Source organism: Marinomonas sp. AWM4_232 (genome assembly GCF_056158325.1).
Map to the genome: position 1 here is coordinate 3,317,286 of NZ_JBSWTA010000001.1, position 461,373 is coordinate 3,778,658.

Sequence of the window (461,373 nt, forward strand, 5' to 3'; positions counted from 1 at the left end):
TGAAATAAAGAATTGTCCATAACCGTCATATGCACCTCTTAATTATTTTTCTGAGTTGGGTTTTACCGCAGGATCGATGGCTATTTTGGATATATTAAACCTGTTTCCTAAAAATTTCCCATATCACAACTAGCTTTGTTCGAGTCAAGAGTCCTTGACAGATCCAAATCTCAGTATTAATTTACTTAACATGTTAATCAATTGAAAGGGTTTTTGCCTTTCCGTCACATATAAATGCTTCATAGGAGAGCAGGTGAAAATGATCAAGAACTTAATTAATGGCGAATGGGTTGAAAGCGAAAAGACGTTCCAAACCTTTAACCCAGCGACTGGAGAACTGCTTGCTGAAGTGGCTCATGCGTCTGACGAACAGGTTGCGCAGGCAGTACAAGCTGCCAAAGCTGCTTTTCCAGCTTGGTCGAGTATGCCGATTGCAAAACGTTCTAAAATCATCGAAAAATTGGGTGATTTAATCGCTGAAAACGTGGAAGAGATTGCACGTCTTGAAACGGCTGATACGGGTCTTCCGTTGTACCAAACACTGAATGCATTGATTCCGCGTTCATCGAATAACTTTTACTTCTTTGCCGAAAAAGCGAAGCAAATGAATGGTCATACTTACCCTGTTGATGACCAAATGCTGAACTACACACTTTACCAACCTACGGGTGTGTGTGCTCTGATTTCGCCTTGGAACGTACCGTTTATGACCGGTACATGGAAAACAGCTCCGGCACTAGCACTGGGTAACACGGTGGTAATGAAACAGTCTGAGTTGTCTCCTTTGACGACAGATTTCCTTGGTCGTCTGACCATTGAAGCAGGCATCCCGCCAGGCGTATTCAACATCGTTCACGGCTTTGGTGCGACGACAGGTAACGCCATCATCACTAATGACGACGTGGATGCGATTTCCTTTACGGGCGGTACTGCAACGGGGAAACACATCATCGCCAACGCTGGTCTGAAAAAATTCTCTATGGAGCTAGGTGGCAAGTCGCCAGTGATGATCTTCGATGATTGTGACTACGAGCGTGCATTGGATGCAGCGGTATTTGGCATCTTCTCTATCAATGGTGAACGTTGTACTGCAGGTTCTCGTATCTTTGTGCAGAAGAGTATATATGACAAGTTCGCTACCGAATTTGCTGAACGTGCCAACAAAATCAAAGTCGGCGATCCTACAGATCTAGACACCAAAGTTGGTTCACTGATCAGCCAACAACACTTCGACAAAGTAACAGGCTACATCCGCATTGGTATCGAAGAAGGCGCAACGCTGATTGCTGGTGGTCCAGAGAAGCCAGTTGACGAATTGCCAGATCACCTTAAAGGTGGTCACTTTGTTCGTCCTACCGTATTCCGTGATGTCACCAATGACATGCGCATTGCACAAGAAGAAATCTTTGGCCCTGTTGCCGTGTTAATTCCATTTGAAGATGAAGACGATGTAGTCGCAATGGCGAACGACAACGATTACGGCCTAGCGTCTTACCTATGGACGCAAGACGTGAGCAAAGTGCATCGCATCGCTCAGAAAGTAGAAGCGGGCATGATGTTTGTGAACTCGCAGAACGTTCGTGATCTGCGTACGCCATTTGGTGGTGTTAAAGCCTCTGGTACTGGCCGCGAGGGTGGCGATTACAGTTTTGAAGTGTTCTGTGAACCGAAAAACGTATGTGTCAGCTTAGGTTCTCATCACATTCCTAAGTGGGGCGTTTAAGCCTATTTGATGATCAATGGAGCTGGCTAAGTCAGCTCCATTTTTACCCTGAAAGGATAAGAAATGCCGCATTTTATTGTCGAGTACTCTGCAAATCTTGAAGACAAGTTAGATTTTCAGCCGCTGTTTAAGCGCCTGCATGAGTACGTCATTGGTACGGGCCAATTCCCAATTGGTGGTGTGCGCAGCCGTGCGATCAAAGTGGATCATTTTCGTGTGGCCGATGGGCGAGAGGATTTCGCGCTGTTAAACCTGAACCTAAAAATCGGTCATGGTCGTGATATGGCGTTGAAGAGAGAAGTGGCGAAAAACGTATTTGCCATTTTGAGTGACTGGATGAAGCCCGTCACGGATGAGCATTATGTTCAGATTTCATTCGAGCTAACAGAATTAGACCCTGAGTTGAAATACAACCAAAACAATATTCACCCACTTTTTAAGTAAGTGAACCAAACAAGCGAATTTTCTAAAGCCATTTAAATAAATATAAAAAGAGGAAATCGTAATGCAGACTAAAATTAGTTCAATCATTCTGGGTGCCACCATTCTAGGATCAACAATCGCTTCAGCGCAGACGATTCGTGTAGCAAGCTGGCTACCACCGACCAACCCAATGAACGAGGTGGTGATCCCTGCCTGGGGAAAAGCAATCAATGAAGCGACCGATGGTCGTGTTGATGTTGAGATTGTCTATGGCCTTGGTCATCCTAAAACCATGTGGAACCTTGTAGAAGATGGCATTGTTGAAGCCAGCTACAGCTACCATGGCTATGTTCCTGGACGCTTTGAACTGCCGCAAGTGGTCGAACAGCCTGGTTTAGGGACCAATGCAGAGGCCGCTTCCTACGCACTATGGAAAACCTACGACAAGTATTTTGATCAATCCGGCGAGTTTGATGGTTTAAAACTGCTGGCTTTGTTTACTCATGGTCCGGGCCAGATTCATTCTAAGTTTGAAGTAAAGGACGTTGCAGATCTTGAGAATATGAAAATCCGTATCGGTGGTGGCGTGCAAAGCATCATCGCGGAAGAGTTTCATGTCACACCTGTTGGAGCACCCGCACCAAAAGTCTACGAAATGATGCAGCAAGGCGTTATCGATGGTGCATTTTTACCTGCTGTAGAGCAGCGCGTACTGCGCCTTTCAGAAGTAACCGATTATTTAACCATTCTTCCTCAAGGCCTCTACATGGGCAGTTTCTCCATGTTCATGGATCCCTACGTATTTGAAGAGCTTTCAGCAGAAGATCAAGCCGCAATCAATGCCCTTTCTGGTGAAGTACTGTCGATCCAAGCGGGTAAAGCATGGGATGCGAGCGATGCATCCGGCGTGGCCTCTGCACGTGACAATGGCGTAGCAGTGAAAGAGTTAAAAGAAGGGGATGCGTTAGCCGATCAGTTTGAATCACGTCTTAAAAATGTGCCTGAACATTGGGTGAAAATGGCGAATGAAAAAGGTTACAACGGCCAAGAAGCATTGGATTACCTTCGCTCCCAAGCTCAAGAATACGCTAATAATCACGGAGCTTAATCATGTTGCTGACTCGACTCGTCGATAAGCACCATGGTGGGTTTGGGTTAGCCAAATGGTTAACCTTTACCCTAGAGGTGATATCGTCTCTATTTCTAATGGCTCTTATGTTACTCACTTGTGGCGATGTCATCGGTCGCTATGTGTTTAACAACTCCATCAACGGGACCACCGAGCTTACGGAATTGGCGCTAGGGATTATCATCTTTTGCCAAATTCCAGTGGTGACGATTGCTAGCACCCATGTGGTGGTAGACATTCTTGATCGGTTATTGCCCAGTATATTTCTGCGCTTATCAGGTGTCGTCAGCCATTTGATAGTGGCAGTCGGATTTTATTATCTCGCTGATCGAATTTGGTTTATGGCTGAGCGTTCATTGCGACGAGGCGTATTCACGGAGTTCTTGCAGATTCCGGTCGCGTACTTCATCCAATTTATTAGCATCATGATGTATTTGTCCGCAGCTGTGTTGATCATTGTGGCGCTTCGTAAACTCATTAAGAAAGATCTGTAGCGAGTATTGATATGTTTGAATCGTTTATTGGCTTTCTTATCTTATTAAGCCTGATTTTAGTGTTTAGAGTGCCCATTGGTTTTGCGATGGGGGCCGTTGGCATTGTAGGGTTTGCAACGCTGCAGGGGTTGACGTTTGAAAACGTGTTTGAATTTAGCTGGCGAGGTCCGATCTCTCTTGCTTCAAATCGTATTATCGATACAGCGCAAGAATACGGCTTGTCGGTGATTCCACTGTTTATCTTGATGGGTAACTTTGTCACCAAAGCGAATTTATCTGGTGACTTATATCGGGCTTCCCATGCCTTCTTAGGTCATCGTAAAGGCGGTCTTTCCATGGCAACCATTGTTGCGTGTGGAGGATTCTCTGCCATTTGTGGTTCCAGCCTTGCGACCTCGGCAACCATGGCGAAAGTGGCGATGCCACCGATGAAAAAATACGGTTACTCAAATGAGCTGGCCAGTGCGTCCATTGCTGCAGGCTCAACCTTAGGCATTTTAATACCGCCAAGTGTTATTTTATTAATGTATGGCATTTTGACGGAGACTAGTATTCGCGAACTGTTTGCGGCAGGGTTTCTGCCCGGTATGTTAGGCATTGGCTTATATTTATTAGCGACTCGTTATGTGGTTTGGCGTCATCCTGAAGCAGGCCCTGCTGGTGACCCGATGCCATGGTCTGAGCGTTTGCTGTCGCTGCGTAATGTCTGGGGAGTACTGCTGTTATTTGCTATTGTCATGGGTGGTATTTATCTCGGTATTTTTACACCTTCTGAAGCGGCTGGGGTCGGTGCAGGCGGTGCATTTGTCATTGCCTTACTACGTAAGTCACTCAACCTAGATGCATTATTCCATGCTTTGATTGATACAGGGCGCACCTCTGCCATGCTATTTACCGTGTTGATCGGGGCGTTAATTTTCTCAGACTTTATTACCTTGGCTGGATTGCCTGCTGAGCTATTAGCTTTTGTGCAAAGCTTTGAATTATCGCCGATGGGCATCATGCTGATTATTGTTGCGATTTACTTAGTGTTGGGCATGGTGTTCGAAAGCTTGTCGATGATTCTATTGACCGTACCGATTTTTTATCCGCTGGTGCAGAGCTTGGGCTTTGACTTGGTGTGGTTTGGCATTTTAGTGGTCGTGGTGACTGAAATCAGTTTGATCACACCGCCTGTTGGGATGAATGTGTTTGTGTTGAGTGCGGTATTGGATGACGTCAAAGCCGGCACAATTTTTAAAGGAATCGTGCCGTTCTGGTGCGCAGATATGATTCGTTTAGCATTGATTTTATTTGTAAGTTCAATTGCTTTGTTTTTACCTGAAATTTTATACAGATAACTGTTTTACCGGAGAGCTTCCATGGGCAAGTTAGCGTTAGCTGCAAAAATTACCCACGTACCATCAATGTACTTATCCGAGCTTGATGGCCCAAAGAAAGGCTGCCGTCAGGCGGCCATTGACGGGCATCATGAAATCTCGCGTCGTTGTCGTGAGTTAGGGGTGGATACCATCGTGGTGTTTGATACACATTGGCTGGTTAATGCCGGTTACCACATTAACTGTGCACCCCATTGGGAAGGGGTTTACACCAGTAATGAACTGCCACACTTTATCAATAACATGCCGTACAGCTTGGATGGCAATCCTGAATTAGGACGCATTATTGCCCAAGTATGTAATGAGCAGGGCGTCGAAACAATGGCCCACGATGCGACGACCTTGGCGCCGGAGTACGGGGCGTTGGTGCCGATGCGTTATATGAACGAAGATAACCACTTTAAGTGCATCTCTGTCTCAGCATTGTTAACCGTGCATTATTTGAATGATTCGGCGCGTTTAGGGTGGGCACTGCGAGAAGCGATTGAAAAACACTACGATGGCACTGTGGCGATCCTAGCCAGTGGGTCTTTGTCTCACCGCTTTGCCCAAAATGGACAAGCACCGGATTTCTCTGACAAGGTGTGGAGCCCATTCCTAGAAGATCTTGATCATCGCGTCGTGGATATGTGGGAAAAAGGTGAGTGGGAAAAATTCTGTGGCATGTTACCTGAGTACGCGGCCAAAGGTCATGGTGAAGGCTTTATGCATGATACAGCAATGTTGCTCGGTGCCCTTGGCTGGTCAGACTACGATCAAAAAGTTGAGGTGATTACGCCTTACTTCGGTAGCTCTGGTACAGGACAAATCAATGCGATTTTCCCCATCTCACCGCAAACGGGTGACGCGGTACCAGCACCGCAAGCGTCACAGGAATCAGGCGAGTTTGTGTATGGTACGAGCCGTTTGTAATAGATTCAGTCAAACCTGATTATGAGAAGCCCTATACAGCAATGTATGGGGTTTTTTTTAATAGGTAACTCCACACTGGGAGTGTAATAATTTGTCACATACAACTAATGATATTTCAGGACTTTAATAATTTATGGTTCCTTGGGAGATCTAAATATTACTCATTAATTTGGCCACCAGTTCCGTTCTGGATTGTACCTCTGCTTTGCGATAAATGTGGTTAAGGTGGGTCTTTAGAGTCGCCATTCCCATGTCAATTCGTCGTACGATCTCTTTATTGCTTGCTCCTGCAATCAGCCATTCAACCACATCCAGCTCCCGTTCAGTAAAGGCATAATGCTGCTGTAGGTGGGCTCGCTCAGTATCCCGCTTTGGCAGGTACACACTGTTTAGGCTGTATTCCATAAAGCCATGTACAGACTGTAATAACGCTTGCTCTTGCTGACTGAAATCTCCTTGAGACTCCGTTCTTAACAAACTGATCAAGGCAATGATTTGTCCTCGAGTGTTACGAAAAAAAATGTCCAGGACAAAGCGGTGCTGAAATGGTTGCATGAACTCTTGATAGTAGCGACTTTGTAAAAGTTGTTGCTCAGGGATGACTGAGTCAATCGTTGCCATTTTAGTATCACTGTGGTGAAACTGGCTCGGGTTCAGCGGATCTAGAGCGTAAAAAGTTTGCGTGTAGGCTTTTTCAATTTCAGACGGAGCATTAAATATAAAAGCGCCAAGATGTCTCATCTCCGGATTGACAAGGAAAAAGACGGAGCTTTTGATCTCTATAAGCTTGTGTATTAACTCAAGGCTTTTGGCTTGAAACATCGCCGGAAATTGCTGCGAAGGCAAACAGGTTCTCCTTATCGTTGGTGGCCGAGCTGCCTCAACCATATGGTTGATGTTGCTGGATTGGTTGATTAGTTAACATATTAATTCAAATTGACTGTTTTGGTAAGGATAACAATGTCTGAAAGCACGCTATTACAACGCCGTTTCCAAGCAATCGGTAAACACTCACCACTATTTTATGATGAGCCTATTCACCTGGCACGAGGCGAAGGGGTCTGGTTATACGATGCCGATGGTAAACAATACTTAGACTGTTATAACAATGTTCCTCATGTAGGGCACTGTAATCCAATAGTAACGGATGCTCTAACTCAGCAAGTGACGACACTAAACATTCATACCCGTTATTTGCATGAAAATATTGTTAAGTACGTTGAGCGGTTAACGAGTACTTTTGCTGAACCTTTAGACGCTGCGATGATCATGTGTTCTGGTAGTGAAGCAAATGAGCAAGCTTTACGCATGGCTCGTTTCCTTACGAATGCTCAAGGTATTATCGGGACTGATGCCGCTTATCATGGTAATACTGAAGCCGTCTGTGAGCTTGGATCGGGTTTTATGCCTGAAGCATTAACCACTAAGCGCGTTCGTTCTTTCCCAATTCCAGATACCTATCGTGGTCAGGAAAATGTCTCACCTGAGCAGCTTAAAGACCATTATTTACAAAAAATTCAAGATGCAATTAATGCTTTCAACGAGGATGGGATCGGCTTTGCTGGTATCCTAGTTTGCCCTGACTTTGCCAACGAAGGACTTTTAAATCTTCCTGATGGTTTTATGGAAGACATGGTGGCTCTGGTTCGTTCTGCTGGTGGTGTGGTGATTTTTGACGAGGTGCAAGCAGGTTTTGGACGCACTGGCGAACATATGTGGGCTCACCAATGGTACGACGTCGTTCCAGATATCGTTACGTTGGGGAAACCGATGGGGAATGGTTTCCCATTAGCTGGACTTGTTACAAGCCTCGATAATGTGAATGCGTTTACCAAGCATGCGATGTATTTCAACACCTTTGCAGGAACACCTGTTGCCTGTGCCGTAGGTAATGCTGTTTTAGACGCACTTGAGCAAGAGAATCTTTTGCAAAATGCGATCACAACTGGACAGTATGTGACGGATGGCCTGAAAGCATTGCAAGAAAAATTCCCTTTAATTGGTGAAGTACGTAGTCGGGGAATGTTTTTTGGTGTCGAGTTGGTTGTGGATCATGAATCCAAAGTCCCTGCCAAAGTTCAAGCCAAACAGATCGTTAACCATATGCGTGATCAAGGCGTTCTTATTAGTACTATTGGTCCGTTCAATTCCGTCTTGAAAATCCGCCCACCGATGCCGTTTCAACCAGAGCATGCAGACATCTTATTGCAAGCACTAGAAAAAGCATTTACTGATATTTCTAAGGAGCAATAAAATGACAACAGCTATGGATACTCGTCTCCAGCAATTAACTCAAGCAGCAGAGAATGCTTTACCATTCTGGGAATTGAATGGTGCACAGCTTGATCTTATTAAATATCGTGAAAATGCGGTGTATAAACTGACTGGTGTTAATGGCGAACTCTTTGCTTTGCGCATTCATCGCCCTGGTTACCATGACTACGCGTCATTGCTTTCAGAATTGCAATGGATGGATGCCTTATCACAATTTGGTGTCGCAACTCCGGAAGTGATTCGCAACACCTCTGGGGAACTGATGACTAAAGTCATCATCCCTGAGACAGGAGAAGATGTTTACATTGATTTGTTTGCTTGGGTAGATGGCGCATCACTGGCAGCAGATAGCGATGCTATGGCAACTGCAGAGCAGTGCTACAAGATTTACTACACCATCGGGGAGATTGCGGCACAACTGCATAACCACTCATCTAGTTGGGAGTTGCCCGAAGGGTTCAAACGTCATGCTTGGGATCTAGAAGGATTAGTAGGAGAAGAGCCATTCTGGGGGCGTTTCTGGGAGCTAGAATTGCTGACTGAAGAGCAAAAGTCTTTGCTAGAAGAGGCTCGTGCTAAAGCTATTGAGCTATTAAACAAACTAGACACCTCGCCAGCGAATTACAGTTTGATTCATGCGGACTTTGATCCAAATAATATTATGATGGAAGGCGACATCGTTCGTCCCATTGATTTTGATGATGCCGGATTTGGCTGGCATATGTTTGAAATTGCGACAGCTTTGTATTTTATGCAGACGGAACCCCATTACGAGGTAATGGAAGATGCAATCATAGAGGGATATCGTTCGAAGCGTGACTTATCAGATGAGCAAATTGAACAGCTTGATCTCTTCTTAACATTACGAGGTTTCACTTACTTGGGATGGATTCGTAGCCGGCAAGAAACTGAAACTGCAAGAGAGTTATCTGGTGATTTGATTGCGAGAGCGGTTCGTCAGTCGAGACAGTTTCTGGATAAGAAATAAACGGTGATCTAACTGACAATGTATAAGAAGATGGCAATTTAACCATCTTCTTAATGCAAATATGCTTACTTTTTGTTCGGAATTTCCCCAACTAAATATTCACCTAAAATGCTTCGATTATAATTCTTGTTGTTTGAAAACTCAGTACAAAGTGATGACGAAAATGTCCCTAAAGGGGCAGTTAATCTGCGGGGACAGAGTGATAAGGTCGATGAGTGATTACAAAGAAGAATCACTTTATTAGAAAGATGCTTACTTAAATACGCCATGCCCTTGCAATATGGTTCTGGTGAATTAGGTAAGCGATATCGCAAATCGAATTTATAATTAGGACAATAATATGAGTGAAATCAGCCCCTTTTTCACCAAGAAAGTTTTACCCACGATGATTGCTGCAGCACTTGCTTCCTCTGCTCAAGCCTACAATTTGTATGAGAAAAATGGCACAGAACTGAATGCGGATATTGAAGCCATGTTTGGTGTTTTCTCCAGTGACCACAGCTATGACACGTTAGGTGCTAAACAATCAGGTAGTTCAACGTGGCAAGAAGGCTACATTAAATACGGTTTGTCAGGCAGCCAGGTGACCGGTGAGAGCAATGCTAGTGCCTATGGCGCCTTCAATGTCGTCAGCTCAGGAACTTGGGGAGATGGTGATGCAGCTGGCTTCTCCATCGGTAATGAACGTGAAACCGAGTTAGAGGATGCTTATGTTGGTTGGCGCTCGGGTGATTTATTGCCTGCGCTTGGCAAGAATGGCTTGGATCTGTCGTTTGGCCGCCAGAACTTCGCGCTAGGTGATGGCTTTCTCATTAACGGTGATGCACTAAACTTTGGTAATGCATTTGATGGCAGCATGAATCGTGGTGGTAGCTATTGGTTGGCGCCACGAAAAGCATTTGATGAAACTGCGATCCTGCGTATCGGGGGCGAAGAAGGCGCTCGTGCCGATGTTTTCTGGCTACAGTCCGACAACGTTGCTCAGTATAAGATGGAGCTGGCAGGTGTTAATGCGGAGTATGTGACGCCCGAAGGTACCTATGCTGCCGCTTACATCAAAGGCTTAGATGCTGTGCACTCTGATGCGTTGGGCAGTGCTCGTGATGGACAAGAAACCATGAGTCTACGTTACCAAGGCAATGCGGGCGTGGACAATCTATTTTTATCCGGTGAATATGTAACTCAAGCTCAAGGAAATGGGGGCATGGACGGCGATGCTTGGTATTTGGAGGCGGGCTGGACTTTTTCCGATCTGAGCTGGTCACCGAGTATCAACTACCGATTTGCGCAGTTTGATGAGGGCTTTGACCCGTTATTCTATGGCTTCAATCGTGGCTATGGTACCTGGTTCCAAGGTGAAGTAGCCGGTAATTATGCTGGACCGTTTAACTCTAATGCAGACGTTCAGCAGGTTGCCTTGAAGGCTGCGCCGACCGACATGCTTTCTATAGGAGCAGTTTTGTTCGACTTCAGTAATACCAATAATGGTGAAATGGATGCGCAGGAACTAGATCTGTACGCGGAATGGGTGGTTTCACCTAATTTGATCATAAGCCCACTGATTGGCTTTTATAAGCCAGAAGAGAGTAACAATAAGCAGCTAGGCGCTAACGACACTAATGTGTATGGCCAAGTCATAGCGATTGTTCCTTTCTAGAAAAAGTACTACGTTTTAAAAACGTTTTATTCAGTTTCCTATCTGTTATTTCAGCCTAAATACCACTGTATTTAGGCTTTTTTTGGGACGCATTAAAAATAGAGCTATAAGTGTAATTGTTAGGTCAAACTAGCTAAAGCTTTGTTGCATGTTTGGATTTTGAGCAATTTAGTAGCTTAATTTCATTGTTCATTTCGCTTCTATTAAAAACACCTAAGTTTTTTTAAAAAAATGTTATCCAAAGCTAGACATAAAAATTCAATGTTGTACTATCTGCGCCCGTTGTCGAGCGAAGCTCATCAGTGAGTACTCTTTCTGTTGAGATGATTGAGTAGTGCTGTGACCACTTTTTTATAAAATTGGCCGCAAAGCTTGAGCGGTTTTTCTTAATGTCGCAAAATAAGCCAATAATTTATTTTCTAAGTTATTGATTTAAAATGATATTAAGTTAAAATGCTCGTCAAGGTTGGTTGATGCAAGTTAAAGTTCTTTTGATTTTTTAGTCCTTACAAGGCGAATGTCGGGAGTTCGAACCTCTCCACACCCACCACTTATAAGTCAGTGGTTAAACAACTTATGACAATATGGAGCGGTAGTTCAGTTGGTTAGAATACCTGCCTGTCACGCAGGGGGTCGCGGGTTCGAGTCCCGTCCGTTCCGCCACTTACTTTTAATGAGAAGTAAGTCGGTAGCAGTACCATCATTATGATGGGTGTGTAGCTCAGTTGGGAGAGCGTCGCCCTTACAAGGCGAATGTCGGGAGTTCGAACCTCTCCACACCCACCACTTATAAGTCAGTGGCTAAACAACTTATGACAATATGGAGCGGTAGTTCAGTTGGTTAGAATACCTGCCTGTCACGCAGGGGGTCGCGGGTTCGAGTCCCGTCCGTTCCGCCATCTTTCCTCAAGATGTAAAACTATGATGGGTGTGTAGCTCAGTTGGGAGAGCGTCGCCCTTACAAGGCGAATGTCGGGAGTTCGAACCTCTCCACACCCACCATCTATTCTTACTTAGAAATTCCTTTATAAGTATCTGATATTAAATAACTTTTATCTTCCTTAAGTTACATGGCATTTGCGACCAAAATTTTTCTCGTTTTTTTGATGTGACCACAGTGTGACTGATTCGTGTCATATCTTGCTAATTCAAATTCTTGTGGCTTTTCTGAAAGGCATTTCTTGTGTAATTTTGCAGTTCGTACCAACAAGTCACAGACTCTCTAGTTTTCCCTTTTCAAATACCTTGTTTTACCTTATTAGCTGCCTCTACCTCTCAGCTAGTTTAAAGCTGTAATTGCTTTGTGTTCTCGCCAGATCTTGTGAGAGTAGATTTCTATTTGAATGAGTTGTGCATGACTTTAGTTTGATTGATGCTCTTGGGGGGGGGGCTGAAGGCGTTCTAATGTACTGATGAGAGCTCTGCTGCCGAGTGCTCAAGGTACGAGCCAGGCGGCCAAATCGCCCTCAATGAACCTGTTGCCGCTCCAACCCTAATCGAGCTAGCCGATGTACTACGACGAGGGCGCGGATTATAACTTACTAGGAGCCTGGATTACATGGCCAACCGACTAGCCGCAATTCGACGTCGACGTGCTGACCTTTCAAACATTCAACGAGTCCAATATTTTCGATGGTATTTGGTGCTGTGCGAGTTTATTACATGTCCCTAAAGTCGAACTCATGGATGCAATTTTACGCTTACTCAGGGCGCTCAAACAGCATGGCGTTATGTATATGTCGTTCAAGTATGGCGATGAAGAGCGTGTCAAAGAAGGGCGCTTTTTTTGTGACCAAACCGAACATACGATCAGGCAGTATTTGGCAGGCTTCGACGTCAAAGATATGTGGGTAACCGGTGACCAGAGAGAAGGCCGATCATCCGAACAGTGGCTCAATGTAATCATTGAAAAGCAAGAGTAGCCTATCGATGAAAACGGCCATCGAGTTTATTGCTTACATTCAACGGATGTTGGTAGAAGGTGATTTTACCGCGACGTACAAGTATGCATTATTACATGCGATTGCGGATGTATGCGTGGAAAGTTCCAGTGTGACCGTAAACAGTAAACTCCTAATTCAGTTAGATGTTTTAGCGGACAAAATGCTTCGTTTGTATTGGAATCAGGCCCGACCGTTTGGTGGTTCTAGCCAAACGATGCAATTGCATCAAAACAATGATTCTCAAAAGCAAATTGCTATTATCACGGCGGTGCAGAGCATCCAGCAAACAGGTTTATACAACATCAATCAGTTGTACAAAAGCCCACACTATAAAACCGTGCATAGAGTTGCAAAGACAGCACTCAAAAATGGCCCACTCTGGCGCTTACAGATTTTGGCAAAAAAAGAAGAATGCTTTTTATATCCGCATGATAAAAGCCAGAGTCATATTGAGCTGAATGCCGGCATCGCGGGCTATTTTCGTGAGTTTTATCACCTGATCACCTACCTTGCACGGGCTGCTTGGATCGACAAGATCATTTCTTTTAAACACAACCAATACCTCGTAGATGCGCAGGCCAACTTGCCGGAATTTCTGTTTGGTCAAGACCGTAAGGCTTTAGTCTATGCCAAGCCTCTACTTCAAGAGATACAGAAAAATACATGCTTCTACTGTGGTAAAAAGCTCGACCAACATGCCGAAGTGGATCACTTTATCCCATTCGCCAAATACGCATTCGACCTTGGCCACAACTTTGTATTGGCGGATCGTGCCTGCAACAACAGTAAACGAGATTACCTCGCCAGTTATGAGCACAAGTACAAATGGGAAGAAAATAATCTTGCCAACAACGCAAATATGATCTCTGAGGAACTTGCCAGCTACGTTGAATGCGATAAAGAGAAATCCATGGCTGTAGCGGATTGGGCGTATCAGATAGCGAGGAACAGTGCTTCGAACCTATGGCAAAGTAAGACTGAGTTTAGGTTAGCGTGAGTTATTAGTTGGATTTTTCTTTGAAAAAGTCTATCTCTTAGATGTTTGATAACTTCATTTGCTCTTCCAGCATATAGGTAGCTTAACATGGGAAGATTGGCTGCATTAATCGAATTTGAATGGCGCATGTCCTACGATTTGTTTATAGAAAGTTGCCCCTAAAAAGGGGCATATTTGTCCGAGACAGTTTTGGGTGTTTGCCAACGTTCGGCGGCGTCGAGTGACAGTGTTTGAGCTTGATGCGCCATAGGAATTTGCATCCGCTCACCATATAACCAGAGCACCATGTTGCTGCGTGAGCCACTTAGGATAGGTTGAGCCGCGTGAGGGACGCTGCCCTTGTGCAGCATCGCACTGCCCGGTGTGAAGCTAAAACGATTCACTTGATTGATTTGACGATCGTAAAAGTCCACTTCGGAACCGGTAAATGACTCGTCTGGTAAGTTCATATTAATGTTTAGTGTTGCCGCGCTAGCGTCTGAGTGCGGTTGTAAAGACGTATCAACGCCCGCTTGGTATTGAATTGAAAAGCCAAAGGTTTGGCTGTCATAGCCGACTATATTAGGGAACAATAAACGTGCGATTGGGCGCATGTAATGGTTCATCAGCGTCTGGTAGAAGTGTTGAAAGCTCGGTGCCGCTAAGTAGCCTTCAGAACGTGCATCCAGCATAGCACCATGTCGGTTGAGTGCAATGCCATAAGGTGGGCGAGTCGGTATGCCTGCCTCCGCTGCTGCAGCGAGATAATCTCGCAATAGATGAAGCTTCTCAGGATCAAAAAATTGTGCTTGAAAGACGCCTGGTGATACTTCGGTCCATATGTCTTTTACTGCTTGTTCTTTGCTGGGGTCTTGCCAAGCTTGCTCAACGGCGTGTCGAAGTTTACTGTCCAGCAAAAAGGTATCGGGTTTGTGGATTCTTGTTTGTGGATTGGTATCCCAGAGTTGCCATGCCTCCTCTAATAGTTGTCTGTTGCTTTGCCAAAAGTCACTCACTTCTGGAGCGCGTTGCAGCATAGCTTGACGAGTCGGTAAGGTGAGATGCTGTGCGCGATGCAATGCATCAAGAGGCTGTTCTTTGTGTGTTGTAGTGGTCATTTAGTTTCTCCGTATCAAGTGGTCATGAAGTGGTTTTGAATCGTTGAAACCACTTCTATAGGACGATGGAGAAAGTGTAATTTTCTTTAATGGCCAAATAAATTGGCTAATTGATAAATCACTTTTCTGTTTTTCAATATAATTAGTCTATGGTTTTTGCTCTGGGTGTCTTTCCCAAATAGGTGGTGTGCCAATTTTTTCAACCAAATAATCGATGAAAACTCTTACTTTAGCTGTTAGCACATTGGATTTTGGGTAAACCAACCAGACTGCGCTATTGTCTTCTATTTGATAGTCTGGCAATACTCTTACTAATTTGCCTGAGTCTAATTCATGGTGGATGCTCCATAGCGAGCTCATGCAAATTCCTAAGCCGGCTTTTGCTGCAATTCTTAAACTTGTGCCATCATCACATACCATTTTAGGTTTGCAATTTGATGGTGGGTAGCTGTATTCCTGTTGGCTCTGAATATGTCTTAGTTTGCGACTTTTGCTATTCATAAAGACCAATAACTGGTGTTCTGTCAGTTGTTCGGGTGAAGAGGGGATACCCTGTTTTGCTAAGTATTCTGGCGAGGCACACAAGACGCGAGTGTCACTGGCAAGACGCCGGCCAATAAAGCTACTGTCTGTTGCCGCCAAATTGCGTAGGGCTAAATCGTAACCCCCTTCGATGAGTTTGACTTGGCTGTCTGAGAGCATAAGTTCCAAGTGGATGTCAGGATAGCGCTGAATGAACTCCGGTAAGATGGGCATAACATAGGCTTGTGCAAAAGTACTGGAGGCGGCAAAACGAAGCGTGCCACTGACCGTTGGCTTACCTTGTCCTAAGGCGGCCAAAGCGGCCTCTTGTTGAGCCAGCATCTCTTTAGCGTAGGGCAAAAACTCCTGACCTTCGATGGATAAGCTCACTTTGCGGGTTGTTCTATGGAATAAATCCGCGCCAACTTGATTTTCAAGCTTCGCAAGCCATGCACTCGCAACAGAAGGCGTTAGCCCTAACTCCTGCCCAGCAGCACTGATGTTTAGTGTGTCTGCGGCCAGTACAAATAATTTAATAGCCTTAGTGTCCACTTTTGATTATCTCCAAAATCGGAATTCTGAATCCTCTTATAAGTCATTTATCTTCAAATTCCAAATCATTAAGCTGTTTAGCAGAATGAGCTTCCGGCTTTATTGGAGAGTTTGATAAGGCGGATCAGTATGAATAAGAGGTTTAACATGAGTAAAACAATTTTCATCACAGGTGCCACTGACGGTATAGGATTTGAAACGGCAAAACAATTGGCTGCGGGGGGCAACACCTTGTTGCTGCATGGTCGCAGTGCGAGCAAATTAGAAGCCTGTAAAGCGTCCATACTTGCTCTTTATCCACAAACATCTCTGAGTACTTATTTGGCCGATTTGTCAGATTTTCAGCAGGTTTTAACCTTAGCTAAAGAGGTTGTTAGTGAGCATTCCCATTTGGATGTTTTGATAAATAATGCTGGTGTTTTTAAAGTTTCGGACAGCATAACGTCACAGGGATTGGATGTACGATTTGTGGTAAACACATTAGCGCCTTATGTTCTCACGAAAGCTTTATTACCTATCATGACGAATGACAGTCGTGTGGTGAATTTGTCTTCTGCTGCCCAAGCCCCTGTTGCTTTGACGGCTTTGTCTGGTAAGCAAAGGTTGTCGGACAGTGAAGCCTATGCGCAAAGCAAATTGGCCATCACTATGTGGACTTTTCAGTTGGCAAAAAGCTGGGCAGACAGTGCTCCTACAGACAATGCTCCTAGTTTAGTCGCGATTAATCCGGCTTCTTTCTTGGGCAGTAAAATGGTCAAGCAAGCTTATGGTTCGGATGGTAAGGACTTGCGTATCGGGGCAGATATCTTAACCCGTGCCGCGACCAGTGGTGAATTTGCTAACGTTTCTGGACGTTATTTTGATAATGACATTGGTGTTTGGGCTCAGCCTCATCCCGATGCGTTAGACGAGGCAAAAAACATCGCCTTGATGAACGCCATGGAAGATTTGCTAGCTCAGTATGGTATTTCAGTGTGATCAAATAAACACGCAGTTATATCCCTATATAATTAGGGAAGCATTAGTATACTTAACTTAATTAAGTCGGCGAGACATGCGCCATGTTGCCGACTTAATGACATTTCCTAAGTAGTGTTAAGCAACCAAGTTTTCTTCTTGATTTATAGCCGTGCCGCCTAGTTTTGTGACTAAATTATTGCTTCCCCAGCCCTGGCTTCTCAGTCTCATTCTCTTGGTCGGAGCTGTTTTCCTCTGTTTCCTCATCCTTATTCCATAAAGTTTCAGGAATAACCGATTCAATGTCTTCAGCATGTTCTGGTGTTTTTTCAGCAATATAATCCACTACGCTGTGAATGGTTTGTTCTAATTCACCTTCTTCTGCCAATCGGTCGGCATAACGCATTTCTTCAAGATTCGTGGCCGCTGTGGTGACATAGGCCTCAGCGATGTCCATAACGGTTTCAGGATGCTCTTCAACAACCGTCTCGGCAGCCGCTTCGAAAATTTCTAAGCTGTGTTCTGGGTCAGCATTGGTAATCATAGCTGTCAGTTCAGGTAGGTCTTCGTAATCTGCCTCATCAAATACCTGCGCGACAAATTCGGTGGTTGAGCCAGAAGCATTAGTAATGATTGTCTCGATTAATTCATGCTTATGGTTTGGGTGAAATTTAAGCAATCGGTGGTAAAGCTCTAAGATATCTATGCCTTCGATATTGGCCAGCGCTTTAGCGAAATCTAAAATCTGTTCTGGGTACGAGCGGGCTAAGATGCTGACCATTTTCAACGCTAACTGTGGTTGTAGCTGAGCAATATCGACGGCGATTTCCACTTCATGGCTCAGGGTTGAATGGTCCACGTATTCTGTACGAGGGTCCAATTCGCTACTGACCCAACCCATGGCCGCACCTTGAGCAACGAAGGCTTCTTGCTCTTCAACAGGAATCGATTCACGCACTTTACTGCGGTAAATAACAAACAGTGCAAACGCTAATTGAATTAACCCTAAAGCAATAAAGAAAAAGTCGATGCCAATGTATTCCATGATCAGACCGATGATATAAGGCCCTATGATCCCGCCCGCCGCGTAAATGATAATGATCGCTCCGATGGCACCACTCATTTGATTTTGTTGTAGGCGGTCGAAGGTTTCAGAAATACCAAGGGGGTAGAGGCTTGATACAATACCACTGCTGATACTGATCAAAATCAACGCGGGGATAAAGAAGTCCAACTCCAGAATGGCTGGTATGGCCAAGGTGCAGACGATTGAAAATAGAACGGTGTATAAAATGACTTTGCGGCGCTCAAATCGGTCCGCAAAGTAGCCAATCGGAAATTGCAGTGCAACACCACCGATGATGGCGGCACCTACCAATAGTGATAGGTTGATACCTGAAATTCCTTTGGAGTCCGCGTATACCGACAACATGCTAAATAGTGAGCTTAAAATAAAGCCACATACTAATACTGCAGTTGCACCGACTGGAGACGTGCGAACAAGCTGCAGTAATGGCATAGGAACGGTATCTTCCACCTGTGGCGCCGTGGCCTTACTAATCGCAATAGGAACCACACCACCACATAGCAGTAAGCCGGCAATAATGTAGAGCGTTGCATGCGTGACATCAGCAAGGTTGACGACGAATGAACCTAAAAACATAGATAGCAGAACAACAATTTGGTTAGTCGCCAAGATTCTCGAACGTGTCTCTGAAGTAGAGCGTTCACTCAGCCACCCATCGGAGACAATGTTGGTCGCAGCAATACAAAAGCCCATCAAAATGCGCATGATTGCCCACACCCATTCGTTGAACCAAAGAAAGCATACTAGAATACTGATCGCAGCAAGGGCCGCAGAGGCGGTGTACATGCGAATATGTCCTACTCGTGACATGATTCGTCGCGTGAACACTCCACCTAAGAGCAACCCCACAGAAAACATTGACATAATTAAACCAATGTTACCGGTATTCACCTGTTCGTAATTCAAGCGTAATGGAAGCAAGACATTTATAAGGCCATGGCTGATGTAAATGAAAAAGCCGCTGACAAATAAAGCCAATAAAGAGAGTAACATTGCTGACATAAAGTTAAGTCCTGTGATCACCAAAAGGTAGTAGTGATATACGCACATGAAAGTTTTATATAATTTGTAGAGGCTATCGAGTAATTATGTCCTTATCCAGTAAATGACGTGTAACTAATGTGGCTATTTTTACTAAGTGGCGATAAATCTAATTTAACTCAAGAAAATTAGGAGGATAAAGAAGCACTAATAAAAACGATGGCCTGACAGAGCTTAAGTATTAAAAATTTAATTCTGCAATCTGTAAGATTTTTTATTTTCAAGCGTCTACTCTATACCCTTTGTTATTTTGCTCAATAAATCGAGCTTGTGTGGAGATGTTGATGAAGAAGGCAATCTTATTGGTGTTAATCGCTGTTCTGGTGGCGCTGTTTTTCTATTTTGATATACACCATTTACTAACGCTCGAAGGCTTGAAAGCAGGTTTGGAGCAGTTTGAATCTTTGCGTTCTGAGTCACCTGTGCTGGTGATGGGCGTTTTCCTAGTGTCGTATGTGCTGGTCACTGCGTTGTCGCTTCCTGGGGCGGCGATTATGACGTTGGCGGCGGGAGCGCTGTTTGGGGTAGGTGTCGGTACATTGCTGGTGTCTTTTGCAAGCAGCATTGGCGCAACGCTGGCTTTTTTAGTGTCTCGTTACCTTCTTCAAGAAACGGTACAAAAGCGTTTTGGTGACCGCTTAAAAGCCTTTAATGAAGGGATCGAGAAAGATGGGGCGTTTTATCTGTTCACCCTTCGTTTGGTGCCAGTCTTTCCATTCTTTTTGATTAACCTACTGATGGGCTTAACCAATATCCGTGCGATCACCTTCTATTGGGTGAGCCAAGTGGGCATGTTTGTTGGCACATTGGTTTATGTCAATGCGGGTACGCAGTTGGCTCAGCTGGACAGCCTTTCTGGTGTTTTGTCGCCTTCGTTGTTGTTCTCCTTTGTGCTATTGGGTGTGTTTCCTTTGATCGCCAAAAAAGTGCTGGCGGTTGTTAAAGCAAAGCGTGTCTACAGAGGGTATCAAAAGCCTAAAAAGTTTGACCGCAACATGATTGTCATTGGTGCAGGTGCCGGTGGTTTGGTCAGTGCCTACATTGCGGCGGCGGTAAAGGCAAAAGTGACTTTAGTGGAAGCCCATAAAATGGGAGGAGACTGCCTAAATTACGGTTGTGTACCCAGCAAAGCCATTATCAAGAGTGCCAAAATCGCCAAGCAGATTCGTCATGCAGATCAGTATGGCTTGGAAGCTTGCACACCTCGCTTTTCATTCAAACAAGTCATGGCGCGAGTGCATGAGGTCATTGCGAAAGTAGAGCCCCATGACAGCGTTGAGCGTTACACCAAATTAGGCGTCGACGTGGTGCAGGGCTACGCCAAGATCATTGACCCTTGGACCGTTGAGATCCAACTAAATGAAGGCGGTAGCCAACGCTTAACGGCGCAAAGTATCGTGTTGGCGACAGGGGCGCGCCCAGTTGTGCCAGCCATTCCAGGTTTAGAAGAGGTTGGCTATTACACCAGCGATACTTTGTGGTCTGAATTTGCCAAATTTGACGAGCCACCAAAGCGTTTAGTAGTGCTCGGAGGCGGTCCAATTGGCACTGAGTTGTCACAGACCTTTGCTCGTTTAGGTTCAAGTGTTACGCAAGTTGAGCGTTCAGAACGCATCATGATTCGTGAAGATCGAGACGTTTCTGAACTGGTTCAACAAAGTTTACGCGAAGATGGCGTCAACATCTTAACCTTGCACCTAGCTGTGCGCTGTGAGAAAGAGGGGGCTAGTAAATACTTGATTGTTGAACAGGGCGGGCAGGAAAGTCGTATCGAATTCGATGCACTGATTTGCGCCGTCGGCCGCGAGGCGCGCTTAGAAGGTTATGGACTGGAAAATCTAGGTATCGAGACCCGAAGAACCATTGTCACGAATGACTACTTAGAAACACTGTATCCAAATATCTACGCGGCTGGTGATGTGGCAGGGCCTTATCAATTTACCCATGTGGCAGCGCACCAAGCGTGGTACGCATCGGTAAACGCTTTATTTGGCTCTTTCAAAAAGTTTCGTGCCGATTATCGAGTAATCCCATGGGCAACCTTCGTGGATCCAGAAGTGGCGCGTGTGGGGTTAAATGAGCAAGACGCCAAAGCCCAAGGCATTGACTACGAGGTCGTACGCTATGGCATTGATGATTTAGATCGTGCCATTGCTGAGAGCGCTGAAGTTGGCTTTGTAAAAGTGCTAACCGTCCCAGGTAAGGACAAAATACTTGGTGTCACCATTGTTGGACAACATGCGGGTGAGATCCTACCTGAATTTGTTTTAGCCATGAAACACGGTTTAGGTCTGAACAAGATTTTAGGGACCATTCATACCTATCCAACTTGGGCAGAATCCAATAAATACGCTGCCGGAGAGTGGAAACGTGCTCACGCTCCAGAAAAAGTATTGAGCTGGCTGGAAAAATATCACGCGTGGCGTCGAGGTTAGGCAAATGAAAGCATGGTTTATAGCGCTCTTGTTCAGTCTTGGCTTTTCCTGCAATGTGTTGGCAAGTAATGCCTTTAATCACGGTGGTTGGGATCAACTACTGCAAAAACATGTGCGCCTGATCGATGAGGGTAAAGCCAGTCAAGTGGACTATCAGGGCTTTCTAGAGAGTAAAGGCGCTCTAGTACAGTACTTAAATCAGCTTGAAAGTGTGGATCAGCAAAGATTCGATAGTTGGCCCAAGAGCGATCAACTGGCTTTCTTGATCAATGCCTATAACGCTTGGACGGTACAATTAATTTTAACCAAGTGGCCTGATTTAGACTCCATTAAAGATCTTGGCGGACTGTTTCGATCACCGTGGCGCAAAGAGTTTATTCCTCTTTTGGGACAAGTTCGTTCACTTGATGAGATTGAGCATGAGTTGATTCGAGGCTCAGACCGTTACCAAGACCCTCGTATTCACTTTGTTGTGAACTGCGCCAGTATCGGTTGTCCTGCGCTGGCAAATGTCGCCTATCAAGGAGACAGCCTTGAACAGCTCTTAGAACAGCAAACTCGCATGTTTTTAGCCGATCGTTCCCGAAACCGACTGGACGGTAAGACGTTGAAGCTTTCGTCGATTTTCAAATGGTACAAAGAAGACTTTGAAAAAGGCTGGCAAGGCTATGACTCGCTTGAATCCTTTTTAGTCCATTACAAAGAGGCCCTGTCATTACCGGAAAGTAGTGTGCAAAGCCTTATGCATAAGGATTTGAAACTGTCATTCCTGAGCTATGACTGGGGGTTAAATGGTGTGGATCGCTAAAGCTCGCCTTAGCTTGGGTGGCAAACATGAGTCGAGAGAAAAGATAAAAAAGAGGGTAGGTATATGAAATGGCTAATCAGTATTTGTTTGGCATGCTTTAGCATGATAGCGCTGGCGCAAGCGCCTATTTCGACCGGTTTTTTTAGTAATAAAGCACTAGATGGTTACGACACTGTGGCCTATTTTACACAGGGACAGGCTGTAAAAGGAAACCCTGAATGGTCAACCAACTACAAGGGCGCTGAGTGGCACTTTTCTAAGGTTGAACATTTGCAGATGTTTTTGAAAACACCAGAGAAATACGTGCCACAGTATGGCGGTTATTGTGCGTGGGGTGTTTCGACGAAAAGTGATTTCGCGCCGTCTGATGCAACTCAGTGGGCTATCATCAAGGGTAAGCTTTACCTAAATTATAACGAAAAGGTAAAGCAACGCTGGAGTGAAAACCCACTGAAACACATTCAAATTGCAGATGAGAATTGGCCAACACTCACACGTGAATTTAGCGAATAAGTGCTGGCTCGTCGTTAATTCTGCTGAATCAGTACGTTATCGAAGAAAGCGTTGATACCTTGGATATCATCCAGTGGTAGTACTTCGGCGACATATTGATCAGGTCGAACCACCACCGCACAGCCCTGATTGCGATCAATACCACGCATATCGTAGATATCCTTACCTTCTTTCAATGGAGCGCAGTACACCTTCTCGTAGTCTTTTAGCCCAAACTTACCTTTTTGAGGGGTGAGTAATGGATCGAGTTGTGATCGTTCTAATTCATGGTGATGACATTGGAAAATCGCTCTGATATCGATCACAGAATCAATGTCAGCATCTTTTGGCGTAAAGCGGTTGACTGGAGAAGATGGATCGTTGACCAGATAATCTGCCAGTTTTCTCACACCACAGTCATTCGACATAGGTGCTTGCTGGCCGGCAAACAGATACATGCGATAGGCGCCATTTGCAGTATGACAATGACCTAATTGCACTGGTTTGGCGTCCCCATGACGAATGACATTCGCAGAATGGAAGCGCAGCCCTACTTTGAGTCCTGTTGCCAGATTGTCATGGGTGCCGGATCCAATCACGTCAGAAGGGCGGTATTGGATCGAAACCCCAGCAGTGTAGCGACCAAATAACTTAAAGTAGCGCTGAAACTCTGCTGGATCAACGCCATCAGGCTGTTCAGCAGATTTAGGCTTTGCGCTAAACATAGCTGACCACTCACGGTCAAAGTCGATTAATGCTTGCCCATATTCATGACGTTCTTGGGAATAGCTTGAAAGTAAGCTCTCCGGCGCTAAGCATGTCAATACGTGAGCCAGTTTCCAACCTAAGTTCCAGGTGTCCATCACCGATGTGTTAAGGCCTTGGCCAGCTTTGGGGCTATGGGTATGACAAGCATCTCCAGCCAAGAAAACACGAGCGGAGCGCTCAGCCGTAGCATCGTCAAAGGCTGTGGTGATACGCTGACCTATCTCATAAACACTCCACCATGCTACGTCTTTCACATCCATGGTATAAGGCGCTATGATTCGATTGGCAGCCGCAACAAGAATATCTGACGTCATCTGATCTCGTGCAACGCGCTCGTTCTCTTTTAATTTATCCAATTCCACATAGATACGGGCCATGTAGCCCCCTTCACGGGGAATGATCAACATATTGCCTTCTTTGTTTGACTGAATCAGAGACTTCAAACGAATATCGGGGAAGTCTGTATTCAAGAGGACGTCCATGACACCCCAAGCTTGGTTCAAGGCGTCACCAACCAACTTATGGCCAATAGCGGTTCTGACTCCAGAGCGCGCACCATCACAGCCAACGACGTATTTGGCTTTTACGGTTTCAATTTCTTGATTGAACTGGGAGTAATTCACCATGCGTTCAAGTTTTACTGTAACAGGGTACTCACTATCACCTTCATTGACTTCTAAACCTAAAAATTTACGCTGATAGTGAGGCTCTATTTTTCCTGGTGCTTGACGCATAACTCGAAGGAACTCATCGTGAACTCGTGCTTGGTTGATGATCATGTGAGGCATTTCTGATAAGTCTTCCTCAACGTCTTCAACTTTACCTGTACGGGAAATATGCTCAGGGTTTTCAGCATCAGGCTTCCAAAAGGCTGCTTCATTGACTTGATAACCTTCTTGAATGATCTGATCGGCGAAACCATAAGCTTGGAACATTTCGACTGTGCGACAAGCAATGCCATCCGCTTGCCCAACGAGCAAACGATCATCTTTGATATCAACGATTGCGGTTTTGATTTGACCAAACTGAGACAACTGCGCCGCAAGGTTTAAGCCCGCTGGGCCACAGCCAATGATTAAAACATCCACCTCACTAGGCATTGGGCGCTTGATAGGTGGTGCAACCACTGCATCTTGTGGGTCACTAAAGCGAGGGTCTCCAGGGTGAAAACCATTGACGTGATACTGCATCGTACGACTCCTTTATTGTTCTGATTGTCTCGATGCCTTTACTGTAGCCCATTCTTTAATATAGGTAATAATTTGTTTTTGGTTCTAGATACAAAGAAAACGTATATCCAAAGACCAGCTATATCAATCTGTCCCTACTAATTATTTGGTTTTTTGTGCCTGTGTCGGTTTTATTTTTTAATCTAATATTCCTCTGATCATACGACGTTAACCGTTGAAAAATAGTGTCATTGAGGAGCTAACGCTTAAGTCAGATATCCTCTTTGCCGTGGCACGCTCAATTGAGAGGATTAAAAATGGGGGTGGATTTAGTCACCATCTGGATGCTTGTCATTACTTTTACTTTGATGATGTATGTTGTATTGGATGGGTTCGATTTAGGTCTCGGGCTGCTATTTGCTGCTGTTCGAAATAGACAAGAACGTGGAGTCATTCTAAAAACTGTTTCACCAGTATGGGACGGTAATGAAGGTTGGTTGGCCTTATGTGGGATGGGTGTTTTGCTGGCTTTTCCGGTAGCGTTTACTATTATTTTCGAGGCACTATTCATGCCTATTTTAGCCATGATCGTTGGCTTGCTACTGCGTGGTGTTGCCTTTAAATACCGCCTTAGAGCCTCCAGTCAAGACCAGAGAAAATGGGATATTTTATTTTTTATTGGCTCTTTCATCGCGACCTTTATGCAAGGGGTTACGTTAGGTGCAGTAGTTCAAGGTATTGCTGTTGAAAATCTTGCTTACATAGGTGGAGAGTGGGAATGGTTAAGCTGGTTTAGTATCTTAACTGGCATAAGCTTAGTGATTGCCTACGCGCTACTTGGTGCAACGTGGTTACTGTTTAATACTCAAGGCGAGTTGTACACAAAAATACGACAATATTCTCATTACTTGTTGGTCTGGCTTGGTTATGCGGCAACAGCTATCTTGTTGGTAACGCCCTTTTTAAATGAGGCCTTAAAAGAACGTTGGTTCACGTTACCAAACTTTTTCTATCTGAGTTTTGTGCCTATGTTGGGTCTTATGTTGTTCACTTGGGCTTATTATGTAGTTCGTTTTTCAGAGTGGAACAGATGGCCTTTTGCAATCATATTAACCATGTTTGGCACCGCTTATTTTACGCTTATCACGACTGTTTGGCCGTATATCGTTCCACCTGATTTAAGCTTCTATGAAATTGCTGCACCGCAATCAAGCCTAAGATTATCAATATGGGCTATGATCATTGCGATGCCAATTCTATTGATTTACTCCTATTGGTCTTATTTTTTGTACCGTGGTAAAACACTTTTTCCCAATGCCGAAGCTTATTAAAAAGGATGCCTATTTTGTATCTAGTAACGTCTGAAACAATAAGTGAAGCGCTGCTCGGCGGCGCTCTGTTAGCGGTTGCGAGAAGCTGAGGCGCATGTGGTTTTTGTACAAACCATGGGCTGAGAATAATACTCCTGGAGTCAGTACGATGCCTTTTTCCAGTAGGGCTTTGTAGCTTTGCTGAGTATCAATATGGTCGGGTAGTTCGACCCAACAGCTCAATCCACCATTAGGCTTGGTGAATTTGATTTGAGTGCCCCAGTGCTTCTTAAGCTCCGCTAATAATTTATCCCGTTGCTCTTTCAGTTGTTGACGATGTTGGTTCACATAACGTTTAAAGTGCCCTTGGCTGATGAACTCTGCGAGGCCCTCTTGCACGGCTTGGGGGCTGGCCAGTTGCGTGATCAGTTTTAGCTGAACGATTTTGTGATGCAGTAATCCGCCAGCAATCCAGCCAATACGTAATTCTCTCGATAGGCATTTCGAGAAAGATCCGCACAGAATCACGCGACCATCATCACAAACACTTTTAATCGGTGGGCATAACTCACTACGAAAGCGTAACTCTCCGTAAATGTCGTCTTCAATAATGTAGAAATCATGCTGATTGGCGAGTTTTACCAAGGCTTTCATATTCGCAAGCGGCATTTTTGAACCGGTTGGCGTATGGAAGTTCGGCGTGACAATACAGGCTTTGATCGGCCAGTCTTGAATTTTCTCGGCCAGCTCCTGTAGGTCTAATCCTTTATTGGTGTCGGATGAGATTTCGATGACGTGTAACCCGAGCTGCTCAAGTTGTTGTAGTGCACCGTAAAATGCTGGGGATTCAATGGCTACGGTGTCGCCTTTCTGACAAGTCGCCATCAAAGCAAGAAATAGGGCGTGCTGACATCCTGAAGTGATGCATAAATCATCAACGCTTAGACTTGTTTCCCGTTGACGGTATAGGTCAACGATAGCGCTGCGCAAGCCCACATGTCCCTTTGGCTCGTCATAATAGTTAGCTTTTTGCTCTGGATGAGAGCGAGACGCTTTGCCGATCATTCGATTCAAGTTAATCAAATGCTGCGCCGCAGGAGTCGACCCATCACTTGGTAATATATCAAATGCAGCGCTACGGGACATAATGTCGCGGAAAATGTCAGGTACATTTACTTGTGCAGGGATTGAGGGCGTCGACACTTTTTTCGGTGTGTTGTAATCCGCGCCGCTTTCTGCCACAAAATAGCCACTCTTGGGTACGGCATAGACCAGTTGATCCGCTTCGAGTTTATGCAGAGCATGAATGACCGTTGCTTTGGATAGCTCGTGCTGCTTACACAGAGTTCGAACCGAAGGCAGTTTTTCCCCAATCTTGTAACGGCCAGTTTGAATCTGTTGGCGTAACAACACTTCTAGAGCTTCATAACGAAATGCGCCCACTGCGATATCCTCTTAAAGTTTTATCTGGGTCTAGTTTAACGTATTTTTTTTGCTTTTCACTAATCTGTGTTGGCTTTTTGCAGGAGGGCTTACTTAGAAAATGCACTAGGTAAATCCGATATTAAGATGCTGTTTACAGCTGATCGATCATTAGTTAAACCAACGACATTCTTTGCGCCTCGCTAAGGAAGCTATCCTCGTTTTATTCATGCTCATAAGAACATTGCGCAGTTGCTTTTCTTGCTCATCCTACGTAAGTTGTACGCTCTATTAGGTCGTACTTAGGTACAAGTCGATTTTTGACTTGGGAAGTTGGTGAGCCGCTGTGCAATCCCAACACTGCCCCCGCAACGGTAAATTGGTAACGTCGATTTTGAATGCCACTGTGTGTATTTCACATGGGAAGGTAAATCGACTGTGATAAAAAGATCACGCTGATGAGTCCGGATACCAGCCTGATAGTGGTTTACCATGGTGTTGCGGAGGGCTTCACCGAGTAATGATGCATTAGCTGACAATACTTTTCCTCCCAACTCCGACTATTTATTTTGTTGGAGACATTTTTGTGTTTAAAAACATCGCGCTAACGGCTGTAGCAAGCGTTGCGCTTTACTCTTCTGTTGCTTCGGCACACTTTCAAATGGTGTACACACCAGAATTGCTGCGAGAAGCTGGCGGCCCCATTTCATTGAAATTGCCTTTTACTCATCCTTCTGAAAGTGGCCATGTGATGGCAGTTGATGAGCCTGAAGCGTTTTACGTGTTTAAAAAGGGCAAAAAAACAGACCTTCTCGATACGGTTAAACCTAGTCAATGGACCAGCGCAAGCAACACAGGCTTGTCTTATGAAGCGCAGTATTCATTACGTGGCTTAGGGGATTATGTCTTTATCTATGAGATGGCACCTTACTACGAAGCATCAGAAGACATCTATATTCAGCAGATTAGCAAATCAATTGTGAACGTTGGTAGCTTGCCAACAGACTGGAATGAGGACTTTGGTCTAAAAGCGGAGATCGTACCACTGACCAAACCTTATGCGATTTATGAAGGTGGCACGTTCACTGGCGTTGTGCGAAGTGAAGGGCTGCCTGTGCCATTCGCTGAAATTGAAGTGGAATACGTCAACTATGAACCTAATTCTGACACGAATGCCTTTGCCAGCGAGGGGAATATTGAGCCACCCGCTGATGCCTTCATTACAATGACCATTTTCGCGGATGCCAACGGTACTTTTACCTTTGGGATTCCTAAAGCGGGCCAGTGGGGATTTGCGGCCTTAGGAGTGGGTTCTGAAACCGAATACAAAGGTAAAGAGCTGTCTCAAGATGCCGTCATTTGGGTGCAAGCTCACGCCATCAAATAATAGGATTAAGATATGCATATAGTAGACGGAGCATTATCTGTTCCTGTCTTAGCCACCGGCGCCTTGTTAACGGCGGCCGGTGTGGCTTTAGGCTTAAAGAAGATGGATTATGACCACCTTCCGCAGGTGGGCGTATTGTCCGCTGCGTTTTTTATTGCCTCTTACATCCATTTACCGATTGGTTTCTCGAGCGTGCATTTGATTCTTAACGGTTTAATCGGATTGGCACTTGGGTGGGCTGCGTTCCCTGCGTTATTGATTGCGTTATTCCTGCAAGCCGTTTTCTTTGGCTTTGGCGGTTTTGTCGTGTTAGGTGTCAACACGTTGAATATCGCGTTACCTGCCGTGCTGGTTTACTACGGTTGCCGCTATGGTATTCAATCCAGTTCCACGAAAGTGGCAGCCATATGGGGGGCAATCGGCGGTGCTGGAAGCATTATCCTGACGACCCTAATGGTCGCCGTGTCTTTGATGCTATCGGGAGAAGGGTTTGCGTTGGCTGCCAAAGCGACGTTTATCGCACATATACCGGTGATGATCATCGAAGGTTTTGTGACGGCATCGGCGGTGTTGTTGATCCGAAAAGTGAAGCCTACTTTCCTTGGACTGGATGAGGAACGTGTCTATGGCTAGATGGCGATCCATTTTGACGCTTCTTTTCATGTGCTCGCCTTTTATGGTTCAAGCACACAATGTGATCAGCGGTGTATATGCGATAGGCTCAACCATAGAAGGCGAGATCGGTTTTTCAAATGGTGACATGGCGGCTGAAGGCACGGAAGTGATTGTGTTTGATTCATTGGGTAATGAGTTAGGGCGTGTGAAAACCGATGCTGAAGGACTGTTTGCCTTTGAGGCGAAGAAGCGTATTGATCACTTTTTCTATGCCAACATGAGTTCAGGGCATGTGATGGAAGAAATGCTACCCGCAGACCAACTGCCGGAGTCTTTGTCGGGAGACGTTATTAGCGCTGAGAATAGCGATACGAAGCAGGCATCTAAGGCGACTTCAATGTCTACCTCAGGGATGGATCAAGCTGAGCTTGAGGCCATGATTGAAAAAGCCGTGGCGAAACAAGTGAAACCGTTACGCCAAGAATTGATGCAGTATCAAGCGAAGGCTGGGATGCAAGATATCTTAGGGGGTATTGGTTACATCTTCGGCCTATGTGGCTTAGGGATTTGGTGGCGCCAGCGTCAAAAAGAGAAACAGGAAAAGGCAAATGCCTGAGTTTCTGGAGCACAGTGGCACCTCTTGGCAAGGTCAAAAAGTTAAACATCACCGTTCAATCGTGGATCATATAGATCCTCGCTTGCGGGTGGTGATGGCTTCCTTGTTTGCCCTGATCACCGTGTTATCACAGAGCTTTTTAAGCCTATGTGTCGCTGTGGGCGTAGGTTTATTGTTAGCAGTTCTCGCTAGATTGAACCTAAAACGCACCTTACGTCGAGTGTTGGCGATGGATATGTTTATGATTTTTCTGATCATATTGTTGCCTTTTACGACACCTGGAGAGACTTGGTTCAGCATCTTAGGTCTTTCTGCCAGCGAGGAAGGTTTTCTTCATGCTGTGGTGATCCTATTGAAAGCGCATGCTGTGGTACTAGCACTGTTAGCGTTGATTGGTACGCTTAGTGCAACAGTGCTCGGTCATGCTCTGGCACGCTTACGCATTCCGGATAAATTGGTGCATTTGATGCTTTTCACAGTGCGCTATTTAGAAGTCATTGGGCAAGAGTACAAACGTATGCGACGTGCTATGAAAGCCAGAGCCTTTGTATTACGTACAGACCGACATACTTGGCGCTCGATTGGCTACTTAATCGGTATGCTATTGGTCCACTCATTAGAGCGTTCAGAACGTATCATGGATGCTATGAAGTGCCGCGGATATCAAGGCAAGTTCTATTTATTTGACGATATGCGCTTGAGCCAGAAAGACCTGAATTTCAGCCTTATTTTTACACCTGTTTTGTGTCTATTGATCGGATTAAATTTTCTATGAGCAGCGACGAATCTTTTTTCAAAGTAACTGGTTTAAGTTATCGCTACCCGAGGCGGGGTGTGGTGTTAGATCAGGTGGATTTTGAATTGAAAAGAGGAGAGCGAGTGGCCCTCACTGGGCCAAATGGTGCGGGTAAGACAACTTTTTTGCATTTATTGGTCGGTTTAAAGAAGCCTAAATCGGGTCACATCTGGGCGTTTGGCAAAACGCGCAATGACGAAAAAGAGTTTGTGGAGGTGCGCGCAAGGGCAGGGTTTTTGTTTCAAGATCCAGATGATCAATTGTTTTGTCCAACGGTGTTAGAAGATGTGGCATTTGGTCCTTTGAACTTGGGCAAGTCTCGGACAGAAGCTCTGCAGATTGCTAAAGATACATTGACCTCACTTGGTATGGCTGGGTTTGAAGAAAGGATCACTCACCAACTTTCAGGCGGTGAAAAGCGCATGATAACGCTGGCCGCCGTCTTAGCAATGGAGCCTGATGTACTATTGCTAGACGAGCCGAGTAATGCGTTGGATGTAAAAGCGCGTCAACGTTTGATCGATACGCTTCTTAGCTTGTCTCAAGCCATGGTCATAGTGTCTCATGATGCGGATTTTGTTGATCAGCTGTCTACCCGTGAACTGCGTCTTGAGAACGCTGCACTAATGGTTATTTAAGCAGCCTTCCTATGGGGCTACCAAATCGGTTAGCCCCTTTTTCTATTCTAGAAACTAAGAAACTATCGTTTCTTCCCACCTTTGCCTTGTACGGCTTTAAATCGTGGATTTGATTTACAAATCACGAATAGTCGACCACGGCGTTTTACCACTTGGCAGTCTGGGTGGCGCTTTTTAGCCGTTTTCAATGATGACAAGACTTGCATTAACGTGCTCCTTTTAACTGACGAGAACCAAATCGACGTTTGAAGTTTTGAACACGTCCTTCCAACTGTGTGGCACGTTGCTCACCGGTGTAGACCGGATGAGAGGCCGAGGAAATATCAATGGTGTGGTAGGGGTAGGTATTCCCGTCTTTCCACTCAATTGACTGTGAAGTTTGTAGCGTAGTTTTGATTAGAAAATAGGTGTCTACGCTGGTGTCATGAAATACGACGGTACGGTATTCCGGGTGAATATTTGAACGCATAAGGTACCTCCTTGAATGGTTATATTATGTTATATCATAACATCTTTTGTGTAAATGATAATTGATATCATTTCTGGTTGAGATGCACGTCAAACTTTTGTCATTTTTAGTAAAAGAGAGGTCCGCTGAACCTGAAATAAATGACAGTGGACTTTGTTTCTAATATATTTTTAATGGTATTGATTTGAAGTGAGTTCTTATGCCCAAACCGCAATCTTATTGCATAGCTTTGCAGCCCATATGTGATTCTGACATGGTTCATGTAGCGGATGAGCTGCTATACCGGTCTACGTCATCTATGTCAAAAGCGGTGATCGATGATGAGCTTGTTGCAACGGCAAGGGCCTGTAATGCAGCCTTCTATGAAACCGGTATTGAAAATCTCTGCGGCAGTGGCAAGTTATTTTTTAACGCCCCTAGAGAATGGTTGCTAAAACCTGAATTACTACCTCCGTACCCAGAACAAGTTGTTATTGAAGTGCTTGAAAGCGTCGAGGGGGATACTGAAATTATTGCGGCCCTTCAGCATGTAAAGGCGTTGGATTATCAAATTGCATTAGATGACTTTGTTCTTAATGAACAAACACGGCCATTATTAGAGGTAGCCGACATCATCAAACTCGATATGCTGGTTGATCAGCAAAATAGCAATATTGAGCTTTACTTAGACAAAGGTATTACGCTGCTGGCTGAAAAGGTCGAAGATCTTGAGATGTTTGAGCGTTGCAAGCGACAGGGCTTCACGCTTTTTCAGGGATATTTCTACGCAAAGCCTGAAATCAAAAGCGCGACTGAAGTGGATCGCAGTGGTAATGCAAACGCCAGACTCGAAATACTAAATGAGTTGTACAGTGATCAAGTCGACCTTGATAAAGTCGAAAAATTATTGGTAATGGAACCTCAACTGGTCCTGCGTTTGTTAAAGATGATTAACTCGGCACAGTATAAACGAGCTAATACCATCAGCAGTTTGCACCAAGCGTTAACCTTGCTGGGGATTGAGAAGCTGAGAACTCTGGTGAGTACATTAGTCCTCGCCAATGATGATCCTTGTAAAATGTTGCTACTATCTAAAGTCTTGACTCGTGCCGCGATGTGTAAAGCACTTGCTGAAAATGAGTTTAAAGCTAATGCGGACGAAGCCTTCATGGTTGGCATGCTATCAATGGCTGACTTAATGTTAGGTCAGCCGATTCAAAAGGTGTGTGAACATATGCCACTGCAGCAAGAGAGCGTCGATGCACTCATTCGACATAACGGTAAGCTGGGAAGAATCTTAACGCTCGTAAAAACGTTTGAGAAAGCAGGCTTAGATTCGGCCAACGATAATACTGTCGATAAACTGAATACCTATTACCTAGACAGTCGGAGCTGGGCCATGAAAATGCTAGCGGGGCTTTACGATTAGAGTTGCTGGAATTCAGTCGAGATACGGTCAACTTGGTCCCAATCAGTGAATTCAATTTCACTATTACTAATCTGTTCGCCGCTCATTTTAAAGATCAGTTTGATCATCAAACGGTCAAAGAAGCTATTGTTTGCTAAATGCAGTTTGCCTGCGAAAACGGCCTCGATGTCTGCATGAATACCCGTTTTATGCTTGAGCTTCATAAAATATGGATTGTTTGAAGGTAAGCATTTGTTGGCTTTTCTGGCGGTGGCATTAACGCTAAATAACAACGTCTTCTTTGTGCTTAGTAAGGCCGCCTGTTCGATTAAAAAGTGTTCAAAGTCTGGCCGATGTTTACCATAACGAACGCTCCCGCCCAAAATAACCTTTTCATAGTTCGCTAAATCAACCGCTGTCGCGTTATAAATATCGATTAAGGTCACATCGTGTTCGCTCTTGATATGTTCGCCAATACGCTGGCAAATCCTTTTAGTCTGACCATCAACACTTGAATAGAGTGCGAGTGTTTTTATCATCTCGGATGCCTTTTAATGATTTGATCGCCAAACCAAGCCTTTGTCTATGAGGCTTGGTTTGGCATCCAAATTATCCAACACTGTTTATCAGAAATCGTAAGCCGTAAGCAATTATGCTAAGGCTAATCAGACCTGAGACATAGAGGAGTGTGAACCACTGCCAAGACTTTACATTTTTCATAGAGGCTTTCATTAATAGCCCTCCTGATAATCTTCAACCTTACCGGCAAAAACACGGTATCCCCACAAAGTATAAGCAAGGATTAGTGGGATAAAAATCACGATGCCGACAACAAGGAATTTAAGGCTTGAGTCAGGTGCAGCGGCGTCCCAGATCGTCAATTGGTTCGGTATCAAGTAGGGAAATAGGCTGACAACCAAACCAGCAAAACCTAAGGTAAATATACCGGCAACATACCAAAATGGTCGGATTTCATGGATCGTATCGCTGAGACCTTTCCAAGCTAACACGGCAAACAGAGCGGACAGTAATGGCAATGGACTTAAGTATAAAAAGTTACCACCTGCAAACCAGCGCTCACGAATATCATCTGAAGAGAGGACAGTCCATAAGCTAACGATCAACATGGCCACCATTACGCCTAGAAGAAGTCGTTTTGCTAAGTGCGCTGCATGCTGCTGAATACGACCACGACTTTTCATATACAGATAGCTTGCACCAAGTAAGGCATAGCCTGCCATGACGCTGAATCCAGTCAAAATGGCGAATGGAGATAACCAATACCAACTGTCGAGTTGAATATGATTAGCATTAACACCTTGAACGATTGATCCTAAGATTAAGCCTTGGCAAAAAGCTGCGGTGGCAGAGCCCGCGCTAAATGCAAAGTCCCAATAGGGGCGAGAGCGGTCAGCTTTAAAACGGTATTCAAACGCGACGCCACGAAATATAAGGGCAAACAACATTAATATAATTGGTAAGTAGAATGTTGATAAAATACCCGCATAAGCGGCTGGAAAGGCAGCGAATAGAACGACACCGCCAAATACCAGCCATGTCTCGTTACCATCCCAAACATGTGAGATGGAACGCATCAGGTGGTCACGCTCACCTGTTTGGTCAAACCATGGGTAGAGAATACCCACGCCTAAATCAAAGCCATCCAATAACACATACATCAAGACAGCAAAGCCAAGGATCAAGAAATAGAAAAGAACTAAATCCATTATTTTACTCCCTCTTCATGTTTGAGGTTTTTCACCCAAGCTAATGCATAACCCGGTGCTTTCATGCCAATTAATTGTTCTTCAAGATGCGCCATTGACGGCGGGCCTTTTTTGATCAGCTTACGCATGAAGTAAAGATAGACGCCCAACAGCAAGGTATAGATCACCACAAAGCCGATCAAAGTAAACAGTACGCGCTCAGCAGGCAGTGGTGATACGACTTCACTGGTACGAACCAGGTTGTACACTAACCAAGGTTGGCGGCCAACCTCGACCACATACCAACCCGCTAGTACGGAAATGACACCTGAAGGGGTAAATAAGGTCAACGCGGTTAGGAATGGTTTATTACTGAACAAACTACCGCGCTTACGGAGCCATAGCGCAAGTACAGCCAAGCCAATCATGCCAAACCCTAATCCAACCATCACCCGGAATGACCAGAAAACCAACGGTACGTTCGGCCGATCTTCGGGCGGAACAGCTTTTAAGCCTTGTACAGCGCCATCGAAAGTATGGGTCAAGATCAGGCTGCCTAAGCTTGGGATACCCAGTTCATAGTCATTGGATTCGGTTTCCATATTAGGCATCGCAAACAGTAATAGCGGAACATGTTCTTCTTTTGCAGGCCAAATACCTTCCATTGCGGCAAGTTTAGTTGGTTGATGCTCTTTGACGTTTAAACCGTGATGGTCTCCCACCAACGCTTGCAGTGGTGTGAGAACGAGCGCAATCCACATGGTCATGGATAAGCCTTTTTTGGCGAACTCGGTGTGTTGCTTTTTAAGTAAGTAATACGCACAGACACCAGCCACTACAAATGTTGCAGTGATGAAAGATGCCAATAACATATGAGAAAGACGATACGGCATAGAAGGGTTAAAAATCACTTCGAACCAATCTTCAACATGAAATTGACCGTCAACGATGATATGGCCTTGGGGTGTTTGCATCCAAGAGTTTGCGACGATGATCCAAAAGGCTGAAATCCATGTACCTATCGCAACGACTACCGTTGAAAAGAAATGTAGTTTGCGTCCTACACGCTGCCAACCAAATAGCATGACGCCTAAGAAGCCTGCTTCTAAGAAAAAGGCAGTTAACACCTCATAAGCCATTAATGGACCTAGCACAGGACCAACAATGTCTGAGAACTTCGAGAAATTGGTGCCAAATTCATAGGATAGGACAATCCCTGAAACCACACCCATACCAAAGGTGATGGCAAAGGGTTTGATCCAGAACTTGGCCAATTGTAGATAACGAGGATCATGGGTTTTTAGCCATAGACCTTCCCAAATGGCAATCAAGGTGGCTAAGCCGATGGTGATGCTAGGGAAGATGATATGAAAGCTAACAGTAAACGCGAACTGTAAGCGAGAGAGTAAAGCGGTATCGAGTTCCATAAGAAAATCCTACGCTTTAGAAGCAAAGCGGCGTAATGCAAGTGGGGTGATGGCAAGACTGATGATGCTAACTAAAACAAAGGCGTCAATTAAAAGCTGACTGTAGTGCATAGGTGTTACCTCGAGGACTGTATTGAGTTAAATCATGTTGATTGATCTTTAGCATTGATTGTGCCAATAAAATGTTTGATTTAAGTTGTTGAAATTATTGAATAAAATTATTTGTTTGAACTAGTCGTAAACAAAGTTTACGATTTATCCAAAGTTTACACTGTCAACGAGGTTTACGTTTTGACCTTATCGATTGCGTTTGAGATATCTATTTGGATAACCAGCGTCTGTGGCGTTTTGGTTGCCGCATGGCTGTTGTGGCGTGCTCGTCATCAACCAGACTTGCGAGCTTTAGCGGGCTTTGCAGTGATGATGGCATTGTGGTGTTCAGGTCATTTGGCGTTGCTGCATAACCAAGAAACACTGGGCATGGTCTTGGTTCTTGCTAACCCGTTAATGCCAACTTTTTTTCTGCATTTTGCATTATTGTTTGTCAATGAAGGTACTGAGAAACAACCGTGGTTGACTAGATTGATACACATCATGCCTTGGATCTATGCAATCAGTATCTTTATTGTGATTTGCAGTATTTGGGCCGAAGCTGGCGACACGGTGCCATTAATGGATGGACGGCCATTCTTTGTGTTTAATGCCCACGGCGCAGTGAATCTAGCATATACCGTATTAATAGGTGTCCTTGGTCATGGGGTGTTGTTGCTTGGTTGGCAGCAGCATTCTGGCAATAAAAAACGTTCCATCTTAGCCATGTTTGGTGTCGCGGCATGGGGGTTGCTACTGGCAACGAGCTTCGTGTTTCCATCGTTTGGTATTAATGTTTTCCCTTACCCAATGTTGTTACTCCCCAGTTATTTATTACTGCTGGTGTATGGTGTGGTGCGCTATCAGATTTTGGATGTAAACCGTTTCGCGAATCGGGCTTTATTAGCATTAGCGATGATGCTTGTTGTACTGTGTGTGATTGCGGTACTGGGGGCTTTTTCAGGCCCCATTGGCTTACAGGCTTTGGCGACGGTGCCAATATGGCAGTTATGGCTTTATTCATTGGTGGTTTTATTAACAGCAGCGATGGTGTACCCATGGTTAAAACGTTTCAGTGAACGTTTAGTATTCCCTGGCGCTGTGCTGAATGAGCGCATCTTAGATAATTGGAATAGGGAGTTGAATCAGGCAGGATCATGGCAAGCATTAACATTACTGGGTGAACAGCAACTGGCACAACACCTTAGACAGCCCGTACCAATTTGCCTTGAGCCTGCGGATGTGCCAGAAGAGCTTCATATTGTCGTACAGAAAGAATTGAATGGTTGGTTCGCACAACCAGTACACACCAACGATATTAGCCCTGGTATGCGACTGACTTTGGACGTCTTTAGCTCTTTATTTGCGACGCAATGTGCTGCACTTGAACGATCTCTCGCGTTAGCAGAAACAGAACGAAAACGTTTAGATGAACAACATCTAGTCGAGCTAGGTAGTCTTTCAGCTGCCATGGCACATGAGCTACGTAACCCTTTAAATATTATCTCAATGGCGTCGTACAATTCACCTGTTGATACACGCCGTCATATCCAAGAGCAGTTAACCCGTGCCGATCGTTTAGTGAGCGATATGCTGGTGTATTCAGGCAAACTTACACTCCAATATCAGCCTGTGTTTATAGAGCCTTTGTTGGGGAGTGTCCTGAGCTCTTTGAACACAGATAACGTTCTGATCACCTTACAAATTGAAGAGCAGCTCGAAGTGAATGCTGATCCGCACCGCTTACAGCAAGTGTTTATTAATCTCATTGATAATGCTTTGGCTTTCGTGCGCAATCAGGGTGATGGCTCGATCTGTATCGAAGCACAAAAAGAACGTTCAGAGTTAATTTGTCGTATCCATAATAATGGTCCGTCCTTAGATCCCTGTATTGGACAAGAGGAATTATTCCGCCCATTTGTCAGCAAAAGACAAGGAGGTAGCGGACTGGGACTGGCCATTGTGCGGCGCATCCTTGATGCTCATCATGGGCAAATTTGTCATCGTAATGATCTAAATTGGCCCGTTACCTTTGAAATCCGATTGCCTCTCAACCCCACAGTACAAACCAAAGGAGAATCCAAAGATGTCTGATTATGGCTACATCTTATTGGTCGATGATGAACCGGCTTTTCGCGAGTTGGCAGGAAGTTGGTTGCGTCAACAAGGGTTTAGAGTTAAGACGGTGGGCTCTACAGATGAAGCTTTAGAAGCGAAAAAAAGCCAAGGACAGCCAGATTTAGTATTGCTAGACCTTTCCTTACCCCCATACTTTGATCCTCAGAAAACCCTGCAGACCATGCCAGAATTTGGTGGTTGCCCAGTGATCATTATTACCGGACATGCCGAACGTGAGCTGTCATTGCAAGCGATTTCTCAAGGTGCATGGGACTTTATCGCCAAACCCATAGATCCCGAAATGTTAGCCGTTGTGGTGAAGCGGGCATTAGCAAAGACACGGCTTGAGCGCGAAGTAGAGCGTTTACAAGAAACTTCTCCAAAGTTAGGTTCAGAAAAGTACATTGGTATTTCTGACAGTGCGCAGCGTGTTCGTTCTTTGATAGAACGTATTGCTCCGACAGACGTTAGAGTACTAGTGACGGGGCCTTCTGGAACAGGTAAAGAGGTTATTTCGAGAGCACTACACGATATGAGTCCTCGGGCAAAAAAGCCATTTGTTTCAGTACACTGTGGTGCTATCCCAGCTGAACTGTTAGAAAGTGAGCTATTTGGTCATGTTAAAGGCGCTTTCACTGGAGCAGACAAAGATAAAGTTGGCCTTCTAAAGCTTGCGGATGGTGGTACTTTATTTCTCGATGAAATTGGTGAAATGCCAGTGCCAATGCAAGTTAAATTGCTGAGGGTTTTACAGGAGGGAAGCTATTTTCCTGTGGGTGCGCGAGAGCTAGAGTCCATCGACGTTAGGATTGTTTCAGCAACGAATGCTGATTTGGCTCAGCTCATAGCAAGTGGTGACTTTCGTGAAGATCTGTATTATCGAATCAAAGGCGTTAACATCGAAACGCAAGCACTTCATATGCGTCAAGAGGACATCCCCGTTTTATTGCAACACTTTATTGCTGCATTAGAAACACATCAAAGTAGAAAGTACTATCTTTCAAATGAAGCGCTTCAATGGTTCCGGCAACGTCCATGGCAAGGAAACGTAAGAGAGCTGAAAAATACTCTTGAGAGCGTAGCAGCGATCGCCGTGGCAGGCCAAATTACCTTAACCGAAATTCAATTGCTAAATTACGATGTAGCGCCTCAAAGTCACTCGCCAATCTTAACCTCTGAAGAAAAGCCAGTAGCGTTTACTCATTCGCTTGATGAGCAAGTTCAGGAGCTAGAAATCAAGCTGATCCGAAAAGCATTAGACACAACAGGTCACAACAAAACCCAATCCGCCAAGCTTCTTGGGTTATCAAGACAAGGCTTGATTAAAAAAATTGAAAGATATGGATTAGGGGGAGGGTAAACTAAGAACATTTGACTCATGAAATGCTCTTAGTTTTCAATTTAAAGCGGTTCTTTGATTAGTCTTGGTAGCTTTCTACTGGCAGACACTCACAGAACAAGTTACGGTCGCCGTAAACGTTATCGATACGACCCACTGGTGGCCAGTACTTACGAGCTGCAATCCATGGTAGTGGATAAGCCGCTTCTTCACGTGTGTAAGCATGTGTCCAGTCACCGTTTAGTAAAGACGCTGCTGTGTGCGGAGCGTTAACTAGCGGGTTGTCTTCTAGGGGCCATTCGCCTGCTTGTACTTTCGCGATTTCGTTACGGATCTGGATCATGGCGTCACAGAAACGGTCAAGTTCTTCGCGGCTTTCAGACTCAGTAGGCTCGATCATAAGTGTGCCAGCAACTGGGAATGACATAGTTGGCGCGTGGAAACCGAAGTCCATTAGACGCTTAGCGATGTCTTCTTCAGAAATGCCAGACTCTGCTTTGATCGGACGAATGTCGATAATACATTCGTGCGCTACGGTGCCGTTCTTACCAGTGTAAAGAACAGGGTAGTGCTCACCGAGACGTTTCGCGATGTAGTTCGCGTTAAGGATCGCGTGGAATGTAGCATCACGTAGACCACGGTCGCCCATCATCTTAATGTACATCCAAGTGATGACTAGGATGCTAGCTGAACCGTAAGGTGCTGCCGATATTGCACCGTGTTGAGTTTCGTTTTGAACAACAGGTGATACTGCGTGGCCTGGTAGGAATGGCGCTAGATGTGATTTAACACCGATAGGCCCCATGCCTGGACCGCCACCACCGTGTGGGATACAGAATGTTTTGTGTAGGTTCAAGTGCGATACGTCACCACCGAAGCTACCTGGAGGCGCGATACCTACCAATGCGTTCAAGTTTGCGCCGTCGATGTAAACCTGGCCGCCGTTGTCATGCACGATGTCACATACTTCGCGGATTTGTTCTTCGAACACACCGTGAGTTGATGGGTAAGTCGCCATGATACAGCTTAGGTTTTCAGCATGTTTCTCTGCTTTTTCTTTCAAATCAGTAATGTCGATGTTGCCGTTCTCGTCACATTTAATGATAACAACTTTCATACCGGCAAGGGCTGCAGACGCTGGGTTAGTACCGTGTGCAGAGCTTGGGATTAGACAGATATCACGCTGATCGTCGCCACGAGATTTGTGGTATTTGTCGATCGCGATTAGACCTGCGTATTCACCTTGCGCACCTGAGTTAGGCTGCAAGGAAATTGTGTCGTAGCCAGTTGCTTTAGAAAGCATGGCAATTAGGTCGTTAAGTAATGCTTGGTAACCTGACACTTGCACTTTTGGTGCAAATGGGTGGATGCGACCAAACTCTTCCCATGTTACAGGGATCATTTCTGATGCAGAGTTAAGTTTCATCGTACATGAGCCTAGTGGGATCATGCTTTGGTTGAGCGCGATGTCTTTAACTTCTAACTGACGCATGTAACGCATTAGTTCAGTTTCGCTGTGGTGCGAGTTGAATACTGGGTGCGTTAGGATGTCATCAGTACGTAGCATACTTTCTTCGATACCGAAGCCAACTTCTGCGTCTAGCATTTCATCAGTCAGTTCTACACCGAAGCTGCTTGCCAGATTGTATAGGTCTTCGATGGTGCTGGTTTCGCTGAATGATAGCGACAGCTCAGTACTGCTTGCGCGGTAAAGGTTGATGTTCTTTTCAGCTGCGCTCTTAAGAATTGCATCTGTCTTATCAAGCGTCTTAACAACAAGTGTATCGAAGTAAGTGCCGTTGTAAGAGTAAGTGCCTTTAAGCGCTTTTGCGAAGATGTTTGTGAGGCCTGCTACACGTGACGCAATTTGTTTTAGGCCTTTAGGACCGTGGTATACCGCGTAGAAGCCCGCCATCATCGCGAGTAGTGCTTGAGCGGTACAAATGTTTGATGTCGCTTTTTCACGACGGATGTGCTGCTCGCGTGTTTGCATCGCCATTCGCAGTGCTGGCTTATCGTGGCTATCTTTAGAGACACCGATAACACGGCCAGGCATAGAGCGCTTGAATTTGTCTTTCGTTGCAAGGAAGGCAGCATGTGGGCCGCCGAATCCCATTGGTACACCGAAACGCTGTGCACTACCAACAACGATGTCAGCGCCCATGTCCGCAGGGGATTTCAATAGCACTAGAGACAGCAGGTCTACCGCTGTGGTGACTAATGCTTTTTGCTCGTGCGCTTGAGCAATAACATCGCTTAGATCGTTTACAGAACCATCGATGCCTGGGTATTGAACAATGACGCCAAATACATCGTAGTTACCAAGGTTGGCAATATCGTCAACGATGACTTCAAACTCAAGTAGTTCTGCTCGTGTTTTTACAACGTCGATGGTTTGAGGTAGTACATTGTCTGCGACAAACACCGCGTTAACTTTCTTCTTGCTTGAGCGCTGCATTAGCGTCATGGCTTCTGCTGCGGCAGTCGCCTCATCCAGTAGCGAAGCGTTAGAAATTTCCATGCCAGTTAGGTCAATGATCACCTGTTGGAAGTTCAACAAAGCTTCCAAGCGGCCTTGTGAAATCTCTGGCTGGTAAGGTGTGTACGCTGTGTACCAACCTGGGTTTTCTAGCAGGTTACGAAGGATAGGCGTTGGTACGAATGTGTCGTGGTAGCCCATGCCGATGTAACTGCGGGCAACTTTGTTGCGACCTGCAATTTCTTTTAGTTGCGACAGTGCTTCGTTCTCACTGACAGGTTGTTTAGACATATCAAGATTGGCCAAACGGATCGCGTTTGGAATGGTGTTCTCAATCAATAGGTCTAAGGAGTCGAAGCCTAGAGTGTTTAGCATCGATTGTTGCTCGTTTGCATCAGGGCCGATGTGGCGAGCGATGAATTCGTCTTTGCCTAGCAAATCGCGGATACACGATGTCATGGAAAGTCACCTATAAAAGAAATTGCAAGATAAATGGGGAGAAGCACCCCTCTAGGAGAGGGGTGTGGTATCGATTACTCGATAGAGCTAGCGTACGCGTCCGCGTCCATTAGCTTGTCTAGTTCACTTGCATCGCTAAGTTTGATTTTAGCGATCCAAGCGTCCTCGAAAGGTGATTCGTTAACAAGCTCTGGAGAGTCATCCAATGCTTCGTTAACTTCAACAACTTCACCAGATACAGGGGCATAGATATCTGATGCGGCTTTAACAGACTCTACCAAAGAAAACTGCTCTGAAGCTGTGGTTTCTGCACCGACTTCAGGTAGTTCTAGGTAAACAACATCACCTAGTAATTCTTGTGCGTGGTCAGTGATACCAACAGTAACAGTACCGTCACCGTTATCTAAAACCCACTCGTGAGAGTCTGCGTATTTCAAATTCGATGGAATGTTGCTCATGGCGATCTATCCTTTATTATAAATAGCCCGAGATCGAGTCTCGGGCTGTGCGCAAATTAGCGGTAAAGAGGGAAGCGTTTGCAAAGCTCTTGTACTTCTGCCTTTACGCGAGCTTCTACTTCTGGATTACCTTCTGGCATTGCAACTAGGCCGTCTAGTACGTCACTGATTAGGTGACCAACTTTACGGAATTCTTCTTCACCGAAGCCACGAGAGGTTGCAGCAGGTGTACCTAGACGGATACCTGAAGTAACCATTGGTTTTTCAGTGTCGAATGGAATGCCGTTTTTGTTACAAGTGATGCCAGCGCGCTCAAGTGCTGCATCAGCTGCATTACCTTTTAGACCTTTTGGACGAAGGTCAACAAGCATTAGGTGAGTGTCAGTACCACCGGTAACGATGTCACAACCACGCTCAACCATTACTTCTGCTAGCGCTTTAGCGTTCGCAACAACTTGCTTGATGTAGTCAGTGAACTCTGGTTTTAGTGCTTCACCGAATGCAACCGCTTTACCAGCGATAACGTGCATTAGTGGGCCACCTTGGTAGCCAGGGAATACAGCAGAGTTGATCTTTTTACCTAGTTCAAGGTCGTTAGAAAGAATCATACCGCCACGTGGGCCACGTAGAGTCTTGTGAGTTGTTGTTGTAACAACGTGTGCGTGCTCAAGAGGCGATGGGTGAACGCCTGTAGCAACTAGACCAGCAATGTGTGCCATGTCAACGAATAGGTAAGCGCCTACTTTGTCAGCGATCTCACGGAAACGTTTGAAGTCGATTTGACGTGGGATAGCAGAACCACCCGCGATGATCATTTTCGGCTTGCACTCAAGAGCTTGAGCTTCAATCGCATCGTAGTCCATCAACAATGTTTCTGGGTTTACATCGTATTGAACAGCGTTGAACCATTTGCCTGATTGCGCTGGTGCAGCACCGTGAGTTAAGTGACCACCTGAAGAAAGTGTCATACCCATTACCGTGTCACCTGGCTGAAGCAATGCAAGCATTACTGCACCGTTTGCTTGAGCACCAGAGTGAGGCTGAACGTTAACAAATTCACAGTTAAACAGTTTCTTAGCACGATCAATAGCAAGTTGCTCAGTTACGTCTACCGCTTCACAGCCACCGTAGTAACGACGGTTTGGGTAGCCTTCCGCGTACTTGTTAGTCAAAACAGAGCCTTGAGCTTCTAGTACAGCTTTAGAAACGATGTTTTCAGATGCGATAAGCTCGATACCAGTTTCTTGGCGCTCTTGCTCTTCTACAAGCGTTGCGAATAACTCAGCATCGCGGTCTTTAAGCGCTTGGCTGAAAAAGGCTTCAGTGTTAGCCATTTTGAGATCCTCTTAATTGAAATTCATGTCGATGACATTCTGAGACGATACTTATTCTATCATTTATGTCGGAAAATGAATTGAAAAAAGATCATCTCTCCTTTCGTACTAATCATCTGCATTGCTATGAGATGAATGCATCATAAACAAAAAGTTTCCGATTGGAAACATTTGTTCAATACAAATTGAATTGAATGCATAAAAATGTCGCAAATAGAAAGATTAACCGAATGTGCAGTTTTGACTATTTTATTTACGTAGTAACTGATGTTAATGGATTTTATTGGTAGTAAGTAGATTCGAGGTTGCATTCATTTGGTTTAACGATGATACTTTGTTTCCGATTGGAAACATCCGAAACATCCCATTTTGATTTAATGTTAACCAGAGGTGCTCATGAAACGTACTCCTTTATATCAAGCGCATGTCGATGCAGGCGCTCGCATGGTCGAATTTGCAGGCTATGAAATGCCAGTTCAATACCCAATGGGGGTGAAGAAAGAGCACCTTTGGACACGTTCCTCGGCTGGACTGTTCGATGTGTCGCATATGGGACAGGTTATTTTACGTGGTGAGAACGTAAAACAAGAATTAGAGGCGCTTTTGCCAGTTGATGTCATCGGTTTAGGGCTTAATCAACAGCGCTATGGTGTGTTCACGACGACTAATGGCGGTATCTCTGATGATTTGATGTTTACAAATTGGGGCGATGAAGAAATTTACATGGTAGTGAACGCTGCTTGTAAAGAGCAAGATGTTGCGCATTTGACTAACAATTTACCAACAACGTCAGTCGAAGTGGTTGATCGTGCTCTGGTTGCGCTGCAAGGGCCTAAAGCTCGTGAAGCGGCGGCTAAGCTGTTGCCAGAACTAAAAGCATTAGTGTTTATGCAGTCCACTAAGGTGATGTGGAACGGTGTTGAGCTTTGGGTAAGTTGCTCCGGCTACACTGGTGAAGATGGTTACGAGATCTCTGTTCCAAACGAGAATGTCACAGTTTTCTGTCAGGCGTTACTTGCTCTAGAAGAAGTGGAATGGATTGGTCTAGGTGCCCGTGACTCTCTTCGTTTAGAGGCGGGTCTTTGTTTATATGGCCATGACTTAGACCAATCGACTACCCCTGTTGAAGCTTCAATCACCTGGGCAATTCAGAAAGTTCGTCGTGCTGAAGGTGAGCGTGCTGGTAACTTTGTGGGGGCTGATGTGGTTCTACAGCATTTTGCTGAAGGCGTTTCACGTAAGCGTGTTGGCTTCTTGGTGGAAGGTAAGGCGCCAGTGCGTGAGGGTGTGGATATTGTGACTGAATCTGGTGATCTAGCAGGCTCTGTTACCAGTGGTGGCTTTGCACCATCTCTTGAGAAGCCAATTATAATGGGTTATGTGCAGACAGATAAACTTGAGCAGCCCCTTTTCGCTTCATTACGTGGTAAACTTATCCCGTTAACCCCTGCGAAGATGCCATTCTTCCCATCACGATACTTCCGTGGCTAAGTCATTTTTGAATAAAGCCCTCGTGATGAGAGAGGGCTTTGATTTTGAGTGATTAAGTGAACGCACGATTTCTCGAAAAGACGTTTTATGACGTTTTTTTTTCGACCTACCAAACAGTTTTAAAGGGCGGCTTTGACGAACCATTTTATCTGGCTTGTGACGAGTCTGGTGTCAGTCAAATTCAATATCGCTACGACTATGCCTCAAGTGCTTTGCATGAAGTCAGCCATTGGTGCGTGGCTGGAGAAGAAAGGCGTCAACAAGACGATTTTGGCTATTGGTATGCCGAAGATGGTCGCACCCTCGCTCAGCAAAAAGAGTTTGAAAAGTTTGAGGTGCAACCTCAAGCATATGAATGCCTATTCCATTGGTCATGCGGAATGAAATTTGATGTCAGCGTAGATAATTTGGCATTACCTGATTATGACCCATCTCCGTTTAGAGAAGCTGTTTTAAATCGAGTGTCAGAGCTGATAGAGAATGGTCTTCCCAATCGCGTCTCACTGTTTGCTCAAGCTTTATTTGCTCGCCATTTTAAATCTTCAGAATCGTTAGTTATACCCCACCTAAGAGAGTGCTATGAAAATTATTGCCGATGAGAATATGCCGAATGTTGAAGCGCTTTTTGGCGGTTTAGGCGACATTACTCTAGTGAATGGTCGTTCTTTGTCGAAAGAGCAATTGATGGATGCGGATATACTGTTAGTGCGCTCTGTTACCAAAGTAAATGAATCGTTGCTTGAAGGTACGTCGGTTAAATATGTAGGAAGTGCCACCATAGGTACGGATCACGTAGATGCCGAATATTTATCGGAAAAGGGCATTGGTTTTAATAGTGCGCCTGGTTGCAATGCTGATGCTGTCGCTGACTACGTCTTTAGTGCCTTGTCATATTTGTATTTTACTAAGTCGGTAAACTGGCTTAAGGCGAAAATTGGGGTTGTCGGACAGGGTAATGTTGGGCGCTGTGTTGCGTCACGTTTTGTCGAGCTAGGTTGTGAGGTGGTTGCCTACGATCCTTTAGTTGACGAAACGGTCTCAGGTGTGACGTTAACAACGCTTTGTGAAGTGATGACTTGCGATGTAATTTGTTTGCATGCGCCGTTAACTCACACAGGTGCTTACCCAAGCTTTGATATGATCAACGATGAATACGTTGCTCACCTGTCTGCTGGGCAAACCATTATTTCGGCTGGGCGAGGTGGTGTCATTAATGAGACGGCATTGATTGAGCGCTTTCATGCGTTAGGTGGCGCTCTTAATCTTGTGCTGGATGTATGGCATGAAGAGCCCCATCCAAATATGCAGCTTGCTGCTTTGTGTGACATCGCAACACCGCATATTGCTGGGTACAGTAAGCAGGGTAGAGAAAAGGGAACGTGGTTTATTTACCAGTCCGTTTGCAACTTCTTTGATATTCCTCTCAAAAGTAGTTTTTCTGAAGCGGTCAGTCAGGGTAGTATTTGTGAAATAAAAATGAATTCTGACCTTGGGAAAGAAGAGGCATTGAATAGAGCAATTCAATGTTGCTTTGATGTGGCAAGAGATTCTGCCCGCTTCAAGTATGTTATGAATAGTGGTGAAGACAGAGGTTTCGACTGGTTGCGAAAGAACTACGTAGAGCGAGATGAATTTAATACCATGACTGTTGTGCATTCTATATTTTCAAGTGAGCTTAATGCGTTAGGTTTTCACCAGAAACGCTGTTAGGAGTTTTAATGGCAGAAGTTACGCAAGTTGCTTTTGATGATATTTCTATACCTGTTGGTACAAGTGTACAAATTGAGTTTATTTCCCCGCCTGGGCGTCATACGGTCAAGGTGCTTGGGCGTATGGCAGGGCGTTCTTTAATTGTTTCTTGCCCTCGTGTAAATGGTAAGAATATCATCGTACGTGATAGCCAAGTTGTAAATGTACGGCTAATGTCCGCTACAGTCGTGTGTGCTTTTTCCACGAAAATTGCTAAAAGTTATTTGGAGCCAGCTGCGCATTTGCATATTGCAACGCCTGCAATGGTTGATGCATCGGAGGTTCGTCAATCGGTTCGAGTAGAATCAAGATTAATTTGTTCAATGGAGCCTGATGGTGGGCAGCAATCTATTCTAACAAGTGCGACAGGCGTGGTTGTCGACTTGAGTACGGGAGGGTGTAAAATTCTCTCTAAGGAAGACTTTGGTTCAGTTAATCAAACCATGAAAATTGCATTGAATCTTTTAATTGGTGATTATAAGCACATTCTTAAGATTGAGTGTGAAATTCGCTCTCAGGAAATTCAAATGCTCGAGCAGCTACAGTCCTCAATTGCTGATAATGCTTTTCTATCTCGAATGGGGGTAGAGTTTATGTACGTATATGGAATTAAGTTTAACAATATAGAAAAAGAACAAGGGATTCCGCTGTTAGCATACATTTTAGAAACTATTGCTAAGAAGCAGCGTTAAGACTTTATAGCGAATGGAACATAAAAAAAGGCCCGCTGGGCCTTTTTTTATTGGATTAGTGATTACAGCTTTTGAAGTGCTGCAATACGATCGTTAATCGGTGGATGACTAGAAAATAGCTCCCCCAAGCTGGATTTAGGGCCGCGGCGAATACCAAAAGCAACCATGGTATCTGGCATGTGAGATACTTCGTGCTCACTTTGAATTCGAGCGAGAGCCGCAATCATCGCGCCTTTACCTGCTAATCGAGCGCCTGCTTCATCCGCACGGAATTCGCGGTAACGGGAGAACCACATGACGATCATGCTGGCTAGGATGCCAAACAAAATCTCAAATAACATAGTGGCGATGTAATACCCCCAACCCACACTACCTTCTCCTTCATCGTCTTTACGAAGGAATTGATCGACTGCATAGCCTGCGATACGAGCAAAGAACATTACGAAGGTGTTCACCACACCCTGAATCAAGGTCAATGTCACCATGTCGCCATTTGCAACGTGGCCAATTTCGTGTGCCATGACCGCGCGGATTTCGTCTGGCGGATAGCGATCTAGCATGCCACTGGAAACGGCTACTAGGGCATCGTTTTTGTTCCAGCCGGTTGCAAAGGCGTTCGCTTCATGAGCAGGGAAAACAGCAACTTCTGGCATTTTAATACCAGCGTCATTTGCCAGCTCTTGAACAGTCGTTAGAAGCCATTGCTCCTTGTGGTTACGTGGCTGCTCAATTACTTGAGCTTTTGAACCCCATTTCGCCATTTTTTTAGAGAGCAATAAGGAAATAATACTTCCTGTAAAGCCGAATACGGCACAGAAAATGAGTAGTGATGTGAGGTTTAAGCCGCTGCTTGAGATGTAGCGCTCAACGCCCAAAACACTCAAAACGATGCTGGCAACGACCAAAACCGCAATGTTGGTTAAAAGGAAAAGCAATATACGCATTATAGAGATGCTCCAGAGTGAAAATACTATGGAGCATCATAGGGGCAATTGGTTCCTTTTCAAGTAGGATTTAATTGCGTAAGCGAGATAAAAACGCCGCAAAGCGTTCCATGGCAGGCTGCAGTTCTTCTACATGTGGTAGGAATACAATGCGTAAGTGATCTGGTGTTGGCCAATTGAAGCCTGTACCGTGTACCAGTAAGACCTTTTCTTCTTTTAGGAAGCGAAGGGCTACTTCTACGTCATCGTTAATGTTGTAGACTTTTGGGTCGAGCCTTGGGAATAGGTACAAAGCCCCTTCGGGCTTATGGCAATGAACCCCAGGGATGCTGTCTAGTATTTCCCACGCCAGGTTGCGTTGTTCTAGTAAGCGTCCGCCAGGTGCAGTTAGCTCATTGATGGTCTGATAACCGCCTAAGGCCGTTTGCACGGCATGTTGTGCCGGCACATTAGCGCATAGACGCATAGAACTCAGCATGTCTATACCAGCAATGTAATCTTCAATGCCGGTTTTGGGCCCAGTGATAATCATCCATCCAGATCGGAAGCCGGCTGTGCGGTAGACCTTTGATAAGCCGCCAAACGTAACACATGGGACTTTGCCTTCCGTTAAGGTGGCGGTTGGAATGTGCTGGGCGTCGTCGTACAAAATTTTGTCGTAAATTTCGTCAGAGAACAGGAGTAGGCCATGTTCTTCGGCTAGTGCAACCAGCTCTTTTAATATGGCTTCAGAATACACAGCGCCAGTTGGATTGTTCGGGTTGATAATGACCAATGCTTTGGTTTTATTGGTGATTTTCGATTTGATGTCGGCAATATCTGGTTGCCAACCATTTTCTTCATCACATAAGTAGTGTCGAACATAGCCACCAGATAGGGTGGCAGCAGCGGTCCAGAGTGGGTAGTCGGGCGCTGGAATAAGAATCTCGTCGCCATCATTTAATAAGGCCTGCATCGCCATCACGATAAGCTCGCTGACTCCATTGCCCATCCAAACGTTTTCGACGCTGGCCGAACGAATGCCTAGGGCCTGATATTTCTGCATAACGGCCTTGCGCGCAGAGAATAGGCCTTTTGATTCGCAGTACCCCTGGGCGTTAGGTAGGTTCTTAATGACATCAACTAGGATTTCGTCAGGTGCTTCGAAGCCAAATGGCGCTGGATTGCCAATATTCAGCTTTAGGATGCGGTGGCCTTCGTCTTCCATGCGTACCGCTTCTTTAAGAACCGGTCCGCGAATCTCATAGCAGATGTTTGCAAGTTTATTCGATTTACGTATTTGCACCACGCTTCCTCATATAGGGTAATGGAATCAGTTATAATGTAGAGACGCAAAACAGGAGTCATGTTTTATGAGTAATGAACAACAGCCAAGCCAATTTCAGTCACTAAGTGATGAAGAGTGGAGGCAGCGTCTACCAGAAGAAGTGTATCAAATCGTTCGTCAGAAAGGCACTGAGCGAGCGTTTACTGGGCGTTATGAAAAGTTTTATGAAGAAGGTCATTACGAATGTGTTTGTTGTGGGGCGCATCTATTCGAGTCTGAGACAAAATATAATTCTGGATCTGGGTGGCCTAGCTTTTATGACGCGGATAAACAAAATATAAAAGAGGTAGAGGATAACTCTTGGATGATGCAGCGTGTCGAAATTGTATGTGAAAAATGCGATGCGCATCTTGGGCATGTGTTTCCAGACGGACCAGAACCAACGGGTATTCGTTACTGTGTAAACTCTGCCTCATTGAAATTTCAGCCTAAGGGAGAAGCTTAGGCTGAAATAGTAGGGGAGCTATTATTGGCCGAGTAACTGGACAATCTTCTTGTCTTTAAAAGCTCGGTCAATAGTTTTGCCTAAAAGTTCATTGATTTCACTTTCTACAACGTCTCTATCTGGTAGTGTGCCATATTGGTCTACCTTCTCTGATGTAAACGTAGCAGTATATGTTTGCTCCCCTTGTGATACCGTTGCACGTATTTGTGATGTCAGTTTTGCTTCTGTTTTTAGTGCAATGGTTTTGGTGACATAGCTAAGCTCATTCAGCTCAATGGTGAATAGTGTTGCTGGTAATTGGCCTTGATTGGTTTTAAAGCCAAGTATGTTGAGTTTGTTATTCATGTAGTCGCTCAAGGCTTGTTGAACATTGTTACCGATTTCTATATCTGCTTTTTCTCCAATTCCGGTTTTGATGTGACCAATAGATATTTCCTGAAAAGGTTTCACGACAACATGGATTTGGCGCTGGTTACTGTACTGAGCATCTAGAGTTGTATCTTGAGGTTCGATATTGATGGTGTGGGTTGTGTTGGCACAGCCTTGTAGGCCTAGTGCAACAAGGACTAGGCTGCTTGCGATCAATGCTTTCATCGTTCTCCCTCTTTAGTAGAGTCGTTGTTATAGGTAAAAGTATAGGAAACCACTTTTTTTCGCTTAGATTACAGATATTTAAAAAAAGTTGTTGATTTTCCGTTTGTTAACAGTAATATACGCACCCGCTTACACAGCAAGGCGCACAAGTGTCCCATTCGTCTAGAGGCCTAGGACACCGCCCTTTCACGGCGGTAACAGGGGTTCGAACCCCCTATGGGACGCCAATCTACGGATTGGCTAAAACCATGCTAGCTTAGCTGATGTTTGTGAAAGCTTAAAGCGGGAATAGCTCAGTGGTAGAGCACAACCTTGCCAAGGTTGGGGTCGCGAGTTCGAGCCTCGTTTCCCGCTCCAAATTCTCTAACTCGAAAGAGTAGAGGGCTTCTACGGAAGCAATGATGTGTCCCATTCGTCTAGAGGCCTAGGACACCGCCCTTTCACGGCGGTAACAGGGGTTCGAACCCCCTATGGGACGCCAACTTGATGCAGGTTGTACAAAAGTGCATGACAATATGCGGGAATAGCTCAGTGGTAGAGCACAACCTTGCCAAGGTTGGGGTCGCGAGTTCGAGCCTCGTTTCCCGCTCCAAAATATCTTGCTCAATAGAGTAGGGGCTTCTACGGAAGCAATGATGCGTCCCATTCGTCTAGAGGCCTAGGACACCGCCCTTTCACGGCGGTAACAGGGGTTCGAACCCCCTATGGGACGCCAACTTAATGCAGGTTGTAAAAGTGCATGACAATATGCGGGAATAGCTCAGTGGTAGAGCACAACCTTGCCAAGGTTGGGGTCGCGAGTTCGAGCCTCGTTTCCCGCTCCAAAATCTCTTACTCAATGGAGTAGAGGGCTTCTACGGAAGCAATGATGTGTCCCATTCGTCTAGAGGCCTAGGACACCGCCCTTTCACGGCGGTAACAGGGGTTCGAACCCCCTATGGGACGCCAACTTAATGCAGGTTGTAAAAAGTGTATGACAGTATGCGGGAATAGCTCAGTGGTAGAGCACAACCTTGCCAAGGTTGGGGTCGCGAGTTCGAGCCTCGTTTCCCGCTCCAGAATCTCTTACTCGATAGAGTAGAGGGCTTCTACGGAAGCAATGATGTGTCCCATTCGTCTAGAGGCCTAGGACACCGCCCTTTCACGGCGGTAACAGGGGTTCGAACCCCCTATGGGACGCCAACGCTTTCTAATTCAGGAAAGTAAGTTGTAAAAGTGCATGACAATATGCGGGAATAGCTCAGTGGTAGAGCACAACCTTGCCAAGGTTGGGGTCGCGAGTTCGAGCCTCGTTTCCCGCTCCAGAATCTCTTGCTCAATAGAGTAGAGGGCTTCTACGGAAGCAATGATGTGTCCCATTCGTCTAGAGGCCTAGGACACCGCCCTTTCACGGCGGTAACAGGGGTTCGAACCCCCTATGGGACGCCAACTTAATGCAGGTTGTAAAAGTGCATGACAATATGCGGGAATAGCTCAGTGGTAGAGCACAACCTTGCCAAGGTTGGGGTCGCGAGTTCGAGCCTCGTTTCCCGCTCCAGAATCTCTTGCTCAATAGAGTAGAGGGCTTCTACGGAAGCAATGATGTGTCCCATTCGTCTAGAGGCCTAGGACACCGCCCTTTCACGGCGGTAACAGGGGTTCGAACCCCCTATGGGACGCCAACTTAATGCAGGTTGTAAAAAGTGTATGACAGTATGCGGGAATAGCTCAGTGGTAGAGCACAACCTTGCCAAGGTTGGGGTCGCGAGTTCGAGCCTCGTTTCCCGCTCCAAATTCTCTAACTTGAAAGAGTAGAGAGCTTCTACGGAAGCAATGATGTGTCCCATTCGTCTAGAGGCCTAGGACACCGCCCTTTCACGGCGGTAACAGGGGTTCGAACCCCCTATGGGACGCCACCTTTCTTGATTAAGGTGCAAAATTAATCATTCGAAGTACGCTTCAACTACGTCCCATTCGTCTAGAGGCCTAGGACACCGCCCTTTCACGGCGGTAACAGGGGTTCGAACCCCCTATGGGACGCCATCTATCTAATCTGTTATGATTTAGCTTTTTCAATGAGATCAATCATATGCAGTGGTTCAGGAACTCCCTTCCAGACACAAATGTTTCTTTATCAGACCGTGGTTTAGCCTACGGTGATGGTCTATTCGAAACGCTCTCAGTACTGCATGGTGATGTGGTTAATCTTGCTATTCATCAAACCCGGTTAAAAAGAGGCTGTCATAGGCTCAATTTTGCAGTTGATGACCACCTTTGGCTGAAGATCTGGTCGTTTGTCGGTCAAAAAGCGCAAGAGTACCCCGACTCTGGTTTGAAAATTATTTTGACGCGTGGGTCAGGCGGTCGTGGCTATTTGCCACCAGATACCTCTAACTTTGAGTTTATTCTCGGCGTATTTGAAAAGCCAAACTATGCGGCTATGCATCAAGTGGGTGTATCATTAACGACTTCTCCTATCAATGCCTCCATTAATCGATCATTGGCGGGGTTAAAGCACCTTAATCGCTTAGAAAATGTGATGGCAAAATCCTGTCTGCCTGCAAGCTACTATGAGGCTGTTCTAGTCGATGCTAATGGCTTTATCATCGAGTGCATTCAAAGCAATCTATTCTGGTTTTACAAAGGTAGACTGAGGACTGCTGCCCTGATGACAAGTGGTGTTCAAGGTAGTCTGAGGAGTCGAATCTTAGCGGGCTTTGATGGGTGTATTGAAATCGGCCGCTACACGCTTGAAGATTTAATGCTGGCCGATGAGATCTTTGTGTGTAATGCAATGAGTCAAATAATGCCTGTAGTTAGGTTTAACGACAAAACCTTTCCAATAGGACCGATGACCAAACAATTAATGGAAAAAATAAATCCAATATGAAGTATGTAAAGTGGATAGTACTGATGCTGGTTTTGGTCGCGACGCTCTCTGCGCTAGCGGCAACATGGGCTTATAAATCCTTAACGGAGCCGCTTCCTATTAAAGAAAGCATGACATTTGATATTGAGCGTGGCACTTCTATTATCAAGCTAGGGTATCAATTGGCGGATCAGGGCTGGCTCCCACATCCATTACTGGCTCGATTGGCTCATGAATTAGATCCATCATTAACGCCTAAAGTTGGTAAATATCAACTTGAGCCTGGCATGAGTTTCATGGACGTGTTGGCTAAATTTGATTCAGGGGAGACCATCTTTTACCCAATTACCCTACTTGAGGGCCATACTTACCGCGATTACCTTAATGCAATGAAAGCGAAAGGTAATATCAAGATGACGCTGGACGGCCTTTCCGCAAAAGAAATCGCTGAAAAATTAGGGGTTGAGCACGACTCTCCAGAGGGTTTGCTATTTGCAAATACATATCGCTACCACGATGGTGATACGGATTTAGATATCTTTTTGCAAGCGCATGCATTGCTTAATACGGCTTTGGATGATGCATGGGAAAATAAAGCGAAAGGTTTGCCTATTAAATCTCCTTATGAAGCATTGATCATGGCTTCAATCATCGAAAAAGAGACCGGGGTTGCCGCGGAACGTCCGCTAATCGCAAGGGTATTTATCAGCCGTCTTGAAAAGGGAATGCGGTTACAAACCGACCCAACGGTGATTTATGGTATGGGAGAGCGTTATAACGGAAATATCACCCGTGCGGATCTGCGCCGCGCCACACCATATAACACTTACCAGATAAATGGACTGCCGCCTACGCCAATCGCAAATGTTGGCAAAGAAGCGATTATAGCGGCTCTGAATCCTGGCGAGACGAAAGCTTTGTATTTTGTTGCCAAAGGTGATGGTTCACACGTTTTTTCAAAAACGTTGCGAGAGCACAATAATGCGGTTGCTCGCTACCAGCGTTTCCAGCGTCGCAAAGATTACACGTCAACTCCGACTCAATAGAGGTTTGTATGAAAGGTAAATTTATTTCCCTAGAGGGCGGTGAAGGCGCAGGTAAAAGCTCGGCAATTCATGTGATTAAAGCGTGGCTTGAAGAGCGTAATATTGAGTATGTTCTTACTCGAGAGCCAGGTGGCACGCCAATGGCCGAAGAAATTCGTGAGCTTGTTTTGGCGTCTAGAGACGAGGCTGTTGCAGCAGATACTGAGCTGTTATTGGTGTTTGCTGCTCGAGTTCAACATATCAATACCACAATATTACCAGCTTTAGCTGAGGGCAAATGGGTAATCAGTGACCGGTTTGTGGATTCAAGTTATGTGTATCAGGGGATTGGACGAGGAATCGACAAATCCGTTATTGATATGTTGAGATCATCGTTTTTAGAAGGGTGTATGCCAGATAAAACTTTATTACTGGATGTGCCTGTCGAAATGGGGTTAAGTCGAGTAGCCTCCCGTGGTGACGCTAACCGACTTGATGGTGAATCGACGGCCTTTCACAAAGCAGTAAGAAGTGGGTTCTTAGAGTTAGCTTCTGATGAGCCAGCACGTTTTGCCGTGTTGGATGCGAGTCAGACGATGGACAATGTTGCTGAGCAAATTTTGCAGCAACTGAGTCTGCTAGAGAAAACTTCATGATGACTGAATTGGCCCCATGGTTAACAGATGCTTATCAGCAGGCTCAGACTTGGCGCCGACAAAGTCGTTTTCACCATGCTCTGCTGGTCAGTGGTATTAATGGTGTTGGACAAAGTGAGTTTGCTCAACAAGTGGCCCAACTGTTGCTTTGTGAGCATCCAGATAAAGCGCCATGTGGCACATGCCATAGCTGTCAGGTAGCGAAAGCTGATACCCATCCTGATTGGTTAGTATTGGACGGTCGTGAAGGTGGTATTCGTGTCGATGCAGTCAGACAAGTTGTAGCAAAAGTGGCGAATAAACCGCAGTTAGGCTTTTCTAAGGTGGTCGTTATTCATGAAGCTCATGAAATGAATGTGAATGCGGCCAACGCAATCTTAAAAGCTTTAGAGGAGCCGCCGTCTTCGACATACTTTATTTTGACAACCCACACGTCTAGAGCGTTGATGCCAACAATATTAAGTCGATGCCAAAGAGTAATGCTGCCAGCACCTGATCCAGCTCTTGTTGTTGGATGGGTTAATGAACGAGTTCAAGCGGATGTAAGCGATCTTTTATGGTTTTCTAAAACGCCATATCAGTTACTTCGACTGGTTGACTCAAAGCAGCATGAGTTACTTCAAGCTTTGCCGGACCATCTAATGCAGTGGCTGGAGGGTAGTATGCGAACAGACGAGTTAGCGGCGAAAGTGCCAAAAGATGGTGTTGCTCTGTGGCTTGATGGTCTGTTGGCATTGCTCTCTGCAGCAATACATTATTCGGCTACAGGACAGAAGGACACACACATTGAAAGCGTTTTGAATGCTCTATTGTCTCGATATGATGTTTATCGGTTGATGAATTTTAGTTCGAGTTTAACAGGGTTGAAGCGACAGCTTGATATCACTCATCTTAACCCCACTATACAGTTAGTAGGCGAATTAAATTCTTGGTAAATACATGCTTGTAGATTCACATTGTCATCTAGATAAATTAGACGTATCAGCTTATGAAAAAGGCACCCAAGGTGCTATAGATGCCGCTAGAGATTCGGGTGTCTCTCAGATTTTGACCATCTCAGTAGACCTAGAAAGCTTTGAAGAGGTGTATCAATTCACCGAACGAGCAGGTGTGATTGCCAGCTGTGGCGTGCATCCACTTCATAAGGAAGGCTTGCTTTCATCCAATGACGAGTTGTTAGCCTTGGCATCAAGAGAGAAGGTGGTGGCTATTGGTGAGACAGGTCTTGATTACTTTTATGATAAAGAGCCTGAAAACCATCTCGCGCAAAAAGACAGTTTTGCAATACATTTAGCCACCGCCGGTGAGCTTGAGTTACCAACGATTATTCATACTCGTGATGCGAAGAATGATACGTTAGACCTTATTCGTGCGTATGGTAACAAAGAGGTTGGAGGTGTACTTCATTGCTTCACTGAAGATTACGATATGGCAAGAAGTGCGTTAGATCTAAACTACATGATCTCGATTTCGGGCATTGTGACCTTCCGAAATGCTGATGATCTTCGTGACAACGTTAAGAAACTGCCTTTAGATGCGTTATTGGTAGAAACGGACTCTCCTTACTTAGCTCCGGTTCCGCACCGTGGTAAGAAGAATGAGCCTAAATACGTCAGAGACGTAGCCCAATTTGTAGCGGATCTAAAACAGATTCGTATCGAAGAGCTTATGGAAATTAGCTCGGAGAACTTTCATCGCAAATTTTCAAAAGTTAAGCGCGATAATATCTTAATTTAAAAATAACACTTTCGTAGCCTGTTTATTTAATGTGATGGCTATGTTCAAAAGGACCTGTTAGATGTCAGAAATGGTTCAAGCCTTAGCGCCGAATGCGCTGGCAGCAAAAATCGAGAAAGCAAGCCTTCCTTTTAAAACTCTTAGTGAACTAGAGCCACTGAGTGGAATTTTGGGGCAGGAACGTGCCGTTGAAGCCATTCAATTTGGTGTGGCGATGCATCGCCCTGGTTATAACATCTTCGTGATGGGCGGAGCGGGCACAGGCCGTTCTTCTTATGTAACCAGTTATTTGAAGAGTGAAGCCAAGCGCAAACAAACACCAAGTGAATGGGTGTATGTTAATAATTTTAAAGACACACGTTCACCAAAAGCCATTGAGTTTCAGCCAGGACAAGCAAAAGTCTTTGAACAAGATATTCGCACCTTGATAGACGGCTTAATGGGAACATTCCCAGCTGCGTTTGAGCACCCAAATTACCAGCAACAAAAAGGCGCTATTGATCGTGCGTTCAACGATCAATATGAAGCGGCGATTAATCTAGTGGAACGTCATGCCTCGAAAATCGGGGTGGCGATGTTCCGTGATGCATCCTCTGTAAGCTTTGCACCAATGCGTGATGGCAAAGCATTAGAAGAAGCAGATTTCGCAACGCTTACTGATGATGAGCGTGATGCATTCCAAGCAGGTGTATCTGAGCTTGAGGGTATGCTGAACGATGAGCTGTTGAGCTTACCAACTTGGAAGCGTATTTCGTATGAGCAGTTGCGAGAGCTGAATTTAAACACCGTGAAGGAATCACTTGATCCTTTAATGGCGCCTTTGTTTGAGAAGTATGCCGATCAAGAGATTATGGTTCAATTTCTAAACGAAATGCGCGAAGACCTTGATAAGGTCATTATCGATCAGTTTGTTGACGATAAAGCGTCGGATAATCGTGATGAATCCAGTCGTCGCACTATGTATGAGGAAATGTATCTGCCGAATGTGGCGGTCACGCATACCTCTGATGGCGGTCAGCCGGTTATTTACGAACCTCACCCAACTTACCGTAATCTGTTTGGACAAGTAGAGTACAGCTCTGATCAAGGTATGTTGGTCACTAGCTATCGTTTGATTCGCTCTGGTAGTCTGCATGCTGCAAATGGTGGTTACTTAATTTTAGACGCTGAAAAGCTTCTGACCGATCACTATCTATGGGAAGCATTAAAGCGTGCTCTAAAGAGCAAGACTCTAAAAATTGAGCATCCCTATGCGGATATGGGTTTAATGAGTACAACCACTCTGTCACCTGAAGATCTGCCATTGCAGGTGAAGGTGGTTCTAATTGGCTCACGTGAGATTTATTATTTGTTACAAGATGCCGACCCTGATTTCCAAGAAATGTTTAGGGTATTGGTGGATTTCGATGACTCACTTAAGCGTGATAAGGAAACCGAGCTAGCATTTGCTCGATTGTTGAAAGATCGAGTCGCCAAAGAAGGCTATGCTGATGTGACAGATGAAGGGGTTGCTCGCTTAATTGAGTACAGCAGCCGACTGGCTGAGCATCAAAAAGAAATGGCTGCCAAAATAGGCGATGTGTTCGAACTCTTAGGTGAAGCTGACTTTAATCGAGACTTGGCAAAAGACGATGTGATTACCGATGTTCATGTACAACGAGCGCTAGCAGCCAAGAAACATCGTACAGGTCGTGTTGCCGAAAAGATCATTGAAGAAATTGTCGATGGCACCATCTTGCTCGAAAGTGATGGTAAGGCCATAGGCAACATTAACGGTTTAACCGTTATGCAAATTGGCGACAGTAGCTTCGGAGCACCCGCAAGAATTTCTACCACGGTTTACCCTGGTGGTAAGGGGATTGTCGACATTGAGCGTGAGTCGAACCTTGGGCAAAGTATTCACTCTAAAGGGGTGTTGATCCTTTCAGGTTACCTTGGTCACCGTTACGCGCAAGAATTCCCATTAGACATCAGTGCTTCCATCGCAATGGAGCAAAGCTATGGTTATGTAGATGGGGACAGCGCTTCGACAGCCGAGTTATGTTGTTTACTGTCTGCTTTGATCAATGTGCCATTGCGCCAAGATTTAGCCATTACTGGTTCATTGAACCAATATGGTCAAGTACAGGCTATCGGTGGTGTGAATGAGAAAATTGAAGGTTTCTTCAACGTTTGTCATGCTCGTGGTTTGACTGGCTCTCAAGGCGTTATTATTCCTAAGTCAAATGTCATCAATTTAATGCTAAGTGATGAGGTGATTGAGGCAGTGAAAGCAGGCCAATTCCATATTTATGCTGTAGAGAAAGCTGACGAGGCACTGCATCTGCTGACTGGCTTGGAGCCTGGCGAATTGGATTCAAATGGTAAGTATCCTGAAGGCACTATCTCAGCGAGAATTCTTAAGCGCTTAGAGGAGATCTCAAAGCTTGGAGAAGAGGAAGAGAATGCTGAGAAAGAAAAGTCGGCTGAAGAAGGTAAAAAAGCCGATAATGACAAGGAAGACGCAAGTGCTAACAAAGGTTAGCGCTTGCCTTGAGTGCGTTTAATAAACCCTGCTGTACAGTTATCTGATATAATCCAGTACAGAGTGTAATAGAGGTCGCCACTTTTGAAGTAAGTGGCGACCTCTTTGCGTTTACTGGGATGGTGGCGTTTCAAAACTCTTGGTTTCTTGAAGCTATTGCCGCCCATTATGATCTGTGAAGCACTCATCGCTGCTGACATTGCATTGCGATCCGCGCATTCCGCTGCGTAGATGGAATGGGATGTAGCACTAAATAAAATAACTAAAATGAACAGTGCTTGCTTGCCGTAGGGTGAGGTCATAAAACTTTCTTATAGATTCATTTATAGTGTATTGCTGCGAAAAGTGGATTTATCAATATAACAACATAATAACTTTATCATGAGTACTTAGATTGGGGCAGTCTATGACGTTAAGACGTAAATTTTCTTTATTGGTGTTTGGTTGTGCGGTGATGACCGCATTCATTGTATGTGCAATAAGTTACACCCAGCTGAAGGGTTCAATAAATCAGAGTATACAAAACGAAATCTCTGCAGTGGGTAATGGTCAAGTTGAAAAAATTGTAGAGTGGAAAGCGAGTAAAGAAGCGGCAGTATCGGCGCTTGCAACATATTTAAGTCGCTCAGAGGCAACGCTTGAAACGTTACAGCAAGCTACCGACGCTGGACGTTTTGCATTAGGCTATTTTGGTTCTGAAGCAGGCGTTATGTTACAGAATGATCCTAATGAAACCCTTCCTCCAGGCTATGATCCAAGAAAGCGACCTTGGTACAAGGACGCGCAAAAAAATAGAGGGGTGATTTTTACTTCTCCGTATGTAGGGGCTTCCTCTGGGCTACTTATGATCACAGCGGCTCAAGCGGTGATGAAAAAAGGACAGCTCATTGGCGTCGCTGGAGCGGACATTAATCTTGATGATGTAACAAAAGGCGTTTTGGATGTAGAGCTTGCTGGTGAGGGGAGAGCTTACCTTGCTAATAAAGATGGTGTTGTTTTAGCGGATCGAGATAAATCGAATTATAACAAAACGGTTAGTGATGTGTTCGGTTACCAGCTGTCAGACCTGCAAGATGCGACAATTGTTACTGTAAATGGAGAGCTGGTTGCGAAGTTTGACGTGCCAAATAGTAACTGGACCATTGTTTTTGAGTTGGATCGTAGTGCAGTGATGGCCCCTCTAAACAAGCTTCTTTTTACTCTTGTTCCTGCCGCTATTGTGATAGCGCTTTTGGTTTCATTGGTGATGTCGGTTATCAGCTCGAAATTACTAGCGGGTATCACTCAAGTTAGTCGTGCACTGGAGGAAATTAGTAAGGGTGAAGGTGATCTAACTAAGCGTATTGAGGTAGATAGCAAAGATGAAGTAGGTCAACTAGCGGCGCATTTTAATAGCTTCTTGGGAACGCTTGGTGGCTTAATTGGTGATATTAAGACGATGTCTCGTAGTCTTAATAGTTTGGCTCATGATTCTAAAACGTTGTCACTTCAGTCCAGTCGTGAGTTAGGTGTTCAGTTAAATGAAATTACTATGGTGGCGACAGCTGTAAGTCAGTTATCAACTGCAACACAAGAAATTGCTCTGAACGCTGAAAATACAGCAGGGGCATCGAGGGAGGCGGCCGACACTTCAAATGAAGGTAGCCGAATTGTAAGTGGCTCACAGCAGGAAATTAAAAACCTTGCCACTGAAGTGCACCAGGCATCAGAAATTATCAGCAACTTGGATGTTCATGTTCAAGGAATCAGCTCTATTTTGCTGACTATTCAGGATATTGCAGAGAAAACCAATTTGCTTGCGCTAAATGCTGCCATCGAAGCCGCACGAGCGGGTGAGCAGGGGCGTGGTTTTGCGGTTGTTGCTGATGAAGTGCGCTTGTTATCACAGCGAACACAGAGCTCGACCGAAGAGATTCGTGAGAAAATTGAAGGACTTAACTCTGTTACTTCTAACGTGGTCACTTGTATGAAGCGATCAACGACCATTGCAGATGGCGCTGTTAATGAAGCAGCGGCTGCTGCCACAGCATTGGATTCTATTTTAGCGTCGGTCCAACGTATCAGTGATATGGCGATGCAAATTGCCAGTGCAGCAGAAGAGCAAAACATTGTGACCAGAGACATTTCACAGAATAGTGAATCCATTCAGGACATCTCGCATCGTTTATCTGCTGAATCCAACAAAACTGCGGAAGGTGCTGAGTCATTGGCTCAAGTTGCAGACCGATTAGAGCAGCAAATTGCGCGCTTTAAGGTGTAAAAGGCAAATCCATAGATCTTTTGTGGAAATTTAAGGAACCATACTGCGTTATAGGTTTCTATACGTTAAAGTGATTTAGATCGACTTAACAGAAACAGGAGAGAGAGATGTTAAGTAAAAAAGTAGCTTTGACTGGTTTGCTGATGACGATGAGCGTTAGTAGTTTTGCCCATGCTAATTGTAAAGCATCGCCTTTGCATGAAGATATGGACACTCTAAAGACTGAAATGAAGAGCTTGGCCTTTGAAGTTAAAAAAGAGGATTATGCATCGGCCGATGCTCGTATTGACCGTATTATTGCCGTTTTGAAGGATGCTCGTGAGGAAAAACCATATCTATTCACGGAAAAGGGGATTGAAGGGGCAGAGCTTAGCCAGCGAATGGCTGATTACCAATCCGTGATGGACGATACCATCACTGCATTTGTTGCTTTAGACAAAGCGGTAGCGGATAAGGATGCGTCTTCTGCAAAAATGGCATTAGGAGAGATCGGCAATCTGCGTAAAAAAGGCCATCGTGCATTTAAAGCGGATTGCTAATTAGTCAATGCGATCAGCGTGACCTAGTCGATCTAGATTGCTACAATACATGTCTTGTAAGAGAGGTGAGTTATGTCTCGCATGAAGAAATCCCGTAGCATGAAAGGGAAACTTGGTAAAACTGGTACCAAGGAAATGCTAAAAGAGCAGAAAAAAGCACGTAAGGCGGCTTCTCCTTCGCGCTTTGATGCCAAGAAAACTAAGCAAAGAAAAGAGCAAGCTCAACGTAAGCTAGGCCGTCTGGGTTTATTGCCAGAAGCTGAAAAAGTTGAGCCAAAAGTAAGACCTAAACGTTTTACTTTTACGCCAAAAGTTGCAGAGGCGACAGTCGCGCAAGCGCCTGAAAAAAGTGCTGAACAGCTGGTTAATAATGATTTAATTGATGCATTAACGGAAGAACATTAATTGTGAATCGAAAAGGCTGCATGTTAATGCGGCCTTTTTTTGTGCCTAAAAATAATTATAGGGGACCGTTTGTATGGGATTGAAGGCAACCGTTCCAGCACAGAGCGTGCGCTATTTGCTGAGTGCCGTAGAAAACCAAGGTTGCGATGTCATGCCTTTACTTGATGAAGTAGGCATTAGTAAGCAAGATATTGACACTAAGGAAGGGCTTTCTGCATACCAATATGGCTTGCTTTATCAACGTATAATGCAGCGTATGAATGATGAGTCATTCGGCATATTAAGTGGTGGTAGAATGCCTAAAGGTTCTTTCAGAATGATGTGCCTTTGCATACTGCATTCTAAGAATTTGGCGCAAGCATTACGTCGCTGTAGCGATTTTTATGAAATTTGCAGGGGGCCAACCATCAAGCCAATTGTGGTGCAAAAAGGTCGCTTTGCGAAAGTGACGTTTGCGCCGATTGAGTCCATAGAACTTGAAAAAGATATTTCTCTGGATCAGGCGTTTGAGTCCCGAGAGCGTGTCAGAAGTACGCTTTCAATGTGGCATCATTTCATCAGTTGGTTGATTGGCCGACGACTTGTATTAAAAGCCGCATATTTTACTGCCTCTCGACCAGATGATGTGGAGTATTATCAGACTCTTTTTCAATCTGATATTAAGTTCTCTCAGCACGGCAATGCTTTGGTATTTCCTGCCTCTTATCTTGATATGCCGTTGGTGCAGAATGAAGAGAGCTTACGTAGCTTTATGAAAACGGCACCATATCAGCTTTTGGTGATGGTGGATAATGACAATAGCCTTAAATCCCGTGTGATTTCTATTTTGGGGAAAGACTTTTCGCAAGAGATGCTCTCTGCTGAGGAAGTGGCTCAATTGCTAAATATGAGTGTTTCCACAATGAGGAGACGTTTAACGGATGAAAATACCTCATTTCAGCAGATAAAAGATGAGTGCAGAAAAGAGGCGGCGATCACATACATCAACGCGCCACAATTATCTTTTAATGAGATTGCTGCGCTAATGGGGTTTGAGGAGCCAAGTGCGTTCTATCGTTCATTTAAGAAATGGACTGGGATGACACCGGGTGAATACCGCAAACACGCAGATTTTAAGGCGCTTAAGTGACACGGCGTCATGTAGTTGAACTCAAATGTTAGTGAATTAGCGATCATTTGCCATTGTTGAAAACGTGTATATTTACCACTCTTAAAACAATAAAAATTATAAGGAGTGAGACAATGGGCGGTTACCAATACCCAGCTACTGAAATCAAGTTCTGCCTCGAGCATATCGCAAAATTAAAGCGTCTCGAGGCACAATTCCCAAATTACAGTGACGATTTACTGGAGCCAATTCTCAGTGAAGCTGGAAAATTTGCTGAGCAATGCGTTGCCCCGACAAATCGTCAAGGTGATCTAGATCCGCCAAAGATGGTTGATCGTTGTGTTCAAGAAACTTCGACATTCAACCCCGTCTATGAGGCATTGCAAGAGGCTGCATGGACCACGTTGAGCGCCCCCGAAGAGTTTGGTGGTCAAGCGTTACCACGTGCTTTGGAAGTTGCCTTTAACGAAGGTGTGCAATCTGCCAACCTTTCCTTCTCGTTGTGTCCGCTTCTAACTCAAGGGGCGGTAGACGCCATCGAAACCCACGCAAGCGATGAGCTAAAGTCTACCTACCTCCCTAATATGATTTCTGGGAAATGGACTGGCACCATGAATCTTACCGAACCATCTGCTGGTAGCGATTTGGCTGCGATTAAAACCAAAGCAGAAAGGGAAGGTGATCACTACCGTATTTATGGTCAGAAAATCTTCATTACTTGGGGCGACCATCAAATGAGTGAAAACATCATTCATTTGGTATTGGCTCGTTTGCCTGATGCGCCTGAGGGTGTTAAAGGGATTTCGCTATTTTTGGTACCAAAATATCTCTTGAATGAAAGCGGCCAACCAGGGCGCCGAAATGATGTTTACCCTATCTCTCTAGAGCATAAGCTTGGTATCCATGGGTCACCGACTTGTGTTATGCAGTTTGGTGAGTCTGAGGGGGCGTTAGGGTATCTAGTAGGACAAGAGAACAACGGCCTCATGGCAATGTTCACAATGATGAACAATGCTCGGCAAAGTGTCGGTCTACAAGGATTGGCAGTGGCTGAGGCGGCTTATCAGATGGCGCTTGATTACGCTCAAGATCGAAAACAAGGTAATGTAAAAGGCGTAGAAGGGAAGGTTGCTATCGCTGAGCATGGTGATGTGCGTCGCATGCTATGGCAAATGGCCAGTATGCTGTCAGCGATGCGTGCCTTGATGTACACCGCTTCAGTGGAAGGAGATCTTGCTAAGATAGACAAGTCTCATCTCGTTAGAAATGAGCTCTATACGCCGATTGTGAAAGGTTGGCTAACGGAGTTGGCGCTCGAGATTACTTCTACTTCAGTACAAGTTTTCGGTGGTATGGGCTTTATTGAAGAAACGGGGGTTGCTCAGCTTTACCGTGACGCACGTATTTTGCCAATTTACGAAGGTACCAACGGAATCCAAGCGCTCGACCTCGTTGGACGTAAGTTGAAAGCGGACAAAGGCGCTGGTATGGCCGCGTTAATTGAAGAGATATCAACGGATCTGGCAAGCTTTGCTCAGCTTGATGAGCACGTCCAAGTTCTTTCATTACAAGTTAAGCTACTGCAGTCATCCACCGAACTGATGTTGGATCAGCAAGTAAATGTTTCAGAAGCTGCTTTTGATTACATGATGCAATTAGGTTACGTGTTAGGCGGCTGGTTACTGCTCAAAGGAGCGCAAGACGCTGCTGCGGATGAAGCTTGGTTGGCAAAGACAAAATTCTATTTTGATCACATTCTTCTTCGAGCCAATACCGCTGCTGAATCATTAAAAGGGTTCAAAAGTGATCAATCTATACCAAATGTTGCGCTATTGAATAAATAAGATATTTTAAATTAGTAATTTACTAATGAGGTGTTCATTTATTTCCCACACTGGTTTAATAAATGGATACCTCGTTAATTATAATAAAAACATCTAATAATTTTCCCTAAAGCTATAGCCAAATCTTTAGACAATAGGAATAATTGAGCTTCTTGTAGAAGGAGTTATCAATGCAAATCTGGGTGGACGCTGATGCATGTCCCAACGCCATCAAACCTGTTCTATACAAAGCTGCTGAACGATGTGAAATCGTCTGTGTTTTTGTTGCCAATGTGGCCATTGCCTTACCGAACAGCAAGTGGTTGACTCGTAAAGTCGTTCCTAGTGGTTTTGACGAAGCAGATTTGTACATTGAGCAGAATGTATCCAAAGAAGATTTGGTGATTACCTCAGATATTCCCTTGGCGTCCGATTGTATTGCCCGCGGTGCAACCGTTCTCACCTCTAAAGGTGAGCTATTTACCCTTGAAAATATTAAGCAAAAGCTGGCCATGCGTGACTTTATGGATCAAATGCGTTCGAGCGGATTTGATACCGGCGGCTCCGCGCCTTTTAGCGATAAAGATAAAGCTAATTTTGCGAACACACTAGATAGGCTTCTCGCTAAGCGCCCCAAGTAGATGTGAAGAGATGAATGATTTGCTAAGCAAGCAGGAATGTTTAGCAAATCATTCACAATTTGGGGATTTTTAAATGAAACACATCGTTGTTCTCGGTGGCGGTGCAGGCGGTCTTGAATTAGTAACCCGCCTTGGTCACAGTCTTGGTAAACGTAAACAAGCTAAGATTACGTTAATCGACCGGTCTCAAACTCATATCTGGAAGCCTCTACTGCATGAAGTGGCAACCGGTTCCTTAGATATCAACACAGACGGTATTAATTACCGTGCTCACTCCGCTAAGCATTACTATGATTTCCAATTGGGTACGGCTATTGACGTTGATCCAAAGCAGAAGTGTGTTCGTCTTGCGAGCATGGAAGATGACAAGGGACGTGAGGTTTTGCCAGTCAGAGAAGTCTCTTACGACATACTTGTGATGGCGGTAGGCAGCGTGAGCAATGATTTCGGTACACCAGGTGTTGCAGAAAATTGCTATTTCTTAGATTCCCACCGCCAAGCTGAGCGTTTCCAGCAAGCCCTTTTGACCCAGTTTTTACGGATCCATCAAATGGGTGGCGATCAGCAACTCAATATTTCCATTGTAGGGGGCGGTGCGACAGGCGTGGAGTTGTCGGCAGAGTTGTTCCATGTTGCAGACTTACTTAAAGCCTATGGTATGCCTGAAATGTCTTCAAAGAAGGTAAAAGTAGAGCTGGTTGAGGCTGGTCCACGCATTCTGCCTGCTTTACCTGATCGTATCGCTAACAATGCAAAGAAAGAGCTAGAGAAGCTAGGCGTTCATGTGCACGAAGGCACTCGTGTTACCGAAGCTCGAAGGGAGGGGCTGGTGACGGCTGATGAAGAAGTGATTAGCGCAGACTTAATGATCTGGGCTGCTGGTGTCAAAGCACCTGAGTTTATTCAAAATATTGAAGGGCTAGAAATCACACGTAATAACCAGATCCTAGTGAAAGGCACATTACAAAGTACAGAATTTGACGATATGTACGTCATTGGTGACTGTTGTGCTTGTAAGCAAGAGAACGGCTCTTTTGTGCCGCCTCGAGCTCAATCCGCGCACCAAATGGCGTCCTTAGTTCATGAGAATATTTTGGCTTCGCTAAAGGGCGAGTCATTAAAGGAATATGAATACAAAGACTATGGCTCTCTGGTGAATCTAAGCCGTTACAGTACCGTAGGTAGTCTAATGGGCAATCTGATGAAGGGGTCTATGTTTGTGGAAGGGCGCTTAGCTCGATTTGTCTACGTTTCTCTTTATCGCCTTCATCTAATTGCTATACACGGCTGGTTTAAAGCAATGATTATCCTAGCGGCTCAGCGTATAGGTAAAGTTGTTAAGCCAAAATTGAAACTTCACTAGGCAAAAGCTCTATTCACACTAAGGGCTGGTATTTGCCCTTAGTGTGAGTCAGCGATTATACGTTCTTAAATGTCTCTTCTTGAAAAACAATATCCTTGCGAGACACATTTGCTATGTCTCGATGACCGATAAACGCCATGGTAAGTTCTGCTTCTTGGTGAAATATTTCCAGCATTTTGGTTACGCCCGCTTTACCCATAGCGCCTAAACCGTAGACCATTGGCCGTCCTACCATAACACCTTTTGCTCCCAATGCTTTTGCACGAATGATGTCTTGTCCACTGCGAATGCCACTGTCTAGCCAGACTTCTATTTGATTACCCACTTCTGCGACAATCTCTGGAAGAGTGGATATCGTTGATCGTGCTCCATCCAACTGACGGCCACCATGATTGGAGACAACAATGGCATCGGCACCTAGCTTGACACATTCTTTAGCGTCTTCGACTTCCATAATACCTTTGATGATCAAAGGTCCTTGCCAAAGCTCTCTGAAAAAACGGATGTCTTCCCAGTTCAATTTGGTATCAAATGAGCCTGCAGTCCATTTCATCAAATCAGACATGTCATCTACGCCGGTCGCACAACCTTGGATGTTACCGAAGGCTTTATTACGAGTATTGGCCATACCAAGAGCCCACTTAGGGCGACGGGCAATGTCAATGATATTGGGTAGAGTTAATCTTGGAGGTGCGGTCATACCATTGCGATGGTCAGCATGACGACGGCCAATCATTTGTAGATCGAGTGTTACGACAAGTGCGCTACAGCCCGCGGCTTTTGCTCGTTCAATAAGCTTCTTAGTAAACTCACGATCTTTCTGAACATAAAGCTGGAACCAAAAAGGCTTTTGAGTTTTTTTGGCAACCGCTTCAATAGAGCAGATGCTCATCGTAGATAGGGTGAAAGGAATACCAAACTCTTCTGCGGCTTGCGCTGCTAGGATTTCACCGTCAGCATGTTGCATCCCCAGTAGACCAACTGGCGCTATAGCCACAGGCATTTTAACATCTTGGCCAACCATCTGTGAGGCGAGTGATCTTGGCTCTAAATCTCTTGCGACCCTTTGACGGAATAAAATACGTTGAAAGTCAGATTTATTAAGCCCAAGAGTTTGTTGAGTCCATGAGCCTGACTCACAATAACCCTGAAACATTTTAGGAACACGCTTTTGATACAAGCGTTGTAAATCTGCTAGCTCGCAAATTTGGCTCATTAGTTACTCCTGTTGGTGAGTCCTTTAAAGCAGCAAATTTATCATATCTTCGCGGTTCGGCTAATGTTTTTGCATGGGTGTAATACGAAAGTGGTAGGGGCATATATAAATAAAGTGGCGAGTTGAATTATATTGTCGTGTCGGCTGTCCAGGAGTTGCCGCATGCTGATGAAGATTTCGCGTATACTTAAGAGCCAAAGAATACTGATAGTTTAATCGAGTGATCCTATTTTTATATCAACGTGATTATCATAGTATGAGGTTTCCAATGTTTGGTTTAATTAGGCCTGCATGTCAGAGGGAATACTATGAAAATTGCAATTCTAGATGATTACCAAAACGTAGTTCAGGATTTGGAATGCTTCTATTTACTGGAAGATCACGAAGTAAAAGTTCTAAAACAAACCTACAGTGAAAAAAAATTGGTTGAGAAATTGGCTGATGTTGAAGCACTTGTTCTTATTCGTGAGAGAACTCTCATTACTGAATCTCTTCTGAAAAAACTCCCTAGGCTCAAGGTGATCAGTCAGACAGGCAAAGTTAGTAATCATATCGATGTCACACTATGTCGGCGTTACGGCGTTCAGGTTCTTGAAGGCGTAGGCTCACCTGTGGCGCCTTCTGAGTTAACTTGGGCGTTGCTTATGTCCGCAATCAGACACATCCCAAGTTATAGTGACAACTTGCGTGAAAATATCTGGCAAAGTTCCGGAAATATGGGGCTTGGAAGAACGCTGCATGGATTAACCTTAGGGATTTGGGGGTATGGAAAAATAGGTAAGCGTATCGCCCAATACGCTAAGGTTTTTGATATGCAGGTGTTGGTTTGGGGGAGTCAGTCTTCCCGTGATCAAGCAGTGCTAGACGGGTTTACGGCAGCGGAAAGTAAACAAGATTTTTTCACCCAAGCGGATGTTATTACTCTCCATTTGCGACTAAACGAAGCCACAAGAAACTGCGTGACTGCCAGTGACCTTGCTTTGATGAAAGATACCGTTTTGTTTGTAAATACGAGCCGATCCGAGTTAGTAGAGAAGAATGCTTTATTTGAAGCCTTACGACATCACCCCAAACGACAAGCAGCTATTGATGTGTTTGATCATGAGCCTGCTTCGTTGGAGCAGGAGCCGTTACTCACATTAGAAAATGTTACCGCGACACCACATATCGGTTATGTCGAAAAAAACAGTTATGAACTGTATTTTCGTACCGCGTTTGAAAATCTTGTGAACTGGCATGCCGCACAGGATCAATGATGTCCATTTGATCCCATCTTTCAGGCTTTCTCATTATTGGATTTATGCAGAAAGCCTTCGTTAATTATGTAACGTAATGTTATTAAGTTGAGTTTAATATAGGATCAACCACTTATTTAGACCAATTTAGTAGGGATTTACTTTGGACGTTGTTCTTAATATTACTGCACCTATTTTCTTCTTGATTTTGCTTGGTTTCGTTGGGACTAAGTATCAACTCCTCAGTACAGATGCCTTGCCTGCTTTAAGTAAGTTTGTTCTATATTTTGCATTGCCTTCGGTAATGGTTACCAAAATCTCATCTTTAGACTTAAGAGCTGTAGTTGATCTTTCCTATATGGGGGTTTATGCCATAGGAGGGTTAACGGCTTTTTCACTAACACTTGTATTAGTTAAAAGTGTGTTGAAAGAGTCTTGGGGTAATGGCGCTGTCAGTGGTATTGGAGCAATGATGCCAAACAGTTCATTTATTGGCTTTCCCATTTTGCTTCAGTATTTGGACAATGCTCCAGCCCAAGCATTCGCCATGTCGCTAGTTGTTGAGAATATTCTGTTCTTACCGGTTGGTTTGATCGTAATTGAGTCTTTGTATCACCAAGAATCTGGTGCAGGTCGTAAAGTATTACTTAATGTAGTCAAGCGTATCGCAACTAACCCAATTATTATGGCGGTTTTTACTGGCGTAATCATGTCTTTGCTTGGAGTGCACTTGCCTAATTTTATGGGGGGCGGGTTAGAGCTTCTCGCCTCGGCGGCGGCGCCATGTGCTTTGATCGTAATCGGCGGCTCTTTAGTAGGCGTGGTTATCCGTGGCAGTAAAACTCGAACAGCACTGGTCGCCAGCGTTAAATTAGTAATTTTTCCATTGGTTGTGTTTGCAGGTCTGCAAGCGTTTCCGACGATGCCGTTTGAGCTTAAAGCGTCTGCTTTATTGTTTGCTGCGATGCCAATGTTTAGTATTTATCCGATTATCGGCGATACCTATGGGCAAAGAAATTTCTGTGCGAGCACCTTGATGATTACAACAATTTTTTCGTTCTTCACTATTAGTGGCTTACTTTATTTTCTACATTGATGCTCAAAGGTCATGAAAAGCTCTAATAAAAACTTATGCTTCAAAATATCATGTAGAAATATGTCGTAAATAATGTGATCTTGGGCGCACACAGTAAGATTGAATAGTCTTAAAGGCTCTATTATGTATCTCGACGTCGCGATACATATTTGTTCTGCCCTATATCGTATGCGAAGTCCTCTATGGAATGGTGATCTATTTCTATCATTGTCACGGAGTCGGTAAGTCATCATAAATGGGGGATAACTTGCTAGCTCGGTGCCTTTTTAAACTACTTGAATAGGCCTGTGATGATGATTAACGTCACCCTTTAAGGGAAGTATGTGCGACTCTTCAACACCCCGCATACTTCCCTTTTTTTATGGCAATCACCTGTTCGATCTGATGCTTTCACCACACTCAATTTTGTAATCAAGCTGTATTGTTTGAATTTGAGGAGGTTGGCCATTGAGGCTTTGAATGATGTTTTTGGCAGCCAAGCGCCCTATTTCTTCACGTGGTGTGATAACCGTAGCAAGTAAAGGTATCATCGCTCGTGCGATGTCTAACCCGTGAAATCCTGCCATGCCTATTTGTTCAGGGACTCTGATATTTCTCTTTTGGCAGGCGTAAATAGCCCCGATTGCCAAGTCGTCATTGGTACAAATAATGCCGTCCGTCTCAGGATGTTCCTGCAATATTTCGTCAAGAAACTGAGCACCCAATGAGAAAGAAGAAGCTTTTTCGGTTTCTTTAACGACTGTTTTTAAACCATTCTGTGTCATGGCTTGTTGATAGCCTTTGATCTTTTGCAGTGTACGTGTGTCCATACGCGCTGCAAAGAAAACAATATTACGATGGCCTTGATCAAGCATGGTCTGAGTCATATCACGTGCGGCAGCACAGTTATCGATGCCAATAATGTGCAGTGGACTAGAGGACGTTGAGTCCATGATTTCAATAACCGGCACGCCAGCATTTTCCAGCATTTTCTGTGCTTTGGGAGTATGAACACTGTCAGAAATGATTAATGCGTCGACATTGTATGAGAGCAGTGTCTCAATACGCTTTTCTTCCACTTCTTTGCTGTAACCAAAGTGAGCCAACATAGTCTGATAGCCTTCCGGTTCAAGTACGGACTCAACACCTCGAATGACTTCAGCGAAAACTTGGTTGGTAAGAGAGGGAAGTAAGACACCAATGGCGTGGCTTTTTGATTTCGATAAAATATCCGGAGCTCGATTAGGGATATAACCTAGCTCATCTAGCGCCGCTTGAATTCTATCACGTAGCGCATCCGACACTTGATCCGGATTACGAATGCTACGACTGACAGTCATTTTTGTCACTCCGACTAAGTCAGCTACATCCTGTAAGGTGGGGCGCTTCTTCTTCATTTTTGATCGATCTGTTTTTGTTCTGTTAACGTTTACATTACCACATATTAGGTAAGCTGCGAATGAGCGGATTATAAAAAAGCAATATGAAATAATAAGTTAGCTGACTTTAAAACAAATGTTTAAGGTCAGCTAACATGCGTTATTTTGCTTCTAGCGCTTGAATGCTTACGCTGAAAACCTGATCGATTGTATGACGGATATCGACGATAATAACATCTGCTTCATCTTTGGGTTCTACTAACGTGGCGAACTGGCTCTCAAGCATTTCTTTGCCATTAAAATAATGCCCGTCTCGCTTTTGATGACGCTGCCAAATCGTTTCGAAGTCCCCTTGAAGATAAATGATCCTTAAGTCATTTACATCATGGCGTAATATCTCTCGGTATTCAGGTTTTAGGCCTGAGCAGGCAACGACAGCCGTAGGATGATTTTTCAAAATACCATTCAGTGTTTTTAACCAGCCAAATCGATCTTCATCTGTAAGTGGAATGCCTTGGCGCATTTTTTCGACATTGGCTTCACTGTGGTAATCATCACCATCAAAAAACGGAAATCCGAAGTGCGCTGCAATTTTTTGTCCCATTGAAGACTTTCCGCAGCCAGAAACTCCCATAACAATGATTTTATTAATCATTTTTTCCTCTCTAGCAAAGTGCCAACTGGCACTCTGCGTAATTACTTGTGTCTTTACAGATTGGCTTGGCCACTTATTTCCACCAAATTGCCAACTCAGGGAAGATGATAACTAATGCAAGTACGCTTACCTGAAGGGCGATAAATGGTAATAAAGAGCTGAAAATTTCACCTAAGCTGATGTCTTTTGGTGCCACAGATTTCAAGTAGAAAGCGGCTGGACCAAATGGAGGTGACAAGAAGGACACCTGCATGTTTAGACAGAACACAACACCAAACCAAACAGGGTCTAAACCAAGGTTAGTGATGATCGGTACAAAGATTGGCATGGTAAGCAAAGCAACGCCTACCCAATCCAAGAACATACCTAATACTAAGAGGATCACCATCATGATTAGGATCGTACCCATGACACTGCCGCCAGACAGAGCAAGGATAGTCTCTTCGACGAAATCGATACCGCCCATTAGGTTGTAAACACCTACTAAGGCCGTCGCACCAATACCGATCCAAATGATCATGCCACAGGTGCTCATGGTCGCTTTTGCACTGTCTTTAAGCATCTCGAAGCTTAATTCGCCGCGAATCCAGGCACTGATAAAGATACCTACAACACCTAACGCAGACGCTTCTGTTACCGATGCGATACCGGTGTAGATACTGCCAAGCACGACCGCGACAGACAGCACAGGGAAAAACAGTGCCTTGAAATAATTGATGTCGCTTTCTTGAGCAAGTTCTTCTTCGGTTGGAAGTGGTGCGTATTCAGGGTGTTGTCGACAAATGATTAAAACATAAGTCATGTATGCCGCGGCTAGAATCAATGCAGGCAGGAACGCCGACTTGAACAGGTCGCCAATCGATACACTTGCCGTTAAACCATAGATAATTAATACGATACTTGGTGGGAGCATAGTGCCCAATGCGCCGCCCGCACAGGTAGTACCGATAGCGAGCTTGCGGTTGTAACCAAGACGCAGCATCTGTGGTAATGCCAGGATACCTAGCAGTACAGTCTCACCACCGATTACCCCAGACATAGAAGCCAAAATCACGGCTACCACAAGAGTTTGAACCGCAACACCACCGCGAACTCTACGTCCGAGTACTTTCATAGCATCGAATAAGTCACGTGCAATACCCGAGCGATCAAGTAAGGCGGCCATCAGTACAAACATAGGGACGGCCAAGAATACGTAGCCACCAACAAAACTGTATAAACGGCTAGTCACCAGGGGTAGGGCATCAATCCCAAACCAACCGATTGCAAAAACCAGTGCCACAAGACCTGTCACCATGGCCAACTGCATACCTGCGAGTAGCAGCAGGATCATGGACACCAACATTAAAAGGCTGCCGTAGCCAATGCCCAAGCTAGATAAATCAAACATCTTATGACTTCCTTAGGTTCAGTACTTCTTGAATTAAGTGAAGAGCGAACTGAATGAACATCACGCACATAGTGATGAAAATGGTAATTTTCACGTACGCTGGAAACGGAGGATTCCAAGCTGAGCCTGACGTCTCAAAATGAATGTCGCCAAATGGAGATAGCACCGCGCTTTCGGTCATTTGATAAGCCGCGTACGCGAGTAACCCAGCAAAAATTAGTCCCATAATGTGATGAAAGACATTCAGGTATTGGCGTGTGCGCTCTGAGACCGCGTCGTAAATCAACACAACGCGAACGTGTTTATTAGTCGCTAAGGCGTAGATGCCACCGAAGACAAATAAGCACGCTCCTAGAAAAGACGCAGATTCATGCACCCATATTGTCGGGGCATTGAAAACGTAACGCATGACCACTTCATAAAATGAAATAGCCACTGTAAAAAGAAACAACAGACTTAACGCATTGCCGATACGAACAATGGCTTTATCTAAAAGATTGCGTGGTTGTTCTGCAGTATCTTCAGTATGTGGAATGGGGGTTTCTTTGCTCATGGGGTAGGGTCCAGTTTAAAACAGGAGCCTGTTAGCTTGTCATTTACAAGCTCACAAAGCTCCTGTTTTGGTTTGGCGATGGTCTTCTTAAAGATTAAAGAAGGCCGTTTTCTTCAAGGTAAGAAGTTACTGAGTCATACACTTTCTGTGCGTTTGGAGATTGCTTAGCAAACTCTTCCCACTGTGTACGAGCAATCGCACGGAACTTCTTACGTTCTTCTGCAGACCAGTCGTGGATAGTGATGTTTGGATCATCTTGAGCCGCTTTCACTGCTTTTTGGTCTGCAATGCGTAGCTGAGTCGTGATGTCGTTAGCGAAGTCACGAACCGAAGTTGTCATGATGGCTTGAAGATCTTCAGGAAGCTTGTTCCACTTTTTCATGCTCATTGAAACGTCGATCAATGGTAGCGAGTGGAAGCCAGGTTGAACTGGGTGTGTGGCAATGTCGTTCATACCCGCTTTCTGGTTGGTAGAAAACACTGTGTAGTCAGCCGCGTCGATAACGCCTTTGCTTAGACCAGTGAATACTTCAGAACCCGGTAGGTTTACTGGTGCAGCACCTGCCGCGGCAAATACACGCTGTACTAGACCTTCTGGTGCACGAAGTTTAAGGCCTTTCAGGTCTTCAACACCATTTAGTGGTACACGCGATACGAAAGACTCAACACCCGTTGTAGAACCACCAATGAATTTTACGCCGTAAGGAGCGTAAAGTTCGTTCATTAGCTCGTAACCACCGCCGTAGTTAATGTATTGCAATAGTTGGCTAGTATCTGACCACGCACCAACGGTGTTACCAATTAGGCCGAAAGCAGCGTCTTTACCAGAGAAGAACTCTGTCGCGGTAATTTGACCATCAAGAATGCCCATTTTGATGCCATCAAGGGTTTCAGTGTGTTTAAAAACACTGCCAACTGGAAGTAAGTTGATCTTGATACGACCGCCAGACATAAGCTCTACACGCTCAGTCCATTCTTTTTGGATTTGGAAGTTTTTGTCACCTGATGGGTCAGATGATTGGAATTTAAAAGTGTAGTCAGCTGCGAATGCTGATACGGATAGGGCGCCAGTAAGCGTGGCAGTGAGTAACGTCTTGGCAAATGTGCTCATGATGTCTTCCCGCTATTTATTGTTTTGAAGGAATGATAAAGAAACCAGTTACATGGATATGTTACCGGTAACTAAGCGCAATGTTACCGATAACATTTTGGTTAAGTCAACTGTTTTGCTTTATTTCTATCGATATGGAGAGCGCATACAGTGCAGTATTTAGAAAAACTGTTTATCTATTAATAAGATAGAAAAGATGAATATTTGTAGAATGGTTTTCTAATAATCAGCTTGAGCAAAGGCAGCTTTGAATTCTTGTATCAACCACGTTAGCGCAGGGCCTCTTGAACTGCCTCGCTGCCAGACAAGGTCGATTGGCGCTTCCCATATTTTCTGATCAAACTCGACATCTACTTTTACCAAACGCTTGTCTTTCAGAGCGTCTTGAACAAGATGGTAGGGTAAATATCCCCAACCAATGTTACTTAGAATCAAATCTAAAGCTGTTTGAGTGCTTGAACACCACCAAACATTTGGTGTCATGCTAACCAACATTGAAGGCTCAATTTTCTTTCCTCCACGAATAGCCACTTGGCGATACGGGTATAGAGCGGTTTCTGTCACTTGTTTTTGAGCGGCTAATGGCGATTGTGCATGGCAAACAGGCAGCATTTTAATTTGCCCAATGTATCCGAAGTCGACTTCCTTAAAGGTTTTAATTTCAGAAAACATAACACCTAAATGTGCTTGATTTGTTTGTATTGGTTGAATGATATCGGGTGATGGCAGAGCTAAAAACTCAAGTTGTGTATGAGGGTACTGATCAGAAAACTGTTCTAGGAGCGTTAATACCTGAGGTGTCATTAAAGCATCATCTATGGCGAGACGTATAAGACCTTCTTCTCTTCGGTTGACAGATTGGGCAATCTGTTCGAACTCGTCTGATTGTGCCAGTAGTGCCTTGGCACTTCGATAAAGGCGTTCTCCTGCTGGCGTAAGTGTTGGTTTACGAGTACTACGATCAAACAGCGTGACATTGAGATCAATTTCCAAGGAATTGATGCCGTGACTGACAGCAGATTGCACTTTACCTAGTTTTCTTGCGCAAGCCGAAAAAGAGCCCAAGTCAGCAGAAAGTACCAGCATTCGAATATGTTCTAAGTTTTGCATATGAATTATTTAGATGGTTATTAACTACTAAGTATCTTATTTATAGATATTATGTTGGTCAAACATTAGCAGTTCATCTGAATTTGGAGGTAGATATGAGCTGGATATATTTGTTGTTGGCAGGGTTGACAGAAATAGGTTGGCCGTTAGGTATGAAAATCGCACAAACTTCCTCAGTAAGGTGGCCCGGTATCTTGATGGCAATTGCTTTTATGGCCATTAGTGGCATGTTTCTGTGGCTAGCGCAGAAACAGATCCCTATTGGTACGGCCTACGCAGTATGGACTGGGATTGGCGCTGCTGGCACCTTTTTAGTTGGTGTGGTGTTTTTTGGTGACCCAGGCTCTGCAATGCGTTATTTCGGTATTCTGATGATTATTTCAGGTGTGGTCGTGCTGAAACTTGCTCATTGAACAAAGTTACTAAAAATGTGGGATGTGGTTTCTGTCCAAGTAATGTAATAGAGTGGTGGCATCCTCTTTTTTTTACAAAGAAAAACAACTAGCGCAAGGAGCATGCATGCTTTCAATGCAAGATAAGCAAACTATTATTGAGATTGTTCGAGACGTTGCTAAAACAGAAATATTGTCGCGTTTTCGATCTCTTACAAGTGATGCGATTGATACCAAATCTGGGTTTGATGACTTGGTGACGGTTGCCGATGTTGCTGCAGAGAAAGCGATGACTGCACGTTTTCAAGAAGCGTTGCCTGATGCCTTGATTGTAGGAGAGGAAGCTGTGGCAGAAGATGAATCAGTATTGGATTTACTTGATTCTTCTGATTTAGTGTTGATTATTGACCCAATCGATGGAACTTGGAATTACGCCAATGGTTTATCGACGTTTGGCGTTCTTATTGCCGCGGCCTATCAGGGCGAGACGATCTTTGGGCTTTTATACGATGTTGTTAATGATGATTGGTTTGAGGTGTCTAAGGGGCACGGAACTTGGTACGTAAAACCAAATCAAGCTCCAAAGCAGGTCGCGCTTTCTCAACAAGTAACGGATCCGTCATTAGTGGGCATATTCTCTCCATTTCTGTTTAAAGATAAGAGTCAACGTATGTTGGCAGCCCAAACACAAACTAAATTTGCCAGAGTCATTGCTCTTAGGTGTTGCTGTCATGAATATCGGACCATGCTAAATGGTAATGTAGATTTCTTCATTAGCTCAAAGCCTAATTCTTGGGATCATGCCGCTGGGATCTTGGCCATTCAAGAAGCCGGTGGTGTAGTGCAGATGCTAGACGGCCGAGATTATCGACCTTCGGTAAGAGAGGGTATGATTGTAGTAGGCCGCTCAAATGATGTTGTTGAGAGCACCATTAAAGACTTCAATTGGTATAACCAGTAAGGGCTAAAGCTCCAGACCATACTCTGGTGTTGTTTGATCTAAATTTTGTAAGAGATCATAGGTCAACTGTCGAATTCGTTGCGCGTCTGGACGTTCCGATTCTTCATTGCGTGACCACAAAGCGATGTCTCGTCTTGGTTGGTCAGGCATATCCTCAATAATGAGCATTTGCTCTGACTGGAGTGCGCCGCTCATTAAGGCGAGACGAGCAGGCAGCTGAACGAGCATATCGCTTGAATTCAAAAGATTCATAACCGAATGAATGCTGCCAGTAAAACTAATCTTGGCAGCATTGTTCAGTGCGACATTATGCTGATGGTTCATAAAGCCAGCGTTAGCCCCTGCTATAAACCATTTGCTCTTAGATAAATCGTTTGTCGTAATAGTTCGTTTTTGCTTGAGCAGTGCCGATTTTGCACCTGCAAAAATGGCAGCCCTGTCGCGAAACAACACCTCTCTGCGGAGACCTTTTTGCGTATCTGTCAGATGGGCAGGCCCAATAATAAAGTCCAACTCACCTTGCTGCAGTAGCTCGATTTGCGCGGCTGCCGAGCCTGTTCTCAAATGGAAAACATAACGTGCGTCTTGTAAGAAAGCATGGGTTGTTTGTTGAGTTGCTGCGTATTCCCATAGTGGATCGACGCCGATAGAAAACTCGTTATGAAAACCACTGTGCCATTGTCGGATTACTTCTTCGCCTTGCTCGGCATCTAAGAGGATTTTCTCACCGATTTTACCCAAGCGTTCACCGATTTCAGTGGCTACAACACCATAACGTGTTCGAGTTAGTACTGGCGCACCGACTTTTTGTTCCAGCTGCTTAATGGCGCGAGTAAGTGTAGGCTGAGTGACAAAAAGCTGCTCTGCCGCTGAGCTAATGGAGCCTTGTTTGATAATCACGGCCAGTTGTTTAAGCGCATTTGGGTTCATGGGTTAGACTTCACTTGATAAAATTTGCAACATTATGCCATCTTTAAAGTGTTTGTTTAGGTTAACAAGTTAGTTTAGTTATTCGTTTAAGTAATAAAAGTTGCTGACATTGGTATACGATGTAATAGTTAGCTTTTGAGATAACCATAGAGCTATACGGCTAAGGGATATGTATGAACTCAACGATAGTGCCAACCCACCCAAATCCGATTCACTGGACACTTTCGTTTTCTGGGGTATTTACTGAGTTTCGTTCCCTTGCCATTTTACTTGAGAGAACCGGTGCGGTGTCTCATTGGGCTGTTGTGCTTAATCATGGTGAAGGACTTTATGTAGAAGAGGGGATCATCAAATCAATGACGCCCGCTTCTTTTGCCTCCTTAGAGTGGTTTTCAGTCTCAGAAACGGTTTCTCTAGGCGTTCCATTATATGTTGATGCAAATATCGTCCATGAATCTTTACCTTTGATTAAGGCACTTTTAAACACAGCGACTCCTGCCTGCCATGCTAATAGCGAAGTGGTTAACTCCTTTGCTATGGCGGATGATTTTCCTTTTATCGTCGCTATGGTCGGCAAAGACTTAAGATACCAATATATTAACAATCATTATGAACGAGTCTTCAAACGGTCCAAAGAAAGCGTCATCGGTAAAACAATTGCTGAAATCATAGGCGTTGATCAATTTGAGCAAGTGAAACCTGATATTGAGAGGGCATTAGGCGGTCAACCAGCGGAAGCTCAGATTTCTGCTCGCGTTCCAAACGTTACTGGGGGGGTTAATTATTATCATGTGGTCTGCTCTTTCACACCATATTTTATAAGCGGTGAAGTGTTTGGGTTATACGTTTGCATTAGTGATCAAACACCTCTAAAACGTATCACGTTAGCTTTAAAGCAATTTCATGAAATCACAACAGACGTAAACATAGCTCTTTCAGAAAAAATTCAGCGAGTATTAAAACTTGGTTGTCATATTCTCAATTTACCGATAGGAATAGTCAGTCATGTTGATGGGGATATGTACGAAGTAGCTTATAGCTTTGGTGGACCTGATAAAGGTACCGTTTTTAATTTAGGTGAATGCTACTGTGTACATACTCTTAGTAGGGATCAAGTAACTGGTTTTTATCATGCAAGCCAAAGCGAGATCGCGACACATCCCTGCTATCAAAATTTTAAACTTGAATCATATTTAGGTGTTTCTCTGAAAATAGGTGGCCACACGTGGGGAACATTAAATTTTTCCAGTGCGCAAGCTAGACATAAAGATTTCAATGATGATGAGTATGAGCTTGTAAAGCTACTGGGACAATGGCTTCAAAGTGAATTATCAAAAGAACAAGAAAGAAGGGTGTCTCAATCAGCGCAAAAACAACACAGATTGATACTAGAGTCAGTTCATGATGGCATCGTTGGCCTTGATGAAGCGGGTTATATTATTTTTGCTAATCCCGCCGCTGCACAGTTAGCTCAAATGGACTTAGAAAGCTTAATTGGAAGACCTGTAGGTAGCTTATTGCACGATAGCTTATCTTTAAGCGCCCATCTCATAGCTGAAGAAAATCCTATTAAATCCGCTATACGCAACCGTCAAAAGCTTAATGGTGAAGTCGCTACCTTCTACAAAAATGAAGGCGAAACTTTTCCTGTTAAGTATTCTTGTACACCGGTCAATGATGAACAAGATAATTTGGCGTGTGTTCTTGCATTTCATGACATTTCAAAACAAAAGATAGCTGAGAGTGCCTTACATCAACAAATGGACTTGTTCCGTTCGTTGTTCATGCACGCACCAGAAGCAATTGTTGTAACGGATAACAAGCGTAAAATTGTTATGGTGAACCCTCATGCACTTGAATTGTTTAAATATAAAGAAGAAGACTTAATTGGCAAAACTCCTGAGTTCTTGTATGCATACAATTCTGATTCACAGAGTATGTCCCAAGCGTACGTAGATGAAAGTATGCCTGAGTTGGCAGAGTATAGAATGTCTTATCGAAAGGCTGATGGTACGGAATTTGTTGCGGAGAATGTTCGAAGTAAAATTAAAGATGAGGCTGGCGCTTTCAAAGGATACATCATACACGCTCGCGATATTACATCTCGTTTAAAAATTGAGTCTGAGGTGACTAAGGTACAGAACCGCTTAAGTGTGGCAACAGACTCAGCAGGGATTGGAGTATGGGAGATGGATATCCAGCGGGCTTCTCTTATTTGGGATCAGCGAATGTTTGATTTGTACGGTTTAGCATACCGTGAAGGTCCCGTCGATTATAAAGAGTGGGAATCTTTTATTCACCCTGAAGATTTAGAGCGAGTTCAAACAGAATCAGATTTAGTTATTGATACTCAGCAAGATCTTGATATCGTATTTAGAATTCAAAGATTAGATGGGGAAATCCGTTATATAAATGCTAATGCTAGGACTGCATTTAATAGTCAAGGTCAAGCGTCATATCTGTTTGGAACTAACATTGATGTCACTGAACGCTATGTAACCGAATCTATTCTAAAAGAGGCGCGTGAAGAAGCCATTAGAGCGAGTCAAGCGAAAAGTAACTTTCTTGCCACTATGTCCCATGAAATCAGAACCCCTTTGAATGGGGTGCTAGGTATGGCTGAAGTTCTATCAGGGACCGAGCTTTCAAAGCAGCAAGAGAATCATTTAAATATCATTCGCAGCTCTGGTGAGAGTTTATTAGAATTGATTAATGAAATATTAGATTTCTCAAAAATAGAAGCAGGTCACTTTTCCCTAGAAGAAATTGATTTTGACTTGGAGGCGCTTGTTTATGATTTATCGCGTTTGTTAGTAATAAAGGCGGAATCAAAAGGCATTGAACTATTAGTCGAATACAACCTTCCAGATGTCTCTTTTGTAAAGGGTGATCCTTATCGAATACGTCAAATTCTTACCAATTTAGTTGGGAATGCGATAAAGTTCACCGAGCAAGGTCAAGTGATTATTCGAGTTGAAAGCGAATATGGTGCAGCAGGTTACGAGATACATGTTGATATTAGCGTCATTGATACCGGCATAGGAATAAGTAAACGAGCCCAAGAGCAACTGTTTAATGCTTTCACCCAAGCAGATAATTCTACTACCAGAAAGTTTGGCGGGACTGGTCTTGGATTAGCCATTACGAAACAATTAGTAGAGTTGATGGGGGAGGGATCACTGTTCACAGTGCGCCAGATGAAGGCAGTACTTTTAAAGTCTCCTTGCCGCTTAAATTGTCTGAGAAAACTGACGAGGTTGATATAGTTTTAGCACCTGATACTTTTGAGAAAGTACTTGTTGTTGATGACAACCCAACAAATCTATCCATTCTTAGAAACCAACTGCAACAATTGGACATAGAAGCAGAGTTTCAACACAACCCACTGATTGCATTAGATAATTTAGTGAATGCAGCCATTTCTAATAAGCCTTACGATCTGCTGATATTGGATTATCTAATGCCTGAGATGGATGGCATTAAGTTAGCGGAGATGTTGGCGGAACTGAGTCCAAAGGATTGCTTGCCTCACATTGTTATGATCTCTTCTGCTGGAACACTGGCGCGAAATGATTTGAAACAAGCCAATATTGATGTGTGTCTCAATAAGCCTGCGAGCATACGAGATATAAAAGCAGGTCTTGAAAGTATTATAAAAATGCCATTGGCTAAAAGTAGAATTATTGACCAAAGTTATTCTGTGTTTGCTGTTAATAACCCAACTCAGCAGGATGTCTATATCCCTCCAGCTAAGATTCTTGTTGTGGAGGACATGAGGGCTAATTTGTTAGTCGTTAAAGGTATTTTAGCGCCGTTTGATCTGACTATTGAAACTGCCGAAAATGGCCAAGAGGCAATAGAAAGATGGCAGGCTACAAATCCGGACTTAATTCTTATGGATTTGCATATGCCGGTGATGGATGGTTTAACTGCAATCCAAGAAATTCGGAAAATGGAAGCTTCTACAGGAAAGCGAGTTCCTATCTTAGCGCTAACAGCAGATATACAAAAGGAACGTATTCAAGCAGTGAATGATATTGGTGGAGATGGCTATATAACCAAACCCTTTAGAGGCAGCGAATTGGTTCGTACCATTGCTGGCTGGTTAAATATTGATGCTGCTTTGGAGGCTGAAGAGGAGGCCTTAACGATTATGTCAACAAGTGATGTTTTAGATGATTCTGTTCTTAACGGTCTGCAAGAAATTCTAGGTGATCAAGTGCAAGAAGTTGTGCTTGCTTTTCAGCAAGACGCAGATCGTATTATCGAAGAGATGGAGGGGGCGTTGGCTAATAATAGCTCTTCCGATGCCTATTATCGTCCCGCACACAGCTTAAAGTCTGTGAGTGCGAACGTTGGGGCAATACGGTTAAATCATCTTGCGAAGGTCATGGAAGAGCAGGCTAAAGTTGGCGCGATAGACTCTCCCCAAACTCAAGTGCAAGTCATAAAGAGCGAAATGGTCAACTTAATAGGCGCTCTTAAGTCTCAAGGATGGCTTAAATGAATATGTTGATCGCCGAAGATTCGGCTTCGGATCGAATGCTTCTAAGGCTCCATTTAGAGAAGCTGGGCCACTGTGTTAGAGAAGTGAATAATGGGGTTGAATTGGTTAACTACTTTTATGAAAACTCTAAAGACCTTGATGTTGTAATAGTGGATTTAAATATGCCAGAAAAATCTGGTGTTGAGGCGGTTACAGAGATCCGAAAATATCAAGGTTCCTATGCAGCTAATTGGGTGCCGATTATCTTTTTGAGCGGATCTGATACAGATGTGGATATATTACGTTGTATAGAGGCAGGGGCGGATGCTTATCTAACCAAGCCAATTCAACACAAAGTGCTGTTGGCTAAAATAATTGCCGTCACTCGTTTAGCCGAAATGAGAAAAGAGCTGTTGAACGCTAATGCCCGACTAGAGGCTTTATCGACGACGGATTATCTGACAAATTTGCCAAATAGGCGCGCATTTGAGCAACGTCTTAGGGATGAAATGGCGAAAGCTCGCAGGCATGATCAGATGTTGAGTGTTGCTATATTGGATATTGATCATTTTAAACAAATCAATGATACCTACGGTCACGATGCCGGCGACTTGATTTTACGAGAAGTGTCGAAACGGCTAATGGCTTCTCAACGAAGTGGTGATGTATTTGGGCGCATTGGGGGGAGGAGTTTGGGCTTATTCTGCCCCATACCAACGCAGAAGAAGCCAAGATTGCTTGCGAACGATATCGTGAAGTGCTTTCAGCGGAAAACTATGATTATGATGGTCATATAATAAGGCTTACGGTAAGTGTTGGCGCGTGCAAGTACGATAATGATATCAATCAGCTTGAGTTGATTAAACGGGCTGACGTAGCGTTATATATTGCTAAAAATACTGGCCGAGACAAAGTGGTTATCGAAGGTTACTAACTGATTGCTACTTCTATTATTTCGTTATTTGCATCTACTTCAAACGTAAAAAAACCGAGCGGGATAAATGCTCGGCTTTCTAGTATCTGGGGCAATGGTTTTGCCACTTACCCCAGTTTCAAACCAACGTTGCGGGGGTTATGCAACGTTCGCCTGTTCTGAAGCACTCACTTTTTGGTTCACTGTTGCAAGTACTGCTTGGATGGAAGCAGAAACAATGTCGTTATCAATGGCTACGCCGTTGTAACGCTCTCCATCGATGTTTGCTTGAATGTACGCAATCGCTTGTGAATCACTGCCGACAGTTAAAGCGTGTTCTTGGTACTGAACAATGTCTACTCGAATGTTGAACTGTTCACTTAGCGCACTGGTAAAGGCTGACAATGCACCATTGCCTTCACCTTGTACTGAAATATTGCCGTCTTTATGGGTTAGCTCAGCGGAGACGCTGTCACGGTCTTTCTTGCTAAGCTCGTAGTTACCCAATGCGTATGGCGCAGAAGCCGTCATGAAGTTTTCTTCAAATAGGCGTTTCATGTCCGCAGCTTCAATAACGCCACCATCTTCTTCTGAGAAGCTCTGAACGATTGGGCTTAGCTCAACTTGCAACCAACGTGGTAAAGCCAAGCCGTACTCTTGCTCAAGTGCAAAGGCAACGCCACCTTTGCCTGACTGGCTGTTTACGCGGATAACTTCTTGGTAGCTACGGCCGATATCGCGAGGGTCAATTGGCAAGTAAGCCACATCCCAAGGATTATCATCTGTTTGATTCGCCAAACACTTCTTAATGGCGTCTTGGTGAGAACCTGAGAATGCCGTGAATACCAATTCGCCAGCGTAAGCATGACGTGGGTGAACAGGCAATTGTGTGCATGATTGAACAACGCTGATCACGCGGTCCATGTCAGCAAAGTTCAATTCAGGGTTAACGCCTTGGCTGTACATGTTCATGGCCATGGTCACAACACACATATTACCTGTACGTTCACCGTTACCAAGTAAAGTTCCTTCAATACGGTCTGCACCTGCCATTAAGCCAAGTTCTGCTGCCGCTACACCACAACCACGGTCATTGTGCGTGTGTAAGCTAACGATGATGCTGTCACGGTTCTTAACTTTTCGACAGAAGTATTCAATTTGGTCAGCAAAGCGGTTAGGTGTTGTCACCTCAACGGTGGCTGGCAAATTGATGATGCATTTGTTTTCTGGTGTCGGTTGCCATACATCGATCACGGCATCACATACTTCAACCGCAAAGTCAGTCTCAGTACCTGTGAAGCTTTCTGGAGAGTATTGGAATACCCACTCTGTTTCAGGATGTTTGGCTGCGTGCTCTTTAACGCACTGAGCGCCTTTAACAGCAATATCTTTGATGCCGTCTTTGCCTAAGCGGAATACTTGCTCACGCTGAGTCTTAGACGTTGAGTTGTATACGTGTACAACGGCTTTCTTAGCACCTTTCAGCGATTCGTAAGTACGCTCAATCAATTCTGGGCGTGCTTGGGTTAATACTTGAATGTACACATCATCAGGTACTTGATCTTCCTCTACTAACCAGCGAACGAAGTCAAAATCTAACTGAGATGCAGCAGGGAAGCCTACTTCGATTTCTTTAAAGCCTACATCCACAAGAAGTTTAAAGAATTCTTTCTTTTGGTCCACAGTCATTGGTTCAACCAGTGCTTGGTTGCCGTCACGCAGGTCAACACTCGCCCAAATTGGTGCGGTTGTGATTTCTTGATCAGGCCAAGTGCGGTTTTCAATCGCAACCGGCTCAAACGGACGATATTTAGTGTGATCAAAAGAACTCATATTCTTTTCCTTCCATAAGTAGATTGGCTGGTAGCCTTTTTAGTTCGGATGCGGTTAGCATCATTCGACAAGAAATAGTGTATCTAAATTTTATCGGAAAATGATTGCGTTTTACTCATTTTTTTGGCCATATCTTAGAATAAAATTGCTTAAATTTATAAAAATCAGGTCAACGGTGGCTTAATGGTTCAGTTGGATAGAATTGATATTCGAATACTACAAGAATTGCAGCAAGATTCTAGCTTAACGAATCAGGAGCTGGCTGATCGCGTTGGCTTGTCGCCTTCCCCCTGTCTGCGGCGAGTCAAAGCGTTAGAAGAGAGTGGCATTGTAGATCGAAAAGTAATGTTACTTAAGCGGTCTGAGTTGGGCTTAAAATTGACGGCTTTCATTCAGATAAGCATGGATCGACACACGCCTGATCGTTTTACCGTATTTGAGGAACAGGTGAATTCATTCCCAGAAGTGCGGGCATGTAATCTTGTCACAGGGCAGAATTGTGACTACTTGGTCGAGGTCGTGGTTGAAGATATGGAAAAGTATCATGACTTCTTACTTGGAAAATTAACAAGGATTCCGGGGGTTAGTGGCGTCCAATCTAGCTTCTTATTACGTAGTGTTAAGGAAAATACTTCGTTACCACTAGGGCACTTATTATAGTTTTCCTTAGTTGTAGGATTGAAAACCTTTATAATGTTCACATATAGAACATTATTTTTTGTAAGAGAGCAGTATCAATGGATCAATTAACGGTTAAACGTCGAGTAGTGATTCCAGTTCGAGCTGGTGACGTCATGGCCGAGTTTATTTCGTTCAACGGCGATGAGAGCGGCAAAGAGCATATCGCTATTTCTTTTGCAGGTATCGCAGAAGAAAAAAATCAAACCCCTTTAGTCCGCCTTCATTCAGAGTGTCTAACGGGCGATGTATTTGGTTCGGGGCGATGTGATTGTGGTGAGCAGTTAGATGAAGCCATTGACCTAATTAATGAAGAGGGTGGTTACATTCTTTACTTGCGTCAAGAAGGGCGTGGAATTGGCCTGTATGCGAAGCTTGAAGCCTATGCATTACAGGATCAAGGCTATGACACTTACGAAGCGAACGAAATGTTGCACTTGCCTCAGGATAGTCGTGACTTTGGTATCGCGGCGCGTATGTTAAAGGCTCTAGGTGTTGATAAGGTGCGCTTGCTAACAAATAACCCTGATAAGGCTGAGCAGTTAACTCAAAATGGCGTTGAAGTCGAAGAACTGGTGCCGACGCAAGTACATGTTAATCAGCACAATCGCAACTACTTAGAAGCAAAAGTACGTCATAAGCAACACACTATCAAATTTGATTAAATTGTCGTTCTCAAATTGATTTTGTAGTACTTAGAAAAAAAGGGAGCTCATCTGAGCTCCCTTTTTGATATTGAAATGGTTAAAACTATTTCTTTTTCTTAGCTTTGCTAGCCGTTGTTTTCTTCTTGCTTGGCTTTTTCTTCGACTTAGTGACGCTTGCTGCGCGGATCTTAGTCTTTGGCTCCAAGCCTTTTATTTTACTAAAGGCAATAGGGGCTTGCATGTATCGCTGGATTTTCTCCATCATAGGCAAATCATGCATATCAACCAACGAATAGCACTCACCAGGATTTCCCTCGCGTGATGCGCGGCCAGCACGGTGGACATAGGAGTCAGCGCGGCGCGGTAAGCGAAGGTTGATGACAGTATTAATTTCCGGAAGGTCGATGCCTCGTGCAGCCACATCTGTGGCAACTAATACTTGTAAGCGTCCCTTCTTCATTTGCTTTAGGTGATCGTTACGGTCGCTTTGCTTCATTTCACCGTGAAGCCCGTCACATCGTAGGCCCCATTTACGGATGCGTTGTACCCATACATCCACGTGGTCACGATTAGAAACAAATAATGCCGCCTGCTGAACGCGTTCTTGCAATAGCAGGTGTTTGAGTAACGCTTCTTTATGGGCGTCATCGTCAACACGCAGTGCAACCTGTTTGATCTGGCTTGGGACTGTGCGCGGTGAATCCGTCAGTTGAATGGTTTCCGCTTCCTCATTTAGCAAAGAGCGAGAGAAACGACTCATTTTTTCGCCATCAATGGTCGCCGAGAACATCAATGTTTGATGTTCTTTTGGTAGTTGTTTAGCAAGATGTTTCACGGCATCAATAAAGCCCATATCAAGCATGCGGTCGGCTTCATCGATGACAAACATTGAGCAATCACTGAAGTCTAACCAGCCTTTTTCATCTAGCTCGACTAAACGACCCGGAGTGGCTACTAGAATGTCACAAGGTTCACTCAATTGCTGTTGTTGCATGCCGTAAGGTGTGCCGCCAACAATCAGTTGTAGCTTGATGCGTGTGTGAACGAGCAGTTGTTCAAATACTTGGAAAATCTGACGTGCTAGTTCACGACTAGGGGCCAGTACCAATGCTTTAGGCGCAAGGCTAGATTCTTCGTCACGATCTAAAATGTGCTGCACAACAGGTGCAGCAAACGCTAGAGTTTTGCCTGTACCGGTTGCAGCGCAGGCAAGAATGTCTTGGGCATCCATAGCAAGCGGGATTGCTTGCTCTTGGATCGGTGTCGGTTCGCTAAGCCCCATGTCTTCAATGGCTTGCGTAATGGTAAAATCCAGATCTAATTCGGAAAAGGACATGTATGCTCTCAATTAAAACGTAAATTGTGGTGTGATTGTACCATTGTCCTGTTGTAGGCGTAGGTTTCTTTCATTTAATTTCATTAATTCTTGTTAGGCATTAGACCGCTTATTGGGAATGAAATAAAATGACGAAAAATTATGAGGTTTATTTCATGCACTTAACCGAAGAGTTAGTGGTCGCCCAAACACAAAAGTGGGTCAGTTCTTTTATCGTTGCTATGAACGTATGCCCCTTTGCTAAGCGTGAAGTGGAGCGTGGCTCAGTGCGGTATGTTGTAGTGCGTTCTCGTCAAGCGACAATAGCACTTGAGGAGTTGATGGCGGAGATTAATTTTCTTGATCAAAACCCTGACGTGGAAACGACATTAATGATTTTTCCTACTATGTTTCAGGATTTCGTTAACTACTTGGATTTTGTCGATGATTCAGAAGAGTTGATGTACGAACAGGGGTGTGAAGGGGTTTACCAATTAGCAACGTTTCACCCAAAGTACTGTTTTTCGGGTGCAGAGCAAGATGATGTCAGTAACCACACTAACCGTTCGCCTTACCCTATGTTGCATATACTGCGTGAAGCGAGTTTGGAAAAAGCCATAGAATTCTATGGCGATACGGCAACCATACCTGATCGTAATATTAAATTAATGGAAGAGACTGGCCATGAGGCCTTGGCTAAACTTATGCAGCAATGCATGACACAGGCTTAAACACCGTTTACTTTTACTAGGTTGTGTGTATAGTGCGCGACCTTACTTAATTCCTTGGAGTCAATATGCCAACCAATATCGGACGCATGAACCGCTTACGCGTAGTGAAAGAAAAAGATTTCGGCGTCTACCTCGATGCAGACCAACTAGGTGAAATTTTATTGCCTAAACGTTATGTGCCCAACGGCCTGCGCATCGGTGATGAGTTGGAAGTATTTGTTTACTTAGACTCTGAGGATGAATTGATTGCCACGACCTTGGTGCCAAAAGTTCAGGTGGGCGAGTTTGCAGGGTTGCGAGCGGTTTCTGTTAACCAGGTCGGAGCATTTTTCGATTGGGGGTTACCAAAAGATCTTTTGGTTCCTTTTGGTCAACAAAAAACACGTGTCGAAGAAGGGCAAGCACATCTTCTGTTTGTTTACTTAGATCAAACAACGAACCGCATTGTTGCGACGACAAAGGTTGACCGTTTGTTGAATCGCGACGAGCCTTCTTATCGTACTGGTGAACAAGTAGACATCATTATTGGTGATCGTACTGATATTGGCTACAAGTGTATTGTAGACAGCCGTTATTGGGGCGTTTTGTTTTTTCAAGATGTCGTTGGGCGCGTGTACAAAGGTGACCATTTAAAAGCCTTTATCAAGCGTGTTCGTGAAGACGGTAAAATCGATTTAAGTCTGCAGCAGACAGGTTATAAAAAGGTAACGGGTCTGTTAGAAGAGATTATCGAATACATGGAGCAAAACGGTGGTGAAATGTCTCTAACGGATAAGAGTGCACCGGACACCATCTTCAAAACATTTAAAGTCAGCAAAGCGACGTTTAAGAAAGCACTTGGGGCGTTGTATAAAGATCAAAAAGTTATCCTAAGCAAGGATAAGACGATGCTAAAAAAATAAACAGCTCAATAGTTTTATTAGGCTGTGAGCATATAAAGCTTCTAGAACATTTCTAGAAGCTTTTTTTTATGCATTTCCAAATTGCTCTGGTCGTTTAAAGCCGCATAAAAGGTGTCTTGAATGACCGTCTGATCATTTGAGGTTTGGCGATGGAAAAAACCAGAAATGTATTCGTTCTCGGTTTTTCGATGATTACGCACGTCTTCGAACATAGAAGAGCAGTTTAGCGCGGTTAAACGAGCCACGTTTGTAATTCGATTATGTAATTGATCTTGAGATAAGTCGGATACTAACTCTGCATATTTAAATGAACTTGACTGCATAATCTGCGTAAGCTCAGCCACGGCGGCGTCAAAAATGTCTCGTAAAGGTGCTTCGAGAACTTGGCCATTTCGAACTGAAAATATAGCCGTAAGCGGGTTTATCACAGCATTGATGGCAAGCTTTTCAATCAATCTACGTTCAATGTTTTCGCACTGAACGCCTGGATATGGAAATTCTCTACCAAAGAAGTTTTCGTCCGCATCCGTTAATAGTCCAAAAAAAGTATCTCCAAGACCTGTTTTCTTGACGCGGCTAGCACTGATTTTTTGGGCGCCTTCGCTAGTGGTACCAGCCCACAAGTTCTGGTGCTTTTTTAGATGTGCAATCAAATCATGCTGCGCGCCTAAGCCATTGCACAGGGTGGCAACTAAACCTCGTTTTTTGGTGTGCTTACGAATATCTAAATAGGCAGCAACGAGATCAAATGCTTTGGTGCAAAGTAGAACCTTGGTGTATTTTCCTTCGAGCTGTTCCTTGGTAATAAAACGAATGTCATATTCTGAGCTTTGCTGAGATCCATCTTCACCTAAGTCTTCGACAGTGAGTAAGCCGCTTGGTACATCGCGACGGCACAAAACGGTAACAGGCTCACCTAGCTGACGTAACTTGCTCGCCCACAGTAAGCCGATGGCACCATTGCCGACTACTAACCACTCATCTTTTGTCATTTAAGCCTCGTATTAGAAGTTTTTTAACGGTAAGCCTGCTATTATGCCGCCCCTAAGAGTAAATATCGAATGGAGGAGGCCAAAATGCCATCTTTTGACATCGTTTCTGAGCTGGACTGGCACGAAGTAACGAACGCTGTAGACCAATCAAACCGTGAAGTTTCAACACGTTATGACTTTAAAGGAATTGATGCGAGCTTTACTGTAAAAGATAAGCAAGCTGTTGTTCTAGAAGCAAAGGCAGAAATGCAATTGCGTCAGATGATGGATATCTTGGGACAGAAATTGGTCAATCGCGGTATCGACCTTAAAACATTGGATCGTGGTCCAATAGTTGAAGGTAATTTACGTGCCACTCAAGAGATCAAGCTAAAAGAAGGTATCGATCAGGCTGAAGCGAAGAAAATCGTTAAAATGATCAAGGACAGCAAGATCAAAGTACAGGCGCAAGTTCAAGGGGAACAATTGCGTGTGACAGGTAAGAAACGTGATGATCTGCAGCAAGTGATGCAGTTATTGCGTGGCGCGGATCTTGAGTTGCCAGTGCAATTCAATAACTTCCGTGACTAATGCTGTGTGATGAACATAACAAGATTGTGTTTTCTAAGAGGTGCCTAAGGCGCCTCTTTTTGCATGAGCTTTTGACCTACCACAATCCAGCCTTCTTGTTCTAATTTCACTTTTTGTCGTGCGTAAGCATCCGTACCTTCCGTGAAACTAATCCTATGTTGGCTATTTACAACTCGATACCAGGGCAGATGAGTGTCCGAGGGCAATTTTTTTAAAATTTGCCCGACTAAACGTGCATAGCGCGCATTACCTGCTTGTCTTGCAAGTTCACCGTATGACGTGATTTCACCTTCTTCTAAGTGTGCAAGAACAAATAGAACACGTGTTTTAAATGCCTCTGTCTCTTGATTCGCCAAGAATCACCCCTAAATAGTCAAAGATACAATCAGAAAGAAAGAAGGTTACCATGCGTTTTGCATTATTGCTTTTTATATTAATTCCTGTGGTTGAGCTCTCCGTATTGATAAAAGTCGGCTCACAAATCGGAAGCTTGACCACCATTGCACTGGTGTTTTTGACCGCCATTGTCGGTATTACGTTAATTCGTCGCCAAGGGTTTGAAACCCATCGTAGTGCGCAAGAGAAAATGCGTCGAGGTGAGCTGCCAGCCTCAGAAATGGCGGAGGGTATTATGTTGGCATTCGCTGGCGTCTGTCTGTTAATTCCTGGTTTTGTAACGGATGCTATCGGTGCGCTGCTGTTGATTTCACCCTTACGAAAAGCTGTCGCTGCTAAGGTGTCTCTAGACTTCCTAAAGAGTCGCATGAATATGCGCGCAGCGTGGTATACCCGCGATACACAGGGTCATTACACAAGAGAGGATGTGATCGAAGGTGAATACCGCTCTGAAACGGAAAAAAATGATCACATTGAGAAAAAATAGTTGTTTTTTGCCCTTGAAAAAAAATGGGCTAACCGCATAAATCAATTCGATAACGAATCCCACCAGAAGAGTGGGGCTAATCCGGCCAGGGGAGTCCTGGTATTGATTAACTTTGGAGATATAGATCAATGAATATTCGTCCTTTGCACGATCGCGTTGTTGTTCGCCGTAAAGAAGAAGAAACAACTACTGCATCTGGTATCGTTCTACCAGGGTCTGCCACTGAGAAACCAACTCAGGGTGAAGTCTTGGCTGTGGGCACGGGTCGTATTCAGTCTAACGGTGACGTACGCGAGCTTGCAGTAAAAGTAGGTGATACCGTTTTATTCGGTCAGTACTCGGGACAAGCAGTTAAGCTAAATGGCGAAGAGTTACTTATCATGAAAGAAGACGAAATCTACGGCATTATCGAAGCCTAAGTCTTGTTTGTTTAATCAACGATTAGCGTAAATTAATAAATTTAGGATTAGAGAAAATGGCTAAAGAAGTAAAATTCTCAGACAGTGCACGTCAAAAAATGCTGAAAGGTGTTAACGTTCTAGCGGACGCTGTAAAAGTTACACTTGGACCAAAAGGACGCAACGTAGTTATCGAAAAATCATTCGGTGCGCCACTAGTGACTAAAGACGGTGTTACCGTTGCTAAAGAGATCGAACTTGAAGACCGTTTTGAGAACATGGGTGCTCAAATGGTTAAAGAAGTATCTTCACAAGCAAACGATGTAGCAGGTGACGGTACAACCACTGCAACAGTTCTAGCACAAGCGTTCGTTACAGAAGGTCTTAAAGCTGTTGCCGCAGGTCGTAACCCAATGGATCTTAAGCGCGGTATCGACAAGGCGACCACTGCTGTTGTTGCTGAGATCGCAAGCCTTTCTACACCATGTGCTGACACTCGTGCGATTGAGCAAGTAGGTACAATTTCTGCAAACTCTGACAGCTCAGTTGGTAAGATCATTGCTGAAGCGATGGAGCGCGTTGGTAAAGAAGGTGTGATCACTGTAGAAGAAGGTTCTGGCTTCGAAGACGAATTAGCAGTGGTTGAAGGTATGCAATTTGACCGCGGCTATCTATCTCCTTACTTCATCAACAACCAAGAAACAATGAGTGCGGAGCTTGAAAACCCATTCATTCTTTTAGTTGATAAAAAAATCTCTAACATCCGTGATTTGCTGCCTACTTTGGAAGCTTCCGCTAAAGCGTCACGTCCTTTGCTAATTATCGCAGAAGACGTTGAAGGCGAAGCGTTGGCAACATTGGTTGTTAACTCTATGCGTGGCATCGTGAAAGTTGCTGCGGCAAAAGCACCTGGTTTCGGTGACCGTCGTAAAGCAATGCTTCAGGATATCGCTATCCTAACGGGTGCAACAGTGATCTCTGAAGAAGTTGGCCTAACGCTAGAAGGTACAACGCTTGATCAGCTAGGTACTGCTAAGCGTGTTACATTGACAAAAGAAAACACAACGATTGTTGATGGCGCAGGCGACAATGCTTCTATCTCTGCTCGCGTTGACCAGATCCGTGCAGAAATGGCTAACTCAACGTCTGACTACGACAAAGAGAAGCTACAAGAGCGTGTTGCAAAACTTGCTGGTGGTGTTGGCGTTATCAAGATTGGTGCAGCGACCGAAGTGGCAATGAAAGAGAAAAAAGCTCGTGTAGACGATGCGCTTCATGCAACTCGCGCAGCGGTTGAAGAAGGTGTTGTAGCGGGTGGTGGTGTTGCACTTGTACGTGCTCTATCTAAGCTGTCTGCTCTTGAAGGCGATAACGAAGACCAAAACGTTGGTATCGCCCTAGCGCTTCGTGCAATGGAATCTCCAATGCGTCAGATCGTATCAAACGCGGGTGACGAAGCATCTGTTGTGGTAGACAAAGTGAAGCAAGGCGAAGGTAACTTCGGTTACAACGCTGCAACGGGCGTTTACGGCGACATGATTGAAATGGGTATCCTTGATCCAGCTAAAGTTACTCGTTCAGCGCTTCAAGCGGCAGCATCTGTTGCTGGTCTAATGATCACAACTGAAGCAATGATTGCCGACATCCCACAAGAAGGTGGCGCTCCTGCTATGCCTGATATGGGCGGCATGGGTGGAATGGGCGGCATGATGTAGTGCGACGAGAGTCGTGAGGTCGCTAACCTAGCTGGCTACGTCCGTAGTGTATACTAACATAGTATACACTATCTTCCAGCTAAAATAGTAGTCGAAAAATCCGCTGATCGGATTGCACAATCCGATCAGCGGAACTTCCTTCGGGAAGTTTTCGCCTGATTGCATTCGTGTAATCAGTACCTTCCAATCGGGCTTATTAGCCCACTGCATGAGACCTTCCGTAATTTGTACAGTGGTACAAGTTGCCAAAAGGTGCGTTACACACCCCTTTGCAAATGTAATACAAGTTGTCGATTGTGCTTAAGCAACATCTACAACGGGCTGGTTATATCTATAGCCCACAAAAAGAGGTGTGGAGTTCTGGAATTTACTTGCCGAGAGGCACGATCTGGGTTTGAAGATGGCTATGCGACTTCGGGCGCAAGCTGTTTTGGTTATTGTCTCACCACGAAAGTGGCAGGAGACCTGTTATGCAACTAACAGTAGCCTAGGGATAATGCGGAACTGGTAACGGTTCGGTGTGAAGCTTCCTGACAATGTACCTCCGCGCTTGCGCGGTGTGACCATCGTGAGATGTCACATAATCAAACAGCAATGGTTTGGTTGAGGGCTAGGCTGGACAATAGGGTTAACGAAAGTGAACTGCTGATAAACACCGTCAGCCGCAATGAGCGAAATATTGCTGTTACGCTCTGACCAAAAGGTACGTGGTTGGCTGTCCTTTTTACATCTGAGGACACGTTGCCAATGAACCACCGGTGGACAGGCAGAACCTAAGTTGTTCGTGTAACTAAAACGGAACTCGGTAAGCCCAATTATTCGCCTTTGATTAGGCAGGGAGGTCGTGAGGCCAACTGTTGAGTAAGTGGGTAGAGGAGGTTGGAAAAAGCGAAGGTCAAACTGTAATGGTTTGGATAGGGGTTCAAAATTTGCCCCAACTGGAAACAGTGCAGACTTCTGACTGGTCTTTAATCGTGTGAAGGTAAGTAAAGCCTTTACTCCCCCTAATGGGCGAAGCCTCCCATTGGGGCTTCCTTCTATTACGGGGTGTAGAAGGAGGGCAAGATGAGATTAGAAGTTAAGGCGACTAATTCTGCATCCTTCAACAAGGATCAAAACTGGCATTCCATTAATTGGGAAACAGTGACGGTCACTGTGAAAGGGCTACAGATTAGGATCGCGAAGGCAGCGAAAGAAAAGCAATGGCGGAAAGTAAAGCAACTCCAACGTATGTTGGTGCGCTCATATTCTGCTAAAGCGATTGCCATTAAGCGTGTCACTGAGAACCGCGGTCGTAAGACAGCGGGGATCGATGGTGAGACTTGGGATTCTCCCAAAAGCAAATGGTCTGCAATGTTTCGGCTAACCCCAAAAGGTTACAAACCGAAACCACTGCGTCGGGTTTATATTCCCAAAGCGAACGGCGGTCGTCGTCCGTTAGGGATACCGACTATGTTGGATCGGGCTATGCAGGCTTTATACCTGTTGGCGCTGGAACCTGTTAGTGAAACGTGGGCGGATCGAAACTCGTATGGGTTTCGTCCATTGCGCTCTGCGGCGGATGCGATCGAACAACTGTTCGTGAACTTAAGTCGGAAGTCATCTGCGCAGTGGGTGCTGGAAGGGGATATAAAAGGTTGTTTCGACAACATTAGTCACGATTGGTTGATACAGAATGTTCCTTTGGACAGGAAGATCGTCAAGAAATGGCTAAAGGCGGGTTACATGGAATCGGGACGAATTCATGACACCGACGCGGGTACTCCACAGGGCGGAATCATTTCTCCGTTACTGGCTAATTGGGCACTCGATGGGTTGGAAAGTGTTTTGCAATCTCATTTTGGGAAGAAGGACACTAAAGCGGCCTATAAAACGAAGGTGAACTATGTGCGATATGCGGATGACTTTGTTATCACGGGTATCTCCAAGGAGTTATTGGAAGAAAGAGTGAAACCAGTGGTTGAAGCCTTTATGGCGGAACGCGGGCTAACGCTTTCTAAAGAGAAAACCTTGGTCACGCACATAGAGCGTGGATTTGATTTTCTTGGTCAGAACCTCAGGAAATACAACGGCAAGTTCTTGAACAAACCGTCGGCTAAAAACCTGAAGAATGTGCTGGCTAAGATAAAGGATGTTTTCGTGCGTTACAAAACGGTGCCTGCTTGGTTATTAATCACTAAGCTGAATCCAATCGTTCGTGGTTGGGCTAACTACCATAAAGGTGGGGCGTCGAAGGAAACATTCAAATATCTCGATTACCGTATTTGGAAAATGCTGTGGCAATGGTGCAAACGCCGTCACTCTAATCGCCAAAAGCGATGGGTAGTGAAAAAATACTTTATGACTGTTGGAAAACGGAAATGGGTATTTTTTGGCAACTCTCCTGATAAGGGGGTAGTAAACCTTGTTTATACCTCCGATACGGCCATTAAACGCCATACGAAAATTAAAGGAGAAGCAAATCCTTATGACCCGAACTATGAGCTGTATTTCGAGCAACGCTTGGAATATGTCCTCAGAAATTCAGAGATGGGAATGCGCAAAGCCTTTACGTTGTGGAAACGACAGCAACGACGTTGTCCGTGTTGCAACCAACTTATAACGCCGGAAACAGGGTGGAACATTCACCATGTGGTCGAGCGTCATCGGGGCGGAAGCGACAATCTGGATAACTTGCAGTTGTTGCATCCTAATTGTCATAGGCAAATACATAATGGTTGAATTTATTTTAATCGAATGGTTGAAATTTAAACTGGTGACCATATGTATGTTTTTATGTTCAGGTGTTTGTGCAATACGGGCTGCGCCTGCCGAAGATCGCCGTATGAGGAGGGCGATGATCGAAGTGAGATTAGCCACTCACAGAAGTCAGACCATCTTCAAAATTTATTTTGGGGCTACTCTTTAATAAGGTGATTTTATGAGCAATGAATTATTAGCAAAAATTTATGAGGGTAAAGCTAGTGGTTTTTCTTTAATAGAACTTGCTGCCTGCAAAGTTCTAAGAGATCAAGGAATGATTTCATGTAAAGAATCTCGGCTAGACAATCCTGATAGGGCAGCGATGCCGGATATAGTTGAAGCAAGGCTAACTGAGAAGGGAATGATTGAATTGTTCGTTGAGCAAAAATATGTCTTTCTTTCAAAGGATGAGATCAAACACTTTCTTACTAAAATAAAGTCAAGAAGGATTGAGGAGATAGATAAAAAAGTTATTGATTATCTAACTCTTTTGGAGCTTGTTGACAATATTGATGCCTCTGTAATAGGAGGCAATGTAAGTATTTGTCTTAGTGTGTCTTCATCAGGAGAATCCTTTCTTGCATTGCAATGATGCTGCCGGTCTAGTTCGCTAGCCTTCTAAAGGCTTGAGCCGTATGCGGTGAAAATCGCACGCACGGTTCTTAGGGGAGGGGCGGTCAGTAATGACTGCTCCTTACCCGACGCCCTAGGGATTACATTAGCTTCTTATTTTTAGCTATAAATCTACGAAAAACCCTGCTTCTGGCAGCAATGCTGTTCACTTAAGGGGAGCAGCATTGCGATTCACCGGATAACGGGTCTTGTTTATCTTTACCGTCCTAGGTCTAGAAGGCCTAGAACGGTAGTTTATACACAACTCTCCAATACCTGATCTTAGGTGAGCTAAGCGAGTTCCTGTCTTTGATACTGGTTGTGCTTGTGCCATCACAATGAGCTGACTCGCAATATAGCAGTATGCCGCCTTAAAGCTTATTTCACTTGGGGATTTCTGATAAGCAATGGCTACTTGCCCTGCTTCACGCCTTACAACATTGTAGGCTAGTAATAAACTCCAAACCTCCTGATAAATCAGTTCCACCTTCTTGCTTCTAAGAGTGAGAGCATTATTGTTCATTGAGCTTTTGATATCTCTAAAGCCTAGTTCGATTTCCCAGCGCTCATGGTATAACTTGCTCACCATTTCTGTATTGAATTTCGCATAGGGCAAGGAAGTATAAACCGTCTTCTCAACCTTATTGATTTCATAAGTCACCGCGCGGACATCCCAGTATTCAGGTAGGCTTGAATTGCGTTTTCTAGCCTGATCTGAGACCTTCATGCGCAGTAATCTATCCCGTGAGTTGTACTGCTCAACCTCCTCATAAACCAATCCCTTACGAGCAGGGATTAACCAATGGCGATTGTCATTGTCACGATTGATGCTGAGCAAAAGGTCGGCTCCCCAAAAACCTTTATCTAGCAGTGTTACAGAGTGGTCAGGGATACGAGATACAAAGTTCTCAGCCATTCGAATTTCACCTTTGCGATAGGGACTGATTTGGGCATCAAGCATGATGTGAGACCTTGTATTCATAAGACTGACTAGCCTTAGCATAGGATAAGGTGTTTGACGGTTAGTCGAGGTGTTACCAGACCCAAAGTGCTCTCGTAACTCGGGCGTGTCAGGCGTTCGGAACAACGCACCATCAACAGCGAAAACTTGCAATCCATTCCAGTCATCTGCTGGGTAACGCTCACTTCCCCAGTGATAACCTGTTTTGCGAAATAACCACTCAAGAGGCTGGGGACCTAACCGCTGGCGAGCGGAAGAAATGCCACTTTTTGCTAGTAAACAGTCATTAGCCAAGCCTTGGGAGCAGATGTTTAAACGTCGTGCCACATCAGCAATAGGTTCATCTCTGAAGAGCGACATGCCTAACACTAACCAAAGCACCTGATCTGATGGTAATCGCCGCCTACGAATGGTTGCACTCTGAGTGAGCGTAAGGGCGGATTCGACCCATTCAACAGGGATGTTTTGAGTAAAAGTACTTTGGTCTGAGAATTGGTGTAGTTCGTCGATTTCAAGCAAGGTTTGGTGAAGAGGCATAAAAAAATCCAGTAGCCTGATGGTTACTGGATTTTAACTAATTATGCTGTTTTTTTCTTAAGTGAACAGCATTGTGCTTCTGGCAGGGTTTTTTATGTTCTTTAAATTGTTAAAGCAAATGATATTTATTATCATGTGAGTGATTTTTAAAGATGGATATTATTGGAATATGACGACTTCTCATGGGGCACTAAGTAAATCAGTTTTACTTGAGATTATTCAGTCTGAGCGATTTGGTGTGGAATATCAGCCAATCATTGAGCTCAGTACTGGTGAAGTGGTGGCATATGAGGCCCTGTCGAGATTCTATAATTATGGTGGTGAGTCGGTAAGGCCAGATTTAATATATGCATCATTGCATGAAAATCCCATCACACTGTTTCAGGTGGAATATCTACAAAAGAAGCTTCAGCTTGCGGAGTCCCCTGAAACACGCCTATTTGTAAATCTTGACCAAGATGCATTTTTTGCAACGGATGTGGAGGCTCATAACAACCCATTTATTCAGCTAATTCGTAAGCAAAAAGAATCAGAAATTGTTGTGGAGCTTATTGAGAACTCTGAGATAAACGATGCAATTATGAGCTTGTCTATGATTGAAGCATTTGATGCGTTGGGTATCGACACCGCTTTGGACGATCTTTGTCATCCGCATTCAATGATTTCTGTTTCAGTGTTGCAGTTGGTAAAGTTGGATCGATGTGTTTTGAGAATGCAGCATAATGATGTTTTTATGAAATTTGTACTGCAAATGATTCAGTTTGCTAAGATGACGGATAAAAAGATTATTTTGGAAGGGGTTGAGACGGAAGCAGACCTTCAAGTTGCTAAGATGCTGGAAGTGGACTACGTACAAGGCTATTTGTACCGCACACAATTTATTAATAAGATGCCTTAATGCCCTAAACTCTGATATTCGCCAAACCATTGATTCTAAAGCTATTGATAAATAGCGACCTGTATAAGATACTTGAACTAAACTTGTCGTCAGTTCTTAACAAGAAAGGGAAGCTTATGCTCAAAAAAACGCTGATTAGTTTGGCTATTTCCAGCGCACTTTATACCTCCAGTGGCTTTGCCTTGGAGTTAGGTGAACTTACTTCCCAATCTAACGCTGACGAACCATTCGTTGGAAGTATTCAACTACAGGATGTTGATGGTTTAGCGCCAAATGATATTTCTATTCGTTTGGGTAGTGAAAGTGAATTTCGCCAAGCTGGTGTACCCCTTGTTAGGGCATTATCTCAGCTGAATTTTGAAGTGCTCTCTGAAAATGGCCAGCTTTTGGTCTCGGTTAAATCCAATGAACCGCTTGAAATCGATCAGTTAAACTTTGTGTTAGCTGCGGGGTGGTCGAATGGTCAAGTTGTAAGAGAGTATAGCGTCCCTTTAAATCGTTCTTCATTGGTTGAAAAAGCACAGCCTGAAGTTGTCCAATCTGTTACCCCATCTCAGCCTGTAACCACTAATCAAGTATTCCGCAACGAAACGCAGCAAGCTAATTCAATGAACGATAAAGGTAAGCTTGACGTTCAAAAAGGTAATACCCTTTGGTCCATCGCTGGAGCCAATCGCCCGACCAATCAATTGACCATTTATCAAACGATGATGGCCATTCAGGCTCTAAATGAAGATGCTTTTTATGCAAATAATATCAACTTACTGCGTGAGGGGGCTGTACTTAGGCTGCCGACTAAAGAGCAAATAGAGCTATTTAATAAAACGACTTCGGCGCAAGAGTTTGAACGGCAACATGCCGCTTGGATGGCTCTTAAGCAAGTAGGTCAGCTCGATAGTGTGATCAAAAATGAGCAGCTCAATACCCAAGCAAAAAGTAATCAGGCATCGGCTCCAAGTGGCTCTGATGGTGACAAGTTAAGATTAGCTTCTGGTCAAAATGTATTACCTGAAAATAACGCTAGCTCGAATGAAGCTGATGCTAAGCGTATCAGTGAATTAGAGACTGAGCTTTCTGCTACCAATGAACTATTAGATAAAGAAGTTCGTGAAAAAGCAGAGCTTAATGATAAGTTAAGCGAGTTAAATGAACAGCTGGAAACACTTGAGCGCCTCATTACCCTTAAAGATCAGCAGATGGCCGAGCTTCAGCGCCAATTTACAAGTGCGCAGCAGGCAATGCAGGAACAGAAAAATACGGTAGATCAATTGCTGGAGGCTGATCAGCTACGCCGTGAACAAGAAGCAATTGAAGAGGCTTCTTGGTCCAATAAGATTTTTGGTAACCCAATTATTTTATCTATTACCGGGGTGGTTTTGCTGCTACTCGGTTTGCTGATTGGTATGCTTATCAAGCGTTCAGGCAGAAATAAGGCCGATAAAGAAGACTCTTCCAAAGAGGCTAGTGAGTTTGATCTTTCTCCTGCAGCCGCTGCTGCACCTGTGGCTGCTGTTGCCGCAGCTGAAGTGATGGCTGAACCAGAGCCTGAAAATGATCCGTTTGCAGAGACTGAAGAGCAGATAGAAGAAGAGGATCCATTTGCTTTTGATTTTGAAGTAGACGCTCCAGAAGAAGAAAGCTTTGAAGGGTTTGATGAAAATGTCGCATCAGCAGATTTAGAACCGTCTTTGCCTGAAGAAGATGCCTTTGATGAGTTTGAAGTGCCTGAGTTGGACGACGTGGCGACTGATTCAGCTTTTGATGATGCACTTGGCGCAGAAATGGACGAATTGGCTGATGAGGATTCCAGTGATTATCCATTCTCTGAATTCGAAGTAGAAGAGACGAATCTTGAAGATTTTGATGCGGCAGTTGAAGAACAGGTGGCTGAGCAAGATCCTGCAAGCTTGGCAGAAGATGATATCTTTAACACAGAAGAAGGCTTTGATTTAGAAGATACCTTGTCTGGGTTGGATTCAGAAGAGGCGCCGGCTAGTAATGACTTTGAGGTTCAAGAGGAGCCTGAAGATTTCTCTGAGGAGGAAAACTTCGTAAACAATCTTCTCACTGAGGATGAGCAGGAAGATGTGGATGAGTCATCTGTGTTTGATGCGGAGCCTGATTCGGCACTGGCAGATAGCATAGAAGAAGTGCTTGCCGAGGCTCAGGAAGAAGATGAATTTGGTGGTCTTGAAGTTCCTGAATTTGGTGCTGATGAAGCCGCTGCTGATATGGAAAACAGTTCTGATGACGACGATGACGAAGAGCCAATTGATTTCTTTGATGCCAGTGGCGATGAGGTGGCAACGAAATTAGATTTGGCCCGCGCCTACATGGATATGGGTGATGAAGAGGGCGCTCGTGTTATACTTGAAGATGTTATTAATGCTGGCAATGAAAGCCAGGTAGCTGAAGCAAGTAGTATGATGGAGCGCATGTTCCCAAGTGAGTAATCAAAAAGTGGCCCTAGTCGTGGAATACGACGGGGCAGCCTACAAAGGGTGGCAAGCTCAAAAGTTTGATGTTGCCACCGTTCAAGAATGTTTAGAAAACGCCCTTTCAAAAATTGCTAATCATCCTGTCAATGTGATTTGCGCTGGACGCACAGATGCGGGTGTACATGCAAGTGCACAAGTTGTTCACTTTGAAACGCACGTCCAGCGGCCATTAAGAGCTTGGACACTCGGTGTAAACACCCATTTACCTCCTGATATTTCAGTCAAAGCGGCTGCGAATGTTGCCGAGGATTTCCATGCTAGATTTAGTGCGGTCAGTCGCCGCTATCGCTATGTGATATATCAGTCTGAATTTCGACCAGCAGTTATGGGCAAGGGTGTTACTTGGACTTATAAAGAGTTAAATGCCACGGCAATGAAGGCTGCTTGTGAGTATTTTATTGGTACTCATGATTTTACTTCGTTTCGTGCCGTAGGGTGTCAGGCGCATAGCCCAGTTCGAACTATTTTGAATTTTTCGGTTGATCGATTCGGACAGTACATTGTTCTAGATGTTCGCGCGAATGCTTTTTTGCATCATATGATCCGTAATTTTGCTGGGGTTCTGATGACAATCGGTGCTGGGGAGCAGCCAGTCGAATGGGCGAAGCAAGTGCTTGAGGCAAAAGACCGTGCTCAAGGAGGTGTTACGGCACCCCCTTATGGCTTGTATTTTGTTGATGCAGAGTTTCCTGAGCATTTTGGTGTGCCAAAGCCTGCATTAGGCCCTCACTTTTTACCATTTAAAGAGGAGCCACCCTATGTCTTGCCGCGTTAAGATTTGTGGGATTACAAATTTGTCAGACGCTTTGCATGCATCGGAGTGTGGTGCGGATGCCTTAGGTTTTGTTTTTTATCAAAAGAGCCCTCGTTATATTTCCCCAGAAGACGCGAACAAAATTGTCACCAAGTTACCGCCTTTTATCACACCGGTTGCGCTGTTTGTTGACGCTGATGAGGTTTTGGTTGAGTCAGTTTTAGCTGGCAGTGCTCGTTGGACACTGCAATTTCATGGTAATGAATCACCTGAACAATGCCAGCGTTGGCTACGCCCGTATTTCAAAGCGATTTGTATGAAGCCTGGGTTAGATATACTTGAAGAGGCTTCTCGTTATACTGATGCCAGTGCGGTGTTGTTGGATGCCTACAAGGCTGGTGTTCCTGGTGGTACGGGAGAAACATTTGATTGGCATTTGATCCCTGACGAGTTGCCAAAGCCCTTAATTTTGGCCGGTGGTTTAACCGCTGCAAATGTTGAACAAGCAGTGGATGTAGTGACACCTTATGCAGTGGATGTTAGTGGCGGTGTAGAACAGCAAAAGGGTATTAAAGACCCTTTAAAAGTGATGCAATTTATTACTGGAGCTAAGCGTGGATAAATCAAAAGTTTCCTTAAATTTGCCAGATGAACATGGTCGTTTTGGTCAATTTGGTGGTGTGTTTGTCTCTGAAACCCTAATGTCGGCGTTAGAGGATCTAGCAGAAGTTTATGAAACTCTGTCAAAAGACCCTGAGTTTCAGGCTGCCTTTGACAAAGACCTAGCTCATTATGTTGGTCGTCCATCACCGTTGTATTTTGCAGAACGCCTAACAGAAAAAGTGGGTGGCGCTAAGATCTACTTGAAGCGAGAAGACCTAAATCATACGGGTGCGCACAAGATCAACAACACCATAGGTCAGGCTTTACTTGCCAAGCATATGGGCAAGCCGAACATTATTGCCGAAACAGGCGCTGGCCAGCACGGCGTTGCATCGGCGACCGTTGCGGCTCGCTTAGGATTGAAGTGTAAAGTGTTCATGGGCTCTGAAGATATTCGTCGCCAAGCACTTAATGTTTATCGCATGAAGCTTTTAGGTGCTGAGGTTATTCCTGTTGAGTCAGGTACGAAAACTCTGAAAGATGCATTGAATGAAGCCATGCGTTACTGGGTCAGTAATGTTGATGATACGTTCTATATCATTGGTACAGCAGCAGGCCCGCACCCATACCCGAAATTAGTGCGTGACTTCCAAGCGGTTATTGGTCGAGAAACCAAAGCTCAATGTGTAGAGCAAGAAGGGCGTTTGCCTGATGCTGTTGTCGCCTGTGTTGGTGGTGGCTCTAATGCGATCGGTATGTTCTATCCGTTTATCGAAGATGAAAATGTCGCAATGTACGGCGTTGAGGCAGGTGGTGATGGCGTTGAAACTGGGCGTCACGCAGCACCATTAAGTGCTGGGCGACCAGGTGTTTTACACGGAAATCGTACTTATGTTATGGCGGATGATGATGGTCAGATTCTTGGCACCCATTCAATTTCAGCGGGTCTTGACTACCCAGGTGTTGGACCTGAACACTCTTGGCTGAAAGATGTTGGGCGCGCTAACTATGTGGCAATTAATGATGATGAAGCGATGCATGGCTTTCGTGAACTGACGCGCTTAGAGGGTATTATGCCTGCTTTGGAATCCAGTCATGCAATAGCTTACGGCATGAAGCTCGCAGCAACGATGGATAAAGATAAAATCGTTGTAATTAATGTATCTGGGCGTGGTGATAAAGACATCCACACTGTTGCCGAAATCGATGGTTTGGAGATGTAATCATGAGTCGTATCGAACAATGTTTTCAGCAATTAAAGGCTGATGGCAAAAAAGCATTAATTCCTTATATTACCGCTGGGGATCCAACTCCTGCGTATACCGTTGAGTTGATGCATGCCCTAGTTGAATCAGGTGCGGATATTTTAGAGATCGGTATGCCATTCTCTGATCCAATGGCTGACGGTCCAGTGATTCAGTTGGCGTGTGAGCGCGCTCTTGCGGCGGGAACGAACATTCGCAAAGTATTGGAAATCATTGCTGAGTTTCGCGAAATAAACCAGCAAACACCTGTTGTTTTAATGGGGTATTTGAATCCAATAGAGTTCTTTGGTTATCAAGCCTTTTCTGATGCAGCAAAAGAAGCCGGTATTGATGGCATTTTATTAGTAGATTTGACTCCAGAAGAGGCGAGAGATGTTGTAGAATGCTTCCGCAGTAACAGCATTGATTTGATTTATCTTTTATCGCCCACAACAACGCCAGCTCGCGCTAAAAAGATTTGTGATTTGGCATCTGGGTATGTTTATTACGTTTCGGTAAAAGGAGTGACAGGTTCAGCAACGTTAGATGTTGATAAGGTTGCGTCACATGTTCAATCGTTACGAGAAATTACAAGCCTGCCGATAGGTGTTGGATTTGGTATTCGTGATGCGCGCACAGCACGTGCAGTGAGCCAATGTTCAGACGGAGTTATTGTCGGTAGTGTTTTAGTTAATGCCATCGCCCAAGCGAAGGAAAGTACACAGGATCAAGTTGCTGATGCGTTGCGGGCTATCATGTTGCCGATGCGTTCGGAAATGGACAAGTAAGCGAAAGCGATCAGTAAGTTATTAATTTGGAGAGTTAAATGAGCAGTTGGTTAGATAAATTTGTTCCTTCGATTATGCGCAATGAATCGAAGCGAACACAACAAGGTGGTGTGCCTGAGGGACTTTGGAAAAAGTGCCCAAAATGCGACAACGTTTTGTATCGTCCAGAGCTTGAAAAGAACCTAGACGTTTGTCCTAAGTGTGAACACCATATGCGTGTCAATGCGCGTCGCCGCTTGGATATTTTCCTTGACAAAGAAGGGCGCTCAGAAATCGCGGCTCATCTCGAGCCGGAAGATAAACTGAAGTTTAAAGATTCCAAGAAATACAAAGATCGTCTGCTTTCGGCACAAAAAGCAACTGGTGAAAAAGACGCTTTAGTTGCTATGGAAGGTACTTTGAATGGCATGCCTGTTGTAGCGGTGGCATTTGAGTTCAACTTCCTAGGTGGCTCAATGGGCTCAATTGTAGGTGAAAAGTTCATACAAGCCGTTAATGTTTGTCTTGAAAAACGTATTCCTTTGATCTGCTTTTCAGCATCAGGTGGCGCACGTATGCAAGAGGCTTTGATTTCTTTGATGCAGATGGCGAAAACCAGTGCAGGCCTGGAGCGCATGAAGCAACAAGGGATTCCTTATATTTCAGCTATGACAGATCCTGTATTTGGTGGTGTATCGGCATCACTTGCTATGCTGGGTGACCTAAATGTAGCTGAGCCAAACGCGTTGATTGGTTTTGCAGGCCCACGTGTTATTGAACAAACTGTACGTGAAAAGCTTCCTGAAGGTTTCCAGCGTTCTGAGTTCTTACTGGATAAAGGCGCGCTAGACATGATTATTACACGTCATGAAATGCGTGATCGCTTGTACAACATTTTATCGATCTTGACGAACAAAGCAGCCTAATTAATGACCGCTAAGTCTTTATCTGAATGGCTCTCATACATTGAGAGCCAGCACCCAGCTGAGATCGAGCTCGGACTGGAACGTGGTTTAAAGGTTTTAAATGCCTTGAACCTTGGTCGACCTAAAGCAAAAGTTATCACTGTTGCTGGGACAAACGGCAAGGGGTCAACTTGTACTATGTTGACCCAATACTTGGTGAATGCTGGCTTTAATGTTGGTACCTATACATCCCCTCATTTTCTCCGCTTCAATGAACGTGTCCAGATTGATGCTCAGGAATGTTCAGATGCTGTACTCTGTGAAGCATTTGAGGTTATTGAGACAACACGTGGTGACACACCTCTAACATACTTTGAGTTTTCAACCTTGGCTGCGCTTTGGGTGTTTAATCACCTTGAGCTAGATTACTGGGTATTAGAAGTAGGTTTGGGGGGGCGATTAGATTCCGTCAATATGATTGATACGGATCTTGCTGTGATTACTTCTATCGCACTTGATCATGTGGACTGGCTGGGTGACTCGATTGATGGTATTGGTTATGAGAAAGCCGGTATTGCCAGAAAAACTAAACCTTTAGTTTCTGGTGTGGTCAATCCGCCTGCGACGATCGCCAAAGTTGCCGAAGAAGTTGGTGCTCAACTTATTCAAAAACATGAAGACTTCTCATTCAGTGTCGATGGCAAAAAGTGGTCCTGGAAAGGTTTAGGCAAAGAGTTTGCTGAATTGCCACTTCCAAAGCTCCCTTTGGAAAACGCCGCAACGGTGATTGCCACATTGCTTCAGCTGGATCTAGAAATAAGCCATAAAGACCTTGTTGTGTTATTTGAGTCTGCCACGCTCTTGGGTCGCTTTCAATTGGTTGAAGAAGCCCCTTGTGTGTATATCGATGTTGCCCATAATCCAGAGGCGGCAAGTCAACTCAAAACACAAATTGCTCAACTTGAGCAGCCTGCAATTGCTGTTTGCGGCATGCTGAAAGATAAAGATATAGCCAGTGTTATGGATACGTTAAATGATTCCTTCGCGGCGTGGCACTTTATCGATCTACCTGGGCCAAGGGGTGCTAAAGGCGAAGAGTTGTCTCGGTACGTGGAAGGTAGCAATCCACTTTGTCATCAGTCTATGTCTGAAGCGTTAAGCCAAGCTAAACAGATGGCAAAGACAAAGGATTCTGTCGTTGTTGTATTTGGCTCTTTCTTAACTGTGTCAGAATACCTGTCAACTCATGTTGTTAAGTAGGTAACTGAATGTTGGATACGAAATCTAAATATCGGTTGATAGGTGCCGGACTTATATTAGCATCATCGGCGATAGTTTTTCCTCTTGTTTTAGATGGGGAGCGTCCGGAATCATTAGATATTCAGATTAGTGTTCCAGAGCGCCCTGAGTTCCCTGAGGTGGCGATTGCGCCAGTTCAACCGGTTTCTGAAATGGAGATCCCAGACGAACCCGTTGACGTAAATAGCATCGAACTTTTGCCTTCTGATCCTGAAACACAACCCGTTAAACCTGTTGCTAAAGAGCCAGTAAAGGTTGTGGTGGAACCTGAAGTGAAGTCTGTGGAACCTGTCTTAAAAGTAACGAAGGACCCGGTTCCGATCGGTGAGCGCTGGACTCTTCAGGTTGCTACGTTTGGCAAGCAAGATAACGCCACTCGAACGTTGAAGAAGTTAAAGGATGCAGGTTATCCAGCTTATGTGATGACAACGAACTCTTTGTTTAAAGTGTTTGTTGGCCCAGAGCTTAAGCGAGAAGAGTCAGAAAAAATGAAACAGAAAGTTCAGAAAGAATTCAAGTTAAGCGGGATTGTCGTTAAATACTCGCCGAATTCGTAATTGTTTCATCTTGTTGCTTGGAATACCGTAATCTTTTGGTAAACTGCGCAGCATAATTTAGAGGTACGCATGGATCAGATTCAATCAATTTCAACGCTCGACTGGATGATTATTGCAGTGGTGGTGTTATCGACATTATTGAGTCTAAAGCGCGGCTTTGTGAAGGAAGTGATGTCATTAGTAACATGGGTCGTTGCTTTTATTGTTGCCGTTAAGTTCACAAGTCCACTTCAAACATTGTTAGTCGATCAAGTGCAGAACGATCAAATACGCTATGTTGTGGCATTTGTCGCATTATTTATAGCTACTCTAGTGCTTGGTGCACTGGTTAATTTTGTTCTGGGTTCCCTGGTTCAGGCAACTGGTCTAAGTAGCACAGATCGCATTATAGGTATGCTGTTTGGTTTTGTGCGAGGTGGTTTGATTGTTGTGGCTTTCATTTCGTTGCTAAGCCTAAGCCCTGCAATAGAAAAATCTGATATGTGGAAATCTTCACAGTTAGTACCACAATTGGTCGTATTAAAAGATTGGGTGCGTGAGATGTTAGGCAAAGGGGGTGAAGTCTATGATAGCTCCCTTATCGAGCGTACTTTAACAAGTTAATCGCATTTACATGCGAAGTTTTAAATAAACGACGAAGTCGTTCCCCCAAATCACGAGGTATATATACATGTGTGGTATCGTTGGTGTCGTAGCCACGTCGATGGTTAACCAAACCATTTTTGACGCTCTCACGCTTCTTCAGCATCGCGGTCAGGACGCTGCTGGTATGGTTACAAGCCATAACGGATTATTATGCTTGCGCAAAGATAATGGTCCAGTGAGTGAAGTGTTTCGTACACGACACATGAAAAAACTGCACGGCAATATCGGTATTGGACACGCTCGTTACCCGACTGCGGGTACGTCTAGTTCAGCTGAAGCTCAGCCGTTTTATGTGAACTCTCCTTACGGTATTTCGTTGGCCCACAACGGCAACCTTACTAATACGGCTAAGCTAAAGCAGGAAGTGTTTGAGTCGGATCTTCGTCACATTAACACTACGTCTGACTCTGAAGTATTAGTTAACGTCTTGGCTCATGAACTTCATGAAGAAGGTAAATTAGTACCAACTCCTGACGATATTTTTAACGCCTTAGAGCGCGTTTATAAGCGTATCGAAGGTGGTTATGCGGTGGTTGCCTTGATTACTGGCTACGGTATTTTAGCGTTCCGTGACCCAGATGGTATTCGTCCACTTATCTATGGCTCTAAAGAAACTGAGAACGGTACGGAATACATGGTGGCTTCAGAGAGCGTTGCTCTGGATGCAGCTGGCTTCAAGATCGAGCGTGATATTCGTCCAGGCGAAGCGATGTTCTTTGATGTGAAGCACAATGTTCATCAACGTCAATGTACAGAAGCGAAAGCACCTCGCCCTTGTCTGTTTGAATATGTTTACTTTGCTCGTCCGGATACAGTTATTGATAGCATTTCTGTATACAAGGCACGTATCAATCAGGGTGACCGTCTTGCTGCTAAGATTAAGCGTGAGTGGGTTGATCATGACATTGATGTGGTCATTCCAATCCCTGATACAAGCCGTACTGCAGCACTTCAGATTGCTCAAGAGCTAAATATTCCTTTCCGTGAAGGCTTAGTTAAAAACCGCTATATCGGCAGAACTTTCATCATGCCTGGTCAAACGGTACGTAAAAAGTCTGTTCGTCAGAAATTGAATCCAGTGCCTTTCGAATTTAAAGATAAGAATGTGTTATTGGTTGATGACTCAATTGTTCGTGGTACCACGAGTAAAGAAATTATTGAGATGGCTCGTGAAGCGGGTGCTAAAAAAGTATACCTAGCATCTGCTGCGCCTGAAGTTCGATACCCGAACGTTTACGGTATTGATATGCCTGCTGCGACTGAGCTAATTGCTCATGAGCGTACAGTAGACGAAATCTGTGAATTGATCGGTGCGGATCGTTTAATCTTCCAAGACTTGGAAGACTTGATTGAAGCGTGTATTGATGAAAAACATTCTGATGTTCGTGAATTCGATACATCTGTTTTCGATGGTAAATACATTACCGGCAATATTGATCAAGATTACTTGAGCGGTCTTGCTAATGCGCGTAGTGATTCAAATAAAGCTTCGGTAGAAGAGGCTGCAAACAACGATTTAATGCACCCAATGTAATAGCATTGGCTTAGCGATTGTTTGTTTTTGCTCATGCTAAGCCAGGTTTTCACCTGGCTTAGTTGTTTTTAAAGTGTCAACTTGGAGTGACCTATGTCTGAATATAAAGATGCAACACTTGCTGTAAGAGCAGGTATTCGTCAAACCCAAGAGCAAGAGAACAGTGAAGCGATCTTTATGACATCAAGCTTCGCTTACTCTAGCGCAGCAGAAGCAGCGGGTAAGTTTTGTGGTGATCTTGATGGAAATGTCTACTCACGTTTCACGAACCCGACTGTAGAGATGTTTGAGAAGCGATTAGCGGCTCTTGAGAAAGGGGAGGCTGCAATTGCTACGTCTTCAGGTATGGGGGCTTTAATGACACTGGGCTACTCGCTACTTAAAGCGGGTGACAAGGTTGTTTGTTCACGTAATATTTTTGGTTCAACGGTTAAATTTTTCAATGCTTACATGGCCAAGTACAACGTAGAGATTGCTTACGTTGACGCAACCGATTATGAGGCATGGCAACGTGAAATTAATGACAATACACGTCTTTGTTACTTTGAGACGCCATCAAACCCTTTGTACGAAGTCGTGGATGTCGCTAAAGTGGCTGAGCTTGCACACGCTAAAGGTGCATTATTGTGTGTTGATACGGTGTTAGCGACGCCTGCTTTGCAGAATCCTCTAACGCAGGGGGCTGACATTGTGATGCAATCAGCCACTAAATTTATAGACGGACAAGGTCGCTGCTTGGGTGGTGCTCTGATTTCTTCTAAAGAGATTGTGGATCAGTTTGTCGCTTTTATGCGTAGTGCTGGTCCTGCGATGAGCCCGTTTAATGCATGGGTGCTTTTGAATGGTCTTGAGACATTAAGTCTTCGAATGAAAGCGCATTCTTCGAATGCATTGGCGTTAGCTGAGTTTCTTGAAAATCACCCTAAAGTTACCAAGGTAAACTACGGTGGTTTACCATCCCATAAGTATCATGAGCTTGCAAAAGCGCAGCAGAAAGACTTTGGTGGCGTAATGTCATTCGAGCTTGATGGCGGTCGTGAGGCCGCTTGGACGTTTATTGATAACGTTAAACTCATGTCGATCACTGGCAATTTAGGTGACACGAAAACACTCGTAACACATCCAGCAACGACCACGCATGGTCGCTTAACCGATGAAGAAAAACTGGCTGCAGGCATCAAGGAAGGATTAGTACGTCTCTCTGTCGGTATTGAAGACATTGACGATATTATTTCTGATGTAGAACAAGCATTGGCAAAAGTATAGATTGCTAATTCTAATAGGAAAAAGGGAGTTGGCTACATGTACCAACTCCCTTTTACTTTTAATGCACTAACGTCTGTCAAAAAACGTTAATCGAAATCATTGCTATTGCTTTTATCGTCTAGATCTAACAATTGTTTTTCTTTTTCTGCCAGCCGCTCACCAGCAGCTTTACGTAACGCATCTTTTTGCGTGTCGAGTACGAGCTGATCGATAAAGCTTCTAACGGCATCTTCTAGAGCAGTAAATTGCCAACCAGAACGCGCATCTTGCTTATACACTAATCTAGCTCTTACCTTGCCAATGATTACATCGTCTTGGTCGAGAACAAACGCGACTTGTTCACCTTCTAAAGTTGGCAGTGATTTATCACTTTTTAGGGCAACACCCTCCATACTGATATCAAGGCAATTGAGTTTAAAAGAGCCTTGATCAAAAGAAAGCTTATGGCCGTTAGGAGTAACCCTGACGGCATTTCTGCGCTCACTGGAGTGGTATGTCATATTTTTATCACTCGCCATACTGACTCCTTGTGAGCGTGTTGAGCGCACCTATTGATTATTGGTTTTTGTTTATTGGCTTGTCTTTGTCACGTTGAAGAACAAACTCTACTCGTCGATTCACAGCACGATGCTCTTCTGTATCATTTCTCATTAAAGGAATACTGTCAGCATAGCCTGTTGCAGTCATACGTTCGGGAGGGATTCCATTTTCTAAAAAGTAACGCAGAGTAGTGGTAGCCCGAATCGCTGAAAGCTCCCAGTTACTTGGAAATCTCACCGTGTTAATTGGAATGTTGTCTGTATGACCTTTAATGTTGATATTGTAATCAGGGTAACGGTTAAAAATCCCCAGTAAAGTTTCATAAATCGGCTCGGCGCTGTATAAAATCTCTGCTTCACCAGACTCAAACAGCGAGTGGCCATCGATTCGAATGGTGATCTTCTCCCCGTCCTCAAAAACCATTACTTGGCTTTCAAGATTGTTGGCGACAAACTTACTTACCACATCATTGGCAATTTCATTGACCTCTTCACGAACTTCTTCGTCAATGGGGTCTTTCGCATAGACCAGCTCTTTGTTCGTTGCCATTTGTGGTTCGGCAGGTTTGATTGTCTCTGTACCTCCACCGGAATAGCGTAAGGGCTCTTGCCTGATTAGTGCGCCATTACTATTAAGTGCTATTTGGATTGATGAAAGTGCTGCTACCAGTGTTGTTTCGGTCATTCTTGATAAACTATAAAGAAGAATGAAAAACACTAAAAGCAATGACATTAGGTCAGCAAATGTAAATATCCACCCCGCAGTTTCATCATCATCGAATAATGGATCGCTCATAGTTTACTCTCCGCCAATTCCTGCAGGTTTACGCTGATGAGCTGGAATGTAAGAGGATAATCGCTCATAAACTGCTAGGTAGTTGTTGCTTCCTAGTAGACTTACTGTGCCGTCACGAATAATCTCGAGTGTTTGAATTTCTAGAATGGTTCTGGCTTTTAGCTTACCAGCTATAGGGTTAAAAATCACAGTTGCCAGTAATGAACCATAGAATGTGGTTAAAAGCGCCACAGCCATGGACGGTCCAATGGTTTCTGGGTCATCAAGTTGAGAAAGCATTTGTATTAGACCTATTAGAGTCCCCAACATACCAAATGCTGGCGCGTAGGTGCCCATTTTCTTGAACACATCTTGCACCACAAAATGACGCATCTTTAATGAATCTATATCTGCTTGAAGAGTGTTACGGATGTATTCTTCATCGGAGGCATCGGATGCCATCCCTAAAGCTCGTTTAAGGAATGGAGAGTCTGCTTCAACGCGGCTTAAGGCGACCAGACCTTCACGTCGAGCGATCTTAGTAAGCTGTAGCATGGTTGCAATCATAGCTTGCGGGTCTTGTTTGTCTTGAGCAAAGACTATAAACATCGCCCGCAGAGCGGCCATAGTATCTTTAAACTGAAAAGTCAGTAGGGTGGCGGCAATGGTGCCACCGATCACAATCATGATGCCAGGTATGTTGATAAAAATACTAAAGTCGCTACTGCCTAGAAAAATAGCGGAAACAATTAGTGCAATACCTGAAATTATTCCAATAAAAGATGCAAAATCCATTGAGCTAACTACCTAATTTTTGCAATAAAATGTCTTTTCATTATGTCGATGCACGAGCATCACCACAAGTGAATTGTAAGTTTTTTGTATGACATTCAGTCGTAATTCTTACAAATTCTGTTCTCGCTTCCTGTTTCTATGTCCTAGTACCAAAAGACAAGGGGTAAGGATTAAAGTCAAAGGTGTTGCAAATGCCAAGCCACCCGCTATTGCTGTTGAGAGCTGAGTCCACCATTGGGAAGAGGGGGCTCCTAGGCTCAATTCACGATGAATAAAATCAATATTGAGCTGAAAAACCATAGGTAGTAGCCCTAAGATAGTAGTGATGGTGGTTAGCATTACGGGCCTCAGACGTTGTACGCCGGTACGAACGGCGGCTTCTTTAGCCGTCATGCCTTTTGCTTTAAGGGTGTTAAAGGTATCAATTAAAACAATGTTGTTGTTAACAACAACCCCCGCTAGAGCAATAACACCAACGCCGCTCATCACAATGCCAAAAGGTTCGCCCTTTAATAGTAGGCCAATGAACACACCCATGGTTGAGAACACAACCGCGCTGAGAATAAGCAAGCACTGAAAGAAGTTATTAAACTGGGTGACCAAAATAATGGCCATGATGAAAAAGGCAACGCCAAATGCTTTGATTAAAAAGCTGGCTGCTTTTTGCTGATCTTCCGTATTACCACGAAACTCATAATGAAGATCAGTAGGCAATCCCGCTTGTTCTAGTTCACTGCGTATTTCCTGTATGACTTGGTCAACGACTAAACCATCCTGAACATCAGCGGATATTTTTACTGAGCGTTTACCTTCCACGCGGTGGATGTACCCCTGTTTTGGGGCAGCGTAGCGCTGAACAAAATTACTAACGGGAACAATCCCTTGGTTAGTGGGGATATGAAGTTCATCAAGCTGGTCCAACGTTCTTTGGTTTACTGGATATCTCAGAACGATATCGATCTTGTCTTCTGCCCCTTCCGGTAAAAAGTCCCCGAGAGTGATCCCCGTCGTGACAAGCTTAATAACATTACCTAATGTGTTGACGTTTACGCCGTATTTGCTGGCTTCAGCGCGGTCAATTTCAATACGCCATTCAATACCAGGCAAAGAGCGATCGTCGTTCACAGACACAATCTCAGGTCGTTGTTGTAAAGACTCCACAATGCGATCAGCCGCCAAATTTAACGACTCGTTGTAACTAGATGTGAGCTGCAGCTCTATGTCAGAACCAGATTGTGGACCTCCTTGTTGCACAACGGTGCTGACTTTTATGCCAGGTATTTGCTGAGCTTCCTCGCGAACTTTAGAAAGAATGGCATCGGCGGAGGGTCGTAAATACCAATCAATAAACTCCATAGTTATGGTGCCGATCGAATCAGCGGCTCCATTATCTGGTGGTGAGTTGTAGGTCGTGGTGGTGACACTTTCAAGCTCAGGGTGTTGTAATATGATGTCCTCAACACGTTTAACAAAAGCATCCTTTTCACTAAGTGAATAATCGCCGCGCGCTCTGACTTCTAAGTTTGCAACTTCTGGCTCAACGTTGGGAAAGAATTCAACCCCTTTACCAAACGATGCGTAAACAGCGATTACGGAGAACAGTAGAATTATGGCGAATGACAAGACCCACTTCGGATAATTCACTAGCTTAGCTAGAATGCGACCATAGCGACCAGTCAGTCCTGATAGTTCCGTTAAATCGCCATCTTCAGTTAATTGTAGTGTCCTTAAAGCACTGGGAGAGTAGGCTCCGCGTTTGCCAATGATAGCGCCCAATGTTGGAAGTAGAATTAATGCCATTAAAAGTGATGCAGATAATGTCGCAATAACGGTGATAGGCATATAACGCATAAACTCGCCTACGATATCAGGCCAAAATAGTAATGGCATGAATACCGCTAGAGTGGTTGCAGTAGAGGCGAGAATCGGCCAGGCCATACGTCTTGCGGCTTCGGCAAAAGCGCGTTGTTTGGAGGCGCCTTCAGCAAGTTTTCTATCCGCGTATTCAGTAACGACGATGGCGCCGTCAACCAACATGCCGACACTCAAGATTAGGGCGAATAGTACCACCATATTGATGGTGTAACCTTGTAGGTTAAGAAACAGTATGCCAGTTAAAAAGGCGCCTGGGATGGCCAGTCCAACTAGGATGGATGAGCGGACGCCAAGTGCCCAAACAATCACGATCATCACTAACAATGTGGCTGCTAGAACATTGTTGAATAAATCGTTTAGCGAGGTTTCGATTTCCTCGGACTGGTCCTGAGTTAAGCTATATTCGAGTTCTTCAGGCCAGTTTTGTTGGCTCTCACTTACAACTTCCTTAACCTTAGATAGCGTGTCGATAATATTGGCACCGACACGTTTAGACACCGCTAAAGTAATACTTGGTTGGCCGTTCGCTCGAGCATAGCTGTTTGGGTCTTCAAACGTCATTTCCCCAGTCGCAATGTCTTTAAGTAGCACGACTTGATCGCCCGCGACTTTTACAGGCAAGTCCATGATGTCCTGTTTTGTTTTGAGTAACCCAGGAACTTTTACCGGAAAGCGTCCCGCATCACTGTCGAGGTTACCTGCTGCAACCAGTCGATTATTGCTTGATACTAGACTTGCAACATCGCTTAAATTGATGCCATAGCTGTCTAATTTTTGTTGATCAACAATGATTTCAGCACGTTGGTCTCGATCTCCACTGATGTCAGCTTCCAATACGCCTTCAATGGCTTCAAGATCATCTCGCAGGCGGTTGGCGATGCTACTTAACGTTGTAAAAGCTACATTGCCATACAAGTTGATTCGGATAACAGGGAAAGTTGATAAATTAATCTCAGTGACCGTTGGCTCATCGGCATCATCCGGCAGTTCGCTTTTAGCTCGGTCTACTTTGTCTTTGGTGTCGATGATGGCTTGGTCAATATCAATGCCAGACTGAAATTCGAGGATAATGGAGGCATGACCTTCTGACGCAGTTGAGCGTATTTCTTTAAGTCCTTCAACACCGCGAAGCTCTTGTTCTAATGGGTGAACTAATAAACTGTCTGAGTCTTCCGGCGAAATCCCTTCAAGTGACACTGACACATAGGCCATCGGAATGCTGATGTCTGGTGAGCTTTCTTTTGGTATTTCAATGTAAGAGACAGTTCCAGAAACAAGTAGTAATGCAAACAGCATCAACACAGTTCGTGACCGAGTTAATGCCGCATCGATAACCGTCCTCATAATGATGTCCCTTCAGTTAGCTGAGCAGGTTCAATCGTAACTTCTACTTGGTCACCAGTTTTCACAAAACCCTGACCGGAAGTGATAATGGTGCTTTTTGTGGAGAGGCCTGATACCCATGCAAATTCACGGTCAGTTTTGACAACTTGGACAGGTGAATCGGTGACGATATCTCCATCTAAGGTCTTAACAGACATCTGACCATCATTGTTAACGTTGAGTAATGCTGGCGATACTGGGTGTGCTTCAATCTGGCCTAGAATAAGGTTGATCTCAGCACTCAAACCCGCGGAAAGTTTGGCGTCGGAGTTATCAATGCTAACTTCAAAAGGAATGGCGCGGGTTGCATTGTCCGCTGTCATGCTGATGTAGCTAACTTTGCCTTGTTTTGTTTCTTGACCATTGATTGTGAGCTCGACATCAGAATTGATAGATAAATTGTTTAAGTATTTTTGTGGTAATTGAGCCGCTACTTTTAGAGGGTTAAGGTCAATCAGGGTGGCAACCACTGCGCCGTCATTTAGCCATTGTCCTGGCTTGATGCTGAAGTCATTAATCACGCCTGTAAACGGCGCTCGAACCCTACTATTTTCAAGATCAATTTTTAAAGTAGTAAGGTTTGCCTTTGCACTGGCCAGCGCCGCTTCTGCTGACGCAACACTCACTTCAGAAGTCAGCTTTTGACCTGTAAGTTTGCGAATACCTTCTAGCTCTAATGCTCTTTGTTTTACCAATGCTTGTGCATGAACGATATTCGCTTCTAAGGCGCGTCTATCTACTTCGATCAGGACATGTTCTGCATTGACTCGATCGCCCTTGCTAACATTAACGCTTGCCACATAACCAGGACGTTGATTGGTAATACTCAGAGTATTGTTTGCGCTGGTGTAGCCGCTCAGTTTAATCGTTTGGGGGATTGGCTCAGAGGTAGAATGTACAGCTGTGACTTTGAATAAGGACGCTGGCTTGTTAGTACTAGAAGCGGAAGGCTTGGTTTCGTTAGATGACGTGTCTTGTGCTTGTGCTTGTGCTTGCGTGATGCCATTTTCACCACTTAATAACCAAATTGCGGCAAGCCCAGCCATACTGATCGCTAGCGTCGGCCCAAGTTTGTTTCGAAAATCCATGTGTTACTCCATGCATCCAAGTAAGCGTTATTTTTGTGCAAATTATACGCATTAGGCTTGTGAAGCGTACCATCAAATATGAGAAATATTGATATCTGGATGATTTATAGGACGTCATTACAGACAAAAGGGTCTGTTTGTTAAGGAAAATATATTAAAAATCAACGCAAAAAGACGCCTGTAGTTAATCTTTACCTAAGAACAGTGGTAACATTGCCGCACTAAATTGACCCTGTTTTTACGGAATACTATGAGTTTATTAACACTCGACCAAGTGAGCGTAGCGTTTGGCCATCATCCGTTGCTAAGTAAAGTCAGCTTCTCTGCAGAAGCCGGAGAACGAGTAGCGATCATCGGCCGAAATGGCGCGGGTAAGTCTACTTTTCTAAAAATCATTGCTGGTGAAATAATTCCTGATGAAGGCGTGATTCGAGTAGAAGGCGGTATGCGTGTTGCTCAGTTGCCGCAAGAATTGCCAGCGGCGAATAATAAAACAGTTCGTGAAGTTGTCAGTGAGGGCGGTGGCGATATCCACCAGCTTATGCAGCGATACAATGAGCTGCTTGCCGACTTTGACGATGCGCATCATGATGAATTAGCTCGTATCCAAAACGAATTGGATAAACGCCAAGGCTGGGACCTTGACCAGCGTGTTAACCATATGATCCAACGCTTGGCGTTACCTGCTGACAAACTTATGTCAGAGCTGTCTGGTGGTTGGCGCCGTCGCGTTATCTTGGCTCAAGCTTTGTTGTCTAATCCAGATGTATTACTGCTGGACGAGCCAACCAACCATTTGGACGTTCCAACCATTGAGTGGATGGAAAGTCAGTTGAAACAGTTCCGTGGCTTGATCCTGTTCATTACCCACGACCGTCGTTTCTTGGAAAACTTAGCCAACCGTATTATCGAGCTTGATCGTGGCAACATGCTGTCGTTTTCGGGCTCGTTGTCTGCTTTCCTAGATTACAAAGAAAAGCTTTTGGAAGAAGAAGAGCGTGCCAATGCATTATTTGATAAGAAATTAGCCGAAGAAGAAGCTTGGATTCGACAAGGTATCAAAGCTCGCCGTACCCGTAACGAAGGCCGTGTTCGAGCTTTAAAGGCATTACGCGAAGAACGTAAAGAACGCGTGAACCGTCAAGGTACCGCGAAAATGACGCTGGATAGCAAAGAGAAGTCCGGTAAGTTGGTGGCTGAGTTTACTCAAGTTGCCCATTCATTCGGTGACAAAGTGATTCTTAAGCCAATGGATCTCGTGGTAGGTCGTGGCGATCGCATCGGTCTGATCGGCCCGAATGGTTGCGGTAAGAGTACCTTCTTAAAGATCCTTCTTGGTCAGCTCGCGCCTAACCAAGGTACAGTTCGACAAGGTACCAAGCTTGAAATTGCGTATTTTGACCAACTACGTGATCAGCTAGACCCTGAAAAAACGGTAGCGGATAACGTGGGCGAAGGTAAAGACACCATTGAAATCAATGGTCAGAACCGTCACATCATTGGTTACTTACAAGATTTCTTGTTCCCGCCAGAGCGAGCTCGCACACCAGTAAAAGCTTTATCAGGTGGTGAGCGAAACCGCGTACTACTGGCGAAGCTTTTCACAAAGTCAGCCAACCTATTGGTATTGGACGAACCGACCAACGACCTAGACGTAGAAACACTGGAGCTTCTAGAAGAGCTACTGATGAACTACGACGGGACTTTGCTTCTAGTCAGTCACGACCGTGCATTCCTAGATAACGTAGTCACCAGTACGATTGCATTTGAAGGTGAAGGCAACGTTCAAGAGTATGTGGGTGGTTACGAGGATTGGATTCGTCAAGGTGGTAAATTCCCTGATGAATCGACCGCTGAAGTAGAAAAACCGCAAAAGGCAGAGAAAAAGGCTGAAAAGAAAGCCGAAGTACCTAAAAAAGCCGCGGAGCCTGCCAAAGCTAAGAGCAAACTAAGCTACAAACTTCAGCGTGAGTTTGATGCGATGCCTGATCTATTAGCCGACTTAGAACAGCAGTTAGAAGAGCTGAATGAAGTGACTTCAGCGGCTGATTTCTACACTGGTGACCAAGAAAAGGTTCAAGCTACTCTGGCGAAGCTTAGCGAAACAGAACAAGCGCTCGAAGACGCGATGGAACGTTGGGTCGAGCTTGAAGAAATGCAGAACGGATAAATACTATGTCAGATGAAATCAAATCCATTGGTTTTGTTTCGCGCTTCTTTGGCGCGTTCGGCCAGTTTTTTAAATACATGGGTAATGGTCAATACGCTGCGCGCTGTTCAGCGGTTAGCGAAGGCCAGAAATTTGCCTCAGAAGTAGAACCAGAAATCATCACGAAAACAGTTGAAGTGGTGAAAGAGGTTGAGGTGCAAGCGCCTAAGCTTGATACCGTTAACGAAGATGGTGCACTTCAACTGTTACAGCTTTTGCAGCAAGAAGCGCGTTTTATCGACTTCGTAAAAGAGAGCATTGATGGCTACAGTGATGCGGATGTTGGTGCTGCCGCTCGTCAGATCCATGCAGGTTGTTCAAAGGTGGTTAGTCAATACTTTACCGTTGATGTGGTAAATGGTGCGCCTGAAAACAGCCGCGTAGAAGTGGCTGCGAACTATGATCCAAAAGCGATCAAACTTGAAGGTCGTGTGCAGGGTGAAGGCCCATACGCAGGTACCTTGATTCATCCAGGTTGGCAAGTAACGGCAACCAACCTACCAAAAGTTTCTAACACAGACAGCCTACATATTTTGGCGCCTGCGGAAGTAGAGGTTTAAGTGGCACAGTATTTTATTGGTATCGATTTGGGTACTACTCACTCGGCAGTTTTTTATGCAGAGCAGGGGGAAGATGCAAGTCTTCAACAGTTATTGATTCCTCAGCTTACTGCTGCGGGCCGAGTGGAAGAATTGGCATTGCTGCCATCTTTTGCTTACTTCCCACACTCAACGGAATTTTTAGAAAGTGATCGTCAGCTTCCTTGGGGCAAAGTTGATGTGATCGTCGGTGCCTTAGCGCGTGAGCTAGGTGGCAAGTCACAAGGTCGTATGGCGCAGAGCGCGAAAAGTTGGTTGTGTCACTCACGCGTGAATGCTGACGAGCAGGTTTTGCCTGTTGATGCACTCGAAGAAGTCGAAAAAGTTTCCCCTGCACAAGTCACTGAATGGTACATCGAGCATTTAGTGAACGCTTGGAATCATAAGTTTCCAGATGCGCCAATGGTCGATCAGCAAGTAGTGATCACCGTGCCAGCCTCGTTTGATCCTGCTGCCCGTGCCATCACAGAAAATGCTGCCAACAAAGCGGGTCTTCGCGCTCGTTTAATCGAAGAGCCATTAGCCGCTTTCTACGCTTGGTTGGCAGATCAACCTAAATGGACGGATGCACTAAACGTTGACGATCATATTCTGGTGGTTGACGTAGGTGGTGGTACCACTGATTTATCCTTGATCCAAGCCGTTGACCAAGACGGCAGTCTAGGTCTTGAACGTGTTGCAGTAGGTCGCCATATCCTCCTAGGTGGTGACAACATGGACATGGCGTTGACGTACCATTTGGCGGGTCAACTTGCACAACAAGGCACTCAACTTGAACCTTGGCAAATTACAGGCTTAACGCAAGCGTGTCGTGAAGCGAAAGAGCGCTTGTTAGGTAATCAAGATTTAGTGGATGCCACTGTAGTGGTACCTAGTCGTGGTCGTAGCTTGTTTAATAACAGCATTAAAGCAACGTTGACCCAGCAAGATGTTCAGCAACAATTGTTGGCTGGTTTCTTTCCAGTAGTCACTTTAGGTGAACGTGCTCAAGCTGCTCAACGCTCAGGTTTTGCTGCCATCAACCTTGATTACGAAGCGGACCCTGCGATCACACGCCACATCTCAGAATTCCTTGCAACCGTTGAAGTAGTTCCTAATAAAGTACTGCTAAACGGTGGTGTGTTTAACGCGAAACCAATCCGTGATTTACTGGAGCAGCGTCTTCAGGAGATGCTTGGTGAGCACACAGAATTAACGATGCTAACGCCTGCGCACCTTGATTATGCAGTAGCAAAAGGTGCAGCTTTCTATGAGAAGGTTCAGCAAGAAGGCGGCGTTAAAGTAAAAAGCGGCTTAGCCGCGAACTACTACATTGGTGTCGCAAGCCCAATGCCTGCGATCCCTGGCATGGCTCCTCCCGTCGATGCATTGTGTGTGGCACCGTTTGGTCTAGAGGAAGGCTCTGACGAGCAGATGTTGCCAAACGAGTTTTCCCTTGTGGTAGGGGAAACGGTTACTTTCCGTTTCTTCCAATCACAAGGTGCTGAGGTCGATACGCTCGGTAAAGTTATTCCGTCTTTCTCAGTTCCGGCCTTAAGTGAGCTTAGCCCACTGTCCATTGCATTGGATGCTGGTCATTACCAAGAAGGCGATATGGTGCGTGTTTGCTTGTCTGCTCGTGTGACAGAGCTTGGATTACTGCTATTGCAAGCGCACGATGTAAATTCTGACTTAGTATGGACAATCGAATTCCAAGTTAGGGAGTCTTAATGTCAAACGCTCGATTTCGTATTGGTATTGATTTGGGCACCACTAACTGTGTGGTGTCTTACCTTGCGGCGGGCGAGACAGAGCCCAAATTGTTGGAAATACCTCAGTTTATGGCGGATGGGACGGTGCGCCCATCCACGCGTTTACCGAGTGCGATTTACCTATTAGCCAAAGATGAACTCGGTAAAATCGAGCCTGTTCTTCCGTGGCGTGGGCAGGCCACAGACTTAATTGTGGGGCATGGCGCATTAGAGCTTGGTCAGCGCCGTTCTGGTCAATTGGTTCAAAGTACAAAAAGCTGGCTGAGTCATCGCCAAGTTGACCGTCGCGAATCGATCCTCCCTTGGGGCAGTGAAGCATCGCGTAAAGTCAGTCCACTACAAGCTAGTACCTTTATTTTGTCGCACATTCGAGCGGCGTGGAATCATGCTTTTCCTGCTAGTCCAATTGAAGCGCAAGATGTTGCGTTGACGCTTCCTGCTTCGTTTGATGAAGAAGCGAGAGCTCTAACCCTTGAAGCTGCTCAGCAAGCAGGTTTTGGCGAGTTGTACTTACTCGAAGAGCCTCAAGCCGCGTGTTATCACTTTATTCGCAATCAAGAAAACCTGGACGTCTTGGCGAAAGGAAAAATGCTTTTAGTGGTTGATATTGGTGGTGGTACCACGGACTTTAGCTTGGTTCGTATTGATACTACTGGCCAGAAAAAGACTAGTCTTAAACGTGTCGCGGTAGGGGATCATCTACTGTTGGGTGGCGACAACCTTGATCAGGCACTTGCGTACCAGTTAGACCCTCGTCAGATTTCGGCATTGTCTGCTTCTCGTTTGGCAGCGTTGGTGCAACAAACCCGTAAAGCCAAAGAGTCTTTGTTAGGGCAAGATGCACCAGAATCCGTTACTTTAACGGTTTTGGGTGGTGGCAGTCGTTTGATTGGCGGCTCACAGAAGTTTACGGTTGAACGTGCTCAATTAGTCGAGCAAGTGGAAACAGGGTTCCTACCGCTAGAGGCACTTGATACCAAAGTACTGAAAAGCGACTACGCTGTTCACACTCTGGGTTTGCCTTATGAAAGTGATGCGGCCTTTACCCGCCATTTAGCGGCTTTTCTTGCTTCCCACCGAGATGAAATAAGCGCTGCAACAGGTACCAATATGCCTGATGTGGTGTTGTTTAACGGTGGTTTGTTCAACAGTGATCTTCTAAAAAGTCGTGTTTTAGAACAGCTTAACCAATGGTCTGATAGTCCCATTATTGTCTGCGATGCTTCAGAGCCAAACGATGCGGTTGCGAAAGGTGCCGCCCAGTACCTACGCTCTTTAGCGGGTGAGTCTGAACGGATCGAAAGTGGTGTGGCTCACAGTTTGTTATTGAAGCTTGCTGATGGTCAGTTCCTAGGACTGTTGCCAAAAGGTACGCCAAAAGAAGAGCAAATCAAGCTATCGCAAACCTTTAAAGTGAAAATGGGCGAACAGGTTCAATTTCCTCTGTATCGTTGTGATGACCATTTATCTTGTGATGTGGGGGAGTTGAAGTCTGATGAATCAGGCCTTCATTTTGTCTCAAACTTAGTGACTGAGCTTGATGGCAATGCCTCTAACGACACTGTTGAAGTGGCTTTGTCTGCCACCATGACGGAAGTGGGTATTCTTAAAGTAGAGCTGCTTTCACTGGCACGAAAAGATCAGTGGGTGCTGCATTTTGGTGTGGCTAAGTCATCAGAAGAGAATGCCGCAAACGATCAAGATGGCCCGTTACACAGTAATATGGGGCAAGCTGAAGAGCATTTAGTGAAATGTTTTTCTGCCGCTGGCCAAAAAGAATACCCAGATTTGGTGAAGTCCCTTAAGCAGGACTTAGACCGCTTACTTGGTGATCGCGAAGAATGGAACTTGGCCACTTCTCGTCGTTTAGTTGATAAATTGTTAGCTGTGAAAAGTGGTCGTACCAAGTCGCCTCAACATGAGCGCCAGTGGTTGCAGTTGATTGGTTTCTGCTTACGTCCAGGCTATGGTGCTTTAGGCGATGAAGCTCGGGTTGAGCAGACGATGAATGCAACGAAGCAAGGCCCTAAGCATGATCAAGCACCAGTGTGGGGGCAACATTGGACCTTGTATCGCCGTATTGCTGGTGGGCTTTCTGTTTCGATGCAGGAAAATTTGTACAAGCAGTTTGCTCAATATTACTCACCAGCGGGACAGCGATCTCGTGAAAAGCAAAAAGCACTTACCACGAAATCCAGCGATGACATGATTCGTATGGTGGGAGCACTTGAGCGACTGCCCAAAGAGCGTAAGCTTGAAACGATTGATTGGCTCTCAAAACGCCTTAAGAAATCTTCCGAGCCAGATACGGCATGGTGGTCAGTAGGTCGTATAGCGTCACGTCGATTATTGTTAGATGAAGAGGGCAATACACTTGACCAAGCGTTGGCGATTAAGTTGACTCAGGATGCGCTTAAAGAGGATTGGAAGAAACGTAAACAGGCGGGCTTGGCCGCGGTTTTGATGGTCCAACTAAGTTCTGATGAAGACGGCAAAGAGCTGAAGTCGCTGCGTAAAAAGGTGCTTGATAAGCTTAAGAAAGACAAATGTCCCGCTCAATGGTCTCAGCGTCTAGAGCAGAACAGTTCTGAGCTCACGGATGCCGACCTTTCTAAATTGGTTGGCGAAACCTTACCGATTGGACTATCTTTAGGTTAGTCTGCTGTTCAGCAGAGCTTATTCACCTAGTGTGAACTTGAGGGGAAGTGATGTGCTTCCTCTTTTTTATTGCTTGCTTAAGGTAGGGCTAAAGGTTGCTTGGCAACCAAAATACCATTTGCATCACAATAGATGTAATCACCGTTTGCGATTACGATACCGGCAAAAGACAGTGTTTTACCGACTTCGCCCAAGCCTTTTTTCTCGGTTGGCATTGGGTGAGCACATAGGGCTTTCAGGCCAAGATTAACTTGAGCTTGCGCAGCGACATCACGAACCGCACCGTGAATCACCACGCCTTCCCAGCCGTTGGTTGCGGCTTTCTCTGCAAGCATGTCACCAAGCAACGCTTTACGCCGGCTACCGCCACCGTCTACCACCAAGACTTTGCCTTTACCGGGTGTTTGGACAAGTTCCCGAATTCGGCTATTGTCCTCAAAGCAATAAACTGTAACGACTTCGCCATGGAAGTTATCACGGCCACCAAAGTCTTGGAAAATAGGCTCGGCAATTTGTACATGATTAGGATATAGGTCGCACAGGTCAGGTAGAATGTCTTTCATAATAAATTCCAAAGTGATGAAAATGGCTGTTCCTGATCTAAATCGAGTTGTACCCGCGATAAAGAAGCTTGCTTCCCCGAACGGAGTTGGGTCGTACGAGTGGGTTGTACCCGCGATAAATAAGCTCACTTCCCCGAACGGAGTCGGGTCGTACGAGTGGGTTGTACCCGCGATAAAGAAGCTTGCTTCCCCCTAACGGAGTCGGACCGTACGAGCGGGTTGTACCCGCGATAAAGAAGCTCACTTCCCCGAACGCAATCGAGTTGTACGAGCGGTTTGTACCCGCGATAAAAAAGCGCTTGCTTCCCCAAACGGAGTTGGACCGTACGAGTGGGTTGTACCCGCGATAAAAAAGCTTACTCCCCCAATGAAGACGGAACATATGATCTAAATTTTTTAATCACTTTAGTGACATAAAAAGAGAGGTGCTATAGCACCTCGTTTATATTCGTTATTCAGACAACATTTGAAACTATTCTACTTCCAAGTCGCTTAAGTCTAGCAAGTCATGATTTGCTGCAAGTTGTAACAAGCTCATGATTTGCTCGTCAGGGCTTAACAGGTGCAAAGGAGTGTTATCGCCTTGTTCTACGCGAGCGCGGTGAAGGTTGATGTCACGCTCATTAAACCATTGTTCAATGGATACGATTTCAAAGGCAGGATCTAAGCCTTTTGTATCGTATAGTGTTTCGACTAACGCCTCTACCGACTCTGCATCAACAGCATACATGGTGTCAGTATCGAGTTCGGTTGCCCATTCTGACAAGATGTCTTGGGCTTCATAACCGAACTCGTACAGTTGTTGTTCATCTAGATTTTGCAGGTTGGGTTCAATGGAATGCTCGTGTAACCAGTCATCGTCAGGGGTTACCAAGACTTCTTTGATCTGAGCGTCGTGTGTGGACCAAGTAAATAACAGTGGAAAGTGTGGTTCGTCCGTAGAGTTAGCGACAGCGCTTATGAATATGGGTAAACTTGCCATAATGAAAATTAACAGCCTAGCGTTAAGGAAGAGTGAATGACTAGCCGACTCAAAATCAGCAGTTTCTTTGATGGCGGTAATATCGAAGTGATCGACGCCACAGAGCCGGACAATATTAGAGTAAATATACCCAAAGATACAAACTCTGATTTCTTCCAGTGGTTCTATTTCCGTTTACAAGGTGGAATGGGTGAGCAATGTGTCATCCGTTTTGAGAATGCGTCAGACGCGGCCTTTGCGGAAGGTTGGGATGGGTACCAAGCGGTCGCATCGTATGACCGAGAACATTGGTTTCGTGTACCAACTGAATATGTCGAGGGGGTATTGGAAGTCACTCATACTCCTGAGCAAGACAGTGTTTATTACGCTTACTTTGCGCCTTACAGCTACGAGCGTCACTTAGACATGGTCGCTTGGGCGGCAAGTTATGAGGACTGTATTACACATCATATCGGTGAAACTGCTGAAGGCCGTGATATCACGATGCTTGAGATTAGTAAGACTCAAGGCTTGGCGAAGAATATTTGGATAATTGCACGTCAACACCCTGGTGAAACCATGGCAGAGTGGTTTATGGAAGGGTTGTTGGAGCGTATCTTTGACGAGTCACACCCTGTTGCTCGTGCTTTGTTGGAACAATGTCGATTCTACATCGTACCAAACATGAACCCTGATGGTGCCGTACACGGTAATTTGCGTGTTAACAGTAAAGGGGTAAACCTAAATCGTGAATGGAAGCGGGCCTCAGAAGAGCGTAGCCCTGAAGTACTGGCTGTGCAGAAGAAAATGGCTGAAACAGGCGTTGATTTATTCTTGGATATTCATGGTGATGAAACGCTGCCAGTAAACTTCGTTGATGGCTGTGAAGGTGTGCCAAACTTCGATCAGCGTATTGCTGATATGGAAGCCATATTCGAAGAAATTTTCACTGCAGTTAGCCCTGATTTCCAAAACGAAATCGGCTATGAAAAAGTACGTTACGGTGAAGAAACACTGACCGTGGCTTCTAAATGGGTTGGTAATACCTACCGCTGCTTGTCATTAACGTTAGAAATGCCATTTAAAGACAATCAGAATTTACCTGACGAAGTCGTTGGCTGGTCGCCTGAGCGCTCTAAGATTTTGGGTGCTGATGTGCTTTACCCGATTTACCATGTGGTCAACAGCGAATATATGAAGGGCGATTAAGAGCCTTTCTTTTCTGAGATAGAATTGTGTTGTACAAGCGGGTTGTACCCCGCGATAAAAGGTTTCTCACCATGAGCAAAGCTACTCGTACAAGCATAAAAAAGCCGAGCTAGTAGCTCGGCTTTTTTAATTCTTGCAGACGCTCGGATTAACCTCGGCGTAAGAAGATTGGGCGTGGATCCGCCACATCGCCTTGATAAGCAACGCTGAATGGTTTGTTCAGAGTTAACGCGATATCAAGGTTAACGTCTTCTGCAAACTCAAAGCTGTTGAAGCCACAACGAATCAAGTAACCTTGCTGGTCAGCCATGAATGCACCAAGTGCACGAATTTCACCTTGGTAGTTTAGGCGCTCACGTAATAGACGAGCGTAGCTGAAGCCACGGCCATCCATAAACGTTGGGAAGTTAACGCCGATCACATCAAATTGGCTTAAGTCAACACCTGCAAGAGGTTCAACACCTTCGCCTGCATCAATCCAAATACCAGCAACTTTACCGATGCTGTCTTGGTTATCCAACCATTTCTGCATTGGTACGATCGCGTTCTCAGTGGCAGCAGCTTCGACGTCTTGTTGCCATACGTAAGTGTTCTCGACGATTTCGCCGTTCTTAATTATCTTTGGCATATGCGGCCTCTTTAAATGGTGCAATTCCAATACGGCGGAAGGTATCAATAAAGCGTTCTTCTTCGGTGCGTTGAGAAACGTAAACACCAATGATTTTCTGAATCACGCCACCGATTTGCTCCTGAGCAAAAGAGGGGCCTAGGATCTTACCGATCGATGCATCGTGGCCAGAAGCACCACCTAGAGATACTTGGTAGAACTCTTCACCTTTCTTATCTACACCAAGGATACCGATGTTGCCCACGTGGTGGTGACCACAGGCATTCATACAGCCAGAGATGTTAAGGTCAACATTACCGATATCGAATAGGTAATCTAGGTTGTCGAAAGTCTCTTGGATTTGCTCTGCAATCGGGATCGATTTCGCATTGGCAAGACCACAGTAGTCACCACCTGGGCAACAGATCATATCTGTTAATAGACCTAGAGTAGGCGTAGCAAAACCGTTTTCTTTCGCGGCTTCCCAAAGCTCGATCAACTGATCTTGACGAACATCAGCCAGTACAAGGTTTTGTTCATGGCTAACGCGCAATTCACCGAAGCTGTATTGATCCGCAAGGTTCGCTGCTTTTTCCATTTGATCTGCTGTCGCATCACCTGGTGCGATACCTGGTTTCTTCAATGAAAGCGTGACAATGCGGTAGCCTGGTTTTTTGTGTTCGAATGTGTTGCGCTCGTACCAGCGTGCAAAACCGTTGCTTTCAGCGATTTTTGCAGCTATTTCAGCAGGTTGATCTTCAAGCGCTTCATAAGCTGGCTCAGTGAAGAAGCTTGCTAAACGATCGAACTCACTCATTGGAACAGTGCTTTCAGTACCACGTAGGTGTTCCCACTCAGCGTCTACACGCTTACGGAATTCTTCAATACCTAATGCTTTCACTAGGATCTTAATACGTGCTTTGTACTTGTTGTCACGACGACCTTGTTGGTTGTAAACACGAATGATCGCGTCAAGGTACGTCAAAAGGTCAGTACGAGGAATGAACTCAGAAATGGTTTCACCGACCATTGGTGTACGCCCTAGACCACCACCAACGATGACTTTAAAGCCAATCTCTCCGGCATCATTTTTCTTAATATGAAGACCGATATCATGTACTTGAGTCGCTGCACGGTCGGCAGAATCTGTTGCACAGACAGCAATTTTGAATTTACGTGGTAAGAACGCGAATTCTGGGTGGAATGTAGACCACTGGCGAATCAGTTCACAATATGGGCGAGGGTCTGCTACCTCGTCAGAGATAACACCTGCATACTGGTCTGTTGTCGTATTACGGATACAGTTACCGCTGGTTTGTACTGCATGCATTTGAACTGTTGCTAATTCAGCAAGAATATCTGGCACATCTTCAAGCTTAGGCCAGTTCAATTGCAGGTTTTGGCGAGTACTAAAATGACCATAGCCACGATCGTAGCGACGAGTGATGTCTGCTAGAAGTCGTAGTTGCGTACTGGAAACCATTCCGTAAGGAATGGCAATACGTAGCATAGGAGCATAGCGCTGAACGTATAGGCCATTTTGTAAGCGTAAAGGAAGAAACTCTTCTTCTTTTAGCTCTTTATTCAGGTAGCGGCGAGTTTGGTCGCGAAATTGTGCCACACGCTCTTCCACTAGCTGCTGGTCAATTGCGTCGTATTGATACATAAAAGACTGAACCGTTGTTGTATAAATTTTAGGTAGGGTAAATTTACCAAAAATCCTTTATTCCTAAAATGAATATTTATCTATATCTTTAAAAAAAAATCGACTAACGAAGAGTGTCTTGATTCTTCCTAAATGGAAAAAATACTTTACTTCTTTAGTGGGTCTTTTGTTTTGTAATCATAGTGGGGTAACATTGGCGCTATTGAATGATCACACGATTTTATAAGGGTGAGTATGAACATCACGATTACAGACAGCGCGCAAGAATACCTAGGCGGTTTGCTAGATAAGCAAGGTGTAGAAGGTATGGCTGTGCGTATTTTTATTCAGCAGCCGGGAACGCCATACGCTGAAACTTGTTTGGCTTATTGTCGTCCTGAAGAAGTAGTCGAAACAGATGAAGTGTTAGACCTACCAAAGCTTCGTGTTTACATGGAAGCTAACTCAGTGCCATTTCTTGATGAAGCATTTGTTGATTACGCAACTGAGAAAATGGGTGGCCAATTAACGATCAAGGCACCTAACGCTAAGATGCCGAAAGTAAGCGCTGATAGCCCGATTGAAGATCAAATTAATTACGTCTTGTATTCTGAAATCAACCCAGGTCTTGCTGCACACGGTGGCGAAGTGAAGTTGGTAGAAGTGATTGAGGGTGGCGTCGCTGTTCTACAATTTGGTGGTGGTTGCCAAGGCTGTAGTGCAGTAGATCTAACACTTAAAGAAGGCGTTGAAAAAACGTTGGTTGAAAAAGTACCGGGTCTAACGGCTGTTAAAGATGCGACTGACCACACAGTAACAGACAACGCCTTTATGTAAGATATGCTTAGTCAAATTGAAGACATAAAAAATGGAGCCAACGGCTCCATTTTTATTTTAAAGCTATAACCCTTTATGAACGAGGGCGTTTTGGCAGAACGTCTTTTAGTACTTCAGCCATTTCCAACAGAGTTTTTTCTGTGGTCGCCCAATCAATGCATGCATCAGTAATCGATACACCGTACTCAAGCTCGGCAATGTTCGCTGGTACTTTTTGATTGCCCCAGCCAATATTACTTTCGATCATCAAGCCCATGATTGAATTGTTACCTTCAATGATTTGGCGAGTTGCGTCCAGTGCCACTTCAGGTTGACGCTCAGGCTTTTTAGCTGAGTTCTCATGTGAGCAGTCCACCATAATGTTGTGCTTAAGGCCTGCTTTTGTAAGTTCCGCTTCACTTGCTGCGATGTGTTCTGCACTGTAGTTTGGTAAGCCGTTACCACCACGTAGTACAAGATGTCCGTACTCATTACCTTTTGTATTCACGATGGTTACTTGGCCACCTTCGTTGATACCAAGGAAAGAGTGTGGGTGGGATACGGATTGCATCGCGTTAACGGCAACCGTCATTGAACCGTCTGTACCGTTTTTGAAACCAACTGGGCCAGAAAGGCCAGATGCCATTTCACGGTGAGTTTGCGACTCAGTAGTACGTGCACCGATTGCAGACCAGCTGATTAGGTCTTGGTAGTATTGAGGTGAAATCGGATCCAATGCTTCTGTAGCAAGAGGAAGACCCAATTCTGAAAGGTCGACCAAAAGTTTGCGAGCGACACGCATACCTTTATTGATATCAAATGTTCCATCTAGATTTGGGTCGTTGATTAAACCTTTCCAGCCAACAGTGGTGCGTGGCTTTTCAAAGTAAGCTCGCATAACAATGTAAAGTGAATCACTCACTTTTTCTGATAGCGCTTTTAAACGACGCGCATAATCTAACGCTGCCTCAGGGTCATGGATAGAACATGGGCCAATCACAATCGCAAGACGGTGATCAGTACCATCCATAATGTTCTTAATCACATCACGTGATTGAGCAATTTGCTCACGGATTGAATGGCTTAATGGAAGCTCTTGCTTAAGAGCTTGTGGGGTAACTAAAGAACTGAAAGAGGCGATATTTAAGTCCTCTAAACGCGAATCACTCATCTCTAAGAATCCTAATATAACTTTTTGTGCAATTTGATTGCTCGTTTTTTTATGTGTTAGGTACATTACAGGTTTTCAAAGTAAGAATGAAGGGACTTTATAAATAAAAATGCTAAAAAATGTGTTTGAAATAAAAAAAGGCACTTAAATGAGTGCCTTTCTCAATTAGCTTGTTTGGCGGGGATTAGAAAAAAAGATACTTTACGCCAAAACTGGCCAGCGCCGTTGCTAGTACTGGTTGAAGAACTTTATTAGGAACAAATGAGGCTACTTTTGTTCCAACATATATGGCTGGGATGGAGCCTATCAAAAGTCCTGCTAATAAGTTGTAGTCAATATTTCCTAGGAATACATGCCCAATACCAGCAACAAGAGTAAGAGGTACAGCATGGGCAAGGTCTGTACCAACGACGTTGCGTGCTTGCATAGCCGGGAATAATAGCATCATCATAGCGGTTCCTAGCGCTCCTGCTCCTACCGAAGTGAGCGTAACGAATACGCCAAGCACAAGTCCACACAAGAATATTGCAGTTGAGCCTTGCTGTTCATTAATGTTGAGCTTTAGAAAGCCATGTAAATGCTTTCTAAATACTATTACAACGGCAGTGATAATGAGCATTAACCCCAACGTACCAGTCAACAAATGCTGATAGTGCTCTGGATGCTCAAACTGTGATAATGCCCAAACAGTGACAAAAGATGCAGGTAGACTGCCTGCGGCCATGGCCCCCATAATTCGCCAATTCACATTGCCTCGTTTTGCATGCATAACCACGCCTGTGCTTTTAGCTATGCCTGCATAAAGTAGGTCTGTACCTATAGCAATGTGGGGTGGAAAACCAAACATTAAAAGAAGGGGGGTCATCAGCGAGCCACCTCCAACGCCTGTAATACCTACCGCTAAGCCCACGCCAACGCCGGCCATGATGTACCAAATAAAATCCATTGTTCCGCATCTTTACTAGATTAATGTTGGCAACCATAGATCTTTTTTACTATTCTATAAAGTAATATTTTTTTATGTTTTTAACTCTTTTTAGAATAAGGATAATCGGCAAATGAAGCTACAACAGCTAAGGTATATTTGGGAAGTCGCACGACACGACTTAAATGTCTCGGCAACTGCGCAAAGTTTGTATACCTCTCAGCCGGGAGTTAGTAAACAAATTCGACTGCTCGAGGACGAATTAGGCATCGAAGTGTTCGCACGCAGTGGTAAGCATTTGACTCATATCACCCCTGCTGGTGAACAAATCATTGCTCTTGCTGGCGAAATTCTCAATCAAACGCAAAACATTAAAAAGGTCGCAAAAGAGTTCAGTGATGAAAGGAAAGGATCGCTAGATATCGCGACTACCCATACACAAGCTCGATATGCCTTACCTAATGTTATTCATAAGTTTATTGAAGGCTATCCTGAAGTCACTCTGCATATGCACCAAGGCACACCTATGCAAATTGCTGAGATGGCGAATGACGGTGTTGTGGATTTTGCAATTGCAACAGAAGCATTGGAGATGTTTGGTAACTTAGTTATGTTGCCTTGCTATACATGGAATAGATCTGTAGTAGTTCCTAAAGATCATCCGCTTGCTCAACTGGATACACTAACGCTTGAAGCATTGGCTCAATACCCAATTGTAACTTATGTGTTTGGTTTTACGGGGCGCTCGCAGCTTGATGAAGCTTTCCAAACGGCCGACTTAGAACCAAATGTGGTGTTCACCGCTGCAGATTCTGATGTTATCAAAACCTATGTTCGTTTGGGGTTAGGCGTCGGGATAGTTGCTACGATGGCCTATGACCAAGAAGCAGACAGCGATCTTGTTGCGCTTGATGCTTCACACTTATTTGCTGATAGCACTACTAAAATAGGTATACGCTCAAATACCTTCATACGCGGATATATGTACAAGTTTATCCAGTCTTTTGCACCACACCTTACGCAAGATTTGGTTATGCAAGCGATGGAGATGCCGACTCGACAAGACGTTGAATCGTTGTTTGAAGGAATTGAGCTGCCAAGATACTGATAGCAAATCTTTATGAAACTGTTAGCTTAAACTAAATTCTGATTGTCATCTTTCAAGCGTATTATGTTTCTAATGACTACGTAGGAGAGAGGTTTATGGCAGCTTTTATAGAGAAAATCACCAAGCACTTTGCAGGCAATCAAGACATCGAAGATGTTGTATTGGGCGGCGAAGCTTGGGTTGAATACAAATAGGCAAATGCAATGATCAAAAAAGGAGTGATATTCACTCCTTTTTTATCCGATCATATCCACAATGCTATCAGTAGGAAGTTCATTTTCTAAATACTCGATAATGTTCGCATCAACACTCTGTTGCAGGTCTTTAACACCTTGGTTACCGAAGATACGATTGAATTCGATTAAGTATGGAGCTGAGCCAACCATCGCAATATCGAAACCACCATGGTCAATACCTAATGAAGTCGCTACAAAATGAACTAAATCCAGTGCTTCTTTTGGAATTAGAGCAACTTCAACTTTCCCACCTTGACTGATGTTATTGTAAAACCCTTTGTCGGCCTGTAGTCGCCAATAGCCGCTGACGACTTTCCCACCGACCCATACAACGCGAAGATCTCTGTCTATAGGGAGATATTCTTGTGCGTAGATAACAGAACTTTTCTCTAAATATTCACGCCATTGGATTGGGTTATCTATTAGAAACACCCCATTGCCCATGCTGCTACGTGGGATCTTAGCGACAAATGGCGTTGGCATAATGTCCCATATCCGATCAGCTTCGTATGGGGTGTTGGCAACAATCTCCGTATAGGGATGATTCATAGGGATAATGGTCATAAATGTACGTGTCATTTCGACTTTATCATGACCCACCATATACGATGCTAAACTTGGAAAAATACGTTTCTTTAGCCCGTGCACAAGTGCGTTAAGCTGCCAATACTCAGGAAAAATCACCCAATCGGCTGCACGAATATCGTCTAAATGTGCGTACATCTTTTCGGGTTTGATGTATTGCACATTGGGCAGGTGAAGGGATCTTAAAGCATCAAAAGAAACAATTTTCACGTGGTAGCGCTCAATAATGAAGATCGCGCGATAATAAGGCTAATGCTGTCAAATTCAAAGCGATTTTTGAGTCATTTTTACCATTCAAAACTTGCAAACTTTGGTAACTTAAAAGTGCTTAGATGCGTATATCAATTGAGGTGAATTGAGGTTCATAATTGAAAGATAAGATTAGTTACAAAATATTCTAATGTCTAAATAGCCCACGCTTAGTTATTGAAATATAAAAGATAATATAAGATATCGTTAAATTTAGAATGATCAAATACTTAGATTTAAAATATTTAGACATGTAATTTGTTTGAATGTTCTTTAGCGATTCTTTACGATGGTTTAGGACACAATTTTGAGCTCTAATCATTAGGAGAAGCAATGAGCATGACTAAATTAAATCGTAGTATGGTCGCACTTGCAGTCTGTGCAGCGAGTTTAAGTGCTAACGCAGGCACACTTGAAGATATTCAAGAGAGTGGGGAAGTCACAATAGGTGTTGCTAATGAAGTGCCATATGGCTACACCACCCCTGCAGGGGATCCTGCTGGTGAGTCACCAAGTATAGCGGTTCACGTTTTAGAGTCTTTGGGGGTTAAAGACGTCAATGTTGTGGTAACCGAGTTTGGCGCACTCATTCCAGGTTTAAAAGCTGGTCGTTTTGATGTCATTGCTGCTGGTATGTACATCACCCCAAAACGTTGTCAGCAAGTCTTGTTCTCAAACCCAACTTACAGCATTGGTGAGGGTTTTTTGGTTAAAAATGATAATCCAAAAAATCTTCATGGTTACGAAGATGTACATCAGCAGGATGTAAAAATGGGCGTAATGTCGGGGGCTGTGGAATATGGTTATGCCAAAGATTACGGCATAGAAATGAGTAAGATTGTTACCTTGCCAGATTATCCATCTGGTGTTGCAGCGCTAAAAGCTGGGCGCATTGATGCATTGGCAGGTACTGCTCTGACTATGGCAACACTCGCTCAAAAAGATGATCGAGTGTCTCTAGCGCAACCCTTTGAAGACTTAGTGATTGATGGCGAAGCTATCAAAGGTTACGGAGCATTTGGTTTTAGGCCTGGTGACGAGTCCCTAAGAGATGCATTCAATAAAGAGCTAAAAGGCTTTATTGCAACACCTGAGCACATAGCGATGGTGAAAGAGTACGGCTTTGGCGAACATACCCTACCGGGCTCGGCAACCGCTGAAATGCTGTGTCAGCCATAAAGTAGAGTAGGAGAGAGAGATGCCGTTTGGCGAAATTGTCTCTATCCTGCTCGAGGGGGCTTTGGTCACACTTAAAATTGTGGCCTTTGCTTTACCCTTAGCTGCAGTGATGGCGTTTGGTTTTGGGATGTTAAGGCTTTATGCTCCCAAACCGATTAAATATCTTGCAATTATCTACATAGAGTTCTTTCGGGGCACATCTGCCCTGATCCAGTTGTACTGGATTTACTTTGTATTGCCTTTCTTTGGTTTTTCATTTGATGCAATGACCGCAGGTGTGGTCGCTTTAGGCCTAAATATTGGTGCCTATGGTACAGAAGTTGTGCGTGGTGCCATGGCATCCGTGCCGAAAGGCCAGTATGAAGCGGCTGTCGCGTTAAATTTCAGTTCAACCCAACGATTGTGGCGAATTTTAATGCCTCAAGCATTAGTCAATATGATCCCCCCGTTTGGCAACTTAGCGATTGAACTTGTGAAAGCGACGTCGTTAGTTTCGTTGATTACCATCGCAGACCTGACTTATCGAGCAAAAGCTTTAGCGGATATGACACTTCAAGTGACAGAGATTTTTGCAGTTGTCTTGGTTCTTTATTTCCTATTTGCTCAAATTTTAGCAATTGGGTTTAGAGTGTTGGAGAAAAAACTGAGCCGAGGTTTAGGTCGTGGAGGGTTGGGCCAATGAATGGATTTGATTGGGATTGGCAATTCACGTTTGAGGTTATGCCGACGATTTTAGAGGCTGCTAAAGTAACGCTTTTGGCTACTTTGTTGGGCAGTTGTCTAGCCATAGTTGTTGGGTTGTCTTTTGCTTTACTGCGTCGAAGCGGACTTGTTTTAGTTCGTTCAATTACATACTGGATTGTTGAGTTTGTTCGAAGCACACCGCTTCTAGTGCAGATTTTCTTCCTGTACTACGTGATGCCAGAGTTTGGAATCAGTATGTCTCCACTTTTAACGGGAGTGTTGGCGCTTGGGCTTCATTATGGTGCTTATTTGTCAGAAGTCTTCCGAAGTGGCATTGATGGTGTTGAAAAGGGGCAGTGGGAGGCAGCTAGGGCTTTGAACTTAAGCATATTTGACACCTATAAAGACATTGTTCTGCCTCAAGCTTTAAGGCCAATGATCCCTGCTACTGGCAATTATATCATTGCAATGTTTAAGGAAACTCCCCAGCTTTCTGCCATCACTTTGCTGGAAATGCTTCAAGTTGCAAAAATAATCGGCTCTGAAAACTTTAGATATCTTGAGCCTTTCACGTTAGTTGGCGTGTTGTATTTATTGTTTAGTTTGGTCGCTGCATACGGTATCCATTGTGTTGAAAGACGCTTTCCGAAAGAAGGAATAACGCTAAAATGAGTCAGCCTTTAATAGAATTTCAGGGCGTTGAAAAACGTTTTGGTGATACAGTCATTTTTAAAGATTTTAATTTTTCGGTAGAAGATGGAGAGATTGTATCCATCATTGGGCCGAGCGGTTCCGGTAAAAGTACTCTGTTACGCATTCTGATGACTTTAGAAGGAATCGAGGGTGGAGTGGTCAATGTCGCGGGGGAACCTCTTTGGCATAAACGTACAGCAAATGGTTTAGTTCCTGCAGATAAAAAACACCTTCACAAAATGCGCCATCATTTAGGTATGGTGTTTCAGCACTTTAATCTATTTCCACATATGAGCGTTAAGCGCAATATCACAGAAGCGCCGATGCGAGTGCAAGGCAAAACAAAGGCGGAAGCGGAAGCGATTGCTGATGAACTATTAGAGTTAGTTGGGATGACCGATAAAGCAGACATGTACCCCAATGAATTGTCTGGTGGTCAGAAGCAACGGGTAGGTATCGCGAGAGCCTTGGCGATGCAGCCAGCGATCTTGCTTTTGGATGAAATTACGTCAGCTCTTGATCCAGAATTAGTCGATGAAGTGCTTGATGTGATTCGCAATTTAGCAAAGAAACATAGCTTTACTATGCTTCTCGTGACCCATGAAATGTACTTTGCACGGGAAATAAGTGATCGAGTGTGCTTTTTTGATCAAGGTGCTATTGTAGAAGAGGGTGAGCCTGAACAAATTTTTACGGCGCCTAAAGAGACAAGAACTCAGGCATTTCTGAATGCCTACATGAGTCAGTAGTAAGTTATCATTAAGTTGAATACTAACCCTAACACCGCCAAATGGCGGTGTTCTCGTTTTACAAGGAATTTAATGTGCCGGAATGGATCTATATTTTGCTGCTTACACTTGGTGCTGGTTTGGCAATGCCATTAGGAGGCTGCCTAGCCACAATAGATGCGATAAGGCCGAATTGGCTTAATGAAGAGCTAAGACACAGTGTAACGGCTTTTGGTGGTGGCGCTCTGCTTTCAGCGATTGCTTTGGTGTTAGTGCCAGAAGGTATTGTGCCATTTTCTGTTGAGGTCAGCGCTGGTTTATTTTTAGCAGGTGGATTGCTTTTCATGTGTATTGATCGCTATCTATATCAACACAAGAGTGCGGCAGGCCAGCTCATTGCTATGCTATCGGACTTTATACCTGAATCAATCGCCCTTGGTACTTCATTAGCTCTTGGAAAAGGCTCCTCATTTTTATTGGCGACACTCATTGCCATGCAAAACTTACCAGAAGGTTTTAATGCGTTCCGCGAGTTAAGGGAGTCTGGACGTTTGTCTGATAAACGTATTTTGTGGCTGTTTTTGCTATTGGCTTTGATGGGGCCTGTTTCAGCTTTAATCGCATATTTTTGGTTGGCGAGGTTTGAGGAGCTTGTTGCCGGCATTATGTTGGTGGCGGCAGGCGGTATTTTGTATGCAGTTTTTCAGGATATTGCGCCTCAAGTTAAGCTTGAGAAACATTGGGCTCCGCCATTTGGTGCGGTACTTGGGTTTGTATTGGGGTTAGTGGGCTTTATGATGCAGCATTAAAATCGATACAAATATAGAAATGTATACATTTTTATATTTGTGTTATGTTCTCCATAAATAAGGAGATCTAATCAATGAATGTTTTGAAAGATATCAGCTTGAGTGCTGTGGCTGCAGGGTTTGTGGCGGTATTAATCGGCTTTGCCAGTTCGGTGGCGATTGTATTTCAGGCAGCGGATATGGCCGGTGCGAATGAAGCTCTAAAAGTATCTTGGATTATGGCGCTGGGCCTAGGTATGGGGGCAACCTGCTTTTTCTTATCACTGTGGTATAAATCTCCTGTTATTACCGCATGGTCAACCCCTGGAGCCGCCTTGTTGGCAACTAGCTTGACTGATGCAACCTATGCTGAAGCCATTGGCGTATTTATATTTGCCGGTGGACTGATGCTTTTGTTGGGTATATCCGGCTTGTTTGATCGCTTGATGCGATGGATTCCATTGCCCATCGCTTGCGCTATGTTAGTTGGCGTGTTGTTTAATTTTGGTGTGGCGATTTTTACATCACTTGAAGCCGACCCGCTTATTGTTGCAGTGATGATTGTGGCTTACTTAGTCTGTAAAGTGGTGTTGCCGCGTTATGCTGTCATCATGGTATTGATAGTGGGCGTTGTCATGGTTTTATTGCAGCCGCATGCCGCTTTTAGTGGTATTCCCTTATCAATTGGCAGTATGAGTTTTGTGGTACCTGAGTGGAATACTTCTTTGATTTTAGGTGTGGGTGTGCCCCTTTTCATAGTGACCCTGACGTCCCAAAACATTCCTGGTGTTGCTGTGATGCGAGCCAGTAAATATGAAACCCCCGTATCAAATATTATCTCTTGGACGGGGATAACGACCGTACTGTTAGCACCGTTTGGTGGTTTTGCGTTCAATTTGGCCGCTATTACTGCGGCTATCTGTAGTGGTGAGGAGTGCCATAAGGATCCTTCAAAACGTTACATTGCTGGTTTATCTGCAGGGGTGTTTTATGCATTTGCAGGGTTGGCTGGAGCAACAGTGGTTGGGTTATTTGCTGTTTTTCCTAAGACGATGATCGCTGCGCTTGCGGGCATTGCTTTGCTGGGGACCATTTCAGCAAATCTGAAAGCGGCTTTTGATGAAGAGCGCTATCGCGAACCAGCACTAATTACGTTCTTAACTACCGTTTCAGGCGTATCATTTTTTGGCGTGGCCTCAGCTTTTTGGGGCATCTGTTTTGGTTTAACGGTGCTTCTTATTCAAAATCTTAAAAAGTCATAACGTCATGTTGGAACTTATTGAGCAGCTAAAAGCTGATATCCTGAATGGTGCATTACCTCGAGGTTGTCCACTTAGACAGCAAGAACTGTCAGCTAGATACAATGTGAGTCGCATTCCCGTTCGTGATGCGATTGCACAGCTTAAAAACCAAGGTTGGTTAGTCACTCATGGTAAAGCGGGTGTGATGGTGCCAGAGCTAAATTGGCGTGAGGCCGAGGATTTGTATCAAATGCGTATGGCTCTCGAAGTGCAGTTATTGGAACATGCTCTGCCTAACTTAACGCACGAAGTGCTTGGCCGTGCGAAAGATATTAATTTACAACTTAATAACCCTTGTTTAACCTTGCTTGAGCGTGGTCAGCTGAATTGGGATTTGCATGCAACGCTCTATGAAGTAGCAAATAGACCTACTTTATTTAAGGTAGTCGCTATACTAAATGAACAAGTGAGACGTTACATGGGGTTCCAATATGGTCCTCTTAACTATCGTGACACGAGTCAGAATGAGCATGAAAGGTTGATTTCGTTGATTGAGAGCGATCAAAAAGACCAAGCACTGCGCTATTTAAAAGCACATATTGAAGTTGCGGGTCGCATGCTTGTTGATTACCTTAAAAATGAAAACTAGCTTTTGGGTTTAACTGGTGGATAAATCTTTATTTCAGGCTAAAGCTGCTCAGAATTCCTCTGTGTATGCGGGTCTTCAAGCACTTGTCGCGGATGAATTTGAAAATTCTCGCGTATCGATTCGTCAGATGCTGCAAGGACTTGGTATACAGCACGTTGATCAGACCTCCAGTGGTAAAGGGGTTGTTGACGCCTGTAGAGCACGTAAATACGACATTGTCCTATGTGACTTTCGTTTGACCGGCGGTAAGAATGGACAACAGGTGCTTGAAGAGCTGCGCACTCTACAGCTCTTAAAGCCGACGAATATCTTTATTATTGTATCCGCTGAAACGGGTAGAGATGTTGTAATGGGTATTATGGAATCTCAACCTGACGAATACCTGTCTAAGCCATTTACCCAAGCAGTGCTTGCGCGCCGTTTAGAACGTCAATTTGTGCAAACCAAAGCACTTTCGACAATGAAAACTTTGATAGCAAAAGAGAAGTTTGATCAGCTGATTCCTCTTTGCGTTAAACACATAGAAGAAAATGGTCGCTATGCGACTTGGTGTAAGCGTAATCTTGTCGATGCTTATTTGAATATTGGTGCTGGCGACGAGTTAGAGCATCTTTGCAAAACTGAGATTAAGCAAAGAGAGGTAGATTGGGCTCTACTTGGGTTAGCTCGGTTAGCGATGGCACAAGAAAAGTTTCCTCAGGCAGTATCGGTTTTACAGAAGACTATTCAGCAGTTTCCGCAAGCCATCAGTGCTTACGATCTACTCGCGCAAGCTTATGAATCAATGGGTCGCTTAGAGGAGGCTCAAGAGGTCTTAAATGATGCAATAAAAATTTCCCCGAGAATTCATAAGCGACAAAAACATATGGCGGCGGTAAGCCTAGCAAATGGTGATCCGAAAACGGCGTTGAAGGCCAGTCAACAAACCGTTAGGCTGGGGATTAACTCAGTACATGAAAGCCCTGATGATTATATTCAGTTGGTGGATATTGTGGCTGAGTCCGCTGCGAATGTCGAAAACAGCACAGATAAAAAGAGGCTGTTAGCTGAGGCTGGTCAGGCTCTATCTGTGGTTAACAAACGCTTTGGCAATGATGATTCTGTAAGGTTAAGAAAATCTCTCGCTGAGAGCCGTTTTCACGCATCACAAGGGCAAATGCGCGAAGCGCAACAGTCTCTTCAAGCTGCAAAGCAAATTGCCTCTGAGTTAGAAGGTGGTTTGCCTCAAGATCTGGTCGTTGAATATGGTAAGACGCTTTACAATGCTGGCGAGAAAGAGCAAGCAGAAACTATCTTAGCTTCATTAGTCAATGATCAAGCAACAAGCGATGCATTAAAGCAGCAAGCATCAGATTTCTTAGACGAGCCAGTCAGTCTTGGAGCAAAAGCTCAAGCTAAATCACTGAACAAGCAGGGCTTAAACCACTACTCAAATAAAGCTTATCAAGACGCAATCCATGAATTTAAAACTGCCCTAGCGCTATCACCACGTCATCCTGGTTTGAATTTAAATTATGTGCAAACTTGCCTTAAGTTGATGGAAGCGCAAGGCAGTGAGTCACACATGGTGGCAGAGTGTGTTGAGTCAATTCAACGGCTCAGACATGTGACTCCAGCGCACAAACAATATAAAAGATTGAATGCTTTAAAAGAGTATTTAGCAAAGCATTATAAGGTCATGTTTTAGGAGGCTGCTACATGTCATTTCAACCGCAATTACCTTTTCAGGAGGTTATTGAGGCTTCTATCAAGGATATGCGCAATTCATTGAGTCAGGTTTTATTTAAGCTCGACAATGCTATTGCTAATACCGATAGTGTAGACAAAAATATGTTTGCTGAGGCTCAGTATGAAATTGTTCGCATGCAAAACGTTATTAGTCAGATGTACGGTTTGTATTTGGTGAACGATGAAAAATTAGTAGTGAGCGCTTCAGAAACGTTTGTTTTAGAGTTGATAGAAGACACTTTAGCAGGTTTAGATGCTTTGCTACAGCAGAAAGGGATTGAGGTAACCGTGCAAGGTGAGGATATCAGTTGGTATCTGGATTCGCAGCTGATGGAAACGGTTTTGCAAATCGCGCTCCTGAATGCGCTAAGATACACTAATGATAAGATCGATATTCAGTTTCATGCAACGAGTGACGGTCTTTTGCTATCTGTTATTGATAACGGAAAGGGTTATCCTGATTTTATACTAGAGGCTTACGATGCATTGGTGTCAGGTAGCTCTGTTGACAATGTAACCAGTCAAAATACCGGCTGGTTATATTGTGATAAGGTAGTGAGGCTCCACACCAATAAGGGGCGTTTTGGTCACACTACCTTGAAAAATGACGAGACAACTGGCGGCGGTCGAATAGATATGTTTATACCTTAAGCTTATCTCATTATTGTGGTAGATGAATGGTTAACTTAGCTCCACCAAGTTTGCTGGAGCTTTGCTTCTGAATGAATCCCGATTTATGGTCAACTTTGTGCGCGTTTGCTGATAACTCAGCAAAGTAAAGACCGAGTCCTGTGTTGGTTTGAAACAGCATTTCATCTTCCTCATTAGCGGTTTCTTCGAATCCTTTTCCGTCATCTTCGATACTAATAATTAAATATTGATCTCTGATTTCAGCATTAATCTCGATCTTATTTTTAGCAAACCGTAGGGCGTTATAAACAGCTGTGCCTACCACCGCAGTCATCAGGCGTTCATCAAATACTCCTGTTAGAGATGCATCTACTTCATAGGATAGAGACAAATTTTTTGCTGATGCCGATGGCGTAAGTGCAAAAACTTGATCATCCAAAAACTCATCCAGTGCATGGCATTCATAATGAACTTGATATCCATCAGACGCCAGTCGATATAAGTACAAGTATTCAACCCATTCATCATTGAGTTGCTTCATGCCTTCTTCGACTTTTCTAAGTGCAGTACTGCCTTCTGAAGGTAAGTTTAATCGTTTAAGCGCTTCAAGTTGATAAAGTAGGGTGCCTAAGTGGTTTTTACTCTCATGAATGGCACTTGCAAGAATAGTGCTGATATCAATTTTTTGCATAGTATATACCTACGCCTTAAGCTGGCTGATTCTTTGCTGAGCTGCCGAGCTAATCGGTTCAGCTAAACCGGATTCAATATCATGGTTCCAAACTTCTTCAATCTGGTTCATGGTTTTTGTGTCTCCTGTGGCAGCGTATAGCTCTATTTCTATTAAATAAGCTTCGCTTCTTACTCTTGCAGAGTCAAAGAATGTCTGGTGGACCTTTTCTAGTGTAGTTTGGAAGTTGCTTAGCTGTCTGGAGGTTATATCACCTTCACGTGCCAGAGCGACAATGGATGTCATATGCTGCAAGTAAACTTCTGCTTCATTAAAACAAGAGTGTTTAGCAAGAAAGACGGCCCGGCGGAAAGACATCTCGGCCATCATATTATCTTTAACTTCTAAGCTAAGCTTACCTAATTCAATCTGACGCATTAAGTTTTTTGGCGAGCGTCCAACAGCATCAAGTAAGACAGATTGTGCTTCATCCAATTCGCCTTTTTTGACTAGTGTCTTGGCTAACCAATCGTATGCACTTACAAAAAATTTATTGTCTAAGGTCAGTTGGCGGAATTTCTTTTCGGCTTTTTCTATATTATTTAGGTAGTAATGGCACTTAGCTTCGCCAAAAAATGCCCATGGCATTCTGGATTCTTTGCGAGCCTGCTTGAAGACTAATAAAGCCTCTTTGTACTGCTCCAAATGAATTAAAGATTCACCAATGATTCGTTGACATTTGCTTGCCAATGAGGGGGTTTTCTCTGCAATGGTTTTGGCCGCATTGATTGCTTCTTGGTAATTATTCGCATCGAGTGCTTTGTTTACTGGCAATAACTGCTCTTTGCTCATCATTAATTTCAGTAAGCGCCGTTGCAGCATGGCTTGCGAGAATGGTTTAGTAATGTAACCATCTGGCGCGTATTCAATGGCGCCCATTACCATTTCTGTAGAAGTCTCCGCCGTGACCATCAGGTAAGTTGAGGTGTTAGGTATTAAGTGAGAGTGACGAACTTCTTCCAAAAGTTGTTGTCCGTCTTTACCATTACCTAGATTGTAATCAGATAAAATAACATCATAAGAATTAGAGCGAAGAAGCTCGATTGCACTTTCAGCTTTCATGGCAATTTCAATCGATTTAAAGCCGAAATCGTTAAGCATTTTTTTTTGCATGATTCGTGCTTCAGCCATGTCTTCTATCAGTAATGCTTTTTTATCTGAAAAGTTAGGCTTGTTCATCCTGCATCAATCTCTCTGTTAGTCTAAAAATGACTTATTAGGATTTGCGACAAGGTCTTCTGAAAAAATATCATCTTCCTCTGATGTTTGTTGAGGGATTGCATAACTTTCACTGGCCCATTGTCCCAGATCAATCAACTTACAGCGGGCACTACAAAAAGGTCGATCTTTATTTTGGATTGTCCACAGCGTTTTTTTGCCGCAGTTGGGGCAAGCAATTAGTGTTTTAGTTTCCATTAAATTCAGATTAATTTATTACGTAAATGATTGTATAACTGTGTGACTCTAACACTCAATTCCTCATGGTTACCAGTATTTTTCAAAACAAAGTCTGCTCTACCTATCCTTTCTTCATTTGTGAGCTGTGAACTCATGATCTGTTTCACTTGTGCCTCAGAATTATTGTCTCGTTGCATAACTCGTTGTAATTGAGTTGACTCAGGAAGTGAAATGGCAACGATGTAATCACACTCTTTATCTTGCCCTGTCTCAAACAACAATGGGTGAACCAATAACGCAAAAGGGCCCTTGCTTTGACTTAATTTAAGTTTCAGTCTCGCTCGTATCTCAGGGTGGGTAATGTCTTCTAATTGTTTGAGTAGAGTTTCATCAGTAAATACGATTGCTCTAAGAGCACGGCGGTCGAGAGCCCCCTCCGGTGTCAATACGCTTTTCCCGAAGGTTTTCACAATGCTTTGCAAACATGATTGTCCTGGGGCAACCACTTCACGGGCAATATCATCTACATCAATGGACTCCACTCCTAGTTCATTAAAGAGTTTGGCTACGGTTGATTTTCCAGAACCAATGCCACCGGTCAGTCCAACTACTATTGGTCGTTTAGCTATCTTCGTCATGGTATGAAATTTGAGTAATAATATAAGAAAGAGGTTAGTATGAGAAAAGGCCCGAAAGGGATGTACCTTTGCTTGCGACGATGGATAATGACAGCCCAGATCAATCCAACTAAAGAGGCATACAGAAGAATATAACTGTATGAACCTGCTCCTAGCCAGTAGGTCAGTGCCCCCATTAATTTTGCATCACCTAAGCCTATAGCTTCAATATTACGTGTCATCATAAAAAAAGCACGTAATAAGTAGATGCTTAAATAGGCTAGTATCCCGATTGAAACGTTCCCTAAGAGATCTGTTTGATTGTTGTAGTAGAAAAGGTAAGTCGCGCAGCAGATGACAATGAACATGCATTCGTCTGGAAGCCATAGATACTGCGCATCAATTATCATGGCACAGATTAAGGATGTCATAATAAGAATCAATACTACCCACTCAAGCATAGTTAGAGGTAACCAATACAAAGGGAGCAATAGGAAGCAGGTGCTTGCCTCTATGAGTGGGTAACGCCAAGGTATTCTATGCTGGCAAAACGGACATCTCGCTTTCAGTAGTATGAAGCTAACGATAGGGATTAGGTGAATGTGTTTTAAGGGGTGTTGGCATTTCGGGCAAACTGATTTGCCACAACTATAACTTAGCGGTTTTTTTTCATAAAAGGGGAGATTAATATATTCGTGCGCTTCTGATCGCCAGCGGTGTTCAGCACATAAATTCCATCTATGGGTAAATGCCGATAGGGCACTACCAATACACAGTAATACAATAATATAGAGTATTAGATTATAATCCAATGTGGCTTGATTCCATTAAGGGTGCGTAAAGCGTTATTAGTGTTTTCGTCACAAACAAAGAGGCAACCACTATACCTATAATCGGAAATGCTTTGGATAATAAGTTTAAGTATTTTTGGTTTCTCTGCTTCCAGAACTCTATGGCTTCCTTTAATGGGGTGTTTAAGTCGCCTGTTTTGGCCAAGTGTCTAATTCCCATTCTTTGATGCTTAGGAAACCAGTCTAACGGTAGGCTGCTGTCAACGGTATTGCCACTAATTAGTTTAAAATGAATACTTTTTAAGATGTTTCTGTCCTCCCCCTGGCTCGTGTTGATCAAAGTATTGATTGCTGTCTGGAGTGGTTGTCCACTACTAATGAGAGCATGAAGTAATAGTAGCGTTCTTCTCTTGCGAAAACTTGGAATGTAGCGGCATAGTAGTTGGTAGGCGTGGCCTTTTTTTATCCAAATAAATACGCCGATTTGAAGACATGTGACTACAGCCCAGGCGCCTAGACTCGCAAGTAGCTGTGTTTGCTGAAGAGCACTGGTAAAGATAAGTAGAGTTAATGCACTTTGAATCACCAGAAACGGATAAATTAAACATTTTACAAGCTGACTGCTCAGTGTGGTTTGCTCTTCTAACGCTTCATAAATCACTTTTACTCCTGCCACTTTGCTTTCCTCTGTGTTGTCAAGAGGGATGCTTTTACCAAGTGATTTAACGCTAGGCGGTAAAAGCTCAGCGATCGCTTGTGTTATATGGTAGCCATGCGAAAGTTGGCTTGTTATTGCGGTAGCGTAAGGGCTTGCAGTATCTCGAAGTTGATAGTTGTTTTGATTTAAAAAAGCGTCCTGAAGAGAATGCCCATTTCGACAGTGGCTGAGAACTTGTTTTAAATAATATTGACACATTTCTGGTGTCATCGGGGGGAGTCTTATGGGTTTAAATTGGTTTATACGATATTCATTCCGACAAGCGTATAGAATTGCTTGATGATCGGTTTTGAAAGGTAAAATTAACTTGTCTTGATATCCATACCATTTCATATGGAGCTACCTTCTAGATATCGCCAAAGGTGCGGCTGCGCAATAAGTTGATCGTAATCAGCTGGTAATTGCTCGTTCCAATTTGGTTGTAGTGTCATAAAGGTCGGTTTGGCAGCCTGATTATTATATTGCATTGACTGATGGATGATCAGCCGAAGCGAGCTGGCCAGCGCGAAGTAATCTAATTTCCAATTTTTACAGCGATGAATAACGTTTAAAGGGTTGTTCGCGTGTAGCGTGGCGAGCACTAAGTGTCCCGTTAGTGCAGCAGAAATAGCAAGGTCCGCTGTTCTGGCGTCCCTTATTTCCCCGACCATGATTATATCGGGATCCTGTCTCATGAAGCCTTTAAGTAAGTCATGAGTGGTGATTTCAAGTGATGGATTAGGTTCAAATTGATAGAGCCCCTTGGTAGGTATTTCAACCGGGTCTTCTATCGTATATATGGATCGTTCGCCATTATTAATGTCGTTCAAACAAGAGTATAAGGTGGTGGTTTTACCTGAGCCCGTTGCGCCACAAACAATAATAAGTCCATGTGGAGAGTTAATGGATTGTTTTAAAGCTTGTAAGGCATTTTCATGTAACCCGAGCTGTTCAAGTTGTATGGAAGATGAGGTGTGTAAAACCCTCAAGGCCACTTTTTCCCCTTTTTCGGAGCGCATGATGCTTACTCTTATGCAATATTTATGATTTTTGTATTCATAATTGAACATACCTTCTTGCACACGACGAGTTTCAGCAATATTTAATTCTGAAAGAATTTTTATTCTATTGAGTACAGTATCTCCATTTGGAAAGTTTTGAGATTGTGTTAATACACCCAAAATACGCCACTTGATATGAAGCTGATTCTCACATACGAGTATATGCACATCTGTTGCCCCTCTATCGATGGTGTAATTTACTAATTGTTCAATATTCATTTTTCCCTCTACTCTGCTTCACTACAGTGTTCTGGAGAAATGCTTGTACTAAGAGAACTTTCGCAAAGCCATTGGCCATCAGTAGTTCTTGAATATTTGATGAATTCGTTTTCTTGGATACCAATGTCACTATTGAAGGCGATAGAGATATTGCCTTGCGTTGCATCAAGTTTTGACAAAGAGACAGATTTGATTAGCTCGATGTTGCTGTGATCAGGTTTAAAGCCATCAAATTCGTTCGTTGTAGGGAACGTTGAGTGCGTTAGAGTGAATTCATCTATCGAACCAGTGAGTCGGCTTGCATATAATTGGACATCAACAAGGTTGGCTTTAGCTATGTGCTTTTCGAAGCTCGGTACACTAAATGTCGCTAAAATCGATATGATAGCGATCACTACCATCAACTCTATTAATGTAAAACCATTACGGCGGTATATCTTCATTACGTATTTCCTCCATGAAATAAGTATCGAATGATTTGTCATCTCACTTCCTGTGAGGTTCTGGTATTTAAGCAGTTATACTAACTTGCGCTCCAGTAGAGCGCTCAGACTGATTATAAGCGCTATTAAAAGCAAGTGTCGACTTTGTATTGACGGAAGAAGGCGAAGTTGAGTCTTCATTGCCTTGATTAGTGGTCGCTAATTCTGCTGTCGCTTCAGCAATTTGTTGTTGGGCCTCACTGGCGACAGACCGGTCAGCTGCTGAAGGTTCGGCAGGGGCCAATGCAGCCCGATATACTTGCTTCATCTTCTCAATCGTTGCTTGTGGGTCATTGGCAATAGGGCTGACATCGATTTGAACTTCTCCGTCGGTAATATAACGTTTGCCGTCAGGGCCTTGCTCATAACTGTATGATGGGCTTCCTGCATACTGTCCACCAACTGACGCATGAGCTTGTTCATGGACTCGTACTTCTTCATCTCGGGCTTCAAGTTCTTCTACTTCTTGCTGCTCTTCTTCAGTCAACTCGTTAGCAGATGTATCGTCCGAATCTTGAGCTGATGAACTGCTATCTACATCATCTAATTCATCATTCGTTATGTCAGCGTCCTGAACCTCTGATTGACGTTCATCATTTAAAAGACTTTGGGAATCTTCGGAAAGGGTGACTGTATAGTCAGAGCTGGAACGGCTTTGAATAGCTGAGCCTGATGGCTGTTCTGACTGAATTGAGCTGCTTGTATCTGAGGCAGCATTAAAGGTGCGCTCATTTACCAAGCGTTGCGCTTCAATTGAAAGAGAAACACTACCAGACATAAAAAACGGCCATTCGATTAACATTAACTTATTAAATGTAATCAAATAGCCGTTTTTTGTCTAGATATTGATCAATAGAAGTTTATTTTATCTGCTGTCCTGCTTGGATTGCTGTAATCGCAATCGTGAAAACAATATCGTCGACAAGAGCGCCGCGAGACAAATCATTTACTGGCTTACGAATGCCTTGCAACATAGGTCCAATACTCACCACTTCAGCACTTCGCTGCACCGCTTTGTAAGTCGTGTTTCCTGTATTGAGGTCAGGGAAGACAAATACAGTTGCCTTACCTGCTACTTTGCTATTAGGTGCTTTCTGGCTGGCAACTTTCTCCATGATGGCTGCATCGTACTGAAGAGGGCCATCGATAAGAATATCTGGACGTCTTTCTTGGGCAATTTGTGTTGCTTCACGAACTTTATCAACATCATTACCAGAACCTGATCCGCCAGTACTGTAACTGATCATTGCTACTCGAGGTGTGATGCCAAATGCCTGTGCAGACATAGCGCTTTCGATGGCAATCTCTGCCAGCTGCTCAGCCGTTGGATCTGGATTAATGGCGCAATCACCGTACACCAGAACTTGATCAGGTAGGCACATAAAGAACACCGAAGAGACCAAGCTTGAATCCGGAGAGGTTTTGATGAGCTGTAGAGCAGGGCGGATAGTGTTGGCTGTCGTATGCACTGCGCCAGATACTAGACCATCTACGTCATCTTGTTGCAGCATCATGGTGCCAAGAACAACGTTGTCTTCAAGTTGTTCTCTGGCAACGATGTCTGTAAGGCCGCGATGCTTGCGCAGTTCTACCATTGGTCCGACGTACTGATCACGAATGGTTTTCGGATCAAGTATTTCGACGCCATAGTTAAGGTCGATGCCGTTGTTTTGAGCAATACGTTCTATCTCTTCAGGGTTGCCTAGAAGAGTACAGCGTGCGATACCACGTTCAGCACAGATGGATGCCGCTTGGATCGTACGAATTTCTTCACCCTCTGGTAGGATGATTCGCTTGTTCAATGAGCGTGCTTGCTCAATCAATCGATAACGGAACGCTGGAGGAGAAAGTTTCCGCTCCTCATTATTTAGTGCGAATGTATTGATCCAATCGTGATCAATACAGCGGGCAATGTGTTCTTTGACCGTCAGAATTCGCTCTTTGTCATCAAGCGGGATTTCTTGGTTGAAAGACTGCATTTTAATCGCTGTTTCCCAGCTATTGCTGTCTACGGATAGAATCGGCAGCCCTTTCGCCATGGCTTTACCGCATAACGTCATAAGAGCTTCACTAGGTTGGTAACCACCCGTGAGCACCAGAGCAGCGATTTTTGTATCATTAAGCGCAGCAATCGCCGTTGCCATGATGACGTCGGTTCTGTCCCCTGGAGTAAATACTAATACGCCAGGCTTAAGTGCTTCGAGCATATTTTCAACACCACGAGCGCAAAGTGTATAGGAGTGAATGCGGCGAGCATCCATTTCTCCGGCGCTGATGACTTTGGCGTTTAAAAAGTCAGCAACATCTTTGACGCGTGGATAAGTCAATTCTTCTGAGGCTGGGATTTGACCAAGAAGACTAAAGTTACGTTTGAAAATTGGGCGCTGAGCGAAAGAGTCCCCATAGGATTTCATTCCTAAAGAGCCAGGTTGTGTCTTATTTAAGATGCAACCAATAACATCTTCCGCCTTGATTCCACCGTATGAACCAGCCGCAATTTCAACGTGATGTTCCAGCTCGGTTACACGCATCTTGTTCGGTGCTGTAACCAATACGATGCCAGCATCTAATGTGCGAGCAATGGCTTTGTTTAAACGGGTGGCATAGGGATGACCAGGGATTTGCGCAAGCCCTTCAACAATAACGGTAGAGTCAGGTTCAATGCTAGCTTGAAAGCGACCCACGACTTCTTCCATAAGTTCATCAATAGAATCGTTGTATAAGTAACGTTCTGCTTCGTGAAGCGGGATCGGGTCAGCCGGGCGTAAGGTTGACCCTTGAGCAACCATTGCAGTTGAGCGATCTGGTCCAGTATCACCTGGATGTGGCTGCGCGATTGGCTTGAAAAAACTGGCTTTCAAACCTTGTTGTTCCAATGCGCGAACCAGTCCGACTGATACAGAGGTTAGTCCGACACCAGGGCCAGTAGGAACAGTCATTAAAACGTTGGTAGACATATAAATAAAATACCGTTTACAGGGTTTGATTAATATTTATCAATTAGAGACAAAGTATCTTGAGCGATTAAAAGCTCTTCGTTTGTTGGAATCACCCAAATATTGGTATCAGAGGTATCTGAAGAAATTTGGCTGATTTCACCACGAGGACAAGTCTGATTCAGGTTTTGGTCTAATCTAACTCCCATCATTTTCAGACGCTGACAGATTTTGTCCCTTAATACTGGGGAATTTTCTCCAATTCCTCCAGTAAAGACTAGATGATCTACAGTGCTAAGATTCGTCGCTACTGAGGCTAAATGCTTTGCTGCTTTAGAAGCAAACATATTAAGCGCTAACTCCGCACGATCATCACCTGCAGCTTGAGCTGTTTCAATGGTCCGGCAATCATTGGAAATCTCTGAAACACCTTTTAAGCCACTTTCTTTATTCAAGATATCTAATGCTTGTTTCATTGAGATGCCTTCGGCATCGCTAATGAACGATAGTAGACTTGGGTCTAAGCTGCCACTTCTTGTTCCCATCATTAAACCCTCAAGAGGGGTGATACCCATACTGGTGTCGACAGACAAGCCAGCGCGTACAGCACAAACACTGGCTCCGTTACCTAGGTGAGCGATAAGAGTATTCTGAGAGCCGAAGCTCTCATTTAGCGAGGCCAGTTTTGCCGAGATGTATCGGTAGCTGGTGCCGTGAAATCCATACTTTCTAAAATGATGCTCGCGATATAGACGCATTGGAATTGGGTAAAGGTATTGATCTGCTGCCATAGTCTGATGGAAGGCTGTATCGAACACTGCAACATGTGGCAAGTCGCCAAATAAAGCTTGTGCTTCATTGATGCCTTTTACATGAGCGGGGTTGTGAAGTGGAGCAAACTTTGAGCAATCTTCAATGCCTTGAAGCACTTTTTCATCGATCAGAACAGACTGGCTAAACGTTTCTCCACCATGAACCACTCGATGACCGATACCAACTAGTTCAATATTGAGATCTTTATGATCGTCAATCCATTGTTTGATGGCCGTTACAGCACCTTTGTGGTCATGTTCATGAAGTGGTTGCTCCACCTTCTGACCGTTAAACTTAAACGTGATATTGCTGTGTTCAGAACCAAGTCTATCCGCAATACCTTCAAGCAATGGTGCAGCACCCGATCCATCCATGATGGCAAACTTAAGTGAGGAACTGCCACAATTAACAACCAATACTTGTGACATATTAAACATCTTCCTTTACAACGCGTAATGATAGATCGATTGCTTGAACGTGTTTTGTCAACGCGCCAACAGAAATGAAATCAATCCCGGTGCTCGCCACATCTTTAATGTGGGCGTCTGTCATATTACCTGATGCTTCAAACTTAACTTTGCCTTGATACTTGTTTACTGCGAAACGCATATCGTCTAATGAGAAATTGTCGAGCATGATGATGTCAGCACCCGCCTTCACAGCTTCTTCAACTTCCACCAAGTTTTCAGTTTCTACCTCAATCATTTTACCTGGAGCAATGGACTGAGCCTGTGTAACTGCTGCCGAAATCGAGCCCGCGGCCATGATATGGTTTTCTTTAATCAAAAAGGCGTCATATAGACCGACTCGATGATTAGAGGCGCCGCCGACTTTGATAGCGTACTTTTGTGCAAGGCGAAGGCTTGGGATGGTTTTACGAGTATCTAAAATAGTCAAAGACGCATCTTGAACCATGTTGGAGTAGTGTCTTGAAATGGTCGCAGTGTAGGACAGCATTTGAATATAGTTTAAAGCTGTACGTTCACCAGTAAGAATACTGCGGGCGTTACCGCTTAATTTCAGAAAAGGCTCATCAGGTTTTAGTTCGTCACCGTCATCAGCCAGCCATTCTAATGAAACGCTAGGATCTAATTGAGCAAATACTTCGTCTGCCCAAGCACGGCCGCAAAGGACGGCAGACTCTCTTGAGATAACAAAAGCCGTAAGTGTGTTATCTGAAGGGATTAATTTGGCGGTAATATCGCCAGAACCAATATCTTCTTCAAGTGAAGCTTGAACATGTTTGAAAATGTGATCTTGTAATGAGTCGGAAAGAGTGGCCATTCATGTATCCAATTAAGTAGCTCAATATGTCGCCTAATTGTATCGATTATCATCCCTTTAGTCAGTTTAGAAATTGGTTTTGTAACATTTGTTAAGCTTCTGGCTCCTAAGTTTGGGTATAATTTTTATGTATGGGTGATATTAGTTTGAGGAATGATGCTATGGTTATGCTCTAGTAATCATGTTTTTTCGGTGCTTAGGGATATAAATCGCACAAAAAACAATCACTTTGAGGGTGGTTTGCTCGGTTATAAGGCAGTAACTTAAGTCCCATATCTATTCCTTGGTGAGTTTAGATGGTAACCTTGTCCGCGTTTTTTGTACCAACTCACGGGATTAACAGCTACAACGATTGAAGCGAAAGCTTATAAATCGTGCCATGGATAGCGAGAAAACCTTGGTTTCATCTGTTTTACTAAGGCAAAAATGTGGCATCTGTTAACGCCTACTTAGATCAGCTGTACTGCAAAACAGTGTGCAGATATCTGAGTAAGCAGAAAGTTTGAGAATCAAACTTTTAATACGGAAACAGACTGACCCAAGATGATGGGTGGTCGGTAACGATGGCGACAAGCGTCTAATTAGAATAAAAAGCATGTTCAAGATCGAGCTTACATACATAAGAGGCCAATAACTCGGTCACTTTTAGTGTATGTAGGTATCGGCTGGATTCATAAATTGAATTCGCAATGTCTGTTTAAACTGCTTATAGAGAGCAAAACAACCAAACGCCTCTATAAGTTTGAAGATCTGTTCTAATAGCGGGGGTTATAAACACTATGACGGAGCAGCATATCCTCGAAGATATCGATCCAATTGAAACTAAAGAGTGGGTCGATGCACTCGAGTCTGTCCTTCGAGAAGAAGGTCCTGAACGTGCCCAGTATATTCTGGATCGCTTAAGTAAAGAAGCTGTTAAATCTGGTACTCCAATGCCAGCTTCTATTACTACGCCATATCGCAACACCATTGCACCACAGAATGAAAAGACACTTCCTGGTGACTTGTTCATGGAGCGTCGTATTCGCTCTATCATTCGTTGGAACGCATTGGCGATGGTGATGAAAGCGAACCGCCAAGACTCAACACTTGGTGGTCACATTACAAGTTTCTCATCTGCAGCAACTTTGTATGATATCGCGTTCAACCACTTCTTCCGTGGTGCTAGCGAAACACAAGAAGCCGATATGGTCTTCTTCCAAGGTCATATCGCACCAGGTATTTACGCACGTTCATTTATCGAAGGTCGTTTGACTGAAGAGCAAATGGACAACTTCCGTCGCGAAGTGGATGGCAAAGGTCTTTCTTCATACCCACACCCATGGCTGATGCCTGATTATTGGCAGTTCCCAACGGTGTCTATGGGTCTTGGGCCACTACAAGCAATTTACCAAGCTCACGTTATGAAATACCAAGATAGCCGTGAACTTGTTAAACAAGGCGACCGTAAAGTATGGGCGTTCCTAGGTGACGGTGAGTGTGATGAGCCAGAATCACTAGGTGCTATCGCATTGGCTGGCCGTGAAAAGCTAGATAACCTTATCTTCGTTATCAACTGTAACCTACAGCGTCTTGACGGGCCTGTACGTGGTAACAGCAAAATTGTTCAAGAGCTTGAAGGCGTATTCCGCGGTGCAGGCTGGAACGTTGTTAAATGTCTATGGGGTCGTCATTGGGACCCGCTATTTGAAAAAGATGATAAAGGTCTTCTTCAAAAACGTATGGACGAAGTATGTGACGGCGAGTTGCAAAACTACAAAGCAAACGGCGGTGCGTACACTCGTGAGCATTTCTTTGGCAAGTACCCAGAATTGCTAGAAATGGTTAAGGATATGTCTGACGATGACATCATGAACCTTAATCGTGGTGGCCACGACCCATACAAAGTTTACGCAGCCTATGCAGCAGCGACTTCTCACAAAGGTCAACCAACCGTTATCCTTGCTCAAACCGTTAAAGGTTACGGTATGTTCAAGGCAGCAGAAGCGCAAAACACGGCTCACCAAACTAAGAAATTGGATGAAGAGTCTCTGGCTCAATTCCGTGATAAGTTCGGTATTCCTATCAGTGATGAAGAACTAAAAGATCTTCCTTACTACCGTCCGGCGGAAGACAGCCCAGAAATGAAGTACTTGCGTTCACGTCGTGAAGCACTTCATGGTGATTTCCCTGTACGTCGTAAAGACTGCGAAGCCCTTGAAGTTCCGACTTTAGAAGACTTTAAAGCTCAGCTTAAAGGTACTGCAGGTCGTGAGATTTCATCGACGATGGCTTTTGTTCGCTGCTTGAACAACATGGTTAAGCACAAAGGTATTGGTAAGCGCGTAGTGCCTATCGTTGCCGACGAAGCACGTACTTTCGGTATGGAAGGCATGTTCCGTCAACTAGGTATTTACTCGTCTGAAGGTCAGCGTTACACGCCACATGACCACCAGCAGGTAATGTTCTACAAAGAGTCTGAAAAAGGTCAGATTCTACAGGAAGGTATTAACGAAGCGGGTGCGATGTCTGCTTGGTTAGCGCTTGCTACTTCTTACAGTAACAGCAACTACCCAATGATTCCTGTTTACATCTATTACTCAATGTTTGGTTTCCAACGTATTGGTGACTTGGCTTGGGCGGCAGGTGATTCACAAGCTCGTGGTTTCCTACTAGGTGCTACAGCGGGTCGTACAACACTTAACGGTGAAGGTCTACAGCACGAAGATGGTCACTCGCACATCCTTGCGGGCACTATCCCGAACTGTGTATCTTACGATCCAACATACTCTTACGAAGTTGCGGTTATCGTACAAGATGGTCTACGTCGTATGTACCAAGACCGTGAGAGCGTGTTCTACTACTTGACAGTAATGAACGAGAACTACGAACACCCAGATATGCCTGAAGGTGTTGAAGAAGGCATCCTGAAAGGTATGTACAAGTTCAAGTCTGTTGAGAAGAAAGGCAACAAAGAATCTGTTCAGCTTCTAGGTGCTGGTGTCATTCTACGTGAAGTAGAAGCGGCAGCAGAGATCCTAAGTGAAGAATTCGGCGTTAATGCTGACGTTTGGAGTGTAACGTCTTTCAACGAACTGCGCCGTGAAGGCCTAGATGCAGCGCGTTGGAACATGCTTCACCCAACAGAAGAGCAACGTCTATCTTACGTAGAACAGTGCCTAGGTGATAAAGGTCCAGTTATTGCTTCAACTGACCACATTAAACTTTACGCAGATCAAATTCGTCCGTTCGTTAATAGTACTTTCAATGTTCTTGGTACTGACGGCTTCGGTCGAAGCGATACTCGTGCCAAGCTACGTCACTTCTTCGAAGTGAACCGTTACTGGGTTGTTGTATCTGCACTGAGCGCTCTAGCGAAAGACGGCAAAGTAAAAGCTGAAGTCGTTGCTGAAGCAATCAGCAAATTTGGCCTAGATCCAAACAAGCCAAACCCAGTTACCTGCTAATTGGCAGAATAATCGGGACTGGGCCGACTAATTAGAAGTTGGCCCAGTTTGTAAAAGTTTGATGCGTCTTTACGACAAAGGAGATTTCCGTGAGTACTGAAATCATTCGAGTACCGGATATTGGTGGTGCGACTGACGTCGATGTTATCGAAGTTAGCGTACAAGTTGGCGACATGATTGAAGTCGACCAATCAATTATCGTATTAGAGACTGATAAAGCGTCTATGGACGTTCCGTCTCCGTTAGCAGGTAAAGTTACTGCGATCTCTGTTAAAGAGGGCGATACAGTTTCTGAAGGTAGCGATATTCTGACTCTTGAAGTTGAGGGGACTGAAACCGCTGAAGAGCCTGCTAAAGAAGAGCCTAAAGCCGAAGCGGCTCCTGCTCCAGCCCCTGCAGCTGAAAAGCCAGTAGCTCCAGCTGCATCTGCTGAACAGACGGTTTCTGTTCCAGACATCGGCGGTGCTACAGGTGTTGATGTTATCGAAGTTTGTGTCGCTGAAGGCGATGACGTTTCTGAAGGTGATTCAATCATCGTTCTGGAAACGGATAAGGCTTCAATGGACATTCCTTCTCCAGTTACTGGTAAGGTCTCTAAGCTTCTGATTAAGGAAGGTGACACAGTTTCTGAAGGCGATGACATTCTTGTTATCCTTGCTGAGGGCGCTGCTCCAGCGGAAGCAGCACCTGTTGTTGAGGCTCAAGAAGCTGCACCAGCACAAGAGGCGGCTCCTGCTCCAGCAGCTGCACCTGTAGCAGGTGGTGTTGAAGCGGTGAATGTTCCAGATATCGGTGGCGCGACAGATGTTGACGTAATCGAAGTGTCTGTTGCGGTAGGCGATAAAGTTGAAGAAGGTGATTCGATCATCGTTCTTGAAACTGACAAAGCTTCAATGGATATTCCTGCACCTAAATCAGGTACGGTTAAATCTCTTTCTATCAAAGAAGGCGATAAAGTATCTGAAGGTACGTTGATTCTTGAGCTTGAAGTGGAAGGTTCTGCTCCTGCAGCAGCTCCAGCTAAGCAAGAAGCACCGAAAGCGGCCGCTCCTGCTAAGCAAGAAGCGCCAAAAGCAGCTGCACCTGCAGTAGACCAAGGTGCTGTTCTTTCTGCTCCAAACAAGAAAGTACATGCTGGCCCAGCAGTGCGTTTGTTAGCTCGTGAGCTAGGCGTCGATCTTGCGCTAGTGCGTGCAACAGGTCCTCGTGGTCGTATCACGAAAGAAGACCTACACGCTTACGTTAAAGCAGCGGTTCAAAAAGCGGCATCTGCTCCAGCAGCGTCTGCTACGCCAGTTGCTGAAGGTGCCGGTATTCCACGCGTACCTGAAATCGATTTCAGCCAGTTTGGTGAAGTTGAAGTTGTTAAGATGAGCAAGATTCAGAAGATCACGTCATTTAATATGACGCGTTCATGGTTGAATGTTCCTCACGTAACGCAATTCGACAAAGCTGATATTACGGATCTAGAAGAGTTCCGTAAGAGCTTGAAGCCTGAAATGGAAAAGCAAGGCGTGAAACTAACGCCGCTTCCATTCATGATTAAGGCAGTTGCTCAAGCATTAGTTAAGAATCCTGCATTCAACGTATCTCTGCATGCTGACGGCGAAAGCGTTGTACAGAAGAAATACGTTCACATCGGTATCGCAGTAGACTCACCAGTAGGCCTTGTGGTCCCTGTTCTACGTGATGTTGACCAGAAGTCTGTTGTTCAAATCGCTACAGAAGCAGGTGAACTGATCAAGAAAGCGCTGGCTAAGCAGCTTAAACCTGCTGACATGCAAGGCGGCTGTTTCACTATCTCTAGCCTTGGTGCTATGGGTGGTACAGGCTTTACACCAATCGTGAATACTCCTGAAGTGGGTATCCTAGGTGTATCTAAAGCTGACATCGAGCCTCGTTGGAACGGTAAAGAGTTCGAGCCGCGTACAATGTTGCCATTGTGCTTGTCTTACGATCACCGTGCGGTAAACGGCGCTGATGCAGGTCGTTTCATGACTTACTTGAACGCATTGCTAAGCGACGTACGTCGTCTAACTCTGTAATCGAATTGTTCTGACTCAGAACCGAAAGGCAGCCATCTGGCTTAATGCTGTTCACTTAAGCGAAACAGCATTACGAGATACCGGATATCTTGTCTTTGATTGCTTTACCATGCGGGGCCTATTAGGCCTCGCTTTCTTTTGTTCCAAAAACAAATTACATATCCCTGACCTTAGATCCTTGAGACGCATTCCAGTCTTTGATTCTGGCTTAGCTGCTGCCATCACGATCAGATTCGAAGCAATGTAAGTAAAGGCCATTTTAAAACGTATCGCACTTGCGCGCTGGCCGTGTGTCGCCGCCGCATGGCTTGCTTCTCGGCGCACTACATTATAGGCCAACAACATCCCCCACATTTCTTGGTAGATTAAGTCGATTGTCTTACTGCGTAGCGTAATCGCGTTATTAAGCATCGAGGATTTGATATCGCGGAACCCTAATTCAATCTCCCAGCGTTGCTGATACAACAGAGCTATTTGGTCGGCGGCGTAGTCACTCTGAGGAAGAGAAGTAAGTACCGTTCTAGGCTTTCCTTGAACTTCATAAGTAACAGCTCGCACATCCCAGTATGCTGGCAACGCAGCATTCTTTTTACGTGCTTGAGGTGAGACGGTCATACGCCATAAAGCATCACCGTCCCCGTACTCTTCGACCACCTCGTACACAGCATTACTACGTTTAGGTATCAACCAATGCCGCTCATTGCCTCCATTCATCAAGGTATGCATTAGATTGGCACTCCAGAAGTTCCGGTCTAGCAGTGTGATGCTACGATCAGGAATTTTATCTAACATGGCCTCTGCCAGAGGCGTTTCAGCTGTTCTATAATCGCCTACTTGAGCATCTAAAATAACATGAGAGTGAGTGTTCATCAGCGCGACACAGCGTAACAGCGGATAAGCACTTTGTTTTGTAGTGGCATTGCTGGCACTACCAAAATGCGCTTGTAGATCGGGTGTGTCTGGCGTACGGAAAATAACCCCGTCGATAGCGAATACTTGTAGTCCTTGCCAATCATCTTTAGCAAATCGTTCATTGGCCCAGTGTTCACCGGTGCGCTGAAAAAGCCATTGCATAGGGTTAGACCCAAGGCGCTGCCGTGCTTGGGATATTCCGCTTTTAGCAATCAGTTGCTCAGAAGAGAGTCCTTCAGAACAAATATTTAATCGTCTAGCCACTTCCTCAATCGACTCATCTCGGAAAAGAGCCATGCCTAGGACCAGCCAAAGAACTTGGTCTTCAGGTAATCGTCGGCGCCTAATGGTTGCTTTTGAAGAAAGCGTTAATGCCGACTCAATCCATTCAACAGGAATGTTTTGAGTGAAAGTTGAGTGGTCGGAGAAAGAGTGAAGTTCGTCGATACTGAGTAAGAGCTGTTGAATAGACATAAAAAAATCCGATTAAGAATGCTTAATCGGATTTTCTTGGGCTATTCAATTAAATTCAATCCTTAAGTGAACAGCGTTAGCCATCTGGCTGCCTTTTTTTGTTGCTGTTGTCGGAGGAGCGTCCCGTAGAGGAATCCTGCGTTTAGTACGGTCCTGCTATGTTCTCCATCCCCGATAGAATCGGATCGTACAATTGAAATTAATCTGCAAAAAATTCTTCTATTTTATCTCTTTGCCACATTGCATCCTTATAACCTAATTCAATAAGAGCTTGGCAGTAACTTGGCGTAAACATCAAGTAACTTGCTGCTGAAGCAGCTCCTTTAGATTTATCACCAGTAGCGGTCCTTAGAAGTTTTCTGATTTTCAATGGCAGGCTTTCTAGGTGTTCTTGCGCGAGCACATTAAGCCCTATAGAGGGTGATATAACTAGCGTCTGACGATGTGCTAAATTGTAAGGTCTTTTTTCTTCGGGAATCAGTGCTAGCAATTGATTGCATTCATCTATGTGCGCAATGTCTTGATCAATGGTGTCGATGAAAGCGCTATTTAGTAATTGCCCTAAAACCTGAACAATAGAGGGTGCATCATGATTGATACTTGTTGGTGATTGAGTCCAATCTTTTGCTTGTCGGTTATCGCTGACACCAATCATCAGTAGCTTATCTGCTCCAAGGTTTATAGCTGGTTGAATGGCTGAACCAAGCCGCACAGCTCCATCGCCGTAGAACTGAGTACCTATCTTCCTTGGTGGAAAAACGCCAGGGATAGCGCTAGATGCTAATAAGTGGTCAATTGTCACAGCACTTTTAATGCCTACTTTTCTACCATGAGTCCAATTTGATAGCTCATTGTTTGACGTTTGAAAAAACGTTGTAGAGTTTCCGTCGCTATAGTTCATCGCTGTTATGGCAAGTGTTTCAATGTGTCTTTGATTCAATGCAATGGATATTTTATTAAAATCCAAAAACCTATTTAAAAGCTCTTCTAGCGGTTGATTCATTAACAAAGACAATGATTGGCCAGATTGTTGTTGTAAGAATGCTGAGGTAATCGTTTTGGTGATGGACGAAGCGATAGGCCACCGACTCATTATGAAGACTTGGTCCGTTGTTAGATGGCGCCAAATATACGAAAGTTGCTTAACACCTTTTCTAAAGCTATCAGCTTGAGTGGCAAGGAAGGCCGCGTTTAAAGCGCCAGCAGAGGTCCCGCACAGAATATCAAATGGGATAGGCGTCTTTCTATTCAGCATGCTCGATAAGGCAATCAAGACGCCTACTTGATACGCGCCTCTAGCGCCGCCGCCAGATAGGAGTAGTGCTTTTTTGTTAGCCATTTGCACTCCTTTAAAGCATTGAGAACACCGAGATTTTAAAAAATGTTTTTATATGGTGCTGTATTGTGAGTCACGTCTCAAATTGGTGCATTATTTTGGTGTCATATTGCACGATATTTATACAGCTAAATGTAATCTATGATTTTAGTTTTTAACACTTCAAAAGATTTTAATTGGTTGCAGATGTAGATTCTTCTGTAACAGTGTGTAAATGCAATATAAGTCACTACTATAGTTTACAGTTGTAAGATTTTAGCAAAGTGTCGTCTTCTCTACCGGCTTAGATATTGATTGTATCTATATGGGGGTAATGTTTTTGGTATGACGATTGCTATGTAGATTGGTTGAGCATCGATGATGATGGCTCGCCACACCTACGATAGAAGGGGACCCCCATGACCCAATTGGCAAGTGATTTGATGTCGCTTAGTAGTAGAGAAAAGCGTTGGCTGAAATGGTTTGGCGCGAACGGAAAATTTAACCTAGGCTGGAGTTGTTATGTTAATCGCTCTGCTTACCAGGATATTGAAGCAACATTTGAAGGGATTGCGAATACTCGAGTACGATTGCTTAAACAGTTTACTCGATCTGTTTGGGAAAGGCTTGAACAAGCTGCTCCCGCGTTACAAAACGTATCTGGCTCGCAGCATTTAGCTATATTGGATTTATTAAAGCAGTCCCTTCCTGAAGCCACAGAGTTATTTCTTCTCGATCTAGACAATATCGTGATCGCGTCTACTGAAGCAAAGCATGCTCATCAAACTCATACACAAATAAAAGCAGCCACTAGAGCTCGAGCAAGTAAGTTCCTGCATGGGCCCTATAAGGATCCGATTACATTATCTTTAGGAGCATCCACCTCAAAGTTTCATGATCAAATGACCATGATGTTTTACCTGCCAGTGCAGTATGAGACAACGTGTTTATTGTTATGTGCTCGTATTCCTAATGATGTGATGAGCGACTTAATTCAGCGCGAAGCGGGCCATATTTTTAATGAGTCCGGCGATAATTACTTGTTTATGGTGGAGTCCAATTTTGATACGGCTATTAAGCCTGGAGTCGCACTCAGTCGATCTCGTTTCGAAGATGATACTTTTTTTCTAGGTGAGAATTTAAAGCAAGGTGTTAAAACGCCATTTGGGGTAGTTTCGATCAAAGAACACACCGAACTCGAAGTAATGTTTACCGACCCATCAACCGGTGAATTACACCCAGGTGTACGAGAAACCATCAAAAAAGGTAGTAATCTATTTGTTAAATACCCTGGTTATTCAGATTACCGCCACATTCCGGTGATAGGTAAGGGTGTTACCTTCCAGTTAGAAGGCTCAGATGATCGATGGGGGCTGATGTGTGAAGGCGACGTTGAGGAAGTATATCGTCCTCGATCCATTCACTTTACAACCATGAAGCTTTTTAGTGTTTCATTAATCAGTGCTTTGTTCATTCAATTTTTGCTGCTTAGTTACAGTGGATTACCTCTTTGGGCGAACCTAGCTTTATCGTGTTTAGCCGCTCTTATCATAGGTGCTTTTTTCTCAGCAAAGGGCCCTGCTAAAACGTCAAAACAGCTTGGCGGCATGACAAAAGTCATACGCGGATTAGCCGAAGGAGAAGGAAATCTCACTCAGCGAATGGATCTCACGCGTCTACCTCCTAACGAAGCAGGTAATCTGGGGCGCTGGATCAATAGCTTCATCGATAATTTGGATCAAATTGTCGGGGAGGTGATTGTTTCTGCTCGTCAAGTAACCACTCTTTCTCAGCAAATGGACTCATCTAATAGGGAGGCGGCTGAAGCGGCTAAGGCAGTACAGGAGGCAGCAAACGACTCGTTAAGTATCGTGCAGCAACAAGCAGGTTATGTAACCAGAGCCAACGATACCGTGTCAAATATGAAGGAATCCATGGACGAAGCGGTTCAAGGTGCTCAAAACCAATACTTATTGGTCAGACAAAGTACAGAAACGATACGCGATGTGGTGCAAACATCAGCAGATTCGGTTAACTCATTGAGTAAGCAAGCAGACAACGTTGGTCAATTTGTTGATGAAATAACAGATATTACCAGTCAAACGAATCTTCTAGCTCTAAACGCGGCTATTGAAGCTGCTAGGGCCGGTGAGTTTGGTCGAGGCTTTTCAGTTGTTGCTGATGAAGTCAGGGCGCTTGCCAACAGGACTGCCACGGCGGCAGCGGATATTGGTCGAGTGGTTGAGGGCATAAAGCTTGAGACAGATCGCGCCGTTATATTCATGGAAAAAGGCGTTCAAGACGTGAATCAAAGTTTGCTGAGAAATGAAGAGGCTTCGAACGACAGTGATAAGCTTTCGTTGATTGCACAGGATATGTTCTCGATCATTGAGCAAATATCTCAAAGCAGCCAAGCAAATGGAGATCATGCACATCAGGTTGCCGCCAGTTCACTTCAAGTAGGAGCCTGTGTAGACTTAGTAAGTTCTAATGCAGAGCAGGTTAACGCAAAAGCAAGTTCGCTTTCAAGACTGGTAAGTCTATTTAAAGTTAGTGCTGCTTAAGTTGCTTACGCTTACAAGATCCTTCACGGAGCATGAAATGGGTACTCATGATTTAGATAGGCTGAAAAAAGGGTTGGTGCCCTTTTTTCAGCCTATCGTAGAAGTTTCAACAGGGATGATAACTGCCTTTGAAACTTTGGCTCGCTATCACAAGCCAAATGGGGAAATAAGCTCTGCGGCTTTTTTGTTCCATGATGATTACCTGCCTAAGAATATTCAGCGAGAACTCGATCAGCATGTCCGAATGCAAGCCATTAGAAATGTCCGGAGCTTGCCTGATAACACACGCTTGACGGTTAATATTTCCCCTGAGTTGATAGAATTTCAGGATGGGTTGCCTATTATCCGAACGATGATGATGCTGAAATCAGAGAATATTTCGCCTCAGAAAGTCGTTATCGAGCTGGTGGAATCCGATGGTGCTATCTCTGACTTAGCGGTGCTCGTGCATCGATATCGGGAGCAGGGGTTACGCATAGCTGTTGACGACTTTGGCTCAGGCTTTTCGCATTTTGATCGCGTTATTGAATTAACCCCAGACATCATCAAGCTAGATATGCGTTTATTGAAGAAGGCTTTATCTGGTGGGCGTTTCGCAAGAGTTGCTGTGAAATCTATTGTCGATTTTTGCGAAAAAAGTGGCGCTCTTGTGGTCATGGAGGGGGTAGAAACAGAAGAAGAATTCTTCTTTGGCTTAAGTTGTGGTGCTCACTACATGCAGGGCTATCTTTTTTCTCCAGCAGTTGCTGAGTTCCTGCCAAAGGATACATTCAAAGATCAAATAGAAACCCTAAGAACAACCTACTTTAATGAGGCTAGAAAGACGCTGCGGGATTCTACCCGTTGGAATAAACATTTGGTGCAAACAATCAACCGAATCAAAGAGCGAAGCCATGTGGCAGGCTTTATCAGAAATGATATAGAGCCCGAATTAAAAGCTATTTCTCACTTAATTCGTTACTACATGACGGATTACGAAGGTAATCAGTTATCGCCTAATTTCTCACTGAACTCTTCTGGGCAATTTGTTGATGAAGGAACGCCTTGGGAAAATGTTAATTGGTCTTGGCGCCCTTATTTTTGCAAAGCCAGTAATGCAAGGCGTGCCATCGTATCTGATGTTTATTACGACCTGCATTCGGGGAAAAGCTGTAAAACAATTGTCGTTCGTTTAGGAAATGGTGAAATGTTACTAGTAGATGTTTTAGTGAGTGAAGATTGATTAGGTCATCAAACCTTCGTAATTACTTGATTTAATGATTAATTGTGTTGAAAGTTTACAAACTATTAAGGAACATAATAACAGCATTTTAGAAAGGGGCTATTTATGGCAATTCATCCGCTAGCAGGGCAGCTTGCTCCCACGGACAATTTAGTTAACATTCCAAAGCTTATGAGTGCTTATTACACCCAAAAGCCGAATGTAGCTAATCCTAATGAAAAAGTAAGTTTTGGTACATCAGGCCATCGAGGCAGTGCATTACATACAAGTTTCAACGAAGATCACATTCTGGTGGTTTGCCAAGCCATCTGCGAATACCGAAAGTTGCACAATATCAATGGCCCTCTTTATCTTGGTAAAGATACTCATGCTTTATCGGAAGCTGCGTTTACCACCGCTCTTCAGGTATTTGTCGCAAACGAAGTGACGGTACGTATTCAGAAAGGGGATGGTTATACCCCGACACCTGTCATTTCACACGCTATTCTGACTCATAATCAATCCTCTGAAGAAATGGCTGATGGTGTTGTCATCACTCCTTCCCATAACCCTCCAGAAGATGGTGGCATTAAATATAACCCACCTAAAGGTGGTCCAGCTGACAAAGACATAACCGATTGGGTGGCGAACCGCGCGAATGAATTGTTAGCCAATCACCTCAATGGTGTAAATGCTGTGTCGGTTGCTCAAGCCATGTCGAGTACCTTGGTAGAAGAATTCGATTACATTGAGCACTATGTAGCGGATCTTGAAAATGTGATCGATATGAAAGCTATTCGCGACGCAAAGGTTCGTATTGGTGTTGATCCATTGGGTGGCTCAGGTATTGCCTATTGGCAACCGATTGCAGATCGATATGGTCTGAATATTGAGGTCGTGAATGATCGAGTGGATCCCGCCTTCTCATTTATGCCCTTAGATAAAGACGGACGTATCCGCATGGATTGTTCTTCGCCTTATGCAATGAATAACTTGCTCAAAATCCAAGACCAATTTGATGTAGCGGTAGGTAATGACCCAGATTATGACCGTCATGGCATCGTTTGCCCTGGTTTTGGTTTATTGAATCCCAATGCTTATCTAGCGGTGGCGATTGAATACTTAGCAAGCCATCGAGACTGGCCTGCTGACATTCAATACGGAAAAACTCTGGTATCAAGTGCCATGATTGATAGAGTCGTCGCCTCACTTAATAAAACGCTCTGTGAAGTGCCCGTTGGCTTTAAGTGGTATGTTGACGGGTTATTTGATGGAACTATGGCGTTCGGTGGAGAAGAAAGTGCTGGTGCTTCCTTCCTGCGTCGTGACGGTGGTGTTTGGTCAACGGATAAAGATGGTTTTATTTTGGCATTACTTGCTGCTGAGATTCTGGCCGTTACGGGTAAAAATCCTGCGCAACTTGCGCAAGAGCAAGCGCAGCGTTTTGGACAACCTTATTACAAGCGCATCGATGTAGCGGCTACCCCAGAGCAAAAAGCCATACTTGGTAAGTTAGAAGCAAGTTCTGTAGAAGCAGACACACTTGCTGGTGATACGATTGTTAGCAAACTCACTCACGCGCCAGGCAATGGTGCGGCCATTGGTGGGCTGAAAGTGTCGACGGATAATGGTTGGTTTGCAGCGCGTCCATCCGGTACAGAAAATGTTTATAAGATCTATTTAGAAAGTTTTGTATCTGAGGAGCATTTAGCACTGCTTGAGAAGGAAGCTGTGGCGTTGGTTAACACAGTTTTAAGCTAATCCCTGCTTGAGCTGGGAAGCTTAGAGGACGTTATTCAACGTCTTCTAAGCGATTTAGCCATTTGTTCAACGGAAAGCCAAGCTGTTGAGACAGCTTTTCGCACTCGTCTCGTTGTTGTTTTAGGTTAAGAGCGTGTGGAGCGTTGGTCGCAAAAACCACCCAGTTCCCGCAGCCAGTATCGAGTCCCGTCACGGTGTTAAATCTCTGTTTTAATGATTCTTTCAAGTCATGTTGGTACTGATGTTCTTCCCAACAGTTTAGAACTAACATGCCATTTTCCTTTATCTGCCTGCTGGCATCGTCCAAGAAGGCCTCTGTCGCGACGCGATTATCCATTCCGAAGTGCTGATACAGATCGGTAAATAAAATATCGAATTTTTTAGATTTATTGCTGCGAACAAATTCAATGGCGTCCTGTGTTATCACTTCCACGCGCTTGCTTTTTGGCAGTCTAAAAAACTCTTCGGCGATAGCAACGATTTCAGGTCTTAGCTCTACAGCTGTAATATGTATGCCACTGACTGCCTTAGCAAGAGCATGTACTAAGGCGCCACCACCTAAGCCAAGAATGCAGGCTCGTTTTGGTGTTCGGTCTATCAGTGCTAGTAGCATTGCCTGTGTGTATTCATGCTGCAGAACGTGGGGGTTTTTAATTTGAAGGCGACTTTGTTCGTCGCCTTCAGCAAAAGATAAGATACGGTATTTGCCATCGTCATAAACGCTGATCACACCAAACTCATCTTGAGTTTCAAAGATTAGTGACATGGTTGTTCTCGTGATAAAAGAAAGGCCAGACAACTGTCTGGCCTTGTTGGCTGTATCATAACGAACTTTGGAGCTAAGCTAAATCTGCTTTTATGTGTTCTAGCAAGACCTGAGCCGGATGTTTTATCGCTGTAGCATCAAGGCGTTTAACTTGGCAGCGGCAAGAGTAACCGGTTGCGACCAGCTTGTTTTGAAGTCTGGGATCGTTGACTTTTTCTTTCCAAGATAAATTATAAATTTCAACAGAAGTCGCTTTATTTCGGGACTCATGGCCATAGGTGCCTGCCATGCCGCAGCAGCCAACATTTTCAATGGCCAGATTCAGACCGAGCAATTCAAATATTTGCTGCCAATCTTTTATCGACGGTGCCGCGTTGGTCTTTTCGGTACAGTGGGCCATCATATGAAATGTTTCATCTTTGACCGATATTCCCTGTTTTAGTAAATGCTCAGATTGGCTTGCGAGCCATTCTTGGATTAACTGAATCTTAGGAATAGGGCGACTAGTGCCAAAAGTTTTTGCGTATTCAGATCGATAAGTTAGTGTCATTGATGGGTCGATACCAACCATCGGGATGCCATAAAATGCAAGGTTTTGCAGCATATCGAGATTTTTCTTGGCAGCCTTTTCAAATGGCTTTAGAAAACCATGCACATGTAAAGGTTTACCATTTGGCATATACGGCGCTAAGTAGGCTTGAAAGCCCAAGCGGCTCAACAACTCCATGATGTCTAATACCAGCTGTGTTTCAAAGTAACTGGTGAACGCATCCTGAATAACAATAACCGCACGTTTTCTGTCTTTAGGGCTTAGGGACTCAATTGCCAACGGTGTGGCTAATCGAATGCCGCGACGGGACATTTCTCGCTTAAGGTTAAGGTCTGACAAGGCTGGGCTGTCCTCTAGTCCGATCACCTTACTCATCAAACGATTCGTGACCTTGTTACGGATAAGCCAATTGTAGGGTTTTGGAAACAATGCCAAGGTCGGTGTCATATATTCCAATGAGCCGACAAAATAGTCCTTTACTGGTCGTAAATATCGACTGTAATACAGCTCCAGAAACTTGGCTCTAAACTCAGGTACATCGACTTTAATCGGGCATTGACCAACACAAGATTTACAAGCTAAACACCCCATCATGGACTCATGAACTTGGTGTGAAAAATCATACTCACCTTTGCGTTTTCCTAAGGTGTTCCTGAGCCTAGGGAAGAAGTTGGTTATAAGATTAGAGTGTCTGACTTTGTAACGCTCTTTCGAGATATCAATGTCATGATTGCTCATGCCTCGAAGCCATTCGCGCATTAAGGATGCTCGACCTTTTGGGGAGTGGATGCGCTGACGTGTGCCTTTCCAGGAAGGGCACATAGCGTCATCAGGGTCGAAATTAAAGCAGGCACCATTGCCATTACAATACATACCGTCCTTGAATTGATCGCGATTGGTCAAAGGAATTTGACGGTCTAATTCGCCGCGCAGTGGCACTTGATCTATTTTAAGGAGTTCAGCACCTAATTCATAAGGTGTTGCTATTTTTCCGGGATTTAACTGGTTACGCGGATCGAATGCGCCTTTTATTTGCTGAATGCTTGGATATAGATCACCAAAGAACGCGGGTGCGTATTCTGAACGCACGCCTTTACCGTGTTCCCCCCAGAGTAAACCATCGTATTTTTGTGTGAGTGCTACGACTTTATCTGTGATTTCACGGATCATAGGCACTTGAGATTCATCTTTTAAATCTAGGGCAGGGCGAACGTGTAACACCCCGGCATCGACGTGCCCAAACATGCCATAAGTAACGCCATAAGAGTCCAAGACCGAGCGAAACTCCATAATAAAGTCAGCAAGATTTTCTGGCGGTACGGCGGTGTCTTCTACGAACGGCACAGGGCGCTGTTCACCCTTTGCGTTTCCTAATAAACCAACGGATTTTTTTCGCATGCCCCAAATCTTATTAACATTGGCATGACCGTTAGCAATGGTGTAGCCAAGAGCGCTGCTGTTTGGTGTGTTTGCTAATTTATCTAAGATATCTGTTAGGACTTTTATGCGCTCGGCAATGTCTTCTTCACTGTCACCGGTGTATTCCACAAGGTTTATTCCTTGTGTGTTCTCACCCGCTTTTTCAGGAAAGAACTCTGACACAGAGTCCCAGATAATATCGCCTTTAGCGAGCCCTAAAACTTTAGAGTCTACGGTTTCGATGGAGGTAGGCTGAACGGATAATAAATCCTTGGCATGACGTAACGAAGCTTCAAAACTGTTGTAGCGTATATTGACCAGAGCAGCGTATTTGGGGATTTTTAGTAGGTTGACCTTTGCTTCAACGATAAAACCGAGTGTTCCTTCGGATCCACATAAGATATTGTTCATATTAAACAAGCCATCTTCACCACGGATATGGGCGAGATCGTAGCCTGTTAAACAACGATTTAGCTCAGGGAAAGTTTCTGAAATCTCTTTTTGCTTGGTTGTGGCAATGGTGTCAACGACTCTGTGCGCATAGGCAGAATAGTCAGAGCCTTGCTTGATCTGCTCAAGGGCATCTTCAGAAATGGCATGGCTGGTCAGCAGTTCGCCGTCTAGCAAAACGGTTTTGAGCTCTAATACATGATCGCGGGTTTTGCCATACATGACGGAACCTTGACCACTTGCATCGGTGTTGATCATGCCGCCAATGGTTGCTCGGTTACTGGTGGAAAGCTCTGGTGCAAAGAATAGCCCATGTGCTTCGATTGCTTTATTTAGCTGGTCTTTTACCACCCCGGTTTGCACTCGAGCCCAGCCTTCTTCGACATTGACTTCTAATATGTTGTTCAAATACTTAGAAAGGTCGATTACCAGTCCGTCTGTAAGGGATTGGCCATTCGTTCCTGTTCCGCCACCACGCGGACTAAGAACAATATCCTGGAAAGCTTCGTTGTTTGAAAGGCGAGTGATTAGCTGAATATCTTCGACCGACTTGGGATAAATGACGCCCTGTGGTAACACTTGATATATGGAATTATCGGTCGCTAACACAACGCGGTTAGCGTAATCTGGGTTGGTATCTCCTTGGAATCCTGAAGTCTTCAAGCGTTCGATAAAAGCGAGGTACTTTGCTTGGACTGGTGAGACTTCAGACAGCTTAGGGATCATGTACTATTCTCCGATGTTAGTAGCCTATTGCTTGTTACATTGTAACAAATAAACTCCTTAACATGAGTGTGGACTTAATAAATAATTACGCATTTAGTAAACGTATTTTGTCATGCATGACATTGGCTGCGGTACCTTTATTGAGAATCTGTAATACGACAACCAAATGATCATAGAACCTTTATATTTGCCTGCTCAGCAAGCCTGCGGGCGTCAGTTTTACATCTATCGAGGTGATTTAGAGTGTAGTGTTGCGCCGGGTAATAAGCGCCATAAGCTTAAGTATCATCTACAGCAAGCCATTAGAGAAAACAAAAACATACTGGCCACATTTGGCGGGCCACATTCAAATCATATTGCAGCCTTCGTGGCGCAATGTAAGCATCAAGGTTTAACGCCACTTATTGTGGTGCGTGGTGAAACTTGGGTTAAGTTAACACCGACATTGCGTCAGGCTGTCGATTCCGGCGCACTCTTATTTCCAAGCGAGCGGGTGGATTACAAACTTGGCCTAAGGGCCAATATAAAGAAAGTTGTAGATGAATATTATGATCATCAAGTGTATTGGATACCAGAAGGTGGCGCTGGCGCTGAAGGTGTCCGGGGCTGCTTAGATTGGGCGAATGAGATTTATACACTCTGCCATGGCAAGCCATTCCACTTGTGTATCGCAAGCGGTACAGGCACCACAGCTGCAGGGTTTGCAGCGTCTGAGTTTTCCTCTATGACAGTGTTTTCAGCTTTAAAGGGAGTCGATTCCTTAACAACTGACATTGAGAATCAATGTCTAGACGCTGGCTTGTCAATTAACTCCTCGATAGAAGGGTTTGATGAGTCACTTCATGGTGGATTTGGCAAAGTTTCATCAAATCAGCTTGCCTTCTTGAAAACGCTTAAAGCGCTCAACCCCAATATTCCATTAGACCCTTTGTATACTTCTAAAATGGTCTATAAAGTGAATCAGTTGTGTGAACAAGGGGGGTGGCAGCACGATCAAACATTGTTTGTTCACACAGGTGGATTACAGGGCTGGCAAGGGCTTGCTCTAGAAAAACAAGTGTATTGAGAGTGTTTTCAATACGCTCAATAGTGTCGTGTCATAGCCTATAGCGTTGCTTCGTGTTACATTCTACGCTTAGGTAGCTTGTTGGCTAATTGATTGAAACCACAGAAAATTAATTTCGTAACGGTAAACGTTGCTGTCTGCGAATCAGTGATGGGAAAGATTGATTACATGAGTCTTTTTAGACGAATCGGTATTATTGCGCGTCTTGATAAACCACAAATTCTAGACACGGTTAAAAAACTAACAGATTTTCTTTTGGAGCAAGGTGTCACCCCTGTTCTAGAGGCAGATTTGGCTACCATGATGTCTGGGGCGAAGCTTTCATCCGCCCCTTTGAAAGAGTTAGGCGACCGTTGTGACTTAGTAATCGTTGTTGGCGGAGATGGCAGCTTTTTAGGTGCCGCTAGGGCAATCATTGATTATGATATTCCTGTTCTCGGAATGAACCGTGGTACTTTGGGTTTCTTAACCGATATCTCTCCGACAGATTTTGAAAAAGAGTTAGAGCCGATTCTTCGAGGAGAATATCTTGAAGAAAAGCGCTTCATGATCGAAGCAAAGATTAAGCGCCAGAACCGACCAAGTGGTGAGGGTATCGCCTTAAATGATTTAGTACTTCACCCCGGTAAGTCTGCTCGGATGATTCGCTTTGATCTATTTATTGATGATCAGTTCGTTATGAACCAAAAGTCAGATGGTTTAATTGTTGCCACACCGACTGGTTCTACCGCTTATGCGTTGTCTGCTGGCGGTCCTATTATGCTGCCAAAGCTTGATGCACTTGTATTAGTGCCAATGCACCCTCATACATTAAGTAATCGTCCTATCGTGATTGACGCAAATGCTAAAATTCGAATCGTTGTCTGTGAATCGAATTTGACGTACCCAAGCGTGAGTTGTGATGGCCAACTTAATATTACCGCTGCTCCAGGTGACGAAATCCATATTACTCGTCGTAAGGGAGGGATTCGTTTGATCCATCCTAAAGATCATGATTTTTACGATGTGTGTCGCACCAAGCTGGGATGGCAGTCAGGTTATCGCCAATAGGGTAGACCTATTACTATGGTTTTACTTTACGAATTTGCTGTTAATGAATCACCAGAATCACTGAGTAAGATTCTTTGGCAGCAACGTATTGCTCATCGTATCGTTCAGTCGAACAATCGCGATCAATTGTGGGTTTTAGATCCCTCTGATACGCACCAAGCGATGGAAATTCTTCAATTATGGCAGCACTCCGCTGATGAGGACTTAGAACTACCTGAAGCCCCAAAGCGTAAGAAGTCAAGCAGCCCCTTCTTTCAACAATGGCACAAATCTCCCATGGCGCTGGCATTCATAGTATTGTCAGGCCTAGTGGCAGTGATGACTGGTCTAGGCGAATATTTAGACACTATCAGTTGGTTTACGATCTCTTCGTTTGAAGTGATAGGCAATCGTATTCAATTTGATCCATTAGCCGAAGTGTTAAGTAAAGGAGAATACTGGCGCTTGCTTACACCTGCATTCCTGCACTTTGGTATCGCTCACCTTATTTTCAACTCGTTATGGGTGTGGGAAGTTGGGCGTAAGCTTGAGCGTCTGATGGGCTCTCTAGTATGGCTGGTTTTTGCGGTATTTGTCTCAGTCGTGAGCAATATCGGACAATACTTAATTAACGGTTATCCTTTGTTTGGCGGGCTATCAGGCTTAGTTTATGGCTTAATCGCTTTTGCTTGGGTAATGCCTTATTTAATCAAGGGATGGCCGCCAATTATTTCACAACCACTGATGATTTTCTTTGTGGTTTGGTTGATAGCAGGTTACACCGACGTATTTTCTGCTCTCGGCCTTGGCAATATGGCCAATGAAGCGCATCTTATGGGCCTCGTTTCAGGTTTAGTCTTTGCAGGTGTCTACAGCCTGCTTTGGAAACTAATCAAACAACGCTAATTAACCGGTGTTCCGGTAGAGTGAGTTATGAATTTTAAAGATATGATCGACAATATGTCGCCCGAGGTTTACGGCCGCCTTAAACAAGCGGTTGAATTAGGTAAATGGCCTAATGGTGTGAAACTCACGCCAGAGCAAACTGAGTTGTGCATGCAGGCAGTGATTACTTATGACTACACAAATAAACCTGAAGAAGAGCGTGTTGGCTTCATTGATCGTGAAGCGCACCTTGGTTGCAGTAGCAAAAAAGATACTCTTGAGCATGAAACAGTGAAATGGGTAACCAACCCGGATAGCAAGCAATGATCCAAGGCAGTATTCGTAAAATGCCAGCCAAAGTTGTAGATGGCAAAGTGAGTTACGAGCTAAAACTTGGCGATCAGCTTTTTCCACTTGATCAAGCAATTGGGCAAAAAGTCTCTTTGAATTTCACGGGTGCTATAAACTGCATTCATTGTGGGCGCGCCAGTAAAAAATCATTTAGCCAAGGATATTGTTATCCGTGCTTCAAGAAGCTGGCAGCTTGCGACACTTGTATTATGAGTCCGGAAAAGTGCCATTATTATGAAGGTACTTGTCGTGAGCCGGAGTGGGCAGAAAAATACTGCATGCAAAGTCATTATGTTTATTTATCGAATACCACTTCATTGAAAGTCGGCATCACCCGTGGTGATCAATTACCAACGCGCTGGATCGATCAAGGTGCGACTCAGGCACGCGCAATGTTTTTGGTGGAAAATCGCCGTATGTCAGGTTTGGTTGAAACATTATTTAAATCTGAAGTGGCGGATAAAACTAATTGGCGAAATATGCTGAAAGGGTTAGATGTTGAGATAGACCTTGAATCAGAGCAAGAGCGTTTGATTAATCGTTTATGGGAAGGTCTGGACGCACTGCAAAACGAATACGGATTACAATCCATTCAAGAATTGTCTGCTGATAACGTCACACATGAATTTGTCTACCCTGTACTAGAATACCCAACTAAAATTGCCAGCATTAATGCAGAAAAAACGCCGTTGATAGAAGGCACGTTAATTGGTATCAAAGGGCAGTACTGGATTTTGGACACGGGCGTTATCAACCTACGCAAATACACAGGATATGAAGCGGAATTCACGCTATAGGAGCCGGTCATGGCAGAGCAAAAGCCGTCAGCAATTTATTTAAAAGATTACACAGTTCCGAACTTTCTGATCGATAAAACGGAGCTGACTTTCGATCTAGACGAAACACAAACTATTGTGACGTCCCGCCTGCATCTTCGTCGCAATCCGGAAAGTAATGCCCAAACCTCTGAACTGGTATTGGACGGTGGTGAAGATGTGAAATTAATCGGCGTAGCAATCGATGATTATGCTTTGCCAGAGCAAGAATATACGATCAAAGATGACAAACTCATTATAACTGCCACACCCAATGAGTTCGTGCTGACGTGCGAAACGATGATCGAACCGCAGAACAACACTAAGCTTGAAGGTCTGTACCGCTCATCTTCTATGTTCTGCACTCAATGTGAAGCAGAGGGTTTCCGTCATATTACGTATTACTTAGATCGTCCTGATGTCATGTCGATTTTTACGACGACGATTATTGGCGATGAAACGCGTTACCCAGTGATGCTTTCGAATGGTAACGAAATTGAGCGTGGTAAAACAGAAGAGGGTAAAACCTTCGTCACATGGCACGATCCGTTTAAAAAGCCTGCATACCTGTTTGCTTTGGTAGCAGGTGATCTTGAAGTGTTAAACGATAGTTTCACAACCATGAGCGGTCGCGATGTGAAGCTTCAGATTTTCACCGAAAAGCACAATATCGATAAAGTCGACTTTGCCATGGATTCTTTGAAGCGCTCGATGAAATGGGACGAAGAAGTGTATGGCCGCGAATACGATCTGGATATTTTTATGATTGTTGCCGTAGATGACTTCAATATGGGGGCGATGGAGAATAAAGGGCTAAACATTTTTAACTCTTCTTGCTTGCTGGCCAGCCCAGAAACCACGACCGATGATGCGTATTTACGTGTTGAGGCGGTTGTCGCGCACGAGTACTTCCATAATTGGTCGGGTAACCGTGTCACTTGTCGTGATTGGTTCCAGTTGAGCTTAAAAGAAGGCTTCACCGTGTTCCGTGATCAATCCTTCTCAGCTGATACGCATTCAGATGTTGTGAAACGTGTTGAGGATGTGTCTTTCCTTAAAACAGCGCAATTCGCTGAGGATGCAGGCCCAATGTCCCACCCGATTCGACCTGCTTCATTTATCGAGATTTCAAACTTCTACACCTTAACAATTTATGAGAAAGGTGCAGAAGTGGTGCGCATGATCCATACGTTATTAGGTGAAGAAGGCTTCCGTAAAGGCTCTGATCTTTATTTTGAGCGCCATGATGGTCAAGCGGTGACCTGTGATGATTTTGTTAAGGCGATGGAAGACGCAAATGGCGTAGATCTGAGCCAATTCAAACGTTGGTACTCACAAGCGGGCACACCGCGTCTGACCGTGACTGATCATTATGATGAGCAGGCTCAATCTTACAGCTTGACGATTCAGCAGATGACACCGCCAACACCGAATCAACCGACTAAATTAGCATTACATATTCCAGTGAAGGTTGGTTTAGTTGGTCAGTCCAATGAAGCGTTAAGCTTTACTTTTGATGGACAAACTCAAGACGAAGTTGTGCTACATGTGAATGATGTTGAACAAACGTTTGTGTTTGAAAACGTTATGTCTAAGCCGGTTCCGTCATTGCTTCGTGGTTTCTCTGCTCCTGTGAAGCTTGACTACGACTACTCAACAGAGCAATTGCTGCAATTGATGTCAGGCGATCCAGATGGCTTTAACCGTTGGAGTGCATCACAACAGCTGGCTGTTAACGAACTGAATAAACTGATTGCGCAATACCAAAATGGCGAACAATTCAGTGAGGAAACACCTCTAGTTGAAGGTTTTAAAGCATTGCTTGCAGATGAAAGCCTTGATGCTGCCATGGTGGCATTGATCCTTGGTTTGCCAAGTCTAGCTTATATGTCAGAACTGGCTGATAAGATTGATCCACAAGCTATCAAAGCAGCGCGAGAGCATCTTCGTGGGATTGCTGCGAAAGCTCTTGAAGTAGAGTTTAAGCATGTCTATGAAAGCAATGCTTCTAGTGAGGCTTACCAAGCGAGTGCAGAACAAATCGCCAAACGTTCTCTCAAAAATGCCGCACTAAGCTACTGGGTGGCATCTGGTAGTGACGAAGCGAAAGCCGCTGTGGTACGTCAATACCGTAATGCAGACAATATGACGGATCAGTTTGCCGCATTGTCTTGTGTTGTATATTTCAACTTGGCAGAAGCGGATGAATTGTTGAATGCATTCTTTGAACAATGGAAGCATGAAGCGCTTGTGGTGAATAAATGGCTAATGCTGTCTGCGGCTCGTGAGCAGGAAAATGGCTTAGAGCAAGTTAAAGCTTTGATGGAACATCCAAGCTTTGACATTAAAAACCCTAATAAACTGCGTTCAGTTATTGGTGGCTTAGGTCAAAACGTAAACGCATTCCATAATCTAGATGGCAGCGGTTATGCATTTTTGGCGGATCAGATTATTTTGTTGAATAAGCGTAATCCTCAGATTGCCTCGCGTCTGTGTACACCGCTAACTCGTTGGCAGAGAATGGTGCCGGCGCTAGCGGAAAAAATGAAAGGGGAGCTTGAGCGTATTGCGAGAGAAGATCTTTCAAAAGATGTTTACGAAGTGGTTTCAAAATCACTGGCTTAAAAGAGAGAAAAGCGCTGGTCAGACCAGCGCTTTTTTTTGTAAGGTAAACGTCAACAATACAATCTACAATTAACTGATTGATTTTGAAGATCTGTTCAACGGAGATGGGAGAACTAGAATGATAAAGCCATATCGTTATGTTGTGCCAGTTGCGCTGGGAGTAGCGTTAAGTGCTTGCAGTACGACTCAAACGAGTGAGACAGATTCATCGACCTTAACTAAGTCTAGTATGTCATCTAGCGACTCATCTAATCAGGCTTTCGCCCCTAATAGTGCTTCTTCAAAATTGGATGACGCTAAGCTTCTTGAGCAAGACCGTGTGATTCGTGACCTGCGTATGCAGTTAGCGCAAAACTCAGAAAAATTAGTAATATTAACTGCACAGCTTGATGAGAAAGACCGTTTACTTGCAAATTTGATTTCTACTGATAAAGATGCTTCTCAACTCATCGAAATCGAAAAGCTACAAAATGAAAGAGAAGTGCTTGAGAGAAAGTATAATCATCTACGACTTGAGAATGATCGCTTAACCCATCGGGTGGCTGAACTCGAAAACCAAACTCAAAAGACTAAGCAGCAGCTTGCTCAACAACAAGCGGGCTTTATTGAGCTAAACAAAAGTTTTCGTACCCTTGATAGTGCTCACTTTACCCTTTCAAAAGATTACCGAGACCTATCCATCAAGCATGCGCATTTGAAAAGTGAATTTGAATCACTGCTGTCTCAAAATGATCGTTTATTGAGCGAGTTGAATGCCGTCAAACAAGACAATCTAAGACTGGGTGGCGCCTTGTCAGAAGCAAGAGCGCAGCATCAAGTTCTTTGGGATAAGATACGCGTTCAAAGTAATGTGATCAATGCTCTGCAAGAAGAGAATGCTAACTTAAATCGCAGTGGATCAATTGTTAGTGCCTCAGAAAATTCTGATGGAAGTAATGCGGTAGACACAGCGAAATTAGAAGCTCAAATCTCCCGGCTAAAAGCTGAACTCAATGCGCAAAATAGCTTAATTTCAAACTATCAAAGCGATGTTCAGAAATTAGAGCAAGCGCTTGTTCGTCAGGAAGATGATTTAGGTAATCAACTGTCGAGTGTTGAGTCGATGTACCGTGAAGCGGCGGCTCAAAATACGGCGCTAAGTCGTGAAATTCAGACTGTTCAGGAGATGCTAGAAGTTAGCGAGAACAATGCTCAGCAGCTTCAACAAGCTCTCCAAGATACAGCTACAGAAAAAAACACCGTTTTAGCTCAATTGTCAGAGCTTAAGCAACGCTATGTTGCATCTAATGAACGCGTGCAACAATTGGAAAATCAGTCTCAGCAGCAACAGGAAGAAAAGGCTCGTCTAGAGAACCAAGTCAATAACTTGATTCCTTTTGAAGGAGCGGTTCTGTCTTTGCAACAACAGCTGAAAAGCGAGTTATCCGATGTTCGTTGGACGCTACCAACTTCCGCTAATCTCAACGATACCTTTGAAATTCAACTTTCTGCGACGGTTGATCAGTCGGTGCAAGGTCAAACTTATTTTGCTGAACTGTTTACGGACAGTGCTTTGAGTATGATGAGTTCGTCTGAATCTGAGGCGACGGTCAATCAAGGCAAACTTAATTTTCGTTGGCGTTTGAGTGGTTTGAATGAGCGACCAAATGCCACGATGAATGTCTCGGTCACACAAGCCGTTAACTACGATGGACAAATGATACTGCGAAAGGTGTACAGAGATACCCAAAGTGTTGAGCTGATATCTAACGATTGGCTGGGCAAATACGGTTTCTGGGTGGCCGCTATCCTGGGTGGTCTGTTAATTGGTTTTGTCGGTGGAAAAGTCGGCAAGCGAAACTGATACCAAAGCATTACCAATGTTAAGTTATTCAATTATGGCGCAATTTAGCTGAAATCTGCTCAATTGCGCCATCACTTCACAATCCTTCATCTTAGCATTACTAAAATTCAACAACTTGCGTGATGAGTTTGTTATATTAAGCTCGCATTCAAATATAGAGGTAGTGGCAGTGGTTCAGTCTGATTCATATGAAGTTATTGAGAATCGTTTAAAGGATAATATTCTGATCTTGGATGGTGGTATGGGTACCATGATCCAAAGCTACAAGCTTGAGGAACAGGATTATCGAGGCGAGCGTTTCAGTGACTGGCACAGTGAACTGAAAGGCAACAATGACCTGCTGTCATTAACTCAACCTAAAATCATTAAGGCTATTCATTCTGCCTATCTAGAAGCTGGCTCGGATATTATCGAGACCAACACCTTTAATGCTAACTCTATCTCGATGCTCGACTATCATATGGAGTCTTTGAGCTACGAGATTAACTATGAGTCTGCAAAACTGGCTCGTGAAGCGGCCGATGAATTTACCGCTAAGAACCCAAATAAGCCACGTTTTGTTGCGGGTGCGGTAGGACCTACTAGCCGAACTTGTACTATCTCGCCTGATGTAAACGATCCAGGTTTTCGTAATGTGTCATTTGATCAATTAGTGGAAGCGTATACAGTTTCCATTGATGGCTTGATTAAAGGCGGTTCAGACCTGCTTCTAATCGAAACCATTTTCGATACCCTAAATGCAAAAGCTGCTATTTTTGCCGCGCTTCAATACTTTGAAGATCATGGCGTTCGTTATCCAATTATGATTTCCGGTACGATTACCGATGCATCGGGTCGTACGCTTTCTGGGCAAACCACTGAAGCCTTCTGGAACTCAATTTCTCACGCTCGACCAATTTCTGTAGGTTTAAACTGTGCCTTGGGTCCAAAAGATCTACGTCAGTACATCGAAGAGCTTTCAAATATTGCTGATACGCATGTTTCTGCGCACCCTAACGCGGGTCTGCCAAATGCGTTTGGTGAATACGATGAAACACCAGAAGAAATGCTGGAAGAGATTCAAACTTGGGTGGATGCCGGTTTCTTGAACATTATTGGTGGTTGTTGTGGTACTGAACCAAGCCACATCAAAGCCTTTGCCGATGCGTTCCTAGAAGCGACGCCTCGCGTTATTCCTGAAATTCCAAAAGAATGTCGTCTATCTGGTCTTGAGCCGTTTAATATCAGCGATGAAAGTTTGTTTGTTAACGTTGGTGAGCGTACTAACGTTACGGGTTCTGCGATGTTTAAACGCCTGATCAAAGAGGGTGATTTTGACACAGCGCTAGATGTTGCTCGTCAACAGGTAGAAAATGGCGCGCAAATCATCGATATCAACATGGACGAGGGGATGTTGGACTCAGAAGCCGCTATGGAGCGCTTCTTAAAACTGATCGCCTCTGAGCCAGATATCTCTCGTGTGCCAATCATGCTGGATTCGTCCAAATGGGAAATTCTAGAAACGGGTCTTAAGAACATTCAAGGTAAGGGTGTTGTTAACTCGATCAGCTTGAAAGAAGGTGAAGAAAAGTTCATCGAACAAGCTAAACTGCTGATGAAATACGGTGCAGCGGTTATCGTGATGGCGTTTGACGAAGTCGGTCAGGCGGATACACGAGAGCGTAAAATCGAAATCTGTCGCCGTTCATACGATGTGTTGGTAAACAAAGTGGGCTTCCCACCAGAAGACATCATTTTTGACCCGAACATCTTTGCTATCGCAACAGGTATCGAAGAGCATAACCGCTACGCGTTGGACTTCATTGAAGCAACCGGCGATATCAAGCGTGAGCTTCCTTACGCGAAAATCTCTGGTGGTGTGTCGAACGTATCGTTCTCGTTCCGTGGTAACAACCCCGTTCGTGAAGCGATCCACGCGGTATTCCTATATCATGCGATCAAAAACGGCATGACCATGGGTATCGTAAACGCAGGTCAGCTTGCGGTTTACGAAGACATTCCAAAGCGTCTGCGTGATGCGGTGGAAGACGCTGTGCTTAACCGCACACCTGATGCAACAGACAATCTGTTGGCTATCGCTGGTGAATTCGCTGGCACGGGTGAAGTAGCAGAAAAAGAAACGCAAGAGTGGCGTGGTTTGCCGGTTGGCGAGCGTCTGACACATGCATTGGTCAAAGGTATCACTGAGTTTATCGACGAAGATACCGAAGAAGCACGTCAACAGTTTGACCGCCCTCTAGAAGTGATCGAAGGTCCTTTGATGGATGGTATGGGCGTTGTGGGTGATCTATTTGGCTCCGGCAAAATGTTCCTTCCTCAGGTGGTTAAGTCAGCACGTGTCATGAAGAAAGCCGTGGCTTACTTGATGCCATTCATTGAAGAGGAAAAAGCTCGTAACCAAACACAAGGCTCTTCTAGCGCTGGTAAAGTGATTATGGCCACCGTTAAAGGTGATGTACACGATATCGGTAAGAACATCGTTGGCGTTGTGCTTCAATGTAACAACTTCGAAGTGATCGACCTTGGCGTGATGGTGCCGTCTGAAAAGATCTTGCGTACCGCGAAAGAAGAAAATGCGGACATCATCGGTCTATCAGGTTTGATCACGCCATCTCTAGATGAAATGGTGCACGTTGCCAAAGAAATGCAGCGTCAGGATTTCCATATTCCAGTGATGATCGGTGGTGCAACCACTTCAAAAGCGCACACAGCGGTTAAGATCGAGCAGAACTACAAAAACAACCAAGTAGTTCACGTTACCAATGCTTCGCGAAGTGTCAGTGTTGCCAGTAACTTGTTGACCAAAGATGCTGAGCGTCATGCTAAGTTCATTGCTGAAATCAAAGATGACTATGAGAAAACACGTATTCGCTTTAAAGATCGTGCTAAAGCGGGTCGTCGTGTATCACTTGATAAGGCGCGTTTGAATAAAACGCCAGTGGATTTCTCAAGCATTAAAACGCCTGAGAAGCTTGGTATCACAGTATTTGATACAACAGATATCGACTTTAATGAAGTGCAAAACTACATCGACTGGACGCCATTCTTCCAAACTTGGGAGCTTGCCGGTGCCTACCCACGAATCCTAACGGACGAAGTCGTTGGTGAAGAGGCGACCCGCTTGTTTGAAGATGCTAAAGCCATGCTTGCGACCGTTATCGAAGAGAGTTGGTTAGACGCAAAAGCAGTAGTGGGTCTATTCCCAGCAAACCAAGTAAACCATGATGATGTTGTCATTTACACAGATGAGTCTCGTACCGAAGAAGTGATGACATTAAATTTCTTACGTAACCAAAACGAGCTCAATGCACCGGGCAAATACAACCAGTGTCTTTCTGACTTCGTGGCAACCAAAGAGCAGGGCAACGATTACATTGGAGCTTTTGCTTGTGCGGCTGGTTTTGGTATTGATGAAATTGTTGCACGTTTCGAAGCAGATCACGACGATTACAACTCGATCATGATCAAAGCGGTAGCTGACCGTTTGGCGGAAGCAACAGCGGAGTACCTACACGAGAAAGTTCGTAAAGAGCTTTGGGGTTATGCTCCAGATGAATCTCTAACGAATGAAGAGCTTATCAAAGAGCGCTACAAAGGGATTCGTCCTGCACCAGGTTATCCTGCATGTCCTGATCACACTGAGAAAGACAAGCTTTGGGAATTGCTGGATGTGACCAAAAACACGGGTATGGAAATTACTGAAAGCTACGCGATGCTGCCCACTGCTGCGGTAAGTGGCTGGTACTTTGGTAACGCAGAAAGTAATTACTTTGGTGTGGGTAAAATTGGTCCAGATCAAGTAGATAGCTATGCTGAGCGTAAAGGTATGACGAAAGATGACGCCGAGCGTTGGTTGGCCCCTAATTTAGGATACGACCCAGAGGATGATCGAATCTAATTCGCCATTCAGCCTTAAGGCAGGCATTCAACTTAAGATCCCAAGCCAAGCCGCTTGGGATCTTTTCACTCAGCCAAATCAGACAAACTGGAATCATGCGATGCAATCGTTTGATTCAGATTTTGGTTTTTTAACTGGCTCAACGCAAAAAATCACTTTTCAATCTCTTCGTGGCCCTTTTGCTGCAAAGTTTGAAGTCATTGAATCCATTTCTGGCCAGCTGCTCGTACTTGAAGGGCATTTCCGTCATTGCTTGATCAAGCATACTGAGCAATGGCAAATCCATTTTTCATCCATTGGTATGGCTCAAACAGAGGTGAGCATATCTTTTGTTTTAAGTGGTGCATTTGCATCGCGTATTTGGAATGAAAAGAAATTAATCGTAAATAATATACTAAATTTATGGCTGGAGAGTTTAAGGCTTCAGTCTGAGAGGTTTTAACATTATGGCAAAAGCAATTCATGATCCTGAAAAACATGCAGAACGCATGAAGAAAATTAAAGAGCATGTCGACAAGCGAATTGCGAAAGCCCAAGAAGAAAAGGGTACCTTTGTACTGCTTACAGGCAATGGTAAAGGGAAGTCTAGCTCCGCATTAGGCATGGTTGCCCGCGCATTGGGGCATGATATGAAAGTCGGTGTCGTGCAGTTTCTAAAAGGTGAATGGAATACTGGCGAGATTGATTTCTTTAAGTCTCATCCAAATGTTACTTGGCACATTATGGAAACTGGTTTTACTTGGGAAAGCCAAAACCGTGAGAAAGACATCGAAAGCTCTAAGCTGACTTGGGAGAAAGCAGAGCAACTACTTCAAGATGAAGCCTATGATCTTGTTGTGTTAGATGAGCTCACCTACTTACTTCATTACGAATATCTAGAAGCCGATAGAGTCCTCAAAGCGCTTATGGAGCGACCAGAAATGCAGCACCTTGTTGTGACAGGCCGTGGTGCAAGCGATGAACTGATTGAACTTGCCGACACCGTTAGTGAAATCAAAGAAATCAAACACGCATTCAAGCGAGGCATTAAAGCCCAAAAAGGGCTGGAATTTTAGTAATTTTGTTGGTTGTATGAGCGACTTTCCCCGATTGGAATCGGGTCGTACGAGCGGGTTGTACCCGCGATAAAAAGCTTGCTTTCCCGATGGAATCGAGTCGTACGAGCGGGTTGTACCCGCGATAAAAAGCTTGCTTCCCCGATGGAATCGGGCCGTACGAGCGGGTTGTACCCGCGATAAAAAAGCTTGCTTCCCCGATGGAATCGAGTCGTACGAGCTGACTCCTGTCAGCGATTTAGGCTTATCATCCCCGATAGAATCGAGTCGTACGAGCGGGTTGTACCCGCGATAAAAAGCTTGCTTCTTCGATGGAATCGGGGCGTACGAGCCATCTCCGCATGGCGATTCAGGCTTATCATCCCCGATTTAAACAGGATCGTAATTCCGCTTTAGTTATGATGTTAAGTATAAAAATCTGAGTAGGTTGTCTATTTTAGTCAGATAAACTGCAATGAGATTGTTATTATAGCGTTTTTAACTTATTGGAGAATTAGTCATGGCAGCGATTGAGCGTCAAGAAGTTGGTCAGCGTATGAGCCGTATTGTTAAACATAATGGCATGGTGTTTTTGTGTGGCCAAGTTGCTGCGGATGCAAATACTGATATTTCTGAGCAAACTCAAACTATGCTAGATAAAGTGGATGCATTGCTTGAGCAAGCTGGTTCTAGTCGTGAACATATGCTTTCCGCGACTGTCTACCTTCGTGATATGAAAGACTTCGCTGCCATGAACGCTGTTTGGGATGCATGGGTGCCAGAAGGTCATGCACCAGCGCGTGCTTGTGTCGAAGCACGCCTAGCGCGAGCAGAATTGTTGGTTGAGATCTCAGTGGTTGCCGCTGAGAAATAACTTTTAGTTAGTGTTTGCTAAGGTCGACGCTGATGCCAGCGTCGGCAATAGTACGGCTCAATATTTGGATGTTGCGAGCCATATCTCTTGATAAGTTCAGTATCAAAATCCCAAAATCAAAGGCGAATCGATCATGGAACTCGCCGAATGCCGAGTAATCAATTTCAAGTAACACGGCATCTGTATCTGCTATCGCGTAACCATTTCGAGCAGACAATGAAACCATAGTGACATAGCCTAACGCTTGTCCAAATGTCACCTGTCGAATGAGTGAAGAAGCATTATTCTTCTCTCGGTAATAGCTTAAAGTACCTTCTATAATGATGAAAAAGCTGTCGCCTTTATCGCCATCTGAAAATAGTTGTTCACCTTGCGCCAAATGAATCATTTTCCCACGATTAACTAAGTAATCGATCGCTGAAGCACTGAGTGCACCAAATATAGAACCTGTCTTTAACGTATCTGCTGTCAGATCGTAAGGGCAGTTTTTAGTGTTGACTGTATTCATGACAATCACCTCCCTTTGTTTACAGCATATGTCCGTTACAGGTCTTTAACCATGTAGTTTGCATAGAGATTCGTAGCAAACCGTAATCGTTTGCTACGACTTGAGAACATGAATGTATTCAGAGTGTTAACAAAATGACTTAACGTTTGTCTTTGTAAGGGTATGCTTTCTGAAACTCTAATATCTCTACTTCATCACCAACATGGATAGTACCTTCATTTTCAGCCACTAGGTTTACACCAAACGTAACACCTTCTTTTGCGATTAAGCGAAACTTGGCAAGAGTCTTAAGAGGCTCTCCCTTGAGGCTTCGCTCAGCAGTTTTCGGGTCTAATGTGGTAAAGATGCAGCGTTCACATGGCTTAACATTTTCAAAAATCACATCGCCAATACGAATTTTTTTCCAAGTATCTTCGGCAAATGGCTGGTTTCCTTCAATAACGATATTTGGTCGAAAACGTTCCATTTCATTTACTTGAGGGCCGCTGTTGTTTAGGTCTTCGAGGGATGCTTCAGTGGTCAATAGGAAAGGGTAGCCGTCAGCAAAAGCCACAGGAAGATCCGGTCTGCGACTTGTAAAGCGCTCGGACTGATCGCCAAAATAGACAAGCTTAACGGACAGATTGAGTAATTCGCTAAACCAAGTATCAAATTGGCTGCTGGTTAATTGTCCACGGACGGGTGTTTCCCAGATCTCAGTATTGACGTAGTCATCATCAAATTGATCTGGATTGATCGAGATACCGACAGACTGTTGTGGGTGGCTTAAGGAAAGCGTAGTACCATTAATGCTTGCTTCGATAAGTGTTAGAGCAGGGTAGTCTCGTGCCGTTAAAAATAGCCCTTTTTCATCAATTAACATATAGCGTCGATCAAACTCTAATCCAGATAATGTGACCCTAGATGAGTTTAATGGAATAACTTTACAAGATTTTAAAGGGTATACGGCTAATTGAGAGACTTTCAGAGACACGAATAATCCTTAGATGAAATGAGCGTTAAGGTATCTTAAAGGTATTGATCATCAATCGCCATATGAAGATGGCTCCGTCGCTGACTGGAGTCAGCTTGTACGACCCGATTCCATCGGGGACGTGGCTTTTAAATCGTAGTTGTAGGACCTCGGTTTCCGAGGGAAAATATCTTGTCCCGCGCACAGCGCAGTCCTACAATCAAAGGCGCAGATTGCGCTCGCACGCCTCATAAACAAAGCGGCCCCCTGCAATGTTGGAACATCACAGGAGGCCGGTCTGTTACCTAATTCAAGGTAATTGTATTAGATGTAGTAAGATTTTAGCGGAGGGAAGCCGTTAAACTCTACTGCACTGTAAGTGGTGGTGTACGCACCTGTAGATAACCAGTACAAGCGATCACCGATAGCAAGATTCAATGGCAGGCCGTACTTGTAGTGTTCGTACATGATATCGGCGCTATCACACGTTGGTCCTGCAATGATAACCTCTTCAAGTTCCCCTGTTTTCTCAACGTGAATAGGGTATTTGATCGATTCATCCAATGTTTCAATCAAGCCTGAGAATTTACCAACATCAGTGAAAATCCAACGGTTAAGTGCAGTGTGTGACTTACGAGAAATCAATACCACTTCACTTACCAAGATACCCGCATTAGAAATCAAAGAGCGACCTGGCTCTAGGATAATTCGCGGCATATCATCACCAAAATCTTCTTCCAAGAATCGAGTGATTTCTTCAGCATAGGTAGCAAGATCATTGGTACGGCTGATGTAGTTCGCAGGGAAGCCGCCACCCATATTGATCATTTTTAAAGTGATGTTGTCTTCGCTCTTTAGACGCTCAAAAATCACTTTAACGCTGGCGATCGCAGCATCCCATGCGCCGATATCTCGTTGCTGAGAACCAACGTGGAATGATACACCGTATGGTTCTAGACCTAGCTCTTTAGCCAAAATCAATAGATCCATAGCCATGTCGGGACGGCAGCCGAATTTACGGGACAACGGCCAGTCAGCTGATACAGTGCCTTCTGTTAGAATGCGAACGTAAACACGCGAACCAGGAGCAGCTTTCGCAATATTACGAAGGTCAGCTTCTGAGTCGGTTGCAAACATGCGTACGCCTTTCTCGTAGAAGTAACGAACGTCTTGGGCTTTTTTGATCGTGTTGCCGTAGCTAACTTGCTCAGGTTTTACACCACCAATAGCAAGTAACTTGTCTAGCTCGTAGCGTGAAGCAACGTCAAAGTTTGAACCACGATCACGTAAAAGCGTTAAAATTTCTGGTGCTGGGTTGGCTTTAATAGCGTAAAAAATATCAGCAGTTGGAAAGCCTTTTGCCAATTCAGTGTACGCTTCGTCGATCATTTTCGTATCGATCACAACAAAAGGGGTTTCCTTTGTATCAGCCAAAGACTTCAAGCGTTTGAATTGTTCAGGTGTGTAAAAAGAATGTACATCAATAGGCATCATTGACATGGCGCATTGCTCCTTATTTTGAGAAAACATAATCCGAAAAATACGCCTTTACCTCCCCCCATCCTACTTTTAGCTGTTACTTATCCGGCATTTTAAGCCTTAAGCGACTAGCGCAGCAGTTGAAGCGGTGCGGAATATGTTCAGCAACGACGCGAGGCGAAATTTAAGGCGCAATGAATTTCACGTCAAGTAAATTTTTATCTTTTTTTTAGGCACAAAAAAAGGCCCCGAAGAGCCTTATATTGTATAGAGTTCTAACCATTTTTTCGATGGTTCTGAACGTGAAAAAGTGCAGAGCCTAATATCAAAGCGCCAACGAAATACACGCCTTCCATTGGGTTATTGGTTAATGCCGTCAAGCCTGGTCCAGGGCAATAACCGCTTAACCCCCAGCCGATGCCAAAGAGTCCAGCCCCTAATACCAAGTTCTTATCGATATCACGTCGCGTAGGCACGTACCACTTGTCTGCAAGCCAAGGCTTTGAACGTCTATTTCGAATAACATAGCCAATCATTCCAATAGCAACCGCACCGCCCATCACAAAAACCAAAGATGGGTTCCAATTCCCAAATATATCCAAGAAACCAATAACGACAGCTGGGTTAGTCATTTCAGAGATAGCAAGACCGAGTCCAAATAGCAGTCCAGTAAGAAATGTAATAATTGCGTACATAGTAAAGCTCCAGCTACTTGGTTAGCAAAACGGTGATTATCGCAGTGGTCATAAATATCGCCGTAGCAATCAATGATCGAGGTGATAGACGAGAAATACCGCAGACACCATGACCACTTGTACAGCCGCTACCTAAACGTGTGCCATAACCAACTAAAAGGCCTGATATGATCAGTAGTAATGGGCTTCTCATTTCAGGGAAGGGTTGCGATGGTTCCACCAGAATCCCGTAAGCACTTCCGCCGAGGATTAAGCCAATGATAAAGAGGAAAGGAAGCAATCGATCTTTGCTAAATAAAGCTTGGGCCAGAATGCCACTGATCCCCACCACCTTTCCTGTTAGAAGAAGGTAGGCGGCGGTTGTAAGGCCAATAAGCAAGCCACCTAACAAGGGCATTGTAAATGCGTCCATAGAGTAAACCTCGTGCAATGAAATATATAATTAAGAATAATCTAATATAAAATTATTTACTAGCTTTCATGCAGAAAAATACAGTTTAGAAAGTTAAAATTTACTTAGTTTCAAAAGGATAAAATGTGAAGAATGATTTTCTTATTACCCAATGCCCCGATCTTACCTGCCACCTGCGATAGTTACTTAGACTGTACTCCTTCACAGTTGATTGAGCTAAATGGTAATCACTGGCGTAAAATACTCACAATCATTGCAAAGTTGATTACTGAACCTGATGAGGATTGGCGTATAGTTAGAGATCAATATATATGGGAAAGGGCGAAGCTTTGCTTCAGCGCCGATGAGCTACCGTTGAAAGATGATTGTTCAGTTATTGTGGGCAAAACATTTCTCGAACAGATGCCCATCCCGCAAGATGCGGACCAAATTGTATGTGGAAAGCACACTGCTTATCTATCCGGCTCATGTCTTTGGACCCCGTATTTGGATTATCGCCAATTCCCTAATGTGCTTATTGAGGCATTAAAAACAAGACTTAAGGTTTCTTCATGATCAATGCGTTAAAAAAACTATTTAGCTCCACAGACACCGTTGCAGATCCAATCAGCTATCAAAAAGCGGTCGCTGCACTATTACTTGAAGTAGTGATTGCTGATGATGAAATTCATCCAAGTGAAGAACAATCAGCCAAAGAGGCAATAAAATCAGTAAGTAACTTGGGTGAAGATATTGATCGCCTATTTGATGACGTTAAAAATACCATTCATGATGCTAACGACGCTTATCAATTCACTAAAGTTATTAATGAGCAGGCAAGCCTGGAGCAGAAATTTGAACTCTTGAAATGCTTATGGCGAGTAGCTTATGCGGATGGAAACCTGGATGCGCACGAAGATCACCGTATTCGCAAAATAAGTGAGCTTCTGTTTATGCAACACTCTGAGTTTATACAAGCTAAATTAGCAGTACTTGAAGAAATGAAATAACTTGGACGAGCTGACACTTATCAGCGAACTGGGCTTTTCATCCCCGATGGAATCGGGTCGTACGAGCTGACTCCTGTCAGCGATTCTGGATTATTATCCCCGAGAGAATCGGGTCGTACGAGCTGACTCCTGTCAGCGAACTGGGCTTTTCATCCCCGGTGGAATCGAGTCGTACGAGCTGACTCCTGTCAGCGATTCTGGGTTATTATCCCCGATGGAATCGGGTCGTACGAGCTGACTCTAGGTCCTATATGTTATATTTCTCTGAAATATCTAAACTCAAGGAGTGAGCTTTATGTATCAAGGAAAAGGGCATTCCGCACTTAGGCGCGGGCGTGTATATGAGCTAGGGCATGTATATCATTTAGTCTTCTCAACTGCTGATAATACCCCTTACTTAAATGTTTTCGAAACGGCGAGGCTTGCTATCCAGTCTTTTAAGTTCAGCGATGATAATGCGTGGTCTTTGACGATTGCATTTGTAGTAATGCCTGATCATATTCATTGGCTTGTTCGAACAGTCTCAAAGACACCCAATCAACTAGTAAGCTCTATCAAAAAGCACATTAAATTCCAAAGTAAGAAGAATATACTTTGGAGCAAAGGCTTTTATGACAGTTTGATTAGAGACGAAAAGCAACTCATAAATACCGCAAGATACATTATTGCCAATCCAAAAAGGTCTGGGCTTGTTGCTTCCGTTAAAGATTATTCGCACTGGGATTGTATTTATCTTGAATAAAAAAAGATAAGGATTAGCAATGCTTGGTTCATCCCCGATGGAATCGGGTCGTACGAGCTGAATCTTGTCAGCGATTCTGAATTATTATCCCCGAGAGAATCGGGTCGTACGAGCTGACTCCTGTCAGCGACTCTGGCTTATCATCCCCGATGGAATCGGGTCGTACGAGCTGACTCCTGTCAGCGATTCTGGCTTATCATCCCCGATTGAATCGGGTCGTACGAGCTGACTCCTGTCAGCGATTCTGGAATATCATCCCCGATAGAATCGGGTCGTACGAGCTGACTCCTGTCAGCGACTCTGGCTTATCATCCCCAGTGGAATTGAGTCGTACGAGCTGACTCCTGTCAGCGATACTGGCTTATTATCCCCGATGGAATCGGGTCGTACGAGCTGACTCCTGTCAGCGATTCTGGCTTATTATCCCCGATGGAATCGGGTCGTACGAGCTGACTCCTGTCAGCGATTCTGGAATATCATCCCCGATAGAATCGGGTCGTACGAGCTGACTCCTGTCAGCGACTCTGGCTTATCATCCCCAGTGGAATTGAGTCGTACGAGCTGACTCCTGTCAGCGATACTGGCTTATTATCCCCGATGGAATCGGGTCGTACGAGCTGACTCCTGTCAGCGATTCTGGCTTATTATCCCCGATGGAATCGGGTCGTACGAGCTGACTCCTGTCAGCGATTCTGGCTTATTATCCCCGATGGAATCGGGTCGTACGAGCTGACTCCTGTCAGCGAACTGGGCTTTTCATCCCCGATAGAATCGGGTCGTACGAGCTGACTCCCGTCAGCGAACTGAGCTTTTCATCCCCGATGGAATCGGGTCGTACGAGCTGACTCCTGTCAGCGATTCTGGCTTATTATCCCCGATGGAATCGGGTCGTACGAGCTGACTCCTGTCAGCGACTCTGGCTTATCATCCCCGATAGAATCGGGTCGTACGAGCTGACTCTAGGTCCTATATGTTATATTTCTCTGAAATATCTAAACTCAAGGAGTGAGCTTTATGTATCAAGGAAAAGGGCATTCCGCACTTAGGCGCGGGCGTGTATATGAGCTAGGGCATGTATATCATTTAGCCTTCTCAACTGCTGATAATACCCCTTACTTAAATGATTTCGAAACGGCGAGGCTTGCTATCCAGTCTTTTAAGTTCAGCGATGATAATGCGTGGTCTTTGACGATTGCATTTGTAGTAATGCCTGATCATATTCATTGGCTTGTTCGAACAGTCTCAAAGACACCCAATCAACTAGTAAGCTCTATCAAAAAGCACATTAAATTCCAAAGTAAGAAGAATATACTTTGGAACAAAGGCTTTTATGACAGTTTGATTAGAGACGAAAAGCAACTCATAAATACCGCAAGATACATTATTGCCAATCCAAAAAGGTCTGGGCTTGTTGCTTCCGTTAAAGATTATTCGCACTGGGATTGTATTTATCTTGAATAAAAAGATAAGGATTAGCAATGCTTGGTTCATCCCCGATGGAATCGGGTCATACGAGCTGATTCCAGTCAGCGACTCTGGCTTATCATCCCCGATGGAATCGGGTCGTACGAGCTGACTCCTGTCAGCGATTCTGGCTTATTATCCCCGATGGAATCGGGTCGTACGAGCTGACTCCAGTCAGCGAACTGGGCTTATCATCCCCGATGGAATCGGGTCGTACGAGCTGACTCCTGTCAGCGACTGAGGGTTATTATCCCCGATGGAATCTAGTCGTACGAGCTGACTCCTGTCAGCGATTCTGGATTATCATCCCCGATGGAATCTGGTCGTACGAGCTGACTCCCGTCAGCGAACTGAGCTTTTCATCCCCGATGGAGTCGGGTCATACGAGCTGATTCCAGTCAGCGACTCTGGCTTATCATCCCCGATGGAATCGGGTCGTACGAGCTGACTCCCGTCAGCGAACTGAGCTTTTCATCCCCGATAGAATCGGGTCGTACGAGCTGAATCTTGTCAGCGATTCTGAATTATTATCCCCGAGAGAATCGGGTCGTACGAGCTGACTCCTGTCAGCGAACTGGGCTTTTTATACCCGATGGAATCGGGTCGTACGAGCTGACTCCTGTCAGCGACTCTGGCTTATCATCCCCGATAGAGTTGGGTCGTACGAGCTGACTCCTGTCAGCGATTCTGGCTTATTATCCCCGATGGAATCGGGTCGTACGAGCTGACTCCCGTCAGCGAACTGAGCTTTTCATCCCCGATAGAATCGGGTCGTACTTTATTCTTGCTCTTTGGTTTTCTTCGCTTCGTGACTCATCCCTTCATTCAGGCCAGCCTCACGATCAACCGCAGCTAGAACACCACGTAGAATCCCCAATTCTTGTTTCTCTGGGCGTGAGCGGTTGAAGAATCGTTTAAGTTTGTCGAGTACCTTACCAGGGTGGTTACGAACAACGAAGTTAATACCATATAATGTTTCTTCAAGGTGCTCGTAAAACAAGTCCATTTCTTTTTTACGTGGGTATTCTGGAACGATTTTCTCATGCACTTGTTCGTTCTGATGCGCCACCCAGATTTCATAGGCTACGATCTGCACCGCTTGGGAAATGTTAAGTACTGGGTATTCATCGTTTGCATCGATGTATACCTGACGATGACACTGGGCGATTTCTTCATTTAAAAGCCCCATCGTTTCGCGGCCAAATAAAATCGCAATATTGTGCTCTTTTGCTTCTGGGATAACGGTTTCAGCACACTCACGAGCATTCATGATAGGCAACTGGAAGGTGCGATGACGAGCGCTGGTACCAATCACTAAGCTACAGTCAGAAATCGCTTCTTCAAGAGTGTTCACAATGGTCGCATTTTCTAACAGATCCACAGCACCTGCCGCACGGCTTGTTGCTTCTTCTGATGGGTAGTCATTTGGATCAACCAAATACAGGTTGCTTAAGCCCATGTTTTTCATAGCGCGTGCAATAGCGCCGATGTTGCCAGGATGGAAGGTATTAATCAGTACAATGCGAATATTGCTAAGCATGAAATGGTAACTCGTTTACGTTATCAGATTACGGAGTGTTGAGGTTTCTCAAGGTGAGCGTTTGCTCGGTGCTGGCGAAACTAACTTGTTCGAGCACGGTACGTTGCTGCTCATTGAATAGGAAACGCTGACAGGCCTGATGATACAGGGAACCCGTCTCTAACACCAACCGGTAGTTTCCTTTCGGTATGAAATTAGCCGCAAAAGGTTGATTGGCGTGTAAGTAGATAGAAAACGGGGGGAGGCCATCTAAGGACTCAAATTTTAATATGCTGGCTTCAGGTAATTGGTTCAGAATTCGCAATCGACTGGAGCCGCTAGCATTGCCAATCACTTCCCCGTGAATTGGAGCTACTCCTGGGTGACCAAGGCAGCCTGTTTGCTGAGCAAAGCTAGATTGACCAAAACCAAAATTCTCCGCTTTTGACCATCCAGTATTACCTGAATAACTCAGTGTGTACCAGTCGCCTTGTGCTTGAATGACTTCTACATCTTGTAAAGGGGAGATGGTTTGTTTGATCTGTGAAGCGACGCTTGGTTCTGTAAACAGCCGAGTATCTTTTAGAGTGTAGTGATCTCCCAATTGAAATTGTGGGTAGAGTCCACTGATATAAGACTGCTCAAAGGTTTGCTCTTGAGTAAACAGATTGTTCCAATAATGAGCGCTATAGATCCCCATCGCAAAGGTCGCTAAATATGTACTAGCAATAAAAGCGGCTTTCGCTGCGCCTCGTCTAAACGGCTTTACCCTTGGTGGTATGCTCGAAGCTTTAGCATTTGGCTCACGATCAAAACTTGAGTCCGAATCTGCATAAAAAGCTTCATCAGACGACGTATTTTCTTCGGAATAACGATTAAAGCTATCTTGATCGAATTCTGCTTTGGCCTGATCTGACTCAGCTTTGCGCATTTCCTCATATAAAGCATTCATACGACGTTGGTGTAAAGTGCTGCGAGCATTACGAAGTGCCTCTTCACGAGCTCGCTCCTGTTGTGCATTGCCACGTTTCATTTCTTGGTAAGCGCGTTGTTGCTCTTTTACGTATTCACGCTGTTTGGCATCGCTTTCGAACTCGTAACGCTCAAACCCTGAGGTGTTGCGGCTACTGGCCTTTTCGGTAAACGCATAGGGCTTCCAATCTTGACCTTGACTGCGCTTAATCGCTGTTAAGACATTTTGGTAGGCGTCATGAATTCGTTGAAAATGTTCTGTGGTATCTTGGTCAGGGTTTTTATCTGGATGGTAACGACGTGCTAAACGACGGTATGCGGCTTTAGCATCCTGCTCCGTTGCATTAGTCGGTATTTCAAGAAGGTTAAAATCGTCGATTAGGCTCATAGGGTCAACTTACGTCAATTTCAAATCATTATGCCTCAATAACGTCCAAGCACAAACCCAATGACATCTTAAGCCTTGATTTGTGCTGAAGTTTTGCGACTATAAACGTTTTTCATTGAATGACAGGCAAGAGCGAAAGTCCATGAGCGAAACTTTGACCCACCTAGACAGTAATGGCAATGCACACATGGTTGATGTGAGTAATAAAGACGTTACTAAGCGTACTGCAACCGCTCGATCTGTTGTAAAAATGTTGCCTGATACGCTTAAGAAGGTGATTGAAGGTGGTCTACCAAAAGGCGATGTTTTGGCTACGGTTCGTATTGCCGGTATCCAAGCTGCCAAGAAAACGCCTGAATTGATTCCTCTGTGTCACCCGCTAATGCTGACGAAAATAACGGTAGAGATTAATGTGCTGGATGACTGTCGAATTGAGATTCTATGTACCTGTGCTTTGAGTGGAAAAACGGGCGTCGAGATGGAAGCATTAACCGGCGCAAGTGTCGCGGCATTAACCTTATATGACATGTGTAAAGCGGTAGATAAAGGGATCACCATTGTAGAGACCTCTTTGTTAGAAAAGCATGGTGGCAAAAGCGGCTCTTGGAGTGCAAATCGTGGCTAATATCAAAATTGTCTTTTTCGCATCGTTGCGTGAATCCATGAAGTGCGATGAGCTAGAGCTTCAAATTGAGAGTGAATTAACGGTGCGTCAGTTGAAAGAAAAACTAGCTGAGCAACTTCAACAGCCTTTATTACTTGAAGAAAAGGTTAAAGCAGCGATTGATTTTGATTTTGCCCGCGACGATGACCTGGTTGACCCAGCTAAAGTGCGAGAGCTGGCTTTCTTTCCGCCAGTAACAGGGGGATAAATGATCGCCGTTCAAGAACAAGACTTTGATGTTCAGTCTTTATATGACTCACTTTGCGTAGCAAACAAAACGGGGGCCGTTGCAATGTTTGTTGGGCGGGTTCGTGATTTCAGCGATGATCCAGCACAATCAAGTTTTGTGCTAGAGCATTATCCCGGCATGACCGAACACAACCTTGAAAAGATCGTAGCCGATGCAAATCAACGCTGGACGCTATTAGATGTAAAAGTCGTACATCGCGTTGGTAAGTTATCAGTTGACGACCAGATCGTTTTCGTCGGTGTTTCATCAGCTCACCGAGCGGAAGCCTTTGCTGCTTGCGACTTTATTATGGACTACCTAAAAAGCCGTGCGGCCTTCTGGAAAAAAGAGGTCACTCCAGAAGGAGAGCAGTGGGTCGAAGCAAAAACAAGTGACGAACAAAGCCTAAAGCGCTGGTAAACCTCAAGCTGACTCCTGTCAGCTATTCGGGCTTATTTTCCTCGATGTAATCAGATCGTACGAGCTGACTCCTGTCAGCGATAAAGCATCTTTATACTCGATAGAATTGGGTCGTACAAGCCATCTCCGCATGGCGATCAAAAACTATCACTTCTAATATCAATCGTATATTCATATGCCTAAAGCTTCGCTACAACATAGCCAGTACAATTTTTTTAGGTTAACATCAAATTAAATTGACTAAATCAATATCATCGAATTCACTGCATCGATGGATTAAAGAAAAGAATAAAGCAATGGATTGTTACATCTCATATACCCACATTAAATTTTCATATTTCTTTATTAACTTAAATAGTCGCTTTATTGGGCGTACCTCTTACGTCATAGCAGTTAAGCAAGCAGATTTAGGAAAGCCTCATAATGAACCAAGATATGTCTGATCATAGAAAGGCGGTGGTGAATCTCACTTACTCCTTGTCTAAAGATACTGTTTCAAAATTCATAACTAGTTTAAGCAGTGACTCCCAGCTAGCCGAATTCATACAATGTGACCTTATCGCCCAAAACGATTTGTTAGTGCCATTCGATTGCAAAAAACTAGCAAGCTTGTGTGATTCATCAAACGAACAAAGTCAGTTAAAGGCATATGACGATTTATTATTCGTCATAGACAGCAGTGCAAACGGCATGGCACATATCTTACGAAATCAAACTGATGTGAGTGTTGATGCAGCCATCGAAGAATGGTGCTCTTTTTTAAATGCTATGTTTGCAGTTCGAAAAGCACAGCGATCGCGTATTAAGTTAGTCATAGCTCAAGGGTATAACTCGATAGCTGACCAATATGATCTTTCAGGCCAGCTATTATGCGCTACTCACCCAGACTTAATGGAAATCACAGAGTTACTTGAGGCAAGTGCTCTACCAATCTCCAATGAAGTGGGCTTTGATATCAATGACTGCCTTCAGCAAGTTAAAACGTCTGAAGCTCAAAAAGAAGGATTGCTGAAAGATTCTGAGCTGAAAGCGTTTGAGCTTGAAAAGCATATAAACGAATTAGCAGAAGAAAAAGAAGCCATTTTTGCTCAGCTGTTCACCGTACAAGAGAACTTAGAGCAGCTGCATATATCAAAAGATTCACAAGTTACCTCTCTAAACGTTGAAGTTAAAGGCCTAAACGAAAAGCTTAAGAAATCGCAAAAGCGTATAGAAGAATTAGAGGCAGATAAAGCGTCTACTATTGATCAACTACTCACCACGCAAGAAAGCTTTAAGGTGCTTCAAGATAAGCATGAAGCGCAGGTAAAACAGCATCAAAAAAGCTTGCAAGTTACCCAAGAAAAACTGGAAGTAGCATTAGCAGATAATCAGAGCCTAGTTCAGCTAAAGCAATCTTTCGAAAGTGATCGAACGACGTTAGTCGAAGAAAATGACCTTCTTCTTAATCAGCTGCTTACTGTGCAAGAATCTCTCGAAGAATGCTATTTCGGTCAGCAAAAACTTCTATTCAAGCTTTATCCGTCACTAAATAAAGAGTCACAAGAGTCCGATTTCGATGTAGATCAAAATATTCTGCAAATTGCACGCTCAGAATACTTTGATGCATTATGGTATGTCAGTGAATACCCTGAAGTGATTGAAAATAGCATCAACCCAGCAGAGCACTACTTAACCACTGGTTACTTAGAGAATAAGGCTCCAAGCCCTTACTTCGATGGTGTTTGGTACTTAGAAACTCATCCTGATGTTGCCAGTGCTCAGCTTAATCCATTGCTTCACTTTGAACTACATGGGCGAGAGGAAGGGCGTGCTGCTAAGTTTGATTTAACTAGTAATGATTTGACTTCAGAATAATGGACACTCAAATGGATTTAACCACATATTTCTCAGATATCGATGCTTTAATGCACCTTGGTGCAGGAGCCTGTTCAGAGCTGAATGATTATTTAGCTGCAAAGCCTAATAAAATTGTCCTAGTAGAGGCCGATTCTGAGCTTGCTAAATCATTAAAGAAAAAAGCATCGAAAGAACAGTCAGTCACCGTACTAGAATCTTTGGTATCTACAGGTGATGATGAGAAAGCTTTTTACCGCTACAGTCTTCCGAGCACGAGCTCGACACGAAAAGGTAATGAGCTCTTTTCATTGTACCCAAGTCTCAAGCTGGTTAGCGAAGTGCATTTGCCTGCGCAGGACGTAAAGCAACTTATATCAAATGAATTTGATCTCACATCTAACAATGCACTTGCGATTGATCTGCCAGGTCAGGAGTTTGAAGTCCTTTCAAGCTTATTTGATTCAGGATTGCTTAATAACCTTGATAAGCTAATTGTGTATGTGAACTCGGAAGTTCTGTATGGAGGTGAAGCAAGCCTAAGTGATACATATCAGCTGTTAGTAGACCATGGTTTTGAAGAATTATTCTCATCTATTGATGTGTCGGATCGAAAGCGCTATGTAATGCAGCGTCATCCACTTTACAAGCAAATCTTAGATACAAAAGCTGAAGTAAAACATGTTATGCAGGAGCTTACTCAAAGTGAGCTACAACTGGCTACATTACAGGCAAAATCAAAGCAGAGTAAATCGGCTCATTCGAAGCAGATTAAGGCTAAAGATCTAAAGATCGACGCACTAAACTCATATATAACAGAGCTTGTGCAGCAGTTAGATGAATTTAAATCTAAATTAGATACCGCTGAAGTTGCCTATCAAAAAGAGTTACTAAATAAGAACAATGAAATTGAAGCTCTGACGTCAAAGATCACTGAGCAATCGCTAGCACTAGAAAAAGTCACGGCTGAGTCAAAAATCACTCAGGACGAGCTACATAAAAAGTTAACATCCAAAGAAACTCAACTTAATGAGCTATCAAAAACGCTAGAGCAAACGAAAACAGATTTTGAGTCATCGAAGTCAGCTTCAGAGCAAGAGTTAACAAAAGCAAGACAAGAACACGAGAACCAAATTGCTGAATTTGAAAAGACTGTATCGGATAAGAGCAGAGAAGTTGAAGCTCTGACGTCAAAGATTACTGAACAATCGCTAGCACTAGAAAAAGTCACGGTTGAGTCAAAAACCACTAAGGACGAGCTACATAAAAAGTTAACAGCCAAAGAAACTCAACTTAATGAGCTATCAAAAACGCTAGAGCAAACGAAAACAGAGTTTGAGTCATCGAAGTCAGCTTCAGAGCAAGAGTTAACAAAAGCCAGACAAGAACACGAGAACCAAATTGCTGAATTTGAAAAGACTGTATCGGATAAGAGCAGAGAAATTGAAGCTCTGACTTCAAAGATCACTGAGCAATCTCTAGCGCTAGAAAAAGTAACGGCTGAGTCAAAAGCTACTCGGGACGAGCTGCATAAAAAGTTAACCTCCAAAGAAACTCAGCTTAATGAGCTATCAAAAACGCTAGAGCAAACGAAAACAGAGTTTGAATCATCGAAGTCAGCTTTAGAACAAGAGCTAACAAAAGGCAGACAAGAACACGAGAGCCAAATAGCTGAATTTGAAAAAACTGTATCGGATAAGAGTACAGAAGTTGAGGCTTTGACGTCAAAGGTTGCTGAACAATCTCTAGCGCTAGAAAAAGTAACGGCTGAGTCAAAAGCTACTCGGGACGAGCTGCATAAAAAGTTAACCTCCAAAGAAACTCAACTTAATGAGCTATCAAAAACGTTAGAGCAATCAAAAGCTGAGTTTGAATTCGCTAAGTCTGCTTTAGAGCAAGAATTAGCGAGTACTAAGCAAAATCATGATAAACAATTATCTGATAAACAAGCGGAGCTTTCTCAATTACAGGAGAAGCTAGATCAAACCCATGGTTGGTTTGTCGCCCGCAAAAAGCAAACAGAAGAGCAAGAAACGCAATTAGCAGAGCTAAATCAAAAAATAACTCAGCAAGTGGAAGAGTTGGCTGCTTTAAAAGCTCAAAAGGAGGCACTAAACTCACAGCTAAATGAGAAAACCTCCCTTGAGTCCCAAATTCAGCAACTGTTTGATAAGCAAACTCATCACTTGCAACAAGCAACTAATGCTCTAGGCCGACATATCACCGAAACTGTTGACAAAGGGGCTAAGCGTGTTGAAGCGGTAATGAATGTTCAACGTGGTATTGCTTCCCCTGAGTATTCATTGGAATACGGCACCTATAATATTAAGCCTGAACTCGCACTGTTTTTAACAGATAAAATTAAATCTAATCAATACGATTTGGTTATTGAGTTCGGTGCAGGTACATCTACACAGGTGATGGCAAAATTGTTATTTAACAAAGCAACCGATTACCAAAGTACCTACCAATCAAACTATCACCTTGAAGATGATTCGACTCAACACCCTGTGGAGAAGAGCCAAGCGCCTAGTGCTTATGAGCTACCTAAGCGCTTGATGAGCTTTGAGCACAGCAAGCAACATGCTCAAAAAATTCAAAAAAACTTAGAGGCAAACAACCTTCAAGATACTGTTGAACTGGTGTATGCCCCTTTAGTGGATGTTGAGTCGCAGGGTAAAGAGTACCTGTTCTATGACTGTAAGCGAAAAATTGATCAAATTGCCGATATTTTCGATGGTCGCAATGCCAAAATACTGGTGTTAGTTGATGGCCCAACCTCTGATGGTGATAGTGAAGATCGGTTTATGGCGCTTCCAAGTCTGCTTAAAAGTTTGAGCTCTCATCAGTTAGATATTGTATTAGATGATTATCATCGTGAGACAGAGCAAGTTATAGCTCAACAATGGACCGCACTGTTAGACAAGCGCGAACTGTCATATCAAAGCAATGAAAATTCAGGCGCATTTTGGCTTTCAATCAATGGTAAAGAATTAAATTAGGGAATGAGCATGGTGCAGCAGAAACAGAGTAAGACATCGGCTTTAGTAAAAGATGCCGCAGAGCTATTTAAAGCAAAGCAGTTTCAACAAGCTAAAGAGTTATATATTGAAGCGGCTAAGGTTTTAGGTGAGCGAAACTTTTCGATCAATATTGCTTTATGTGATCAGAAAATAAGCGGTAGGAGCTTGCCAATACTGTCGGACAATAAGGCAAATATTGTTGTAGAGAGTTCAAACCCAGACCAGCTGGCACAAACTCAGGCCCTATTGGAAAAATATTTCAATCGTTGCCAAGAACTTGAATATAAATTATTGGATAGAAACTAAACATGAAAGTTTTAACTGTATTTGGCACTCGCCCTGAAGCCATTAAGATGGCGCCACTTGTAAAAACACTGGCTGAAGATGATCGTTTTGATGCCAAGGTATGTGTAACGGCTCAGCACCGTGAGATGCTAGATCAAGTGCTTGCTTTATTTGCACTAACGCCTGATTACGACCTGAATATTATGCAGCCTGGTCAAGATCTCGCGGACGTAAGCTGTAAAATCTTACAAGGCTTAAAGTCTGTGTTAGCTGAGTTTAAGCCAGATGTTGTTCTAGTTCACGGCGACACGGCTACAACCTTTGCCGCAACATTGGCATCGTACTATCAGCAAATTGCAGTAGGCCATGTGGAAGCTGGGCTTCGCACGAACAATATCTACTCACCATGGCCTGAAGAGGGTAATCGTAAATTAACCGGAGCTCTAGCAACCTACCATTTTGCACCGACTCCGGCATCAGCTGACAACCTTAGTCGTGAAAGCGTAAATGAGAATAAGATCTTTGTGACAGGTAACACGGTTGTAGATGCTTTGCTAGAAGTAGTGAATAACATTGAATCAAACGAAGAACTGAGGTTTGAACTAGATCAACGTTTTGATTTCTTGGATAAAAATAAGAAAATGTTATTAGTTACAGGACACCGTCGTGAAAGCTTTGGCGGTGGCTTTGAGCGTATCTGTCAAGCGCTAGCCCAAACAGCTCAAAACCATCCAAATTTACAAATCATTTATCCAGTTCATTTAAACCCTAATGTGCAAGAACCCGTGAATCGCCTTCTTGCAGGGATTGAAAACATTCGTTTAATCGAACCTCAAGATTACTTGCCATTTGTGTATTTAATGAATAAATCACACATTATTCTAACGGACTCGGGTGGCATTCAGGAAGAGGCTCCTTCGCTAGGTAAACCTGTTTTAGTTATGCGTGATACGACAGAACGCCCCGAAGCCGTGAACGCAGGCACAGTAAAACTTGTGGGCACCGATGTAGATACTATAGTCTCTAATTTAGACAAACTGCTGACAGATTCAGGTGCTTATAATGCTATGAGTTTTGCACATAACCCATATGGCGACGGTACTGCATGCCAACAAATCGTAGATGCATTAGCACTGCAGATTAAATAATGCCATCACAAATAAGGACTTTAAAATGAGTATTGAGAACATATCCGTAGTGGGTTTAGGTTATATCGGTCTGCCTACCGCTGCAGTATTTGCCTCTCGGAAAAAACAAGTAATTGGCATTGATGTCAGCCAAAAAGCAGTGGATACCATCAATCGTGGAGAGATTCATATTGTTGAACCAGAGCTCGATATAGTCGTGCAAGCAGCTGTAAAAAATGGCTATTTACGTGCTTCTACGGAACCACAAGCTGCTGATGCTTTTATGCTAGCAGTACCAACACCTTTCATCGAGAGTGAGTCAGGCCATAAAGCTGACTTGAGCTATATCGAAGCGGCCAGCAAATCCATTGCTCCTGTACTTAAAAAAGGAGACTTGGTGGTATTGGAGTCCACTAGCCCTGTGGGCGCCACCGAAAAAATGGCAGCATGGCTGGCCGAAGCGCGCCCTGACCTGAGCTTCCCACAAACACACGGTGAAGAATCCGATATTCGTATCGCGCATTGCCCTGAGCGCGTTCTACCCGGTCACGTGATACGTGAGCTAGTAGAGAACGACCGCGTAATTGGCGGTATGACTGAAAAGTGTTCTGCCGCTGCAGTAGAGCTATACAAAATCATTGTGCAAGGTGATTGTGTGGTGACTAATGCTCGCACAGCAGAGATGGCCAAATTAGCGGAAAATAGCTTCCGTGATGTTAATATCGCGTTTGCCAATGAGCTTTCTACGATCTGTCATGAACTGGATATCAATGTTTGGGAACTGATCGCGCTCGCTAATCGTCATCCACGCGTAAATATCCTACAACCTGGAGCAGGGGTAGGTGGGCACTGTATCGCTGTCGATCCTTGGTTTATTGTGGACTCCTGCCCAGAACAAGCACGTATTATCAAAACAGCTCGTATTGTTAACGATGATAAACCTCAGTGGGTTGTAGAGCGCGTCAAAGAACAATTAGATAATTTGCATCAAGGCGAGCCCGAGCGTACACGTTCAGACATCAAAATAGCTTGTCTTGGTGTTGCCTTTAAGCCTGATATTGATGACCTACGTGAAAGCCCAGCTTTGGGCATTGCTAAAACACTTAGTACACTTGGCGCAAGACTAATAATTGTAGAGCCAAATATTGAAGAGTTACCGGCATCATTAAAAGACTGCAATGCAGAATTAGTGACGTTAAGTGAGGCGATGACGCAAGCGGATACCTTGGCAGTCTTGGTTAAGCATCAGCAATTCATCGAAGCGAAGGATAAACTGGCTAAATGTGCCAGCTTAGTTGATGCAGTAGGCTTATTAGCTTAATTCACAATTTTCACTTACATCCAATAGAGGACTCATTACAGGACTCCTCTATATATTTTTTGAATCACTCAGGCAGTTAAATGGACGCTTTACTAAAGCATGCTCAAGATCTTGCTAAAACTACAATTCAATCCTATCACCCAATTGAAAAAAGAATTGCGTATGTTGTAAGTCACGGCCAAAGCTACGCAAGCAATGGCTACGCTATTCGTACCCAGGGAGTTGCTGAAGCACTTAATCAACATGGTCTTGAAACGCTGTGTTTTGTTCGCCCTGGTCGACCATGGGAGCTAGGCATCCCAAAAGGGTCAGTACAGCCGGAAATGATGGTAAACGGTGTTCGTTACGTCCATAGTCGTTGGGCGGGAGACAAGACTCCAGTCAATGAAAAAGAACATCTTGTTCAGAGCGTGCAAGCCTATGTAGAGCTATTTAAAGTCTATCGCCCTGCTGCAGTTCTAGCGGCATCTAACTGGATAGTAGGCCTACCTGCTTGGATAGCGGCTACGCAATTAGACTTGCCGTTTTATAATGAAGTTCGTGGGTTTTGGGAACTCTCTAGAGATGCACGAGAGCCAGGCTATGCTCAAACAAGAGAGTTCAAACAAGAAGCTGAGCGAGATGCTTTTGTAGCCAAGCAAGCGACATCGGTTTTTACGTTGAATGAACCGATGCGACAAGAACTCTCAAAACGTGGTATCGATAGCAACCGTATAGACATTGTGTCTAATGGTGTAAGCCATCTACCTATCATCAAACCAGTCGATCCAGCTTTGAAGAAACAGCTTGGAATTGATAAAGATGATAAGGTAATTGGCTATATCGGCAGTTTTAGTGCATACGAAGGCCATGAATTATTAATTGAAGCCTGTGATAAAATAGTCAAGCAGGGTGAAAAACTTAAATTATTGCTAGTAGGCGATAGCCAGCCTGTAACCGCAAATGATAGCGGAACAAAGATGGAAAAGTATCCTTGGCTAATACAGGTTGGCCGCGTATCTCATGAGCAGGTGGCAGAGTACTATGCGCTGATAGATACCATCGTTATTGCTCGCAAAAAACTACCTGTTTGCGAGTTGGTGCCCCCGATGAAAGCTGCTGAGGCACTGTTCTACGGTAAAAGGCTGGTGGTATCAGATGTAGCGCCATTGAACGAATACACCCAGAAATATCAGGATGTGCAGACGTTCGAGTCGGGTAATGCCAAAAGCTTGTCCACAGCCCTTCAGGGGGCACTGAAGCTGCCCGCGCCTAAGCCGACTAGCGAACTGCTTCTCTCGGCGCATATCGAGCCGGTGGTGAGGGCGTTGAAGAGGGAGGAAGGGCAGCAGGGCGGAGAGAGTGGACCTATTATTGAGCAGCCAGAGGTTGACAAACCTCAAACGCAGTCAAAAACGCTGCCCAAGTCCGCTACCGTGATGCCAGCAGTGGAACCTATAAACAAGGCTCAAACCAACCCCACCCAGAACAGAACCATCAAACTGACGCGAGATGTCACTTGGCAGAGGTTTGATCTAAACGGCGCTAATGTCATTCGCATTCTTGGTAACGTCAGTATCAAGCATGGCGGAGGTAAGGCCGGAGTGCTACTGATAGAGCTATTCGACAAAGATGGCAAGAAGGTTTCTCTGGATGAGGTGAATCTGCCGAAGTCAGAAGTGTTCGGAGGTAGTTTCGTATATCTCGAGGATACAAAAGGCAAGAAGGTACAGCTGACATTTGTTGATACTGCTAAGAATATCGAATACGTCAGGATAGGCTTTACGCTCTTCCAGGCAACCGATAAAACAGACATTGAGGTTTATGAGCTAGAAGCAAAGGCAACCAAGTTTGCCTCGCAGGCAGTGCCAGTTTCTCGTGGTGCCGAAAAGCCTAAGCAGGCCTCTGATTATAAAGTGGCTATTATTGCTGATGAGTTCACCAGTAATAGCTTTTCTGGTGAGTTTCAAGCCTTCCCGCTAGAGCCTGATAACTGGCTGGATGTTTTTCAAGATCACCAGCCTGACATCTTCTTCTGTGAGTCAGCATGGGCCGGCCGTGATCCTTTGAAGCGGCCGTGGCGTGGGAAAATTTACGCAAGCACTAATTTTCCTAACGAGAACAGAAAGTCGCTGCTATCGATCATAGAGTACTGTAAAAAAGCGGGCATCCCTACCGTTTTTTGGAATAAGGAAGATCCCACACACCATAACGACAAGGTTCATGACTTTGTTAAAACGGCATCACTCTTTGACTATGTGTTTACTACTGCGGAAGAGTGTGTTGAAAGCTATAAAAATAACTACGGCGTGAAAAATGCCTTTGCGTTGCCTTTTGGTACGAACCCAAGGCTGTTTAACCCGATAGAAAATGGCAAGCGGACAGACCATGTCGTCTTTGCAGGTAGCTGGTATGAAAATCATACCGAGCGCTGTAAAGAAATGAAAAACATCTTGGATCGGTTAATTGATGGTGGTTTTAAGCTGGATATATACAACCGCTACCATGGCGACTCTGATCCTCTACACATTTGGCCCGAAAAATATAACCAATATTTACTTCCTGCCAAGCCGCACCACGAAATGCCTGAAGTGTATAAATCGAGTGTCTATGGGCTAAACTTTAATACAGTGACAGCTTCAACGACCATGTTTGCTAGGCGCGTATTTGAACTCATGTCGAGCAATACGCTGGTCGTGTCAAACTACTCCAAAGGCGTCGATGAAATGTTTGGAGACTTGGTTGTGTTCCCCGACCGCGACCCGCTACGGCTGAAGTCTCTTACTCAGAACGAGGTTGATAATATACGCCACAAAGCCTTGCATGAGGTGCTGGAAAAGCATACCTACAAGCAGCGTTGGCGCAGTATATTGCAAGCAATTGGCCTGCCATTCGTAGAAAATGATACAACACTGACTTTCACATATGTTGTCAAAAGTAGAGAAGAGGCTTCATCAGCGATAGCATGGTATCAGCAGTATGGTATGCAGTTTTCAGAGTCACGGTTACTTCTGGTGGCTGATATCAGTATGGACCCGCTGGACGTTGCTAAGTTTTACCAAGAGTTTAATCGCTTTGGCGTTTCGGTCACCTCGATGCAGCACGCTGAAAAATATGCAATACCAGATCGTTACCGGCCAGTGGAAACCTCTCACTTTGTCGTACTGCGCCCTGGCAAAAATACCGATGCCGGACAGATAAAGAAAGGGGCACTGCACCTACAGTACATGACAGAACACCTTGTGGCGCTAGCAGAGCAGCCTGATCAGCGGCATAAGACGGCACCAGCGACCGCCCATACTATTGTGATGGGAAGTGCAAGCCAGTTTATAGATTGGCTGCATTGTCAAACGAAAAAGTCTTTTTCTAACGTGTATTGGGTATAATGTCATGATTGTTTCCTTTGTGATCCCTTGTTTTAACGCCATCGATAAAATCGGACGCTGCATGGCGTCCCTTGAGAGGCTAAATTTTGACCCCATGCAGTATGAAGTGCTGTTTATAGATGACTGTTCAACTGATGGCACAGATGAGCTAACCAAGAAGGCATGTGCTGATGTAGAACACTGGTATTTTTTTCAGCTTGAAAAGAACAGTGGTTCACCCTCTCGTCCCCGTAATAGAGGAATAGAGAGTGCGCGTGGAAAGTATATCTATTTCCTGGACTGTGACGATGAAATATTGCCGGATGCATTGACCGAACTGACTCAGCTAGCGGAGCAGACGCAAGCCTGTGTGATTCGTTCGGAGCTTTTGGCAAAAGATAGTAAACAACAGAAGCACATGAATCAAATCGAAGCGTGGCACGGTGCACTGTCTAAGAAGCAAAGAGCTGAACTCATTATTCAGAAACAGAGCACAGTACCTACCAGTTTGGTCAAGGCTGAACTGCTCAGAAAACACGATATTCGTTGGGCTGAACACTTGAGGATGGGGGAGGACACTGTTTTCCTCGCGAACGTTTTGGCCCATGCCGAAGTAATTGAGTACCTAGCTTCGCCAACGTATGTCTATTTCAAGATTCCTTCAATGACACCCGCCAGTACCCAGCGCTATGGACGGCGCGAGCTTACCGACCACCTTGAAGTATGGTCGACAACACAGCGGCTGCTTGAACCGTTAGGGATTAACTATATCGAGTCCCGTCTCAACGTGGGCTTAAGAGTGGCAATCGAAAACCTGATTTTCAAAAATCCGGGCGATGTTGATGAGGCTACATTCAGTGCGTTTTCAAGGTTTGTAAACCACCACTGGCCAGTAATTAAGAAATTCAACTATTCGAAGCGTATAAGCGATGTTTTGGCTTCAGTGAGATCTGGATTATTTTCAACATTTTTGGGCCTGGCGAAGCCAAGATTGCTTATTGCTGGTCATGACCTTAAGTTTATTAAAGATGCTACCGCTGAGCTAAGCCAGAATTTCGATATCCGGTTTGATGAGTGGAAGGGCCATGCGATCCATGACGAAGCGCAAAGTCGTGTATGCCTGGAATGGGCTGAGTACATTTGGTGTGAGTGGCTATTAGGCAATGCGGAGTGGTATTCAAACCATAAAAAGCCACATCAGCGGCTAGTCGTAAGAATGCACCGTATGGAGCTGGCACGTGACCACGGCGTCAATATGGATATTGAAAAAATTGACGCCGTTGTTGCCGTGTCAACTTACTTCTTTGAGCGACTTCTAGAAAAATATCCTAATATTCCGCGTCATAAAGCACGCCTGATGCATAACTATGTGCGTGTAGACGACTACGATACTACTTGGCACCCTGACCGACTTTTCACGCTAGGCATTATTGGTGTTTTGCCTTCTCGAAAGGGCTACAAAAAAGCGCTAGAAATCCTTAAAAAACTCAAGAGCCACGACAGTCGATTCAATCTTAAAGTATTTGGAAAGCGAGCTGAGGACCTTGCTTGGGTTGCAAAGAATCCAACGGAGATGGCCTATTTTGCTGATTGTCAAGCCTACATAGAAGAAAACGGGCTGCAAGGCTCTGTAGATTTCATAGGTCACGTAAATATAAAGAAAGAGTTAGCGCGACAAAAAGTAGGCTATGTCCTTTCGGTCAGTGACCCTGATCTCGATTTCCCAGGGCCAGAAAGTTTCCACCTTGCTATAGCAGATGGCTTTTCAGGCGGAGGGGTTTCATTGGTTCAGCATTGGCCCGGGGCGGAATATATTTGGCCTGAAAAATGTGTCGTAAAAGATCAGGAGGAACTGGTTAGTAAAGTGATACAGTTCCAAGAAGGGCGTATGGGTTTTTCTGAAAGCTCTAGGCTCGGAATACAGTTTCTGAAAGAAAATTACGATGTATCAGGTTTTTCAAAAGAATTTAACGATTTATTTATGGAGCTGTGATGAAAGTTGTTCCCTCAACCCCGCTTAAAAAAACACGTTGGCCCTGGCCAAAAATGAATGTCGATGAGGTGGCTAAACGTGCATTAGGTAATGAAATATTTATGCCTAATATTGGTTACGTTAATATAGGTGATATTAATAAGTGGGAGGCGGAGCTCGGCGGTGCTGCAAACTCAAAAAAGCTTTGGATTAATTCTCTGGTTACCCCGCATGCATGCCTTGCCGAATCAAAAGGACATGTTGATCACCCGTGCTTCAAGAAATCAGTTGATTTAATTAAGGCTTACCTTAATCAGTATGACTCTGGTCAGGGAGTGTTCGATATTTCATGGAAAGACGAGCACGCTGTGTCTAACCGTCTTTTTGTTCTTTGTGCATTCATTCATCATCTTGTCGGAGCGGAAGAAGCATCATTATCCCAGCTCGAGCTTTTGTATCACGCTGAAAGGCACGCCCAGTGGTTGTCTCATGATGAGCATTACGTCAAAAATAATCATGGCGTGATGATGGATCTATCCTTGGCGCAATACTCTGTTCTTATACGGGATGTTGATTCAAAGCAGGCGGACGGTTATTTGGAGATCGCGCTAAGGCGGCTTCGGATGATGCTTGATGACACATTTGATTCTCAAGGTTGCTGTACAGAGAACAGTCCAACGTACCACTTCGTCAATTACTCCCTATTCCTTTCGATTTTTTCCTTCCTGAAAGAGTATGCACAGGACTGTGCTTTAGATGGCTGGGAAGAGACTCTTGAAAAATCTAAGGGTGTCGGAGCAATTTTATTGCGTCCAGATGGCACTGTGCCCTTAATCGGTGATAGTGAGTCTAAGCTAGGGACCTTTTTCCCGAATGTAGAGCCTGAACTTTCAAAGGGTGTTGGGTATTACCCAGAAGCAGGCTTGCTCGTCCTCTCTGACGATAATGTTCACTTTACGTTTCGTGCTGGGGGGAGTAAATATTCTCACCGTCATATTGATGACTTAAGCATCACCCTCTGGGCAAGCGGGAAAGACTTTATTGTAGACTCTGGGCTTTATAATTACGATATTGGAGATAAGCTGAGGCGAAGGTTTATTTCCGCAGCTTCGCATAGTGGCTTCTACCTTAAGTCACAGGGGAATGTGCTATTTAAAAATTTCGAAACTCCAGAGCACATGTCTAACTTTACGGCTTTCGAAAGTTTTGACGATAAAGAATTCAAGGTTTCAGCTGCTCAGCGACTGTCAAGTGAATGTGAAGTGCAACGCAAAGTCTCATATGGCGTAAATGAGATAAGAATTGTTGATTTCTTTGGTGCGGACACAGTTCAGGAGTGGCGATATCAGCTTGTTCTCCATCCTAAAGTTAATGTGTATCAAGGAAAAGAGAAGGGAGAGATTCTTCTCTCTAGAGAAGGGGTTGAAGTGAAGTTTAAATATGCTTTAAATGAATATGATGATATTAATGTTTCGCAAGAGCATAGCTATTACTCAGAAAAATTCATGGTTTGTGAAGAGACCAAGATCCTTGTTATTAAAGGGGTTTCTAGTAGTGTTAAGTTGGAGACGTCATTTCTTGTGTGCTAAAAACTGTAGCACGCGTCACGGTTTTACTAGGAAATAATGAAGCGGTGATATGAATTCTCTAGGTTTTATCAGGGGGGGCATGTTTATTTTGTTGTGTGCTGTGGTAGAGAGGATGAGCTTGGTTCTGGCAATTGTTGACTACCACTTCACCAACGGTGGTGTTTCCCGGTATAAAAAGTTCGCTTACTTCCTTGAGGAAATTATTTGGAACAGCAGGTTGGCTCTGATTTGGGTGCTCTTTTGCAAGTCATGTGAGTGAAGGATTCTTAAGTTGTGAGATGGCTAAAGGCTTAGAAACGCTTCGTCAGCAAAGCCCTGGCGCTCGTTAGTTGTAGTATGTAGTGGTGACTAGGCTGAGTTTCGTGTTGTGTTTGCTGAGCGTAACATTACCAGTTTGTTTGAAGGCGGTTTCTTTGGCGGTCCCGATACCAAAGATGAGATCCTAGCCCGGGAATTATGCCAGTCTATGTAACTTGGTTAGAGAACTATGCTGATAAGTTCCAAGTCGCTATATATGCTTGGGTTTTGATTACCAACCATGTTCATCTGCTATGTATACCCTCTGCGCCTGCTGCTGCCACTTCTCTGATGATGTAGGCGCTTGGGCGGAGCTATGTGCAGTATTTAAATTGGCGTTATATGCGCACGAGCACCTTGTGGGAAGGGCGTTTTCGTTCTTCGCTGGTGCAGGATAAACCTATTTGCTTCAGATCTACCGCTATATAGAGCTAAAACCCGTTAGAGCGGACATGATGGATGATTAGGCGGATTACTCTTGGTCAAGCTATCAAAGCAATGCCTTGGTTAAGTCGATTGAACTGTTGACACCGCACTCACTTTATCTGGATTTGGGCCAGGCCGCTTCTGGACGGAAGTTGCGTTACCGCGAGCTTCTCTTATATCAGGTGGGTGGCGAGTTGCTGAGTGATATCCGTAAAGCCGCTAACAAAGGCTTGGTATTGGGTAATGAGCGTTTTGTGGCCAGGTCTAGGCACTGACCGGAAAAGAGTTGCATGAGAAGAAAAAAGGCAGGCCAGTTGGTTGGAAAAAGAAAATTAAAATGGGTATCAATTCAATTGACACATACCTCGTATGTTAACTTAGTTATAAAAATAGACACATAAGGCGCAAGACCGATGACTGAAGAAATATCAGCTTTAGAAAGAAAGCTGCTAAAGGCGCAAAATGAGCAATCCGATAAAATTACACGCGATCTGCTAATTGTTCAAAATCGGCTTTATGCCCAGCTTGAAAGTCTTTCCTGGCTACAGCGCCGCTTGGTCATTAAAGGCCAGTTGCCGCCGTTACGTGGCTGGGCGACATCGCCAGATGTTTTGTTGCGCTTGCATGCTCATATTATGGCAGTACGACCAAAAGTGGTGGTGGAGTGCGGTAGTGGTGCATCTACACTGGTGATTGCTGATGCTTTGCGCCAGAACGGAACCGGAAATTTGATCTCGTTGGAGCATAGTGATTACTATGGCGCGCAAACCTTTAGAACATTACAGGCTGAGTCACTAGAGAGCTGGGTAGATCTGCGTATTGGTGATCTGGAAGCTTGGGAAGGTGAGCACCTGAATCCTGATGATGCTGAAAAGCCCTCTCGCTGGTATCCGGTATCCTTGTTGAAGGGCATCGAACGGGTTGATTTGCTATGGGTGGATGGGCCTCCAGGGGCGACTTGCCATTTTAGCCGTTATCCAGCGCTGTCAGCATTGGCTAATAAGATGTCACCAAATGCCGAAGTTTGGATGGATGATACGGTCCGTCAGGAAGAGAAGGACATCTGTGAGCGTTGGGCGAAAGATTATGGCTTTGAGCTGGAGTATTTTCCGCTTGAAAAAGGTTTAGGTCGACTTACTCGACGTTGCAGTAGCGATTTAATTAATCAACCAATTGTGATCGAGTCAGGTGAGCGTTCTACAGATCAGGACGGAAGCGACCAAATGTTTGATTTTTCATTGCCCGAAAGTGATAAAGGGTAGTTTTCGGCTGATATTTTAATTATTAATGATAGAAGACTTCGTTCCCCCAGCCACGTTTAGAGAACAATTTTGACTAGTGTAAGAATGAATATCAATGAGTCCAACTTCACGTTGGGAAACCGTTCACTTAGGCAAGGGGATCTTGCTGACGCAGAAAAATATTTCACTCTAGCACTGAGGGGAAATCCCCCTTCAAAGGTGAAGTCGCTTATTGAATTTAATCTTAAACTCATTCGCTCAAAGCTTGATTCTAGTTTAGTATCTTTTGGCACTACAAATATGAATTTGAATGACCAAGAAGGGTGGCATCAAGGTAATGTTGATTCAGTAACTTATTATTCTTCGCACGTAGTAATAGAAGGCTGGTGTACTGAGAGGTCCAACAGTTCAGCAATATTTGAATTGGATGTATACGTAGATCATATAAAGTGTGACGTTATCTACAATGACAGGCCTAGATCTGATTTGCTCAATGCGGATATAAGCAATGGTTTTGGTGGATTTTATATCAAAATCCCTAGCAATCTAATCGCTGAGCTATCAAGTAGAGTAGATATTCGACTACCTAATGGTGAATTGGGCTATACGACTTGGCTTTCTCAATCAGATTTTCCAGCTAAAACGATTCCAAATTATCAGCGGCAGCCTCCTCACTCATGTGATTCCTCTCATAATTACTCAGTATTAATATTTCTAAGCACTAATTCGTCTGGTGATTTATTAACTTTTATTGAGAGGTTATCAGAAACCACTAATGCTAATGTCGTAGTTTGTTTGCTTACGGAATCCATTAACTCCAAGCTAAGTGAAGAGTTTTTCGAGGCTGTGAAAAACTGTAAAAATATAGATAGTCAAGTCATTATTGGTCGAGAGCAATATGTTCTCGCAAAAGTCAATTCAGTGATTTCTGATTATCCTAGCTCGGAAGTTATTTTTTTAAACGATGATGTTGAATTCGGCCCACGTTGGCTAGAAGGCTTTCAGCGAGCAGCATCCATTGATAGTATTATTGCCACCATCTCACCTTATTCAGATTATGTATTTCGAAGCTTAAGCGTCTCTGAAGTTTATTCTGATATTAAAGTTGCTCCCTCAATGTTTCGCCGATTTAGTCAAGGGGCATATCCGTCCATACCTTTGCCACTCATCGACACTGGTTGCATCTATATTAGACGCTCTGTGCTTGATACATTAGGTGGTTTACCAGAGATTAGCTCAGCTGACTCTCCACACGAAGCTTTACATTTAAGCATTGAGCAATTTGCTATGTCTGCCAGCGAGCAGGGCTACCATCATATTCTAGATGATCGTACCTTGATTAAGTCCAAGCCTTCAAATGATGACCAAGGTATTGATCAATTCAGTGTGTCTGAGGAACTTAGTAAGTTATTCGAACAATTTAGGCGCAGTTCAGCATATCAAAATATTGCCAGTATCTATCGCTATGCTAGTGGAGTCACTGCACAAGAGCTGACTCTGCCTCGAGTGTTATTTGTTATTTCTATTCAATCAGGTGGCACACCTAAAACGAATAATGACCTTATGGGCGCGCTTAGCGACCAAATTGAGCCTTGGCTTCTTCAATGTGATTTGCAGCAGATGTCTTTGTCACGTTTGCATAATGGTAAACTGCATTTAATTCATCAACATCATTTTGATGTGGAGCCAGTGAGCCCCATCACCCATGACTCCCCTGAATATAATCGTGTTGTTTGGCAATGGCTGTCGGAATACGATTTTGATGTGGTACATATTCGTCATTTAGGTTGGCATAGTTTGTCTTTACCGCGTTTTGCAAAAGAGCAGGGCGCAAGAGTGGTTTATTCATTTCATGACTTCTATAGTATTTGTCCATCGGTAAAACTACTGGACAGTCAGTCACGTTATTGTGCTGGGTACTGTTCGACTTCTAAGCCCAATCATGAGCAGGATTGTAGAGTTGAGTTATGGCCCCAAGACAGTTTCCCGACTTTAAAAGGGCAGTGGGTACATCGCTGGCGTGAAAAGTTTAATCAAGCATTGCAATGGTGTGATCAATTTGTAACGACGCATGACAGTGTTCGCGATACGTTGCTTAAATATCTGAGTCTCGATCATCAAAAGTTTATGGTTATTCCCCATGGGCGAGATTTCAAAAGGCTTGACCATCTGGCTGCATCCTATAATAAGGGACAGCCTTTACGTATTCTTTTGCTTGGCACGATCCATCTTTCCAAGGGGACTGAGATTGTACGTAAACTGCTCGAAATTGATTCAAACGGACTGCTAGAGTTTCATATCTTAGGTGAATCCGATATTGATTGGACGCATCCAAGATTGGTTATCCATGGTGCTTATCAACGAGAAGAAATCGCTGATCGTATCGGCGCAATTGCTCCGCATATTGGTGCTGTGTTTTCGATTTGGAATGAAACATGGTGCCATACCTTAACTGAGCTATGGTCAGTAGGTTTACCGGTATTAGCTTTAGAGTATCCAACCATTGGCCAACGGATACGTGATCATGGTGCCGGTTGGCTGATAGACCAAGAGGTACTTGAACAGATGACTGATAGCCAGGATTTGTTTGATATGATCATTGCATCGCTGGACTCGGTCAAATCTCAACTACAGTCATTGCATAAAAACGGCTCTATCAGTGACAGTGTTGAGCAAATGGCTCAGCAATATATGTCGCTGTATAAATTAGACCCGCGATAGTCAACCAGTGGCGGCTCACAGTGATAAAGTTATTAAGTGGTGATCATTTGGATTTGTATATTTGGAAGGTCGTGTGAGTGAATTAACCGTTGAGCAATTGAGAGATGTCTTTGATTCTGAGTTTTACTTAAGTACCTATCCTGACATTGCCGCCGCAGGAGTGGAACCATGGGGGCATTATTTGCATCATGGCTTTAACGAGAGTCGTCTACCATGTCAGTTTCAAGCATTACAATTAGAAGAGCTTCTATGGCAGGAGCAAAGTGAGGATCGAGTCGAGCAACTTAAGCAGCTGCTAACTAACTCGAATACACTAGAACAGGGGCTTGCTGGTTGGGTTTTGGCACGTTGGTTTGGCAGTTATCGCCAATGGTCGGAAGTAGAGGGATATCTCACGCTATTTTTTGCAAGTGGTGCAAGATGCTTGGTGCCGCACCAAGGGCCGTTGCTACTGTATTTTTCTTCGCTCTACTACCAAGATCAGCTAGCTGAAGCGAGAAGCTTTTTAGATAAAGTAGCCATACCAGAATTTCCAAAATCTGCAGATCTTGTGCTTGCTTTGTCTATGGTTTGTTCAGGCGAAGATAAGTTTCATTATATTAATCGTCTTTGGCGGACAAATGGTTTAGAGCAAGCGGTTTATAAGGAAGAAAATCATGTTAATGATGCTAACCTTTTTGATCTGCTGCCAAATTTCTTCACAAGCCCTAGTAATATAGAGAGTCAGGATGTAGAAGGGCCACTAGTATCAATCATTATTCCTTGTTACAACGCCCAGGCAACGATTACAACGGCTTTACATTCTTTGCTAGCGCAAACATGGCAAAACATTGAAATCTTAGTGGTCGATGATGCCTCAACGGATCTGAGTGCTGAGGTTGTTTCCGGCTTGGCTAGGCAGTATCCGAAAATAACTATATTCCGACATCTGCAAAACCAAGGGGCGTATGCGGCGCGCAATACGGCACTTGCCTTGGCAAAGGGTGACTATATCACTGTGCACGATGCGGACGATTGGTCCCACCCTAATAAGATAGAAAAACAGGTCAAATGCTTACGCCAAAATAATCAGCTTCAAGCCTGTGTCACCCATTGGGTACGTTCTTCCAATGAACTAGCGTTTGAGCGCTGGCGTATCGAAGATGCATGGATTTATCGTAATGTCTCATCGCTAATGTTTACGCGTGAGGTTTTTACAACATTAGGCTTTTGGGATCGCGTTTCGGTTAACGCTGATACTGAATACTATTATCGAATTTTAAAGACTTATGGTCATACCTCTATTGAAGAAATTTTGCCTGGTACGCCTTTAGCCTTTGGTCGAGTGTTAGAAACGGCGTTGACTAGTCAAGGGGCTACGCATCTTCGAACCCAATTTAAAGGCTTGCGCAAGGACTATCATGAGGCTGCCTTGGCATGGCATGAATCCGCTCAAAGCTTATACTTGCCACAATATCCATCACAACGTCCATTTGATGTGCCGCAGGCTATGTGTCGTCGTTTAGAAAATAATCAAAGAAAGCCATCAAGAAGCTATCTAAAGTTAGACAATGTTGTAGAGGTTGGTTTTATAAAGCAATACCAGGACGCTCTTAACCGTGGTGATGAGGAAAGTGCCAGTGAGTTGATAAAGTGGATACCAAAAGTAATCTACGAGTAAGCATCTTAAACTGAATAAATACATTTGCGCTTTTATTGTATTAATAATTGTAATTTCTTAAGTGGTAGGTAAGATTCCGATTATTATTTTTATGAACCTAAAGGATATTAGGATTTTTATATGTGCGGTATTGTAGGCTATATAGGTAAAAAGGAAGCAACAAGCATTCTTTTGAGCGGTTTGAAAGAGCTGGAATATCGTGGTTATGACTCAGCTGGTATTGCTGTATTAGAGAGTGATGGTGTTCATACCTATAAAGCGGTTGGCAAACTAGACAATCTTGTGCAAAAAGTAGCGACTTATCGCACCAAGGGGACGGTGGCATCTATTGGACATACTCGCTGGGCAACCCATGGCAAACCAACTGAAATCAATGCACATCCACACGGGCTTTTGCATAGCCAAGTGGTGCACAATGGCATCATTGAAAACTACGTCACACTAAAAGACTCTCTTGAGACATCTGTTATTAGCCAAACGGACAGCGAAGTCATTGTTCATATTTTTGAACGTGAGCTAGCGAAATATGACTCTACCTTAGAGAATGCAAAGTTAGCTTTTGAAGCTACCTTGTCGTACTTGCACGGCGCCTATGCAATTTTGTTAGTGACAGAGCAATTTCCTGGTTATGTCTTCTTTGCAAGAGAAGGGTCTCCGCTACAGTTATCATTTGAAAATGATGAGTGTTATTTCGCCTCAACGGATTCTCCATTAGTTGAGCACTGTAATCAGACTGTTTATTTAGAAGATGGTCAATGGGGCGTTGCAAGCCATAATTCACTTGAGCTTTTCAATGCTTCTGGTAATGAGGTCATTCCTCAGTTTTCTGCTCTTCCTGCTAGCAGCTTAAGTGCGAAGAAAGAAGGGTTCCGTTATTTCATGGAAAAAGAAATCTATGAGCAACCTGCAGTGGCTGCGGATATCCTAAATGGTCGAATTCAAAATGAGCGGGTTGCTTTGAGCGAAGTGCCAGCAGACTGGCTGGCGGAATTCACTTCAGTGACGCTTTGTGCTTGTGGTACGAGTTATCACGCGGCATTAGTGGCTAGCTACCTATTGGAGCGCCATGCGAAGGTTGCTTGTAAAGTTGAAATCGCCAGTGAGCTGCGCTACCGAGATCCTATTTTTGATCCAAATGGTTTATTTATCGTTATTTCTCAATCGGGCGAAACTGCTGACACATTGGAAGCGATCAAGCTTGCCAAAAAACAAGGGATTGCAACTCTTGCACTATGTAATGTAGTTAACAGCTCTATCGTTCGTGAGGCTGAGCATAAGATTCTATTACGTGCTGGTATTGAAAAGGGCGTTGCTTCTACTAAGGCATTTACTGCGCAGGTACTTACTTTATGGTTGCTATCAGTATATTGGGGGCAAGCCAAGAACACGCTGGACTTGCATGCTGTTAAATATGAAACGTTAGCGATGCGAGCATCGCTTGATGCGCTAAAAATTAGCTCTAATATGCATGAAAAACTTCATAGACTTTCAAAACGATATCTCCATGGGCACGGTTTTTTCTTCATAGGGCGTGATATTTTTTATCCATTAGCTCTTGAAGGAGCGCTCAAGCTTAAAGAAATCAGTTACTTACATGCCGAGGGCTATCCGGCCGGTGAAATGAAGCATGGCCCCATTGCATTGGCCGATGATCAACTATTCACTATCGCGTTAATGGCCAGATCGACACTGTACGATAAAGTTAAAAGTAATGTTGAGGAACTTTCTGCGCGAGATTCGATGATTGTTGCCATTTCCTCCATGCCATTTGAGCTTGCGGATGATTTAATTTTAACCAATGAGCACGAGCACCCTATGCTTGAGTTTTTCGAGATGCTTGTTGTTGTTCAGCTGCTTTCAATGGAAATTGCAATGCGACTTGGTAATGATGTGGATATGCCTCGAAACTTAGCGAAGAGTGTGACGGTGGAGTAGCTATTCCATCCTAGCTTTGATTTGATTGAAAAATAAAACTAGCTCGTACGACCCGATTTTATCGGGGATGATAATCTTTTATCGCCATGCGGAGATGGCTCGTAAGGCTTGATTCTATCAGGGAAGAGGCATTTCAATCGCTGACAGGAGTCAACTCGTACGACCCGATTCTATCGGGGAAGAGACACTTCAATCGCTGACAGGAGTCAGCTCGTACGACCCGATTCTATCGGGGAAGAGACACTTCAATCGCTGACAGGAGTCAGCTCGTACGACTCATATCCGTTGGGGTTGTTTTTCTGCCAGTTCCAAGAGTCTCGGCACATGGTTTCTAGGTCGAGTTCAGCTTGCCAGTTTAGTTCTTTAAGGGCTTTGCTGGTGTCTGCATAAAATTCTGCGATGTCGCCCGCTCTGCGTGGGGCGATGTTGAATGGGATGGATTGGCCACTAGCGCGTTCAAATGCTTTCACTATTTCTAACACGCTATAGCCTTTACCCGCACCAAGATTGTAGGCTTGAATACTGGACTCTGTTTGTTGTGCTAGCTTTTGCAGCGCTTTGATATGGCCTAATGCTAGATCAACCACATGGATGTAGTCTCTAACCCCTGTGCCATCAATAGTAGGATAATCATCACCAAAGACACTAAGTTGCTCACGCTTTCCTACGGCTACTTGGGTAATAAAAGGCATTAGGTTATTGGGGATACCATTAGGATCTTCGCCAATTAGGCCACTTGGATGAGCGCCGATTGGGTTAAAGTAGCGCAGCATTGCAATGTTCCAGCGCGGATCTGCGGCGTAAGCGTCCTTTAAAAATTGCTCAATCATCACCTTGGTTCGACCATAGGGGCTGGTCGAAGATAAAGGCATTTCTTCAGTGTAAGGAATTGGGTTATTGTCACCGTATACGGTCGCCGAGGAACTGAATACTAGATTAAATATGTTGGCTTCTTGCATGCATTCCAGCAGAACTAGAGTACCTGTCAGGTTGTTATGGTAGTAGGTGAGTGGCTGTTGCGTTGACTCGCCAACTGCTTTTAATCCAGCAAAATGAATGACGGCGTCAATCGAGTGTTCTTTAAATACCTTGCTTAACGTAACTTGATCAAGCAGGTCCACTTCGTAGAAATGTAGCGATTTGTCGGCGATTTGCTCTACCCGTTGCAGGGATGCTGGATTCGCATTGCATAGATTATCAACAACGACTACATCGTAGTTTTGCTGCAGAAGTTCAACACAGGCATGACTGCCGATAAAGCCTGCACCACCAGTCACTAAGATTGTACGCATTTGTAAAAATTTCCCTATAAATCATCAAACTTTCAAACAAATCATTTACTATGGGGGCATAATACATGAAGCTGAGGTGGATTGTGCCAAACTGGTTACGTATTTTAATGCTTGGACGTCGTGTGCCATCGGTGTGGTTATTGCGGCCTTTATCAATTATTACTGCCTATTTGTTAGCGGTTAAAGCACCTGAATTGCCGACTCAGGGAGAGCGATTACTTTCTTATATCGGGTTGTCTGTGGTGCTGCTATGGTGTTTTATCTGGCTGGTTTGGCATCTACGCGATAGGTTAAGCAAACGTTAAAGAGACAAATTTTAGGAAAGGGAAACCTGTTGCTGACATCATCCAGCAAAGCGGTGTGAAATTTGGTGTCAACACTGGCAATCATGGTATTTAGGATGAATTGCCGTACATTTTTGTTATGTCTGCTTTGCAAAGAATAGCGTCGGTAAATTCGTAATGGATTGAGTGCATGCCTGCATTGCTTTTGTTATGATCCATTTATTTTGTGTAGATATGGAAATAGAGACAATTTATTATGGCTAAACCTTTAGATGAGCGTTTACATAAGGCTGCAAAAGCCCTAGAAAATCAGGACTTTGAAAAAGCAGAAAAGCACTATCGTAAGGCTTTAATGTCTTCGCCTAATAATTTGGCGGCAAATATTGGTTTTGTTGTTCTTTTGAATCGGTCAAATCGATCTGCTGATGCATTAATCAAACTCAAAACGTTGTGGCCAAAAGTTCAAAGTAATGAGTCTATCTCTAACGAGATAAAGGCGTCTGTATTGGTTCAGATTGGTATCGCGCACCAGCAAACAAACAATTTCAAGGAAGCATTGAAGGCCTTTCAAGCGTCTATGACGCTGGCTAAGAGCAAGGAAGCAGAAGTTTATATTAACAATTTGCAAAAAGTGATTAACAAGCCTTTGACGATCAATGAGGTGATTGCTCAAGCTCGCCAAAGTCATTCAAAAGGCAACGTTGATCAGGCTGGGAAATTGTACGAAGCGGCTCTGCAAATTAATGCTGACTCTCCTGATGCGTTGCATGGTATGTCTTTGGTGCTTCGTGATAAGGGGGCCAATGATAAAGCGCTCGCTTTTTTGCAGCAGGCGATTATTTTAGCGCCGGATCGTCCTGATTTTTATAATGATCTTGGTATGATGTTTCAAGACCGCGAGAACTTTACCAAAGCAATCACCTTCCATAAGCGGGCGTTAAGCTACAAAAATGATTTTCTGCCCGCTATGGTAAATTTGGGTGTTGCTTATAAACGAAGCGGCAATATTGAAGAGGCCATTAAAGCTTATCAAGGCGCTTTGCATATCAATCCTAATATGCCTGAAGCGCATAATAATTTAGGTAATTTATTGCGCTCTCAAGGTCGTTTAGAAGAAGCAAAGAGTAGTTTGTTAAAAGCGTTAGAGCTTCGACCTAATTATCCGGATGCGCTGTATAATTTGAATCAGCTACAGTCTGGTGCGGAGTAATACTCAACCATTGCAACGATTGAACCATAAAGTATGGCTTCAATCGTTGCTAATGTTTATTTTGAAAGTTGCTTTGTGCAAAGACTCTGTCAAGTCTCCCAAAAAGTATTTAACCAGTTATTCCAGCTTTCCAAGCCAAGTTCTTCTGCGATCAGTTCATACTCTTGATCATAGTACTCGCCTCTGGATTCTTCAGGCCAGTAGATAGACAGTCCATCACTTAAATCTAATGTTGATACATTCATTTCGATAACGTTATTCACTGCGGTAAGCATGTCATTTGCAGCGCTGAGGATATCTAAGTTAACGTCAAGTGTTGTCAGTGTATTGAGAAATGAGCTGATGTCGATGCTTTTGGTCTCGTAGTAGAATTTACTGTTTGAACGGGCAAGTTGTATCAGGGACCAGTCTGATTCTTGCGCCGTGCTGATGGTTGTGTCGACAAAACGCTCTAAAGTATCGCTTAATTCGGTGGTGTAAGAGGTTTTTAACTCAGACAAGGCGAGGGTGCTTAGCCCATTAAAGGCCTCTTGATAACTGTTTAGAATGGATTGCATGACGTTATCATCGGTTGTGTTGTCTGCTATTAGCTCACTAAATGCTGTGTAGTCGATGCCTTCATCCGGGACAATGTCCTGTGAAGCAATAATGGTGTCGGTGACGGATTGTAGTCCGACGATTGCTTCCATTGTTGCCATATTGCAGGCATCAAAAATTATCGTGTCAACAGAGCCAAGTTCGGTGCCCTCTAAGGCGGAATTAATGTCATTAATAGCTAGTGAGCTTCCTCGGTTTGAATAATCTATCCCGATGCCTTCGTAACCCAGCCCATGATCCCAAAGTGCCAATACATAGTTATCTGCACTGTAGCTTTGGGTAGACCAATCGATAAAGGTTGTCAGGTAGTTAGGATCGGTCATATTGAGCTCTCCAATACTAACTAAATCGGCACTTACGCTTTCCGAGTTTGCATTAATGCTGCCGTATCGGGTATCAGTCCAGTCGCCTTGGCTGGCATCATAGGTATCACTTCTGTCTAGTACCACGGTCGCGGAAATATTGCTGTTGGTTACGAGAGCTTGGATTTCCAGTAAGTCTTGTAAAGCATAGGTTTCAAGGTCATTGTCAGCGATCATATAAAACATAAAGTGCCACGTTTCATTTTGATTGTTTGACAAATATTGGATAGCCGTTTCAATCGTCGCGGAATCATCTGTAATGATGCTGAAGGCGTGGGAGAAACAGAGGGGGGCATGCAAGTGTTGCTGCGAGGTTTCAATTTGTTCCGATAAACTTGCTATGTTAATGAGCCGTTGTTGAAAGGCGTGCAGCCAATCCTCACTTGAGGTAACCGCTAAAAGGCTATTGGTGGCTTGGTAAAGTGTTTCTAGTCGAGAATGGCTTGTCAATAGGTCACTTAAATAGAGTTTTGCAGCACTGATCAGTGCTTCACTAGGTTGTAGCGTGTCCGGAAGAAGCCCTCTTATGACTTGGGTATTAAAGTCACTAACGCTGCTTGAATGCATCCAATTATTTTTATCCAAAAGGTCAGTTATAGCTGCGTTAGATGCTAAACCATTATTGAGATAGCTATGATTAATGGAAAGATATTCCTCTTCTGATAACGTATCGTCAATGTATATAGCGTAGATGGCATACAACGCATTTCGATTAATCATATATGTCCATTTTGGTTAAAATTAACTTGATACTGAGCCTTTTAAGTTATCTAATAAAATAGCATTTTTTTTAGAACTTTACCTGTTAAAGGAGATTAATATGGCAACAGTTCCAGGCGGAGTATTTGATGCCAGCAGCGTTTCGGCTGGTGATGGTACTGAAATATCAAGTTTTTTAGATTCGATTGGGCTGAGTGATGACAGTATCACGTCAATTACTAGTAGTGTTGGCACTGATCCTGTGACGATTGAGTCAGATGGTGAAGGTAGCTCATTGGGTACTACAAGTTTAGCGAACGTCCTTTCATCTTCACAGTCTGATACTATTGAGTTAACTGTTGAAGATGGTGCAACGAGTGTTACTGGCACTGTAACGGTAGAAGGTGGTGCATCGAAGAAAGTAGGAGTAACGACTTTCTCTGGTGATACTGTCGTTGGTGGTACTGGTACTGCTAATCTAACTACTGCTGATGGTGAGTCAGCAGGCTCTGTGACCGCAGCTAATGGTGTAACATTAACTTCTTCTGTATCAGAAATAACTGGTGAAAGCGCTGTTCAAACAGGCCAACAAGCAGTTTTGGATACAATTTTGAATCATGGGCTTGATTCAGTTGACCCTACAGTTGAAGGATATTATAAGCAAGCAGTTGCTAACCTGTTGAACGGAATTGACGACACTGTTAAATTTGCTTCTTACTCATTAGGTGGTGATGTTGTTGGACGTGCAGCAACTGAAGTAGATATCGTTGGTGCTGAGGCATCGACTGATACTACCAATGCTGCTTTGATTGATATCTTTGATCTAGATGATGGATCGACTGTCAACATCGAAAATATCGCGAAAGTGCTTCTCGCTGGTGATGGTAACCTTGTTGTCGCTGATGACACTGATACATATGTCAACGCAGATGCTACAAATCAGATGATCGCTGGTGGTGAGGGTAACGATACACTCATTGGTGGTGGTGGTACTGATACACTAGTAGGTGGTTCTGGTGATGATGTCTTTGGTTTTGATGCGATCGGTGATGTAACAATCAATGATTTCAGTGCAGGCGATAAGTTTGTATTTGATCACGATACATTGAACTCTCTAGATGATCTTGCAGATATCTTAATCAGTGCTGAAGACGTAGACGGTAACGCTGTTTACACATTCGATACTGGTGAATCAGATACTACTATCACCGTTGTTGGTGTATCGGTTTCAGACATTACAGCTGGTATGATTGACTTCGATCTTTAATTATTAAAGATTAAAGTTGCTGTATAGAAGCCCGCTCTTTTGCGGGCTTCTTTTTATTTGATTTGGTACTGTAATATATATGGATATTTTATTTATTCACCCTTCCTATCCTGGCCAATTCTCACGTATCGCTCCCATCATGGCAAAACTGCCAAATGTTAGCATTTGCGCTATGGGTGAAGATGTAAAAATTAAAGTGAATCCTGACACTTTAGATTACCCTTTAATTCAATATCGTATGCCTGAAAGCTCTGATACGTCAGGCGTCCATCACTTTGCGCAAAGTTATAATGAAGCATCTAAGCGCGCGACGGTGGTTGCTAACACGCTTATTCAGCACAAATACCAAGGCTATGAGCCAGATGTGATTTTTGTACACCCTGGATGGGGGGATTCGATCTTTTTGAAAGAAGTCTTTCCTCATGCCAAGATAATCGGTCTGTTAGAATACTATTATCATTTCAGAGGGGCAGATGTAGGCTTCGATGATGAGTTCCCATATTCGATGAACGATGTGTTTAATGTGCGTTCGTTGAATTCAGTGCATGCTATGGCACTTGAAACGCTTGACGAGTGTTTTTCTCCCACCCATTGGCAAAAGAGTCGCTTTCCTAAAGTTCATCAAGATAGAATACATGTGATACATGACGGCATTGATACGGATAAAATAACACCCAATAAGAATGCGCTGCTGACATTGCCAAGCGGATTAACTTTATCTTACCAAGATGAAGTGATCACGTTTGTTAACAGAGACTTAGAGCCTTACCGAGGCTACCACAAGTTCATGAGAGCGCTGCCTACTATCATGAAAGAGCGACCGAACTGCCAAGTTTTAATTATTGGTGGTGATGGGGCTAGCTATGGTAAAAAGGCACCAGATGGTAAAACTTGGAAGTCGATCTTTTTTGACGAAGTTAAGCATGAATTGGATCTCGACCGCATACATTTTACTGGTAAGCTTCCTTATCAAGATTTCTTAACTGCGCTACAGATTTCAAGTGCCCATGTCTATTTGACATATCCGTTTGTTTTATCCTGGTCTTTGTTAGAAGCCATGTCTGCTGGCTGTTTGGTGATTGGGTCGTCAACTGCGCCTGTTGAAGAGGTTGTAACACACGGTGAAAATGGTCTTCTAGTGCCATTTCATGATAGTGAGGCGTTGGCCAGTCAAGTAATTGAGGTTCTCAATCAGCCTGAGAAGTATGAAACATTACGTAATAAGGCCCGTCAAACAGTGATTGAAAAATATGATTTTAAAACGGTATCTCTACCTGCGTTTTTTGAACTGTTAAATTCAGATAATTAAAAAGGACTTCAAATGCCTATTTCTAGTTCAGTAAAGGGTTATGAAAATTTTGTCGCTAACTTAGTTAAATCACTTCCAATGGATGAGGCAATGGAGATTGCAGTTGGCGGAAATTATAAAGAAGTTGGCATGATAGAGGCCAAATTACTTTTAGAACTCGGTTTAAAACCAGGAATGAGAATGCTTGATCTTGGTTGTGGTAGTGGTCGATTATCGAGTCAGCTGTATCAAACCATAGAGAACCTTGATTACACTGGTATTGATATCGTTAGGAAGCTTTTAGAGTATGCTAAATCTAAAGCGCCTAATTATAATTTTGTATTATCTCAAGGTTTCAGGTTACCTATCGAATCAGATTCCTTAGATATGGTGTGTGCTTTCAGTTTATTTACACATCTACCGCATGCAGAAACGTTTATCTATCTTCATGAGTCACTAAGAGCATTAAAGCCAGGCGGGGTTTTAGTGTTTAGCTTTATTGAATTTTCTGAACCTGGTCACTGGTCTGTTTTTGAAACCACTCTTGAATCTACGATCAATGAAACAGTGACGCATACTAATGTATTTATTGAACGTAATGTAATCAAGTTATGGGCTGAAAAAATCGGCTTTGAGCTAAAAGGCTTTGTTGACGCGGGCCAACCTTTAATGGATGACAAACCATTGGGTCAATCTATTGCCATTCTTGTGAAGCCAAATAAGTAAATTCTGAGCTATGAAAAAAGTCTATACCTCTTCATTGGATTTATCACCTGTCATTTCGATGTTAGATGATGGTCAATACAACAAAGCAATATTGTATCTTCGGGAACAGCTTAATAGTTGTGATGATAATGAGTTTTCCAGTACTTACTTGATTCTTTTACTTATTACATACGATAGACTTAATGATGTCTTTCCAGTCTATCCAGATGTTTGCAAAGAGTTACAAGTTTCTACCGACAAACTTAAAAGTATTGCGCAAACGGTCTCGAGTATTGGAGTCGATATTCTATTTGAAAAAGTTTTGAAGCTGGCAAGCTCTTCTTTGCTCGATAGTCAGTTTATTGCCAAACAAATAGGCAGTAATTACCTTAGTCGACATGAGGCTGCTTTAGAAATATTTTTAGACATCAATGCTAGAATTCACCCAAATCCATTATTTGATGCCACTTATTATAAAGCTATCAATGAATTGGATAGTAGTACCGACGCGGTGATACATTATCTAGAAGAGGGAATGGCTCACAAGCTTCCAACACATAGGTTGATTGATCATGAATGGCTAAGGGGGAAGGTACCTGGCTTTGATAATCACCATTGTGCGATCGAATTCTATTGGAAGAAATGCTATCCCAATAGAATTCTACCTTTCGACAAAGGTAAAATAAAAACAGACGATAATGTTCTAAAACTATTTTTCTTAGGTGCTGGTTTTCCAAACTTGGCAAATGATGCAAATTTATTTGTTAAGAAAAAATATGGCCTTAATTTATTTGATGAACAATATAAAGGTGTAATCAAATTCTTTCAGACATTGGAGGCATTGCCAAGATTTATCCCGATGGATTTCACCCCTAAGGGGTACTTAGATTTACATCGTGATATCGAAAAAATATATAAAGATTCACCGATAGACAGTCTGTATCACTATCTTTCTCATGGAATAAAAGAGGGCAGGCCGTATAATTTCAGCGCTTTTTTCTCACCTAAATCTAAAAGCAAAAAGAAATTTGACACTTCATTAATTAGCTCTGTATCAAATAAAAAGCCTCTATGTGTGCTAATGCATTTGTATTATGCAGATTTATGGCCAGAACTGAAAAAGTATATTGATAATATTGATGTTGAATTTGATCTTCATATCAATATGGTGGATAGCACATGGTGTTTGGATACCATGCATGAGATCAGGCGTTCATATCCGAAATCCAATATCAAAATTTCTGTTAACGAAGGTAGAGATATAGGCGGTTATATATCACTCCTTCATGAAATTGATTTAGATAACTATGTTGGATTAGTGGTTATGCATGGTAAAAAAAGCCAGCATATATCAGAAAACCATATGATTACTTGGCGAACTAATCTTCTTAATGCCATTTTGGGCTCAAATGAGATCATAAAAAATAATATTTCAGCGCTTCTTTCCGATCAGCACATTGGGATCATTGGTGCGTCTGAGCATAAAGAAACAAGTCTTGGAGATAACACCAAACTTTATGATCAATTGCTAGATCAGTTCAATATCAGCGAAGAAAATAGGGGTTGTGAATATGTGTCAGGCACAATGATGATGATGAGGCCAGACATTATGAAAGTTGTATTTGATAAAGTGAAAGGCATGTCTTTTATCAATGCAGACAACAAGGGCTTGGATTTCTTGGTTGATGGGCAGCTAGAACACGCTATTGAGCGAGTGTTTGGTAATGTCATGAAAGAATTAGATTATAAGTTTTATTGGAATTAGTGTATGCGAATCTTTTTTGTTTTACATGACTTAAGCTTAACCGGCGCACCTAAAATTGGCTTGAAAATGGCTGAGTATTTCTCTGAATCAATAGAGACATTTTTGATCGCACGTCAGAGTGGGCCTTTAGGTGATCAAATTGACGACACCAAGTTTGCCAAAGTAATCGTTGATGACATGTTTCATGAAAGCATTAATCTGATTAGAGAGGATAGATTGAAGCTTGCTGTTGAGACAATTCAGGAGCATAGCCCAGATCTTATCTACGTTAACTCCATTGCAGCATCAGAATGGCTGTCAGCGGCAAAGAAGTGCAATACAAAATGCATTCTTCACGTGCATGAGATGAAAGAAGGAATTTTTGGGTTAGAGCAAAATAACTTATTTGATCCTTATGACTTTGAATATTGTGATCTCATTACCTTTGCATCTTTTGAAAGCCAAAGGGATTTTGAGTCTCTGTTTGGTGTGAATGCTGTGCATGTTAATTTTGGTGTAGGCATAAATTATGATGAAGTGCTTGCGTTGTCAAAACTAGTGCCTGACAGCTGTATTAATGCTCGAGGCTTGCCGTTTAAAAAAGCGGATACACGAAAAGTGTTCACAATGTGTGGCACAGCTGTTCACAGAAAGGGCAGTGATATATTCTGGGAGCTGGCTCGCTCACTTCCAGAGCATGATTTTATTTGGGTTGGGAGCTGGGATGACGATGACTTTGTCAGGTCTACTAACCCGGCATTGCCTTTGAATAAAAAGAACCCGCTTAAGAATTTGTATTGGTCTAATGCAACGAGTAATCCTGCGCCATTGATTCGATCTTCTGATATGTTTCTGCTGACATCACGAGAGGATCCTAATCCTCTAGTGGTACTAGAAGCCTTCGCTTTAGGGGTGCCTGTTGTTGCTTTCAGTGCTACTGGCAGTTCCTATCAGTTAACAAATAAATACGGTTATACGCTTTCTGGCGAGGCCAATTCGGACCGTTTGACAGCTTTTTGTAAACGCCTAATCGATTTTGATCGTGAGACATACGCTGTGTCTGTAGATCCATCAGAATTGGATCTAAAAAAGAAAACGACCGATTTGATTGCTTCGATTATAAGCAAGTTCTCTAATGCGGCCTAAGTGATTTCTTGCGACCGCTGGCATGTCGTTCGCGGTATTCCGTATCTATGTATCGATCCGTGGTGGCCATGCTTGCGTGGCCTGCGTCTTCGCGCACGTGCTCTTTAGGGCGAACTTTTACGTCTTCTGAAATTCCGGTGTGACGCAACCAGTGCACGGTAGCCACCCTTAGATCTTCCGCGTCAGATTTCAGACCATCATCACACATACGGTAGAAAGCCTGATCAAAACAATGTTGCACGATATTGCGTACTTGTCGTGAGCTGGTCATGGCGCCTTGCCCACGAGTTTTCGGAATGAGGGCGGTTTGCTCTGCCACGGTTGGTAAATCTGGAAGCTGGCGAAAACGGCGATAGCGAATCAATGCATTGAGCATTTCATCTGATACGCTAACTAGGCGCTCTTTATTGCCTTTCGATAAAACTTTGAACCACCAGTTGCCGTCGGCGTCTTTAATAAAATCGCCCATTATTGGTGCTGATCGTTCATCCGCAACCAATTCAGAAATACGCAGATACATCCCAAGTAGTGCATTCATAATGAACAAAGTGCGCTCATGGGTGACTGGGTCTTCTTCAGCCATTAATTCAGCGGTTTCAATGACATAATCCCATTGTAAGTTAGAGATGCGTCGTACTTGGCGGCGCGTGACTTCCTTTTTAACAAACTTACTTTTTTGACGTATCAAAGCGACGGGGTTTTGTTGCACCGCTTCTTCCTGCATTAAAAAGCCATAGTAGGATGATAAAATAGAGAAGGTAGCACGAATCGCAGCTTGCGATAGGGAATATTGCTGTGACAATGGCACCTGGCCATTACGAAAGTCTAACTTTGATACGTGTGCGACAAATGGACGCCATTCATCATTAGGCACTCGTTCTCCCATTTTGTTTTTGAAGCGTGCGACGTTTTTGGTGCCAATCCAATCTTCTGGAGGTGCGTTACAGAAATGGATAAATTCTTCGATTTGATCACGGCGCAATGCCAGAGCCGGTGATTCAACCACAAACCAAGCCCAAAGCAAGAGTCTCTCTACTTCACGACGATAAGAATTAAAAGTTGCTTGAGAACCGTTGTAACTGTAAATAAAACAAAGCGCTAGTTGTAAGTCTCGTTGGTAATCAACTTTACTAAGTTGTGGGATGTCGTTTTGCAAAGACCCCAAAATACCATGAAACTGTGTAAATGGATTAGGCAAGTGTTCTAAGTTGTCAATTAACGGAAGTGGGGCTTTCATTTAAATCGCTTTGCACAAAAATTCATAAGTGATAACTAAAATTTACGACCTTCTTTAAAGCCGTACTTTAAAAAGTGATGATATGGATCAACTTCTGCTGCTTGAACATCAGGGTTGAGCGCCAAATACTTTTCTGGATCAAAATTAAATGTCTCTCGAGAAACATTGTCACTTAAAGTCGATATCTGGTAGCCATTGACAACGTTTGGTTTTAATTCATTTGTAAAAAGATCAAAGACTTTTCTCCAATGAAAATAGCCAGCATGAGGGGTGCTCAGCATGGGTGTATAATATGCGCAGTCGTCGAAATAAAAATGAGTGACTTGTGACCATCTAGTTCGACTCATGTTCTGGTGTAAGGCCCCACCATGAACAAGATTAGAAGCCCAAATCAAGCATTGCCCTTTTTTCGCGTGAAAAAATTGTTTTTCAACTCCGTAGACAGCAGCATAGGCCTCCCATGCACTGGCAAAGCGTCTTTGCAAAAGTTTGAGATCTTCAGTTGAATGACATCCAATATCGATATTGGTTAAAGCTGGCCACTTATGAGAACCTGGATAATAAAAAATTGGTCCATTCTCTTCATCAATGTCCTCTAGTGCTAGCCACACGCCAGCCATGAACTTATGTGGCAGCGAGTCAAAATGTATATGGTCTGAGTGAGCTCCTTGCTGGGTACCTGATGGAAAGTTCAAGGTTTGAAATGGAAATGCCTTGCGCCCATACACATTTGTTAAAATCTCTATAATGGTTTTATTTGATGCTATGCGTTTAACTTCTTCAATTTCAACGGCATCTTGCAACCTTAATCCTGGTCTTAGTTTTCCTTCAGGACTGTTAGCAATAAAATGTTTGGTTAATTTCGATATTAAGCTGTTTGCTATACTGTCGAAATTATCCTCTGGAAAATCAAACACACAGAAGCCATCTTCCCTTAATTTTTGAGAAATGTGTAATTCAAGTTCTGACAGCGCTTTACCATCCTCGAAGGGGTTCTCAAATCTTGGAATTTCTAGACTAAAATCAGCTTTCATTCCTTTTCCTTTTTTAAAACTTCAATGTTGAGTATTTAAATGTAAAAGCCCTCTAAAGTTGAGGGCTAAAGTAACGAATTATTCAATATATCTGTGTTATGCTGTGATGCTATTGAATAGGTCAAAGTAAGTCGGGAAGGTTTTTGATGTACAGCCTGGGTCATTGATCGTTACAGGGGTGTCAGAAAACGCTACCAAAGAGAAACACATCGCAATACGGTGATCGTTGTAAGTATCGATAGCTGCGTGCTGTAAAGTCTCAACTGGTGTAACGGTGATGTAGTCTTCACCTTCTACCACATCCGCACCAAGCTTTTTAAGTTCAGTGGCCATGGCGTATAAACGGTCGGTTTCTTTTACGCGCCAGTTGTAGATATTACGAATCGTTGTAGGGCCTTTAGCAAACAACGCCGTTGTCGCAATAGTCATCGCAGCATCAGGAATGTGGTTCATATCCATATCAATGCCATTTAACTCACCACGTTCCGATTCAATCCATGTTGGTCCGTATGTGATTTTTGCGCCCATTTTTTCAAGCACTTCAGCAAATTTGACATCGCCTTGTACGCTTTCAGAACCAACACCACGAACTTTAATTTTGCCCCCAGCAATCGCTGCTGCCGCAAGGAAGTAAGAAGCAGAGGATGCGTCACCTTCCACCATGATTTCGCCCGGGCTTTGGTAAGTCTGGTTGCCTTTGATTACAAACGCTTCGTAATTTTGATTCTCAACTTCTACACCAAACTGCTTCATGACAGACAATGTTATGTCGATGTATGGCTTGGAAACCAGTTCACCATCAACTTTAATGGTTAAGTCGCCTTTTGCTAATGGCGCACTCATCAAAAGAGCTGTCAGGAATTGGCTAGAAATATTGCCTTTTATCGATACTTCACCACCTAGGATACCATTAGCTTTGATCAAAAGCGGAGGATAGTCTTTGTTATCTTCGTATTGAACATCAACACCTAGATCTACTAGCGCATCCACCAAATCACCAATTGGGCGCTCATGCATACGTGGTTCACCGTGTAAACGGTATTCACCCGTGCCAAGGCACAATGCTGCTGTCAGTGGGCGCATTGCTGTACCTGCGTTACCTAGGAACAGATCAGCATATTCAACATTTATTGGACCGCCAAGGCCTTCTAAAATACAAGTGCGACCTTCATCTTCCAGTTGATAGTTCACTCCCATGGTTTTAAGTGCATTCAGCATGTGCTTAATGTCATCACTGTCTAGCAAATTTGTGATTTTAGTCGTGCCTTTTGCAAGTGTGGCAAGCAGGAGAATACGGTTTGATAAGCTTTTCGAACCAGGGATTTGGATTTCGCCATTGGCGCTATTAAGGGGACCAAGTGTTAGGGAGTTCATGAATCTATCCATACCAAAGGAAGTGAGGTATCAAAATACAACTTCGTTATTTTCTTACATTTCTTCGTACGATACGTTTACTCGTGGCTGACTGCAACCGTTTTACGAGCTTATTAATGGTCTTGATTAATGTTTGTACGCATTGTGTTTAATGGTTCGTATAACTGGGTTGTGATTGCGTAAAGATTAGTAACATGTCAATGACTACTCTGGTTGAGTGCCTATATTATTCAGTGAGTTTGATCACTAGCCATCCACCATGTGAGGTAAGTTGCCATGGCCATAACATTGAAGAAAACGCTTATTATTGTTGCTTTAGGTACGTTGCTTGTTGCCAATTCTAGTTTTGCGCTAGAGGCGCCGAAGGGGCGCGTTATTTTAACGGTATCGGGCAACATATCGGAGACAAATAGCTCATTTGGCGCTCAGTTTGATCGTGAAATGCTCATGGCACTTGGAAAGCAAGAGCTGATGACCGATACCCCTTGGACGGACGGCATCAATACGTTTAACGGACCATCTCTTAAGTCTTTGTTAGAAGCGGTTGGGGCAAATGGAAATAATTTAGCCGTTACAGCCTTGAATGACTACACAGCAAATGTCCCCTCTAAAGATGCTTATGATCATGATGTCATGCTGGCCATGGATATGAACGGTAAGCAGATGTCCGTTAGGGATAAAGGCCCGCTATTTGTTTTATACCCTTTCGCTAATGACCCATCTCTCGATAACGAGGTAATACATAACCGTTCTGTGTGGCAAGTTAAAAGTATAACGGTTCAATAGGGATGTAGCCACGATGAGATGGAGAGGGGGTAATTATAAATATGGACGTTTTATTAGTCTTTTAGTGGCTGCTGCTGCAGTATTTTTGGTAATAATTATACTGCTTTATCTACAATTATTAGATCGGCAAAAAGAGTTGCTCTCTGCAGCAGAAGAAGACGCGTTATGGGCCTCCTATCAGCTGGATCGAGAAGCATTAAAGTTTAGGAATTCTATTCGTTTGTGGGCTTACACAAGAAACTCTGATGGAGCCACTGAAAAACTAGAAGAGGCAAAATTAAGATTCGATATTCTATACAGCCGCATGAATGTTATTTCGTCAGGTCAGTTGAAAGATTTATTTAATAAATTAGAACGATCTGACGAGTATCGTCATAGTTTAAATGCGGCTATGCATACCGTTGACAATACTTTGTTTGTTAATGATCCAAGTACGATCGATGTCGAGCAGATTAAGAGCGAGGTTGCTGTCTTACTGTCTGTCACGGAAGACATTGTTTTTGCCGCCCTTGAACGTAGGTCTAAAGATAAGGTCTATGAGCGAGAATATTTATACAGTTTATACCACTATCTGGGTGTGCTTGTAGCGTGCTTAACATTGGTTATGTTGCTAATTATAGGCATGTTAGTTAAACAGATAGCCCTAAGTATCAAGTCGTATCAAGAAACTAAAGCTTTGGCTAATGAATTGCAAGTGACTGCGACCGCTGCACAAGCGGCTACTCAGGCCAAGACAGACTTTCTAGCGACCATGAGTCATGAAATCAGAACGCCTATGAATGCCATACTCGGTATGTCTCATTTAGTTTTGGACTCTGATTTACAAGCTAAGCAGCGCAATCAAATTTTGAAGATCCAAAGCTCTGCAAACAATTTGCTACATATTATTAATGATATTTTGGATTTCTCGAAAGTTGAGTCTGGAAAGCTTGAGCTTGAGTCTGCACCATTTAAACTCGATGATGTCTTGGAGTACTCGTACCAAGTCTGCAGAACAGCCGCAGAGGAAAAACAGCTTAATTTTACTGTTTCTAGAAATTTTCAATTACCTGATGTTTGGCTAGGCGACCCTAACAAGCTAAAACAAGTTTTGGTTAATCTTCTTGGTAATGCTGTTAAGTTCACCAATGAGGGGTCGGTTTCGTTAATGACTTCTTTAGACAAAGACTGTCTAAAATTTACAGTGGTCGATACCGGTATTGGCATAGATACAACAAACGATATATTTGAAGGTTTTAGTCAAGCTGACACCAGCACAACACGATTGTACGGTGGTACGGGGCTAGGGCTGGGCATATCTAAGAGAATAATCGAGCTTATGGGAGGAGAAATTTGCTTTGAAAGTAGTTTAGGTAAAGGGTCAACTTTTTACGTAACACTCCCTCTTGAAGCAATGGAACAAGCTACCGAGGCTGAGTTGAGCGAAAGTGTGTGTGTCTGGGAAGACGATCTGATTGCTCTCGATATAGTAAGACAATTAAACATAAGTCATATAGCGATCACCAAAAACCATGTGGCTAGCATGCAACAAATTCTCATTCTAAGTGAAAAAGCATGCCTAAATATCGATTCGCAATGTGAAGCTGCCTTTAACAAAATATTCAGTGGGAGGGTTTATTTATATGGTAATTCTATTAAGAGGAGTGTTTTCAACTGGCGAAGAATTAGTTTATTCACAAAGTTAAAGCTTAACAGTTGTATCAATTTTATACCTAACATAGATAGTCATGAGACAAATATATTAGGTCAATACCATGAATGCGATAGTCTTTTAGGAAAACGAATTTTGCTCGCAGAAGATAATCCGATTAATACGGAAATAGCTTCAGCCCTATTAGAGAAGCTAGGGGTTATCGTAACGACTGCTAAAAATGGTGAAGAAGCTGTCAAAGCTGCTAAGTGTGGTCTATTTGACTTAATTTTGATGGACGTGCAAATGCCTGTATTGGACGGTTACCAAGCCACACAGGCAATTATCCAGCACTGTGGTGAACAATGTCCTCCGATACTGGCATTAACAGCGGGAGTACTGGAATCAGATAAACAAGTTGCTATGAACTCAGGCATGTGTGATTTTTTGACTAAACCTTTAGATCCTCTTCTTTTACTCAATAAACTTGAAGAGTGGTTGCTGAACCAGCCTGTTGATTCAAGCATAAATGAATTGCCTAATGCAAAACGTGTCCTCGCATCTGATGCTGGTTTATATAGGGTTGGCGGAGATCAGAAGAGATACCTTGAGTTGCTGCATAGGTTTTCTAAGTTGCTCTTACCTTTTACCGTTCATAACTCTTCCGTTATCCCTATGACATCTTATGAACTTCACAGTATTAAAGGCAGTGCTGCTAATATTGGTGGTGAACAATTTGCCTTTCAGGTGGCTCAATTGGAAAAAGATTTAGCTGAAAATGGTAACACTGGCTGCAAACAGCATACTGTTCAAATCATGAGAGTTAGAGACGCTGCTGAAGAGCTAATGAAGCAAGTTACTACATATATAACGGATAGAGAAATTGTTTCAGAATGTTCATCCAATGCAGAGCCAAAAGCTGTGCAGTCAACAGATGAAATTAAGTTTAGTTTAAGTGAAATCATCAAAGAACTTGAAATGGGTGCTTCAGATGTCTCTGGAAAGCTAATTGTTTTATTTGATCAAGTGGATCAGCAAAATGCACGTGTATTAAGATATGTTCAGGCTAAAATCGAAAATTATGACTATGATATTGCAATTGAGCAGCTCGAAAATCTAAAGAACGCTTTGTAGGTGAAGGTAAAAAGAATGGTAAATTTAGACTACTTAAACGATCCATCAATGGATGTCGAGCGCACATGTGAAAGATCGAAAATATTAGTTGTCGATGACATGGCTGATAATATCAACATTCTTAAGGGTATTTTACAGGAACACTATGACGTACTTGTCGCAAAGAGTGGAAAACTGGCTTTGTCAATTGTTGCTGCCCAAAAGCCTGACCTTATATTGCTGGACATCATGATGCCTGAAATGAACGGGTATCAGGTCTGTGAAATGATTAAGCAAGACCCGCAGACTGCCCACATCCCCGTCATCTTCATAACTGCCATGACTTCTATTGAAGATGAGCAGGAGGGGTTCGAAGTAGGGGCAGTTGATTTTATTACCAAACCCATTACGCCACTTACTACATTAGCAAGAGTTTCAAACCATTTAACGCTTTCCCAACAGAACAAACGAAATCGCTTGATTATAGAGGAGAGAACTTCTCAATTAAGAGAAGCCTTGTACTCTGCTGTTAAAATGTTAAGTGAAGCAGGCACGTATAATGACGAAATGACTGGAAGTCACATGTGGCGCATGGCTGATTATTGTGCCGTTTTAGCAAGAAAAATTGGTTGGAACGACGGTCAAGTTGAGAACCTTAGATTGGCCGCACCAATGCATGATACAGGCAAAATTGGTATACCAGATAGTATTTTGAAAGCGCCTAGAAAATTAACCAATGAAGAGTGGGAGATCATGAAGCAGCATCCTGTCATTGGCGCAAACATACTTGGTAACAGTGAGGCGCCACTGTTTAAAATGGCTGCTGAAGCATCACTTGGACATCATGAGAGGTGGGATGGCTCAGGTTACCCTTCAGGATTAAAAGGAAAGCAGATTCCAATAACGGCTCGGATCGTTGCCATTGCAGATGTGTTTGATGCCTTGACTATGGAGAGGCCATATAAAAAAGCTTGGTCGATTGAAGAGGCTTATCAATACCTTAAGGAAAACTCGGGCGCTTACTTCGATCCTGAGTTGGTAGATGCATTTATTCTACAAGATGAAGAGGTGAGGCTAGTGAAGGCAAAATGGGATGAAGCGAGTGAAAAGGAAGCAAGAGGTTAAGGGAAAAATAGGGTATTCGTGCATAGAACTCGTTCCTAATGCGCGGATGTATTGTTTTCATATTAACCACAACATTTTTTATACTTTTTGCCAGACCCACAAACGCAAGGGTCGTTGCGTCCAACCTTGGCATTATCTGGGGCAACGTAAGGAGTATGTCCTTGAATTTCATGCTCGCCTGAGATGTACAACCATTGACCGTTTTTCTTCTCGAAAAGAGATCGCTCTGATAAACGTCCAGTATTCGAACCTTCTTTGAAATGCGCCGCAAATTCTACCATTCCAGTTTTGTCCTTTGGACCACCATCTTCGGTAGCAATGATTTCAAGTTGAACCCATTGGGTAGCACCGTTGCTATCTTGTATTTCATCGGCTGTTTGCCCAGTGTCTTCTTTCAGATTCTGGGTTTTGGCAATGTAGTCGAAGTTCTGAAGTGCGAAAGCGCTGTAGCGTGATCGCATTAAGGCTTCGGCAGTAGGAGCCGTGCCAGGGTTGTTATGGTACATTCCACAACACATTTCATAATGTGCTTTTGATCCGCAGGGACATTGAGCAGGTGGAGTCATTCACATTCCTTCATCGCCAAGTTCTTGTTTAGATGCGTATAATACCCGTTTTAAACAAACCGAACAGGACTAATTTGTGAGTAACAGTGCGACAACATCGTTTTTTTGGTACGACTTTGAAACTACCGGAGTGGATCCCGCCAAAGATAGACCAATGCAGTTCGCTGGTATTCGCACGGATTTGGACTTTAACCCAATCGGTGAGCCCATCATGCTTTACTGTAAGTTAGCTGATGATGTGTTACCTCACCCTGATGCATGCTTGCTAACGGGCATTACCCCGCAAGATGCCATTAGAGAAGGTCTAAAAGAATCCGCGTTTGTTAAACAAATTGAACAGGAGCTTTCCGTTCCAGGAACCTGTTCTTTAGGTTACAACACTCTGCGCTTTGATGACGAAGTGGTCCGAAATAGCTTCTACCGTAACTTTATCGACCCATACGCAAGGGAATGGCAAAACGGTTGTTCCCGCTGGGATGTTATTGATCTGGTGCGTATGACTTATGCCATGCGCCCTGAGGGTATAAAGTGGCCTAAAAAAGAAGATGGAAGCTACTCGTTTAAGTTAGAAGATCTGACTAAGGCAAATGGGATCGCTCACGAACAGGCCCATGACGCCTTATCAGATGTTCATGGCACTATCGCCATGGCCAAGTTGATTAAGGAAACTCACCCAAAACTCTTCGATTACTACTTTGCTATGCGTGAAAAGTCCGCGTTGCAACAATTTGTCGATCCGGTTCGTATGAAGCCATTTTTACATATTTCGGGAATGTTTGGGCATGAGAAAAAATTTGCTGCGTTTGTTGCTCCGTTAGCACCGCATCCATCCAATAAAAATGGTGTTATTGTGTATGACCTTATGGAAGATGCGCAGCCGCTAATTGATCTATCCGTTGAAGACATTCAGCGCCGCGTTTTTTCGACAAAAGAAGAGTTGGCCGAAGAAACACGACTTCCGCTGAAAGTTATTCATTTGAATAAATGTCCAGCTGTGGCGCCGGCTACTTTCCTAAAAGATGAAAAAGTTGTGCAACGGCTTAATTTGGACGGTGATATTTGCCGCAAAAACTTGTCACTGTTAAAAAATGCTCCTGGACTTGCTGCTAAGTTGTCCAATGTCTTTATGCAAGCTTTTGAAAAGATCGACAAAGATCCAGATTTAATGCTCTATAGCGGCGGCTTCTTTTCCCGTGATGACAAACAACGAATGGATGAGATACGCTCGACCCCAAGCGATATTTTAGGGGAATTGGAACTGACGTTTGATGATCGTCGTTTGCCTGAAATGTTTATGAGGTATCTTGCTAGAAACTATCCTGAGCAAATGAACAGTCAGCAGAGGGAAGAGTGGGAAGAGTATCGACGCGTACGACTGCTAGAAGCAGACGGCGGCGGAAGTATCACCATGGACCAATATTTTAAGCGTCTTAATGAATTGGCGCTGGATGAAAGTCTACCTGATAGTAAGCGCATCATGCTGCAAGACTTAGCGGATTATGCCCAAGGCATTTATCCATATTAATAATCGGCCACACGAGCTATATACAAGGAGAGACCTGAGCATGAGCGATTCACGAGGTACCACACAATGGTTAGTCGGTATTGCGGCGTTTATTCTAATCATTGCAGGCCTTAAAGAGGCATCACAAATCGTCGTGCCGTTTATGCTGTCTGTATTTATCGCGATCATTTGCTCACCGCTACAAAACACTTTGCGCCGTTATCATGTGCCGACTTGGCTATCGATTGTATTTATCGTGCTTATTATCGTGGCTTGCTTAGGGTCCGTTGGGTTGTTGGTAGCCGCTTCATTGGATGATTTTTCTAAGGAATTACCAAATTATAGAACTCGTTTTGGTGCAGAAATGTCTTCGATATTTGAGCAGCTGAATCACTTGGGCATTAATATTTCATATCAGCAAATTAAAGGCTATGTAGACCCATCCTCATTGATGACACTGTTTACCAATACGCTTACTAGTCTTGGTAGTGTATTAACCAATGTATTTGTTGTGATCATGATCGTTGTGTTTATTCTGTTGGAAGCAGCTGAGATTCCAAAGAAATTAAGCTATGCCCTTGATGATGCTACGCATTCAATGGCCAAGGTTAATCAGTTTATTGCAACCGTGAATCGTTATTTGATGATTAAAACACTGATTAGCATTGGAACCGGTGTGTTTGTTGGCGTATGGGTATGGGCCGTAGGCGTTGATTTCCCGGTGTTGTGGGGTGTTTGCGCATTCCTGCTCAATTTCATTCCTAATATTGGCTCCATTTTAGCCGCCATCCCTGCAGTCTTCTTGGCCTTTGTCCAGCTGGGTAGTTTTGAAGCACTCATTACTGGTTTAGGCTTTTTATTGGTAAATTTAGTGATGGGTAACCTAATTGAGCCGAAATATATGGGAAAAGGGGTTGGCTTATCGCCATTAGTCGTTTTCCTGTCATTAATGCTTTGGGGGTGGGTATTCGGTCCTGTCGGTATGCTTTTATCCATCCCGTTAACGATCATTTTAAAGTTTGCCTTTGAGGCGAATCCTAAAATGCGATGGCTAGCGATTCTTATCGATTCAAAAGCTCATCCATAATTTTTCCTCATCAAATAGTAGAGGTTAGTTAAATAAGAACTGGCATTATTTTCTAATCTCTACTAGAATATGCGATTGATTTTTTCGGTGCGGATCCTCGCACGTCTCTTATCCTATTTAAAGGTTACCATCTACATGTCTGACGCTGATATTCAGCCTACTTTTGATTCTCTGGGTCTGGCCGCCCCAATTCTTAAAGCGGTTAGTGAACTAGGTTACGAACAACCCTCTGCCATTCAGGCGCAAAGCATTCCATTTTTGTTAGAAGGGCATGACCTTCTTGGTCAAGCGCAGACAGGTACGGGTAAGACGGCGGCATTCGCTCTGCCATTGCTATCTCGCATTGATGTAGCAAATAAAGCACCACAATTATTGGTGTTGGCGCCAACACGTGAGTTGGCTATTCAGGTTTCTGAAGCATTCCAGAGCTACGCTCGTTACATTCCAGATTTCCACGTTCTACCGATTTACGGTGGTATGTCTTACGACTCTCAGCTTCGCCAACTTAAGCGTGGCGCGCAGGTTGTTGTAGGTACGCCAGGACGTATCATGGACCACATTCGTCGTAAGACACTTCAACTAGATGGCCTTCAGTCGCTTGTTCTAGACGAAGCGGATGAAATGCTACGTATGGGCTTCATCGACGACGTTGAGTGGATTCTGGAGCACACACCTAAGACACGCCAAATCGCATTGTTCTCGGCAACGATGCCAGGTGTCATTCGTAAAGTAGCGCAACAACATCTTAACAACCCAAAAGAAGTTAAGATCCAAACTAAGACGTCTACTGCAACGACTATTACTCAAAAATACTGGCAAGTAAGTGGTCTTCATAAGCTAGATGCGCTAACACGTATCCTAGAAATGAACGAGCACGACGGTATGATCATCTTCGTTCGTACGAAGGCGGCAACGGTTGAGCTTGCTGAGAAATTGACTGCTCGTGGTCATGCTTGTGAAGCCTTAAACGGTGACATCAGCCAAAACCTTCGTGAACGTACTGTTGAACGTATCAAGAAAGGTCAGATCGACATTCTTGTTGCAACGGACGTTGTAGCTCGTGGTCTAGACGTTGATCGTGTAAGCCATGTGGTTAACTACGACATTCCATACGACACTGAGTCTTACGTACACCGTATCGGTCGTACCGGCCGTGCAGGTCGTTCTGGTACTGCGATTCTATTCGTTGGTCACCGTGAGCGTCGTATGTTGCAACAAATTGAACGTGCAACTCGCCAAACCATTGAACGTATGCAGCTTCCAACTGCGGCAGATATCAATGAGCAACGTGTGGCTCGATTCAAGCAACGTATCACTGACACAATCGATAACCAAGATCTAGATTTCTTCATCGAATTGATGGAAGGCTACCAAAAAGAAAACGAAGTAGACCCTACGAAAATAGCTGCAGCGTTAGCTTACATGGCTCAAGGTAAAACTCCTCTGTTATTGAAAGAGATCGAGATTAAACCTCGTGAGCGCAGTGAGCGTCCAGATCGTGGCGAACGCGGTGATCGCGCTCCACGTAAGCCTCGCAACATTACTAAAGAAGCGATGCCTCTTAAAGATAACCCTTCGGTAGAAATGAAGCGTTACCTTGTTAAAGTAGGTTATCGTGACGGTGTTAAACCGGGTAATATCGTTGGCGCGATTGCAAACGAAGCGGATCTAGACAGCCGTCTGATTGGTCATATCGAAATCTTCGAAGATTTTGCAACGGTAGATCTACCTGCTGATATGAACAAGCAAGCTGTTAGCAAATTGGCTAAGACTCGTATTTGTGGCCAACGCTGTGACCTAACAATGCTTGAAAATGCAGATGATAAAGTTTTCGAGCGCGAGCGTCCTGCTGGTGGTAATCGCCGTCGCCAAGGTAATGACCGAGGTGATCGTGGAGATCGTCGTCCACGTAGCTTTAATAAAGAGCGTGGAGATCGCGGCGACCGTAAGCCACGTCCTCGTAATAAAGATTAAGTTCTCAAAAAAGCCGAGCATTGCTCGGCTTTTTATTGAAAGAAATTTGCGTACGACCCGATTTAAATTGGAATGTAGGACCTCGGTTTCCGAGGGATATGGCTTTTCCCGCGCACAGCGCGGTCCTACAACTAAATCGTAGATTGTGATGGTGGGGGCAGTCCCAGCTCCGTTTTAAATCGAGAATGTAGGGCCTCGGCTCCCGAGGGATATGGCTTTTCCCGCACACAGCGCGGCCCTACAATTACAGGACAGATTGAGTTAGCGAGGGGAGCCTCCTCTCGTACGACCCGATTCCATCGGGGATAATGGTTTAACAGAAACAATATTTTAAAAAAGCAGGATTAGAGATGGATCAAATTACAATTATTCGTCCAGATGATTGGCACTTACACTTCCGCGATGGCGATATGCTTAAGGAAACTGTACCAGCGACTGCTCGCTGTTTTGCGCGAGCGATTGTTATGCCCAATCTAGTTCCACCTGTGACCAATGCGCAGTTAGCAGTAGAGTACCGTAAGCGCATTGAAGCAGCGATTCCGGCGGGTAATTCTTTCGCTCCCTTAATGACCATTTATCTTACCGATAAAACCTCAACAGAAGATATCCGTGCCGCAAAAGCTGCGGGCGTTGTGGCGGCTAAAATGTACCCAGCCGGTGCAACAACGAACTCTGATGCTGGTGTAAGTTCTCTGGACAGTCTTTACCCGGTATTTGAAGCGCTAGCTGATGAAGGCATGCTTTTACTAGTCCACGGTGAAGTGACGCAAAAGCACATTGATATTTTTGACCGTGAAAAAGAATTTATTGATCAGCACTTAGTGAAGATTGTTGAGAAAATTCCACACCTAAAAGTGGTGTTTGAACACATTACCACTAAAGATGCGGCTGACTTTGTTATGTCTGCCCGTGATGGTGTGGCGGCAACCATTACACCACAGCATTTGATGTTGAATCGTAATGATATGCTAGATGGCGGCATTCGTCCGCATAACTACTGTTTGCCTGTTCTAAAACGCTCAACTCACCAAGAGGCGCTTCGTGCAGCGGTAAAAACAGGTTCTTCTAAGTTTTTCTTAGGCACGGATTCTGCTCCACATGCTCAGCATCGCAAAGAGTCTGGCTGTGGTTGTGCAGGATGTTATAGCGCATGGTCTGCAATCGAGCTGTACACGCAGGTCTTTGATGAACTAGACGCATTAGATAAGTTAGAAGGCTTTGCTAGTCTACACGGTGCTGATTTTTATGGGTTACCTCGTAACACAGATACCATCACTCTTGTGCGTGAGCAGTGGGTGGTACCAGAGTCAATTGACCTACCAACAGGCGAACCTATTGTGCCTTTCTATGCAGGACGTCAAGTAAACTGGACGCTTAAGAAATAACCAGTTCTATATAAGTTTGGGAGCTTTGCTCCCTTACTTATATGTTGTGCACAGTTTGTTTTAAGTGACGGTTATTACGGAAAAAACGTTATTTCAATAAACTAGCGCAGATGCACCCTCTACATTCTTGCTAATATCTTAAAGATAACGTAACTCTTTAAGCATGACTATGAATGTAATCCGTACACTTCCTTTACTAATCTTATTGTTTCCAAGCCCTTGGCTATATAGTGCAAGCGAAACCAGCATTGTGCCCAAAGATGACACCTTAGATGTTCATATTAGCCGTTCATGTGGTTGCTGTGGTGACTTGGTTGGCGGATTGATTGACCAGGGGATGAAGGCAGTAATTCATTCTTCGAACGCGTTGGATAAAATCAAAGACAGTTATGGCGTCCCTCTAGATGCTCGTTCGTGCCAGACCTCTTTATCTCAAAGTGGCTACTTGTTTGAAGGTAATATTCCTGCAGCGGTTGTAAAACAATTTTTAGCGAACCCTCCAAGCAACGCAAAAGGGTTGGTTGCACCATTACCATCCGCCACAAATTTGGGAATCAATGGTCAAAGTATGCCGTTTTCAATTTTACAATTGAACACGGACGGCTCCGTGTCACCCTACGTAGAAGTTTCCGATCTAGATACTGAAGACTAAATTTGCCAGCCTAAGTTAGCTGGCGACTTTAAACCACCAAACCAGTGCCGCCACGGCCAATGAAACTGGTAGAGATAGTAAAATCATTAGGGCTATTTCATCTTTAGGGCCATCAAATTTAGTTGCCAACATATAGCTAATGACCGCAACCGACATACCTTGTAAAGCAATGATTGCGGCTTGCTCAACCTCAGAAAATGAAAACCAAGGCACAATCAACGCTGCAATCCCAGCACCAACAAGTGGTCTAAAAAAAGCAAAGCTGATGGAACGGTAAAGCATGTTGCTTTGCTTGAAGGACAAATTCGCTAAAGATTTGCCTAATAGCATTAACATAATAGGTAATGTGATCGCACTGAGCATTTCCAATGTTTTTAACATTGCTGCAGGAAGTGAGACGTCAAAGAGTAATGCTAAAACCCCTAGAATTAACGCGACCACAGGGCCATTTTTTAAAAGCTCTTTTGGCCGGTAACTGCCGGACATAAAACCCACGCCCAATGTAAAGTGACTTACTTGCACGACAGAGCTTACGACCACTGCGACGGTAAGGCCTTCTTCACCAAATAACGCATAGGCAACAGGAATACCAAGGTTACCAGTATTGGGATTCACCAATGGCGGCAAGTAATACCGAGAGGGCAGCTTCATGATTTTTAGAAAAATCAGTGAAACAACTAGCATAGCCATTAAGCACAGAAGGGTGGCCGCCACAATAGAAAGCATTCCCCCCAAATCCATATCCATTTTTAATACAGAGGACAGTAGTAGAGCTGGTAATCCAACGTTCGAGACAAGAGAACCTAAATGTGGACTATCTAAGTATTGTGTTCGTCTTGTTAGAAAAATGCCTAATGCTCCTAAAAGTAGAATAGGTGTTAAGGCCATGGAGAGTGCTGAGAACATAGATTACTCATTGATGTAGTAGATTTTTGTTCTACTTTACTTGGCAAAAAGGCATCTGTCTTGTAATTGAAAAGCATATTTTCAAATTCGCTTGACCTTTGTGTAACCCAAAGGTTTTAAACTGTCTATTAAGAAGACTAAAGGAGGTTGCTATGAAAGTCAGCGAACTTGCTAACACTGCCAATGTAACGCCCGAAACTATTCGGCATTACACGCGAGAGGGCTTAATACAAGCGAATCGAAACCCTGAAAATGGCTACCATCAATACGATAAAGAAGCACTTCGCAAAGTTAGGTTCATACAGCAGGCGAGGGAGCTAGGTTTTAGCCTTAAGCAAGTGCAGGATATCTTTGAGCAATCGGACTCGGGAGATTCACCGTGCCCATTGGTTAGGGATCTTTTAAAGCAAAAAGTCCCAGAAGTGAAGCAACAGATTGCTCAGCTTCAATCTCACTTAAATAAAATGGAAGCGGCTTTATCCGCCTGGGATCAAATGCAAGATGGTGTTCCTAATGGGCATTCCATTTGCTGCTTAATTGAGGAATGGGACAAGCCAGATGACTGCTGTGGAAATGGAGGTAAAAATGACTGAACAAGATCACCAAAATAATTCATATCGTGTAGAGGGGCTTAATTGCCAAGGTTGCGTCAAAAAGCTCCGTCATGAAATTCAATCCATTTCTTCCTCTTCTGACATTGAAGGTTTTCCTAAAGAAGACCGAATTATCTTAATGGGAGACATGACGGAAGAGCAGTTCAGCCAGGCTGTTGCCAAAGCAGGTTTTCAGTTTAAAGGAGAGTATGCACCTGCTAATGCTGAAGAGGGCACATCTATTGAAGATAATGCCAATTCCACTGAGCTAGTTCATTCAGAAGAACCTGAACAGAAAGAGGTGTCTGATCCTGCCGTACAGTTAAGCTTAAGAGGAATTACATGTGCTGGCTGTGTCGATACCATTCAAAAAGCCCTTAACGCACTACCTGATGTAACGGAAGCAGAAGTAAACTTTGCAAGCCGAACAGCCCAGGTTCAAGGCCAAGCTCCTGTCGATGAATTAATAAAAGCGATAGAAAATGCTGGCTATGAAGCAGAGCAGATCAAAGACCCTCTAAAAGAACAGGATGAGCGAGCTCAACGAGAGCTAGATGAATATCACACCAAGGTACGCTTTTCATTTGCAGGCCTAATTATTGGTATTCCACTTATGCTCTGGGGTCTGCTCGGTGGTTCTATGATGGTAACGACAGCTGGAGAACAAATCGCTTGGGGTGTAGTTGGGGCGATTTCGTTGCTTGTCATGTATTACAGTGGAAGGCATTTTTATCGCAGTGCGTGGCGAGCCTTTAAACATCGCCACAGCAATATGGACACTCTTATTGCGATAGGAACTGGTGCGGCTTGGTTGTATTCCATGTCTGTGGTTTTACTACCTGACTGGCTTCCTGCTAATGCTAGACACTTGTACTTCGAGGCCAGCACGATGATCCTTGGTTTGATTAATTTAGGCCAAGCTTTGGAGGTAAAGGCTCGAGGTAAAACGAGTGCTGCGCTAAAAAGACTATTAGATCTACAACCTTCGCAAGCTAATATTTTACAAGATGGTATAGCCCATAAGGTTCATATCTCAGCCATAAAAATCGATGACCATATCTTAATAAAATCAGGTGAGAAGCTACCAGTTGATGGTGTGATTGTGGAAGGGCAGTCATCGATCAATGAGTCTATGTTGACAGGTGAGCCGGTACCAGTCGAAAAAAGTGAAGGCGACACTGTCTCTGCAGGTACGGTGAATGGAAACGGACGCCTTGTATATAAAGCGACAAAAGTAGGCGGTGATACGTTGCTGGCTCAAATTATTTCGATGGTTGGTAAAGCACAAAATTCCAAGCCGCCGATCAGTCGCTTGGCAGATAAAGTGTCTTCAGTCTTTGTACCAAGTGTCATAATTTTCGCTATCTTAGCTGCGATGGCTTGGTTGAATTGCGGTCCTCAACCAGCCGCCGTTCATATGCTGGTTGCAGCGGTGTCCGTTTTGATCATTGCATGCCCTTGTGCGTTAGGGTTGGCAACGCCAATATCGACCATGATCGGAGTCGGTAAGGCTGCTGAATACGGTGGTTTAATTCGTAATGGTGATGCGCTTCAAAAAGCGAGTGAAATCACAACGATTGTGCTTGATAAAACGGGCACCATTACGGAGGGCAAACCAACTGTCAGCGAAGTTAAGCTGATAGGCGATGATGAGCATGCTATCAAAAGCATCATTAAAAGCCTTGAATCAGGAGCGAACCACCCATTAGCACAGGCCTTGTTAGAGTACTCAGACAGCGCAGAAGAGCAATTGATTGAAAACTTTGACAATGTACCTGGCAAAGGTGTTACAGCGTCCATTGATGGTATCGATTATGCGCTGGGTAATGCGGCTCTGATGACGCAAAAAGGGATAAGTATAAGCGTCGCATTTCAGCTCGGTACGGGTTCTCATGTTTATCTATCTAAAGGTGATCAATTGCTGGCTGGTTTTGTTATTGAAGATAAAATAAAACCAAGTGCTAAGGCTGCCATCAAACAGTTACATGACAACCATATTAAGGTGATCATGCTCACTGGTGATAACGCTGAAACGGCGAAAGTTGTTGCTGATGAAGTGGGGATAGATCAATTCAAGGCGAATATGTTGCCGCAAGACAAACTCGATTTTGTCCAACAACTGCAACAAGAAGGTGAAACGGTTGGTATGATCGGAGATGGCATCAATGATGCACCTGCATTGGCTCAAGCGGATGTGGGTTTTGCTATGGGTGCGGGTACGGATGTCGCGATGGAAAGCGCTGATATTACACTCATTGGTAATGATTTAAACCATATCGCAAACGTCATCGAAATCAGTAAAGCGACGCTGAGTAATATTAAACAAAATCTTTGGGGTGCATTTGGTTACAACACCTTAGGGATTCCTGTTGCAGCGGGATTATTGTATCCATTAACAGGATGGCTTTTAAGTCCAGTCATTGCGGGTGCAGCCATGTCGCTGTCATCGATTACGGTTGTTGTAAACGCTAATCGCCTGCGCTGGTTCAAACCAAACTCAACGAATAAAGGAGCAAACTAGTGATGATGTATTTAAATCTGATTGGTGTTGCTGCCATCGCTTTTATCATTTGGTGGTTTTGGTTAGGGAAATAGGGAGCTTTTATGTCAGCAATTAAGCATTCTGCTTATCGTCATAAAGTAACCTTAAAACTCTCTGGTTTGAATAACTCAACCATCCCTTTGGTTGAGTTATATTTCACAGAGAGTACAGCTGTTGACTTAATTAAGCTCAATGACAAAAGAGGCATCATCGTCTTTCACTATGACGCCTCTCTGTTAACATTTGAAGAGGTTGTTGACTCACTTTCAGCGCTTGATGTAGACCTATGTGAATCGTTTTGGTGGCGTTGGCGATACCGAGTGGCACAGCAGGTAAGTGAAAACATACGTGCTAATGCACGTCATAAGCCTCATTGTTGTGCTAAGGCGCCTAATGTCCACCGCCGCTAACCGCAACTGGCGTGATGTTCATTCTAGCAATATAAATCACAACCCATATCGCTAAAAACGCAACCACTGATGCGACGTAGCCAATGTTGCCTAATCCCACTTGTTCTATGCTGATAGAGCCGAGCAGTGCGCCAGCCCCGATTCCCATGTTGATGATGCCAGAAAAAAGCGACATGATGATATCTGAAGCACTGGTATCGATACTCAGAACCCGGGATTGCATGGCCAAGCAAGTCAGAATTAATGCAGCCCCCCATACAACAGTAATGACGATCAAAGCGGTCTCAGAGGTTAAAGCAATGGCTAGACACAGCATACACATAGTTATGCCGACAGCACTACCAATCATCAATTGAGCACCATACCTTTCACCGAGATAGCTAAATAACGTACTACCAATGATGCCTGATACGCCAAATGTTAGTAGGATGACTGTGGTTAAATTGCTGGAAACACCACCGAAATCCATTAGGAACGGTTCAATATAGCTGTAAGTTCCGTAATGAGCTGTGAACACAAGAAACACAGACAAATACATGATGAACAAACGCTTGTTAGTGAATACCGATTTTACTTTGGCAGTGAGATCAGTGCTGGTAAGGCTTGGTAAGGGCGGTAGTAGGCGAAATACCAATGCTGTAATGACTAGTGCAGCTAATCCAATCACCTCAAAAGCCATTCGCCAGCCAAGGTGCTGACCTATTAATCTGCCAAGTGGAACCCCAAGTACCATTGCCATGCCCGTACCTGTCGCAAGTACACTGAGGGCAAAATTCATTTTTCCTGGAGGTGCTACACGAATCGCAATGGAGGCTGTAATGGACCAAAACACTGCGTGCGAAAACGCAACACCAATACGGCTAATCATTAAGCTTTGGAAGTCCCAAGCGATGGTTGATAAACCATGACTGACGATAAAAACTGTACATGTTCCCATCAACAACAGTTTTCGTTCCATGCGACTCGTGATCAGCATCATAGGCAAAGACATGACACCAACAATCCATGCATAAATCGTTAACATCCAGCCTGTTTGTGACGGAGTAATGCCAAAGTCCTCGGAAATATCAGATAATAACCCAACTGGTACAAACTCAGATGTGTTAAAAATAAACGCACAAAAACCCAGCGCAAGAACACGAAGATATTGCACATGTTTGGGTGTGGTACTCGCTGGAGGTAATTGTGTCATAGGGGTTCCGAACAAGAGTTTAGTCGATTAGATAAAGGGTAGTATTCTTCACTTAATTACACGAATTTAAAGGGCTAAATATGAATCAAACATGCATCCCTATGATAAATTTTAAGGGCGTACTTAAATCTATTCTAATGTATGCACATTCATGAACTTTGTTGAAATACGACGTCAATTTGACTTTAAAAGCATCGAACTTGGTCAATGGGTTACACCCAAAGAACGTGACAGAGCGGCCTTAAATTTCCATCAAGCTTTAGTGGATCTAATGCACGCTTTAAAAGTACCGGAGTCCGTTATCTCACTTAGAGGATCACTGGGATTACAGTACGGCAAAGGCGGGCAGTTAGGTGTTTCCGCTCACTACATGCCTGCAGTTAAAAAACTTTCGCTAGCGAAGAATGCTGGAGCCGGTAGTCTCGCTCACGAATGGTTTCATGCATTTGATCACTACATGGCAGACAAGATGTTTCCTATTGCAGACCGCATGGTTTTCGCCTCGAAACTATGGTTAAACGATTACCCATATGGGCCGCATACCCTGAATACATTACTGGCTCAATGTTACGAAACGATTTTGTTGTCAGTTGACGGTAAGGAGCCAAGTCCGCTGTTTATTTGTTCAAGAGAAACAGATACTCGACTGAATAGTTTTTACTACTCAAAGCCAGAAGAAATGTGCGCTCGTGCGTTTGAAGCGTTTATTGAGGACTGTTTACCCAATAGTCGCTTCTTGGTGAGAGGTACAATAGGAACCGATGAAGCTAAGCTTGGTTTATACCCAAATGGTGAGCAGCGTTTGATGATTAATGAGATGTTCCAACAGTATTTTTCAATATTGGGTGACGCGTTAGCAAGTAAACAAAGGAAGCAGGAAAATCATTAGTAACTTGTTTATCCTGCTTCCAGCGGCATCATCACCTAGGACTTAACTCACTTTGGGGCGGTGGTGTTTCGCCTTTAGCATGAGGGTTTAATGGACGAATGCCAGCATCGGTACGAGTAAAACCAATATCTCGTAAAACATGGTTATCAAGGTGACCGAATGTTTGGTTTAGACGGCGCTGTTCAAAGTATTCTTTTGCTAAGTTTAAAAGTGCGATAAAGCTCATAATGTTCTCCTAATCAGCAAGATCATGAGAATTTACGAGGAGTGGCCTTAAATGCTTGATTGACCGCGTAAATTCCCGCGATCAATGTAATAAACAACACTAAACGCGAATGCCAAAGGCCTTATTGGCTGTTCGGACATAAATTCGAGGCGCAGTCATAGATGTTGTCATGATGGAATGCATGCAAGTCATAATGGCCTCCGAATCGGTTTAGGGTTAAATGAAATGTCTTTATAAGACTTTGTTATTAACTCGTTTTTGAGATGACATGTCAATCGAACGAATAAGCAATAAACAAGGATAGCCGCATTTTCCCCGATAGAATCGGGTCGTACGAAACGGAATACAGCGTACGAGCTGACTCCAGTCAGCGATAAAAGAATTTATTTACTCGATAGACTACAGCAACAACAGCACAGGCGAAGAAGCTGCTTCTTTAAAATTTTAGTTTGAGCCTAATAAGAAAGAAATTACGAGGAAAAGGCCATAATTTCTAATATCACACTATTTCCGATAATAACATTTATCGGAAATAGTGGACCTACTTTAGAGCTATTAAAGCTCTAATAATGCCATCAAGTCTTTTAAAGACTTAACTTCATACGTTGGCTTAATCTGCTCACCAGTAAGTTGTTCGTTGTGATGATTTAGCCAACATGTCTGAATACCTGACCGTTGGCCTCCAACAATATCTGAAGCAAATGTATCTCCGATCATTAGCACGCGACTCTTCTGGTCGTGGCTGATGTTTAGTTTGTCCAGAGTATGTTTAAAAACACGTTCATCAGGTTTTGCGAGGCCAACTTGCTCAGAAATGATCACATGATCAAATACATCAGCTAAACCTGTTTTATTCAATCGGCGTTGCTGCAAGGCTGTAAAGCCATTGGTCAGTATGGAAAGGCTTTTTCGTTTAGCTTTTAACGTTTCCAGTAACAATTTAGCACTTGGCAACGGCTCACATATTTCCGCCATGCTGTCTAAAAAACGCTCATTGAGCTCTTGAGGCTGTATGTTGAGCTTTTTACCCCAATGGCTAAATCGCACTGTTTGTAATGTGTCGGCACTTATTTCACCGTTTTGATATTGCACCCATAATGGCTTATTAGTTTGTTGGTAGAACTCATAATCTTCCAAGTTAAACTGCACATCAAAATTAGCAAACATGTGCTTAAGCCCTTCGAAAGCATCGAATTCGAACAATGTATGGTCCGCATCAAAAATATAGAAATCATACAGATGATTCATAAAACATCTCGCTGTGTAGAAACGGAGCGAGAGCTAACACTAGCCCTTGCATATAAACACTTTCACGGGTTTCGATATGGTTAGTCAAAACACCGATAGCACCGCCCTTTTGTCTTATATTGTGCTGATCGAATATATCGTCCATCACATGAGCTAACTCTTCGCCTTGTTCAAGGCGTTGATAGACAAACTGAGGTAACGGTAAATTGGCTGTTCGCCCCGTGATCATTCGTCCTTCCTGATTTCGGACTGTGATGTATGCATAGGTTGCGGGCCCTTCATCAAAATAATCCACACCACCTTCCATAGCCACGTAGTAATCGTATTTCTGTTGGCTATCAAAATGGGCACAATATGTTGCTCGGTTTTGCGCTCCAAGCTTGGTATCTTTCTCATTCATGGGTTGATCCGCCACTCCAGATGGAGCATTAAGATCTTCACAATGAATAGCATGATCAGGGAATGCCTTAGCGAAAGCTTTCATCGCGGCCCCTTTCTTCACTGGGTTGGTGGAACCTACTAATACTCTTATTACCACGCTCGACATAAAGTTCTCCCTAAAGCAAAAAAGGTCGCAATAGCGACCTTTTGTATATTATTCGGCTTGGCCTTTAATAATGGGTGTCTCACAATGGACATCCGCATTTTGCCCTCGATGGCGTAATGCATGATCCATAATGGTTAACGCAAGCATCGCCTCAGCAATCGGTGTCGCTCGAATGCCGACACAAGGGTCATGACGCCCTTTTGTAATGACGTCTATCGCTTGACCTGAGCGGTCAATGCTTTTACCTGGAATTGTAATACTTGACGTTGGTTTTAATGCCATGTGTACCACAATATCTTGACCAGAGGATAAGCCGCCAACCACACCGCCTGCATGGTTCGATAAGAAACCTTCTGGGGTCATTTCATCACGATGTTGGCTACCTTTTTGCTCGATCACATCGAAGCCATCACCGATTTCGACGCCTTTCACAGCATTAATGCCCATCATGGCTTTGGCGATATCAGCGTCTAAACGATCAAATACTGGCTCACCTAAACCTGGCTGTACGTTTTTAGCAACGACAGTAATTTTAGCACCAACTGAATCGCCTTCACGGCGAAGGTTTGTCATGTACTCTTCAAGTTTCGGAATCGCATCTGGGTCAGGGCTAAAGAACGCATTTTCATAGACTTGGCTTAAATCTTTAACATCCAACTTAATTGGGCCAAGTTGAGATAAAAAGCCTTGTATTTCAATGCCGTAGCGCTGTTTAAGCCATTTTTTAGCAATAGCTCCAGCCGCAACTCGCATCGCTGTTTCTCGTGCTGAAGAACGACCGCCACCGCGATAGTCGCGGAAGCCAAACTTCTGGTCGTATACGTAATCAGCATGCGCAGGACGGAATGTTTCCTTGATATTACCGTAGTCTTTTGAGCGCTGATCTGTGTTGCGAATTAAAAGACCAATCGGTGTGCCGGTTGTTTTGCCTTCAAATACACCTGACAAAATCTCTACTTCATCCGGCTCTCGGCGTTGCGTTGTATGTTTTGATGTGCCTGGTTTACGTAAATCTAAGTCACGCTGAAGATCAGCTTCAGTCAACTCAAGTCCTGGAGGGCAACCATCAACGATTGCGCCTAGGGCTAAACCGTGGCTTTCCCCAAAAGTTGTGACTTTAAATAACGTACCAAATGTATTGCCAGCCATGTTGTCTAGTTACTCTTGTTGTAGGGTTTTCAATTCTTCTTTCGTTAACACGAAGACGCCGTTACCACCATTCTCTAATTCTACCCACATAAATGGTGTGTCAGGGTACGCTTCTTGTAATGCAACCTCACTGTTGCCAACCTCATAGACAACAATACCGTTATCATGAAGGTAATCTGCGGCTTGCGCTAGGAATGCTCTGGTAAAGTCTAAACCATCATCGCCGGATGTTAGGGCCAACTGTGGTTCGTTGTGAAATTCTCTTGGCGCAGTATTGTAGTCATTCGCATCCACATACGGCGGATTACAAATAATCAAATCATACTGCTTACCGGATAATGCATTAAACATATCGGAGTGGATAGCATGTACACGGTCTTCCACCTCATGCATAGCGATGTTTTGCAAAGCCACATCCAATGCCGCGTCACTAACGTCAGTAATGTCTACTTCGGCTTCATCAAAGGTTAACGCAGCTGCGATGCCTAGGCACCCAGAACCAGTACACATATCAAGAATGGACAGCGGGTATTGCTCTAACCATGGGGCAAATTGATTCTCGATTAGAGCCATAATTGGCGAGCGAGGAATCAAGGTGTCTTTAGTAACCTTAAACGGTAGCCCCATAAACCATGCTTCGCCTAATAGGTACGGCAATGGTTCACGATCGTTTATGCGGCGATCTACCAATTTTAAGATCCGCTTTTTCTCATCATGGGTTAAGCGACTGTCTAGGTGTTCCTTTGGAAAATCTAGAGGTAATGAAAGCGCCCCAAGAACCAGCTGAACAGCTTCATCCCAAGGATTGTCTGTACCGTGGCCATAAAAAATATCAGAACGACGAAAACGAGAATACGTCCAGCGGATGTAATCTTGAATGGTCAATAAATCCTTTATGGCGGATTGGTGTCTACTCATAGCAATATCTTATGCGTTAAAAATGCGTGTCATTATAGCGATAATCCCCGCTAGACTCTATGAATCTGACGCTTTTGTCGCCACGCTTTCTGCAAGCTTTGAGACTTGTTCGATTGCACTGTTTAAAAGCTGATCGTTTTGCTTTTTTAAGCGCTGAACTTCTGCTTGGCTGTCCGTTAAAAGCTGTTTTAACTGGGAAATTTCATTATCCTGTTTGGCTAGATCAACTTGCGCTTGATGGAGTTTGGTGTCTGCTTCTCTCTGAGCTTGCTTCCATTGTTCAATTTCGGATTCGAGTACCCTGTTTCGAGTTAATGAATGCTCTAGTCGGTCTTCTAGCGCTTTTTGGCTTTGTTGCAATTCATTACAGCGTGTCTCAAATATCTGCTTTTGTTCAAGAGTTGTTTCTAGCTCTTGTTGAGAGTTAATAAAAGATTCTGATAGGGAGCGCTCTCTTCCTTCAATAGAAGATTGTCTAAGAGATAGTTTCTCTTCATGCGCAGTGATCTGCTCGTCCAGGATGATAGAAAGTGATTGAATAATATCTCTTTCGAAGCGTTTAAAGGTTGGAGCAAAATGCTCGGTGACTTCTTTCAGCTCATTCTCTTGATGTTCTTTATACGATTCTTCCCATTCGCTGATGGCGTTTAGCAATGTTGTATTCGAGCAGCCGCGACCATCAAGGTTTTTAAAGTAATCACTCAATCGTGGAATGTTAGGAAAGATGTTCTGCTCAATAAGATCCCAGCAGGCTTGGATGATTTCTTCTTTCGCTATGTTTGCCTTACGAGCCATAACAGTTAAACCTTAGATAAAATAATATTGAAAAATATTATACTTATTTTATCTTTTATATCTATATTTGGGCCTCACAGTTGCTAAACAGTAAAGTTAGCTAGGGAAAGAAAAATAGTCGCGTTTTGGTGACTCGAGTTGCGCTAAAGCATCAGTTGTGACTTTATGACCGAGTTCGATTAATTCTTTTGAACGCCAGAACTCATAGAAGCTGCACGAATCCTTTGGCAGAGAAATTAACAAATCTGGCGGATAGCCTGCGATTTTGTATTGAGTCAGCGATTCTTGCATGGTTTCAAACATCATGTTAATGGTTTGAATGCGTCCCCAGTTTTGGGTGTCGTAGCGCGTTTCTGGTTCCAACTCAGATTCCGAGTCAGAGTCATCTCCCATCTTGCCAAAAAAGTCTTTCACACTTCGCCACCATTCAGCTTCCTGTTCTGGCTGAACAACTGTTGCCTCGGGTAGCTCTTGTGCTGGTCCATTTAGATCCACAGCGATAATGTAATCAGCCCCAGCCGACACCGTTGGTATAATAGGTAGTGGGTTAAGAACACCGCCATCAACATAAACTCGTCCACCCACTTGAACTGGACTGACAATAGAAGGCACCGCAGAAGAAGCCCGCATAGCTTTTAGCAGACTACCCTTTTGAAACCAAAATTCTTTTTGGCTGAGTAAATCAACACCTATAGCAGTAAATGGTCGTGGTAGATCTTCTATGTTCAGATCATCACCTAATAACTCTTCGATAACTTTGAAGTAGCGGTCACCTCGAACATAACCGCCCATTAGCACCGCCATATCCAGCAGCTTTAGTACGTGAAATCGATCTAAAGATTCTGCCCAGTCTTGGTATTCCTTAAGCTTACCAGAGAGGTAAATGCCACCGATGATGGATCCGATCGAGCAGCCTGATATGGAAATAATGTCATAACCTTGTTGCTCAAGTGCGTTGATCACACCAATATGTGCGTGACCACGAGCAGCCCCACTCCCTAGCACCAACGAAACGGTTTTACCTGTCATACGTCTTTATTCCTTTAAGGCCTGAATTCATTGGTTGCGGATAAAGATAACTCGGTCCGTCCCAAGTGCTGGATCACCCATATTTGCCAAGTTGATAAAACGAATATCTCGGTTCTCTTTAGGACTTAAACCAAATTGGATATCACTAATGTACTGGTCACCAACACTTACTGCACTTCGATGATCGGCTTGGCTTGTGACAAATCCAATGATAGTTGTTAAATCATTGGATTCAGATAGAAAGCGTCGAATTCTTGGGATGTCTTTAGCATTAAACTGGGCAAGAATGGCAATATTCTCTTCACTGCCCTGGGGTATGACCTCATCTATCCTAACCATAACATCACCGGCTCCACGGCGATTCAGGTATACTACCCAGTAATGTTGATGTGCATCTTTTGCGACCCACAAAGTCTGACTAGAGTCGGCTCCATAAAGTAAATAATCATTAAAGAAGTTATTTGCCCAAGCGTTTGAACTGCCACATGAACGGCTATGACACTCAAAAAGGAGCTCAACACTGTCTAATTTTCGAATAGCCTGGTCATAAAAAGACTCAACGGATTCCATCGGAACATTGCGACCGATTTTATAAAGTGTTTGAACAGAAGAACCTTCTACAACCGTCACTTTTTCTGGTTCCCAACCTCTTCCAGAACGGTATATCTTTGCCAAAGGAATTTCAAAACTGGCGTTTTCTACTGGCGTGCTCTTGACGATCTGAGCACTTCGATACGAAGGTATTTCCTGTTGGGTATTAGTTGATTCTGCTGCAAAGACAACCGTGCTGCTTAGACAACAAGCGGTGACAAAGTTACGAAACATATTGCTCACTCCTTAACACGGTTATACGAATCTTAATTCTGGTCGATAAATCGATGAATTTCCTGTGCAACCGAGTAGCAAGTTTCAGTTTCTAGGTGGAAATGATGGCTACCATCAAGAAATTGCACTTTTATCCAAGGGAACATCTGGGTACGTCGTTTAAGCAAGTCCGGTTCATTTCCATAAAAACCTTGGTTCGCTAACAAAGCTAATATTGGGCATTTAATAGAGGAAATATAAGCCTCAACAGATTCTTCATCCATGCGATAAGGTGATGGAAAAGAGAGTTTGGGATCAGCCCGCCATACCCATTCGCCATTTTTTACTGTAGAGCCTCGATTAACCAATAGCTTTGCCGCATCATGACTCAGCTCAGTCATGCCATGCATCCTTGCGTAGATGAGATCTTCTTGAGATGGGTAATGCGTATTTCGTTGGCTTCGCTGTTTTAGCATTTTCTGCATAGCACGTTTCATAGTTACGACACGCTCATTGGGCGTCGCTGTCGCCGGACCAAGACTGTCTAAAACAATCAAACCTCGCACCTTTTCGGGGGCCAAAGCAGCAACCAGCATAGCCACTGCGCCTCCCATGCTATGCCCCACCAACCAAATAGGCTGCGAGCTAAGGTTCAAAATACTAATAATGTCTAATGCATAATCCCATAGATGATAAAAACAGCCATCTGGACGGTGGTCAGATAATCCATGCCCCGCGAGATCCACAGCGGACAAATTATAATCAGATAAATATGGGGCTAAATTGGTAAAGGAAGCCGAATTATCTAGCCAACCATGAAGCATTAATACCCTTAGGGCATTAGGGTTGCTAGATAGCCATTGCTGACCGGCTAAACTGGTGTGACCTAAGTTATATTGTGTATCGTTGGACATAACTTAATTAATAAACTCTTTACAGTTTTGGAGAGATTGCCCATTTAAATTGACAGCAAGCCGTTGCAAAGAGTTCCCCCTCAAGAGCTGCCATAGTTGCCGTTGTCATCTGGAACTCATAAGGCAAAGGTTCGTCAGCCAACATATCCACTAATTGATGAGCGAAGGGTTGGTGAGTAACCAGCAAGACTGAAGAATAAGGTAAGTCGTGAAGCCACAATGCCACATCGAGCGGTTTACCGCTCGGAGTAATCAAATCAATCGTTTCGAAATTAGCTCCAGTCCCCAGAACCTTGATAAACTCATTGGCCGTCTGTTGTGCACGAATATAAGGGCTGACAAAAATAGCATCAAAGTCTTCTTGCCTCACAGCAAACTGTTCGGCAGTTTGTCGTACTTCTGCATACCCCTGAGCGGTCAACTCTCTTTGCGCATCGTTGTCATAGCCAAAAGGCTCGGCATGGCCGTGCCTCATGACATATAAGCGCTTAAGATTACTCGCCATCTTTATCTGACCATGGCTGGAAAGGAAATGGCTTTTCTTCGGTACTGAAAGATAAGAAGGAGACGATTTGTTTAACAAATACACCGGTTGAGCGAACCCAATACGTCAATCCAGAAAGTTCACATTTAGAGGCAAATTTAACGATCGTAGTAATAACAACCAAGAAACCAAACACTGTGAGCGCTAGGTTTAGTAGGCACCAATAAATCAACATGAAAACAAGTCGGATCCAAAACTCTTGATTTGCGTAACCAGGTTTATTCATTTCTATTTACTCCAGCAGTTGCGAATTCTACATCCCATTTCTGTTCGCCGGTCATCATGGTACCGATTAAAGAATCTAAACTCGCGTTGTCAAAAATTAGTTTATACAAACCAGAAGCTAATGGCATATACAAGCCATGCTTATTGGCTTCTTCTACTACCATTTTTAGTGTATTCACACCTTCAGCAACTTCACCAATGGTTCCGATTGCCTTTTCCAATTCTTCGCCTGAACCCAAGGCAAATCCTACTCGATAATTACGACTAAGTGGAGAGGTGCAGGTAGCGATTAGGTCTCCCATCCCAGCAAGGCCTAAAAATGTCATGGGGTTGGCACCAAAGTGAACCGCAAAGCGACTCATTTCCGCAAGGCTACGCGTCATGATCATTGCCATGGTGTTTTCGCCCACTTTCATAGCTTTGGCCAAGCCACAGACAATGGCATAAATGTTTTTCAGGGCGCCGGCTAATTCAACACCGGTGCTGTCACGGTTTTCATAGACTCGAAACGTCCGAGATTTAAGTAGCTCAATAACAGTAGTTCTAAGTGCGTCATCATCACTGGCAATAACGGATCCAGTCAAATGGCCTGCTGCAATTTCTTTTGCTAAATTTGGACCGCTTAATACGCCAATGCGCTCTGTGACACCGTTTCGCTTCAGAATGTCACTCATGAGCTCGAAGCGATTAGGATTAAAGCCTTTAGTCGTGCTGATCAAAACCTGATTAGGTGTCAGCAACGGCTTAATTCTTTCTACGACCTGCTCAAATGATTTCGAAGGAATTGATACAAAGATCGTGTTACTGGTACGTATGGCTTCTTCCAAATTGCTGGTGGCAAGTAGCTCTTGATGTAACGGTGCATTAGGAAGATAACGGCTATTAAGCCCTGTTAAATTGATCTCTTCTACTTGCTCTTCGTTGCGCATCCATTGGCTTACTTGGTGGCCATTCTTTGCCATGATGTTAGCCAGCGCTGTACCGAAACTACCACCACCTAATACACAAACTGATTGCTTATCCATATAAATATTTAACCTTACATTAAGATGAGCAGCTTACTTCTAGGTCTTTTCCCCACTCAGGGCTACGCATGGCCAAAGAGTTACTCTCTGGGTGCTCCTCAAAAGGACTAGATAAGACCGCAAGCAGCTGACGAAATGGCAAATAATTCCCCTTTTCAGCAGCTGTTATGACTTCATGAGCCAGATAATTTCTTAAAACAAACTTTGGGTTAACGCACAGCATCATGTGCTGGGCATTAGCCACTTGTGATTTATTGCGCACGGACCAATAGTAGTCAAGCCATTGAGACATTGCTTCCCTATCGATCACCTCATCTAAGATTTTTTCTGGACTGTTAGGTGTTAGATGCGACAAAGATCTAAAAAACAATGAGTAATCGAGCTTTTCACGGCGCAGTAGAGCGAATAACTTTTCTAGTAAAGGTTCGAGACTTTCATCTACTTTGATACCAAGTTTTTGTGCCATCAAGGTATCGTAATGTTCTTGTAGGCAGGGCTCGTAATGCTTTAACACCTCAATCAGATCGTCACGAGTAAAATGGCCTGAGAAAGCGTGCATTAAGCAGTTTAGATTCCAAAGCCCTATACCGGGTTGACGATGAAAAGCATATCGACCGTCTTGATCGGAGTGATTACTAATCCAGCGTTCATTGAAATCTTCCATAAAACCAAACGGACCGTAATCGATAGTTTCACCTAAAATAGAGAAATTATCGGTATTCATTACCCCATGCTGGAAACCAACCGCTTGCCACTTGGCGATCATGCGAGCAGTCCTCTGAACCACTTCAATAAGCATGGCTTTTATTGGTTGTTCAGTGTTGAGGCAATGGGGGAAATGATTTTCTAGAGTAAAGTCGATGAGACGCTGTAGCTCTGTGGTCTTTTTATGAGCAAAAAAGTATTCGAAATGCCCGAAGCGGATGTGTGTTTGAGCCGTACGAATGAGCATAGCGCCGATTTCGGGATGCTCACGATAGACGGCTTGTTGGCTATCATACAAAGCTAATGCTCTGGATGTCGGAATGCCAAGAGCCGCCATGGCTTCACTGGCCAAGTATTCGCGGATAGATGACCGAAGTACGGCTCTACCGTCTCCTTGCCTGCTGAATGGCGTTTGCCCAGAACCTTTTACGTGAAGATCATGGTAGGAACCATCCTGAGCGATGACTTCACCCAGTAAAACACCTCGTCCATCTCCTAGCTGTGGTGTAAAACCACCAAATTGATGGCCAGCATACACCATACTAAGGCTATCGGATAAAGTGGTTTCGCCAGATAAGATCGAAAGCGTCTGCGCATCAGTCACATCAATTGCTAAATGTTGAGCATGAAGTTTGTTTATCTCAACCAACCGTTGCTCTTGCAACGGTTGTACATAGGTATGAGCACTAAATTCATTGCCTAATTGAGCAAAACGATGCTGCAAACGCATAAACTATTTCTAGTCCTGATCTCGAACGTATTCGCAACGAATAGACGTACCGATGGTCGCTTCAATTTCAGGGATCATGAAAGAGTCATCTTCTGTTGCAAAGCTAACAGATTTACCTTGTTCGCCACCACGACCAGTACGGCCGATACGGTGCACATAATCTTCAGGGTCATCAGGTAATGCATAGTTAACGACTAGCTCGATGTTATCGACGTGAATACCACGACCAGCCACATCTGTCGCAACCAATACCTGAATGCTTCCGTCTTTGAATTTAGCAAGGGTTTTAACGCGTTTATCTTGTGAAACCTCACCTGATAGCATGGCACAGTTGATGTTAGCCTTCTTCAATTTCTCGTGGAGATCACGGGTCTCATCACGGCGGTTCGCAAAAATAATGGTGCGTTGACTACCATTCTCTTCGATTAGCTTTTTCAAGATTGGCCATTTTTGATTATTAGAAACCGTGTAAATGACTTGATCGATGTTTTTATTCGTTGTTTCTTTAGGAACAACAGACACTTCTTTTGGGTGGAATGTCCACTGACGAGCCAATGCCTGAATATCTTTCGGGAACGTTGCACTAAACAGCATCGTTTGACGGCGCTCTTTATGAGGCGTCATACGAATAATGCTTTTCACGTCTGGGATAAAGCCCATTGACAGCATACGGTCGGCTTCGTCTAGCACCACACATTCTACTTTGTTCAACATGACTTTCTTGCTACGTGCAAAGTCAAGTAAACGCCCTGGTGTAGCAACGATTAAATCAACAAACTCTGTCTCAAGTTGCTGACGCTGTTTGTCATAATTCATGCCTCCAACCAATGACACAACATTTAGATTGGTGTACTTGGTTAGCTTCTCTGCCTCGTCAGCGATTTGCAAAGCAAGCTCACGAGTTGGAGCAATGATTAGACCACGTGGGAAGTTGTTGGCACGTTCACCTTCAACTGGGTAATCTAAGAAGTCACTGATCATCGCGATTAAGAACGCGGCTGTCTTACCGGTACCTGTTTGAGCTTGACCAATCAGATCATAACCTTGAAGTGTGGCAGGTAATGTCGCAGCTTGAATCTCACTGCAGTATTCAAACCCCATGGTTTGAATGGCTTTCATTACACGATCCGGAAGGTTCATATCATGAAAACGTACTTTGCCTTCAACTTCAGCAACCTTAAAGTCTTTAATTGACCAAAGTTCTCCATTAGACGTTTTTTCAGCAGTTGGAGTACTAGTTCCCGTAGCGTTAGCACTGCTTTTGTTGTGTTTACGACGGGGTCTACGTTGGCGCTTTGGTCCCTTTGATGCAGGGCGCGCTGCTTCTTGCTGTTTTTCCATGTGAGAGTCTTTAATCTCTTTTGAATGAATGTAATTACTCAGGCGTGAAGTGTACCTAAATGGTAGCCCTTTATCACCTTTAGTTTGGTTAAATCTGTTTGTAAGGCGGCAAGCTGTTGATTAATTGTCTACCGTAGCGCTTCGTATGTAAGCGCTTATCCAGAATATGAATTTCGCCACTGTCGGTTTCACTTCTCAGTAAACGGCCGGTTGCTTGAACAAGTCGTAACGAGGCATCCGGAATCGTAATTTCCATAAACGGATTGCCTCCGCGTCGCTGAATCCATTCTGCTAATGTGGCTTCAACCGGATCATCTGGAACCGCAAATGGGATTTTGGCGATGTACACTCTTGTCAGATATTTACCAGGCAAATCGACACCTTCCGCAAAACTTGCCAAGCCAAATAGCAAACTGCCTTTATCGCCATCTATGGCATCTTTGTGGCTTTCCAAAATAATGCGCTTCGATTGCTCTCCCTGAATCAGTAGGATGTCTTTGAGGTTATCTTTTAGGCCAGCAGCCACTTCTTCCATTTGGCGTCGTGAGGAAAACAACACCAACGAGCCAAGCGATGTATCGACGTTGTCGTTCAAGTATGTGATGAGCTCTTTTGTATGTGCTTCTGCATGATTGGGCTCAGACGTCATATTCGGAACAACTAACGTGCCCTTGTTCTGGAAATCAAAGGGACTGACGACTCTTAGGTATTCACTTTCTCTTGGTACGCCGGAGCGCATGTTAAAGCGATGAAATTCGTTTAACGCAGTCAGTGTGGCTGATGTCACCACAGCACCAAAACACTTATCCCACAGTTGCATTCTCAGCGTATGAGCAGCCAAGATCGGTGATCCGCCTAGCTCTATGTCCTGTTCAAGCCCTTGCCCAACCACCAATAACCAGCGAGCGTTTGGGGGATAGTTTTGATCGTCCAGCGCAGCGTAAAGCTTCCATAGTTCCACACAAGCTTCTAAGCGACCAAGGATGACACCAAGGATCGGTAGCCAGTTCTCTGCGGTTTCTTCGGTTAATCCCATCCCTTCGTTTTGCTTCACCTTTTTACATTCGTCCTGAATGTTCTCTATCTGGTTAAACAGCTTTTGATAGGAAGTAGATAAGCTGTAAGCAAGCTGCCTTAACTCATCAGGAATCACACCAAACTCAAAGCGATGCTGTCGCGAGTCTTCATCTAAACCTAAATTCTGAATAAATGGAGCGAGCCCTTGCTGTGCATATTGAATAAAATTGATCGTGCTTTGTATCTGCTGTGGCAATTTTAGAAGGATTTGCCCCGTTAAACTGACCTCATCGGTCAGCTCTTGACGTAGGTTGATTAAGTTCTTGTCTAGCTGCTTAAGCCAACTAATGCTTTGCTGTAGACGGACCTCATGACGGAAATGACCGATTGCCTTGTCTGGTAGGTGATGCCCTTCATCAAACACATAAATAGTTTCTTTGGGATCGGATAAGATCGCACCGCCACCTAATGATAAGTCTGCTAATACCAAGTCGTGGTTAGCCACGATAACATCGGCCGTCTCTAACTCAGCTCTGGCTTTAAAAAATGGGCAAGCTGAAAAATTCGCACAATTGCGGTTCGTGCACTGCTGATGATCGGTGGTTAAACGTCGCCAATCCTGCTCACGAATAATGCCTTCCCAATTATCTTTATCGCCATCCCACTTGCCATCACGAAGTGAGTCGTCCATTTCCTGATACAAAACGGTATTTACATCATCAGGTGTTAAGTGTTGCTCAAACAGGCCTGCAAACATATCTTCTGTGGCTTGATCTTCCGCACTTAGAAAGCTCTCTAAATTATTTAAGCAAAGATAGCGACCACGACCTTTGGCCAAGGTATAGCGAAACGTGTAATCGGTGTATTCCAGCAGGCTTGGCAGCTCTTTATGGAGAATCTGCTCCTGCAGCGCAACAGTGGCTGTTGATATGATTAATTTAAGCCCTTTGGCTTTCGCAATGGGGATGGCAGATAAACAGTAAGAAAGTGTTTTGCCAGTACCTGTTCCAGCCTCAACCACGGCAACATGCTTCTCACCAAGCCTTTCGCCTTCTGAACCTTGTCGTATATTACCAAGCGTTCGTGCAATCGTAGCAATCATATGACGCTGACCAACACGTGCTTTATGGCCTTTGGCTTCAAGGTAAGCGCGATAGGCCGTTTGAATATTTTCTTTTATCGAGTCTGAAAGCATGGAATATAGTTGAGCAATTGATTGATAGCTGTATATAATAACAGTAACTGTATAAACAAACAGATGCCGTATGATTAAATTAACAAAAAGACAGTCTGACGTACTAGAAACAATTCGCGAATTTATTAACGAAACAGGCTTCCCACCTACTCGTGCTGAAATTGCGGCGCGTTTAGGCTTTCGCTCCCCAAACGCAGCAGAAGAACATTTAAAAGCGCTTAGCAAAAAAGGCGCAATCGAAATGCTTTCTGGCGCTTCTCGTGGCATTCGCCTTGTAGAGCAAGAAGCACCCGTAAGTGCGAACGATGAAGCTGGCACTTTACCAATTGTTGGACGAGTCGCAGCAGGCTATCCAATTTTGGCACAAGAGAACATCGATGCCAGAATCCCTATCGCCGCAGAAATGTTCTCACCAAAAGCTGACTACTTACTGTCTGTTAACGGCATGAGTATGAAAGACGCAGGCATTCTAGATGGTGACCTGATAGCTGTCCATAAAACTCACACGGTGCGCAATGGTCAGATCGTGGTGGCCCGCATCGGTGATGAAGTAACCGTGAAGCGATTTGAGCAAAAAGGTCGTGAAGTACGCTTAATCCCGGAAAACGAAGAATTTAATGACATTATCGTAGATCTGGAAAGCGAAGACTTTGCCATTGAAGGGCTCTCGGTGGGCGTAATCCGACGAGGCCATTAATCAATTCCTATAATCAATTCCTGAAAAGCCTCTAGTGATAGAGGCTTTTTTATGGCATTGACCATGATTCGAAACGGTTTATTTAATGCAAAATCCGCGGCATAAACTCTTCATCGTGCACATCGCCTTCAGACGAATCCATGCCACCGAAATCTTCTGAATAAACGAAGTCGATGCCCGCATGGAACATGCACTTGGCAAGCTCAAAATAACGATCTTTCAGGAAGTCTTTCGTATCATCGGAAATCGTGAGTGTTGCAATAGGAGTTTTATCGTCATCCTCCCCTGCTGGGCGTAAGACAATCTCACCATTTTCCAATTCGACAATTTCTAAGTAGGTATCTTTCATCACTAATATTCGGCCGCGTCTTCGCGATAGCGTAAGACTAACTCTGTTAAAGAGCTCAAAATGTATTTCGTAGATGTACCAGCGTCAGAGCCGCGGCCAATCAATTCCACTCCTGCTCCATAGGACTGATTAGCCACTTGGCAATCTAAGGCGGCTTGGAAGGCAACATGCAATTGGCTCAACCAAGATTGACCATTGTTTTTCAATAGTGCCAACTCATTCAGCACAGGAACACTGATGCCTTTCGCATTCGCGGCTTGAAGCAACGAGTCTAAATCGAGAGCAGCAGGTAGGCTGTAAGAGGTTTTCACCTCTTGCAGCAGTCCATTCAGCCCGCATCTTAACTGGAACAATGCAGATGACTCAAGGCTTTGAGTCATCCAATCGTTATCCATTTCTGTTGCTTGCTGAAGCAGTCTTCTAGCAGCGTCTAGGCGCTGGTTGGTTACGCTTGCTAAGCTTGAACCGCTCATTTCTTCTTACCATGTTCGATTTTCCATTTACCACCTTCATAGAAAGCCTTCCAGCCAGTAGGCTTTCCTTCTACTTCAGTCATAATGTATTGCTCTTTAGTTTTACGACTAAAGCGAATAACGGTCGGGTTACCCTCTTCGTCTTGCAAAGGGGCTTTATCGAAGTAGTGGTATTTAGGATCAATTTGTTCCATGTACGGCTTCAACTCTTTTACCAATGGCGGTCGAGTCTCACGCTTACGCGGGAATTGACTCGCAGCTAAGAATAAGCCGGTCGCACCATCACGCAAAACATAGTGATCTTCTACCTTTTGACATGGCAAATCAGGCATTGGTACTGGGTCCATTTTTGGTGGAGCCACTTCGCCATTTTTCAAAAGCTTACGAGTGTTTTTACATTCTTCATTGGTACAACCGAAGTACTTACCAAAACGACCAGTCTTAAGCTGCATTTCAGAACCACATTTGTCACACTCAATAACTGGTCCGTCATAGCCTTTCAACTTGAAGGTACCTTGCTCTACTTCGTAACCTGTACATGATGGATTGTTACCACACACATGAAGCTTACGATGCTCATCAACCAAGTAGCTGTCCATTGCTGAGCCACAGATATCACAACGACGCTTGTTGATCAGTGCTTTAGATTCGCCTTCTTCATCATCTACTGCAACTGCTTCATCGCCACTGACCAAGTTTATGGTTGCTTTACAGCGCTCTTTTGGTGGCAGTGCGTAACCAGAACATGACAAGAAAACCCCCGTACTAGCGGTACGGATTTGCATTGGGCGACCACATGTCGGACACGGAATATCGGTCGGCGTAGGTTCGTTTGGAGCCATACCACCTTCTTCTGCTTCCGCTTGATTGAGTGTTTGACTAAAATCTTGGTAGAAGTCGTTTAAAACTTGAATCCAATCTTTTTCGCCTTCCGCGATGTCATCCAACTTCTCTTCCATTTGTGCAGTGAAGCTGTAGTTCATTAGATCGTCAAAGCTTGCCACCAATCGATCGGTCACAATGTCGCCCATTTTCTCAGCATAAAAACGACGATTCTCAACTCGAACGTAACCACGATCTTGTATCGTAGAGATGATCGAAGCATAAGTGGAAGGACGACCAATGCCGCGCTTTTCTAGCTCTTTTACAAGGCTCGCTTCACTAAAACGAGCCGGTGGCTTCGTGAAGTGTTGCGCCGGATCTAAGCTTAGCAGCGTTAATTGATCGCCTTTTTGTACATCAGGCAGAATCGTATCTTCTGCTTTCTTGCCTACAGGTGTTAACACTCGCGTGTAACCATCAAAGCGAAGGATGCGGCCTTTAGCACGCAATTCGTATTCACCCGCCATCACAGTGATCGTTGTCGACGTGTATTCTGCAGGCGTCATTTGACAGGCAATAAACTGATTACGGATCAAATCGTAAAGACGATGAGCATCTTTATCCATGCCCTGAAGCATGTCTTGAGTAACCGTTACGCTTGATGGTCGAATCGCTTCGTGGGCCTCTTGAGCACCTTCTTTGCTTGAATAGCGCAGCGCTTCTTTTGGTAAGTAAGCATCACCGTAACTCGATTGAATAAACTCGCGAACAGATTCTACCGCTTCTTGGCTTAAGTTGGTCGAGTCAGTACGCATGTAAGTAATGTAACCCGCTTCGTACAAACGTTGAGCGAGCATCATCGTCTTTTTAACACCAAAGCTCAGGCGAGTGCTGGCAGCTTGTTGTAGTGTTGACGTGATAAATGGTGCTGAAGGTTTAGACTTGGTCGGTTTGTCTTCACGATTAGCGACATTAAACGGCAGCTTTTCAATTCGCTGAACATGCTCGTCAGATTGCTCTTTAGATGTAGGGCGGTACTCTTTTCCTTGGTACTTAGCGGTTTCAAAGGTAATGTTTGAATCATCTTTTGTCGCTAAGTTAGCATCCAATTCCCAGAATTCTTCTGGAATGAAAGCTCGAATTTCTTTTTCACGCTCTACAATTAGTCTCACAGCTACAGACTGCACACGACCAGCAGATAAACCGCGGGCAACTTTTGCCCATAGCAGGGGTGACACCATGAAACCAACTACACGGTCAAGAAAACGACGTGCCTGTTGAGCGTTAACACGGTTTATGTCCAAGTCAGATGGCGTATCGAAAGCGGATTTGATGGCGTTTTTAGTGATCTCATTGAACACAACTCGCTTGTAGCGACTGTCATCACCACCAATGGCTTCACGTAAATGCCATGCAATCGCCTCACCTTCTCTATCCAAATCGGTTGCGAGATAGATAGTGTCAGCATTTTTGGCTAGGCGTTTTAGTTCATCGACGACTTTCTCTTTTCCTGGAAGCACTTCGTAGTGAGCAGCCCAATTTTGCTCGGGGTCAACACCCATACGGTTGATGAGCTGTTTGCGAGCCTTGGTGCGTTTGTAAACCGCTTTTTCTTCTGGACTCATCTTTCGAGTTAAGGCCGCTTGCTTAGCACGCTCCTGCGGAGTGGAGGTTGATGTCGTTCCTGCAGGCAGATCTCGTATATGACCTACACTCGACTTTACGACATAGTCGTTGCCGAGGTACTTGTTAATTGTTTTCGCCTTTGCCGGCGATTCCACGATAACCAGAGATTTAGCCATTGAGTTGTTCGAGCCTTAATTACTTTTGAAAGATGAACGTAGTTTGATTACTTTAGGGGCGCAGATATTAAGCAAAGCGCTATTATATGACAAGCAATCCCTTACAGATTCGCAACATTCCTATTGCCGAGTCCAGTATTTGCCCTTTAACATACTGAAATCATTTAAAAAGGACAATCATGGCTACGCTTCAGATCTTAACTATAGTCATTCTTTTCATAATCGTGCTGATTTCAGTAGTGATTGGTTCTCGTGCACATCAAAAAGAACAAGAACTAAAAGAGCGTCGACTAAAGTATTTACAGTTGCAAAATCGTGCTGATCGCATGGAGCAGCATATCATTGGCTTACGTAGCATAAACACCGATATGATTGTTAGTGATGTATTCTATGACTTTTATTTGGAGAATTTAAGGGAGCTTGTTTCCTACTCAGATGATCCTGAAAAAATAGAAGAGCGTATTGCCAAAGCCGAAGCAGAACGAGAAGAGGCTCCCACTGAATTTCATCATGAACCGGATGAGATGAGCTTCCATGAAAAAACCAAGTACAAAGAACGGATTACCAAAGCCGCAAAAATGCTTCTTTATATGCGAAGAAAAGGTCGCATCAGTAACACTCACTACAAATTATGCTACACCTATTTGCGTTGGCTAAATTTGTGGATTCAACTCAACCGTCAAATTGTACAAGCCAATAAAAATTTTCACTCTGGCGATATGCGCGTTGCACAAACTTTATATAGCGTTATTTTGTCACATTTGAAATCCAACAACGTCGATCGACCAGAAAAGAAAGAGCTTGAAAAGTTTGTTGATGACCGAATGAAAGAGATTTTTGCTCCGCAAGTTATGGCAATTCAAGATGCAGAAACCCCCGAGGAAATGCTCACGGAGCTTATGCATTCTTTAGAAGATCAAAGCCAGCCCGCGGCTAGCCAAGACGAAGCTGCAAAAGGTCCTCAATAAGCTCATTGGCCTCATTAACGGTTTCATCGTCACCTTTTTCTCGCCAGTATAAGCTCACTTTCGCTGCGCTAATTTCTATCGCAACAAAGACATTGTGATGTTTTTCTAATATAGAAATGGCGCGCCCTGAAAGTGTAAATGATTGGCTTGCATACCAATTTTTACAAATTTCTGGGTGTTTCCAAACCTCATATGGGTATACATTGATATCGCTAAAGTCTTTAAGCGGTTTTTCGCGATACTTGTGATAGGCGCAGACACTTTCTTTTTCAGTCACCTTATCCCATTTATCGGGCAGTTCAATACTGGTTAATTGAACGGTGATATTGTGTTTTCGAGCCAACATACGAAGAGACATTTTTTCTCGCTCTCTCTTTGAAGGCATGATCCATAAAGCGGACCCCATCAAGGAAAGGGTAATAAACACTACAATTAAAGCTGTCATTGAATTACTCTTAAAGTGTTAAGAACAAATGGAACCCAAAATTGGAGGTATCCCATGCCCTACCAACGCATTGTTTTGGCGGTGGATTTAACGGACCAAAGTATTTTAGTTGCCAACAAGGCCGCTGCAATGTGCAAGGCGTTTGATGGTCAACTGACTATTATCCACGTTATTGAGTCTTTAAACTACGCTTACGGCGGTGATGTGCCGATTGATGTAAGCGACATTCAAGAACAACTGCAGACTACAGCAAAACAACGAATGGAAGTCTTAGTTGATCAACTAGATGTTCCTGTGCAAGCCACTGTCGTTACCCAGGGTGGTATTGAAACCGAAATCCATCGAGTAGCGGAAGAAAATAACGCTGACTTAATTGTAGTCGGCAGCCACGGCCGACATGGCTTGGCTTTGCTTCTAGGTTCAACAGCCAATGGCGTACTGCACGGCGCACCATGTGATGTATTAGCTGTTCGTGTTAAATCAGGTGACTGATCCGAGATAGAGACATCGATCTAAACAAAAGGGAGGCAAAGCCTCCCTTTTTAATACTCAGTCAATACGTAAAGACTTAACCACGTGTCCAAGTCGTGCCTTCACGTGTATCTAGCAGTGTAATCCCCTGCTCTAATAGCAAGTCGCGAATCTCGTCACTGCGTGCAAAGTTTTTATCTTTACGTGCTTGTGCACGTTCAGCAATAAAACCTTCGATCTCTTCAGCAGACAAACCTTCGTTAACCGTACTGTTTTGCATAAAGTATTCTGGGTCTTGAGATAGCAAACCAACAAGATCCGCCAATGCTTTAAGTTCAGCTGCAAGCGTTGCTGCCTGCTCGCTTCCCTCTGCACGTGCTTTGTTTAGCTCACGCACTAACTCGAACAGAACAGAAAGCGCTACAGGTGTATTGAAATCATCACGCATCGCATCTTCAAAGCGTTGAGTGTATTCCGTAGCAACATAGCTACTTGCGATTTCTTGGCCACGAAGCGCTGTGTACAGTCGCTCAAGTGCTGTCTTGGCTTCTTTCAAGCTCGCATCAGAGTAATCAATACTGCTGCGGTATTGGCTCGATACCATCAGGTAACGCACTACTTCTGGGTTGAACTTCTCAAGCACTTCGCGAATCGTGAAAAAGTTGCCTAGCGATTTAGACATTTTTTCGTTATTTACGCGAACCGCTCCACAGTGCATCCAGTAATTAACATACTGCTCGCCTGTTGCCGCTTCAGATTGCGCAATTTCGTTTTCGTGGTGTGGAAACTTAAGATCCGGGCCACCACCGTGGATATCAAAATGATTACCCAGACAGTGAGTCGACATCGCTGAACACTCGATGTGCCAACCTGGGCGACCTTTGCCCCAAGGAGAATCCCAAGAGACTTCACCAGCTTTCGCAGGCTTCCAAAGTACGAAATCCGCCGGGTGCTCTTTTGAAGCTTCCACTTCAATTCGAGCACCAGCTAGCATGTCCTCAAGTTTACGGTTGTTTAACTTGCCGTACTCAGAGAACTTGCTTGCACGGTAAAATACATCGCCGCTTTCGCCTTGATATGCAAAGCCTTTATCCACTAATACTTGGATCATGTCGATGATCTGCTGCATGAACTCAGTTGCTTTAGGCTCTTGGTCAGGCAGTTTATTACCTAGAGCCAATTCATCTTCGTGCATTGCAGCAATCATGCGTTCGGTAAGCTCAGATGGCTTTTCACCATTTTCCTCAGCACGCTTAATGATCTTGTCATCAACGTCCGTGATGTTACGAACAAATGTCAAATCGTAGCCAATGTGGCGCAAGAATCGTGTGATGACGTCAAAAGAGATCATCGCCCGCGCGTGACCAATGTGGCAGAAGTCATAGACTGTGATGCCACATACGTACATTTTTACTTTACCTTCCTCGATCGGCTTGAACTCTTCTTTCTTGCCGGTCATGGTGTTAAACAGTTTTAACATGCTATGCCTTAGCCTTTCGCTTCGATTTTCGCCCAAGAATCACGTAGTGTCACAGTACGGTTAAACACCATACCTTCTTCTTTCAAGTCACGGCAGAAGTAACCTTCACGTTCAAATTGGAAACCAACGCCCGCTTCTGCTTTGGCAAGAGACGGCTCAAGTTTCGCATTTTCTGCAACAGTCATTGACTCAGGGTTAATGAAGTCTAGGAACGTTTTGCCTTCGTGTTTCGCATCCGGGGCTTCGTCATTGAATAAACGGTCGTATAGACGAACTTTAGCGTCCACAGCGTGCTTAGCGCTTACCCAATGAATAACACCTTTCGGTTTGTAACCTTCTGGGTTCACACCAAGCGTGTTTTCATCGTAAGAACATAGCAGCTCAACAACGTTACCATTTTCGTCTTTAATGGCTTCGTCACAGGTAATCACGTAGCCACCACGAAGACGCACAGCAGTACCAAGACTTAAACGCTTCCACTTACGCGGTGGTACTTCTTCGAAGTCAGCGGCATCAATGAAAAGCTCTTTGCTAAATGGCACTTCACGGGTACCCGCTTCTTCGTTTTTCGGGTGGTTGCCAACGGTGAAGATTTCTTCTTTATCTTCTGGGTAGTTGGTCAGTGTCACCTTAATTGGGTTCAACACGGCCATCGCGCGGTTTGCATTAGCATCTAAATCTTCACGGATTGCGTGTTCAAGCATACCAAAGTCAACGATACTGTCTGACTTAGTCACACCGATACGTTCACAGAAGTTTCGAATAGAAGCTGGCGTGAAGCCGCGACGACGCATACCTGAAATAGTCGGCATACGTGGGTCATCCCATGCTTCCACGTGATTTTCATCGACCAATTGCTTTAGCTTACGCTTACTAGTCACCGTGTAGTTTAGGTTTAGACGCGCAAACTCAATCTGCTGTGGATGTGCAGTACCAAGTGTTTCAAGCGTCCAGTCATATAGCGGACGGTGATCTTGGAACTCAAGTGTACAAATAGAGTGTGTAATGCCTTCAAGGGCGTCTGATAGACAGTGGGTGAAGTCATACATTGGGTATACGCACCACTTATCACCAGTTTGGTGGTGATGTACGTGGCGAATACGGTAGATAATTGGATCACGCATATTGATGTTTGGGCTAGCCATATCAATTTTCGCGCGTAATACTTTCTCACCGTCAGCGTATTTGCCGTCACGCATTTCTAGAAAAAGCGCTAAGTTTTCTTCTGGCGTGCGGTCGCGGTATGGACTGTTTTTACCTGGCTCTTTTAGTGTGCCACGGTATTCACGCATTTGCTCTGCGTTCAACTCACAAACGTAAGCCTTACCTTGTTTGATCAATTCGCAAGCTAGCTCAAAAAGCTTATCAAAGTAGTCTGATGCGTATTTAGGCTCACCCGCCCAATCAAAGCCAAGCCATTCAACGTCACGTTTGATTGACTCGATGTACTCAACGCTTTCTTTTTCAGGGTTGGTGTCGTCGAAGCGTAAGTTACATTGGCCTTGGTAACGTTGTGCTATGCCGAAGTTTAGGCAGATAGATTTAGCATGGCCGATGTGAAGATAACCGTTTGGCTCAGGCGGAAAGCGCGTTAGGACTTTGCCACCGTGTTTGCCAGTTTCGTTATCTTTATCAATAATTTGGGTAATGAAATTCCCAGTTTTAGACGCTTCTGACATGTTATGTTCGAATCCCGATTGGTGTTCATGTAACGTTTAGAAAAATTAGCGTAAGAGTATATCTGATTTTGTCGATTGATTGGTATGTTCAAAAGCGAAAACTACGCCACAACAAAGACTTTCATAACGAAAAACACCATCACGCCTACACAGATCGTGAGTAACTGACGCTGAAAGAACAAGCCAACTACAAGGCATGTTAGCGCCCCAACTAGCCAAGGGTTAGAGAGCGTAAGCAAAAGTCCACTGGCATTGGTTAAGGACATTGGTGCAATGATGGCGGTTAACACAGAAATCGGCACAAATTTCAGCGCTTTATTTAACCAGTCTGGGATGTGGGCTTTGTGCGCACTCGCAAACAGAACCGTCCGTACAGAATAAGTTACTAAAAACATACCGATGATAATCAGTGTTAGCTGTGCATTAGACATGTTTCGCCTCCTGTGAAGCATTCTGAGCATTGCCACGATCGAGTACATAACCTGTTGTTACCGCCATCAATGTGGCCATTATCAATCCTAGGTGGTTTGGCATCTCGCGCAATGCCACCGAAGCAACGATTGCAACAGCAAACGCCCCCCAATAAGGAACGCTTTTCAAATACGGAGTCACAATGCTGATAAACGTGGCAACCATGGCAAACTCTAAGCCCCATTGGCTGATACCTGGTATCAACTCACCAGCTAAAGCACCAATAATCGTTGTCACATTCCACATTAAATAAAAGCTAAAGAATGAGCCGATATAGACTTTGTGACCGGTATCTTTGTTGGCTGAACCCATGTCATACATTGGGCGCACAGCGGCATACGTTTCGTCGATGAGCCCAAAACCCATAAATAACCTGAGCTTTAGCGGTAAGTGTTTGACAAACTTTAACATATCGGCCGCATACAATATGTGCCTTAGGTTGACCACAAAAGTCGTCAATACAATTACCCATATTGGCGCACCAGCAGCAATTAACCCTAAGGCAACAAATTGTGCTGACCCAGCAAATACGATGCTCGACATAGCGATTGCGAACCAAATACTTAAGTCATTCGCGATGGCTAATGAGCCGAACAATAAACCGAATGGAATTCCCCCAATGATCATCGGTATTGAGGCAATAGCGCCTCTTTGGGCATGTTGTAGTGTTTTCATCTTATTCCACCAATTGTTTTATCATTCTTATGTTGGCTCGCGGCACGCTGAACCCATCAACGTCTAAATCTTCAATAAACCCTGCTTTACGATATAGCTTGAGTGCTGGTGCCAGTGATGTGTGTGACTCAAGCATCAAGCGCTGGCCACCTAGTCCTTTTGCTTCATCCATCGCATCGCTTAAAAGCGCTTCACCAATGCCCAGCCCTTGATAAGCTTCAGTCACGGCAAGCTTACCAAGCTCAATTTCATCAGCTGAATAAGGCAGCACATAATAAGCGCCTATTACTTCTCCCCCTACGCTTGCAACTTTTACAACGCCTCCTAAGTCACTAATATACTTCTGAGGTTGGCTGAGCAATTGTCTGTCCTTGGTGTAGATTTCATTGCAAAAGTATTTTTCAAGCCATTCCAAGTTAAGTTGCTTAAACGCTTTAAAGTCTTTGTCGGTGTTACAGGTTTGGATAACTAATTGCTCAGGGTTTAGCCTGTAAATGACTCTCTTTGCATAAGGGCCGTTTAACAATTCGCCCTCAAGTAGCTCTAATTGCTGGAGAAATGGACCTGAAACACGATCTAGATATCGCTGAAGCTCATCTCCTATCGCTTTTAAGATAGGTTCAGCCTTCAACATTTCCTGTTCACTTAAAGTAGAGAGGCTAATTGATGACCTGCGTTGGTCATCAGGATCTTGCATCTTTAAAAGCAAGCCTTCCTTTAGCATTTTTGTCACTTGCTTGCTCACCGCGGGATGCGATAACCCCAATTGCTCTGAAATCTCGACCACTGACAACGACCCAGACTGCTGCAATAAGCGCAAAATTGGAAAGTAGGTAGATGAGATTTTAAGAGACTGACTTGTATAGATTGACTGAACCTCACTGTATAGATAGTCACTTAATCTTTTAAGGCGACTCCCTAGGGATAAAATTCCAAATTGCTCCACGACGAATTAACTCTCACATTATGTAACTGGTTACATACTTTATATTCGTAACCAGTTACGCACAAGTTGATTTGTTGCTTCCTCGCTATAAAAATTGCTATTTCATAGCTAGGACTAGTTAGAAATACGGTTTTTGCTATAATCCGCGCCCTTGAAACGAAGGGGAAACAATCCATGTCAAATAAAGCCGTTGTGGTCTATTCAGGAGGAATGGATTCTTACACTGTGTTGCACACAGCCTTAGCAGAAGGAAAAGAAGTGTATGCTCTGTCGTTTAACTACGGACAGCGCCATAGTAAAGAGCTTGATGTAGCGGCTGCCGTTTGTGCAAAACACGGTATTCCGCACAAGATTGTTGATATTTCAGCAATCAATAGCTTGATGGCTGGATCATCACTAACCAGCGAAATCGACATCCCAGAGGGTCATTACGCTGAAGAAAGCATGAAAAACACGGTTGTTCCTAACCGAAACATGGTGCTTCTATCTATGGCGATTGCTTACGCAGTATCACTTGAAGCGCCAGAAGTTTATTATGGTGCGCACTCTGGAGATCATCATATTTACCCAGATTGCCGCCCAGAATTTGTTCACGCCATGAATGCTGTGTCTAAAATTGCTAACTATGAGCCTGTAGAAATTGTTACGCCTTTCTTAAACAGCTCTAAGGGTGAGATTTTAGCTGCCGGCTTAGCAATGAATTTGGATTACTCTGATACATGGACTTGTTACAACGGGCGTGAAAAAGCGTGTGGTAAATGTGGTGCCTGTAATGAGCGCCTTGAAGCGTTTACTGAACAAGGCGTCACTGACCCACTAAACTACGAAGCTTAACGATTCGTAAAAAATACGTAACCTGATTTAGCTTTTGCCAAGCAATTTGCTAATGACCGTTATCACTATCAACCCCGACTGTCTTCGGGTGATTGAAGGAATAACCATGTACTCAATTAAAGAAGCGTTCTATTCCCTGCAAGGTGAAGGCGCTCATGCAGGTCGCCCTGCAATATTTTGTCGTTTTACTGGCTGTAACTTATGGACTGGCAAAGAAAAACACCGAGCCAGTGCTAAATGTCAGTTTTGCGATACCGACTTTATCGGTACCGATGGTCAAAATGGTGGCAAATTCAAAACTGCAAAAGCGTTGATTGAGCACCTAGATACACTCTGGCCTGAACAAACAAGCCATAAATATTTAATCTTCACCGGTGGTGAGCCTGCTTTACAACTAGACGAAGCGTTAATAGCTGCTGCGAAAGCTTCACACTACACTTTGGCCATTGAAACCAACGGAACACTTCCCCTTCCCGATGGTATTGACTGGATCTGTGTTAGCCCTAAAACAGCAGAGCCTTTAGTTGTGAACCAAGGCAGTGAACTCAAGCTCATCTTTCCGCAGGATCATTTGCCACCTAATTTGTTCTCTGACCTTGAATTTGAGCACTTTTACCTCCAACCAATGGATCAGAGTGCCCTTCCAGAGGGTCATGAGCGCATCAATGACGCTCAAGCACAGACAATTCGCTATTGTTTACAGAATCCGCAGTGGCGTCTAAGTTTACAAACACATAAAATGCTCGGCATTGATTGATTTAAACCTAACTGAATAAAGGAAAGTTACATGATCGTTTTCCATACGAATTTTGGCGACATCACTATCGAACTTAACTACGAAAAAGCGCCAAAAACGGCTAAAAACTTCGAAGAATATGTAACATCAGGCTTTTACAACGGTGTTGTATTCCACCGTGTTATCAATGGCTTCATGATCCAAGGTGGTGGTTTTGAGCCAGGTATGAAGCAAAAAGAAACACGTGCTCCAATTGAAAACGAAGCAGACAATGGCCTTGAAAACGTTGCTGGTTCACTAGCAATGGCGCGTACCATGGATCCACATTCAGCTTCTGCTCAGTTTTTCATCAACGTTGCTGACAACAGCTTCCTTAACCACCGCAGCAAAACACCTGACGGCTGGGGCTACGCAGTATTTGGTAAAGTAACCGCTGGCATGGACGTAGTGAACAAGATCAAAGAAGTTCAAACAACGATCAAAGCAGGTCACCAAGACGTTCCTGCTGAAGACGTGATCATCGAATCAGCTGAGCTAATCAAAGAATAAGCGCATGCTTCGATACTTCATCTCAGATTTGCATTTGAGTGACAAGCGCCTGGATCTAATCCAGGCGTTTGTGCATTTAACAGATGAAATTTGCCACTCAAAAGCACCTTGCGAACTCTATATCCTTGGTGATTTTTTTGAAGCTTACATCGGTGATGACTACCAACCTAATTGGGTTACACAGCTCGATCTTCAGTTACAGAAACTTCACCAACACAAAGTGATAACTTACTTTATTGCTGGTAATCGTGATTTTTTAGTAGGCGACGGATGGTTCAAACGAAACCAAGTCATTGAGTTGCAAGAACAAAGCCCGATTACGATTGATGGCATAAAGGTTGTACTCACTCATGGTGATGAGTTTTGTGTTGACGATAAAGCGTATCAAGAGTTTCGTACCATGGTTAGACAGCCTGCTTGGCAACAGCAAGTGCTCGCCATGCCTCTTGAACAACGCTTAGCACTGGCCCAAAAGCTTAGGGACGATTCCAAAAGTAGCTCTGCTGACAAAAGCATGGCCATTATGGATGTAAACCTTGATGAGATCAGTCGTGTACTGCCATCAGACACGGATTTGCTAATTCACGGCCACACACATAGACCAGCCTTACATGACTCTGAAAACATTAAACGCTTAGTTCTAGGAGACTGGGACAGATCGATCTGGTGCGGTGTTCTAAAGGACAATTCCTTCAAGCATTACTCGATGGATACTCAAAGCTATCTCGATCAAGTAACACCAGTATCTGATTGGCAGGCAATGCACACTGTGAATTTATAATCCTCTAATTGTCATCGAAGTTTATAAAATATACATGCATAAAAAAGAGCAGCTAAGCTGCTCTTTTTTTATAAGTGGAGGAGTTCTCGAACCCAGTCAGTTTCAGAGCGATTTCTAGACCGTTTGTATTCTAGATTTCGGTCATGAAGCACTGCAATGGCTCTAAAAAAAGCATTGTTAACCGTCACAGGACTAAGCTCAATGCCGTACTTAGACCACCAGTGTTGCTGAGCTTTACTGGTTAGCACTTGATAAAGGTAATCTAGTTCAACAGTCCCTTGGTAAACTTGCTCGAGATCGATACCCGGATCACTTTTTGCAATTTGTAATGTTAGCCAGTAGGTCACGTCTGGCAATAAATCATTCATTTGAGTGCCCATCGCATGCCCTCCTCTTGTTAGAGCAGTTAATTCGAGTGTAGCACCACAAATGTGTTTGTGAAGAAGAATCTTTACAAACGTTTGTTTTAATTCAGTAAAGGAATGTATCTAAGCAGCTTTTGGCGGACCACTGTGAACTCGAAATTCTACATCTGGTTCTTCGATCAACTGACGCTCTACTTCACGGAAAAACGCCACGCGATCATCAATCGGATGTCCCGCATATTCTTCAGCCAAAGACAGATAATCTTCAAAATGACGTGCTTCAGATTTCAGTAGCGACTTATAGAACTTTGCAATCTCTGGTGGAAGATGTGGAATAAGCACAGCAAATCGTTCGCAAGAACGAGCTTCTACGTATGCACCAATAATTAAGGTATCAATCAATTTTGCTGGTTCATGAGTACGAATGTGCTGACGTAAACCACTTGCGTAGCGCGAAGCCTCAAGATGACGATACTCTATGCCACGATTCTTCATGATTTTAAGTACCTGTTCAAAATGCAGCAGTTCTTCACGGGCAAGTTGAGACATTTTGTGTAAAAGATTTTCCCGATCAACATAACGATACATTAAGTTCATCGCCGTTGACGCCGCCTTTTTTTCACAGTGAGCGTGATCAACTAATAGTAACTCTTCGTTTTCCAAAGCCCACTGCACCCATTCTTTTGGTGACTCACATGGTAAAAAAGCTACTAGCTCAGGATAATCAGTTAACATCAATGCTACCTTTTTTCTAAAAAAAAACGGATTATACTCTCATTGAGACGTTTAATCAGCACAAGCAAAACATTGATTTGGATATCAATTCAGCAATGAATCATTTTTATGACGTAAGTAAACTAAGCATCGGACAGCAAGTCGGCGTTGAAGTCGACCCATATGTGCTTAACTATCCACTAAGCGATGACCGAAGCGTTTGGGTAGCAGACCAAGGCGGCCAATCATTTGTGTTGCGATTTTATCGCTCAGACCGTGGCGATGTGAATCAGTTTCTATCCATTGCTCGACGCCATGCTAAATTGAAACACCCAGCCATCACACGAAGTTACCCACCCTTCTATTCAAATCTGTGGGTTTTTTCGATATATAGCCTATGCGGTGGTGAACGCCTTTTCAGTCATTTAGGGAAATACCCTGATGGGGCGCCACTCAATATTGTTCTGAGTATTTTTGACCCAATTGCCAAAGCGCTCGATCAAGTACATCAGCATGGCTACATTCATGGTCACCTCGATTTAAGCAGTGTTCACGTGGTCAACGGTGCAGGCGTGTTGACAGGGTTTGGCACTCACAGCTGGCTTGATAAAATCACTGACCAAGATATGGACGAACGTTTTATCCCACCTGAGTACAAAAAACGCCGTCCGAGCATGTCTGTTGCATCCGATAACTACATGTTTATGCGGCTTTTGCTAGCGTCTCTTGTCGGAGAATCATGGCTTGATGATGGAAAACTGGATCACCTGCCTGATCACGTAGACACATTAAACCAAGAGACGTGGGATAAATTACGAAAATGGGCGCACCCATCAGAACGTAATCGCCCAAAATCTTTAGTCGAAGTTATGCGTTTTTTACGTGCCAACTTGTTTTTAAACAGTTCTAAATCGAGTGTAGAACCAGTCAAACGCGAGACAGTAAGAAAACGTAAGATCAACAAGAAATGGCTTTGGTCCGCCCTTGGCACCATTACCGCTTCAACATTTGCCGCAGTCATTTTATGGCCAGAGTCAGAATCTTCGGCTAATCCACCTCAAGCGACTGCTACGGTTTCTGTTGAAAGTCGATTTGATGCACTACCTCAAATTCTAGAAGAAGATCTAAAAGACGGTGGCAAAGCACCAAAAGTTGAAAAAATAGCCCCTGCAACCTTCCAAATGGGAGATATAAATGGCTCTGGCGATGACAACGAATCTCCTGTGCACGAAGTTAATATCCCCACTGGTTTTTATTTCAGTAAAAATGAAGTGACGTTTGATCAATACGATCGCTTTGTCGCCGCCACTGGACGAATGCCACCACCTGATAATGGCTGGGGAAGAGCTAATCGCCCAGTCATAAACGTCAGCTGGTATGATGCAAAAGCTTACACGGCATGGTTATCTGAACAAACCGGCGCGGAGTATCGACTCCCCACCGAAATCGAATGGGAATACTCCGCCCGAGCTGGCTCAACCACGGCTTATTGGTATGGCAATGATGTTAAGCCAGGCTACAGTGTCTGTGACAGTTGTGGTAGTCAATGGGATGGCGTATCCACAGCACCTGTCGCGTCTCAAGCAAGCAACCCACTAGGGATTTTCGATATGCATGGCAACGTAGCTGAATGGGTTGAAGATTGTTATCACGATAGCTATGAAGGCGCTCCAGCAACCAACCAAGTATGGTTATCTGACCAATGTACTGGGAGAGTCCTTCGCGGTGGGTCTTGGTTTGATGTCCCAACGGTTGGCCGAAGTGCAACACGGTATCGAGCAGAGCCAACCCTAAGAGCTAGCAACTGGGGATTTAGAGTTGTTAGAGTCGTGAAGCTTTAATCCTTCAATAAACAGCATAAATACCACCTATTTTCCATTCATATGCCAATCGGTGCTCTTGAGCACCGATTTTTCGTTAGAATGATATTTGATCTATTTGCCAGTGCCGAGCTCTGCTCTCATGAAAACTCTTATGTGAGCAGTGTAGCTTAGGCTTTAACAGCATCGATCAAAAATCGATGCCCAAAAAGTAAGGGGATCTATCATGTTAGAAGCATATCGAAAACACGTCGAAGAACGTGCTACTCAAGGCATTCCCGCCGTACCACTTGATGCAGAACAAACCGCAGAATTAGTAGCCCTTCTAAAGAATCCGCCATCCGGTGAAGAAGAGTTTTTGCTCGATCTACTTAAGAACCGTATTCCTGCTGGCGTAGATGAGGCAGCCTACGTTAAAGCTGGTTTCCTCTCCGCTATTGTAAAAGGGGAAGCCTCCTCTCCTCTAATTGATAAAGTCTTCGCCACTGAGTTACTAGGAACCATGCTCGGTGGTTACAATATTCAGCCTCTTATTGAGTGCTTAGATGATGAAGATGTTGCGCCCATCGCTGTAAAGGCGTTGTCTAATACGTTGTTAGTATTTGACGCATTTCACGATGTTGAAGAAAAGGCAAAGTCAGGTAATGTTTACGCCAAGCAAATCATAAAGTCTTGGGCTGAAGGCGAATGGTTCACAAGTAAACCTAAGTTAGCTGAGAAAATTACTGTCACAGTATTTAAAGTGCCTGGCGAGACAAATACTGATGATCTATCACCTGCGCCAGATGCCTGGTCACGCCCTGATATTCCATTACATGCTAATGCCATGCTCAAAATGGCCCGCGAGGGCATTACCCCAGATGTTGATGGTGAAGTTGGCCCTATCTCCACAATCAACAAACTGAAAGAGCAAGGCTTTCCATTAGCCTATGTTGGCGATGTTGTAGGCACCGGATCAAGTCGTAAGTCTGCAACTAATTCAGTCCTTTGGCATATGGGTGAAGATATTCCATTTATTCCAAATAAACGGTCAGGTGGTATTTGTTTAGGAAGTAAAATTGCACCGATTTTCTTTAACACTATGGAGGATGCTGGTGCTCTGCCTATCGAACTCAATGTTGATGGGCTGGAAATGGGCGATGTGATCGATATTTATCCATACGAAGGGGTCGTTAAAAAGCACGACACCGACGAAGTAATTACAACCTTTGAATTGAAAACTCAAGTATTGCTTGACGAAGTTCGTGCGGGCGGTCGCATTCCTCTAATCATTGGACGCGGTCTAACTAACAAAGCACGAGAATCTTTAGGGTTAGGTCATTCGGAGCTATTCTTAAAACCAGGCGATATTGAGGATTCAGGTAAAGGTTATACCCTTGCTCAAAAAATGGTTGGTAAGGCATGTGGTCTCGAGGGGGTTCGTGCAAATACCTATTGCGAGCCAAAAATGACAACCGTTGGTTCACAAGATACGACTGGACCAATGACTCGGGACGAACTAAAAGACTTAGCCTGTATTGGTTTTACCGCTGATCTGGTTATGCAGTCCTTTTGTCATACTGCAGCTTACCCCAAACCCGTCGATGTCACAACGCACCACACACTTCCTGACTTCATAATGAATCGAGGTGGTGTGTCACTGCGTCCAGGTGATGGGATTATCCACTCTTGGTTAAACCGAATGCTGCTGCCTGATACTGTTGGTACCGGTGCGGACTCTCACACCCGTTTTCCATTAGGTATTTCGTTTCCAGCAGGCTCTGGTCTTGTTGCATTCGCTGCAGCAACAGGTGTGATGCCTCTTGATATGCCTGAGTCCGTCCTTGTTCGTTTTAAAGGCAAAATGCAGCCTGGAATCACATTACGTGATTTAGTTCATGCCATTCCATATCAAGCCATTAAAGATGGTCACTTGACCGTTGAGAAAAAAGGTAAGAAGAACGTCTTTTCTGGCCGTATCCTTGAAATCGAAGGCCTTGAGCACCTAACTGCGGAGCAGGCCTTCGAGCTTTCGGATGCTTCTGCTGAACGTTCTGCAGCAGGCTGTACAATCAATCTATCGGAAGAGTCTGTAGCAGAATATCTAAGGTCTAATATCGTGATGTTACGTTGGATGATAGCCGAAGGCTACGGTGATCCGCGGACACTCGAACGTCGCGCGAAGTCTATGGAAGATTGGCTGGAAGACCCAAAACTAATGCGCGCAGATGCAGATGCGGAATATGCAGCCGTTATTGAAATTGACCTGGATAATTTAAAAGAACCGGTATTGTGTGCGCCAAATGATCCTGATGACGCTCGTTTACTTTCCGAAGTGCAAGGTGAAAAAATCGATGAAGTATTCATTGGATCATGCATGACCAATATCGGCCACTTTCGTGCTGCAGGAAAGCTCCTTGAATCAGCTGGGCAAGTCGTTCCTACAAGACTTTGGGTAGTTCCACCAACAAAAATGGATCAGCAACAGCTCACCGCAGAGGGTTACTACAGTATTTTCGGCAAAGCTGGTGCGCGAGTTGAAATGCCGGGCTGTTCATTGTGTATGGGTAACCAAGCACGAGTCGCAGATAAATCAACGGTTGTCTCTACCTCAACACGTAACTTCCCTAACCGCCTAGGGAATGGTGCGAATGTATACCTTTCATCTGCAGAGTTAGCGGCAGTCTCATCTTTACTTGGCAAACTACCAACCCCAGAAGAATATTTCGAGTACGCGAATAAGATTAACAGCATGTCAGCTGAGATCTACGACTATTTGAACTTTGATCAAATGGGTGAATACGTTAAGAAAGCATCATCTGTGATCGCAACAGATGCTGTTACTTAAAACAGCTAAACTAGTTAGCAACTAAAAAGGGCGCTTTAAAGCGCCCTTTTATCTTTATTAAAAACTCATTTTAAAACCTAAATCGCATCTCGACGATCTAGTTCGTTAAACTCTTCTTGTTCTTCACGTTCTTCTAGAGATTCAACATCGCGAGCATCTGGGTGGTGCTTACGGCCTTCATGCTTAGCCTTGTGCTTAAGAAGTTGTTTTTCAAGTTTTTCGACTAGGGTATCTACCGCAGCACCTAGCTGTTTATCTGTTGTCACCGAAGCAAATAGATCGTGACCAGGAATATGAACTCGAGCTTCTAAGATCAGCTCACTCTTGTTGTGGTGGTTTTCAGAATTAACAATGACCTTAATTGAAGTAATGTGGCTGTTGATGTCAGCAAGCTGGTCCATCCCCTCTTTGATTGTTGCCTGAACGTCTTCAGTAGTGTGAACATGGTGACCGCTGATATCTAATGTATACATAATAATAATTCCTTCTTCCTATCCCATTCATCTGGAACGTTTAGCGTTTCATTGTCACATCTATTAACCTAAGGGTGTTTGAATCCTTTTTCAACCAGTGCTGAGTAAAAAGACTGATAATTTTTTGAAGCATTTGATCAGAGCCAGAATAAGAGCTTTAAATCGACTATAAATTCATTTTTATCAATAAGATACAATAATTTACATTTGATAACCCTAACCTATCATGATTAAAAAACGCTGCTATGTAGCAGCGTTTGACGTGCAATTTACCAATTCAATAACGTTTAAGTTTGATCCGCTAGGGAATTCACTTTTGCGAAAACTTCTAGGCTTCCATCCGACTTTAATAAATATACAGCGTAAGGCATGAACTGATCGTTGTACTCCATTCCAGGGGAGCCAACCGGCATACCCGGTACCACCAACCCTTTTGTATCTGGGATCGGGTTGCTTAGAAATTGCTGGATAAATTTCGCAGGAATATGACCTTCAAAAATATAGCCTGATTCTGAGATCGCGGTATGACAGGATCTAGCGTTGGCGGGTATGCCTAAATCAGCTTTTAAGTCTGCTAAATTATCCGAATGCTGAACCTTGGTATGAGCGCCATGGGACGTCATATGATCAACCCAACCAGTGCAGCAACCACATGTAGGGCTTTTGTGAACTAAAAACTCTTTGTCAGCATTAAAGGTAATATTTTGCTGTGCTTGCACAGCAGTGCTTAGCGCAAAGGCTTGTAGGCTGATTACAGCAACCATAGCGATAGGTGTTAATCGTTTCATAGAATTCTCCAAAGTTTAAAAAAGTTAAGTGTTAGCTGGGTCTAACTAAACAAACTTTGGAGGACGATATAATTTGGCGGTAAAGGTTAACGGCTTGCCAGAGGTGGGCCATAAATATTCAAGTACTTCATGGCTGTAGCTTATTTGATGACCCAGATTAACTACCCCTGCAACATAACAACCACATTCTTGTTGGTGGTTTAGCTCTTTGCAGCAGTCCTGTTGCGCGTGATTAGGCATATCAAAAGCCAGCATAGCATGTGTACCCATGCTATCCATTCCATTCGCCAAAGCGTTATTCGAAAATACAGCGAAAGAAAGTATCAGCAATAGAATGGTGGTAAGGCTTCTTCGAGTCATATATAGATCACTAAATAAAGTGGCTCAAGCATATATTGACCGTTAGAAGCCTGTCTAGTTCCTGCTGCCTACCACTGTTTAATCATTATGATACAAATCAATTAGCACGAGAGGTGCCATTAAAGTGACTGATACCTTCGAGTGAGCTTTAAAACAACGAAGACACCCACCAAAGCAATAGAACCAATATAGATAGTGCGATAATAGCTTTCGTTTTGTACTTACGAATCAGACTTTCCGCTTGATTACCTGCAAAATAAACGACAAGAGCTAGACCAAAATAACGGATAGAACGAGCAATCGTTGTGGCCACGATAAACCCAATCAGTGAATACTTTGCGGCTCCTGCAGCAAGCATGGCGATTTGAAACGGCACGGGGACAATCCCCAAAGTTAAAACAAACCAAAAGCCTTGGCTTTCCATTTTGCTGCTGACTTGTTCAAATTGCTCAGGGCTGGAAAAGGTTCGTATGACCCAGTCACCAATCAGATCAAATAAGTAATAACCTAAGGCGTAACCAACTAATGCCCCCACCATACAACCCAAGGTTGTCATCAAGGCAATCAGCCATATTTTTTCTCTACGAGCCTGAAGTAATGGGACTAGTATAGCTTCTAAAGGAATGGGAACGATGATGGATTCTAAAAACGAAGCAAGAGTAATCCCTTTAAGCATGTGTTTTGAGTTAATCGCTCGCTTTGTCGTTTGTTCAATACTGTTTAAAATTCCCATCTCTTACCTTTGATTCCAGCTTTTTATTCATACTAAGAAGCCTTTTAAAGATTAGATAGGTATTGAGTGGCTTTTGTGATTTATTGCCATCGAATGTACACAAAACAAAGGCCTCATATGAGGCCTTTTACAATAAATAGTTCTATTTATTGAGTGACGTTCTGTTGTGCAGGTGCATGGTTGTAGATATGCAGATCACGCTGCGGGAACGAAATCGTAAGACCAGTTTCCTCTATGCGAAGCTTGGCATTTTTCTGCATTGCCCAGAATGTTTCCCAATATTTGTCCGTTGGCGCCCAAGCACGCAACAGAAGGTTCACCGAGATGTCAGCAAGCTAGATAGCCTGACACTAACGCGCCACGTTTTTAAAAAATTGTTTTAAACAGCAACAACAAAGCACTCACAACAATCACCACGAAAGTCATAACCATGCCAATTTGACGATATTTTAAGACTTCATGTTTTTGGCTTACACCGTATGCATGAAGTAAGCGGCCGGCCAAAAGCGCGCCCCCCAACACATGAACCACAATCGGCCCACCACTCAAAGTTTCGTACATCCACACCAATAACAGAGCGAATGGTACATATTCACCAAAATTGCCCTGTACTCGAATGGCACGGGTTAGCAACGTTTGCTGCCCATCCCCTATACCGACTTGATATTTCATACGTAACTTTATGACGCGAGCACTTAAATAAACATATAGCAATGCTAGTAAAGCAGCGTAAATAGGCGTAATCATTGGGGCATCCTTGTTTGTGTATATCCAGCCAGCTTACTCTGGGTAAACAAGTCAACTCAAGTCATATCAAGCCTTGAGTATTGATAATGTCGATTTTATTCAATTATTGCCCACCCATCGCTCATAAAATGCCTCCAAACTAAACGGAGAAGCACTATGAAACGAGCTGATTATTTCAATACATCCCCTACTTTGTTGAAGCACTTGATTGAGCAAGAGGAGCTGATAAAGCAACAAGCGGAAAACTCTTTTGGTTTAACTATTTGGGAATTAATCAAACTTCGCTCCTCACAAATTAATCAGTGCGCTTACTGTATTGCCATGCATACTAAGCAAGCTCAACAGTTGGGAGAACATTACAATAGGATCGTAGGACTAAGCGCTTGGCGAGATATGCCCTTCTATAATGCAAAAGAACGTTTAGCACTTGAGCTGTGTGAGAAACTGACGCAATCTTACGAGATAGATGATCGTTTCTACGGCAAACTAACCAGCGAATTTGACGACAAGGAATTGGTAATCTTGACCATAGCAATCAATGCCATCAACAGCTGGAACCGTGTCGTCAAAATGTTTAAGCCTGATGTGGAATTCAATGACTGAACCGCTCTTCCTTGAAATAGAGTCACCCCAGGGTGATGCAGGGTACTACGTGCAATCTATATGGTTTGCACGTAGTACAACTGACGGTGAGATTTGGCTGCCAAGTGATGCCGGATCAGGTATCGTATTTTTAAAGCGAGGCAACGCTAAAGTTGACGATAAACCGATCATGCAGCCTTACGATATTCAGAAACATTCACTGCAATCGAAAAAATTCACTTATTCAAATGAAATGATGCTGTTTGGAATACGCTTTCAACCGGCGGGCTACTCACAGCTTGAAGCGCTAAACCACCCGTTAACCCAAATCGACAATTTAAGTTGTATCTCTAAACAAGTCACACAGTGCAACAATTTATTAGAGTTTAAAAAAGCCTTGGCACCATATTTTGATTTCACATTTTCGAGAGATCATATCGCCGATTTTACGCATGCATTTATTCAACGACTTGCTGAAAGACAAACCCTTATGGATGCACTTGATGAAACCCCACTTAGTCAACGTCAATTGGAAAGACATATTAAACAGCAATGTGGCATCACACCGAAACATCTCGCACGTATTTATCGCGTAAGGCAAGCAATGACTGCCATCAAGATGGACACAAGCAAGAGCATGACTCAAATTGCTTTGGAGTGCGGCTACTGTGACCAATCACACTTCACTAGAGAGTTTCGCGGCATTATGAGAATTACCCCAGCTAAGTATCGCCGTTGCTTGGTTAGCCGTTGTTAACGGCAAGCAAATTAAGTACCTATGATAATTATATTACCTAATATATCCATGAATTCGATTTGACCTTCTCAATCCTTCTTATCCAATCTTTCCGCCTCACTTTATCCCTATTTCAATACAACCAAGAAAATAATTAGATCTCTAATTATATTTCACTCACTTCAGTTGCCTTCACCCCTTCCATTTGTAAACTTTTAATAAAGGAGGATCGACCATGAATCAAATTAAAAAGGCAGGGACGGGGGCGATGCTGTTACCAGTATTTGTTCCAACTGCTGTTATCACATTACTTCTAATTATTGGTACTCTAAGCAATCCTGAGCTTGCGGGAGAAGCTTTTCAGAGTGCCTTGGCTTGGATAACCAACACTTTTGGCTGGTTCTACATGCTCGCTACTGCAGTGTTTCTGGTTTTTCTTGTCTGCATTGGGTTCAGCAACTGGGGCAACATTCGACTAGGTGCCGATCACGGCGATCCTGATTACAGCTTCCCCGCTTGGTTCGCCATGTTGTTTTCTGCTGGTTACGGTATTGCCTTGCTGTTCTTTGGTGTGGCAGAACCTGTGCTACATTTTTCTCAACCGCCTAGCGCCACACCGGAAACCATCTCCGCCGCCCGTGAAGCGATGCAAATTGCCTACTTCCATTGGGGTCTACACATCTGGGGGATTTACGGTCTAATGGGGCTGGTATTAGCCTATTTTACCTTCCGTCATGGTTTACCATTATCCGTCCGCTCAGCTTTATACCCTTTAATCGGTGATCGTATCCATGGACCTATTGGTCATACGGTCGATGTATTTGCCATACTCGGTACCCTATTCGGCTTAGCCACAACACTTGGCCTATCCGTCACACAAATTAATGCGGGATTACACTATCTTTGGAGTGATATTCCTATCAGCACAACCGTTCAAATTACCGCTATTGGCTTAATCACATTAGCGGCAATCGGTTCAGTCGTCGCAGGTATGGATAAAGGCGTGAAAAACCTATCCATTTTAAATATGGGTTTAGCCGTATTCATTATGGCGATTGTGTTCTTTGTCGGGCCAAGCATCCATATTCTTGATGCGTTTGTACAAAACACAGGGGCTTACTTGAGTAACATCGTTGAGCGTACTTTTAACTTACAAGCCTATACTCAAAGTGATTGGATTGGGAACTGGACTCTGTTTATCTTCGCATGGACGATTGCTTGGGCTCCTTTTGTCGGACTGTTTATTGCCAAAATCAGCCGAGGCAGAACGATCCGTCAATTCATTTTCGGTGTGCTAGCTGTGCCGACTGTTTTCACTTTCCTATGGTTCTCGATCTTTGGGGATACGGCCTTGCACTTGATCATGGAAGAAGGCAAAAACGTACTGATTGGCGAAGTTCAAGCGGATCACTCTGTTGCTCTCTTTCAATTCTATGACCTACTGCCAGGCTCAACATTCTTGTCTGTTGTGACGGTGTTCTTAATCATCACCTTTTTCGTTACCTCTTCTGACTCTGGTTCGTTAGTTGTTGATTCCTTAGCTTCTGGCGGTGCACTGGAAACTCCAATTTGGCAACGAGTATTTTGGGCCTCTCTTGAGGGTGTCATTGCCGCCACATTGCTACTAGCTGGTGGTTTGAGCGCATTACAAACCATGAGTATTTTAGCTGCGTTACCGTTCGCGATAATTATGTTGATCGCTGCAGCAGGCTTATGGCGAGCATTGGTAATCGAGGGGCATCGAGGCGCCGCTGTTGAAGCCGCTGCAACACCTACTCGGGCCTTTAGCAATGAAGGTAACTGGCGAAAACGTCTAAGCACACTTTTTAAATTCCCAGGGGAAGCAAAGGTTACGCATTTCATTAAAGAAGTGGTTGACCCGGCTATGGTTGAAGTACAGAAAGAGCTTGCTGCCCATGGCTGGAATGCCAACATCACTCGAGAAGAGAATGGCGTAACCTTTCAGCTAGAGCGCGATGACAAATTAGACTTTTATTACCAAGTCATCGCCACGGAACATGAGATACCAGAAGCACACAGTGAAAACTCAAAATACGATACTCACTGGCAGGCGGATGTCTACATTCGAAATGGTGCTCTAGGTTACGAGCTGTTTGGCTGTAGCCAAGATGAGGTAATCCGTGACCTGATTGATCAGTTAGAGCAATATTTTAATTTCGTGGATGCAGCGCCAGGGCATCTTCCTTGGAATACAGTTTCAGACTAAAGCGAAACAAAATGGGAGCAAAATTAGCTCCCATTTTTTATCGTATATAAACTTCTCATTAAGCTCCGGCTTAGATTAAAAACACTAAAATTTGCTTAGCATTTTTAATGCGACTCATTTCTCTGTAAAATTCCACATACTTTATTTGTTCCAATATTAATGCCTGATATTCAAGGATCTTCCATGCAAAAAACCACTCGAAAATGGGTGTATCGCTTTGGCCGCCGTTACGACAAGCTAAAGCACCGCCTAAAACGTTGGCGTGGTTACTCTCCTGTTATCGTGCAACCTTACATCACCTATGGAACGGCTGAGAACCTATGGATTGCAGGCAGGCTGCTGGAAGCGAAAAGGATTCAAGGCCATCTAGAAGATAGTAATCTGAAAAATATGTTACATATGGTACGCCGTTATCGTAGTGATGAAATCCCTTTTACCGACATCAATCTCATATTAGGGGATGAGGTGCGTACCGTGACAACGGATGCGCATGGTTATTTTCACTATCGTTGGCGCACAAAAGATAGCCAGTACATACAAAACCCTTGGACGCAATTTATCCTTCAACCAAGCGATCCTAAGTTACCAAAAGCCGAAGAGCACAGCGTGGCTGAAGTCTCTTTGCTCAGTGAAAGCACCGAATTTGGCGTAGTCAGTGATGTGGATGACACCATCATGCATACCGGTGCCACTAACTTCTTTCGACACACGCAAACCGTGTTGATGAACAATGCCCACACCCGTGAGCTAATGCCCGGCACGTCTGAATTCTACAACGCGCTACACAAAGGCCGCTCAGGCAAGGCGGAAAACCCGTTTTATTACGTATCGAGTAGCCCTTGGAATATTTATGACTTAATTGCCGAGTTCATTCATATTCATCAACTTCCCAAAGGTCCTGTCCTCTTAAAAGATTTTGGTTTGCGTGAAGATCGTTGGTTTAAGAGCAGTCATGAAAGCTATAAGACAGACCGCATAGAGACGATTCTTAGAACGTACCCAAGCTTAAAACTTGTATTGATCGGAGACTCTGGTCAAAAAGATGTCTACGCGTACTTAAAAGTAGCGAAAGATTACCCTGATAGAATCCTTGCAGTTTACATTCGTGATCTTAGACCTGATGCACGATCTGAGAAAATGATGTCAGCCGTAGCGAAGTTTTCTGATTGCAACGTCCCATTTGCATTCATACGTGACGCCGGGGATGCCGTAAAACATGCAGTGACGTTAAACTTAGTCACTGACGACGCTGCGAAGAAAGTTAAACAGGATGCAGCGGCTTAATGTCATACCTTTAATAGAGTATCGCCACATTACTTCTGTAACTGGTGGCGATACCTGCTTTACGCGAGAGCTAATAAATTATTAAAATCCATTAATAACTTATTTTTTCCTTAGATCGAGAATCGGCATCCCCCCCTCACCCAGAATGGTATCAGGTAACTTTCCGTTCCATTGTTGTGCTTCTGTCAGCTTCACGATTAATGGGTTGTCGCGAAGCGCTTTTGCTTTTGCCTCGATAGCTTTTGCTTCCGCTTCGCCTTTAATTTGGATGGCTCTAGCCTCTGCCTCTGCGACCTTGATAATACTCTGTGCTTTTGCATCGGCTGTATTTACATCCCTTAATGCTTCCAATCGCTGACGTTCAAGACGATGTTGTTCCGCTGCCGCGAGGTTCTTCTCTGTCTGTTTCGTTTCGATAGAATCAATGTATTTACGCGGTAATACAATATTTTCAATCTGAATGTTATCCACAATGACAGGGAACATAGCCATCTCTTCGACAAGCCTTTGCTCTATCCCTTGGATAGCATGAGCCCGGTCTTGAATAAGCTGCTCTGCTTCAAATTTCGGAAGGCTGTCTTTCGTTGCCGAGCGAAATCTAGGATCTAAAATACGCTGCTCGAACTGCGACAACCCACCATAGTTACGGAATAGCTCAAGTGCGGCTTCTTTATTTACGGTCCAGTTGACACTAACTTCAACCGTCACGGGCATTTGCTCGGCGGTACTCGAAGCCATCTTTTCAACATTTTTACGCGTTCGAACTTCTATGGATTCCACGCTGTCGATTAGAGGCCACTTGAAATGAAGTCCAGGGTTTTCTTGGTAAATCGCCTCACCAAAGCGTTTTATTATCCCAACATGACCTTCTTCGACTGTGTAAGTTGCACCTAAACCGAGAGCAGTAATGACAGCAATTGGAGCCAAATAGCGTAATGGTTTTAGTTTTAAGGCAGTGTTTTCATTTTGGGGGTTTAGTAAAGACATTTTTGTCATCCATGAGGTAAGAGGTGCGGATTTTAAAGTGATTAAAAATTAATTCAATAGGAATGAATATCAAATCAAACAATTAATTAAATTTTGGTAGTGATAGCCACTGAAGTTTATAAGGGTGTTCGTGTTTTTAATGCTGCATTAGGAACAATGCAGCAAGCTGCGCTTACTTTAGCTAACCCAAACACGATTGTTTGCTTTAGATGGTCATTCATTTTATAGAAGCTATAACGCACATAGATGTGCACCGGTTAAACTCAAACATGCATTCATGTGCACCAAATCAGCTCAACAATCCCACTTAATAAGCGATGTACATGCTTTATTCCTGTATTCAATTTGAGCGCAGAAATTCAGACATTTCAGCAATGCATAACTCTTTCACAAACTTTTTTATTAACCACAACAGTTGGCACAAGAAATGCTATTGCTTGTGTTCCAAAAATTAACCTTGAAGAAATGCAATGACCCTAAGTAGATCCCTTCTAAAAGTAACTATTACCCTTTTTATCAGTATTTTATTTGGTAATGTGATGGCGAAAGAACAAAACCAACCTTTTAAAGTTGCCTCCGTAGAATTCAATCCTATCTTTAACGAGCTTGACCAAAACCTAGTGTCATTAAGCAAAGATATCGAAACCGCTCTAAAAAACGGAGCTAAGTTAGTGGTCGCCCCTGAAATGGCGACAACAGGCTACCTATATAATAGCCGTGAAGAGATCAAAAACTTTACCGACACTATTCCAAGTAAAACAACAGACATGCTAGGTGCTCTGGCTAAAAAGTACCATGCCTACATAGTCACCGGCATGGCCGAAGAAGATAGCGAAACTGGCATTTACTACAACTCTGCGGTGCTTGTCGGACCAGAAGGCGTTATCGGCTCTTACCGTAAAACTCACCAATGGGAAGCAGAAGAACATTGGGCTGCCTGGGGTGATTTAGGCTTTCCTGTGTTTGAAACAGAGCTTGGAAAGATTGCCATCAATATTTGTATGGATTCAGGCTATTTCGAGAGTTCAAGAATTCCAACTCTTAACGGTGCGGACATTATTGCTTTTCCGACTAACTCATCGATTCAAGCAATTTATTACAACCAAGCACGTGCCATGCAAAACGGGGTCTACATTATTGAGGCCAACCGTAACAATACCGAAAAAAGCTTTCACATGGTTGGTATGAGCGCAGTTATTGATCCTAACGGCAACATCATCAAGGAAGCTCCATTCGTATCTAAAGACGACGAGGAGTCTAAAGAAACCACTATTGTTTACGCTCAAGTAGATCCTAAAAACTACTCAACCAGAGAAGACAAACTCAAAGGTCGTCGCCCTGAGTTATATCAACCTTTGATGCTCCACATTGCGCCATGGAACTACAAAATCGACAACACTGAGCGTGAAATTCGCAGTGTTGCCCTTCAGTACCAACCTATCCTAGGTGACAAAAAAGCAAACCTTTCAAGCATCAAATCATTGGTTGTAGACCTAAATGACACGGATCTTGCGGTGCTGCCTGAATACAGCTTGACTGGTGAACACATGCAAATGACGTCAAGCATAGCTAAGAAATGGGCTGAGCCAATTAATGGCGACACTTTCAAAGAAATGAGCGCTTTGGCTAAGACAAAAGGCGTTAACCTTATCTACACGCTAATTGAGCAGGACAAAGATGATCTCTATGTTACTGCAGTGGTATTGGATAAATCAGGCCAGTTAATTGATACTTATCGCAAAACCCACCTAAACGCGAGCGAAGCAACTTGGGCCACTGCAGGCAATACGATTAAAGCCATCGATGTACCTGAAGTCGGTAGAGTTGGCGTGATGCTTGGCGAAGAAGTGCTTTACCCTGAAATTGCGGGGGTTTTAAGTGGTAAACGTGCTGACATCATCGCCATTCCTTCCTCTTGGGCAGGCGAGTACGGCGGTTACGTACAAGTCAATCAACAAGCCGTTGCCAACCCTTACCCTAAAAATTCAATGGTGTTGTGGGATGCCGTAGCCTTTTCGGCACAAGCCTACACTGTCGTCGCGAACTTTATTGGTTCTGAGCAAAATTACAAGGGAGCAAGCGCATTGTATGGCTTGGATCCGCTTTATGGCTTAGACCAAGCGCAAGTGGCTTCAAACGACAAAGAAGAAGCGCTTTATGTGAACTTTAAGACCAAAAATCACGATTGGTGGCTTAACCAATTCAACATGGTGTCATCACGCAGAACAACATTCTACAAACCTCTCGTTCTACAATAAGCAATCCGTAAACTGACGTCGCCCACTTTGCTAACAAACGGATGACGTCAGTTTTTCGGCACAGTAAGTACCAGATAAGCAAAATCATTTTTAAGGCTTACCGTACATTAGCCCTAATAGATGCGTTTTTCCTCTTCTGGCAATGGGTCTATGTCTGAGTAACGTATAGAGTGACTTTGATTTTGGATCAGATGCACATGCTCACGTTTTAATTCGCGTGGCTCAGAGACGCCGCATGCATGTACGATCAGCCCAACACTATGTTTCATTTCACTAACATAATTTGCGACGCGGGCAGCTTTTTCGTGTGGTAGCAAGCCTTTTTGAAGCTTTTTATCATGGGTAGTAATGCCTGTAGGACAAGTGTTTTTATTACACTTAAGTGCCTGAATACAGCCGATAGAGAACAAAAAGCCCCGCGCGCTCACCACCGCATCAGCCCCCATCGCAAAGGCCCAAGCCACTTTGCCAGGTATCATCAATTTGCCTGTCGCAATAATCTTAATACGAGGCCTTAAGCCATAAGAAGTCACACGGTTCACCACCTGCGGCAGACTTTCTCGAACAGTCATGCCCACGTAATCCATCAAGGTTTGAGGAGCAGCGCCGGTACCGCCATCCGCGCTATCTAAGGTAATAAAGTCTGGTGCGGATTCAAGCCCGCGGCGATGAATCTCACTAAACAAATCGTCAAAGAACTGCAACTCACCTACCACTAATTTTATGCCAGTGGGTTTGCCCGTGAGCGTTCTTACCTTAACGATCATGTCTAACAACTCGTCGATATTGCCAATGTCTACGTGTCGATTAGGGCTAATCGAATCTTCGCCTTGCTTAATATTACGCACCTCGGCGATTTCCGCGGTGACTTTTTCTCCCGGCAACATGCCACCTTTGCCTGGTTTTGCCCCTTGAGACAATTTTATTTCGATCATTTTAACCTGTTCATAAGAGGCTACTTTTTGCAGACGATCAGTATCTAAATGCCCTTCACTGTCTTGCACTCCATACTTCGCGGTGCCGATCTGAAACACAATGTCACAGCCACCTTCTAGATGGTAAGGTGATAGCCCTCCCTCGCCAGTATTCATCCAGACGCCCGCTTTGGCTGCGCCAATCGACAACGCTTTTACCGCAGGCTCAGAAAGCGCACCATAACTCATGCCAGAAATATTGATGATGGAGTTAGTACTGTAAGGCTGTCGCGCTGTGTGTTCGCCGAAAACAACGGCTTGTGGTTCAACCGCTTCACTGGCCAACTTTGGAAAAGCACTACTAACGAAAAACACATCACCCTCTTGAGTGAGTGGTCGAGTCGAACCAAAACCTTGAGTGGTATCCTCATGCTTGGCCGCACGATACACCCAAGAGCGCTCAGCTCGATTAAAAGGCAGCTCATCGCGATCAAAGGCAAAAAAGTATTGCCGAAAAAACTCTCCTAAATGCTCGAGGGTGTAACGCATTCGCCCGATCAATGGATAATTGCGTCGAATCGTGTGCTTAGTTTGACGCACGTCGATAAAATATAAAATGCTGAAGTAAACTATTACTACCAGCACTAGCGCGAACACAATGATCGCGCCCCATTGTATTATCCAATTTGAAATAGCCAGTTTCTGATCCATAAGTATTCCAAGCAGTTGTTATTAAGGGGTTGTGATCAGCGAAGGAAATTGTCTTTTAGCAAATCCACTACTTCATCCGCGCGCCCATTTAATACCGCTTTCATACCAAATAAAGCTGTAGACGCTACCTGACCAGCTTCAATCTTCGGCGGCATTACCAACTCCATTGGACTGACCTTCACATCCAACAATGCAGGTTTATCAGATGCTAGCCATTGCGACATGGCATTTTCTAATTCATCTGGATTCTCAACTCGCCAAGCATCTAATCCCATGGCTTTGGCGACCTCTGAAAAATCAGGGTTCTGCAATTTAGTAAAGCTATCTAACTGACCTTCAACACGCTGTTCCATCTCCACAAAGCCCAAGCTTTCATTATTGTAAATGAGCAATTTGACGGGTGTGTTTTCTTGTATCAGCGTAAGCAGATCACCCATTAACATCGTCATACCACCATCGCCACACAAAGCTATCACTGGGCGCTCAGGATAAGCTTTGGCAATCCCCATCGCCTGAGGATACGCATTGGCCATGGTGCCATGTGACAGACTGGTGAGAAAACGGCGTGAACCTTTTGCGTCTAAATGACGCAGTAACCAGACCATGGGCGAGCCACCATCGGCTGTGAAAATCGCATCATCGCCCGCTAGCTCATTCAAGCGGCGAGTCACGGTTTGCGGATGGATCAACGAGTGTTTAGATACCTCTTCTTTGCGATAACTCTCTTGATCTTTCTGCCATTGCTTAAGCGCCTTATCTAGGTGCGCCTCGTCGGTTCGTTGGTTTAGCTTAGGAAGTAGCTGCTCAATGGACGCTTTCACATCGCCCGTCAAACCTAAGTCGATCGGGCAACGCTTACCCAAATGAGTTGGCTCAAGGTTGATTTGAGCAATCTTGGCATGGTTAGGATAGAACTGGCTGTAGGCAAAATCCGTCCCAAGACAGATCAGAAGGTCACATTCTAGTACAGATTCCATACCGGCTTTGTTACCTAAAATACCCGTCATACCGACTTGGTAGGGATTATCCGGCTCTACAAACTCTTTCGAGCGCGAGCTGTGTACGATAGGTGCTTTCAGGCGGTCAGCCAACATTATCAATTCTTCATTAGCGCCCTTAGCACCGATACCCGCATACAAGGTAATTTTGTCAGCGTCGTTGATTAGGCCTACCAACGTATCCAACTCGGCTGGACTTGGGTGGATCACTGGCTGAGAACGATGTACTGACCAACGGGTATCACTGTTAACTTTCTCTTTAAACATATCGCCATTAACCACCACAACCGCCACGCCTTGGTATGCAAGTGCTGCTTGCGCAGCTTGAGTGATAATGCGCGCTGCTTGATCAGGATGAGAAATGCGTTCGCAAAAGACCGAGCACTGTTCATAAAGTTTGGTTTGATCGACTTCTTGTGGAAAGTTAAGGCCTTCTTCCTGGCGATCCACATTTGAAGCAATGAATACTAAAGGTGAGCCATTGCGGTGAGATTCAAAAATACCGTTGATAAAGTGTAAGCTGCCTGGGCCACATGTACCTGCACACAATGCAAGCTCTTGAGTCATATACGCCTCAGCACCAGCCGCAAACGCGCCGACTTCCTCGTGACGCACATGCACCCAATCAATGTCTGAGGTGCGAATCTTATCGGTTAAGTGATTGATGGTATCGCCGACCACACCGTAACAACGTTTTGCACCTGCCTCAGCTAACGTTTCAACGATCACTTCTGCTACATCTTTGCTCATCTTATGCCACTCCTTAGTTAGGTATCCCAACATAATGGCGTAAGCGCAGTACTATGTCTTAGCGACAGAGACTGTTTCTTCGAATCTGCAAATAAGCATTAATAAAACACAATGTTCAAAAAAAACTACCACTACGTGTAAGAACTGAATCCTATTAACATCGAATACCAGTCACTTTTTAAGGTAGGTGTTTTAATTAACTTCCATCAATGGCAAAGTAACAGCGGTTATCACTTTGTAGCAATTTGCCTTTGAAGGTACGGGGTAACTTATGAAACAAAGAAAGTTCAATAGTTAATGGAAGCGCTTTCTAAATTCGCTAGGCGTCAAACCAATGATTTTGATAAACGTCTTGCGACAAGCACTCACGTCATCGTAGCCAATGCTTGTACTAATCGATTCAAAAGCTTGTTGCGAGGATTCCAGTAAATCACATGCACGCTGAATTCGTACACGTTGTAAGTATTGGCTCGGGCTCAATCCTGTCGCTTTGATAAAGCGTCGCTGCAGTGTCCGCTCAGTTAAATTGGCGAGCCTTGCTAACTGAGACAAGGTCAAAGGTTTAGCAAAGTGATCTTGTATAAAATGCTGTACCGCGACAATGTTATAATCACCGTGTTGTAAGCTTGGCGTAAAAGGCTGGTAATAACGCTGTTCACGTTTACCGGTATCAATAACCAATGTTTTGCCGACGCGTCGCATAATAGCGGGAGTGCCAAGTTGCGCGATGACCTCTAGCCCAAGATCCAACCATGACATCAAACCACCTGCCGTTATGATATTCCCTTGATTGATCAAAATCGCATCGGTCGCCAACTCAATAGCGGGATAAAGCGACCTAAAATCTTCACTCAACCCCCAATGGGTGGTGACCTTTTTATTCTTCAATAATGGCGTTTTAGCGAGAATGAATACCCCGGCACAGGCAGAAGCTAAAATACCACCCTGCTTGTGTTGGTTGGTGAGCCAATTGACCAAGCTCTCATCTGGCGCAAAGACAAAACTGTGTTCTAGGCTTGGCGGTATGATGATAATGGAGAAATGGGAACAGGTGTTTTGTGAGTGGAATTCATCTGGCCAACGCAAAATATCGGTTATAAAACGATGCTTCAGTCCCAACTCAACACTCGCAGTGTTGGCTAATTGCAGCATCTCTTGCAGACCGAATACCGCAGACTGCAAACACCCTGGATATGCCAAGACAGCAATATTTACTGAATGTAGTTGAGTTGTCATTTTGTCGTATTTAACCCTTAATATGTCATTTAAGACACTACTGAACTCTTCCCTTAAAATCCATAATTTCCCTATCAAATACACATAGAGATAGGAGAGTTAAATGAAAAAAGCATTAGTTGTGGTCGATGTACAAATGGAATATTTCCCAACTGGCTCATACCTTCAATGGGACGTTGAGCGTGCACTGGATAAGACCATACAGGCAATACAGCATTTTCGTGAAAAGGGCGACTTGGTCATTGTGGTGCAACATATAGCTGACCAAGAATCGCCCATATTTAACCCTAGTAGTACGGGCATTGACATTCACCCTGCTGTGCTAGATGAGGCTGTTGACGCGCCCATTATCGTTAAAGCGCATGCGGACAGTTTCTTAAATACGAACTTAAACGATGTTCTTCAAGAACACGCCATTGATAGCATCGTTGTATGCGGCATCATGACGCAAAACTGTGTGACCCACACAGCCATATCCTCCAGCGCAGCCAACTACCAGGTGCAAGTATTGGCCGAAGCTTGTACCGCACCAGATGAAATGGTTCATAACATTGCTTTGGCGGCATTGAATGACCGAGTTGAACTCATTAGCCTGAATCAACTTTAATCTACATAAAAGATCTTCAAAGCGGCAAATAGGCCGCTTTTTTCGCCTCAGCGCTACTCGAAGCGTTGGCCTCTTCATTGCCATGAGTTAGAGGCTAGCCTATTCGGAATACCATTTGCTGAATACTGTATATATGTACAGTTTAATGCTAAATTTACCCAAATACCTCAAGGACAGAGGATTTGAGTTTGCCAAAATCTAGAAAACAACTGATTAGTATTGCTGATACACCTTACTACCACTGCGTTTCCCGCTGTGTTCGTCGAGCGTTTCTGTGTGGTGAAGGCCGTGTGACTTTATTTACAAGCCAACGTATATCTTGCGCTTTAAAGTTGCCGATCAACGTTCCAACAAGAATACTAACCAATGCGATAACTAGGCCGATAGTCACGCTTTCTCCAAACAATGGTACGGCTAGGACGCTTGCGAAGACAGGAACCAACGCCATTAACGCCCCCATTCTTGTCGCTCCGATCATTTGCACCGCCTTCCCAAAACAAATCATCTGAACAATGATAGCCAAAAGCCCTTGGTATACAGCTTGTATTGCTAACATGCTAACAGGTGCCTCCCCGATTGACTTTGGCAACCACAATGCGTAAACCGGCGCATACATCACACACGTTGTCGCGACTATTCCGATAGTGAACTCCATCGCTGGAATTTTCCAACGTCGTAACAATACAGTCATCAGTCCCCAAGAAACGCAGGCTAGTACAAAGTAAATATCGCCCTTAAGGTTGTCGCTCCCGTGTAGCAAAGTTTCTACGAGCAACGCTAAAATGCCTAAACTGCTGATCAAAATACCCGCTTTAACTTTATGTGAATGCCGCTCACCTGCCAATAAATATGCCATAACGGCAATAACTATTGGCATAAGTCCTGGCAACAATAATGCAGCGTGTGTCGCGGGTGCATTGGCAAAACCCGAAAACGCAGTAGCACAGTAAGCAATGCCGCCAATAGCACCTAGTGCGAACATTTTTTGTGTAAAAACACGCTTTCTCATTTTTATAATGAAAGGTAGCAAAAGAATAAATGCTGTTCCAAATCGGATCATAATCATGTCTGAAACGCCCAGCGCACTCAATGAACCGGCGCGAGAAACGAGAATAAAACCTGTCCAGATAATTACTGCAACCAATCCATACAAGTAACCTTTATTGACTTTGTCCATAGGTACACTTCTCTAACTAAGTTGTTTGAATAAGACTTAGTTTACAAAACAACCCCTTTCTTTAATAATGAATAATTATGAAGGTTTATTTCTTATTTAAAGAAGGTTTGATCATTCTATGGACATCAGCGACCTATCAATATTTGTAGCCGTGGTAGAACAAGGCGGCGTCAGCGCAGCTGCGAAACACCTACACCGCGTACCCTCGAATATTACAGCCCGTATTCAGAAGCTTGAAGACGAATTGGGTAAGTCGCTTTTCATCAGAGAAAAAAACCGCTTAAAGGTTAATAGCTCTGGGCAAAAGCTATTGAAGCACGCTAAAAAAATATTAACGTTACAGCAACAAGCTATGTCCGAATTAACGGATCAAGCGCCTTCGGGACTTCTTAGACTTGGCTCAATGGAAAACAACGCCGCCTCCAGGCTGCCTTTTGTATTATCTGACTTCCATCGAAAGTTCGATAAAGTTGAGCTTGAGCTAAAAACCTCATCTTCTGGCCAACTTGCGAATATGATCATTGCTGGTGACCTCGATATTGCATTTGTTTCCGATCCACCAGACGACATTAGATTAATGAAGTCCTTTTGCTTCGACGAAGAGCTGGTCATGATTCTTCCGTTAGAGTACGACGGCGTGCCATTGCCTGAACAGGTGACTATGATTGGTTACAATAAAGGCTGCTCATACCGAGCCCGGTTAGAGCAATGGCTTAGAAAACACAATCATGAATGCGAACGTATTATTGAAATCCCCAGCCACTATACGATGATCAGCTGTATAATAGCTGGCATGGGAATTGGGATCGTACCTAAATCTGTACTCGCTCTTCATAAATTTAAGGGAGAGTTTGCGCAGAGATACATAGAAAAAGAACTGTCCTGTTCTCCAACCTACCTCATCTGGCGCAAAGACAATGGTATGAGTGCAATAAACGCATTTGTCGAATCAGTCGAAGAGGCCAAAGTGAAATTAATGGCCTAGGGGAAGTGCGAAGAAATCCAGTATAAAAAACGCATTTACAGCGCTAAGTAAAACCAACAACCAAAAGTACTGCATCCCTTTGCTGGTAACCCATGGGCAGAGCAACCCAAAGGCCTGCCCTTTAAGCTAGAAGACTACCTAGAACTCGTGGATCTCACTGGCCACATTGTGCGCCAAGATAAACGCGGTAACATCGACTTATCTTTTGCGCCGATCCTGCAACGTCTCAATATCTCATCGGAAAACTGGCTCACCATCGCCACGCAATTTGAACAACATACCTTCGCCGCTGTTGGGACCGAAATCATCCTCTCCAACTACTATCAAAACGCTGGCTATAAACGAAGGCCCAAAATCAGCCAAGCCAAACAGCTATTAGCATAACCATTCCCCTCCGCTCTTTTGCTATTGCCTTACTGGTAAGACAGTCACTCGTCTGAAACACACCAAAACATGCCAAATATAGCTAACTTTCCAACTAACACGCATGAAAAAGCCAGTTTCGACTGAAGCTAGCTAGTTGTTTGGTGCTGGTTAGAATTGATGTGCCAGTCACTTTTTAAGGTGGGTGTCTCAATTAACTCAACTTATTCTTAAATATTTTTCTAACAACCAAATACTTTGCAGTTGAAGCAGAGGCAAAGATTAAAGCGATTATCGACGCTTCAATGAAATCAAATATAGAATAATAGTGATATGGTGCGCCTAGTGATTTTGAAAGATGTTCCAAAAAAAGTAACTCGAGAATGAAGAAAATAGCAAAGCACACCCAGAAGAATTTCTTCATTTAACTTAACCCCTGCATTTGTGGAATGAAATCTCATGTCCTGATAAGCAGCCCTTGCCTTAGTTGTAGAAGATATGCCGCCGAAGTCGCTATGATTAGCATTAGCAATTATTAAGGTGGGTGTCTCACTTTATTACCGTAATTTTAATCACACCAACTAACTTCTACTTTCCTTTTGTCGTGTGTGTTTCCTTTAGGGTTTAACCAAGAGCAATCATTGCTTCCAAAAGTATAGCCAAAAGAAGCTGTGACATCACTGAACTCGTAAACCTCTCGTACGGATTTATTGTCAATAAAATAATAGTCTGTTTCTTTATATCCAGTTGGAAGCATTAATGGGATAGGTAAAACTAAAACAAAAGCCCCTATTCCTCCCCAAGTATATCCATCATAATAGGTTAGAACCTCACATTTTTTATAATTCCAAATATCATCAGGCTTTCCCATTTTAGAGATGAATTGTTGTTTGGTTAATTCCTTACTAGTAAAGTTTTTGTTTTCTCTTTCAAAAACACCGACAGTACCAACTGCTAACCCCGTACATCCACTAATACAAGCCGCAAAAAACAGTAACAATAAAATTTTCATAGATAAAACTTAAATATATTTAATATAAGCAATGTAAATAAAGCTAACTTTGAAGGCAATCAATAAGAAAACCGGTCTAAAGGCCGGCTCTAAACCATGAGACTACCTAGAGCTTGTTGACCTCACTGGCCGCATAAGATAAATATGTCGGCGTCGATCTATCATTTGTCCCCATACTGCAACGCCTCAACATCCCATCAGAAAACTGGCTCACCATGGCAACTCAATTTGAACAACACACATTCGCCGCCGTTGGCATTGAAACAATCCTATCCAACTACTACAAAAACGCCGGCCCAAGCTCAACAAAGTAAAACAGTTCAAATAACGCCAATTTTCCAACCTTTAGTCACAAAATACCAGTTTCGACTGGAACTGGCTAGTTGTCTAGTGCTGGTTATAACTGAGCTATCAGTCATTTTTTAAGGTGGATACCTTGATTAATTACTTCTTTAAAAATAATAAATTTCTATTAAAGAAGTATATTGGGTAAAAAGCAAACGCTATAGGAATTGCTAAATAAACCATTAATATTAAAGGTGAGCTAGATAACTCATTTCCAGTTTTATTAGAAGCAATATAAATATATAAATAGAACAACAACGTTTCCAAAAAAACAAAAACAAAATAACTAAAAAAATTACCGAATCTAGTTTTTCTAGTTAATATATTAGCTAGTATTGCCGGGGTGATATTCCAAAAAATCAAAAATAATGAAACAAATATCCAGTCATCACTTCCTAAAGGATTGCCTATTCCCATGGATAATGCTCTAATTAAGGTTATTATTATGACAAATAAAAATATGATAAAAGAAGAAAATATAGATCTAATTAAAATTTCGTTTATCAACGATAAGCTGGATTTTGAATTTTGCACGGCAAACATTTTCCTATGAAATACATCGAGTGAATTCTTACATCATGCGCGGCATCAGCACCGTCAAAATCGGAAAGGCTTTCATCTTTTTTGATAGAAACCACATCCAGAATAGAATTCGTCCAGCTGTTACTGTTTTTCCCAAACCAAGGTAATGGATAAGCTATTGGTACACTTTTCTCATTGATGATGTAGTAATCTATTGCTGTCAAAATTTGTTCCAACAATGCTTCATCGCTGGTATTTGCATCTGGATAAAACTGCTTCCCCTGCGGCTTTTTATACAAAAATTGCTCTGATAAAACCGAATCTTTACCACCAAAGTACTCACGAGCATTTGTGAAATCAGCCTCTTCAAATGGTATAAAAGTCAATCGATTATATTTAGATTCCTTATCAATCTTAATATTATGAGCACCTAAAACAATTCCGTATTTGTCACCTATTTTTCTACTTGAAATCAGCAGTTTCGAATTCTTAAGCCTAAAAGATCGATGCTCACCCGTAACGATGGTAATGAATTGATGTCGGCCTATAGGAAGTCCATTTAGATCTCTACTTATAAGATGAAACTCCATTTCCCCTACCCCTTGAAGGTTTGTTTAGAGGCATAAAATACGAAATTATAGCTGTACTCGCAATTTACTTTACTGTTTCCTTACTTGTCATTACTTTTTCTTTGTGCTTCCGAGTTGAATCCGCAATAAAGCTCTTCAAAGTTAAATCATCAAGCCACAATGAAGACTTTCTGATTAAACAATGTGCTTTGAATTATTTTTAAGGTTGGCACTCTTATCATGTTCTCCTTAAACGCTACAAAACAATACGTACATCACAAATTTCATACAGCTAACTAAAAATGCCAGTTTCGACTGGAACTGGCTGGTTGTTTGGTGCAGGTAAGAATTGAAGTACCTGTCACTTTTTAAGGTGGGTGTCTCAATAGCTCTTTTATTCAATCAGGTATTATCAATCAAACTTCATTGCATTAATGATTTCACTATTTATATTATTTAAAAATTCAAGTCTATCAAACCCTTCTGGATCTTTTGCTACAGGAATATCTTCGCTCTCCACCAACCACTTAGGGAAAGGAGCTATAAATGCATAATGATGAGCATTGGATACACGGTAGGTACTAGTCGTTTCAGCTGAAAAAGCCTTATAAAGAGGGCGCGCATGATATTCTGGCATCGCAATTTGGTCAGAATCAAATGCAAAAACATTTAAATTACTAGTAGACAGTTGAGAACCTGGGTCTATTCCTTGAAATATAGGAGCCACGAGAACTACTTTATCGGTAATCAACGGTTTCTCAGTTAGCGGATCAGTTGTCGGTTTCAAAACAACATCGTGTCGGAATGATTGAAGTAGTCGATATATCCAACCAGGGTCCTCACAGAAATTAGGATCTAGTGACTGATTACGCTGACAGTACTCACTGTAACGATCAAAGGAAAACGTAGCTCCTGACGCCATCATTATAGAAACACTACCTAAAGAATAGCCTACGCCATGTACTTTTTGATCCTCCACATGATCATGGAACTCTTTAGAAGTTAAAACAGTCTCTAGAGACTCACTTAACTCAAGGTATCGATAGTGCAATGAAGCTGATGTGTCATTACTGCCCAACAGATAATCAGCCTCATGCTGAGGAGAAATCACGACGTAACCAAGCTGAACTAGCGCTTGGATAGTTAAATAATGATTTCTGTAAAAGCCATTATAGCCATGAGAGAAAAGCACTATCTCGTACTTTCCATCTTTTATAGGGGCATTTTCTGCCACCAGAACATCGAATGGACCAATTCTTTGAGTGGATGGTGTGCTATCACTGGGATACCAAACAGCAAAATTCACATCATTATTAGACATCTCTCTGAAGCCCATTGCAAAAGACGCCGTTGAATACATAAGAGAAAAAAAGAAGGCAAGAAACACTTTAATAGTTAGTTTCTTTGTAAGTTTATACATAAAAATAATCCCATTCTTGTTGAAAAAGCTTCCATTTACTTCGTCATGAAATCGGCAGCCCTGGGACCATCTCTCTCATAGCAACAATAATATTAAAACCAAAAGTCCATATCATCTAATAATTTAAACGCAATACGGTTTTAGTATAGTAATATGCACAGTGTTGATACATGCCTCTTCAGATTAAAAGTCCATGCTGTTTGAGAAAGAGAGGCCTAAACGAGGTTTTAAAAACCATAACTGTATATTTATACAGTTATACATTAAACTTACCCAAACACCTCAAGGATAGAGGATATGAGTATGCCAAAACCTAGAAAACAACTGATCAGCATTGCTGATACCCCCTACTACCACTGCGTTTCCCGCTGCGTTCGTCGAGCGTTTCTATGTGGTGAAGACCCTGTGACTGGCCAAAGCTATGAGCACCGAAGGGATTGGGTTGAGAAGCGATAGCTGTTTCTAGGCCGTATTTTTGCCATCAAGGTCTGCGCTTATGCCGTAATGAGCAACCATACCCACCTAGTATTATTTATCGACCATGAAACCGCAGAAAGCTGGACAGCAGAAGAAGTGTTATGGTAATCCCCCCGAAAAATAACAGCAGCCAAAAGTAGAATTTTCTCGTACTCTAAACGCAGGAGGTTCTGCATGAAAAAATCACGTTATACCGATAGCCAAATCATGGCCATACTAAAGCAAGCAGAGGCAGGCACACCCATTCCTGAGCTATGTCGAGAGCATGGTATGAGCTCGGCAACATTTTACAAATGGCGGTCCAAATATGGTGATATGGATGCCTCTTTAATGGCTCGTATGAAAGAACTTGAGGAAGAAAACCGTCGTCTTAAAAAGATGTATGCAGAAGAACGGTTAAAGGCGGAGATCATACAGGAAGCCATGGCAAAGAAGTGGTGAAGCCATCCCTTCGACGAGAGATGTCACTTCATGCTGTAGCGAATAAGGCGGTGAGCATTCGTTTGGCCTGCTCTGCTTTTATGATCAGTGAAACCTGTTATCGTTACAAGAGCCTTTTGAATGATGACAATGCTTTGATCGCTAAACTTTTAGTTGACCTAGCAGAGACTCAAACGGATTGGGGGTTTGGGCAATGCTTCTTTTATCTAAGAAACGTAAAAGGCCACACTTGGAATCATAAACGTGTCTATCGAATCTATTGCGAGTTGGCGTTGAATCTACGAATCCGCCCAAGAAGACGCTTAAAGCGGAACGTACCTGAACCCTTGAAGGAGCCAACCAAACGAGATCAGGTTTGGTCTATGGACTTTATGCATGACCAACTTATCGATGGTCGCCACTATCGTCTATTTAACGTAATCGATGACTTCAAGCGCGAAGGACTAGCGATGGAAGCAGGCTTTTCCTTACCGACCTTGAGGGTGATACGCACGCTTGAGCAATTGCTTGAATGGCGAGATAAACCACAGATACTGCGTTGTGATAACGGGCCGGAATTTGTGAGTCATGAGTTTACTCGTTGGGCTAAAAAGAAAGGCATTAGAGTTGAATACATCCAACCTGGCAATCCACAACAAAATGCTTATATTGAACGATATAATCGAACAGCTAGATATGGATGGGTAAGCAAGCATCTTTTTGAAACACTTGAGGAAGTGCAAGACTATGCAACGAAATGGTTGTGGTTTTACAATCACGAAAGACCACATACAGCTAACGGAGGCAAGCCACCTCTAATGGCTGCTTAACCTCTACTTTTGAGCTAAGTTAAAAAAGGGAGGATTACCTTATCTCGCTGGCACGCTATCCATAAAGGCACCATGATCACTCAGCAATACATGTTGCAAGGCCAAGTACCTGAGTACTTACAACCACTTCTAGATGCTACGGTTGAGACTTATCGACAACGACTAATGGACATCAGTTGGTTTCTTAGAGAACTGAATGAAAATATCGCCAGACAGGCTAATTATGAAGACAACTGCACGGGACGTTTCTGGGAAGGCAGATTCAAGTCTCAAGCACTACTGGACGAAGCTGCGCTGATGGCTTGCATGACCTATGTGGATCTCAACCCTGTTCACGCCAAGATGGCCGACACACCTGAGACCTCAGACTATACCTCCATCAAAACACGCATTCACAGCGCTAAGCAAAACCAACAGCCAAAAGTACTGCATCCCTTTGTTGGTAACCCACGGGCAGACCAACCCAAAGGACTGCCCTTTAAACTTGAAGACTACCTAGAACTTGTCGATCTCACTGGACGCATTGTGCGAGAAGATAAACGCGGCAGCATCGACCTAAGCTTTGCTCCCATTCTAAAGCGCCTCAATACCCCATCGGAAAACTGGCTCACCATCGCCACCCAATTTGAACAGCACACCTTCGCCGCTGTTGGGACAGAAACCATCTTATCCAACTACTACCAAAACGCCGGCTACAGACGAAGGCCCAAAATCAGCAAAGCCAAACAGCTACTGGCCTAACAAATTCCCTTCGCTTTTATGCTATTACCTAACTGGTAAGACACCCACTCGCCTCAAATTCACCAAAACAGTTCAAATACAGCTGATTTCCCAAATTGCACGCTTAAAAAAGCCAGTTTCGATTAAAACTGGCTAGCTGTTAGGTGCTGGTTAGAACTGAGTGACAAGTCACTTTTTAAGGTGGGTGTCTCAATTAACCCGTTTCGAATTCTTAAGCCTAAAAGATCGTTGCTCACCCGTAACGATGGCAATGAATTGATGTCGGCCTATAGGAAGTCCATTTAGATCTCTACTTATAAGATGAAACTCCATTTCCCCTACCCCTTGAAGGTTTGTGTAGAGGCATAAAATACGGAATTATAACTGTACTCGCAATTTACTTTACTGTTTCCTTACTCGTCATTACTTTTTCTTTGTGCTTCCGAGTTGAATCCGCAATAAAGCTCTTCAAAGTTAAATCATCAAGACACAATGAAGACTTTCTGATTAAACAATGTTCTTTGAATTATTTTTAAGGTTGGCACTCTTATCATGCTCTCCTTAAACGCTACAAAACAATACGTACATCACAAATTTCATACAGCTAACTAAAAAGCCAGTTCTGGTTAGAACTGGCTGATTTAGAAGAGCTGTTTAGAACTGAGCTGCAAGTCACTTTTTAAGGTGGGTGTCTTAATAAACTAACTATCAATTTAACTCGACTCATACTTGCTTCTTTACTCTTTCCCACTCGTCTTTTAAGAGTTTTTGAGTAACCTCTTCCAAACGATCAAACGTATCCCAAAAGTGTTGATGACCTTTATCTGAAACTGATTCTTCACCTGCAATTTTATATAAAGCATCAACTTCCTTCATAATATCCTTACTCAACGGCTCTGTAGGGTTCAAATACAGGTTTATTTTAGTCCTACACGCCCAAGCTTCACTCTGAAGATTCGCCGATTGATAAAACAAGTCTTCGGACTGTTTGGCGTTTTGCTCAGATATATACGTTTCGGGATGCTCAATATTAACACTCATTAACTTAGAATGATTATCATATTTCTGAATAATTCCTGTATATTGAGCGATAATATCTCGAACGTTATCAATCCAATCCTGTCTGCTCGTTGATATCCTCTGTGCAGTAGATTGTTTTAAATCTAATTCATTACGCTGTGATGCTAAATCTTTCTGTAACTGGATAGTCTTATTTAAATTTTTGACTGTTAAATAAGTAGTTCCCATCACAACTATTGCCGTTACGAAAATGCTTCCAGCGGCAATCCAGTCGGTTGAAGTTGGTATTGAAATAACCATTTCTTGAAGTTCTTTAACTATTACTTCAGTGTTTAATTTCGCCATACTTTACCTATAATTTGACTTTTTAAACAGCTCATATGTTTTTAAAAGTTATTTTAATCGTATAAAACCCATACCAATTACTAAAGTTAAAATTTCTACTTTCCGCATCATCTATCTCAAAAGATTTTTTCAGATACTCATTCCTTGATATAAAGTTTTCATGTCTAATCCTGTCATCATGAAGAGCCTTTTGAGCGTCATAAAATTGGTCATCTGAATCTGAGGTATCCCCACAAAATTTCAATATAGATCAGAATGTTAGAGCAAGAAGGGAACGTTCATAGCTCTTGGCGATCAATAATTTCGCCAAAAACAACTCACCACCAGAGCCATGAACGCGACTACTATATTGAACAAAATCCTCCCGATTGTCAGCCCCAACATGCATAAAACTCGACGCAAAGCGCTATCTGCTTGCGTACTCAGCTTAGCGCAAGGAAGCCTTTGTACCGTAACCAGTATTGGTCGAGGGATCCAATCAAGTGCTTATGAAAAGCACCGTATTAAACGTTCAGACCGCCTGCTCTCCAATCCGAACCTGCGACGTGAATCTATTTCGCTGTATGCCCACATAAGTCGGCTTTTTGTGGTTCGATCTCGTCCAATTATCAGCGTGGATTGGTCAGATTTAGATGCCCGTGGTCAGCATTTCTTGATTCGCGCCAGTACCGCTTTTGAAGGTCGATCCATTACACTTTATGAAGAAGTTCATGACAAACTCACAAAAGAAAAACCTAAAACGCACCGGCAATTTTTGAGAATGTTAAAAGCTCTGCTTCCAAGTAAAGCGAAGCCCATCATTGTAACGGACGCTGGTTTTAAGACACCTTGGTTAGAGGAGGTCGTGAAGCAAGGCTGGGATTATGTCGGTCGAGTCAGAAAGCCACGTAAGTACTATGATAACTCGCTTCAAGCTTGGCGTTGTATATCCACTTTATTCTCAAACGCCAATCAAAAACCTCAGCATCTTGAGCTTAAACATCGCCAGTCAAGTCCGGTCACCAACCAGTTTGTTCTGTAAGCGTCCGGCCATTCACACCTTAATCTAGCACCTTAGATCCGACATAGTCATGACTTTTGGAGTAATGACTGTGTTCAATACAAGCGATTCCCTCCCTGTTATTCTGATTTGTGGTCCAACCGATATGCGTAAGTCCATTGATGGCTTAACCGCTATCGTTGCGTACGACTTAGAACAAGAGCCATGCTCTGATCGTTTATTCGTCTTTTGCGGTCGAACCCGTAATCGTCTCAAAATCCTGCAATGGTCTAGGAATGGTTTTTGGCTGCATTACAAACGCTTGGAAAAAGGTGTGTTTCAATGGCCGGGCATCGAAGATGAGCAATTGTCTTTGCAAGTATCACCAAGGCAGCTCAATTGGCTACTGGATGGTTTACCGCTTAGTCTTGATCAGGCCCACCCAAAAATTACCTACCGTTATCATGAAAATTAGCGCTCTAATCTGTAGATGGCTGGTATAATCCATGCCATGAAAAAGACTCTGAATGACCTACCTGACGATATTGATTTGCTTAAGAAACTCTTGCTTGAGCAGGCGGAGCAGTTGTCAGAAAAAGATGAACAAATTGATCATTGGAAGGCGGGCTATGAACGCCTGCTACAGCAATGGCGTTTGGCCCAACATCGCCAGTTTGGCAAAAGCTCTGAGAAGAGTCCAGGTCAAGGTGAACTGTTTGATGAGGCTGAAGCAGTGGTCGCAGAAGAAGAGACTTCAAACGAAGCCGATTCGTCGTCAGAAAAGAACGATGCATCAATGCGTCATCGCCCTAAGCGTAAAGTCTTGCCCAAAGACCTTCCTCGCACTGTCATTGAGCTGGATGTCGCCAATGTAGAAAAAGTCTGTGCGTGTTGCCAAGGTGCATTACATCGTATTGGCGAAGATCGTTCGGAGCGCTTAGAGTTTATTCCTGCTAAAATCACGGTGATTGAAACGGTTCGTCCTAAGTATGGCTGTCGCCATTGTGAGCAGAATGAAACGCATGTCACGATCAAACAAGCACCACCAGCACCCAGTCTTATCCCAAAAGGCATCGCAACACCAAGTTTGCTAAGCCAGATCATCACCAGTAAATACCAATTTGCTTTACCTCTGTATCGACAAGAGGCGCTGTTCAAGCAATTAGGCATTGAGCTGAGCCGCAGAACCATGTCGGACTGGGTGCTCAAAAGTGCCGATGCATTAAGACCGCTTTACCAGAGACTGAAAGACATTTTAGTCCAGCAGCCTGCGCTTCATGCGGACGAAACACCGCTCAATGTGGTGAAAGAAGATCGAGATAAATGCTACATGTGGGTCTATTGCAGTGGTACAGATGGTCCAGACACGCCTCATCCTATGTATAAAACGCCATTAATCCCCATTGTTTTATACGAGTTCCAAAAAACGCGCCAAGCGACCCACCCCAAGACCTTTTTGAATGATTACTCAGGGTATCTACACGCCGATGGGTATGCTGGATACGAACAAACCGACACACAGCTCGTTGGATGCTGGGCCCACGCACGCCGTAAATTTATGGACATTGCCAAAAGTTTAGGAAAGAACAAGACGGGCACACATACCGTGGCACTGAACTGGATACAAAAGCTCTATGCCATTGAAAGTAGAGCTGCACAGTGCGAGACAACGGAAAAGGCCTTCGCTTATCGCCGTGAACAGGCGATACCGGTGCTAAACGACTTTAAGAAGTGGCTAGAAAAAACAGTGAAAAACAAGCCGCCAAAAGACAAGCTCACCAGTGCTTTAAATTACTGTCTCAACCAATGGGATAAGCTTATTCGCTATGTTGACGATCCACACCTCAACATCGACAACAACCGTGCCGAGCGAGCCATCAAGCCGTTCGTGATTGGGCGAAAGAACTGGCTCTTCTCAAATACGGAAAATGGTGCCGAGGCCAGTGCGATGCTCTACAGCATGATCGAAACTGCTAAAGCCAATGGCTTGATCACTTACGACTACCTTGTGAAAGTGTTTGAAGAACTACCAAAACGCAAAACAGGTGCAGACATCGATGACTTGCTGCCTTGGAATGTGACGTTAACGTCTTAGAAGAAACTGTTCTCTGCTGCATCCGTGCAGCTTCATGGTCATCCTGAAGAAAGGCAGAGCTCCCATCCTAGGAGCTTAAACTATCCATAGCTCTCTGCCTCAAACGTACATTAAAGAGATCACAGCCTGTTTGCACCTTTTAAATGTCTCAAAAGTGTTATAGATCAAAAAACATCCTCAAGGTGTGAATGGCCGGACGCTTACTTTGTTCTCTACAAAAGCTCTCCCAAAGGACGTCATTCTATAAATCAGAAAGGAAACAGACGAGCTTCCTTGTCTTCACTCACCGCAGCAAGAGGGGCAAAAGAACCTTGGCTATTAGTGTCTTCTCTTCCAGTGAACCGTCTTTTTGCAAATCGATGCGTCAAGGCTTATGAAACAAGAATGCAAATTGAAGAAGGGTTTCGAGATATGAAAAGTAGCCGATTTGGCTTGGGTTTTGAGCTAAGTTACACGTTTAAAATAGAGCGTCTGATCAACCTGATACTACTCACGACTCTTACTGCGATCTTGCTGGTTTTAGTAGGAAAAGTCATAGAGTTGACGGGTCATGCGAAGTGTTTCCAGGTCAATACGATACGCAAACGAAGAGTCTTGTCTCACTTCTATCTTGGAAAACGAGCCGTAATTACCCGCTTCCAGATATCAAAAAATGACTGGCGAGACGGCATCAAACAACTCACTCAGCAACTGACGAAAAGGAAGCAAAATTATGCTTAAATTTGTGGGGATACCTCAGCATCTGAATAGATTTTCTTCAAGTCACCAATAGTATCAACATCCATTTTTTCTAAAACATACCTATATCCAGTTAAGTTTGGCTTCCTGATCGCTATCTGTCTTAAGGCACGCTTGTACAGCGCTTTCTTTTTCATAAATTTACTACAAACTAATATATAAAAACTGTCTTTTTCTATATCTAACTTTTTTAAGCATTGCCTATAGTCACCATTCTGGAAAAGCGTATACTTATTCATTTCGATAGTTTTTATATAAAGTTGAAAGAAATATTTACTAAAGTGACTCATTGATGGATTGACAGGTGAAATTCTTTCAATAGTGAGGCCAACCTTCAACTTAAAATATGGTACATATATTGACGAGAACTCTCTTAATTCATTTATGTAAGAGATCTCTTCAGGTGACAATAGTTCGAAAAAACTATTTAAGCTATTAGCATGTTTATCAATTTCATCAAAGTGCATGATTAATTCTTGACCGACTTCAACCATTTTTTTAGCATACTTGGGATTTTTAATAAGATTTAAATTTATGCATTTATTATAGCTAGCTATTTCGAAGTCTTTCTCATCTAATGATTTATGAAAGGTACTGCCTTGCCCCTGAACTCCTGTTCCGTAAATCAATCGTGAAGCACTTTGTGCATGTGACTTTATTTTTTCCATGTGAAATTTAATTACATGTTCTCGAATTTTTTTGCTTTTCCTATAATTCCAAAACCACATCAACCCTGCAAATAACACGGCTGCTAATATAGATTGAACTATTGGTAAAAAGTTATTAAATATAAATAATTTTAACCATATTAAAAAATGTTTACCTTCATCAATTAAGTTCAGAGAAAAATTTGAGTTAGCAGGCACTATGAAGAGCAGTATCATAAGGATACATTTTATAAAAAGATTCAAGATTCCATTCATTTTCAACTTCCTTTTAATACTTAGTTTTCCGGAAACTTGATTCAATCGGGCTGGGACAGCCCTCCTACAAACAAAAAACCCGCTACCTTCCAGCAGCGGGTCTTTCTAAGTCTATCAAACCAAAAGCCAATTAACCTTCGATCAAAATACGCAACATACGACGTAGTGGCTCTGCTGCACCCCAAAGTAGTTGGTCACCCACTGAGAAAGCGCTGATGTATTCAGGGCCCATGTTCAGTTTACGGATACGACCCACTGGGATACCTAGAGTACCAGTAGTAACTGTAGGCGTTAGACGCTCCATAGTTGCTTGTTTATCGTTTGGTACAACGTCTACCCATTGGTTATGCTCAGCAAGCAAGCCTTCGATGTCCGCCACTGGGATATCTTTGTTTAGCTTGATTGTGTAAGCCTGACTGTGACAACGCATCGCACCGATACGTACACATAGGCCGTCCACTGGGATTGGGTTGCCGTCGATACCTAGGATCTTGTTACACTCAGCCTGTGCTTTCCACTCTTCACGGCTTTGGCCGTTATCAAGTTGGCTATCGATGTAAGGGATCAAAGAACCCGCTAGCGGTACACCGAACTGGTCAGTCGGAAGTGTACCTGAGCGCATTTTCTCTGCTACTTTACGGTCGATGTCTAGGATCGCACTTGCTGGGTCAGCAAGTTCCGCAGCTACTTCTGCGTTTAGCAGACCGAATTGGTTTAGTAGCTCGCGCATGTGACGCGCACCGCCACCAGACGCTGCTTGGTATGTCATAGATGTCATCCATTCGATGTGACCTTTTTCGAACAGGCCACCAAGAGCTAGAAGCATCAAAGATACAGTACAGTTACCACCTACAAAGGTTTTCACGCCATCTTTAAGACCTTGTTTGATCACGTGTTGGTTTACTGGATCAAGAACGATGATGGCATCTTTGTCCATACGTAGCGAAGACGCTGCGTCAATCCAGTAACCTTTCCAACCTGCCTCACGTAACTGTGGGTAGACCGCTTTAGTGTAGTCACCACCTTGACACGTAATAATGACATCCATTTTCTTCAATGACTCAATATCCATTGCGTCTTGTAGAAGTGGAATATCCTTACCAATATCTGGGCCCGCTTGACCCGTTTGGGACGTAGAGAAGAACACTGGATCAATATGATCAAAGTCGTTCTCATCACGCATACGCTTCATCAGCACAGAACCAACCATTCCGCGCCAGCCGACTAAACCTACAGTTTGTTTTGACATGTTTTCTTTACCTTTTTTTAGTGTGGGTCCACTCATACCAAGAGCAGTATCCCGAGTTAATGCTTAAATTTTATGAATTAAGCGTTCAATGCAGCAAGCACCGCATCACCCATTTGTGATGTGCTTACTGTTTCGCTTCCTTGTGAAGCGATATCTGTTGTACGAAGACCTTGGTCAAGCACTGTGCTGACCGCAGCTTCGATCGCATCCGCCGCGTCTTTTGCGTCAAGCGAATAGCGCAACATCATAGCAACAGAAAGGATCGTAGCCAATGGGTTTGCAATGCCTTTGCCTGCAATATCCGGTGCCGAACCATGACATGGCTCGTACATACCACGACCTTCTGCGTTTAGAGAAGCAGAAGGTAACATACCGATAGAACCTGTCAACATCGCTGCCGCATCTGACAAAATATCACCGAACATGTTGCCAGTTACCATTACATCAAATTGCTTCGGTGCACGTACAAGCTGCATCGCCGCGTTGTCCACTAGCATGTGTGACAATTCAACATCTGGGTACTCTTTCGCAACTTCTTCCATGACTTCTTTCCATAGAACCGTCACTTCAAGTACGTTTGATTTGTCGACAGAACATACACGTTTGCCACGCTGACGCGCTGCTTCAAAGGCAGAACGGGCGATACGGCGGATTTCAGACTCGCTGTAAACGTAAGTGTTGAAACCTTCGCGCTCGCAATTTTTCAGCGTACGGATACCACGTGGTTGACCGAAGTAGATACCACCTGTTAGCTCACGTACGATTAGGATGTCTAGACCGGCAACGATTTCAGGCTTCAAACTAGAAGCGTCTGCTAGTTGTGGGTATAGAATCGCTGGGCGCAAATTGGCAAATAACTCTAGGTTAGAGCGTAGACCTAGTAGACCTTTTTCTGGGCGAACTGACATATCTAGGCCGTCCCACTTAGGACCACCCACAGCGCCTAGAAGGATCGCATCCGCAGCTTTCGCTTTGTCTAGGGTGACTTCTGGAAGCGGTGAGCCTGTCTCATCGTAAGCAGAACCACCTACCAAGGCAGACTCGTGCTCGATGTCTAGGTTGAATTTTGCGTTCACTGCGTCAAGGACGCGCACTGCTTGTTCTACGATCTCTGGACCAATGCCGTCACCCGGCAATACTAATACTTTCTTAGACATGTTCTTTCCTTACAATGAGCGCGCTTCGAATAACCAAGGCGCTGTTTTCATTCGTTGTTCTTCGTAAGCTTTAATCGCATCTGACTCTTGTAGCGTCAAACCGATGTCATCTAGGCCATTTAATAGGCAGTGCTTACGGAACGCATCGACTTCGAAGCTGAATTCAGCACCAGAAGGCGCGATCACTTTTTGTGCTTCTAGGTCGATGGTTAGTTCGTAACCTTCATTTGCTTCTACTTCTTTGAAAAGCTGATCCACTTCTTCTTCTGTCAAGACGATCGGTAGTAGACCGTTTTTGAAACAGTTGTTGTAGAAGATGTCGGCAAAGCTTGGTGCGATCACAGAACGCATGCCGTAATCGTCTAGTGCCCAAGGCGCGTGCTCACGGCTTGAACCACAACCGAAGTTTTTGCGTGCCAACAAGATGCTGCTACCTTGGTAACGCGCTTGGTTTAGGACGAAGTCTTCACGTAACGGACGGCCAGTACAATCTTGGTCTGGCTGACCTTCGTCTTGGTAACGCAATTCGTCAAAAAGGTTTTTACCAAAGCCAGTACGCTTGATCGATTTCAAGAACTGTTTTGGGATGATCATATCCGTATCAACGTTGGCCAAGTCTAATGGCGCTGCGATACCTGTGTGTTTTGTAAATGGACGCATCGCTAACTCCTACTGTTTAACCAAATCGTTTACGTCAACAAAGTGACCGGCAATCGCTGCAGCGGCTGCCATCGCTGGGCTTACCAAGTGCGTACGACCACCAAAACCTTGACGACCTTCAAAGTTACGGTTCGACGTCGAAGCACAGTGCTCGCCTTGACCTAACTTGTCAGCGTTCATGGCTAGACACATAGAACAGCCTGGCTCGCGCCATTCTAGACCCGCCGCAGTAAAGATCTCGTGTAAACCTTCTTCTTCCGCTTGCGCCTTAACTAGACCTGAACCTGGTACAACGATCGCTTGCTTCAAGGTAGCAGCCACTTTGCGGCCTTTTACTACTTCTGCAGCAGAGCGTAAGTCTTCAATACGAGAGTTAGTACAAGAACCGATAAACACGCGATCTAGCGTAACGTCAGCAAGGGTCTTCTTGCCTTCTAGGCCCATGTATTTCCATGCACGAGCATAACCTTCACGCGCAACGGGGTCTGCTTGATCTTCTGGACGAGGGATGTCTTGGTCGATGGCGATAACCATCTCTGGTGACGTTCCCCAAGTCACTTGTGGTTTGATGTCTGCGCCATTTAGCACTACCACTTCGTCAAACTGAGCGTCTGCATCCGAAACAAGGTCAGACCAAGCTTCTACCGCCATGTTCCAATGGTCACCTTTTGGTGCGTATGGACGGTTTGCAACATAATCGATAGTCGTTTGGTCAACCGCGATCAAGCCAACGCGTGCGCCCGCTTCGATGGCCATGTTACAAACGGTCATACGGCCTTCCATGGATAGAGACTGAATCGCTTCACCACCGAACTCGATGGCAAAGCCCGTACCGCCCGCTGTGCCGATCTTACCGATGATCGCCAATACCACGTCTTTCGCTGTCACGTATGGCGACAATTGGCCGTCTACGCGCACTAGCATGTTTTTCATTTTCTTTTGTACTAGACACTGTGTAGCAAGTACGTGTTCCACTTCTGACGTACCGATACCGTGTGCTAGTGCGCCGAACGCACCGTGAGTAGAAGTGTGCGAGTCACCACATACCACAGTCATACCTGGTAGTGTTGCGCCCTGCTCCGGCCCAACCACGTGAACGATACCTTGGCGGATATCGGTCATTTTGAATTCTGTGATGCCGAATTCGTCACAGTTATCATCCAATGTTGTGACTTGGATTTTTGATACTGGATCGGCGATACCGTTGACACCGCTCTTACGCTCTTCAACAGTTGTAGGAACGTTGTGATCCGGTGTCGCAATGCTTGACGTCAAACGCCATGGCTTACGGCCATGCATACGTAGGCCTTCAAACGCCTGTGGAGACGTTACTTCGTGTAGTAGTTGTAAATCGATGTAGATTAAGGCACTACCATCGTCGCGTTGTTGAACAAGGTGGCTGTCCCACAACTTGTCATAAAGTGTTTTACCTGCCATTGCTTTCTCTCCTACATAAGCATTGCTTTATAGTACTGGCTGAACTTAAATTACTCCAATTCATATTTTTCATGTTTTGGATAATTTTTTGGAATGATGGACATTTTAGAGCTATTAACCTTTATCAAAGTCGCCGAGACGCAATCATTCTCTGAGGCTGCGGATGCGTTATACATTACACAACCCGCGGTCAGCAAACGCATTGCAGCCCTAGAAATGCACCTTAACGTCAAGCTATTTGATCGCGTAGGTCGCAAAGTACATTTAACCGAAGCGGGCCAGCGGTTACTGCCAAAAGCGAAAAAAGTCGCTGAAGACGTGAATGACATCAAACGCAGCATGTCATTGCAAATGGATGATGTGTCAGGGGAGCTTTTGATTGCCACGAGTCATCATATAGGGTTACACCGATTACCTAAGCCCTTAAAATCCTTTCAACAAACCTATCCGTTGGCAGAAATTCATATTGATTTCACCCAGTCAGAAGATGCACACAAACAAGTTTTAAAAGGCGATGCCGAGCTGGGCATTATAACGTTGTCTGCTCACTCAGAAGCCATGCTTAATACCATCCCTATTTGGTCAGACCCATTGAAGTGTGTAGTAAGCCTCGACCACCCATTAGCAAATATGACTGATGTGGACGTGGTTGAGCTTTCAAAATACCCTTGCGTCCTCCCCCACGATAATACCTTTACACGTCAGATCGCGGAGAAGGTCTTCGCAGTGAATGGTGTTCGCCCACAGGTAAAAATGAACACCAACAATCTAGAAACACTGGCGATGCTAGCCAGTATCGGCTGGGGTTGGTCGTTAGTGCCTTCTACCGTAGTAAACGAACAATTGGTGGTGGTGAATTTGCCTGCTTTAAACGTGGAGCGTAAATTAGGTGTTATCCATCATAAGCAACGCACGCTGAGCCGTGCTGCCTCGGCGTTTATTGAATTACTACAAGAATCCGCAAATGAAACCTGATATACACGTTTAAATCACATGCGTTGTTATAAATAAATGCTAGGTTAAAGAGAGTCGTCTAGATAAAGGAGTCCGAGATGAGCAAGCAAGGGTCTGACTGGTGGCGTGGTGCCGTGATTTACCAAATTTATCCGCGCAGTTTTATGGATTCAAACGGAGACGGTATTGGTGACTTAAAAGGTGTCACTGAAAAAATGCCTTATATTGCCTCCCTTGGCGTGGATGCTATTTGGCTTTCGCCTTTCTTTACCTCGCCAATGAAAGATTTCGGCTACGACGTGTCGGATTATTGCGATGTGGATCCGATATTTGGTCAATTAGAAGACTTCGATGAGCTTATTGAGCATGCCCGCAAGCATAATATTAAGGTAATCATTGATCAGGTGCTCAATCATAGCTCTGACCAACACCCTTGGTTTAAAGAGTCTCGCTCTAGTCGAGATAATGACAAAGCCGATTGGTATATCTGGGCGGATGCGAAAGCGGATGGCACAGTTCCGAATAACTGGCTATCGGTGTTTGGCGGCCCCGCGTGGCATTGGGACAGCCGCCGTCGTCAGTATTACCTACATAACTTCCTCGATAGCCAGCCTGATCTGAACTTCCACAACCCTGATGTAGTGGATGCGTTATTAGACAGTGTGCGCTTTTGGCTAGAGCGTGGGGTAGACGGCTTCCGTTTGGATACGGCCAACTACTTCTTCCATGATTTAGAGCTACGAGACAATCCGCCAAAACAAGAGATTGTCGAAGGGAGTATTGGTGTGAGTTTGGACAACCCTTATGGATACCAATTGCACCTTTATGATAAATCACGCCCTGAAAACATTGCCTTTCTAAAACGTTTGCGTGCACTGCTTGATGAGTACCCGGGGACCACCACTGTCGGTGAAGTGGGTTGTGATTTCTCACTCAAGACCATGGCGGAATATACCCAAGGCACAGATAAATTGCATATGTGCTATTCGTTTGATTTGTTAACTCACGACAGCAGTATGACTCATATCCATAAAACCATGAGCACCATCGAAGAAGGTCTTGGCACCGGCTGGCCTTGCTGGTCCATGAGCAACCACGATGTGGAGCGCGTGGCTTCCCGTTGGAATCATGGCAAAGCAAATCCAGCGAAAAGTAAAGTGTTTATGGCAATGCTGTTATCGCTTCGCGGCAGTGTGTGCTTATACCAAGGGGAAGAACTTGGCTTACCAGAAGCCGAGCTAACCTTTGAGCAGTTGGTCGACCCATTCGGCATTAATTTCTGGCCAGAATTTAAAGGCCGTGATGGTTGTCGCACACCGTTCCCATGGAGCAACGATAGCAAAGGAGGCTTTTCTTCTACGGATAACACTTGGTTACCAGTGAGTGAGGCGCATTTACCCTTAGCGGTTACGGTTCAGCAAGGCGACCGCCATTCGGTTCTACATGCTTATCGCGACTTCTTACACTTCCGTAAGCACCACCCTGCTTTGATCAATGGCGAAATTGAGTTTTTATTCAGCGACGACGATGTGCTTGTGTTCACTCGAACACACAAAGAAGAGAGTCTTATCGTTGGTATCAATACCGGTGAGCAAGCTCATTTTACTGCACCATTGAGTTATGAAGTGAGTAACATCGTCATGCCTGAAGGATTAAAGATCGGCGAATACGAAAACCATAAAATGATCCTACCTGCCAACTCTGTGTACATTGGCAAGATTCAAGATTGATTTTAATATTTAGAAAGAGCAAAGGAGTGCTCAAGTAGCGAACAAAATTGAAACAATCGAAGCTTAACAATTAAGCAAACTAGAATGAGTATATTTGAGTATAACGAAGCTTAAGAAAATACAGATTTAATGAGTTTTTAGAAAAACCCAAATTTGAGGAGCGATAGCTAGATTAAGGTGGCATCTCCACCAGCCTCACCTCGGCACCCGAGTCCGCCGCTGTGGCTGCTTCCTTCCGGACCTGACCAGGTTAACGGTTTATCGTTGCGAGGGGACCAGCGGAGACACCATAAAGGAGGCCCGTTGACCTTGGAAGCGCATTATACGTAGCTTTTTTGAAAGTGCAACCAAGGATCTATATTTTTCAGTCACTTAGCGAATATTTTTTAGTGTGGGTTTCTCGGTATGTGACACTTTCACCATTGGTATACGCTTTAGCATTTAGTACTATACCCCGCAATTATTGATTGAGGACCGTTCGTTGAAGCTGTTTGTAAAAAACCTAACCCATGTTGATTTGTCTTACTTTTGCCCTACTCGCGGTGTGCTAGGTGAAAGTTGGCAAGCAGATATCGTGTTAACAGGGAAGCTAAACGATGAAAGCATGGTCTGCGATTTTAGTATTGTTAAAAAGATGATCAAGCACTGGCTTGACGCACACTTAGATCACACATTGGCTGTTCCTGGTAAAAATTCTGCGACTCTTCTAGAAGAGCTTAGCGACGACAGAGTTGCTTTTTCATTCCAACATGAAAATGGTCAGCGTTTTCAATGTAACGCACCAACGCAAGCCATTTCTGTTTTACCTGTTGAGCAAATCACGCCAGAAAATGCTGCCCGTTGGGTAGAAGAGCAGATCTTAGATCTATTACCAGCAGAACTAGAAGCCGTATCTGTAAAGTTCCACTCAGAGAGCACTACTGAGGCTCAATACCAGTACAGTCATGGTCTAAAGAAGCACGATGGTAATTGCCAGCGTATTGCTCATGGCCATCGTTCCGTTATTGAGATTTACCGTAACGGGGAACGTGATCGCACACTTGAACAAGATTGGTCAACTCGCTGGAACGACATTTATCTAGGTACTCAAGATGACCTTATTGGCATCATTGAAGAGAGTCACAACCGTTACCATCATTTCACTTATGTCGCCAAGCAAGGTTTATTTGAGCTGATTATTCGTAGTGAGCAGGTTTACATGTTGTCATGCGATACCACGGTAGAGTCTCTATCGGCACACATCGCTGAGCAACTCGCTCAAGAAAACCCTAATGACATGATTGAAGTTCATGCATTTGAAGGCATTGGCAAAGGTGCTATCTCTGAATTTAAGGTAAGCAAATGAGTTTAAAAGAATTTGAAATGTCTCCGAAAGGGACCGAGCTTGATCTTGATTTGATCATGGCTAATTTAAAAACTGACAAAGACGGCTTGATTGCGGCGATTGCACAGCAGCATGATACAAAAGAAGTGCTGATGCTGGCTTACATGAACGAAAAATCGATTCGTGAATCTCTTGAAACAGGTCAAGTGTGCTATTGGTCCCGTTCTCGTCAAACGTATTGGCGTAAAGGCGAAAGCTCTGGCCACAGACAAAAGCTAGTTTCCATGGCATTCGATTGCGATGGCGATGCCATATTATTACAAGTCGACCAGCAAGGCCCAGCTTGCCACACTAATCGACGAGATTGCTTCTTTTTTGAAGTGAGAGATGGCAAGGTGCATATTGATTCTGACCCCAAATAAATTGCACCATAATGGTTCACTTTTCACGTTCGACTGGTGAAAGTGAACCTCCCATCATTACAAATCTCTTCAATACTCCGCTTGCAACCATCCATTCTTGAACTAAATTGAAGTCATACAGTTCTCTCCTTTCTCTCTTAGCCACTCTCATAAGTAATTTTTATAACTAGTTAGCACTTTTGTAGCATCATAGTTGGCGCTACCAGTTACATAAAGCAACACTTAGCTACAGCTTACCATAGTTAACATATTGAAAATTAAAGAAAAGCTGGAATTAATATTGCTAGTATGGATAGATAAACACATCACAAAGGAACTGCGATGCCCAATTGTGAAGAGATTATAAAAATGATTATAAGGGTGACCTCATGAACAGCCTATCCGTACGAACCAAGATACTCTCTCTAGTATTTCTTTTTACCATTGCGATATTGGCAACAGCCGCCAATTCGTCTTTTACCAGCAAATCCGTTGCTCACGACCTGCAGTCCGTATCAAGCAAAACTTTAGAGCTCGTTAAAAACCTTGAGAAAGCAAGACAGTTACTGTTACAGCAAACGGTTGAGTTTGAGCGTGGCTTTTTCCAAGTCTCCATCGCCAAATCAATGGGCGGCTACGGTGTCGAGTTGATTAAAGAATCATCTGATAACTTTCAGACGTACTCAGCCGATCTCAAAGCCAGCCTAGAAGCGGTGAAATCGACACTGAACTCGTTGCCTGCAAACGACCTGCTACCAACGCTGAACGAGCAAATCAACACGTTAGAAACGTTACAAGTAGAATTCTTAGAAGCCAGCACCACAACTTACGATTGGTGGATGCAGCTTAAAACCATGCAAGCCAACAAAGCTCGCCGCAGTGCTGATGAGACATTAACGTCCATTAACACCAGCATGGAAGAAATCATTACCACCATTGATGCTTACAACCAGCAAGTATCGTCTTCTCAAGCAAGCAAACTGGATCAAAGCATCTACACTAATATCGGCCTTGCTGGTGTATTAGTGGCCATTGGTATTTTATTTAGCGTTATGATCATTAACGGTATCGCCCAACCGCTTCGCAATGCTGTTATTCGAGCTGAAGAAATTGCAGCCGGCACGCTTTCTCGTCGTCAATCCAATACCGGAAGAAAAGATGAAATTGGAGCACTAGAAAACGCCTTTGATCAGTTAGTTGATAAACTGAGTGACATCATTAAAGACGTAGCGGAATCCAGCAATGCATTGACCAATGCTGCCAACGATCTAAACCGAATTACTGACGAGTCAACCCAAATGGTTGGTGAGCAACGCTCGGAAACAGGTCATATTTCCCATGCAATTCATGAAATCCAGAGCACAGCAGTGCATGTATCCGAGTCAACCACTGAAGCCAGTAACGCAGCCCACTCTGCTGAATCTGCAGCAGAAGACAGTATGCGCATTGTTAACTCAACCATTCAAACCATTGAATCCTTAGCGCAAGAAATTAGCTCTTCTTCGAACACTATCACGAACCTTAAACAGAGCACGGATGAAATTAATAACATCCTAAATGTAATTTTAGGTATTGCAGAACAAACGAACCTATTGGCTTTGAATGCTGCCATTGAGGCTGCACGCGCTGGCGAGCAAGGTCGAGGGTTTGCAGTGGTCGCGGATGAGGTTCGTCATCTAGCGCAAAATACTCAAAACGCGACTCAACAAATTGAAACCATGATCCAACAGCTTCAAGCAGGCACAACCAAAGCCGTTGAAGCCATGAAAAACAGTCATGAACGTTCAAGCAATGCAGTGAGTCAGGTTCGTGAGGAAGGCGCCACTCTATCTAGTATCAGTCAGGCAATTTCTCAAATTAGAGCGATGAATGACTCAATCTCGACCACAGCGGAAGAACAAGCAGCCGTAACCACAGAAGTTCGTCGAAACGTGGATACCATTTCTGCGATTGCCGAACGTACTAACGAGTCTATTACCGCAATCAGTGAACGTTCTGACCAATTGGCATCGCTTGCTTCTCAATTAACCAGTAAAATCCGTTACTTTAAAGTTTAACCTTTCTACATTGATCAGAGAGCGCCTGCTCTCTGATCGTTTCCAAATGGAGTGAATATGTGTCGTTGGATGGCTTACCAAGGGAGCCCCGTCTATCTTGAACAGTGGTTGTTTGAGCCTGACCACTCTCTTATTCATCAAAGCCTAAGTGCGCGTAAGTCTGAAGTGACCGTTAATGCGGACGGTTTTGGCTTAGGTTGGTACGATGAGCGCGAAGAACCTGGTCAATACCATGAAATACTGCCTGCATGGAGTGACTGTAATCTTAAAAGCTTGGCTCGACATATCAAAAGCGGCCTCTTCTTTGCTCACGTTCGAGCCTCCACAGGTGCTTCAACCGCACGATCGAATTGTCACCCATTTGGTTATAAGAACTGGCTCTTTATGCACAATGGACAAATCGGTCAGTACGAGCAAGTGCGCTGGCAGATCGATCGTTGGATACCAGAAGAGCTTTATAATCATCGACGTGGCGGCACAGACTCCGAGGCGATTTTCATGCTGATGATTGCAAATGGGTTGGATGAAAACCCAGCGAATGCCATCAACAAGACGCTGCAGCAGATCTTAGATCTTATGCGCGAGAAAGGTATTACAGAACCATTTAGGTTCACCAGTATGCTTTCAAATGGCAAAGACATGTGGGCAGTTCGCTTTTCAAGCGATGAACATGCGCCATCACTTTACTACAAGCAGTTTGGCGGTCATGTCGTCGTGGGCTCAGAGCCATTAGATCTTTCTGGTGAAGGTTGGCAACTAGTCGAACCAGGACACATCGTAAAAGTTGGTATAGAGCATTACAACAGCCAATCATTAACCGTTGAGTAATGCTCTTCTGAGTAAATAATAGACATAAAATTGGGTGCCATTTAGGCACCCAATGTTCTGTTGAGAAAGACTATTTCTCGTTGTCTCGATATGCGTAAGTCGCATCAAAACGCGACTGAATCCAATCACCACTGTAAATTGGCTCATATTTCGCGGGTTTATCTTTGCTCATACAAGTTGGAACACATTCCACTAGGGTTTCGTAATCCGGTTCAACAAAAAATGGGAACGAGTAACGATGCACGCCATTTTCAGACGCGCGTACACGGTGTGCTGTAGACACATACTCATCGTTAGTCCAGCGCTGCATCAAGTCACCAATATTAACAACCAGCGCACCTTCCATAGGGGTCGCCTGCATCCATTCACCGTTTCGATGCTTAACTTCTAAGCCACCGATCTGATCTTGCAGCAAAAGCGTGACACAGCCATAATCTGTGTGTGCACCGGCGCCATTATCATGCGTTGACGTTGGGCGCGGTGGGTAATGAATCATACGCAAAACGGTAACGTGGTCTTTGAAGCAACGAGTAAAGAAATCCTGCTCAAGATTCAATGCTTCCGCCATAGCTGCCAATACATGTTGAGAGACATTGAACGCAGTAACATAGTAGTCATGGAGTGTTTCCAACACCACAGGATCCGTTGGGTTTTGGTTTGGTCCATACATTTTGGGGTATTTTGTTGCCAACGGATGATCCGCAGCAAGGTCTAGCGCCATGTCAAAGGTTTCTTTCCAATCCGCCTTATGAACCTCGTCTAGCTGTTCTTCCCCTACACCACCGTAGCCACGATGATTTAGGCTGTTCTTAATGTCGATTTTAAGCTTTTCATCTAATGGCTCATCAAAAAAGCGTTTCGCCGCTTTCATCATGCGAGAAATCAAAGCGGTATCAATGTCAGTGTTGATCAAGTAAAAAAAGCCAATTTCACGACACGCCTTGTCTAAACTCTGAATTTCCTGACTGCGTAATGTTTTGTCTGGACTTGTTAGCTTTGAAAAGTCAATTAATGGAATACCCATTGCTGCTCCGATTATGCTTCATGATGACGATCGGCCAGACGAACCAGCCGTGTATGTTTGGGGTTAAAACGCTTTAATCCCCCTTCGGCAAAATCTACATAAATCATGTTTTTGCCGGATGTTTCTTGTCGAACGACGACACCCTGTCCATATTGCTCGTGACGAACCTTGTCACCTGCTTTTAAATCTCTTTTTGACTGTGTGTCAGATCGTTTAAAACTAACGTTAGGGGCATTATCGCCTGCCTCTCCTAAGTATCTAGACAAGCAACCGTTCAGTTCAGATTGCACTTCTATTGATGCATCTGCACGCCACTGCTGGCTGATTTTCTGCACCGGTATAGGCTGTGCTTCATAGAGAAATCGACTTAAAGTGCCAGCTTTACTCGCCCCTGTTGACAACGTACCGTCACTTAAACGGCGCACTGCGTCACCATTAGGCGTTTCTAGGAAAACCAGACGCTTCCTCGCACGAGTCATGGCGACATAAAACAAGCGACGCTCCGCCTGCATTTCAGCAGCGGCTTGCTTGTCGATTGAGCTTAAATCATCCTCATAATAAGGGAATCGCCCTTCTTGTAGACCAGACATCATCACCAAATCAAATTCTAACCCTTTTGATTTATGAATGGTCATCAAGTGAACACCTTTACCTGCCTGCTGCTCACGCTCATTAAGGCCAATCAACTGTGCAATGATTGTTCCAGCATCAACGCCCATGCCACGAACGTAACTTAAAAACGCTTCACAGGTAGCGATCTTCTCTTGCAACTGAATATCTTTGCTACTGGAATGCTCGAAATAGCGATAGATGCCTAGCTTATCTATGGTCTGCAATAGCCCCTGTGCTGGTTCTTTGTGATACAGCGTAAGACTTCTCAACCAGTCTGCTCGCTCAGCAATTTTCTTTGATTTCCAGCCCTCAGACTGCTCGGCAAGACGTTCTAATAGCTCTGGAATAAGGTGTGGACTCTGTCGCGCCTGCGTTAATAGTCGCTGTCGATCGGCGGCAACCTGAGTGACGTTCGGTACCGTAACGAGGTATTCAACATCTGCTGGGGTATAAAATTTGGTCGTATCATTTAACCCTCCCGCCATTACTGATAAGTACGCCATCAACATGCGTATTTGACGGTTTTCAAGTAATGGTGAATCGCCGTGTAGTTGATATGGCACACCTTTGTGCATGAGCGCTAACTGGATCGGCACCATATCGCTGTACAAACGCACTAACACGGCGCATTGATCTAGTGACTCACCCTGTTCATGCCAACTCTTTAGCTCAGCTAGCAACGCTCGACCAGGCAGTTCCGAGCGTGCAAAATCTACTTCAGTCTCTTGTCCCTGACCGATCACAATTTGTTGGGTATCATTTTGTGAAACAACACAGGACGCCATCATCCCAATGCTGTGGCCAAAACGAAAACTAAATGCTAACGGATATGTATTCACTGAGCCAAAATCTTGATCGAATTGCTCTGCCATGATCCCTGGCGAGGCACCGCGCCATTCATAAATACATTGCTGAACATCGCCCACAATCATCCAGCTGGATTGCGTTTGATAAAGCAGTTTTAATAGCTCGTATTGGCAAGGGTTTATGTCTTGGAATTCATCAATTAACAAATGGTCATACTGTGGTGCCAGGGTTCGGATACGATCCATCAAGGCGGCATCAGCCTCTTGCATTAATGCATAGGGGTCAGCCAATAGATCTGAGAAAAAGCGTAGATTCGATTTTTTGCGTAAGCTTTCAAGTTGTTCATACAATGCGACAAAATGACGGCATTCTCTGGACCAATTACCTGCCTCGAAAACAATATCTGCGGAGGTGCTGGCAGCTTTAACTTGATCAATGAAGAGTAAGAAGTCTTCTAACCAATCGCGCTCATCATGCATTTCTACGTCAAGATTCATGCGCATCAAGCGGTGACGTGCTTCTCGGATAAGTTTTACCAGAGAAAACTCATCTGTCACCAATTTGGCAGAAGGCAATAAACCGCGTTGCTCAAGCCTTTTACTTAAACGCATTCCGAACGCATGAAATGTCATGACATGAGGCGCACGGGCAGAATTACGCTCAGACATCGCCGTTTGCAAGCGTTGCAAGAATTCTTCCTGCGCGCTTTTGTTAAACATGAAAACGCCAATTTTCTCTGGCTGTACACCTTGATCAAGCAAGTACTGTATACGCCCAATCAGGGTGGTACTCTTGCCTGCACCAGCAACCGCGATGACCTTCGCATGCTTTGCACTATCGTGCTCGATAACCGCCGACTGTTCGGCCGTAAAGGCAATCTTTGAGTTGTTCATCACATCTAATCCGCGAGGTTAATCTTCAAACAAATGACCAATCTCGCGAAACGCTAAGTGTTCACGCCCCGCAATTTTCGCAATCGACTCGCCACAGACAACCAATCGACGCTGGAAGCGGGCAAAAAATACACCATTGGCTCTTGCGATCAAAGGGTGCGCACTTTGCGTGACATCGTCCGCCATTAAATCAATGACTTCGCCAATCACTTCCCCTGCTTCAACAGGTTCACCTAGGGATTTATGAAAGCATGCAATGCCTGCCACTGGCGCTTTGACCAGATCCATGGCGTCAAGTGGGTAAAAGGTAACCTTCTGCTTTTTAAGCTTTGGTTTTTCCCCTGCTACCACATCTCGAAGAATTAGATATTTCATCAACGCCGAGGCATCTTTTTCCGCCAATTCATGAGAAATATCGTTCTCACCTCGAAGTTCTAATGTTAACGACCGGCAACCCCAAGGCATCATGTGAGCATAGTGTGTCTTTAAATGACGCCACACACTTACATTGGTTTCATCAAAAGAATGCGCGCCGGTTTCCAATTCAGATAAGGTAACTTCTGCTTCAAGTAAATCTAACAATGGCGTAAAGTGCGCTTCAAATTCTTGTGCCACATAGGCGTGCATACATGCTTCACCAGAACAGTGCAGGTCAATGACTTCATCCGCATCCATGGAAAGCGCTAATAGGGTTTTGCGTAGACCTTGTAGTTCGGTCAACTCAGGGAGCTGAGCTAACTCTTTTTTAATGGCTTGGCGAACAATGGCAATGTTCTCTTCGACATCGCCCGAGATATTACCTTGGATTTGGTTTTCAACTTTTGAACCAAGCTGTGGCCAATTACGGTTGAAGTTGCCGCCGCCATCTGAGAATGCAAAACGCCCCGGTATGTAGCCATGGAAGTTCTGGCCTAACCCAATAGGGTTTGCCACTGGCACAATGATTATCTCTCCCTTAATAAGCCCTTTTTCATCGGCTTTGATCAACTTTTTAATCAACGTATTGAGCACCAAAAAGCCAGGCCATTCATCCGCATGTAACCCTGCCTGAAAATAGATTTTAGGGTGTGCGCCCGCTTCACCGAAGTGATGAGCCTTGATAATACGATGCGTGCCTGGTGTCGCGCTGGGTAATGTATGCGAATACAGTTGATAGCTCATGAAAAACCAAATTCCTTAGAACAGAGGAAGATTACAAATTCCAACAATGATATCTCGGTGCAACATGGTACGCTAAAGCGCGAACGAATAAAAAATAAAACCATGTAATAAAACGCATTTCCATGCGTCTAATGGAATAATATCAACGCTTTAGGAGTCTTGGATGAAACCACTGTTTACATTACTGGCATCAAGTTTGGTCAGCGCTTCCCTCTTCAGCAGCCTATCAATTGCAGATGATGACACATCGGCTTGGCAACACACAGTTGATCAAGCAGCTGGTCAAACCGTTTATTGGAATGCTTGGGGTGGTGCAGACAATATCAATGCTTACATAGAGTGGGTAGCGGATCGGGTTGCAGAAGATTATCAAATTAAATTAAAGCATGTGCGAATCCAAGATACCGCTAACACAGTAAGTCGAGTTCTCGCAGAGAAAACCGCTGGTAAAGATACTGATGGCTCTGTTGATCTCATTTGGATAAACGGTGAAAACTTCCGTGCCATGAAAGAAAACGGCCTGCTGTATGGGCCATTCTCAGAAAGCCTTCCAAACTATAAAGCCTACGTCGATCCGAAAGCACGTTTAAGTTTAACCCAAGATTTTGGCACAGCAGTGGATGGTATGGAGTCCCCCTGGGGAATGGCTCAGGTGATATTCATGCATGACACTCAAACGCTATCAAAACCACCTAAATCTATGCGTGAGCTGTTGGTTTATGCAAAAAATCACCCTGGACGAATTACCTACCCAGAGCCACCTCAGTTTCTTGGCTCTACATTTCTTAAGCAAGCATTGCATGAACTAACCCCTGAGCCTGAATTATTGTTAAAACCCGTCTCAGAAGTTGATTTCGAACGTGCCACTCAACCTCTATGGGCATTTTTGGATGAGTTACACCCTATTGCATGGCGTCGTGGTGCTGTGTTCCCATCAAGCAGTGAAGAAATGATGCGTTTACTCGATGATCGTGAAATAGACATTGCGTTGAGTTTTGACGTATCAGCCGCTTCCGTCCAAATTGAACAAGGCAATTTACCTGACACGGTTCGCTCCTATGTTTTAAGCCAAGGCACGATCGGTAACACACACTTTGTAGCGATCCCATACAACAGCGACGCCAAAGAAGCAGCGCAAGTGGTGGCGAATTTCTTGTTATCTCCAGAAGCACAAGCCTATAAACAGCATCCAACAGTTTGGGGCGATATGACAGTGTTAGATTACGCATCGCTAGATAAAGAGCAGAGAGCACGCTTTGACGATCTACCAAAAGGTATTGCGACACTGAGTGTAGACGAACTAGGTACGACGTTGCCTGAACCTCATAGCACTTGGATGGAAGCGCTCGAAAGCACATGGCGTGAACGATACGCACAGTAACGCATGAGATCCGCCTTTTCGACATGCTTATATTGGCCCATTACATTAGTGTTTTGTTTACTTCTTGTAATGGGCTTTTTGGGCGTTTTTCTACCCAGCTTTGGCATTGATCCAGCGGCTGGGTCTGATCAATTTACTTTTGCTGCTTGGAAGCAGCTATTTCATTCGGCTGAGTTCTGGTCAGGTTTATCCCTTAGCCTGTTTATAGGCGTAGCTTCCACCGCTCTGTCTTATTGGATCGCAACCAGCTTAGTCATTGCATGTTTTGGAAGTCACTGGTTTGACCGTTTAAATACTTTTATCGCACCCATTCTTTCGATTCCCCATGTAGCCATTAGTATTGGCTTAATCTTTTTGATTAGCCCCTCTGGCTGGTTGGTACGCTGGTTTAGTCCTTGGTTGACCGGTTTTGAAAGACCTCCAAACTGGCTTATCGTTCAAGACCCTCAAGGGTGGTCAATGACTCTGGCGCTCGTGATTAAGGAAACGCCCTACCTTGTTTTTGCCATTATGGCGGCGTTATCACAACTTGATGCTAGGTCACGCATTCAAACTGCCAAAATATTAGGCCATTCAACGATTTCTGCATGGCATGGCACCTTGTTAGGGCCGCTTTATCGATTAGTTAGACTCCCTATCATGATTGTTTTAGCGTTCAGCATGACCGTTGTAGATGTGGCGTTGATCATAGGCCCTAATACGCCTTCAACCTTGGCTGTGACGTTACTACGATGGTTTAACGATCCATCATTAATGTTCCGCGGCCAAGCCAGTGCAGCAGCAATCGCACTAGCATGCAGTGTCGTCGTTATGATGCTGCTTTGGGAAGCTTGTTATTTTATCTACGATAAACTTCGTAAGTACATGACATTGTCGGGCAATGGCATAACGAATGTCGGACCTCTAACTTGGTTTGGCGCTTTGGCTGGTGGTGGAATATTTTTGCTGACTGCGCTCACCTTAATGGTTCTGCCTATCTGGGCCTTTGCCCATCGCTGGCGTTTTCCTGATACATGGCCTTCTCTATTCTCTTTAAATACGATTAGCCGTCTAGGACAGCGACTTTTCGAGCTAAGCTTGTCTTCACTTTCTCTTGCCTTAGTCAGCGGCTTTGTAGCTCTGCTGATTTCGTTAGTATTACTCGAAAGAGAACGCCAATTTTTACAATCTAAAATTGTTACGACGATGATGCTTTTTACGGTTTTTATGCCTCAGATAACACTATTATTTGGCATCCAGGTGGGGTTACTTTGGGCTGGTTGGAACGGTAATTGGTGGAGCGTTTTACTACTGCACCTGATATACGTGCTTCCTTATGTGTATTTGACCTTGAAAGCTCCCTATCTCGCTTTTGATGAGCGCATACTTCAGCAAGCGAATTTACTTAAAGATTCACCGATAAAAAATTATCTACTCATTAAGCTTCCCTTGCTAAAAGTATCGCTCAGTGCTGCTTTCGCACTCGGCTTTGCCGTCAGCATGGCTCAGTATTTACCGACTATAATGTCTGGAGAAGGAAGGATTAACACTCTGACAACCGAAGCCGTCGCCCGAGCGTCATCAGGTGACCGAAAGATCGTCAGTTCACTTGCTCTGATTCAAGCATTCTTACCATTGATTTGTTTTTATCTCGCCACAGTGATGCCGAAACACTGGACAACTTGGCGCGTCGCTTTAAGGAGAAAGTTTTGCTAACTCTTGAAAATGTATACATCGCCCGAGATCATGCGCCAATCATCGCCCCCGTTTCTGAAGCCATCAACGCTGGAGAAGTACTAGCATTAATGGGACCTAGTGGCGTCGGCAAATCAAGCTTACTAGCGTATCTGTCGGGAACATTACCGAGCGGACTAACAGGGCATGGAGAGGTAACATTAGAGCAGTTCGCTATACAAGATCTTCCCATCGAAAAACGTCAATTAGGCCTACTCCAACAAAGCCCTTTACTGTTTAACCATTTAACCGTAGAAGAGAATCTACTATTCGCTTATAAAAGCCCTGAATCTCGATTTCTACGAAAACAAGCCATACGCTCGAAGCTAGAGGAAATTGGCTTAGAAGGATTACAGCATCAACTACCACAACGCTTATCTGGCGGTCAGCAGGCACGCTTAGCTTTATTGCGAACCCTTTTGGCAAAGCCTAAAGCCTTATTACTGGATGAACCTTTTAGCAAATTAGATCACTCACTCAGAACAGAAATGAGAGAGCTTGTATTAGATGCTATTCAGAAAACGCAAGTGCCTACTATCTTAGTGACTCACGACCAAGAAGATGCCGACGTAATGGCAACTCGAGTTTATAGTCTGAGATCGATTTGATTCATCAAAGCTAATAAAAATGATATAAGTATCAATACCCTTCCATAGAATAAGTCGAAAAGTATGATTTCACAAAAAGACATAATCGATCTAAATACAGCAACTGGAACCATGCGTTGCAATGTCTATCGCCCTACTCAAGAGGGTCAATTTCCGTGCGTTATTTTCTATTCTGAAATCTTCCAGATCACCGCACCTATCGAGCGCAGCGCTAGAATCATGGCCGGACATGGCTTCGTAGTGGTTGTGCCTGAAGTGTTTCATGAGCTTAACGCAATCGGAACAGTTTTAGCTTATGATGATGAAGGCAAAGATAAAGGCAACCAAGACAAGTTCACCAAGCCATTAGAAGATCATGACAGTGATACTGTTGCAATGATTGACTATTTTGAACAACAGCCATACTGCTCAAAACGCTTTGGTGCAATGGGCGTCTGTATAGGCGGTCACTTAGCATATCGTGCAGCATTGAATCCACGTATTGAATCCGCTTTTTGCTTGTATGCGACAGACATACATTCAAATACGCTTCCTTGCCAAGATGGCAATGACTCTTTTAGTCGAACGAAAGATATCCAAGGCGCGATTACTATGATTTGGGGAAAACAGGATCCTCATGTTTCGACTGAAGGTCGCCAGAAAATTTACCAGCAGCTAATCGATACCGAAAGAAACTTTGTTTGGCATGAGTTCAACGGGCAACATGCGTTTATGCGTGATGAAGGTGAACGCTACGACGCTGAACTGGCTTTGTACTGCTATAAGCTCGCTGTTGACCAATTTAGACGCGATTTGTAATGTAAAGACTCTTTTAGATTAGCCCCTAGAAAGGGGCTTTTTTTATCTCTAATTTCCTCATCAAACCCGTGCGCCACATGGATCTTTACACTTCGGAATTAGTTTTCAAAAAATTTGAAAGAAGTTCCGAAAAAATAATGTTTACAATTTCCTGAATTGATAATCCCTCTCCCAAAAATAACAATACATCCATGCTTAAGGACACAGCAAACAGCTGTATATATTAAAAAACTGTCTTTGCTGATTGGTTTTTAATTATTAATACAAAAGCGCTCTATTACCGTTTATGGAAAAACTGAATAGACACTTATTTAATTAAATTCACATAATTTTGAGGGAAGTATTATGAAAAACATTAAGCCTACTTACATCGCTGGTTTTATGGCCGTCGCAGCGTTAACAACTGCTTGTAGTGAAAAAATGCCTACAGTAAACGAAGAGAATTGTACTCAGGAAAGCATTCAACAAATTGATGATCTGAACATGCGCGAAGACTTTTCTGATCAATGCTTTGATTACCGTATTGAACAAGGTAAAGAGAAGGCTTCTAACCTGCTTCAGAACGGCCAAGACAAAGCGAAGGCACTATACGAAGATAGTAAAGATGCTGCAGGCGAAGCATATGATGAAACTGCTGAGGCAATGGAAGATGGTGCAGATGCGGTGGGTGATGCTTGGGAAGACGGTGTAGATGCCATTAAAGATGGCGCTAACGATGCTGAGACCGAAGTTGAGAATGCCACAAATTAATTTTGTGCATAGTTTGAACTTTTAAATAAAAATGCCAGCATTTACGCTGGCATTTTTATAAATCTATATTGTATAGGAAGTACTATTCTTTCACTTCCATAAATCGGCGAGCCCATTCACGACTTTCATCCAAAGTCGAATAACGCGTAGATAATTCCGATGCGTTTAATTTACCTTCCGCAATACCTCGTTGCTCACGCAAACAATCATAAGTTGCCTTAATTGCCGCAAAGTATGCAGCATGCCCATTTACAACAATACGGACGCCATTTTTAGCCAAACGCTCTCGATCATTAAGCTCTGGATTGCCATAAGCAACTAGCATTAGAGGAATTGAAACATGTTCACTAATGGCTTCTAAATGATCAAAGTCTTTCACGCCAACCATACAAATTCCGTCTGCACCTGCTGCTTGATAAGCTTTGGCACGCTCAATTGTTTCCTCTGTCGTTAATTGTCCTGCATTGGTTCGAGCAATGATCGACATAGTTGGATCGATTCGAGCTTCAAGTGCTGCTTCAATTTTACCAACCGCTTCGTCAAGCGGAATTAGGTCAGTAGACTTATGACCAAATTTTGCTGGTAAAAGGGTGTCTTCGATTGTCAGCGCCGCCACACCAGCTCGTTCAAGCTCAGTAATAGTTCGCATTACATTAAGTGCATTTCCGTAACCATGATCGGCATCAGCAATAATCGGTAAACGTGCGACACGGCCAATTCGTGTCGCCTGCTCTACAAATTCGCTTAAGGTAATCAAGGCGAAATCTGGCGCTGCCAGCACTTGTAACGAAGCAACCGAACCACCCAAGATACCGACTTCAAAGCCCAAATCTTCCGCAATACGTGCTGACATTGGATCAAACGTCGAAGCAGTGTAGTAACAGTTATCGCTCTCTAGCAAAGCACGAAAGTCTTTACGTAGATCGTGTTGAGATGGGGTTGCCATGAAATTACTCCTGAAAACGGCCTTATTTCTGACATAGATTTCGAAATAGGCATTCATACGAAAAACGCCGAAATTCTAACTAAATTACGAGATTTCGTCAGTGCTTTGCTCTGAATCAAACTTCCAAAAGGCAACAATGTGGCTTATGTTGGAAATTAACGAGATTTATATTCTTAACTCATTGATCAAATTTACATGTAGAAAGGACAGATAGCATCTACTGGGATCAACCTTCAGATGGCGCTTTTCGATACTGGCAAACTCATAAAACCATCGAAATCCTTAATACTGTCGTTTGGTTAAAGTATTTTGTATTCAATTTGTCCTTAAGTTACAGCGATGCTTTCACATATTGGAGGTACACATTGATGCCATTTCAAAATCAATTATGAAGCAGCGAGAAACAGCCAGTTATTAGCACTTAGGGGTTGAAGAAACCTTGGTTCAATTGATAAGGCGGTTGAGCATTTAGAATTCGCTACGTGTGACACAATTTGTTTAGTTTCCGATCTGTAATCGAATCATCATATTTGCGAATTCCTGTAGCCATGTGGTTAGCAATTTCGTAAGTTTATGACATAATAACCTACATTGATGCCGCGAAAATATCGTAGTAAGCATGAATTCTTATTGTAGCGAAATCTTGTATTTTACAAGAAGACTCATGTAGCAAGTGCGTAGCATTATATGCACCAAAGCGCACTAAAACCCTCTATTTCAACCTATATACATTTAGGCAAACATTACACCGAAACAAGACTCTAATCCAGATATATCAAGGCATTCAATAGACAGACGCTTTTCTGTAGCGCCCATGATGGATCGGAACAACTGAAAGACAAGTCATTTATTTTCATAGACTTACAACCACTCTTTGATTTTTGTAGCAAAAATATATCAATACACCTTCTTCATCAGCTCTAAATTGCTACAAAAAATAGACCTATATCACTTTTAATCTCCCCCCTATCTGCTTAAATAAAATCTTCATTCAATCCAGTTAAAAGGACTTAACATAGAACGTATAGAAGAACTTTACAGAACATTTCAACAGATCTGCCCATTAGACCACCTATCTATTGATCCAGATGATCACCTAGTAGCTCTTGAGCAAATCAGACAAAGCCCTCTTGCCAAACTCAAGAGCAATGAATCACAAGAACTTTATAAAGTAGTTCAACGTATTCAAATTTCGGATATCGCAAACCTCCCCCATGATCAGCAGCACATCATTCTTGAACGCATTGAGCAATTAGAAGATGATTTAAGGCTAATCAACAAACGCCGTATCATTCAGTATGAACCCCACTGATTTAGTTGCTACCCTGGTCTCGATCGATCAGATCGAGACCAGGAAAGACATGACGCCTCAACTAACCAAGGAGCAAAGGATTAAGCTCTTTGCCATAGCTGAGCCGATATGGCTAGAGAAGCAGGCTAAGAACAACCGGCTCTATATGAACTTGTCTGAAATAGAAAAGCTCAAAGCCAATCATTGGGTACCGAGCGATCGTCAAAGACAAATGATATGGGCCAGTGTGTTTGCCTCGATACAGTCCAGTGCAGAGCCAACTCGTTTTAAGACCATTCGAGAAGCACTAATCAAGAAATATGGTAAGAAATGGTGGCAGGAGTGTGATGCGCGAGCAAAGCATGCTCACGCAGCAAAAGAATGGATTACCAAGAAAATACTAATCAACCGAACCGCAGCCAAAGGAAGCTTAATCCTAGGTTTAGCTGAGCAGGAGCTGGTTGATAAAGTGCTTTCAAAAATACCCAACTAAGCCCACCACTTGGCGGGCTAAAATTGTTAGAAGCTTATTGCCGTATGATTAATGCTATCTTCAGAAAGAATATAGTGCTTACCTTTTCCTGAAGTGTGTTTCTCACCTAGCATCAACAAGTAGGCACCTGAGAAATCTTCTAAACTTTTCACCTTATATTTTTCGAGGAAGCCTTTAACAGACTCTTCAGGGACAACACAACTGACTGCACTACGCTCTCCGGAGTTAAGCCATAGTGCACTGTTGGCTCCATATCTAGCATCAGTAATAAGGCCCCAATAGCCTCTAAACTGGCCAGTATGCTCACTTCCTACGTCATTAAAACTAACAAAGAAGGCTCTAACAGACGTTGACTCATGCCCTGCCAGCTCTATTTCTTGATGTGACTCTCGAAAGTCTTCAGAGTTAATCAAATTTTTCAATAGAGTACTTAACCGTCTGTGCATGGTGGCAGCAGGTCTGCTACCTCTTCCTGAATGACGCCCGCGCTCTTGATCACTCCCCTCAGCGCCTTCAGAATCAACTTCGAAGTTTTGCTGGGCCGCACCATAATTGAGATCTATTTCAATTTTCTTGCCCGGATTTCGAATAAAATCTTCCTCTCCGCCATCAAGCTCAACTCTTTGAGTTTCAGGTGAAGCAAATGAGCAATCATTTACGTGCGGTCGAGCACCAAAGCATGCTGCTTGACCGCTGGTAGACTCTTTTCTAAAAAATGCATCGGCACCACATTCAGTACAAATGAGATTCCGTCTTTTTGAAGCTAGTTCTGCCCCATTTAGAAGAGAGAACTTTTCAGCGTAGTAAACAACGCCATCCGTAACGCACTTAGCAATATCCATTAGTACTCCTTTAGCCCAATTTATCCATATATAAAGAATATATTGGGCTAAAGAGCATTTATTCCAACCTAAATATCAGCAAAATTACGGTTCGTTGATCGCTTCACGTTGGCAATGCTGCTTTCTACCCAGTCTGGCGTTTGTAGCTTTGCAATCTGGGCTTGGTACATTCGGATCGCGGCGATCATATCGCTGACTTCTTGGGTGGGGATCACTACAACGGGCTGTTTAAAGTCCATTGAGTTAGCGATGTTATTTAGCAATTGGAATTTTTCGGATTCGTCGGGAGCGGGGACGGTAGGAGTTGGAAGCTGGTTGTGATCTTTAAGCTGCTTTTCGCATTCGATGAAGTAACGACGGGCCTGCCGACCTTTCTCGTTACGTTCAACCATGGCAAGTTCTTTAGCCATATCGAGAGTGATAAAGTAATCTACTGAATTCTGCATTTTCCCCCGTTCTGGGGAAAATACCACATAGTCCTCACCTTCGATGAAACAGTATTGAGTAATACGGGCTTTCAACCATGTTGCATAATCACGACCAACTTCTAAAAAAGCGTGAAGATCACGGGCGTTAACGGTATCGGTAGTTTGCTCGTTCAATGAGCGGGTATGGAGCGGGATCAGTTGCATAGCCATCATTGGCCTCCTTTGGAGTCTATACCACCAGATGAGGTGAGATTCTCAAAGGGTGGCGGATCTAGTATCAGGATCTCACAACCGCCCAAAGGTACGGCCCGACCGTAGTCGGCCTAATACAGACCCGCCATAACAGGCGGATTTCGGCCGCAAAAAAAACGCGGTGCGTGTTTTAGGCCGCTTTGGTTAGTCGGGGTGAGATTCCCGGCACTGGATTTTGCCAGTACGATGTAAATATTAAATCAAGATAACTTTTGGTTCAAGGCATTGAGCATATCGACTAACTTTAGATAATTAGAGGCATTATCATCAAAAATCTTTCTAGCTTGCGCTAGTAAATATTTTGTCAAGCCAAATTGCATCCTAAGTTCTACTGTCGTAACAATTTCATCAAGATTTATTAAATGCTCGTAACTTTTCGAGGTATGCCCAAAACTATGTTTTTTCAACTCATCTACACTCTGCTCAGAATAACCAAAACGCTCTTTTGCTATGCTGATCAAGCTTTCAATACGTTCAGAGAGGACTGCAACCTCTTTATCCAGTTCATCCTTCTTCTTTGATTGATCATTTAACGCCAATGTGACAGATGATTGAATAGCTTCAAATGCGGCGAAATAATCTGACACATCAAATAACTCTTTTTTCAACTCCATAAAAACCTTGCAAGCTTTATCAAACTGGTCATTCAGACTCCCATTATACAATACTGAAAAAAATGAGCTCCTTAAATCAAACCTTCTTAAAATCTGAGCTTCTTGAAATAGCTCTAGATCTTCTTCACTCCCAAAATAAGATAGGGCTAAAATAAGCCAGAAAATCTCAACCTGAGTTAGCTCAGTATGTAGTAACTCTATATATGTTTTCCCCTTATTCTTCACATCAACCATGTACCCATGATAAGTGAATCTAATAATAACGCTAATTTTAGAAATATAACTCAACCAAATATGGCGATCTTCTTCCATGCTTTCTTTCATAACAGAATTATCATACCAACCAATTTCTAAATTGAACTTAGATGATAATTGATATGGTGTAACAGAGCCCAAGCGATATTTTTCTGTGGCTTTAAAAAGCCTAAACTCATCCAACAATCGAAAAAAAGTACTCTCAAACTGCTGTAGCTGTATTGCTTCCAACTGGGTAGCCATAACGTTCTTCTGGCCTTCCAACTCATCCCCCTGTCGTTTGTACTCTTTTCTGGCTAGCTCAAGCTCTTCCATCTGAGCATCAAGGGTTTTACGTTGCATCACTAGCGTTACAATTAAGCCAGCAAATGCCAAACCAGAAAACAGAGATGACAGAATGCCAAAGCTATCACCAAGCAAAGCGGACTTATCAATACTGTATGTCGAGATCGGCCAAGAGATATAAATAAGAAAGCCTAAATAGCCAAGCACGCTCAGCAACACGAAACCAAACGACCAAAAGTACCATTTGAACAGCCCGCTTTTCTTCCGTTGCTTGTCTTTAGACTTATCACCGCCAGTTAATTTATCTTCAGCCACTTTTCGCCTTTCCTTGATATCTTATGTATTTAACGTTGTAATTCTAACATCTAAACGACATTTCAAAGTAATTAGGGCAGCGTTAAATTAAACACAAACCACTTCACGCTCAGCAACTGAACATCAATACCCTGCTTTGCTGTTGCCTTTTGCGGTGACTTTGCTGATCGACTGCTCACGTTTAACGAATAAGTGAAACTATTGGGGTCAGATGCTGAGGTATCCCCACAAAATTTCAATATAGATCAGAATGTTAGAGCAAGAAGGGAACGTTCATAGCTCTTGGCGATCAATAATTTCGCCAAAAACAACTCACCACCAGAGCCATGAACGCGACTACTATATTGAACAAAATCCTCCCGATTGTCAGCCCCAACATGCATAAAACTCGACGCAAAGCGCTATCTGCTTGCGTACTCAGCTTAGCGCAAGGAAGCCTTTGTACCGTAACCAGTATTGGTCGAGGGATCCAATCAAGTGCTTATGAAAAGCACCGTATTAAACGTTCAGACCGCCTGCTCTCCAATCCGAACCTGCGACGTGAATCTATTTCGCTGTATGCCCACATAAGTCGGCTTTTTGTGGTTCGATCTCGTCCAATTATCAGCGTGGATTGGTCAGATTTAGATGCCCGTGGTCAGCATTTCTTGATTCGCGCCAGTACCGCTTTTGAAGGTCGATCCATTACACTTTATGAAGAAGTTCATGACAAACTCACAAAAGAAAAACCTAAAACGCACCGGCAATTTTTGAGAATGTTAAAAGCTCTGCTTCCAAGTAAAGCGAAGCCCATCATTGTAACGGACGCTGGTTTTAAGACACCTTGGTTAGAGGAGGTCGTGAAGCAAGGCTGGGATTATGTCGGTCGAGTCAGAAAGCCACGTAAGTACTATGATAACTCGCTTCAAGCTTGGCGTTGTATATCCACTTTATTCTCAAACGCCAATCAAAAACCTCAGCATCTTGAGCTTAAACATCGCCAGTCAAGTCCGGTCACCAACCAGTTTGTTCTCTACAAAAGCTCTCCCAAAGGACGTCATTCTATAAATCAGAAAGGAAACAGACGAGCTTCCTTGTCTTCACTCACCGCAGCAAGAGGGGCAAAAGAACCTTGGCTATTAGTGTCTTCTCTTCCAGTGAACCGTCTTTTTGCAAATCGATGCGTCAAGGCTTATGAAACAAGAATGCAAATTGAAGAAGGGTTTCGAGATATGAAAAGTAGCCGATTTGGCTTGGGTTTTGAGCTAAGTTACACGTTTAAAATAGAGCGTCTGATCAACCTGATACTACTCACGACTCTTACTGCGATCTTGCTGGTTTTAGTAGGAAAAGTCATAGAGTTGACGGGTCATGCGAAGTGTTTCCAGGTCAATACGATACGCAAACGAAGAGTCTTGTCTCACTTCTATCTTGGAAAACGAGCCGTAATTACCCGCTTCCAGATATCAAAAAATGACTGGCGAGACGGCATCAAACAACTCACTCAGCAACTGACGAAAAGGAAGCAAAATTATGCTTAAATTTGTGGGGATACCTCAGGGTCAGATGAAAAATTGTTGATCATATGAGGGCGGGCAAAGGGATATGTTTTGTTGACAAAATCAAAAAGCCGAACGATGCAGTGCTTATTGACTACATGGTTCGGCTTCTACCCCCCCTATCCCGTATTACCTTAGTGCTTTTTCGGCTACTTGCCTCGGCGTTTTCGCCTAGTCTGCAGCTGTTTTGAGTCAGATTAAAAATTCTTAACATCAGTGTATCTTGGACTGACCAAAAAGAAATTTATGTATGATGTTGCTTTTTAACCCAGCACCCCAAAACCACGTATTGTCGGCGGATCGACCAACAGTACCAACTACCGAAGGTTAGCGGGCGAAGTTATGAGCTGGGTCGAGACACAGAAGATCAAACACCGATAGTCAATTAAAGAAGAAAATAAAGTTGATTATTTTTCAATCAACTATTATCTTCACCAAGAAATATCAATAATTTGAAAGGAATATGCAAGATGATCAACTCTGTTTTAAAGTTGCAAGCATCCGCCCTTCTAATAATCGCAATCGTCTTTTCTGGAAACTACGTATACCAGCATGTCTTTAATAACGAAACTAAAGCGATTGAAAGCGCCACATCAGGAAAAATTACAGCCGTCACTAAGATAATAACGGCTGAGCAAAAACAAACTTACTCAAAATTCATTGAAACCAATGTCAAAAATAATTTTTTTCGCTTTGTCACTGCAGGAAAAATAAAAGGAATGCTTTACTTTCAATGGGAGGCACAAAATAGTTATGGTATTGAAATAACCCCCAATAATCCTATTGAATGGAAACGTACCTCGACGCCCGGAGTAATTGAAATTTTTTCCCCTCCATTAAAGCTCTTAGATTCAAAAATATTAATCGACAGTGATAAATATATAGTTCTTGATATTGATAAGGAACTAGCCATTAGCGAAAAAAGAATCAAGTCTGAATATAGAGACGAGCAAGTTAAAATAACTCTTTCTGATGCTACTGGTGTATTAACAGATGAGTCTCTTATAAATATTGCAAAATCTGTTATTGCAGAACACATCAAACAAGTACTTAACCAAGGATTGACAGACGAGAAAGTACATTCAGCAACAGTTACTTTTCGATCCTAAGCATTAACCCAACAACAAGCTCACATCCCACGTATCTTGGGCATTGCAGTCCTTTTGAAGAATTTTTAGTTAGGTGACAGCAGGCATAGGATTGCTTCGCTGGGCAAATAAAAAAGCCGGACTATGTAGCGAAAAATGGCTACCTCGTCCGGCTTTACTCATACAGCCAAAATTAACTTTTTAACGCTGGTATATGTTCCAAATGATCCAAAACCTTCCCATCATATTTACGCGCCCCATTACTTACCAAGCACCCAATGACTCCACCTAAAACGCCCCAGCCGATCATTTGCAGTACGCTTTTATCTTTAGCAAGTATCCCCATCACGACAGCACCTATAGCTGTCGCTGCTATCTGAGGACTGTGGGCCCTTCCCATTATTAAAAGGTTGGCAATATGCTCACAGTTGTAGGACATAGCTGAGTATTTCTTGGATGCTGTAAGGATTAGCTCTAATTGATCAGAGAGTTTCTTTGGGTCATCAACACTCTTATGGATAACCTTAACTTCTTTACCAGCAGCATACTTCTCAAACGAAACGACTTCTACATCATTCTCCGGAGAGTTATGGAACACCTGATGATTGCCAAGGTAAATACCAGCGTGTTCAACTATGCCCTTCGTACGATATAGCAGATCACCCGGGCGTATATTATCTAGATTCATTTAAAATCCCTTTTAAGTTGTTAAGTGCGATATGCAAGGCATAGCTATATTGAGACCAATTCTAGTACTTCAAGTGCTCAAACATAAATTTGCTGATTTTCTAACCCTGGCATGACCTCCCACCGGATTAGCTTACGAAGCTCTGCCCCAGTTATTTCAATGTCATGCTCTTCATTATCCATTCGACGTGCAATCATTGAGGGATAGACATTCCCCCTTCTCTATAAAGAACTTACTATTACTAATAAGCGGTACAATCGTTTAAAACTGGCGAGTTTCCATAGAAAAATCGTCAGCAAAACGTAATGAATGTGTTTTTACCTAAAAGATTAAAATGGATTTTAATTTTTTAGATTTCTTTATGTTATAAGGGGTTGCTGCTTTGATTAGCAGCGTTTCAACTAACAAGGAATAAATGGATATGACAGTTCGAAAATATTTTTATGGAAATGACACCTCTGAATCCTACCGCGTAGAAGCAAGTGGGTCTTTGAACTACGTATATGGGCGTGGTGGCAATGATACTGTATGGGGTAGTAGTGACAGAGAGATTATCTTTGGTGAATCAGGAAATGATTATTTGTACGGTCTAGGAGGGAACGATCACCTACATGGAGGCACAGGTGATGATCATCTTTATGGTGGAGATAATAATGACGACCTATGGGGCGATGAAGGAAATGATCATCTTTATGGTGGCTCCGGTGAAGACGATTTAAACGGCGGAGAAGGAAACGACTTTCTGTATGGAGGTGCGGGGAATGATGAGTTTCGTGACTCTGAAGGCAATGATACCTACCTTGGGGGAAGCGGCTCTGATCGATTCATTTTCTCAACGCAACCATCTAATAACGAACATGATAAAATTAATGATTTCGAGGTGGGCACAGATCAGCTTGAAATTTATTTTGGCTTTGGTTCCTATGGGGTTAAGCAAGTAGGTAATGATACGTTAATTACCTACACAGGAGATATTAACTCTGGCAGCTCGGTTAATACTTATACTAACCAAATTACCCTTGTCGGTGTTGAAACTACGGACCTTGATATATTGTCGATTAGCAGCGGCGGTATTGCCATAGTCCCATAAAGGCTTAGTCGTTAAATTTTAGTTTTGTAATAATTAAGGTGAGTTAAGTATATTGCTTCAACTCACCCTTTTAGCTTAAAAATCAGTCTCTCTAGAATGTCATCCCATTGCATACGAACTATCTCACCAAGCCTTCGTGTAGAGAAGATCGCAAACAATACAACTTCAGTTAAAGGCGTCGACATTTTTGTGCTAATGTTTCGACCTGCTCCATTCTGCTGCCTTAGCTCAAAGCCCAAAATGCCGTTCAGTTCATCTAGCGTGATGCGACGATCGCGGACCTGCGAACGGTCAATTAAACCCATAGACTTAGCAACATGGACAGCATCTTCTAGTAACTGTAGATCTAGATTCATAGACCATGCTGCTCGAGCGTGTTTAAACAGCACACGAAGATAAGCAACATCCTGCATAACCGTCGCAGGTGAAGCTTGATCTTGGTAGTAACGCTTTTTAAGCGTACTCAACAATCTGAACACTGCTGTAGGAGCTTAGCTCGATTTCATGCAATATCGGCTCTTTGCTCATCAAAAGCATAGTGTGCTTTTTAGAACGACCAAGTGGAGTTGGTGCGTTTTCATAGTCACTAAGATAACGCTCAATGCCTGCAGCAACGCTCATCGTCTCAAGTGATCTACCACTCGCAAGCATTTACTTCACTTCTCGCTCACGATTCCCAGCCCATAGCTTTGCATCTTTCAAAGCTCTTGGGCCAGTAAAGCTTTGCGCCTCACTGAATACTGTCCTGCCATCTTTATTGATCCTAATCTGAGCGACATGGACCACCGTACCGTCTTTTTTCTTTCTGGTTTTAAATGTAGCCATACTAGTTAGCAACTTTGTAACTTTATGACATAATGGCACTCATTCAGATAACAAAGCATTGGTGTTTTGACTGTTTGAGGCATCATTATGTAGCAATTTTTCATCTTGCTACATAATATTTTTTGTAGCAACCTTGTTGCATTATATGCCCTAAAACCCCTAAAAACACCCTAAAATGACCTAATTAATTGCTACAAAAATGATAACAGAAAATGGCTCAAAGCCAGTAAACACAAGGGATAAGCTAGATAGACGCTTCTCTATAGCGCCAATGATGGATTGGACTACGTCTGACTACCGTGTTTTTGCACGCTGCTTAACAAAACACACGCTTCTTTACACTGAAATGGTAACAACAGGCGCTTTGCTTCAAGGTGACAACCCTGCCCGCTTCCTTAAGTATGATGACTGCGAACACCCCATTGCATTGCAGCTGGGTGGCTCCAACGCTTTAGATTTAGCGAAATGTGCCAAGATGGCCGAAGAATACGGTTACAATGAAGTGAATTTAAATGCAGGCTGTCCGAGTGATCGCGTTCAGAATAGTTTAATTGGAGCCATTTTGATGGCTCACCCACAAACAGTGGTTGATGCGATGAAAGCCATGCAGGATGCCACGTCTATCCCAGTAACGATTAAGCACCGCATTGGATTAGACGATCAGCAAGACTATGCAGTCGTGCGTGACTTTGTTGGTGTGATTGCTGACGAAGGGGTTGAAACATTTATTGTTCATGCTCGCAACGCTATTTTGCAAGGCTTAAGCCCTAAAGAAAACCGTGAAATCCCACCACTTAAATACGACTTTGTGTATCAATTGAAGAAAGACTTCCCTGACCTTGAAATCTTGATCAATGGTGGGATAAAAACAATAGAAGAGACAAAAGAACATTTACGTCACGTTGATGGCGTTATGATGGGACGAGAAGCATATAACAACCCTTGGGTGCTTAGCGAAGTGGATCAGTCTATTTTTGGGGCTACAAACGTAGTCAATGATCGCTTCGAAGCGTTAGATCGTTTCATCCCATACGCAGAGAGTCAATTGGCAAAGGGCGAGCGCTTGATGCATTTAACTCGTCATTTACTAGGTATTTTCCAAGGCTTGCCAGGTGGCAAGCAGTTTAGACGCTACCTTTCAGAAAACGGTCATCGAAGTGACGCTACAATAGACGTATTAGTAGATGCCATTGAATTGGTTAAACAAAAGCTAGATAAAAGCAAAGGATAAGAGCAATGAGCAATAAGTTATCTCAATTAAAAGAGTTCACAACGATTGTTGCCGATACGGGTGATATCACTGCGATCAAGGATTTTCTGCCTGAGGACGCAACGACTAACCCATCATTGATGCTGAAAGCTGCTCAGATTCCTGAATACGCCCCTTTCATTGATCAAGCTGTAGCTTGGGCGAAAGAGCAAAGCAATGACAAAGCGCAGCAGGTTATTGACGCTAGCGACAAGCTTGCAGTAATTGTTGGTACAGAAATTCTTAAATACATTCCAGGTCGTATCTCTACTGAAGTAGACGCTCGCCTTTCATACGATAAAGAAGCGACTATCGAGAAAGCGCGTCGCCTAATTAAACTATATGAAGAAGCCGGTATTTCAAAAGATCGTGTTTTGATCAAAGCGGCCTCTACATGGGAAGGTATCAAAGCAGCTGAAGAGCTAGAGAAAGAAGGTATTAATTGTAACCTTACATTGCTGTTCTCATTCGCACAGGCTCAAGCATGTGCAGAAGCAGGTGTTTTCTTAATTTCCCCGTTTGTTGGCCGTATTCTGGATTGGTACAAAAAATCTACTGGTCAAGAGTACACTGCAGAAACGGATCCAGGTGTGGTGTCTGTAACAGAGATCTACAACTACTACAAACAGCATGGTTACAAAACAATTGTAATGGGCGCTAGTTTCCGCAATATCGGTGAAATCGAACAACTAGCTGGTTGCGACCGTTTAACTATTAGTCCGAACCTGCTTGAAGAACTTAAGAAAGACGAAGGCGCACTTGAACGCAAACTGGTACCCGTTTCAGATGTAACGCCTGCTGGCGAAGCCATTTCTGAGCAAGCTTTCCGCTGGGCGCTGAACGAAGATGCCATGGCCACAGAGAAACTGGCTGAAGGTATCCGTAATTTCGCAGTAGACCAACGTAAACTTGAGAAGATGATTGAAGAGAAGCTTTAAGGCTACAATCTACTCTCTATAATTCGGCTTAGCTGAATTCCCAAAAAAACGCGACTTTATGTCGCGTTTTGTTATTTTAACTGCTGATTTTATGATCAGTTGGCAAGTATTCCGCAATGATTATGAAACGCGGCGTATCGCCGTATTTCTTATGCTTTTTGAACCTATACTCAAACTACTTGAATGAACTAGGTATCAATATGCTTCAAAATCTTAAACAATTTGCGATTGGCGTTCTGATTTTAATCAGCTCGTCCTCCTATGCAGTGGAAGCAGATATAAAGTTTCAGATTAACCAGATATCACAAGTGAATGGAATCCCTTGGGGTATGGCGCAGCTGGACCAAAATACCCTACTCGTTACCATCCTTGATGGCATGCTTTTACGCCTAAACTTAAATACTGGTGATACGGATGAAATACAAGGTCTGCCTGACATTGCGAGAATGGGGCAAGGTGGTCTATTCGATGTAGCGTTAGCACCTAACTATAGAGAATCAGGTTGGGTGTATTTCACTTACGCTCACCCCACTAAAGAAGGAGCGAGTACAGCTCTTGCGCGAGCGAAATTGAAAGATCTATCTCTTACTGATTGGCAAGACCTTCTTATTACAGAATCCTCATCCGAAAAAGGGCAACACTTTGGTAGTCGAATTGCGTTTGATGATGATGGCCATGTGTTCTTCAGTGTTGGGGACAGGGGTACACGTGCTAATGCACAAGACCTTAAAAATCATGCCGGTAGCATTCTAAGATTAAATATGGACGGTACAGTCCCTGCAGATAACCCCTACGTTCGCCATGGCAACATCAAGCCTGAAATTTGGAGTTTCGGGCATAGAAATCCACAAGGTTTGTTCTATGATCACAAAACAGGGTTTCTATGGTCCAATGAACATGGTCCGCGAGGTGGTGATGAGATTAACCTTATACGTGCCGGTGCAAACTACGGGTGGCCAATCGTTTCTCATGGTAAGGAATACTGGGCGCCCCTTTCTGTCGGTGAGGCAACCAGTAAAGAAGGTATGGAAGACCCTGCGAAAGTTTACATTCCTTCTATCGCGCCAAGCTCTTTACTGATCTACCGTGGTCAATTATTTAAAGATTGGGAAGGTGATTTTCTATCAACAGCTCTTGCACTACGCCATTTAAACAATGTTCGTTTGGAGTCAGGTGAAGTCTTTGAAACACGCTTTTTAGAAGAACTTAATGAGCGTATGAGAGACGTCATTGAAATGCAAGACGGTAGCCTGATGATCAGTACCGACTCAGGACGTATTTTAAATATCAGACCTAAAGACACATATAGCTTACACTAAGCTTCATCTGAAAGTTTATATTGTCTGTGCCATTGACGAAGCTCAGTAATCGTCATTGGCTGGGCAATTGAATAGCCTTGAAAATAGTCACATTTAGCTTCTTTTAGCAGCTCAAATTTATCGGTATTCTCGACACCTTCCGCGGTTACGTTGATATTTTGCAAGTGACATAACTCAACTGTAGGTTGCATTAACTGATGATGTGTTTTATTCGTTAAGCGATCAACCAATTCTTTATCAAACTTAACTTTATCTACCGGGTAGTCAATCATTTGTAACAAAGGCGTATACCCTATTCCAAAGTCGTCGATCGATATTCTAAAACCATGATTTCGCAGATTTTGTAAAACAGTTAAAACCTGTTTAACAGCGAAATAACCAAACGTTTCCGTGATTTCAAGCTCAACCGCACAATCAGGAACAGAATAAAGCTTTTTAAGCTCGATTATACGATCAACAAAGCTCGCTTGGCCTAATTCTCCAGCAGAAATATTGATCGCAATAACAATATCTTCACCTAAGAATGATCTCAGCTTTTCAAGATGCTCAAAAGCGTTTCTAAATACCCAGTCGTCAATTTTAGTATAAGTTCCTGTTTGTTCAGCGATTGGTACAAACTCATCTGGCGTTATTTGACCAAGCTCAGGGGAATACCAACGAAGAAGTACTTCAAGACCTTTAATTTTTCGGTCTTTATCAACAAACGGCATAAACACTAGAGAGAACTCTTCGTCGCAGTTAACAAATTTAAGTGCATCCTCAATGAGCTTAACTCGACGCGCTTCTCTGGCAATGGTATGCGAATATGCCGCAAAACGGTTTTTACCGGTACGTTTTGCGTGATACATGGCCATATCAGCGTTTGCAATCAACTCGCGTAAACCCTCACCATCTGTCGGATAACTAGCAATTCCTATACTCGCTGACACAGGCGTAATATATCGCTCTGTCTTAAAGCCCCCTTCAAATAAACTAACGACGCTTTTAGCGAGTTCTATACGCTCATCTAGATTATCATGAGCCAAAACTATGGCGAACTCATCGCCAGCTAATCGAGAAACTAAAGCGCTTTGTTCTTTGTCCTGGTTTGCATTGATTAAACTTTCAAATGCTTTAGCTGCATGCTGAAGTAACTCATCTCCAGCTTCATGTCCCAAGCGATCATTAACAAACTTAAAGTTATCTAAATCGATATAAATCAAGGAGACATGACTGTGTCTATTCCAAGCCCTTACCAGCACCCTTTTTGCAAACTCCTGGAAACGAGTCCGATTAGGAAGTTTAGTCAATGCATCGGTAACAGCAAGAGCTTGTGACTTACGAAGATTCATATTTAGCTGTTCATACAAATCATAGAATTTAGCTCCAAGACGGCTGACTTCATCGCTCTCAATTGGCCGATTAAAGTCAGGAGTCTGCTCTTTCATTAAAAGAGATAACTGTGTATCTAAACTTTCTATGGGTTGAATAATGAACTTTCGAATTGAAATCAGCAGAATCGTTGCAATGGCAAGCCCTAACCCTAATGAGGTGGCAATTATCCAGTCTGTCAGGCCTGAACGTGTTTTGGATAAGTACTCAGAAGTTAGCTTTTGCTGAAGAACGGTACCAGGGAACAACACAACGGTACGAGTGTTTCCTTCAAGTGTTTGGCCAAAAGATGATGGTCGATTAATAATCATTGGACGTACGCCGTACTCGCTCTGTAATGACATTAATATATTGTCAAATTCGGTCATATAAACTGTAACAACCAAAGCAAGAGAGTCTTCCATTGAGTTTCGAACAGGTGTAGTTAAGGTGGTGCCATCTAACGTACGACCATACAAATAAGCATGAGCATCATTTTTTAAGAACATCAACTTTTGCTCTTCAAAACTATTTTTCTTAATCAATGAGCGAGCGAAACTAGGAAGAAAAGTTGATGGCTTTGAAAAGGGATTATCACTTCTTTCGTAATGATATAGAGACTCGCCCGTTTTATCCAAAACCGTAATTGCAATTCGAACGTGATTATCACCAAGTAGATCATTTAGCATGTAATCAAGTCTTTGTGTGACAAGATAAGCACTGATATCTTGTCCAAGATGACGAGTAAAATCACTGAAGGCCTTACCTTCTAGTAGAAGTGATACAACGCCAAGGCTTAAATTCGCTTCGCGTTCGAATTCAACTTTGGCTTGCAATAATTGAAGGTCAAGGCGACTCTGCTCTACCTTAATAAGGGTATCTTTTTGAATACTGAGAACACCAATAGCAGCGACAAGTACACCTATCAGCAAAATTGGCAAAACTAACAGTACTAAGCGCTTAGTTAGAGTCATAATATCGCAGCAAAGCGTCCTTAATACGAGTTCGTTTCAATATTTCTTTTCCAGGAACCCCTTCAAAAGGCACTGTTTTTGATGGAGTCTCGCGACCTATGTATACCGAGAAGTCACGCCTCAATTTATCACTTATCAAAGTCCAAACCTCCTTATATGGACTGGCGGTTTGCAAATACTCTGCATTGCGGGCTCCAATATCAAGGCGATTCAAATACTCAATAAAAGCTAACGCATTTTCTTTCATATTTGAACTCTCAACAATTGAAATACAATCCAACCACACAATCGCACCCTCTTCTGGTACAACAAACTTCCAGCTGTCAATGCCCTGTATCATGTTTAAACCATGATGATCACCAGAGTATGCTGGAGCTATCCAGATATCATCTTGCTCTGGATTATTCAAAGTATAGGTATAAAGATAATCATAGGTAGCAACGAAATGCGATTGATGTTTCAACAAGTTAAACGCTTGTTTCAAAAATGTGTCATTCGCAGTATTTATGGGATAACCCATTCCAGCTAGAGCAGTGATAAGCAACTCATCCGCCTGCCCGATCATGCCTATATGCCCCTTCAAGCGTTGATCAGGGTTCAGTAGGTTTCGCCAACTTGTTATAGGAAAGTCAATCTTGTCAGACCGATAAGCAATACCATAACTGCCCCATAGATAAGGTCTGCCATAATCTCCGCAGGCTTCAGGCCAATAGGTTTCATGATTTGATTTAGGAATCCTATCTAAAAGCCCCACTCCTGTTATAACTCTCATTGAAGCATTGTCTACAATAGTCACATCAACTTGAGATGATTCCTCCCTTGATAAGACCAAGTTCCTCTGCGCTTCATCATCATAAAAGACTAGCTTTACCGGCACTCCAGTTTCAGCTTCCCAGTCTTCGATGATAGAAGGATCAATGTAATCTTCCCAAGTATAAAAGATCAATGGCTCTTTATCGGCCCCATAAGCAAAATTAGGTAATGCTGTACTTAAGGCAACAATTATGAGAAGTGTATGAGCAGCTAATAACACCATATCTTTACATTTCAACATACCAGCGTATTAAAATGAGTCACCCCAAGAGTCAGAAGCATCTCCCCATGAATCCTCATCCTGCCCCCAAGAGTCAACCTCCGGCTCGTTCAGCTCATTGTTTAAAGGGGCTTGAGTTTCGATATATAATTTATGACTACCTATCTCTCCTTCACGATTTTGCAAATAGACATCTCTTAGAAAAGTATAGCGATCCCCAAAGATCATTCTTTCTGCTGAAAGATATCTAGCTCGTAACTGAATCACGTTAATACCACGAGCAATCCATTTATCATTGTTCGTAAACTCATAAGCATCCATTGCATCATATATAGAATAGTCCACGACCATGCCGCTTGCATCACGAACCGTAGATGGACCAAAAAATGGTAAGACTAGATATGGCCCAGATGATACCCCCCAGTAACCCAAAGTTTGCCCAAAATCTTCATTATAGGGGCGCAACCCCATTTCACTGGCGACATCAAACAAACCAAAAATACCGAATGTTGAATTGATGATAAAACGAAAGGTTGAGGAAGCTGTTTCGTCAAGCTTGCCTTGAAACAGGTTGTTAAATGCATTGGGGACTTCTCCTAGATTGGAGAAAAAGTTACTAATCCCTTTTTGCATAAAGTTTGGGGTTACCGCGTCATACCCCTGCGCTAAAGGCTTAAGCCCATACTCATCAACTGTCTCGTTAAAGGCAAACATGGAACGGTTAAAACCCTCCCACGGATCCTCTGCAGTCTCAGCCACTGCAAAGAGTGAGGCAATTAGCAATCCAATGCTGGCTACTATACGTTTCATGTGTGTCTCCTTCCTTGCGTTTAAACAAGTTTTTTAACTTCTTGCCACTGTTTAGCTAAGCGTTTGTCAGAAATTTGCTCTAACGTTCCAACGGTTTGTGCAAACAATGAAATTCGATACTCTTCTAATAACCAGCGATAACGCGTCAAATTAGGGTCATAAATACCCTTCTCATCATGAGCTTTTTTCTGACGCAGATATTGCTCCCAAAGGTTTTCCAACTCACCAACTGCGGCATTCTCTTTATTGAGGTGGTTCTGGAAACGCTCTAGCCTAACCTCAACACCCTTAAAGTAGCGCGGCAATTGACCTAACCAATACAGTGGCGTAGCACCGATAAAACCTGGGTACACCAAATTTTCCAACTGCTTCTTGATATCACCATAGACTCGAGTCCAAGGCAGAGGAATGGAGCCTTTCATTCGCTTAGCCACTTGCTGATAAGCGGATAAAACGGCATGTAACTGTAACGCCATGTCATTAGCAATACTGATGAGCTGCTTTTTATGATCCATTAAGCGTTGCTCAAAACTTTCTTTGGTACGCGGCAATGGACGTTCATCGAGAAACACTTTTTCGACGATCGCATCCAGCAAATCTTGAAGTAATACTTCCTTCTTACCTATTGGTGAGAATAACAACATAGACTCTCGTAATTTAGGTAAGTTCTTTTCAAGGTATTTCATATCCTTGTGAAGCGCTAACTTTAATAGAGCAATGACCCCTTTACGATGAGCTTCCATGGCTGTATTCGGGTCATCGAACATTTTTAAAGAAACACTACTGCCATCGCTCGCAACTAAAGCGGGAAAAGCGGTTACTTTAATCCCAGCTTGTTTTATTTCTTGTCGTTCTGGAACATCCTGATCGGGCCATTCGGTCAACTCAACTTGTTCATGCTTTTTCGTGCCGAATTTTGCAAAGCTTTTTTCGACCATCTCTGCAAAACGGGTTTGTAGCTCAGACAGATTCTTACCACTGCCCAACACTTTGCCACGTTCGTCAATCACATCAATATTCAGAGTTAAATGCCCTTCTAATTTATCCGCATTCCACTCGGTTAACGGAATATCGATCAGAGTTTCTCGCTTAATTTGAAGTGAAAGCTGCTCTAATAGATCCCCTTTGTCCTTCGACAGATTTGGATAAATACGTTCAACAAACTGTGGAATGGGGACAAAGCGGCGACGTAATGCTTTGGGTAACGCTCTGATCAAAGACTCGCAACGCTCTTTAACATAACCAGGCACAGCCCAACCAAGCTCATCTAGAGTTAGCTGTCTTAGCAATCCGACAGGCACTTTTAAAGTGGCCCCATCTTTCTGCTGGCCTGGGGCAAACTCGTAGTCTATGGGTAAGGCAACGCCATTTAACGAGTAATTATCAGGGAAGGCATACTCATCAACATTGACATCCTGGTTAATCAAATCGTCACGCGTCATGATCAGTGCGTCGGGATTTCGCTTGGCAAAATACTCAACGCTCTTTTGATTACGCACATCAGCAGGCAAACGTTCGTTATAAAAAGCAAATACAGCTTCATCGTCGACCAAAATATCACGTGTACGGAGTTTTGCTTCTTGAGTCTCAACGCTTTTTATCAGTTCAGCATTTTGCCTATAAAAAGCGGCTTTGGATTTTAAGCCACCTTCGACCAATGCTTGCCTAATAAAGACTTCGCGAGCATCTTCTGGATTCACATGCCCATAATCTATACGACGTTTGGCCACAAGAATCAGGCCGTACAATGACACTTGCTCAAAGGCAACGACACGACCTTGGTTTCGTTCGAAATGTGGGTCGAAATGCTGTCGCTTCACAAATGGTGCAGCATAGTCTTCTACCCATTGAGGGTCAATTTTCGCAACGATTCGCGCGTATAGCTTACTCGTCTCAACCAACTCAGCTGCCATCACCCACTGTGGCGGGCGCTTAAACAACATAGAGCCTGGAAAGATGGATAGCTTGCGCGAGCGACAGCCTAGCATTTCTTTGCTTTCATCCACCTTATTAGCAACTTGAGTGAACAAACCCGCTAATAAAGCGCGATGAATCGAGTCGTACTGGCGCTCTTCATGATCAACTTCTTTAAAGCCAAGTTGTTTACAAGCAATCAATATTTGGCGATGGATATCACGCCATTCACGCATACGCATAAAGTTCAAAAATTGCTTACGACAGTATTGGCGTAGTTGATTTTGAGACAATTCTTGGCGTTGTTCTTCATAACGTTGCCATAAGTTCAGCAATACCATGAAGTCAGAGTTTTCGTCTTTATCGACAGCGTGACATTGGTCTGACTGAGTTTTCTTGTCTTGTGGACGCTCACGAGGGTCTTGTACCGATAACGCACTGACAATGATGGCAACTTCTTTCAAGACATGACGGTCATTGGCAGCAATCAACATACGTCCAAGTTTGGGATCAATCGGAAGTTTTGCTAATTGTCGGCCGATAGTGGTTAATCGATCCCCACGCAATGCCCCCAATTCGGTCAAAGCACGATAACCATCGTTAATCATGCGTTTTTCAGGCATTTCAACAAATGGGAATTTTTCAACCGCACCTAAACGCAAGTTCGCCATTTGCAAAATAACAGAGGCTAAGTTGGTACGAAAAATTTCCGGATCGGTAAATTCTGGGCGTCCATTGAAATCTTCTTCGTCATAAAGGCGAATACAAACACCTTCCGCCACACGTCCACATCGACCTGCCCTTTGATTTGCACTGGCCTGACTAATCTTCTCGATCGGTAACTGCTGGACCTTTGAGCGTACACTGTAACGACTAATACGCGCTAAGCCTGGATCAATCACATAGCGAATACCCGGTACCGTCAAAGATGTTTCCGCCACGTTGGTCGATAACACAATACGTCGACCGCCGTGGGGTTTAAAAATCCGCTGTTGCTCCGAGCTGCTTAATCGCGCATACAGGGGTAATACTTCAACCCCTTGAAGCGCTTCCTTACGCAGTAACTCAGCGGTCTCACGAATTTCACGCTCACCAGGCAAGAACACAAGAATATCGCCGGCACCGCGATACCCCGTCTCACGCTCTTCGGCGATCAATAAGGTCACGGCATCCAGAATACCCTGCTCCATTGATTGATCTTCATCGAGCTCTTCAAAATCGGATTTACTTAATAACGGTTGATAACGAATTTCTACCGGGTATGTACGCCCCGATACTTCGATAATTGGTGCATCATTAAAATGACGTGAAAAGCGCTCCACATCGATGGTTGCCGAAGTAACGATAACTTTTAGGTCAGGACGTTGCGTTGTAATACGCTTTAAGTACCCCAACAAAAAGTCGATATTTAGACTACGCTCATGGGCTTCGTCGATAATGATGGTGTCGTATTTTTGTAAGAACTTATCTTGCTGAATTTCCGCCAACAAAATACCGTCAGTCATCAACTTAATCAGGGTATCTTCTTGGCTTTCATCCGTAAAACGGACTTGGAAACCAACCGCTTCCCCCAACTTAACCTGTAGCTCATCACTGATTCGTTCCGCCACACTGCGTGCCGCAATTCGTCGTGGCTGGGTGTGGCCAATTTGGCCAGTCAAACCTCGACCAGCTTCCAAGCACATTTTAGGAAGTTGAGTCGTTTTACCAGAACCGGTTTCACCGGCAATGATGACGATTTGGTTTTCTTGTATCGCTTTAATAATTTCATCACGACGAGCAGAAACGGGTAACGAGTCATCGTAAGTAATGGTCGGCATACGTTCCTGTCGGGCCTGATAGAGTGCTTTCGATGCCTCGACCAACTCTGCCAATTCAGCTTCAAGCTTAGATGTTGGTAGGCCTTCTTTACGACGTTTATCAAGTACGTCTAGTTTGCGTTTTATCGCGAAGCGATCTTTTGCCATCAGCAGATCTTGCCCAGCAGTCATGGCAATGGATTCGGTGTGTTCTCGCATGAAATGGATGTAACCTTTCAATTGTGCAGTGCTAAATATCGAGCACTGACGATAACTATTTAATATAAATAAGATTCTACCACTAAATTGCTTCACGAGTATGGTATGAATACTCGCTGTTTTTCATACCATCAAATCTAACCATATAGTGCAAAGTTCTTACCTCCTCATACTGGAAGCAGGTATAGTGAATGTCTACAATCCAATACGTTTGAAACGCTTGATGTAAAAGATAAGGATGACCCATGTCTGAAAAAGTATTTAATGATAACTCTTTGACGATTGGTAACACGCCATTAGTGCGACTTAATCAAATCGGTAACGGCAATATTTGGGCTAAAGTTGAAGCCCGTAACCCAGCATTTTCTGTTAAATGCCGTATTGGTGCGAACATGGTTTGGGACGCAGAAAAACGTGGCGTTCTTACCAAAGGTAAGTCACTAGTAGAACCATCGAGCGGTAACACTGGGATTGCATTATGTTTCGTTGCCGCAGCTCGCGGCTACCCGATCACCATCACTATGCCTTCAAGCATGAGTCTTGAGCGTCGCCAAGTCATGAAAGCATTGGGCGCTAACATTGTTCTAACTGAGCCAGCTAAAGGCATGAAAGGTGCGATCGAAAAAGCACAAGAGATTGCACAAGACCCTAACTTTGTCTTACTACAGCAATTTGATAACCCTGCTAACCCTGAAATTCATGAGAAAACGACTGGCCCAGAAATTTGGAATGACACCAACGGTGAGATCGATGTGTTCGTGGCGGGTGTTGGTACAGGTGGCACCATCACAGGTGTAAGCCGCTACATTAAAAACACTCAGGGTAAAGCCATTACCTCGGTTGCAGTAGAACCGACGTCATCACCTGTTATTACACAAACCATTAACGATGAAACGCCTACTCCAGCACCACATAAGATCCAAGGTATTGGTGCAGGTTTTGTACCTAAGAATCTCGACCTTTCAGTTGTTGACCGTGTTGAACAAGTTACCAACGAAGATGCAATTGCCATGGCAAAACGCCTAATGCGTGAAGAAGGCATCCTATGCGGTATCTCTTGTGGCGCGGCAGTGGTTGCAGCGGAAAAGCTTAGCAAAGATCCTGAATTTGCTGATAAGAAAATTGTGGTTGTGTTACCAGATTCTGGTGAGCGCTATCTATCAACAGCGCTTTTTGAAGGCGAGTTCAGCGAAAACGAAACCGTTCAGTAACTTGAATCAACATCGTTTAAACGAAAAACAGGCTCATTGAGCCTGTTTTTTTTATCACTTTCATTTTATCGCAAAATTTTTACGTCTACTCAAAGCTTTGAACTAACGGCTTTGACTCAATACGAGCCACCAATTCACCCGCATCAAACACACACATCTCACCCACTTGCATTTGCTGCCATGTCTCATCATGAGTAAGAGGCTGTGTCGCGATCACAGTGACAACATCTTTGTCCGTGGTGACTTCTTTGAAATCAATGGTGACATCTTCATCAGAAAGTGTTGCTGGTTTAAACGGTGCACGACGTGTTATCCAGTGAAGCTTGGTTGTACAGTAGCAAAATAAATACTGCCCATTGGAGAGCATCATGTTGAACACACCCTTTTCCCTTAAGCGGTCACATTGCTCACCAAGAAATGCCGTTAGCTCTTCAAGCTCTGGCATTTGATCTCCGAACTTCGCCAGCAGCTGCTCAATCAGCCAACAAAACGCGCGCTCAGAATCAGTTGTCCCCAAAGGAAAATGGGTCAGTAATGTCAGACTTTGAGGCGTATCAAGCTGGCCGTTGTGGGCATAGCTCCATGTTGTATCCCACAAAAGACGACTGAAAGGATGAGTATTAGGCAAGCAAACATTGCCAACATTTGCTTGTCGAATATGGCTGATTACAATATGACATTTTAGAGAAGTCTTGCTCATTACATCAGCCATATCGGAGTCGGCGCTAGGTCTCGGGTCAAGAATAGACCACACATTACTGTCACGATACATTGCCATGCCCCAACCATCTTTGTGGGGACCTGTACGACCGCCACGAGCTCTTAGACCAGAAAAACTGAAGCAGATGTCCGTAGGGACATTGGCACTCATGCCAAGTAACTCACACATTGATTTAATCTTCTATTACTAGTTGTTTACGTTTTTTCCGAATACGTCGGAATAACCAATAGCCACCGATCAATAACAGTAAGCCTAGGCCATTTAGAGCACCATAAAGCAGCCAGTCTGTAGTAGATAGACTTGTTTCAGCTTCTTCAACTAATGATTCATCTGATGCTTCAGGCAAAGGCTCATCCGTTGAACCTGCATCTTCTTCACTGCTAATTCCCTCAGGCTCATTGTCTAATTCGGACTCAGAGACGATAGCCACTTGTGGTGTTACAACCAAAGGCACAAGATCTCTATTGATTGCTGCCGCCGCTGCAATCGCGGCATCAGGCTCTTGTTGAGATCGACTGACCGTTACACTGCCCGCTCCATCACGGACCAGATACCAAGAAGGTGTTGAGTACTCAAATCGAACGCCGGTTTGGGTGATACCGATTAATCGCACATGAGCGCTGACGGTACTATTTGGCGGCACTGGGTAAATCTTTTGCCAAAATCCTTCGCCAATCAAAGGCATCTCTAAAGACTCCTCACCACCATCTGCTGACGTCAAAATAAGACGCGCGTTACTTCTTAAAACATTTAATCGAAGGTTTGTGGGCTTGGCAGAGAACGAGACCAGGTTTTCGCTTTGACGCTCTGCCTCAAAGGTGATTGGCGCAGCCACGGAAAAGAATTGACTCAATTTACGAACGAAGGTCTTGCCGTCCACTTCAGAAATCAACTCGTAGTTGCCTTCATCTGTTATTTGGTCAATCTTATTCTTGAACTGATAGTTTGCAACATCAAGGGGACGCTTCATTAGCTCCTTACTGCTCTCCCCGCTTAATAGATTCAATCGTTGATGAACGTCGACCAACTCCAACATTTTAGAATCGTTAATAAGCTGATCATCTTGAAACAAGCCAACTGTTGAATAGATCGGTTCATTTACAAACAACACAGGCGCTACTTTGGTAGTTTGCGCACTCAGCTTCGTTATGACGCGGATATTACTACGTTCTAAGTCAACGTCTTCCACTTGCCATGTCCCCACAGCTGGTTTCGTAATCGTTGCCAGCAGGTAATGATCTGCATCGACTGAAGAGACATTGGCTTCTGTCAAAGCAAGCAGTTGACCATTGGGTTTGAAAATCTTTGGTTGAACACCTAAATCATGAAAGATGAGCAATGTGGCTTCATCAATTGCCTCATCGATGAAAAAAGTATTGCCTTCAAAAGGCACTTCTTCAGATGGCGAGGCCTGAGAAAAGATACGATCAAATGTATCAAGCAGCTCATCGGGTGTGGCTACTTCCGTGTGTGTTGCATTGGTCAATGTCGAAACAGATTGAAGCAGCTCTTTGTCGGTGTAGCCTGTCATCGAAACCGTGTGCAAGTGCACCCCACGTTCCGCCAACTGAGTAGCGAGCTCATTAGTGATACGATTTCTAGAAGCTTGGTTAACTGCCTCATCTAAACTGACATCCACCATGCCATCGGTCACGAGTATCCAGTGTCGATCAAAGCCTGGCTCTAAACCACCTACATCAGGTGTTTGCAAAAGCAATTTGATAATAGATTCTAGGTCGGTTTGTAGGTCGCCTGGCGTATAACTGTTTACCGCTTTATTTAAGCGAGCCTTGGTTGAAGCATTGATTTTAGATTCAGCCAACAGTACACGAGCGCGCTCACCAAAGAGCCATACTCCGAGGGTGGCTTCTTGTTCAGGCGCAAGGTCAGAGATCAATTTAAGAGATTCAGACGTTAACTTATCAGGATCACTGATCAACATACTGCCTGATGCATCGACGATTAATCGAAATTGGGTATCCGCAGAGGCCCAAGGTACAAAGAAAAGAAACAGTGATAATACATAAGCTTGTAACTGTCTTCGTTTCACCATTTTGATACTCCTTGGGCGGCGAATTAAACCATGTTTAATGGTTTCAGTCTTGGGTCGGATCGTAGCACTCCGGCATGCCGTGAACCCATTTGATTATATGTTCTTGCCAACGATCTTCGTCAACAGTATTTTCGTTAACTGCATAATGACTTACAGTTAGGCCTTGGCTAATCATTTCGCGATGACTTCCAACAACCAAAGGATGCCAATTCGGAAGGTCACCTGTTTCATGTAATACTCGATAACTGCAAGTATCTGGAAGCCACTCAAACGCAGTCACATCTTGAGGTGTCAGAGAGAGACATCCTTCAACTTTCTCTAAACGCTTGTCATAAACTTTACAACGACAACCTTTGATGTCCAGTTGATGGCAGGCAAGATCAGTGTAATAAACCTCATCTGTTTCGTCGTCCATCAACTTCTGCAGACAGCATTTCGCACAACCATCACAAATAGACTCCCACTCCGTAGGAGACATTTGTGCCAGTGGAGTCGTTTTCCAAAAGGGCTCATAACGCTTGGCGATCATTAGTACTTAGCTTCCGTTGGTGCTTTATATAAATCTAGCAGGTACTCGTCGCGAACAGGTGGCATTTGCAAATAAAAACCTTGCTCACGAATCGCTTTCATCACATCTTCAGCATTCGCACGGGCCAGTTTTTTCTCTGGCTTTAGAAGCATAGTCATTGCACTGATTGGTTTACCAAAGCGCTCCATCAGCATTTCAGGAACATCCTTTGTACCTTTTTGCTTCTCGACGTATAAATACATTTCATCACGTTTTGACGAACGAAAAATCTCAATAATCATTTGGCTCATAATGAGTCTCACAAGGTAACAGTTTACTTGGCGAATTTTTCTAACAAAGGCTTAATAACCTTATCTTGACGCCAACCATTAAAAGCTGGATTCGACCAGTCCATCGGTGAACCTTCATAAATATGACGCAATAACGGGTCGAGCAGTTTGCGTTTCAATACCACTTCAGGAGCAATAGCAAATGTTTGTGCCAGCTCTTTTAAGTAGCTGCGAATTGCCTTAGACAAGTCTCCAGCATCCGATGGTAATGGCGCCGGCAATGGATTTTGAAACTCATCAGCGCTTAGTTCATTCACACAAGCCACTTTCTCTAACACCACATCCGCGTATAAGCGCACTTGTTTTGGCGTTACGTCTTCCACTTTACCTAAGCTTCTTGCGCTGTCCGGCATGAATTTAGCGATTGCCCATAGAGAGCGATCTTTTAAAACTTGTCCTTTTGGCAAATCATCTTGACGAGCACGCTCATCACGCCATAAAAACAACATTCTAAGCAGTGTCAGCCCCTTTGGACTTAAACGCCATGCCGCCTTTACGCCATCCCAATTCTTCTCTGGGTCATTATTTTGTTGATACTGCCATTTCAGACTTTCGCAATCTTCCAATACCCAGTCCAACATGCCCTTGCTCTGTAGACGCTGAACTTGCATTGGGTAAACTTCTGCCAAATAGATAACATCCAGCGCCGCATAACGCTTTTGCGCATCAGTTAGAGGTCGCAATGTCCAATCCGAGCGCGTCTCATCTTTTGCCACATCGATATCTAGGTATGCCTTGACCAACTTAACATAGCTTAACGACCATTCAGCACCGGCGAAGGCTTCGCCAATTTGAGTGTCATAAAATGGCACAGGCAGAACACCTAATAAGCGATCGAATACATCAAGATCTTCCGAGCAGGCATGAAAGACTTTCATAACGCTTTCATTCACCATTAAGTCCCGCAAAGGAGACCAATCTGAAATCGTTTGCGGGTCAATAAGTACCGCTTTTTTGCCTTCAGAAATCTGAATCACCCCTGTGACTGGATAATAAGTTGTACGACGAACAAACTCCGTATCCACTGCAACGAAAGGTAACGTATTCCAATAATCACACCACTCTTTCAAGGCAGCATCTGTATCCACCCAGACTATGTCTAAATTTTGGTTTTGAGTATCCATGTTAGAGTTTCTTCCGACCTTCAAGTGCCAGAGCCAAGGTATTACCATCAACATATTCCAACTCACCACCCATTGGCACACCTTGGGCTATGCGGCTTACATCAATACCATTTGGCTTAAGGAGTTGAGCAATATAGTGGCATGTCGCCTCACCTTCGACCGTACTATTGGTCGCGATGATGACTTCTTCGACACCTTGCTCTTTACAAAGCATTTCAAGACGATCCAAACCCAGTTCTTCTGGGCCAATCCCATCAATCGGAGACAAATGCCCTAGAAGAACAAAATATAAGCCGTCAAACTGCTTAGTACTTTCAATTGCGATGACATCTGCTGGCGTTTCCACAATGCAGAGTCGTTGCTGATTACGCTGATCATCAGCGCAAATTGGACACAAGTTATCTTCCGTTAAAGTTCGACATTGTTGGCATCGCCCTACCTTGTCTAAAGCGGAACGAAGGGAAGCTGCTAAGCGGTCAGCGCCTTGAGAATCACGCTCTAAAAGGTACAACGCCATCTTCTGAGCAGACTTTGGCCCTACACCAGGTAGGCATCGCAAAGACTCAATGAGTTCTTTAATTAACGGACTAAACAAGTACCTATCTCCAATTAGAATGGCATTTTGAAGCCAGGAGGAATTGGCATCCCCTCAGTTGCTTGAGACATTTTGTCTTTAGAAGCAGTTTCGATGTTACGTACAGCGTCGTTGATCGCTGCTGCGATAAGATCTTCAAGCATTTCCTTGTCATCTTCAAACAAAGAATCATCAATGGAAACGCGTTTAACGTCATGACGGCCTGTCATGGTCACTTTAACTAGGCCTGCACCTGCTTGACCTTCTACTTCCATGTTGCCGATTTCTTCTTGGGCTTTTTGCATATTTTCTTGCATTTTCTGCGCTTGGCGCATCATGTTACCCATACCACCTTTAAACATAACTCTCTCCAATATTCTAATTAGGCTTTCACTTTAACAGTGTCGTATATAACTTGCCCTCCCATCGTACTAGCCAGAGCTTGTACGATAGGATGATTACTCAAATGTGTAATGGCTGCCTGCAATGCTTCTGCACGCTTGCTTGCCGCAAATTCTTCCGCTGTAACACCTTGGACTTCCTCAAGTGTGTCGATGATCAGCGGTACATGTACCTCAAAGAAACCGGACAACTCACGTTGTATTTGTTCATAACGTGCCTGATTGAGCATGTGTCCGTATTCTAATGGCACCTGTAATCTAAGCCCCTGTTCCGATGCATCCATCAAACAAGAGTTCATAACTATATTTTGTACTAAGCCCGTTAATTTCAACCGAGGCGCTACTAACCACCATAAATTCATGGTCATATCTTTAAAATGTGCGATGTCTGGCAAAGGCATCGCTAGCGCTGGCTGTGCAACGGTATCTGGATGTTTATCAATTAACGAAGGCTTTTCATTTACCGCCTCGACCAGATTAGCCGCTGTTGCATAAGGGTCTTCCGTTTCAGCAATGGCGCGTTCATCGGCTTCTTCGTCGCTTTCCTCATCGTCCATATCATTCGAATCATCATGCAACATTCTGGACAAGCGCTCAGCGGGGTCAATACCAGATGCTTTAGTAGACGGCGCTGGCGTTTCAGCTGTCACATGGTCGACCGCATCAACAGATTGCATAGCTGTCGTATTTTGCGAGCTGTCTGGCAGTGATTCATCCCATGGCGGCACATCATCATATGAAGGCTCATCAATTACTGGGAGTGAAGCGTCCATTTTGTTTTCTTGCGGAGGCGTTGCTTCGATTTCTTCATCAATCACCGCATTAACATTGACACTCTCAGCTGCTAGCGCATTTGGTTCCGGTTCAGCCTCTACCTGAGATTCAAGCGAATCACTACTTGCCAACGAGCTTTGCGCATCAATGCTTTCAGGCACATCGACAGCCTCTTCGGTTTTACGTTGCTCGACCACAGGCTCCGCTAACGAAGTGCTCTCTTGTGCCACATCAGCTGGTGAAGACGAAGCGGCCAAACGTTCAGGAGCTGGAGCTGGAGGCGCATCATAACGAACAGTCATTGCATTTGCAGGACGGAACGCGATCAACCTTAGCATGAGCATTTCAAAGCCAGACTTTATCGAATGCGAAAGCGGCAAATCTTTACGCCCAACCAACAAGCTTTGATACATCACTTGAACTTCTTCAGGTGAAACCGTTTGCGCAATATGCTTTATTCGAGCCAAATCACCAATCTGATCTTGCAACACCCCAGGCACTTGCTGCTCAACTGCAACACGATGCAGTGAATCCAACATGGCACCACATATCGACACAAAATCCGGCTGATAGTCTGCTAGTGCTTCAATTTTTTGCAGGGTTTGTGCTGCGTCTTTCGCTGCTACTGACTCAAGCAGTGCAAGAATCTGGCTTTGATTTACCAAACCTAGCATAGACGTCACACCAGTCTCGGTGATTTGACCGTCACCAAAGGCGATTGCCTGATCAGTCAGACTCAATGCATCACGCATACTGCCATTGGCTGCTTGCCCAATTTGCCACAATGCAGGTTGATCAAAGCTCACTTGCTCTGTCGTTAATACCTTTTGCAGATAGTCAACGACACGTTGTGCCGACATATTCTTCAAGTTGAACTGCAAACAGCGAGACAAGATCGTTACGGGTAGTTTTTGTGGGTCAGTTGTCGCCAACAAAAACTTAACGTGTTCTGGTGGTTCTTCTAACGTTTTTAATAAAGCGTTAAAAGAGTGTGTCGAAAGCATGTGCACTTCGTCTATTAGGTAGACTTTAAATCGACCACGAGTCGGCGCGTATTGAACGTTCTCAAGTAGTTCGCGGGTGTCTTCCACCTTAGTTCGAGATGCCGCATCGACTTCAATCAGATCAACAAAGCGACCTTCAGCAATTTCGCGGCAACTATCACACTCACCACACGGTTCAGGTGAAATGCCGTTGGTTTCACAATTCAGACATTTAGCAAAAATACGCGCAATGGTGGTTTTACCCACACCACGAGTTCCCGTGAACAAGTAAGCGTGATGCAAGCGCTGTTGGCGCAAAGCATTAACTAAGGCTTGCAATACGTGATCTTGACCCGCCATTTCAAGGAAGGTTTGCGGACGCCATTTTCGTGCGAGTACTTGATAGCTCATGCAATGTAATCTGGTGATGACTGGGACTGCCGTGTGCAGAATTGGACTGACTAACCTTTATTCAGCTTTCTTAAACAAAGGTAATATGCTGAATTTTAAGCTTTTTACGCTAAAAAAGAAATGCACTATTTGAGATAAAACATGAGCAATCCCCTCCCCAAAACAGGGAGGGGATGACAACCACTATTGACGGTCCGTAATCTTAAAGCCTTCTGGTACTTCAAATCGACTTTCGTGCTCAGCAGACATAGATGCCTTCTTAACTTCTGACATGACTGTTAGCACAGGTTTGCCTTCACCTAACCCCATCCAAGATTTAGCTTTCTTTTCCGCTTGATCAGATAAAAAATCACCTGCCATTGTTTGCAGAGATCCAAGCGGATCATTAGCATCAAAGCTTGGCTTCTGCTTTTCTACCTCAGGTGCTGGGCAAGTATTCACATCAGCATACCACTCTAGCTTAGCGGAGATCGCTTCACCGCCAACTGATGTCAGTTTTTTCAGCTCTGCCTCTTTACCTGCGGAAAACAACTCCATCAGCTTGGCAACATTATCATTAAAAATCTGCGCTAAAGGTGTTTGAGCAATAACCATGTCGTAATAACGCTTATCAAAATCATGCGCTATCTGCAAAGACTGATTATTTGAGGTATCAGTCATCCAGTAATCCATTGTTACAACATGCTTATCTTGATTTCCGTTCGAGTCTTCACTCACCACATCCCATTGAGCAACATACTGGTCTGCTTTAAAGCCATTAATCTGACGATCTTTGTCTTTAGGCGTAACAGTAAAATCATATTTAACGACTTTAACGGGACATGCTTCGGAACCAGATGGGTCGTATGAACCTTCTTCAGCTTCCCCTTCTGATTCAAGCTGAGCCCAAGGATTCAATGAAGTACAACCACTTAAGGCACATTCCATGTAGCTTTCTGTTTTATAATTTATATTCCAAATGAGCTTTTTATCGAGACGTGTCACCTCTCCTAAATGACCATCCCCAAGCAGCTTACCCGTGATCCAAGAATCATATTCATTTTTGGATTCAACTAGAGTTTTGTTCGCAGTGGTATAACGAATTTCTGAAATATTTCCATCTGGCAACAAATAACCACCTGTTCGAATATTGGTTTCAATCACACTCACATCGACTTTAGGTGTTGTGTCAACCGCCTGGCTGGCACATCCAATCAGCGTTAACATAGATGCAGATAAAACCGAGAGCTTTAGAGAATTCTTCACAAGAAACCCTTCCATGTAATATTTTATTTTTTTGATTTTTAAATGTTGTCTTCTTTTCTTTGAACACAACGTGAGAGCGAATACTAATCATCTATAAGCACAACTTCAAGAATGCAAAAAGGGCCAGCATTCGCTGACCCTTTTGAAATATCACATAAGCAATTAGTTTGCTTGTTGACCAGCTTGACGCTGACGCTGACGCTCAAGCTCTTTTTCACGACGGTGTTTTTCCACTGCATCGACAACTTCTGCGCCAATATGAGCTTCACCACGCCCTTTTGCAAGCTGAACTTGACGCTCACGCTCAACAAAACGACGGCGTTGTTCATCAGTGTACTTATCGAAGCAATGTGGACAGCTCACGCCTTGTTCAAAGCGCTCATCTTGCTTTTCTTCTTCAGTAATTGGCATACGGCAAGCATGGCACTGGTCGTATTCACCTTTCTCAAGCTTGTGATTCACCGATACTCGGTTATCGAATACAAAACACTCACCTTTCCACATAGTGTCTTCTTCAGGCACTTCTTCGAGGTATTTAAGGATACCGCCTTCAAGGTGATAAACCTCTTCAAAACCTTGCTCTTTCAAGTAAGCAGTGGATTTTTCACAACGAATACCCCCTGTACAGAACATAGCAACTTTCTTGTTCTTCTCTGGGTCAAGGTTTTCTTTAACGTACTGAGGGAACTCGCGGAAGGTGTCGGTTTTAGGGTTAACTGCGTTTTCAAACGTACCGATTTGGAATTCGTAATCATTACGTGTATCAATCAATACTACATCAGGATCTGAAATCAGTGCGTTCCAATCTTTTGGCTTAACGTAGGTACCGACCACTTTACGTGGATCAACACCTTCGACACCCATGGTTACGATTTCTTTTTTCAACTTAACCTTAGTTCGGTAGAACGGCATATCCTCATCGTATGACTCTTTGTATACGATGTTTTCAAGGCCCGGCTGCTGATCTAACCAAGCTAACATCGCATCAATGCCTTCACGGCTGCCTGCAACCGTACCATTGATACCCTCTTTCGCTAGCAGTAATGTGCCACGAATACCGTTATCTTCAAGGGTTTGACGAAGGGGGTCGCGCAACTCTTCATAGTTATCAAGCTGAACGAATTTATACAGGGCACATACAACAACTTTTGACACGTCTTTTTCTCCTAATGCGATCTGGAACGTAAAACCAGAGCCTTAAATTGAAGGCGCGCATTATAGGGAAAAGTCTTATAAATTGCGAATCTTATTGACCAGGATCAAGATTGTTTTGGATGTTGTTATTAACCCGAAACCACCCAGCAATACTGTGTCGTGTTCGCTTCGCCTTTAACACCTCATGAGGGAACTCTTCACTGAGGAACACAGCCAAACGTCCCTTTTTCGGGTGAAAGCGACCTAGCTCTTTATGCTCATCATTTTCATCAAAGAGAACAAACTCACCGCCATCACCTTCTTCCCAATTCTCATTCAGATACAAGACAGTCGATAAGACACGATTGCTTTTACCCTTGAATGTATCCAAGTGTTTCTCGTAGAAAGCGCCCTCTTCATAGCGAGCAAAGTGTGCTTCATAATCCCATAAACCAAGAAACAAACGACGGTTAAATTCTAGGCGCAGCTCCCCCATCGCATTGAGAAAAGCGCTACGGGCTGGATTGACTGGATCAATCCACCGAATGTAATCTCGACGGCGTTCCAGTGCCACCTGGTGATCCAATGAGCGACCGACTCCAGCCTGCTTCATATAGCTATTGTCGAGATCAGAGACATCTGACATCAAAGCTTCAACCATTTCATCCGAAAAGAAATCGTCCGTAATACTCCAGCCTTTCTCTCGTATATCCGCAAGCACTTTGTCAAACGGTGTCTCTGAAGTAAAAGGAACAATTGAACTCATGATGAAAACCTGTGTGGGACGTTGTAATGGGGCGAATGATACTGTAGCGTGCCCTGCGAAAACACCAACTTTTAACGATTTCTTAGCAAATGTATCAACTACGTGACTACCAGCAAGAAGCAGTCGACGCGACTCTTGATCACTTTCGAAAAAGCAATGAATCTGCTGTCATCGTACTTCCAACTGGTGCCGGAAAAAGTATAGTAATTGCTGAATTATGCCGACTTGCTCGCCAAAAGGTCATCTGCCTTACCCATGTAAAAGAGTTAGTTGAGCAAAATCACCAAAAACTCAACGCACTGGGTGTAGACGCTGGCATATTCGCTGCAGGACTAGGACGCAAAGACATCAAAAACAAAGTCACTTTCGCTAGCATTCAAAGCATCGCACGAGGCCTTGAGCAGCACCAAGAAGCTTTATCACTCCTAATCATTGATGAGTGCCACCGCATACCAAAAGATCAGCAAGGGCAATATCACCAAGTCATTGAACACTTTAAACAACTTAACCCGACACTCAAAGTATTAGGCCTTACTGCGACGCCATATCGTCTAGACAGCGGCTGGATTTATCACAAACATTGTTGGGGCTTTGCCCGCGACACAGAGCAACCTTTTTTCAGCCAATGCATCTATGAGCTGCCGTTAAGACGCCTTGTCAAAAACGGCTATTTAACGGAGCCAAAAGTCTACGATGCAGCTGTAGCACACTACGACTTTAACCAACTGCACAGCAACGAATACAATGACGATCAATCTCCAGTAGAACAACAACTCAACGAACTAGTCAGTAAACACCCTCGTGTCACGCAAGCTATCTGTGAACAAATCATCGAGCTCTCCAAGCAACGTAATGGCGTGATGATTTTCGCCAGCACCGTTGAACACGCCAAGGAAATAATAGGCTATCTACCTGAGCAAGAAGCCAAAATTGTCACAGGTGACACCCCCTTAAAAGAACGTGATCGGATCATCACCTCCTTTAAAGCTCAAAAGATAAAGTATCTTGTCAATGTATCGGTTTTGACGACTGGTTTTGATGCACCACACGTTGATGTCATTGCACTACTTCGCCCCACTGAATCCGTCAGCTTGTTTCAACAAATGGTTGGGCGTGGACTTAGACTCTCCCCTAATAAAACGGATTGCTTGATCCTGGACTACACCAACAGTGGTTACGATATCTTTCAGCCAGAAATCGGAACCAAGAAGCCCAACCCAAACTGCCAGCTTGTACAAATCGAATGCCCCCAGTGCGCACATCAAAACCTATTTTGGGGAATTAAAGCGGCTGACGGCACCATTCGCGAGCATTACGGCCGTCGCTGCCAGGGGCTAGTCGAAACATTGGACGGAGAGTTACAGTGTGATTATCGTTTTATCTTTAAGCGCTGCCCACACTGCGACGAAGAAAATGATATCGCCGCACGTCATTGCCAACATTGCGATGAGCGCTTAATCGACCCAGACGACATTTTGAAGAAAGCCTTAAACCTCAAAGGGCATAAAGTGATTCGTTGTCAAGCGATATCATGCAAGATAGAAAGCAATAAAGTACACATTACTTACCATGATGAGGATGGTGACGAACTTAAACAGAGCTTTAATTTTGATTTCAAAAAAGGCAAGCAACGCTTTAATGATGAGTTCGGACGTCGACTCGGCGAAGGGAGCACTCCCTTAGAGTTTGATAGCGCAGAACAAATCAAACCCTTCGCCAGTTACCTACCTAGCCCTGACTTCGTTATTGCAGAACAGGATAAAAAACACTGGCGCGTGACACAGCTACTTTTTGACTATCAAGGTCCCTATAGAAAAGCCAATGCCTTAAGCTAGCGTTTAGCTTGTAAGGCATTTTCAAAAGAAATCTTGAATGGCAAATTTAAGCCCTCCAATCGCTCTATTACTGAGCTATTAGAAAACTCGTTATTTGGCAAACACTCCATGAATACCAACCAATAGTTTGCCATCATATTTTCTGCAAACAGGTGAGCCGTTTTGGTATCAATACCTGCATCTAAAAAGCGCCTCGAGACGCCTTGGCTGATGGATTGCATCTGCTGACTATGAAAGCCGCCATTATTGATACTATCAGCTAAGATAATACGAGTAGCCTCAATGTTAACTGAGTAGAAAGGAAACAGAACCCTTACGATTTGAATAAGATACTCTGACGGAGAAGGTGTTGGAACTTGAGAGCCAACAGAAGAAGACAACATAACATCCATATCATCAAAGAATATCTCTTTAACAAGCTCCAATTTGTCCACATAATGAACAAAAAATGTACCAACTGCTACATTTGCTAGTCGGCTGATTTCGCGAGTTGTCGTTGCTTCAATGCCAAATTCACTAAAAGCACGTTTCGCTGAGCTCTTTATCTTTGTTCTTGTATTCGCCTTTTGCTGTTCTCTTTGGTTCAAAGAACACCCCTCCCTTTTGCTCTATGACAAGTTTAATCAAAAGGGCTGGTTGGGTGAACTATTAATTTCGAAAGGCAAACTCTTTCGGCTTTTTATTGACTCGACGACCAAGCTCTCCTAAATATCCAGCAATACGCTCAGCATTGTTACCGTGATCAGATTTTCCAGCCCTTGAACAGGAGCGCATATCTACAACGACATGTTCATTCTGCTGAGTTAAGCGTATGACAACGTCATTTCGCATGCCAAAAATCGGTGTTCTAGCAGTTGCTTCAATTACGCCAGCACTTGGATATTGTGAAACAATCTCCCAACCCAGCTCTTTCACTAAGGAGACAGCCTCAATGTACGTTTCTTTGAATGGTGCACCGGATATTAATGGTTTTATATTTGGGTAATATTCTTTCTGGACAGAAGCAGTTGAGAAATCATAAGCAAGGCCATGCTCTGATGCTTTCCTGATGTAAGCTATGTTGATAAATACAGGCGGGTTAGTTAAGTCAGTTGAAATATCATATAAGTCCGGCAACTTGGACTTTTGCATATATAGACCAACCCACATAATACTGTAAATGAAGGATACAACACCAACCAATATAAAGAACCGTCTACCACCAGCACTACACTCTTTACGACATATCAAAAGTGAAATAGCGGTTAATATTGTTAATACCACTGCAGCATAAACGGTCTTACGCAGCATATCAAAAGCTGTAACTGGTTCGATAAAACCAACTCGAACTCCTGAAATGGAGACAAACGCCGCACACCCAATCAACATCATTAAAATGTACAACACGGGCGAAATATATCGACTCATAATTCACTCATAAAAAACATCATGACGTAACCTTAGCTTGTCGAATAAATACTAGATAGCCCGTATTAAAGCGTTCTACAGTGATTCCACTAAATTTGCATATTTTGCGTAAAGAGCACTGATATCTAATAGAAAAATATTACAAAAAGAGTCAGAATTCGTAGCAAATTACTCTTTAAATTTGCCTCACTATCATGATAAATAAAGTTAATCGTAAGCACCTCCCTCACTGCGTCGACCTACTCCGTGACCAATTAGAACAAACTAGCAAAAGAGCATTTGTTGCTCGCGGGTCGAATACCGTACGCTGCCCTTCATGCCTCATGTCAGAATCAGCCTGCTTTTGTTCTGAACGCACCAGCATGGCAAGCCCAATCCAATTCACATTGCTCTATCACAATACAGAAATCCATAAACCTACTAATAGCGGTCGACTTTTGGCAGATTTATTCCCAAATCAGACTGAAGCATATTTGTGGTCTAGAACAGAACCAGAAGAAGCCTTACTAGAGCGACTAAATGCCTTCAGAGGTAATACGGCAATCCTTTTTCCTGAAACAGAAAAAAGAAAAGCATCAGGAAATTATTTGATTGCAGAAACCGCCGAAGACAAAATTGAGCACATCATTTTATTGGACGCTACTTGGCGCTTAGCCAGCAAAATGCTGCATCAAAGCCGCTGGCTTGATGATATTCCCACATACGGCATTAGCACCGAGGCCATTCGCTCTTTTAAAACTCGACATGCAAAGCATGACCATCAATTTGCTACAGCAGAAGTCGCCTCGATGTGCCTAGAGTCCTTAAATGCACCTGAAGAGGCTTCAGCCCTATTTAAGTATTACAACATTTTCAATGAGCGAAGCATGACGAGTAGGCGTCGATAGCAACCAGAAATTACACTTGAACACCTAGATTCACCAACAAACAACAGAATCGAACTGCACTTTAGCAAGAAACAACTAAACTAATCATAAATCGAAACTGATTTCCTTGGTGAGGTTTATGACCATTTGCTTAATTATGTTCTATGTGCACCTGTCTATTTCTCGCATCATGCCATCTTGGTATCAAAAGGACTTCCTTGACCCTTCATCAGAATATAAGCACGCCCACTTCAGGCGATTCAGTGGGCGCTATAAAGCTAAACGAAGACTTGTAAAAACGCTATGGACTGGAACCGGTTTCTTAATGCTAATTTTCCCTACACCTCCGATTTTGGTAGGAGGGGTATTGTTTAGCACATGCTTGTCGTTTGCGATCTTGGATGAAAGCGAGTAAACACCCTTAACTTGGTCTCATCAAAAGTGTCAAGCGACCATCTTCACAGAACTGGATCGCTTGCTTTTTCTTCTTACCTACCAAAACAGCATCGCTTTCTAAAAACAAAAATGCTTTCCATGCTCGCTTAAACACAGCCCAAGTTGTCTCAAGAACTAAATCCGCATGGCAACAGAAGTACGCCCTTGTATCATCACCCCAATTTTCAAGGTGCGACAGCATCATATCAGGCACACTCTCCTCATCAGACTCCCAGGCCTGCTCCCATTCGCATGTATCAACGATGTTCTTCTTAACCCATACGTCGCCCGAAAACAGATCAGGATATAAAAAAGAGTCGGAAACGTAATCCCGCCAGATGTTTGCGCCAGCAACTTCACTTAAAAGCTTAATTTGCTCTCGATCATCAGCCGACACAAAAGGCTCCTCCCTTTTAAACACCCACTCTTTACCAGAAAGTGAAAGGGAACGGTATTGAGACATATAACCACCTAATTGATGAAAAAAAATAACCTATTTAGTGAAAAAACAGCGTTTGTGACTCTCAAATGAAAGCACTAAGCTATCAATGTAGTAATAAAACTACATTTTATATTTTACGGAGATTTAAACATGTACACATCAGAAGACGTAAACACATCCGCTTTGTATAACCTGCACTACACTGGCGCAGCTAAGCAAACCAAAGATTCACAAGAACAATATGAGGCTTTGTTGTCAAAATGGGGCGTAACTCACTCACAGTACCACAGCGAAAGCCTTACAACTCACGTTGCAAAATCCTTCAAAAAGGTTGTTTTTGCGACAAAATCACTGTTTAGCTTCGTTAAAGCAGCTCCTGTTTTAGGTAAACAGCACTCTGGTGCTCACCTGTAAAACATTAACTTTCAATAACACTTTGAATTCACAGAAATTAAGCAATTGGGGAGAAAAAGAATAACACCCCCTTTCCTTTCTCTATTCAGACTCGCTACACTTCTGTAAGAAACTTACTTACACGCAAAGGAGTTGTAATGCGTCCAGATTATCAAGCCATTCTGTTCGATTGCGACGGTGTCATTGTCGATACCGAAACACTGTCCTCAAATATCCTTAAACAAATGCTTCATGAAGTTGGGTTAAATGTAGACGATCACACACTTCATACTCAATTTGCAGGATTTACCACGCAAGAATGTCTCGAACTAGCAGAATCGATGCTTGGGAAACCACTTCCCGAAACCTTTCCTGAGCAATACAGACAAGCATTTAACAGCGCAATTCAAAATTCATTAACGCCGATAGAAGGCGTGGTTGAGCTTCTTAACTCAATCCGCTGCCCTATTGCCATGGCTACTAATGCAAAGCGTGCAGAGATGGAGCTAAAGCTTGAGCTTATCCAGTTAACACACTTTTTCAAAACACGCTTTGCCGTGGATGATGTCACTCAAGGCAAGCCTGCACCGGATTTATACCTAAAGGCTGCCGATGCACTAGGTGTTGCCCCAGAAGACTGCATTGTCATTGAAGATTCTCTTGCAGGCATTCAGGCCGGAAAAGCGGCTGGTGCAAGAGTTTATGCGTACAGCGCTGTTTTACCGGCGAGTCTTCAGAAAGAGGCTGGTGCTGATGCAACCTTCGCCTCCATGAAAGAGCTTCAGAGCCTCCTAGGGCTTACATCGTAAATTAAGACTCTAATGACATCAGTTGTTTAAGCAGACTACGCGGCAACTCTTTAATAATGAGTTCGCCAGTGTCTGCATTGAACTCAATACTTTCACCAAGAAGATCGGTATCAAAGCTCAATGTCAGAGATCGGTTTGAACCAGAAGCGCGGGTTAATTTCTTTAATGCAGCCTTTTCAACGAAAATCTCTTTTTCTACCTGAAAAGCATCTGACTCAGCAATCTCCAAAAATTTCGACGCCTGCTCTGCGGAAAAGCGTGACTCTATTTGTCTGGCAATATCAGTTAGCTCTAACGGCTCTCTTTCTTCAGCCTTCTCCAAACATTGTTCTGCTACAGCACGTTTAAATTCATTGGCTGCTTTAGATGGGAAAGACTGAGATTGGCAAAAAGCGGAAGCAGCTTCTACCAACTTACGTGTTTCTTTAGCTGCGACTTTAGGCTCATCACAGCCAATAAACTGAGTAAAATATTCACTTTCCCATTTTGGTGCTTTACCAAAACGGAACGCAATATACCGTGTATCATCACGATCATGATAAGCAGATAAATTGATTCGCAAAGCCATATGCAGCTTATCTGTTTCTAGAGGGTTCACTTGGGCAAAGCTCAAATCATCTCCCAGCGTAATCCCTGTTTTGCGCTTCAATAGAACGATAAACAGAAAGTGTGAACCACCTAGCTCGTAATGGTTAAACCATAATAAACCACCTTCAGCCTCAGAAACGCTCTCAAGAAATCGGACGTACTCAGCAGCGCACGCCTTACTGAATGCAGCAAAATCATCGAACTCAGAACCAGTAAAATGCTTGTGAAGCAGCGCAGGCAACTTACTCCCTTCTTCACTGCCTTCTGGGTTGGAAAATTGTCCAGTGTTCATACCAGAACGGTTAAATAAGTGTGTAACCTTGTCGGCTAGTTGTTCCGCATCAGAATCAATTGGGTTTTCATTTGGGCGAGCGACCAGCATCGCCTTAGATTCACCCTCTTCTTTTTGAACTTCGTGAACAATTAAATTGACAATAGACACTAGTAACCTCTTACGATTAATATGAATGGTTTGTAATATGCATTCGCCAACAGGAGCAACCTAAACAAGCGTAATGACTAAACCAGTTAAAACAAAGGCGCAAACTCGAAAAGAAATCGAATCACAAGTTGAGCGATTTATACGCCAGCAAGGCGAGATTAAGCAAGTTGAAATGGGCGCTTCCGGCTTACAAGATGGCAAGTATAACACGAGCCATATAGGATTTATTGAGCCTAAAAAAGATAGAACCCCTCTAAATCATGTTGTTGCCGCCATCCAGCAAAGAAAGTCGGATAAAAAAGCACCAACTCCTCCTTCCAAGGAACAATCAAAGCAACCTAAGAAGAAAATCATCTACGACGATTTCGGTGATCCAATCCGGTACGTCTGGGAAGATTAAGGAAAGTCTTTGTAACCCTCACTGCATCTTTTGATAGCCTTGCTAAGTTACTCTACCATAAGGAAATTCATCCACTTGGAGAGAGAAAAGATGAGTATACGTTATTTACATGCAATGATTCGTACCGCTAACCCAAAGGCAAGCCACGAATTCTACACTAAAGGCCTAGGGCTAATTCAAACTCGCCGCTATGACAGTGAAAAAGGCCAGTTTTCACTGATTTACTACGCAACAGAGCAAGGCGCTCCAGAAGTCGAGCTGACACACAACTGGGATGACAGAACTTATTCCGGTGGCGATCAATTTGGTCATCTTGCTTTCGAGGTCGAAAATATCTATCAAGTTTGCCAAAATTTACAAGACATGGGCGTTACCATTCTTCGCCCACCACGCGATGGCCACATGGCATTCATTAAAGACCCTAATGGTATTTCCATTGAGCTATTACAAGCAGGTGACTCACTCGCAGCTCAAGAACCATGGGCATCAATGGAAAACACAGGAAGCTGGTAACATTTCATTACAAAAACACACATTGTGAAACCATAAAAGCACTAAGTGTACAAATAGAGGCTAGAGTTCATGAACTTTAGCCATCTATAGTTACCAGATGACTCGTTAACCATGGACTACCACAATGAATTTATCTCATATTACCAAAAGTGGACTGGTGATCGCGGGCTTAGTCTGTTCGCCCTTTTCACTCGCAAATGAACCGCTCTATACGAGCGCAAACCTACCTGAAAACATTGCTGATGATGATAAAGACGGGGTTATTAACATCCGTGATTTTTGTCAAAATACAATTTTGGGTGCGAAAGTTGATAATGATGGCTGCCCCACGCAATCAACTCACCTACAATCTATTAATCTTGAAGTACTTTTCGATACGGGTAAGTTTGACGTAAAACCAATGTACTATCCTGAGATTCAAAAGCTTGCCGATTTCATGAACGCCAATCCTAATACAACAGTCATTATTGAGGGACACACAGACAGTGTTGGCGATGACAAGGATAATATTGAACTGTCTCGAAACAGAGCCAATGCTATCGCATTAGTGGTAATTCGTCAGTTTGGGGTAAGTCGAGATCGCATAAGAGGTATTGGTTTCGGTGAATCTCGACCTATCGCTACTAACGATACTGCACAAGGTAGAGAACAAAATCGTCGTGTGGTAGCTGAAATATACAGCGAGCAAACTTCGCAGGCTAAGCGTTGGAACATATACAGTGTTGATGATATGGCTATGAACTCCAGCTCGCCAACATCACAATTTAACACTAGCAGCAATGGCATGCCGCAAACTGATTTACAGTTTGATACGAGTGGCAATGCCACAGGTTGGTAAGAAAAGTAACGCGTCTTTTCCTTAGTGAAACGACTTTACTATCACTGTAATTTTGTCAAACGAGGCCTAAATTGCCTCGTTTTTCTTATATTAGTAATAAAAAAACCCGATTAAGTCTTCCTAATCGGGTTTGCGATACAGTTTAGTGAAAAAACCTGTCTTTCAGGCAAACAAGAATTGCTTAATGTTTTGGATGAACTAGATCTTCAACTACTTCCTGCTCTTCATGCAAATCATTTGTTTGATCCGCTTTCGGTAAAATTAGGTTCAATAGAATTGCAACCAAACCACATAAACTTACGCCCTGTAAGTGCCAGCCTGATCCCCCAAGGGTCATGCCACCGATACCAAATACCAATGTAACGGCAACAATTACAAGGTTGCGCTGCGCACTTAGGTCGACTCGAGCCTTGATTAATATATTCATACCAACACCTGCAATAGAACCAAATAACAGGATCATAATGCCTCCCATTACAGGTGTTGGAATGGTCTGAAGGAACGCGCCAAATTTCGCAACAAAAGCCATAGTGATAGCGAATAATGCAGCCCAAGTCATAACAACAGGGTTAAAAGCTTTCGTTAACATCACCGCACCTGTTACCTCAGAATAGGTAGTATTCGGCGGACCACCAAACAAAGACGCTGCGGATGTGGCTAAACCATCACCTAACAACGTTCTGTGCAGACCAGGTTTTTGAACATAGTCCTTGCCGGTGACGCTACCAATAGCTAATACATCCCCCACATGCTCAATCGCCGGGGCGATAGCAACAGGCAACATGAAAAGAATGGCTGCTAGCTTAAATTCTGGCATAACAAACGCAGGAATACTTACCCAATCACTGCTTTGAATCGCAGAGAAGTCAACCAAGCCCATGATCGTAGCAACTAGGTAACCTACACATACGCCTGCAATAATAGGAACTAAGCGAAATACACCCTTTGCGTATGTAGCGACTAATAAAGTAGTTATTAAAGCGGGCATTGACACCAAAATAGCATCTGCATAAGGGAACAATTGCGCTGAACCATCACCCGTTTTTCCCAAGGCCATATTGACCGCCACAGGGGCCAAACCTAAACCAATGACCATGATAATGGGACCAGTTACGACAGGAGGCAAAAGTCGATGTAAAAAACCAGGCCCCCTTAAAGCCACCAAAATTGACAGCAATACATAAACCAAGCCTGCGCAGAAAAGCGCCCCCATTGTTGCCGCCTGCCCCCATGTTTCCACTGCAAAAATGATCGGTGCAATGAAAGCAAATGATGAACCTAGAAAAACTGGAATAGATCGTTTAGTACAAAGTTGAAAAATCAATGTACCAAAGCCCGCGGTAAATAGCGCAACACTAGGATCTAAGCCTGTAATTAGAGGAACAAGCACTAATGAACCGAACGCCACAAACAGCATTTGTGCGCCCGCTAACAACAACCGCCAACCTGCTTGAGACTGAGTAATATTAGAAGAATTCATGTGAAGAGAGCCGCCATATTATTTTGTGCCGAAAATTTTATCGCCAGCATCACCTAAGCCAGGAACAATGTATCCTTGTTCATTTAAGTGACTATCGATGGAAGCTGTGTAAATATCCACATCAGGATGCGCTTCTTGAACCTTCTTAATGCCTTCTGGCGCCGCCACTAACACGAGTGCTCTAATCGTCTCACAACCATGCTTTTTAAGCAGATCAATGGTAGCAATTAGTGAACCACCGGTTGCAAGCATTGGATCTACAACCAATGACATACGTTGATCGATATCGCTTGCAAGCTTATCGAAGTAGCTCACAGGCTCCAGTGTTTCTTCATCACGATAAATGCCTACAACACTGATTTTTGCACTAGGAATTAGTTCTAAAACGCCATCCAACATACCTAAGCCAGCACGTAGAATTGGAACCACCGTAATCTTCTTACCGCGTATACGCTGACATGTGGTTGGCCCACACCAACCATCTTGCTGATAATCTTCTAACTCTAAATCCTTCGTTGCTTCATACGTCAGTAAGTTACCAACCTCAGATGCTAGAAGACGAAACCCACGGGTACTCATTTTCTGATTTCGCATCAAGCCAATTTTATGTTGTACAAGGGGGTGACGAATTTCATAAACGCTCATGGAAACCTCTTTTTTAGTGGCATTGATCTTGACTGAATGGTCATTTTCGCACATTACAAACGCCTAGGCGATATAAAGTGGCCCAGTTTTTGCGTTAAAATAATAACTTAGCCAACAACCCTACCCTGAAAGCAAAAGCAGGTACGACAGTGTACAAAGATTACACTATTTGGATATCTGCTCCCTAAGTCATTTTGTCATATTAATCCCACCTTTAAACAACGATAATAAAAAAGGCAGAAAAACATGATAAAAACAAAATTAGCATTAGCTGTTCTTGGTGCGGGTATGTCTTCGCAACTTCTGGCCATCGAACTAGGAGAGTTCAATGGCACAAAATTTAGCATTGGGGGCTACCTTAAAGCAGAAACTGTTTTTGACCGACCTGAGGATGGTGAAAGCTCTGTAGAAGGCAGCGTCAGACAGTCACGGCTGAATTTTTCAACCACAAGTACAGTCGATGGACACAAGTTACGTGGTTTTATCGAAGGCGACTTTTGGGATAATAATACCGCTGCTGACAGTAGCTACGCTTGGCGCTTACGTCATGCCTACCTGAATATTGATAACCTAACGATTGGTCAGACCTGGAATGGGCAATTCTTTGCTAATGCCCCATTTGATACCGAAACTCTCAATTTTTGGGGACTTGGAATTGGTACCATTGCGGGAAATGGTGCGCCCATTCGACCTGATTTGGTTATTCATTATGTCAAAGATGGTTTGAGATTAACCTTACAAGACCCTTTGTATGATAAAGCGGATAGCCCTGATGCAGTGCTTGCGTACACCCATCGTACCCAATCTGGTCATGCTTTTAATATTGCCGTGACGGGTAGAGAAGTTGATACTTCCCCGTCTATTACTACCGACGACGAATCGGACTTCGGCGCTGCAATTTCATTAGCTACTAAACTAAAGTTTGGTGACACAACAGTTAGCTTAAGTGGTTTCACAGGAGAAGGCGCAGCAATTTATGCTGGCTGGGGCTACAATGGTTCTCGTGGACTTGACGGCCAAATGGAAGTGGATGAAAACGGTGATATGATCACAACCACTGGCTTTAGCGCCGGTATTGGTCATAAATTCTCAAATAAAATTCGCGCCAACCTGCGCTATGGGCAAGTAAAAGCTGGTGATTCAAGCCTTGCTGAAGACACATTAAAACAGACCGCCGTGAACATGATTTACTCCTACATGCCCAATGTTGAACTGGGCATAGAACTGAGGGATCAAAATGCAGGAAATCGACCACCCTCTTCACAAGGCTCATCCATTCGACCTGAAGGCAAACAAGTTGAGCTAATGGCAATGTATAAATTTTAAACGTCTATTTCTCACATGACACAAATGACCCTAGCATTTCCCCTTTGCTTGGGTCATTTACTCGCTTAGGGGTCATTCAGTCACAGTTATTGCGTAGTGTCTGTGACGGCAATTCTCCGACATGTTCCCGATACTGCGCTGAAAATCTGCCTAAATTTGTAAAGCCGTATTTTAAAGCGACCTCAGTAACATTCCGTACTTGATGATTCATACTTAATTCCAAATAAACCCTATCAAGCTTTAAACGTCGCACGAAAGAAGCTGGCGTCATGCCTAACTCCCGATCACATAAATTATAAAGAGATTTACGACTGATCTTACAAAGATAAGCCAATTCATCAATTGTGATGTCCTGCAAAATACGTCCCTGCACGTAATCTCGAATCCTTTCAATTAAACGATGTTGACTTGATACATTCTTGCCACTACGCGTTAAGTTACAAGAAAATGTCCCTAAAATTGCGTTAGATAAGAGCTTGTTATAATAAGTAACTCCCCTGCCGCATAAGTAATCTGAGGGTTGTTGTAAAATATCCTGTAATAGATTAATCAAAGATCCAGTAGATGGCAGTCGCTGTTTTATATAGTTAAATTCTATAGGGGCTTCAGACATTTCATAATTAAATTCGCGAGCTGTTTGCCTCATTAGAGTTTCTGGTATACGCACAATCAGTTTTTGGCAATCAGCATTATAGGTACTAATAAAGGAGGAATCAGGTGACACCACCAATGCCTCTCCAGCGTTTAAGTGTTGCTCAATGCCATGATATAGAACAGTACCTTCTCCTTTGAGAATAATTTGTAGATGATAATGGTCGACCATCTTTGGCGTTTCGATTTGCACTGCGCAGCCAAAGCAATGCTCTGATATGGTCACTTCGCCAAAATATTTCAGTTTTACAACAGCAGACTCGATATCCGCTGATTTTTGGGTTAACTCATGCTTTTCAAAGTCTTTACTTATTAGAAACTTAGAAACAGTTAGAGCGGAAACTTCATTACACTCGTAATCACATGCGCTGAGAGACATACTCATTTCAGCCCCCATTATTTTTATAGTAGGAAATTTGATGTGCCGCATAATTGTTTATAAACAAAACATTTTAACTTTAAAGGTTTTTTTGCAATGACACTTATCCAAATTGCGCGACATTGATCACAATTTTGCATAGCAAACCTTATGATTGTCTCTCTATTTGATAGAGGCGCTGAGCGTTAAACGATGAAGTTACATCATGGAAAATCAAAAATGCGTGTATTGACTTTATTTTGAATCGATCGACAATTAAGATACATTTCTTTACATTAAACCAATACAGAATTAAAACATTACAAAATAAGTGCTTTCTTCCACTCACTTTTGACTAAGGTTGTTAAATATACACACATTATTGTTCAAGGGATTTGAATGAATGACCAGTGAATATTACAAACAACATCAACAGAAGTTCACAAGACTGATAGAAGGTGCTTTGTATCCAAAAGGAGAAATTTGGACAGAAGTGGCGAATTATGTGAAAGCCCACCCTGAGCAATCTCATTATACTCTGAGTGAACTGGAAGAGCGTACCGGTAAACGCGGCTATAGCATGTTGACTGCCGTTCTTCGCCTTTCAATGGCGCCATATAATTTATTCGAGACCACTTTCAAGCTGTGCGATGTGTCTAAGAAAGTAATTAATTTAAACTTACATGACTACCAAAAATGCGCACTGAACGGTGGCTATCGGCTTCCAGAAGGCGAGTTTCTTCCTCTTGAAACAGTCAACAAACACCTCATAATACAAATGAAGATTTTGAGCCATAACTCGCATTGAATACTGCGCTTATTCTCGCCAATGATACAACAGCTTTAGGAACCAAACTCAACTGCTTTCGCTACGTGATCATGCATAGATTGAGAATGGTGACTTCAACAAACTCCATTCAAATAATTAGCTTGCACCGAAAGATCTGATTTTCAAATGCAAGCCAATCTGCAACGTTTAAGGCTTATTTTACATACTCAGTGTCGCGCTCACACCAACTGTACGAGTTTGCCCAACTGACGCCCGTACAGCACGTCCACCATTGATCTGATAGATGATATCTTCATCGGTCAAGTTTTTCACATAACCGTCAATCGTTAGGTTGCCATTAACATATTGAATACGTGCATCGGTACGAACATAATCACCTGCTTTGTATTCCTCGTTATTGTCCAGTCCTGAGTAATATTCTCCTACATAAGTCATGTCTGCACCCAATGACCAATTTTCTCCTAAATATTGCGTGAAACCAGCACTGACATTGCTCTCTGGAGCACTTGGCAAATCATTGCCTTTTGACGTTTCATACTCATCAATCTCACTGCGCAATAAACCTAAATTACCCCGCAACTCTAGGTTATCCGAGAGCCAAGCAATTGCTTCGATTTCTAAGCCATAAGTGTGTGCCGAATCAATATTATTGATGCGGTCGTTATACATGGCTTGATAATCAGAATAATTGTTATAGAACAAGGACACGTTCAGGTTGGTACCGTTTGAAAACACACTCTTACTACTGACTTCATAAGCAATCACCTCTTCGCTGTCGTAAGAGTAGAACTCTCGAGTAGAGTCCCATTGATATGCAGATCCCCCTGGGCTATAACCTTTACGAATATTTGCCCCAAGTGTAGTGCTATCTGATATAGCATGCGTGATACCTATTTTCGGAAGAAAATGGGTTTCACTATCTTCGTGATCAACATCGATACGACCATCATTAATGATCAATCGATCGGCATCCTCTTGCTCTAAACGCGCACCACCGATTAAATTAGTTTGATCTGACAAAGAAAACGTTCCTTCACTGTATAATGCTAACGTAGCGGTCGACGTATCATTAGACGTGTACCAATCTTGTCCTCGATAAGTTATATCGGTATCCGCTTCTTTTTGCGAAGCGTAGAACCCTAAAACACCGGAAAGCGCCCTGTTAGGTTGATCAAATATCAAACGATTCTCTAGGGTCGTGGTATCCTTAACGACATCCAGCATAGTCGTACCTGGATACTCTGCAAAGCTCACATCACTGGTGCTATATGCTAAACGTAGTGAATTAAGTATGCCATTCCCTAAGTCGTAATCCACATCCGTAGCGATGGAGTCAACAGTTGAGTCTTGAAGACGGGTATTACGTCCATCACCTAACGTCATCATTGGCGGAGAAAATTGATTAGCCGAGTTGTTTGCCCAGCTTAAATATTCCCCATCATAAGCGTGATGTTCGACCGTCAACTTAGCAGATAAATTACGATTATTAGTAGGCTGCCATAATAACTTACCACGAATATTATAGTTTTCAGCGTCATCTACATCAGGGCCGGTATCGAGCTCATCAGCTTCTTGGCCATACTTCATCCAGCCATCGCCTTTTGTACCATCTAATGCAAGTCGATAAGCTAATTCTTCATCGATCAACGCTCCCGAAGACATTGCCGCCAAATTGTATTTAAGGTTGCCATTTTCATAGCTTTCAAGGCCCGCTCTAACGGAGGCCTCGTCAATAAAGGTTGGATCATTGGTTTTGATGACCAAAGCTCCCGCAATAGAGCTGGTGCCTTGAGTTGTCGACTGCGGCCCACGTAATACCTCAACTTGTTGCGCATCCCATACACCACTAGGCGTGAAGTTATACCCTGCCCAATCCTGAGTCCCCCCATCAATCACGGTCGCTACGCGTGAACGAGCCCCTGTTATCAATGCATACCCCCCCGAGGCTGCACCGTTACCACTCATGCCTCGAATCGCCACATTGCCAAATGACGACACAATTACGTTGGGTACTTGAGTCGCCACCTCACGTAAGCTTTTATTTTCACCACTGGCTAGATCTTCACCACTGATAATAGTTACGGCTGTAGGAGTATCTTGGATATTCTTATCCATTTTTTCCCCTGTCACTGTCAAGGTATCCAAGGCTACAGAGTCTTCAGCCTGTACTTGAGAAGCTATCAAAACACTGTTAATTGAAATGACTGAAAGAGCCACCAGTGATAGAGAACTGGGGCATATAGTTTGAGCTAAGCTACGAGACATGATGGTTACTTCCTTAAATTAACTTAATTCCATCGATAAAAGCGCTAAAAACGCTAAAAACGCTAGTGAAATTCTAAATCGAAAAAATCACAATTGCTAATGGTAATTGTTATCATTTAATTATTTAGAAAGTTTTTCCTATGCTTCGTGTTTATTCATGAGCAATTTCAAATGGGACATTTCTGACCGATCCGTTAATTTTATCCCTGTATTTAAGCTGGTAAAACTGGCATCCTTTTTTCATTACAAGGCTTAACTACAATAATAATAAGGATACGAGCATGGGTATTAATTTGCGGGATTGGATCCGCCATATCGGTATTGGTGGGCGTCTTTTTTTAGCATTTGTTTTGATCTCGTCCATTACAATTGTTGCCAGTACTCTCGCTACAAACACTTATCTAAAATTGCGAGGCAAGCTAGAGCTACTTCAACACCAAGACATACCAGGTTTAGATGCTGCGGCAAAACTTAACGATAAAAGCCGCCTCATTGTCTCTACGGCTCCTCTATTGGTAAGCAGCGAATCAAATGCCTCACGGCTACAAGCTATGGTCGAGCTTAATATTGCCATTGATGAGATGGATCAGTTGATGCGCAACTTGCCCGATTACAACCGCTACTTCGTCGAACTGATCACTCAAATTCATAATAGCCTGACCTTACTTAATCAAAACGTTGAACAAAGAGAACTTGTTCATCGAGACTTAGTCATGGCTTTACATTTGATATTTCCTCGCATCGAGCAATTAATCGATCAATTTAAACAATCTCCACCAGCAGACGTCTTATCAATTATTAGCCACCTTTATTATTTTTCTGGTATGGCCGAGAAAATCAGAAATGACGCATCTTTTAACGATTTAGACTATACCTTTTTACATTTAGAACGACTTGGAGAAGAACTCCAGGTAAATGCCAGCAAGTTGGATATACCGCCCGACACACACTATGAGTTACAAAGTCTTATTAAGATGGGGTCACGTAAGGGAGAGCTATTTCTACTTAAAAATCAGGAACTTGATCTACTTTACCAACAGTCTTTTTACCTTCAAAACAGCCAAAACCATATTCAACAGTTGGCCGCTCAGATCAACCAATACACCAATCAAACTAACACTAGTATTGGCACGTCACTAGACAACGCTATCAAGTCAATCAACATCAGCATCCGTAGCGTGCTGCTGCTGTCATTAGCAAGCCTTATCGTAGCCGGGGCAATATCCTGGTTTTATGTGCAAAGAAATGTGCTGCAGCGAATTCAAGAGCTTCAGAAAAACATGCGTGCCATCGCCAGCTCAAAACTGGATACACAAATTCGTATTCTTGGTGACGATGAAGTATCAAGAATGGCTATGGACCTTAAACACTTTCAAAATACAGCCATCCAAGTGGAGCAAACAAATCACAAGCTTGCGGCCGAAATAGAAGAACGTATCGCCGCCGAAGCACAACTCAAAACTACACAAAATGAGCTGGTGCAAGCAGGAAAATTGGCAGCACTGGGGCAACTTAGTGTTGGTATTACCCACGAAATCAATCAACCCCTCACCGCCATAGCAAGCCAGCTGCATATTTTAAGGCGCCGTTTAGACAAAAATGAACCAGAACAAGCCCGCGAGACAGTGGTTAAAATATCACATTTACTCGATAAAACGGCCTCAATCACTCGCCACCTAAAAACGTTTGCAAGGGTCGCTGAAACCGAACTGTCCCCTGTGTCAGTTAATGAAGTCATTCAAGATACTGTTGATCTTATGTCAAATCGTTTGAAAGAACCCCCATGTCAGTTTGACTATCAAGCACCTTCCAAAACAATTACCGTACTGGCTGAGCCAATACGCTTAGAACAAGTGCTGGTGAACTTGTTGAGTAATGCTTTAGATGCATTAGAACAAAATGACCGTCAAGCAGCCGATGCGAAGGTTAGCATCCAAGTTACTGACCTTGGGTCTGTGGTTGAGATTCAAGTGGAAGATACAGGCATTGGCATTGAGCCAGACAAACTTGAGCTGATCTTTGACCCCTTTTACTCACAAAAGGAAGTAGGACAAGGGCTCGGACTCGGCTTGTCTATCAGTTACAACATTATTCAAGACTTTGGAGGACGTATTCGCGTCTGCTCCACTTTAGGTAAAGGTAGTTGTTTTACTCTGATATTAAATAAGGCAGAGCAATAAAATGAATCAGGATATTAAAATAATACTCATAGATGATGATCAGTCCATCGTTGAAGCCCTGACAGAAATGCTGGAGCTGGAAGGATTTAAAATCCAAAGCTTTTTTGACGCCGAAGAAGCTTTGGCTTCACTGGATACTGACAGTCCAGCAGTGATACTAAGCGATGTTAGAATGCCTAAAATGGATGGACTCACACTGCTTACTCGGCTGCAAAAGCTTGATTCAGAACTTCCTGTACTTCTCATGAGTGGTCATGGGGATATTCCGATGGCAATCGAAGCAGTGAGGGATGGTGCATATGACTTTCTTGAAAAGCCACTCAATCCAGATCAACTAATCAATAAACTTTCACGAGCGATTGAGAAACGTCAACTTGTACTAGAAAACCGTTCATTAAAGCAAAACTTAGAACAGCAAAGTGGGTTGAACGAGTTCATTATCGGCGATTCGGTTGCGATTAAAAACATACGCCGACATATTTTAGCTCTGGCGCAAGCCAATGTAGACACCATTATTTATGGTGAAACAGGATCAGGAAAAGACGTTGTCGCACGAGCATTACACCGATTTAGCCAGCGATCTGACAAGCGGTTTATCGCAATAAACTGTGGCGGTATCAGCGAAAGTTTGATTGAAAGCGAATTATTCGGCCATGAAGCGGGCTCTTTTACAGGGGCTAATAAACGACACATCGGCAAGATTGAAGCCGCTAACGGCGGAACATTATTTCTAGACGAAATAGAAACGATGCCAATTTCTGTACAAATTAAACTACTCAGGGTTTTACAAGATCGAACCATTGAGCGTGTTGGCAGTACAACTCCTATCCCAGTCTCCCTAACAGTTATTGCCGCAAGTAAAGATGACCTTGCCCAGCTTAGCGAGGATGGTCGTTTTCGCAAAGACTTGTTCTATCGCCTCAATGTAGCCAGCTTGACTATCCCCCCTCTAAAAGACAGACCTGAAGACATACTGCCTCTTTTCCATCATTATGTTCGTAAAGCCGCAGAACACTTTGTAAGGCCCCTTCCAGAAATACAGCCAACTACCTTGACTCATTTACTACAGCATAATTGGCCTGGTAACGTCCGTGAACTCAAAAATGCAGCTGACAGATTTGTGCTCGGCATCAGTGAAACTTCCTTAGCCTCATTAAAGCACGAAGAAAGTCCCGCTGGGGCCAGTTACGAAGCACGCATGGAACAGTATGAGCGTCAAATCTTAGAACAGGGTCTAAGAGCCACACAAGGACAGTTACATGAAGCAGCTGACTTGTTGGATCTTTCACGTAAAACCTTATATCGCAAAATGAAAAAGCATCATCTTGATAAGCAAGTCTTCCGTAGCAATTTGGAAAAAGGACAGTTATGACCCGTTTGTCATTTTTAGGATGGACATGTCTGTCCAATAAGATAACTGCTCGTCAACCAAAAACCCCTAACCTTATGTTTTTATTATGAATAATCATGTTGGTATTTGATTTGCTATCTAAATGCTGCCTCTGCTTTATAACGCAGAGTCAGCCATCTCCGGCAACGGCTCCTCCCGACCGGCGATAACAATAAAAACAATGTTTAAAGAGGTACAAATAATGTCAAACAAACTGCTTACAAGCCTGATTGTTTCTGGTTCCTTGCTTTTTGGAGCAAGCCCTGTATTGGCAGACGACTGCTCACATCGTGGTGTTCTTGACGATAAATTCTGTGATGAGAATCACGATCTTGTTGCTGACAGCCCTAAAGACTCTTCTCAATGGCGCAACCCAAGCACTTTAGTATTCACTTATACTCCAGTAGAGGATCCAGCAGTATACAAGGATGCCTTCCATGACTTTCAAGAGTATTTAAGTGAAGCCACTGGCAAAAAAGTGATTTACTACACTGTGCATTCTAATGCTGCCGAAGTCGAAGCGATTCGATCAGGTCGACTTCATATCGCAGGCTTTTCAACCGGCCCAACGGGCTACGCAGTGAATCTTGGCGGTTATGTACCTATTGCAGTAAAAGGCACAGCAGATGGATTTCAAGGTTATAACCTAATTACCATTACTCGTGCAGACAGTGATATACACTCAATGGAAGATCTAAAAGGCAAAGTAGTTGCCCATACTTCCGCGTCTTCCAACTCAGGTAATTTAGCCCCAAGAGCTCTATTCCCGTACGTGGGCGTTACGCCAGATAAAGACTACCAAGTAAAATATTCAGGTAAACATGACCAATCAATCATGGGGGTCTTAGCAGGCGACTACGATGCAGCTCCTGTTGCTTCGGACGTATTCCACCGTATGGTCGATGGTGGTCGTATTGAAGAAAAGGACTTCCGTATCATCTACAAAAGTCCTAAGTTCCCAACCTCTGCGTTCGGCTATGCCCACGACTTACACCCTGATCTTGTTGCCAAAATCAAGCAAGCCTTTGATAGCTTCCGCTTCTCGGAAGACATGCAAAAAACCTTTGGTGGTGCAGACCGTTTCTACCCAGTCACCTATAAAGAAGATTGGAAAGTCATCCGTGATATTGCTCATGCTTCCGGTACAGCTTACACCAAAACTGGCCTAAAACAGCTGGCTGAAGCCGATGCAGCGAAAGCTGCGAAAGCCGCAGCGAAAAAACAAGCGATGCAGAGCACTAATTAAGCTCAGCTACCCAACTTAGGGAGCACCAACTCCCTTCTGTCTTACGATACCCCTCTACCGCTGTGCTCATATATGCGGTAAGGGGCCCTTTTACCCAAAGGAACTTGCTATGACAACCGCCTCAGATTTTCCAGTCTCTCCCAATGCACTACACATTCGAGGTTTAAAGAAAGAATACACCCCTGGAAACCCCATTTTGAAAGGCATTGACATTGAAATCAATTCGCCAGGCATCATTGCCATTATCGGCCCTTCTGGCACAGGGAAAAGCACATTACTACGTTGCATTAATCGGCTTATTGACCCAACAGCCGGTGAAATCATTTTCCATCAATCGAATCTTTGTTTGGCTAAAGGTAGCCAGTTACGCAAGCTTCGCCGTCATGTGGGCATGGTGTTTCAAGAGTACAACTTAGTAGAGCGCCTGTCGGTGATTGAGAATGTACTCACAGGCCGACTTGGCTATATGTCTGCGTGGAGCGCATGGCGCCGCAAATTCAGTCAAGCGGATATCGATATGGCCTTTCAGTTATTAGATGCTGTTGGGTTGACAGAACATGCAAACAAACGCGCAGACAGCTTGTCTGGTGGACAACGCCAGCGAGTGGGCATCGCACGGGCGGTCATGCAAGATCCTCATATTCTTTTGGCGGACGAGCCAACTTCCTCTCTTGATCCAAAAACAGCCGTCGAAATCATGGAGCTATTAGAAAAATTCGCTGAAGAAAAAAACATCCCCACTTTGGTTAACATTCACGATGTGAACTTAGCACGCCGCTTTGCCACCAGAATGATAGGTATGAGTGAGGGTGTCGTGGTTTATGACGGTGCTCCTGAAGGCATCACAGAGGATCACCTAAAACAAATCTATGGAGGTGAGTCATGGCTGGTATAACTCCGTCCACTCATCGTGATAACCCCTTCAAACGTAACTGGTTCGTTACTGGGCTTTGGGCATTATTGATAATTTATCTACTCTATTCTGTGCAAGCAATGGGGCTTAATTGGACGCGTTTCTCGGAAGGTTTAGGCCATGCGGGTCAACTTTTCGAACGCATGTTTCCACCCAACTTCGCTCGTTGGGAACTGCTTCTAAGCGGACTAGCAGAAAGTTTGGAAATAGCCATCATCGCCAGCGTTACAGGGATTATATTATCACTGTTTTTAGGGTTATTTGCTGCGAGGAACCTGATGCCGAATTGGGTGACGGTTCCCATGCGTGGCCTAATTGCTTTATGTCGAACGTTTCATCCTGTCATCATAGCGATATTGTTTGTTAAAAGCGTTGGCTTTGGCGCGCTAGCGGGGATTCTCACGCTAGTGGTTGCATCGATTGGCTTTATTGCAAAATTATTTGCTGAGGCCATCGAAGAAATTTCTTTGAAACAAGTGGAAGCTATACGCGCGACTGGAGCAGGCTTTGTTAGCCTGATTCTGTTTTCAGTCATGCCTCAAGTTTTCTCACGTTTCATCGGCTTTTCGACCTATCAGTTAGACTCGAATTTACGTAACTCAACTATGGTCGGAATTGTCGGCGCAGGCGGGCTCGGTGGTACTCTTTTTTCAGCTTTCCAACGTTTTGACTACGACTTTGTTGCCGCTATTTTAATCACCATCATTGCACTGATCATGTTCGGCGAGTTTCTTTCCAACATTGTTCGTCGCATTTTCAGATAACCAATGAGGACATCAAAATGACTACTATGCACTCTCATTGGCAACGTTTTACTTTAAAACAAAAGTTGTCGCGCTACTCAGTCTATCTCATCTTATTACTGGCGTTAGTACAGTCCATTCGAACAGTCGAAGTGATTCCAGAGTTTTTCTATGATGCACCAGAGCAAATGGCTGACATGTTTACACGGATGTGGCCAATTGACTTTGCTTTTTATTCAATCTCTGTTCACGATGCCATGATCGAGACTCTAAACATCGCGACTCTTGGCACACTGGTAACCTTACTATTCGCCATACCATTAGCATTAATGAACGCTAACAATATTGTGGCTTCACCAGTTAGTCATTGGGTCGCACGATTTTTTCTAGTGTCATCCCGTTCAGTGAACTCGTTAGTTTGGGCACTATTGTTTGTCGCAATCTTTGGGCCAGGAGTGTTGGCAGGTGTATTAGCTATTGCATTTCGCTCAGTTGGCTTTGTCGGTAAGCTCCTAGCAGAAGCTATCGAAGAAATAAACATGGGGCCTATCGAGGCACTGCGCGCCACAGGTGCTTCTTGGGCGTCCGTACTTTTGAAGGGTTATTGGCCTCAAGTGCTACCTGCATTTTTCAGTATTGTTCTGTTCCGCTGGGATATTAATGTTCGAGAATCGGCAGTATTAGGGTTAGTCGGAGCCGGTGGCATTGGCGTTGTTTTGAGCGATGCCATGAACCTATTTGAATGGCAGCGAGTAGCGATGGCATTACTTGCAATATTCGCAGTGGTAATTGTTGCAGAGATTATCGTCGTACAAATACGTAAAAAGCTACTCTAATCATACATTTTAAGCCACGGGTTAGAGCTTTTAAGAAGAGCTCTAATCCCCTTTCCAATAATCACCCCGAGCTATAAGAAAATGACTCTCAGCAATCAGTATTACTTAATGAGACACGGCCAGAGTGAAGCCAATGTTGCAGGCATCATTATCAGTGATCCCAAACTAGGATGCTCTCAATTTGGCCTAACTGGCGAAGGAAAACAGCAAGTACGAAACAGCCTACCCACATGTAAAAAACTAAAAATACACAGCGTTTACTGCTCCGACTTCCTCAGAACAAAACAAACCGCTCAAATACTGACTGACAACCTTTCATTATCTGAACCCATCATTGAACCATTATTACGGGAACGCTTCTTTGGCGAATGGGACGGCCTGAGTGATCGTTACTACGATACGGTATGGCAACATGACGCATTGGCTAAAAACGTACCTAATCATCGAGTCGAAACGACTGATCAGGTATTAAAAAGAGCTATGTCTGTCATAGCAAAGCTAGAAGAGACCCACCGAAATGAAAACATTCTGCTGGTTGCACATGGCGATGTTTTGCAGATACTGCGAACAGCTTGGCTCAAACTTGCTCCTTACCAGCACAGACAGCTGCCAAATATAAACACTGGTGAGATTATCCCATTAATACATGCTTAATAAAGCTAAGAGCCAGTATCAAACTTTGTTGAAACTGGCTCTGTATATCGACTGCTTAATGATCGTGCGTTGACTTAATTACCCATTGACACGATTCGCATCGAAAATCTCGATCCAATAACCATCAGGGTCTTTAATGAATGCAATGTAATTCATCTTACCGTCAGACAGCTTTTTCTGAAACGTCACACCTAAATCCTCAAAGCGTTGGCACGCCCCTTCTAAGTCGGGTACATGAAAACCAATGTGACCAAAACCGCGTGGATCACTATTACCATTGTGATATTCCACCGTATCTGCCGTGTCCCCCCAGTTATGAGTCAACTCCAACACTGCTGGACGACCAAACGTTTGCGCAGTTCGCTTACCTTCATCGGCACTGATATCAGAAAAATCTTCGCCATAGGTCAAAAAGTACAAACTGAACTCCATTTCTGGGAAGTCGAGCTTTCTTAGCAATGTCATGCCCATCACTCGAGTGTAAAAATCCAGCGACCGAACAGGATCTGCAATGCGCAGCATAGTTTGGTTAAACACAAACCCATTGGTAGCGGGATCTTTTTCTTCGCATAAACCTTCGGCTTTCTCAAAATGACGACTCATCGTTATAACCTCCTTTCACTGTATATCATAAAAATGGGGGCCATAAACTGAAAATCAATGCTTGGTAAGATGATTCCTACAGAGCACCTTCGAACATAATTCAATGCTCCCCTGCATGAAGGGCCAGAAGGCAAGTCATTGCAGTACGACAAGGTGACGTGTATGTTAGCGACCTATGTTTAAGCTTTGAAAGAATAAAAGATGAACTCCCCCGCCGACATTTATCAGCGCTTATGTGCCTCTGGAGAATTAAAAACTGATCATGCTCAACAAAAGGCAATCACGGAGCTAAACGCCCTTTACAATGCCCTAGCTAGCACGACTGAGCAATATGCCAAGCAAGGCATTTATCTGTGGGGAGACGTGGGTCGCGGTAAAACGAAACTGATGGATATCTTTTATGGTGCTTTACCAAGCGGGATGGCACAGCGCGTTCATTTTCATCACTTTATGGCAAGATTGCATCGCGAACTTAATCTAACCTTCGGCCAAGCCAACCCTTTGTTGACCATCGCTGATCGCTTGGCGTCTGAGTATCAAGTACTGTGCTTTGACGAGTTCTTTGTCAGTGATATTGGCGATGCCATGCTGCTCGGCGGTATAGTTGGTGCATTGCTTGACCGAGGTGTCATCATCGTAGCCACTTCAAACATTGCCATTACTGGGTTGTTTCAGTCTCAGCTGCAAAAAAAGCGCTTTCAACCCACCATCGATAGAATGTCACAAGCGTTTACCAGCATTCATCTAACTGGAGAAGTTGATCATCGCTTTCAGCCCCGCCCTACTCGACCTATTTACTTTACTACTGAAACAGCGTTTACCGCCTACTTAAATGCCTCGACACTTTCTCCGATCGATACGATAAAAATCAATCATCGCCCGATAACCGCTCAAGGACGTAATGAAAACCAAATATGGTTCCGGTTTGAAGACCTATGTATTGGCCCCCGCGCCGCTGCAGACTACATGGAACTCGCCTCCCAATTCGATGAAATCATCGTCAGCCACATTCCATGCTTGAGTGGTGAAGCCTTTGAACACATCAAAGCACGTGGCACAGAAGACAGTGCACTAGGTTCAGGAAAAACGGGGGATCGTGTGGTATCTCTCGCCATCAACGACGACGCGGTAAGGCGCTTTATCAGCCTCGTCGACGAATGCTACGACCAGCGAGTACGCTTAATTCTTCAAGCTGAAGTGCCGCTTGAACAGTTATACCAAGCAGGCACCCTATTATTTGAGTTTCGACGCACCCAAAGCCGCCTAACAGAAATGGCCCAAGTTGGCTTTGGGCGTACTTTATAGACGTAAAACAACCTACCTCAGCACTCTGTACGACCTGACTCCTGTCAGGGATAGGAGTCATCACCATCAACAATAACTAGGCTCTCACTAAACCTAATTGTCATTTGGGCAAAGCTCCTAGAACACCTCTTCTACAAGACTGTCTTGACGGCGTAAAGTCATATTGAAAAAGTAGGAGGTTGCACCGTTTACGATGGCAGCCCTTGGCAGTCTGGTACATCTTCCAACCCATTATCCCAATCAGGTTTGCTGGATGTAAAAATATGCGCCGTGGGCACCACAGACAACTTAGTATCCAAACACCCTGCTGGTACCATCAGCAACGATGGTATCTGGTTACAAGGCAATGCTGAGCCACACACCTTGCAAAAACTCTTGCTGTGATTTGTGCCCGAAAGCGTGAAGGTTGTCACCTTATCTCCGCCCGACTGCCATACCAATTGAGCAGACTGCGAAAATAGATTCGCCGCATATGCAGCCCCTGTGTCTTTTTGACAATGCTGACAATGACAAAAACTATCAAAATCACCACGGACCACAAAACGCACTTCCCCACACAAGCAAGAACCAAAATATTCAGTCATTACGATTACCTAACTCTTTAACTGGGTGCATAAGGATTGAGGCACCCATCTGTATTTTGATGATTACAAAGCGATGTGGGGTGTTACGTTTGCTTAACATCGATTATGATGCGCTCAACTTGGTGACCGCGAAGATAAAGATTGTTTCGATACCCTTCAAAACACACCTCCTTCAAGTAACGAGATACTTGATGTAATTAAGCGCCTTTCTTAATTTTTTTCTTGGCTGGTTTCTTTTTCGTTTTGCTTTGTGAGAGTGCTGCTCGCTCTGCTTTGATACGCTCTAACAAGGCTTCCGCGCTATTCTCACCACTGATCAAGTCAGGATGCTCTGCACGCCAGTCAGCAGTCAGCTCACCGCGAAAGGCTTTCGCCAAAATCGACTGAGTCAGCTTATTCACTCGCTCTCGGGCTGCATTGGCTTTTTCTTCCACGCTATCCGCGAATGCGAATAGCTGTTCAACGCGTTGAACGATTTCAGAAATCTCTTTACTGGGTGGTAGCCCTATTGGCAAAACATTCAACGCTGCTTGCGTTAACTTTGCTCTGCCAGTTGTTCCTGATAGCCAAGGGATTACTTTGTAGTACATTAACGCATAACACAGATAGTCATTTGCGTCCTTGCTCATGGCTCTTAAAACATGAACATGATTATTCACCCAGCACTTACCACTGTAACGGTACGCTATAGGCTTTACCCTTCCATAAAAAGTTTCATCTTCAGTCACTAGAACAAGATCATCATCAAAAATATAATTATCAACTCTATCAACTTCACCATTAGCCCCTAAATAAGGGTAAATACCTGAAGTGGATTCACGATCTTCTTTTTTCACTGGGATGCGTTGACTATCAAGACACTCAGCGAACTCAGAAACACTGACACACGTCCAATCCGAGGGGATTGTAATTGGACCAGAAGTTTCCAAATCTGGGGATGATGGCTCTTTAAATTTTTTAGGACGTTTAATTTTACCAGAAGCTATATCTCTTTCTTGATCAAGGTTGAATTGTTGCTTTCTTTCAGACAGCCATCGATCAAGTAAATGAGATGCGGTCTCATCACTTACATTCTCTAGTCGCCACTCTTCCGTCAATTTCCCACTCACTGCGGATGCAAGCACGGACTGGCGGAAGGTTTTTAGGATCTCAGGGATGTGTTCTAGGCGGGCTTTGGTGGTTTCCACCTGAGCCAGTATTGAGTCGAGTTTATCCGCGATGACTTTTTGTTCTGCGAGTGGAGGGAAGTATATTTCCTGAGCGTATGCATCCTCACGATTGAGGCCTGGAATTGCGGTGGAACGATTAAGTTCCGTTAGCGGCAAATACTTAAGTTGATAATACCAATATTTTAAGGGTTGCTGACCTAGCTCATCAACAAAGTAAGTTGTATCAATTGGAAAAAACGGCTGTTCTGAAATTTGTACTTCGCCATAGGATCCCTTTCTACCAACGATTAAACCGCTACTTTTAATAAGCGGTTCTGAATGTCCGCCAACAACTCCATTTGACCCATAAACAGGAAACTCGCCACCGTCACGCAACCTCGCAGGTAAAGATTTACCATACTTCAGCTCAATTACACCACCTAGGGTTGTATGGCACCATCCCTCCGGCAAACTAATTTCACTCATCAATTTGCCCCTTCCAATGCTTTCAATAAGCTATCTAACTCACTTAAAGCGGCTTTCAGCTCATCTTTGGCTTCATTGGCTAATACAGTAGGCTCTGGTAAATCTGCCGCATCGATGCTGTCTTTGTCTTTTAGCCAGCTGATGTCGAGTGAATCGCCTTTGGTATCGGCGATCCAGTCACGGGTAAAGCAGCGCCAGCGTGAATGCACGAGACGATCATCAATGCCTTGGTTTTCTTCGATGTTGTCTTTTTCGACCTCGATTTCTTCGGAACCAAAGTTGTATTCACCTTCGCTACGAGGGCTTGTACCATCAGCGTTGTCACCGTATACAGTCTCAAATGGCGCTAAGTGCGCATCACCAAAGGGTGTACGTTTGCCGAAGCTTGGCATATTGGTGCGTAGGTCATAGACCCACACGTTTTCGGTGCAGTTTTCTTCTTGGTGCTTGTCGCTTGGCGAGCCTTTAGTAAAGAACAGCACATTGGTTTTCACGCCCTGTGCGTAGAAAATCCCCGTCGGCAAACGCAGAATGGTATGCAGATTACATTTGTCCATTAGGTCACGGCGCACATCGGTACCAATACCCGCTTCAAACAAGACGTTATCGGGTAATACCACCGCCGCACGACCACCGGGTTTTAGGTTACGGTAGATATGCTGTAAAAACGCCAGTTGTTTGTTACTGGTTTTAAAGGTCAGATCATCACGGGTATTGGACGCTTCCCCCCTTTGCTGGTACCAAAGGGCGGATTAGCGAGAATGATATCGGCTTGTTTAAGGGATTTACCCGCTTCACCTAATGCGTTACCAAGATGAACCACACCTTCGTCATCCCCTTCCATACCGTGTAGCAAACAGTTCATAAGCGCTAGACGACGGGTATTTGGAACCAGTTCTACACCCACAAAAGCGTTGTTCTTTTGAAATGCTGCCTCTTTGCTGTTGAGGTCAAAGTAGTCATCGGTTTGCTCGCGCATATACTGATCCGCAGCGACCAAGAACCCTGCGGTACCCGCCGCTGGGTCTTGAATCACTTCGCCAGTTTGCGGTTTAAGGCAGCGCACCATGCTGTTAATTAATGCGCGAGGTGTGAAGTACTGGCCCGCACCGGATTTGGTTTCAGAGGCGTTCTTTTCTAGTAAGCCTTCGTAGAGATCCCCTAGGCCGTCTTTTTGAGCACTGAACCAGTCGATTTGATCCAGTGTTTTGATCATTTGCTCTAGGTGACGTGGCTCACGCAGGCGCGTCTGGGCATCGGCGTAGATCGCACTGATTAATGGGTCTTCATGTACCAAGTTGCCAAGCGCGTCTTTACCGGATGACAAGCTAAGCAGAATGCGTTTGTAGTCGTCCAGCAAGTTGATGCCAGACTTTTCATTGATGTCCGTCCAACGACAACCTTCTGGTAGCGGGTGTTTTTTCAATGTACCCGCCTCAGTGTTCTCATGCACCATTTTGATAAATAACAGCAGTACCAACTCGGTCACGTAATCACTGTAGTTGATGCCGTCATCACGTAGCACATCACACAGGTTCCAGAGTTTTTGTACAATATCGTTGTTGGTCATAGTTCATCTCGTTAGTTGTCTTGCCAAAATGGGTCATATTGCCAGTCTTGCGGCAATCCCATGGGTGTTAGTGGCGTATTGGGAAATTCTTGAAATAACTCTGTTAAGCGCTGCTTCCAACTCGCATGTGGAGCACAGTGCGTCATAAAGTGTTGCAAAATGGGTAAGATCACCGCGGCACGAGTATGCAGCGCTATATTGCCCTGACGCAAATAGCTTGGCCAAGGGATACGCGCGCTTTTAGGAGCGGCGGGTTTGATGCCCAGTTCGCGATTCCAAAGACGGCTATGGTGAGCACAGATGTTTCGAACCATGGTCAAGGTATGCAACCAAGATTCGAGCAAGGGCGCTTCTAACCCCAGCCCTCTTGCGATGAGCTTTTTATCGCTGTCTTTGCTTAAGTTCTTGTATAAGTGAGATAAGGTGCCTAGGGTGATTTCTTCTACCATGGCCCAGTTAGGCATCAGCTCTGGTGCATCGTAGGTCAATGCATAATGACGAGCATAGCTTTCCTGTTGGCGTTTGCGCTTCAGGTTGGCTTTACGCCCCTCGTCCGTGTTGAGCTTGTCTATTCGGCTACACTCTCGGTGATAATCACGAAGTTCGCTTTCTTGCTTATTACGAATTTCGTTTAATAAGCGCTCGTGCTGTGGCCGGTTTTTAAAAAAGTGTGATTCAAGGTACCAATGGCTGCCATAATTGGTGCCCATGTGATTGCTAATATGTCCACGAATGGCGACTTCCGTTCTCTCGATAGCATCCATTACTAATAGACGTAGTCGACGGTCAAAATCGTAGATCTCGGTCAACTGCCGAAAGCCTGTGCCTTCGATAAAGTTATGCTCTGCGTTAGCTTGAAAAGGACGCATGTAGGGCGTCAGTCTAAAGAAGCTTACTGACTGCAAAAATGCTAATGCTCGGGAGCGATCGACGATTTTTAAGCCGCGCTCTTCAAGTAAGGTAAGCTGTTGTTCTGGAGTAATCGCAGGTTTAGCGAAAGCCATCATTGCCGTCTCTCACTTCCGTTTAGGCAGATGGTAGACAAAAAAAAACCCGCACGATTTGAGCGTAGCTACGAGAGCCATAGGCTTGGCGGGTATGTTGCAGAGAATTATAGGTATTAATACGGTCATAGGCAACCCGTACACACTCGATATCAATGCGTTTGCGCTACGTACTTGTACGGACTTTCCCTGAAACATATTTAGAACACCTGAGTTCATCAACATCGTTTTTTTGGATTAAGCGAGTTTAGGCCAAATGGCTTCGCTAAGTTCATCTAAGACGACATCGAGTTGATTATTCAGCACCTTATCAAATTGCTTTGAGCCACCGTGTTCGGCAAAGCGCTCATTAACAAACTCTCTGTCAATAATGACTTCGTGCACTAATTGTTTCGCTAAACGATCAAGCCATTTACGCTGGGGAATAGACCAAGTATGGCTGCTGTATATTTTATCCATGGCTTGAGCAACACGAGTTTCAAAAGGAACCAGTGGCTCTCCTAAGGCAGCACGACGGATGTGACCCACTATTTTGGCGGCGATATCATGATTGGTTTGATTACGAACGGCTGCTCTTAAATTTGCTTCTGAGTACCCCGCCCCATCCAAAAGTAACGTCACTTCTTTCAATTGTTCACGGGTCATGTCGCGTGGTTTATTGACCACCACAGCCAAAGCCGCGCTTTGGTTTAATTGATCTTTGATAAAGCAATTAAAGCTTTCCAGATAATCTTCAGGACGCTGATGAGCACCGTAGCTTTGCGTACGCTCTCGAATCTCATCTTCGTGAACAGAAATCACCGGCATACGATCACTGCCAACTAGAATTGCCACTTCAGATAATTGATTTATTAGTCCCGAGTGCAGGGTTACAAACTCAGCGGCTTGCTGCGGCCCTAAGTCCTGCAAGTGTTTATGTAGCTGTTTTGGCTCTACACCCCAAAGTTCATGCAGCTCATCCAGTTTGTTTTTAAGCTCAGGCTTATTCTCGGATGCTTTCTCAGCTTTTCGCAATACTCGCATCAGCTTTTGACTAAGCTGGTTCAAAATCACCTCAGCATGGCTTTCATCCGCTGTCTCACCAGGGCTATTCATGGCATAGTTTAATGTCTCAGGATCGCTGATCTCACTGACTAGCTGCTCAATAGTGATATTAGGATCTTTAACCAGTGGCTTCATCGTATTAACGTCACTCAATGCAGCGTAGATATCCACTGGATCGTAAATTCGGAAGACGGTTTTACCGATCTCATCACAACGGCGTGTAGCACGTCCGATCATTTGCTCATAAAGGATACGAGACTTAACTCGACGTAAGAATACAAGGTTACAGATCTTAGGCACATCGATACCGGTAGTTAGAAGGTCCACCGTGATGGCAATATTAGGGTAACGCTCGTTTTTATATCGGCTGATTAATTTATCGACTTGATGACTTTGGCCGGTAATTTTCTCGACCGCAGCTTGATTGTATTCATCACCATAAAATGTTTTAAAAGCATCATCTAGCAATCGTTTAACCATGTCTGCGTGGCTATCTGTCGCACAAAAAATCATGGTTTTTTCGTCACCGAAGGGATCTAATTCTTTCTCCGCCAGCTCATCACAAATCACTTTGTTGAAGTTTTCATTGATCACCCGTTTGTTGAACGCATCCACATCAAATTTAAGCTCATCCTCTAACTCAGCGGTATTAATAACGCCTGTCTTCGTATCGATGGCTTCTACACTATCGCCTTTTTCAAACTTAATACCCTTTTGGGTCAATAAAGTTTCATAGCGTATGGGCGGCTCATGATCTATTAACCAATCGTCTGCGACAGCCTCTCGGTAGGAATAGGTATACACCGGTTTACCAAAGATTTCTGATGTATGTTTAGCGGGTGTCGCTGTTAAAGCAATCTTCTTAGCGTCGAAGTATTCAAGCACTCTGCGATAGCTGGACACATATTGGCTGATATCACGCGTAGCAAGCTCACCTTCGGTCATTTCCTGATCAAGCGTATAACCACGGTGAGCTTCGTCAATGATGATACAGTCGAATTGATCGATAGGTGGTGGCGTATCTGACATAAAAATACGTTTAACCATGGCCTGTACCGTTGCCACCTGAATACGTGTTTCCACTTCAGATGCCATATCACCGAATTCCGCTACATTATAGATCTTTGACAGAGTATGGTTTTGCTCAAGAGGTGCTTCATTAAACGAGTCAATCGCTTGGTTACCTAATGCGGTTCGATCAACAAGAAATAGAATTCGTTTAAATCGTTCCGCTTTAAGGAAACGATAGATCAGACCAATAATAGTTCGTGTTTTGCCTGTACCTGTCGCCATTGCTAGCAATGCATTTTGGGCATTATGCTCCAGAACACTTTCAACGGATCTAATGGCTTTTTCTTGGTAATCACGAAGTTTCAGATAAGTAAAACTTTCTTGGTGAAGCTTCTGCTCTGCTTCTTCCTTGCTGCGCTTTAATAAATCATAAAGACCATCTGGCGTATGGAACTTTGGTAAGGCTCGTTTGGTATTGCTAGATTCACGTACATCTCTAAACCATGTGCCTGACTGCTCAGCTAGCTGTGGGATGTAAGGGCGTCCATTACAAGAATAGACAAATGGTACTTTATAGTGACCTTCGTTATCATCAGCCCAAGCAATAGTTCGCCCTGCAAGTTCCCAAGCCGATGCCATCGCATCTTCTAAAGCAAAGCCTTTACTGTAAAACTCCGCTTGAGGGATCTTACCAGCGACATTGGTATTTTCTTTCTTTGCCTCTACTACAGCAATTGGTGTCAGCCCACGAAATAGGACATAGTCAGCACGACCTCTTTTTTCACCGTCATTCGTTGGCCACTCAGCAATAGCCTTGTTCACACCTTTCTCAGGACGAACACCTTTTTTGTAAGTAAACTCTTGGGTATCCGCTTTCCAGCCTGCTTCTTGTAACTGCTGATCAATGATAACGCGAGTAAGCTCCTCACTAAGCGAAATATTTTGGCCCGCTACTCGGGTATTTTTCGATACTTGCTGTTTCTGTTGCGCAATTACCTTGTCATCTTGATCTTTAAGGCGTTGTTTCAACGCACGAATCGTATCTTCGAACTCTTTGCGTTGTTCCGATAAAGCCTGCTCGTGTACTTTCGCTAAGTCAGCCAGCTCTTTTGATTCTTCATCCATCATCAAAGCGAGTGCTTCGTATTCAGTCTTTTCCTTATTGATCAGGTCATTAAGCTGCTTACTGGTATCTAGTTTGACGTTCGCCTCTGATAAATCGTTTTTGAGATTCTCAATTTCAGTCTGAAGCTGGCGTAATTGACTACTTGGGTCGGACGGTGGAATGAATGGTCCCGCTTTAAAAGAAGTGCCTTGTTTACCGAAAGACTGGTGGAACCAGATCGCTAGCTCACGAGCAAACTTAAGACCATCAAGCGCTTCTTTGTGACGAGTTTTAAACTGGTGAGTTGCTTTGTTGCCCTCTACACGGAGAGTATGAAAAAGCTCTCGAACGGAAGGTTCAAACTCTAGCTCTCGGTTTAACTGATAGAGTAAATCGACTTGAGTGGTCTTCTCATCAAACTCTACACCAATTAATGACGCTATATGTTGAGCTAAGGCTTCTCCTAACTGGCGAAGCTTGATCAAAGTAGTGTTCGGATCACTGGCAAAAACTCGCTCAGCGCCAACAGCCAATTCCACAAAAAGAGGATCGTGTTCTTTCAGAAAAGCAAAGTTCGAAGGTGTCTGCATTGTTATACTGCTTCCATTCCGCTAACTGTTTACCTCCTACCATGGCATGAGGCTTCACTAGACCATAGGTAATGCATGATCAAGATACAATGAATTTAACATAGTGACTCGCAAGTATGGAATGAGTAAACAGGCAAAGTTTAGTGGAGCGTCTTTCGATGCACTAAACCTGTGCATTGAAGAAAAGTATATGGTTTAATTTCATGTTTCTAAGAAATTAGCTTTAAAAACACGAAAGCCCCCACCCAGTAAGGGATAGAGGCTTATGAGTAATTTTTGGACTTGGAAAAGTATACGGTGCAATTCCTAGTTTTTACGCTAAAAGTTTAAGGTTAATTACAAAGTATACGGTTTAATTGTTTGAATCCAATCAAACATACTGCCCCGCTGCATACCCGCTACTCCATGCCCATTGGAAGTTGTAACCCCCTAGCCAGCCGGTGATGTCTAGCACTTCACCAATAAAGTACAAACCTTTTACAGTGTTGCATTCAAAGGTTTTAGAGCTTACTTGGTCTGTATCAATGCCACCTAAGGTGACTTCGGCTGTTCGATAGCCTTCTGTACTATTCGGTTGGACATCGAAGTGGATTAAGTAATGGGTAATTTCAGCTAGCTGATCGTTAGATAACTCAGCCATAGGTTTACTTAGCCACGAGAAATCTTGCTTCATCAGTTCGACAAATCGTTTTGGCAATAAGCTGGTAAGTTCTGTTTCAAGTGCCCTTTTCGGCTTATCTTGACGTACTTGCTTGAAATGAAGCTCAGGATCGATCTCTGGCAATAGATTAAGTTGTAAGTCATCACCTGGTTGCCAGAAATTGCTTATTTGAAGAATCGCAGGGCCACTGATGCCTCGATGGGTAAACAGCATCGGCTCTTTAAAGCTAACATCATTGGCAGTCGCTTCAATATCCACACTGACACCAGAGAGTGTGGATAACTTTTCTTTCATGGCTGGTTGAATTGTGATCGGAACCAAGCTTGCGCGCCTAGGTAGTACGCTTAAACCAAACTGCTCAGCGATCTGATAACCAAAACCAGACGCACCTAAAGTCGGTATAGACAGGCCACCTGTAGCAACCACTAAGGAGTTACATTTAATGCTTCCAGAATTCGTCACCAACATGAATGACTCTTCACTTTTTGTAATCTGCTGAACAGAAGTATTAAGACGGATTTCTGATCCAGACCATTCACATTCTGTTAAAAGGATTTGTAGCAGATCTTTTGCAGAATGTTCGCAGAAAAATTGACCGGGGGCCTTTTCAACATAGTCAAGCGCGTGACGATCTACCAGCTCAACGAAATCAAAAGAGGTATAACGCTTCAATGCCGAAATGCAAAAATAAGGATTGTTCGATAAGTAATGTTTAGGGGCAGCATCAAGGTTTGTGAAATTACAGCGTCCGCCACCAGACATCAGGATTTTTTTACCAGCTTTATTTGCATGGTCAATTACCAACACTTTACGACCACGGTAACCAGCTTGCGCTGCACAGAATAAGCCTGATGCACCTGCACCGATAATTACTACGTCAAAACTTTCCATTGATACCCCTATTTTCGAGTCGGGCATTATACCGAAAACAGCAAAATTGTCTTGCGCTAGTTCATTTGTTTACAGCAAATTGCATTCCATTTTATTTCCACAGAAAAGGTGAAAAAGACTGTGGGAATATCAATTTTTCCCTTACAAATCAGTGCACTTTTTTAAATCAAGCACTTTTTTATATTTTATTTACTTACTTCGCTCTGAATCAATAACCACCTGTGTTCAAGAAACCGTCAAGAAAAAGCTTGCATCAACTATATGTTTTTTTATACAGTGCTGTACATCGATACAGTATAGGTGAGTTTATGAACACTTTGATCCACTTCTTACGCGGTAAATCTTCTTACGTAATTTTAGCAATGATGTTGATGGCTATGTACGCTCCAGCAAAAGATCTGTTGAATTTTGCGAGTCAGAAAGTCGCTAAGGCCAGTATCGAACTTGCCAGTATTTCGTACGGTGCAACCAGTCCGTGGCAACGCTCTACTGACCAAACTGGTTTTGTAAAAGCCAGTCAGTCGTTAAGCCAGCCTCAGCAAATATTCACAAAATTCACCCTTTCTAATCCAAGCAGCGAGTCGGTGACTTATCGCAAAATTTGGCTTTACTTTGAACATGAGAACGGCAACAGAGAATACACAACTGATTACACTTTGTACGATCCTTCCACTCGTCAAAGGTTAATCGGTCACTCAATTGAGCTTGGCCCAAACAGTGATATAGAAGTGTTGGCGTCCTACCGCTTCATCCCAAGCTACAAACAAAGCTCGCCAACAACGGTTTCCATTTCTTGGGAGAGTGAAGATCATTACCGTGATGCAAGCTGCTCATATAAATTACCCACAAAATCTCTTAGTCAATTCGGCGTAACCTGTGAATAACTTGCTCTGACCACGACTACAATTGGCTACTTAATTGCTTTTACTAAGAATAAGAATTGATTGATCTAGATAAAGTTTTAACTATTGATAATCATTTTCATTTTTCCTAGAATGTTTGCACATTTTGCATAAGGAGCAATAAAGCAATGAAAAAAGTGTTGACCCCTATCGCAGCAATCATTGCTGCCGGCATGTTGACTGCTTGTGGCACTCAATCGGTTAAAACAGACAACGTTGCCGTCACACCAGAATCAGTTGTGACGCATTACGCTGACATTGCAGAAGCTGCATACGGAGATTCGTACACCACAGCATTGACGCTACAAGACAAGATCAATGCTTTCTTAGCTCAACCTACTGAGTACAACCTTCAAGCAGCTAAAGATGCTTGGATTGCTGCTCGCGCACCTTACCAGCAAACAGAAGTTTACCGCTTTGGTAACGCGATTGTTGACGATTGGGAAGGCAAAGTTAACGCTTGGCCTCTAGATGAAGGTTTGATCGACTACGTATCAGCCACATCTTACGGTTCAGAATCTGACATCAACCCTCTATACACTGCAAACGTCATTGCTAATCCTAAACTAATGATCGGCGGTCAAGCAGTTGATGCGAGCACAATCACTCCTGAGCTTATTGCTAACTACCTTCAAGAAGCTGATGGCGTTGAAGCGAACGTAGCAAGCGGCTACCACGCTATTGAGTTCCTACTATGGGGCCAAGATCTAAATGGCACAAAACCTGGTGCGGGTGAACGTCCAGCAACAGACTTCGATGTTGATAACTGTACTAACGGTAACTGTGACCGTCGTCGTCAATACTTAGCTGCTGCGACTGACTTGCTAGTATCGGATCTTGAGTTCATGGCAAATGCATGGAAACAAGGCGGTGAAGCGCGTACAGCGTTGACTGATCAAACGGCTGAAGAAGGCCTAAGCACTATCCTTACAGGTATGGGTAGCCTTGCTTACGGTGAGCTTGGTGGTGAGCGTACCAAACTTGGCCTAATGCTTCATGACCCAGAAGAAGAGCATGATTGTTTTTCTGATAACACGCACTGGTCTCATTACTACGATGCGAAAGGTATCGAAAACGTTTACCTAGGCGAATACAAGCGTGTTGATGGCAGCTGGGTTAAAGGCCCATCACTGTCTGCATTGATTGCTAAACAGGATCCTGCTCTAGACCTAGAGATGAAAGCTGACCTTAAGAAAACAGATGCTGCGGGTCTTGCTATGGTGGAAGCCGCTAAAAAAGGTCAAACGTTTGACGTCTTGATTGCGATGAATAACACTGCAGGTAATGCTCTAGTGCAAACATTTGTTGATTCTCTAGTTGATCAGACTCGTACGACGGAAGACTTGATCCGTACTCTAGACCTACAAGATATCGCTCTTGAAGGATCTGACAGTTTGGATAACCCAAGCGCAGTCTTCGAATAATCGAGCAGTGCTTTACAAAGGGGTGACAGTGTCACCCCTTTTGTCGTTAGAGAAACAATGTAATGATGATCTTGTCGAGATACTATGTCGCCGCGCTCACGTTTATCAGCGTCAGTGCATTAGCCGACGGTCTTAGTGATGCTTATAAACAACCTTTTGCAAATCTGTCTGCAGAGGAAAAACAGTCGTTCTATATTGGGGAAAGTGTGTTTGAACGCTTTTGGGTCCCCTCCCCGTCCTCTACGACAGCCAGTGATGGCTTAGGACCACTTTTTAACGCTCGCTCTTGTCACAGTTGCCATATCAATAGTGGTCGAGGACATGCACCAACCGCCGAACAATTAGGCAGTGAAGTCCCTTCTTTTTTTATCCGCTTAGGCAGCAAGACACAACTTTCCAGTACAGGTGTCGTAGGCGACTATATTTATGGACGCCAATTCCATCCGCTTAGCTCTACCAATATTCAGCCAGAGGGTGACTACCGAATCACTTGGCATGAAAAAACAGAAACGTTCCCAGATGGTCATCAAGTACAAATGCGCTCTCCAAGCTTACATTGGACTTCTTTAAATTATGGCCCAATGTCAGAAGAAACCGGTGTCTCGCTGCGTGTTACGCCACCGCTTGTGGGTATGGGATTACTTGATGCTGTCGATCCGCAAACCATTTTAGAATTCGCTGATCCAGATGATGATGACAACGACGGTATCTCTGGCAAGGCTAATTGGCTTGAAGTAAATGGCAAAAAACTATTAGGGAAATTTGGCCATAAAGCCAGTGTGACATCCCTTACAGCGCAAAACCAATCCGCCTTTAATGGTGATTTAGGCCTTTCTACACCGTTATTCCCAGCACCTAGTGGTGACTGTACCGCTGAACAGCTAGACTGCTTGTCTGCACCAAACGGTAATAGTCAGCACATTGATGACTTGGAAGTTGGCGTGGAACAAACTCGACTGCTAAATACTTATGTCGCCCTAAGCCGACCTCCTGCCATGAGGAACCTTAATGAGCCTTGGTTTAGACCCGCTAAGAAAATCTTTGATGATTTAAATTGTGGTAGTTGCCATCGCCCCAAATTAACCACAGGCTCCTCAGAATTTGCTGCGTTGGCTCATAGAGACTTTTACCCGTTTACTGATATGCTTTTGCATGACATGGGCCCTGACCTAGCCAACGAGTTTCCGGTTCTCAACGCTGCGCCTCAAGAATGGCGTACCGCGCCACTCTGGGGAATTGGTTTATCTGAAAAGGTATCTGGACGAAACGGTTTCTTACACGATGGCCGTGCACGTACGATTGAAGAAGCCATTCTTTGGCACGGTGGCGAAGCTCAAGCCAGTAAAATGGCTTACAAAAACTTAAATGCGAAACAACGCGATTTATTTATCCGATTCTTGGAGTCACTATAATGTTATTCAGTAAAAAAGCGCTTTTTTCCGCTCTCGCAATCATTACAGCAGGCCAAGCTACAGCGGATAGCCTGGATGTCACTCTAGAACAAATCCAAAGCCAGTTTATCGTTCCTAAATACTCTCAATTTAGTCAAAGTGCTGAAGCTTTAGCGACCTCCACTCAGGCATTATGTAGCGCACCGAGCGAACAAACACTCCTCGATGCAAAGCAGGCTTTTATCAACAATGTCGAAGATTGGCAGAAGTTGCAGTGGCTTAATTTCGGACCTGTTACCTACTTCATGCGTTACTACGCATACGAGTACTGGCCGGATAAAAAAGGCGTGACTCAACGACAGTTACGCAGCCTAAGTGCAGATCCACAGACGATGCAGGCCCCAAAGTTCTGGACCTCAGCGAGTATTGCCGTTCGTGGTATGACTGCAATTGAATCACTGCTATATCATGGTGATTTTAATGTCGTGGCTCGACCAAGCGATTGTGAAGTTCTCCAAGCCGTCAGTCAGCATCATGCCAGCACAACACAAGACGTGCTTAATCAATGGAAACAAAGCAAAGCGACCGACTGGATCTTTCCTGAAGAAGGCGCCACAACTTCTGCAGAGCACCTTGTTTTAGAACAAATGGTTCAGCAGTGGTTGGAGCATATGTCAGTAGTAAAAGACGCCAAACTTGAAGTTCCAATCGGATATAAAGAACGCGCCAATCTAAAACTGGCAGAGTTTTATCGTAGCGAACAGTCTCTAGAGGCGATCAAAACTAATCTAAAATCCTACCGTACTCTTTATCATGTTGGTTCGCCGTCACTGTACGACGCAGCTAAGGCTCAACAGCCTGAGTTAGCGCAGAGTCTCGAAAACTCTTTAGCTGACAACCTGAAGATTGCAATGCAATTACCATCGGACTACTTCACTGGGTCTTATACTCAAGAACAACGAGTTGAGATGGCAAAACCTCTAGTCAGCGCTATTTCAAATAGCCAACAAACACTCACTAACTTAGTGACTTCAATGGGGTTCCAAATCGGCTTCAATAGCCGTGATGGAGATTGATTATGAATTTGAGCCGACGTCAATTCTTAGCGTCATCATTGGCTGCGTGGACGATCCCTACTTGGGCATTGTCTATCCCGGTGAAGTCTAACCAAGAACTGTTCATATCTGCTTTTTCCAAAAGCAAATCAGAGCATTTTATCGGTGCTTTCTTAACGAATGGCGAACTGCTTTGGTCTATGGCGTTACCCGATAGGGCTCATGCGCCAGTCGTTCACCCGACCCATTCGGTGGTCGGTGCGGTAGCGCGTCGTCCTGGTTTTTATATCGATTTTTTCAATCCCATAACAGGTAAGTTGTTTTCTCGTATCGAGCCATTAAAAGACCATCATTTTTATGGACATGCCGTATTTACCGAAGATGGTCAAACGTTAATCACACAAGAAAACCACTACCCGACTGGCGAAGGGAAAATCGTTTTGCGCCAGTGGCCAACTGGTGATGTTCTGCATGAATATTCAAGTGGCGGTATCGGCCCTCATGAATCGGTGTTAATGGACCAATCTACCTTAGTTATTGCTAATGGCGGCTTAAAAACTCACCCGAACAACGATCGTGACATTCTGAATTTGGATACGATGCAGCCTAATGTCACTTATTTGTCATTAAAAGATGGTTCGATACTCAACCAAATTAGCCATGCACCAGAGCTTCATAAGTTAAGCATTCGACACTTAGACGTTAATGCTAAAGGAGAAGTGGCTCTGGGCTTCCAATACCAAGGTGAGTTATGGGAACAAGTACCATTGGTTGCGATTTCTACTAAGGAATCAAAAGATTTGGAATACTTGCCTATCCCTGAACACGTTAGAGCACGCTTTAAACAATATTGTGGCAGTGTCTGTTTTGACCAATCAGGTGAAACCTTGGCCATCAGCACTCCTCGAGGAGGCTTTGTCGCATATTGGGATGTCCCGTCACGAACATTTTTAAAAGTGGACAACTGCCGTGATGTATGTGGTCTGGTTGCCACGGACAAAACAAATGAGTTTGTATTGACCAGTGGCACAGGTAAGCAGTTGCTTTCTGCGCCCCGTAATAGTCAAATTAGCCAAATAAATCAGCTGGCTGGGGTGCACTGGGACAATCATCTACGCCGTATTGAACTAAACATATAAGTTTTTCACAAATTGCATCAATCTCAGGATGGTCAGAGGCAGTTTTTTTAGGTAGTGTTGACAGGCTGTCTTGCACATTTGTGTAAGGTAGCTGCCTTAAATCTGATTGTAGTAGTTTGATGTTATTAAACTTTTTTAAACAGTATTTTGTACTTGATGACACTGACAGCGATTCCGGCCAATCTAGTCGCTTTCGTATCAGCGCTCTAAGGATTCTTCTATCCGTTAGTTTGCTAGCCGTTCTTGCATACACTGTGCACTGTCTAGTCTTATTCAGTTCTAGCGATTCTTCCCAAATTTTTGTAGCTTTGGGAGCATTATATTCTGCCTTATTCGCCGTATTATTGATTTTCTCCGGTAAATACAATCGATTTGCTTCGTTTGCTTTTCCAGCACTTAGTGCGGTAACTGGCATTTTTTTTATTGCTTTGTCTGATACATCCAATGGCGTAGAGTTTGGTATTATTACTTTATACTCTATCCCTCTGATCGTTCGACTTTTTTATAGCTTCAGATACTCGTTGTTCATAAGCATCGCCAATATTGCTACGTTATGTATCGACCTCTATTTAAGTAATCAGCAAGAAACTGCATTTGAAGCCAGTCATTTATATATGCAATTGATGCTTTTTGCGGTGCTTAATTTTGGTTTACCTCTTGCTGTTTCAAGAATGCTTAAAACCTTACAAGAGAGTATCAATCACTTACGAGAGTTTGCGAATAGACTAAATCATCAATCTGAACTATACGAAGAAATCTTCGAGCATACCGGTACTCCGACATTATTATGTGATAAGCGAGGCGTGGTTCTTAAGTTGAATCAAAAAGCTCTAGATTTATTTCCAAATGTCTCTGCTAAAGAGATTGAAGGCTCAAAAATCAACGATTGGATTGCTTCGACGTCAGACGCGTCTAACAAATTTTTTTGGCAGAATAATGTTTCTGAATGCGTTTTAAAAGCCAACACTAAAAGTCACTTAGAGGTACATCGATCGAGCTTAACCACCCATGGTCACTATGTTCTCCATCTACAAGACATTACCCATCTAAGAGCCCTGACCACTCAACTTGAAAATACTCAACAAACCAACTCACGTCTTGCTTATTTTGATGCTTTGACACGACTTCCAAATCATGAAAACTTTTGCCATCAGGTCAATCATCGCATCCGAAACGTTGCCGAGTATTACACTGGAGCCATGTTTATCATTCGCATCAGTCAATTTAAATTGCTTAACAAGCAATATGGCCGTGAACAAGCCAACAAGGTCATCTTAAACTTCTCACGCACCATGCAATCAAGGCTATCTGATAAGACTATTTCCGGTCGCTTACGAGGCGTAAAATTTGCGTGCTTTATGCCTGTTGGGCAAACATATTTAATACAGCGCAATATAAGAACCTTAATAAAATCTGTCTTGCCAGCTCAAATACGTATTGGTAGTAATGTTCTTAACGTTGATTATCAAATTGGCGTAACTTATTACCAAAATGAAGGAGAAACAGCAGAAGAGCTTTTAGAGCGATGTGAGATGGCCTTGGAATACTCAACCTCAGCGGAACGTATTGCATTCTTCGATCAACAACTTGAAGCGAAACTTATTCAAGAGCACAAGCTTGGCTTGGCTTTAGGTGACGCAATCAAAAACAAGCAGATCCAAATTTGGCTTCAGCCACAGGTCGTTTCATCAGGTGAAATACGCTCCTTTGAAGCCCTTGCACGTTGGCGCTTAGACGACGGCTCATTTGTATCGCCTATCATTTTCATCCGACTTGCGGAAGAATTAGGCCTTTTACCTAAACTTGCTGAAAACCTTTTAAGACAGTTAGTTGAAGTATTAGAAGCTTGGCATAAAGAGAGTATTAAAACCCCAATAGCATTCAACCTAGCAGGACAAGAGCTGATGAACGATATGTTCTTTGCTTTGCTGATGTCAATGACATCAGAACGTAATTGGCTGGGTGAAATGCTTGAGCTAGAAATCACAGAAACCAGCCCTGTGATGACCAACCCTTTGATTCATAAACGTTTGCGCGCTTTATCTCAGTACGGGTATTCTATTGCTATTGACGACTTTGGCACAGGTCAAGCCTCCATGGGTCAGTTGATCGACATTCCCGCAAACATTCTAAAGATAGACCGACGTTTTGTTGCGCCTTTACCAAATGATCGTCGACATCTTGATATCGTTAAGTCCACGATCCAGTTAGCACGCTCTCTTAATATGAGTGTCATTGCAGAAGGTATTGAAACACGTGAACAAGCTAATTTATTAATTAGTTTAGGGTGTGACACATTGCAAGGCTACTACTTTGGTAAACCTTCTCCGATTTCTGATTGGACAGAGAATAACAACGAGAAAGCAAAGCAACTAAGAATGGTGTACTAGTTATAATGAAGCAATAAAAAAGCTGGCGATGCCAGCTTTTTTATTGCTTCGAGATTGGAATTAGAACAGTAATTTATCGAATACAGCGCAATCCGTATAAGTGTATTCTGTGTTAGCACGCAGTCTCGCGGCCTTATCAATCAATTTCTGTGAGGCTTCTTTTTGTCTAGGTGAAATGTAATCCGAGGCAACATTTTTACGCAGCGTGTCCAAATATTTTTCTAGCTTCGCAGTGCAATCGTCAGAAGTTTCGGCCATAGCAAAATTAGCACTGAAAGCAACCGCTAGTATGGAAAACCCTTTTACAATTCGGGAAGTTAAAACTCGTGTCATACATACCTCAAGACTCATCATTCATGAGGTAATTAAACCACAGATTGAATACTTAGGGCATGAACAGATCTTAAGTTTCACGCCCTATTCACTTTTCAAGTAGTCGTTCCTTTAACTGCTCAGTTGTTCAACAAAACGAATAACTTGAGATTCTTCTGTCGCCCAAGACGTTACCAAGCGCACCAACGATTTTTTATCATCCACAGGTTGCCAGACGAAAAACTCAAACGACTGCTTAAGTGTTTCAATTAATGTATTCGGTAAAATCGCAAACACTTGGTTAGCATCCGGTTCATCCTGTAGATCGTAACCAGCCGCTTTAATGCCTTGTGCCAATTGTGCGGCCATCGCATTCGCGTGCCTTGCGATGTCAACATATAGCAGTTCATCGTTGAACAAAATTTGGAACTGCACGCCCAGCAGACGACCCTTTGCTAGCAAACCACCTTTTTGCTTAATACAGATATCAAAGCCTTCGACTAAGTCTGGGTTACTGACAACAATCGCTTCTCCTAGTAACGCTCCAACTTTAGTACCACCGATCCAAAAGACGTCACACAGTTCAGCAATATCAGCTAGGGTCATGTCATTCTTATTAGACGCCAGCGCCATCCCCATACGAGCACCGTCCATGAACAACAATAGTCCATGTTCCTTAGCGATCGAAGATAGAGTGCTAAGCTCAGCATGAGTATAAACGGTACCCATTTCAGTGACATTGGAGATATAAATCAGCCCTGGTTTTGCCATATGTGGGAAGAAAGAGTTTTTAGCGATGGCTTCTCTCAGGTTGTCTGGCGTTAGCTTGCCTTCTACACCAGGGACGGTAATCAGTTTATGCCCCGTGGCCTCAATCGCACCCGCTTCATGTGACACAATATGTCCCGATTTTACGGTGATCACCGCTTCGTAGGGCCTTAGCACACTGCTGATCGATACGAGGTTTGCTAAGGTTCCACTAGCAACAAAATGCACACTACCCGAGAAAGACGCTCCAAGATGCTTGCGGATACGTTGCTTTGCATCCACTGAAAACACATCATCCCCATAGGGCGTTTGTTGAATCATGTTAGACTCAGCCAAAGCATTAAGAATACTAGGATGAGCACCCTCACTGTAATCATTTAGAAAGCTGTAACGCATGTAAACTCCTATCATTACGTTTGCGTAGACAATATTTATCTACTCAAGCGTATCAGGGTAACGCGTTGTTCACTTGTAAAAAATAACTCTCGATACTTTTGATACTCATCTTTTTAACAAATTGCCTAATTCCCGTTTTGCTTTTAAGAAATCAATCAAGGCGCGAACTCGTCTTGGTTGCTGGCCTTGATAAGGGTAAATCAGCTGAACCGCAATAGGAGATGAATGGTAATGACTTAATACTCTTATTAAGTCCGTTCCCGTAGCCAAATAGTCTGGCAGTCGCGCAATTCCTAACCCCATTTTGGCTGCTTGCAGACAGGCTTCTGCACTATTAAATGAACAACTAGCTTTGGGCACAATCGCAACCGATTGTTCTGAAGTTATCAACTGCCATGTGTTGGAAACATCTACCTCACTGTGTAACACAGCATCATGATGAGCAAGCTCGTTAATAGTCTTCGGCTCCCCTTTCTCGATTAGGTATTGTTTAGATGCATACAATGCGTAGTGAAAGCTAGCTAAATGCACTGCAACATAATCCAGATTAGAAACATCGTTTGCCGCACGAATAGCCAAATCAAAGTCACTGTTTTCGAGGTCAAATGGGGTATTGGATAAGCTAACCGACAACATCACGTTTGGATAAAGCTGCTTAAACTCTGATATCCAGGTTTGAATGGCAAAATGCCCAAAAGACATGGGAATGGTGAGACGAATCTCCCCTGACATTTGCTCATGACTCTCACTCATGGTGTGTTTCGCAAGATCCAAACGCTCAACCAAGGCTTCGCAATGGGGTAACAACAATGCGCCCGCTTTGGTTAGCGCGATCTTACGGGTAGAGCGAAACAGCAGCTTGGTCTCCATAAAAGACTCTAGACGCGCAATGTGTGTGCTGACATAACCTTTTGATTTACCTAATGCTTGAGCGGCAGCCGTTAGGCTGCCCTCTCGATTGACCACTGCAAAGGTAATCATTTCTTGAACCACTTCCTGCATAGAACTCCCAACTCTTCAGAATTGGTCATGCCAGCAAAATGCGCTCAGACAATTCTGAATGTTTGACCTGTTTGTTTACTTTCAACGCTCATGGCATAGCCTAACGCAGCACGACTCGCTGGCACGGGCTGATGCCCACGGAAAAACGCACCGTATTTGTCCATCGCCTCTTCAATCACCCCAGGGCTCACCAAGTTAAGGCGAATACCACGAGGCAATTCCGTCGCAGCAGACATAACAAATCCACTTAATGCACACGCCACCATGGATGCAGACGACCCCATTGGCACAGGAACATGGTCTGTTACCCCAGATGTTAAGGTAAACGAACCGCCATCATTAAGATAATCAATACCTTCGAGCACGAGATTAACTTGCCCCATCAGTTTGTCATCTAAACCGAATTGGTAATCTTGGGCTGTCATGTCCAAAACGGATGCCCATTTGGTGTGACCTGAACAGGCAATCACGGCATCCACATTACCTACCTTTTGGTACATCGCACGGATAGAGTCTACATCGGTTAAGTCCACGGTCACATCTCCACTGGTACGCCCCGCGGTAATCATTTCATGGCGATCTGCTAATTCATTGATAACACCAGAACCAATCGTGCCGTGTGCACCTACGACTAATATTTTCATCTGTTTCTCCAAGCTTTCTGTTTTAAAGTAAGCTCATCATAGGAGAACTCATTGAACACAATAATAGCCCAATAGATAACAGTCTGTTCAAATTTATGAACAATCTATCGTTTTCATTAGAATTACGTTAGTCTGCTGCAACATTTCTACATCCGATTGGAGTTACCCATTCCATGTTCAACATTGAAGTCGATAACAGCCTGCCAAAAGCAGAGTTGTACCAAGATCTAAACCAACAACTGAAAGCCTTGCTAACAGGTGAAACAGACCTGATTTGTAACGCCGCACAATTCTCCGCTTTTATCATGCAATCATTGCCTGAACTAAACTGGGCGGGATTCTATTTTGCCCGTCAAGAAGAGCTGGTCCTCGGTCCTTATGTTGGCAAAGTGGCCTGCACGCGCATCCCATTTCAACGCGGCGTTTGTGGTGCTGCGGCTCGAAGCTTAACAACACAGCGTGTCGATGATGTACATGCGGTTCCTGACCACATTGCATGTGATGCGGCGTCTAATTCGGAATTAGTGATTCCAGTGATCGTCAACGGCGAATTAAAAGCCGTCTTTGATATAGATAGCCCCGTGACCCATCGTTTCACTCAAGATGATCAACAAGGCATCGAGACACTTGTCGCAAGCTTTGTTGAGGCTAGTGACTGGAACTGGAAAGTTTAAGAAATAAAAAAGGAAGCATGACTGGATGACCAATGCATGCTTCCCAAAAGGGTGATGTATTGAAAGGGTCAAGAACCCTACAAATCATCTACGTAGAGAGTGTGTAAGCAGATCTAAATAAACCCCACCGAGTTACAAGTAACCAAACATTTTTGGCAGGTACAGCGCCAATGGTGGCCAGTATGTTGTCACCAGCATGACAGGTAATGCGGCAAAGAACATAAAGAACAACGCCGGTTTCATAACCTGACTCATACCCACTTTACCTATTCGACAGGTCATAAACAGTATCGGGGCCATCGGTGGGCTATTACAGCCAATAACAACACTGGTACCCACGATCGCTGCAAACTGAATTGGGTCCACACCGATGTTAACCATTACTGGCAGTAACAATGGACTGATGATTGCAACAACACTGACATCATCCATAATCATGCCTAGCAGAATCAGAAAGATGTTCACAACAAGCAAAATAAGAATCTTGTTTTGGAACGTTTCCATCAACAGTTCGGTTAGTTCTTGTGGCACACGCTCAAACGTAAAAATACGGCTTGAAACAAATGAGAACACAAGGATCACCATGATCACGCCCGTTGTTGCTGCAGCACTGACAAGGCAACGCGCAAGATCTTTAAGGCTTAATTCACGGTACACAAACAGACCGACAGGGATTGCGTACACCACGGCAATGGCTGCTGCTTCTGTCGGTGTAAATACGCCTCCGTAAATACCGCCTAGGATAATCACTGGCAACATTAAGGCAGGCATCGCCTTCCAAAAGTTTTTGCTGATAAGGTCTGTGCGCTCTTTAAAGGTCATTTTGACCACTTCGCCTGGCGCATTACGCATCTTGATCCAGTTCAAAAGACACAACATGATGATCAACAGAATACCGGGACCGATCGTCGCCAAGAAACATGCAGCCACTGATTGACGAGTCACTACTGCAATATAAAATCATCGTCAAACTGGGTGGGATTAACAGCCCTAATAGAGATGAAATGCCCAATAGCGCACTGGTATATTCTCGCTTGTAGCCATGGTTTTCCATAGAACCAATCGTAATCTGCCACTGCTGCAGAAGCTGTGCCTGAAATCGCACCAAACACACCACAGGCCATGACCATTGATGAGCCTATCCAGTACGAGATTTACCCACTAACGATTCAACGAAGTGAACCAATCGACTTGCCATACCCCCTGCTTGCATCAGGTAACCTGTCATCACAAACAGTGGCAAAGCCAGTAGGATGATAGAGTTAACCGACCAAAACCCTGTGGTCATTAAAGAATGATACATCGACGTCGTAAACGATCGATAACACTAATGTCATGGCGGCAAATGAATAGACAGTTGTTTATCTTTGCTAATCAAGAGAGACACTTGAGCGTAATCCAACACCGCTTTACCAATATCATTGGATTCCCAACCAAAGTCCTCGACCATAGACATCAGCTCAGTCAAAGCCTGCTGAATTTTAATAACATCAGATTGGCTTCCGTTTTCAATCAGCCCTTTTTGCGCCACACTGATGGGGACACTGAATTGATTTACACGTGACAGAGAAATATCAAAAAGCACGTTTCCGTTTTGGGTCAACAAGGAATTTAGTCCGAGACTGTCAGACAACCCTAATGCTTCTCGGTTTTCAAACCATACAAGCTGAAGGTCCTCATACGAACCAACTGTTTCTTCTAGCCGCCTTGAAAGTGTCACCACTTCTACATCATTGATTTTTCAGCTTGCTCTTTAATGTACTGCGCCTGCATCGATAGGTCATTCAGCAATGATTCAAACCTTGCAGCCTCATTAATTGATAACGCATTAGCGCTTTGTTTTAACTTCAGCAATGTATTGGAAAAAGTTGTTATCTGCTGTTGATAGGTCGAGACATTGTCCTTAACACCGTTGGCCCTCTCTAAAGTTTGATAACTCCACAGAATAGCTATTGCCACACACACCAAAGCCAAGACAGAAGTGACAATCGTAATCAAAAACCTTTGCTTCCAAGACAAATTCAGCATTTTAAAACCTTTATTTATGACATTTTATAGGTAGTTCCTTTTGACTCTTGATAGTAACTACCGTCATTAAAGTGCCACAAACAACATTTGCACCCATATAACAATAACCAAGGGTTATGATTAGGGCTAAGTACTTTAATAAAGTATTTAATGAGCTTACACACTGCGAAGCGTCTCTCTTGCGAGTTTACGGATAACTTTCAAAAGTGCGCTTGCCTCCTGTTCTGCCAAATCGGGCAAGTTACTCTCGATAGCGGTTAGAAGTTCTTGGTAATGATCAGTCATTAACTGCATCAACTCTTGAGAGTCATACAGTTTGGCTGGCAAAAAAGTTTGAGATAAGCCATGCTCAATCGCATCAGCAATGTAACTGTTGTGCGATGCATCCCCTAGAGAAAGGGTAAAATATGATATAGCACTCTTAAACTGATCCCCTGACTCTGCGGCTTGCATATCCTTCAATGCCGCTTTCATGCGCTTTAGTTCAGGCAACGCAGACCGATCACAAGCTAATCGCACAGCTGACACCTCATTAGCCTCACGGAATTCAATAATTCGCATAATATGAGACGGATTTAACATCAAGCGCTTATGAGCGATATCGTCTAATACAATTGCCTCTGCAACAAAAGCGCCACCATGGGCTCCGCGACGAGTGGTGATATAGCCTTCCGCCTCTAGAACACGCAATGCCTCGCGCAATGTAACACGGGAAAGCCCAACTTCTTCTGCCAACTTGCGCTCCGCTGGAAGACGCTCTCCAGGCATGATAAAGCCCATATGAATTTGTCGCTTAATACGATCTACAGCCAAGCCATAAGCGGCTTGCTGCTCTACTGGTCTCAATCCCCACAGCATAATTAAACAGCCGTAAACGTATTATCAACAAAGATCTCAGCACCATTAATAAAGCTGGAATCTTCTGAAGCTAAGAACAACGCAACATTCGCCACTTCCTCTGGCTCACAAATTCTTCCTTGCATCATGTTTAAGTCCTTCTCCGACGCGAACACACCGTATTGGCGTAATTGTTGAATTTCATCTTCACCATGGTGAGTACGAACAAAACTTGGGCAAATCGTATTGGCACGAATCCCCTGATCCCGATACTCAACCGCAATGGCTCGGGTGAGCTGATGCATGGCCGCTTTTGAGGCACAGTAAACTGACTCAAGATGCGTCACCGCTTTTACGCCAGTGGTTGAGGTACTGACGATCACCCCGTGGCCCTGCTCTAACATCATCGGCAACACTTTTCGGGTTAACAAGAAGGTACTCTTAGCGTTGTTATCAAACTGTTCATCCCATTCATCAATGGTGATATCTAGGAACGGTTTCACCAACATAATGCCCGCATGGTTAAACAGGATATCAATTTTTGGGTACTGTGCTTGAATGTGCTCTATCGAGCGCTGAACTTGATCAGCCTTCGAGACATCGGCGGGGACAAATTCAATGGAATAGCCGCTTGCACGCAACTCTTTTTCTAATCGTTCGCCCGCACCTAGGTCTCGATCCAAAAACACGACCGATGCCCCCGCCTCACAAAACAATCGGCAACTGGCAGCACCCACACCATTGGCACCACCAGAAATAATCGCCACTTTGCCAGTTAAAGAGTATTTAGTACTCATATAAATCCATCCTAAACAATTAGTTAGACCAACATACCTAACATTATGGATATTCAATGTGCCATAAATCCCGGATGAATACGAGCAAGTACCCTTGCCTAGGTACTTACTCGGTATGACGATTTATCGTGCGCCTCCTGCCAGTACCTTGATAAAATCAGACAGCGCCACTTGACCAACAGGCTGGTTTTGATCGGTCACTATGATGTCTGTATTTTGCTCAATCACCACGGGCGCAACCGCTTCAACAATGGCATCCATATCCAGCTTTAGATTGGAAACACAATCGTTCTGTAAAGGCTGCATGATGTTTCTGAGACGCGTCACCTTCGCCAAAGGCACTTTACTGACAAAGCGCTTCACATAATCGTTGGCAGGTTGTGCAACCAATTGCTCCGGTGTCCCCACCTGTACAATGCGACCGTTTTCCATGATGGCGATACGATCAGCAATCTTGATCGCTTCATCCAAGTCGTGGGTAATAAAAATAACGGTCTTATGAAGCGTTTGTTGCAGACGTAACACCTCATCTTGCAGATCTGCTCGAATTAAAGGGTCCAAGGCTGAGAACGGCTCATCCAGGACCCAAACTTTTGGATCATTAGCAAGTGAACGGGCAATACCTACGCGTTGCTGTTGACCACCTGACAGTTCACTTGGGAAGTGCCCTTCTCTTCCTTTTAAGCCGACCGTTTCGATTAGATCATTTACTTTTTGATCATAATCTTGCTTTGACATCCCTTGGATTTCTAAAGGGAACGATATGTTATCCTGCACAGTTCGATTCGGCAGCAAAGCAAAGTGCTGAAATACCATCCCTAAAGACTTACGGCGTAAACCTTGTAACATCTTGTCTGTCGCCTTGGTTACATCTTGCCCTGCGACAACCAACTTGCCACTGGTGGGATCATTCAAGCGTGTCATGCTTCTTATCAGAGTCGACTTTCCTGATCCTGAAAGTCCCATAATGACAAATATCTCTCCTTCTTTTATATCCAAGGAGACATCTTTCACTGCTGCCGTCCAGCCTCGCGATGCAATTTGCTCATCTGAAAGCGTTGTACCATTTACAGCTTTAAACTCTTGTTCTGTCGCACCAAACACCTTCCATAAACCGCTTACTGACAACATTGTAGGACGTTGTTCAATGGTTGATTGAATGTTCATTCTGTGTTCCTTTTGCAAAGCAGACACTACTGCCCACCCATTTTTAATTGTTTATTAGCCGCCCAAGCTTTTAGCAGTGCATCTGCTATCAATGCGATTGCCGCAATACCTAAACCTGTTATCAGTCCTGTGCCTGTATCAGCACGAGTCAAAGAAATGTAAACCTCTTGGCCCAAGTCACGAGTCCCCACCAACGCTGCAATCACCAGCATCGAAAGCGCCATCATAATAGTTTGATTCAGACCTAGAATAAGCGTTGGAAACGCAGCAGGGAAACGGACATATCTTAGTGTTTGCCAAGCGCTGCACCCCACCATTATTGCCGCCTCTATTCGACTAGAAGGGACTGATTTCAAACCGTGAATCGTGTAACGGATCGCTGGCGCAACGGCATAAGAAGTGATCGCAATCAAGGCAGAGAAGTCTCCATTTCGAAACAACATGACCGCTGGCAATAAGTAAATGAAGGTTGGCAAGGTTTGTAGCGTATCAAGCACTAAGCCTGCAGGTTTCTGCAGCGCAGGTGTGGAAGACACCCATAAACCAATGGGAAAGCCGATCAAGACTGCTACCACAACAGAACATGCAGTTAGATACACCGAAATCATAGCGGCATCCCAAAACCCTGACACCGCCACAAAGCTAGCCAAGCATAATACCGTTGCCATTAATCGCCAGCCTGCCAGCAACCAAGAAACAATGGCAAGCGCCAACATCACCACTGGGATTGGCAAAAACACCAAAAAGTCCCTAAAAGGTGTCATAACATTAATCAAAGCAAAGGTTCTAAGGGCTTCCATCTGATCAAAGAAATGCTGATTGATGTAAGTGATGGCATCATTCCAAAAGGGCGCTGTTGTTAACGTCCACGCCTTCGGCCATTGGTTCAGTGCGGGTATCAAGAAACTCAATGCTGTAGGTATGAGGATAAGCCCCAGATAAAACCACCAGCGCGGAGCTCTCACATTATGATCTAAACCTGAGGACTGATTTCTGGCTAAGGCTTGGGTGATACGGTCCAACATTACTGCTAAGACAACAATCCCAAGACCTGCCTCAAGACCACCGCCAATATCTAAGCGTCGTAATGATCTCAATACATCGTAACCCAAACCACCGGCGCCGATCATAGAGGCAATGATCACCATGTTAAGGGACATCATGACCACTTGGTTCAGGCCAACGGTTAGCATCGGCAAAGCCGTGGGCAGCTCCACTTTCCATAGGAGTTGACGACGAGTAGAGCCAGCCATCAGGCCATATTCTCGAATTTCAGCAGGCGCCGATTTCAAAGCCAAAATGGTGGCATGAACCATTGGTGGTAAGGCATATAAAACAGTCGCTAACAGTGCTGCACTAGGGCCATAGCCAAATAAAAGTAAAGTGGGTAATAGATAAGCAAAGATCGGCACCGTTTGCATAACATTCATGGTCGCTTGTGCCCATTTTTCGATACCCTCTGAGCGGTAAGAGAGAATGCCGATAAATAACCCAAGAGCGACCGCTACCACCACGCACATAATGACACTGGCTAAGGTGGTCATAGCATTTGGCCATAAGCCAAAAAACACTAAGTAAGCACAACCTATTAGACACACCCAAGCTAATGCTTTACCACCAATACGGCGAGCAAATAAGCACAAAGCTAAAGTAATACCGAACCAAGACAGAGGTGGTAGTAATTGGGTTTTGTTAAAACCCGCACCACTGACCACCCCTTCTGAAAGCAGCATATTTAAGAAATTAATGGGCCAATTGACCCACTCAGCAAAACTACGGGTAATATCTTGAACCGTGATCGTACCGATTGCCGCATCGCGAGCAAACCAATTCACCGCACTTCCGAGCCAATCAGACAAAGGAAGTTGTAGGCCATCGATGATCTGCTGATTGGAGTGACCGATCAAAGTCATTAACCAACTCATAGCCAATAAAAGTAGTGCTAATAACCAAATATAGGAAACCGATAATTTCGGCTTTCTATCGATTACTTTAGCCATAATGATTCCTTAAAACTCAAACAACAAAGAAGGTATCCCGTACCCATCATTTATCGGGTACGGGAATTACTCAATTAAACTTCCGCGGCGCAGGAAGCCCATTCGCGCCAAATCGCCTCGTTGTCTTTTGCCCACTCCATTGCAACGTCTTCAACGCTTTCACCATCAACGTCTACTTTGTAAACCAACTCACTGATGGTTGGGTTATCAATCGTGTAGTTACGCACGATGTCATATGCACATGGCCACTTTTGCTCACCACCAGCCCAGCCCATCTTTTTAATCCAACCTTCAGGTTTACCACAGTCAAATGTTGACTCTTTGTTTGGCCCCCAAGATGCATCCGTGCTACAAGCTTCCTCGTATTTTGGGAAATTAACAAACTCACCTTCAAACGCCTTAGATACCCAGTTTGGCTCGTATACCCACAACACAATTGGTGCTTTACGCTCGTACGCGGAACGAAGCTCAGCCGTTAAGCCCGCAGCAGTACCGGCATGCACTACTTCGAATGGTAAATTCAACGCCTCAACACGTTCTTCATCATTGCCCCCCCAGCTCACCGGAGCACCTAGATAACGGCCTTTTGGCGTGGTATCAGCGGTAGCGAACGCATCAGCACAGCTTTGTAAGGCCTTCCAGTCTGGTAAGCCTGGGCAACGCTCTTTCATATACAGTGGGTACCACCAGTCTTCTTTGGCATGCATGCCAGTTTCGCCTAAGTCCAACACTTTTCCAGTGGCGATGGAGGCCGCTAGCGCTTTTTGTTGTGTGGTTTGCCATGTTTCCATAGCGATGTGTAAATCACCGTACTCGAAACCTGGGTATCGTGCCGAGTCATCGGCAATGACTTTTTCAACGTTGTAACCGTAAGTCGATAGGATGATGTTCATGATTTCAGTGTTCACCAACATCGATGTCCAATCGGCCACCATCAGCTTAATAGGTTCATTTGATTCTGGTTGAAATGCTTGCGCTGGCTGTACTGCCGCCAAAGAAAGTGATCCAACGACTAATGCAGATACAATTGATTTCATTATAGTTTCCTTTTGTACTGTTATTGAGAGGGACTGTTTATAATTGCTTTCTTTTCAGTCATATATGCGGTTGGCTAGCCTTTGGCATACCAACCATTGTCAACGTACAACGCCGTTCCATTTACGAAGCTTGCGTTATCCGATAACAAATACATGGCCGCAGAAGCCACTTCATCTGACTCGCAGATTCTAACTTGCGCGCCTTTTAATTCTGAGTCGTCCCAGTTCTGCCCTAGGCCGTCTAGCTCATCTATTTCACGTAAGCCATGCGCTGTTTTAACAAAACCTGGGCATACGGCATTACAACGAATACCTTGTTCGCGGTATTCGATAGCGATCGAGCGGGCGAGCTGCAACACCGCGCCTTTTGACATGCAGTAGATGGATTCCAAAGCAAAGCCTTTCTCACCGCCGATAGAGGATGTGATCACGATTGAGCCACCGCCATTTTCCACCATGTGTGGTACCACTTTGCGACACACTAAAAACGCCGATTTTGCGTTGATATCCATTAAACGGTCGTAATCATCTTCCGTTGATTCATGAAGTGGTTTAACGATGATGGTGCCAGCATGGTTAAACAAAGAGTCAATCACGCCATATACCGAAATCACCTCGTCGATGGCCTTCTCTACCGACTTTGCTCGAGACACATCACACGGAACAAAAATCGCATCGCCACCATTGGCTTTAATGGTTTCAACGATTTGATTCCCCGCTTCTTCCTGAATATCGAGTACTGCAACGCGCGCGCCTTGCTTTGAAAATTGAAACGCCGCAGCAGCACCAATCCCACTTGCTCCGCCTGTAATGAGGGCAGTTTTTCCATCCAAACAGCCCGACTGGGTAATTTGACTAAGTTTCATATTTGGTTCCTTTTGCTCCCACTGGGTTAATGGTCTATTGGTATAGCATCCATACCAATACATCTAAAATTAATTTCTGTCAACTTCTTTACCAAGTTGCAGGTCATTTAAAACAACTAGTTATTACCGTGGACATTTGTACATCAAAAACCTTAAATGTTTATGATAACCATTCCCATTCTCAATTGTTTATTGTATAACTCTGTCTCCTTTGTGCAAACGTGCAACACGTGAATTAGAGAAAGGTATATGAGACAAATCAAAAATCGCTTCCCCCTATCCGTCATTGCCAGCGCTGTTTTACTGGCTGGACACTCTTCAGCATGGGCTGAAACTAACCAAACATCCGTCGCTTTAGAGAGCATTACCGTTGAATCCGAGGCTTTGGATAACAACTCAACCATTGGTAGTAGCACTAGCACGGTAACGAATGCAGAACTTGAGACGAATCTAGTCCGTGATTTAAATGATGCTGTGCGCTATGAGCCTGGTGTCAGCACGACTCAAGACGCTCGTTTCGGTATAAGTGGTATTACGATCCGTGGTCTAGATGAAAACCGAGTTAAATTAAGCGTTGATGGCATGGATCAAGCCGATGCTTATGGCCCGACTTCAACGTATTTACGTACGGGTCGTAATGCACTGGACGTAGATTCCCTAGAGAAAATCACCATTGAAAAAGGTGGTAATGTCGTTGCCGGTAGCGGTGCGTTTGGTGGCAGTGTTCGCTACCAAACTAAATCGCCAGCCTCTTACCTGAATCCTGAAGGAAATGATACTTTCGGCAGCGTAAAGCTAGGCTACAAGAGTGCGTCAAATGAGTTGAGTGAAACCGTTACTGTGGCCAATCGCCAAGGCAAACTTGAGTCATTAGTTGTTTATACGCACAGAGATGGTGAAGAAACGGAAAACTATTACGGAGATAGCAACGGTGACGTTACGATGGGAAGCGATCGTCAGTCAGTTGACCCTCAAGATAATGGTTCAGACAACCTATTACTGAAAGGCATATACCACCTATCCGAGCACAATAAGATTGGCCTCATCGCTGAACACTATGAAAGTGAGATGACGTCGGATCTCTATTCGGAAAGCACAAACAGTCAACTTCGTGATGCTGATGATAACCTGACTCGCCAGAGAATTGGTATTTTCCAAGAATATCAGCGCAGAACGCCTGCATTTGATAGTGCTGCATGGCAGTTAGACTATCAAAATACTAAGACCACGAACCGTACTAATATTGCCAGCACACCGGTGCGAAACATTGAACGATTCTATGAAGAAGAAGCCATTGCTTTTAAGGCCGATGCCAACAAGCAGCTAGGCCAACATCAATTGAGATACGGCATAAATGCTGAGCAGAAATCGTTAGAGAACTACAACCAAGATACCTTGTACAGTAACTCTCGTTTCTCTCCTCTTGCCGATGCGGATATCGCAGGTATTTATCTTGAAGATGCTTGGCAAGTCAACGATCGCTGGCTATTGACCCCAGCTATTCGCTTTGACAGCTACCGCTACAGCACAACAGGTGATGAGTACGTTTCTGCCTATGACGATAGCAACAACGAAGCCTTCACGGCTCAACTGGCTAGCGAATTTGCCATCACTGAGACAACGTCTGTGTTTGGTAAAGTAGGTTCAGGGTTCCGTGCTCCTAAACTAGACGAGCTTTATTACTACTACAGCAGTGGTCGAGGCTACGCAATTGTGCCAAACCCTGATCTAGAGCCTGAAGAAAGTTTGTTCGCAGAAGCTGGCGTGCGCTATGAAACCAACCGCGGTTTCGCTGAAGTGGTCGCCTTCTACAATGATTACAATAACTTCATTGAAAGCAATTACCGCCTCGGCGCCACAGCAGAAAACCCTTACGGTGAATACACAACGATTAACCTAAACGATGTTGTCATCAAAGGGGTTGAAGCCAAAGGCGCATGGTCTTTAGATCAAGTAATTGGTGAAGGATGGAGTATTGCCGGAGCCATTGCTTATGCTGATGGTGAAGATAAAAACAGCAACGAGGCGCTGAACAGCATCTCCCCTCTTACATTGGTCACAGGTCTTGGCTATGACGCACCAAATGAACAATGGGGCTCAAAATTAAACCTAACTTGGGTAGCTAGTAAAAGTGCCAGCGACCTTGCCGAGTCAGACAGCTGGTTAGCCACTCCGTCCCACACGTTGGTTGACCTAACTGCGTACTACAAACCAACCGACTACGTAACGATCAATGCCGGTGTATTTAACGCCTTCGATGAAGAGTACTGGGTATGGAATGACATTCGCAGTCTTTCCAATAACAGCGCCAATCTAGCTCGATACACTCGTGCAGGCCGAAATGTCGGTGTTGATGTAACGGTTTCATTCTAACGCCACCCACAAGGCAGTGTTCATCAACACTGCCTATTTTTTTGTAGCTGAGAGTTAACTTATGACAGTTTCTGACGTTATGCCTGAACCAACGCTATTTCAACGTTTTCAGGCTGAAATACAAGAACAACCTAAACGCCGCGCACGTGAGCTTGCCGCAGCGTTAAACGTCAGCGAAGGACAGCTGGTAGCATGCCGCCAAGGAAATCAAGTATGGCAATTACAATTCCCATTCACTGAACTGCTGACCGAGTTAGTAAAGATCGGTGAGATCATGACCATCACTCGTAACGAAGAAGCCGTTCACGAGCATCATGGAATCTATCGAAAACTAAGCATTTATGGTGAAGGCAAAATGGGGCTGGTCTTATCTGATGATTTAGACCTAAGACTATTTTTAAGCCAATGGCACAGTGGTTTTCATGTGATTGAAAACGGGCGAGAAAGCCTTCAATTCTTCGATCAATATGGCATTGCTGTACACAAAGTTTATAAAACAGATGCCTCGAACGAGAACGAGTGGCAGCGAATCACACAGCAATTTCGTGACGACGCTCCTAAAAACATTGAATTCGAGCCAAGCCCTCAGAAAATCAGCCCAGCTCAGAGCGCACCAGAAAACTTTGATGCCCAACAATTCGACCGCGATTGGGCGGACTTGAAAGACGTGCATGAATATCACGGAATGTTGAAGAAGCATCAACTGAGCCGCACGCAGGCACTACGAAATATTGGTCCAAATTGGGCGCAGAAACTGAACCCTAATGCGGTCGTTGATGCCCTAAAGCAGGCCCAGCAACAACAATGTCCGATCATGATATTTGTTGGCAACCCAGGCTGTATCCAGATTTTCAGCGGCACCATCGAAAAACTGATGCCTTATGGGCCTTGGTTCAATATCTTGGACCCTGAATTTAGCCTTCACCTCAGACCGGACCTCATCACTGAAACGTGGATCATCCGACGCCCAAGTAAAGACGGCATCATCACGTCCATCGAAGCCTTTAACCAATACGGCGACTCAGTGATCACTTTGTTTGGTAAACGTAAGCCAGGTGAAGTGGAACTCCCTAAATGGCAAGAGCTTGCTGAATCTGTTGAAAAAGAGGAGCCTAGCCATGTCATGTAAAGCGCTCTTAGCACTTATAATCGCAAGTGCCAGTTTTGTTTCTTCTACAGCTTGTGCTGAACGTGTCGTCAGTATCGGTGGCACCGTCACCGAAATTGTCTACTTGCTAGGGGAATCTGATCAATTAGTCGCTACTGATACTAGTAGCGTCTATCCAGAAGCGGCCAATCAAACTCCAAAGGTGGGTTATCAGCGAACCCTTTCAGCAGAGGGCGTACTAAGTGTTCGTCCTGACATGCTATTACTGACAACCACCGCTGGACCGCAATCTGTACTGCGTCAGCTGGAAGATACCGGTATTCAGAGCAAGGTTATTGATACACCGAGAACTAAACAAGGCATCCTCGATGCTATTCAAACCGTTGCTGATGCCCTACAGGTTCCAGCAAAAGGACAAACTGCAGTGGCAGATGTCGAGGCCGCGTTTGATCAATTAGAACGCCCCCAGAATTGGACTAAAGCGCCAAGGCTCTTATTTATTATGCAAATGGGTGGATCACCGATGATTGCTGGTCGGGATACTGGGCCAGACGGTCTATTTAACCTTGCAGGAGCGATTAATGCCGCAGGTGACGTTCAAGGTTATAAAAACCTCACGCCCGAAGCCCTGATGCAAGCTCAGCCTGATGCCATTGTCGTAACGTCACATGGTAGTCATGGTTCGAAAGCGGATACTATTTGGCGCATTCCTGGCATTAAAAGCACACCAGCGGCGCAAGCAAAGCGTTTAATCGAACTTGATACCCTACTCGCTCTTGGCTTCGGACCTAGAACCCCACAAGCCATTGAAGCTATTTATCAGCAAATGGGTGATTGGACACCATGAGCGAACTTGTCCAATCACTGACTAAGGTACGCCAATCGATTAGCCCATACCTGTATCTCTTTATTTTATTAGGAGGGATCAGCGTATGGGCATTAACTCAAGGTGCATATCAGATCTCGTGGTTTAGCGTGTTGCAAACAACTGGCTATTCATTAGATCAAGACATCATTATGGACGTGCGTTTACCTAGGCTACTCATGGCAATGCTAGTAGGTACGACACTGGCTGTGTCAGGTGCGTTGATGCAAGCACTATTTCGCAACCCATTGGCCGACCCAGGTTTACTGGGTATTGCAGCCGGTGCTTCGGTGGCGGTAGGACTTCTGATCGTTTTTGGAGAACGCTGGCAGTTTCTGCAACAGGTAGAATGGCTGAAACCATATACATCAAGCTTTGCGGCTTTTATCGGAGCGACAATTACCTGTAGCGTCATTTTTCGCTTATCCAAGAACCAAGGAAAAGTATCGGTCTTGCATCTATTGTTGGCGGGAATTGCCATCAATGCGATTGCAGGCTCTGCCACAGGTTTACTCACCTACATCAGTAGTGATGAGCAATTACGCGCCTTAACCTTCTGGGCCATGGGCAATCTTGGCGGAGCCCGCTGGGAACATGTGTTTACACTTGCCTCGTTACTCAGCCCAATGCTGATCTTTTTGGTGATTAAATCTCAACAGCTTAACTTGCTACTTTTAGGTGAGGAAGAGGCCCGTTATTTAGGCTTAGATGTTGAGCGTTTTAAAGGGCAAATCGTGCTTGTTGTTGCATTGCTAGTGGGCGTTGCCGTGGCTTTCTCTGGCTTAATCGGGTTTATTGGCCTGATGGTTCCACACTTGGTACGCATGATGTTCGGCTCTGATAACCGCCTCGTGGTACCCTGCTCCGCCATTCTTGGAGCAGCCCTGCTAACCAGTGCCGACACTGTTGCGAGAATTCTGGTCATCCCTGCAGAATTGCCCGTTGGCTTGGTGACTAGCTTACTTGGTGGACCATTTTTCCTCTGGCTACTAATGCGTAATATCAAGGGAGGACAGTAATGCTAAAAGTAACTCAACTGTCTTATCAACATCAGCGTGACACGCTGCTAAGTGACATAACCTTTGACCTATTGCCGGGTGAATTACTTGTGGTACTTGGCCCTAATGGAGCGGGTAAATCGACGTTACTTAAATGTTGTGCGGGAACACTCAAGCCATCACAAGGAAGTATCCATTTAAATAACACGACTTTGGAACAGTGGCCTTTAAATGAACTTGCTCAATCTAGGGCGGTGTTAACTCAACAGTTATCCATACCATTTGCTTTGCGCGTACACGAAGTGGTGAGTTTAGGGCTGAGCCCATGGTCGCTGACCAGCAAAGAGCAAGACAAGGCGATAACTGATGTCTTGAATATGGTTGGTATGGCGCATTTCTCAGATCGTGTGTTTAACAGCCTTTCTGGTGGTGAACAGCAGCGTGTTCAACTAGCGCGAGTACTCGTGCAATTACTCGCTCAAGGCGAGCAGGATTTGACGGGCAAACTACTCTTCCTCGATGAACCAATTTCTGCATTAGACCTTCAACAGCAGCAAATCGTCATGCGGTTGTTAAAAACGATGACAGAGAGAGGCATGAGTATCTTCTGTGTGTTGCACGATTTGAATTTGGCAACACTTTATGCAGATACATTGCTCATCATCGAGCGAGGTGAAACCGTTTACTACGACACTCCTAGCAAGATGCACCAAACTTCTGTGGTCGAAAACACATACAAAGCAGATCTGATACAAATTGACCATTCGGAGAAGCCTTTGCCACAATGGCAATTTAGGCACTAATCCAAAAAGCAACAAGCTAAGCGGTAAAGCCACAAGGCCTTACCGCTGTAAAAAGTCTTGCCCCCACTGGATGGAGGCTCCTCGATTACTTGATGAATTTGACCTGTTCATGAATACGCTCAAGGATGGCCCCTTTGCGCTCGTTGAACGTCTTCTTGTTCTGTTCAAAGATATTATTTCCCTTGGTATCGATGGAAATAATCAATGGACCAAACTCTTTGACGCGGTTCACCCACAGGGTTTCTGGCATGCCCAGATCACGCCATTCTGCCGCTTCAATGGCTTCCACTTTGGTGGCTGCGACCACGGCACAACCGCCAGGAAAAACCGCGTGAACTGCCTTGTTCTCAAGGCAGCCCGCGGCCGTTTCCTCACCCATACCACCTTTGCCAATGATCATTTTCACACCCGTTTCGGCGATAAACTGGCGTTCAAATTTCTCCATTCGCATACTGGTTGTTGGGCCGATGGAAACCATTTCATAAGAACCATCGTCTTTTTCTCGAACAATGGGGCCTGCGTGGAAAATAGCCCCACCACGCACGTCCACTGGCAGTTTCTGCTTGAGCTCGATAAGGCGACGGTGGGCAACATCACGACAAGTCACTAAGTGTCCAGTCAGGTAAACAATGTCCCCCACGTTAAGGTCGGCCAATGCTTCATCTGAAATCGGGGTCGTTAGGATTTTTTTCATAGTGTGACGTCCTCGTGAGAGATGATTTCGTAGCTTAAATCCGAGTTGAACTTAATCGTGCCGCGACGGTGGGCCCAGCAGCCAGTGGATACCGCAACACCAATGGTCGATGGATGACGTGCAGAGGATTCAATATTCACCCCCATCACCGTGTTATCACCGGTTAAGCCCTGAGGCCCAATCCCTACTTCGTTTAGGCCATCTTCCAACAACTGCTCCATCAAGGCGGCATTAGCATTCGGGTTAGAGGTGTCCACTGGACGCAAAATGGCTTTCTTCGACAAACGCGCAGCGGTTTCTACCGACGTCGATACTCCAACGCCTACTAACAATGGCGGACATGCGTTGATGCCACGAGAGGTGATCACATCAAAGACAAAGTCAGCAACACCTTCATAACCTTGTCCTGGCATCAAGACTTTAGCGTGGCCTGGTAAGGTACAACCGCCTCCGGCCATGTAGACTTCGATCGTCGCCGTATCATCGTTCGGTACGATATCCCAATCCAACCATGGGATTTTCGAGCCAGTGTTAGTACCGGTATTTTTCTCGTCGAACGTTTCCACTGCGTTGTGACGTAACGGGCCTTTTTTAGTCGCTTCAAGGGTGGCGGTACGAAGGATATCTTCCAGCTCACCGATCAAAGGGAATTTGGCACCGACCGTTAGAAAGTATTGAATAACACCCGTGTCTTGACAGCTCGGACGGTCTAATTTATCCGCCGCTTCTTGGTTTTCGGCCATGGTGTCGTAAATCTCGATGGCCATCGGATTCTTTTCTTTTTTTCTCAAATCCGCTTGTTTTTGCTTAACGTCTTTCGGTAAACGTTTGCCAATGTAACTGGTAAACTTGGTCATCACGTCAGACATGTACTCCACAGAGTTTTCGCTGCTCATATCTCCCCCTTTATTGGTTTTTATCATGAGGCTGGTGATATGATTTTAGGGATATCAGACGTCATCAGTTAAAAATAAAAGACAGACACTTTTTCCCTAGAGGCAACAATGGACGCAAATTCAGAGTTCGAATTTTTCATTTCACTGGCCAAAAATGGCGCATTATCCGCAACGGCTCGTGAGCTTAACTTAACACCTTCAGCGGTAACAAAACGCTTGAACAATCTGGAGTCTCGTCTCGGGGTTCGCCTAGTCAATCGCACTACCCGCCGTATTAGCTTGACCAATGAGGGGGAAATCTATCTGCAGCACGCTAAGGACATCAAAGCGCAAATCGAAGAAATGGAAGCAGCAGTCACCAACCGACGCTCAACTCCGCGAGGCTTATTGCGCGTTAACGCTCCCTTAGGGTTTGGCAGGAATTACATTGCACCGATCTTGTCGGAGTTTTTGAATGAGAACCCAGAAGTGGAAATCCAGTTGATGCTCACCGACCGCCCTATCACTCTTCCGGATGAATCAGTAGATGTGTGTATACGCTTCGGTCCAGCGCCAGACTCACGAGTAATTGCCCGTAAAATAGCCCCTAATCGCCGTTTAGTCTGTGCTTCCCCCACCTATTTTAAGCGCTTTGGGAAACCTGAGACGCCTGCGGAGTTAATGTCGCACAACTGCATTATCATCAAACAAAACCAACAAGTAGCCAGCGCTTGGCGCTTTTACAAAGACAATCAAGAAGAAGTGGTCAAAGTGAAGGCCAATATGCTCACCAACGATGGCGAAATCGCTTTACGCTGGGCATTAGATGGTCATGGCATTGTGATGCGCGCAGAATGGGACATGGCAAAATACATGCGCCAAGGAAAGTTGGAAGCAATTTTTAACGATTATGATACGCCCGAAGCTGATATCTACGCGGTGTATATGGAACGCTTGAATCAATCCGCTAAAGTCACTCGCTTTTTAGATTACTTACAGGATTCGTTTTTAAACAATGAAAACAAAGAAAGGTCCTTTTGGTAGGACCTTTCTGGTAGGAATATTAAGCAATGACTTGAGTAAAGCTATTTCCGTTATACTTTAAAACAAGATCCCTGCTGGCATCCTCAATAACAACACTTCTTTCATTAATAAGTAAAATGCCGCCACTATCACTACCGATACCGACACGTTACGCAACATTGGCACCAGCTTCGGTTTATCAAAGTTCGCTATCAGCATGATGCTGGTAAACGCTAACAAAGAAGACAGAGCAAAGCCCAAAGTCGACATAAACATCGTCCATAAACCGATCGTCACGACAACTGCTGACTGACGTGCAGTGGGCAAAACACCCAACTGTAGAAACGGCGTTGAATGCTTCGTTTTCAACAGTCGAATCAGCAACAAACCTGATAGAACCAATACCGCATACAAAATATAGCTTGGGAATACAGCGCCTAATTTTGACATGCCATCCATTTGCGAAAGCAGTACCCCACTTCCTACCATGATCAGCAGCGTTACCATCAAGGTAGCAGGTTTATTCTCTGGTGCGACAGCTAGTTTTTGGCTCTTATTGCGACGCGCCATCCACAATGGATAGATCAAGGCAAACACTGCACAGATAATGATGCCAATCGAAATCGGACGACCAAAGAACATTTCTAACACTCGCCCTTGTGCAGAACCAATCAAATAGGTTTGCACAAAACCTTGTTCAGCGATTTTCCCAAGCACTAGACCTAATACTATAGGCGAGGCACTAAAACCGAATTTCGACAATACCCATGCCAAAACCCCCAAGGAGAACATCACAAAGGTATCATGTGGATTGCTATGGATCGCATAGCTACCAATCACAGTTAAAAACGCCACCGTTGGCACCAACAACTGTTTCGGTGTCTTGGCAATCGATTTGTAAGCGTACTTACCTAGCACCAGTCCAACTGGTAACATCAATATGGTTGCAATCAACAAACCGTAGATAAAGGTGTAGACAATGCTGCCTTGCTCAGTAAAGAGTGAGGGACCGGTTTTGATTCCTTGTACCAATAAGGCACCTAGAATGATTGCATCAGGTGGTGTGCCCGGAATCCCCAACACCAAGGTCGGAATAAAGCCCCCACCCACGGTAGCATTGTTGGCAGACTCCGTTGCAATGATGCCATCCGGAGCCCCCTTACCAAATTGATCTGACTCTTTAGAACTCCGACGAGCTTCGGTATAGGCCACCAAGCCTGCAATAGAGCCACCTGCTCCAGGTAAGATCCCCACTACAGTACCGATAATGGAACTGCGCAGAAGGTTGAACTTACGCTTTGCAGCGAGAGCAAAAGCCGTTTTAAGAGAAGATCCCCCCTCAACTTTGGCAAAGTTTAAATGTGGCGTTTTCGACGCTACCAAATCAATGATCACTGGCATACAGTAAAGACCAATGATGGCCGAAGTGATGTCGATGCCACCTAATAATGACACTTGATCAAAGGTAAAGCGTACATCGCCACCCACCACCGCCACACCCACGGTTGAGAGAATCAAACCGATACAAGCGCCAATCAAACCTTTTACAGTATTGCCAATTGATAATGCGGAAATCAACGTAAGACCAAATACCGCCATCCAAAAGTACTCGGCTGGACCAAATGCTAACGCCACTTCCGCTAACGGAGGGGCAAGTAATAACAAAGCAATGCCACCCACTACACCCCCGCCGACGGAGGCAAGAGTGGCTAAGGAAATAGCCAATGCACCTTTGCCTTGTTTTGCCATCGGATAGCCATCAAACGTGGTCGCAATGGCAGAAGGTGTTCCTGGTGTATTGACCAAGATTGCCGCAAACGCACCACCATAAATGGCACCCGTATAAATCGCCCCCAGTACGATGAGGCCAGAAGCTGGCCCCATCACATAGGTAAATGGCACTAATACAGCGACAGCCATTGTCGCTGACAGCCCAGGCATGGCGCCGATAACCGTCCCAGCGATCACGCCAACCAATGCAAGCATCAGATTTAAAGGCGTGAGGGCTTCAACTAAATAGCTTAGTAGTTCCATTTTGAATACCTGCTTTTATTTGCCAAGGCCCAGCAACTCAGCAACGCCCTCATATTCCTTTTGATTGGCAGCCATAAACTCATCCATTTGCTCGTATGGAATGTCCGTTAGCACAAAGCCATTGTCTTCCATCTTTTTAACGAACTCTGGATCGCTGTTAATATCACCGATGATCTTAGATAGCTTCTGGCGAACTTCTTCAGGGGTCGACTTTGGTACAGCCAAACCGCGGTAAGCACCACCTACTAAATCAATACCTAACTCTTTAAATGTCGGCACATCAGGGAAGGCATTCAAACGTTTCTCAGCAGATACCGCCAACATACGCAGCTTATCCCCGGCGTTAGCGCCAGACGTGGCATAGTTAAACCCTGCCGTCAGCTGATTTCCCATCAATGCCGTCATTGCAGGACCGATACCACTAAAAGGTACATATGTTGTGGTGACACCTGTCATTTTATCGAACAAGGTTTGACCAATGTGGTTGGCGGAATTAGAGCCTGAGCCAGCGAACGTCACCATACCTGGATTCTTTTTCGCATAATCGACCAAGTCGGATAATTTCTCGAACTTACTGTTTGCTGGAACGAAAATCGCATTCGGCGTGTAATGGAAGTAGTAAATAGGAGTCAGTTCTTCGGTTTTGTAACCCGAATCTTTCACGATAGGTTGCATGATGGTATGCGGAATATTAATCCCCATAATAGTGTAGCCATCACCTTCCATACCGTTTAGCTGTGACCACGCAACCGCCCCACCAGCACCTGGCATGTACTGGATTACCGTTTTAACGCCGGCATGTTTTTCAAATACGGTTTGTTGGAAACGAGCAGATAAGTCAGACTCGCCGCCGGCATTGAATGGCAAAATGTAGTTAATGGGCTTTGATGGAAAGTCTTCAGCCGCCATTGCCGACATGGACATAGATAAAGCTCCTACTGTCATGGCAGTAAGAAGAGGTTTGGTAAAACGAGCAATTTTATTTTTATTCATTGTTTAACCCTTTATTGTGATTAACTAGCCAACTCACTATAACCACAAGCTTAATCCCTTAGGGTTTCTGAGGGTTAAATCTTTATTCACTTTTTTTCAATAATGACTTCTTATCTCATTACCTTTAGGCCAACTGCACATACATTGTGCAAAATCAGCTTCTTTGATTGACTTTCGTTTGTTCCATATATAGAACGTTCAATATATAGAACGATTTATATAATGCTCAAATGAGAAGCCAACTCTATGGAAAAACCAAATCTCGATATTTTAGGCCGGAATCTACAAACCCTACGTCTTAAGAAAGGCTTGTCTTTGTCACAGCTTGCACAGGATGCAGGCATCGCCAAATCCAATCTGTCTAGGATTGAGCAAGGGGATGGTAACCCGACCATCGAAACAATCTGGCGCTTAGCGGTGCAGCTGAATGTGCCTTTTAGTGACTTAATCGCCCGAGTACCCGCCTCATTGGGTGAAAATGGCATTCAAGTAAAACTGATTGACCAAGGCACAGATAACCCAAGGGTCGATGTCTACTGGATGTCGTGTGCGCCTAATACAACCAAACTGTCAGAACCTCATATCACTGGGTCCACTGAATCGATCACTATTGTTAGTGGCGAATTGTTTGCTGGTGAAGAGCAGGACCTACAAAAGCTTAGCGCTGGCGATACGTTTACCTTCTCAGCCGACAAATCTCACTGTTATCAAACCGGGGATTTATGGACAACTTTGATCATGGTGATTACCTACCCTAAGCAGGAGCCATCAATATGAGTACCATGGCACAACCTTTATCTATTACACCCTGGAAGCAAGGTGTTAAAGATGCGATCCCACTTCTAGGCGGCTATATTCCTGTGGCGATTTCGTTTGGTCTGATTTCTGTTCAATCTGGTTTCAGTGTGCTCGAAACCATTTTGATCTCGACTTTTATCTACGCTGGTGCATCACAGTTTTTATTTGTTGCTATGGTGGCCTCTGGCGCTCCACTTTGGTTGGTGATAATTATGACGTTACTGATCAATGCTCGACACGTGGTGTATGGCCCAAACTTAGCGCCCTACTTAACTAAGGATGCCCGCTGGGGGCCTTTAATGCATGGCTTAACGGATCAAATCTTCGCCATCGCCCATACTCGCTTACCACAAATACCCAGTGAATCACGCATTGGCTGGTACACCGGAGCGGCAACCTTGGCTTGGTTAAGTTGGATTGGAGGCTCGGCTCTAGGAGCCATTGCCGGGGATGAGTTAATGCAGCGCTGGCCATTAATAAATGAGGCCCTACCGTTTGCCTTGCCGGCTTTGTTCTTTGTACTCATCGTGCCCCGTTGCAACAGTCTTCAGTGGACAGTGACCATCGCAGGTGCCGCAGCTTCTGCCATGTTGCTGAAAGTCTTTGGTTTTCCAAATATCGCTATCCCAGCGGCAGCCTTGTGCGGTGCACTAGCGTTCTATGCACTAAAGTACACTGGCAAACAAGGAGCACAGTCATGAGTAATACGATTTGGGTTACCCTACTTTCCATCGCTATTGGAACGTATTTGATTCGACTGTTGCCGTATCTATGGATGGCGCGAAAACTAGAGCGAGAGAACACTCAAGAAGGCATTGCCAATATACCAAGTTGGTTGACGATTTTGGGACCAACAATGATCGCGGCTATGTTTGGCACCTCACTAGTCCCCGCTCATCCTTCCGTGACAACGTGGTTTGCAACCTTTGTTGGAGTCATGACGACTTACTTGGTATGGCGTCGAACGCGCTCAATGGGCTGGCCGATCTTTTCCGGCGTTGCGATATTTGGCGTGGTTGTGGTGCTTTTAGGTTAAGCACCTTTATTTCAAAAACCTAATGCGATGAAATACCATATGTTTTCTGTCCACAAAAACTCTCTCAATTAACAATAACTACACAAATTTATGCTTTTACGGCATCACAATCTTAGTTCTTTTGATTTACTATCAAAAAAACAAATTGATTTATATCAGGATTTTGCCATGACAGTTAAAGTTTTATTGGTTGACGACAGCCGTGTAAGCCGAATGGGATTAAAAAAAGCGATTAAGGGTGTATCGCAAGACTTTGAAATTTCCGAGGCTGAAAACGCTGATGTCGCCGAAGCTTATCTGCAAGACAATACTGCTGACATCGCATTGATTGATTTCAACATGCCTGGTCGCAATGGTTTAGAGTTGGTGGAAGCCATCATTGGTCAGCATCCCGATATGAAATACGTGCTTGTCACGGCAAACATTCAAACGTCCATTCAAGAAAAGGCAAAGGGATTAGGAGTAGAGTTTGTTGGCAAACCTGTCAACGCAAGCCAACTGGCTGAAGTGATAGGAGGCTTCTGTGATTAATTACCTTAACCCTGATGAACATGACTTAGTGGTTGAGCTCATGAACATCGGTGTTGGGAAAGCAGCCGCTTCGCTTTCTCAAATTGCCGATGATGAAGTGACATTATGCGTGCCAAAACTTGAGTTTCTGTCTTATGAAGAAGCGGAAAGTGCTTTCAATGAGCGACTTTCTGTTGCCTTAAGTGGCGTGAGCCAGGAGTTCAAAGGGTTTATTGGCGGTACCGCTACACTACTTTTCCCTGAGGCACGTAGTTTAGACCTAGTCACGGCAATGCTCGGCGAAGAATTAGACGATGACATTGAGCTGGACGCGGAACTTGAACAAGAAGTTCTATCAGAGCTTGGCAATATTTTGCTAAACAACTGCCTATCGACCATTGCCAACATTCTTGGCGAAAGTCTGCATACAGATCTCCCTACGACCTTCCATATTGAATCAGACAGTTTGCTTAAACACTTAAGCAAAGGGGAAAAACCCAAGTCTGTTGTGGTCATGCTTTTAACCATCGACTTTAGCTTAAAACACAAAGACTTGTCTGGACATTTGGTTTTCACCATTGATTTTTCAATCGTAGATGCTTTTAAAGAAGCGCTACAAAACTACCTTAACGAGCTTGGGGAATAAGCCATGATCGACCGAACAATTCCTATTGATATTGTGATGTCTTCGCTGGATTCAATTGAAGGTGGCATCATCATTCTCGATAAAAATGGTAAGGTCGCCCATGTCAACGATTGGATCCTAAAGCACTGTCAGTTAGACAGAGATGTACTGATAAATCAAAAAATTGAAGACGTTTTTGTAGGAGTGTCACCAGCCTTATTGAATGCGCTTGAACAAGCAAGATCCAGCAAACTAAGCCGTATGCTTTCCCACAAAATGCATAAACAATTGCTACCTCTGCATGTGAATAATCAATCAGGCCAGCATAAACTCGACATTTCGGTGCTCGTCACACCTCTAAGTGAGGTGGGTGGCGTCCTGCTTCGAGTCATTGATTATACAGCACTAGTAAGACGGGAAACGCAAATTCGTTTCAATGAAAAACTTTTGACTCTTGAGAAAGACTTTTTATCCCGTGCTCCCAATCTTTCTGAGTCGTTAGCAGAATACATTGAAGCGTTTACTGATCGTGTTAACCGTTTACCGCACCCATTCCACGCTCAAGTCGCTGTGATTATTAATGACCACTTTTTGCGGTTTATCGACCCTAGCCACCCAGCTTCTTATAAGTCGGTTGAATCCATTATCTTGTCTAGATCAGCAAATGATGCCATCTATGAAATTAGCCAGATTAAAGACAACAACGGTGCAATTTTTCACGCCATTCATGACGTCAACAAAGACAAAATAAAAGGTTACATTGTTTTCACTTCAACAAGTACAGAAGGCAATAGCCATCTGGCTCACAAAAATCTGCTGAAAATAACGGATTTGGTCAACAACCTTATCGAGTGGAAGACCAACTACGAAAAACTACACTTTTTAGCCAATAACGATATTCTCACTGGCTTATTAAATCGTGGGGCCTTAACAACATCATTTAATAATGCGCTCAAAGAAAACGATAAACTGTCTCTTCTATTCATCGATTTAAACAATTTTAAGCAAGTCAACGATGTTCATGGTCATCATATCGGCGATAAAGTACTACAGAAAATGGCCAGCAAAATTAATAGCGTGCTAGCGCCTGACGATTTGGCATTCCGCATAGGCGGTGATGAATTTGTCATCCTTAGAAAGCACGCTAACAACATCAAAGAGCTAGAGGCATCACTATTAGAAACCATCTCAAAGTCATTCTTATGTGAGTCCATTCCACTTTCCATGAGCGCATCAGTGGGATACGCCTCTTACCCAGAACATGGGCAATCCTTAAATGAATTACTGCTAGTTTCTGACAAGCAAATGTATCACCACAAAAATTCAAAACAAGGTGGATTAGAGGTCTAGTAATAGATTTATTCCCATAAGCACAACCTAAATACTAGTGACTGAAATTAAAGTGGTTGGCATTTTTCATGGATCTAAGACTCATTTGATGGCGTGAATTTTTCGAAATAGTTGAAAGGTGCTATAAGCTTTTATCATTGGGTTAGTAAGCAAGCCCCTTAAGAGCTTGCTTACTCTTTGTATCTTTAATCTCCCATCACAATACCTTCACGACGAGGGTCAGCACCGCCATAAAGTTTGCCGTTCTCAATCACTATGCCTTGTAAACCGGAGTTTAGATCTTTCACCGACACGTTAAAGCCCATAGATTCAAGTTCAGGTGCAAGAGATTCTGCTGAAGTCCCCTTTTCAATATCATAGGTGCCAAAGCGGTTTAGCATGTTTGGCATCGATATTGCTGATTGCATATCCATACCCCACTCTAGGTGTGCGATCAAAGCTTTGGACACGTAACCAATGATCCGAGAGCCACCTGGTGAGCCCACCACCATGTAGGGTTTGTCATCCTTCAACACGATGGTTGGGGCCATGGAAGATCTAGGACGCTTCCCTGGCTCTAGGCGGTTAGCAATCGGATAACCTTCACTGTAAGACGCAAATGAGAAGTCTGTTAGTTCATTGTTTAACAAGAAGCCATTGCTCATTACTCGTGAACCGAAGCCATTTTCAATCGTAGTCGTGATCGATAAGGCATTCCCATCCGCATCGACGATGGAAATATGACTGGTACTTGGAAACTCGATAGATTGGTCATCCGCTTGAGCCACGGCTTTCTGCCAACGAGGTTCACCTGCCGCTACCGAAGACAATGCTTTTCCTGGAGTAATTAATTGGGCTCTTGCGGCTAAATAACTTTTGTCTAACAAGCCTTCGGGCATCGGTACGAAATCTGTATCAGCCATGTATCGGCCACGGTCAGCAAACGCTAAACGCGAAGCGTCCCCGATAATTTGCCATGCCTGAGCAGATTCAGGCCCCATAGAAGCCAAATCAAAGTGTTGTGTGATGCCTAAAATCTGACCAACGGTTAGAGCACCCGAACTTGGTGGCCCCATACCGCAAATATCAAATGCTTCGTAAGGTAGACAGGTCGCCGGTCGCTCTTTTACTTTGTAAGTTTGAAAATCGGCTAAGGAAAGCACACCAGGATTATCTGAGATAGAACGGACGGTATTTACGATATCTTCCGCGATTTGACCTTGATAAAAGCCTTCTGCACCCGCCGCTGCAATACGATTAAGTGTATTAGCGTATTTTGGATTCTTTAAAAGCGTTCCTTCTGCTAAAGGTTGGCCACTTTTATCTAGGAAGTACTCAGCCGTTTCAGGAAACTTAGCTAGAGATTCACGAGTTTGAGAAATCGCACCTGCCAAACGCGGGGATACTTCAAAGCCATCTGTTGCAAGCTTAATGGCAGGTTCGAACAATGAGTTCCAAGGCAGCTTACCATGAACATCATGCAGTTTTTGCATCAGCGCTACCGTTCCAGGCGTACCAACTGAACGTCCTCCGATGACCGCATCATAGAACTTATAAGTACTGCCGTCTTCGTGTTGAAACAGCTCTGGCGTTGCTTCTAACGGGGCTGTTTCTCGAGCATCGAAAGTTGTTAATTTTTCCTTAGCGGCATCATAGTACACGGCAAACGCACCACCACCGATTCCTGATGATTGTGGCTCTACAAGCCCCAAAACAGCTTGAACAGCAACATACGCATCCATAGCAGAACCACCATTCTTAAGCACAGCATAGCCTGCTTCCACGGCTTTAGGGTTAGCGGCGGCCACCATAAAATTGTGTGCCTCAACTAACTTTTTCTGCTCAATGGCTCCGGCGGCCTCAGGTGAAAAAGCATCTGCTGCTTGTCCTGCAGCCATTAGACCAGAGCTACTCAACAAAGAAACTGAAAGGGCCAGCGTTTTGATTGCAAATCGCATTGATACATTCCTTATATTATTTTCGTTTAGCAGAAAGACTAACGCCTCTCTAAAACCATCTTATGGAATCCAACCAAGCAATAGAAGAACTTAAACCGAAAAACTGTGGCCCTTTGTTTGAGCCCTGTCTTTAATGTTACTAACAGGATATTAGACCTCAGTTGAGATCAATGGTTAAACAGCTGTTCTAGCTGTCGAAGTAACCACTGTCCGGCTTCACCAAAATGCTGATCCCGTCGTTTTATCACGCCCACTTCGACTAGCGTGGACTGCGGGATGTTTTGCGTGGACAAGCTAATTAGTGAATCGCGATACCAAGGGGAAAGCGCTATGTGTTCTGGTACCAGCGCCCACCCGAGCCCCATGGCCACCATTTCAGAGATTTGATAATAACTGTCAATGTGCCAGTAGTTAGACGTCAGCGGTGCCGCTCGGTTTTCTCCTAATCGGTCACAAATCACCAACTGGCGAAAAGCTTGTAGCTGGGACAAATTAGGTTCATCGGTGCTGCAAAGCGGATGATCTTTGGCAGCAATCAGGGTTTGTTTAAAATGCCCAACAGAGTGAAATTCAATGTCATCGTCTAGCTGACTCGATCGGAACAACACCCCCATAGTGGCTCTACCGGATAGCACCGCGGCGGCAATATCATTTCTAGAGCCATGTGTGAGAGTTAGCTTTAAATTTGGAAATTGCTCAGCCAATCGCGCAAAAATGGTTTGAAAGCCAACGAGTGGGACCGCCTCATCTCCTGCAATAACCAGCTCAATATCTTGACCTGCTACGGCAGCCATGACTCTCGCATTTAGTCTATCTCGCTGAGCCAATACAAACCGAGCCTCAGTTAGCATTTCTTGGCCAAAGGGTGTTAATGTCGGCGTATGCAAAGAACGGTCAAATAGTTCGGCCCCAAGATCTAACTCTAAATCAGCGATCGCAGTACTCACTCGGGATTGAGCTTTACCAAGCTTACGTGCAGCCGCTGAGAAAGAGCCTTCTGTTGCGGCCATTTCAAAGATCTTTAATTGATCAATTGTCCAATTCAAACTCTTACTCCTGCGCCAATCCATCTCTTTTTAAGATGAACACTAACTTTGGTTCATCTTATTTTCATTTAATAATATATGGATATCAACTTCAGGTGACATCATGGAACACGCATCTATTTCCATCACAGGCTCTGTTCAGCGAACTTTTTGGCGGTTTGCCATCCCATCGGTGGCGGGCATGCTGGTCAATGGACTTTATCAAGTCATTGATGGCTTGTTTGTTGGACACTATGTCGGAGCAAATGGACTTGCAGCCATGAACTTAGCTTGGCCAATCCTTGGTCTAATCATTGGCTTTGGGATTTTAGTGGGCATGGGGGGTGGTGCCATCATGTCTCAACAACGTGGCGCAGGTGATAAAACAAAAGCGTCCATTAGTCTAACTGCTTCTTTATGGCTGATTCTATTACTTTCCATCGTCTCCAGTGGCTACTTAGCATTGAGTGGTAGCCATCTACTTTCCTTACAAGGCGCTGAAGCAACGGCTTATCAATGGGCGCTTGATTACATCAGTGTTTTTCAATGGGGAGCAATCATGACGATTGCATCAGGTGCTTTGCCCATGCTGGTTCGCAATGATGATCGCCCTAACCTAGCTACGTTATTGTTAGGCATAGGTGCAGTGCTCAATATCGTTTTAGATTATTTAATGCTCGGCCATTGGAATTTAGGTTTAAAAGGTGCGGCGATAGCTACGGTAATCTCTCAAGCCACTGTTGCTATGTTTGCTTTGCTTTATTTTTGTTCAAACAAAGCCAGCATTCGCTTAGCTCTGGAATTTATTAACCTCAAACAACTTATGCAGGTACTAAAAACAGGCAGCTCTGGACTGGTGATGTTTTTATACTTTAGTTTTATTGTTGCTGCCCACAATACCTTATTACTTAAATACGGCTCCGTTGAGTATGTGAGTGCCTTCGCGATTATTAATTACATTGCCCTGCTCTATTACTTGATTGCAGAGGGGTTAGCGAATGGTATTCAGCCTCTTGTCAGCTATTACTATGGGGCAAAGCAGCCTAAGCACATAAAGACAACCATGATATTGGCTTTAAAAATCGTCTTAGGCCTTGGCTTATGCACCACGCTGATCGCTAACGTTCTTTCAGAACAATTAATCGGATTATTTACTACTGAGCAAACTGGACTGGTTCAAATTACAGTTGAAGGCATGCGACTGCATTTGTTTGCTTTATGCTTGGATGGTTTTTTATTTGTCGCATCGGTGTATTTCTTATCAGTTGGACAAAACCGTGAAGCCATGCTTGTCGCACTGGGTAATATCGTGATTCAAATTCCATTCCTGTTGTCCTTTCCTACAGTGCTGGGGACACAAGGAATATGGCTGGCGCTGCCACTATCCAACGTCGTGCTTAGTATTATTGTCGCACCGATATTGATACGGTCTTTAAGTCACCGTACGGAGCCAGTCGTCGAAATGAAAACCAAACAGGAACTGCCCTTCTTTTAAGCATCATGACTCAGCAAAGTCCAAGGGAAGCTGTCGCGCTTCTTCTTCGGACTTTAGCATAACACTTAAACCTAAAAGGCGAATTTCACGTCCATTCTGGCGCTTTAGAACCTGTTCTAATAAATCTCTGAAGTAATCAAGATCCAACTTCTGGTGAACATGCTCAATAGTTGTAAGCTGGAAATCCGCAAACTTTACTTTGATACCCTGCTTAGTAATGCTTTTATCTTTAGAATGACGTCCAAGGCGCTGCTGTAACTCAGGGTATAAGCGCTGCTCGATCACCTGCCAACACTCATCATAACTTGAGATATTAGTGGCAAAGGTTCTTTCAACGCCAACTGATTTGCGTTGACGATGAGGTGTGACTTCTCGCGGATCAATCCCATGACTTCTATTCCAAAGAGAATCACCTAATCGCCCAAAGCGCCTTACGAGCGCTAAGTAATCGGCATTACGAATATCGGAACAGACATAAAACCCAGCATTATTAAGCTTCTCAAGGCTGACTTTACCGACACCTGGGATTTTGCCAAGTGGCAACTGGTCAATCACAGATTGCACTTGATTAGGCGTAATCACAAATTGCCCATCCGGTTTATTCATATCAGAGGCAATTTTGGCCAAGAATTTGATCGGAGCAACGCCCGCTGAGGCAGTCAGATTTAATTCTGTTCGGATCTCATCTCGTATGGCCTCAGCAATAAGGGTCGCTGAACCATGGTGCTGCTGACAGTTTGTGACATCTAGATAGGCTTCGTCCAAAGATAACGGCTCAATCAGATCTGTATAGCGAGCAAAAATCGCCCGAATCTTGGCTGAGGTCTCTTTGTAAACCTGCATCCTACCTGGGATCACGGTTAACTGTGGACACAGCTTCTTGGCAATCGCCGTCGACATAGCCGAACGAACACCGTATTTACGTGCTTCGTAGTTGCAAGTACTGATAACCCCACGCTGCCTTTCATTCCCCCCAACCGCCAACGGAATATTGCAATACTGAGGGAAATCACGCATTTCTACCGACGCAAAGAAGGCATCCATATCAATATGGATAATCTTTTTTTGGTAGTTAGAAGGGTTCTGCATGGAGATAATATACTGTTTAAATAAACAGTATTAAGACATATCTCATCGTGGGCTGTCCAGCAGAACTTTTGATTTAAATTTCAGCTTCTTGGGCACAAAAAACGCACATTGAGATTGCTCAAGGTGCGTTTTCTTTATCAACTAACCACTATTTAGCAAATAATTGTCCCATATCTTTAAAGGCTTTGAACTCTAACGCGTTGCCACATGGGTCGAGCAAGAACATGGTCGCTTGTTCACCAACTTGGCCTTTAAAACGGATGTAGGGCTCGATCACAAACTTCGTATCGAATGATTTTAAGCGCTCGGCTAAATCTTCCCATTGTTGCCATTCCAGCACGACACCAAAATGCGGGACTGGCACATCATGACCATCCACTGGGTTGGTCGTAGCATTTTCTTGAGAAGGTGTTTTTGGGTGACTGTGAATCACTAGTTGATGGCCGAAAAAGTTAAAATCGACCCAAGCTTCCGCTGAACGCCCTTCCTCAAGACCAAAGACATCGCGGTAAAAAGCGCGGGCTAAAGGTACATCGTAAACAGGGATGGCTAGGTGAAATGGTTGTAGGCTCATTTTGGCTTCCTTTTGTTGGCTAGCTAACATTACAGTAAGGTTTTATTCCACAAAAGCCAATTTCGCCTGTGCTTGATTGATGAAAACTTTGGTTAAGTTTTGCAGTGTGGTTGAGCGGATAGAGGCATGTTGCCAGTAAAGTGGTACATCGACTGTGACTCTAGGATGGATCAAAACTACTTTGCCATCGGCTAGCGCCTGCTGAATCATACATTCAGGCACCATGCACCAACCAAGATGCAGTGCTGCGGCTTCAACAAAGCCTGTTGAGGTGGGAATATAGTGCGTTGGTGGGTACAAATCATGACCCACTACCTGCTGAATAAAGCGATTTTGTAGCTCATCCTTGCGGCTAAACACTAACATTGGCGCCTTGGTTAAACTCTCAAGGTTTAAGCCTTCGGCAAAGAAACGCTGCTTAAATTCCGGCGATGCAATGGCGTGATAACGCATAGTGCCTAGCGCATGGATATCACAGCCTTGGATGGCTTTGGTTTCAGATGTCACAGCACCTACTGTACTGCCGTTTCGCAATAAGCTAAGTGAGTGGTCTTGATCATCTACGATGACATCAAATAAGTAACCAAACTCCTGATTTAAGGTGGCCAATGCTGGCAATACCCAGGTTTCTAACGAATCATCATTGACTGCGATGGCCAGTCGTCGATTCACAGCGTTGGGCTGCTCAAGCTGAAAGTCTTCGTAAGCTTCTGCTTCTAATGCCAACATGGGCTTCACTTTTCGCAGTAATTTCTCCCCTGCTTCTGTCGGCCGACAAGGTAATTGTCGAACGATGAGAACCTGCCCTAAACGGTCTTCTAATGCTTTGACCCGTTGTGAAATAGCCGATGGCGTCACCGATAAACGTTGCGCTGCCCCATCAAAACTCGCTTCTTCAATCACTGCTGCGAACGCCGCTAATTGGGGGTGTATCAAGCTCATATGAATAGCCTTTAGATTAGAGTTTCTTAACTATACATAGAATTATTAATTTTACTAACTTTCAGTTTTCTCAGATCATGGGCCTATTCAATATCTAACCATTCACTGGATTATTAAATGTTACTGACAGCTTTAATTGCAGGTTTTACCACAGGCGCGGGACTGATCATCGCCATCGGCTCACAAAATGCTTTTGTTCTTAGGCAAGGCTTGATGCGCAACCACATTGGCATCATTGTCGCGATTACCTCTCTAAGTGATATTTTGTTGATTACACTGGGCGTTGCGGGCATCGGGTTACTGGTTAAAGAATGGCCTGAACTCATGCAAGTGCTGCAATTTGGCGGGGCCGCATTCCTTGCATTTTATGGGTTACAAGCCGCTAAACGTGCTTGGTCGGGTGCTGGCGCTCTCAATACAGACGACACGACCAACCATAATTCTTTGAAAAAAGCGGTGCTAACCTGCTTGGCGTTTACCTTCCTAAACCCTCATGTGTACCTTGATACCATGGTTCTACTGGGCAGTATTTCGACCCACTATCCTGGACTGGGACAACTGGCATTTGGCATCGGCGCTTGCCTAGCCAGCGTGGCTTGGTTTATGTCCCTAGGTTATGGATCACAACTTCTAATCCCCGTATTTAACAACCCAAATGCGTGGCGTGTACTGGACGCCATCATCGCAGTGTTTATGCTGACACTAAGCACTTTGATGCTGATGGGGCCGTTTTAAACAAACTTAAAAAGGCTCAGACAAATATGTTGTCATTTGATAGGCTTTAATCAGTTTGTTTTAGAGACTCGCTAATGAGCAACAATAAGCCAGAAACACGCCAACGTTTAGTCTCCTCCGCTGCAGATATGATCAGTCGCCGAGGACTTGATGCGACCAGTATTCGCGAACTCGCTAAGTATGCGAAGGTGCCTTTAGGTTCTACTTATCACTACTTTCCCGGCGGAAAACAGCAAGTGGCGGTTGAGGCGATTCAATACGCTGGTGATAATGTCGCGCATTTACTTCAACAGGCACTAGAAGCTGGCCCGATCGCTGGATTACATAGTTTTCTGGATCTTTGGCGCTCACGAGTAAAACAAAGTCATTTCCAAGCGGGCTGTCCGGTTCTTGCTGTGGCAACAGAAGAGCCAACAGACGAAGTCGGTTTAGCTACTTTAGAAGCGGCCTCAGAAGTCTTTTCCAAATGGCGCTCTCTACTTGCTGAGTCGCTCATCAAACATGGGGCTGAAAAAGCTCAAGCGAATAGTATTGCAACACTGGCCGTTGCCTCGGTTGAAGGCTCTGTCGCCTTATGCCGCGCCCACCGTAGCTTGCAACCATTAGATGAAATCGAACAGCTGTTAGACGAGCTAATGCGACAAGCCATATCCCAGCATTAAGTCATTTCTTATCATAAAAATTTGTCACACCCTCTTTTTATAACAGTCGTTATAGGTTACATTTCTATAACAGTCGTTATAACCGTTCAATTTAGCAACGAAACGAGGGACCTATGTCGGCAACAAATCAATCTATTAGCCTCATAACAGAGGATAGTTACACGCTCCAGGGTTTTATATTTACTGCCAAAAAGCCCGTTAAAGCGAAGTTGATTGTCGCGGGGGCCACTGCCGTCCCACAAGGTTTCTATCGACGCTTCGCCCAATATTGCGCCGATCAAGGATATGAGACGTTAACCTTTGACTATCGTGGCATTGGTCTGTCACGCCCAGAACAGTTAAAGGGGTTTCGAATGAGTTTGCTCGACTGGGGGCAAAAAGATCTGGCGGCGGCCGTGTCTTATATGCATTCAGAGAATGTCCCTTTGTTTTTAGTCGGACACTCATATGGCGGACACGCACTTGGTTTATTGCCAAATCATTACCTAATCAACGGCTTCTATGTGTTTGGTACCAGTGCTGGCTGGCATGGATACATGCCAAAGTTAGAGCGACTTAAAGTTCAAATTATGTGGCGAACGTTACTACCAGCGCTCACACTTTGGAAAGGTTATTGTCCTTGGAAGATGCTAGGGCTGGGGGAAG

The 461,373-nt window shown here is 43.9% G+C and carries 407 protein-coding genes, 20 tRNA genes, 1 other RNA gene, 5 pseudogenes and 1 riboswitch (2 of these 434 running past the window's edge); of the genes and pseudogenes, 245 read left to right on the top strand and 188 right to left on the bottom strand.

The features are described 5' to 3' along the window. A protein-coding gene (locus ACXAC1_RS15730; RefSeq protein WP_475062674.1) for a helix-turn-helix transcriptional regulator crosses the window boundary here: on the bottom strand, window positions 1-20 show its 5' end (the start). 742 nt of this gene lie to the left of the window's left edge; only the first 20 of its 762 coding nucleotides appear in the window; it begins with the start codon at window positions 18-20; its stop codon lies beyond the left edge, outside the window. A gap of 239 nt (window positions 21-259) precedes the next feature. Between ACXAC1_RS15730 and hpaE the strand changes: the two genes are divergently transcribed. The 6 genes from hpaE (at window position 260) to hpaD (ending at window position 6,060) form a co-directional block, all read left to right on the top strand. Then, window positions 260-1,723 (top strand): 5-carboxymethyl-2-hydroxymuconate semialdehyde dehydrogenase, encoded by a 1,464-nt coding sequence (gene hpaE, locus ACXAC1_RS15735; RefSeq protein ID WP_475062676.1) that lies wholly within the window; start codon window positions 260-262, stop codon window positions 1,721-1,723. Between the two features lie 63 nt (window positions 1,724-1,786). Further along, window positions 1,787-2,167: a 5-carboxymethyl-2-hydroxymuconate isomerase gene (locus tag ACXAC1_RS15740; protein ID WP_475062678.1), complete on the top strand. Its 381-nt coding sequence runs from the start codon at window positions 1,787-1,789 to the stop codon at window positions 2,165-2,167. A 61-nt stretch (window positions 2,168-2,228) separates the two neighbouring features. Continuing rightward, a complete protein-coding gene (locus ACXAC1_RS15745; protein ID WP_475062679.1) occupies window positions 2,229-3,254 on the top strand; it encodes a TRAP transporter substrate-binding protein in 1,026 nt (341 codons plus the stop codon). A gap of 2 nt (window positions 3,255-3,256) precedes the next feature. After that, complete coding sequence (locus tag ACXAC1_RS15750) at window positions 3,257-3,769, top strand: TRAP transporter small permease (RefSeq protein ID WP_475062681.1); 513 nt, start codon at window positions 3,257-3,259, stop codon at window positions 3,767-3,769. Window positions 3,770-3,780: 11 nt separating this feature from the next. After that, the gene (locus tag ACXAC1_RS15755) at window positions 3,781-5,109 is read left to right on the top strand and encodes a TRAP transporter large permease (protein WP_475062683.1); all 1,329 of its coding nucleotides are present in this window, start codon (window positions 3,781-3,783) and stop codon (window positions 5,107-5,109) included. Window positions 5,110-5,130: 21 nt separating this feature from the next. Beyond that, window positions 5,131-6,060, top strand: coding sequence for a 3,4-dihydroxyphenylacetate 2,3-dioxygenase (gene hpaD / locus ACXAC1_RS15760; RefSeq protein WP_475062684.1), 930 nt, complete (start codon window positions 5,131-5,133; stop codon window positions 6,058-6,060). 150 nt (window positions 6,061-6,210) lie between these two features. Here hpaD and ACXAC1_RS15765 read toward each other — a convergent pair whose 3' ends face one another. Continuing rightward, entirely contained in the window at window positions 6,211-6,906 is a 696-nt protein-coding gene (locus tag ACXAC1_RS15765; protein WP_475062686.1) for a response regulator transcription factor, read from the bottom strand. A 114-nt stretch (window positions 6,907-7,020) separates the two neighbouring features. Here ACXAC1_RS15765 and ACXAC1_RS15770 point away from each other — a divergent pair, with 114 nt between their 5' ends. The 9 genes from ACXAC1_RS15770 (at window position 7,021) to ACXAC1_RS15810 (ending at window position 13,919) form a co-directional block, all read left to right on the top strand. Continuing rightward, the gene (locus ACXAC1_RS15770) at window positions 7,021-8,313 is read left to right on the top strand and encodes an aspartate aminotransferase family protein (protein ID WP_475062688.1); all 1,293 of its coding nucleotides are present in this window, start codon (window positions 7,021-7,023) and stop codon (window positions 8,311-8,313) included. 1 nt (window position 8,314) lies between these two features. Then, complete coding sequence (locus tag ACXAC1_RS15775; protein WP_475062689.1) at window positions 8,315-9,322, top strand: phosphotransferase enzyme family protein; 1,008 nt, start codon at window positions 8,315-8,317, stop codon at window positions 9,320-9,322. A 340-nt stretch (window positions 9,323-9,662) separates the two neighbouring features. Further along, window positions 9,663-10,979, top strand: a complete 1,317-nt coding sequence (locus tag ACXAC1_RS15780) for an alginate export family protein (protein WP_475062690.1) — start codon at window positions 9,663-9,665, stop codon at window positions 10,977-10,979. 586 nt (window positions 10,980-11,565) lie between these two features. Next, window positions 11,566-11,642, top strand: a tRNA-Asp gene (locus tag ACXAC1_RS15785). Window positions 11,643-11,689: 47 nt separating this feature from the next. After that, a tRNA-Val gene (locus tag ACXAC1_RS15790) sits at window positions 11,690-11,765 on the top strand. Between the two features lie 36 nt (window positions 11,766-11,801). Further along, window positions 11,802-11,878: transfer RNA gene (locus ACXAC1_RS15795), tRNA-Asp, on the top strand. 27 nt (window positions 11,879-11,905) lie between these two features. Then, a tRNA-Val gene (locus ACXAC1_RS15800) sits at window positions 11,906-11,981 on the top strand. 680 nt (window positions 11,982-12,661) lie between these two features. After that, window positions 12,662-12,901: a hypothetical protein gene (locus ACXAC1_RS15805; RefSeq protein WP_475062692.1), complete on the top strand. Its 240-nt coding sequence runs from the start codon at window positions 12,662-12,664 to the stop codon at window positions 12,899-12,901. A gap of 7 nt (window positions 12,902-12,908) precedes the next feature. Continuing rightward, complete coding sequence (locus tag ACXAC1_RS15810) at window positions 12,909-13,919, top strand: HNH endonuclease (protein WP_475062694.1); 1,011 nt, start codon at window positions 12,909-12,911, stop codon at window positions 13,917-13,919. Window positions 13,920-14,077: 158 nt separating this feature from the next. Here the strand turns inward: ACXAC1_RS15810 and ACXAC1_RS15815 are convergent, their stop codons facing one another. Beyond that, window positions 14,078-15,016 carry a 2OG-Fe(II) oxygenase family protein gene (locus tag ACXAC1_RS15815; RefSeq protein ID WP_475062696.1) on the bottom strand — a complete coding sequence of 313 codons (939 nt, stop codon included), beginning with the start codon at window positions 15,014-15,016 and terminating at the stop codon, window positions 14,078-14,080. Between the two features lie 147 nt (window positions 15,017-15,163). Further along, the gene (locus ACXAC1_RS15820; protein ID WP_475062698.1) at window positions 15,164-16,090 is read right to left on the bottom strand and encodes a LysR family transcriptional regulator; all 927 of its coding nucleotides are present in this window, start codon (window positions 16,088-16,090) and stop codon (window positions 15,164-15,166) included. A gap of 147 nt (window positions 16,091-16,237) precedes the next feature. Here ACXAC1_RS15820 and ACXAC1_RS15825 point away from each other — a divergent pair, with 147 nt between their 5' ends. Further along, window positions 16,238-17,068 (top strand): SDR family NAD(P)-dependent oxidoreductase, encoded by an 831-nt coding sequence (locus ACXAC1_RS15825; RefSeq protein ID WP_475062700.1) that lies wholly within the window; start codon window positions 16,238-16,240, stop codon window positions 17,066-17,068. Window positions 17,069-17,243: 175 nt separating this feature from the next. Here ACXAC1_RS15825 and ACXAC1_RS15830 read toward each other — a convergent pair whose 3' ends face one another. Next, entirely contained in the window at window positions 17,244-19,136 is a 1,893-nt protein-coding gene (locus ACXAC1_RS15830) for an MFS transporter (RefSeq protein ID WP_475062702.1), read from the bottom strand. 323 nt (window positions 19,137-19,459) lie between these two features. Between ACXAC1_RS15830 and ACXAC1_RS15835 the strand changes: the two genes are divergently transcribed. The 3 genes from ACXAC1_RS15835 (at window position 19,460) to ACXAC1_RS15845 (ending at window position 22,931) form a co-directional block, all read left to right on the top strand. Next, complete coding sequence (locus ACXAC1_RS15835) at window positions 19,460-21,610, top strand: FAD-dependent oxidoreductase (RefSeq protein WP_475062703.1); 2,151 nt, start codon at window positions 19,460-19,462, stop codon at window positions 21,608-21,610. A gap of 4 nt (window positions 21,611-21,614) precedes the next feature. Beyond that, window positions 21,615-22,418, top strand: a complete 804-nt coding sequence (locus ACXAC1_RS15840; RefSeq protein WP_475062705.1) for a DUF547 domain-containing protein — start codon at window positions 21,615-21,617, stop codon at window positions 22,416-22,418. 63 nt (window positions 22,419-22,481) lie between these two features. Continuing rightward, window positions 22,482-22,931 carry a YHS domain-containing (seleno)protein gene (locus ACXAC1_RS15845; RefSeq protein WP_475062706.1) on the top strand — a complete coding sequence of 150 codons (450 nt, stop codon included), beginning with the start codon at window positions 22,482-22,484 and terminating at the stop codon, window positions 22,929-22,931. Window positions 22,932-22,945: 14 nt separating this feature from the next. Here the strand turns inward: ACXAC1_RS15845 and ACXAC1_RS15850 are convergent, their stop codons facing one another. Further along, on the bottom strand, window positions 22,946-24,868 hold the full coding sequence (locus ACXAC1_RS15850; protein ID WP_475062707.1) for an FAD-dependent monooxygenase: 1,923 nt from the start codon (window positions 24,866-24,868) through the stop codon (window positions 22,946-22,948). A 296-nt stretch (window positions 24,869-25,164) separates the two neighbouring features. Here ACXAC1_RS15850 and ACXAC1_RS15855 point away from each other — a divergent pair, with 296 nt between their 5' ends. Further along, a complete protein-coding gene (locus ACXAC1_RS15855; RefSeq protein WP_475062708.1) occupies window positions 25,165-26,178 on the top strand; it encodes a cytochrome d ubiquinol oxidase subunit II in 1,014 nt (337 codons plus the stop codon). Between the two features lie 9 nt (window positions 26,179-26,187). On the opposite strand, the gene ACXAC1_RS15860 is transcribed toward ACXAC1_RS15855, so the two are convergent. Beyond that, a complete protein-coding gene (locus tag ACXAC1_RS15860; protein WP_475062710.1) occupies window positions 26,188-27,600 on the bottom strand; it encodes an aminotransferase-like domain-containing protein in 1,413 nt (470 codons plus the stop codon). A 266-nt stretch (window positions 27,601-27,866) separates the two neighbouring features. Then, window positions 27,867-28,073: riboswitch (cobalamin riboswitch) on the top strand. 92 nt (window positions 28,074-28,165) lie between these two features. Here ACXAC1_RS15860 and ACXAC1_RS15865 point away from each other — a divergent pair. Genes ACXAC1_RS15865 through ACXAC1_RS15885 form a run of 5 tightly spaced genes read left to right on the top strand, consistent with a single transcriptional unit; the run spans window position 28,166 to window position 31,631 of the window. After that, a complete protein-coding gene (locus tag ACXAC1_RS15865; RefSeq protein ID WP_475062711.1) occupies window positions 28,166-28,966 on the top strand; it encodes a DUF4198 domain-containing protein in 801 nt (266 codons plus the stop codon). Between the two features lie 12 nt (window positions 28,967-28,978). Continuing rightward, complete coding sequence (gene cbiM / locus ACXAC1_RS15870) at window positions 28,979-29,599, top strand: cobalt transporter CbiM (protein WP_475062713.1); 621 nt, start codon at window positions 28,979-28,981, stop codon at window positions 29,597-29,599. Continuing rightward, complete coding sequence (locus ACXAC1_RS15875) at window positions 29,592-30,197, top strand: hypothetical protein (protein WP_475062714.1); 606 nt, start codon at window positions 29,592-29,594, stop codon at window positions 30,195-30,197. The genes cbiM and ACXAC1_RS15875 overlap by 8 nt, the downstream gene beginning before the upstream one ends. Then, window positions 30,190-30,972, top strand: coding sequence for a cobalt ECF transporter T component CbiQ (cbiQ, locus tag ACXAC1_RS15880; RefSeq protein ID WP_475062716.1), 783 nt, complete (start codon window positions 30,190-30,192; stop codon window positions 30,970-30,972). The genes ACXAC1_RS15875 and cbiQ overlap by 8 nt, the downstream gene beginning before the upstream one ends. Beyond that, window positions 30,969-31,631, top strand: a complete 663-nt coding sequence (locus ACXAC1_RS15885) for an energy-coupling factor ABC transporter ATP-binding protein (RefSeq protein WP_475062717.1) — start codon at window positions 30,969-30,971, stop codon at window positions 31,629-31,631. Before cbiQ ends, ACXAC1_RS15885 begins: the two co-directional genes overlap by 4 nt. Before the next feature lie 62 nt (window positions 31,632-31,693). On the opposite strand, the gene ykgO is transcribed toward ACXAC1_RS15885, so the two are convergent. Both ykgO and ACXAC1_RS15895 read right to left on the bottom strand, forming a co-directional pair. Then, entirely contained in the window at window positions 31,694-31,837 is a 144-nt protein-coding gene (gene ykgO, locus ACXAC1_RS15890; protein ID WP_133559425.1) for a type B 50S ribosomal protein L36, read from the bottom strand. Next, the gene (locus ACXAC1_RS15895) at window positions 31,837-32,100 is read right to left on the bottom strand and encodes a type B 50S ribosomal protein L31 (protein ID WP_475062718.1); all 264 of its coding nucleotides are present in this window, start codon (window positions 32,098-32,100) and stop codon (window positions 31,837-31,839) included. Before ACXAC1_RS15895 ends, ykgO begins: the two co-directional genes overlap by 1 nt. A 253-nt stretch (window positions 32,101-32,353) precedes the next feature. On the opposite strand from ACXAC1_RS15895, the gene ACXAC1_RS15900 reads away from it, so the two are divergent. Further along, on the top strand, window positions 32,354-33,508 hold the full coding sequence (locus ACXAC1_RS15900) for an EAL and HDOD domain-containing protein (protein ID WP_475062720.1): 1,155 nt from the start codon (window positions 32,354-32,356) through the stop codon (window positions 33,506-33,508). On the opposite strand, the gene hemG is transcribed toward ACXAC1_RS15900, so the two are convergent. From hemG to ACXAC1_RS15915, 3 genes are all read right to left on the bottom strand, one after another. Further along, window positions 33,505-34,026 carry a menaquinone-dependent protoporphyrinogen IX dehydrogenase gene (gene hemG / locus ACXAC1_RS15905; RefSeq protein ID WP_475062722.1) on the bottom strand — a complete coding sequence of 174 codons (522 nt, stop codon included), beginning with the start codon at window positions 34,024-34,026 and terminating at the stop codon, window positions 33,505-33,507. The genes ACXAC1_RS15900 and hemG overlap by 4 nt on opposite strands. Before the next feature lie 192 nt (window positions 34,027-34,218). Then, window positions 34,219-35,214, bottom strand: coding sequence for a cytochrome d ubiquinol oxidase subunit II (cydB, locus tag ACXAC1_RS15910; protein WP_475062724.1), 996 nt, complete (start codon window positions 35,212-35,214; stop codon window positions 34,219-34,221). Beyond that, window positions 35,214-36,620: a cytochrome ubiquinol oxidase subunit I gene (locus ACXAC1_RS15915; protein ID WP_475062726.1), complete on the bottom strand. Its 1,407-nt coding sequence runs from the start codon at window positions 36,618-36,620 to the stop codon at window positions 35,214-35,216. The genes cydB and ACXAC1_RS15915 overlap by 1 nt, the downstream gene beginning before the upstream one ends. Window positions 36,621-36,911: 291 nt before the next feature. Here ACXAC1_RS15915 and ACXAC1_RS15920 point away from each other — a divergent pair, with 291 nt between their 5' ends. Beyond that, a complete protein-coding gene (locus ACXAC1_RS15920) occupies window positions 36,912-38,804 on the top strand; it encodes an ATP-binding protein (protein WP_475062728.1) in 1,893 nt (630 codons plus the stop codon). Continuing rightward, window positions 38,797-40,188: a sigma-54-dependent transcriptional regulator gene (locus ACXAC1_RS15925; RefSeq protein ID WP_475062730.1), complete on the top strand. Its 1,392-nt coding sequence runs from the start codon at window positions 38,797-38,799 to the stop codon at window positions 40,186-40,188. Before ACXAC1_RS15920 ends, ACXAC1_RS15925 begins: the two co-directional genes overlap by 8 nt. Window positions 40,189-40,246: 58 nt before the next feature. Here ACXAC1_RS15925 and gcvP read toward each other — a convergent pair whose 3' ends face one another. The 3 genes from gcvP to glyA form a co-directional block, all read right to left on the bottom strand. Beyond that, complete coding sequence (gene gcvP, locus ACXAC1_RS15930; RefSeq protein ID WP_475062731.1) at window positions 40,247-43,105, bottom strand: aminomethyl-transferring glycine dehydrogenase; 2,859 nt, start codon at window positions 43,103-43,105, stop codon at window positions 40,247-40,249. A 74-nt stretch (window positions 43,106-43,179) separates the two neighbouring features. Continuing rightward, a complete protein-coding gene (gene gcvH, locus ACXAC1_RS15935; protein WP_228191965.1) occupies window positions 43,180-43,563 on the bottom strand; it encodes a glycine cleavage system protein GcvH in 384 nt (127 codons plus the stop codon). A gap of 56 nt (window positions 43,564-43,619) precedes the next feature. After that, the gene (gene glyA, locus ACXAC1_RS15940; RefSeq protein WP_133559855.1) at window positions 43,620-44,897 is read right to left on the bottom strand and encodes a serine hydroxymethyltransferase; all 1,278 of its coding nucleotides are present in this window, start codon (window positions 44,895-44,897) and stop codon (window positions 43,620-43,622) included. A gap of 396 nt (window positions 44,898-45,293) precedes the next feature. On the opposite strand from glyA, the gene gcvT reads away from it, so the two are divergent. Genes gcvT through ACXAC1_RS15960 form a run of 4 tightly spaced genes read left to right on the top strand, consistent with a single transcriptional unit; the run spans window position 45,294 to window position 48,829 of the window. Then, complete coding sequence (gene gcvT, locus ACXAC1_RS15945) at window positions 45,294-46,388, top strand: glycine cleavage system aminomethyltransferase GcvT (RefSeq protein ID WP_475062733.1); 1,095 nt, start codon at window positions 45,294-45,296, stop codon at window positions 46,386-46,388. A 56-nt stretch (window positions 46,389-46,444) separates the two neighbouring features. Then, a complete protein-coding gene (locus tag ACXAC1_RS15950; RefSeq protein ID WP_475062735.1) occupies window positions 46,445-46,987 on the top strand; it encodes an elongation factor P hydroxylase in 543 nt (180 codons plus the stop codon). Continuing rightward, window positions 46,968-48,098: a 4-phosphoerythronate dehydrogenase gene (locus ACXAC1_RS15955; protein ID WP_475062736.1), complete on the top strand. Its 1,131-nt coding sequence runs from the start codon at window positions 46,968-46,970 to the stop codon at window positions 48,096-48,098. The genes ACXAC1_RS15950 and ACXAC1_RS15955 overlap by 20 nt, the downstream gene beginning before the upstream one ends. An 8-nt stretch (window positions 48,099-48,106) precedes the next feature. Beyond that, window positions 48,107-48,829, top strand: coding sequence for a flagellar brake protein (locus ACXAC1_RS15960; RefSeq protein ID WP_475062737.1), 723 nt, complete (start codon window positions 48,107-48,109; stop codon window positions 48,827-48,829). Between the two features lie 62 nt (window positions 48,830-48,891). Here the strand turns inward: ACXAC1_RS15960 and htpX are convergent, their stop codons facing one another. Continuing rightward, entirely contained in the window at window positions 48,892-49,776 is an 885-nt protein-coding gene (gene htpX, locus ACXAC1_RS15965; protein WP_475063848.1) for a protease HtpX, read from the bottom strand. A 67-nt stretch (window positions 49,777-49,843) separates the two neighbouring features. Continuing rightward, window positions 49,844-51,058: a pyridoxal phosphate-dependent aminotransferase gene (locus tag ACXAC1_RS15970; RefSeq protein ID WP_475062739.1), complete on the bottom strand. Its 1,215-nt coding sequence runs from the start codon at window positions 51,056-51,058 to the stop codon at window positions 49,844-49,846. Window positions 51,059-51,125: 67 nt separating this feature from the next. Between ACXAC1_RS15970 and msrB the strand changes: the two genes are divergently transcribed. After that, window positions 51,126-51,545 carry a peptide-methionine (R)-S-oxide reductase MsrB gene (msrB, locus tag ACXAC1_RS15975; protein WP_475062740.1) on the top strand — a complete coding sequence of 140 codons (420 nt, stop codon included), beginning with the start codon at window positions 51,126-51,128 and terminating at the stop codon, window positions 51,543-51,545. 21 nt (window positions 51,546-51,566) lie between these two features. On the opposite strand, the gene ACXAC1_RS15980 is transcribed toward msrB, so the two are convergent. Next, on the bottom strand, window positions 51,567-52,139 hold the full coding sequence (locus ACXAC1_RS15980) for a YajG family lipoprotein (protein ID WP_475062742.1): 573 nt from the start codon (window positions 52,137-52,139) through the stop codon (window positions 51,567-51,569). Between the two features lie 151 nt (window positions 52,140-52,290). Between ACXAC1_RS15980 and ACXAC1_RS15985 the strand changes: the two genes are divergently transcribed. From ACXAC1_RS15985 to ACXAC1_RS16090, 22 genes are all read left to right on the top strand, one after another. After that, window positions 52,291-52,366: transfer RNA gene (locus ACXAC1_RS15985), tRNA-Glu, on the top strand. Between the two features lie 55 nt (window positions 52,367-52,421). Next, window positions 52,422-52,496 (top strand) — tRNA-Gly (locus tag ACXAC1_RS15990). A gap of 48 nt (window positions 52,497-52,544) precedes the next feature. Further along, a tRNA-Glu gene (locus tag ACXAC1_RS15995) sits at window positions 52,545-52,620 on the top strand. 36 nt (window positions 52,621-52,656) lie between these two features. After that, window positions 52,657-52,731, top strand: a tRNA-Gly gene (locus ACXAC1_RS16000). 47 nt (window positions 52,732-52,778) lie between these two features. Continuing rightward, window positions 52,779-52,854, top strand: a tRNA-Glu gene (locus ACXAC1_RS16005). Between the two features lie 34 nt (window positions 52,855-52,888). Beyond that, window positions 52,889-52,963 (top strand) — tRNA-Gly (locus ACXAC1_RS16010). Between the two features lie 48 nt (window positions 52,964-53,011). Further along, window positions 53,012-53,087 (top strand) — tRNA-Glu (locus ACXAC1_RS16015). A gap of 35 nt (window positions 53,088-53,122) precedes the next feature. After that, a tRNA-Gly gene (locus ACXAC1_RS16020) sits at window positions 53,123-53,197 on the top strand. A gap of 48 nt (window positions 53,198-53,245) precedes the next feature. Further along, window positions 53,246-53,321: transfer RNA gene (locus ACXAC1_RS16025), tRNA-Glu, on the top strand. Between the two features lie 47 nt (window positions 53,322-53,368). Continuing rightward, window positions 53,369-53,443: transfer RNA gene (locus ACXAC1_RS16030), tRNA-Gly, on the top strand. Window positions 53,444-53,491: 48 nt separating this feature from the next. Further along, a tRNA-Glu gene (locus tag ACXAC1_RS16035) sits at window positions 53,492-53,567 on the top strand. 34 nt (window positions 53,568-53,601) lie between these two features. Beyond that, window positions 53,602-53,676, top strand: a tRNA-Gly gene (locus ACXAC1_RS16040). Window positions 53,677-53,724: 48 nt separating this feature from the next. Beyond that, window positions 53,725-53,800: transfer RNA gene (locus tag ACXAC1_RS16045), tRNA-Glu, on the top strand. A gap of 35 nt (window positions 53,801-53,835) precedes the next feature. After that, window positions 53,836-53,910: transfer RNA gene (locus ACXAC1_RS16050), tRNA-Gly, on the top strand. Window positions 53,911-53,958: 48 nt separating this feature from the next. Then, window positions 53,959-54,034: transfer RNA gene (locus ACXAC1_RS16055), tRNA-Glu, on the top strand. Between the two features lie 51 nt (window positions 54,035-54,085). Then, a tRNA-Glu gene (locus ACXAC1_RS16060) sits at window positions 54,086-54,161 on the top strand. A 46-nt stretch (window positions 54,162-54,207) separates the two neighbouring features. Beyond that, the gene (gene pabC / locus ACXAC1_RS16065; protein WP_475062744.1) at window positions 54,208-55,008 is read left to right on the top strand and encodes an aminodeoxychorismate lyase; all 801 of its coding nucleotides are present in this window, start codon (window positions 54,208-54,210) and stop codon (window positions 55,006-55,008) included. Continuing rightward, window positions 55,005-56,033 (top strand): endolytic transglycosylase MltG, encoded by a 1,029-nt coding sequence (gene mltG, locus ACXAC1_RS16070; RefSeq protein ID WP_475062745.1) that lies wholly within the window; start codon window positions 55,005-55,007, stop codon window positions 56,031-56,033. Before pabC ends, mltG begins: the two co-directional genes overlap by 4 nt. 8 nt (window positions 56,034-56,041) lie before the next feature. Then, window positions 56,042-56,668, top strand: coding sequence for a dTMP kinase (gene tmk, locus ACXAC1_RS16075; RefSeq protein WP_475062747.1), 627 nt, complete (start codon window positions 56,042-56,044; stop codon window positions 56,666-56,668). Beyond that, window positions 56,665-57,603: a DNA polymerase III subunit delta' gene (holB, locus tag ACXAC1_RS16080; protein WP_475062748.1), complete on the top strand. Its 939-nt coding sequence runs from the start codon at window positions 56,665-56,667 to the stop codon at window positions 57,601-57,603. The genes tmk and holB overlap by 4 nt, the downstream gene beginning before the upstream one ends. 4 nt (window positions 57,604-57,607) lie before the next feature. Then, window positions 57,608-58,405, top strand: coding sequence for a TatD family hydrolase (locus ACXAC1_RS16085; RefSeq protein ID WP_475062749.1), 798 nt, complete (start codon window positions 57,608-57,610; stop codon window positions 58,403-58,405). A 61-nt stretch (window positions 58,406-58,466) separates the two neighbouring features. Further along, window positions 58,467-60,929: a Lon protease family protein gene (locus ACXAC1_RS16090; RefSeq protein ID WP_475062751.1), complete on the top strand. Its 2,463-nt coding sequence runs from the start codon at window positions 58,467-58,469 to the stop codon at window positions 60,927-60,929. Here ACXAC1_RS16090 and ACXAC1_RS16095 read toward each other — a convergent pair. After that, window positions 60,926-61,231 carry a hypothetical protein gene (locus ACXAC1_RS16095; RefSeq protein WP_475062752.1) on the bottom strand — a complete coding sequence of 102 codons (306 nt, stop codon included), beginning with the start codon at window positions 61,229-61,231 and terminating at the stop codon, window positions 60,926-60,928. The genes ACXAC1_RS16090 and ACXAC1_RS16095 overlap by 4 nt on opposite strands. A 104-nt stretch (window positions 61,232-61,335) precedes the next feature. On the opposite strand from ACXAC1_RS16095, the gene ACXAC1_RS16100 reads away from it, so the two are divergent. From ACXAC1_RS16100 to ACXAC1_RS16130, 7 genes are all read left to right on the top strand, one after another. Next, window positions 61,336-63,189: a methyl-accepting chemotaxis protein gene (locus ACXAC1_RS16100; RefSeq protein ID WP_475062754.1), complete on the top strand. Its 1,854-nt coding sequence runs from the start codon at window positions 61,336-61,338 to the stop codon at window positions 63,187-63,189. Between the two features lie 107 nt (window positions 63,190-63,296). After that, entirely contained in the window at window positions 63,297-63,728 is a 432-nt protein-coding gene (locus tag ACXAC1_RS16105) for a cytochrome b562 (protein WP_475062756.1), read from the top strand. Between the two features lie 72 nt (window positions 63,729-63,800). Next, on the top strand, window positions 63,801-64,133 hold the full coding sequence (locus tag ACXAC1_RS16110; protein WP_475062757.1) for a hypothetical protein: 333 nt from the start codon (window positions 63,801-63,803) through the stop codon (window positions 64,131-64,133). Between the two features lie 73 nt (window positions 64,134-64,206). Next, entirely contained in the window at window positions 64,207-65,262 is a 1,056-nt protein-coding gene (locus ACXAC1_RS16115) for an AraC family transcriptional regulator (RefSeq protein ID WP_475062759.1), read from the top strand. Between the two features lie 113 nt (window positions 65,263-65,375). Then, entirely contained in the window at window positions 65,376-67,085 is a 1,710-nt protein-coding gene (locus tag ACXAC1_RS16120) for an acyl-CoA dehydrogenase (protein ID WP_475062761.1), read from the top strand. Window positions 67,086-67,255: 170 nt separating this feature from the next. Beyond that, window positions 67,256-67,705, top strand: a complete 450-nt coding sequence (locus ACXAC1_RS16125; RefSeq protein ID WP_133559835.1) for a YaiI/YqxD family protein — start codon at window positions 67,256-67,258, stop codon at window positions 67,703-67,705. 73 nt (window positions 67,706-67,778) lie between these two features. Next, complete coding sequence (locus tag ACXAC1_RS16130) at window positions 67,779-69,068, top strand: NAD(P)/FAD-dependent oxidoreductase (protein ID WP_475062763.1); 1,290 nt, start codon at window positions 67,779-67,781, stop codon at window positions 69,066-69,068. Window positions 69,069-69,123: 55 nt separating this feature from the next. Here ACXAC1_RS16130 and ACXAC1_RS16135 read toward each other — a convergent pair whose 3' ends face one another. Further along, window positions 69,124-70,284 carry an alpha-hydroxy acid oxidase gene (locus ACXAC1_RS16135; protein ID WP_475062765.1) on the bottom strand — a complete coding sequence of 387 codons (1,161 nt, stop codon included), beginning with the start codon at window positions 70,282-70,284 and terminating at the stop codon, window positions 69,124-69,126. Window positions 70,285-70,592: 308 nt separating this feature from the next. Here ACXAC1_RS16135 and ACXAC1_RS16140 point away from each other — a divergent pair, with 308 nt between their 5' ends. Together ACXAC1_RS16140 and ACXAC1_RS16145 are read left to right on the top strand one after the other, a co-directional pair. Further along, entirely contained in the window at window positions 70,593-71,540 is a 948-nt protein-coding gene (locus ACXAC1_RS16140) for a D-2-hydroxyacid dehydrogenase family protein (RefSeq protein WP_475062766.1), read from the top strand. Between the two features lie 142 nt (window positions 71,541-71,682). Then, entirely contained in the window at window positions 71,683-72,615 is a 933-nt protein-coding gene (locus tag ACXAC1_RS16145) for an AEC family transporter (RefSeq protein ID WP_475062767.1), read from the top strand. 368 nt (window positions 72,616-72,983) lie between these two features. Here ACXAC1_RS16145 and ACXAC1_RS16150 read toward each other — a convergent pair whose 3' ends face one another. The 6 genes from ACXAC1_RS16150 to ACXAC1_RS16175 all read right to left on the bottom strand — a co-directional run bounded on the left by ACXAC1_RS16150 (window position 72,984) and on the right by ACXAC1_RS16175 (window position 78,792). After that, window positions 72,984-73,991 carry a substrate-binding domain-containing protein gene (locus tag ACXAC1_RS16150; RefSeq protein ID WP_475062769.1) on the bottom strand — a complete coding sequence of 336 codons (1,008 nt, stop codon included), beginning with the start codon at window positions 73,989-73,991 and terminating at the stop codon, window positions 72,984-72,986. A 142-nt stretch (window positions 73,992-74,133) separates the two neighbouring features. Next, on the bottom strand, window positions 74,134-74,628 hold the full coding sequence (locus ACXAC1_RS16155; protein WP_475062771.1) for a gluconokinase: 495 nt from the start codon (window positions 74,626-74,628) through the stop codon (window positions 74,134-74,136). Between the two features lie 73 nt (window positions 74,629-74,701). Continuing rightward, window positions 74,702-76,018 (bottom strand): TRAP transporter large permease, encoded by a 1,317-nt coding sequence (locus ACXAC1_RS16160; RefSeq protein WP_475062772.1) that lies wholly within the window; start codon window positions 76,016-76,018, stop codon window positions 74,702-74,704. A 1-nt stretch (window position 76,019) separates the two neighbouring features. After that, window positions 76,020-76,571: a TRAP transporter small permease subunit gene (locus tag ACXAC1_RS16165; RefSeq protein ID WP_475062774.1), complete on the bottom strand. Its 552-nt coding sequence runs from the start codon at window positions 76,569-76,571 to the stop codon at window positions 76,020-76,022. Between the two features lie 94 nt (window positions 76,572-76,665). Next, window positions 76,666-77,682 (bottom strand): TRAP transporter substrate-binding protein, encoded by a 1,017-nt coding sequence (locus ACXAC1_RS16170; RefSeq protein WP_475062776.1) that lies wholly within the window; start codon window positions 77,680-77,682, stop codon window positions 76,666-76,668. Window positions 77,683-77,901: 219 nt separating this feature from the next. Beyond that, the gene (locus ACXAC1_RS16175; protein WP_475062777.1) at window positions 77,902-78,792 is read right to left on the bottom strand and encodes a LysR family transcriptional regulator; all 891 of its coding nucleotides are present in this window, start codon (window positions 78,790-78,792) and stop codon (window positions 77,902-77,904) included. Between the two features lie 95 nt (window positions 78,793-78,887). Between ACXAC1_RS16175 and ACXAC1_RS16180 the strand changes: the two genes are divergently transcribed. Next, window positions 78,888-79,205: a DMT family transporter gene (locus tag ACXAC1_RS16180; protein WP_475062779.1), complete on the top strand. Its 318-nt coding sequence runs from the start codon at window positions 78,888-78,890 to the stop codon at window positions 79,203-79,205. Window positions 79,206-79,311: 106 nt separating this feature from the next. Continuing rightward, on the top strand, window positions 79,312-80,145 hold the full coding sequence (locus ACXAC1_RS16185; protein WP_475062781.1) for an inositol monophosphatase family protein: 834 nt from the start codon (window positions 79,312-79,314) through the stop codon (window positions 80,143-80,145). A 3-nt stretch (window positions 80,146-80,148) separates the two neighbouring features. Here ACXAC1_RS16185 and ACXAC1_RS16190 read toward each other — a convergent pair whose 3' ends face one another. Next, a complete protein-coding gene (locus ACXAC1_RS16190; protein ID WP_475062783.1) occupies window positions 80,149-81,075 on the bottom strand; it encodes a LysR family transcriptional regulator in 927 nt (308 codons plus the stop codon). A 173-nt stretch (window positions 81,076-81,248) separates the two neighbouring features. Between ACXAC1_RS16190 and ACXAC1_RS16195 the strand changes: the two genes are divergently transcribed. The 3 genes and pseudogenes from ACXAC1_RS16195 (at window position 81,249) to ACXAC1_RS16205 (ending at window position 86,495) form a co-directional block, all read left to right on the top strand. Then, window positions 81,249-84,341, top strand: coding sequence for a PAS domain S-box protein (locus ACXAC1_RS16195; protein ID WP_475062785.1), 3,093 nt, complete (start codon window positions 81,249-81,251; stop codon window positions 84,339-84,341). Beyond that, window positions 84,311-85,582 carry an Hpt domain-containing response regulator gene (locus ACXAC1_RS16200; protein WP_475062787.1) on the top strand — a complete coding sequence of 424 codons (1,272 nt, stop codon included), beginning with the start codon at window positions 84,311-84,313 and terminating at the stop codon, window positions 85,580-85,582. Before ACXAC1_RS16195 ends, ACXAC1_RS16200 begins: the two co-directional genes overlap by 31 nt. Window positions 85,583-85,584: 2 nt before the next feature. Beyond that, a pseudogene (locus ACXAC1_RS16205) lies at window positions 85,585-86,495 on the top strand (GGDEF domain-containing response regulator). 138 nt (window positions 86,496-86,633) lie between these two features. Here ACXAC1_RS16205 and leuA read toward each other — a convergent pair. Next, the gene (gene leuA, locus ACXAC1_RS16210) at window positions 86,634-88,307 is read right to left on the bottom strand and encodes a 2-isopropylmalate synthase (RefSeq protein WP_475062789.1); all 1,674 of its coding nucleotides are present in this window, start codon (window positions 88,305-88,307) and stop codon (window positions 86,634-86,636) included. A 183-nt stretch (window positions 88,308-88,490) separates the two neighbouring features. On the opposite strand from leuA, the gene ACXAC1_RS16215 reads away from it, so the two are divergent. After that, a complete protein-coding gene (locus ACXAC1_RS16215; protein WP_133559814.1) occupies window positions 88,491-88,967 on the top strand; it encodes an Lrp/AsnC family transcriptional regulator in 477 nt (158 codons plus the stop codon). 77 nt (window positions 88,968-89,044) lie between these two features. Further along, window positions 89,045-89,650 (top strand): GTP cyclohydrolase II, encoded by a 606-nt coding sequence (ribA, locus tag ACXAC1_RS16220; protein ID WP_475062791.1) that lies wholly within the window; start codon window positions 89,045-89,047, stop codon window positions 89,648-89,650. Window positions 89,651-89,735: 85 nt separating this feature from the next. On the opposite strand, the gene ACXAC1_RS16225 is transcribed toward ribA, so the two are convergent. Then, entirely contained in the window at window positions 89,736-90,968 is a 1,233-nt protein-coding gene (locus ACXAC1_RS16225) for a DEAD/DEAH box helicase (protein WP_475062792.1), read from the bottom strand. Window positions 90,969-91,123: 155 nt separating this feature from the next. On the opposite strand from ACXAC1_RS16225, the gene ACXAC1_RS16230 reads away from it, so the two are divergent. Then, complete coding sequence (locus tag ACXAC1_RS16230) at window positions 91,124-91,678, top strand: DUF1415 domain-containing protein (RefSeq protein ID WP_475063850.1); 555 nt, start codon at window positions 91,124-91,126, stop codon at window positions 91,676-91,678. 65 nt (window positions 91,679-91,743) lie between these two features. Beyond that, window positions 91,744-92,580: a CvfB family protein gene (locus tag ACXAC1_RS16235; RefSeq protein WP_228190984.1), complete on the top strand. Its 837-nt coding sequence runs from the start codon at window positions 91,744-91,746 to the stop codon at window positions 92,578-92,580. 41 nt (window positions 92,581-92,621) lie between these two features. On the opposite strand, the gene ACXAC1_RS16240 is transcribed toward ACXAC1_RS16235, so the two are convergent. Next, a complete protein-coding gene (locus ACXAC1_RS16240; protein ID WP_475062794.1) occupies window positions 92,622-93,572 on the bottom strand; it encodes a ketopantoate reductase family protein in 951 nt (316 codons plus the stop codon). Window positions 93,573-93,656: 84 nt separating this feature from the next. Here ACXAC1_RS16240 and ACXAC1_RS16245 point away from each other — a divergent pair, with 84 nt between their 5' ends. After that, window positions 93,657-94,142, top strand: a complete 486-nt coding sequence (locus tag ACXAC1_RS16245) for a YajQ family cyclic di-GMP-binding protein (RefSeq protein ID WP_475062796.1) — start codon at window positions 93,657-93,659, stop codon at window positions 94,140-94,142. Window positions 94,143-94,186: 44 nt separating this feature from the next. Here the strand turns inward: ACXAC1_RS16245 and ACXAC1_RS16250 are convergent, their stop codons facing one another. Further along, window positions 94,187-94,498, bottom strand: coding sequence for an MGMT family protein (locus tag ACXAC1_RS16250; protein WP_133559808.1), 312 nt, complete (start codon window positions 94,496-94,498; stop codon window positions 94,187-94,189). Between the two features lie 50 nt (window positions 94,499-94,548). Here ACXAC1_RS16250 and ACXAC1_RS16255 point away from each other — a divergent pair, with 50 nt between their 5' ends. The 5 genes from ACXAC1_RS16255 (at window position 94,549) to ACXAC1_RS16275 (ending at window position 100,472) form a co-directional block, all read left to right on the top strand. Beyond that, window positions 94,549-95,025 (top strand): FxsA family protein, encoded by a 477-nt coding sequence (locus tag ACXAC1_RS16255; protein WP_475062798.1) that lies wholly within the window; start codon window positions 94,549-94,551, stop codon window positions 95,023-95,025. A gap of 128 nt (window positions 95,026-95,153) precedes the next feature. Continuing rightward, window positions 95,154-95,444, top strand: coding sequence for a co-chaperone GroES (locus ACXAC1_RS16260; protein ID WP_133559806.1), 291 nt, complete (start codon window positions 95,154-95,156; stop codon window positions 95,442-95,444). A 56-nt stretch (window positions 95,445-95,500) separates the two neighbouring features. Then, window positions 95,501-97,138: a chaperonin GroEL gene (gene groL / locus ACXAC1_RS16265; RefSeq protein ID WP_475062800.1), complete on the top strand. Its 1,638-nt coding sequence runs from the start codon at window positions 95,501-95,503 to the stop codon at window positions 97,136-97,138. Window positions 97,139-98,203: 1,065 nt separating this feature from the next. After that, complete coding sequence (gene ltrA / locus ACXAC1_RS16270) at window positions 98,204-99,859, top strand: group II intron reverse transcriptase/maturase (RefSeq protein ID WP_475062802.1); 1,656 nt, start codon at window positions 98,204-98,206, stop codon at window positions 99,857-99,859. Between the two features lie 199 nt (window positions 99,860-100,058). Continuing rightward, on the top strand, window positions 100,059-100,472 hold the full coding sequence (locus ACXAC1_RS16275) for a hypothetical protein (RefSeq protein ID WP_475062803.1): 414 nt from the start codon (window positions 100,059-100,061) through the stop codon (window positions 100,470-100,472). 186 nt (window positions 100,473-100,658) lie between these two features. Here the strand turns inward: ACXAC1_RS16275 and ACXAC1_RS16280 are convergent, their stop codons facing one another. Continuing rightward, window positions 100,659-101,990 carry an IS4 family transposase gene (locus tag ACXAC1_RS16280; protein ID WP_475057654.1) on the bottom strand — a complete coding sequence of 444 codons (1,332 nt, stop codon included), beginning with the start codon at window positions 101,988-101,990 and terminating at the stop codon, window positions 100,659-100,661. A 169-nt stretch (window positions 101,991-102,159) separates the two neighbouring features. On the opposite strand from ACXAC1_RS16280, the gene ACXAC1_RS16285 reads away from it, so the two are divergent. The 12 genes from ACXAC1_RS16285 to ACXAC1_RS16340 all read left to right on the top strand — a co-directional run bounded on the left by ACXAC1_RS16285 (window position 102,160) and on the right by ACXAC1_RS16340 (window position 114,960). Further along, window positions 102,160-102,888: an EAL domain-containing protein gene (locus ACXAC1_RS16285; RefSeq protein ID WP_475062805.1), complete on the top strand. Its 729-nt coding sequence runs from the start codon at window positions 102,160-102,162 to the stop codon at window positions 102,886-102,888. 116 nt (window positions 102,889-103,004) lie between these two features. Continuing rightward, window positions 103,005-105,341, top strand: coding sequence for a motility hub landmark protein FimV (locus ACXAC1_RS16290; protein WP_475062806.1), 2,337 nt, complete (start codon window positions 103,005-103,007; stop codon window positions 105,339-105,341). After that, window positions 105,334-106,161, top strand: coding sequence for a tRNA pseudouridine(38-40) synthase TruA (truA, locus tag ACXAC1_RS16295; RefSeq protein ID WP_475062808.1), 828 nt, complete (start codon window positions 105,334-105,336; stop codon window positions 106,159-106,161). The genes ACXAC1_RS16290 and truA overlap by 8 nt, the downstream gene beginning before the upstream one ends. Further along, window positions 106,145-106,762 (top strand): phosphoribosylanthranilate isomerase, encoded by a 618-nt coding sequence (locus ACXAC1_RS16300; protein ID WP_475062810.1) that lies wholly within the window; start codon window positions 106,145-106,147, stop codon window positions 106,760-106,762. The genes truA and ACXAC1_RS16300 overlap by 17 nt, the downstream gene beginning before the upstream one ends. Further along, entirely contained in the window at window positions 106,755-107,966 is a 1,212-nt protein-coding gene (trpB, locus tag ACXAC1_RS16305; protein ID WP_475062811.1) for a tryptophan synthase subunit beta, read from the top strand. Before ACXAC1_RS16300 ends, trpB begins: the two co-directional genes overlap by 8 nt. Window positions 107,967-107,968: 2 nt before the next feature. Next, entirely contained in the window at window positions 107,969-108,775 is an 807-nt protein-coding gene (gene trpA, locus ACXAC1_RS16310; protein ID WP_475062812.1) for a tryptophan synthase subunit alpha, read from the top strand. A 38-nt stretch (window positions 108,776-108,813) separates the two neighbouring features. Continuing rightward, complete coding sequence (gene accD / locus ACXAC1_RS16315; RefSeq protein WP_475062813.1) at window positions 108,814-109,680, top strand: acetyl-CoA carboxylase, carboxyltransferase subunit beta; 867 nt, start codon at window positions 108,814-108,816, stop codon at window positions 109,678-109,680. A gap of 3 nt (window positions 109,681-109,683) precedes the next feature. After that, window positions 109,684-110,919, top strand: coding sequence for a bifunctional tetrahydrofolate synthase/dihydrofolate synthase (gene folC / locus ACXAC1_RS16320; RefSeq protein ID WP_475062814.1), 1,236 nt, complete (start codon window positions 109,684-109,686; stop codon window positions 110,917-110,919). A gap of 8 nt (window positions 110,920-110,927) precedes the next feature. Beyond that, a complete protein-coding gene (locus tag ACXAC1_RS16325) occupies window positions 110,928-111,515 on the top strand; it encodes an SPOR domain-containing protein (protein ID WP_475062816.1) in 588 nt (195 codons plus the stop codon). A 69-nt stretch (window positions 111,516-111,584) separates the two neighbouring features. Then, the gene (locus tag ACXAC1_RS16330) at window positions 111,585-112,118 is read left to right on the top strand and encodes a CvpA family protein (RefSeq protein ID WP_475062818.1); all 534 of its coding nucleotides are present in this window, start codon (window positions 111,585-111,587) and stop codon (window positions 112,116-112,118) included. A 67-nt stretch (window positions 112,119-112,185) separates the two neighbouring features. Continuing rightward, on the top strand, window positions 112,186-113,694 hold the full coding sequence (gene purF / locus ACXAC1_RS16335; protein ID WP_475062820.1) for an amidophosphoribosyltransferase: 1,509 nt from the start codon (window positions 112,186-112,188) through the stop codon (window positions 113,692-113,694). A 93-nt stretch (window positions 113,695-113,787) separates the two neighbouring features. Continuing rightward, a complete protein-coding gene (locus ACXAC1_RS16340) occupies window positions 113,788-114,960 on the top strand; it encodes an O-succinylhomoserine sulfhydrylase (RefSeq protein ID WP_475062821.1) in 1,173 nt (390 codons plus the stop codon). Window positions 114,961-115,046: 86 nt separating this feature from the next. On the opposite strand, the gene ACXAC1_RS16345 is transcribed toward ACXAC1_RS16340, so the two are convergent. The 5 genes from ACXAC1_RS16345 to ACXAC1_RS16365 all read right to left on the bottom strand — a co-directional run bounded on the left by ACXAC1_RS16345 (window position 115,047) and on the right by ACXAC1_RS16365 (window position 121,415). Next, window positions 115,047-115,478, bottom strand: a complete 432-nt coding sequence (locus ACXAC1_RS16345; RefSeq protein ID WP_475062822.1) for a PilZ domain-containing protein — start codon at window positions 115,476-115,478, stop codon at window positions 115,047-115,049. Window positions 115,479-115,515: 37 nt separating this feature from the next. Next, window positions 115,516-116,295 (bottom strand): OmpA/MotB family protein, encoded by a 780-nt coding sequence (locus ACXAC1_RS16350; RefSeq protein ID WP_475062824.1) that lies wholly within the window; start codon window positions 116,293-116,295, stop codon window positions 115,516-115,518. A gap of 3 nt (window positions 116,296-116,298) precedes the next feature. Beyond that, window positions 116,299-117,069 carry a motility protein A gene (locus ACXAC1_RS16355; protein WP_475062825.1) on the bottom strand — a complete coding sequence of 257 codons (771 nt, stop codon included), beginning with the start codon at window positions 117,067-117,069 and terminating at the stop codon, window positions 116,299-116,301. A gap of 108 nt (window positions 117,070-117,177) precedes the next feature. Beyond that, on the bottom strand, window positions 117,178-120,288 hold the full coding sequence (locus ACXAC1_RS16360) for an efflux RND transporter permease subunit (RefSeq protein ID WP_475062826.1): 3,111 nt from the start codon (window positions 120,286-120,288) through the stop codon (window positions 117,178-117,180). Continuing rightward, entirely contained in the window at window positions 120,285-121,415 is a 1,131-nt protein-coding gene (locus ACXAC1_RS16365; RefSeq protein WP_475062828.1) for an efflux RND transporter periplasmic adaptor subunit, read from the bottom strand. The genes ACXAC1_RS16360 and ACXAC1_RS16365 overlap by 4 nt, the downstream gene beginning before the upstream one ends. Window positions 121,416-121,665: 250 nt before the next feature. On the opposite strand from ACXAC1_RS16365, the gene ACXAC1_RS16370 reads away from it, so the two are divergent. Genes ACXAC1_RS16370 through ACXAC1_RS16385 form a run of 4 tightly spaced genes read left to right on the top strand, consistent with a single transcriptional unit; the run spans window position 121,666 to window position 128,632 of the window. Next, complete coding sequence (locus tag ACXAC1_RS16370) at window positions 121,666-123,585, top strand: ATP-binding cassette domain-containing protein (protein WP_475062829.1); 1,920 nt, start codon at window positions 121,666-121,668, stop codon at window positions 123,583-123,585. A gap of 5 nt (window positions 123,586-123,590) precedes the next feature. Then, complete coding sequence (locus ACXAC1_RS16375) at window positions 123,591-124,184, top strand: DUF2760 domain-containing protein (RefSeq protein WP_475062831.1); 594 nt, start codon at window positions 123,591-123,593, stop codon at window positions 124,182-124,184. Then, window positions 124,185-125,933 carry an Hsp70 family protein gene (locus tag ACXAC1_RS16380; protein ID WP_475062832.1) on the top strand — a complete coding sequence of 583 codons (1,749 nt, stop codon included), beginning with the start codon at window positions 124,185-124,187 and terminating at the stop codon, window positions 125,931-125,933. Next, window positions 125,933-128,632 (top strand): Hsp70 family protein, encoded by a 2,700-nt coding sequence (locus tag ACXAC1_RS16385; RefSeq protein ID WP_475062833.1) that lies wholly within the window; start codon window positions 125,933-125,935, stop codon window positions 128,630-128,632. The genes ACXAC1_RS16380 and ACXAC1_RS16385 overlap by 1 nt, the downstream gene beginning before the upstream one ends. A gap of 77 nt (window positions 128,633-128,709) precedes the next feature. On the opposite strand, the gene ACXAC1_RS16390 is transcribed toward ACXAC1_RS16385, so the two are convergent. Both ACXAC1_RS16390 and ACXAC1_RS16395 read right to left on the bottom strand, forming a co-directional pair. Then, window positions 128,710-129,195: a putative 4-hydroxy-4-methyl-2-oxoglutarate aldolase gene (locus ACXAC1_RS16390; RefSeq protein ID WP_475062835.1), complete on the bottom strand. Its 486-nt coding sequence runs from the start codon at window positions 129,193-129,195 to the stop codon at window positions 128,710-128,712. Between the two features lie 472 nt (window positions 129,196-129,667). Next, window positions 129,668-130,177: a hypothetical protein gene (locus ACXAC1_RS16395; RefSeq protein WP_475062836.1), complete on the bottom strand. Its 510-nt coding sequence runs from the start codon at window positions 130,175-130,177 to the stop codon at window positions 129,668-129,670. A gap of 36 nt (window positions 130,178-130,213) precedes the next feature. Here ACXAC1_RS16395 and ACXAC1_RS16400 point away from each other — a divergent pair, with 36 nt between their 5' ends. Beyond that, window positions 130,214-131,365 carry a M14 family metallopeptidase gene (locus tag ACXAC1_RS16400; protein ID WP_475062837.1) on the top strand — a complete coding sequence of 384 codons (1,152 nt, stop codon included), beginning with the start codon at window positions 130,214-130,216 and terminating at the stop codon, window positions 131,363-131,365. Between the two features lie 148 nt (window positions 131,366-131,513). Here the strand turns inward: ACXAC1_RS16400 and ACXAC1_RS16405 are convergent, their stop codons facing one another. Together ACXAC1_RS16405 and ACXAC1_RS16410 are read right to left on the bottom strand one after the other, a co-directional pair. Then, window positions 131,514-131,993: a DUF934 domain-containing protein gene (locus ACXAC1_RS16405; protein WP_475062839.1), complete on the bottom strand. Its 480-nt coding sequence runs from the start codon at window positions 131,991-131,993 to the stop codon at window positions 131,514-131,516. Then, a complete protein-coding gene (locus tag ACXAC1_RS16410; protein WP_475062840.1) occupies window positions 131,977-133,638 on the bottom strand; it encodes a nitrite/sulfite reductase in 1,662 nt (553 codons plus the stop codon). Before ACXAC1_RS16410 ends, ACXAC1_RS16405 begins: the two co-directional genes overlap by 17 nt. Window positions 133,639-133,872: 234 nt before the next feature. On the opposite strand from ACXAC1_RS16410, the gene nfuA reads away from it, so the two are divergent. Continuing rightward, window positions 133,873-134,454 (top strand): Fe-S biogenesis protein NfuA, encoded by a 582-nt coding sequence (gene nfuA / locus ACXAC1_RS16415; protein WP_199463566.1) that lies wholly within the window; start codon window positions 133,873-133,875, stop codon window positions 134,452-134,454. Window positions 134,455-134,527: 73 nt separating this feature from the next. On the opposite strand, the gene ACXAC1_RS16420 is transcribed toward nfuA, so the two are convergent. Both ACXAC1_RS16420 and ACXAC1_RS16425 read right to left on the bottom strand, forming a co-directional pair. Beyond that, complete coding sequence (locus ACXAC1_RS16420) at window positions 134,528-135,604, bottom strand: 3-deoxy-7-phosphoheptulonate synthase (protein ID WP_475062842.1); 1,077 nt, start codon at window positions 135,602-135,604, stop codon at window positions 134,528-134,530. 184 nt (window positions 135,605-135,788) lie between these two features. Continuing rightward, entirely contained in the window at window positions 135,789-136,550 is a 762-nt protein-coding gene (locus ACXAC1_RS16425) for a sulfite exporter TauE/SafE family protein (RefSeq protein WP_475062843.1), read from the bottom strand. Window positions 136,551-136,662: 112 nt separating this feature from the next. Here ACXAC1_RS16425 and cysB point away from each other — a divergent pair, with 112 nt between their 5' ends. Beyond that, a complete protein-coding gene (gene cysB, locus ACXAC1_RS16430) occupies window positions 136,663-137,637 on the top strand; it encodes an HTH-type transcriptional regulator CysB (RefSeq protein ID WP_475062845.1) in 975 nt (324 codons plus the stop codon). Between the two features lie 236 nt (window positions 137,638-137,873). Here cysB and ACXAC1_RS16435 read toward each other — a convergent pair whose 3' ends face one another. Next, window positions 137,874-138,668: an ATP-grasp domain-containing protein gene (locus tag ACXAC1_RS16435; RefSeq protein WP_475062846.1), complete on the bottom strand. Its 795-nt coding sequence runs from the start codon at window positions 138,666-138,668 to the stop codon at window positions 137,874-137,876. A 372-nt stretch (window positions 138,669-139,040) separates the two neighbouring features. Here ACXAC1_RS16435 and ehuB point away from each other — a divergent pair, with 372 nt between their 5' ends. The 9 genes from ehuB to ACXAC1_RS16480 all read left to right on the top strand — a co-directional run bounded on the left by ehuB (window position 139,041) and on the right by ACXAC1_RS16480 (window position 147,048). Then, complete coding sequence (gene ehuB, locus ACXAC1_RS16440; protein ID WP_475062847.1) at window positions 139,041-139,886, top strand: ectoine/hydroxyectoine ABC transporter substrate-binding protein EhuB; 846 nt, start codon at window positions 139,041-139,043, stop codon at window positions 139,884-139,886. Between the two features lie 19 nt (window positions 139,887-139,905). Further along, window positions 139,906-140,568 carry an ectoine/hydroxyectoine ABC transporter permease subunit EhuC gene (gene ehuC / locus ACXAC1_RS16445; RefSeq protein WP_475062849.1) on the top strand — a complete coding sequence of 221 codons (663 nt, stop codon included), beginning with the start codon at window positions 139,906-139,908 and terminating at the stop codon, window positions 140,566-140,568. Next, window positions 140,565-141,242, top strand: coding sequence for an ectoine/hydroxyectoine ABC transporter permease subunit EhuD (ehuD, locus tag ACXAC1_RS16450; RefSeq protein WP_475062850.1), 678 nt, complete (start codon window positions 140,565-140,567; stop codon window positions 141,240-141,242). Before ehuC ends, ehuD begins: the two co-directional genes overlap by 4 nt. Beyond that, window positions 141,239-142,012: an ectoine/hydroxyectoine ABC transporter ATP-binding protein EhuA gene (gene ehuA, locus ACXAC1_RS16455; protein WP_475062851.1), complete on the top strand. Its 774-nt coding sequence runs from the start codon at window positions 141,239-141,241 to the stop codon at window positions 142,010-142,012. Before ehuD ends, ehuA begins: the two co-directional genes overlap by 4 nt. 74 nt (window positions 142,013-142,086) lie before the next feature. Continuing rightward, on the top strand, window positions 142,087-142,800 hold the full coding sequence (locus ACXAC1_RS16460) for a ZIP family metal transporter (RefSeq protein WP_475062852.1): 714 nt from the start codon (window positions 142,087-142,089) through the stop codon (window positions 142,798-142,800). A gap of 74 nt (window positions 142,801-142,874) precedes the next feature. Further along, entirely contained in the window at window positions 142,875-144,041 is a 1,167-nt protein-coding gene (locus ACXAC1_RS16465) for a benzoate/H(+) symporter BenE family transporter (protein ID WP_475062854.1), read from the top strand. Window positions 144,042-144,045: 4 nt separating this feature from the next. After that, window positions 144,046-144,669: a GntR family transcriptional regulator gene (locus tag ACXAC1_RS16470; RefSeq protein WP_475062855.1), complete on the top strand. Its 624-nt coding sequence runs from the start codon at window positions 144,046-144,048 to the stop codon at window positions 144,667-144,669. 16 nt (window positions 144,670-144,685) lie between these two features. After that, window positions 144,686-146,356: a tetratricopeptide repeat protein gene (locus ACXAC1_RS16475; RefSeq protein ID WP_475062856.1), complete on the top strand. Its 1,671-nt coding sequence runs from the start codon at window positions 144,686-144,688 to the stop codon at window positions 146,354-146,356. 11 nt (window positions 146,357-146,367) lie between these two features. Beyond that, window positions 146,368-147,048: a sensor histidine kinase gene (locus tag ACXAC1_RS16480; protein WP_475062857.1), complete on the top strand. Its 681-nt coding sequence runs from the start codon at window positions 146,368-146,370 to the stop codon at window positions 147,046-147,048. Window positions 147,049-147,058: 10 nt separating this feature from the next. Here ACXAC1_RS16480 and ACXAC1_RS16485 read toward each other — a convergent pair whose 3' ends face one another. The 12 genes from ACXAC1_RS16485 to nadC all read right to left on the bottom strand — a co-directional run bounded on the left by ACXAC1_RS16485 (window position 147,059) and on the right by nadC (window position 158,055). Beyond that, the gene (locus ACXAC1_RS16485; protein WP_475062858.1) at window positions 147,059-147,718 is read right to left on the bottom strand and encodes a sensor histidine kinase; all 660 of its coding nucleotides are present in this window, start codon (window positions 147,716-147,718) and stop codon (window positions 147,059-147,061) included. A gap of 9 nt (window positions 147,719-147,727) precedes the next feature. Beyond that, window positions 147,728-148,936, bottom strand: a complete 1,209-nt coding sequence (locus tag ACXAC1_RS16490) for a response regulator (RefSeq protein WP_475062860.1) — start codon at window positions 148,934-148,936, stop codon at window positions 147,728-147,730. A gap of 18 nt (window positions 148,937-148,954) precedes the next feature. Continuing rightward, window positions 148,955-149,173: a DNA gyrase inhibitor YacG gene (locus ACXAC1_RS16495; RefSeq protein ID WP_475062861.1), complete on the bottom strand. Its 219-nt coding sequence runs from the start codon at window positions 149,171-149,173 to the stop codon at window positions 148,955-148,957. Between the two features lie 5 nt (window positions 149,174-149,178). After that, window positions 149,179-149,793: a dephospho-CoA kinase gene (gene coaE, locus ACXAC1_RS16500; RefSeq protein WP_475062863.1), complete on the bottom strand. Its 615-nt coding sequence runs from the start codon at window positions 149,791-149,793 to the stop codon at window positions 149,179-149,181. Continuing rightward, window positions 149,790-150,584, bottom strand: coding sequence for a prepilin peptidase (locus tag ACXAC1_RS16505; RefSeq protein WP_475062865.1), 795 nt, complete (start codon window positions 150,582-150,584; stop codon window positions 149,790-149,792). Before ACXAC1_RS16505 ends, coaE begins: the two co-directional genes overlap by 4 nt. Next, window positions 150,574-151,614, bottom strand: coding sequence for a type II secretion system F family protein (locus tag ACXAC1_RS16510; protein ID WP_475062867.1), 1,041 nt, complete (start codon window positions 151,612-151,614; stop codon window positions 150,574-150,576). Before ACXAC1_RS16510 ends, ACXAC1_RS16505 begins: the two co-directional genes overlap by 11 nt. After that, a complete protein-coding gene (locus ACXAC1_RS16515) occupies window positions 151,611-152,540 on the bottom strand; it encodes a GspE/PulE family protein (RefSeq protein WP_475062868.1) in 930 nt (309 codons plus the stop codon). The genes ACXAC1_RS16510 and ACXAC1_RS16515 overlap by 4 nt, the downstream gene beginning before the upstream one ends. Before the next feature lie 8 nt (window positions 152,541-152,548). Next, window positions 152,549-152,983, bottom strand: coding sequence for a pilin (locus ACXAC1_RS16520; protein WP_475062870.1), 435 nt, complete (start codon window positions 152,981-152,983; stop codon window positions 152,549-152,551). Between the two features lie 67 nt (window positions 152,984-153,050). Continuing rightward, window positions 153,051-153,800, bottom strand: a complete 750-nt coding sequence (locus ACXAC1_RS16525; protein WP_475062872.1) for a putative metalloprotease CJM1_0395 family protein — start codon at window positions 153,798-153,800, stop codon at window positions 153,051-153,053. Window positions 153,801-153,882: 82 nt separating this feature from the next. Further along, window positions 153,883-155,979, bottom strand: a complete 2,097-nt coding sequence (gene pta, locus ACXAC1_RS16530) for a phosphate acetyltransferase (RefSeq protein ID WP_475062874.1) — start codon at window positions 155,977-155,979, stop codon at window positions 153,883-153,885. Window positions 155,980-156,008: 29 nt separating this feature from the next. Then, a complete protein-coding gene (locus ACXAC1_RS16535) occupies window positions 156,009-157,199 on the bottom strand; it encodes an acetate/propionate family kinase (RefSeq protein ID WP_475062875.1) in 1,191 nt (396 codons plus the stop codon). A 1-nt stretch (window position 157,200) separates the two neighbouring features. Beyond that, complete coding sequence (nadC, locus tag ACXAC1_RS16540) at window positions 157,201-158,055, bottom strand: carboxylating nicotinate-nucleotide diphosphorylase (RefSeq protein ID WP_475062877.1); 855 nt, start codon at window positions 158,053-158,055, stop codon at window positions 157,201-157,203. Between the two features lie 779 nt (window positions 158,056-158,834). Here nadC and aceE point away from each other — a divergent pair. Beyond that, window positions 158,835-161,501, top strand: coding sequence for a pyruvate dehydrogenase (acetyl-transferring), homodimeric type (aceE, locus tag ACXAC1_RS16545; RefSeq protein WP_475062879.1), 2,667 nt, complete (start codon window positions 158,835-158,837; stop codon window positions 161,499-161,501). An 89-nt stretch (window positions 161,502-161,590) separates the two neighbouring features. Next, window positions 161,591-163,546 (top strand): dihydrolipoyllysine-residue acetyltransferase, encoded by a 1,956-nt coding sequence (aceF, locus tag ACXAC1_RS16550; protein ID WP_475062880.1) that lies wholly within the window; start codon window positions 161,591-161,593, stop codon window positions 163,544-163,546. 51 nt (window positions 163,547-163,597) lie between these two features. Here aceF and ACXAC1_RS16555 read toward each other — a convergent pair whose 3' ends face one another. Together ACXAC1_RS16555 and ACXAC1_RS16560 are read right to left on the bottom strand one after the other, a co-directional pair. Continuing rightward, window positions 163,598-164,932: an IS4 family transposase gene (locus tag ACXAC1_RS16555; protein ID WP_475062882.1), complete on the bottom strand. Its 1,335-nt coding sequence runs from the start codon at window positions 164,930-164,932 to the stop codon at window positions 163,598-163,600. A gap of 199 nt (window positions 164,933-165,131) precedes the next feature. Next, a complete protein-coding gene (locus ACXAC1_RS16560; RefSeq protein WP_475062883.1) occupies window positions 165,132-166,271 on the bottom strand; it encodes a patatin-like phospholipase family protein in 1,140 nt (379 codons plus the stop codon). A 395-nt stretch (window positions 166,272-166,666) separates the two neighbouring features. On the opposite strand from ACXAC1_RS16560, the gene ACXAC1_RS16565 reads away from it, so the two are divergent. The 3 genes from ACXAC1_RS16565 (at window position 166,667) to pgm (ending at window position 171,773) form a co-directional block, all read left to right on the top strand. Further along, on the top strand, window positions 166,667-168,811 hold the full coding sequence (locus ACXAC1_RS16565) for a methyl-accepting chemotaxis protein (RefSeq protein ID WP_475062884.1): 2,145 nt from the start codon (window positions 166,667-166,669) through the stop codon (window positions 168,809-168,811). 37 nt (window positions 168,812-168,848) lie between these two features. Beyond that, entirely contained in the window at window positions 168,849-170,033 is a 1,185-nt protein-coding gene (locus tag ACXAC1_RS16570) for an EAL domain-containing protein (RefSeq protein ID WP_475062886.1), read from the top strand. A gap of 105 nt (window positions 170,034-170,138) precedes the next feature. Continuing rightward, window positions 170,139-171,773: a phosphoglucomutase (alpha-D-glucose-1,6-bisphosphate-dependent) gene (pgm, locus tag ACXAC1_RS16575; protein ID WP_475062887.1), complete on the top strand. Its 1,635-nt coding sequence runs from the start codon at window positions 170,139-170,141 to the stop codon at window positions 171,771-171,773. Window positions 171,774-171,804: 31 nt separating this feature from the next. Here the strand turns inward: pgm and ACXAC1_RS16580 are convergent, their stop codons facing one another. Together ACXAC1_RS16580 and ydiJ are read right to left on the bottom strand one after the other, a co-directional pair. Continuing rightward, window positions 171,805-172,539, bottom strand: coding sequence for a spermidine synthase (locus ACXAC1_RS16580; RefSeq protein WP_475062888.1), 735 nt, complete (start codon window positions 172,537-172,539; stop codon window positions 171,805-171,807). Between the two features lie 73 nt (window positions 172,540-172,612). Continuing rightward, window positions 172,613-175,684, bottom strand: a complete 3,072-nt coding sequence (gene ydiJ / locus ACXAC1_RS16585) for a D-2-hydroxyglutarate dehydrogenase YdiJ (RefSeq protein ID WP_475062890.1) — start codon at window positions 175,682-175,684, stop codon at window positions 172,613-172,615. A 166-nt stretch (window positions 175,685-175,850) separates the two neighbouring features. Here ydiJ and ACXAC1_RS16590 point away from each other — a divergent pair, with 166 nt between their 5' ends. From ACXAC1_RS16590 to ACXAC1_RS16640, 11 genes are all read left to right on the top strand, one after another. After that, the gene (locus tag ACXAC1_RS16590) at window positions 175,851-176,750 is read left to right on the top strand and encodes a 1-aminocyclopropane-1-carboxylate deaminase/D-cysteine desulfhydrase (RefSeq protein ID WP_475062892.1); all 900 of its coding nucleotides are present in this window, start codon (window positions 175,851-175,853) and stop codon (window positions 176,748-176,750) included. 168 nt (window positions 176,751-176,918) lie between these two features. Beyond that, the gene (locus ACXAC1_RS16595) at window positions 176,919-177,800 is read left to right on the top strand and encodes an NAD(+) kinase (protein WP_475062894.1); all 882 of its coding nucleotides are present in this window, start codon (window positions 176,919-176,921) and stop codon (window positions 177,798-177,800) included. A gap of 15 nt (window positions 177,801-177,815) precedes the next feature. Continuing rightward, window positions 177,816-178,685 (top strand): rhomboid family intramembrane serine protease, encoded by an 870-nt coding sequence (locus tag ACXAC1_RS16600; protein WP_475062895.1) that lies wholly within the window; start codon window positions 177,816-177,818, stop codon window positions 178,683-178,685. A 27-nt stretch (window positions 178,686-178,712) separates the two neighbouring features. Then, the gene (locus tag ACXAC1_RS16605; RefSeq protein ID WP_133559743.1) at window positions 178,713-178,991 is read left to right on the top strand and encodes a YeaC family protein; all 279 of its coding nucleotides are present in this window, start codon (window positions 178,713-178,715) and stop codon (window positions 178,989-178,991) included. After that, window positions 178,988-179,812, top strand: a complete 825-nt coding sequence (locus ACXAC1_RS16610) for a DUF2797 domain-containing protein (RefSeq protein WP_475062897.1) — start codon at window positions 178,988-178,990, stop codon at window positions 179,810-179,812. The genes ACXAC1_RS16605 and ACXAC1_RS16610 overlap by 4 nt, the downstream gene beginning before the upstream one ends. Window positions 179,813-179,821: 9 nt before the next feature. Then, entirely contained in the window at window positions 179,822-182,455 is a 2,634-nt protein-coding gene (gene pepN / locus ACXAC1_RS16615; RefSeq protein WP_475062899.1) for an aminopeptidase N, read from the top strand. Window positions 182,456-182,573: 118 nt separating this feature from the next. After that, window positions 182,574-184,298, top strand: a complete 1,725-nt coding sequence (locus tag ACXAC1_RS16620) for a hypothetical protein (protein WP_475062901.1) — start codon at window positions 182,574-182,576, stop codon at window positions 184,296-184,298. Between the two features lie 169 nt (window positions 184,299-184,467). After that, on the top strand, window positions 184,468-188,196 hold the full coding sequence (gene metH / locus ACXAC1_RS16625) for a methionine synthase (RefSeq protein ID WP_475062902.1): 3,729 nt from the start codon (window positions 184,468-184,470) through the stop codon (window positions 188,194-188,196). Next, window positions 188,183-188,638 carry a hypothetical protein gene (locus ACXAC1_RS16630; protein WP_475062904.1) on the top strand — a complete coding sequence of 152 codons (456 nt, stop codon included), beginning with the start codon at window positions 188,183-188,185 and terminating at the stop codon, window positions 188,636-188,638. The genes metH and ACXAC1_RS16630 overlap by 14 nt, the downstream gene beginning before the upstream one ends. A 4-nt stretch (window positions 188,639-188,642) precedes the next feature. Beyond that, on the top strand, window positions 188,643-189,251 hold the full coding sequence (gene cobO / locus ACXAC1_RS16635; RefSeq protein WP_475062905.1) for a cob(I)yrinic acid a,c-diamide adenosyltransferase: 609 nt from the start codon (window positions 188,643-188,645) through the stop codon (window positions 189,249-189,251). 499 nt (window positions 189,252-189,750) lie between these two features. Then, complete coding sequence (locus ACXAC1_RS16640; RefSeq protein WP_133559736.1) at window positions 189,751-190,104, top strand: RidA family protein; 354 nt, start codon at window positions 189,751-189,753, stop codon at window positions 190,102-190,104. Between the two features lie 7 nt (window positions 190,105-190,111). On the opposite strand, the gene ACXAC1_RS16645 is transcribed toward ACXAC1_RS16640, so the two are convergent. The 5 genes from ACXAC1_RS16645 to ACXAC1_RS16665 all read right to left on the bottom strand — a co-directional run bounded on the left by ACXAC1_RS16645 (window position 190,112) and on the right by ACXAC1_RS16665 (window position 194,150). After that, window positions 190,112-190,612 (bottom strand): Crp/Fnr family transcriptional regulator, encoded by a 501-nt coding sequence (locus ACXAC1_RS16645; RefSeq protein WP_475062907.1) that lies wholly within the window; start codon window positions 190,610-190,612, stop codon window positions 190,112-190,114. 139 nt (window positions 190,613-190,751) lie between these two features. Then, window positions 190,752-191,585, bottom strand: a complete 834-nt coding sequence (locus tag ACXAC1_RS16650; protein WP_475062908.1) for an MOSC domain-containing protein — start codon at window positions 191,583-191,585, stop codon at window positions 190,752-190,754. A gap of 303 nt (window positions 191,586-191,888) precedes the next feature. Next, window positions 191,889-193,055 carry a type III PLP-dependent enzyme gene (locus ACXAC1_RS16655; RefSeq protein ID WP_133560758.1) on the bottom strand — a complete coding sequence of 389 codons (1,167 nt, stop codon included), beginning with the start codon at window positions 193,053-193,055 and terminating at the stop codon, window positions 191,889-191,891. Between the two features lie 263 nt (window positions 193,056-193,318). After that, window positions 193,319-193,738 (bottom strand): DUF6691 family protein, encoded by a 420-nt coding sequence (locus tag ACXAC1_RS16660; protein ID WP_475062909.1) that lies wholly within the window; start codon window positions 193,736-193,738, stop codon window positions 193,319-193,321. Window positions 193,739-193,751: 13 nt separating this feature from the next. Beyond that, window positions 193,752-194,150 carry a YeeE/YedE family protein gene (locus ACXAC1_RS16665; RefSeq protein ID WP_475062910.1) on the bottom strand — a complete coding sequence of 133 codons (399 nt, stop codon included), beginning with the start codon at window positions 194,148-194,150 and terminating at the stop codon, window positions 193,752-193,754. A gap of 132 nt (window positions 194,151-194,282) precedes the next feature. On the opposite strand from ACXAC1_RS16665, the gene ACXAC1_RS16670 reads away from it, so the two are divergent. The 4 genes from ACXAC1_RS16670 (at window position 194,283) to ACXAC1_RS16685 (ending at window position 197,342) form a co-directional block, all read left to right on the top strand. Beyond that, window positions 194,283-194,705, top strand: coding sequence for a DUF6942 family protein (locus ACXAC1_RS16670; RefSeq protein WP_475062912.1), 423 nt, complete (start codon window positions 194,283-194,285; stop codon window positions 194,703-194,705). Further along, entirely contained in the window at window positions 194,702-195,139 is a 438-nt protein-coding gene (locus tag ACXAC1_RS16675; RefSeq protein WP_475062914.1) for a tellurite resistance TerB family protein, read from the top strand. The genes ACXAC1_RS16670 and ACXAC1_RS16675 overlap by 4 nt, the downstream gene beginning before the upstream one ends. A 295-nt stretch (window positions 195,140-195,434) precedes the next feature. After that, complete coding sequence (locus tag ACXAC1_RS16680; protein WP_475062916.1) at window positions 195,435-195,881, top strand: REP-associated tyrosine transposase; 447 nt, start codon at window positions 195,435-195,437, stop codon at window positions 195,879-195,881. Window positions 195,882-196,895: 1,014 nt separating this feature from the next. Then, window positions 196,896-197,342, top strand: coding sequence for an REP-associated tyrosine transposase (locus ACXAC1_RS16685; protein ID WP_475062917.1), 447 nt, complete (start codon window positions 196,896-196,898; stop codon window positions 197,340-197,342). 781 nt (window positions 197,343-198,123) lie between these two features. On the opposite strand, the gene trmJ is transcribed toward ACXAC1_RS16685, so the two are convergent. Both trmJ and ACXAC1_RS16695 read right to left on the bottom strand, forming a co-directional pair. Beyond that, the gene (gene trmJ, locus ACXAC1_RS16690) at window positions 198,124-198,885 is read right to left on the bottom strand and encodes a tRNA (cytosine(32)/uridine(32)-2'-O)-methyltransferase TrmJ (RefSeq protein ID WP_475062918.1); all 762 of its coding nucleotides are present in this window, start codon (window positions 198,883-198,885) and stop codon (window positions 198,124-198,126) included. Between the two features lie 28 nt (window positions 198,886-198,913). Next, on the bottom strand, window positions 198,914-200,224 hold the full coding sequence (locus tag ACXAC1_RS16695; RefSeq protein WP_475062919.1) for a J domain-containing protein: 1,311 nt from the start codon (window positions 200,222-200,224) through the stop codon (window positions 198,914-198,916). 142 nt (window positions 200,225-200,366) lie between these two features. Between ACXAC1_RS16695 and moaC the strand changes: the two genes are divergently transcribed. The 15 genes from moaC (at window position 200,367) to glmS (ending at window position 224,314) form a co-directional block, all read left to right on the top strand. Continuing rightward, entirely contained in the window at window positions 200,367-200,849 is a 483-nt protein-coding gene (moaC, locus tag ACXAC1_RS16700) for a cyclic pyranopterin monophosphate synthase MoaC (protein ID WP_475062921.1), read from the top strand. Then, on the top strand, window positions 200,842-201,096 hold the full coding sequence (locus ACXAC1_RS16705; RefSeq protein WP_475062923.1) for a MoaD/ThiS family protein: 255 nt from the start codon (window positions 200,842-200,844) through the stop codon (window positions 201,094-201,096). Before moaC ends, ACXAC1_RS16705 begins: the two co-directional genes overlap by 8 nt. Beyond that, a complete protein-coding gene (gene moaE, locus ACXAC1_RS16710; protein WP_475062925.1) occupies window positions 201,097-201,537 on the top strand; it encodes a molybdopterin synthase catalytic subunit MoaE in 441 nt (146 codons plus the stop codon). 423 nt (window positions 201,538-201,960) lie between these two features. Next, on the top strand, window positions 201,961-203,394 hold the full coding sequence (locus ACXAC1_RS16715; RefSeq protein ID WP_475062927.1) for a hypothetical protein: 1,434 nt from the start codon (window positions 201,961-201,963) through the stop codon (window positions 203,392-203,394). Between the two features lie 11 nt (window positions 203,395-203,405). Next, on the top strand, window positions 203,406-206,375 hold the full coding sequence (locus ACXAC1_RS16720; protein ID WP_475062929.1) for a hypothetical protein: 2,970 nt from the start codon (window positions 203,406-203,408) through the stop codon (window positions 206,373-206,375). A gap of 9 nt (window positions 206,376-206,384) precedes the next feature. Further along, window positions 206,385-206,702: a hypothetical protein gene (locus tag ACXAC1_RS16725; RefSeq protein WP_475062930.1), complete on the top strand. Its 318-nt coding sequence runs from the start codon at window positions 206,385-206,387 to the stop codon at window positions 206,700-206,702. 2 nt (window positions 206,703-206,704) lie between these two features. Next, complete coding sequence (gene wecB, locus ACXAC1_RS16730; RefSeq protein ID WP_475062932.1) at window positions 206,705-207,829, top strand: non-hydrolyzing UDP-N-acetylglucosamine 2-epimerase; 1,125 nt, start codon at window positions 206,705-206,707, stop codon at window positions 207,827-207,829. A gap of 25 nt (window positions 207,830-207,854) precedes the next feature. After that, window positions 207,855-209,129, top strand: coding sequence for a UDP-N-acetyl-D-mannosamine dehydrogenase (gene wecC / locus ACXAC1_RS16735; protein WP_475062933.1), 1,275 nt, complete (start codon window positions 207,855-207,857; stop codon window positions 209,127-209,129). A gap of 80 nt (window positions 209,130-209,209) precedes the next feature. Then, entirely contained in the window at window positions 209,210-212,494 is a 3,285-nt protein-coding gene (locus tag ACXAC1_RS16740) for a glycosyltransferase (protein WP_475062935.1), read from the top strand. Between the two features lie 4 nt (window positions 212,495-212,498). Beyond that, window positions 212,499-214,466, top strand: a complete 1,968-nt coding sequence (locus ACXAC1_RS16745) for a glycosyltransferase (RefSeq protein ID WP_475062936.1) — start codon at window positions 212,499-212,501, stop codon at window positions 214,464-214,466. After that, window positions 214,466-216,034, top strand: a complete 1,569-nt coding sequence (locus ACXAC1_RS16750; RefSeq protein ID WP_475062937.1) for a heparinase II/III domain-containing protein — start codon at window positions 214,466-214,468, stop codon at window positions 216,032-216,034. Before ACXAC1_RS16745 ends, ACXAC1_RS16750 begins: the two co-directional genes overlap by 1 nt. Before the next feature lie 1,136 nt (window positions 216,035-217,170). Further along, window positions 217,171-218,019 (top strand): class I SAM-dependent methyltransferase, encoded by an 849-nt coding sequence (locus ACXAC1_RS16755; protein ID WP_475062939.1) that lies wholly within the window; start codon window positions 217,171-217,173, stop codon window positions 218,017-218,019. Window positions 218,020-218,298: 279 nt separating this feature from the next. Then, window positions 218,299-220,719, top strand: a complete 2,421-nt coding sequence (locus tag ACXAC1_RS16760; RefSeq protein ID WP_475062941.1) for a glycosyltransferase — start codon at window positions 218,299-218,301, stop codon at window positions 220,717-220,719. 73 nt (window positions 220,720-220,792) lie between these two features. After that, window positions 220,793-222,379: a glycosyltransferase family 2 protein gene (locus ACXAC1_RS16765; protein ID WP_475062943.1), complete on the top strand. Its 1,587-nt coding sequence runs from the start codon at window positions 220,793-220,795 to the stop codon at window positions 222,377-222,379. Between the two features lie 120 nt (window positions 222,380-222,499). After that, window positions 222,500-224,314, top strand: coding sequence for a glutamine--fructose-6-phosphate transaminase (isomerizing) (glmS, locus tag ACXAC1_RS16770; RefSeq protein WP_475062944.1), 1,815 nt, complete (start codon window positions 222,500-222,502; stop codon window positions 224,312-224,314). 245 nt (window positions 224,315-224,559) lie between these two features. Here the strand turns inward: glmS and galE are convergent, their stop codons facing one another. Beyond that, window positions 224,560-225,606, bottom strand: a complete 1,047-nt coding sequence (galE, locus tag ACXAC1_RS16775; RefSeq protein ID WP_475062946.1) for a UDP-glucose 4-epimerase GalE — start codon at window positions 225,604-225,606, stop codon at window positions 224,560-224,562. A 65-nt stretch (window positions 225,607-225,671) separates the two neighbouring features. Here galE and ACXAC1_RS16780 point away from each other — a divergent pair, with 65 nt between their 5' ends. Together ACXAC1_RS16780 and ACXAC1_RS16785 are read left to right on the top strand one after the other, a co-directional pair. Further along, on the top strand, window positions 225,672-225,911 hold the full coding sequence (locus ACXAC1_RS16780; protein WP_475062947.1) for a hypothetical protein: 240 nt from the start codon (window positions 225,672-225,674) through the stop codon (window positions 225,909-225,911). 235 nt (window positions 225,912-226,146) lie between these two features. Then, on the top strand, window positions 226,147-227,100 hold the full coding sequence (locus ACXAC1_RS16785; RefSeq protein ID WP_475062948.1) for a tetratricopeptide repeat protein: 954 nt from the start codon (window positions 226,147-226,149) through the stop codon (window positions 227,098-227,100). A gap of 89 nt (window positions 227,101-227,189) precedes the next feature. Here the strand turns inward: ACXAC1_RS16785 and ACXAC1_RS16790 are convergent, their stop codons facing one another. Next, window positions 227,190-228,779 (bottom strand): clostripain-related cysteine peptidase, encoded by a 1,590-nt coding sequence (locus ACXAC1_RS16790; protein WP_475062950.1) that lies wholly within the window; start codon window positions 228,777-228,779, stop codon window positions 227,190-227,192. Between the two features lie 100 nt (window positions 228,780-228,879). Between ACXAC1_RS16790 and ACXAC1_RS16795 the strand changes: the two genes are divergently transcribed. The 5 genes from ACXAC1_RS16795 (at window position 228,880) to ACXAC1_RS16815 (ending at window position 234,908) form a co-directional block, all read left to right on the top strand. Beyond that, on the top strand, window positions 228,880-230,025 hold the full coding sequence (locus ACXAC1_RS16795; RefSeq protein ID WP_475062951.1) for a calcium-binding protein: 1,146 nt from the start codon (window positions 228,880-228,882) through the stop codon (window positions 230,023-230,025). Window positions 230,026-230,104: 79 nt separating this feature from the next. Continuing rightward, entirely contained in the window at window positions 230,105-231,334 is a 1,230-nt protein-coding gene (locus tag ACXAC1_RS16800) for a glycosyltransferase family 4 protein (protein WP_475062953.1), read from the top strand. Between the two features lie 12 nt (window positions 231,335-231,346). Then, window positions 231,347-232,039, top strand: coding sequence for a class I SAM-dependent methyltransferase (locus ACXAC1_RS16805; protein ID WP_475062954.1), 693 nt, complete (start codon window positions 231,347-231,349; stop codon window positions 232,037-232,039). A 10-nt stretch (window positions 232,040-232,049) separates the two neighbouring features. Next, complete coding sequence (locus tag ACXAC1_RS16810) at window positions 232,050-233,783, top strand: rhamnan synthesis F family protein (protein WP_475062956.1); 1,734 nt, start codon at window positions 232,050-232,052, stop codon at window positions 233,781-233,783. A gap of 3 nt (window positions 233,784-233,786) precedes the next feature. After that, the gene (locus ACXAC1_RS16815; protein WP_475062957.1) at window positions 233,787-234,908 is read left to right on the top strand and encodes a glycosyltransferase; all 1,122 of its coding nucleotides are present in this window, start codon (window positions 233,787-233,789) and stop codon (window positions 234,906-234,908) included. Here the strand turns inward: ACXAC1_RS16815 and ACXAC1_RS16820 are convergent. The 3 genes from ACXAC1_RS16820 to aroA all read right to left on the bottom strand — a co-directional run bounded on the left by ACXAC1_RS16820 (window position 234,895) and on the right by aroA (window position 238,553). Next, the gene (locus tag ACXAC1_RS16820; RefSeq protein WP_475062959.1) at window positions 234,895-236,145 is read right to left on the bottom strand and encodes a tyrosine-type recombinase/integrase; all 1,251 of its coding nucleotides are present in this window, start codon (window positions 236,143-236,145) and stop codon (window positions 234,895-234,897) included. The genes ACXAC1_RS16815 and ACXAC1_RS16820 overlap by 14 nt on opposite strands. Before the next feature lie 35 nt (window positions 236,146-236,180). Beyond that, a complete protein-coding gene (locus ACXAC1_RS16825) occupies window positions 236,181-237,179 on the bottom strand; it encodes a phytanoyl-CoA dioxygenase family protein (protein ID WP_475062960.1) in 999 nt (332 codons plus the stop codon). A gap of 96 nt (window positions 237,180-237,275) precedes the next feature. After that, a complete protein-coding gene (gene aroA, locus ACXAC1_RS16830) occupies window positions 237,276-238,553 on the bottom strand; it encodes a 3-phosphoshikimate 1-carboxyvinyltransferase (protein WP_475062961.1) in 1,278 nt (425 codons plus the stop codon). Between the two features lie 276 nt (window positions 238,554-238,829). Here aroA and ACXAC1_RS16835 point away from each other — a divergent pair, with 276 nt between their 5' ends. Genes ACXAC1_RS16835 through ACXAC1_RS16845 form a run of 3 tightly spaced genes read left to right on the top strand, consistent with a single transcriptional unit; the run spans window position 238,830 to window position 243,207 of the window. Beyond that, a complete protein-coding gene (locus tag ACXAC1_RS16835) occupies window positions 238,830-239,339 on the top strand; it encodes a putative pterin-binding protein (protein WP_475062963.1) in 510 nt (169 codons plus the stop codon). Between the two features lie 13 nt (window positions 239,340-239,352). Next, window positions 239,353-242,103 (top strand): hybrid sensor histidine kinase/response regulator, encoded by a 2,751-nt coding sequence (locus ACXAC1_RS16840; RefSeq protein ID WP_475062965.1) that lies wholly within the window; start codon window positions 239,353-239,355, stop codon window positions 242,101-242,103. Between the two features lie 15 nt (window positions 242,104-242,118). Further along, window positions 242,119-243,207, top strand: a complete 1,089-nt coding sequence (locus ACXAC1_RS16845; protein ID WP_475062967.1) for an HD domain-containing phosphohydrolase — start codon at window positions 242,119-242,121, stop codon at window positions 243,205-243,207. 62 nt (window positions 243,208-243,269) lie between these two features. Here ACXAC1_RS16845 and ACXAC1_RS16850 read toward each other — a convergent pair whose 3' ends face one another. Continuing rightward, on the bottom strand, window positions 243,270-243,773 hold the full coding sequence (locus ACXAC1_RS16850) for a YchJ family protein (protein ID WP_475062969.1): 504 nt from the start codon (window positions 243,771-243,773) through the stop codon (window positions 243,270-243,272). A gap of 76 nt (window positions 243,774-243,849) precedes the next feature. Between ACXAC1_RS16850 and sbcB the strand changes: the two genes are divergently transcribed. The 5 genes from sbcB (at window position 243,850) to ACXAC1_RS16875 (ending at window position 250,375) form a co-directional block, all read left to right on the top strand. Next, the gene (gene sbcB / locus ACXAC1_RS16855; protein WP_475062970.1) at window positions 243,850-245,298 is read left to right on the top strand and encodes an exodeoxyribonuclease I; all 1,449 of its coding nucleotides are present in this window, start codon (window positions 243,850-243,852) and stop codon (window positions 245,296-245,298) included. 40 nt (window positions 245,299-245,338) lie between these two features. Continuing rightward, complete coding sequence (locus ACXAC1_RS16860; protein WP_475062971.1) at window positions 245,339-246,364, top strand: AI-2E family transporter; 1,026 nt, start codon at window positions 245,339-245,341, stop codon at window positions 246,362-246,364. A 135-nt stretch (window positions 246,365-246,499) separates the two neighbouring features. Continuing rightward, window positions 246,500-248,338: a DEAD/DEAH box helicase gene (locus ACXAC1_RS16865; RefSeq protein ID WP_475062972.1), complete on the top strand. Its 1,839-nt coding sequence runs from the start codon at window positions 246,500-246,502 to the stop codon at window positions 248,336-248,338. Window positions 248,339-248,688: 350 nt separating this feature from the next. Further along, window positions 248,689-249,723, top strand: coding sequence for a dihydroorotase (gene pyrC / locus ACXAC1_RS16870; protein WP_133559716.1), 1,035 nt, complete (start codon window positions 248,689-248,691; stop codon window positions 249,721-249,723). Between the two features lie 169 nt (window positions 249,724-249,892). Next, on the top strand, window positions 249,893-250,375 hold the full coding sequence (locus tag ACXAC1_RS16875; RefSeq protein WP_475062974.1) for a DUF411 domain-containing protein: 483 nt from the start codon (window positions 249,893-249,895) through the stop codon (window positions 250,373-250,375). A gap of 15 nt (window positions 250,376-250,390) precedes the next feature. Here ACXAC1_RS16875 and ACXAC1_RS16880 read toward each other — a convergent pair whose 3' ends face one another. Continuing rightward, window positions 250,391-251,281, bottom strand: coding sequence for an AEC family transporter (locus ACXAC1_RS16880; RefSeq protein ID WP_475062976.1), 891 nt, complete (start codon window positions 251,279-251,281; stop codon window positions 250,391-250,393). A 152-nt stretch (window positions 251,282-251,433) separates the two neighbouring features. Here ACXAC1_RS16880 and ACXAC1_RS16885 point away from each other — a divergent pair, with 152 nt between their 5' ends. The 3 genes from ACXAC1_RS16885 to ACXAC1_RS16895 all read left to right on the top strand — a co-directional run bounded on the left by ACXAC1_RS16885 (window position 251,434) and on the right by ACXAC1_RS16895 (window position 254,826). After that, on the top strand, window positions 251,434-251,874 hold the full coding sequence (locus tag ACXAC1_RS16885) for a MerR family transcriptional regulator (protein WP_273102463.1): 441 nt from the start codon (window positions 251,434-251,436) through the stop codon (window positions 251,872-251,874). Then, window positions 251,867-254,395, top strand: a complete 2,529-nt coding sequence (locus ACXAC1_RS16890; RefSeq protein WP_475062978.1) for a heavy metal translocating P-type ATPase — start codon at window positions 251,867-251,869, stop codon at window positions 254,393-254,395. Before ACXAC1_RS16885 ends, ACXAC1_RS16890 begins: the two co-directional genes overlap by 8 nt. An 83-nt stretch (window positions 254,396-254,478) precedes the next feature. Continuing rightward, window positions 254,479-254,826, top strand: coding sequence for a hypothetical protein (locus tag ACXAC1_RS16895; protein ID WP_475062979.1), 348 nt, complete (start codon window positions 254,479-254,481; stop codon window positions 254,824-254,826). Here the strand turns inward: ACXAC1_RS16895 and ACXAC1_RS16900 are convergent. Continuing rightward, entirely contained in the window at window positions 254,807-256,018 is a 1,212-nt protein-coding gene (locus ACXAC1_RS16900; protein WP_475062981.1) for a sugar transporter, read from the bottom strand. The two genes, ACXAC1_RS16895 and ACXAC1_RS16900, sit on opposite strands and share 20 nt — an antisense overlap. A 151-nt stretch (window positions 256,019-256,169) precedes the next feature. On the opposite strand from ACXAC1_RS16900, the gene ACXAC1_RS16905 reads away from it, so the two are divergent. Further along, window positions 256,170-256,907: a CLCA_X family protein gene (locus ACXAC1_RS16905; protein WP_475062983.1), complete on the top strand. Its 738-nt coding sequence runs from the start codon at window positions 256,170-256,172 to the stop codon at window positions 256,905-256,907. A gap of 31 nt (window positions 256,908-256,938) precedes the next feature. On the opposite strand, the gene ACXAC1_RS16910 is transcribed toward ACXAC1_RS16905, so the two are convergent. The 15 genes from ACXAC1_RS16910 to dinG all read right to left on the bottom strand — a co-directional run bounded on the left by ACXAC1_RS16910 (window position 256,939) and on the right by dinG (window position 271,319). Next, a complete protein-coding gene (locus tag ACXAC1_RS16910; protein WP_475062985.1) occupies window positions 256,939-257,133 on the bottom strand; it encodes a hypothetical protein in 195 nt (64 codons plus the stop codon). 555 nt (window positions 257,134-257,688) lie between these two features. Then, window positions 257,689-258,381 carry a pyrimidine 5'-nucleotidase gene (gene yjjG / locus ACXAC1_RS16915; RefSeq protein WP_475062986.1) on the bottom strand — a complete coding sequence of 231 codons (693 nt, stop codon included), beginning with the start codon at window positions 258,379-258,381 and terminating at the stop codon, window positions 257,689-257,691. Beyond that, a complete protein-coding gene (yjjX, locus tag ACXAC1_RS16920) occupies window positions 258,365-258,928 on the bottom strand; it encodes an inosine/xanthosine triphosphatase (protein ID WP_475062987.1) in 564 nt (187 codons plus the stop codon). The genes yjjG and yjjX overlap by 17 nt, the downstream gene beginning before the upstream one ends. 48 nt (window positions 258,929-258,976) lie before the next feature. Next, window positions 258,977-260,077: a chorismate synthase gene (gene aroC / locus ACXAC1_RS16925; protein ID WP_475062989.1), complete on the bottom strand. Its 1,101-nt coding sequence runs from the start codon at window positions 260,075-260,077 to the stop codon at window positions 258,977-258,979. A gap of 9 nt (window positions 260,078-260,086) precedes the next feature. Next, a complete protein-coding gene (gene prmB, locus ACXAC1_RS16930; protein WP_475062991.1) occupies window positions 260,087-260,995 on the bottom strand; it encodes a 50S ribosomal protein L3 N(5)-glutamine methyltransferase in 909 nt (302 codons plus the stop codon). 57 nt (window positions 260,996-261,052) lie between these two features. After that, a complete protein-coding gene (locus tag ACXAC1_RS16935) occupies window positions 261,053-261,790 on the bottom strand; it encodes a hypothetical protein (RefSeq protein WP_475062992.1) in 738 nt (245 codons plus the stop codon). Window positions 261,791-261,886: 96 nt separating this feature from the next. After that, window positions 261,887-262,819 (bottom strand): patatin-like phospholipase family protein, encoded by a 933-nt coding sequence (locus tag ACXAC1_RS16940; RefSeq protein ID WP_475062994.1) that lies wholly within the window; start codon window positions 262,817-262,819, stop codon window positions 261,887-261,889. Window positions 262,820-262,846: 27 nt separating this feature from the next. Next, entirely contained in the window at window positions 262,847-263,644 is a 798-nt protein-coding gene (locus ACXAC1_RS16945; protein ID WP_475062995.1) for a DUF4892 domain-containing protein, read from the bottom strand. A 32-nt stretch (window positions 263,645-263,676) separates the two neighbouring features. Continuing rightward, window positions 263,677-264,537: an alpha/beta hydrolase gene (locus tag ACXAC1_RS16950; RefSeq protein ID WP_475062997.1), complete on the bottom strand. Its 861-nt coding sequence runs from the start codon at window positions 264,535-264,537 to the stop codon at window positions 263,677-263,679. 19 nt (window positions 264,538-264,556) lie between these two features. Then, window positions 264,557-265,042 carry a phosphohistidine phosphatase SixA gene (gene sixA, locus ACXAC1_RS16955; protein WP_475062999.1) on the bottom strand — a complete coding sequence of 162 codons (486 nt, stop codon included), beginning with the start codon at window positions 265,040-265,042 and terminating at the stop codon, window positions 264,557-264,559. Continuing rightward, window positions 265,032-265,307 carry a DUF4389 domain-containing protein gene (locus tag ACXAC1_RS16960; protein WP_133559698.1) on the bottom strand — a complete coding sequence of 92 codons (276 nt, stop codon included), beginning with the start codon at window positions 265,305-265,307 and terminating at the stop codon, window positions 265,032-265,034. Before ACXAC1_RS16960 ends, sixA begins: the two co-directional genes overlap by 11 nt. Further along, entirely contained in the window at window positions 265,300-266,331 is a 1,032-nt protein-coding gene (locus ACXAC1_RS16965; protein ID WP_475063000.1) for an NAD(P)H-dependent glycerol-3-phosphate dehydrogenase, read from the bottom strand. The genes ACXAC1_RS16960 and ACXAC1_RS16965 overlap by 8 nt, the downstream gene beginning before the upstream one ends. A gap of 19 nt (window positions 266,332-266,350) precedes the next feature. After that, window positions 266,351-267,766, bottom strand: a complete 1,416-nt coding sequence (locus tag ACXAC1_RS16970) for a protein adenylyltransferase SelO (RefSeq protein ID WP_475063002.1) — start codon at window positions 267,764-267,766, stop codon at window positions 266,351-266,353. A gap of 9 nt (window positions 267,767-267,775) precedes the next feature. Then, window positions 267,776-269,107: a DEAD/DEAH box helicase gene (locus ACXAC1_RS16975; protein WP_475063004.1), complete on the bottom strand. Its 1,332-nt coding sequence runs from the start codon at window positions 269,105-269,107 to the stop codon at window positions 267,776-267,778. 88 nt (window positions 269,108-269,195) lie between these two features. Beyond that, the gene (dinG, locus tag ACXAC1_RS16980; protein WP_475063006.1) at window positions 269,196-271,319 is read right to left on the bottom strand and encodes an ATP-dependent DNA helicase DinG; all 2,124 of its coding nucleotides are present in this window, start codon (window positions 271,317-271,319) and stop codon (window positions 269,196-269,198) included. Between the two features lie 70 nt (window positions 271,320-271,389). Here dinG and lexA point away from each other — a divergent pair, with 70 nt between their 5' ends. Next, a complete protein-coding gene (gene lexA, locus ACXAC1_RS16985; protein ID WP_133559693.1) occupies window positions 271,390-272,016 on the top strand; it encodes a transcriptional repressor LexA in 627 nt (208 codons plus the stop codon). Window positions 272,017-272,098: 82 nt separating this feature from the next. Here lexA and ACXAC1_RS16990 read toward each other — a convergent pair whose 3' ends face one another. The 3 genes from ACXAC1_RS16990 to topA are packed head-to-tail and all read right to left on the bottom strand — an operon-like array spanning window position 272,099 to window position 275,462. Continuing rightward, entirely contained in the window at window positions 272,099-272,365 is a 267-nt protein-coding gene (locus tag ACXAC1_RS16990) for a hypothetical protein (RefSeq protein ID WP_133559692.1), read from the bottom strand. Window positions 272,366-272,367: 2 nt separating this feature from the next. Continuing rightward, window positions 272,368-272,838: a DUF6586 family protein gene (locus ACXAC1_RS16995; RefSeq protein ID WP_475063008.1), complete on the bottom strand. Its 471-nt coding sequence runs from the start codon at window positions 272,836-272,838 to the stop codon at window positions 272,368-272,370. Next, entirely contained in the window at window positions 272,835-275,462 is a 2,628-nt protein-coding gene (gene topA, locus ACXAC1_RS17000; protein WP_475063010.1) for a type I DNA topoisomerase, read from the bottom strand. Before topA ends, ACXAC1_RS16995 begins: the two co-directional genes overlap by 4 nt. A 179-nt stretch (window positions 275,463-275,641) precedes the next feature. Between topA and ACXAC1_RS17005 the strand changes: the two genes are divergently transcribed. Further along, entirely contained in the window at window positions 275,642-276,430 is a 789-nt protein-coding gene (locus ACXAC1_RS17005; RefSeq protein ID WP_475063012.1) for a DNA topoisomerase I, read from the top strand. Here ACXAC1_RS17005 and ACXAC1_RS17010 read toward each other — a convergent pair. Next, window positions 276,396-276,875, bottom strand: a complete 480-nt coding sequence (locus tag ACXAC1_RS17010) for a hypothetical protein (protein ID WP_475063014.1) — start codon at window positions 276,873-276,875, stop codon at window positions 276,396-276,398. The genes ACXAC1_RS17005 and ACXAC1_RS17010 overlap by 35 nt on opposite strands. A gap of 54 nt (window positions 276,876-276,929) precedes the next feature. Between ACXAC1_RS17010 and ACXAC1_RS17015 the strand changes: the two genes are divergently transcribed. Beyond that, window positions 276,930-277,367: a universal stress protein gene (locus tag ACXAC1_RS17015; protein ID WP_133559687.1), complete on the top strand. Its 438-nt coding sequence runs from the start codon at window positions 276,930-276,932 to the stop codon at window positions 277,365-277,367. A 76-nt stretch (window positions 277,368-277,443) separates the two neighbouring features. On the opposite strand, the gene cysS is transcribed toward ACXAC1_RS17015, so the two are convergent. The 5 genes from cysS to ACXAC1_RS17040 all read right to left on the bottom strand — a co-directional run bounded on the left by cysS (window position 277,444) and on the right by ACXAC1_RS17040 (window position 282,597). Then, entirely contained in the window at window positions 277,444-278,826 is a 1,383-nt protein-coding gene (gene cysS, locus ACXAC1_RS17020; RefSeq protein WP_475063015.1) for a cysteine--tRNA ligase, read from the bottom strand. 8 nt (window positions 278,827-278,834) lie between these two features. Next, a complete protein-coding gene (locus ACXAC1_RS17025; RefSeq protein WP_133559685.1) occupies window positions 278,835-280,505 on the bottom strand; it encodes a glutamine--tRNA ligase/YqeY domain fusion protein in 1,671 nt (556 codons plus the stop codon). A 101-nt stretch (window positions 280,506-280,606) separates the two neighbouring features. Continuing rightward, window positions 280,607-280,936 (bottom strand): AzlD domain-containing protein, encoded by a 330-nt coding sequence (locus tag ACXAC1_RS17030; protein WP_133559684.1) that lies wholly within the window; start codon window positions 280,934-280,936, stop codon window positions 280,607-280,609. Continuing rightward, window positions 280,929-281,651: an AzlC family ABC transporter permease gene (locus ACXAC1_RS17035; protein ID WP_228191075.1), complete on the bottom strand. Its 723-nt coding sequence runs from the start codon at window positions 281,649-281,651 to the stop codon at window positions 280,929-280,931. The genes ACXAC1_RS17030 and ACXAC1_RS17035 overlap by 8 nt, the downstream gene beginning before the upstream one ends. Before the next feature lies 1 nt (window position 281,652). Then, complete coding sequence (locus ACXAC1_RS17040) at window positions 281,653-282,597, bottom strand: bifunctional helix-turn-helix transcriptional regulator/GNAT family N-acetyltransferase (protein WP_475063017.1); 945 nt, start codon at window positions 282,595-282,597, stop codon at window positions 281,653-281,655. A 174-nt stretch (window positions 282,598-282,771) separates the two neighbouring features. Here ACXAC1_RS17040 and queC point away from each other — a divergent pair, with 174 nt between their 5' ends. The 4 genes from queC (at window position 282,772) to ACXAC1_RS17060 (ending at window position 285,497) form a co-directional block, all read left to right on the top strand. After that, the gene (queC, locus tag ACXAC1_RS17045) at window positions 282,772-283,431 is read left to right on the top strand and encodes a 7-cyano-7-deazaguanine synthase QueC (RefSeq protein ID WP_475063019.1); all 660 of its coding nucleotides are present in this window, start codon (window positions 282,772-282,774) and stop codon (window positions 283,429-283,431) included. Window positions 283,432-283,537: 106 nt separating this feature from the next. Next, window positions 283,538-284,188 carry a 7-carboxy-7-deazaguanine synthase gene (queE, locus tag ACXAC1_RS17050; RefSeq protein ID WP_475063021.1) on the top strand — a complete coding sequence of 217 codons (651 nt, stop codon included), beginning with the start codon at window positions 283,538-283,540 and terminating at the stop codon, window positions 284,186-284,188. A gap of 30 nt (window positions 284,189-284,218) precedes the next feature. Continuing rightward, window positions 284,219-284,716, top strand: a complete 498-nt coding sequence (locus tag ACXAC1_RS17055; RefSeq protein WP_133559679.1) for a peptidylprolyl isomerase — start codon at window positions 284,219-284,221, stop codon at window positions 284,714-284,716. A gap of 4 nt (window positions 284,717-284,720) precedes the next feature. Next, on the top strand, window positions 284,721-285,497 hold the full coding sequence (locus ACXAC1_RS17060; RefSeq protein WP_475063022.1) for a UDP-2,3-diacylglucosamine diphosphatase: 777 nt from the start codon (window positions 284,721-284,723) through the stop codon (window positions 285,495-285,497). A gap of 68 nt (window positions 285,498-285,565) precedes the next feature. Here the strand turns inward: ACXAC1_RS17060 and ACXAC1_RS17065 are convergent, their stop codons facing one another. Both ACXAC1_RS17065 and ACXAC1_RS17070 read right to left on the bottom strand, forming a co-directional pair. Beyond that, window positions 285,566-285,877 (bottom strand): hypothetical protein, encoded by a 312-nt coding sequence (locus ACXAC1_RS17065; RefSeq protein ID WP_133559677.1) that lies wholly within the window; start codon window positions 285,875-285,877, stop codon window positions 285,566-285,568. A 108-nt stretch (window positions 285,878-285,985) separates the two neighbouring features. Continuing rightward, the gene (locus ACXAC1_RS17070; RefSeq protein WP_133559676.1) at window positions 285,986-286,597 is read right to left on the bottom strand and encodes a MiaE family protein; all 612 of its coding nucleotides are present in this window, start codon (window positions 286,595-286,597) and stop codon (window positions 285,986-285,988) included. Window positions 286,598-286,692: 95 nt separating this feature from the next. On the opposite strand from ACXAC1_RS17070, the gene ACXAC1_RS17075 reads away from it, so the two are divergent. Further along, window positions 286,693-288,417 (top strand): SUMF1/EgtB/PvdO family nonheme iron enzyme, encoded by a 1,725-nt coding sequence (locus ACXAC1_RS17075; RefSeq protein ID WP_475063024.1) that lies wholly within the window; start codon window positions 286,693-286,695, stop codon window positions 288,415-288,417. Window positions 288,418-288,622: 205 nt separating this feature from the next. After that, complete coding sequence (gene acnB, locus ACXAC1_RS17080) at window positions 288,623-291,223, top strand: bifunctional aconitate hydratase 2/2-methylisocitrate dehydratase (RefSeq protein WP_475063026.1); 2,601 nt, start codon at window positions 288,623-288,625, stop codon at window positions 291,221-291,223. Between the two features lie 77 nt (window positions 291,224-291,300). Here the strand turns inward: acnB and hpf are convergent, their stop codons facing one another. The 6 genes from hpf to ACXAC1_RS17110 all read right to left on the bottom strand — a co-directional run bounded on the left by hpf (window position 291,301) and on the right by ACXAC1_RS17110 (window position 294,324). Then, window positions 291,301-291,696: a ribosome hibernation-promoting factor, HPF/YfiA family gene (gene hpf / locus ACXAC1_RS17085; protein ID WP_475063028.1), complete on the bottom strand. Its 396-nt coding sequence runs from the start codon at window positions 291,694-291,696 to the stop codon at window positions 291,301-291,303. Between the two features lie 287 nt (window positions 291,697-291,983). Further along, the gene (locus ACXAC1_RS17090; RefSeq protein WP_475063030.1) at window positions 291,984-292,484 is read right to left on the bottom strand and encodes a DUF411 domain-containing protein; all 501 of its coding nucleotides are present in this window, start codon (window positions 292,482-292,484) and stop codon (window positions 291,984-291,986) included. Window positions 292,485-292,529: 45 nt separating this feature from the next. Continuing rightward, complete coding sequence (locus tag ACXAC1_RS17095; protein ID WP_475063032.1) at window positions 292,530-292,754, bottom strand: hypothetical protein; 225 nt, start codon at window positions 292,752-292,754, stop codon at window positions 292,530-292,532. Between the two features lie 238 nt (window positions 292,755-292,992). Continuing rightward, entirely contained in the window at window positions 292,993-293,577 is a 585-nt protein-coding gene (locus tag ACXAC1_RS17100) for a YqaA family protein (RefSeq protein ID WP_475063034.1), read from the bottom strand. A gap of 146 nt (window positions 293,578-293,723) precedes the next feature. After that, window positions 293,724-293,897 (bottom strand): hypothetical protein, encoded by a 174-nt coding sequence (locus tag ACXAC1_RS17105; RefSeq protein WP_475063036.1) that lies wholly within the window; start codon window positions 293,895-293,897, stop codon window positions 293,724-293,726. Between the two features lie 46 nt (window positions 293,898-293,943). After that, the gene (locus tag ACXAC1_RS17110; RefSeq protein ID WP_475063038.1) at window positions 293,944-294,324 is read right to left on the bottom strand and encodes an MAPEG family protein; all 381 of its coding nucleotides are present in this window, start codon (window positions 294,322-294,324) and stop codon (window positions 293,944-293,946) included. A gap of 156 nt (window positions 294,325-294,480) precedes the next feature. Here ACXAC1_RS17110 and ACXAC1_RS17115 point away from each other — a divergent pair, with 156 nt between their 5' ends. The 4 genes from ACXAC1_RS17115 (at window position 294,481) to ACXAC1_RS17130 (ending at window position 299,153) form a co-directional block, all read left to right on the top strand. Next, window positions 294,481-294,927 carry a carboxymuconolactone decarboxylase family protein gene (locus tag ACXAC1_RS17115; RefSeq protein ID WP_475063040.1) on the top strand — a complete coding sequence of 149 codons (447 nt, stop codon included), beginning with the start codon at window positions 294,481-294,483 and terminating at the stop codon, window positions 294,925-294,927. Further along, a complete protein-coding gene (locus ACXAC1_RS17120) occupies window positions 294,920-295,663 on the top strand; it encodes a helix-turn-helix domain-containing protein (RefSeq protein WP_475063041.1) in 744 nt (247 codons plus the stop codon). Before ACXAC1_RS17115 ends, ACXAC1_RS17120 begins: the two co-directional genes overlap by 8 nt. Before the next feature lie 214 nt (window positions 295,664-295,877). Further along, on the top strand, window positions 295,878-297,869 hold the full coding sequence (locus tag ACXAC1_RS17125; protein WP_475063043.1) for a BCCT family transporter: 1,992 nt from the start codon (window positions 295,878-295,880) through the stop codon (window positions 297,867-297,869). 183 nt (window positions 297,870-298,052) lie between these two features. Continuing rightward, on the top strand, window positions 298,053-299,153 hold the full coding sequence (locus ACXAC1_RS17130; protein WP_475063045.1) for an App1 family protein: 1,101 nt from the start codon (window positions 298,053-298,055) through the stop codon (window positions 299,151-299,153). 99 nt (window positions 299,154-299,252) lie between these two features. On the opposite strand, the gene ACXAC1_RS17135 is transcribed toward ACXAC1_RS17130, so the two are convergent. Then, window positions 299,253-300,140, bottom strand: coding sequence for a prohibitin family protein (locus tag ACXAC1_RS17135; RefSeq protein ID WP_475063047.1), 888 nt, complete (start codon window positions 300,138-300,140; stop codon window positions 299,253-299,255). A 470-nt stretch (window positions 300,141-300,610) separates the two neighbouring features. On the opposite strand from ACXAC1_RS17135, the gene ACXAC1_RS17140 reads away from it, so the two are divergent. Continuing rightward, window positions 300,611-302,398 carry a nitrilase-related carbon-nitrogen hydrolase gene (locus ACXAC1_RS17140; protein ID WP_475063048.1) on the top strand — a complete coding sequence of 596 codons (1,788 nt, stop codon included), beginning with the start codon at window positions 300,611-300,613 and terminating at the stop codon, window positions 302,396-302,398. Window positions 302,399-302,511: 113 nt separating this feature from the next. Here ACXAC1_RS17140 and ACXAC1_RS17145 read toward each other — a convergent pair whose 3' ends face one another. The 3 genes from ACXAC1_RS17145 to ACXAC1_RS17155 form a co-directional block, all read right to left on the bottom strand. Next, window positions 302,512-304,023, bottom strand: coding sequence for an FMN-binding glutamate synthase family protein (locus tag ACXAC1_RS17145; RefSeq protein WP_475063050.1), 1,512 nt, complete (start codon window positions 304,021-304,023; stop codon window positions 302,512-302,514). Between the two features lie 35 nt (window positions 304,024-304,058). Next, window positions 304,059-305,771, bottom strand: a complete 1,713-nt coding sequence (locus ACXAC1_RS17150) for a thiamine pyrophosphate-dependent enzyme (RefSeq protein WP_475063051.1) — start codon at window positions 305,769-305,771, stop codon at window positions 304,059-304,061. A 294-nt stretch (window positions 305,772-306,065) separates the two neighbouring features. Beyond that, the gene (locus ACXAC1_RS17155; protein ID WP_475063052.1) at window positions 306,066-307,007 is read right to left on the bottom strand and encodes a GlxA family transcriptional regulator; all 942 of its coding nucleotides are present in this window, start codon (window positions 307,005-307,007) and stop codon (window positions 306,066-306,068) included. A gap of 103 nt (window positions 307,008-307,110) precedes the next feature. Here ACXAC1_RS17155 and ACXAC1_RS17160 point away from each other — a divergent pair, with 103 nt between their 5' ends. Both ACXAC1_RS17160 and ACXAC1_RS17165 read left to right on the top strand, forming a co-directional pair. Further along, the gene (locus ACXAC1_RS17160) at window positions 307,111-307,614 is read left to right on the top strand and encodes a cysteine hydrolase family protein (protein ID WP_475063054.1); all 504 of its coding nucleotides are present in this window, start codon (window positions 307,111-307,113) and stop codon (window positions 307,612-307,614) included. 188 nt (window positions 307,615-307,802) lie between these two features. Beyond that, window positions 307,803-307,910, top strand: a pseudogene (locus ACXAC1_RS17165) (transposase); the annotation flags it as partial. A 53-nt stretch (window positions 307,911-307,963) separates the two neighbouring features. Here ACXAC1_RS17165 and ACXAC1_RS17170 read toward each other — a convergent pair. Continuing rightward, a pseudogene (locus ACXAC1_RS17170) lies at window positions 307,964-308,791 on the bottom strand (DMT family transporter); the annotation flags it as partial. Between the two features lie 118 nt (window positions 308,792-308,909). On the opposite strand from ACXAC1_RS17170, the gene ACXAC1_RS17175 reads away from it, so the two are divergent. Together ACXAC1_RS17175 and ACXAC1_RS17180 are read left to right on the top strand one after the other, a co-directional pair. After that, window positions 308,910-309,776, top strand: a complete 867-nt coding sequence (locus tag ACXAC1_RS17175) for a LysR substrate-binding domain-containing protein (RefSeq protein WP_475063056.1) — start codon at window positions 308,910-308,912, stop codon at window positions 309,774-309,776. A 168-nt stretch (window positions 309,777-309,944) separates the two neighbouring features. After that, entirely contained in the window at window positions 309,945-310,160 is a 216-nt protein-coding gene (locus ACXAC1_RS17180) for a hypothetical protein (RefSeq protein WP_475063058.1), read from the top strand. A 547-nt stretch (window positions 310,161-310,707) separates the two neighbouring features. On the opposite strand, the gene ACXAC1_RS17185 is transcribed toward ACXAC1_RS17180, so the two are convergent. From ACXAC1_RS17185 to ACXAC1_RS17200, 4 genes are all read right to left on the bottom strand, one after another. Continuing rightward, window positions 310,708-311,151, bottom strand: a complete 444-nt coding sequence (locus ACXAC1_RS17185; protein WP_475063060.1) for a hypothetical protein — start codon at window positions 311,149-311,151, stop codon at window positions 310,708-310,710. 444 nt (window positions 311,152-311,595) lie between these two features. Beyond that, window positions 311,596-312,030, bottom strand: a complete 435-nt coding sequence (locus ACXAC1_RS17190) for a hypothetical protein (RefSeq protein ID WP_475063061.1) — start codon at window positions 312,028-312,030, stop codon at window positions 311,596-311,598. Beyond that, window positions 312,000-312,608: a hypothetical protein gene (locus tag ACXAC1_RS17195; protein WP_475063062.1), complete on the bottom strand. Its 609-nt coding sequence runs from the start codon at window positions 312,606-312,608 to the stop codon at window positions 312,000-312,002. Before ACXAC1_RS17195 ends, ACXAC1_RS17190 begins: the two co-directional genes overlap by 31 nt. Window positions 312,609-312,999: 391 nt before the next feature. Then, window positions 313,000-314,007, bottom strand: a complete 1,008-nt coding sequence (locus tag ACXAC1_RS17200) for an alpha/beta hydrolase family protein (RefSeq protein WP_475063064.1) — start codon at window positions 314,005-314,007, stop codon at window positions 313,000-313,002. Between the two features lie 303 nt (window positions 314,008-314,310). Here ACXAC1_RS17200 and ACXAC1_RS17205 point away from each other — a divergent pair. The 3 genes and pseudogenes from ACXAC1_RS17205 to ACXAC1_RS17215 form a co-directional block, all read left to right on the top strand. Next, window positions 314,311-314,586 (top strand): annotated as a pseudogene (locus tag ACXAC1_RS17205) (transposase); the annotation flags it as partial. 72 nt (window positions 314,587-314,658) lie between these two features. Further along, window positions 314,659-315,734, top strand: a protein-coding gene (locus ACXAC1_RS17210; RefSeq protein ID WP_475058248.1) for an IS3 family transposase whose coding sequence is annotated in 2 segments (ribosomal slippage) — window positions 314,659-314,920 and window positions 314,920-315,734 — 1,077 coding nt in all. Because the reading frame shifts where the segments join, the coding sequence is not laid out codon by codon here. 72 nt (window positions 315,735-315,806) lie between these two features. Further along, complete coding sequence (locus tag ACXAC1_RS17215; protein WP_475063066.1) at window positions 315,807-316,475, top strand: transposase; 669 nt, start codon at window positions 315,807-315,809, stop codon at window positions 316,473-316,475. A 702-nt stretch (window positions 316,476-317,177) separates the two neighbouring features. On the opposite strand, the gene ACXAC1_RS17220 is transcribed toward ACXAC1_RS17215, so the two are convergent. Beyond that, window positions 317,178-317,819, bottom strand: coding sequence for a hypothetical protein (locus tag ACXAC1_RS17220; protein WP_475063067.1), 642 nt, complete (start codon window positions 317,817-317,819; stop codon window positions 317,178-317,180). A 382-nt stretch (window positions 317,820-318,201) separates the two neighbouring features. On the opposite strand from ACXAC1_RS17220, the gene ACXAC1_RS17225 reads away from it, so the two are divergent. The 4 genes from ACXAC1_RS17225 (at window position 318,202) to ACXAC1_RS17240 (ending at window position 321,613) form a co-directional block, all read left to right on the top strand. Next, a complete protein-coding gene (locus ACXAC1_RS17225; protein ID WP_475063068.1) occupies window positions 318,202-318,840 on the top strand; it encodes an IS4 family transposase in 639 nt (212 codons plus the stop codon). 70 nt (window positions 318,841-318,910) lie between these two features. Then, window positions 318,911-319,273, top strand: a complete 363-nt coding sequence (gene tnpB, locus ACXAC1_RS17230) for an IS66 family insertion sequence element accessory protein TnpB (RefSeq protein ID WP_475057608.1) — start codon at window positions 318,911-318,913, stop codon at window positions 319,271-319,273. Window positions 319,274-319,309: 36 nt separating this feature from the next. After that, window positions 319,310-320,893, top strand: a complete 1,584-nt coding sequence (gene tnpC, locus ACXAC1_RS17235; RefSeq protein WP_475057611.1) for an IS66 family transposase — start codon at window positions 319,310-319,312, stop codon at window positions 320,891-320,893. Between the two features lie 273 nt (window positions 320,894-321,166). Beyond that, window positions 321,167-321,613 carry a hypothetical protein gene (locus tag ACXAC1_RS17240; protein WP_475063069.1) on the top strand — a complete coding sequence of 149 codons (447 nt, stop codon included), beginning with the start codon at window positions 321,167-321,169 and terminating at the stop codon, window positions 321,611-321,613. Here the strand turns inward: ACXAC1_RS17240 and ACXAC1_RS17245 are convergent. The 5 genes from ACXAC1_RS17245 to leuC form a co-directional block, all read right to left on the bottom strand. Further along, window positions 321,610-322,554, bottom strand: coding sequence for a hypothetical protein (locus ACXAC1_RS17245; protein WP_475063071.1), 945 nt, complete (start codon window positions 322,552-322,554; stop codon window positions 321,610-321,612). The genes ACXAC1_RS17240 and ACXAC1_RS17245 overlap by 4 nt on opposite strands. A 130-nt stretch (window positions 322,555-322,684) precedes the next feature. After that, a complete protein-coding gene (asd, locus tag ACXAC1_RS17250; protein WP_475063072.1) occupies window positions 322,685-323,803 on the bottom strand; it encodes an aspartate-semialdehyde dehydrogenase in 1,119 nt (372 codons plus the stop codon). A gap of 77 nt (window positions 323,804-323,880) precedes the next feature. Continuing rightward, window positions 323,881-324,960 (bottom strand): 3-isopropylmalate dehydrogenase, encoded by a 1,080-nt coding sequence (gene leuB / locus ACXAC1_RS17255; RefSeq protein ID WP_475063073.1) that lies wholly within the window; start codon window positions 324,958-324,960, stop codon window positions 323,881-323,883. 9 nt (window positions 324,961-324,969) lie between these two features. Beyond that, window positions 324,970-325,620 carry a 3-isopropylmalate dehydratase small subunit gene (gene leuD / locus ACXAC1_RS17260; protein WP_475063075.1) on the bottom strand — a complete coding sequence of 217 codons (651 nt, stop codon included), beginning with the start codon at window positions 325,618-325,620 and terminating at the stop codon, window positions 324,970-324,972. 9 nt (window positions 325,621-325,629) lie between these two features. Beyond that, window positions 325,630-327,057, bottom strand: coding sequence for a 3-isopropylmalate dehydratase large subunit (leuC, locus tag ACXAC1_RS17265; protein WP_475063076.1), 1,428 nt, complete (start codon window positions 327,055-327,057; stop codon window positions 325,630-325,632). A gap of 93 nt (window positions 327,058-327,150) precedes the next feature. Between leuC and ACXAC1_RS17270 the strand changes: the two genes are divergently transcribed. Together ACXAC1_RS17270 and ACXAC1_RS17275 are read left to right on the top strand one after the other, a co-directional pair. Continuing rightward, the gene (locus ACXAC1_RS17270) at window positions 327,151-328,032 is read left to right on the top strand and encodes a LysR family transcriptional regulator (RefSeq protein ID WP_475063077.1); all 882 of its coding nucleotides are present in this window, start codon (window positions 327,151-327,153) and stop codon (window positions 328,030-328,032) included. A 77-nt stretch (window positions 328,033-328,109) separates the two neighbouring features. Then, window positions 328,110-329,741 carry an alpha-amylase family glycosyl hydrolase gene (locus ACXAC1_RS17275; protein WP_475063078.1) on the top strand — a complete coding sequence of 544 codons (1,632 nt, stop codon included), beginning with the start codon at window positions 328,110-328,112 and terminating at the stop codon, window positions 329,739-329,741. A 184-nt stretch (window positions 329,742-329,925) separates the two neighbouring features. Here ACXAC1_RS17275 and ffs read toward each other — a convergent pair. Further along, window positions 329,926-330,022, bottom strand: an RNA gene (gene ffs, locus ACXAC1_RS17280) — signal recognition particle sRNA small type. 200 nt (window positions 330,023-330,222) lie between these two features. Between ffs and ACXAC1_RS17285 the strand changes: the two genes are divergently transcribed. The 4 genes from ACXAC1_RS17285 (at window position 330,223) to ACXAC1_RS17300 (ending at window position 334,351) form a co-directional block, all read left to right on the top strand. After that, on the top strand, window positions 330,223-331,086 hold the full coding sequence (locus tag ACXAC1_RS17285) for a 6-carboxytetrahydropterin synthase (RefSeq protein WP_475063079.1): 864 nt from the start codon (window positions 330,223-330,225) through the stop codon (window positions 331,084-331,086). After that, window positions 331,083-331,487 (top strand): phosphoribosyl-AMP cyclohydrolase, encoded by a 405-nt coding sequence (gene hisI, locus ACXAC1_RS17290; protein WP_133559638.1) that lies wholly within the window; start codon window positions 331,083-331,085, stop codon window positions 331,485-331,487. The genes ACXAC1_RS17285 and hisI overlap by 4 nt, the downstream gene beginning before the upstream one ends. A 368-nt stretch (window positions 331,488-331,855) precedes the next feature. Continuing rightward, the gene (locus ACXAC1_RS17295; protein ID WP_475063081.1) at window positions 331,856-333,523 is read left to right on the top strand and encodes a methyl-accepting chemotaxis protein; all 1,668 of its coding nucleotides are present in this window, start codon (window positions 331,856-331,858) and stop codon (window positions 333,521-333,523) included. Between the two features lie 57 nt (window positions 333,524-333,580). Beyond that, complete coding sequence (locus ACXAC1_RS17300; RefSeq protein ID WP_475063083.1) at window positions 333,581-334,351, top strand: class II glutamine amidotransferase; 771 nt, start codon at window positions 333,581-333,583, stop codon at window positions 334,349-334,351. Between the two features lie 70 nt (window positions 334,352-334,421). On the opposite strand, the gene ACXAC1_RS17305 is transcribed toward ACXAC1_RS17300, so the two are convergent. From ACXAC1_RS17305 to ACXAC1_RS17315, 3 genes are read right to left on the bottom strand one after another with little or no spacing between them, the layout of a single operon-like run. Further along, window positions 334,422-335,375 carry an isopenicillin N synthase family dioxygenase gene (locus ACXAC1_RS17305; RefSeq protein ID WP_475063085.1) on the bottom strand — a complete coding sequence of 318 codons (954 nt, stop codon included), beginning with the start codon at window positions 335,373-335,375 and terminating at the stop codon, window positions 334,422-334,424. A gap of 11 nt (window positions 335,376-335,386) precedes the next feature. Then, a complete protein-coding gene (locus tag ACXAC1_RS17310) occupies window positions 335,387-337,687 on the bottom strand; it encodes an ATP-dependent helicase (RefSeq protein ID WP_475063087.1) in 2,301 nt (766 codons plus the stop codon). 18 nt (window positions 337,688-337,705) lie between these two features. Continuing rightward, window positions 337,706-338,848 carry a succinylglutamate desuccinylase/aspartoacylase family protein gene (locus tag ACXAC1_RS17315; RefSeq protein WP_475063089.1) on the bottom strand — a complete coding sequence of 381 codons (1,143 nt, stop codon included), beginning with the start codon at window positions 338,846-338,848 and terminating at the stop codon, window positions 337,706-337,708. A 163-nt stretch (window positions 338,849-339,011) separates the two neighbouring features. Here ACXAC1_RS17315 and ACXAC1_RS17320 point away from each other — a divergent pair, with 163 nt between their 5' ends. From ACXAC1_RS17320 to trbK, 5 genes are all read left to right on the top strand, one after another. Next, window positions 339,012-340,229: an ABC transporter substrate-binding protein gene (locus ACXAC1_RS17320; RefSeq protein WP_475063091.1), complete on the top strand. Its 1,218-nt coding sequence runs from the start codon at window positions 339,012-339,014 to the stop codon at window positions 340,227-340,229. Window positions 340,230-340,307: 78 nt separating this feature from the next. Then, window positions 340,308-341,924, top strand: coding sequence for an ABC transporter permease (locus ACXAC1_RS17325; protein WP_475063093.1), 1,617 nt, complete (start codon window positions 340,308-340,310; stop codon window positions 341,922-341,924). Next, on the top strand, window positions 341,918-342,550 hold the full coding sequence (locus ACXAC1_RS17330; RefSeq protein WP_475063094.1) for an ATP-binding cassette domain-containing protein: 633 nt from the start codon (window positions 341,918-341,920) through the stop codon (window positions 342,548-342,550). The genes ACXAC1_RS17325 and ACXAC1_RS17330 overlap by 7 nt, the downstream gene beginning before the upstream one ends. Before the next feature lie 63 nt (window positions 342,551-342,613). Further along, on the top strand, window positions 342,614-343,348 hold the full coding sequence (locus tag ACXAC1_RS17335; protein WP_475063095.1) for a dienelactone hydrolase family protein: 735 nt from the start codon (window positions 342,614-342,616) through the stop codon (window positions 343,346-343,348). Between the two features lie 345 nt (window positions 343,349-343,693). Then, entirely contained in the window at window positions 343,694-344,098 is a 405-nt protein-coding gene (trbK, locus tag ACXAC1_RS17340) for an entry exclusion lipoprotein TrbK (RefSeq protein ID WP_475063097.1), read from the top strand. A gap of 82 nt (window positions 344,099-344,180) precedes the next feature. Here the strand turns inward: trbK and ACXAC1_RS17345 are convergent, their stop codons facing one another. After that, the gene (locus tag ACXAC1_RS17345; protein ID WP_475063098.1) at window positions 344,181-345,044 is read right to left on the bottom strand and encodes an isocitrate lyase/PEP mutase family protein; all 864 of its coding nucleotides are present in this window, start codon (window positions 345,042-345,044) and stop codon (window positions 344,181-344,183) included. 1,361 nt (window positions 345,045-346,405) lie between these two features. Between ACXAC1_RS17345 and ACXAC1_RS17350 the strand changes: the two genes are divergently transcribed. Next, entirely contained in the window at window positions 346,406-346,828 is a 423-nt protein-coding gene (locus tag ACXAC1_RS17350) for a hypothetical protein (protein ID WP_475063100.1), read from the top strand. Between the two features lie 26 nt (window positions 346,829-346,854). Here ACXAC1_RS17350 and ACXAC1_RS17355 read toward each other — a convergent pair whose 3' ends face one another. The 3 genes from ACXAC1_RS17355 to ACXAC1_RS17365 form a co-directional block, all read right to left on the bottom strand. After that, complete coding sequence (locus ACXAC1_RS17355; RefSeq protein WP_475063101.1) at window positions 346,855-347,670, bottom strand: hypothetical protein; 816 nt, start codon at window positions 347,668-347,670, stop codon at window positions 346,855-346,857. A 68-nt stretch (window positions 347,671-347,738) separates the two neighbouring features. Further along, window positions 347,739-348,311: an antA/AntB antirepressor family protein gene (locus ACXAC1_RS17360; protein ID WP_475063102.1), complete on the bottom strand. Its 573-nt coding sequence runs from the start codon at window positions 348,309-348,311 to the stop codon at window positions 347,739-347,741. Between the two features lie 239 nt (window positions 348,312-348,550). Then, the gene (locus ACXAC1_RS17365) at window positions 348,551-349,819 is read right to left on the bottom strand and encodes a hypothetical protein (RefSeq protein ID WP_475063104.1); all 1,269 of its coding nucleotides are present in this window, start codon (window positions 349,817-349,819) and stop codon (window positions 348,551-348,553) included. Window positions 349,820-350,196: 377 nt separating this feature from the next. Between ACXAC1_RS17365 and ACXAC1_RS17370 the strand changes: the two genes are divergently transcribed. Both ACXAC1_RS17370 and ACXAC1_RS17375 read left to right on the top strand, forming a co-directional pair. Continuing rightward, window positions 350,197-351,339 carry an IS4 family transposase gene (locus ACXAC1_RS17370; protein WP_475061633.1) on the top strand — a complete coding sequence of 381 codons (1,143 nt, stop codon included), beginning with the start codon at window positions 350,197-350,199 and terminating at the stop codon, window positions 351,337-351,339. 488 nt (window positions 351,340-351,827) lie between these two features. After that, window positions 351,828-352,466, top strand: coding sequence for a hypothetical protein (locus ACXAC1_RS17375; RefSeq protein ID WP_475063106.1), 639 nt, complete (start codon window positions 351,828-351,830; stop codon window positions 352,464-352,466). Between the two features lie 172 nt (window positions 352,467-352,638). On the opposite strand, the gene ACXAC1_RS17380 is transcribed toward ACXAC1_RS17375, so the two are convergent. Beyond that, complete coding sequence (locus ACXAC1_RS17380) at window positions 352,639-353,133, bottom strand: lecithin retinol acyltransferase family protein (RefSeq protein ID WP_475063108.1); 495 nt, start codon at window positions 353,131-353,133, stop codon at window positions 352,639-352,641. Window positions 353,134-353,554: 421 nt separating this feature from the next. Between ACXAC1_RS17380 and ACXAC1_RS17385 the strand changes: the two genes are divergently transcribed. Next, window positions 353,555-354,223 carry a calcium-binding protein gene (locus ACXAC1_RS17385; protein ID WP_475063109.1) on the top strand — a complete coding sequence of 223 codons (669 nt, stop codon included), beginning with the start codon at window positions 353,555-353,557 and terminating at the stop codon, window positions 354,221-354,223. 62 nt (window positions 354,224-354,285) lie between these two features. Here ACXAC1_RS17385 and ACXAC1_RS17390 read toward each other — a convergent pair whose 3' ends face one another. The 3 genes from ACXAC1_RS17390 to ACXAC1_RS17400 are packed head-to-tail and all read right to left on the bottom strand — an operon-like array spanning window position 354,286 to window position 355,048. Beyond that, on the bottom strand, window positions 354,286-354,690 hold the full coding sequence (locus tag ACXAC1_RS17390) for a hypothetical protein (RefSeq protein WP_475063110.1): 405 nt from the start codon (window positions 354,688-354,690) through the stop codon (window positions 354,286-354,288). Further along, complete coding sequence (locus ACXAC1_RS17395; protein WP_475063112.1) at window positions 354,677-354,874, bottom strand: hypothetical protein; 198 nt, start codon at window positions 354,872-354,874, stop codon at window positions 354,677-354,679. The genes ACXAC1_RS17390 and ACXAC1_RS17395 overlap by 14 nt, the downstream gene beginning before the upstream one ends. Next, window positions 354,875-355,048, bottom strand: coding sequence for a hypothetical protein (locus ACXAC1_RS17400; RefSeq protein ID WP_475063113.1), 174 nt, complete (start codon window positions 355,046-355,048; stop codon window positions 354,875-354,877). A gap of 199 nt (window positions 355,049-355,247) precedes the next feature. Between ACXAC1_RS17400 and dusA the strand changes: the two genes are divergently transcribed. The 3 genes from dusA (at window position 355,248) to ACXAC1_RS17415 (ending at window position 358,554) form a co-directional block, all read left to right on the top strand. Further along, window positions 355,248-356,279: a tRNA dihydrouridine(20/20a) synthase DusA gene (gene dusA, locus ACXAC1_RS17405; RefSeq protein WP_475063114.1), complete on the top strand. Its 1,032-nt coding sequence runs from the start codon at window positions 355,248-355,250 to the stop codon at window positions 356,277-356,279. Between the two features lie 5 nt (window positions 356,280-356,284). Continuing rightward, window positions 356,285-357,235 carry a transaldolase gene (gene tal, locus ACXAC1_RS17410; protein ID WP_475063116.1) on the top strand — a complete coding sequence of 317 codons (951 nt, stop codon included), beginning with the start codon at window positions 356,285-356,287 and terminating at the stop codon, window positions 357,233-357,235. A 200-nt stretch (window positions 357,236-357,435) separates the two neighbouring features. Then, window positions 357,436-358,554, top strand: a complete 1,119-nt coding sequence (locus ACXAC1_RS17415) for a PQQ-dependent sugar dehydrogenase (protein WP_475063118.1) — start codon at window positions 357,436-357,438, stop codon at window positions 358,552-358,554. On the opposite strand, the gene ACXAC1_RS17420 is transcribed toward ACXAC1_RS17415, so the two are convergent. From ACXAC1_RS17420 to hrpA, 4 genes are read right to left on the bottom strand one after another with little or no spacing between them, the layout of a single operon-like run. Then, entirely contained in the window at window positions 358,551-360,845 is a 2,295-nt protein-coding gene (locus ACXAC1_RS17420; protein ID WP_475063120.1) for a putative bifunctional diguanylate cyclase/phosphodiesterase, read from the bottom strand. The genes ACXAC1_RS17415 and ACXAC1_RS17420 overlap by 4 nt on opposite strands. A gap of 19 nt (window positions 360,846-360,864) precedes the next feature. Beyond that, on the bottom strand, window positions 360,865-361,914 hold the full coding sequence (locus ACXAC1_RS17425) for a polyamine ABC transporter substrate-binding protein (protein WP_475063121.1): 1,050 nt from the start codon (window positions 361,912-361,914) through the stop codon (window positions 360,865-360,867). 27 nt (window positions 361,915-361,941) lie between these two features. Further along, entirely contained in the window at window positions 361,942-362,721 is a 780-nt protein-coding gene (locus tag ACXAC1_RS17430; protein WP_475063122.1) for an MlaA family lipoprotein, read from the bottom strand. 20 nt (window positions 362,722-362,741) lie between these two features. Beyond that, complete coding sequence (gene hrpA, locus ACXAC1_RS17435; RefSeq protein WP_475063124.1) at window positions 362,742-366,653, bottom strand: ATP-dependent RNA helicase HrpA; 3,912 nt, start codon at window positions 366,651-366,653, stop codon at window positions 362,742-362,744. Between the two features lie 245 nt (window positions 366,654-366,898). On the opposite strand from hrpA, the gene cysK reads away from it, so the two are divergent. Beyond that, complete coding sequence (gene cysK, locus ACXAC1_RS17440) at window positions 366,899-367,864, top strand: cysteine synthase A (RefSeq protein WP_475063125.1); 966 nt, start codon at window positions 366,899-366,901, stop codon at window positions 367,862-367,864. 85 nt (window positions 367,865-367,949) lie between these two features. Here cysK and ACXAC1_RS17445 read toward each other — a convergent pair whose 3' ends face one another. The 11 genes from ACXAC1_RS17445 to ACXAC1_RS17495 form a co-directional block, all read right to left on the bottom strand. Further along, window positions 367,950-368,753 carry a class II glutamine amidotransferase gene (locus ACXAC1_RS17445; RefSeq protein ID WP_475063127.1) on the bottom strand — a complete coding sequence of 268 codons (804 nt, stop codon included), beginning with the start codon at window positions 368,751-368,753 and terminating at the stop codon, window positions 367,950-367,952. 4 nt (window positions 368,754-368,757) lie between these two features. Next, entirely contained in the window at window positions 368,758-370,638 is a 1,881-nt protein-coding gene (locus ACXAC1_RS17450; RefSeq protein WP_475063128.1) for a vWA domain-containing protein, read from the bottom strand. Between the two features lie 43 nt (window positions 370,639-370,681). After that, window positions 370,682-371,167: a YcgN family cysteine cluster protein gene (locus tag ACXAC1_RS17455; protein WP_228190417.1), complete on the bottom strand. Its 486-nt coding sequence runs from the start codon at window positions 371,165-371,167 to the stop codon at window positions 370,682-370,684. After that, on the bottom strand, window positions 371,167-371,457 hold the full coding sequence (locus tag ACXAC1_RS17460; RefSeq protein ID WP_133559616.1) for a YcgL domain-containing protein: 291 nt from the start codon (window positions 371,455-371,457) through the stop codon (window positions 371,167-371,169). The genes ACXAC1_RS17455 and ACXAC1_RS17460 overlap by 1 nt, the downstream gene beginning before the upstream one ends. Before the next feature lie 23 nt (window positions 371,458-371,480). Then, on the bottom strand, window positions 371,481-372,620 hold the full coding sequence (gene rnd / locus ACXAC1_RS17465) for a ribonuclease D (protein ID WP_475063129.1): 1,140 nt from the start codon (window positions 372,618-372,620) through the stop codon (window positions 371,481-371,483). A 1-nt stretch (window position 372,621) separates the two neighbouring features. Then, window positions 372,622-373,215, bottom strand: a complete 594-nt coding sequence (gene recR / locus ACXAC1_RS17470; RefSeq protein WP_133559614.1) for a recombination mediator RecR — start codon at window positions 373,213-373,215, stop codon at window positions 372,622-372,624. Window positions 373,216-373,229: 14 nt separating this feature from the next. After that, the gene (locus tag ACXAC1_RS17475; protein ID WP_475063131.1) at window positions 373,230-373,556 is read right to left on the bottom strand and encodes a YbaB/EbfC family nucleoid-associated protein; all 327 of its coding nucleotides are present in this window, start codon (window positions 373,554-373,556) and stop codon (window positions 373,230-373,232) included. A 20-nt stretch (window positions 373,557-373,576) separates the two neighbouring features. Next, the gene (gene dnaX, locus ACXAC1_RS17480) at window positions 373,577-375,763 is read right to left on the bottom strand and encodes a DNA polymerase III subunit gamma/tau (protein WP_475063132.1); all 2,187 of its coding nucleotides are present in this window, start codon (window positions 375,761-375,763) and stop codon (window positions 373,577-373,579) included. Between the two features lie 183 nt (window positions 375,764-375,946). Further along, window positions 375,947-377,008: a hypothetical protein gene (locus ACXAC1_RS17485; RefSeq protein WP_475063133.1), complete on the bottom strand. Its 1,062-nt coding sequence runs from the start codon at window positions 377,006-377,008 to the stop codon at window positions 375,947-375,949. 162 nt (window positions 377,009-377,170) lie between these two features. After that, entirely contained in the window at window positions 377,171-378,163 is a 993-nt protein-coding gene (trhO, locus tag ACXAC1_RS17490; RefSeq protein WP_475063134.1) for an oxygen-dependent tRNA uridine(34) hydroxylase TrhO, read from the bottom strand. A 91-nt stretch (window positions 378,164-378,254) separates the two neighbouring features. Then, a complete protein-coding gene (locus ACXAC1_RS17495; protein ID WP_475063135.1) occupies window positions 378,255-378,908 on the bottom strand; it encodes a 2OG-Fe(II) oxygenase in 654 nt (217 codons plus the stop codon). 89 nt (window positions 378,909-378,997) lie between these two features. On the opposite strand from ACXAC1_RS17495, the gene radD reads away from it, so the two are divergent. Beyond that, complete coding sequence (gene radD, locus ACXAC1_RS17500; protein ID WP_475063137.1) at window positions 378,998-380,743, top strand: DNA repair helicase RadD; 1,746 nt, start codon at window positions 378,998-379,000, stop codon at window positions 380,741-380,743. Here radD and ACXAC1_RS17505 read toward each other — a convergent pair. Together ACXAC1_RS17505 and ACXAC1_RS17510 are read right to left on the bottom strand one after the other, a co-directional pair. Next, window positions 380,740-381,330: a TetR/AcrR family transcriptional regulator gene (locus ACXAC1_RS17505; RefSeq protein WP_475063138.1), complete on the bottom strand. Its 591-nt coding sequence runs from the start codon at window positions 381,328-381,330 to the stop codon at window positions 380,740-380,742. The two genes, radD and ACXAC1_RS17505, sit on opposite strands and share 4 nt — an antisense overlap. A gap of 61 nt (window positions 381,331-381,391) precedes the next feature. Further along, window positions 381,392-382,150, bottom strand: a complete 759-nt coding sequence (locus tag ACXAC1_RS17510; RefSeq protein ID WP_475063140.1) for a DUF1499 domain-containing protein — start codon at window positions 382,148-382,150, stop codon at window positions 381,392-381,394. 194 nt (window positions 382,151-382,344) lie between these two features. Between ACXAC1_RS17510 and ACXAC1_RS17515 the strand changes: the two genes are divergently transcribed. Further along, window positions 382,345-383,037 carry a tRNA-uridine aminocarboxypropyltransferase gene (locus ACXAC1_RS17515; protein WP_475063142.1) on the top strand — a complete coding sequence of 231 codons (693 nt, stop codon included), beginning with the start codon at window positions 382,345-382,347 and terminating at the stop codon, window positions 383,035-383,037. A gap of 400 nt (window positions 383,038-383,437) precedes the next feature. Here ACXAC1_RS17515 and ACXAC1_RS17520 read toward each other — a convergent pair whose 3' ends face one another. Then, window positions 383,438-383,914, bottom strand: a complete 477-nt coding sequence (locus ACXAC1_RS17520; protein ID WP_475063143.1) for a DUF2947 family protein — start codon at window positions 383,912-383,914, stop codon at window positions 383,438-383,440. 129 nt (window positions 383,915-384,043) lie between these two features. Here ACXAC1_RS17520 and ACXAC1_RS17525 point away from each other — a divergent pair, with 129 nt between their 5' ends. Together ACXAC1_RS17525 and ACXAC1_RS17530 are read left to right on the top strand one after the other, a co-directional pair. Beyond that, window positions 384,044-384,307 carry a hypothetical protein gene (locus tag ACXAC1_RS17525; RefSeq protein WP_475063145.1) on the top strand — a complete coding sequence of 88 codons (264 nt, stop codon included), beginning with the start codon at window positions 384,044-384,046 and terminating at the stop codon, window positions 384,305-384,307. Window positions 384,308-384,444: 137 nt separating this feature from the next. Continuing rightward, window positions 384,445-385,095 (top strand): HAD family hydrolase, encoded by a 651-nt coding sequence (locus ACXAC1_RS17530; RefSeq protein ID WP_475063146.1) that lies wholly within the window; start codon window positions 384,445-384,447, stop codon window positions 385,093-385,095. 1 nt (window position 385,096) lies between these two features. On the opposite strand, the gene ACXAC1_RS17535 is transcribed toward ACXAC1_RS17530, so the two are convergent. After that, complete coding sequence (locus ACXAC1_RS17535; RefSeq protein WP_475063148.1) at window positions 385,097-386,125, bottom strand: nucleoid-associated protein; 1,029 nt, start codon at window positions 386,123-386,125, stop codon at window positions 385,097-385,099. Between the two features lie 73 nt (window positions 386,126-386,198). Here ACXAC1_RS17535 and ACXAC1_RS17540 point away from each other — a divergent pair, with 73 nt between their 5' ends. The 3 genes from ACXAC1_RS17540 (at window position 386,199) to ACXAC1_RS17550 (ending at window position 387,876) form a co-directional block, all read left to right on the top strand. After that, window positions 386,199-386,525: a hypothetical protein gene (locus ACXAC1_RS17540; protein ID WP_475063150.1), complete on the top strand. Its 327-nt coding sequence runs from the start codon at window positions 386,199-386,201 to the stop codon at window positions 386,523-386,525. Between the two features lie 90 nt (window positions 386,526-386,615). Then, window positions 386,616-387,038: a VOC family protein gene (locus ACXAC1_RS17545; protein WP_475063152.1), complete on the top strand. Its 423-nt coding sequence runs from the start codon at window positions 386,616-386,618 to the stop codon at window positions 387,036-387,038. A 124-nt stretch (window positions 387,039-387,162) separates the two neighbouring features. Then, the gene (locus ACXAC1_RS17550; RefSeq protein WP_475063154.1) at window positions 387,163-387,876 is read left to right on the top strand and encodes an OmpA family protein; all 714 of its coding nucleotides are present in this window, start codon (window positions 387,163-387,165) and stop codon (window positions 387,874-387,876) included. 181 nt (window positions 387,877-388,057) lie between these two features. On the opposite strand, the gene ACXAC1_RS17555 is transcribed toward ACXAC1_RS17550, so the two are convergent. After that, window positions 388,058-389,356, bottom strand: a complete 1,299-nt coding sequence (locus ACXAC1_RS17555) for a uracil-xanthine permease family protein (protein ID WP_475063155.1) — start codon at window positions 389,354-389,356, stop codon at window positions 388,058-388,060. An 18-nt stretch (window positions 389,357-389,374) separates the two neighbouring features. Then, window positions 389,375-390,001, bottom strand: a complete 627-nt coding sequence (gene upp / locus ACXAC1_RS17560) for a uracil phosphoribosyltransferase (protein ID WP_475063156.1) — start codon at window positions 389,999-390,001, stop codon at window positions 389,375-389,377. Window positions 390,002-390,247: 246 nt separating this feature from the next. Between upp and ACXAC1_RS17565 the strand changes: the two genes are divergently transcribed. Further along, window positions 390,248-391,327: a hypothetical protein gene (locus ACXAC1_RS17565; protein WP_475063158.1), complete on the top strand. Its 1,080-nt coding sequence runs from the start codon at window positions 390,248-390,250 to the stop codon at window positions 391,325-391,327. A 76-nt stretch (window positions 391,328-391,403) separates the two neighbouring features. Here the strand turns inward: ACXAC1_RS17565 and ACXAC1_RS17570 are convergent, their stop codons facing one another. Further along, complete coding sequence (locus ACXAC1_RS17570) at window positions 391,404-392,363, bottom strand: AraC family transcriptional regulator (RefSeq protein WP_475063159.1); 960 nt, start codon at window positions 392,361-392,363, stop codon at window positions 391,404-391,406. 376 nt (window positions 392,364-392,739) lie between these two features. Between ACXAC1_RS17570 and ACXAC1_RS17575 the strand changes: the two genes are divergently transcribed. Continuing rightward, entirely contained in the window at window positions 392,740-393,144 is a 405-nt protein-coding gene (locus ACXAC1_RS17575) for a hypothetical protein (RefSeq protein WP_475063161.1), read from the top strand. 180 nt (window positions 393,145-393,324) lie between these two features. Here ACXAC1_RS17575 and ACXAC1_RS17580 read toward each other — a convergent pair whose 3' ends face one another. Then, window positions 393,325-395,391, bottom strand: a complete 2,067-nt coding sequence (locus tag ACXAC1_RS17580; RefSeq protein WP_475063163.1) for a TonB-dependent receptor — start codon at window positions 395,389-395,391, stop codon at window positions 393,325-393,327. 281 nt (window positions 395,392-395,672) lie between these two features. On the opposite strand from ACXAC1_RS17580, the gene ACXAC1_RS17585 reads away from it, so the two are divergent. The 7 genes from ACXAC1_RS17585 (at window position 395,673) to ACXAC1_RS17615 (ending at window position 403,353) form a co-directional block, all read left to right on the top strand. After that, window positions 395,673-397,571, top strand: a complete 1,899-nt coding sequence (locus ACXAC1_RS17585) for an ATP-binding protein (protein WP_475063165.1) — start codon at window positions 395,673-395,675, stop codon at window positions 397,569-397,571. Between the two features lies 1 nt (window position 397,572). Further along, window positions 397,573-398,943: a sigma-54-dependent transcriptional regulator gene (locus ACXAC1_RS17590; RefSeq protein WP_475063167.1), complete on the top strand. Its 1,371-nt coding sequence runs from the start codon at window positions 397,573-397,575 to the stop codon at window positions 398,941-398,943. Window positions 398,944-399,163: 220 nt separating this feature from the next. After that, window positions 399,164-400,207, top strand: a complete 1,044-nt coding sequence (gene phnD, locus ACXAC1_RS17595; protein WP_475063169.1) for a phosphate/phosphite/phosphonate ABC transporter substrate-binding protein — start codon at window positions 399,164-399,166, stop codon at window positions 400,205-400,207. Window positions 400,208-400,316: 109 nt separating this feature from the next. Then, window positions 400,317-401,102 carry a phosphonate ABC transporter ATP-binding protein gene (phnC, locus tag ACXAC1_RS17600; RefSeq protein ID WP_475063171.1) on the top strand — a complete coding sequence of 262 codons (786 nt, stop codon included), beginning with the start codon at window positions 400,317-400,319 and terminating at the stop codon, window positions 401,100-401,102. Then, complete coding sequence (gene phnE, locus ACXAC1_RS17605) at window positions 401,090-401,884, top strand: phosphonate ABC transporter, permease protein PhnE (protein ID WP_475063173.1); 795 nt, start codon at window positions 401,090-401,092, stop codon at window positions 401,882-401,884. Before phnC ends, phnE (ACXAC1_RS17605) begins: the two co-directional genes overlap by 13 nt. A gap of 17 nt (window positions 401,885-401,901) precedes the next feature. Beyond that, complete coding sequence (phnE, locus tag ACXAC1_RS17610; protein WP_475063175.1) at window positions 401,902-402,699, top strand: phosphonate ABC transporter, permease protein PhnE; 798 nt, start codon at window positions 401,902-401,904, stop codon at window positions 402,697-402,699. A 108-nt stretch (window positions 402,700-402,807) separates the two neighbouring features. Further along, a complete protein-coding gene (locus ACXAC1_RS17615) occupies window positions 402,808-403,353 on the top strand; it encodes a histidine phosphatase family protein (protein ID WP_475063176.1) in 546 nt (181 codons plus the stop codon). 78 nt (window positions 403,354-403,431) lie between these two features. On the opposite strand, the gene gloA is transcribed toward ACXAC1_RS17615, so the two are convergent. Continuing rightward, window positions 403,432-403,956: a lactoylglutathione lyase gene (gene gloA, locus ACXAC1_RS17620; RefSeq protein WP_133560748.1), complete on the bottom strand. Its 525-nt coding sequence runs from the start codon at window positions 403,954-403,956 to the stop codon at window positions 403,432-403,434. A gap of 201 nt (window positions 403,957-404,157) precedes the next feature. On the opposite strand from gloA, the gene zapE reads away from it, so the two are divergent. Beyond that, complete coding sequence (gene zapE / locus ACXAC1_RS17625; protein ID WP_475063178.1) at window positions 404,158-405,261, top strand: cell division protein ZapE; 1,104 nt, start codon at window positions 404,158-404,160, stop codon at window positions 405,259-405,261. A 188-nt stretch (window positions 405,262-405,449) separates the two neighbouring features. On the opposite strand, the gene ACXAC1_RS17630 is transcribed toward zapE, so the two are convergent. The 7 genes from ACXAC1_RS17630 to ACXAC1_RS17660 form a co-directional block, all read right to left on the bottom strand. Further along, the gene (locus ACXAC1_RS17630) at window positions 405,450-405,845 is read right to left on the bottom strand and encodes a GFA family protein (protein WP_475063180.1); all 396 of its coding nucleotides are present in this window, start codon (window positions 405,843-405,845) and stop codon (window positions 405,450-405,452) included. A gap of 197 nt (window positions 405,846-406,042) precedes the next feature. Then, complete coding sequence (locus ACXAC1_RS17635; protein ID WP_475063182.1) at window positions 406,043-407,479, bottom strand: restriction endonuclease subunit S; 1,437 nt, start codon at window positions 407,477-407,479, stop codon at window positions 406,043-406,045. Next, window positions 407,479-408,180, bottom strand: coding sequence for an N-6 DNA methylase (locus ACXAC1_RS17640; RefSeq protein ID WP_475063852.1), 702 nt, complete (start codon window positions 408,178-408,180; stop codon window positions 407,479-407,481). The genes ACXAC1_RS17635 and ACXAC1_RS17640 overlap by 1 nt, the downstream gene beginning before the upstream one ends. Then, complete coding sequence (locus ACXAC1_RS17645) at window positions 408,177-409,049, bottom strand: class I SAM-dependent DNA methyltransferase (protein WP_475063184.1); 873 nt, start codon at window positions 409,047-409,049, stop codon at window positions 408,177-408,179. The genes ACXAC1_RS17640 and ACXAC1_RS17645 overlap by 4 nt, the downstream gene beginning before the upstream one ends. Window positions 409,050-409,060: 11 nt before the next feature. Then, window positions 409,061-410,056 (bottom strand): Abi family protein, encoded by a 996-nt coding sequence (locus tag ACXAC1_RS17650; RefSeq protein ID WP_475063185.1) that lies wholly within the window; start codon window positions 410,054-410,056, stop codon window positions 409,061-409,063. Between the two features lie 234 nt (window positions 410,057-410,290). Further along, window positions 410,291-413,803, bottom strand: a complete 3,513-nt coding sequence (gene hsdR / locus ACXAC1_RS17655) for a type I restriction-modification system endonuclease (RefSeq protein ID WP_475063187.1) — start codon at window positions 413,801-413,803, stop codon at window positions 410,291-410,293. Window positions 413,804-414,173: 370 nt separating this feature from the next. Next, window positions 414,174-415,355, bottom strand: coding sequence for a BaiN/RdsA family NAD(P)/FAD-dependent oxidoreductase (locus tag ACXAC1_RS17660; protein WP_475063189.1), 1,182 nt, complete (start codon window positions 415,353-415,355; stop codon window positions 414,174-414,176). A gap of 308 nt (window positions 415,356-415,663) precedes the next feature. On the opposite strand from ACXAC1_RS17660, the gene ACXAC1_RS17665 reads away from it, so the two are divergent. The 6 genes from ACXAC1_RS17665 to ACXAC1_RS17690 all read left to right on the top strand — a co-directional run bounded on the left by ACXAC1_RS17665 (window position 415,664) and on the right by ACXAC1_RS17690 (window position 423,656). Then, window positions 415,664-416,239 (top strand): hypothetical protein, encoded by a 576-nt coding sequence (locus ACXAC1_RS17665; RefSeq protein ID WP_475063191.1) that lies wholly within the window; start codon window positions 415,664-415,666, stop codon window positions 416,237-416,239. A gap of 146 nt (window positions 416,240-416,385) precedes the next feature. Further along, a complete protein-coding gene (locus ACXAC1_RS17670) occupies window positions 416,386-417,681 on the top strand; it encodes an imelysin family protein (protein ID WP_475063193.1) in 1,296 nt (431 codons plus the stop codon). Between the two features lie 62 nt (window positions 417,682-417,743). Further along, a complete protein-coding gene (locus tag ACXAC1_RS17675) occupies window positions 417,744-419,093 on the top strand; it encodes a di-heme oxidoreductase family protein (RefSeq protein ID WP_475063195.1) in 1,350 nt (449 codons plus the stop codon). Beyond that, window positions 419,093-420,148 carry an imelysin family protein gene (locus tag ACXAC1_RS17680; protein ID WP_475063197.1) on the top strand — a complete coding sequence of 352 codons (1,056 nt, stop codon included), beginning with the start codon at window positions 419,093-419,095 and terminating at the stop codon, window positions 420,146-420,148. The genes ACXAC1_RS17675 and ACXAC1_RS17680 overlap by 1 nt, the downstream gene beginning before the upstream one ends. Window positions 420,149-420,150: 2 nt before the next feature. Then, window positions 420,151-421,266 carry a DUF1513 domain-containing protein gene (locus ACXAC1_RS17685; protein WP_475063198.1) on the top strand — a complete coding sequence of 372 codons (1,116 nt, stop codon included), beginning with the start codon at window positions 420,151-420,153 and terminating at the stop codon, window positions 421,264-421,266. A 119-nt stretch (window positions 421,267-421,385) separates the two neighbouring features. After that, entirely contained in the window at window positions 421,386-423,656 is a 2,271-nt protein-coding gene (locus ACXAC1_RS17690) for a putative bifunctional diguanylate cyclase/phosphodiesterase (RefSeq protein WP_475063200.1), read from the top strand. 60 nt (window positions 423,657-423,716) lie between these two features. Here the strand turns inward: ACXAC1_RS17690 and ACXAC1_RS17695 are convergent, their stop codons facing one another. The 4 genes from ACXAC1_RS17695 to ACXAC1_RS17710 form a co-directional block, all read right to left on the bottom strand. Continuing rightward, complete coding sequence (locus tag ACXAC1_RS17695; RefSeq protein WP_475063202.1) at window positions 423,717-423,989, bottom strand: hypothetical protein; 273 nt, start codon at window positions 423,987-423,989, stop codon at window positions 423,717-423,719. Between the two features lie 111 nt (window positions 423,990-424,100). Further along, entirely contained in the window at window positions 424,101-425,132 is a 1,032-nt protein-coding gene (locus ACXAC1_RS17700; RefSeq protein WP_475063204.1) for a threonine aldolase family protein, read from the bottom strand. Window positions 425,133-425,237: 105 nt separating this feature from the next. Beyond that, on the bottom strand, window positions 425,238-426,134 hold the full coding sequence (locus ACXAC1_RS17705; RefSeq protein WP_475063206.1) for a LysR family transcriptional regulator: 897 nt from the start codon (window positions 426,132-426,134) through the stop codon (window positions 425,238-425,240). Between the two features lie 44 nt (window positions 426,135-426,178). Next, complete coding sequence (locus tag ACXAC1_RS17710; protein WP_475063207.1) at window positions 426,179-426,778, bottom strand: short chain dehydrogenase; 600 nt, start codon at window positions 426,776-426,778, stop codon at window positions 426,179-426,181. A gap of 173 nt (window positions 426,779-426,951) precedes the next feature. Between ACXAC1_RS17710 and ACXAC1_RS17715 the strand changes: the two genes are divergently transcribed. After that, on the top strand, window positions 426,952-427,452 hold the full coding sequence (locus tag ACXAC1_RS17715) for a GAF domain-containing protein (protein ID WP_475063209.1): 501 nt from the start codon (window positions 426,952-426,954) through the stop codon (window positions 427,450-427,452). Window positions 427,453-427,584: 132 nt separating this feature from the next. On the opposite strand, the gene ACXAC1_RS17720 is transcribed toward ACXAC1_RS17715, so the two are convergent. The 10 genes and pseudogenes from ACXAC1_RS17720 to ACXAC1_RS17765 all read right to left on the bottom strand — a co-directional run bounded on the left by ACXAC1_RS17720 (window position 427,585) and on the right by ACXAC1_RS17765 (window position 436,184). Then, complete coding sequence (locus ACXAC1_RS17720) at window positions 427,585-428,397, bottom strand: TRAP transporter large permease subunit (RefSeq protein ID WP_475063211.1); 813 nt, start codon at window positions 428,395-428,397, stop codon at window positions 427,585-427,587. Continuing rightward, window positions 428,297-428,755 (bottom strand): annotated as a pseudogene (locus ACXAC1_RS17725) (TRAP transporter large permease subunit). The gene ACXAC1_RS17720 and the pseudogene ACXAC1_RS17725 overlap by 101 nt, the downstream one beginning before the upstream one ends. A 30-nt stretch (window positions 428,756-428,785) precedes the next feature. After that, window positions 428,786-429,175: a hypothetical protein gene (locus ACXAC1_RS17730; RefSeq protein ID WP_475063213.1), complete on the bottom strand. Its 390-nt coding sequence runs from the start codon at window positions 429,173-429,175 to the stop codon at window positions 428,786-428,788. A gap of 2 nt (window positions 429,176-429,177) precedes the next feature. Further along, window positions 429,178-429,480: a hypothetical protein gene (locus ACXAC1_RS17735; protein ID WP_475063215.1), complete on the bottom strand. Its 303-nt coding sequence runs from the start codon at window positions 429,478-429,480 to the stop codon at window positions 429,178-429,180. A gap of 156 nt (window positions 429,481-429,636) precedes the next feature. Then, complete coding sequence (locus ACXAC1_RS17740; RefSeq protein ID WP_475063217.1) at window positions 429,637-430,338, bottom strand: FadR/GntR family transcriptional regulator; 702 nt, start codon at window positions 430,336-430,338, stop codon at window positions 429,637-429,639. Between the two features lie 2 nt (window positions 430,339-430,340). After that, complete coding sequence (locus ACXAC1_RS17745; protein WP_475063219.1) at window positions 430,341-431,114, bottom strand: SDR family NAD(P)-dependent oxidoreductase; 774 nt, start codon at window positions 431,112-431,114, stop codon at window positions 430,341-430,343. 123 nt (window positions 431,115-431,237) lie between these two features. Beyond that, window positions 431,238-432,281, bottom strand: a complete 1,044-nt coding sequence (locus ACXAC1_RS17750; protein ID WP_475063221.1) for a quaternary amine ABC transporter ATP-binding protein — start codon at window positions 432,279-432,281, stop codon at window positions 431,238-431,240. A gap of 26 nt (window positions 432,282-432,307) precedes the next feature. Then, entirely contained in the window at window positions 432,308-434,281 is a 1,974-nt protein-coding gene (locus ACXAC1_RS17755) for an ABC transporter permease (protein ID WP_475063223.1), read from the bottom strand. A gap of 74 nt (window positions 434,282-434,355) precedes the next feature. Then, a complete protein-coding gene (locus ACXAC1_RS17760) occupies window positions 434,356-435,318 on the bottom strand; it encodes an ABC transporter substrate-binding protein (protein WP_475063224.1) in 963 nt (320 codons plus the stop codon). A 74-nt stretch (window positions 435,319-435,392) separates the two neighbouring features. Beyond that, window positions 435,393-436,184 (bottom strand): SDR family NAD(P)-dependent oxidoreductase, encoded by a 792-nt coding sequence (locus ACXAC1_RS17765; protein WP_475063225.1) that lies wholly within the window; start codon window positions 436,182-436,184, stop codon window positions 435,393-435,395. A gap of 249 nt (window positions 436,185-436,433) precedes the next feature. Here ACXAC1_RS17765 and ACXAC1_RS17770 point away from each other — a divergent pair, with 249 nt between their 5' ends. The 5 genes from ACXAC1_RS17770 to ACXAC1_RS17790 all read left to right on the top strand — a co-directional run bounded on the left by ACXAC1_RS17770 (window position 436,434) and on the right by ACXAC1_RS17790 (window position 442,331). Then, on the top strand, window positions 436,434-438,557 hold the full coding sequence (locus tag ACXAC1_RS17770; protein WP_475063227.1) for a TonB-dependent hemoglobin/transferrin/lactoferrin family receptor: 2,124 nt from the start codon (window positions 436,434-436,436) through the stop codon (window positions 438,555-438,557). A gap of 61 nt (window positions 438,558-438,618) precedes the next feature. Continuing rightward, the gene (locus ACXAC1_RS17775; protein ID WP_475063228.1) at window positions 438,619-439,686 is read left to right on the top strand and encodes a hemin-degrading factor; all 1,068 of its coding nucleotides are present in this window, start codon (window positions 438,619-438,621) and stop codon (window positions 439,684-439,686) included. Then, a complete protein-coding gene (locus ACXAC1_RS17780; RefSeq protein WP_475063229.1) occupies window positions 439,676-440,512 on the top strand; it encodes a heme/hemin ABC transporter substrate-binding protein in 837 nt (278 codons plus the stop codon). Before ACXAC1_RS17775 ends, ACXAC1_RS17780 begins: the two co-directional genes overlap by 11 nt. After that, entirely contained in the window at window positions 440,509-441,549 is a 1,041-nt protein-coding gene (locus ACXAC1_RS17785; RefSeq protein ID WP_228190364.1) for a FecCD family ABC transporter permease, read from the top strand. Before ACXAC1_RS17780 ends, ACXAC1_RS17785 begins: the two co-directional genes overlap by 4 nt. After that, window positions 441,549-442,331, top strand: coding sequence for a heme ABC transporter ATP-binding protein (locus ACXAC1_RS17790; protein ID WP_475063231.1), 783 nt, complete (start codon window positions 441,549-441,551; stop codon window positions 442,329-442,331). Before ACXAC1_RS17785 ends, ACXAC1_RS17790 begins: the two co-directional genes overlap by 1 nt. A gap of 85 nt (window positions 442,332-442,416) precedes the next feature. Here the strand turns inward: ACXAC1_RS17790 and ttdB are convergent, their stop codons facing one another. Beyond that, complete coding sequence (gene ttdB / locus ACXAC1_RS17795; protein WP_475063232.1) at window positions 442,417-443,025, bottom strand: L(+)-tartrate dehydratase subunit beta; 609 nt, start codon at window positions 443,023-443,025, stop codon at window positions 442,417-442,419. Continuing rightward, window positions 443,022-443,921: a L(+)-tartrate dehydratase subunit alpha gene (gene ttdA / locus ACXAC1_RS17800; RefSeq protein ID WP_475063233.1), complete on the bottom strand. Its 900-nt coding sequence runs from the start codon at window positions 443,919-443,921 to the stop codon at window positions 443,022-443,024. The genes ttdB and ttdA overlap by 4 nt, the downstream gene beginning before the upstream one ends. A gap of 108 nt (window positions 443,922-444,029) precedes the next feature. On the opposite strand from ttdA, the gene ACXAC1_RS17805 reads away from it, so the two are divergent. Beyond that, the gene (locus ACXAC1_RS17805) at window positions 444,030-444,944 is read left to right on the top strand and encodes a LysR family transcriptional regulator (protein ID WP_475063235.1); all 915 of its coding nucleotides are present in this window, start codon (window positions 444,030-444,032) and stop codon (window positions 444,942-444,944) included. Between the two features lie 57 nt (window positions 444,945-445,001). On the opposite strand, the gene ACXAC1_RS17810 is transcribed toward ACXAC1_RS17805, so the two are convergent. Further along, on the bottom strand, window positions 445,002-446,957 hold the full coding sequence (locus tag ACXAC1_RS17810) for a tripartite tricarboxylate transporter permease (protein WP_475063236.1): 1,956 nt from the start codon (window positions 446,955-446,957) through the stop codon (window positions 445,002-445,004). Between the two features lie 15 nt (window positions 446,958-446,972). Continuing rightward, the gene (locus tag ACXAC1_RS17815) at window positions 446,973-447,950 is read right to left on the bottom strand and encodes a tripartite tricarboxylate transporter substrate binding protein (RefSeq protein ID WP_475063238.1); all 978 of its coding nucleotides are present in this window, start codon (window positions 447,948-447,950) and stop codon (window positions 446,973-446,975) included. 246 nt (window positions 447,951-448,196) lie between these two features. On the opposite strand from ACXAC1_RS17815, the gene ACXAC1_RS17820 reads away from it, so the two are divergent. The 6 genes from ACXAC1_RS17820 to ACXAC1_RS17845 all read left to right on the top strand — a co-directional run bounded on the left by ACXAC1_RS17820 (window position 448,197) and on the right by ACXAC1_RS17845 (window position 452,269). Beyond that, window positions 448,197-448,727: a helix-turn-helix domain-containing protein gene (locus tag ACXAC1_RS17820; RefSeq protein WP_475063239.1), complete on the top strand. Its 531-nt coding sequence runs from the start codon at window positions 448,197-448,199 to the stop codon at window positions 448,725-448,727. Further along, window positions 448,724-449,449, top strand: a complete 726-nt coding sequence (locus tag ACXAC1_RS17825; protein WP_475063240.1) for an AzlC family ABC transporter permease — start codon at window positions 448,724-448,726, stop codon at window positions 449,447-449,449. The genes ACXAC1_RS17820 and ACXAC1_RS17825 overlap by 4 nt, the downstream gene beginning before the upstream one ends. Further along, on the top strand, window positions 449,446-449,784 hold the full coding sequence (locus ACXAC1_RS17830; RefSeq protein ID WP_475063241.1) for an AzlD domain-containing protein: 339 nt from the start codon (window positions 449,446-449,448) through the stop codon (window positions 449,782-449,784). Before ACXAC1_RS17825 ends, ACXAC1_RS17830 begins: the two co-directional genes overlap by 4 nt. A 168-nt stretch (window positions 449,785-449,952) precedes the next feature. Further along, window positions 449,953-450,315, top strand: coding sequence for a response regulator transcription factor (locus ACXAC1_RS17835; protein ID WP_475063242.1), 363 nt, complete (start codon window positions 449,953-449,955; stop codon window positions 450,313-450,315). Further along, window positions 450,308-450,940, top strand: coding sequence for a hypothetical protein (locus ACXAC1_RS17840; RefSeq protein ID WP_475063243.1), 633 nt, complete (start codon window positions 450,308-450,310; stop codon window positions 450,938-450,940). Before ACXAC1_RS17835 ends, ACXAC1_RS17840 begins: the two co-directional genes overlap by 8 nt. A 3-nt stretch (window positions 450,941-450,943) precedes the next feature. Next, the gene (locus ACXAC1_RS17845; protein ID WP_475063244.1) at window positions 450,944-452,269 is read left to right on the top strand and encodes a bifunctional diguanylate cyclase/phosphodiesterase; all 1,326 of its coding nucleotides are present in this window, start codon (window positions 450,944-450,946) and stop codon (window positions 452,267-452,269) included. Between the two features lie 185 nt (window positions 452,270-452,454). Here the strand turns inward: ACXAC1_RS17845 and ggt are convergent, their stop codons facing one another. Both ggt and ACXAC1_RS17855 read right to left on the bottom strand, forming a co-directional pair. Further along, complete coding sequence (gene ggt / locus ACXAC1_RS17850) at window positions 452,455-454,206, bottom strand: gamma-glutamyltransferase (protein ID WP_475063245.1); 1,752 nt, start codon at window positions 454,204-454,206, stop codon at window positions 452,455-452,457. Between the two features lie 167 nt (window positions 454,207-454,373). After that, entirely contained in the window at window positions 454,374-455,252 is an 879-nt protein-coding gene (locus ACXAC1_RS17855) for a LysR family transcriptional regulator (RefSeq protein WP_475063247.1), read from the bottom strand. A 103-nt stretch (window positions 455,253-455,355) separates the two neighbouring features. On the opposite strand from ACXAC1_RS17855, the gene ACXAC1_RS17860 reads away from it, so the two are divergent. Further along, window positions 455,356-456,726 (top strand): MATE family efflux transporter, encoded by a 1,371-nt coding sequence (locus ACXAC1_RS17860; RefSeq protein ID WP_475063248.1) that lies wholly within the window; start codon window positions 455,356-455,358, stop codon window positions 456,724-456,726. Between the two features lie 3 nt (window positions 456,727-456,729). On the opposite strand, the gene dinB is transcribed toward ACXAC1_RS17860, so the two are convergent. The 3 genes from dinB to ACXAC1_RS17875 all read right to left on the bottom strand — a co-directional run bounded on the left by dinB (window position 456,730) and on the right by ACXAC1_RS17875 (window position 459,331). After that, on the bottom strand, window positions 456,730-457,815 hold the full coding sequence (gene dinB, locus ACXAC1_RS17865) for a DNA polymerase IV (RefSeq protein WP_475063250.1): 1,086 nt from the start codon (window positions 457,813-457,815) through the stop codon (window positions 456,730-456,732). A gap of 148 nt (window positions 457,816-457,963) precedes the next feature. After that, entirely contained in the window at window positions 457,964-458,389 is a 426-nt protein-coding gene (locus ACXAC1_RS17870) for a VOC family protein (protein WP_273105374.1), read from the bottom strand. 42 nt (window positions 458,390-458,431) lie between these two features. Next, a complete protein-coding gene (locus ACXAC1_RS17875) occupies window positions 458,432-459,331 on the bottom strand; it encodes a LysR family transcriptional regulator ArgP (RefSeq protein ID WP_475063251.1) in 900 nt (299 codons plus the stop codon). Between the two features lie 117 nt (window positions 459,332-459,448). Between ACXAC1_RS17875 and ACXAC1_RS17880 the strand changes: the two genes are divergently transcribed. The 3 genes from ACXAC1_RS17880 to ACXAC1_RS17890 form a co-directional block, all read left to right on the top strand. After that, a complete protein-coding gene (locus ACXAC1_RS17880) occupies window positions 459,449-460,066 on the top strand; it encodes a LysE/ArgO family amino acid transporter (protein ID WP_475063252.1) in 618 nt (205 codons plus the stop codon). 74 nt (window positions 460,067-460,140) lie between these two features. Further along, on the top strand, window positions 460,141-460,728 hold the full coding sequence (locus ACXAC1_RS17885; RefSeq protein ID WP_133559516.1) for a TetR/AcrR family transcriptional regulator: 588 nt from the start codon (window positions 460,141-460,143) through the stop codon (window positions 460,726-460,728). A 113-nt stretch (window positions 460,729-460,841) separates the two neighbouring features. Beyond that, window positions 460,842-461,373 carry the 5' portion of an alpha/beta hydrolase family protein gene (locus ACXAC1_RS17890; RefSeq protein WP_475063253.1) on the top strand. It continues 332 nt past the right edge of the window, so the window shows 532 of its 864 coding nt (coding positions 1-532); it begins with the start codon at window positions 460,842-460,844; the stop codon falls past the right edge of the window.

Bases quoted from the DNA above. Each gene is read 5' to 3' on its own strand.
- hpaE (WP_475062676.1), top strand. From the start codon at position 260: ATGATCAAGAACTTAATTAATGGCGAATGGGTTGAAAGCGAAAAGACG.
- ACXAC1_RS15740 (WP_475062678.1), top strand. From the start codon at position 1,787: ATGCCGCATTTTATTGTCGAGTACTCTGCAAATCTTGAAGACAAGTTA.
- ACXAC1_RS15745 (WP_475062679.1), top strand. From the start codon at position 2,229: ATGCAGACTAAAATTAGTTCAATCATTCTGGGTGCCACCATTCTAGGA.
- ACXAC1_RS15750 (WP_475062681.1), top strand. From the start codon at position 3,257: ATGTTGCTGACTCGACTCGTCGATAAGCACCATGGTGGGTTTGGGTTA.
- ACXAC1_RS15755 (WP_475062683.1), top strand. From the start codon at position 3,781: ATGTTTGAATCGTTTATTGGCTTTCTTATCTTATTAAGCCTGATTTTA.
- hpaD (WP_475062684.1), top strand. From the start codon at position 5,131: ATGGGCAAGTTAGCGTTAGCTGCAAAAATTACCCACGTACCATCAATG.
- ACXAC1_RS15770 (WP_475062688.1), top strand. From the start codon at position 7,021: ATGTCTGAAAGCACGCTATTACAACGCCGTTTCCAAGCAATCGGTAAA.
- ACXAC1_RS15775 (WP_475062689.1), top strand. From the start codon at position 8,315: ATGACAACAGCTATGGATACTCGTCTCCAGCAATTAACTCAAGCAGCA.
- ACXAC1_RS15780 (WP_475062690.1), top strand. From the start codon at position 9,663: ATGAGTGAAATCAGCCCCTTTTTCACCAAGAAAGTTTTACCCACGATG.
- ACXAC1_RS15805 (WP_475062692.1), top strand. From the start codon at position 12,662: ATGGATGCAATTTTACGCTTACTCAGGGCGCTCAAACAGCATGGCGTT.
- ACXAC1_RS15810 (WP_475062694.1), top strand. From the start codon at position 12,909: ATGAAAACGGCCATCGAGTTTATTGCTTACATTCAACGGATGTTGGTA.
- ACXAC1_RS15815 (WP_475062696.1), bottom strand. From the start codon at position 15,016: ATGACCACTACAACACACAAAGAACAGCCTCTTGATGCATTGCATCGC.
- ACXAC1_RS15825 (WP_475062700.1), top strand. From the start codon at position 16,238: ATGAGTAAAACAATTTTCATCACAGGTGCCACTGACGGTATAGGATTT.
- ACXAC1_RS15830 (WP_475062702.1), bottom strand. From the start codon at position 19,136: ATGTCAGCAATGTTACTCTCTTTATTGGCTTTATTTGTCAGCGGCTTT.
- ACXAC1_RS15835 (WP_475062703.1), top strand. From the start codon at position 19,460: ATGAAGAAGGCAATCTTATTGGTGTTAATCGCTGTTCTGGTGGCGCTG.
- ACXAC1_RS15840 (WP_475062705.1), top strand. From the start codon at position 21,615: ATGAAAGCATGGTTTATAGCGCTCTTGTTCAGTCTTGGCTTTTCCTGC.
- ACXAC1_RS15845 (WP_475062706.1), top strand. From the start codon at position 22,482: ATGAAATGGCTAATCAGTATTTGTTTGGCATGCTTTAGCATGATAGCG.
- ACXAC1_RS15850 (WP_475062707.1), bottom strand. From the start codon at position 24,868: ATGCAGTATCACGTCAATGGTTTTCACCCTGGAGACCCTCGCTTTAGT.
- ACXAC1_RS15855 (WP_475062708.1), top strand. From the start codon at position 25,165: ATGGGGGTGGATTTAGTCACCATCTGGATGCTTGTCATTACTTTTACT.
- cbiM (WP_475062713.1), top strand. From the start codon at position 28,979: ATGCATATAGTAGACGGAGCATTATCTGTTCCTGTCTTAGCCACCGGC.
- ACXAC1_RS15875 (WP_475062714.1), top strand. From the start codon at position 29,592: ATGGCTAGATGGCGATCCATTTTGACGCTTCTTTTCATGTGCTCGCCT.
- cbiQ (WP_475062716.1), top strand. From the start codon at position 30,190: ATGCCTGAGTTTCTGGAGCACAGTGGCACCTCTTGGCAAGGTCAAAAA.
- ACXAC1_RS15885 (WP_475062717.1), top strand. From the start codon at position 30,969: ATGAGCAGCGACGAATCTTTTTTCAAAGTAACTGGTTTAAGTTATCGC.
- ykgO (WP_133559425.1), bottom strand. From the start codon at position 31,837: ATGCAAGTCTTGTCATCATTGAAAACGGCTAAAAAGCGCCACCCAGAC.
- ACXAC1_RS15895 (WP_475062718.1), bottom strand. From the start codon at position 32,100: ATGCGTTCAAATATTCACCCGGAATACCGTACCGTCGTATTTCATGAC.
- ACXAC1_RS15900 (WP_475062720.1), top strand. From the start codon at position 32,354: ATGGTTCATGTAGCGGATGAGCTGCTATACCGGTCTACGTCATCTATG.
- hemG (WP_475062722.1), bottom strand. From the start codon at position 34,026: ATGATAAAAACACTCGCACTCTATTCAAGTGTTGATGGTCAGACTAAA.
- cydB (WP_475062724.1), bottom strand. From the start codon at position 35,214: ATGGATTTAGTTCTTTTCTATTTCTTGATCCTTGGCTTTGCTGTCTTG.
- ACXAC1_RS15915 (WP_475062726.1), bottom strand. From the start codon at position 36,620: ATGGAACTCGATACCGCTTTACTCTCTCGCTTACAGTTCGCGTTTACT.
- ACXAC1_RS15925 (WP_475062730.1), top strand. From the start codon at position 38,797: ATGTCTGATTATGGCTACATCTTATTGGTCGATGATGAACCGGCTTTT.
- gcvP (WP_475062731.1), bottom strand. From the start codon at position 43,105: ATGACATCGTGTATCCGCGATTTGCTAGGCAAAGACGAATTCATCGCT.
- gcvH (WP_228191965.1), bottom strand. From the start codon at position 43,563: ATGAGCAACATTCCATCGAATTTGAAATACGCAGACTCTCACGAGTGG.
- glyA (WP_133559855.1), bottom strand. From the start codon at position 44,897: ATGGCTAACACTGAAGCCTTTTTCAGCCAAGCGCTTAAAGACCGCGAT.
- gcvT (WP_475062733.1), top strand. From the start codon at position 45,294: ATGAAACGTACTCCTTTATATCAAGCGCATGTCGATGCAGGCGCTCGC.
- ACXAC1_RS15955 (WP_475062736.1), top strand. From the start codon at position 46,968: ATGAAAATTATTGCCGATGAGAATATGCCGAATGTTGAAGCGCTTTTT.
- ACXAC1_RS15960 (WP_475062737.1), top strand. From the start codon at position 48,107: ATGGCAGAAGTTACGCAAGTTGCTTTTGATGATATTTCTATACCTGTT.
- msrB (WP_475062740.1), top strand. From the start codon at position 51,126: ATGAGTAATGAACAACAGCCAAGCCAATTTCAGTCACTAAGTGATGAA.
- ACXAC1_RS15980 (WP_475062742.1), bottom strand. From the start codon at position 52,139: ATGAAAGCATTGATCGCAAGCAGCCTAGTCCTTGTTGCACTAGGCCTA.
- pabC (WP_475062744.1), top strand. From the start codon at position 54,208: ATGCAGTGGTTCAGGAACTCCCTTCCAGACACAAATGTTTCTTTATCA.
- mltG (WP_475062745.1), top strand. From the start codon at position 55,005: ATGAAGTATGTAAAGTGGATAGTACTGATGCTGGTTTTGGTCGCGACG.
- tmk (WP_475062747.1), top strand. From the start codon at position 56,042: ATGAAAGGTAAATTTATTTCCCTAGAGGGCGGTGAAGGCGCAGGTAAA.
- holB (WP_475062748.1), top strand. From the start codon at position 56,665: ATGATGACTGAATTGGCCCCATGGTTAACAGATGCTTATCAGCAGGCT.
- ACXAC1_RS16085 (WP_475062749.1), top strand. From the start codon at position 57,608: ATGCTTGTAGATTCACATTGTCATCTAGATAAATTAGACGTATCAGCT.
- ACXAC1_RS16090 (WP_475062751.1), top strand. From the start codon at position 58,467: ATGTCAGAAATGGTTCAAGCCTTAGCGCCGAATGCGCTGGCAGCAAAA.
- ACXAC1_RS16095 (WP_475062752.1), bottom strand. From the start codon at position 61,231: ATGACCTCACCCTACGGCAAGCAAGCACTGTTCATTTTAGTTATTTTA.
- ACXAC1_RS16100 (WP_475062754.1), top strand. From the start codon at position 61,336: ATGACGTTAAGACGTAAATTTTCTTTATTGGTGTTTGGTTGTGCGGTG.
- ACXAC1_RS16105 (WP_475062756.1), top strand. From the start codon at position 63,297: ATGTTAAGTAAAAAAGTAGCTTTGACTGGTTTGCTGATGACGATGAGC.
- ACXAC1_RS16110 (WP_475062757.1), top strand. From the start codon at position 63,801: ATGTCTCGCATGAAGAAATCCCGTAGCATGAAAGGGAAACTTGGTAAA.
- ACXAC1_RS16115 (WP_475062759.1), top strand. From the start codon at position 64,207: ATGGGATTGAAGGCAACCGTTCCAGCACAGAGCGTGCGCTATTTGCTG.
- ACXAC1_RS16120 (WP_475062761.1), top strand. From the start codon at position 65,376: ATGGGCGGTTACCAATACCCAGCTACTGAAATCAAGTTCTGCCTCGAG.
- ACXAC1_RS16125 (WP_133559835.1), top strand. From the start codon at position 67,256: ATGCAAATCTGGGTGGACGCTGATGCATGTCCCAACGCCATCAAACCT.
- ACXAC1_RS16130 (WP_475062763.1), top strand. From the start codon at position 67,779: ATGAAACACATCGTTGTTCTCGGTGGCGGTGCAGGCGGTCTTGAATTA.
- ACXAC1_RS16135 (WP_475062765.1), bottom strand. From the start codon at position 70,284: ATGAGCCAAATTTGCGAGCTAGCAGATTTACAACGCTTGTATCAAAAG.
- ACXAC1_RS16140 (WP_475062766.1), top strand. From the start codon at position 70,593: ATGAAAATTGCAATTCTAGATGATTACCAAAACGTAGTTCAGGATTTG.
- ACXAC1_RS16150 (WP_475062769.1), bottom strand. From the start codon at position 73,991: ATGAAGAAGAAGCGCCCCACCTTACAGGATGTAGCTGACTTAGTCGGA.
- ACXAC1_RS16155 (WP_475062771.1), bottom strand. From the start codon at position 74,628: ATGATTAATAAAATCATTGTTATGGGAGTTTCTGGCTGCGGAAAGTCT.
- ACXAC1_RS16160 (WP_475062772.1), bottom strand. From the start codon at position 76,018: ATGTTTGATTTATCTAGCTTGGGCATTGGCTACGGCAGCCTTTTAATG.
- ACXAC1_RS16165 (WP_475062774.1), bottom strand. From the start codon at position 76,571: ATGAGCAAAGAAACCCCCATTCCACATACTGAAGATACTGCAGAACAA.
- ACXAC1_RS16170 (WP_475062776.1), bottom strand. From the start codon at position 77,682: ATGAGCACATTTGCCAAGACGTTACTCACTGCCACGCTTACTGGCGCC.
- ACXAC1_RS16175 (WP_475062777.1), bottom strand. From the start codon at position 78,792: ATGCAAAACTTAGAACATATTCGAATGCTGGTACTTTCTGCTGACTTG.
- ACXAC1_RS16180 (WP_475062779.1), top strand. From the start codon at position 78,888: ATGAGCTGGATATATTTGTTGTTGGCAGGGTTGACAGAAATAGGTTGG.
- ACXAC1_RS16185 (WP_475062781.1), top strand. From the start codon at position 79,312: ATGCTTTCAATGCAAGATAAGCAAACTATTATTGAGATTGTTCGAGAC.
- ACXAC1_RS16190 (WP_475062783.1), bottom strand. From the start codon at position 81,075: ATGAACCCAAATGCGCTTAAACAACTGGCCGTGATTATCAAACAAGGC.
- ACXAC1_RS16195 (WP_475062785.1), top strand. From the start codon at position 81,249: ATGAACTCAACGATAGTGCCAACCCACCCAAATCCGATTCACTGGACA.
- leuA (WP_475062789.1), bottom strand. From the start codon at position 88,307: ATGAGTTCTTTTGATCACACTAAATATCGTCCGTTTGAGCCGGTTGCG.
- ACXAC1_RS16215 (WP_133559814.1), top strand. From the start codon at position 88,491: ATGGTTCAGTTGGATAGAATTGATATTCGAATACTACAAGAATTGCAG.
- ribA (WP_475062791.1), top strand. From the start codon at position 89,045: ATGGATCAATTAACGGTTAAACGTCGAGTAGTGATTCCAGTTCGAGCT.
- ACXAC1_RS16225 (WP_475062792.1), bottom strand. From the start codon at position 90,968: ATGTCCTTTTCCGAATTAGATCTGGATTTTACCATTACGCAAGCCATT.
- ACXAC1_RS16230 (WP_475063850.1), top strand. From the start codon at position 91,124: ATGCACTTAACCGAAGAGTTAGTGGTCGCCCAAACACAAAAGTGGGTC.
- ACXAC1_RS16235 (WP_228190984.1), top strand. From the start codon at position 91,744: ATGCCAACCAATATCGGACGCATGAACCGCTTACGCGTAGTGAAAGAA.
- ACXAC1_RS16240 (WP_475062794.1), bottom strand. From the start codon at position 93,572: ATGACAAAAGATGAGTGGTTAGTAGTCGGCAATGGTGCCATCGGCTTA.
- ACXAC1_RS16245 (WP_475062796.1), top strand. From the start codon at position 93,657: ATGCCATCTTTTGACATCGTTTCTGAGCTGGACTGGCACGAAGTAACG.
- ACXAC1_RS16255 (WP_475062798.1), top strand. From the start codon at position 94,549: ATGCGTTTTGCATTATTGCTTTTTATATTAATTCCTGTGGTTGAGCTC.
- ACXAC1_RS16260 (WP_133559806.1), top strand. From the start codon at position 95,154: ATGAATATTCGTCCTTTGCACGATCGCGTTGTTGTTCGCCGTAAAGAA.
- groL (WP_475062800.1), top strand. From the start codon at position 95,501: ATGGCTAAAGAAGTAAAATTCTCAGACAGTGCACGTCAAAAAATGCTG.
- ltrA (WP_475062802.1), top strand. From the start codon at position 98,204: ATGAGATTAGAAGTTAAGGCGACTAATTCTGCATCCTTCAACAAGGAT.
- ACXAC1_RS16275 (WP_475062803.1), top strand. From the start codon at position 100,059: ATGAGCAATGAATTATTAGCAAAAATTTATGAGGGTAAAGCTAGTGGT.
- ACXAC1_RS16280 (WP_475057654.1), bottom strand. From the start codon at position 101,990: ATGCCTCTTCACCAAACCTTGCTTGAAATCGACGAACTACACCAATTC.
- ACXAC1_RS16285 (WP_475062805.1), top strand. From the start codon at position 102,160: ATGACGACTTCTCATGGGGCACTAAGTAAATCAGTTTTACTTGAGATT.
- ACXAC1_RS16290 (WP_475062806.1), top strand. From the start codon at position 103,005: ATGCTCAAAAAAACGCTGATTAGTTTGGCTATTTCCAGCGCACTTTAT.
- ACXAC1_RS16300 (WP_475062810.1), top strand. From the start codon at position 106,145: ATGTCTTGCCGCGTTAAGATTTGTGGGATTACAAATTTGTCAGACGCT.
- trpA (WP_475062812.1), top strand. From the start codon at position 107,969: ATGAGTCGTATCGAACAATGTTTTCAGCAATTAAAGGCTGATGGCAAA.
- accD (WP_475062813.1), top strand. From the start codon at position 108,814: ATGAGCAGTTGGTTAGATAAATTTGTTCCTTCGATTATGCGCAATGAA.
- folC (WP_475062814.1), top strand. From the start codon at position 109,684: ATGACCGCTAAGTCTTTATCTGAATGGCTCTCATACATTGAGAGCCAG.
- ACXAC1_RS16325 (WP_475062816.1), top strand. From the start codon at position 110,928: ATGTTGGATACGAAATCTAAATATCGGTTGATAGGTGCCGGACTTATA.
- ACXAC1_RS16330 (WP_475062818.1), top strand. From the start codon at position 111,585: ATGGATCAGATTCAATCAATTTCAACGCTCGACTGGATGATTATTGCA.
- purF (WP_475062820.1), top strand. From the start codon at position 112,186: ATGTGTGGTATCGTTGGTGTCGTAGCCACGTCGATGGTTAACCAAACC.
- ACXAC1_RS16340 (WP_475062821.1), top strand. From the start codon at position 113,788: ATGTCTGAATATAAAGATGCAACACTTGCTGTAAGAGCAGGTATTCGT.
- ACXAC1_RS16345 (WP_475062822.1), bottom strand. From the start codon at position 115,478: ATGGCGAGTGATAAAAATATGACATACCACTCCAGTGAGCGCAGAAAT.
- ACXAC1_RS16350 (WP_475062824.1), bottom strand. From the start codon at position 116,295: ATGAGCGATCCATTATTCGATGATGATGAAACTGCGGGGTGGATATTT.
- ACXAC1_RS16355 (WP_475062825.1), bottom strand. From the start codon at position 117,069: ATGGATTTTGCATCTTTTATTGGAATAATTTCAGGTATTGCACTAATT.
- ACXAC1_RS16360 (WP_475062826.1), bottom strand. From the start codon at position 120,288: ATGAGGACGGTTATCGATGCGGCATTAACTCGGTCACGAACTGTGTTG.
- ACXAC1_RS16365 (WP_475062828.1), bottom strand. From the start codon at position 121,415: ATGGATTTTCGAAACAAACTTGGGCCGACGCTAGCGATCAGTATGGCT.
- ACXAC1_RS16370 (WP_475062829.1), top strand. From the start codon at position 121,666: ATGAGTTTATTAACACTCGACCAAGTGAGCGTAGCGTTTGGCCATCAT.
- ACXAC1_RS16375 (WP_475062831.1), top strand. From the start codon at position 123,591: ATGTCAGATGAAATCAAATCCATTGGTTTTGTTTCGCGCTTCTTTGGC.
- ACXAC1_RS16385 (WP_475062833.1), top strand. From the start codon at position 125,933: ATGTCAAACGCTCGATTTCGTATTGGTATTGATTTGGGCACCACTAAC.
- ACXAC1_RS16390 (WP_475062835.1), bottom strand. From the start codon at position 129,195: ATGAAAGACATTCTACCTGACCTGTGCGACCTATATCCTAATCATGTA.
- ACXAC1_RS16395 (WP_475062836.1), bottom strand. From the start codon at position 130,177: ATGGCAAGTTTACCCATATTCATAAGCGCTGTCGCTAACTCTACGGAC.
- ACXAC1_RS16400 (WP_475062837.1), top strand. From the start codon at position 130,214: ATGACTAGCCGACTCAAAATCAGCAGTTTCTTTGATGGCGGTAATATC.
- ACXAC1_RS16405 (WP_475062839.1), bottom strand. From the start codon at position 131,993: ATGCCAAAGATAATTAAGAACGGCGAAATCGTCGAGAACACTTACGTA.
- ACXAC1_RS16410 (WP_475062840.1), bottom strand. From the start codon at position 133,638: ATGTATCAATACGACGCAATTGACCAGCAGCTAGTGGAAGAGCGTGTG.
- nfuA (WP_199463566.1), top strand. From the start codon at position 133,873: ATGAACATCACGATTACAGACAGCGCGCAAGAATACCTAGGCGGTTTG.
- ACXAC1_RS16420 (WP_475062842.1), bottom strand. From the start codon at position 135,604: ATGAGTGATTCGCGTTTAGAGGACTTAAATATCGCCTCTTTCAGTTCT.
- ACXAC1_RS16425 (WP_475062843.1), bottom strand. From the start codon at position 136,550: ATGGATTTTATTTGGTACATCATGGCCGGCGTTGGCGTGGGCTTAGCG.
- cysB (WP_475062845.1), top strand. From the start codon at position 136,663: ATGAAGCTACAACAGCTAAGGTATATTTGGGAAGTCGCACGACACGAC.
- ehuB (WP_475062847.1), top strand. From the start codon at position 139,041: ATGAGCATGACTAAATTAAATCGTAGTATGGTCGCACTTGCAGTCTGT.
- ehuC (WP_475062849.1), top strand. From the start codon at position 139,906: ATGCCGTTTGGCGAAATTGTCTCTATCCTGCTCGAGGGGGCTTTGGTC.
- ehuD (WP_475062850.1), top strand. From the start codon at position 140,565: ATGAATGGATTTGATTGGGATTGGCAATTCACGTTTGAGGTTATGCCG.
- ehuA (WP_475062851.1), top strand. From the start codon at position 141,239: ATGAGTCAGCCTTTAATAGAATTTCAGGGCGTTGAAAAACGTTTTGGT.
- ACXAC1_RS16465 (WP_475062854.1), top strand. From the start codon at position 142,875: ATGAATGTTTTGAAAGATATCAGCTTGAGTGCTGTGGCTGCAGGGTTT.
- ACXAC1_RS16470 (WP_475062855.1), top strand. From the start codon at position 144,046: ATGTTGGAACTTATTGAGCAGCTAAAAGCTGATATCCTGAATGGTGCA.
- ACXAC1_RS16480 (WP_475062857.1), top strand. From the start codon at position 146,368: ATGTCATTTCAACCGCAATTACCTTTTCAGGAGGTTATTGAGGCTTCT.
- ACXAC1_RS16485 (WP_475062858.1), bottom strand. From the start codon at position 147,718: ATGCAAAAAATTGATATCAGCACTATTCTTGCAAGTGCCATTCATGAG.
- ACXAC1_RS16490 (WP_475062860.1), bottom strand. From the start codon at position 148,936: ATGAACAAGCCTAACTTTTCAGATAAAAAAGCATTACTGATAGAAGAC.
- ACXAC1_RS16495 (WP_475062861.1), bottom strand. From the start codon at position 149,173: ATGGAAACTAAAACACTAATTGCTTGCCCCAACTGCGGCAAAAAAACG.
- coaE (WP_475062863.1), bottom strand. From the start codon at position 149,793: ATGACGAAGATAGCTAAACGACCAATAGTAGTTGGACTGACCGGTGGC.
- ACXAC1_RS16510 (WP_475062867.1), bottom strand. From the start codon at position 151,614: ATGAAATGGTATGGATATCAAGACAAGTTAATTTTACCTTTCAAAACC.
- ACXAC1_RS16515 (WP_475062868.1), bottom strand. From the start codon at position 152,540: ATGAATATTGAACAATTAGTAAATTACACCATCGATAGAGGGGCAACA.
- ACXAC1_RS16520 (WP_475062870.1), bottom strand. From the start codon at position 152,983: ATGAAGATATACCGCCGTAATGGTTTTACATTAATAGAGTTGATGGTA.
- ACXAC1_RS16525 (WP_475062872.1), bottom strand. From the start codon at position 153,800: ATGTCTGGTAGTGTTTCTCTTTCAATTGAAGCGCAACGCTTGGTAAAT.
- pta (WP_475062874.1), bottom strand. From the start codon at position 155,979: ATGTCTACCAACGTTTTAATGACTGTTCCTACTGGCCCTGGTGTCGGA.
- ACXAC1_RS16535 (WP_475062875.1), bottom strand. From the start codon at position 157,199: ATGTCACAAGTATTGGTTGTTAATTGTGGCAGTTCCTCACTTAAGTTT.
- nadC (WP_475062877.1), bottom strand. From the start codon at position 158,055: ATGGCCACTCTTTCCGACTCATTACAAGATCACATTTTCAAACATGTT.
- aceE (WP_475062879.1), top strand. From the start codon at position 158,835: ATGACGGAGCAGCATATCCTCGAAGATATCGATCCAATTGAAACTAAA.
- ACXAC1_RS16555 (WP_475062882.1), bottom strand. From the start codon at position 164,932: ATGTCTATTCAACAGCTCTTACTCAGTATCGACGAACTTCACTCTTTC.
- ACXAC1_RS16560 (WP_475062883.1), bottom strand. From the start codon at position 166,271: ATGGCTAACAAAAAAGCACTACTCCTATCTGGCGGCGGCGCTAGAGGC.
- ACXAC1_RS16565 (WP_475062884.1), top strand. From the start codon at position 166,667: ATGACCCAATTGGCAAGTGATTTGATGTCGCTTAGTAGTAGAGAAAAG.
- ACXAC1_RS16570 (WP_475062886.1), top strand. From the start codon at position 168,849: ATGGGTACTCATGATTTAGATAGGCTGAAAAAAGGGTTGGTGCCCTTT.
- pgm (WP_475062887.1), top strand. From the start codon at position 170,139: ATGGCAATTCATCCGCTAGCAGGGCAGCTTGCTCCCACGGACAATTTA.
- ACXAC1_RS16580 (WP_475062888.1), bottom strand. From the start codon at position 172,539: ATGTCACTAATCTTTGAAACTCAAGATGAGTTTGGTGTGATCAGCGTT.
- ydiJ (WP_475062890.1), bottom strand. From the start codon at position 175,684: ATGATCCCTAAGCTGTCTGAAGTCTCACCAGTCCAAGCAAAGTACCTC.
- ACXAC1_RS16590 (WP_475062892.1), top strand. From the start codon at position 175,851: ATGATCATAGAACCTTTATATTTGCCTGCTCAGCAAGCCTGCGGGCGT.
- ACXAC1_RS16595 (WP_475062894.1), top strand. From the start codon at position 176,919: ATGAGTCTTTTTAGACGAATCGGTATTATTGCGCGTCTTGATAAACCA.
- ACXAC1_RS16600 (WP_475062895.1), top strand. From the start codon at position 177,816: ATGGTTTTACTTTACGAATTTGCTGTTAATGAATCACCAGAATCACTG.
- ACXAC1_RS16605 (WP_133559743.1), top strand. From the start codon at position 178,713: ATGAATTTTAAAGATATGATCGACAATATGTCGCCCGAGGTTTACGGC.
- ACXAC1_RS16610 (WP_475062897.1), top strand. From the start codon at position 178,988: ATGATCCAAGGCAGTATTCGTAAAATGCCAGCCAAAGTTGTAGATGGC.
- pepN (WP_475062899.1), top strand. From the start codon at position 179,822: ATGGCAGAGCAAAAGCCGTCAGCAATTTATTTAAAAGATTACACAGTT.
- ACXAC1_RS16620 (WP_475062901.1), top strand. From the start codon at position 182,574: ATGATAAAGCCATATCGTTATGTTGTGCCAGTTGCGCTGGGAGTAGCG.
- ACXAC1_RS16630 (WP_475062904.1), top strand. From the start codon at position 188,183: ATGATCGAATCTAATTCGCCATTCAGCCTTAAGGCAGGCATTCAACTT.
- cobO (WP_475062905.1), top strand. From the start codon at position 188,643: ATGGCAAAAGCAATTCATGATCCTGAAAAACATGCAGAACGCATGAAG.
- ACXAC1_RS16640 (WP_133559736.1), top strand. From the start codon at position 189,751: ATGGCAGCGATTGAGCGTCAAGAAGTTGGTCAGCGTATGAGCCGTATT.
- ACXAC1_RS16645 (WP_475062907.1), bottom strand. From the start codon at position 190,612: ATGAATACAGTCAACACTAAAAACTGCCCTTACGATCTGACAGCAGAT.
- ACXAC1_RS16655 (WP_133560758.1), bottom strand. From the start codon at position 193,055: ATGCCTATTGATGTACATTCTTTTTACACACCTGAACAATTCAAACGC.
- ACXAC1_RS16660 (WP_475062909.1), bottom strand. From the start codon at position 193,738: ATGTACGCAATTATTACATTTCTTACTGGACTGCTATTTGGACTCGGT.
- ACXAC1_RS16665 (WP_475062910.1), bottom strand. From the start codon at position 194,150: ATGGACGCATTTACAATGCCCTTGTTAGGTGGCTTGCTTATTGGCCTT.
- ACXAC1_RS16670 (WP_475062912.1), top strand. From the start codon at position 194,283: ATGATTTTCTTATTACCCAATGCCCCGATCTTACCTGCCACCTGCGAT.
- ACXAC1_RS16675 (WP_475062914.1), top strand. From the start codon at position 194,702: ATGATCAATGCGTTAAAAAAACTATTTAGCTCCACAGACACCGTTGCA.
- ACXAC1_RS16680 (WP_475062916.1), top strand. From the start codon at position 195,435: ATGTATCAAGGAAAAGGGCATTCCGCACTTAGGCGCGGGCGTGTATAT.
- ACXAC1_RS16685 (WP_475062917.1), top strand. From the start codon at position 196,896: ATGTATCAAGGAAAAGGGCATTCCGCACTTAGGCGCGGGCGTGTATAT.
- trmJ (WP_475062918.1), bottom strand. From the start codon at position 198,885: ATGCTTAGCAATATTCGCATTGTACTGATTAATACCTTCCATCCTGGC.
- ACXAC1_RS16695 (WP_475062919.1), bottom strand. From the start codon at position 200,224: ATGAGCCTAATCGACGATTTTAACCTTCTTGAAATACCGACTAATGCA.
- moaC (WP_475062921.1), top strand. From the start codon at position 200,367: ATGAGCGAAACTTTGACCCACCTAGACAGTAATGGCAATGCACACATG.
- moaE (WP_475062925.1), top strand. From the start codon at position 201,097: ATGATCGCCGTTCAAGAACAAGACTTTGATGTTCAGTCTTTATATGAC.
- ACXAC1_RS16715 (WP_475062927.1), top strand. From the start codon at position 201,961: ATGAACCAAGATATGTCTGATCATAGAAAGGCGGTGGTGAATCTCACT.
- ACXAC1_RS16720 (WP_475062929.1), top strand. From the start codon at position 203,406: ATGGATTTAACCACATATTTCTCAGATATCGATGCTTTAATGCACCTT.
- ACXAC1_RS16725 (WP_475062930.1), top strand. From the start codon at position 206,385: ATGGTGCAGCAGAAACAGAGTAAGACATCGGCTTTAGTAAAAGATGCC.
- wecB (WP_475062932.1), top strand. From the start codon at position 206,705: ATGAAAGTTTTAACTGTATTTGGCACTCGCCCTGAAGCCATTAAGATG.
- wecC (WP_475062933.1), top strand. From the start codon at position 207,855: ATGAGTATTGAGAACATATCCGTAGTGGGTTTAGGTTATATCGGTCTG.
- ACXAC1_RS16740 (WP_475062935.1), top strand. From the start codon at position 209,210: ATGGACGCTTTACTAAAGCATGCTCAAGATCTTGCTAAAACTACAATT.
- ACXAC1_RS16745 (WP_475062936.1), top strand. From the start codon at position 212,499: ATGATTGTTTCCTTTGTGATCCCTTGTTTTAACGCCATCGATAAAATC.
- ACXAC1_RS16750 (WP_475062937.1), top strand. From the start codon at position 214,466: ATGAAAGTTGTTCCCTCAACCCCGCTTAAAAAAACACGTTGGCCCTGG.
- ACXAC1_RS16755 (WP_475062939.1), top strand. From the start codon at position 217,171: ATGACTGAAGAAATATCAGCTTTAGAAAGAAAGCTGCTAAAGGCGCAA.
- ACXAC1_RS16760 (WP_475062941.1), top strand. From the start codon at position 218,299: ATGAATTTGAATGACCAAGAAGGGTGGCATCAAGGTAATGTTGATTCA.
- glmS (WP_475062944.1), top strand. From the start codon at position 222,500: ATGTGCGGTATTGTAGGCTATATAGGTAAAAAGGAAGCAACAAGCATT.
- galE (WP_475062946.1), bottom strand. From the start codon at position 225,606: ATGCGTACAATCTTAGTGACTGGTGGTGCAGGCTTTATCGGCAGTCAT.
- ACXAC1_RS16780 (WP_475062947.1), top strand. From the start codon at position 225,672: ATGAAGCTGAGGTGGATTGTGCCAAACTGGTTACGTATTTTAATGCTT.
- ACXAC1_RS16785 (WP_475062948.1), top strand. From the start codon at position 226,147: ATGGCTAAACCTTTAGATGAGCGTTTACATAAGGCTGCAAAAGCCCTA.
- ACXAC1_RS16790 (WP_475062950.1), bottom strand. From the start codon at position 228,779: ATGATTAATCGAAATGCGTTGTATGCCATCTACGCTATATACATTGAC.
- ACXAC1_RS16795 (WP_475062951.1), top strand. From the start codon at position 228,880: ATGGCAACAGTTCCAGGCGGAGTATTTGATGCCAGCAGCGTTTCGGCT.
- ACXAC1_RS16800 (WP_475062953.1), top strand. From the start codon at position 230,105: ATGGATATTTTATTTATTCACCCTTCCTATCCTGGCCAATTCTCACGT.
- ACXAC1_RS16805 (WP_475062954.1), top strand. From the start codon at position 231,347: ATGCCTATTTCTAGTTCAGTAAAGGGTTATGAAAATTTTGTCGCTAAC.
- ACXAC1_RS16810 (WP_475062956.1), top strand. From the start codon at position 232,050: ATGAAAAAAGTCTATACCTCTTCATTGGATTTATCACCTGTCATTTCG.
- ACXAC1_RS16815 (WP_475062957.1), top strand. From the start codon at position 233,787: ATGCGAATCTTTTTTGTTTTACATGACTTAAGCTTAACCGGCGCACCT.
- ACXAC1_RS16820 (WP_475062959.1), bottom strand. From the start codon at position 236,145: ATGAAAGCCCCACTTCCGTTAATTGACAACTTAGAACACTTGCCTAAT.
- ACXAC1_RS16825 (WP_475062960.1), bottom strand. From the start codon at position 237,179: ATGAAAGCTGATTTTAGTCTAGAAATTCCAAGATTTGAGAACCCCTTC.
- aroA (WP_475062961.1), bottom strand. From the start codon at position 238,553: ATGAACTCCCTAACACTTGGTCCCCTTAATAGCGCCAATGGCGAAATC.
- ACXAC1_RS16835 (WP_475062963.1), top strand. From the start codon at position 238,830: ATGGCCATAACATTGAAGAAAACGCTTATTATTGTTGCTTTAGGTACG.
- ACXAC1_RS16840 (WP_475062965.1), top strand. From the start codon at position 239,353: ATGAGATGGAGAGGGGGTAATTATAAATATGGACGTTTTATTAGTCTT.
- ACXAC1_RS16845 (WP_475062967.1), top strand. From the start codon at position 242,119: ATGGTAAATTTAGACTACTTAAACGATCCATCAATGGATGTCGAGCGC.
- ACXAC1_RS16850 (WP_475062969.1), bottom strand. From the start codon at position 243,773: ATGACTCCACCTGCTCAATGTCCCTGCGGATCAAAAGCACATTATGAA.
- ACXAC1_RS16860 (WP_475062971.1), top strand. From the start codon at position 245,339: ATGAGCGATTCACGAGGTACCACACAATGGTTAGTCGGTATTGCGGCG.
- ACXAC1_RS16865 (WP_475062972.1), top strand. From the start codon at position 246,500: ATGTCTGACGCTGATATTCAGCCTACTTTTGATTCTCTGGGTCTGGCC.
- pyrC (WP_133559716.1), top strand. From the start codon at position 248,689: ATGGATCAAATTACAATTATTCGTCCAGATGATTGGCACTTACACTTC.
- ACXAC1_RS16875 (WP_475062974.1), top strand. From the start codon at position 249,893: ATGAATGTAATCCGTACACTTCCTTTACTAATCTTATTGTTTCCAAGC.
- ACXAC1_RS16880 (WP_475062976.1), bottom strand. From the start codon at position 251,281: ATGTTCTCAGCACTCTCCATGGCCTTAACACCTATTCTACTTTTAGGA.
- ACXAC1_RS16885 (WP_273102463.1), top strand. From the start codon at position 251,434: ATGAAAGTCAGCGAACTTGCTAACACTGCCAATGTAACGCCCGAAACT.
- ACXAC1_RS16890 (WP_475062978.1), top strand. From the start codon at position 251,867: ATGACTGAACAAGATCACCAAAATAATTCATATCGTGTAGAGGGGCTT.
- ACXAC1_RS16895 (WP_475062979.1), top strand. From the start codon at position 254,479: ATGTCAGCAATTAAGCATTCTGCTTATCGTCATAAAGTAACCTTAAAA.
- ACXAC1_RS16900 (WP_475062981.1), bottom strand. From the start codon at position 256,018: ATGACACAATTACCTCCAGCGAGTACCACACCCAAACATGTGCAATAT.
- ACXAC1_RS16905 (WP_475062983.1), top strand. From the start codon at position 256,170: ATGAACTTTGTTGAAATACGACGTCAATTTGACTTTAAAAGCATCGAA.
- ACXAC1_RS16910 (WP_475062985.1), bottom strand. From the start codon at position 257,133: ATGAGCTTTATCGCACTTTTAAACTTAGCAAAAGAATACTTTGAACAG.
- yjjG (WP_475062986.1), bottom strand. From the start codon at position 258,381: ATGAATCATCTGTATGATTTCTATATTTTTGATGCGGACCATACATTG.
- yjjX (WP_475062987.1), bottom strand. From the start codon at position 258,928: ATGTCGAGCGTGGTAATAAGAGTATTAGTAGGTTCCACCAACCCAGTG.
- aroC (WP_475062989.1), bottom strand. From the start codon at position 260,077: ATGGCTGGCAATACATTTGGTACGTTATTTAAAGTCACAACTTTTGGG.
- prmB (WP_475062991.1), bottom strand. From the start codon at position 260,995: ATGAGTAGACACCAATCCGCCATAAAGGATTTATTGACCATTCAAGAT.
- ACXAC1_RS16935 (WP_475062992.1), bottom strand. From the start codon at position 261,790: ATGGCTCGTAAGGCAAACATAGCGAAAGAAGAAATCATCCAAGCCTGC.
- ACXAC1_RS16940 (WP_475062994.1), bottom strand. From the start codon at position 262,819: ATGACAGGTAAAACCGTTTCGTTGGTGCTAGGGAGTGGGGCTGCTCGT.
- ACXAC1_RS16945 (WP_475062995.1), bottom strand. From the start codon at position 263,644: ATGTTTCGTAACTTTGTCACCGCTTGTTGTCTAAGCAGCACGGTTGTC.
- ACXAC1_RS16950 (WP_475062997.1), bottom strand. From the start codon at position 264,537: ATGTCCAACGATACACAATATAACTTAGGTCACACCAGTTTAGCCGGT.
- sixA (WP_475062999.1), bottom strand. From the start codon at position 265,042: ATGGCGAGTAATCTTAAGCGCTTATATGTCATGAGGCACGGCCATGCC.
- ACXAC1_RS16960 (WP_133559698.1), bottom strand. From the start codon at position 265,307: ATGAATAAACCTGGTTACGCAAATCAAGAGTTTTGGATCCGACTTGTT.
- ACXAC1_RS16965 (WP_475063000.1), bottom strand. From the start codon at position 266,331: ATGGATAAGCAATCAGTTTGTGTATTAGGTGGTGGTAGTTTCGGTACA.
- ACXAC1_RS16970 (WP_475063002.1), bottom strand. From the start codon at position 267,766: ATGCGTTTGCAGCATCGTTTTGCTCAATTAGGCAATGAATTTAGTGCT.
- ACXAC1_RS16975 (WP_475063004.1), bottom strand. From the start codon at position 269,107: ATGGAAAAACAGCAAGAAGCAGCGCGCCCTGCATCAAAGGGACCAAAG.
- dinG (WP_475063006.1), bottom strand. From the start codon at position 271,319: ATGCTTTCAGACTCGATAAAAGAAAATATTCAAACGGCCTATCGCGCT.
- lexA (WP_133559693.1), top strand. From the start codon at position 271,390: ATGATTAAATTAACAAAAAGACAGTCTGACGTACTAGAAACAATTCGC.
- ACXAC1_RS16990 (WP_133559692.1), bottom strand. From the start codon at position 272,365: ATGAAAGATACCTACTTAGAAATTGTCGAATTGGAAAATGGTGAGATT.
- ACXAC1_RS16995 (WP_475063008.1), bottom strand. From the start codon at position 272,838: ATGAGCGGTTCAAGCTTAGCAAGCGTAACCAACCAGCGCCTAGACGCT.
- topA (WP_475063010.1), bottom strand. From the start codon at position 275,462: ATGGCTAAATCTCTGGTTATCGTGGAATCGCCGGCAAAGGCGAAAACA.
- ACXAC1_RS17005 (WP_475063012.1), top strand. From the start codon at position 275,642: ATGGCTACGCTTCAGATCTTAACTATAGTCATTCTTTTCATAATCGTG.
- ACXAC1_RS17010 (WP_475063014.1), bottom strand. From the start codon at position 276,875: ATGACAGCTTTAATTGTAGTGTTTATTACCCTTTCCTTGATGGGGTCC.
- ACXAC1_RS17015 (WP_133559687.1), top strand. From the start codon at position 276,930: ATGCCCTACCAACGCATTGTTTTGGCGGTGGATTTAACGGACCAAAGT.
- cysS (WP_475063015.1), bottom strand. From the start codon at position 278,826: ATGTTAAAACTGTTTAACACCATGACCGGCAAGAAAGAAGAGTTCAAG.
- ACXAC1_RS17025 (WP_133559685.1), bottom strand. From the start codon at position 280,505: ATGTCAGAAGCGTCTAAAACTGGGAATTTCATTACCCAAATTATTGAT.
- ACXAC1_RS17030 (WP_133559684.1), bottom strand. From the start codon at position 280,936: ATGTCTAATGCACAGCTAACACTGATTATCATCGGTATGTTTTTAGTA.
- ACXAC1_RS17035 (WP_228191075.1), bottom strand. From the start codon at position 281,651: ATGAAAACACTACAACATGCCCAAAGAGGCGCTATTGCCTCAATACCG.
- queC (WP_475063019.1), top strand. From the start codon at position 282,772: ATGTCAAATAAAGCCGTTGTGGTCTATTCAGGAGGAATGGATTCTTAC.
- queE (WP_475063021.1), top strand. From the start codon at position 283,538: ATGTACTCAATTAAAGAAGCGTTCTATTCCCTGCAAGGTGAAGGCGCT.
- ACXAC1_RS17055 (WP_133559679.1), top strand. From the start codon at position 284,219: ATGATCGTTTTCCATACGAATTTTGGCGACATCACTATCGAACTTAAC.
- ACXAC1_RS17060 (WP_475063022.1), top strand. From the start codon at position 284,721: ATGCTTCGATACTTCATCTCAGATTTGCATTTGAGTGACAAGCGCCTG.
- ACXAC1_RS17065 (WP_133559677.1), bottom strand. From the start codon at position 285,877: ATGGGCACTCAAATGAATGATTTATTGCCAGACGTGACCTACTGGCTA.
- ACXAC1_RS17070 (WP_133559676.1), bottom strand. From the start codon at position 286,597: ATGTTAACTGATTATCCTGAGCTAGTAGCTTTTTTACCATGTGAGTCA.
- ACXAC1_RS17075 (WP_475063024.1), top strand. From the start codon at position 286,693: ATGAATCATTTTTATGACGTAAGTAAACTAAGCATCGGACAGCAAGTC.
- acnB (WP_475063026.1), top strand. From the start codon at position 288,623: ATGTTAGAAGCATATCGAAAACACGTCGAAGAACGTGCTACTCAAGGC.
- hpf (WP_475063028.1), bottom strand. From the start codon at position 291,696: ATGTATACATTAGATATCAGCGGTCACCATGTTCACACTACTGAAGAC.
- ACXAC1_RS17090 (WP_475063030.1), bottom strand. From the start codon at position 292,484: ATGAAACGATTAACACCTATCGCTATGGTTGCTGTAATCAGCCTACAA.
- ACXAC1_RS17095 (WP_475063032.1), bottom strand. From the start codon at position 292,754: ATGGGTACACATGCTATGCTGGCTTTTGATATGCCTAATCACGCGCAA.
- ACXAC1_RS17100 (WP_475063034.1), bottom strand. From the start codon at position 293,577: ATGGGAATTTTAAACAGTATTGAACAAACGACAAAGCGAGCGATTAAC.
- ACXAC1_RS17110 (WP_475063038.1), bottom strand. From the start codon at position 294,324: ATGATTACGCCTATTTACGCTGCTTTACTAGCATTGCTATATGTTTAT.
- ACXAC1_RS17115 (WP_475063040.1), top strand. From the start codon at position 294,481: ATGAAACGAGCTGATTATTTCAATACATCCCCTACTTTGTTGAAGCAC.
- ACXAC1_RS17120 (WP_475063041.1), top strand. From the start codon at position 294,920: ATGACTGAACCGCTCTTCCTTGAAATAGAGTCACCCCAGGGTGATGCA.
- ACXAC1_RS17125 (WP_475063043.1), top strand. From the start codon at position 295,878: ATGAATCAAATTAAAAAGGCAGGGACGGGGGCGATGCTGTTACCAGTA.
- ACXAC1_RS17130 (WP_475063045.1), top strand. From the start codon at position 298,053: ATGCAAAAAACCACTCGAAAATGGGTGTATCGCTTTGGCCGCCGTTAC.
- ACXAC1_RS17135 (WP_475063047.1), bottom strand. From the start codon at position 300,140: ATGTCTTTACTAAACCCCCAAAATGAAAACACTGCCTTAAAACTAAAA.
- ACXAC1_RS17140 (WP_475063048.1), top strand. From the start codon at position 300,611: ATGACCCTAAGTAGATCCCTTCTAAAAGTAACTATTACCCTTTTTATC.
- ACXAC1_RS17145 (WP_475063050.1), bottom strand. From the start codon at position 304,023: ATGGATCAGAAACTGGCTATTTCAAATTGGATAATACAATGGGGCGCG.
- ACXAC1_RS17150 (WP_475063051.1), bottom strand. From the start codon at position 305,771: ATGAGCAAAGATGTAGCAGAAGTGATCGTTGAAACGTTAGCTGAGGCA.
- ACXAC1_RS17155 (WP_475063052.1), bottom strand. From the start codon at position 307,007: ATGACAACTCAACTACATTCAGTAAATATTGCTGTCTTGGCATATCCA.
- ACXAC1_RS17160 (WP_475063054.1), top strand. From the start codon at position 307,111: ATGAAAAAAGCATTAGTTGTGGTCGATGTACAAATGGAATATTTCCCA.
- ACXAC1_RS17175 (WP_475063056.1), top strand. From the start codon at position 308,910: ATGGACATCAGCGACCTATCAATATTTGTAGCCGTGGTAGAACAAGGC.
- ACXAC1_RS17185 (WP_475063060.1), bottom strand. From the start codon at position 311,151: ATGAAAATTTTATTGTTACTGTTTTTTGCGGCTTGTATTAGTGGATGT.
- ACXAC1_RS17195 (WP_475063062.1), bottom strand. From the start codon at position 312,608: ATGGAGTTTCATCTTATAAGTAGAGATCTAAATGGACTTCCTATAGGC.
- ACXAC1_RS17200 (WP_475063064.1), bottom strand. From the start codon at position 314,007: ATGTATAAACTTACAAAGAAACTAACTATTAAAGTGTTTCTTGCCTTC.
- ACXAC1_RS17215 (WP_475063066.1), top strand. From the start codon at position 315,807: ATGATCACTCAGCAATACATGTTGCAAGGCCAAGTACCTGAGTACTTA.
- ACXAC1_RS17220 (WP_475063067.1), bottom strand. From the start codon at position 317,819: ATGGCGAAATTAAACACTGAAGTAATAGTTAAAGAACTTCAAGAAATG.
- ACXAC1_RS17225 (WP_475063068.1), top strand. From the start codon at position 318,202: ATGCATAAAACTCGACGCAAAGCGCTATCTGCTTGCGTACTCAGCTTA.
- tnpC (WP_475057611.1), top strand. From the start codon at position 319,310: ATGAAAAAGACTCTGAATGACCTACCTGACGATATTGATTTGCTTAAG.
- ACXAC1_RS17245 (WP_475063071.1), bottom strand. From the start codon at position 322,554: ATGAATGGAATCTTGAATCTTTTTATAAAATGTATCCTTATGATACTG.
- asd (WP_475063072.1), bottom strand. From the start codon at position 323,803: ATGTCAAAACAAACTGTAGGTTTAGTCGGCTGGCGCGGAATGGTTGGT.
- leuB (WP_475063073.1), bottom strand. From the start codon at position 324,960: ATGTCTAAGAAAGTATTAGTATTGCCGGGTGACGGCATTGGTCCAGAG.
- leuD (WP_475063075.1), bottom strand. From the start codon at position 325,620: ATGCGTCCATTTACAAAACACACAGGTATCGCAGCGCCATTAGACTTG.
- leuC (WP_475063076.1), bottom strand. From the start codon at position 327,057: ATGGCAGGTAAAACACTTTATGACAAGTTGTGGGACAGCCACCTTGTT.
- ACXAC1_RS17270 (WP_475063077.1), top strand. From the start codon at position 327,151: ATGATGGACATTTTAGAGCTATTAACCTTTATCAAAGTCGCCGAGACG.
- ACXAC1_RS17275 (WP_475063078.1), top strand. From the start codon at position 328,110: ATGAGCAAGCAAGGGTCTGACTGGTGGCGTGGTGCCGTGATTTACCAA.
- hisI (WP_133559638.1), top strand. From the start codon at position 331,083: ATGAGTTTAAAAGAATTTGAAATGTCTCCGAAAGGGACCGAGCTTGAT.
- ACXAC1_RS17295 (WP_475063081.1), top strand. From the start codon at position 331,856: ATGAACAGCCTATCCGTACGAACCAAGATACTCTCTCTAGTATTTCTT.
- ACXAC1_RS17300 (WP_475063083.1), top strand. From the start codon at position 333,581: ATGTGTCGTTGGATGGCTTACCAAGGGAGCCCCGTCTATCTTGAACAG.
- ACXAC1_RS17305 (WP_475063085.1), bottom strand. From the start codon at position 335,375: ATGGGTATTCCATTAATTGACTTTTCAAAGCTAACAAGTCCAGACAAA.
- ACXAC1_RS17310 (WP_475063087.1), bottom strand. From the start codon at position 337,687: ATGAACAACTCAAAGATTGCCTTTACGGCCGAACAGTCGGCGGTTATC.
- ACXAC1_RS17315 (WP_475063089.1), bottom strand. From the start codon at position 338,848: ATGAGCTATCAACTGTATTCGCATACATTACCCAGCGCGACACCAGGC.
- ACXAC1_RS17320 (WP_475063091.1), top strand. From the start codon at position 339,012: ATGAAACCACTGTTTACATTACTGGCATCAAGTTTGGTCAGCGCTTCC.
- ACXAC1_RS17335 (WP_475063095.1), top strand. From the start codon at position 342,614: ATGATTTCACAAAAAGACATAATCGATCTAAATACAGCAACTGGAACC.
- trbK (WP_475063097.1), top strand. From the start codon at position 343,694: ATGAAAAACATTAAGCCTACTTACATCGCTGGTTTTATGGCCGTCGCA.
- ACXAC1_RS17345 (WP_475063098.1), bottom strand. From the start codon at position 345,044: ATGGCAACCCCATCTCAACACGATCTACGTAAAGACTTTCGTGCTTTG.
- ACXAC1_RS17350 (WP_475063100.1), top strand. From the start codon at position 346,406: ATGACGCCTCAACTAACCAAGGAGCAAAGGATTAAGCTCTTTGCCATA.
- ACXAC1_RS17355 (WP_475063101.1), bottom strand. From the start codon at position 347,670: ATGGATATTGCTAAGTGCGTTACGGATGGCGTTGTTTACTACGCTGAA.
- ACXAC1_RS17360 (WP_475063102.1), bottom strand. From the start codon at position 348,311: ATGATGGCTATGCAACTGATCCCGCTCCATACCCGCTCATTGAACGAG.
- ACXAC1_RS17370 (WP_475061633.1), top strand. From the start codon at position 350,197: ATGCATAAAACTCGACGCAAAGCGCTATCTGCTTGCGTACTCAGCTTA.
- ACXAC1_RS17375 (WP_475063106.1), top strand. From the start codon at position 351,828: ATGATCAACTCTGTTTTAAAGTTGCAAGCATCCGCCCTTCTAATAATC.
- ACXAC1_RS17380 (WP_475063108.1), bottom strand. From the start codon at position 353,133: ATGAATCTAGATAATATACGCCCGGGTGATCTGCTATATCGTACGAAG.
- ACXAC1_RS17385 (WP_475063109.1), top strand. From the start codon at position 353,555: ATGACAGTTCGAAAATATTTTTATGGAAATGACACCTCTGAATCCTAC.
- ACXAC1_RS17395 (WP_475063112.1), bottom strand. From the start codon at position 354,874: ATGCTTGCGAGTGGTAGATCACTTGAGACGATGAGCGTTGCTGCAGGC.
- ACXAC1_RS17400 (WP_475063113.1), bottom strand. From the start codon at position 355,048: ATGGCTACATTTAAAACCAGAAAGAAAAAAGACGGTACGGTGGTCCAT.
- dusA (WP_475063114.1), top strand. From the start codon at position 355,248: ATGATAACAGAAAATGGCTCAAAGCCAGTAAACACAAGGGATAAGCTA.
- tal (WP_475063116.1), top strand. From the start codon at position 356,285: ATGAGCAATAAGTTATCTCAATTAAAAGAGTTCACAACGATTGTTGCC.
- ACXAC1_RS17415 (WP_475063118.1), top strand. From the start codon at position 357,436: ATGCTTCAAAATCTTAAACAATTTGCGATTGGCGTTCTGATTTTAATC.
- ACXAC1_RS17425 (WP_475063121.1), bottom strand. From the start codon at position 361,914: ATGGTGTTATTAGCTGCTCATACACTTCTCATAATTGTTGCCTTAAGT.
- ACXAC1_RS17430 (WP_475063122.1), bottom strand. From the start codon at position 362,721: ATGAAACGTATAGTAGCCAGCATTGGATTGCTAATTGCCTCACTCTTT.
- hrpA (WP_475063124.1), bottom strand. From the start codon at position 366,653: ATGCGAGAACACACCGAATCCATTGCCATGACTGCTGGGCAAGATCTG.
- cysK (WP_475063125.1), top strand. From the start codon at position 366,899: ATGTCTGAAAAAGTATTTAATGATAACTCTTTGACGATTGGTAACACG.
- ACXAC1_RS17445 (WP_475063127.1), bottom strand. From the start codon at position 368,753: ATGTGTGAGTTACTTGGCATGAGTGCCAATGTCCCTACGGACATCTGC.
- ACXAC1_RS17450 (WP_475063128.1), bottom strand. From the start codon at position 370,638: ATGGTGAAACGAAGACAGTTACAAGCTTATGTATTATCACTGTTTCTT.
- ACXAC1_RS17455 (WP_228190417.1), bottom strand. From the start codon at position 371,167: ATGATCGCCAAGCGTTATGAGCCCTTTTGGAAAACGACTCCACTGGCA.
- ACXAC1_RS17460 (WP_133559616.1), bottom strand. From the start codon at position 371,457: ATGAGCCAAATGATTATTGAGATTTTTCGTTCGTCAAAACGTGATGAA.
- rnd (WP_475063129.1), bottom strand. From the start codon at position 372,620: ATGGATACTCAAAACCAAAATTTAGACATAGTCTGGGTGGATACAGAT.
- ACXAC1_RS17475 (WP_475063131.1), bottom strand. From the start codon at position 373,556: ATGTTTAAAGGTGGTATGGGTAACATGATGCGCCAAGCGCAGAAAATG.
- dnaX (WP_475063132.1), bottom strand. From the start codon at position 375,763: ATGAGCTATCAAGTACTCGCACGAAAATGGCGTCCGCAAACCTTCCTT.
- ACXAC1_RS17495 (WP_475063135.1), bottom strand. From the start codon at position 378,908: ATGAGTTCAATTGTTCCTTTTACTTCAGAGACACCGTTTGACAAAGTG.
- radD (WP_475063137.1), top strand. From the start codon at position 378,998: ATGTATCAACTACGTGACTACCAGCAAGAAGCAGTCGACGCGACTCTT.
- ACXAC1_RS17510 (WP_475063140.1), bottom strand. From the start codon at position 382,150: ATGAGTCGATATATTTCGCCCGTGTTGTACATTTTAATGATGTTGATT.
- ACXAC1_RS17515 (WP_475063142.1), top strand. From the start codon at position 382,345: ATGATAAATAAAGTTAATCGTAAGCACCTCCCTCACTGCGTCGACCTA.
- ACXAC1_RS17520 (WP_475063143.1), bottom strand. From the start codon at position 383,914: ATGTCTCAATACCGTTCCCTTTCACTTTCTGGTAAAGAGTGGGTGTTT.
- ACXAC1_RS17525 (WP_475063145.1), top strand. From the start codon at position 384,044: ATGTACACATCAGAAGACGTAAACACATCCGCTTTGTATAACCTGCAC.
- ACXAC1_RS17530 (WP_475063146.1), top strand. From the start codon at position 384,445: ATGCGTCCAGATTATCAAGCCATTCTGTTCGATTGCGACGGTGTCATT.
- ACXAC1_RS17540 (WP_475063150.1), top strand. From the start codon at position 386,199: ATGACTAAACCAGTTAAAACAAAGGCGCAAACTCGAAAAGAAATCGAA.
- ACXAC1_RS17545 (WP_475063152.1), top strand. From the start codon at position 386,616: ATGAGTATACGTTATTTACATGCAATGATTCGTACCGCTAACCCAAAG.
- ACXAC1_RS17550 (WP_475063154.1), top strand. From the start codon at position 387,163: ATGAATTTATCTCATATTACCAAAAGTGGACTGGTGATCGCGGGCTTA.
- ACXAC1_RS17555 (WP_475063155.1), bottom strand. From the start codon at position 389,356: ATGAATTCTTCTAATATTACTCAGTCTCAAGCAGGTTGGCGGTTGTTG.
- upp (WP_475063156.1), bottom strand. From the start codon at position 390,001: ATGAGCGTTTATGAAATTCGTCACCCCCTTGTACAACATAAAATTGGC.
- ACXAC1_RS17565 (WP_475063158.1), top strand. From the start codon at position 390,248: ATGATAAAAACAAAATTAGCATTAGCTGTTCTTGGTGCGGGTATGTCT.
- ACXAC1_RS17570 (WP_475063159.1), bottom strand. From the start codon at position 392,363: ATGAGTATGTCTCTCAGCGCATGTGATTACGAGTGTAATGAAGTTTCC.
- ACXAC1_RS17575 (WP_475063161.1), top strand. From the start codon at position 392,740: ATGACCAGTGAATATTACAAACAACATCAACAGAAGTTCACAAGACTG.
- ACXAC1_RS17580 (WP_475063163.1), bottom strand. From the start codon at position 395,391: ATGTCTCGTAGCTTAGCTCAAACTATATGCCCCAGTTCTCTATCACTG.
- ACXAC1_RS17585 (WP_475063165.1), top strand. From the start codon at position 395,673: ATGGGTATTAATTTGCGGGATTGGATCCGCCATATCGGTATTGGTGGG.
- ACXAC1_RS17590 (WP_475063167.1), top strand. From the start codon at position 397,573: ATGAATCAGGATATTAAAATAATACTCATAGATGATGATCAGTCCATC.
- phnD (WP_475063169.1), top strand. From the start codon at position 399,164: ATGTCAAACAAACTGCTTACAAGCCTGATTGTTTCTGGTTCCTTGCTT.
- phnC (WP_475063171.1), top strand. From the start codon at position 400,317: ATGACAACCGCCTCAGATTTTCCAGTCTCTCCCAATGCACTACACATT.
- phnE (WP_475063173.1), top strand. From the start codon at position 401,090: ATGGCTGGTATAACTCCGTCCACTCATCGTGATAACCCCTTCAAACGT.
- phnE (WP_475063175.1), top strand. From the start codon at position 401,902: ATGACTACTATGCACTCTCATTGGCAACGTTTTACTTTAAAACAAAAG.
- ACXAC1_RS17615 (WP_475063176.1), top strand. From the start codon at position 402,808: ATGAGACACGGCCAGAGTGAAGCCAATGTTGCAGGCATCATTATCAGT.
- gloA (WP_133560748.1), bottom strand. From the start codon at position 403,956: ATGAGTCGTCATTTTGAGAAAGCCGAAGGTTTATGCGAAGAAAAAGAT.
- zapE (WP_475063178.1), top strand. From the start codon at position 404,158: ATGAACTCCCCCGCCGACATTTATCAGCGCTTATGTGCCTCTGGAGAA.
- ACXAC1_RS17630 (WP_475063180.1), bottom strand. From the start codon at position 405,845: ATGACTGAATATTTTGGTTCTTGCTTGTGTGGGGAAGTGCGTTTTGTG.
- ACXAC1_RS17635 (WP_475063182.1), bottom strand. From the start codon at position 407,479: ATGAGTGAAATTAGTTTGCCGGAGGGATGGTGCCATACAACCCTAGGT.
- ACXAC1_RS17645 (WP_475063184.1), bottom strand. From the start codon at position 409,049: ATGACCAACAACGATATTGTACAAAAACTCTGGAACCTGTGTGATGTG.
- ACXAC1_RS17650 (WP_475063185.1), bottom strand. From the start codon at position 410,056: ATGATGGCTTTCGCTAAACCTGCGATTACTCCAGAACAACAGCTTACC.
- hsdR (WP_475063187.1), bottom strand. From the start codon at position 413,803: ATGCAGACACCTTCGAACTTTGCTTTTCTGAAAGAACACGATCCTCTT.
- ACXAC1_RS17660 (WP_475063189.1), bottom strand. From the start codon at position 415,355: ATGGAAAGTTTTGACGTAGTAATTATCGGTGCAGGTGCATCAGGCTTA.
- ACXAC1_RS17665 (WP_475063191.1), top strand. From the start codon at position 415,664: ATGAACACTTTGATCCACTTCTTACGCGGTAAATCTTCTTACGTAATT.
- ACXAC1_RS17670 (WP_475063193.1), top strand. From the start codon at position 416,386: ATGAAAAAAGTGTTGACCCCTATCGCAGCAATCATTGCTGCCGGCATG.
- ACXAC1_RS17675 (WP_475063195.1), top strand. From the start codon at position 417,744: ATGATGATCTTGTCGAGATACTATGTCGCCGCGCTCACGTTTATCAGC.
- ACXAC1_RS17680 (WP_475063197.1), top strand. From the start codon at position 419,093: ATGTTATTCAGTAAAAAAGCGCTTTTTTCCGCTCTCGCAATCATTACA.
- ACXAC1_RS17685 (WP_475063198.1), top strand. From the start codon at position 420,151: ATGAATTTGAGCCGACGTCAATTCTTAGCGTCATCATTGGCTGCGTGG.
- ACXAC1_RS17690 (WP_475063200.1), top strand. From the start codon at position 421,386: ATGTTATTAAACTTTTTTAAACAGTATTTTGTACTTGATGACACTGAC.
- ACXAC1_RS17695 (WP_475063202.1), bottom strand. From the start codon at position 423,989: ATGACACGAGTTTTAACTTCCCGAATTGTAAAAGGGTTTTCCATACTA.
- ACXAC1_RS17700 (WP_475063204.1), bottom strand. From the start codon at position 425,132: ATGCGTTACAGCTTTCTAAATGATTACAGTGAGGGTGCTCATCCTAGT.
- ACXAC1_RS17705 (WP_475063206.1), bottom strand. From the start codon at position 426,134: ATGCAGGAAGTGGTTCAAGAAATGATTACCTTTGCAGTGGTCAATCGA.
- ACXAC1_RS17710 (WP_475063207.1), bottom strand. From the start codon at position 426,778: ATGAAAATATTAGTCGTAGGTGCACACGGCACGATTGGTTCTGGTGTT.
- ACXAC1_RS17715 (WP_475063209.1), top strand. From the start codon at position 426,952: ATGTTCAACATTGAAGTCGATAACAGCCTGCCAAAAGCAGAGTTGTAC.
- ACXAC1_RS17735 (WP_475063215.1), bottom strand. From the start codon at position 429,480: ATGCTGAATTTGTCTTGGAAGCAAAGGTTTTTGATTACGATTGTCACT.
- ACXAC1_RS17740 (WP_475063217.1), bottom strand. From the start codon at position 430,338: ATGCTGTGGGGATTGAGACCAGTAGAGCAGCAAGCCGCTTATGGCTTG.
- ACXAC1_RS17745 (WP_475063219.1), bottom strand. From the start codon at position 431,114: ATGAGTACTAAATACTCTTTAACTGGCAAAGTGGCGATTATTTCTGGT.
- ACXAC1_RS17750 (WP_475063221.1), bottom strand. From the start codon at position 432,281: ATGAACATTCAATCAACCATTGAACAACGTCCTACAATGTTGTCAGTA.
- ACXAC1_RS17755 (WP_475063223.1), bottom strand. From the start codon at position 434,281: ATGGCTAAAGTAATCGATAGAAAGCCGAAATTATCGGTTTCCTATATT.
- ACXAC1_RS17760 (WP_475063224.1), bottom strand. From the start codon at position 435,318: ATGAAATCAATTGTATCTGCATTAGTCGTTGGATCACTTTCTTTGGCG.
- ACXAC1_RS17765 (WP_475063225.1), bottom strand. From the start codon at position 436,184: ATGAAACTTAGTCAAATTACCCAGTCGGGCTGTTTGGATGGAAAAACT.
- ACXAC1_RS17770 (WP_475063227.1), top strand. From the start codon at position 436,434: ATGAGACAAATCAAAAATCGCTTCCCCCTATCCGTCATTGCCAGCGCT.
- ACXAC1_RS17775 (WP_475063228.1), top strand. From the start codon at position 438,619: ATGACAGTTTCTGACGTTATGCCTGAACCAACGCTATTTCAACGTTTT.
- ACXAC1_RS17780 (WP_475063229.1), top strand. From the start codon at position 439,676: ATGTCATGTAAAGCGCTCTTAGCACTTATAATCGCAAGTGCCAGTTTT.
- ACXAC1_RS17785 (WP_228190364.1), top strand. From the start codon at position 440,509: ATGAGCGAACTTGTCCAATCACTGACTAAGGTACGCCAATCGATTAGC.
- ACXAC1_RS17790 (WP_475063231.1), top strand. From the start codon at position 441,549: ATGCTAAAAGTAACTCAACTGTCTTATCAACATCAGCGTGACACGCTG.
- ttdB (WP_475063232.1), bottom strand. From the start codon at position 443,025: ATGAAAAAAATCCTAACGACCCCGATTTCAGATGAAGCATTGGCCGAC.
- ttdA (WP_475063233.1), bottom strand. From the start codon at position 443,921: ATGAGCAGCGAAAACTCTGTGGAGTACATGTCTGACGTGATGACCAAG.
- ACXAC1_RS17805 (WP_475063235.1), top strand. From the start codon at position 444,030: ATGGACGCAAATTCAGAGTTCGAATTTTTCATTTCACTGGCCAAAAAT.
- ACXAC1_RS17810 (WP_475063236.1), bottom strand. From the start codon at position 446,957: ATGGAACTACTAAGCTATTTAGTTGAAGCCCTCACGCCTTTAAATCTG.
- ACXAC1_RS17815 (WP_475063238.1), bottom strand. From the start codon at position 447,950: ATGAATAAAAATAAAATTGCTCGTTTTACCAAACCTCTTCTTACTGCC.
- ACXAC1_RS17820 (WP_475063239.1), top strand. From the start codon at position 448,197: ATGGAAAAACCAAATCTCGATATTTTAGGCCGGAATCTACAAACCCTA.
- ACXAC1_RS17825 (WP_475063240.1), top strand. From the start codon at position 448,724: ATGAGTACCATGGCACAACCTTTATCTATTACACCCTGGAAGCAAGGT.
- ACXAC1_RS17830 (WP_475063241.1), top strand. From the start codon at position 449,446: ATGAGTAATACGATTTGGGTTACCCTACTTTCCATCGCTATTGGAACG.
- ACXAC1_RS17835 (WP_475063242.1), top strand. From the start codon at position 449,953: ATGACAGTTAAAGTTTTATTGGTTGACGACAGCCGTGTAAGCCGAATG.
- ACXAC1_RS17845 (WP_475063244.1), top strand. From the start codon at position 450,944: ATGATCGACCGAACAATTCCTATTGATATTGTGATGTCTTCGCTGGAT.
- ggt (WP_475063245.1), bottom strand. From the start codon at position 454,206: ATGCGATTTGCAATCAAAACGCTGGCCCTTTCAGTTTCTTTGTTGAGT.
- ACXAC1_RS17860 (WP_475063248.1), top strand. From the start codon at position 455,356: ATGGAACACGCATCTATTTCCATCACAGGCTCTGTTCAGCGAACTTTT.
- dinB (WP_475063250.1), bottom strand. From the start codon at position 457,815: ATGCAGAACCCTTCTAACTACCAAAAAAAGATTATCCATATTGATATG.
- ACXAC1_RS17870 (WP_273105374.1), bottom strand. From the start codon at position 458,389: ATGAGCCTACAACCATTTCACCTAGCCATCCCTGTTTACGATGTACCT.
- ACXAC1_RS17875 (WP_475063251.1), bottom strand. From the start codon at position 459,331: ATGAGCTTGATACACCCCCAATTAGCGGCGTTCGCAGCAGTGATTGAA.
- ACXAC1_RS17880 (WP_475063252.1), top strand. From the start codon at position 459,449: ATGTTACTGACAGCTTTAATTGCAGGTTTTACCACAGGCGCGGGACTG.
- ACXAC1_RS17885 (WP_133559516.1), top strand. From the start codon at position 460,141: ATGAGCAACAATAAGCCAGAAACACGCCAACGTTTAGTCTCCTCCGCT.